Source organism: Bacillus sp. M5A3_1b, assembly GCF_053345335.1.
Genome location: NZ_JBKEZY010000003.1, coordinates 228,627 through 574,250, shown reverse-complemented (window position 1 = coordinate 574,250; position 345,624 = coordinate 228,627). Strand labels below are relative to the sequence as shown.

General features: G+C 36.5%; 319 protein-coding genes, 4 tRNA genes, 5 pseudogenes and 2 riboswitches (1 of these 330 cut by a window edge). Of the genes and pseudogenes, 240 read left to right on the top strand and 88 right to left on the bottom strand.

All coding sequences use genetic code 11. The features are described 5' to 3' along the window. Positions 1-235 precede the first annotated feature (235 nt). The 6 genes from gyrA to dnaA form a co-directional block, all read right to left on the bottom strand. Positions 236-2,707, bottom strand: coding sequence for a DNA gyrase subunit A (gene gyrA / locus ACLBWW_RS12535; protein WP_001282859.1), 2,472 nt, complete (start codon positions 2,705-2,707; stop codon positions 236-238). Between the two features lie 88 nt (positions 2,708-2,795). Next, positions 2,796-4,718 carry a DNA topoisomerase (ATP-hydrolyzing) subunit B gene (gene gyrB / locus ACLBWW_RS12530; protein ID WP_000435974.1) on the bottom strand — a complete coding sequence of 641 codons (1,923 nt, stop codon included), beginning with the start codon at positions 4,716-4,718 and terminating at the stop codon, positions 2,796-2,798. 38 nt (positions 4,719-4,756) lie between these two features. Continuing rightward, complete coding sequence (gene recF, locus ACLBWW_RS12525; protein ID WP_000470742.1) at positions 4,757-5,884, bottom strand: DNA replication/repair protein RecF; 1,128 nt, start codon at positions 5,882-5,884, stop codon at positions 4,757-4,759. A gap of 12 nt (positions 5,885-5,896) precedes the next feature. After that, positions 5,897-6,109 carry a S4 domain-containing protein YaaA gene (yaaA, locus tag ACLBWW_RS12520; protein ID WP_000821366.1) on the bottom strand — a complete coding sequence of 71 codons (213 nt, stop codon included), beginning with the start codon at positions 6,107-6,109 and terminating at the stop codon, positions 5,897-5,899. 127 nt (positions 6,110-6,236) lie between these two features. After that, a complete protein-coding gene (gene dnaN / locus ACLBWW_RS12515) occupies positions 6,237-7,376 on the bottom strand; it encodes a DNA polymerase III subunit beta (protein WP_001212890.1) in 1,140 nt (379 codons plus the stop codon). Positions 7,377-7,554: 178 nt separating this feature from the next. Continuing rightward, positions 7,555-8,895, bottom strand: a complete 1,341-nt coding sequence (gene dnaA / locus ACLBWW_RS12510) for a chromosomal replication initiator protein DnaA (protein WP_000428027.1) — start codon at positions 8,893-8,895, stop codon at positions 7,555-7,557. A gap of 565 nt (positions 8,896-9,460) precedes the next feature. Between dnaA and rpmH the strand changes: the two genes are divergently transcribed. From rpmH to spo0J, 10 genes are all read left to right on the top strand, one after another. Continuing rightward, positions 9,461-9,595 (top strand): 50S ribosomal protein L34, encoded by a 135-nt coding sequence (gene rpmH / locus ACLBWW_RS12505; RefSeq protein WP_000831901.1) that lies wholly within the window; start codon positions 9,461-9,463, stop codon positions 9,593-9,595. Between the two features lie 76 nt (positions 9,596-9,671). Next, complete coding sequence (gene rnpA / locus ACLBWW_RS12500; protein ID WP_000731505.1) at positions 9,672-10,019, top strand: ribonuclease P protein component; 348 nt, start codon at positions 9,672-9,674, stop codon at positions 10,017-10,019. 52 nt (positions 10,020-10,071) lie between these two features. Next, positions 10,072-10,839, top strand: coding sequence for a YidC family membrane integrase SpoIIIJ (spoIIIJ, locus tag ACLBWW_RS12495; protein ID WP_048542855.1), 768 nt, complete (start codon positions 10,072-10,074; stop codon positions 10,837-10,839). After that, positions 10,836-11,453, top strand: a complete 618-nt coding sequence (gene jag / locus ACLBWW_RS12490; protein WP_048542853.1) for an RNA-binding cell elongation regulator Jag/EloR — start codon at positions 10,836-10,838, stop codon at positions 11,451-11,453. The genes spoIIIJ and jag overlap by 4 nt, the downstream gene beginning before the upstream one ends. Before the next feature lie 227 nt (positions 11,454-11,680). Further along, entirely contained in the window at positions 11,681-13,057 is a 1,377-nt protein-coding gene (gene mnmE, locus ACLBWW_RS12485; protein ID WP_000393767.1) for a tRNA uridine-5-carboxymethylaminomethyl(34) synthesis GTPase MnmE, read from the top strand. 46 nt (positions 13,058-13,103) lie between these two features. Beyond that, positions 13,104-14,993: a tRNA uridine-5-carboxymethylaminomethyl(34) synthesis enzyme MnmG gene (gene mnmG / locus ACLBWW_RS12480; RefSeq protein ID WP_000541059.1), complete on the top strand. Its 1,890-nt coding sequence runs from the start codon at positions 13,104-13,106 to the stop codon at positions 14,991-14,993. 21 nt (positions 14,994-15,014) lie between these two features. Further along, a complete protein-coding gene (rsmG, locus tag ACLBWW_RS12475) occupies positions 15,015-15,734 on the top strand; it encodes a 16S rRNA (guanine(527)-N(7))-methyltransferase RsmG (RefSeq protein ID WP_001019619.1) in 720 nt (239 codons plus the stop codon). 105 nt (positions 15,735-15,839) lie between these two features. Next, the gene (gene noc, locus ACLBWW_RS12470) at positions 15,840-16,712 is read left to right on the top strand and encodes a nucleoid occlusion protein (RefSeq protein ID WP_000799025.1); all 873 of its coding nucleotides are present in this window, start codon (positions 15,840-15,842) and stop codon (positions 16,710-16,712) included. A gap of 189 nt (positions 16,713-16,901) precedes the next feature. After that, positions 16,902-17,663 (top strand): sporulation initiation inhibitor protein Soj, encoded by a 762-nt coding sequence (gene soj, locus ACLBWW_RS12465; RefSeq protein ID WP_000516117.1) that lies wholly within the window; start codon positions 16,902-16,904, stop codon positions 17,661-17,663. Next, positions 17,656-18,507, top strand: a complete 852-nt coding sequence (gene spo0J / locus ACLBWW_RS12460; protein WP_001051814.1) for a stage 0 sporulation protein Spo0J — start codon at positions 17,656-17,658, stop codon at positions 18,505-18,507. The genes soj and spo0J overlap by 8 nt, the downstream gene beginning before the upstream one ends. Positions 18,508-18,527: 20 nt before the next feature. On the opposite strand, the gene yyaC is transcribed toward spo0J, so the two are convergent. Beyond that, a complete protein-coding gene (gene yyaC / locus ACLBWW_RS12455) occupies positions 18,528-19,124 on the bottom strand; it encodes a spore protease YyaC (protein WP_048542850.1) in 597 nt (198 codons plus the stop codon). A gap of 260 nt (positions 19,125-19,384) precedes the next feature. Here yyaC and ACLBWW_RS12450 point away from each other — a divergent pair, with 260 nt between their 5' ends. From ACLBWW_RS12450 to ACLBWW_RS12335, 24 genes are all read left to right on the top strand, one after another. After that, positions 19,385-20,242 carry a mechanosensitive ion channel family protein gene (locus tag ACLBWW_RS12450; protein ID WP_000362298.1) on the top strand — a complete coding sequence of 286 codons (858 nt, stop codon included), beginning with the start codon at positions 19,385-19,387 and terminating at the stop codon, positions 20,240-20,242. A 20-nt stretch (positions 20,243-20,262) separates the two neighbouring features. Further along, complete coding sequence (locus tag ACLBWW_RS12445) at positions 20,263-20,460, top strand: DUF951 domain-containing protein (RefSeq protein WP_000436051.1); 198 nt, start codon at positions 20,263-20,265, stop codon at positions 20,458-20,460. Positions 20,461-20,575: 115 nt separating this feature from the next. Next, positions 20,576-21,676, top strand: coding sequence for a redox-regulated ATPase YchF (gene ychF, locus ACLBWW_RS12440; RefSeq protein WP_000524660.1), 1,101 nt, complete (start codon positions 20,576-20,578; stop codon positions 21,674-21,676). A 191-nt stretch (positions 21,677-21,867) separates the two neighbouring features. After that, complete coding sequence (gene rpsF, locus ACLBWW_RS12435) at positions 21,868-22,158, top strand: 30S ribosomal protein S6 (protein WP_001233781.1); 291 nt, start codon at positions 21,868-21,870, stop codon at positions 22,156-22,158. A 26-nt stretch (positions 22,159-22,184) separates the two neighbouring features. Continuing rightward, positions 22,185-22,706, top strand: a complete 522-nt coding sequence (gene ssb / locus ACLBWW_RS12430) for a single-stranded DNA-binding protein (protein WP_000981963.1) — start codon at positions 22,185-22,187, stop codon at positions 22,704-22,706. A 44-nt stretch (positions 22,707-22,750) separates the two neighbouring features. After that, a complete protein-coding gene (gene rpsR / locus ACLBWW_RS12425) occupies positions 22,751-22,984 on the top strand; it encodes a 30S ribosomal protein S18 (protein ID WP_000918874.1) in 234 nt (77 codons plus the stop codon). Positions 22,985-23,064: 80 nt separating this feature from the next. Further along, a complete protein-coding gene (locus ACLBWW_RS12420; protein WP_048542848.1) occupies positions 23,065-24,000 on the top strand; it encodes a YybS family protein in 936 nt (311 codons plus the stop codon). Positions 24,001-24,078: 78 nt separating this feature from the next. Continuing rightward, on the top strand, positions 24,079-26,052 hold the full coding sequence (locus ACLBWW_RS12415) for a DHH family phosphoesterase (RefSeq protein ID WP_001113891.1): 1,974 nt from the start codon (positions 24,079-24,081) through the stop codon (positions 26,050-26,052). Next, positions 26,049-26,495, top strand: a complete 447-nt coding sequence (rplI, locus tag ACLBWW_RS12410; RefSeq protein ID WP_000864225.1) for a 50S ribosomal protein L9 — start codon at positions 26,049-26,051, stop codon at positions 26,493-26,495. The genes ACLBWW_RS12415 and rplI overlap by 4 nt, the downstream gene beginning before the upstream one ends. Positions 26,496-26,522: 27 nt before the next feature. Further along, positions 26,523-27,884 (top strand): replicative DNA helicase, encoded by a 1,362-nt coding sequence (dnaB, locus tag ACLBWW_RS12405; protein ID WP_001286242.1) that lies wholly within the window; start codon positions 26,523-26,525, stop codon positions 27,882-27,884. A gap of 215 nt (positions 27,885-28,099) precedes the next feature. Beyond that, the gene (locus ACLBWW_RS12400) at positions 28,100-29,389 is read left to right on the top strand and encodes an adenylosuccinate synthase (RefSeq protein ID WP_000100228.1); all 1,290 of its coding nucleotides are present in this window, start codon (positions 28,100-28,102) and stop codon (positions 29,387-29,389) included. 141 nt (positions 29,390-29,530) lie between these two features. Beyond that, positions 29,531-29,606, top strand: a tRNA-Lys gene (locus ACLBWW_RS12395). Positions 29,607-29,619: 13 nt separating this feature from the next. Beyond that, a tRNA-Glu gene (locus ACLBWW_RS12390) sits at positions 29,620-29,691 on the top strand. Between the two features lie 22 nt (positions 29,692-29,713). After that, a tRNA-Asp gene (locus tag ACLBWW_RS12385) sits at positions 29,714-29,789 on the top strand. 41 nt (positions 29,790-29,830) lie between these two features. Continuing rightward, positions 29,831-29,903: transfer RNA gene (locus tag ACLBWW_RS12380), tRNA-Phe, on the top strand. A gap of 430 nt (positions 29,904-30,333) precedes the next feature. Further along, positions 30,334-31,041, top strand: a complete 708-nt coding sequence (gene walR, locus ACLBWW_RS12375) for a cell wall metabolism DNA-binding response regulator WalR (protein ID WP_000971866.1) — start codon at positions 30,334-30,336, stop codon at positions 31,039-31,041. 3 nt (positions 31,042-31,044) lie between these two features. Beyond that, positions 31,045-32,886 carry a cell wall metabolism sensor histidine kinase WalK gene (walK, locus tag ACLBWW_RS12370; RefSeq protein WP_048542845.1) on the top strand — a complete coding sequence of 614 codons (1,842 nt, stop codon included), beginning with the start codon at positions 31,045-31,047 and terminating at the stop codon, positions 32,884-32,886. Beyond that, a complete protein-coding gene (locus ACLBWW_RS12365; RefSeq protein ID WP_048542844.1) occupies positions 32,883-34,199 on the top strand; it encodes a YycH family regulatory protein in 1,317 nt (438 codons plus the stop codon). Before walK ends, ACLBWW_RS12365 begins: the two co-directional genes overlap by 4 nt. Continuing rightward, on the top strand, positions 34,180-35,022 hold the full coding sequence (locus tag ACLBWW_RS12360) for a two-component system regulatory protein YycI (protein ID WP_048542843.1): 843 nt from the start codon (positions 34,180-34,182) through the stop codon (positions 35,020-35,022). The genes ACLBWW_RS12365 and ACLBWW_RS12360 overlap by 20 nt, the downstream gene beginning before the upstream one ends. Next, on the top strand, positions 35,006-35,800 hold the full coding sequence (locus ACLBWW_RS12355) for an MBL fold metallo-hydrolase (protein ID WP_048542841.1): 795 nt from the start codon (positions 35,006-35,008) through the stop codon (positions 35,798-35,800). Before ACLBWW_RS12360 ends, ACLBWW_RS12355 begins: the two co-directional genes overlap by 17 nt. Before the next feature lie 63 nt (positions 35,801-35,863). Then, the gene (locus ACLBWW_RS12350) at positions 35,864-37,039 is read left to right on the top strand and encodes a S1C family serine protease (protein WP_048542840.1); all 1,176 of its coding nucleotides are present in this window, start codon (positions 35,864-35,866) and stop codon (positions 37,037-37,039) included. A 53-nt stretch (positions 37,040-37,092) separates the two neighbouring features. Beyond that, positions 37,093-37,278: a CxxH/CxxC protein gene (locus ACLBWW_RS12345; protein ID WP_001052831.1), complete on the top strand. Its 186-nt coding sequence runs from the start codon at positions 37,093-37,095 to the stop codon at positions 37,276-37,278. A gap of 59 nt (positions 37,279-37,337) precedes the next feature. Continuing rightward, on the top strand, positions 37,338-37,817 hold the full coding sequence (gene rlmH / locus ACLBWW_RS12340; protein ID WP_001027000.1) for a 23S rRNA (pseudouridine(1915)-N(3))-methyltransferase RlmH: 480 nt from the start codon (positions 37,338-37,340) through the stop codon (positions 37,815-37,817). Between the two features lie 170 nt (positions 37,818-37,987). Continuing rightward, complete coding sequence (locus ACLBWW_RS12335) at positions 37,988-38,866, top strand: radical SAM/SPASM domain-containing protein (protein WP_000713629.1); 879 nt, start codon at positions 37,988-37,990, stop codon at positions 38,864-38,866. A 37-nt stretch (positions 38,867-38,903) separates the two neighbouring features. On the opposite strand, the gene pepF is transcribed toward ACLBWW_RS12335, so the two are convergent. Together pepF and guaC are read right to left on the bottom strand one after the other, a co-directional pair. Beyond that, positions 38,904-40,721 carry an oligoendopeptidase F gene (gene pepF, locus ACLBWW_RS12330; protein ID WP_048542838.1) on the bottom strand — a complete coding sequence of 606 codons (1,818 nt, stop codon included), beginning with the start codon at positions 40,719-40,721 and terminating at the stop codon, positions 38,904-38,906. 137 nt (positions 40,722-40,858) lie between these two features. Beyond that, positions 40,859-41,842, bottom strand: a complete 984-nt coding sequence (gene guaC / locus ACLBWW_RS12325; RefSeq protein ID WP_000432444.1) for a GMP reductase — start codon at positions 41,840-41,842, stop codon at positions 40,859-40,861. A gap of 509 nt (positions 41,843-42,351) precedes the next feature. Here guaC and ACLBWW_RS12320 point away from each other — a divergent pair. Continuing rightward, positions 42,352-43,797, top strand: a complete 1,446-nt coding sequence (locus tag ACLBWW_RS12320) for a DEAD/DEAH box helicase (protein ID WP_046958612.1) — start codon at positions 42,352-42,354, stop codon at positions 43,795-43,797. A 43-nt stretch (positions 43,798-43,840) separates the two neighbouring features. Here the strand turns inward: ACLBWW_RS12320 and ACLBWW_RS12315 are convergent, their stop codons facing one another. After that, positions 43,841-44,401, bottom strand: coding sequence for a DUF1836 domain-containing protein (locus ACLBWW_RS12315; protein WP_048542834.1), 561 nt, complete (start codon positions 44,399-44,401; stop codon positions 43,841-43,843). A 164-nt stretch (positions 44,402-44,565) separates the two neighbouring features. Between ACLBWW_RS12315 and trhA the strand changes: the two genes are divergently transcribed. Next, entirely contained in the window at positions 44,566-45,213 is a 648-nt protein-coding gene (gene trhA, locus ACLBWW_RS12310) for a PAQR family membrane homeostasis protein TrhA (RefSeq protein WP_000995371.1), read from the top strand. 221 nt (positions 45,214-45,434) lie between these two features. After that, on the top strand, positions 45,435-46,451 hold the full coding sequence (gene galE, locus ACLBWW_RS12305; RefSeq protein WP_048542832.1) for a UDP-glucose 4-epimerase GalE: 1,017 nt from the start codon (positions 45,435-45,437) through the stop codon (positions 46,449-46,451). A gap of 158 nt (positions 46,452-46,609) precedes the next feature. Here galE (ACLBWW_RS12305) and ACLBWW_RS12300 read toward each other — a convergent pair whose 3' ends face one another. Then, positions 46,610-47,011, bottom strand: a complete 402-nt coding sequence (locus ACLBWW_RS12300) for a hypothetical protein (RefSeq protein WP_001128273.1) — start codon at positions 47,009-47,011, stop codon at positions 46,610-46,612. A gap of 372 nt (positions 47,012-47,383) precedes the next feature. Here ACLBWW_RS12300 and ACLBWW_RS12295 point away from each other — a divergent pair, with 372 nt between their 5' ends. Both ACLBWW_RS12295 and ACLBWW_RS12290 read left to right on the top strand, forming a co-directional pair. After that, positions 47,384-47,974 carry an AmiS/UreI family transporter gene (locus ACLBWW_RS12295; protein WP_000542569.1) on the top strand — a complete coding sequence of 197 codons (591 nt, stop codon included), beginning with the start codon at positions 47,384-47,386 and terminating at the stop codon, positions 47,972-47,974. Between the two features lie 105 nt (positions 47,975-48,079). Next, complete coding sequence (locus ACLBWW_RS12290; RefSeq protein WP_088110473.1) at positions 48,080-48,961, top strand: NAD-dependent epimerase/dehydratase family protein; 882 nt, start codon at positions 48,080-48,082, stop codon at positions 48,959-48,961. Positions 48,962-49,049: 88 nt separating this feature from the next. Here ACLBWW_RS12290 and sodA read toward each other — a convergent pair whose 3' ends face one another. Then, positions 49,050-49,676: a superoxide dismutase [Mn] gene (sodA, locus tag ACLBWW_RS12285; RefSeq protein WP_048542828.1), complete on the bottom strand. Its 627-nt coding sequence runs from the start codon at positions 49,674-49,676 to the stop codon at positions 49,050-49,052. 218 nt (positions 49,677-49,894) lie between these two features. Between sodA and ACLBWW_RS12280 the strand changes: the two genes are divergently transcribed. Both ACLBWW_RS12280 and ACLBWW_RS12275 read left to right on the top strand, forming a co-directional pair. After that, positions 49,895-50,965 (top strand): nitric oxide synthase oxygenase, encoded by a 1,071-nt coding sequence (locus ACLBWW_RS12280; RefSeq protein WP_097906578.1) that lies wholly within the window; start codon positions 49,895-49,897, stop codon positions 50,963-50,965. A 360-nt stretch (positions 50,966-51,325) separates the two neighbouring features. Further along, positions 51,326-52,894 carry a BCCT family transporter gene (locus ACLBWW_RS12275; RefSeq protein WP_048542824.1) on the top strand — a complete coding sequence of 523 codons (1,569 nt, stop codon included), beginning with the start codon at positions 51,326-51,328 and terminating at the stop codon, positions 52,892-52,894. A 108-nt stretch (positions 52,895-53,002) separates the two neighbouring features. Here the strand turns inward: ACLBWW_RS12275 and ACLBWW_RS12270 are convergent, their stop codons facing one another. Continuing rightward, positions 53,003-54,301, bottom strand: a complete 1,299-nt coding sequence (locus ACLBWW_RS12270; protein ID WP_048542823.1) for an MFS transporter — start codon at positions 54,299-54,301, stop codon at positions 53,003-53,005. Positions 54,302-54,629: 328 nt separating this feature from the next. Here ACLBWW_RS12270 and lytS point away from each other — a divergent pair, with 328 nt between their 5' ends. The 6 genes from lytS (at position 54,630) to msrB (ending at position 60,838) form a co-directional block, all read left to right on the top strand. Then, positions 54,630-56,399 carry a two-component system sensor histidine kinase LytS gene (gene lytS / locus ACLBWW_RS12265; RefSeq protein ID WP_048542822.1) on the top strand — a complete coding sequence of 590 codons (1,770 nt, stop codon included), beginning with the start codon at positions 54,630-54,632 and terminating at the stop codon, positions 56,397-56,399. Then, positions 56,377-57,117, top strand: coding sequence for a LytR/AlgR family response regulator transcription factor (locus ACLBWW_RS12260; RefSeq protein WP_048542820.1), 741 nt, complete (start codon positions 56,377-56,379; stop codon positions 57,115-57,117). Before lytS ends, ACLBWW_RS12260 begins: the two co-directional genes overlap by 23 nt. A 133-nt stretch (positions 57,118-57,250) precedes the next feature. Next, a complete protein-coding gene (lrgA, locus tag ACLBWW_RS12255) occupies positions 57,251-57,682 on the top strand; it encodes an antiholin-like murein hydrolase modulator LrgA (protein WP_000104908.1) in 432 nt (143 codons plus the stop codon). Positions 57,683-57,716: 34 nt separating this feature from the next. After that, entirely contained in the window at positions 57,717-58,409 is a 693-nt protein-coding gene (lrgB, locus tag ACLBWW_RS12250; RefSeq protein ID WP_048542818.1) for an antiholin-like protein LrgB, read from the top strand. A 328-nt stretch (positions 58,410-58,737) separates the two neighbouring features. Then, positions 58,738-59,781: an AI-2E family transporter gene (locus tag ACLBWW_RS12245; RefSeq protein ID WP_048542816.1), complete on the top strand. Its 1,044-nt coding sequence runs from the start codon at positions 58,738-58,740 to the stop codon at positions 59,779-59,781. Positions 59,782-59,872: 91 nt separating this feature from the next. After that, complete coding sequence (gene msrB / locus ACLBWW_RS12240; RefSeq protein ID WP_048542814.1) at positions 59,873-60,838, top strand: peptide-methionine (R)-S-oxide reductase MsrB; 966 nt, start codon at positions 59,873-59,875, stop codon at positions 60,836-60,838. Between the two features lie 27 nt (positions 60,839-60,865). Here msrB and ACLBWW_RS12235 read toward each other — a convergent pair whose 3' ends face one another. Then, complete coding sequence (locus ACLBWW_RS12235) at positions 60,866-63,982, bottom strand: efflux RND transporter permease subunit (RefSeq protein ID WP_048542812.1); 3,117 nt, start codon at positions 63,980-63,982, stop codon at positions 60,866-60,868. 142 nt (positions 63,983-64,124) lie between these two features. Between ACLBWW_RS12235 and ACLBWW_RS12230 the strand changes: the two genes are divergently transcribed. Continuing rightward, the gene (locus tag ACLBWW_RS12230) at positions 64,125-64,997 is read left to right on the top strand and encodes a TetR/AcrR family transcriptional regulator (protein ID WP_048542810.1); all 873 of its coding nucleotides are present in this window, start codon (positions 64,125-64,127) and stop codon (positions 64,995-64,997) included. Between the two features lie 190 nt (positions 64,998-65,187). Here ACLBWW_RS12230 and ACLBWW_RS12225 read toward each other — a convergent pair whose 3' ends face one another. From ACLBWW_RS12225 to ACLBWW_RS12205, 5 genes are all read right to left on the bottom strand, one after another. Next, positions 65,188-66,648: an ArnT family glycosyltransferase gene (locus tag ACLBWW_RS12225; RefSeq protein WP_447614052.1), complete on the bottom strand. Its 1,461-nt coding sequence runs from the start codon at positions 66,646-66,648 to the stop codon at positions 65,188-65,190. Positions 66,649-66,745: 97 nt separating this feature from the next. Continuing rightward, entirely contained in the window at positions 66,746-68,338 is a 1,593-nt protein-coding gene (locus ACLBWW_RS12220) for an ABC-F family ATP-binding cassette domain-containing protein (RefSeq protein WP_003295909.1), read from the bottom strand. A 247-nt stretch (positions 68,339-68,585) separates the two neighbouring features. Beyond that, a complete protein-coding gene (locus tag ACLBWW_RS12215; protein WP_048542805.1) occupies positions 68,586-69,407 on the bottom strand; it encodes a glycosyltransferase family 2 protein in 822 nt (273 codons plus the stop codon). 28 nt (positions 69,408-69,435) lie between these two features. Next, complete coding sequence (locus tag ACLBWW_RS12210) at positions 69,436-70,890, bottom strand: oligosaccharide flippase family protein (protein ID WP_048542803.1); 1,455 nt, start codon at positions 70,888-70,890, stop codon at positions 69,436-69,438. A gap of 435 nt (positions 70,891-71,325) precedes the next feature. Then, complete coding sequence (locus tag ACLBWW_RS12205) at positions 71,326-71,838, bottom strand: acyl-CoA thioesterase (RefSeq protein WP_000412137.1); 513 nt, start codon at positions 71,836-71,838, stop codon at positions 71,326-71,328. Between the two features lie 320 nt (positions 71,839-72,158). Between ACLBWW_RS12205 and ACLBWW_RS12200 the strand changes: the two genes are divergently transcribed. Next, complete coding sequence (locus ACLBWW_RS12200) at positions 72,159-73,472, top strand: ArnT family glycosyltransferase (protein ID WP_098151910.1); 1,314 nt, start codon at positions 72,159-72,161, stop codon at positions 73,470-73,472. 93 nt (positions 73,473-73,565) lie between these two features. On the opposite strand, the gene ACLBWW_RS12195 is transcribed toward ACLBWW_RS12200, so the two are convergent. The 3 genes and pseudogenes from ACLBWW_RS12195 to ACLBWW_RS12185 all read right to left on the bottom strand — a co-directional run bounded on the left by ACLBWW_RS12195 (position 73,566) and on the right by ACLBWW_RS12185 (position 75,621). Next, positions 73,566-74,372 (bottom strand): methyl-accepting chemotaxis protein, encoded by an 807-nt coding sequence (locus ACLBWW_RS12195; protein WP_370512820.1) that lies wholly within the window; start codon positions 74,370-74,372, stop codon positions 73,566-73,568. Further along, a pseudogene (locus ACLBWW_RS12190) lies at positions 74,370-74,747 on the bottom strand (protoglobin family protein); the annotation flags it as partial. The gene ACLBWW_RS12195 and the pseudogene ACLBWW_RS12190, both read right to left, overlap by 3 nt. A gap of 241 nt (positions 74,748-74,988) precedes the next feature. Further along, positions 74,989-75,621 carry a trimeric intracellular cation channel family protein gene (locus ACLBWW_RS12185; protein ID WP_000924371.1) on the bottom strand — a complete coding sequence of 211 codons (633 nt, stop codon included), beginning with the start codon at positions 75,619-75,621 and terminating at the stop codon, positions 74,989-74,991. Between the two features lie 271 nt (positions 75,622-75,892). Between ACLBWW_RS12185 and ACLBWW_RS12180 the strand changes: the two genes are divergently transcribed. The 8 genes from ACLBWW_RS12180 to ACLBWW_RS12145 all read left to right on the top strand — a co-directional run bounded on the left by ACLBWW_RS12180 (position 75,893) and on the right by ACLBWW_RS12145 (position 85,304). Continuing rightward, positions 75,893-77,293, top strand: coding sequence for an O-antigen ligase family protein (locus ACLBWW_RS12180; protein WP_048542799.1), 1,401 nt, complete (start codon positions 75,893-75,895; stop codon positions 77,291-77,293). Positions 77,294-77,373: 80 nt separating this feature from the next. After that, a complete protein-coding gene (locus tag ACLBWW_RS12175) occupies positions 77,374-78,474 on the top strand; it encodes a glycosyltransferase family 4 protein (protein WP_098067640.1) in 1,101 nt (366 codons plus the stop codon). A gap of 15 nt (positions 78,475-78,489) precedes the next feature. Next, positions 78,490-79,230: a WecB/TagA/CpsF family glycosyltransferase gene (locus tag ACLBWW_RS12170; protein WP_048542796.1), complete on the top strand. Its 741-nt coding sequence runs from the start codon at positions 78,490-78,492 to the stop codon at positions 79,228-79,230. A 291-nt stretch (positions 79,231-79,521) separates the two neighbouring features. Further along, positions 79,522-80,721, top strand: coding sequence for an MFS transporter (locus ACLBWW_RS12165; RefSeq protein WP_098067639.1), 1,200 nt, complete (start codon positions 79,522-79,524; stop codon positions 80,719-80,721). A 269-nt stretch (positions 80,722-80,990) separates the two neighbouring features. Then, entirely contained in the window at positions 80,991-81,707 is a 717-nt protein-coding gene (locus ACLBWW_RS12160) for a LytR/AlgR family response regulator transcription factor (RefSeq protein WP_048542790.1), read from the top strand. A 121-nt stretch (positions 81,708-81,828) separates the two neighbouring features. Continuing rightward, positions 81,829-83,907, top strand: coding sequence for a carbon starvation protein CstA (gene cstA / locus ACLBWW_RS12155; RefSeq protein WP_048542787.1), 2,079 nt, complete (start codon positions 81,829-81,831; stop codon positions 83,905-83,907). Then, on the top strand, positions 83,900-84,103 hold the full coding sequence (locus ACLBWW_RS12150) for a YbdD/YjiX family protein (RefSeq protein ID WP_048542785.1): 204 nt from the start codon (positions 83,900-83,902) through the stop codon (positions 84,101-84,103). The genes cstA and ACLBWW_RS12150 overlap by 8 nt, the downstream gene beginning before the upstream one ends. 145 nt (positions 84,104-84,248) lie before the next feature. After that, positions 84,249-85,304 (top strand): GGDEF domain-containing protein, encoded by a 1,056-nt coding sequence (locus ACLBWW_RS12145; protein WP_048542784.1) that lies wholly within the window; start codon positions 84,249-84,251, stop codon positions 85,302-85,304. 82 nt (positions 85,305-85,386) lie between these two features. Here the strand turns inward: ACLBWW_RS12145 and pdxK are convergent, their stop codons facing one another. After that, positions 85,387-86,211, bottom strand: a complete 825-nt coding sequence (pdxK, locus tag ACLBWW_RS12140) for a pyridoxine/pyridoxal/pyridoxamine kinase (RefSeq protein ID WP_048542783.1) — start codon at positions 86,209-86,211, stop codon at positions 85,387-85,389. Between the two features lie 134 nt (positions 86,212-86,345). On the opposite strand from pdxK, the gene ACLBWW_RS12135 reads away from it, so the two are divergent. The 3 genes from ACLBWW_RS12135 to ACLBWW_RS12125 all read left to right on the top strand — a co-directional run bounded on the left by ACLBWW_RS12135 (position 86,346) and on the right by ACLBWW_RS12125 (position 89,402). Beyond that, a complete protein-coding gene (locus ACLBWW_RS12135) occupies positions 86,346-87,917 on the top strand; it encodes a GAF domain-containing sensor histidine kinase (RefSeq protein WP_098721123.1) in 1,572 nt (523 codons plus the stop codon). Between the two features lie 20 nt (positions 87,918-87,937). Continuing rightward, the gene (locus ACLBWW_RS12130; protein ID WP_048542779.1) at positions 87,938-88,585 is read left to right on the top strand and encodes a response regulator; all 648 of its coding nucleotides are present in this window, start codon (positions 87,938-87,940) and stop codon (positions 88,583-88,585) included. Between the two features lie 190 nt (positions 88,586-88,775). After that, positions 88,776-89,402 carry an FMN-dependent NADH-azoreductase gene (locus ACLBWW_RS12125; RefSeq protein ID WP_000246726.1) on the top strand — a complete coding sequence of 209 codons (627 nt, stop codon included), beginning with the start codon at positions 88,776-88,778 and terminating at the stop codon, positions 89,400-89,402. 62 nt (positions 89,403-89,464) lie between these two features. On the opposite strand, the gene ACLBWW_RS12120 is transcribed toward ACLBWW_RS12125, so the two are convergent. Then, positions 89,465-90,136 (bottom strand): transcriptional regulator YeiL, encoded by a 672-nt coding sequence (locus ACLBWW_RS12120; RefSeq protein WP_447614051.1) that lies wholly within the window; start codon positions 90,134-90,136, stop codon positions 89,465-89,467. Between the two features lie 106 nt (positions 90,137-90,242). Between ACLBWW_RS12120 and ACLBWW_RS12115 the strand changes: the two genes are divergently transcribed. After that, positions 90,243-90,938, top strand: coding sequence for a YjjG family noncanonical pyrimidine nucleotidase (locus ACLBWW_RS12115; protein WP_048542774.1), 696 nt, complete (start codon positions 90,243-90,245; stop codon positions 90,936-90,938). Positions 90,939-90,978: 40 nt separating this feature from the next. Here the strand turns inward: ACLBWW_RS12115 and ACLBWW_RS12110 are convergent, their stop codons facing one another. Next, entirely contained in the window at positions 90,979-92,211 is a 1,233-nt protein-coding gene (locus ACLBWW_RS12110) for a chloride channel protein (protein ID WP_064469937.1), read from the bottom strand. A 315-nt stretch (positions 92,212-92,526) separates the two neighbouring features. Then, a riboswitch (SAM riboswitch) is annotated at positions 92,527-92,631 on the top strand. A gap of 93 nt (positions 92,632-92,724) precedes the next feature. Here ACLBWW_RS12110 and ACLBWW_RS12105 point away from each other — a divergent pair. The 3 genes from ACLBWW_RS12105 (at position 92,725) to ACLBWW_RS12095 (ending at position 96,350) form a co-directional block, all read left to right on the top strand. Beyond that, positions 92,725-94,023, top strand: a complete 1,299-nt coding sequence (locus ACLBWW_RS12105) for a bifunctional O-acetylhomoserine aminocarboxypropyltransferase/cysteine synthase (protein ID WP_000504750.1) — start codon at positions 92,725-92,727, stop codon at positions 94,021-94,023. Beyond that, a complete protein-coding gene (gene metA / locus ACLBWW_RS12100) occupies positions 94,007-94,912 on the top strand; it encodes a homoserine O-acetyltransferase MetA (protein WP_048542768.1) in 906 nt (301 codons plus the stop codon). The genes ACLBWW_RS12105 and metA overlap by 17 nt, the downstream gene beginning before the upstream one ends. Positions 94,913-95,054: 142 nt before the next feature. Next, positions 95,055-96,350: a homoserine dehydrogenase gene (locus ACLBWW_RS12095; RefSeq protein WP_048542766.1), complete on the top strand. Its 1,296-nt coding sequence runs from the start codon at positions 95,055-95,057 to the stop codon at positions 96,348-96,350. Between the two features lie 30 nt (positions 96,351-96,380). Here the strand turns inward: ACLBWW_RS12095 and ACLBWW_RS12090 are convergent, their stop codons facing one another. Beyond that, entirely contained in the window at positions 96,381-97,007 is a 627-nt protein-coding gene (locus ACLBWW_RS12090) for a YczE/YyaS/YitT family protein (RefSeq protein WP_048542764.1), read from the bottom strand. A gap of 98 nt (positions 97,008-97,105) precedes the next feature. Here ACLBWW_RS12090 and ACLBWW_RS12085 point away from each other — a divergent pair, with 98 nt between their 5' ends. The 5 genes from ACLBWW_RS12085 to ACLBWW_RS12065 are packed head-to-tail and all read left to right on the top strand — an operon-like array spanning position 97,106 to position 101,571. Then, a complete protein-coding gene (locus tag ACLBWW_RS12085; protein WP_048542763.1) occupies positions 97,106-98,083 on the top strand; it encodes a LacI family DNA-binding transcriptional regulator in 978 nt (325 codons plus the stop codon). Between the two features lie 10 nt (positions 98,084-98,093). After that, positions 98,094-98,975: an SGNH/GDSL hydrolase family protein gene (locus ACLBWW_RS12080; RefSeq protein ID WP_176518828.1), complete on the top strand. Its 882-nt coding sequence runs from the start codon at positions 98,094-98,096 to the stop codon at positions 98,973-98,975. Then, positions 98,972-99,889 carry an ABC transporter ATP-binding protein gene (locus ACLBWW_RS12075; RefSeq protein WP_098048856.1) on the top strand — a complete coding sequence of 306 codons (918 nt, stop codon included), beginning with the start codon at positions 98,972-98,974 and terminating at the stop codon, positions 99,887-99,889. Before ACLBWW_RS12080 ends, ACLBWW_RS12075 begins: the two co-directional genes overlap by 4 nt. Next, positions 99,882-100,874, top strand: a complete 993-nt coding sequence (locus tag ACLBWW_RS12070; RefSeq protein WP_048542758.1) for an ABC transporter permease subunit — start codon at positions 99,882-99,884, stop codon at positions 100,872-100,874. The genes ACLBWW_RS12075 and ACLBWW_RS12070 overlap by 8 nt, the downstream gene beginning before the upstream one ends. Positions 100,875-100,893: 19 nt before the next feature. Continuing rightward, complete coding sequence (locus ACLBWW_RS12065; RefSeq protein WP_098048858.1) at positions 100,894-101,571, top strand: uracil-DNA glycosylase; 678 nt, start codon at positions 100,894-100,896, stop codon at positions 101,569-101,571. Between the two features lie 41 nt (positions 101,572-101,612). On the opposite strand, the gene ACLBWW_RS12060 is transcribed toward ACLBWW_RS12065, so the two are convergent. From ACLBWW_RS12060 to ACLBWW_RS12050, 3 genes are all read right to left on the bottom strand, one after another. After that, positions 101,613-101,906: a DUF3817 domain-containing protein gene (locus tag ACLBWW_RS12060; RefSeq protein ID WP_048542756.1), complete on the bottom strand. Its 294-nt coding sequence runs from the start codon at positions 101,904-101,906 to the stop codon at positions 101,613-101,615. Between the two features lie 209 nt (positions 101,907-102,115). After that, positions 102,116-102,937: a Cof-type HAD-IIB family hydrolase gene (locus tag ACLBWW_RS12055; RefSeq protein WP_098048860.1), complete on the bottom strand. Its 822-nt coding sequence runs from the start codon at positions 102,935-102,937 to the stop codon at positions 102,116-102,118. A 433-nt stretch (positions 102,938-103,370) separates the two neighbouring features. Then, positions 103,371-104,654: a purine/pyrimidine permease gene (locus tag ACLBWW_RS12050; RefSeq protein ID WP_141497552.1), complete on the bottom strand. Its 1,284-nt coding sequence runs from the start codon at positions 104,652-104,654 to the stop codon at positions 103,371-103,373. A gap of 95 nt (positions 104,655-104,749) precedes the next feature. Here ACLBWW_RS12050 and ACLBWW_RS12045 point away from each other — a divergent pair, with 95 nt between their 5' ends. The 3 genes from ACLBWW_RS12045 (at position 104,750) to ACLBWW_RS12035 (ending at position 106,470) form a co-directional block, all read left to right on the top strand. Next, complete coding sequence (locus tag ACLBWW_RS12045; protein ID WP_048542753.1) at positions 104,750-105,742, top strand: potassium channel family protein; 993 nt, start codon at positions 104,750-104,752, stop codon at positions 105,740-105,742. A 6-nt stretch (positions 105,743-105,748) separates the two neighbouring features. After that, entirely contained in the window at positions 105,749-106,036 is a 288-nt protein-coding gene (locus ACLBWW_RS12040) for a YwdI family protein (protein WP_001167358.1), read from the top strand. Between the two features lie 65 nt (positions 106,037-106,101). Next, the gene (locus ACLBWW_RS12035; protein ID WP_000688322.1) at positions 106,102-106,470 is read left to right on the top strand and encodes a DUF423 domain-containing protein; all 369 of its coding nucleotides are present in this window, start codon (positions 106,102-106,104) and stop codon (positions 106,468-106,470) included. Between the two features lie 31 nt (positions 106,471-106,501). Here the strand turns inward: ACLBWW_RS12035 and gerQ are convergent, their stop codons facing one another. The 4 genes from gerQ to hemQ form a co-directional block, all read right to left on the bottom strand. Continuing rightward, complete coding sequence (gene gerQ / locus ACLBWW_RS12030; RefSeq protein ID WP_000068648.1) at positions 106,502-106,930, bottom strand: spore coat protein GerQ; 429 nt, start codon at positions 106,928-106,930, stop codon at positions 106,502-106,504. Positions 106,931-106,957: 27 nt separating this feature from the next. Continuing rightward, the gene (gene cwlJ / locus ACLBWW_RS12025) at positions 106,958-107,380 is read right to left on the bottom strand and encodes a cell wall hydrolase CwlJ (protein WP_000538163.1); all 423 of its coding nucleotides are present in this window, start codon (positions 107,378-107,380) and stop codon (positions 106,958-106,960) included. A 175-nt stretch (positions 107,381-107,555) separates the two neighbouring features. Further along, the gene (locus ACLBWW_RS12020) at positions 107,556-108,827 is read right to left on the bottom strand and encodes a serine hydrolase (RefSeq protein WP_048542747.1); all 1,272 of its coding nucleotides are present in this window, start codon (positions 108,825-108,827) and stop codon (positions 107,556-107,558) included. 323 nt (positions 108,828-109,150) lie between these two features. Next, positions 109,151-109,894: a hydrogen peroxide-dependent heme synthase gene (gene hemQ, locus ACLBWW_RS12015; RefSeq protein WP_048542744.1), complete on the bottom strand. Its 744-nt coding sequence runs from the start codon at positions 109,892-109,894 to the stop codon at positions 109,151-109,153. Positions 109,895-110,173: 279 nt separating this feature from the next. Between hemQ and pta the strand changes: the two genes are divergently transcribed. Then, positions 110,174-111,145 (top strand): phosphate acetyltransferase, encoded by a 972-nt coding sequence (pta, locus tag ACLBWW_RS12010; protein ID WP_000067226.1) that lies wholly within the window; start codon positions 110,174-110,176, stop codon positions 111,143-111,145. Positions 111,146-111,193: 48 nt separating this feature from the next. On the opposite strand, the gene ACLBWW_RS12005 is transcribed toward pta, so the two are convergent. Next, the gene (locus tag ACLBWW_RS12005; RefSeq protein WP_447614050.1) at positions 111,194-112,039 is read right to left on the bottom strand and encodes a lipoate--protein ligase family protein; all 846 of its coding nucleotides are present in this window, start codon (positions 112,037-112,039) and stop codon (positions 111,194-111,196) included. A gap of 128 nt (positions 112,040-112,167) precedes the next feature. Continuing rightward, positions 112,168-112,860: an RsfA family transcriptional regulator gene (locus tag ACLBWW_RS12000; RefSeq protein ID WP_000868353.1), complete on the bottom strand. Its 693-nt coding sequence runs from the start codon at positions 112,858-112,860 to the stop codon at positions 112,168-112,170. A 286-nt stretch (positions 112,861-113,146) separates the two neighbouring features. On the opposite strand from ACLBWW_RS12000, the gene ACLBWW_RS11995 reads away from it, so the two are divergent. The 6 genes from ACLBWW_RS11995 (at position 113,147) to ACLBWW_RS11970 (ending at position 119,157) form a co-directional block, all read left to right on the top strand. Then, positions 113,147-113,371, top strand: a complete 225-nt coding sequence (locus ACLBWW_RS11995; protein WP_000526075.1) for a DUF1450 domain-containing protein — start codon at positions 113,147-113,149, stop codon at positions 113,369-113,371. Between the two features lie 303 nt (positions 113,372-113,674). Continuing rightward, positions 113,675-114,730, top strand: coding sequence for a FecCD family ABC transporter permease (locus ACLBWW_RS11990; protein WP_000388283.1), 1,056 nt, complete (start codon positions 113,675-113,677; stop codon positions 114,728-114,730). Further along, on the top strand, positions 114,727-115,743 hold the full coding sequence (locus tag ACLBWW_RS11985) for a FecCD family ABC transporter permease (RefSeq protein WP_001260774.1): 1,017 nt from the start codon (positions 114,727-114,729) through the stop codon (positions 115,741-115,743). The genes ACLBWW_RS11990 and ACLBWW_RS11985 overlap by 4 nt, the downstream gene beginning before the upstream one ends. Before the next feature lie 15 nt (positions 115,744-115,758). Next, positions 115,759-116,571: an ABC transporter ATP-binding protein gene (locus tag ACLBWW_RS11980; protein WP_000212066.1), complete on the top strand. Its 813-nt coding sequence runs from the start codon at positions 115,759-115,761 to the stop codon at positions 116,569-116,571. Positions 116,572-116,761: 190 nt separating this feature from the next. After that, positions 116,762-117,706: an ABC transporter substrate-binding protein gene (locus ACLBWW_RS11975; RefSeq protein WP_000787744.1), complete on the top strand. Its 945-nt coding sequence runs from the start codon at positions 116,762-116,764 to the stop codon at positions 117,704-117,706. 146 nt (positions 117,707-117,852) lie between these two features. Beyond that, entirely contained in the window at positions 117,853-119,157 is a 1,305-nt protein-coding gene (locus ACLBWW_RS11970) for an HD domain-containing protein (protein WP_000262747.1), read from the top strand. Between the two features lie 39 nt (positions 119,158-119,196). Here the strand turns inward: ACLBWW_RS11970 and ACLBWW_RS11965 are convergent, their stop codons facing one another. Continuing rightward, positions 119,197-119,382, bottom strand: coding sequence for a 2-hydroxymuconate tautomerase (locus ACLBWW_RS11965; protein ID WP_001147171.1), 186 nt, complete (start codon positions 119,380-119,382; stop codon positions 119,197-119,199). A 112-nt stretch (positions 119,383-119,494) separates the two neighbouring features. Between ACLBWW_RS11965 and ACLBWW_RS11960 the strand changes: the two genes are divergently transcribed. Both ACLBWW_RS11960 and ACLBWW_RS11955 read left to right on the top strand, forming a co-directional pair. Then, complete coding sequence (locus ACLBWW_RS11960; RefSeq protein ID WP_000372449.1) at positions 119,495-120,169, top strand: site-2 protease family protein; 675 nt, start codon at positions 119,495-119,497, stop codon at positions 120,167-120,169. 25 nt (positions 120,170-120,194) lie between these two features. Beyond that, positions 120,195-120,704 (top strand): YwhD family protein, encoded by a 510-nt coding sequence (locus tag ACLBWW_RS11955; protein WP_000136683.1) that lies wholly within the window; start codon positions 120,195-120,197, stop codon positions 120,702-120,704. Positions 120,705-120,737: 33 nt separating this feature from the next. Here ACLBWW_RS11955 and ACLBWW_RS11950 read toward each other — a convergent pair whose 3' ends face one another. Together ACLBWW_RS11950 and ACLBWW_RS11945 are read right to left on the bottom strand one after the other, a co-directional pair. Then, positions 120,738-122,789 (bottom strand): transglycosylase domain-containing protein, encoded by a 2,052-nt coding sequence (locus ACLBWW_RS11950; RefSeq protein WP_447614049.1) that lies wholly within the window; start codon positions 122,787-122,789, stop codon positions 120,738-120,740. A gap of 102 nt (positions 122,790-122,891) precedes the next feature. Then, positions 122,892-123,617, bottom strand: a complete 726-nt coding sequence (locus ACLBWW_RS11945) for a glycerophosphodiester phosphodiesterase (protein ID WP_001039758.1) — start codon at positions 123,615-123,617, stop codon at positions 122,892-122,894. Between the two features lie 152 nt (positions 123,618-123,769). Here ACLBWW_RS11945 and ACLBWW_RS11940 point away from each other — a divergent pair, with 152 nt between their 5' ends. The 4 genes from ACLBWW_RS11940 (at position 123,770) to speB (ending at position 127,448) form a co-directional block, all read left to right on the top strand. Next, the gene (locus ACLBWW_RS11940) at positions 123,770-124,177 is read left to right on the top strand and encodes a MerR family transcriptional regulator (protein ID WP_000276564.1); all 408 of its coding nucleotides are present in this window, start codon (positions 123,770-123,772) and stop codon (positions 124,175-124,177) included. A gap of 5 nt (positions 124,178-124,182) precedes the next feature. Next, complete coding sequence (locus tag ACLBWW_RS11935) at positions 124,183-125,346, top strand: MFS transporter (protein ID WP_048542738.1); 1,164 nt, start codon at positions 124,183-124,185, stop codon at positions 125,344-125,346. A gap of 186 nt (positions 125,347-125,532) precedes the next feature. Beyond that, on the top strand, positions 125,533-126,360 hold the full coding sequence (gene speE / locus ACLBWW_RS11930) for a polyamine aminopropyltransferase (protein ID WP_000424696.1): 828 nt from the start codon (positions 125,533-125,535) through the stop codon (positions 126,358-126,360). A gap of 215 nt (positions 126,361-126,575) precedes the next feature. Then, entirely contained in the window at positions 126,576-127,448 is an 873-nt protein-coding gene (gene speB, locus ACLBWW_RS11925; protein ID WP_001209823.1) for an agmatinase, read from the top strand. A gap of 262 nt (positions 127,449-127,710) precedes the next feature. On the opposite strand, the gene ACLBWW_RS11920 is transcribed toward speB, so the two are convergent. Further along, on the bottom strand, positions 127,711-128,748 hold the full coding sequence (locus tag ACLBWW_RS11920; RefSeq protein ID WP_000996323.1) for a PTS sugar transporter subunit IIC: 1,038 nt from the start codon (positions 128,746-128,748) through the stop codon (positions 127,711-127,713). 234 nt (positions 128,749-128,982) lie between these two features. On the opposite strand from ACLBWW_RS11920, the gene ACLBWW_RS11915 reads away from it, so the two are divergent. Then, a complete protein-coding gene (locus ACLBWW_RS11915) occupies positions 128,983-129,345 on the top strand; it encodes a YxeA family protein (RefSeq protein ID WP_000779928.1) in 363 nt (120 codons plus the stop codon). 25 nt (positions 129,346-129,370) lie between these two features. Here ACLBWW_RS11915 and ACLBWW_RS11910 read toward each other — a convergent pair whose 3' ends face one another. Continuing rightward, the gene (locus ACLBWW_RS11910) at positions 129,371-130,357 is read right to left on the bottom strand and encodes a S66 family peptidase (RefSeq protein WP_048542737.1); all 987 of its coding nucleotides are present in this window, start codon (positions 130,355-130,357) and stop codon (positions 129,371-129,373) included. Positions 130,358-130,559: 202 nt separating this feature from the next. On the opposite strand from ACLBWW_RS11910, the gene ACLBWW_RS11905 reads away from it, so the two are divergent. The 5 genes from ACLBWW_RS11905 (at position 130,560) to ACLBWW_RS11885 (ending at position 134,348) form a co-directional block, all read left to right on the top strand. Continuing rightward, positions 130,560-130,997, top strand: coding sequence for a DUF1934 domain-containing protein (locus ACLBWW_RS11905; protein ID WP_000414868.1), 438 nt, complete (start codon positions 130,560-130,562; stop codon positions 130,995-130,997). Further along, the gene (gene argS, locus ACLBWW_RS11900) at positions 130,997-132,667 is read left to right on the top strand and encodes an arginine--tRNA ligase (RefSeq protein ID WP_001086443.1); all 1,671 of its coding nucleotides are present in this window, start codon (positions 130,997-130,999) and stop codon (positions 132,665-132,667) included. Before ACLBWW_RS11905 ends, argS begins: the two co-directional genes overlap by 1 nt. Positions 132,668-132,864: 197 nt before the next feature. Beyond that, positions 132,865-133,392 (top strand): RNA polymerase sigma factor, encoded by a 528-nt coding sequence (locus ACLBWW_RS11895; protein ID WP_048542736.1) that lies wholly within the window; start codon positions 132,865-132,867, stop codon positions 133,390-133,392. Next, positions 133,379-133,693 (top strand): hypothetical protein, encoded by a 315-nt coding sequence (locus tag ACLBWW_RS11890; protein WP_000133818.1) that lies wholly within the window; start codon positions 133,379-133,381, stop codon positions 133,691-133,693. The genes ACLBWW_RS11895 and ACLBWW_RS11890 overlap by 14 nt, the downstream gene beginning before the upstream one ends. Then, positions 133,677-134,348 carry an anti-sigma factor gene (locus tag ACLBWW_RS11885; protein ID WP_447614048.1) on the top strand — a complete coding sequence of 224 codons (672 nt, stop codon included), beginning with the start codon at positions 133,677-133,679 and terminating at the stop codon, positions 134,346-134,348. Before ACLBWW_RS11890 ends, ACLBWW_RS11885 begins: the two co-directional genes overlap by 17 nt. A 177-nt stretch (positions 134,349-134,525) precedes the next feature. On the opposite strand, the gene ACLBWW_RS11880 is transcribed toward ACLBWW_RS11885, so the two are convergent. The 4 genes from ACLBWW_RS11880 to map form a co-directional block, all read right to left on the bottom strand. After that, a complete protein-coding gene (locus tag ACLBWW_RS11880) occupies positions 134,526-134,900 on the bottom strand; it encodes a hypothetical protein (RefSeq protein WP_000738236.1) in 375 nt (124 codons plus the stop codon). Positions 134,901-135,047: 147 nt separating this feature from the next. Next, entirely contained in the window at positions 135,048-136,448 is a 1,401-nt protein-coding gene (locus ACLBWW_RS11875) for a M28 family metallopeptidase (RefSeq protein ID WP_061671868.1), read from the bottom strand. Between the two features lie 490 nt (positions 136,449-136,938). Beyond that, positions 136,939-147,120 carry a SpaA isopeptide-forming pilin-related protein gene (locus ACLBWW_RS11870; protein ID WP_447614047.1) on the bottom strand — a complete coding sequence of 3,394 codons (10,182 nt, stop codon included), beginning with the start codon at positions 147,118-147,120 and terminating at the stop codon, positions 136,939-136,941. A gap of 722 nt (positions 147,121-147,842) precedes the next feature. Beyond that, entirely contained in the window at positions 147,843-148,637 is a 795-nt protein-coding gene (gene map / locus ACLBWW_RS11865; protein ID WP_002096176.1) for a type I methionyl aminopeptidase, read from the bottom strand. 157 nt (positions 148,638-148,794) lie between these two features. On the opposite strand from map, the gene ACLBWW_RS11860 reads away from it, so the two are divergent. The 4 genes from ACLBWW_RS11860 to ACLBWW_RS11845 are packed head-to-tail and all read left to right on the top strand — an operon-like array spanning position 148,795 to position 152,158. Further along, a complete protein-coding gene (locus ACLBWW_RS11860) occupies positions 148,795-149,697 on the top strand; it encodes an ABC transporter ATP-binding protein (RefSeq protein WP_048542728.1) in 903 nt (300 codons plus the stop codon). Continuing rightward, complete coding sequence (locus ACLBWW_RS11855) at positions 149,694-150,428, top strand: ABC transporter permease (protein WP_048542727.1); 735 nt, start codon at positions 149,694-149,696, stop codon at positions 150,426-150,428. The genes ACLBWW_RS11860 and ACLBWW_RS11855 overlap by 4 nt, the downstream gene beginning before the upstream one ends. Then, positions 150,429-151,559 (top strand): sensor histidine kinase, encoded by a 1,131-nt coding sequence (locus ACLBWW_RS11850; protein ID WP_048542724.1) that lies wholly within the window; start codon positions 150,429-150,431, stop codon positions 151,557-151,559. Then, complete coding sequence (locus tag ACLBWW_RS11845) at positions 151,556-152,158, top strand: response regulator transcription factor (RefSeq protein WP_098633345.1); 603 nt, start codon at positions 151,556-151,558, stop codon at positions 152,156-152,158. The genes ACLBWW_RS11850 and ACLBWW_RS11845 overlap by 4 nt, the downstream gene beginning before the upstream one ends. 31 nt (positions 152,159-152,189) lie before the next feature. Here the strand turns inward: ACLBWW_RS11845 and ACLBWW_RS11840 are convergent. Next, positions 152,190-152,738, bottom strand: a pseudogene (locus tag ACLBWW_RS11840) (M4 family metallopeptidase); the annotation flags it as partial. 168 nt (positions 152,739-152,906) lie between these two features. On the opposite strand from ACLBWW_RS11840, the gene plcR reads away from it, so the two are divergent. Together plcR and ACLBWW_RS11830 are read left to right on the top strand one after the other, a co-directional pair. Beyond that, positions 152,907-153,764 (top strand): transcriptional regulator PlcR, encoded by an 858-nt coding sequence (gene plcR, locus ACLBWW_RS11835; RefSeq protein WP_000542917.1) that lies wholly within the window; start codon positions 152,907-152,909, stop codon positions 153,762-153,764. An 87-nt stretch (positions 153,765-153,851) separates the two neighbouring features. Next, positions 153,852-153,998, top strand: a complete 147-nt coding sequence (locus tag ACLBWW_RS11830) for a quorum-sensing peptide PapR (protein WP_000734732.1) — start codon at positions 153,852-153,854, stop codon at positions 153,996-153,998. A gap of 16 nt (positions 153,999-154,014) precedes the next feature. Here ACLBWW_RS11830 and ACLBWW_RS11825 read toward each other — a convergent pair whose 3' ends face one another. The 3 genes from ACLBWW_RS11825 to cls all read right to left on the bottom strand — a co-directional run bounded on the left by ACLBWW_RS11825 (position 154,015) and on the right by cls (position 159,001). Continuing rightward, positions 154,015-156,693, bottom strand: a complete 2,679-nt coding sequence (locus ACLBWW_RS11825; RefSeq protein WP_098633346.1) for a DUF4084 domain-containing protein — start codon at positions 156,691-156,693, stop codon at positions 154,015-154,017. A 128-nt stretch (positions 156,694-156,821) separates the two neighbouring features. Then, positions 156,822-157,775: a UV DNA damage repair endonuclease UvsE gene (gene uvsE, locus ACLBWW_RS11820; protein ID WP_048542874.1), complete on the bottom strand. Its 954-nt coding sequence runs from the start codon at positions 157,773-157,775 to the stop codon at positions 156,822-156,824. A 32-nt stretch (positions 157,776-157,807) separates the two neighbouring features. After that, positions 157,808-159,001 (bottom strand): cardiolipin synthase, encoded by a 1,194-nt coding sequence (gene cls, locus ACLBWW_RS11815; RefSeq protein ID WP_048542720.1) that lies wholly within the window; start codon positions 158,999-159,001, stop codon positions 157,808-157,810. A gap of 355 nt (positions 159,002-159,356) precedes the next feature. Between cls and ACLBWW_RS11810 the strand changes: the two genes are divergently transcribed. The 8 genes and pseudogenes from ACLBWW_RS11810 to pyrG all read left to right on the top strand — a co-directional run bounded on the left by ACLBWW_RS11810 (position 159,357) and on the right by pyrG (position 169,280). Then, complete coding sequence (locus ACLBWW_RS11810; RefSeq protein WP_048542718.1) at positions 159,357-161,468, top strand: heterodisulfide reductase-related iron-sulfur binding cluster; 2,112 nt, start codon at positions 159,357-159,359, stop codon at positions 161,466-161,468. A 9-nt stretch (positions 161,469-161,477) separates the two neighbouring features. Continuing rightward, a pseudogene (locus ACLBWW_RS11805) lies at positions 161,478-162,762 on the top strand (acetyl-CoA C-acetyltransferase). Between the two features lie 56 nt (positions 162,763-162,818). Then, entirely contained in the window at positions 162,819-163,670 is an 852-nt protein-coding gene (locus ACLBWW_RS11800; protein WP_048542712.1) for a 3-hydroxybutyryl-CoA dehydrogenase, read from the top strand. A 72-nt stretch (positions 163,671-163,742) separates the two neighbouring features. Next, the gene (locus ACLBWW_RS11795) at positions 163,743-164,873 is read left to right on the top strand and encodes an acyl-CoA dehydrogenase (RefSeq protein WP_447614046.1); all 1,131 of its coding nucleotides are present in this window, start codon (positions 163,743-163,745) and stop codon (positions 164,871-164,873) included. Positions 164,874-164,894: 21 nt separating this feature from the next. After that, complete coding sequence (gene acdA / locus ACLBWW_RS11790; protein WP_000545531.1) at positions 164,895-166,034, top strand: acyl-CoA dehydrogenase AcdA; 1,140 nt, start codon at positions 164,895-164,897, stop codon at positions 166,032-166,034. 66 nt (positions 166,035-166,100) lie between these two features. Further along, positions 166,101-166,730, top strand: coding sequence for a TetR/AcrR family transcriptional regulator (locus ACLBWW_RS11785; protein WP_048542708.1), 630 nt, complete (start codon positions 166,101-166,103; stop codon positions 166,728-166,730). A gap of 154 nt (positions 166,731-166,884) precedes the next feature. Further along, positions 166,885-167,415: a DNA-directed RNA polymerase subunit delta gene (gene rpoE / locus ACLBWW_RS11780; RefSeq protein WP_048542705.1), complete on the top strand. Its 531-nt coding sequence runs from the start codon at positions 166,885-166,887 to the stop codon at positions 167,413-167,415. A 257-nt stretch (positions 167,416-167,672) separates the two neighbouring features. Then, on the top strand, positions 167,673-169,280 hold the full coding sequence (gene pyrG / locus ACLBWW_RS11775; protein ID WP_000170450.1) for a CTP synthase: 1,608 nt from the start codon (positions 167,673-167,675) through the stop codon (positions 169,278-169,280). A gap of 32 nt (positions 169,281-169,312) precedes the next feature. Here pyrG and ACLBWW_RS11770 read toward each other — a convergent pair whose 3' ends face one another. Beyond that, on the bottom strand, positions 169,313-169,837 hold the full coding sequence (locus tag ACLBWW_RS11770) for a DUF2529 domain-containing protein (protein WP_000912405.1): 525 nt from the start codon (positions 169,835-169,837) through the stop codon (positions 169,313-169,315). A gap of 202 nt (positions 169,838-170,039) precedes the next feature. Between ACLBWW_RS11770 and spo0F the strand changes: the two genes are divergently transcribed. From spo0F to ACLBWW_RS11695, 15 genes are all read left to right on the top strand, one after another. Beyond that, positions 170,040-170,408: a sporulation initiation phosphotransferase Spo0F gene (gene spo0F, locus ACLBWW_RS11765; protein WP_000398593.1), complete on the top strand. Its 369-nt coding sequence runs from the start codon at positions 170,040-170,042 to the stop codon at positions 170,406-170,408. Between the two features lie 211 nt (positions 170,409-170,619). Continuing rightward, complete coding sequence (locus tag ACLBWW_RS11760; protein WP_048542703.1) at positions 170,620-171,477, top strand: class II fructose-bisphosphate aldolase; 858 nt, start codon at positions 170,620-170,622, stop codon at positions 171,475-171,477. 332 nt (positions 171,478-171,809) lie between these two features. After that, positions 171,810-173,099 carry a UDP-N-acetylglucosamine 1-carboxyvinyltransferase gene (gene murA / locus ACLBWW_RS11755; protein WP_000413258.1) on the top strand — a complete coding sequence of 430 codons (1,290 nt, stop codon included), beginning with the start codon at positions 171,810-171,812 and terminating at the stop codon, positions 173,097-173,099. Between the two features lie 116 nt (positions 173,100-173,215). Beyond that, entirely contained in the window at positions 173,216-174,181 is a 966-nt protein-coding gene (glpX, locus tag ACLBWW_RS11750) for a class II fructose-bisphosphatase (protein ID WP_000442336.1), read from the top strand. Positions 174,182-174,574: 393 nt separating this feature from the next. Next, on the top strand, positions 174,575-175,846 hold the full coding sequence (gene rho, locus ACLBWW_RS11745) for a transcription termination factor Rho (RefSeq protein ID WP_001053898.1): 1,272 nt from the start codon (positions 174,575-174,577) through the stop codon (positions 175,844-175,846). 444 nt (positions 175,847-176,290) lie between these two features. Then, on the top strand, positions 176,291-176,536 hold the full coding sequence (locus tag ACLBWW_RS11740; protein ID WP_000643447.1) for a type B 50S ribosomal protein L31: 246 nt from the start codon (positions 176,291-176,293) through the stop codon (positions 176,534-176,536). Positions 176,537-176,646: 110 nt separating this feature from the next. Next, positions 176,647-177,231 carry a thymidine kinase gene (locus tag ACLBWW_RS11735; protein ID WP_000281084.1) on the top strand — a complete coding sequence of 195 codons (585 nt, stop codon included), beginning with the start codon at positions 176,647-176,649 and terminating at the stop codon, positions 177,229-177,231. Between the two features lie 314 nt (positions 177,232-177,545). Then, positions 177,546-178,613 (top strand): peptide chain release factor 1, encoded by a 1,068-nt coding sequence (gene prfA / locus ACLBWW_RS11730; protein ID WP_002096180.1) that lies wholly within the window; start codon positions 177,546-177,548, stop codon positions 178,611-178,613. Next, positions 178,613-179,464 (top strand): peptide chain release factor N(5)-glutamine methyltransferase, encoded by an 852-nt coding sequence (gene prmC, locus ACLBWW_RS11725; RefSeq protein ID WP_048542701.1) that lies wholly within the window; start codon positions 178,613-178,615, stop codon positions 179,462-179,464. Before prfA ends, prmC begins: the two co-directional genes overlap by 1 nt. A 112-nt stretch (positions 179,465-179,576) precedes the next feature. After that, on the top strand, positions 179,577-180,437 hold the full coding sequence (gene spoIIR, locus ACLBWW_RS11720) for a stage II sporulation protein R (protein ID WP_098132305.1): 861 nt from the start codon (positions 179,577-179,579) through the stop codon (positions 180,435-180,437). 49 nt (positions 180,438-180,486) lie between these two features. Then, entirely contained in the window at positions 180,487-180,945 is a 459-nt protein-coding gene (locus tag ACLBWW_RS11715; protein WP_000758432.1) for a hypothetical protein, read from the top strand. Positions 180,946-181,053: 108 nt separating this feature from the next. Then, positions 181,054-182,097 carry an L-threonylcarbamoyladenylate synthase gene (locus ACLBWW_RS11710; RefSeq protein WP_048560279.1) on the top strand — a complete coding sequence of 348 codons (1,044 nt, stop codon included), beginning with the start codon at positions 181,054-181,056 and terminating at the stop codon, positions 182,095-182,097. Positions 182,098-182,171: 74 nt separating this feature from the next. Beyond that, positions 182,172-182,720 carry a manganese efflux pump MntP gene (locus tag ACLBWW_RS11705; RefSeq protein ID WP_048542694.1) on the top strand — a complete coding sequence of 183 codons (549 nt, stop codon included), beginning with the start codon at positions 182,172-182,174 and terminating at the stop codon, positions 182,718-182,720. A 19-nt stretch (positions 182,721-182,739) separates the two neighbouring features. Further along, positions 182,740-182,871: a hypothetical protein gene (locus tag ACLBWW_RS11700; RefSeq protein ID WP_001037624.1), complete on the top strand. Its 132-nt coding sequence runs from the start codon at positions 182,740-182,742 to the stop codon at positions 182,869-182,871. 81 nt (positions 182,872-182,952) lie between these two features. Next, positions 182,953-183,231 (top strand): DUF3935 domain-containing protein, encoded by a 279-nt coding sequence (locus ACLBWW_RS11695; RefSeq protein ID WP_048542692.1) that lies wholly within the window; start codon positions 182,953-182,955, stop codon positions 183,229-183,231. A gap of 267 nt (positions 183,232-183,498) precedes the next feature. Here the strand turns inward: ACLBWW_RS11695 and ACLBWW_RS11690 are convergent, their stop codons facing one another. Both ACLBWW_RS11690 and ACLBWW_RS11685 read right to left on the bottom strand, forming a co-directional pair. Beyond that, positions 183,499-184,110, bottom strand: coding sequence for a flavin reductase family protein (locus ACLBWW_RS11690; protein WP_048542688.1), 612 nt, complete (start codon positions 184,108-184,110; stop codon positions 183,499-183,501). A gap of 159 nt (positions 184,111-184,269) precedes the next feature. Beyond that, entirely contained in the window at positions 184,270-184,656 is a 387-nt protein-coding gene (locus tag ACLBWW_RS11685; RefSeq protein ID WP_087985979.1) for a DoxX family protein, read from the bottom strand. Between the two features lie 387 nt (positions 184,657-185,043). Between ACLBWW_RS11685 and ACLBWW_RS11680 the strand changes: the two genes are divergently transcribed. The 19 genes from ACLBWW_RS11680 to ACLBWW_RS11590 all read left to right on the top strand — a co-directional run bounded on the left by ACLBWW_RS11680 (position 185,044) and on the right by ACLBWW_RS11590 (position 199,468). Then, complete coding sequence (locus ACLBWW_RS11680) at positions 185,044-185,541, top strand: PTS sugar transporter subunit IIA (protein WP_000473649.1); 498 nt, start codon at positions 185,044-185,046, stop codon at positions 185,539-185,541. Positions 185,542-185,788: 247 nt separating this feature from the next. Continuing rightward, positions 185,789-186,229 carry a low molecular weight protein arginine phosphatase gene (locus ACLBWW_RS11675; RefSeq protein ID WP_048542685.1) on the top strand — a complete coding sequence of 147 codons (441 nt, stop codon included), beginning with the start codon at positions 185,789-185,791 and terminating at the stop codon, positions 186,227-186,229. Between the two features lie 96 nt (positions 186,230-186,325). Beyond that, a complete protein-coding gene (gene rpiB / locus ACLBWW_RS11670; RefSeq protein WP_000869917.1) occupies positions 186,326-186,769 on the top strand; it encodes a ribose 5-phosphate isomerase B in 444 nt (147 codons plus the stop codon). Positions 186,770-186,790: 21 nt separating this feature from the next. Then, positions 186,791-187,408 carry a TIGR01440 family protein gene (locus ACLBWW_RS11665; RefSeq protein ID WP_095205689.1) on the top strand — a complete coding sequence of 206 codons (618 nt, stop codon included), beginning with the start codon at positions 186,791-186,793 and terminating at the stop codon, positions 187,406-187,408. A gap of 253 nt (positions 187,409-187,661) precedes the next feature. Next, positions 187,662-188,903 (top strand): serine hydroxymethyltransferase, encoded by a 1,242-nt coding sequence (glyA, locus tag ACLBWW_RS11660; RefSeq protein ID WP_000349796.1) that lies wholly within the window; start codon positions 187,662-187,664, stop codon positions 188,901-188,903. A gap of 270 nt (positions 188,904-189,173) precedes the next feature. Beyond that, on the top strand, positions 189,174-189,803 hold the full coding sequence (upp, locus tag ACLBWW_RS11655; protein WP_000517539.1) for a uracil phosphoribosyltransferase: 630 nt from the start codon (positions 189,174-189,176) through the stop codon (positions 189,801-189,803). A 373-nt stretch (positions 189,804-190,176) separates the two neighbouring features. Beyond that, a complete protein-coding gene (locus tag ACLBWW_RS11650) occupies positions 190,177-190,290 on the top strand; it encodes a DUF4024 domain-containing protein (RefSeq protein WP_048542683.1) in 114 nt (37 codons plus the stop codon). Positions 190,291-190,316: 26 nt separating this feature from the next. Beyond that, entirely contained in the window at positions 190,317-190,541 is a 225-nt protein-coding gene (locus tag ACLBWW_RS11645) for an AtpZ/AtpI family protein (RefSeq protein WP_001171220.1), read from the top strand. After that, entirely contained in the window at positions 190,541-190,933 is a 393-nt protein-coding gene (locus ACLBWW_RS11640; RefSeq protein ID WP_000567600.1) for an ATP synthase subunit I, read from the top strand. Before ACLBWW_RS11645 ends, ACLBWW_RS11640 begins: the two co-directional genes overlap by 1 nt. 7 nt (positions 190,934-190,940) lie before the next feature. After that, positions 190,941-191,660 carry a F0F1 ATP synthase subunit A gene (gene atpB, locus ACLBWW_RS11635; protein WP_048542682.1) on the top strand — a complete coding sequence of 240 codons (720 nt, stop codon included), beginning with the start codon at positions 190,941-190,943 and terminating at the stop codon, positions 191,658-191,660. 56 nt (positions 191,661-191,716) lie between these two features. Beyond that, complete coding sequence (atpE, locus tag ACLBWW_RS11630; RefSeq protein ID WP_000052064.1) at positions 191,717-191,935, top strand: F0F1 ATP synthase subunit C; 219 nt, start codon at positions 191,717-191,719, stop codon at positions 191,933-191,935. 129 nt (positions 191,936-192,064) lie between these two features. Further along, positions 192,065-192,571 (top strand): F0F1 ATP synthase subunit B, encoded by a 507-nt coding sequence (atpF, locus tag ACLBWW_RS11625; RefSeq protein ID WP_001142625.1) that lies wholly within the window; start codon positions 192,065-192,067, stop codon positions 192,569-192,571. After that, entirely contained in the window at positions 192,568-193,110 is a 543-nt protein-coding gene (gene atpH, locus ACLBWW_RS11620; RefSeq protein WP_000064683.1) for a F0F1 ATP synthase subunit delta, read from the top strand. Before atpF ends, atpH begins: the two co-directional genes overlap by 4 nt. Before the next feature lie 11 nt (positions 193,111-193,121). Then, positions 193,122-194,630: a F0F1 ATP synthase subunit alpha gene (atpA, locus tag ACLBWW_RS11615; protein WP_000027511.1), complete on the top strand. Its 1,509-nt coding sequence runs from the start codon at positions 193,122-193,124 to the stop codon at positions 194,628-194,630. A 412-nt stretch (positions 194,631-195,042) separates the two neighbouring features. Further along, the gene (gene atpG, locus ACLBWW_RS11610; protein WP_000157696.1) at positions 195,043-195,903 is read left to right on the top strand and encodes a F0F1 ATP synthase subunit gamma; all 861 of its coding nucleotides are present in this window, start codon (positions 195,043-195,045) and stop codon (positions 195,901-195,903) included. Positions 195,904-196,022: 119 nt separating this feature from the next. Beyond that, positions 196,023-197,432 carry a F0F1 ATP synthase subunit beta gene (gene atpD, locus ACLBWW_RS11605; protein ID WP_048542681.1) on the top strand — a complete coding sequence of 470 codons (1,410 nt, stop codon included), beginning with the start codon at positions 196,023-196,025 and terminating at the stop codon, positions 197,430-197,432. Positions 197,433-197,452: 20 nt separating this feature from the next. After that, positions 197,453-197,854, top strand: coding sequence for a F0F1 ATP synthase subunit epsilon (atpC, locus tag ACLBWW_RS11600; RefSeq protein ID WP_000847206.1), 402 nt, complete (start codon positions 197,453-197,455; stop codon positions 197,852-197,854). A 130-nt stretch (positions 197,855-197,984) separates the two neighbouring features. Then, a complete protein-coding gene (locus tag ACLBWW_RS11595; RefSeq protein WP_000578786.1) occupies positions 197,985-198,767 on the top strand; it encodes a DUF975 family protein in 783 nt (260 codons plus the stop codon). A gap of 47 nt (positions 198,768-198,814) precedes the next feature. Further along, a complete protein-coding gene (locus ACLBWW_RS11590) occupies positions 198,815-199,468 on the top strand; it encodes a DUF975 family protein (RefSeq protein WP_048542679.1) in 654 nt (217 codons plus the stop codon). 16 nt (positions 199,469-199,484) lie between these two features. On the opposite strand, the gene ACLBWW_RS11585 is transcribed toward ACLBWW_RS11590, so the two are convergent. Further along, entirely contained in the window at positions 199,485-202,214 is a 2,730-nt protein-coding gene (locus tag ACLBWW_RS11585; protein ID WP_447614045.1) for a putative bifunctional diguanylate cyclase/phosphodiesterase, read from the bottom strand. A gap of 289 nt (positions 202,215-202,503) precedes the next feature. Between ACLBWW_RS11585 and nuoA the strand changes: the two genes are divergently transcribed. From nuoA to galU, 32 genes and pseudogenes are all read left to right on the top strand, one after another. Then, complete coding sequence (gene nuoA, locus ACLBWW_RS11580; protein WP_431123121.1) at positions 202,504-202,872, top strand: NADH-quinone oxidoreductase subunit NuoA; 369 nt, start codon at positions 202,504-202,506, stop codon at positions 202,870-202,872. Then, a complete protein-coding gene (gene nuoB / locus ACLBWW_RS11575; protein WP_000236331.1) occupies positions 202,863-203,381 on the top strand; it encodes an NADH-quinone oxidoreductase subunit NuoB in 519 nt (172 codons plus the stop codon). The genes nuoA and nuoB overlap by 10 nt, the downstream gene beginning before the upstream one ends. Then, on the top strand, positions 203,378-204,643 hold the full coding sequence (locus ACLBWW_RS11570) for an NADH-quinone oxidoreductase subunit C (RefSeq protein ID WP_447614044.1): 1,266 nt from the start codon (positions 203,378-203,380) through the stop codon (positions 204,641-204,643). The genes nuoB and ACLBWW_RS11570 overlap by 4 nt, the downstream gene beginning before the upstream one ends. A gap of 3 nt (positions 204,644-204,646) precedes the next feature. After that, entirely contained in the window at positions 204,647-205,747 is a 1,101-nt protein-coding gene (nuoD, locus tag ACLBWW_RS11565) for an NADH-quinone oxidoreductase subunit NuoD (protein WP_000621434.1), read from the top strand. Further along, the gene (gene nuoH / locus ACLBWW_RS11560; protein WP_000573437.1) at positions 205,747-206,748 is read left to right on the top strand and encodes an NADH-quinone oxidoreductase subunit NuoH; all 1,002 of its coding nucleotides are present in this window, start codon (positions 205,747-205,749) and stop codon (positions 206,746-206,748) included. Before nuoD ends, nuoH begins: the two co-directional genes overlap by 1 nt. 25 nt (positions 206,749-206,773) lie before the next feature. Further along, positions 206,774-207,193: an NADH-quinone oxidoreductase subunit NuoI gene (gene nuoI, locus ACLBWW_RS11555; RefSeq protein WP_000677191.1), complete on the top strand. Its 420-nt coding sequence runs from the start codon at positions 206,774-206,776 to the stop codon at positions 207,191-207,193. Then, positions 207,190-207,714, top strand: coding sequence for an NADH-quinone oxidoreductase subunit J (locus ACLBWW_RS11550; RefSeq protein WP_048542672.1), 525 nt, complete (start codon positions 207,190-207,192; stop codon positions 207,712-207,714). Before nuoI ends, ACLBWW_RS11550 begins: the two co-directional genes overlap by 4 nt. Continuing rightward, positions 207,707-208,021 carry an NADH-quinone oxidoreductase subunit NuoK gene (gene nuoK, locus ACLBWW_RS11545; RefSeq protein WP_000100078.1) on the top strand — a complete coding sequence of 105 codons (315 nt, stop codon included), beginning with the start codon at positions 207,707-207,709 and terminating at the stop codon, positions 208,019-208,021. The genes ACLBWW_RS11550 and nuoK overlap by 8 nt, the downstream gene beginning before the upstream one ends. 29 nt (positions 208,022-208,050) lie before the next feature. Then, positions 208,051-209,913 carry an NADH-quinone oxidoreductase subunit L gene (gene nuoL, locus ACLBWW_RS11540; RefSeq protein ID WP_048542670.1) on the top strand — a complete coding sequence of 621 codons (1,863 nt, stop codon included), beginning with the start codon at positions 208,051-208,053 and terminating at the stop codon, positions 209,911-209,913. Further along, the gene (locus ACLBWW_RS11535; RefSeq protein ID WP_447614043.1) at positions 209,910-211,412 is read left to right on the top strand and encodes an NADH-quinone oxidoreductase subunit M; all 1,503 of its coding nucleotides are present in this window, start codon (positions 209,910-209,912) and stop codon (positions 211,410-211,412) included. Before nuoL ends, ACLBWW_RS11535 begins: the two co-directional genes overlap by 4 nt. A gap of 7 nt (positions 211,413-211,419) precedes the next feature. Next, the gene (gene nuoN, locus ACLBWW_RS11530) at positions 211,420-212,934 is read left to right on the top strand and encodes an NADH-quinone oxidoreductase subunit NuoN (protein ID WP_327986646.1); all 1,515 of its coding nucleotides are present in this window, start codon (positions 211,420-211,422) and stop codon (positions 212,932-212,934) included. A gap of 216 nt (positions 212,935-213,150) precedes the next feature. Further along, positions 213,151-213,387, top strand: coding sequence for a DUF1146 family protein (locus ACLBWW_RS11525; RefSeq protein ID WP_000940744.1), 237 nt, complete (start codon positions 213,151-213,153; stop codon positions 213,385-213,387). Positions 213,388-213,438: 51 nt separating this feature from the next. Continuing rightward, the gene (locus ACLBWW_RS11520) at positions 213,439-214,143 is read left to right on the top strand and encodes a YwmB family TATA-box binding protein (protein WP_447614042.1); all 705 of its coding nucleotides are present in this window, start codon (positions 213,439-213,441) and stop codon (positions 214,141-214,143) included. 39 nt (positions 214,144-214,182) lie between these two features. After that, complete coding sequence (gene murA / locus ACLBWW_RS11515) at positions 214,183-215,487, top strand: UDP-N-acetylglucosamine 1-carboxyvinyltransferase (RefSeq protein WP_000411269.1); 1,305 nt, start codon at positions 214,183-214,185, stop codon at positions 215,485-215,487. Between the two features lie 208 nt (positions 215,488-215,695). Beyond that, entirely contained in the window at positions 215,696-216,715 is a 1,020-nt protein-coding gene (gene spoIID, locus ACLBWW_RS11510) for a stage II sporulation protein D (RefSeq protein WP_447614041.1), read from the top strand. 103 nt (positions 216,716-216,818) lie between these two features. After that, positions 216,819-217,241 (top strand): annotated as a pseudogene (locus tag ACLBWW_RS11505) (AMP-binding enzyme); the annotation flags it as partial. 116 nt (positions 217,242-217,357) lie between these two features. After that, positions 217,358-218,365, top strand: a complete 1,008-nt coding sequence (locus ACLBWW_RS11500; RefSeq protein ID WP_048542663.1) for a LytTR family transcriptional regulator DNA-binding domain-containing protein — start codon at positions 217,358-217,360, stop codon at positions 218,363-218,365. A gap of 180 nt (positions 218,366-218,545) precedes the next feature. Next, positions 218,546-219,388 (top strand): ABC transporter ATP-binding protein, encoded by an 843-nt coding sequence (locus ACLBWW_RS11495; RefSeq protein ID WP_098048748.1) that lies wholly within the window; start codon positions 218,546-218,548, stop codon positions 219,386-219,388. Next, on the top strand, positions 219,388-220,092 hold the full coding sequence (locus ACLBWW_RS11490; RefSeq protein WP_000144454.1) for an ABC transporter permease: 705 nt from the start codon (positions 219,388-219,390) through the stop codon (positions 220,090-220,092). The genes ACLBWW_RS11495 and ACLBWW_RS11490 overlap by 1 nt, the downstream gene beginning before the upstream one ends. A 162-nt stretch (positions 220,093-220,254) precedes the next feature. Beyond that, complete coding sequence (locus tag ACLBWW_RS11485) at positions 220,255-221,160, top strand: M23 family metallopeptidase (protein ID WP_048542662.1); 906 nt, start codon at positions 220,255-220,257, stop codon at positions 221,158-221,160. Positions 221,161-221,447: 287 nt separating this feature from the next. Next, positions 221,448-221,582, top strand: a complete 135-nt coding sequence (locus ACLBWW_RS11480) for a hypothetical protein (protein ID WP_000008903.1) — start codon at positions 221,448-221,450, stop codon at positions 221,580-221,582. A 308-nt stretch (positions 221,583-221,890) separates the two neighbouring features. Beyond that, the gene (spoIIID, locus tag ACLBWW_RS11475) at positions 221,891-222,163 is read left to right on the top strand and encodes a sporulation transcriptional regulator SpoIIID (RefSeq protein ID WP_000544012.1); all 273 of its coding nucleotides are present in this window, start codon (positions 221,891-221,893) and stop codon (positions 222,161-222,163) included. A gap of 161 nt (positions 222,164-222,324) precedes the next feature. Then, positions 222,325-223,326 carry a rod shape-determining protein gene (mreB, locus tag ACLBWW_RS11470; RefSeq protein ID WP_000457990.1) on the top strand — a complete coding sequence of 334 codons (1,002 nt, stop codon included), beginning with the start codon at positions 222,325-222,327 and terminating at the stop codon, positions 223,324-223,326. A 328-nt stretch (positions 223,327-223,654) separates the two neighbouring features. Continuing rightward, positions 223,655-224,050 carry a glycerol-3-phosphate cytidylyltransferase gene (gene tagD, locus ACLBWW_RS11465; RefSeq protein ID WP_098706703.1) on the top strand — a complete coding sequence of 132 codons (396 nt, stop codon included), beginning with the start codon at positions 223,655-223,657 and terminating at the stop codon, positions 224,048-224,050. 5 nt (positions 224,051-224,055) lie between these two features. Continuing rightward, positions 224,056-225,216: a CDP-glycerol glycerophosphotransferase family protein gene (locus ACLBWW_RS11460; RefSeq protein ID WP_098706702.1), complete on the top strand. Its 1,161-nt coding sequence runs from the start codon at positions 224,056-224,058 to the stop codon at positions 225,214-225,216. A gap of 35 nt (positions 225,217-225,251) precedes the next feature. Continuing rightward, positions 225,252-228,137, top strand: coding sequence for a CDP-glycerol glycerophosphotransferase family protein (locus ACLBWW_RS11455; RefSeq protein WP_098706701.1), 2,886 nt, complete (start codon positions 225,252-225,254; stop codon positions 228,135-228,137). A gap of 16 nt (positions 228,138-228,153) precedes the next feature. Further along, positions 228,154-229,323: a glycosyltransferase family 4 protein gene (locus ACLBWW_RS11450; RefSeq protein ID WP_098706700.1), complete on the top strand. Its 1,170-nt coding sequence runs from the start codon at positions 228,154-228,156 to the stop codon at positions 229,321-229,323. Between the two features lie 97 nt (positions 229,324-229,420). Continuing rightward, positions 229,421-230,428 (top strand): NAD(P)H-dependent glycerol-3-phosphate dehydrogenase, encoded by a 1,008-nt coding sequence (locus tag ACLBWW_RS11445; RefSeq protein WP_098706699.1) that lies wholly within the window; start codon positions 229,421-229,423, stop codon positions 230,426-230,428. 49 nt (positions 230,429-230,477) lie between these two features. Continuing rightward, the gene (locus ACLBWW_RS11440; protein ID WP_098706698.1) at positions 230,478-231,674 is read left to right on the top strand and encodes a CDP-glycerol glycerophosphotransferase family protein; all 1,197 of its coding nucleotides are present in this window, start codon (positions 230,478-230,480) and stop codon (positions 231,672-231,674) included. 5 nt (positions 231,675-231,679) lie between these two features. Further along, the gene (locus ACLBWW_RS11435) at positions 231,680-232,483 is read left to right on the top strand and encodes an ABC transporter permease (RefSeq protein WP_098706697.1); all 804 of its coding nucleotides are present in this window, start codon (positions 231,680-231,682) and stop codon (positions 232,481-232,483) included. A gap of 16 nt (positions 232,484-232,499) precedes the next feature. Continuing rightward, positions 232,500-234,167, top strand: a complete 1,668-nt coding sequence (gene tagH / locus ACLBWW_RS11430; protein WP_098222506.1) for a teichoic acids export ABC transporter ATP-binding subunit TagH — start codon at positions 232,500-232,502, stop codon at positions 234,165-234,167. Between the two features lie 58 nt (positions 234,168-234,225). Next, positions 234,226-235,107: a UTP--glucose-1-phosphate uridylyltransferase GalU gene (gene galU, locus ACLBWW_RS11425; RefSeq protein WP_098124106.1), complete on the top strand. Its 882-nt coding sequence runs from the start codon at positions 234,226-234,228 to the stop codon at positions 235,105-235,107. A 54-nt stretch (positions 235,108-235,161) separates the two neighbouring features. On the opposite strand, the gene ACLBWW_RS11420 is transcribed toward galU, so the two are convergent. Further along, complete coding sequence (locus tag ACLBWW_RS11420) at positions 235,162-235,605, bottom strand: CoxG family protein (RefSeq protein ID WP_098222503.1); 444 nt, start codon at positions 235,603-235,605, stop codon at positions 235,162-235,164. Positions 235,606-236,108: 503 nt separating this feature from the next. On the opposite strand from ACLBWW_RS11420, the gene fabZ reads away from it, so the two are divergent. The 8 genes from fabZ to pgtP all read left to right on the top strand — a co-directional run bounded on the left by fabZ (position 236,109) and on the right by pgtP (position 244,258). Then, complete coding sequence (fabZ, locus tag ACLBWW_RS11415; RefSeq protein ID WP_000884318.1) at positions 236,109-236,543, top strand: 3-hydroxyacyl-ACP dehydratase FabZ; 435 nt, start codon at positions 236,109-236,111, stop codon at positions 236,541-236,543. A 155-nt stretch (positions 236,544-236,698) separates the two neighbouring features. Beyond that, complete coding sequence (gene tagU / locus ACLBWW_RS11410; RefSeq protein WP_447614040.1) at positions 236,699-237,610, top strand: polyisoprenyl-teichoic acid--peptidoglycan teichoic acid transferase TagU; 912 nt, start codon at positions 236,699-236,701, stop codon at positions 237,608-237,610. Between the two features lie 185 nt (positions 237,611-237,795). Then, on the top strand, positions 237,796-238,788 hold the full coding sequence (gene galE / locus ACLBWW_RS11405) for a UDP-glucose 4-epimerase GalE (RefSeq protein ID WP_098706694.1): 993 nt from the start codon (positions 237,796-237,798) through the stop codon (positions 238,786-238,788). Between the two features lie 122 nt (positions 238,789-238,910). Next, positions 238,911-239,582: a response regulator transcription factor gene (locus ACLBWW_RS11400; RefSeq protein WP_048542614.1), complete on the top strand. Its 672-nt coding sequence runs from the start codon at positions 238,911-238,913 to the stop codon at positions 239,580-239,582. A gap of 11 nt (positions 239,583-239,593) precedes the next feature. Then, positions 239,594-241,024, top strand: coding sequence for a HAMP domain-containing sensor histidine kinase (locus tag ACLBWW_RS11395; protein WP_447614039.1), 1,431 nt, complete (start codon positions 239,594-239,596; stop codon positions 241,022-241,024). Positions 241,025-241,090: 66 nt separating this feature from the next. Continuing rightward, a complete protein-coding gene (locus ACLBWW_RS11390; RefSeq protein WP_098048766.1) occupies positions 241,091-241,873 on the top strand; it encodes a DUF3919 family protein in 783 nt (260 codons plus the stop codon). Beyond that, positions 241,870-242,904, top strand: a complete 1,035-nt coding sequence (locus ACLBWW_RS11385) for an ABC transporter substrate-binding protein (protein ID WP_098706693.1) — start codon at positions 241,870-241,872, stop codon at positions 242,902-242,904. The genes ACLBWW_RS11390 and ACLBWW_RS11385 overlap by 4 nt, the downstream gene beginning before the upstream one ends. Positions 242,905-242,923: 19 nt before the next feature. Further along, on the top strand, positions 242,924-244,258 hold the full coding sequence (gene pgtP / locus ACLBWW_RS11380) for an MFS transporter (RefSeq protein WP_098706692.1): 1,335 nt from the start codon (positions 242,924-242,926) through the stop codon (positions 244,256-244,258). Positions 244,259-244,364: 106 nt separating this feature from the next. On the opposite strand, the gene ACLBWW_RS11375 is transcribed toward pgtP, so the two are convergent. Together ACLBWW_RS11375 and ACLBWW_RS11370 are read right to left on the bottom strand one after the other, a co-directional pair. Continuing rightward, positions 244,365-244,877, bottom strand: a complete 513-nt coding sequence (locus ACLBWW_RS11375) for a DUF3278 domain-containing protein (RefSeq protein WP_098191654.1) — start codon at positions 244,875-244,877, stop codon at positions 244,365-244,367. Further along, positions 244,878-245,069 (bottom strand): helix-turn-helix transcriptional regulator, encoded by a 192-nt coding sequence (locus tag ACLBWW_RS11370; protein ID WP_001067016.1) that lies wholly within the window; start codon positions 245,067-245,069, stop codon positions 244,878-244,880. It abuts the gene before it with no gap. Between the two features lie 375 nt (positions 245,070-245,444). Between ACLBWW_RS11370 and ACLBWW_RS11365 the strand changes: the two genes are divergently transcribed. The 6 genes from ACLBWW_RS11365 to ACLBWW_RS11340 all read left to right on the top strand — a co-directional run bounded on the left by ACLBWW_RS11365 (position 245,445) and on the right by ACLBWW_RS11340 (position 250,266). Then, positions 245,445-246,635, top strand: a complete 1,191-nt coding sequence (locus tag ACLBWW_RS11365) for an efflux RND transporter periplasmic adaptor subunit (protein ID WP_447614038.1) — start codon at positions 245,445-245,447, stop codon at positions 246,633-246,635. Then, positions 246,632-247,312: an ABC transporter ATP-binding protein gene (locus ACLBWW_RS11360; protein WP_097889539.1), complete on the top strand. Its 681-nt coding sequence runs from the start codon at positions 246,632-246,634 to the stop codon at positions 247,310-247,312. The genes ACLBWW_RS11365 and ACLBWW_RS11360 overlap by 4 nt, the downstream gene beginning before the upstream one ends. Beyond that, the gene (locus ACLBWW_RS11355; RefSeq protein WP_098124099.1) at positions 247,309-248,511 is read left to right on the top strand and encodes an ABC transporter permease; all 1,203 of its coding nucleotides are present in this window, start codon (positions 247,309-247,311) and stop codon (positions 248,509-248,511) included. Before ACLBWW_RS11360 ends, ACLBWW_RS11355 begins: the two co-directional genes overlap by 4 nt. A gap of 129 nt (positions 248,512-248,640) precedes the next feature. Further along, complete coding sequence (locus ACLBWW_RS11350) at positions 248,641-249,309, top strand: Yip1 family protein (RefSeq protein WP_098067744.1); 669 nt, start codon at positions 248,641-248,643, stop codon at positions 249,307-249,309. 82 nt (positions 249,310-249,391) lie between these two features. After that, on the top strand, positions 249,392-249,562 hold the full coding sequence (locus ACLBWW_RS11345) for a hypothetical protein (protein WP_165775567.1): 171 nt from the start codon (positions 249,392-249,394) through the stop codon (positions 249,560-249,562). A gap of 233 nt (positions 249,563-249,795) precedes the next feature. Continuing rightward, on the top strand, positions 249,796-250,266 hold the full coding sequence (locus ACLBWW_RS11340) for a sigma-70 family RNA polymerase sigma factor (RefSeq protein WP_098067743.1): 471 nt from the start codon (positions 249,796-249,798) through the stop codon (positions 250,264-250,266). 55 nt (positions 250,267-250,321) lie between these two features. Here ACLBWW_RS11340 and ACLBWW_RS11335 read toward each other — a convergent pair whose 3' ends face one another. Beyond that, positions 250,322-250,828 carry a competence protein ComK gene (locus tag ACLBWW_RS11335; protein WP_107134722.1) on the bottom strand — a complete coding sequence of 169 codons (507 nt, stop codon included), beginning with the start codon at positions 250,826-250,828 and terminating at the stop codon, positions 250,322-250,324. 194 nt (positions 250,829-251,022) lie between these two features. Between ACLBWW_RS11335 and ACLBWW_RS11330 the strand changes: the two genes are divergently transcribed. Next, positions 251,023-251,421 carry a DUF4359 domain-containing protein gene (locus ACLBWW_RS11330; protein ID WP_000731403.1) on the top strand — a complete coding sequence of 133 codons (399 nt, stop codon included), beginning with the start codon at positions 251,023-251,025 and terminating at the stop codon, positions 251,419-251,421. A gap of 19 nt (positions 251,422-251,440) precedes the next feature. Here ACLBWW_RS11330 and ACLBWW_RS11325 read toward each other — a convergent pair whose 3' ends face one another. Then, positions 251,441-251,656 (bottom strand): DUF2922 domain-containing protein, encoded by a 216-nt coding sequence (locus ACLBWW_RS11325; RefSeq protein WP_048542594.1) that lies wholly within the window; start codon positions 251,654-251,656, stop codon positions 251,441-251,443. Positions 251,657-251,750: 94 nt separating this feature from the next. Next, positions 251,751-251,975 carry a DUF1659 domain-containing protein gene (locus tag ACLBWW_RS11320; protein ID WP_087985939.1) on the bottom strand — a complete coding sequence of 75 codons (225 nt, stop codon included), beginning with the start codon at positions 251,973-251,975 and terminating at the stop codon, positions 251,751-251,753. Positions 251,976-252,085: 110 nt separating this feature from the next. Between ACLBWW_RS11320 and ACLBWW_RS11315 the strand changes: the two genes are divergently transcribed. After that, a complete protein-coding gene (locus ACLBWW_RS11315; RefSeq protein WP_048542591.1) occupies positions 252,086-252,571 on the top strand; it encodes a VanZ family protein in 486 nt (161 codons plus the stop codon). A 176-nt stretch (positions 252,572-252,747) separates the two neighbouring features. Here ACLBWW_RS11315 and ACLBWW_RS11310 read toward each other — a convergent pair whose 3' ends face one another. The 4 genes from ACLBWW_RS11310 to ACLBWW_RS11295 all read right to left on the bottom strand — a co-directional run bounded on the left by ACLBWW_RS11310 (position 252,748) and on the right by ACLBWW_RS11295 (position 258,666). Then, entirely contained in the window at positions 252,748-255,504 is a 2,757-nt protein-coding gene (locus ACLBWW_RS11310; RefSeq protein ID WP_447614037.1) for a DEAD/DEAH box helicase, read from the bottom strand. Next, the gene (locus ACLBWW_RS11305) at positions 255,488-257,107 is read right to left on the bottom strand and encodes an SWIM zinc finger family protein (protein WP_048542588.1); all 1,620 of its coding nucleotides are present in this window, start codon (positions 257,105-257,107) and stop codon (positions 255,488-255,490) included. The genes ACLBWW_RS11310 and ACLBWW_RS11305 overlap by 17 nt, the downstream gene beginning before the upstream one ends. Positions 257,108-257,405: 298 nt before the next feature. Next, positions 257,406-257,708, bottom strand: coding sequence for a DUF3910 family protein (locus ACLBWW_RS11300; protein ID WP_098049190.1), 303 nt, complete (start codon positions 257,706-257,708; stop codon positions 257,406-257,408). A 79-nt stretch (positions 257,709-257,787) separates the two neighbouring features. Then, positions 257,788-258,666 carry a cell wall-binding protein EntA gene (locus ACLBWW_RS11295; RefSeq protein WP_046955549.1) on the bottom strand — a complete coding sequence of 293 codons (879 nt, stop codon included), beginning with the start codon at positions 258,664-258,666 and terminating at the stop codon, positions 257,788-257,790. A gap of 664 nt (positions 258,667-259,330) precedes the next feature. On the opposite strand from ACLBWW_RS11295, the gene opuD reads away from it, so the two are divergent. Further along, entirely contained in the window at positions 259,331-260,845 is a 1,515-nt protein-coding gene (gene opuD / locus ACLBWW_RS11290) for a glycine betaine transporter OpuD (protein ID WP_048542583.1), read from the top strand. Positions 260,846-261,458: 613 nt separating this feature from the next. Here opuD and ACLBWW_RS11285 read toward each other — a convergent pair. From ACLBWW_RS11285 to ACLBWW_RS11260, 6 genes are all read right to left on the bottom strand, one after another. Beyond that, the gene (locus ACLBWW_RS11285) at positions 261,459-262,760 is read right to left on the bottom strand and encodes a glycosyltransferase family 2 protein (protein ID WP_000988744.1); all 1,302 of its coding nucleotides are present in this window, start codon (positions 262,758-262,760) and stop codon (positions 261,459-261,461) included. Beyond that, positions 262,757-263,512 (bottom strand): GGDEF domain-containing protein, encoded by a 756-nt coding sequence (locus ACLBWW_RS11280; protein WP_048542582.1) that lies wholly within the window; start codon positions 263,510-263,512, stop codon positions 262,757-262,759. Before ACLBWW_RS11280 ends, ACLBWW_RS11285 begins: the two co-directional genes overlap by 4 nt. Positions 263,513-263,772: 260 nt before the next feature. After that, complete coding sequence (locus ACLBWW_RS11275; protein WP_048542579.1) at positions 263,773-264,984, bottom strand: NupC/NupG family nucleoside CNT transporter; 1,212 nt, start codon at positions 264,982-264,984, stop codon at positions 263,773-263,775. A gap of 346 nt (positions 264,985-265,330) precedes the next feature. Next, entirely contained in the window at positions 265,331-267,073 is a 1,743-nt protein-coding gene (locus ACLBWW_RS11270) for a C40 family peptidase (protein ID WP_048542576.1), read from the bottom strand. 209 nt (positions 267,074-267,282) lie between these two features. Continuing rightward, on the bottom strand, positions 267,283-268,167 hold the full coding sequence (locus tag ACLBWW_RS11265; protein WP_002008975.1) for a D-amino-acid transaminase: 885 nt from the start codon (positions 268,165-268,167) through the stop codon (positions 267,283-267,285). Positions 268,168-268,795: 628 nt separating this feature from the next. Continuing rightward, positions 268,796-270,724, bottom strand: a complete 1,929-nt coding sequence (locus ACLBWW_RS11260) for an LTA synthase family protein (protein WP_048542574.1) — start codon at positions 270,722-270,724, stop codon at positions 268,796-268,798. A gap of 545 nt (positions 270,725-271,269) precedes the next feature. Here ACLBWW_RS11260 and ACLBWW_RS11255 point away from each other — a divergent pair. Next, on the top strand, positions 271,270-271,635 hold the full coding sequence (locus tag ACLBWW_RS11255) for a YkvA family protein (RefSeq protein WP_000435500.1): 366 nt from the start codon (positions 271,270-271,272) through the stop codon (positions 271,633-271,635). A gap of 50 nt (positions 271,636-271,685) precedes the next feature. Further along, the gene (locus ACLBWW_RS11250; RefSeq protein WP_048542573.1) at positions 271,686-272,177 is read left to right on the top strand and encodes a metal-binding protein; all 492 of its coding nucleotides are present in this window, start codon (positions 271,686-271,688) and stop codon (positions 272,175-272,177) included. A gap of 117 nt (positions 272,178-272,294) precedes the next feature. On the opposite strand, the gene ACLBWW_RS11245 is transcribed toward ACLBWW_RS11250, so the two are convergent. Further along, entirely contained in the window at positions 272,295-272,612 is a 318-nt protein-coding gene (locus ACLBWW_RS11245) for a DUF4870 domain-containing protein (protein WP_001014097.1), read from the bottom strand. Between the two features lie 283 nt (positions 272,613-272,895). On the opposite strand from ACLBWW_RS11245, the gene lldP reads away from it, so the two are divergent. Beyond that, positions 272,896-274,557 (top strand): L-lactate permease, encoded by a 1,662-nt coding sequence (gene lldP, locus ACLBWW_RS11240; protein ID WP_048542571.1) that lies wholly within the window; start codon positions 272,896-272,898, stop codon positions 274,555-274,557. Between the two features lie 71 nt (positions 274,558-274,628). Then, a riboswitch (TPP riboswitch) is annotated at positions 274,629-274,744 on the top strand. Positions 274,745-274,856: 112 nt separating this feature from the next. Then, positions 274,857-276,617: a phosphomethylpyrimidine synthase ThiC gene (gene thiC / locus ACLBWW_RS11235; RefSeq protein ID WP_098124094.1), complete on the top strand. Its 1,761-nt coding sequence runs from the start codon at positions 274,857-274,859 to the stop codon at positions 276,615-276,617. 101 nt (positions 276,618-276,718) lie between these two features. On the opposite strand, the gene ACLBWW_RS11230 is transcribed toward thiC, so the two are convergent. The 3 genes from ACLBWW_RS11230 to cydA form a co-directional block, all read right to left on the bottom strand. After that, entirely contained in the window at positions 276,719-278,077 is a 1,359-nt protein-coding gene (locus ACLBWW_RS11230) for an arsenic transporter (protein ID WP_046960100.1), read from the bottom strand. Positions 278,078-278,429: 352 nt separating this feature from the next. Next, on the bottom strand, positions 278,430-279,455 hold the full coding sequence (locus tag ACLBWW_RS11225) for a cytochrome d ubiquinol oxidase subunit II (protein ID WP_000544164.1): 1,026 nt from the start codon (positions 279,453-279,455) through the stop codon (positions 278,430-278,432). Further along, a complete protein-coding gene (gene cydA, locus ACLBWW_RS11220; RefSeq protein WP_000381970.1) occupies positions 279,448-280,803 on the bottom strand; it encodes a cytochrome ubiquinol oxidase subunit I in 1,356 nt (451 codons plus the stop codon). The genes ACLBWW_RS11225 and cydA overlap by 8 nt, the downstream gene beginning before the upstream one ends. Positions 280,804-281,057: 254 nt before the next feature. Here cydA and ACLBWW_RS11215 point away from each other — a divergent pair, with 254 nt between their 5' ends. Together ACLBWW_RS11215 and ACLBWW_RS11210 are read left to right on the top strand one after the other, a co-directional pair. Next, positions 281,058-281,207, top strand: coding sequence for a hypothetical protein (locus ACLBWW_RS11215; RefSeq protein ID WP_000283173.1), 150 nt, complete (start codon positions 281,058-281,060; stop codon positions 281,205-281,207). Positions 281,208-281,298: 91 nt separating this feature from the next. Then, a complete protein-coding gene (locus ACLBWW_RS11210; protein ID WP_141545745.1) occupies positions 281,299-282,384 on the top strand; it encodes a transcriptional regulator in 1,086 nt (361 codons plus the stop codon). A 55-nt stretch (positions 282,385-282,439) separates the two neighbouring features. Here ACLBWW_RS11210 and ACLBWW_RS11205 read toward each other — a convergent pair whose 3' ends face one another. After that, complete coding sequence (locus tag ACLBWW_RS11205; protein WP_098122705.1) at positions 282,440-283,324, bottom strand: LysR family transcriptional regulator; 885 nt, start codon at positions 283,322-283,324, stop codon at positions 282,440-282,442. A gap of 746 nt (positions 283,325-284,070) precedes the next feature. Here ACLBWW_RS11205 and ACLBWW_RS11200 point away from each other — a divergent pair. Both ACLBWW_RS11200 and ACLBWW_RS11195 read left to right on the top strand, forming a co-directional pair. After that, a pseudogene (locus tag ACLBWW_RS11200) lies at positions 284,071-284,319 on the top strand (zinc ribbon domain-containing protein); the annotation flags it as partial. Between the two features lie 174 nt (positions 284,320-284,493). After that, positions 284,494-286,455 carry a YhgE/Pip family protein gene (locus ACLBWW_RS11195; RefSeq protein ID WP_447614036.1) on the top strand — a complete coding sequence of 654 codons (1,962 nt, stop codon included), beginning with the start codon at positions 284,494-284,496 and terminating at the stop codon, positions 286,453-286,455. A 39-nt stretch (positions 286,456-286,494) separates the two neighbouring features. Here ACLBWW_RS11195 and ACLBWW_RS11190 read toward each other — a convergent pair whose 3' ends face one another. From ACLBWW_RS11190 to ACLBWW_RS11180, 3 genes are all read right to left on the bottom strand, one after another. Further along, positions 286,495-286,875, bottom strand: coding sequence for a VOC family protein (locus ACLBWW_RS11190; RefSeq protein WP_046960095.1), 381 nt, complete (start codon positions 286,873-286,875; stop codon positions 286,495-286,497). 42 nt (positions 286,876-286,917) lie between these two features. Continuing rightward, entirely contained in the window at positions 286,918-288,075 is a 1,158-nt protein-coding gene (locus ACLBWW_RS11185) for an acyltransferase (RefSeq protein WP_098068570.1), read from the bottom strand. A 165-nt stretch (positions 288,076-288,240) separates the two neighbouring features. Beyond that, positions 288,241-289,458: a dicarboxylate/amino acid:cation symporter gene (locus ACLBWW_RS11180; RefSeq protein ID WP_048542556.1), complete on the bottom strand. Its 1,218-nt coding sequence runs from the start codon at positions 289,456-289,458 to the stop codon at positions 288,241-288,243. Between the two features lie 223 nt (positions 289,459-289,681). Here ACLBWW_RS11180 and ACLBWW_RS11175 point away from each other — a divergent pair, with 223 nt between their 5' ends. The 3 genes from ACLBWW_RS11175 to ACLBWW_RS11165 are packed head-to-tail and all read left to right on the top strand — an operon-like array spanning position 289,682 to position 291,627. Further along, positions 289,682-289,984, top strand: a complete 303-nt coding sequence (locus tag ACLBWW_RS11175; RefSeq protein WP_048542554.1) for a PTS sugar transporter subunit IIB — start codon at positions 289,682-289,684, stop codon at positions 289,982-289,984. Positions 289,985-289,998: 14 nt separating this feature from the next. Next, positions 289,999-291,300: a PTS cellobiose transporter subunit IIC gene (gene celB / locus ACLBWW_RS11170; protein ID WP_048542552.1), complete on the top strand. Its 1,302-nt coding sequence runs from the start codon at positions 289,999-290,001 to the stop codon at positions 291,298-291,300. A 9-nt stretch (positions 291,301-291,309) separates the two neighbouring features. Further along, entirely contained in the window at positions 291,310-291,627 is a 318-nt protein-coding gene (locus ACLBWW_RS11165) for a PTS lactose/cellobiose transporter subunit IIA (protein ID WP_048542550.1), read from the top strand. 110 nt (positions 291,628-291,737) lie between these two features. Here ACLBWW_RS11165 and speD read toward each other — a convergent pair whose 3' ends face one another. After that, positions 291,738-292,109 (bottom strand): adenosylmethionine decarboxylase, encoded by a 372-nt coding sequence (speD, locus tag ACLBWW_RS11160; RefSeq protein WP_088123753.1) that lies wholly within the window; start codon positions 292,107-292,109, stop codon positions 291,738-291,740. 27 nt (positions 292,110-292,136) lie between these two features. Further along, positions 292,137-293,228 carry a polyamine aminopropyltransferase gene (locus ACLBWW_RS11155; protein ID WP_048542546.1) on the bottom strand — a complete coding sequence of 364 codons (1,092 nt, stop codon included), beginning with the start codon at positions 293,226-293,228 and terminating at the stop codon, positions 292,137-292,139. Between the two features lie 397 nt (positions 293,229-293,625). Between ACLBWW_RS11155 and ACLBWW_RS11150 the strand changes: the two genes are divergently transcribed. The 5 genes from ACLBWW_RS11150 to chbG all read left to right on the top strand — a co-directional run bounded on the left by ACLBWW_RS11150 (position 293,626) and on the right by chbG (position 297,839). Continuing rightward, the gene (locus tag ACLBWW_RS11150) at positions 293,626-293,928 is read left to right on the top strand and encodes a PTS sugar transporter subunit IIB (RefSeq protein WP_262720625.1); all 303 of its coding nucleotides are present in this window, start codon (positions 293,626-293,628) and stop codon (positions 293,926-293,928) included. 16 nt (positions 293,929-293,944) lie between these two features. Then, positions 293,945-295,252, top strand: a complete 1,308-nt coding sequence (gene celB, locus ACLBWW_RS11145; protein ID WP_048542544.1) for a PTS cellobiose transporter subunit IIC — start codon at positions 293,945-293,947, stop codon at positions 295,250-295,252. Positions 295,253-295,434: 182 nt separating this feature from the next. Continuing rightward, the gene (locus ACLBWW_RS11140; RefSeq protein ID WP_000989050.1) at positions 295,435-295,758 is read left to right on the top strand and encodes a PTS lactose/cellobiose transporter subunit IIA; all 324 of its coding nucleotides are present in this window, start codon (positions 295,435-295,437) and stop codon (positions 295,756-295,758) included. A 3-nt stretch (positions 295,759-295,761) separates the two neighbouring features. Further along, entirely contained in the window at positions 295,762-297,087 is a 1,326-nt protein-coding gene (gene celF / locus ACLBWW_RS11135; RefSeq protein WP_048542541.1) for a 6-phospho-beta-glucosidase, read from the top strand. A 47-nt stretch (positions 297,088-297,134) separates the two neighbouring features. Next, positions 297,135-297,839, top strand: coding sequence for a chitin disaccharide deacetylase (gene chbG, locus ACLBWW_RS11130; protein ID WP_098123587.1), 705 nt, complete (start codon positions 297,135-297,137; stop codon positions 297,837-297,839). 40 nt (positions 297,840-297,879) lie between these two features. Here the strand turns inward: chbG and ACLBWW_RS11125 are convergent, their stop codons facing one another. Beyond that, on the bottom strand, positions 297,880-299,061 hold the full coding sequence (locus ACLBWW_RS11125; RefSeq protein WP_050000994.1) for a chromate transporter: 1,182 nt from the start codon (positions 299,059-299,061) through the stop codon (positions 297,880-297,882). A gap of 189 nt (positions 299,062-299,250) precedes the next feature. Between ACLBWW_RS11125 and exsM the strand changes: the two genes are divergently transcribed. Beyond that, the gene (gene exsM, locus ACLBWW_RS11120; RefSeq protein WP_098047291.1) at positions 299,251-299,664 is read left to right on the top strand and encodes an exosporium regulatory protein ExsM; all 414 of its coding nucleotides are present in this window, start codon (positions 299,251-299,253) and stop codon (positions 299,662-299,664) included. A 139-nt stretch (positions 299,665-299,803) separates the two neighbouring features. On the opposite strand, the gene ACLBWW_RS11115 is transcribed toward exsM, so the two are convergent. The 3 genes from ACLBWW_RS11115 to ACLBWW_RS11105 form a co-directional block, all read right to left on the bottom strand. Continuing rightward, positions 299,804-302,479, bottom strand: coding sequence for a PRD domain-containing protein (locus ACLBWW_RS11115; protein WP_098814349.1), 2,676 nt, complete (start codon positions 302,477-302,479; stop codon positions 299,804-299,806). A gap of 104 nt (positions 302,480-302,583) precedes the next feature. Further along, on the bottom strand, positions 302,584-303,321 hold the full coding sequence (locus tag ACLBWW_RS11110) for a polysaccharide deacetylase family protein (RefSeq protein ID WP_098721484.1): 738 nt from the start codon (positions 303,319-303,321) through the stop codon (positions 302,584-302,586). A gap of 200 nt (positions 303,322-303,521) precedes the next feature. Beyond that, complete coding sequence (locus tag ACLBWW_RS11105; protein ID WP_048542533.1) at positions 303,522-304,595, bottom strand: glycosyltransferase family 4 protein; 1,074 nt, start codon at positions 304,593-304,595, stop codon at positions 303,522-303,524. 585 nt (positions 304,596-305,180) lie between these two features. Here ACLBWW_RS11105 and ACLBWW_RS11100 point away from each other — a divergent pair. Then, positions 305,181-306,551, top strand: a complete 1,371-nt coding sequence (locus tag ACLBWW_RS11100; protein ID WP_447614034.1) for a UDP-glucose dehydrogenase family protein — start codon at positions 305,181-305,183, stop codon at positions 306,549-306,551. A 75-nt stretch (positions 306,552-306,626) separates the two neighbouring features. After that, positions 306,627-307,742: a non-hydrolyzing UDP-N-acetylglucosamine 2-epimerase gene (wecB, locus tag ACLBWW_RS11095; protein ID WP_000140139.1), complete on the top strand. Its 1,116-nt coding sequence runs from the start codon at positions 306,627-306,629 to the stop codon at positions 307,740-307,742. Between the two features lie 40 nt (positions 307,743-307,782). Here the strand turns inward: wecB and ACLBWW_RS11090 are convergent, their stop codons facing one another. Both ACLBWW_RS11090 and ACLBWW_RS11085 read right to left on the bottom strand, forming a co-directional pair. Then, on the bottom strand, positions 307,783-308,916 hold the full coding sequence (locus ACLBWW_RS11090) for an LCP family protein (protein WP_447614033.1): 1,134 nt from the start codon (positions 308,914-308,916) through the stop codon (positions 307,783-307,785). 74 nt (positions 308,917-308,990) lie between these two features. Further along, on the bottom strand, positions 308,991-309,626 hold the full coding sequence (locus ACLBWW_RS11085; RefSeq protein ID WP_447614032.1) for a YigZ family protein: 636 nt from the start codon (positions 309,624-309,626) through the stop codon (positions 308,991-308,993). A gap of 239 nt (positions 309,627-309,865) precedes the next feature. On the opposite strand from ACLBWW_RS11085, the gene ACLBWW_RS11080 reads away from it, so the two are divergent. The 16 genes from ACLBWW_RS11080 to ACLBWW_RS11005 all read left to right on the top strand — a co-directional run bounded on the left by ACLBWW_RS11080 (position 309,866) and on the right by ACLBWW_RS11005 (position 328,173). Next, positions 309,866-310,708: a DegV family protein gene (locus tag ACLBWW_RS11080; RefSeq protein ID WP_048542527.1), complete on the top strand. Its 843-nt coding sequence runs from the start codon at positions 309,866-309,868 to the stop codon at positions 310,706-310,708. 172 nt (positions 310,709-310,880) lie between these two features. After that, a complete protein-coding gene (locus tag ACLBWW_RS11075; protein ID WP_000400858.1) occupies positions 310,881-311,195 on the top strand; it encodes a winged helix-turn-helix transcriptional regulator in 315 nt (104 codons plus the stop codon). Positions 311,196-311,341: 146 nt separating this feature from the next. Beyond that, a complete protein-coding gene (locus ACLBWW_RS11070; RefSeq protein WP_098047356.1) occupies positions 311,342-312,751 on the top strand; it encodes a C40 family peptidase in 1,410 nt (469 codons plus the stop codon). A 127-nt stretch (positions 312,752-312,878) separates the two neighbouring features. Then, entirely contained in the window at positions 312,879-314,228 is a 1,350-nt protein-coding gene (gene comFA, locus ACLBWW_RS11065) for an ATP-dependent helicase ComFA (protein ID WP_098131607.1), read from the top strand. Next, complete coding sequence (locus tag ACLBWW_RS11060) at positions 314,228-314,932, top strand: ComF family protein (RefSeq protein WP_098068800.1); 705 nt, start codon at positions 314,228-314,230, stop codon at positions 314,930-314,932. The genes comFA and ACLBWW_RS11060 overlap by 1 nt, the downstream gene beginning before the upstream one ends. A 126-nt stretch (positions 314,933-315,058) precedes the next feature. Beyond that, positions 315,059-315,256, top strand: a complete 198-nt coding sequence (gene cspC, locus ACLBWW_RS11055; protein WP_001990088.1) for a cold shock protein CspC — start codon at positions 315,059-315,061, stop codon at positions 315,254-315,256. 320 nt (positions 315,257-315,576) lie between these two features. After that, entirely contained in the window at positions 315,577-316,119 is a 543-nt protein-coding gene (hpf, locus tag ACLBWW_RS11050) for a ribosome hibernation-promoting factor, HPF/YfiA family (RefSeq protein ID WP_000671189.1), read from the top strand. Between the two features lie 274 nt (positions 316,120-316,393). Beyond that, positions 316,394-318,901: a preprotein translocase subunit SecA gene (gene secA, locus ACLBWW_RS11045; protein ID WP_048542521.1), complete on the top strand. Its 2,508-nt coding sequence runs from the start codon at positions 316,394-316,396 to the stop codon at positions 318,899-318,901. Positions 318,902-319,045: 144 nt separating this feature from the next. Then, a protein-coding gene (gene prfB / locus ACLBWW_RS11040) for a peptide chain release factor 2 (RefSeq protein ID WP_097908205.1) occupies positions 319,046-320,144 on the top strand; the annotation gives its coding sequence in 2 pieces (ribosomal slippage) (positions 319,046-319,117 and positions 319,119-320,144; 1,098 coding nt in all). Between the two features lie 438 nt (positions 320,145-320,582). Further along, positions 320,583-320,906, top strand: a complete 324-nt coding sequence (cccB, locus tag ACLBWW_RS11035; RefSeq protein ID WP_000727965.1) for a cytochrome c551 — start codon at positions 320,583-320,585, stop codon at positions 320,904-320,906. A 314-nt stretch (positions 320,907-321,220) separates the two neighbouring features. Further along, a complete protein-coding gene (ftsE, locus tag ACLBWW_RS11030) occupies positions 321,221-321,907 on the top strand; it encodes a cell division ATP-binding protein FtsE (protein WP_000594325.1) in 687 nt (228 codons plus the stop codon). Next, positions 321,897-322,790: a permease-like cell division protein FtsX gene (ftsX, locus tag ACLBWW_RS11025; RefSeq protein WP_000645020.1), complete on the top strand. Its 894-nt coding sequence runs from the start codon at positions 321,897-321,899 to the stop codon at positions 322,788-322,790. The genes ftsE and ftsX overlap by 11 nt, the downstream gene beginning before the upstream one ends. Positions 322,791-322,908: 118 nt before the next feature. Continuing rightward, positions 322,909-324,345, top strand: coding sequence for a S41 family peptidase (locus ACLBWW_RS11020; protein WP_000830301.1), 1,437 nt, complete (start codon positions 322,909-322,911; stop codon positions 324,343-324,345). Between the two features lie 260 nt (positions 324,346-324,605). Further along, positions 324,606-325,790, top strand: a complete 1,185-nt coding sequence (locus tag ACLBWW_RS11015; RefSeq protein ID WP_116442948.1) for a PDZ domain-containing protein — start codon at positions 324,606-324,608, stop codon at positions 325,788-325,790. 290 nt (positions 325,791-326,080) lie between these two features. Continuing rightward, positions 326,081-327,796, top strand: a complete 1,716-nt coding sequence (locus ACLBWW_RS11010) for an ABC transporter ATP-binding protein (RefSeq protein WP_000944610.1) — start codon at positions 326,081-326,083, stop codon at positions 327,794-327,796. Positions 327,797-327,861: 65 nt separating this feature from the next. Beyond that, positions 327,862-328,173: a heavy metal-binding domain-containing protein gene (locus ACLBWW_RS11005; RefSeq protein WP_000637523.1), complete on the top strand. Its 312-nt coding sequence runs from the start codon at positions 327,862-327,864 to the stop codon at positions 328,171-328,173. Positions 328,174-328,286: 113 nt separating this feature from the next. On the opposite strand, the gene abc-f is transcribed toward ACLBWW_RS11005, so the two are convergent. The 4 genes from abc-f to ACLBWW_RS10985 all read right to left on the bottom strand — a co-directional run bounded on the left by abc-f (position 328,287) and on the right by ACLBWW_RS10985 (position 332,052). Next, positions 328,287-329,921, bottom strand: a complete 1,635-nt coding sequence (abc-f, locus tag ACLBWW_RS11000) for a ribosomal protection-like ABC-F family protein (RefSeq protein ID WP_447614031.1) — start codon at positions 329,919-329,921, stop codon at positions 328,287-328,289. Between the two features lie 273 nt (positions 329,922-330,194). Then, positions 330,195-330,734, bottom strand: coding sequence for a flavodoxin family protein (locus tag ACLBWW_RS10995; RefSeq protein ID WP_098068798.1), 540 nt, complete (start codon positions 330,732-330,734; stop codon positions 330,195-330,197). A gap of 4 nt (positions 330,735-330,738) precedes the next feature. Further along, a complete protein-coding gene (locus ACLBWW_RS10990; RefSeq protein WP_048542512.1) occupies positions 330,739-331,107 on the bottom strand; it encodes a MerR family transcriptional regulator in 369 nt (122 codons plus the stop codon). A gap of 51 nt (positions 331,108-331,158) precedes the next feature. Next, complete coding sequence (locus ACLBWW_RS10985) at positions 331,159-332,052, bottom strand: LysR family transcriptional regulator (protein WP_447614030.1); 894 nt, start codon at positions 332,050-332,052, stop codon at positions 331,159-331,161. 151 nt (positions 332,053-332,203) lie between these two features. Here ACLBWW_RS10985 and ACLBWW_RS10980 point away from each other — a divergent pair, with 151 nt between their 5' ends. The 17 genes from ACLBWW_RS10980 to ACLBWW_RS10900 form a co-directional block, all read left to right on the top strand. Then, complete coding sequence (locus ACLBWW_RS10980; protein ID WP_048542509.1) at positions 332,204-333,226, top strand: YeiH family protein; 1,023 nt, start codon at positions 332,204-332,206, stop codon at positions 333,224-333,226. A 233-nt stretch (positions 333,227-333,459) separates the two neighbouring features. Continuing rightward, a complete protein-coding gene (locus tag ACLBWW_RS10975) occupies positions 333,460-333,657 on the top strand; it encodes a helix-turn-helix transcriptional regulator (protein WP_000538359.1) in 198 nt (65 codons plus the stop codon). An 11-nt stretch (positions 333,658-333,668) separates the two neighbouring features. Next, positions 333,669-334,058: a hypothetical protein gene (locus ACLBWW_RS10970; RefSeq protein WP_048542507.1), complete on the top strand. Its 390-nt coding sequence runs from the start codon at positions 333,669-333,671 to the stop codon at positions 334,056-334,058. An 18-nt stretch (positions 334,059-334,076) separates the two neighbouring features. Beyond that, the gene (locus ACLBWW_RS10965) at positions 334,077-334,298 is read left to right on the top strand and encodes a hypothetical protein (RefSeq protein ID WP_048542505.1); all 222 of its coding nucleotides are present in this window, start codon (positions 334,077-334,079) and stop codon (positions 334,296-334,298) included. Then, the gene (locus tag ACLBWW_RS10960) at positions 334,295-334,687 is read left to right on the top strand and encodes a hypothetical protein (RefSeq protein ID WP_048542503.1); all 393 of its coding nucleotides are present in this window, start codon (positions 334,295-334,297) and stop codon (positions 334,685-334,687) included. Before ACLBWW_RS10965 ends, ACLBWW_RS10960 begins: the two co-directional genes overlap by 4 nt. Before the next feature lie 17 nt (positions 334,688-334,704). Further along, positions 334,705-334,932, top strand: coding sequence for a hypothetical protein (locus ACLBWW_RS10955; RefSeq protein ID WP_048542502.1), 228 nt, complete (start codon positions 334,705-334,707; stop codon positions 334,930-334,932). Between the two features lie 99 nt (positions 334,933-335,031). Continuing rightward, entirely contained in the window at positions 335,032-335,793 is a 762-nt protein-coding gene (locus ACLBWW_RS10950; RefSeq protein WP_098088767.1) for a MerR family transcriptional regulator, read from the top strand. Further along, positions 335,790-336,410: a hypothetical protein gene (locus ACLBWW_RS10945; protein ID WP_048542500.1), complete on the top strand. Its 621-nt coding sequence runs from the start codon at positions 335,790-335,792 to the stop codon at positions 336,408-336,410. Before ACLBWW_RS10950 ends, ACLBWW_RS10945 begins: the two co-directional genes overlap by 4 nt. Before the next feature lie 46 nt (positions 336,411-336,456). Continuing rightward, positions 336,457-336,885, top strand: coding sequence for a DUF4362 domain-containing protein (locus ACLBWW_RS10940; protein ID WP_048542499.1), 429 nt, complete (start codon positions 336,457-336,459; stop codon positions 336,883-336,885). Positions 336,886-337,036: 151 nt separating this feature from the next. Continuing rightward, positions 337,037-339,013, top strand: a complete 1,977-nt coding sequence (uvrB, locus tag ACLBWW_RS10935) for an excinuclease ABC subunit B (protein WP_046955584.1) — start codon at positions 337,037-337,039, stop codon at positions 339,011-339,013. A gap of 11 nt (positions 339,014-339,024) precedes the next feature. Next, entirely contained in the window at positions 339,025-341,895 is a 2,871-nt protein-coding gene (gene uvrA, locus ACLBWW_RS10930) for an excinuclease ABC subunit UvrA (RefSeq protein ID WP_141497529.1), read from the top strand. Positions 341,896-341,954: 59 nt separating this feature from the next. Then, on the top strand, positions 341,955-342,404 hold the full coding sequence (locus ACLBWW_RS10925) for a DUF4275 family protein (protein WP_447614029.1): 450 nt from the start codon (positions 341,955-341,957) through the stop codon (positions 342,402-342,404). A gap of 114 nt (positions 342,405-342,518) precedes the next feature. After that, positions 342,519-342,899: a phage holin family protein gene (locus ACLBWW_RS10920; protein ID WP_001267307.1), complete on the top strand. Its 381-nt coding sequence runs from the start codon at positions 342,519-342,521 to the stop codon at positions 342,897-342,899. A gap of 156 nt (positions 342,900-343,055) precedes the next feature. After that, positions 343,056-343,985, top strand: coding sequence for an HPr(Ser) kinase/phosphatase (hprK, locus tag ACLBWW_RS10915; protein ID WP_001127247.1), 930 nt, complete (start codon positions 343,056-343,058; stop codon positions 343,983-343,985). Positions 343,986-344,009: 24 nt separating this feature from the next. Then, positions 344,010-344,822 (top strand): prolipoprotein diacylglyceryl transferase, encoded by an 813-nt coding sequence (gene lgt, locus ACLBWW_RS10910; RefSeq protein WP_000924234.1) that lies wholly within the window; start codon positions 344,010-344,012, stop codon positions 344,820-344,822. A 67-nt stretch (positions 344,823-344,889) separates the two neighbouring features. Continuing rightward, positions 344,890-345,540, top strand: a complete 651-nt coding sequence (gene ppaX / locus ACLBWW_RS10905) for a pyrophosphatase PpaX (RefSeq protein WP_048542493.1) — start codon at positions 344,890-344,892, stop codon at positions 345,538-345,540. 75 nt (positions 345,541-345,615) lie between these two features. After that, positions 345,616-345,624, top strand: the start of a protein-coding gene (locus tag ACLBWW_RS10900) for an acyltransferase (RefSeq protein WP_048542491.1). Its footprint extends 498 nt past the window's final position; only the first 9 of its 507 coding nucleotides appear in the window; its start codon is at positions 345,616-345,618; its stop codon lies beyond the right edge, outside the window.

The following is a 345,624-nucleotide window of genomic DNA, read 5'->3' as shown; positions in this document are numbered from 1 at the left end:
TGTCTAGCATCTAAAAATAAAAATTGACGTTTCACGTTGTTTGTTTCGTTTAGTTTTCAAAGTTCAACATCGCGTTTCAGCGACTTTCATAATATATCATAGTATATTATTTTCGTCAACAAGTTTTTTAAGATAATTTGTATCTCTCATTTGCTGACTCTGCCTATTATATAGAGTTTTACATTGCTATGCAAGTATTATTATAAAAAAATAAGAGGAGGAAAAATCCCCCCTCTTATTCTTCAGAAGAAACCTCTTCATTAGATTCCTCTTCTTCATCTTTCTGTGCTTTTGCTACCGTCGCTACCTCTTGCTCATCCTCTAATCGAATTAGACGAACACCTTGTGTATTACGTCCCATTTGAGAGATTTGATCAACTGGCATACGAATAATAACACCTGCTGCCGTAATTAACATGATATCTTCTTCACCTGTTACAGATTTAACGGCTACTAATTTACCGTTTTTATCTGTAATATTACAAGTCTTCAGACCTTTACCACCACGGCTTTGTAGACGGTATTCATCAATAGGTGTACGTTTTCCATAACCATTTTTCGTTACGATTAGAACATTTACATCCTCTTCGACAATTTCCATGCCTACAACTTGATCTTCATCACCTAATGTAATTGCTTTTACACCAGCCGCATTACGTCCCATAGAACGCACATCTTGCTCGTTAAAGCGAATTAACATACCATTGCTTGTTCCTACAATAATATCCTTATCACCAGATGTTAAACGTACAGATATTACTTCATCCTCTTCACGAAGAGAGATGGCGATTAAACCATTCGTACGTATATTTGCAAATGATGAAAGTGGCGTTCTCTTAGAAATACCTTGTTTTGTTGTGAAGAATAAGAATTCATCATCACCAAATTCACGAATTGGAATAATGGCGTTAATCCATTCACCCTTATCTACACCTAATAAGTTAATAATAGGTATACCTTTTGCTGTACGACTATACTCTGGGATTTCATATCCTTTCGTACGGTATACTTTCCCTTTATTAGTAAAGAATAAAATGTGATCATGCGTAGAAGTAGTTAATAAATGCTCTACGAAATCATCATCATTTGTTCCCATTCCTTGCACACCACGTCCACCACGGTTCTGTGTTTTGTACGTAGAAGCCGGTAACCTCTTAATATAACCATTATGAGTTAACGTAATAGCGATGTTTTGCTCTGGAATCAAATCTTCATCTTCAATAAATTCCATGCCACCAATTGTAATTTCCGTTCGTCTCTTATCATTGAAGCGTTCTTTTACTTCCGTTAATTCTTCACGAATAATCTCAAGAACTTTCTCTTCATCTGCTAAGATTGCTTTTAATTCAGCGATTAATTTCATTAAGTCTTGATATTCTTGCTCAATTTTTTCACGTTCTAATCCTGTTAAACGTTGCAGACGCATATCTAAAATTGCTTGTGCTTGTTTCTCACTTAAACCGAAACGTTCCATTAAGCCTTGTTTTGCAATATCTGCTGTTTTCGAACTACGAATTAACGTAATAACTTCATCTAGATGATCTAGAGCAATTCGTAATCCTTCTAAAATATGAGCACGCGCCTCTGCTTTTTCTAATTCATAAGCAGTACGTCGACGAATTACTACCTTCTGATGCTCCAAGTAATGATATAAATTTTGTTTTAAATTTAGTACTTGTGGCTCTCCATTTACAAGAGACAACATATTAATACCGAAACTTGTTTGAAGTGCTGTATGTTTATATAGATTATTTAATAGTACATTGGCATTGGCATCACGGCGTACTTCCATAACAATACGCATACCGTTTCGATCTGACTCATCACGTAAATCCGTAATACCTTCAATTTTCTTATCACGAACTAATTCTGCAATTTTTTCAATTAATCGCGCCTTATTAACTTGATAAGGTAGTTCAGTTACGAGAATAGATTGTTTACCATTTGACTTCTCTTCAATTTCAACTTTAGCTCGAAGCATAATAGAGCCTCTACCTGTTTCATACGCTCTTCGAATCCCACTTCGTCCCAAAATTAAACCTGCTGTTGGAAAATCTGGTCCTGGAATAAACTCCATTAATTCCGCAATCGTAATGTCGGGATTATGGCTTAGTGCCAATACACCATCAATTACTTCACCGAGTTGATGCGGTGGAATATTCGTTGCCATACCTACCGCAATACCCGTCGTACCATTCACTAATAAATTAGGGAAACGCGCTGGCAATACAATTGGCTCTCTTTCAGAACCATCATAGTTATCTTGATAATCAATCGTATTTTTTGAAATATCACGTATTAATTCCATAGAAATCTTAGACATTCTTGCTTCTGTATAACGCATCGCTGCTGCTGAATCACCATCAACAGAACCAAAGTTACCATGCCCATCAACAAGCATATAACGTTGACTAAAATCTTGCGCCATACGTACCATCGTCTCGTAAACAGCCGAATCACCGTGAGGGTGATACTTACCGATTACTTCACCGACAATACGCGCTGATTTTTTATACGCTTTATCAGCTGTAATTCCTAAATCATTCATCGCATATAAAACCCTACGATGCACAGGTTTTAATCCATCACGAACATCTGGTAATGCACGAGATACGATAACACTCATTGCGTAATCTAAAAACGAGGTACGCATTTCATGACTAATATTAATTTCTCGAATTCGTGCTTGTTGTTGATTGTCTGACATCAACCAGCACCTCCTCTTACATTTCCGTTACACATACATTGATTTATATGTAGAAGACAGGAATACTTAGATTCCTGTCATTACCCATTTAAATATCAAGGTTTTTCACGTATTTTGCATTTTCTTGGATAAAGTTACGACGTGGCTCTACTTTATCTCCCATCAAAATTTCAAATGTTTCATCCGCTTCAATTGCATCTTGAAGTGAAACTTGAAGTAATGAACGTACTTCTGGGTCCATTGTCGTCTCCCATAACTGAGTTGGATTCATTTCCCCTAGACCTTTATAACGCTGAATCCCCGGCTTAGGTTGGGCTGGTAATTCAGCTAAGATTTTTTCAAGTTCCTTATCATTGTAAGCATATTGAATTTTCTTACCTTGTTGTACTTTAAACAAAGGTGGCTGTGCAATATATATATAACCGCACTCAATTATTTGACGCATATAGCGATAGAAGAACGTTAATAATAGGGTACGAATATGCGCACCATCAACATCGGCATCCGTCATAATAATAACTTTATGATAGCGTGCTTTTTCAATAGCGAAGTCTCCGCCGATATTTGTACCAATCGCCGTAATAATTGTACGAACTTCATCATTTGATAAAATCTTATCTAAGCGTGCCTTTTCAACATTAATAATTTTACCCTTCAGCGGTAAAATTGCTTGGAAATGACGATCACGCCCTTGTTTTGCAGACCCACCCGCAGAGTCACCCTCTACGATATAGATTTCACTAATTGCTGGATCTTTAGAAGAACAGTCTGCCAATTTCCCTGGTAAACTTGAAACTTCTAAAGCACTCTTTCGGCGAGTTAACTCACGAGCCTTTTTAGCTGCTACACGCGCACGCGCTGCCATCGTCCCTTTATCTATAATCTTACGTGCAACATTCGGATTTTCCAGTAAGAACTTTTCAAATGCCTCTGAGAATACTGACTCTGTAATTGTTCTTGCTTCACTATTTCCGAGTTTCGTCTTCGTTTGTCCTTCGAATTGTGGATTTGGATGTTTAATTGACACAATCGCTGTTAAACCTTCACGAACATCTTCACCAGTTAAATTACTATCCGCATCTTTTAAAATATTATTTTTACGACCATAATCGTTGATCACACGAGTTAAGGCTGTTTTAAATCCTACCTCATGTGTACCACCTTCATACGTATGAATATTATTTGTAAATGAGTAAATATGATTTGTGTATCCTTCGTTATATTGAAGTGCAACTTCAACCTGAATACCATCTTTTGAACCCTCTACATATACAGGTTCTTCATGAATTGGCTGTTTTGAACGATTTAAATGTTCAACATATGATTTAATTCCACCTTCATAATGGAATTCTTTCTTCTGTTTATGTTCACGTTTATCTTCAATTGTTAATTTAATATTACGATTTAAAAATGCTAATTCGCGCATACGAGTTGCTAACGTATCAAATTCGTATACTATTGTTTCCTGAAAAATTTCTGGATCTGGTTTAAATCGAGTTATCGTCCCTGTTTGATCTGTGTCACCAATGACTTTTAAATCCGCAACCGGGATACCTCTTTCGTATTTTTGATAATGGATTTTGCCTTCACGATGTACAAATACCTCTAGTTCTGTTGATAGAGCATTTACTACAGATGCCCCAACACCATGCAAACCACCGGAAACTTTATAACCGCCACCGCCAAACTTACCACCAGCATGAAGAACGGTCATTATAACTTCTACAGCAGGACGTCCCATTTTTTCTTGTATACCAACTGGAATACCACGTCCATTATCCGTTACAAGAATACTATTATCTTCTTCGATACTAACGTTAATTTCATCACAATACCCTGCAAGTGCTTCATCAATACTATTATCGACGATTTCCCACACAAGATGGTGAAGTCCTTTTCCACTTGTAGATCCAATATACATCCCAGGGCGTTTTCGAACCGCTTCTAATCCTTCAAGTACCTGTATCTGACTTTCATCATATGAGTTTTCTTCCATTTGCTTTTGTTCCATTGACACAAAGATCACCTACTTTTCCATTTAAATAGGGATTACGCCCTATCTATTTCACAATCTACCGTGCCGTTCGTTACATGAATTGTTTTCGCTTCTTTTAATGTTTCGTGTTCAATTCCGTCGACACTCGTCGTTGTCACAAATGTTTGCACTTTTCCTTGAATTGTATTTAACAGATGCGATTGACGATAATCATCTAATTCTGATAATACATCATCCAATAAAAGAATCGGATATTCCTTAACTTCTGAGTAAATCAATTCAATTTCAGCTAATTTTAGGGACAGTGCGGTCGTTCGTTGTTGTCCTTGCGAACCAAAGACTTGAACATTTTTACTATTAACGAAGAATTGTAAATCATCACGATGAGGACCAATTAAAGTCGTACCACGGAAAATCTCACGTTGTTTCACAGATTGAAAATTTTCATAGTATACTTCTTTTATTTTCGACAAATCCATTGATTCTGATACATCTACACTTGGTTTATAGACAATTTCTAACTCTTCTAATCCGCGGCTTATACCGCGATGAATTGGAGCTGCCCATTCTTGTAGTAAATGCAAAAACTCAAACCGTTTTTGCAATATTTTTGCACCATGCTCAATAAGTTGAAGTGTAAATACATCCAACATCGTTTCCTCATTCTTACTATTCCCTTGCATCTTTTTAAGCAAGTGATTTCGTTGCGTGAGCACCTTTTGATATTGACTCAATTCATACAAATAGATTGGAGCTATTTGGCCTAATTCCATATCTAAAAAGCGTCTTCTTACTTGAGGGCTTCCTTTTACAAGATTTAAATCTTCTGGGGCAAACATGACAACATTCATCATACCAATATATTGACTCAATTTTTGTTGTTCAAGTTGATTTAATTTTGCCTTTTTACCTTTTTTCGAAATATTTAATTCCAAAGACAAAGAACTATTTCTCTTTTGTAATTTTCCTTTAATTTGACCGAAGTCCTCATCCCAACGGATAAGCTCGCGATCATTAGAGGTTCTATGAGATTTCGCCATCGCTAAAACATAAATAGCTTCCATCAAATTCGTTTTCCCTTGTGCGTTTTCACCGATAATCACATTCACTTTATCTTCAAAGGAAAGCTCTAACTTTTCATAATTGCGATAGTTTTTTAATTGTATTTCTGAAATAAACAAAGGGCTCCCCCTTTATGCCTGAACTTGGAAACTTCCGCTTCCTGGAATTTCAATAATATCGTTCGCATATAATTTGCGACCTCTTCTATTTTCAAGTTCTTGATTCACGTACACTTCATATTCTTGTAAAAACCATTTTACAGCGCCACCTGTATCAATTACATCGGCTAACTTCAAAAATTGTCCTAGTGTAATATACTCTGTTGAAATTTTAATACGTTTCATAAAATCGCTCACTTTCTGAAAGTGTTCATTCTTTCATTGTACTAAATAAACTAACATTAGGAAAGTAATACCCAAAAATCAAATAAGGGCTACTAGTATCTGAAAACTAGCAACCCTTACTTCTTACTTAGTAAGTACGAACCGGTAAAATTAATTGAATAATGGACTCATCATTTACTGTACGAATTAAGAATGGTCTCATCGCACCAGTAAAGCTAATTTTAATTTCAGTACTATCTAAAGCTTTTAGTGCATCCATCATATATTTTGCACTAAAAGATATTTTTAACTCTTCCCCATCCACTTTTTCACATTGAACTTCCTCTACTACTTTCCCAATTTCTGGTGAATTCGAAGAAATTTCTAGCATTTCCTGTTCTAAAGTTGATAATTTTACAACATTATTACGACCATCCCTTGCTAATAAAGATGCACGATCAATTGCTTGTAAAAATTCTTTTGTATTTACAAAAATATCTGTTTTACTTTCGGCTGGAATTAAACGAGTTGTATCCGGATAATTACCTTCTAACAATCTTGAGAAGAATAATAAATGCTTTGTACGGAATAATACTTGATACTCCGTAATAACGATATCTACCATTTCTTCAGACTCATCTAGAATTTTGCTTAATTCATTTAAGCTTTTACCTGGAATAACAACACTCGCTTGAAATTCATCTGCGATTCCTTCGATTTTTGCTTTTCGAAGAGCTAACCTGTGACTATCTGTAGCAATACAAGTTAATTCGCTGTTATATACTTTCCAGTTTACACCTGTCAAGATCGGTCTTGTTTCAGAAGTGGAAACTGCGAATACAGTTTGTCTGATCATATGTTTCAGTAAATCTGTTGGAATCTTAAAAACATGGTGTTCTTCAATTTGTGGTAACAATGGATATTCAGCAGAATCTAAACCATTTAAATTAAACTCTGATTTTCCAGAAATTATTTTTGTCATAAAATGATTTTCCACAGAAATTTCGACAGTCTCTTTAGGTAATTTTTTTACAATCTCACTAAAATATTTTGCTTGTAAAATAATACTTCCTGATTGTGCTACTTCTACGATCTCTTTTCCATTGTCTTCAACTGGGATAAAAGATTCAATAGAAATATCAGCATCGCTTCCTGTTAACGTAACTCCTTCTTCCGTAGCGACAACTTTAATTCCTGTAAGGATCGGAATTGTTGTACGAGAAGAAACAGCCTTCATTACATCTTGTACACTTCTTACAAGATAGTCTTTTTGTATTGTAAAACGCATAAAGAAAAACCTCCGGTAAGTATAATATTTTATTTAATTAATAAAGATAAAATATAGTAGTAATAGTAATAGGACCTGTGGATATGTGGATAACCCCGTTAAATGATGTAAAAACAGTCTATCTACATGTGGATAGACTGTGCGTAAAACAAGGGAAGTTATTCACACTATTCAGCTACTACTTTAAAATATCGTTAATTTCTTCAACTTGTTTTTGTAATTGCGTATCCGTTTTAAGCAGCTTAGAAATTTTTTCATGAGCATGGATAACTGTTGTATGATCACGTCCACCAAATTCTTCACCGATTTTAGGTAAGGAGTAATCTGTAAGTTCGCGTGATAAATACATTGCAATTTGGCGAGGGAAGGCAACTGATTTTGTTCGCTTTTTCGCCTTGAAATCTTCCAGTTTTATTTGATAAACGTCCCCGACAGCCTTTTGAATATCATAAATGGAGATAATTTTTGGTTTAGAATTTGGAATAATATTTTTAAGTGCTTCAGCTGCTAAATCAGCATTAATATCTTTGTTAATTAAAGATGAATAAGCTACAACTCGGATAAGTGCACCTTCTAGTTCACGAATGTTTGAATCAATTTGATTTGCAATATAAAGCATAACCTCATTTGGTATATCGAGTCCTTCAGCCTTTGCTTTTTTACGTAAAATTGCAATTCGTGTTTCTAAATCTGGTGGCGTAATATCCGTAATGAGTCCCCATTCAAAGCGAGAACGAAGACGATCTTCTAAAGTTGGAATTTCTTTTGGTGGCCGATCACTTGAAATTACAATTTGTTTACTTTCTTCGTGTAATGCATTGAATGTATGGAAAAACTCTTCTTGAGTTTGTTCTTTTCCTGCTAGAAATTGAATATCATCTATCAATAAAACATCTACATTACGGTATTTATTACGAAAATCGACCGCTTTATTATCACGAATAGAATTAATGAATTCATTTGTAAATTTTTCTGATGATAAATATACAACCTTTGCGTTTGGGTTATGTTCAATTACATAATGACCAATTGCATGCATTAAATGGGTCTTTCCGAGTCCAACTCCCCCGTAAATAAAGAGTGGATTATATGCTTTAGCTGGCGCTTCGGCTACGGCCAATGAAGCAGCGTGAGCAAAACGGTTACCAGAGCCAATAACAAATGTATCAAACGTATATTTTGGATTTAGCATACTCTGTGGTAAATGATTAGAATCATCTTGTGCTGAATTTGGTTTAGAAGGAGGAAGATCAATCTCCTCTTCAGCTTGACTTTGGGGAATAATAAAGCGAATAGCTAATTTTGCCCCCGTTAAATCATAAAGTGTTTCCGAAATTAGCTCTGAATAATGAGATTCTAACCAATCACGAGCGAATTCATTTGGAGCTGTAATTGTTAACACGTCTTTCTTTAAATTATGTGCGGTTGTTGATTTTAACCATGTTTCATAACTTGGTTTACTGACCTTTTTTTCTAGTTCTTTTAAGGCGCTGTTCCATAAATCAGAGATGTTTTCCAAAGGTGTCCCTCCTTTACTAAGATGGTAAAAGAATAAGGTTGCGCAACAAATGTACAACCTAAATAAATATAAAATGTATATTTATACGAAACGTATTTTAAAACCTAAAAACGTCGTTTGTATATGAGATAGGGTTTTCGACAAAAAAAGCAAATGTGGATAAGCATTTACCCACATGTGATTAAAACTGTCCACATGTTATACACAAATTGTGGATAAGATAAAGGTGTGGAAAACTTATTCAAAGTGAAAACACAACTATAATATCAAAAAAAAGTAGCTATAGCAATGAATTTAAGAAAGTTATCCACAAAATCAATACCTTGTGGAATAAACTTGTCCACAACACGATATACTGTGTAAAAGTACGAAAAGGGTTTGTGGATATAAAAACCGAGAAAAAACATTTATCCACAAGGAAATATAGGGTCTGTGAAAAAGTATGTGAATAGGTTCAAAATGAATATTTGATGAAAATTTCGAGAACCATTGACATTTTCCTAGTTGATTAACTATAATTTATAGGACTGTCTTTAACAGATATTCCTCAGGGAGGTGTCATATAATGAAAAGAACTTACCAACCAAATAAACGTAAGCGCAGCAAAGTACATGGTTTCCGCAGCCGTATGAGCACAGCGAACGGACGTAAAGTGCTAGCAGCTCGTCGTCGTAAAGGAAGAAAAGTATTATCTGCGTAGACCACTGATCGTTCAGTGGTCTTTTTTTCTAATAATAGTGAATTTCCACTGATGAACTACAGGAGTGTCAATTGATATGAAGAAAAAATATCGTATAAAAAAGAATGATGAATTCCAGACGGTTTTTCAAAAAGGAAAATCGAATGCTAACCGTCAGCTTGTTGTCTATCAACTAGATAAGGGAGAGCAGCCAAACTTTCGTATTGGCCTTTCTGTCAGCAAGAAAATAGGAAATGCAGTAGTGCGTAACCGAATTAAACGTATGATCCGCCAGTCGATCACAGAATTAAAAGATGAGATAGATTCTGGAAAAGATTTTGTTATAATAGCAAGGAAGCCTTGTGCAGAGATGACATATGAAGAATTAAAGAAAAGCTTAATTCATGTCTTTAAACGCTCTGGTATGAAAAGAATAAAAAAGTAGCGTAAGGAAATGAATTACACTATATACATACCGAAACAAGGAGGAGCAGGCTTTGAAAAAGAAAATAGGTTTACTAGCCATGGTTATTGCATTAATGGCAATTGCTGCTGGCTGTAGTGAAGTGAAACAGCCGATTACACCGAAAAGTACTGGAATTTGGAATGAATATTTCGTATATCCGCTTTCTCAGTTAATTACGTATTTTGCCAACTTATTTGGTAGTAATTACGGTTTAGCAATCGTTGTTACAACTCTTATCATTCGTTTTGCATTATTACCATTAATGATTAAACAAACGAAGAGTACGAAAGCAATGCAAGCGTTACAACCAGAAATGGTGAAGTTAAAAGAGAAATATAGTTCTAAAGATCAAGCAACACAGCAAAAACTACAACAAGAAATGATGCAGTTATATCAAAAAAATGGTGTAAACCCATTAGCAGGGTGTTTACCGATATTTGTTCAGATGCCTATTTTATTTGCGTTTTACCATGCGATTATGAGAACGGCAGAAATTAGTAAGCATACATTTTTATGGTTCGACTTAGGGCAGGCAGATCCGTACTATATCTTACCGGTTGTCGCGGCAATTACGACATTTATTCAGCAAAAGCTTGCAATGGCAGGAACAGCTGGTCAAAATCCGCAAATGGCAATGATGATTTGGCTTATGCCAATTATGATTTTAGTCTTTGCAATTAACTTCCCAGCTGCATTATCACTTTACTGGGTTGTTGGTAATATCTTTGGTATCGCTCAAATGTACTTGATCAAGGGGCCAGAAATTAAGGCTAGTAAGGCAGAAGGATCAAGCAAGTGAGTGTAATTACTGCTAAAGGACAAACAGTCGAGCTGGCAGTACAAGATGCTTTAAGGCAACTAAATGTTCCAAAAGACCGAGTAGATATAAATATTATCGATGAGGGTAAAAGAGGGTTCCTAGGTTTATTTGGGAATCGACCTGCAGTAGTAGAAGTCGTATTGAAGAAAGATCCGATTCAAGAATGTGAAGAATATTTAAAAAATATTATTCATGATATGGGTGTGGAAGCTGAGATTAGTAAAATTGTAAAAGGACGCGAGGTTGAATTTACAATTTCTGGCGAAAACATAGGTGTTTTGATTGGGAAAAGAGGAAACACCTTGAATTCTTTGCAGTATTTAACAAAACTTGTGGCGAATCGTAGTACGAAGCAGTATATTGGCATCACACTAGATGCTGAAAATTATCGTAGTAAAAGAAAAGGTACATTAGAAGCACTTTCTTATCGATTAGCAAAACAAGTAGTAAGTACGAAAAAAAGAGTTGTGTTGGAGCCTATGCCATCTTTTGAACGAAAGATTATCCACCAAGCATTATCTAATCATCAAAATATCATTACAACTTCTGAAGGAAAAGAACCACATCGACATGTTGTAATATCTTCCAAGTGACCGGTTACTCAATTGAGTGCCGGTTTTTTTGAGGGGAAAATAGGTGTGGATAACTAAAAAAACACTAAACTTATCCACTGTGAATAAGTTTAGTGTTTTTCACATGAGGACATAATAAAATGAGTTATTATTCTTTTGTAGATAGGTTCGTTATGGTATTCTAATAATTTAGTGAAGAAAATAATCAAGTTGAAATAGAGATAAATAAGCAAGTGAGGTGAAAGGACATGGAATTTGATACAATTGCCGCGATTTCCACAGCGCTTGGAGAGGGTGCAATTGCCATTGTTCGAGTAAGTGGGGATGATGCGGTTGAAAAAGTTAATCGTATTTTTAAAGGGAAGGATTTAACAGAAGTTCCTTCTCACACAATTCATTATGGTCATATTGTCGATTTAGATACAAATCAGGTTATTGAAGAAGTGATGGTATCTATTCTGCGCGCACCAAGGACTTTTACACGTGAAAATATAGTGGAAATTAACTGTCACGGCGGACTTGTTTCGGTAAATAAAGTATTGCAGCTTATTTTAGCGCAAGGAGTAAGATTAGCAGAGCCTGGTGAATTTACAAAACGTGCTTTTTTAAATGGCCGTATTGATTTATCACAAGCAGAAGCTGTTATGGACTTAATCCGTGCAAAAACAGATCGTGCAATGAACGTAGCGATTAATCAAATGGAAGGACGATTATCTAAATTAATCGGCCGTCTGCGTCAGGACATATTAGAAACGTTGGCTCATGTTGAGGTAAACATAGATTACCCGGAATATGATGATGTGGAAGAAATGACACATAATATTTTAATTGAGAAAGCTACACATGTTCGTACGGAAATTGCAAAAATATTAGAAACATCGAAGCAAGGAAAGATTTTACGTGAAGGTATTGCTACTGCAATCATCGGTAGACCTAACGTTGGGAAGTCATCGCTATTAAATAGTCTTGTTCAGGAGAAAAAGGCAATTGTAACTGATATTGCAGGAACAACTCGTGATGTTATTGAAGAGTACGTTAATGTGCGTGGTGTACCACTTAAACTTATAGATACAGCCGGGATTCGTGAAACAGAAGATGTTGTTGAACGAATTGGTGTAGAGCGTTCAAAAGAAATGATGAGCCAAGCTGATTTAGTGTTAGTTGTCGTTAATTATAGCGAGGCTTTAACGCATGAGGATGAAGATCTATTCCGTGCCGTACAAGGAAAAGATTTCATTGTTATTGTAAATAAGACAGATTTATCGCAAGTAATCGATATGGAACGTGTTACAGAATTGGCAGCGGGAAATCGTATTATTACAACATCGTTAATTGAGGAACAAGGAATAGATGAGCTTGAAAAGGCAATAGCTGATTTATTCTTTGAAGGAACAATTGATTCTGCAGATGTGACATATGTTTCTAACGCGAGACATATTGGATTATTAACACAAGCAGGAAAAACAATTGGAGATGCAATTGAGGCAATAGAAAATGGTGTTCCAATTGATATGGTGCAAATTGATTTAACAAGAACGTGGGAAATACTTGGTGAAATTACTGGTGATACCGTCCATGAAAGCCTAATTGACCAGTTGTTCTCTCAATTTTGTTTAGGAAAATAATATAGCGATGTTTTAGAAAGATAGAGATTTTTAGGAGGAATAAACAATGGGATACAATGCCGGTTCATACGATGTCATAGTAATCGGTGCAGGTCATGCAGGATGTGAAGCTGGTCTTGCGGCAGCACGAATGGGCTCCAAAACATTAATGTTAACAATTAATTTAGATATGGTGGCGTTTATGCCATGTAACCCTTCTGTTGGTGGACCAGCAAAAGGGATTGTTGTTCGGGAAATTGATGCATTAGGCGGAGAAATGGGACGCAACATTGATAAAACATATATTCAAATGCGTATGTTAAATACAGGTAAAGGACCAGCTGTACGCGCGCTTCGCGCACAAGCAGATAAGTTCTCTTACCAGCATGAATTAAAGAAAACAATTGAAGAAACACCAAATTTAACGTTGTTCCAAGGAATGGTTGAGCGTTTAATCGTTGAAGATGGCGAATGTAAAGGCGTAGTTACGCAAGCTGGTGCTGAATATACAGCCAAAACAGTTGTAATTACGACTGGAACATTTTTACGCGGTGAGATTATTATGGGGGATTTAAAATATTCGAGCGGTCCGAATAATCAACAACCATCTATTACTTTATCCGAACATTTAGAGGAGCTTGGATTTGATCTTGTTAGATTTAAAACAGGTACACCTCCGCGTGTAAATAGTAATACGATTGATTACAGTAAAACAGAAATTCAGCCAGGTGATGATAAACCACGAGCTTTCTCTTTTGAAACGACAAAATTTATTATGGATCAAATTCCATGTTGGTTGACGTATACAAGTACGGAAACACATCGTTTAATAGATGAAAACCTACATCGCTCAGCTATGTATTCTGGTATGATTAAGGGAACAGGACCTAGATATTGTCCTTCAATTGAAGACAAAGTAGTAAGATTTAATGATAAACCACGTCATCAAATTTTCTTAGAGCCAGAAGGACGTAATACACAAGAAGTGTATGTACAAGGTTTATCCACAAGCTTACCAGAAGATGTACAACGTGATATGCTTAGAACAATACCTGGCCTAGAAAACGTTGAAATGATGCGTACAGGTTATGCAATTGAATATGATGCAATTGTGCCAACACAACTATGGCCAACACTTGAAACGAAAAAAATTAAGAATTTATATACAGCAGGACAAATTAACGGAACTTCTGGTTACGAAGAGGCGGCAGGACAAGGGCTTATGGCTGGGATTAATGCAGCATGTCGTTCTTTAGGTAAAAAAGAAGTTATTTTAGGTCGCGCGGATGCTTATATTGGTGTCTTAATTGATGACCTTGTAACGAAAGGTACAAATGAACCATATCGCTTATTAACATCTCGTGCAGAATATCGCCTATTATTACGCCACGATAATGCTGATCTTCGTTTAACTGAAGTTGGTCGTGAAATTGGATTAATTAAAGAAGAGCGCTATGAGCGATTTACAAATAAAAAATTAAAAATTGAACAGGAAAAGGAACGTTTAAGCAGCATTATTATTAAACCACGTCCTGAAGTTCAAGAATTAATTCGTAGTATTGGCGGAAGTGAATTGAAAGATGGAATACGTGCAAGTGACTTATTACGTCGTCCAGAGATGACATATGAGCATATTCATCTTTTAGTACCAAGTGAAGTAGAATTAAGTGATGAAATTACAGAACAAGTTGAAATTCAGATTAAGTACGAAGGATATATCGAAAAATCCTTACAGCAAGTAGAGCGTATGAAGAAAATGGAAAACAAAAAAATCCCTGTGGATATTGATTATGATGCGATTTCTAGCCTTGCCTCAGAAGCGAGACAGAAATTGAAAGATGTTCGTCCACTTTCAATGGGGCAGGCTTCACGTATTTCTGGCGTGAATCCAGCGGATGTTTCTATTTTACTTGTGTATATTGAACAAGGAAAAATTGCGCGAGTATCGAACCAATAAATAGTAAGGAGATATTGTTAGATGAACATAGAACAATTTCAATCTATGCTAGAAGAGAAGGGGATCACCCTCTCTTCTAGACAGTTAGAGCAGTTCGAAATCTACTTTGAAACATTAGTAGAGTGGAATGAAAAAATGAACTTAACGGCTATTACGGAGAAAGAGGAAGTATATTTAAAACACTTTTTTGATTCCATTACAGCTGCTTTTTATTATGATTTTTCAGAACCATTCTCAATTTGTGATGTTGGCGCAGGAGCTGGATTCCCAAGTATTCCTTTGAAAATCTGTTTCCCGCACTTAAAAGTAACAATTGTAGACTCATTGCAAAAACGTATTAACTTCTTAAATCATTTAGCACAAAAGTTGGAATTAGGTGACGTTGCGTTTTGTCACGATCGTGCGGAAACATTTGGGAAAAAAGAAGGTGTACGTGAATCGTACGATATTGTAATGGCACGTGCAGTCGCGCGTCTTTCGGTATTGAGTGAGCTATGTTTACCACTTGTAAAAGTTGGGGGAACATTCATTGCAATGAAAGGTGCCGCAGCAAACGAAGAAATTGAAAATGGCAAGTATGCTTTAGAGGTGCTAGGCGGGAATTTAAAAGAAATGTCTACGTTCCAATTACCGTTTGAAGAAAGTGAACGTAATATTTTATTAATCGAGAAAAAGCGCAAGACACCAAAGAAATATCCACGCAAACCGGGAACACCCAATAAATTACCTATTGAAAAATAAATCTTATTAGACGTAAGATTAAATTATATAAATGAAAACGTAAATGTTTCATAGGAAACATTTTATGGAGAATAGTCAATAGGCCTAAAAGGTGGTGGAATATGTATGAAAAATACGTTTTCTCGTTTATTTGGCTTTGGAGATAAAGAGAGCGAATTCGAATTACAAGACGAAAGCCATGAAGAAATAGATAAAAAGGTATATGAAGAAATACAAGAAATTCCGATAGTAAATATTACCCCTAACCGTTATCAACCACGAACAGTTTTTGATGATGCACGAATTGAAGAGCTAGCACTAACGATTCGTACACATGGGCTGATTCAGCCGATTGTTGTGAGGCAATATGAGGATGACAAGTACGAGATTATCGCTGGAGAAAGGCGTTTCCGTGCGGCAACAAAGTTAGGGTGGGAAAAGGTTCCTGCAATTATAAAGAACTTAAATGATACAGAGACAGCTTCTGTAGCTTTAATTGAAAACTTGCAACGAGAGGAACTAACAGCAATCGAGGAAGCTGTGGCATATCAAAAGCTAATTGAGTTACATAATTTAACACAAGAAGCATTGGCACAACGACTTGGAAAAGGACAATCCACAATCGCAAATAAGTTGCGATTGTTAAAGTTGCCTGAAGAAATAAAACGTGCGTTATTAGAAAAAAGTATTACAGAACGCCATGCCCGCGCTCTCATTCCTTTAAAGAATGAGGAATTACAACTGAAGGTTTTACAGGAAATTGTGGAGAAACAACTGAATGTAAAGCAAACAGAGGAACGAATTGCGAAATTACTAGAGGAAGCCAAACCGAAGCGTAAGGCAAAGCAAAAAGCAGTAAGTCGAGATACGAGAATTGCCATGAATACAATTAGGCAGTCATTACAAATGGTTGCTGACAGTGGTTTAAATGTTAATTCTGCGGAAGAAGAATTTGATGAGTACTATCAAATTACAATTAAAATTCCGAAGAAAAAATAATAATGGCGTGTTAGAGACCTTATCCTACTGGATAGGTCTCTTTTACTATATTTTCTTGTTAGATGAAGAAGGAGTTTAGAAATAAATTTTGAAGTTTAATAAGGACGTAAAAGAAAAACTTTTATTTCATGTTACAATAAACGTAATTGTTACTAGAATAAGATAGAAAGGTTGAAAGTAGGTGACATCATGGGAAAAATCATTGCTATTGCCAATCAAAAAGGTGGCGTTGGAAAAACAACAACATCTGTTAATTTAGGGGCTGGATTGGCACAAGTAGGTAAAAAAGTCCTTCTTGTAGATATTGACGCTCAAGGAAATGCAACGACTGGTGTGGGAATTGAAAAATCCGAATTAGATCAATGTATTTACAATGTTCTTGTGGAAGATGCAGATGTTCAAGGGGTTATACGTAAAACCGCAACTGAAAACTTAGATGTTCTACCCGCTACAATTCAATTGGCAGGTGCTGAAATTGAATTGGTACCGACTATTTCCCGGGAAGTACGTTTACAAAGGGCATTACAGCCAGTTCGTGATGAATATGACTATATTATTATCGACTGTCCCCCGTCCTTAGGGTTATTAACGATTAATGCATTAACCGCAGCAGATTCTGTTATTATTCCTGTTCAATGCGAATATTACGCACTAGAAGGATTAAGTCAGCTATTAAATACAGTTCGACTTGTGCAAAAGCACTTAAATAAAAATCTAGCAATTCAAGGTGTATTGTTAACGATGTTGGATGCCCGTACGAATTTAGGGATTCAGGTTATAGATGAAGTGAAAAAATACTTTAGGGATAAAGTATACCGTTCGATTATTCCTCGTAATGTTCGTTTAAGTGAAGCACCAAGTCATGGGAAACCAATTATGCAGTATGACGCTAAATCAAGAGGGGCAGAAGTATATATAGATTTAGCAGAGGAAGTGATTGCAGGTGGCTAAAGGATTAGGAAGAGGAATTAATGTGTTTTTTCCTGATTTAGATGTGAAAGAAGAAGAGGCAATTCAGGAGATTGTGATAACTGAATTAAGACCGAATCCATATCAACCACGTAAACACTTTAATAAAGAGGCAATTCAAGAATTATCGGCCTCTATTAAAGAGCATGGCATATTGCAACCGTTAATTGCTAGGAAGAGTATTAAAGGATATGAAATTGTTGCAGGTGAAAGAAGATATCGTGCTGCCAAAGAGGCAGGGCTCGAAAAGGTACCTGCTGTTGTAAGACAATTAAATGAGCAGCAAATGATGGAGTTTGCATTGCTTGAAAACTTACAACGAGAAGATTTAAACCCAATGGAAGAAGCAATGGCATATCAAATGTTAATGAATGAGCTAAATGTAACGCAAGAACAATTAGCAAAACGTCTTGGTAAGAGCAGACCTTACATTGCAAATTATACGCGGTTATTAAGCCTCCCTTCTTTTGTGCAAGATATGATTGCAAATGGTCAACTTTCAATGGCCCATGGGAGAACTTTGCTTACTATAAAAGATGAAGAACAATTGAAATCTTTATTAAAACGAATCGAAAAAGAAGGATTAAACGTTCGTCAATTAGAGAAAATTGTTCAGGAGATTAATCAACGCGTTTCACGTGAAACAAAACAAGTGAAAAAAGAGAGAAACATATTTTTCGTAGAACGCGAAACGTTCTTAAGAGAAAAGTTTGGCACAGATGTAAAAATTAAAGAAACGAAAAAAGAAAAAGGTAAAATCGAAATTGAATTTTTTAATAAAGAAGATTTAAATCGTATTTTAGAATTATTAGCGCAGAAAAACTAAAAAGCAAACCATCTTATTATTTATAGATGGTTTGCTTTTTTTAATACAGATAATTTTTGGTCTGTTTCTTTTATACTTTGTGCAATTACATCAGCCATTTTCATGACTAAACTTAATCTTGTATTTTGCAGGACGAAAAACTCCATAAAACCATTTAGATTTACGATGCCATGAATATGTAAATCACCAACTGCAGGTAATTTTTTGTTCATCGCAGCTCCAGGTTTACTAGGCCCCATTCCGGTAGTGATGGAACCGATGTTTTGAGACTTTCCTAAACAGGCATCAACCGCAATTATAAATGAAGTAGGATTATCTTTCTGTATATTCTGAATTTTTTCTTCTAAATTTAGCGCATGCACTGGCTCATCTAGTGTGCCGAACACTTGGAAGTTTTTAATTCCTGCTTGTTCTAGTTTCGTACCGACTAACGGACCGAGTGCATCGCCTGTAGAACGATCTGTTCCGATACAAACGAGAATAATCGGTATATTCGTTTTAATAGGGATATGGGAAAGTAAGAAGTTACTAATTATCTCGGAGGCTTCTACGTCTTGGTGCATAACATTTTGAGTTTCTTTTTCGAAAAAGGGTAAGCGAAAACTTCCAATATTCATGAAGCATCCATCCTTTTAATAAATTTTCAAAATATGTTATATGGTGAGTGAAATGGAAAACTATAAGTGCGTACTTCCTGTAAAACTTGAGTGAAAACGGAAATAATAGTACTAGTATATATATATTCGTTCCATTTTATACCTGCATAGAAGTTAACAAATGCAATTAAAGTCATAAAAATTTTTCAGAAATCAGGGTGACTTCTGATACAATAAGAAGGATGATTAAAAAGAAATTTTAGCTGGAGAGGTAGAGGTACATGGATTTAGCGTTGAAATGGTTTGAGTCCATTGATTGGACGAATATAGGTGTGAAATCACTAAAAATAGTCGTTATTTTAATACTTGGTGCAATTATTGTGCGAGTTGCGCGTGCAATTGTACGAAATGCGTTTCGTATGGGAAGCCGTTCGCCAATTCAAATTTCAGAACGTCGTACAGTTACAGTAGCGAAGTTACTTGAAAATATTGTGGCATACGTTGTTATGTTCATTATGTTAATTGCGATTTTGGGTGTGTTTAATATTAATGCATCTGGTTTATTAGCGGGTGCCGGGGTAATTGGTTTAGCAGTCGGATTTGGTGCTCAAAGTTTAGTAAAAGATGTTATTACGGGGTTATTTATTTTGCTAGAAGATCAATTTTCAGTAGGTGACTATGTAAAAATTGGTCAGTTTGAAGGTGTCGTTCTAGAAATTGGACTTCGTACAACAAAAGTAAAGAGTTGGACAGGCGAAATTCATACTTTACCAAATGGAAGTATTATTCAAGTTACGAACTATTCAGTTAGTAATAGTGTAGCATTTGTTGATGTATCCATTTCGTATGAGGCTGACATAGCGAAAGCGGAGCAAGTCATTGAAGAGTTATTGGAAGAATTACCTGCACAGTATACGCAAATGGTAGCAAAGCCTCAGTTATTAGGTGTGCAAACATTGGCTGCGTCAGAAGTTATATTACGTGTTATTGCGGAAGTAGAGCCGATGCAACATGCGGTTGTTGCGAGAGCACTTCGTAAAGAAATTAAAAATCGTCTAGATTTACATGGGATTGAAATTCCATATCCACGTATGGTTTTATATAATCGTGAAGAATTGGTGAGTGGAAAAGCAATTTAGTATGGAGAGGGGTTTGGAGAATGGAGCAAAAGCAGTATAACTTGTACGATGTTGTGGAAATGAAGAAAGCCCACCCATGTGGTGAGAATCGCTGGAAAATTATTCGTATGGGAATGGATATCCGCATTAAGTGCGAGGGATGTGACCATTCAGTAATGATTCCTCGAAGAGAATTTGATCGTAAGGTGAAAAAAATACTTGTGAAGCACGAAGAATAGAGAGAAAGTAACAGTTGCAATGGGTAGCTGTTACTTTTTTTCGTTTGGAGGAAACTTGTCATTTTTTTCGATACTATCTATAATGATGAAAGATTGAGACATAGGAGTGAAAAATATGGGATTAACGGCTGGGATTGTTGGATTACCTAACGTAGGGAAGTCAACTTTATTTAATGCAATTACACAAGCAGGAGCAGAATCTGCAAACTATCCATTCTGTACAATTGATCCAAACGTAGGGATTGTAGAAGTACCAGATGAGCGTTTAAATAAATTAACGGAATTAGTAGAACCGAAAAAAACTGTTCCGACTGTATTTGAGTTTACTGATATTGCAGGTATCGTAAAAGGTGCTAGTAAAGGTGAAGGTTTAGGAAATAAATTCTTATCTCACATTCGCCAAGTAGATGCAATTTGCCAAGTTGTTCGTTGTTTTGAAGACGAAAATATTACACACGTTTCAGGGAAAGTAGATCCAATCGATGATATTGAAACAATCAACTTAGAGCTAATCTTAGCGGATTTAGAATCTGTTGATAAACGTATCGAGCGTGTTGCGAAGTTAGCAAGACAAAAAGATAAAGAAGCAGTATATGAGCATGAAATTTTAGTTCGTTTAAAAGAAGCTTTTGAAGAGGGAAAACCAGCTCGTACTGTTGAATTTACAGAAGAACAAATGAAGATTGTTAAAGGCCTTCATTTACTTACAACGAAAGAAATGCTATACGTAGCAAACGTAAGTGAAGATGATATTATGGATCCTTCTGAAAATAAATATGTACAAATGGTAAAAGAATTTGCTGCAAATGAAAATGCTCAAGTAATCGTTGTATGTGCAAAAATCGAAGAAGAAATCGCTGAGCTAGACGAGGAAGAGAAAAAAGTATTCCTTGAAGAACTAGGCATTGAAGAATCTGGTTTAGATCAATTAATTCGTGCTGCATATGATTTATTAGGACTTGCTACTTACTTCACAGCTGGTGTGCAAGAAGTACGTGCATGGACGTTTAAACAAGGTATGAAAGCACCACAATGTGCTGGCGTAATTCATACAGACTTTGAGCGTGGATTTATTCGTGCGGAAACAGTTTCTTACGAAGACTTAATGACAAACGGTTCTATGACAGCTGCAAAAGAAGCTGGTAAAGTTCGTTTAGAAGGAAAAGAGTATATCGTAAAAGATGGAGACGTTATGCACTTCCGTTTCAACGTTTAATTTAATATTTCCTAGGAAAAATAAAGATATGAGCTTGGCAAATATATTATGTGTTTGCCAAGTTTTTTATGCATGGGTGAGTTGATTCATCTAACTTACTATGATATAATCTAAACTCGTGAGTAATTACTATAAATTAATTGCTCCTTGCCCATTATGGGCCGTTTAGACCAAAAGGAGGTGAAAGTGTAATGAGAAAGTACGAAATTATGTACATCATTCGTCCTGGCGTTGAAGAAGAAGCTCAAAAAGCTTTAGTTGAACGTTTCGCAGGTGTTTTAACAAACAATGGTGCAGAAATCATTAACACGAAAGAGTGGGGTAAGCGTCGTTTAGCTTACGAAATCAACGACTTACGTGAAGGTTTCTACATGATCTTAAACGTGAACTCTAACGCAGAAGCGATTAACGAATTCGACCGTTTAGCTAAGATCAACGAAGACATCCTTCGTCATATCGTTGTTAAAGAAGAAGAAAAATAATTGATATATAAGGGAGAGTGGTTCGATTGATGAATCGTGTTATCCTCGTTGGTCGTTTAACTAAGGACCCTGACTTACGTTACACGCCCAATGGTGTTGCGGTAGCTACTTTTACGTTAGCTGTGAATCGCGCATTTGCGAATCAACAAGGTGAGCGTGAAGCTGACTTTATTAATTGTGTAATATGGCGTAAACAAGCAGAAAACGTAGCAAATTATTTGAAAAAAGGTAGCTTAGCAGGCGTAGATGGACGTCTTCAAACTCGTAATTACGATGGACAAGATGGTAAACGTGTATATGTAACAGAAGTTCTTGCGGAAAGCGTACAATTTTTAGAGCCGCGTAATGGCGGTGGGGAGCAACGTGGTTCATTTAATCAGCAACCATCAGGAGCTGGTTTCGGTAACCAAAGCTCTAACCCATTTGGTCAATCTAGTAATTCAGGTAACCAAGGTAACCAAGGTAACTCTGGATTTACGAAGAATGACGATCCATTTTCAAATGTAGGTCAACCGATCGACATTTCCGACGACGATTTACCGTTCTAATACAGTAAATTAGTTAGTTTTAACAAAGAATGGAGGGAATAGACATGGCAGGACGCAAAGGTGGACGTGCGAAACGTCGTAAGGTGTGTTTCTTCACATCTAACGGCATCACTCGCATTGACTATAAAGATGTTGATTTATTAAAACGTTTCGTTTCTGAGCGTGGTAAAATTTTACCTCGTCGTGTAACAGGAACAAGCGCAAAATACCAACGCAAACTTACAGTTGCAATTAAACGTGCTCGTCAAATGGCACTTTTACCATATGTTGGTGAATAATAGCGTATGAAATGCACAGTAGAGTCGGACTCTACTGTGCATTTTGCTATGCTTTTCTTTTTTGAAAGAGAGGTTAGATGATGAAGAATACGAAATTTATTACTGAGGGTGCAGCGTTGCTGGCGATATATGCAATGTTATTGCTTATATCTATGTATGTTCCAATTTTAGGTACAGTTGTAACGTTTGCGTTGCCATTGCCGTTTATATTGCTAACGATAAGATATAAATTATCTAACACCTTTGTAATTTTTACGGCGGCACTTTTTATTACTGTTATTGTCAGTCAACCGATGAACCTAGTAAAGACAACTATGTTTGGATTGATAGGTATCGTTTTAGGATATATGTATAAAAAACAAAAAAAACCGGTAGAAATTTTGATGGCGGGGACGCTTGCGTACTTAATTGGTATTATGCTCATTTATGTTGCAAGTATAAAGTTTTTTAACATAGATTTAATGAAGCAAATGCAAAATATGCTTAATGAAAGTATGGCGCAAAGTGAAAAGATAGTCACTGCTGCTGGTATGCCTATTAGTAAGGAGCAAAAAGAATTATTTGCACAATTTAATGATGTGTTACAAACGTTATTCCCAAGTTTGCTTGTAATGGTCTCGGTATGTTTTTCTTGGATTACAATTATGATATCAGGTAGTGTTTTGAGAAAACTAAAGCATGACGTTATAACTTGGCCTAAATTTAAAGATATACAATTACCAAAGAGTATTGTTTGGTATTACGTTATATTTATTTTGCTATCAACTTTTATAAAGGTAGAACCGACATCATATTTACATATGGTATTTTCTAACCTATATGTCATATTTGCCTTACTACTAGTACTACAAGGTCTGACATTTATCGCTTTTCTAGCGCATAGCAAAGGTTTTACGAAAGGGGTTCCTATTATTAGTTTTATTGTCTGCATGTTTATACCGATGTTGTTTCCTCTTGTGACAATCTTAGGTATAATTGATTTAGGGATTTCATTGCGTTCTAAAATAGGAGGATAAAGTAATATTCCTTATACTATTTTAATCTGTGTAACTAACTGAAAGGTGAGTTAGTTTTACTTTATAGGAGTTGTATACATGCCTGAATTTTATAAGAAACAGTGGTTTTTATATCCTGTTTATGTATTGGCATTTTTCGTGTTTGTGCTCATTGCCATCCTCTGTTATTTTCATTTAATTATGGGGATATCCACCTTTTTTATTTTTTGCATTGTACTTTTTGTTGTTATACGCTTTGAACTGACCTTTCAAAGGAATTTCGAGAAGTATACGACAGATATGATTACAAGAGTAAAGAAAGTGAGTAATGAAGCATTTAACCAAATGCCGATTGGTATTTTGTTATACAATAAGGATTATGGGATTGATTGGGCGAATCCTTATTTATCTTCATGTCTAGGACAGCATGCGTTAGCTGGATGGCACCTTTATGATGTATCAGAAACGTTGCTTCTTTTTATTAAGGGAGAAACATCCGACGATATAGTCTCTTTAAATAACCGAAAGTTTCGCGTTTTTGTAAGGAAAGAAGAAAAGTTAATTTATTTCTTTGATGTAACGGAACAAACAGAGATTGAAAAGATGTACGAGGATCAACGCACTGTTTTGGCTGTCATTTATTTAGATAATTATGATGAAGTTACACAGGGGTTAGATGATCAATTACGTACGAATATCACAAGTCTTGTAACATCACGACTAAATGAATGGGCCGTTAAGTATGGGGCATATTTAAAACGTGCATCTTCAGAAAGATTCTTCGTTGTACTAAATGAGAGTATTTTAGCACAGATGGAGAAAGGGAAATTTAGCATTTTAGATCAGGTGCGTGAAGAAACATCCAAAAGGAATATACCACTCACCTTAAGTGTAGGTGTTGGATCAGGTGATTTACCTTTATCAGAGCTTGGGGCAATGGCTCAGTCCGGTTTAGACCTTGCGCTTGGCCGTGGTGGAGATCAAGTAGCTATTAAACAAGCGACAGGTAAAGTTAAGTTTTATGGTGGTAAGACGAATCCAGTTGAAAAACGTACTCGTGTACGTGCCAGAGTTATTTCGCATGCATTAAAGGATTTAGTATTAGAAAGTAGTAATGTCATTATAATGGGGCATAGGGCTCCTGATATGGACGCAATTGGTGCTGCGATTGGTATTTTAAAGGTAGCGCAATTAAATGAGCGCAAAGGATATATTGTGTTAGATGAAAATGATTCTGATAAGGGAATTAAGCGTTTAATGGATAAAGTGAAACAAAACGAAGAGTTATGGTCTCACTTTATTACCCCAGGACAAGCGATGGAATTTGCAAATGATGATTCATTACTTGTTGTTGTTGATACGCATAAACCTTCAATGGTGATGGAAGAAAAGCTGTTACATAAAATTGAAAATGTAGTTGTTATTGACCATCATCGCCGGGGAGAAGATTTTATTGAAGATCCATTGCTTGTTTACATGGAGCCATACGCTTCTTCCACGGCAGAACTTGTTACAGAATTACTTGAGTACCAACCGAAAAATTTAAAAATGACAATGTTAGAAGCAACGGCACTGTTAGCAGGTATTATTGTTGATACGAAAAGCTTTACATTCCGGACAGGTGCTCGTACGTTTGATGCCGCTTCTTATTTACGCTCACATGGTGCAGATACTGTACTTGTACAAGAGCTTTTAAAAGAAGATATGGATCAGTATTTACGGGTTGCAAAAGCTATTAAAAATGCGTACATTTATACAAATGGAATTGCGATTGCAAAAGTTGATAGTGATGATTACTACGATCAAGTGCTTATTGCGCAATCAGCCGACACATTATTAACAATGACAGGAATTATTGCGTCATTTGTTATTGCAAAACGTGGCGAGAATTTCATTGGAATTAGCGGCAGGTCTTTAGGTGAAGTGAACGTGCAGCTAATTATGGAAAATTTAGGCGGTGGTGGGCATTTAACGAATGCAGCCACACAAATGAAAAATGTTACAGTAGATGAAGCTGAGGAGAAGCTTCGATTTGTTATTGATGACTATTTACAGGGAGGCACACAATCATGAAAGTAATTTTTCTAAAAGACGTAAAAGGTAAAGGGAAAAAAGGAGAAATAAAAAACGTACCAGATGGCTATGCAAATAACTTCTTATTAAAACAAGGATTAGCTGCTGAAGCGACAAATAGCAGTATGAAAACTTTAGAAGCTCAAAAGCGAAAAGAAGAAAAAGATGCAGCAGCAGAGGTTGAAAATGCAAAAGAGTTGAAAGAAACGTTAGAGAAACTAACTGTAGAAGTAAAGGCGAAATCTGGAGAAGGTGGCCGTCTATTCGGTTCAATCACAAGTAAACAAATCGTAGATGCGATGCAAAAATCACATAAAATTAAACTTGATAAACGTAAATTTGAAATGGATGATGCAATTCGTGCATTAGGCTATACAAACGTTACTGTGAAGTTGCATCCGCAAGTAACAGCAACAGTAAAAGTTCATGTTAGTGAACAATAAAAATAAGTTAAGCAAGGAGGATTGCGTATGAGTGATGTAATGGCTGATCGTACCCCTCCGCATAATATAGAGGCTGAGCAGGCGGTTTTAGGGGCCATATTAATTGATCAAGATGCGTTAACGTCAGCATCGGAATTATTGGTACCTGACTCATTTTATCGAACGAAACATCAAAAGATTTTTGAAGTCATGCTTGGGTTATCTGATAAAGGAGAGCCGATTGACTTAGTAATAATGACGTCAGCAATGGCTGATCAAGGATTATTAGAAGAAGTTGGTGGGGTTTCTTACTTAGCAGAATTAGCAGAAGTTGTTCCAACCGCTGCTAACGTAGAATATTATGCACGAATCATCGCTGAAAAGGCGCTATTACGTCGTTTGATTCGAACAGCGACTCATATCGTGTCTGATGGGTATGAGAGAGAAGATGACGTGGATGGTCTTTTAAATGAGGCTGAGAAAAAAATATTAGAAGTATCTCACCAAACGAATGCAAAAGCATTCCAAAACATTAAAGATGTTCTTGTAGATGCTTACGATAAAATTGAACTTTTGCATAATCAAAAAGGTGAAGTTACTGGGATACCAACTGGATTTACAGAATTAGATAAGATGACCGCAGGTTTCCAGCGAAATGATTTAATCATAGTAGCGGCACGTCCATCAGTAGGGAAAACCGCATTTTCATTAAATATCGCACAAAACGTAGCGACGAAAACTGATGAAAATGTAGCGATTTTTAGTTTAGAGATGGGCTCTGATCAGCTTGTTATGCGTATGCTTTGTGCAGAAGGAAATATTGATGCGCAAAGACTGCGTACCGGTTCATTAACTTCTGATGATTGGGCAAAATTAACAATGGCGATGGGGAGTCTTTCTAATGCTGGTATCTATATTGATGATACACCAGGGATTAAAGTAAATGAGATTCGAGCGAAATGCCGTAGATTAAAGCAAGAACAAGGTCTAGGTATGGTTTTAATTGACTATTTACAGCTTATTCAAGGAAGCGGGAAATCAGGAGAAAACCGTCAGCAGGAAGTATCTGAGATTTCTCGTACATTAAAAGGGATTGCGCGTGAATTGCAAGTGCCTGTTATTGCCTTGTCGCAGTTATCTCGTGGTGTAGAATCTCGTCAAGATAAACGTCCGATGATGTCTGATATTCGTGAATCGGGAAGTATCGAGCAGGATGCTGATATAGTAGCCTTCTTATATCGTGAAGATTACTATGACCGAGAAACGGAAAATAAAAATACGATTGAAATTATTATTGCAAAGCAGCGTAACGGTCCCGTAGGCTCAGTAGAGCTCGCATTCGTTAAAGAGTTCAATAAGTTCGTTAACTTAGAACGTCGCTTTGAGGATGGACATGCGCCCCCTGCATAAAGATAGTATAAAAAAGAAATGCATTTCTTATAATAAGATGTGTTTCTTTTTTTTTATAGGAAAGATAAGGCTTTCATAGTGTGAAAATATAATTCTTACGAACGAAAATGTTTTTTAATAAAAAAATGTTCGCTTTTTGGTTGACTTCTTTTTCGGTTTTGGTACAATTATATTGTTTGAATAGATCGTTTGAAAATCGCGGAGGTGCTTTAATAATGTCTTCAGTAGTAGTTGTAGGAACACAATGGGGCGACGAAGGAAAAGGTAAAATCACTGATTTTCTTTCTGAGCATGCGGAAGTAGTTGCAAGATATCAAGGTGGAAATAACGCGGGACATACAATTGTTTTCGGCGGAGTTAAATATAAATTACACTTAATTCCATCTGGTATTTTCTATAAAGAGAAAATTTGTGTAATCGGAAATGGCTTAGTAGTAGATCCGAAAGCATTACTTGAAGAGTTAAAATACTTACACGATCGTGGTGTAAGTACTGATAATTTACGTGTAAGTAACCGTGCGCACGTTATTTTACCTTATCACTTAAAACAGGATGAATTAGAAGAAGCAAGTAAAGGTGATAACAAAATCGGTACAACGAAAAAAGGTATCGGTCCTGCATATATGGATAAAGCTGCTCGTATTGGTATTCGTATGGCTGATCTTTTAGACCGTGAAGCATTTAAAGAAAAGCTTGAGCGCAATTTAGTAGAAAAAAATCGTTTATTTGAAAAAATGTACGATACAGAAGGTTTCAGTGTAGAAGAAATCTTCGAAGAGTATTTCGAGTACGGACAACAAATCGCGCAATATGTATGTGATACGTCTGTTGTATTAAATGATGCACTAGATAACAATCACCGTGTATTATTTGAAGGTGCACAAGGTGTTATGCTTGATATCGACCACGGTACGTACCCGTTCGTTACATCTTCTAACCCGATTGCTGGTGGTGTAACAGTTGGAACTGGAGTTGGTCCTGCGAAAGTTACTCGCGTTGTAGGTGTGTGTAAAGCATATACAAGCCGCGTAGGTGATGGTCCTTTCCCTACTGAGCTTCATGATGAAATTGGTCATCAAATTCGTGAAGTTGGTCGTGAGTATGGAACGACAACTGGTCGTCCGCGCCGCGTAGGTTGGTTCGATAGCGTTGTTGTAAGACATGCACGTCGTGTTAGTGGTTTAACAGATTTATCATTAAATTCTATCGACGTTCTAACAGGTATTCCGACTCTTAAAATTTGCGTTGCTTACAAATACAATGGCGAAGTGATCGATGAAGTTCCAGCAAACTTAAACATTTTAGCGAAATGTGAGCCTGTATACGAAGAGCTTCCAGGTTGGACAGAAGATATTACTGGTGTAAAATCATTAGACGAGCTTCCTGAAAATGCACGAAAATACGTAGAACGTGTTTCTGAGTTAACAGGAATTCAATTATCTATGTTCTCAGTTGGACCAGATCGTAACCAAACAAATATTGTTCGTAACGTATACGAAGCTTAATTGATATTTTTGAGAAAAAACTCATGTCCGCATGAGTTTTTTCTTATCTTTTATAAAAAAATAAAAAAAGGTATTGCACAAAACAAAGAAAACATGTTATGATACATCTTGTCGTCACGAAAATATGACGTTGGTGAGTATGAGCCATTAGCTCAGTTGGTAGAGCATCTGACTTTTAATCAGAGGGTCGAAGGTTCGAATCCTTCATGGCTCACCATTTTATTTTTCGTGGCCCGTTGGTCAAGTGGTTAAGACACCGCCCTTTCACGGCGGTAACACGGGTTCGAATCCCGTACGGGTCATGTTTTTTTTATGTTCATTTTTGGTCCCGTGGTGTAGTGGTTAACATGCCTGCCTGTCACGCAGGAGATCGCCGGTTCGACCCCGGTCGGGACCGCCACTTTTGTTTATACCACCATTAGTGGTTTTATATATAGTTTTGGCTCGGTAGCTCAGTCGGTAGAGCAGAGGACTGAAAATCCTCGTGTCGGCGGTTCGATTCCGTCCCGAGCCACTCTCAGGATATTAAGTGGGCCCACTTAATATCCTTTTTATTTGTGTAATTTTACAAAAGTGAGTAGTTATTTTAAAATAGAATGAGAAGCCTCTAGCAGTTGAAGCTAGAGGTTTTTCTATAGATCGTATAGGATTCCGTGTAAAAGTGGATCATACATGAGTCTGTGAGAATAGAGGAGAAAGTACTTAAGCAAAAGATGCGGTCATATAGGGACATACTATGTAGACATCAATGTGTTTAGGGATATTGACCATATTTTTACCCGCTATTTGCCGGGCGGTAAGACCCCACCCAAAAATTCAGCGAAGGTAAAGAAGTTAAGTGTGGGATTAACGGCCCGTAAATGCCCGATTGGTTCAACTAATAGTCGGTATGGGATGAAGAACCCCAGCGATTAAAGTTTCACTTTATAAGGAGGAAATAGACGATGATGGGAAAGAAAATTTTAGTAGTTGATGATGAAAAGCCGATTGCGGATATTTTGAAGTTCAACCTAGAAAAAGAAGGTTTTGAAATTGTAATGGCGCATGATGGTGATGAAGCGATTGAAAAAGCGAATGAAGAGCAGCCAGATATGGTTTTATTAGATATTATGCTACCAGGTAAGGATGGCTTAGAGGTTTGCCGTGAAATACGTAAAAGCTCAGAAATGCCGATTATTATGCTTACAGCAAAGGACTCTGAAATTGATAAAGTATTAGGGCTTGAGCTTGGAGCAGATGATTATGTAACGAAGCCATTTAGTACGAGGGAATTACTTGCTCGTGTGAAGGCGAATTTACGTCGCCATCAACAAGGTGGTGCTGCAGAAAAAGAAGAAAATACGGAAATGGTTATTGGACCAATCGTTATCAATTCAAATGCGTATAGTGTAACGAAACGTGAGGAAAATATTGAACTTACACATCGTGAATTTGAGCTACTACATTATTTAGCCAAACATTTAGGACAAGTTATGACTCGTGAGCATTTATTGCAAACAGTTTGGGGTTATGACTATTTTGGAGATGTACGTACAGTGGATGTAACAGTGCGTCGTTTACGTGAAAAAATTGAAGATAATCCAAGTCATCCTACTTTAATTGTAACTAGACGTGGAGTAGGATATTACTTGCGTGACCCAGAGCAGGAATAGTATATGAAGAAAGTTGGTTTTTTTCAATCTATTCATTTAAAATTTGTACTCATATATATGCTATTAATATTAATAGCTATGCAAGTTATTGGGGTATATTTTGTAAGAGAGTTAGAAAAGAGTCTTGTACAAGGCTTTAGAGATTCTTTAACGCAGCAAACGAACTTATTATCATATAACTTGAAACAAGAGTTTAAAAAAAGTTATACAAAGGCAGAAACAGAATCAACAGATGAAACGATTAAAACTTCAATTCGAAAATTTGCCTCTGATCGAAAGAAAGATATCCAAGAGGTAAGTGTATTTGATTCGCATAGAAAGTTACTCGCTATTTCAGATGAGTCAAAGCAAAACAAGGTAAATAGAACATCAACTGATATAGCTGTTCAACGGGTATTGGTACAAAAAAAGCCAGAAGTGAAAATTGAGAAGGATGGTCGTACAGGCCATCGTGTACAAGTTATGCTTACTCCTATTCTAGATGATAACGGCAAGGATGCACTTGGTGTTATTTACATTGTTGCATCTATGGAAGATGTTTATAAACAGATGAAGGATATTAATCAAATTTTTGCGACTGGAACCGTTATTGCATTACTCGTAACAGCTGTACTTGGAATTTTGTTAGCTCAAACGATTACGAGACCAATCTCAGATATGCGAAGACAAGCGATTGAAATGGCAAAAGGAAACTATTCAAGAAAAGTAAAAGTGCATAGCCATGATGAAATAGGACAATTAGCATTATCTTTCAATAATTTATCAAAAAAATTACAACAAGCTCGTTCTTCAACGGAAAGTGAAAGACGTAAATTATCATCTGTTTTATCACATATGACAGATGGAGTAATTGCTACTGACCGAAAAGGAGACATTATTTTATTAAATGATCCTGCGGAAAAGATGCTAAATGTTTCGCGTGAAACGGCGCTCGATCAATCTGTTTTAGAAGTATTAGGGATACAAGAAGAATTTACGCTCGATCATTTATACGAAGAGCCTGATTCCGTTTTATTAGATTTTAGTACGAGAAATGAGCCATATATTTTACGTGCTAGTTTCTCTGTTATTCAAAAAGAGACAGGGAAAGCAAATGGTTTAATTGCCGTATTATATGATGTAACTGAGCAGGAGCGTATAGAAAGGGAACGCCGTGAGTTTGTGGCAAACGTTTCCCATGAATTAAGGACGCCATTAACAACGATGCGCAGTTACTTAGAGGCACTTACGGACGGCGCGTGGCAAGATCCGAATATTGCACCGCAATTTTTAACAGTTACACAAGAAGAAACAGAAAGAATGATTAGACTTGTAAATGCGTTATTGCAACTTTCTAAACTCGATAGTACAGAACATCGTTTAATGAAAGAATGGGTCGACTTTACTGACTTCTTTAATAACATTATTGATCGTTTTGAAATGTCTAAAGAGCAAAACGTAAGTTTCAAACGATCTTTTTCTAAGAAATCCCGATTTATTGATATGGATACGGATAAAATTACGCAAGTTTTGTATAACATTATTTCGAATGCATTAAAGTATTCACCAGAAGGTGGAACAGTAACATATCGCTTACGTGATCGTGGGGAATTATTAGAGGTTAGTGTAAGTGACCAAGGAATGGGTATTCCCAAAGAAAACGTCGATAAAATCTTTGAACGTTTTTACCGCGTAGATAAAGCACGTTCAAGACAAATGGGTGGTACAGGACTTGGATTAGCAATTGCAAAAGAAATGATTGAGGCACATGGTGGCTCGATTTGGGCGAAGAGTGAGGAAGGAAAAGGGACAACTATTTACTTCACATTGCCAATGGCAGCAGATGAAGAGGACGATTGGGAATGAGTATGGAAAATGTTAAAACGATAGTTTTAATTAATTTAGTTGTAATTAGCCTATTTCTTACTTTTAACTTATGGACGTATGTGCCAGATTCCACGTCTATGCAAAACGCAAAATTTGTGCAGGGGAATGAAGGAATTACTCAAACTAAAATCGCTGATGTTGTCCGCCCTACTTCTATCATCGTGCATAAAGATAAAAATCATTATGGGAGCAAAAGAGAGGTAGATATAGAATCAATCTATAAACCTTTGGAAGCAGGGGAATTACATGGTTTCAAAGAGATATCGATTGCTAAGGCTGATTTCCTTTCTTATGTGCATGGTGAAGGGAAAATGGAGCTTGTTTTTCCTACCAACATCCCATTTGATGCAGTTAAATCTATGTTTAATATGAAAGAAAAAAGTATAGATAAGCCTAAACATTTTAATCGAATTATTCTTGACCCTTCTAGAAGTAGGGATCAAGAAATTAAAATTAATTTTGTTTCTGATGGTGATAACTCTAGAATATATGAAGCAAAATTAAGTGGTGTGTATTTAAAAGATATTGTAAATGCACAAAATCAATTTATAGTATCAGCAAAACCTTATTTTGACTATCAAATTAATGATATGAAAAAGCTATTTTTACCAGATGGAACGACAGAATTAAGTAATATAACATATATTTCATCTAATTTAGCGGTTGATACATTTAAGAATGCTCTTTTTAGTGACCCACGTTATTTAAGCCCTATTACCGAGAAATCGAAAGAAACATTTACGGATGGTATTAGGTCCATGGAGATTGAAAACGATCATCATATGCTAAAGTATAAAAATTCTTCTGTTTCAAGTGAGAAAACGACCGATAATTTAATGCTTTTACAAAAAAGCTTTGATTTTGTAAATGGTCACAGTGGGAGTTTGGATTCATATCGTTTGGATTATATGAATAAAGGACAGACGGTATTCCGTTTACATGAAGATGGATATTCCGTATTCAATACAGATGGATTAGCTGAATTGAGACAAGTATGGGGATCAGAAGAAGTAATGGAATATGAAAGACCGTTGTTGTCTTTAAATACGAAAGGTATAGAACAGAAGGTTACTCTTCCATCAGGTCACGTTGTAATAGCATCTTTAGAAAATAATGCCGCGGTAGATAAAAGATTCATTAAAGACATTGGTATTGGATACAAATTATCACTAGATGGGCAAGTAGCTCGACTACAGCCAATTTGGTATGTAAAGTTTGTTGAAGATGAAGCGGGTAAACAAAAAATATATGAGTGGAGTGAGGGAGGACTAAATGGATTGGGATCGGATTAAAACCATATTTATTGTGACCTTTTTTGTTTTGGACCTCTTTCTCATTTTTCAATTCATTCAAAAGCAAGATAGTAATCAATTGGAGCTTATTGCAGAAACAAAGATAGATCAAGAATTAAAAGCAAACAAAATTACTATGGGTAATTTCCCTAAAGAACCGAAAAAAGAATCATTTATTAGGGCGGAAAACAAGGCGTTTAAAGAAGAAGATGTACAGTCTTTAAAGAATCAAATGGCGCATATACAAAATATGTACAGGATAGAAAGTAAGCTAAAAGAGCCCTTTTTAAATACAAAATCATTATCCAAAGATAAGTATAGTGATTTTTTGAAGAACTATGTATTGGATGGACAAAAGTATGAGTTTGGGGCGATGAAAGACTCTAAAATTTACTTCTTCCAAAAATATAAAGATAAGCCTATTTTCTATAACGATCAGGCAATGATTGTTGTGGAATTAAATGAAAAAAATGAACTCGTGTCGTACACGCAGACGATGCTAACTGATTTAAAAGAAATGGGCGAAAGTGAAAAAACGAAACAGCAAGAAATTATTACTGCTCAAACAGCTTTAGAAAATCTGTATTTAAAAAATAAAGTTCATGGGAATACACATGTAAAAGAAGCACAAATTGGTTATGCCACCCTTACCGCATCTACTTCTAATAACCAAGTACTCGCTCCAACATGGAATTTAAAAACGGAGCAGAAGCAGGACTTCTTTGTAAATGCAATCGAAGGACAAGTTATGGAATTAGGGGAAAGGGAAAATCAAGTGGTTGATGAACATACTGGAGTGAGAAAGAATGGGGTTGCATTTTAGCGTACTTGCAAGTGGAAGTACAGGGAATATGCTATATGTAGGAACAGATGAAAAAAAATTACTCGTCGATGCAGGTTTAAGTGGTAAAGCAACAGAGGCTTTATTTAAACAGGCAGAACTAAATATAAATGATATATCAGGTATTCTTGTAACACATGAACATAGTGACCATATTAAAGGATTAGGTGTATTGGCACGTAAATATGATTTACCTGTTTATGCAAATGAGAAAACATGGAATGCAATGGAACATTTAATAGGAAATATCCCAACTGAGCAAAAGTTTATTTTCTCAGTTGGGGATGTGAAAACATTCGGTAATATTGAGGTCGAGTCATTTGGGGTTTCTCATGATGCGGCAGAGCCGATGTTCTATGCTTTTCATAACAATAATAGAAAGTTAGCCCTTATTACAGATACGGGATACGTGAGTGATCGTATGAAAGGTGTTATTAAGGGTGCTAATGCTTTCGTGTTTGAAAGTAATCATGACGTGGAAATGCTTCGTATGGGACGTTATCCATGGAGTATTAAGCGACGTATTTTAAGTGATGTGGGTCACGTTTGTAATGAGGACGCTGCATTAGCGATGGCGGATGTAATTACAGATGAGACAAAACATATTTATTTAGCCCATTTAAGTTTAGATAATAACATGAAAGAACTAGCACGTATGTCAGTATCACAAGTATTAGAGGAAAAAGGATTTGGAGTGGGAGAAGCCTTCGAAATTCATGATACAGATCCGAAAATGCCTACAAAAATTCAATACGTATAATTCTGCATTTTAGTAAACAATAAAGGTGAATATAGTTGTTTTCAGGAAGATGGGTGAACAAATATGTCCTTTATTGATGAAGAAAATTATCGTATGAAACGTGCAAGAAAAAAGAAGCATAAAGGTATTGTTATTTCTAGCATAGCAGGAACAATTGTAGGAGCTTCGTTATTTGCATTTGGAGCTCCTTTATTTGCGAATGATGCGGGCGCGCTTCCGCAAGCTGAAGCAAGTGGAAGTAATATGGCCGAAGCTCAAGGAATTAAACAGATTAGCTTTGTTGATGCTGTTGATCGTGCGTCTGAAGCTGTTGTTGGCGTTATTAATATTCAACGAGATAATTTTTCAGAGGCAGATTCAGAAGCTGGTACAGGATCGGGTGTAATTTATAAAAAAGCAGATGGCCAAGCTTATATTGTAACGAATAATCATGTTGTTGCTGGAGCGAATCGTATTGAAGTAAGTTTAAGTGATGGTAAGAAGGTTCCTGGAAAAGTATTAGGAACGGATGTAGTCACAGATTTGGCTGTACTAGAAATAGATGCAAAGCATGTGAAAAAAATAATTGAGATTGGCGATTCTAATACTGTTCGTAGAGGAGAACCGGTCATTGCGATTGGAAACCCACTCGGGCTGCAATTTTCAGGAACCGTTACACAAGGCATTATTTCAGCTAAGGAACGTATTGTTCCTGTAGATTTGGATCAAGATGGACATTACGATTGGCAAGTAGAAGTATTGCAAACAGACGCAGCAATTAATCCAGGTAATAGTGGTGGTGCGCTTGTAAATGCGGCAGGTCAATTAATTGGCATTAACTCAATGAAAATTGCAGCAAAAGAAGTAGAAGGAATTGGACTAGCTATTCCAGTTACTAGAGCTGTTCCAATTATGAATGAATTAGAGAAGTACGGAAAAGTAAGGAGACCGTATGTTGGAATTGAACTTAGATCGTTAAATGAGATTCCAAATTACCATTGGTCAAAAACATTGCATTTACCAAGCAATGTAACAGAGGGAGTTTGCATTTTAGATGTGAAAAGTCCTTCGCCAGGTGTAGATGCTGGTTTACGAGAACACGATGTGATTGTAGCAGTAGATGGAAAACCGGTTCGCGATATTATTGGATTCCGTACGGCCTTATATGATAAAAAAATTAATGATAAAATGACTCTTACGTTTTATCGTGGTACAAAACGAGCAACAACAACGGTTAAACTAGGCATTCAAAAGTATTAAAAACAGGAGGGCCTACCTCCTGTTTTCTATTGTAGAAAAGTGAGGTGAAGAATATGAATTTACCTTGTTGTTTAGAACATGTTGAATTAGCTTTAGATATTATTGTGGATGAGTGTGAAGTTGCACCAGTTATCAACAATGTGGATAACTCAGGAAAAGAGAAAAAAACATGTGAATTTTGTCAAAATGAGGCGACATATGTTGTATCGAACACAGATTCTCACACAATATGTGGGTAATAATTGTGGATATGTGGATAAGTTATGTGGATAACATGTTTGTAAGGTGGGGAATGAGTGTGAATATCTCGATTATTTCAATTGGGAAATTAAAAGAAAAATATTTAAAACAAGGTATAGCAGAATACTTAAAACGATTATCTGCATACGCAAAAGTAGAAGTAATTGAATTGCCAGATGAAAAGGCGCCAGAAAATTTAAGTGAAGCAGAAATGTTAATTGTAAAAGAAAAAGAAGGTATACGTATACTGGATAAAATTTCTGACGATACGCATGTCATTGCGTTAGCGATAGAAGGAAAGCAAAAATCATCAGAAGAATTTGCAATAAGCTTAGATCGTCTTGCTACATATGGGAAGAGTAAAGTTGCCTTTGTAATTGGTGGATCACTTGGACTAAGTTCAGAAGTAATGAAGCGTTCAAACGAATCTCTTTCTTTTTCAAAGATGACATTACCACACCAATTAATGCGATTAGTATTGCTTGAGCAAGTGTATAGAGCGTTTCGTATTAATCGTGGAGAACCGTATCATAAATAAAATTCCTTTTTGTATAAAAAAAGACCATTGGAAAAAAACACCGATGGTCTTTTAAACATTAATAGGTAGTACGAAGGTTTCCTAAAATAAGTATGTTTCTATTTATAAAAAAGTGTGTTGTAATATGAAGAGGAAAAAGTATAAGTAGTCATAGAAGTGAGGAATTAAAGGTGAAGAAGTTTAAAAAGTTTTACTTGGAGATTACGAGTGTATGTAATCTTGCGTGCAGCTTTTGTCCGCCGACGGAAAGGCAGAAGCAATTCATTTCTGTGGAGGATTTTGCTAAAAGATTAGACCAAATTAAACCTCACACAGACTACATTTATTTGCACGTGAAGGGTGAGCCATTACTCCATCCAAAAATAGATCAACTGTTAGATTTGAGCCATGAAAAAGGGTTTAAAGTTAATATTACAACGAACGGAACGTTAATTAATAAGAGAAGGCATAGACTGTTAAATAAGCCTGCTTTAAGACAAATGAATTTTTCACTGCACAGTTTTGATGGGCATCCAGGTTCGCAAGATAAAGAAGGTTATGTAAGGAGTATACTTTCCTTCATTAGAGAGGCGACAAGTCAATCGGATTTAATTGTTTCACTACGTTTATGGAATTTAACTCAGGATAATAAAACAAATGCTGAAATCCAGAAAAATAGAGATTTATTATCCATCATTGAAAATGAGTTTGGCCTATCTTATCAAATCGAAGAGAAGCTTACACCAGGAAAAGGTATAAAAATTGCGGAACGTGTCTTTATTAATCAAGACTATGAATTTCAGTGGCCGGCATTACATGAAGAAGAGGATGACGGAAAAGGATTCTGTCATGGTCTTCGAAATCAAGCTGGTATTTTAGCGAACGGAACGGTTATTCCTTGTTGTTTAGATGGTGAAGGGATTATTAACCTTGGGAATATTAATAATGACTCATTTTCTAATATTATAGAAGGTGAAAGAGCAACAAATATTGTCGATGGATTTTCGAAAAGAGTTGCAGTAGAAGAGCTATGTAGGAAATGTGGATACCGTAAAAGATTTGGAAAATAAATATGAAACAAGCCCTCATAAAGCGAGGGCTTATTTTTTATTCTTGATAAGAGCGTTCCAATTCATCAATTAAGGAACCGACGTAAGAAACAGCCCTGCGGATTGCATCTGGTTTTGACATATCGACTCCGGCATGTTTCATTAATTCAAGTGGTTTCATCGTACCACCAGCGCGAAGGACATCTAACCAGCGATCAACGGCAGGTTGCCCTTCCACTTTAATCATTTGGGCTACCGCAGTAGATGCAGTGAGGCCTGCGGAATAGGTATAAGAATATAAGCCCATATAATAATGAGGTTGGCGCATCCAAGTTAAGCCAGCACCTTCGTCAATTTCTACAGAATCTCCCCAGAATGTCGAAAGTACATTTGTTTTTATTTCAGTTAAAGTTGTAGCTGTAAGTGCTTCTCCTTCTTCTGCTAGCGTATATACTCTTCTTTGATATTCTCCCTCAAGTAAGTGAGTAACAAAGTTATGATAATATGTGCCGAGGAGTTGCAGAATCACCCATCTGCGCATTCTCTTGTCGTCAGTAGTCGCTAATAAATGCTGGGCTAATAGTAATTCATTCATTGTAGATGGTGCTTCAACAAAGTACATAGATGGACGTACATTCATGATACGCTGGTTTTTATTTGCTAAATAAAAATGACCAGCATGGCCAAATTCATGTGCTAATGTGAAGCATCCACGCATCGTATTTTGCCATGTAATTAAAATATATGGATGAGAGCCATATGGGCTTGAACAAAATGCTCCGGTGGATTTGCCTACGTTATCTGCAAGATCAACCCATCTTTCTTTGAATCCTTTTTCGATAATGGAACTATATTCATCGCCTAATACCTTTAAAGAATCTTGAATTAATTTACCAGCCTCCTTGTATGTGATGGTTGGATTAAATTCGGGATCTAAAGGTGCATGTAAGTCGCAGAACAGCATTTGATCGAGTCCTAATACTTTCTTTTTTAAATCTGCAAAACGGCGCATATGAGGCGCTAATTCTTTATAAATAATATTAAGTTGATTGTTATACATTTCAAGTGGAACTTTTTGAGGTTCTAAAAGCATATGAGTAACAGATTCAAATTTGCGTAAACGAGAGAGTGTTACTTGTTTTTTTACTTCAGTAGCATATGTTGTTGCCACTGTATTCTTATATCGTTTCAAGGTGGAAACAAATGATGAGTATGCTTTTCTACGTATGTCTGCGCTTGGAGAGAACTCATATTTGCTTTCAAATAATGCAAATGATACAGGGAGTTCGTTTCCTTGTTCGTCTTGTATGGAGGTAAAATCCATATCGGCTAATTTAGTCATACCGTAAATTTTGTATGGAGAATTATGTACTTCGCCAAGTGCAGCAAGAGCTTCTTCTGTTTCAGGAGAGAGCGTGTGCTGCCTTTTTTGTAGGATGTCTAGTAATGATTTACGGAAAGGTTCGAGTTTTGTTTCTTCGTGTAAATACTTTTCAATTGTTCCTTCATCGAATGAGAGGATTTCATTATGGATAAAGGATAGTGCAGTATGTACTTTCGTCCATAAAGCAGAAATTTTGGAAGAGTTCGCTTGAATAACTGGATTTGTACGATCAGTTGATTCTTTTAAATTTGCATAGGAGTATAGTTTTGTTAACTTCATTAAAAGCTCTTCTTCTAAAAGTAGGCAATGTAATAAGGTAGTGGGGCTAGTGTGTAATTGTCCTTTAAACGCATCAAGTTTTTTTATATCGTCTGTTAATACACGTAATGTAGTTTCCCAATCTTTATCAGATTCGAATAAATCAGAGAGGTCCCATGTTAGTTCAGTAGGGACTTCTGCGCGAATATGGCGTTTCTCAATTACATTTTTCATTTGTTATATCCCCCTTATTATAAGTATCTAAAAACATGATACTAGAAAATTCAGTAAAATGAAAATATTTTATATTTCTATATATGAAAAAGAAGGACAAGCATAAAAATGCTTGTCCTTCGAGTTAAATTTAAAAATTAATATACTTTATCCCCGTTGAAAATAGAGTTTTTCACGACTACATAATCTACAGTACGAATTGAATCTAATTTTGTTCCACCAGCGTAAGAGATAGAAGATTGAAGATCTTGTTCCATTTCGATTAAAGTATCTTCTAAAGAACCTTTATGCTCAACGAACATTTTCTTACCTTCAACGTTTTTCTTCTCACCTTTTTGGAATTCAGAAGCTGAACCGAAGTACTCTTTATAAAGTTTGCCGTCTTTTTCGATTGTTTCCCCTGGAGACTCTTCATGACCAGCGAATAGAGAACCGATCATAACCATAGTCGCCCCAAATCGAATAGATTTAGCTACGTCGCCGTGTGTACGAATACCACCGTCAGCGATAATTGGCTTACTTGCAGCTTTTGCACACCAGCGAAGTGCAGCTAGTTGCCAACCGCCAGTTCCAAAGCCTGTTTTAATTTTAGTAATACAAACTTTACCAGGTCCAATACCGACTTTTGTTGCGTCAGCACCAGCGTTTTCTAATTCTCTTACCGCTTCTGGAGTTCCAACGTTTCCAGCGATAACGAAGCTTTCTGGTAAATGCTTTTTAATATGTTGAATCATGTTGATTACAGCATTAGAATGTCCGTGTGCAATATCAATCGTGATGTATTCAGGTGTAAGTTGCTCAGCAGCTAATTGTTGTACGAATTCATATTCGTCCTCTTTTACACCAACGCTAATAGAAGCGATTAATCCACGTGATTGCATATCTCTAATAAATGAGATACGTTTCTCTGGCTGGAAACGATGCATGATATAGAAGTAATTGTTTTCAGCTAAATAAGTTGCAATTCTTTCATCAATAATCGTTTGCATATTTGCAGGTACGACAGGTAATTTAAATTTATGTTTACCTAAAGTGACAGTTGTATCACATTCAGAGCGGCTGTTCACAATACATTTTGCAGGAATTAATTGAATATCTTCATAGTCAAATACGTTTTCCATCATTTACACCCCTAAAATACGAATATTTTATTTCTATTAATTAAAAACGTTCGTCCATAGGATAATTTACATCATTTTTATGAAGAAGTCAAAGTATTTCTTAACATTTTTTTTAAAAACAGAGTATATATATGATGGAATAGTGTTAAAAGCGAATTTAAAACATTTTTCTATCCTTATTGTTCGTTTATTAGAATCTAGATAGGAGTGTTGTCAGTGATAACAACTATTTTATTGAAGGCAAACATTAAAAAGAAAAGGCATTATCATTTAGTTGAACATTAGATGGAATGACGGAGGTTATTTTTATTCTGAAATAATATTTCTAAAATTTTTTTCGGAATAAAGAAACCTTTTGTTTATTCCTATATAAAAAGATGAATCTTGCACGATTTGCCTTTTTATGTGAGGTTTCAAGTATAATGAATAAGGTGATAGTATCTACATGATAATTCAGTGATAGGAAACGATAAAGAAGAAAATAATACAGAATAAAATGAGGTTAATATATGAATAAAAAAAGCTTTACTAATTATGCATTAAGTAAAGAAATTGTAAGAGCACTTACTGGTTTAGGCTACGAAAATCCAACAGAAGTGCAAGGAGAGGTTATTCCAGTTGCATTGAAAAAGAAGGATCTTGTTGTAAAATCGCAAACTGGAAGTGGAAAAACAGCTTCATTCGGTATTCCACTTTGTGAAATGGTGGAATGGGAAGAGAATAAGCCACAAGCATTAGTTTTGACGCCGACGAGAGAACTTGCTGTTCAAGTGAAAGAAGATATTACGAATATAGGCCGCTTCAAAAGAATTAAGGCTGCGGCCGTTTATGGTAAGTCTCCATTTGCACGTCAAAAATTAGAGTTAAAACAAAAGACACATATCGTAGTGGGGACTCCTGGCCGTGTGTTAGATCATATTGAAAAAGGTACCCTTTCTTTAGAATGTCTGAAGTATTTAGTCATTGATGAAGCAGATGAAATGCTAAATATGGGCTTTATTGATCAAGTAGAGGCAATTATTGATGAATTACCTACAAAGCGAATGACAATGCTATTTTCGGCAACACTTCCAGAAGATGTTGAAAAGTTATCCCGTACGTATATGGATTCGCCAACGCATATTGAAATTAAGGCTGCCGGGATTACCACAGACAAAATTGAACATACACTTTTTGAGACGAGAGAAGAGGAGAAGCTTTCACTTCTTAAAGATGTAACAACAATTGAGAATCCAGATAGTTGTATTATTTTTTGCCGTACACAAGAAAATGTAGATCACGTATTTAGACAGTTAAACCGTGTTAACTATCCTTGTGACAAAATACATGGTGGTATGGTGCAAGAAGATCGTTTTGAAGTTATGGACGATTTTAGAAAAGGAAAGTTCCGTTATTTAGTAGCGACAGACGTAGCTGCTAGAGGAATTGATATTGATAATATTACACATGTTATTAACTATGATATTCCGTTAGAAAAAGAAAGTTATGTACATCGTACGGGAAGAACGGGACGAGCTGGCAATAAAGGAAAAGCTATTACATTCATAACTCCGTATGAAGATAGATTTTTAGAAGAAATTGAGGCGTACATCGGCTTTGAAATTCCAAAGGCATATGCACCTTCAAAAGAAGAGGTTATGAAAGGGAAGGCAGTATTTGAGGAAAAAATACATGCTAAACCAATTATAAAGAAAGATAAAAGTGCAGACTTAAACAAAGGGATTATGAAGCTGTACTTTAATGGTGGGAAGAAAAAGAAAATTAGAGCGGTAGATTTTGTCGGCACAATTGCTAAAATTAAAGGTGTTACAGCAGAAGATATAGGAATTATTACGATACAGGACAATGTTTCTTACGTTGAAATATTAAATGGAAAAGGACCAATTGTTTTAAAGACCATGAAAACTACAACGATTAAAGGGAAACAATTAAAAGTCCATGAAGCAATTAAGTAAATAAAAAAACTATCCACCTGTAACAGGTGGATAGTTTTTTTATTTACGATTCTTTTAAATCGTCCACTAACTTCTCTGCCAATCGTCTGTACATATTACTCATCGTCACGAAGGATGTTAGTAATAAAAACTTTTCTAGCTTTTGATCTTCTAAGGAGGAAATCTCATTTACTTCCCTAATACGGTTATTTACGTCCTGTTTAAAGGTTTCCACATTGGTTTCAGTAAGAGCAAGATAATCTTTATAGAGAGTATTTAATTCGAATGTATCATCGTTTAGTAAAGGTACATTTATATTTTCTAAGGAACTTTTTATGTCATTAATGGAAAGGGCTCCTTTTAATTGGTAAATCAAGCCAATTAGAATCATATGCTCTTTTGAATACTTTTTATTTTTAATAGGGATGAATAGTTTCCCTTTTGCGTAATTGTTAATCATTGTTTTTGTTAATACTTTTTCATCATCAGTTCTTGTTGAATCCGCATAAGTATTCTCAAATAGTTGAACAACTTGGTCTACATATAAGTCGACATTTGGGATATCCTCAAGTTTAATATTTTTTTCTAAATGTAATGATTCAAGTAATTTATTTATATTTTCCACGTAAAACCCCTCACTTTTATAACTTAGTGGAACTGAATGTTTAGTATATCTTTAAATATGGTATTACGAAACAAGTGAATTGTAAATGTTGACTAGTATAAATAATGTGTATATAATTACATGTAGTTATGAAAACTACATGTAATTATATGAGGGGTGTTTATATGAATGCTTATGTAAGAGAACCGGTTAATGCATTTACTCACTTAGGAGGAGCTGTATTAGCATTTATTGCATTATTAGCTATGCTTGTGAAAGTTTCTGTTAAGATGCCATCTTTTGCTGCAATTACAGCTGTTATTTTATTCGGTATTGGGATGATGGTCCTTTATATGGCATCAGCTGTGTATCATAGTGTTGTAGCCAGTGAACGTGTTATTTATTTCTTTAGGAAGTTAGATCATTCTATGATTTTTATATTAATTGCAGGTACATATGCACCCTTTTGCTTAATTACATTAAGTTCGGCAAATGGTTTACTACTATTTTGTTTAGTTTATGCAACTGCGATTTGTGGTATTGTTTTTAAAATGTTTTGGTTTAATTGCCCAAGGTGGTTATCGACAGGAATTTATCTTCTGATGGGTTGGTTAATTGTTCTATTCTTTGCACCGCTAGCTGAGAATTTAAGTACAGGAGGTATCCTTTTCTTAGTACTTGGAGGTATTTTTTATACAATTGGTGGGTTTATTTACGGTGCTAAGCCAAAATGGTTGGAGTTTAAATATATGGGGCACCATGAAATTTTTCATGTTTTCGTATTATTAGGAAGCCTAGCACACTTTTTAAGTGTATATTGTTACGTAATTTAACAAATCAGAACGTTTGGATAGCTCTTACTAAAATTTTTGGGTAATAAAAAATGATATAGAAAAATATAGATGTTGAAGAGCTACATAACTTAAAGGTTATGTAGCTTTTTGTATAAAAGAAAATTTAAAATATTTAGAATTTATACCTTGGAATATGATAGGATAGATGTGTATTGAGATTATAAAATTTTATAATTGATGATAAGTGGGGGACTATATATATGGCGATACTTATAACGGGTGGAGCAGGATATATTGGTAGTCATACGTGTATAGAATTATTAAATAATAATTATAAAATTATAGTCGTAGATAATCTTTCAAATAGTTCAATAGAGTCTTTAAACCGAGTAAAAGAAATAACAGGGAAACAATTTAAATTTTATAATGAAAGTGTTTTAAATCGTGAAAAAATGAATGAGATTTTTTTGGAAAATAACATTGAAGCAGTTATTCATTTTGCTGGCTTCAAAGCAGTTGGGGAATCTACTACAATTCCGCTTACATATTATTATAATAATATTATAAGTACGATTATATTATGTGATGTAATGCAAAAACATAATGTGAAAAAATTTATTTTTAGTTCGTCCGCAACTGTATATGGAATTCCAAAAACATCACCAATTACGGAAGAATTTCCATTAAGCGTGACAAATCCATATGGGCAAACAAAGTTAATGATAGAGCAAATTATGCGTGATGTTGCAAAAGCTGATGGTGAATGGAGTATCGCGTTACTTCGTTATTTCAACCCATTTGGGGCGCATCAAAGTGGTCGTATTGGAGAAGATCCAAATGGGATTCCGAATAATTTAATGCCATATGTAACACAAGTAGCGGTAGGGAAGTTAAAGGAATTAAATATATTTGGAAATGACTATCCAACAAAAGACGGGACAGGTGTTCGTGATTATATTCACGTTGTTGACCTTGCAAAAGGACATGTAAAGGCACTTGAGAAAGTGCTTGAAACTACAGGAATAGATGCATATAACCTTGGTACAGGGAAAGGGTATAGTGTATTGGAGATGGTTAATGCTTTTGAGAAGGTTTCGGGCAAAAAAATACCTTATAAAATTATCGGGCGTCGTCCTGGGGACGTAGCGATATGTTTTGCTGATGTATCTAAAGCAAAGCGAGAATTAGGATGGGAAGCGGAATATGGAGTAGAAGAAATGTGTTTAGATTCTTGGAGATGGCAGGTAAATAATAAAAATGGCTATCAAATGATTTAAGGAGGATACTTTATTTTTATTGTATTTATGTATAATAAAGGAACCAAAGGTCAGTAATAGTTTTCGTTGAGGAAAAGAAAACTATTACTGACCATAGCACTTCAATAGGAATTTAATCTATTGAATGCTTTTATAAATTGGTGATTTGGAAAGAGAACTTAATGAATTCGAACGAGTTGTTTATGATATACGGTATTACCTTCTTGGCTTGCGTATGGCGGTATGCTTCGTCCAAAACAATTTGCGATAATATTGGAGTGGCTAGGATAAGAAATACGAATTTCATACAAGTCAACAGCGTCACCTAAATCAGCATAAAAAACTGCTAAGTTGTTCCCTTGTAAAATATATGGAAATACTACTTCCGCATTTTCACCAATTAGTACAGGTAATTTTACAGGATTAGAATAGTTAGACCAATCCCAAACCTCTATACTTACATAGTGTGCGTAAAATGCATCTAAATTTACAATGTTTACTACTGCTGAAACAGTTGCAGGCTCTCTTGTTAATACACCTGTGGAGTGAAAAACAGGTTGATTTGGATAATGAAGAGGCATAAATATCAAACCTTCCTTAAAATGATATGATTATACTATATTTTATGCTAGGCATTAGTAGAATGAGATAGGGAAAATGTATCATTCTATTCATTTTTTATAGAAATTAAAAACGTATGATTGAAAAGTATTCCAACACTTGTATCCTTGTTAGAGTCCGTTTATAATCAAGGAATCCTATTGCATATTTTGATAGGGTTATTTATTATTGAAAGCGTTTTAAGTTTGCTCTTTTTTAAGGTAGGAAGTCTGACTTATTTGGATGAAAAATTATGTATGTAGTTTTAAATGGGAAGAAAAATAATATAGGTATCACTTTAAAGTGTGGGGAGGTTAAAAGTGTGAAAAGATAAGATTTTCATACGAATATATATGGGTTATGTAGGATTATTACTTTCAGGTGCAGCTTTATTTTTAAATAGTCTTGTTATATTAGGAAAAGCAGAGATGAAAAGCGCAGGTGTTTTTAATTTATTTGTGGGGGCATTACAAATTATCATTCCGTTCTATTTGATTATGATTTCTGATCAAAGCAATTGGACGGTATATTCATATGCAGCTACTTTCTTATTTGGATTAACCTATTTATATGTAGGTGTTACTTTTATAAAGGGAATGGATAGTAGTGGTCTAGGATGGTTCTGTATTTGGGTAGCAATTATTGCTTTATTCTATATGGTCGTTTCATTTGTTCAATTTCACGATGTTGTTAATGCATTAACGTGGTTTATGTGGGCATTACTTTGGTATTTATTCTTTGTATTAAATACACAAAAGAAGAATATCAATCAATATCTTGGAAGAATTGCCTTCGTACAATCATGGGTAACATTGACGTTGCCTTCACTCTTTTATTTTATGGGAGTATGGGGAGAGGGATTCGTATATGAACTATGGGTTTATGTATCCGTAATTTCTATTTTATACTTCTGTTATTGTATTTATAAATATCGAGTACGTTAATATATTTTCTGCAGAAAAGCATGGAATCGTTAAACGAATTCCATGCTTTTTCTATATGAGTAGTTATAATAGAGAGGTATTATTTTACATTTTATCGAAATGGGGATGATGAAGTTGAAAAAAGTATTGGTGCTAGGGGGAACAAGATTTTTTGGTAAACATTTAGTAGAAGCACTTTTGCAAGATGGACACGATGTAACGATTGCGACGAGAGGCATTACTGAAGATTCTTTTGGAAGTGTAGTAAACAGATTGATTGTAGATAGAGAAGACGAAAAACAACTAGCTGAGCGTCTAGAAGATAAAAGTTATGATATCGTATACGATAATTTATGCTATAGCTCGAATGCGGCGAAGATAGTATGTGAAGTGTTACGAGGAAAAACGAAGAAATACATTATGACATCTTCAATGGCTGTTTACGAGCCAACACTAGGCTTGTTAGAAGAGAACTTTAATCCGTACGAGTATGCTATTACGTATGGGGATAGAAATGACTTCAATTATAGTGAAGGAAAGAGATTAGCCGAAGCGGTTTCATTTCAACAAGCAACATTCCCAGTTGTTGCAGTACGTTTTCCAGTTGTTATTGGAGAAAACGATTATACGAAAAGGTTACAATTTTACGTTGAACATATTGTGAGGCAAGAACCTGTCGCCGTGAATGATCTAGATGGAGAGTTGTCATTTATACATGAAAAAGAAGCAGGAGAATTTTTAGCTTGGTGCGGGATGAAGGACATAGAAGGGCCAATTAATGCTTGTAGCAACGGGGTAGTTTCTACTCGAGAAGTTATTCATTTCATAGAAGAAAATACGGGAATAAAAGCACGCGTTCAAGAAGTAGGAGATAATGTAGCGCCTTATAATGAAGTGATTAATTGTACATTACATAATGGAAAAGCTAGTAAATTAGGCTTCCCGTTCCGAGAATTGAAAATAAAAATAGAACAAGTATTACGTTATTACATACATGCAATGAAATAATCATAAATCCCCCGGTGGCAATCCAGGGGATTCTGGAGGATTTCGACAATACTAATTTTACATTACCAAATTTACCTTATACGCACGACTAATGTGTTTGTGATTGAATTGCTTGTAAATACTTTTCATTTACCCGGTCCCAGTTCACCGTATGCCACCAGTTGGTAACAAATTCTGGACGCCGATTTTGATACTTTAAATAATAGGCATGTTCCCATACATCGATGACGAGTAATGGAATTTTACCTTCTTGCAAAGGTGTATCTTGATTGGATGTACTCATAACGGAAAGTTCCTCACCGTCCAGAACAAGCCATCCATAGCCACTTCCAAAACGACTAATAGCTGCTTTGGAAAGTTGATCTTTTAAGTTGTCAAAGGTATTGAAATAATAATCAATTACTTTTGCAACGTCTCCATTAGGCTCACCGCCACCTCGCGGGCTCATTACTTCCCAAAACAGACTATGACAATAGTGACCACCACCGTTATTTCTGACAGCTGTAACAATTTCTTTTGGTAAAGTTGCTAAATTACATAGTAACTCTTCTAAAGATTTATTATGCAATTCCGTATAGTTTTCTAAAGCGGCATTCAAGTTATTTACGTATGTCGCATGGTGCTTTCCATGATGAATAGAAAGTGTGTTGCTATCGATATATGGCTCTAGTTCATCATAGTCATATGAAAGCTTTGGCAATTGAAATGAAGACATAACATTCCCTCCTTCCTTATTAAAAAAGTTGGTCTAGGTAAAAATAATTTACCTGAGTCAAAAATACACCTATTTTTTATACAAGTCAATAGTAATCTCTTTAATTTTCTGAAAAATATTACAATAAAAGTAACACTTCGACTTTCATTTGTGACTCTTATTCTTTTTGCTTATACTGTAAAGTAGTAACGTTTTGTTGAAATAGAAGGAGATCGTTTATGAGTAAAACGAAACAATTAATAGAGGAAGCGAGTCATTTTATTACGGTTTGCTATAAAGAGCTTAATAAAGAACAATTCATAGAAGAGAGAATAAAAGAAATTCAAGTTGAGATAGAGAAGACGGGGACGTATGAGCATACATTTGAAGAACTTGTTCATGGATCACGAATGGCATGGCGCAATAGTAATCGATGTATCGGAAGACTATTTTGGAGTAAGATGCACATATTAGATGCACGTGAAGTAAATGATGAGGAAGGTGTATACAACGCATTAATTCATCATATTAAATATGCAACGAACGATGGGAAAGTTAAACCGACAATTACAATTTTTAAGCAATATCAAGGTGAAGAAAATAATATACGAATTTATAATCACCAATTGATTCGGTATGCAGGGTATAAAACAGAAATGGGAGTGATTGGGGACTCTCATTCCACTGCGTTTACGGATTTTTGCCAGGAACTTGGCTGGCAAGGAGAAGGTACGAATTTCGATGTATTGCCACTTGTTTTTTCTGTCGATGGAAAAGAACCTGTATATAAAGAAATTCCAAAAAAAGAAGTGAAAGAGGTACCAATTGAACATCCAGAGTACCCAATCTCATCTTTAGGAGCAAAATGGTATGGGGTTCCAATGATTTCAGATATGCGCTTAGAAATTGGCGGTATTTCCTATACAGCTGCTCCGTTCAATGGATGGTATATGGGGACGGAGATTGGGGCTCGTAACTTAGCGGATCATGATCGTTATAATTTACTGCCGGCTGTTGCGGAGATGATGAAGCTTGATACATCGAGAAACGGTACGTTATGGAAAGACAAGGCGCTAATTGAATTAAACGTGGCTGTTTTACATTCTTTTAAAAAACAAGGAGTTAGTATTGTTGACCATCATACTGCTGCACAACAATTTCAACAATTTGAGAAGCAAGAAGTAGCTTGTGGTCGTGTTGTAACGGGCAATTGGGTGTGGCTCATTCCACCATTATCCCCAGCTACCACCCATATTTATCATAAACCGTATCCGAATGAAATTTTGAAGCCAAATTTCTTTCATAAATAATATTTAGTATAGTTTTTTATGCAAATTATAATTTTTTTTAATTACTGTTACGTAGCAAATGGAAGCCTTTACTCTCGGTTATTTTTGGAAGGAGCTTTTTGAACCAAGGAGTTCCTTATGTTATAATCAAATTTCTGTTTCGAAGACCTTATAGAAATATAAGGTCTTTTGTTTTGCTTTTTTATGTAATAGGAATAGAAATTTTCTTTTAAATAAGGGATTTAGCATATTTTTAGGGACAACATAAGTGTGTAGAAAATTGATGAATTATTATGCTTATATAATCATTGTGTTTTGGATGTAAACAATAAAACATAATAAAGTTGTTTTTTTAGATTGCTGAGGAAGGAGGAAGTGTAAATGAGAATGAAGAGTCGAAAAACGGATTGGCCTGTATTTCTTATTAGTGGTGGCTCACTTTTATTATTTGTAATTGCAGTTATTTTAAATAAAAGTTACGTAGAGGGAGTCATTAATAGCAGTTTTGCAGCTTCAATTAAATATTTTGGTGCCTTTTGGCAAGTTTTATTAATTGGTACATTTGTTGTTGCAATGTGTATGGCATTTTCGAAATATGGGAGAGTTAAACTTGGGGGGCTAGAAAAACCTGAGATTAGTACGACAAAATGGCTCGCTATTATTATGTCTACATTACTTGCTGGAGGTGGCGTTTTTTGGGCAGCCGCAGAGCCGATGTACCATTTGATGACGGTGCCACCAATACATGAAGGTATAACTGCTGGGACGAAAGAAGCGGTAATGCCTGCTTTGGCACAAAGTTATATGCACTGGGGTTTCCTGGCTTGGACGATTTTAGGTACAATTAGTGCAGTAGTTATGATGTACGGGCATTATCATAAAGATATGCCGTTAAAACCTCGAACGCTTTTATATCCTATCTTTGGGGAGAAATTGCGAAAGAGTTGGCTTGGAACAATGATCGATGTATTTGCTATTATTGCGGTAGCTGCAGGGACGATTGGTCCAATCGGATTTTTAGGACTACAAGCAAGTTATGGGTTACAAGCATTGTTTAACATTCCTGATGTGTTTACTACTCAATTAGCCATTATTGTTTGTGTAGTAGCTGTTTCTACTATATCTGCGGTAACGGGAATTGACAAAGGGATTCAAATTATAAGTAATTTAAATGTTAGGTTAGCAGTTTTATTAATGGTATTCGTATTACTGTTTGGACCTGGTGGATTTATTATCGATTCATTTGTGTCTTCGTTTGGATTTTATATAAATGAATTTATTCCAATGAGCACATATCGTGGTGATACAGCTTGGTTAGGATCGTGGACAATCTTTTTCTGGGGATGGTTTATTGGATATGGACCGATGATGGCAATTTTAGTGAGCCGAATTTCAAGAGGAAGAACAATCCGAGAAATCATCGTTGCAATAGGCATTATTGCGCCTATTATTACAACGTTTTGGTTTACTATACTAGGGGGATCAGGTGTGTTTTATGAGTTAATGAATCCTGGTTCTATCTCGGTGGCATTAAGTGAATCTGGTATGCCAGCGGCTATGATTGCAATTACAGAGCAACTGCCACTATCTAATATTATTGGACCTGCATTTCTTTTATTAACAATTTTATTTGTAGTGACAACAGGAGATTCAATGGCTTATTCAATTTCAATGGCAGTGACTGGAGATGGAGATCCTAGAATTAGTTTGCGAGTTTTTTGGTCGCTTATTATGGGCGCAGTTGCGGCGATTCTTTTATATATGGGTGAGGGAAGTATTAACGCCTTACAATCCTTCATTGTAGTGACGGCTGTTCCGGTATCTATTCTGTTATTCCCGATGCTATGGCTAGCGCCTAAAGTTGCAGGGGAATTAGCCTTAAAACAAGGTATTGTAAAAGAAGAAGAGAAAACTTCCTTCTTGTTCCAAAAAGCTAGTAAATCAAAATAAATAATTGTATTTATATAAGAAGAGGAAGCATTTCATTTGAGATGCTTCCTCTTTACTATTTATTTAACTACTTTTCTCGAAGGAGATAGTACCCTGTACAGTTTCAATCTATTCTAATACTTTATCTTTTGTCTCTGGGACACATAATAGCATTGTAACTAAACCGATTGGATAAATAATGAAGATGAGAGATAGTGCTCCCATTAAATTACCACCTGCAGCAAGTAAGCCGATAATAACAGGTCCAAATCCAGCTAACCCACGTCCTGTACCGAAAATAAAGTTTTCGGCTGTCGAGCGAGCTTCAGCAGGGTAGTTTTCAGCTAAAACAGCTCCGAATCCCCCCATCATGCCATTGGCAAAGAATCCAAGTAGTGCACTTCCCCATAACAATGATGTTGGGTCTGTGAATAAGAAGAAGTAAATGAGACAGTATATAGTACCACCGACATAATAGATTGTAAAAGTTTTACGGCGGCCAATTTTATCGGCTAGAATACCAAAAGTTGCAATTCCAATTAGCATGCCGATTGTAGAGATGAACATCCAACCGCTCGCTTTTGCTAATGTGTAGTTATATTTATTCGCTAAAATAGTTGGCATCCATGTGAAAATTCCATAATATCCGAAGTTCTGGATGAATGACATAATAATAAGACCGATTGTTGTTATCGTTACTTTTTTATTGGCAAATAACTTTCGAAGTGGGAACTTTTTCATTTGCTTTAGTTGTTCTGCCTCGGTAGTTGTTAAATTACCTTCAGCTTCTTTTTGTAACAATTCTTTTTTGTATCGTTGTTTTTGTTCCCATATTTTCGGTTCACTTAAACTTTTGCGGACGTAAACAGCTAATAAAGCGGGAATGAGTCCAAATAAGAAAACAGCTCTCCATCCAAAATGTGGGACGATAAATGCTGGAAGGAGTGAAGCGACTAGTACGCCAAATTGCCATCCAAGTGCAACAACGGATGTCGCCTTAGCGCGCATTTCTTTAGACCATGTTTCAGTTACGATGGCCATTCCAATACCGAATTCACCACCAACCCCCATTCCAACTAAAAAGCGAAGAATTAATAATTGCCAATAATCTGTTGCGAAATAAATAAGTGCTGTTGCGAGTGAGAATAGTAAGATTGTGAAGGCCATCGTACGGATACGCCCAAATAAATCAGCAATAAATCCGAATAAATAAGACCCGATTAGCATTCCTATTGTGGTAGCTAATGTTAAGTTTCCACCTTCAACAGGGCTTAAATGAAATTCTTTTAAAATGTAGACGAGTACGAAAGATAAGAGCAACATATCTAAACCTTCTGCTGCATATCCTAGCGCAGAACCAAACAATGTTTTATATCTTTTCTCCTTCGTTTCCTCTGTTGTTGATTGTACATCAGTAGTAACGTTCATCATTACTCCTCCTTATTTTCTTCTACAGTCGCTATGGAAGAATAACAAAAGGCCTTCTCACCTGATATGATGAGAAGGCCAAAAAAGCATACGTATCTCTAAAAAAGACCATACGTATAGTATATTCCGACTTCCTTCTCAACCTCACGGGGTTGGGTTAAAGGACTGTATTATATTACTTTATTTTTAGCACTCTTCTATTAGGTTGTCAAATAAAGAGGGGATAGTTATGTGTAAAATATTTCAAAAGATATTGCATTCTTCTTGACGCCCACTTCATTATTTTCCCATAATAAAACTAACTCATATAAAAAGGAATGAATCACAGATGCTAAATTTAGTACTTATGATGATTGAACGTGTCGGACTTATTGTTATTTTAGGATTTTTACTTTCTCATATTAGAACGTTCAGGCGCCTTCTTCATAGACAAGATGGATATGTAGATAAGCTTAAGCTTATTTGTATTTTTTCAGTGTTTACAATTGTCAGCAATTACACGGGAATTGAAATTGCGGGGAATACAATTATGAATGAAAATTGGCTACAAGGTGTTTCGTCATCTAGTACAATTGCGAATACACGTATTATGGGTGTTGGAATTAGTGGATTGCTTGGTGGTCCTATCGTCGGAATTGGAGTAGGATCGATTGCTGGTATTCACCGTTATATGCTTGGCGGGACGACAGCGCTAAGTTGTGCAATCTCTTCAATTTTAGCAGGTGTTATAACTGGGTATATTGGACACATTTTCAAAAAATATAATCGTGCAATTACGCCTAAATTTTCAGCGATTTTAAGCGTGTTTATCGTTTCTTTAGAAATGATTATGATCTTATTAATCGTAGAGGATGGAATTAGTATCGTGAAAACAATTGCGATACCAATGATCCTTGTAAATAGTTTCGGAAGTTTTATTTTACTTTCAATGATACAAGCTATTTTGCGTCAGGAAGAAAACGCGAAAGCTCTGCAAACGCATAAAGTATTACGAATTGCTGATAAGACATTACCGTATTTTCGCAGGGGGTTAACAGAAGAGTCTTGTAAACATGTGGCACAAATTATTCACCGCTTTACGGGAACAGATGCGGTATCCTTAACAGATACAGAGAAAATATTAGCTCACGTTGGATTGGCATCAGATCATCATATTCCTTCACACAGTTTAATAACAGGTTTATCGAAAGAGGTTTTACATACAGGGAAAATAATGAAAGCGAAATCACGTGAGGTTATTAATTGCCAACATGAAGGCTGTCCTTTGCAAGCAGCTATTGTTATTCCATTAACTTCACATGAAAATACGATAGGGACATTAAAACTGTATTTCAAGAACCCTAACCAGTTAAGTCGTGTTGAAGAGGAACTTGCAGAAGGATTAGCAAAAATATTTTCCACGCAGCTTGAGTTAGGTGAAGCAGAGTTACAAAGTAAGTTATTGCAAGATGCCGAAATAAAAGCGTTACAAGCACAAATCAATCCGCATTTTTTATTTAATGCAATTAATACCGTATCAGCTTTATGCCGAACAGATGTAGAAAAGGCAAGGAAGTTATTATTGCAGCTTAGCGTGTATTTCCGTTGTAATTTGCAAGGGGCACGTCAGTTGTTGATTCCACTAGAACAAGAATTAAACCATGTACAGGCATACCTATCACTAGAACAAGCAAGATTCCCAAATAAGTATGAGGTAAAGATGTATATTGAGGAAGAGTTAAAGACAACATTAGTACCACCATTTGTTCTTCAACTGTTGGTTGAAAATGCGTTGCGACATGCTTTTCCGAAGAAACAGCCAGTATGCGAAGTAGAAGTGCATGTTTTTGAAAAAGGGGGCATGGTTCACTTCGAAGTAAAAGATAATGGACAAGGAATTGAGGAAGAACGCTTAGAACAATTAGGAAAAATGGTAGTGTCGTCAAAGAAAGGGACTGGAACAGCTTTATATAATATTAATGAACGACTTATCGGGTTATTTGGGAAAGAGACAATGCTTCAAATTGAAAGTGAATTAAATGAGGGGACAGAGATTACTTTTGTTATTCCTAAAAAAATAGGGGAGGAAGAACGGAGTGTTAAAAGTATTAGTAGTTGACGATGAAATGTTAGCACGTGATGAATTGAAGTATTTATTAGAGCAAACGAAAGAAGTAGAGATAATTGGTGAGGCGGATTGTGTAGAGGATGCATTAGAGGAATTAATGAAAAACAAACCAGATATTGTTTTCCTAGACATTCAGCTATCTGATGATAACGGATTTGAAATCGCAAATATATTAAAGAAGATGAAAAATCCCCCTGCAATTGTGTTTGCTACTGCCTATGATCAATATGCATTGCAAGCATTTGAAGTAGACGCGTTAGACTACATTTTAAAACCATTTGATGAAGAACGTATCGTACAGACATTAAAGAAATATAAAAAGCAAAAACAAATAAAATTAGAAACAAATCAAGAGGTAAAGAGTGTAGACGTAACGACCGAGATGCATAAATTAGCATTACCAATTGAGGAATCGATTGTACTTGTGAATATTGAAGATATTATATATGTAGGCCTTGTGGATGGAAAAGTGACAGTAAAAACAATGAGAGAAACGTATGTAACACACGATACACTTGTAATTTTGGAAAAGAAGTTGCCACAAGCAAGTTTTATGCGTGTCCATCGCAGTTTTATTGCAAATATTAATCATATTACGGAAATACAACCATGGTTCAATTCTACATATAATTTAATTATGAAAGAAGGATCAAAAGTACCTGTTAGCCGTACATATGCAAAAGAACTCAAAAAGCTACTTCGTATTTAAGAAGTAGCTTTTTGCATTTCATCTGCCTATTTTTGTAACTAATTTTGTATATTTGACGTTCCGATATGCAAACGCTTACAGTTTTGTTTTTATCTTATACAATAAAGGTACCAAATCGAAAGAGGTGGCCAAAATGAGTACGAAAAAAGTATATAGTTTCTTATCACAAGCATTCATATTTTCAGCTATTATGTTAGTTTCTAATATTATTGCAACGCATTTACCAATTCCGATGCCTTCATCGGTGATCGGATTAGTTATTTTATTTAGCCTATTATGTTTAAAAGTTATTAAATTGGAACAAGTTGAATCACTCGGAACGGCTTTAACAGGTATTATCGGATTCCTTTTCGTTCCATCAGGTATTTCGGTTATTAATTCTCTCGGTGTAATGGGACAATATTTTGTACAAATTTTAACTGTAATCGTTGTCGCAACAATTATTTTACTCGCTGTAACAGGATTATTTGCACAATTTATTTTAGGAAAAGACGATAAAGAAATAGAAGATACGAAAGAATTGAAAGTAGTAAATAAAGGACGCAAGCACGGAAAAGTTGCGTAACCAATTTAGTATATATTGCTAGGAGGGAATGAACATGGCAAGCACAATGACTCCATATTTCGGAATCGTCGTTTCATTAATCGCATACGGAATCGGAACATTATTATTTAAGCATTCAAAAGGATTCTTCTTATTCACACCATTATTTGTAGCGATGGTATTAGGGATTGTCTTTCTAAAAGTAGGTAACGTTACTTTTGAAGAATATAATACTGGCGGAAAAATGATTAGCTTCTTCTTAGAACCAGCAACAATCGCGTTTGCAATTCCATTATATAAACAAGTGGATAAGTTAAAAAAATATTGGTGGCAAATTTTATCGGCTATCGTGGTTGGATCTATTTGCTCAGTAATTGTCGTGTTTATTGTTGCAAAAGCAATTGGTTTAGATACAGCAGTAATGAATTCAATGTTACCACAAGCAGCGACAACAGCAATTGCATTACCAATCTCTGAAAGTATTGGTGGTATACCAGCAATTACATCGTTTGCAGTTATTTTTAACGCAGTTATTGTATACGCATTAGGAGCATTATTCTTAAAAACATTTAGAGTAAAACATCCAATTGCAAAAGGTTTAGCACTTGGAACAGCAGGTCACGCATTAGGAGTGGCAGTAGGAATTGAAATGGGTGAAGTAGAGGCAGCTATGGCAAGTATTGCTGTAACAGTAGTTGGGGTTGTAACTGTAGTTGTCATACCGATGTTTATGCCATTCATTGGATAGTAAAACTTACTTAAAAAAACGAGAAAAGCAAGCTATTTGTAGGACAGATTTCTACTGATAGCTTGCTTTTTATGTTACAGTAGTGGTAAGACCTATGTTAATAAAATGTAAGTTTCCTTAAATCTTCATTAATACTGTGTAGAATACGTTTTGAATTAGGTCATTGTATTGTAAAATAAGAAGTAAGCTACTATAGGATCTGCTAAGAGAGATCTATAATAAGCTTATAAAAATCTTTATATGAATGAATAATTAAAGGTAGAGAAGAGAGAAAAAATCTACTTATTAACGTTTTACTTTATAGGACAGGAGAGAGTACTCGTCGATTATGCAAATAAAAAACCTGTTTCAAAGCAAAGGATTTCAGAGGTTTCTCGTATTAGTAATACTTGCTCTCGTGTTATACGGGCTGCAAAGTATGTTGAATTTAATTTTAATTACGTTTATTCTCACATATTTAATGGATCGATTCCAGAAGTTTATTTCTCGCAAATTAGATCATTTCATGCCCATTAACCGAAAAATTATTATAGCGTTTCTATATGTAATGTTAATTGGTGGAATTGCTATTACGCTATTTAAATATTTACCAGTATTAACGATACAAATTTCACAATTGATTTATCAATTTAACGTATTTTTAAGAAACCCACCGGATAGTGAATTAATTAAGTATGCAGTTAATGCTGTCAATCATATGGAACTTTCGAAATATGTAGGACAAGGCGTTGACATTTTGTATAAATCGATTACGAATGTTGGGAAATTTGGCCTTCAAGTGTTACTTTCTTTAATTTTAAGTTTATTTTTCTTATTGGAGAAAGCTCGGATCGTTGCTTTTACTGCAAAATTTAAAGAAAGCCGACTTGCAATTTTCTATACTGAAATTGAGTACTTCGGTAAGAAATTTGCACGTTCATTCGGAAAAGTAATCGAAGCACAATTTTTAATTGCAGTTGTTAACTGTGTTTTATCCGTTATTGCACTATGGATATTAGGATTCCCGCAATTATTAGGTTTAGCGTTAATGATCTTCTTACTCGGTTTAATTCCAGTAGCTGGGGTTATCATTTCGTTATTCCCGCTTTGTATGATTGCTTACAATATTGGCGGTATTATGTACGTTGTTTATATTTTAATTATTGTAACAGTAATTCATGCGCTTGAAAGTTACGTGTTAAATCCGAAGTTCATGTCGCAAAAAACAAACTTACCGATCTTCTATACATTTATGGTATTAATCTTCTCAGAACACTTCTTAGGTGTATGGGGATTAATTATCGGTATTCCAATCTTCATTTTCTTATTAGATGTCTTAGATGTGACAAGTGATGAAATAGAGAATGACGCCAGAAAAAATAAGGTGAAGTAAAGAAAAAGCATCGATGTTCGATGCTTTTTCTTTTATAACATGATGTTTTTTATGCCATACTGTAAGCAGAAGATAGAATAGGGGTGAAATAATGGCTGTAAATGAAAAGGTAGAGTTAGCTACATTTGCTGGAGGGTGCTTCTGGTGTATGGTTTCGCCATTTGAAGAGATGGAAGGAATTATAAAGGTTGTTTCTGGTTATACAGGTGGTCATAAAGAGAGTCCAACATATAAAGAAGTATGTTCAGAAACGACGGGACATTATGAGGCAGTACAAATTACATTTGATGCAAATAAAATGCCGTATGAGGAGTTATTAAATATATATTGGAGACAAATTGATCCGACTGATATAGGAGGACAATTTCACGATCGTGGACAGTCTTACGAAACAGTAATTTTTTATCACAATGAAGAACAACATAAAAAAGCAGAGGCTTCAAAAGAAGAGCTTGCAAAGAGTGGACGCTTTTCAAAACCAATTGCTACAAAAATATTACCAGCAACTACGTTTTATCCAGCTGAAGACTATCACCAAGGATATCATAAGAAAAATACATTCCGCTATGAGTTATACCGTAAAGGATCGGGACGAGATGCTTTTATTAAACAACATTGGCCAAAAGATAATACTCATTTAAAAGAAAAACTCAATGAGATGCAGTTTTATGTAACACAGGAAAATGGAACTGAGCCACCCTTTCAAAATGAATATTGGAATCATAAAGAAGAAGGACTTTATGTAGATATCGTCTCAGGTGAACCGCTATTTACTTCTTTAGATAAATTTGATAGCGGGTGTGGATGGCCTAGCTTTACGAAGCCAGTTATGTCAGCAAGTGTGAAAGAAAAAATGGATGTCAGTCATAATATGACGCGTACAGAAGTGAGAAGTAAGGAAGGAGATTCACATCTTGGGCATGTATTTCCAGATGGCCCAGGACCAGATGGCCTTCGTTACTGTATTAACTCCGCTGCTCTTCGATTTATTCCAAAAGAGGAATTAGAAAAAGAAGGATATGGTGATTTCCTAATCTTATTCGGAAATAAAAAATAACCTCGCTAACTGCGAGGTTATTTTTTGTTATTTTGCTTTTTTCTTTTTGAACTTGCTTAATACTTCATAAACGATTGGAACAATAAGAAGTGTTAATAACGTTGAACTTGTTAATCCACCAATTACTGTTACACCAAGTCCTTTAGAAATTAAGCCGCTACCTTCAAATCCTAATGCAAGCGGGATAAGAGCCCCAATCGTTGCAATTGCAGTCATTAAAATTGGACGAAGGCGTGTTGCACCAGCTTCTAATAAAGCTTCACGTGTTGATAGACCTTCATTTTCTTTATGAATAACTCGGTCGATAAGCACGATTGCGTTTGTTACAACGATACCGATTAACATAAGCGCACCAATCATTGCAGAGACACTTAACGTTTCACCAGAGATTAATAAGGCAACAAGAGCTCCGATAATTGTAAATGGTAGCGAGAATAAAATTGCGAATGGTGCAAGGGCACCGCCAAACGTAACGACAAGAACGAAGTATACAATGGCAATCGCAGCTAACATCGCTAAGCCAAGTTGCTTGAATGATTCTTCAATATCTTTTGTAACACCGCCCATAGAAACATCTACACCGGAAGGAAGATCCATTTTATCTACTTCCTTTTGAACAGCGGCAGATGCTTTTGAAACGTCATCAGATGTTAGTTTTGCACTTACTTCTGCATAAACACGGCCATCGCGGTGTTTCACTGTATTCGAAGTTTCCCCTTCTTTTACAGTCATAACATCTTTCACAGCCACTTCAGTACCAAGTGGCGTTGTAATTTTACGATTTGTTAAGTCATCGATTGTTGCATAATTTTGTTTTTCAGCTTCGACATATACGTTGACATCTTTACCGTCTTTTTTAATTGTTGTCAGAACAGGTCGATCATGTTGATTAGAAAGTCCCATTCCGATTTGTGCAGCTGTTAGACCCATTTTACTTAGTTTTTCCTGATCTGCGACTAAAGTGTACTCTGCATACGTTTTTGCAATACTAGAGTCAATATCCTTTAAGTCTTTATTTTTCTTCATGATATTTTGAATATCTTTGACGATAGGTTTAATGTCTTCCGAGCTATCTCCGTAAACGTATAGTTTAATTTCATTACTACCGCCACTCGCTCCGAAGTCTTGGTTTTTCCATTCGCCTTTTCGAGACATCTTCTGTAAATCTTTAACGACTTGCTCTTTTTCTTTTTCGAAGTTTTTCGTGTCGTTATCATATTGCACGAAGAACATTGCTTGATTTGATTGACCAGGACTCATTGGGTTTTCGCCACCTAATGAGAATTGAATTGTTTTGACGTCTTTATTATCTTGGAAGTGCTTCTCAGCTTTCGTTGCAATTTTTTCAACATCTTCTAACGTTTGACCTGGTTCAGGGTTGTACGTTGTAATGATCATTTTTTCTTCTTCAGATGGTAAGAAACTTACACCGATAATTGGCACAAGTGCAAGACTACCAACTAATAGAAGGACAGCAATGCTTGATGTGATGATTTTATGATTTAAAGCCCATGCAAGTATGCGTTTATACCCGTTTGCTAATTTACTTGGTTTTTCTTCATGATGTACTTCTTTTTCCCTCATGCTCTCTTTTTTAAATAAAGAGTGAGCTAACATCGGCACGATTGTAACTGCTACTAGTAACGATGCTAATAAAGCGAAGACGATAGTTAAGGCAAATGGTAAGAACATTTCACCAATCATACCTTTTACTAGTCCAAGCGGTAAGAATACAGCAATTGTTACAATGGTAGAAGACATAATTGGGATAAACATTTCCTTCGTAGCTTCACGAATTAAATCTTTTCCGCGCAGTTTCTCTTCTGATAACGACATTCGTCGGTAAATATTTTCAATAACAACAATGGAGTCATCGACGACGCGGCCAATAGCGACTGTCATTGCTCCAAGTGTCATAATATTAAGCGTAATATCCATTTGCTTTATGACTAATACAGCAATTAATAAAGAAAGTGGTATGGAAACGACAGAGATTAATGTTGTTCGGATATTTCGTAGGAACAGCATAATAATAACAATCGCAAATATAGCACCAAAAATAGCTTTGCTCAGCATTGTTTCTACTGATTTCTCAATCGGTGCACCTTGGTCGAATGTTGAAATAATCTCTAAGTCTTTATATTTTTTCTCAAGGTCTTTTACTTTATCTTTCACTGCATTTACAACATCAACAGTATTCGCGTCAGCAGCTTTCACAATTTGAATTCCAATTGCTTCTTTTCCATTTGTTCGAGAAATAGATTCTGCTTTTCCGACTTCTTTAATGTCAGCAATTTCATCTAATGTAACTGTCGGAATCCCGTTCATAGCCGCTGGATTCATTTGCGGTGTTTGTGTACCAGCTCCAGCGTTTTGACTACCTTGACCGCTCGGTGATGAAGGTATAGCTGGGATCTTTAATTCTTTTAATGCTTTCATTGTTGTAATATTTCCATCTACAACAACTGATTTTTCTGTGTCTTTAAATGTATATAAGCCAAGTGGTAAAGATACGTCCGATCCTTTAATTACATTTTTTACAGTATCTTCACTTAAACCTAATTCTTTCATCTTATCTTTCTTGAAGACAAGTTGTACTTCATCTACTTGTTGACCTGAAATTTGAACAGATGCGACCCCATCAAGTCCTTTTAATCCGGGAACAACATTTTTTTCTACATTTTCAGTTAAGGCAGCTAAAGATTCATTTTTACTTGCTACGCTTAACGAAATAACTGGAAAGGCATTGAAGTTTACACGTGAAACTTTCGGGTCTTTTACACCTTCTGGGAGTTTCACATTTGTGAGAGCTTCTTTAATTTCTGTTTCAGCCTTTTCCATATTTTTATCAAAATCATATTCTATCTGAATAGAAGATGCGTTTTGATAAGATGATGAACTAACAACGTTTACACCACTTAAATTTTGTAGTTGCTCTTCCATCGGTTTTGAAACTTTGTCAGCTACTTCTTCTGGTGTAGCACCAGGATAAACCGTAGTTACTGTTACAACAGGTGTTGTAATATCAGGAATTGTTTCCAGCTTCATATTCAGCCCAGAATAAATACCTGCAATGGTAACAATAATGGTTAGTAGCCAAACTGCGAACTTATTTTTTAACGAGAAATTAATAATTTTGTTCATGTTTGCGCTCCCTTTGTATTGTATTGACCAACTGGTCAGTCTAATACATAATATAACTGACTGATCGGTCAGACGTCAATGAAAAGGGATGGTATAATAAATTCATAATAAGATGCGAGATTAAATTTAGGAGAGACATGATATGAAAGAAAAAGAGCGCTTAATTATAGAGATGGCTATGAAGTTATTTGCGACTAAGGGTGTAAATGCGACATCAGTACAGGAAATTGTGACAGCTTGTGGCATATCTAAGGGAGCTTTCTATTTATACTTTAAATCGAAAGATGAGCTTTTATTAGCAACACTTCGATATTACTATGACAAGATTCAAAATAAAATGCTGGATATTGAAAATGAATCGTTATTGCCGCGTGAAAAATTTGCAAAGCAATTGCATTGTCAGTTTAACGATATACAAAAGCATAAAGAATTTATTATTATGCATGCGAGGGAAAATGCTATACCTTTTAATAAAGAAGTAGAAGAGTTTATGATGAGGATGAAGTTAGAGTCTCACGCATTTTATCGGAATAGTTTATTGTCTATTTATGGTGACAAGGTTATGCCTTATTTATTAGATTTAGTCATTATGGTAGAAGGTATATGCCGTGGATATTTAGAACTAATCATTTTACAAGCACCAGAAATTGACTTATCTTACGTTTCTGCATTTATTTTGAAAAGAGTAGATGATTTAGTAGATGGATTGGTAGAATCTTCGGAAGAACCTGTGTTACATGAAGAAAAGCTTGGGGAATTTCTTTGCAAATCAGAGCTTATTAAGGAGCAGGTTAAGGAACACTTTTTAAAAGAAATTATTGTTTTTAAACGCACATTAGCTGATCAACTAGAAGATGAGGAATTGCTTGTTACATTAGATGTTTTGGAGGCAGAAATGAGATTGCAAAATCCAAGGATCCCGGTCATTCAAGGGATGTTGTCTAATTTAGACGTATACCCAAATTTAAAAGAATTTCGCTTACGACTTATGGGGTATTACAATATAAAAAGGTAACAATGATAGTTTTCATTGTTACCTTTTTTATTAATGAACGAATACTGCTTCCTTATATTGTTGTAAATCGTGTAAGGGTGTTATTACGTGAATATTTCAAAGGGCTGATATGGCATTGTGCATGTTTGGTGTACTTTTATATTATTCGATAAGATAATCTGTATTGTGTATATAAAGTTCAATAATCTTTTTATTTTAAACCTTGTATTGAGTTTCTTTTTGTTATTAAGATATGACATATATACAATCCATAGCTTTGAATAATCGTAAAGCTAGGAACGATGAAATAACGATATCTTGTTTGATATTCGATTAAGAAATGAATAGCTACATAACCAATTATTAGTAGTAAAAATAATGTATAAGGAGTTTCATCTTGTTTAGTTATTATAAGATAAAGAAGTGACAATATACCAAATAGCAAGGTGGTAACATAAATATATCTTTCGTATTTTATAAGGTTGTCTTTTAATGTGATTATATCATTGTCTTTATTTTCTAATCCAAATAAACTCCACATCGGAGCTGAATCGTAATCGGCCCACATAAGTATGAACTTGTCTTTAAATAAAGATAAAACTTTTTTCGGATCAGCTATGCGTTCTTGAATAAGTTTTTTTTCAGCGACTGTCCGTTCCTCACCAATTTCAATGGATGTAATATATTCTGCATCTTCCTCAGAATAACCGCCTTTTGTGTCATGATTAAACCCTACTGTGAATTTCCAGAGCGGATCACGATTAGAGAGCGGATATTGTGTAACACCGGTGGATATAAGTATGTAGCTAATAATATAATGTACAAGGTAAAAAATGATGAAAATACCAACAAGTTTTTTTATAGAATGGAAAACACTCTGTTTTGATTTTCCTAATATTCCTTGTAAAAAGGTATAAATAGTTACGGCAATCAAAATTAAGGCACCGAGTGGACGGATGATATCTCCTAGAGATAGGAAGATTCCTATAAAAATCCACATATATTTATGGCTTAATCCCTTTGTAATTAATATATAAAAACCAAGGTAAAAGAAGAAGGTAGCAAGGTGTTGATTTGTTAATACAGAGCTCATTATAATGCTTGGGATATATAGCGAGTATATTACCCCTGCAATACGTCCAGACCATTCATTAAATACCTTTGAAGTAATCATGTAAACCAGTAATGTTGTTCCTGTAGAATATGCAACATTTAAAATCTTCAGCAGTGTAGGGGATTCTCCGAATAAATTTATAATAAAAGCTTGATACATTGTAAAACCAAGTTGATACACCCATGAAGTATAGTATGTATTTTGAGCAAAACTAAAGTCGCCTTTAGCGGCTTGGACTGCGCTATAGTACATCATTGCAAAGTCAGATTCGATAGGGGTTGGAATATTGAGAATCCAGATCAATCGAATCGAAAAAGCTAAAGTAATAAGTGAAATAGTAAATACTATTTTTGACATATATTTATTCGCAATGTAACCAATAAGTAAAAGGAGTAAACCTATAATAAGGGGCGGGACTATAACAAGGAAACGAGAACCGGAAGTACTTCCGATTATGGATATGGAATACCATGTTATGGCTGCATAAATAAATAGGCATAGTAGTAATAAACACTTTACAAAAAATGTATTGGCTTTTAGAGAAAATGTATTTTGCATTATATGTTTAAACTCCTTAATGAATTTTATAAGTTATTTCAATGAAAATGGCCCTATGCAAACTGAACTTGGTCTGCATAGGGCTTGTTTTAAGAAATTAAGAGTTTTGTTGAGACCATTCTTCTACGTCCCAAACTTTTGTTATCCAATCTTCATAAAAGTCTGGTTCGTGACATACAAGTAGAATCGTTCCTTTATATGCTTTCATAGCTTTCTTAAGCTCTTCTTTTGCTGTAACATCAAGGTGGTTTGTTGGCTCATCAAATAGTAGCCAGTTACTTTCTTCTCCCATTAGTTTACATAAACGAACTTTTGCCTGTTCACCACCACTTAATTGATTTAGAGGGCGAGAGATATGTTCATTTTTCAAACCACATTTTGCTAACATTGCACGGATTTGATGTTGGTCCATGCTAGGAAATGTATTCCACACGTCATCAATCGGTGTTATATTATCAGCTTTTACTTCTTGTTCGAAGTATGATGGCGTTAGGAAATCACCAAGGCTTGTTTTACCACTTAATGGTTTAATCTTGCCTAAAATTGTTTTTAGTAATGTTGATTTACCAACACCATTACATCCAACAATTGCAATTTTTTCACCGCGTTCAATTGTCATCGTTAATTTTGGTAATAATGGATGCGTATATCCGATTTCTACATCTTCACCTTCAAAGACGAAACGACTACTTGCGCGACACTCTTTGAAAGAGAATTCTGGCTTAATTGCTGTTTCAGGACGATCAATACGCTCCATGCGATCAAGTTGTTTTTGACGACTCTTTGCACGACCCGTCGTTGAATAACGAGCTTTGTTCTTCGCAATAAAGTCTTCTTGTTTTTTAATAAATTCGCGTTGTTTTTCATAAGCGTTTATATGCTGATTTTTATTGATTTCCGCTAGCTCTAGGAATTTTTCATATGTCGCTGTATAACGCGTCATTTTTGTGAATTCTAGATGGAAAATAACATCAACACATTTATTCATAAATTCCGTATCATGGGAAATTAATAGGAAGGCATGTGGATATTCTTTTAAATAACTTGTTAACCAATGAATATGTTCAACGTCTAGATAGTTGGTAGGTTCGTCTAATAGTAATACTTCGGGTTGTTCAAGTAGTAACTTTGCAAGTAATACTTTTGTACGTTGTCCACCACTTAATGCAGCAACATCACGATCTAAACCGATTGCATCAATTCCAAGACCACGAGCTGCTTCCTCAATTTTAATATCTAATAAATAGAAACCACCTGCTTCAAGAGCATCTTGTATTTCTGCCATTTGCTCAAGAAGTTCCTCTAATTCTTCTGGTGTAGCAGTGCCCATTTTTTCTGTAACTTCATTTAAAGCTTTTTCTTTTTGAAATAGAGGTAGAAATGCATCGGCTAATACATCACGAATTGTGCGACCGGGTGTTAAAATTGTATGTTGATCTAAGTAACCGTAATTTGTACCAGGTGTCCATTCTACACGGCCCTCATCATGGATAAGTTGGCCAGTAATAATATTCATAAATGTTGATTTACCAACACCATTTGCACCAACTAATCCAACGTGCTCACCCGCTAGTAATCGCATAGATACATCTTTAAATAATGTACGATCGCCAAATGTATGTCCTAGTTTTTCGACTGTTAATAAGCTCATAATATCCTCCGTCCAACTTGAAATAGTATCTTGAATCATGATACTAAATTCTTTCGTATAATGCTATCATTTCAAAATGTATATTTTTTCAAAAAAATATGTTTCATTATTTTGAAAAATATATATATGATGGTGATAAGTATGAGAGATTTATTGGAGAAGTACCAAAAACGTCGTAGCGTGAAGGGGTAGAAAAGACTATTTTGTCTATAATAGAAAGATAGATAAATAGAAGGTACAATCAGTTTATTAAAAATGATTGCACCTTTTTTAGGGTAAATAAAAATTATTTAAAGTATCCACGGATAATGCCTCTTACCCGATTTGCATGGAATTTACGTTTATTGTTCAATATATTTTGCATCATGCGGAATGTAGCGGCAACGACTGCACGTACAAGGTAAGGAAATCCATAATGTAAACGAATAACTTTACCAAAACCACCAGCGTAAGAAATAGCTCTGTTTAATGATTGTTCATCTATAGTATCCTCTTTTACAGGATGGTACACGAAAAGATTTTTTCTAAATAAACCTATATAATTTTTTTTCATACCTCGTAGTACGAAATCAGTCTCTTCACCGGCGCCATAAATTGTTCCAGATCCAACACCTAAATCTTCATTAAATGTGCCAACGTCTTGTACAAATTGTTTTGTAAAAAACAGAGCGAAAGAGGGGCCCATGAATCCATACTTATTATTTAGAATGATATCTTTATCAGGCGCATGTATTAAAGATCCTGTTTTTTCAACGTTTGTAGTGTTTGTCGATATAAATTGAATATGTGCATTTGAGTTAAACGTTGCTACTATGCTCTCTAAGACATTCGTTTCGTAAATACAATCATCATCTGGAAAAGCAATAACATCGCCATCAGCTACTTGTAAGCCGATATTTCTTGCGCGAGATAGGCCTTTAATAGGTGTATAAATATAGTTAATAGAAAAATTATTGGTATATTCCTCAAAGAGCTCAGAGATTGGAATGTCATTTTGATCTACTACAATAAGTTCGAAGTTTTTATAAGTTTGTTGTTTAAGTGACTTTAGTAGATCTAGAATATCATCACGTCTACCACAAGTGGCCATAATCAAAGAAAATTTCAATTTTAACAGCTCCTTTAAGAGGTTGCGTTTACACCTTTTTGAATCGTACTTGTAGCTTTCCTAGTAGAGCTAATAGAATCTCATCTTTTGTTACAAATAAGATAAGAATGTATGTTGATCCGCATATCAATATTACTAGGGCGAATTGTATGATTTGTCCAGAGACTAACTTTTTTATAATAAACGCTATTGGTAAAAATGTTAGAGAATAAAATAGGTATTTAAGTTTTTGAATATCAAACAATGTATAATTCACTTTTAATTTCTTTTTTATATATATATATTCGAGAGTAATTAATCCAATGTTTGCAATGGTTGTTGTGAAAATTGCTGTTGTGGGAGTGAGTATATCGAAAAATATTAATGCGATATTGGATGCTAAGTTGACGAATCCACAAATAAATAAAAAGCGCACCAAAATATTTTCTTTCTTTTTCACATAAATAATTTGATTCGATAAGATAGACTCAATACCTACTGTGATCATATAAAAAGCAAAAATAATTAAAGTATTACCAGCGGGAGCGAATTCCTTTCCACCATAAATAATGACGGCCTTATGGGCAATGAGCATTAGACCGATTGCCGCAGGAAATAAGGTAATGAAATATACCTTTGATATTCTATTTAATAAATATTCATATTCATTTTCAGTTGCGTTTCCAGATAAATACGAAAGCCTTGGAATCGTGACTTGTACAACACTTAACATAAGTGTATTGATGATAGTCATAATTTGGAAAGCCATAACATAGAAAGCGACTTCTATTTTTCCTGCGTATGCGCCTAAGACAAGTCGATCTAATTGTGTATATAAAATATTGGCATTTGAAAAAATAACGACTAATACTAAGGGTTTTAAATGTGGAATAATCGTTAAGTTAGAAAAATCAAATTTAACTTGGCGTTTCACATATATAAAACTAATAAAATGATTTAAGAATGTTGATATCACTAATAAGCAGGCAAATGTTTTATAATCATTCACTCCATGAACTAGAGAGAAAAGAAGTCCAACATAGATAAGTCGAACAACAATTGTTTTTTTAGTAATGAAATCATAATTTTCATATGCTTCATTGAACCACTCCACATAAAATATATTTGAAATGAAATTGAAGCCGAAGATTAGAAGGACAGGGAATAAGTTTTCGTTACCGTATCCAATGTAACTAAAGAGTAAAAAGGATAGTAAGGCCAAAATACTAGTCGTAAAGTTAATTACATAAAGACTTGTAAATAACTTAGAAACTTTACTTTTATCATTTTTTATTAAACTCATTTCACGTAGTCCGTATTGATATACACCAAATACTGCGAATATGAAAAAATAATTAAAAATAGTTTCAGCATAGTTAACAGTTCCTATTGAATTGGCTCCTAGCATTCGATACGCGTAAGGACCAACTAAGATTGGGAGTATAATATTAAATGTATTGAGCAGTATTTTATAAAAGATATTAGAAATAATTGATTTTTGCATGATTTCACCTTTTCATTAAAGTAATACGATTTAATCAAAATATCATTTATATCGTATTAAGAACCCTTATTAGAGATCATTATTTGGCTCCATATAAAAATACATTTGAAGTGTGAATAATTTTAGTATAATGAAATACATTTTATATACAGTTTTGAAGGTATAGTTTTTTATATGAGCAATAAATCATCACCTTCATTTGTTAATTACGAGTATAAGTGTACCTTACATAAACTTTGTAAATCAACTATTGCTTGTATAGAAATAAATATAAAATAAATTGTATAAAAAAGAAAATAAGAATGGATATGCGTAGTTAAGATAGATATATATATGTTAAGGGGTGACTATAAAAATCGTAGTGGATGTTTGAATTGTTTACAAAGCAATGAGCGAATATATATACTACATATTCGCTCAGAAGGAAATTGTTTTTTATACGCTCCAAGGTTTATTTAAAGTTAGTACTTCAGCCATTTCTTTACTTTTTAGACGTCCTTTTTTTCGGTCTTCTGCACGTTCTAGACCAGTTTTGTGCAACCAATGTTCTTCTTCAGTTTCTGGCAGTACTTGCGGAACCGAAGAAGGTTTCCCATCTTTTAGAGCTACGAATGTAATAAAGCAAGTAGCAGCGATGCGACGTTCTCCTAATAATAAGCTTTCTGCGATAACCTTCACAAATACTTCCATAGATGATTTACCAGTATAACAAACAAACGCTTCGTAACAAACAGAATCAGCTTGTTGAATTGGTGTTAAAAAATTAACAGAATCAATAGATGCTGTAACGCAATGCTTTCTGCTATGTCTGGCAGCTGCAATAGAAGCAATACTATCAATTTCCGCTAATAATTTTCCACCGAATAAAGTTTGATGATTGTTCAAATCGTTTGGGAAAACACGTGTTGTTTTAATTGCTTTTGATTCTCTCATAAATTTCTTTTCCATATAATCAGCCCCTAGGTTACGTTTTCAATCAGAGTGACATGTTCTTTATGACATAAAAGGAGTATTAGTTCCTATTGGATTTTACCAGATATTCAAATGAGTAAAAGGTATGGATAGAGGGGGAGGAATACTTCTGCAAGTATATTCATGCAACTGAAAGAAAATTTATTTTGTCTAAAATGTAGTGTAAAAGAGGATTCGCTTACATTGCAAGTGAAAAGTGAAGAATACATATTTGTTATATAAATTCCCTATCAGCTGTGTGCCCATTCATGATAGAATCGTTGTGTTATGAATGGAAATAGAGGTGCAATGGACATATGAATCATATACAAACAAATTTTTCATCTTTCTTCAGTAAAATAATGGTTGGTACGATGCTCGCATTTTTTATTTATAGTTGCTGGTCAGCATTTGAAACGAGTAAGCAATTTTTTGAAGGAAGTACAATGAGTTTAACAATTATATTAGTAATTTTTATTATCCTTATTTTGTTAGTAACATCGATTTTACAATATCGTTTTACAGATAAACAATTTCTTATTTTTCTTATAGGCACATCTATAGTTGTGAGACTTAGTATGGTTATATTTATAGATGTTCCAATGATTGGTGATATGAAAGCAATGTATGAATCTGCAAAGCAGGTTGCAATTGGTAATAACATAGGGAATGTAGCTCAGTTACCTTTTATCATTTATGAATCGATTATTATTCGTATATTTGGTGATACGGTATTTGCTTTACAGCTATTTAATGTTTTATTTTGTACAGGGACCGTATTCTTCATTTATCGCATTACGTCAATGATTTTTGGGGAAGAGTGTGGTCGTATTGCATCTGTATTTTATGCTTTATATATCCCAAATATATTTATGAGTTCCTTATTAACACAAGAATCGCTCGCAATATTTCTATTTTATTTTGCTTGTTACATACTTTTATATAAAGGATTAGATCATCCTTATATGTGGGTGTTTTCAGCAATCTTCTTTGCATTTAGCAATATGATGTTCCCAATGGGATTATTTCTTCCTATTTTTATCACTGTATATGTGTTGTTAATTGAATTTTTTCAATCAGCAACGAAACAAAAAGTGCTATTAAAGATGATAGGCATACTAATTCTATTTTATAGTGCTCATTTTTGTGTGAATTACGGAATTAAGGCAATGGGGATGTCCCAATACACGATTTCGAATGAGATGTATGTTCAATCTGTTTTAATTGGGAAAAATCAAAGTGAGGAAAAAATAACGAAAAATCAAAGTGTATCAGAGCACATTAATCAAAAGTTAAAAGAGATTGAAGATGAAAGATTTAATCTTTTAAAACCAGTAATTAATCAGTTTTCAGATGAGGGAGTAAATTCTATTCTATTTAAATGTGAAAAACTTATATATATAATGGTAACATTATTTATGGCTATAGCATTATTACATTTCCTTATTAAGACAAAACAAAATGAAGGATATATGTTGTTCTTATTGTTAATTAGTGGATATGTGTTGTTAAGACTTTTCCAAGTACATATGGCATATTACAATATGATTGTGCCAGCCTTGTTTATTTTACAAAGCTTTGGTATTTATATGAGTTATGTTTACTGTCAAAAAATATTTTTCAGAAAATAAAAAGAATCCATTTTGGATTCTTTTTTTGTAGATGGATGATTAGAGTTCATACAAAGGAGAGATGAAGAATCTCCACCCTTATATTTGTTTGCTTTATCGGTTTAGTTCTAGCTGCAAACTATCCGCTGTTAAGGCCATTTTTGAGGAGTCGTCTTGAATACTCTTCATTACCTGTGAAATAACTTCTAATTCATTTTCAATTTTTTTATTCTGGTCTTTAGAGTTAGACATATCTTTTACGATTTCTTGGAAATATTGATCTGTCGCATGCATACTATCTGTCCCTTCAGATACGAGAGAGCTAATTTGTTCTACGGAGGAAGAGACGTGGATAATTTGTTTATTAGTTTTTTCAACGAGCTTTGTAACGTTGTAGATAGATTCTTTCGTTTGCTCCGATAACTTTCGAATTTCTCCCGCTACGACTGAAAAACCTTTACCGAATTCACCAGCACGTGCAGATTCAATAGCAGCATTTAATGCTAGTAAATTTGTTTGCTCAGCGATTGATTTTACGATATCAATGATTTCGTTAATTTTATTAGAAATATCGAGAAGTTCACGAGTATCAGTAATGATAGTTTCCATATTTGTTTGAATGCTTTCCATACGTTTGTTTTGCAGATTTAATTGTTCTTTTCCTTTATTAGCCTTTTCTTCTGATGTTGTGGCTAATGATGTACCTGTTTTTGCAATTCCTACAATATTTTCTGATTTAGATGTTAACTGTTGAATAGAAGAACTTGTTTTTTCAGATACTGCTGCTAGTTCTGTTGCAATATGTGTAATCGTCATAGCTGTCAGTTCTTTTTCTTTTTCATGTTCTTTTTGAATTCTTTCATATTCGGATTCATAAGCCGCAATAACAAGTTCTTGTTCTAATGTAAATAATTTGTTTATTACATTTATAGAATAAGAAAAATCCTCTATTGTTGAAATTTTAGTTTGCAAAATCTTCATGACGGAACGGAATAATTCTTGATAGGCTGCAGTATACCATTTTCTATGTAAACCAATTTGTACATGTCTTCTTGCAATTTTAGCACGTTGTTCAATAAAATCTTCATACATATTACCGCTAAACAATTCTTTAATATGTGTCTTTAACGTTTGTTTTAATTTGGGAATAGAGCTGTAGCGTTCAATAACGGCAATTAAATTAGGTTGTTTTGTGATGTTGGTGTAGAATTTTTCAGTGATCCAATCTATTTCCTCATAAATAAACGGCTGTAATACTTTTACAATTTGTAAATCTTCCTTCGAAATATGTAGCATATCCATTTGAGTTTTTAGTTCAGAATTAGCAGGCACATTAAATATTATTTGTTGGCCTTTACTTAACTCAATTATACTGGTGTTTGTTTTATTTTTTTTAAAAACCCCAAGCATCATTCTTCCCCCTGTTTGTAAAGCGTTTTCAATTTTGTATTCTAACGTAATTATATATTGTTATATGAAATTACTCTACAGTATATGGAATTGTATATAAATTAAGAGAATTCTATGTAGAATCCTCTTAATGGCCTTTATTAATCTTAGCGTGTGTTTTAAAGAAAACTGGGAAATGTACATTATATATTACAGTCACGACACGAATAACGAATGTTACTAATAAACAAACATAGAAGGCTAATACGTGCGCGCCCATTGCATGTGTGATTAGGAAGCTAATTGCTCCTAAGATAGAAGCGATTGCGTAAATTTCTTTTCGGAATACGTAAGGGATATCTTGAGCGCAAATGTCACGCAAAATACCGCCTCCAATACCTGTAATGACGCCCATTGAAACTACTAAAAACGAGGCGTCAACGTGATGTGACATTGCTGCATTTGCACCAATAGCTGTGAATACACCTAAACCAACAGCATCAGAAAGCATAATAACGACTTGAAGTTTATTGATGCGCTCAAAAAACATACAAGTAAATAATGCTGATAATACGCTTACGAAAAAGTAAATGGGTTTTACAAATGCGACAGGAGGCAGGTTACCAATCATAATATCACGAATAATACCGCCGCCGAGCGCAGTAGCTACAGCTAAACAAAGGACACCGAATAAATCTAAATCTTTTTTCAAACCAACTAATGTACCAGAAATGGCAGCGGCGATAATGCCAAGAAACGTAAATATATCGATTAATAACATGGCTCTAATTCCTTCCTTATAAAGATGTTCCAGAGAAAAAATATACACTAAAGTTTTGGAAATAACAATGTATTTTCTTTACGTGTAAAAAAAAAGAATAAATTAGGAAAGAAAGCGTTTGAAAATACAAATTTATTACCTTTTCTATTATAAAAATTGGTATATAAATCGGATAGTTTAACAATAAGGTTATGTTATAATAAACATTTGAGATGAATAAAAAATGTTTATTTTATAGGTTGAAATTATGTAATAGTTATGGAGGCTTTAAATGTTAAAGGAAAACAGTATAAGTAGTAAATTTGAAAATTTCTTACTGATTTTTATAATGTTACAGCCAATTCTAGATTTACTCACGGCATTTTGTATAATGGTTTTAAAAATTGATACAACCATTGGAGTTCTTGCGCGTCTATTTGTCATGGGCCTAGGAGGAATATACATTGTATTCCAAGCTAGGAAAAGAGGGAATCTTAAGTACTTGCTGTATATAATTGGAATGGGTGCTTTTTTCACTATAGGACTAATTAATAATAAATTGGTTAAGGATCCTATCGTATTAGGGGAAGAGATTAAGTTTATAGCGAAATCTTTATATCCGTTTATCATGTTTACTTGCTATATTTTGGTCTTTAAATCACTTAAAGAAAATAGGCATTTTAAAATGCGAAACAATATTGCCTATGCAGCATTAATTATAAATATAGTAATGGTAGTTTCGGTTGTAACAGGAACAGATTATAACAGTTATGATTGGTTAAAGGTTGGTTCACGTGGATGGTTTTATGCAGGGAATGAATTAGGTTCAATTCTTGCGATTATTTGTCCAATAGTTGTTTTATATTCTATTGAAAAAACAACTAGTATGTCTAAAATATATTGCTGGATTCCTTCTATTTTGATTATTTTTTCATTGTTTGCCGTTGGTACAAAGGTTGGATTTGGAGCGATTTTTGCTACAATGATTATTGCGTTCATCATGTGTTTTATTCAGGCATTTATGCAACGTAAAGATGCAAAGAAAAATGCATATGTATTAAATGGTATGATTGCAATGACTGTTTTTCTAGGGGTAATGGCATACACTCCTTTCTCACCATTTATGAAAAATATGGGGCTACATTTTCAAGTAATTGAGAAGCTGCAAAATGAGAAGAAGGAAGAAAATGCGAAACAAGTAGAAGAATTGAAAGAACATAAACCTCACGTTATTGAGACGGAAAAAGAGAAAGAAATTGAAAAAGAAAAAGAACAGAAAGAGGAAACACAGGCTATTATTTTTAGTGGCAGGGAATTATTTGAACAGCAGTATAAAGAGTACTATGAAAAAGCTCCTCTTTCTCAAAAAGTATTAGGTATGGGTTATTCAGGTAATTATAAAGGTGAGCCGAAATTAATTGAACGAGATTTCCATGATTGGTTCTATTCATTTGGAATTGGTGGACTTGTGTTACTTTTACTACCTTTTGTATACTTTGGATTTAAAATTATTAGACTTGCATTGACTAAATTTAAACAATTATTCACTGTGAAATATGCATTAATAATGACCGGAATAGGTTTAGCCTTAGGTATTTCATTTATAGCTGGTCATGTTTTAATGGCACCGGGTGTAAGTTTTTATTTAGCCCTTATTAGCGCATACCTACTTGTTGATTTGGAAATTGAATGATTAAAAAATAAAAGCTAGCGCATGTTAGCTTTTATTTTTGTTATAGTAAGTAAAAATAAAAAGTGTGGAGGAAATAGGAAATGAAAGTGTTACATATAAATGCTGGTGCAGAAGAGGGCGGAGGAAAAACACATATTATTTCACTTTTATCTCAGTTTCCGAAGAAAGAAGTGGAATTAATGGTATTTGAAGAAGGTGCAATTGCTAGAGAAGCGAGAGACCTTGGTATTCAAGTGCATGTTTTTACTCAATCATCTCGGTACGACCTATCCATTCTTTCAAGAATAAAATCATTTATTAATGAAAATCAATTTGACATTGTGCATACACATGGCGCACGAGCGAATTTCTATCTCTCCCTCTTGAAAAAAGGTATAAAAGCAAAATGGATAATGACTGTCCATAGTGATCCAACGTTGGATTTTATGAAGAGAGGATTAAAAGGGTGGGTGTTTACGAAGTTAAATTTACGTTCTTTCAGGAAGGTAGATTTATTCTTTGCAATTACGGAAAACTTTAAGAGAAACATAATAAAACTAGGTGTACCAGAAGAGAAGATTTGTACGGTTTATAATGGAATCGAGTATGATAATACTCCAGCAAAACCTTATGATAAAAGTGAATTTGGCATCGATGAAGGAGTATTTACAGCTGTTCAAGTAGCGCGTCTTCATCCTGTTAAAGGTCATGATATTTTATTTGAAGCGTTACAAAAAATTAAAATTCCAAATATAAAGGTGCTCTTGCTTGGTGATGGACCTATAGAAGCAGAATTAAAAGAGATGGTGAAACAAAAGGGCTTAGAGGATAAGGTGATTTTTCTAGGTTTTCGTACAGATTCAAAAGAATTATATGCATCTGCACACATTAATTTGTTAACCTCTTATAGCGAAAGCTTCCCTCTTGTTTTATTAGAAGCGGCTAATCAACGCTTAACATCTATTGCAACAAATGTAGGTGATATGAAGAAGTTAATAGTTGATGATACGTATGGATGGATTGTACCGATTGGTGATGCGGCTTCGTTAGCAAACGCGTTAGAAAATGCTTATGAAAAATGGTTGAATGGTGAATTAGAAGCGATGGGAAATCTTTTATATACTCATGCATCTACTCATTTCTCGCTAAAGAATTTGTATGAAGATACTTATAATGCATATAAAAAACTTTTACTGAAATAGAGAGGATAGTTAATCATGGAAGTAAAAACGGTTGATATTCTAGGTGTTCCTTTTTCTACAATGACAATGGATGAAACGATCCAATATTTGAAGGGACAACTAGAATTGGAGCGAACTCATACTTTTCAGGTAGTAACAGCAAATCCTGAAATTGTTATGTGTGCAAAAAAGGATGAAACATTCCATAAAACATTATTAAATACAGATTTAATTACACCTGACGGTATTGGAGTTGTAAAAGCAAGTGGTATGTTAGGTACACCTGTAAAGGAACGTGTAGCAGGTTTTGATTTAATGTGTAATCTATTTGCAAAGTTATCAGAGGAGAATAAACCGGTATCTGTTTTCTTACTTGGTGCAAAATCGCATGTTGTACAAGCTGCAGCAGATCATTTAACGAAGACATATTCAGCTGTATCTATTGTGGGTACACAAGATGGGTACTTTAAACAAGAAGAAGAAGAGAGTATCGTTTCTCGTATTCAAGAAGCAAAACCAGATTTATTACTTGTCGCGCTTGGTTTCCCAAGACAAGAGAATTTTATCCAAACTAATAAGCATCGTTTAGAAACGAAGATGGCTGTTGGAGTGGGCGGAAGTTTAGATGTATGGGCTGGAGAGGTAAAACGTGCACCAAAATGGATTCAAGCGATTAACTTAGAGTGGTTTTATAGATTGTGTAGTAATCCAACGCGCTGGCGTCGTCAGTTAGTATTAGCGGAATTTTTAAAAGAAGTCATGCGTTCGAAAAAGTAGCGGAATATCGCTACTTTTTTATTTGGTCATTTTTAATAAAGTGAGGTTTTGCTCATCCACCACTGATGGTTAACCCTCACCAATTGGACGTTTAATGGCAGTTGGTCTTCAATTTAACCTTTTTGTTTCAGCTGAATTTTGAGGTGGGAGTCTTACTGCCCTCAAATAGTGTGATAAGTATTTTATTTTTTGGGAATGATGAAGGAGAATTTTTTGAACGAAAGTATTTTACTTATACAATTCACACATGTAAAATGATGTGTAAAGACAGCTGTGTAAGGAGGACTTCTTGTGGGCAAGGTGAAAGAAATTTCGAAGCGAAAGCTACTTGGTATAGCAGGGCTTGGATGGTTATTTGATGCAATGGATGTTGGAATGCTTTCATTTGTAATGGTAGCACTGCAAAAAGATTGGGGATTAAGTACGCAAGAAATGGGCTGGATAGGCAGCATTAATTCGATTGGTATGGCAGTCGGAGCACTCGTTTTTGGAATACTATCAGATAAAATAGGGCGGAAATCAGTCTTTATTATTACATTATTACTATTTTCTATCGGTAGTGGTTTAACTGCTTTAACGACGACACTAGCGATGTTCCTTTTTTTACGATTTTTAATTGGTATGGGGCTTGGCGGAGAGCTTCCAGTTGCGTCTACATTAGTATCAGAGAGCGTTGAAGCGCATGAACGTGGCAAAATAGTTGTGCTATTAGAAAGCTTTTGGGCAGGTGGATGGCTAATTGCAGCCCTTATCTCGTATTTTGTTATTCCGAAATATGGTTGGGAAGTTGCAATGGTATTGAGCGCGGTTCCGGCATTATATGCTTTATATTTAAGATGGAATTTACCGGATTCTCCGAGATTTCAAAAGGCTGAAAAAAGACCATCTGTTATCGAAAATGTAAAGTCAGTTTGGTCTGGGGAATATCGTAAGGCAACAATTATGTTATGGATTCTATGGTTTTCTGTTGTCTTTTCGTACTATGGGATGTTCCTTTGGCTACCTAGTGTGATGGTATTAAAAGGATTTAGTTTAATAAAAAGTTTCCAGTACGTACTTATTATGACGTTAGCTCAATTGCCAGGATATTTCACGGCTGCTTGGTTTATTGAACGACTTGGTCGTAAGTTCGTTTTAGTTACGTATTTAATCGGTACAGCATGTAGTGCTTATTTGTTTGGAGTGGCGGAGTCATTAACGGTATTAATCGTAGCAGGCATGTTACTATCCTTCTTTAATTTAGGTGCTTGGGGTGCATTATACGCTTATACACCGGAACAGTATCCAACGGTTATTCGTGGTACAGGTGCAGGGATGGCAGCAGCATTCGGTCGTATTGGTGGTATTCTTGGACCGCTATTAGTAGGATATTTAGTTGCTTCACAGGCTTCACTATCACTAATATTTACGATTTTCTGTGGATCAATTTTAATTGGCGTAGTTGCTGTAATTGTACTTGGGCAAGAAACGAAGCAACGAGAATTAGTATAAGGTGAAAGTTTAATCGGTGAGGGATTTATCCCTCGCTGATTATTAGCCAGCACCAATTGTGTTTTTGGGGAAGTAATACTCATTTCTTCGCATTCAGTGGGTGTTACTTCCTACAAATAATGTAATGAAAGGGTAGGGGGAACCGTTGTGGTTTCCTTTTTTCTGTTTTTTTAGATAAATAATGGTATAGTAAGAAAAAGGGAATGTTTCTTATAAAAGCGAATGTATACAACAAGACATATGGACAAAAGAATTAGGTGGTTGAAGAAATGAAAATTTTACTGATCATGGAAGAAGCAGAAGAGCGAAGAAGTTTAGCTGAAAAATTTACTGAAAATATAAGGAATGTAGAATGTTTTGAAGCGAATACGGGAACAGAATCATTATTGATCATGAAAAAGCATACACCAGATTTTGTTTTCTTGAATTCAAAATTACTAGATGGAACTGGTTTTGAATATGCGAGTTTATTACGGGAAGTAAATTGTTATACGAAATTGATTTTTATGGGTGAAGATATAGAAGAGTCGATTACGGCATTTCGGTTTCAAGCATTTTATTATTTACTACGCCCATTTCGTGAGGAAGATTTGCAATTCCTTTTATATAGAATGTGTAAAGAGCAAGGCGAAAAAGCAAAGAGTTATTTGCGAAAACTACCGATAGAAGGTCAAGAGGGAATTCGGTATATTTTCCCTGAAGATATTGTATATGTAAGCAAAAATAAGGAAAACAAAACGGTTTCAATTTATACAACAAATAATCAGTATATTTCAACATATACACTTCAGGAGCTGGAAAATAAGCTAAATGTATATGATTTTTTACGTGTGCATAAAAGTTATTTAATTAATATGTCATATGTACAAGAACTAAAACCTTATTATAATGGCACATATAATCTGTATTTAGATAAATATGATGAGCAACCGATTCCAGTTAGTCGTAATTATGTGAAACGACTTCGAAATAAGATTGAATTATAGTAGGTAATGCGAATTTTTTAACATGATAAACTAAAAATCCTTCATGATAAGGAGGATTCAAATTAAATATTCAGAAAATTTAGTACAATCCGACTAAGCGATAGTATTGGGGGGATTGTATGTGAAAACATTGAAGTCGATTTTACTATGGGGAGTTATTGCAGCAGTAGGCGCAGGTGCTTTTGGTGTAATAGCTTTATCACAAGGTGAAACTATTAATGCCGTGTGGCTCTTAGTAGCTGCGGTATGTGTGTATGCAGTTGCTTACCGCTTTTATAGTAGATTTATAGCGAGAAAGGTATTTGGTTTAGATAATAATCGGCAAACGCCAGCCCATACATTAAACGATGGAAAAGATTATGTTCCGACAAATAAGTGGGTATTATTTGGGCACCATTTTGCAGCAATTGCTGGGGCAGGCCCTTTAGTAGGACCGATTTTGGCAGCGCAAATGGGATATTTACCAGGGACAATATGGATTATTGTTGGGGTAGTTGTCGCTGGAGCTGTACAAGATTTTGTAATTTTATTTGCTTCGATGAGACGGAATGGTAAATCTTTAGGAGAAATGATTAAAGATGAGATCGGTCCTGTTACAGGGCTTATTGCAATGATAGGCATTTTAGGCATTATGATTATTTTATTAGCGGTATTAGCATTAGTGGTAGTAAAGGCGCTTGTCGGAAGTCCTTGGGGAATGTTTACAATAGCAGCAACGATTCCTATTGCTATTTTAATGGGAGTGTACATGCGCTACATTAGGCCTGGCCGGGTTGGAGAAGGGTCAGTAATCGGAATTATTCTACTTATACTGTCTCTTATTGGAGGACAGTATGTAGCAGAGCATCCAACGCTTGCAAGCATGTTCACGTTTAGCGGTGAAACGATTGCTATTATGCTTATTGTATATGGATTTATCGCATCGGCCTTACCAGTTTGGATGCTTTTAGCACCACGTGATTATTTAAGCACATTTTTAAAAGTCGGAACAATTGTTGGATTAGCAATTGGTATTTTAATTGTAGCACCAGATTTACAAATGCCAGCAGTTTCGAAATTTATCGATGGAACAGGTCCTGTTTTCTCTGGAAACTTATTCCCGTTCTTATTTATTACAATTGCTTGTGGTGCGGTGTCTGGATTCCATGCTCTCGTTTCATCAGGTACGACACCAAAGATGATTGAACAAGAGGGACACGCACAGCCAATCGGTTATGGGGCAATGTTAATGGAATCATTTGTAGCCGCGATGGCGATGATTGCAGCTTGTGTATTAACACCAGGAACTTATTTTGCGATTAATAGTCCCGCAGCACTTATCGGTACGGATGTCTCGCAGGCAGCTCAAGTTATTTCCTCATGGGGATTTGCCATTACACCAAATGAACTAAAAGATCTCGCTGTAAACGTTGGAGAGCAAACGATTTTATCACGCACAGGTGGTGCACCAACGTTAGCGATAGGTATGGCGTATATTTTCTCACAAGTAATAGGTGGAACAGCGATGATGGCATTTTGGTATCATTTTGCAATCCTCTTTGAAGCTCTATTCATTTTAACGACAATTGATGCTGGAACGCGTGTAGGCCGATTTATGATTCAAGATATTTTAGGACATGTATATAAGCCATTTGGGAAAACGGATTCTACATTAGCGAATGTGATAGCTACAACGTTATGCGTATTAGGATGGGGTTATTTCTTATACCAAGGGGTAGTTGATCCGCTTGGTGGAATTAATACATTATGGCCACTTTTCGGTATTGCAAACCAAATGTTAGCAGGTATTGCATTATTACTTGGAACGACAATTTTGTTCAAAATGGGGAAAAAGGCATATGTTTGGGTGACACTTATTCCAACTGTCGGATTGCTTATTGTAACGATGACGGCGGGTTATCAAAAGCTATTTCATGAAAATCCTAAAATAGGATTTCTATCTCATGCAAAGGTGTTTCAGGGAGCATTAGATGAGGGGAAAGTGTTAGCACCAGCTAAAAATGTCGCTCAAATGAAACAAATTATTTTCAATGATTATATTGATGCAGCGCTTTGCGGGATTTTTATGATAGTTGTAATCGCTGTATTAATTTCTGCAATTCGAATTTGGATTCAAGTATTAAGAAATAGGCCGATGCCGCTAAAAGAGGCGCCATATATTTCTAGAGATGAAAGTGAGTCGAGGAACTATTATGCTTAAACGACTACGGAAAGTATGGAGACAAAGAAAACACTTTATTAGTTTACTCGTTGGAGTACCAAGTTATGAAACATATGTAGAGCATATGAAAAAGCATCATCCAGAAGAAGAGGTTGTATGTCAAAAACAATTTTTTGCAGAAGTGCAAGAAGCTAGGTTTAATGCAAAGGGTGGAAAGATATCACGGTGTTGTTAATAAAAAGGGCGAATTTTCGTCCTTTTTTATTTTTTGTTGTTTCACGTGGAACAGCAAAAAATAAATAAAAGCTTTGGGAATTATAGGGATTTCGTATACAATAAAATAAGGAAAGTGATAGATAGAAAAGTAGGGAGATTATTTTATGTTAAGGGACTTATTTGTAAACACAACAATTATTCTTTCCTTTATTTTTGTTGGAGGTCAGCTTTTAAGAGATAAACCGTTAAAAGAAGGGTTCTCTTTTTTGCAGAAATGTGTAGTAGGTATTCTTACTGGAATATTAAGTGTACTGTTGATGCATTTTGGTGTACATATTGAAGATATTATGTTGGATCTACGTTATTTAGCTGTTATTTTGGCAATTATAATTGGAGGTCCGATAGCTAGCAGTATAACAGTTACTATTATATTAATTACCCGATTATTTTTTACTGAGTACTCTTTAGCCTCTGAATTGGCTTGTTATACAATTGTATTGATAGGTTTTGGAATTATTTTCATTTGGCGGATGAAAGCTTCTATATTTAAAAGATGGATCTGGTTTAATGTATATAGTTTATCTATTTTAACGGTTCCACTTTCTATTTTATTTAAGGATATGTCTATAGTAGCATTATATTTAGTTTGTAGTGGTGTTGCAGCATATATCACATTTATAAGCGCAAATTATGTATTGCAATCCAATGAGTTATTTCAAACGATGAAGCAATACGCAACGATAGATGCACTGACAGGTTTAGGAAACGTAAGACAGTTTGATTTAGAGATGAATCGTCATATTGGTAATAAGCGTATGAAAAATGATTCACTTTGTTTATTACTTATAGATATTGATCACTTTAAGTGTGTAAATGATACGTATGGGCATCCTGCGGGAGATGAAGTATTAAAACAAATGGGGCATATTTTACGAGAAGTTTCAATGTTTCCAGATTTGGCTTTTCGAAAGGGTGGGGAAGAGTTCGCGCTTTTGATACCGCAGAAAGGATTAGCTTATGGAATGCGTATGGGGGAAAAAGTTCGCACGGCTGTTGAAAACCATCCATTTCAATTGCTAAATGGAACAAAAATAAAAATTACAGTTTCAGTAGGAATTTCAGTGTATGAAGAATCACCAGAGCGATTTATTCAAGCTGCTGATGATGCATTATATTACTCCAAAAGAAATGGTAGAAATCAGGTTAGTTCTGCATCTTAAAGATAAGATGACCAGAAGAGCTTATAAAAAAACACCCACAGAGAGGAAATATATAAACTCTGTGGGTGTTTTCATTTATATGTTAGACAAGTTCTTTTGATGCAACGAATTTACGATATGCACCGTGATGTGTTGGGCCTACGTATTCGTTGATCTTGAATGAATAACGGATAGCAGCTGTGATAAATTCTTTAGCAGTTTTTACTGCTTCTTTCACAGTTTTTCCTTTTGCAAGTTCTGCTGTAATTGCAGCGGAATATGTGCAACCTGCGCCGTGTGTATTTGTCGTATCAATTTTTTCTGATTCTAGAAGATCGAATGTTTCTCCATCATATAGGACGTCGATTGCAGTTTCCGTACCAAGCTTGCTACCGCCTTTAATTAGGACGTATTTCGCACCTAAAGCGTGGATTTTTTTCGCAGCTTCTTTCATGTCTTCAAGAGAATTAATCTTTACGCCACTTAATTGGTAAGCTTCAAATAAGTTTGGTGTTACAACTAATGCCTTCGGAACAAGAACGTCACGTAAGCAATCGTTCGTTTCAGGATGTAATGCTTCATCAGCACCTTTACATACCATAACAGGGTCCACTACTACATTTTTGAAATTATGTTTCTCGATTGTTTCTGCAACCATTTCAATAATTTCTACTGATCCAAGCATACCTGTTTTTAAAGCATCTACGCCAACGCCTTCAATTGTCGTTTCTAATTGTGGTTTTAATGTAGAAGCCGGGATTGGGAATACGTTATGTGCCCAACCGTTATGTGGATCCATCGTTACGATTGTCGTAAGAGATGTCATTCCATATACACCAAGTTCTTGGAATGTTTTTAAATCTGCTTGTATACCAGCACCGCCACTTGTGTCAGAACCAGCGATAGTAAGTGCTTTATTTAATGTCATTATGAAATCCCCCTCAAGTGATATAATGAAAACTATGTTTTCACCATTATATCAATGTTACGAATAAGTACAAAGTGAAAAGTAGATGATTTACTTTAGGGGCGATTTAAAATCTTGTATGTAGGAGACGAATTATGTTTCAAGAGAATCGTACAAATGAATTAGTTATATTAAAAGAGATTGCAGAGACGTTGAACACCTCAAATGATACATATCATGTGCTGCAAGCTGTGTTGGAAAAACTGTTGAATGTAACAGGTTTAACGACAGGATGGATATTTCTTGCGGATGAAAATGGCAGATATACAAAATTAATTGATTATCAATTACCAGAGGGATTAAGATTTGAAAATAAACGACCGATGTGTGAGGGGAATTGTTGGTGTTTACACCGATTTGTGGAAGGGAAACTAGAGAAAGCCGTTAATATTATTGAATGTAAGAGAATTAATAATGCGATTGAATATAACTGGGGAGATACAGAAGGGATTGTGCATCATGCGACAGTGCCGCTAAAAGCGGGGGGAGATGAATTTGGCGTATTAAATGTGGCTAGTCCAGGTAAAACGCATTTTTCTGAAGAAGAGTTAGTGCTATTACAATCAGTTGCTTTCCAAATTGGAACAGCATTAAAACGTACAAAATTGTATGAAAATGAAAAGAGAAGGGCTCATTATTATGTAAAGTTAGACCGCTTTATTCAAGCTTTAAGGACGATTCATAAATTTAATGCATTGCCAGAGGAGATTGTAAAGCAAATAGGGAAGTTATTTTTATGGGAGCAAGTTGTATTCTTTATTAGAGAAGAAAATGAACTTGCTGTAAGAGCCTCATGTAAGATAGATGAGATACAAGAGGATTTGAAGTCGGCGGCACAGGAAGCTCTGAAAAAAGAAGAGCCTGTTTTGTTAAAGAGTCAGGTTGGGAATATCGTACATCCTAATCGTGCGGTTATTGCCATTCCCATACATATTCAAGATCATATATTTGGCGTACTAAGTGTAAGTTCGAATAATGGAGAATTTGATATAAATACGATAGATGTAGTACAGGCGTTAGCCAATCATATATCGTTAATGATAGAGAACTTAAGGTTAAATGAAAAGCGCCGAGAATTTGTACGACTGGAAGAACGTAATCGTTTAGCTAGAGATTTGCATGATTCTGTTTCACAAAAGTTGTTTTCATTAACTTTTATGACGAAAGGTGCCGAAGCCGTCTTAAAGGGGAAAAACGAAAAGGTAGATCAGTCTTTGCATGAGATACGTGAGTTATCGCAAGGTGCTTTAAAAGAAATGAGGACGTTAATTTGGCAACTACGTCCAGCGGGATTAGAGAAAGGACTATTACCAGCTTTAAAACAATATGGTGAAAGTTTGGGATTGAAAATTCGGGAACAAGTTACAGGTGTTCGTGATTTGCCACGTGTAGTAGAGGAAGCGCTATGGCGAATTGGACAAGAAGCTTTAAATAACGTAAGTAAACATGCGAATGTCAGAGAAGCGGCGATTTATTTCAAAGTGACGGAGAAGAATGTATCATTAGAAATAGTCGATCAAGGAAACGGCTTTGTAGAGAAGGATATAAAAGAGAAGAAATCACTCGGTATGACTACGATGCGCGAAAGAGTAGAATTAGTCGGTGGAACAATTAAAATTGTAAGTGATAAGAAAAGAACAAGTGTAAAAGTAAATGTACCATTATGATGTGAAAATGAGGGAAGTTTGTGAAAATAAAAGTATTGTTAGTTGATGATCATACAGTCGTTTTAAAAGGATTAGCATTTTTCTTAAGTACACAGGAAGACTTAGAGCTAGTTGGAGAAGCAAGTAATGGGAAAGAGGCATTAGTGAAAGTAGGGGAGACACATCCTGATGTTGTACTAATGGACTTATATATGCCCGAAATGGATGGTGTCGAGGCGACGGCGTGCATCAAAAAAGAATATCCAAATGTGAAAGTAATTGTATTAACCAGCTTTTCTGATCAGGCGCATGTTTTACCAGCGTTAAGGGCGGGGGCAAGTGGGTATATTTTAAAAGATGTAGAACCCGATCAGCTTGTTGAAGCTATTCGAAGCGCATATAAAGGTAATATTCAATTACATCCAGATATAGCAAATACTCTTCTCTCTCAAACATTACCTGTGGAAGAAAAGGAAGAAGAACCTTCTATTCAAGTGGATGTGCTAACGGCGAGAGAAAATGAAGTGTTGCAGCTATTAGCTAAAGGGATGAGTAATAAAGAGATTGCTTCTGTTTTAGTTATTACAGAAAAAACGGTAAAAGCGCATGTAAGTAGTATTTTGAGTAAGTTGAATTTATCTGATCGCACGCAAGCAGCATTATATGCAGTGAAAAATGGAATTGTATAAGACAAAAGTCGTAAGACCTAGTTCGCCTTTAGAAGGTGGACTTTTTTTATGGGAAAATACGTCTATGTGAGGACGAAATTGTCTTGATATAAAGATAAAATATGTTTGTAAGCAACAAAACAACAATTACAAGGGATACCTTTTTTGAAAGCATATAACAACAGAAGAGTGAGTACTAGGAGGAAAAACAATGGCAACAGTTTTATTTGTAAAAGCAAACAACCGCCCAGCGGAACAAGCAGTTAGTGTGAAATTATACGAGGCATTTTTAGCAAACTATAAAGAAGCACATCCGAATGATACAGTAGTAGAACTTGACTTATATAAAGAAGAATTACCATATGTAGGCGTAGATATGATTAATGGTACATTCAAAGCAGGTAAAGGATTTGATTTAACTGAAGAGGAAGCAAAAGCAGTAGCAGTTGCTGATAAGTATTTAAATCAATTTTTAGAAGCTGATAAAGTCGTTTTCGGTTTCCCATTATGGAACTTAACGATTCCAGCAGTGCTACACACATATATTGATTATTTAAACCGAGCTGGCAAAACGTTTAAATATACGCCAGAAGGTCCAGTTGGTCTAATTGGAGATAAGAAGATTGCATTATTAAACGCGCGCGGCGGCGTATATTCTGAAGGTCCAGCAGCTGAAGTAGAAATGGCTGTTAAATATGTAGCAAGCATGATGGGCTTCTTCGGTGCAACAAATATGGAAACAGTAGTTATTGAAGGACATAACCAATTCCCAGATAAAGCAGAAGAGATCATTACAGCTGGTCTTGAAGAAGCAGCTAAAGTAGCAAGCAAATTTTAATTGAAAATAGAATCGTCACTATAAAAAAGTAGCATTAACAGGTAAACGTTAATGCTACTTTTTTATATTTTAAGTTCATCAGCCAGTTTTTCTAATTGAATTCGATCTTGTATGTAATAGGTTCTTCCGTCTTTTTTTAAGTAATTTTGCTGGCAAAACTGGTTTAATACGTATAAAAGATGGCGGTAGCTGACATTTAAGTATTCCGAAGCCTCGGTATGTTTTTCTGTATAACTGTTATTTTGTTCTGTTAATAGAATAAACGCCGCTAATCGATTTTCGAACGGATAACTATTGTTTTTGGCGTAACTTTCTGTTCGGCTGATTGTTTTTTCACCGATAAATTTACATAGTTTCTGTAGAAATGTAGCATCTCGCAACAAAAGATGCTGACAATCTTTAAGAGGAAGCGCTAAGCACATACAATCTTCAATCACTTCCACCGTTTTCGTAACGGATTCTACGCCAATTAACCCTAATTCTCCAATGAACGAAGGTGCTTGAATAAAGTTAATTAAGGAGACCTTCCCGTTTTTGTGACTCATATATATTTTCGCTTTTCCGGAAATTAAGTAATAAAGATAAGGAACATCAACACCTTCATTACATATCCTTTCTCTCTTTTGAAAGGAATGTAGTTCAGCATACGGTAAGACATCAAAAGAAAAAAGAGTATGGAAGTTGTAAGTTTGCATGTAATGAGAGATTTCTTCGCTATTTTTGCTGACTTTCATATTTTCACCTCATGTTTAGTATGAGATATCTCCTATTATGTTTACAAGAAGGAATGATACGATTTACATAAATTTGTTTTTGTAGAAAAGAGAGTGTGAAGGGCTTATGAAAAAATATAAAACATTGCTATTTGATGTAGATGATACATTGTTAGATTTTCAGAAGGCGGAGAAAATGGCGTTACGTATGCTGTTTGAAGAGAAAGGGATTCCTCTAACTAGCGAGGTTGAAGGGCACTATAAAAAAATTAATAAAAGTCTTTGGGATGCTTTTGAGGAAGGTGAAATGAACCGTGATGAAGTTGTAAATACGCGGTTTTCAATTTTGTTTAAAGAGTACGGGGAAGAAGTAGATGGAGTATTATTCGAAAATAATTATCGTAGCTACTTAGAAGAAGGAGACCAACTTATGCAAGGTGCGTTTGAATTTATAAGTCAAATTCAAAGTGAGTACGATTTATATATAGTGACAAACGGTATTTCTAAGACGCAAGATAAACGTTTACGTAATGCAGGATTACATGCCTTGTTTAAAGATATTTTCGTTTCTGAAGATACGGGATTCCAAAAGCCGATGAAAGAGTATTTTGATTATGTTTTTGAACGAATTCCTAATTTTTCCCCTGAAGAAGGGCTCATTATTGGGGATTCGTTAAGTGCTGATATGAAAGGTGGATATGTAGCGGGAATTGATACTTGTTGGTTTAATCCAGAAAAGAAATCAAATAATAGCGAGATTGTGCCAACATATGAAGTACAAAATTTTGAAGAGTTATACGCGTTATTGAAGCAACGTGTGTAATAAAAATAGGCAGTGGAACTTTTGTCCCTACTGCCTATTTTTATTCGTTTGTAGCTTCGTTATTTTTAGGAAGTGGAAATGCATTACCAATCGCTGCCGCTCCAAGCATCGGTAATAGTAAATTGAGCGGGAAAAACATGAGTAATAGTAATGTTATAGCAATTGGTTTTCTTAATGCATAGCTTGAAATTGCTGTCGTGACGATGGCTACCGAAGCGATTGGATCTATCGGGATAATGGAAGCTATAGCATATCCGATACTAGATCCAGCAAATATAATTGGGAAAATATGTCCACCGCGCCAACCTGTATTTAAACAAACGGCAGTAATACATAATTTTAAAACACCTGAAAGAAGTAGTACCCAGAAGGATAAATGACTCCATTCAACGACTAAATCTTTTAATTGGTGTTCTCCTGAGAATAACGTGTACGGGAGAACAGTTCCTGTAATTCCTAATAAAATACCACCGATAATTCCAAGTGATAGTTTGTATTCCCTGAAGGGATGGATTAATTTCTCTAATGTGAATTCAAATTTGAAATAAAAGAAACCAACTATAGCACCAATACTAGCAAGTGGTAGAAAGGCGATCCATTCATTAAGAGAAAGGGAACCTTCCCCAAAATCAACGATAAAGGATCCGCGATTATCGAATTTACTAAGTAATAAATAAACGGAAAAACCAGCGAAAGTAGTAGCTAAATATACAATTGCTTTTTTTCCTTTAGAAAATTCGTTAATTTGCTCACCCTCATTTTCATTTGGAGCTAAATAACCGAATAGCGGCGCGTTAAAAATTACACTTAAAGTAGCGCCAATTCCAACCTCTGTTAGTTCATTCATTCCTTTTAAGGCAAATGTAAAGCGATCCCCTACCCATGTACAAAGTCCACCGATAATTCCAACAAGTGCTGCTTCGGGACCTAAGCTAGCTCCAAATATTAAAACGATAATCGCAGTTAAAGTAGCTTTATGTACAAAACGGTATTCAATTCTACCTGTTTTTTTATATTCACCCATCACTTCTGGCATAAGACGTGGATATGTACCGAAATACTTTTGAGTTAAACCAACGAGAATACCACCGATAGTTGTGACGCAAATAGTGTAATACGGGGGAGAAGCGAAAATAGTAGGTAAGTATCCCCAAATAAAGTGAATGCCGATATTTATTGTAACTAAAAATAGCCAGACTGTAGCTCCTACTATAGAGCCTAAAAGAATGCCGTATAGGACGAGTATATAGTGCATGTCCTTTGTATTTGTCATGTTATACCTCCGTTATGTAAGCTTTAATGTTGAAAGGATTCAATATGCTCCTGCGAAATGAATATGTATAGTATCTTTTTGAGAGGTTGGCTTATTCAATATATTGAGGTCTTGTGAGAATTTGAAATGTTATACAGTTAAACTACTTACTTAATTTTATATAGTAATCGAGGGTTTTAAAAGGTCTTTTTCAAATGAATATGGAATATATTTCTTTTGTTATGCATGTCAAATTCTTTGTATTTAATTTAGAACATTCAGAAAAACTGATTGACATTAGGAAATTATTGCTATAAAATCAACGGTAATTGCATAGTCTTATCAAGAAAAGGTGGAGGGACAGGCCCGATGAAACCTTGGCAACAGCCGTATAACGGAATTGTGCCAAATCCTGCAGGTAATAATCCTGAAAGATAAGAAAGAGCCTTTAGAGCGTGTTTTCAAACTGCTCCTTTCTTGTTTTCAGGAAAGGAGCAGTTTTTTTATTTTGTATAAAAGAAAGGAGAATGAGAGATGGGAGAATCATGGGGAAAAGGAACAATTTGTGTGCAAGGTGGCTATACACCAAAAAATGGTGAACCGCGTGTTTTGCCACTTTATCAAAGTACAACGTATAAATACGATACTTCAGATGATTTAGCAGCGCTATTTAATTTAGAGGCAGAAGGATATATATATACGCGTATTGGAAATCCTACTTTAGCTGCATTTGAGCAAAAGTTAGCGGATTTAGAGGGTGGTGTAGGAGCTGTTGCAACGGCTTCTGGGCAGGCTGCTATTATGCTTGCCGTTTTAAATATTTGTAGTAGCGGAGACCACTTGCTTTGTTCTTCCACAGTTTATGGCGGAACGTTTAATTTATTTGGAGTGAGTTTGCGTAAGCTTGGTATTGACGTTACGTTCTTTAATCCGAATTTAAGTGCTGATGAAATTGTGGCCCTTGCTAATGATAAGACGAAACTTGTTTATGCAGAGTCGTTAGGAAATCCAGCGATGAACGTTTTAAATTTCAAAGAATTTTCAGATGCAGCGAAAGAGTTAGAAGTACCTTTTATTGTGGATAATACATTAGCAACTCCTTATTTATGCCAAGCATTTGAGCACGGAGCAAATATTATCGTTCATTCTACGACGAAATATATTGATGGTCATGCAAGCTCTTTAGGCGGCATTGTTATTGACGGAGGGAACTTCGATTGGACAAATGGGAAATATCCTGAACTTGTTGAACCGGATCCAAGTTATCACGGCGTAAGTTACGTTCAAAATTTTGGTGCAGCAGCTTATATTGTGAAGGCGCGTGTTCAATTATTAAGAGACTACGGAAACTGTATGAGCCCATTTAATGCGTATATTAGCAATATCGGCTTAGAAACGTTGCATTTAAGAATGGAGCGTCATAGTGAAAATGCTCTCGCAGTTGCTAAGTGGCTTGCTAACCATGAACGTATTGAATGGGTGAATTATCCGGGATTAGATAGTAATGAAAATTACTCGTTAGCACAAACGTATTTGAAAAAAGGTGCTAGTGGTGTTTTAACATTCGGCATTAAGGGCGGATTAGAAGCAGCGAAAGAATTTATCGCAAATGTAAAACTAGCAACTCTCGTAACGCATGTAGCGGATGCACGAACTTGTGTTATACATCCTGCTAGCACAACGCATAGACAATTAAGTGCTGAAGATCAGCGTCTAGCTGGCGTTACATCAGATTTAATTCGTTTATCGGTTGGTATAGAAGATGTTTCTGATATTATTGCAGATTTAGAAGCAGCGCTAGTCGGAGGCAAAGAACATGCCGATCATAATTGATAGAGATTTACCAGCTCGCAAAGTGTTGCAGAAGGAAAATATTTTTGTAATGACGAAAGAGCGAGCAGAAACACAAGATATCCGGGCATTGAAAATTGCTATCTTAAATTTAATGCCTACAAAGCAAGAAACAGAAGCGCAATTACTTCGTTTAATTGGCAACACACCGTTGCAATTAGATGTTCACTTACTTCATATGGAATCACATTTGTCTCGCAATGTAGCGCAGGACCATTTAACGAGTTTCTATAAAACATTTCGTGATATTGAGAATGAGAAATTTGATGGACTTATTATTACAGGAGCACCAGTTGAAACTCTTTCTTTTGAAGAGGTAGATTATTGGGAAGAGCTTAAACGTATTATGGAGTATTCAAAAAAGAATGTAACATCTACGCTTCATATTTGTTGGGGGGCACAGGCTGGCTTGTATCATCATTATGGTGTTCCAAAGTATCCTCTTAAGGAAAAAATGTTCGGTGTATTTGAACATGAAGTTCGTGAGCAACATGTGAAATTGTTACAAGGGTTTGATGAATTGTTTTTTGCCCCGCATTCTCGTCATACAGAAGTACGAGAGAGTGATATTAGAGAGGTGACAGACTTAACATTATTAGCAAATTCTGAGGAAGCGGGAGTTCACCTTGTCATTGGGCAAGAAGGAAGGCAAGTATTTGCGCTCGGGCATAGTGAATATAGTTGTGATACGTTAAAGCAAGAATACGAACGGGATCGCCAAAAAGGGTTAAATATTGATGTGCCGAAAAATTATTTTAAGCATAATAATCCAAATGAGAAACCACTTGTAAGGTGGAGAAGCCATGGGAATCTATTATTCTCTAATTGGCTGAATTATTACGTGTATCAAGAAACCCCTTATGTATTATAAAAAAAAGATTGTGTAACACGTGGCAACGTTTTCTTTGTAAAGATTAACTTATATTTTTACGAATGTTCAAAAAACATTGTTTTTCAGATTTTTTACTCATATAATTTCATCTAAACACAATTTTTGAGGGGTGGACAGTATTATGAAAGAAATTCAAGTTGGTTTATTAGGTCTTGGGACAGTTGGGAGTGGTGTAGTTCGTATCATTACAGATCATCAAGAGCGACTTATCCACCAAGTAGGTTGTCCTGTAAAAGTAACGAAAGTACTAGTACAAAATATTGAAAAAGAGAGAGAGGTAGAGGTACCTTCTACTCTATTAACACAAGATGCAAATGAAATTTTAGATAATCCAAATATTGACGTTGTCATCGAAGTGATGGGTGGCATTGATGATGCAAAAGCATATATTTTGCAAGCCTTACAGAGCGGGAAGCATGTTGTGACTGCCAATAAAGATTTAATGGCGTTACATGGGGCGGAACTCTTAGCGGTAGCCAAAGATAATAAAGCAGATTTGTTTTATGAAGCAAGTGTAGCCGGAGGGATTCCGATTTTAAGAAGTATCGTAGAAGGACTTTCTTCAGATCTTATTACGAAAGTAATGGGAATTGTAAATGGAACGACAAATTTTATTTTGACGAAAATGTCAGATGAAGGGAGAGCATATAACGACGTGTTAAAAGAAGCCCAACAACTTGGATTTGCAGAAGCAGATCCAACATCAGATGTGGAAGGTTTAGATGCAGCGAGAAAAATGACGATTTTGGCTACCCTTGGTTTTTCTACAAATGTAGAGCTTGGAGATGTGAAGGTAAAAGGGATTACTTCTATTACAGAAGAAGATATTGAATACAGTAAGAGTTTAGGATACACGATTAAATTAATCGGTCTTGCGAAGCGGGATGGTGAAAAATTAGAGGTGACGGTTGAACCGACACTACTTCCAAATACACATCCTCTTGCGGCCGTACAAAACGAATATAACGCTGTATATGTGTATGGTGAAGCGGTCGGAGAAACGATGTTTTATGGACCAGGTGCAGGAAGTTTACCGACAGCAACAGCTGTTGTTTCAGATTTAGTAGCTGTAATGCAAAATATTCGATTAGGTGTAAACGGAAATAGTGCGGTATCCCCGCAGTATAAAAAGGTATTAAAAGAGCCAGACGAAATTGTTGTGAAGAAATTTTTAAGACTTCATGTAAAAGATGAAATTGGTGTATTTGCAAAAATTACTTCATTATTCTCTGAGCGTGGCGTTAGCTTTGAAAAGATTATTCAAATGCCGCTTGAAGAGAAAGGGAAGGCTGAAATTGTAATTGTGACGCATCGTGCGTCTCTTGCTGATTATGATTATATTCTACATACGTTGCAAGGGTATGAAGAAATAGATTGTTTGAAAGCAAACTATCGAATTGAAGGGGATTCTAAGTAGTATCTCTTCTCATAAAACAGAAAGAGCCTGTTAAGCAGCTTGCTTAATAGGCTCTTTTCTATTTAAAATCTTCGTACCAATTTGAATAAATGCTTGGATAATCCAGCCTGTTGTAAAGGATAAGATGATTGTTCCAAAATAGATAGGTCCATCTAATAGGAAGCTTAATGTTAAAAATAAAAACGCTAACGAAATTTCTGTTCTTCTAAATGTCCATTTCTTTTTCTCAGCAACCGTTAAAACGAAAGCTTCTTGAGGTGCTGCGCAAAGGTTTGTAGAGATGTAAAGACCAATCCCAGCTCCAACGAATAGATTTCCGCAAATAAGTGTTATATATTTTGGAAGAGAACGGATAGCGTCCATAATAGTTGGAATGGAACCAATCCAATCAACAAAAAGGGAAATAAGAACCATCGTTACAATTGTACCAATTGTTATTTGTTTTTTATTCCAAAAGAGTACGATAAGAGTAAATACAAAGTTAATCATGAAAATCCAAAAACCGATACTTATCCCGAAATTTTGATATAGTGCAATAAAGAAGGAATCATAAGGGCTAAGTCCAAAGGAAGTAATTGTCGTCATCATATTAATACCGATGGCGAGAGTGAGTAGACCGCCAATGAAAAATATATATTCTAATTTGAATCGAAGCATAGTTGTATATCCTTTCAAAATGTATTTGCTAGGAAAGGATATATTGTGGAAAGCTTACCAGGTCAAGGGAGAATTTTTGCAGAGAAGGGGAAAATGAGATGACGAATATAAGAAAGATTGCTGAACTTGCTGGAGTATCTGTTTCAACTGTTTCACGTGTACTGAATAATCATCCATATGTGAATGAACAGAAACGAAAAGAAATTTTAGCAATTATAGAAGAATTAAATTATACGCAAAATGTGAACGCAATTCATTTAGTGAAAGGAAAAACGAATGTCATTGGTGTTTTATTACCGCACGTAAATGATCAATATTATAGCGCTATTATCGAGGGAATATCAAAGGAAACAGCAAAGGATAACTATAATATGATGCTTTGTCAGACGAATTATAGTGAGGAAAGAGAATTAGAAATTTTGAATATGTTAAAAATGAAAAAGCTTGATGGGGTTATTATATGTTCCCGAGCAAATAGTAAGGGAAAGCTTGAAGAATATACGAAATTTGGTCCAATTGTTATGTGTGAAGAAATAGACTCGAATTTCATTTCGAGTGTGCATATTGATTACTATAAAGTCTTTTCGCGCGGGATGAAGAGCTTAATAGATGCCGGCCATACAAGTATTGGGTATTGCATTGGAAGGAGTAATAGCATTAATAGTCAGAGAAGAAAACAAGCATATGAAGATTCGCTTCAACAGATTGCTGTAGCACCGATAGAGGCTTGGAAGTTTAAAGGCTGTTTTACGGTGGAAGATGGGCGTAATGTGATTAGGGAATGGACACGTATGTCAGTGAAACCAACTGCGTTTCTTGTATCTTGCAACCATATTGCGGCGGGAATGGTAACGGAAGCAAGAAAACAAGGAATTTGTATTCCAGAAGATATTACGATTATCGGTTGTGATGATCAAGATGTCGCAGATATTTTAGGCATTACGACGATTTCGTATTGTAGTAAAAATGTCGGCGCAACGGCATTTGAATTATTATATGAAAAGATTAATGATGAGAAAATAGATGTAAAGCACGTAGAGTTATTGCCAGAACTAGTACATAGGGAAACAACATAATAGATAAGGTGTGAAAATCGCTTTTCAAAATTGCGTTTGGTATAATTATGGACAATCTATGAGGGCTAAAAGGGGTTTTGATATGAGATCAAAAGTAGTAAAAGTAATTCTACTCATTACAATTGCATCTTTCTGTTTATTTGCATATGGCTTTGTTTCAGGTGTAAATGATGTGTTAAATCCGAAAGCGTCAAATTTAATTAAAAAGACCGATGTAGTGGCAAAAGAGAAAAAGAAAACGGGAACGTTACAAATCGTTAGTTTAGGTGACTCATTAACACGTGGTGTTGGTGATAAAGAAGGAATTGGCTATATTGGGCGTATGAAAGAGGATTTACAAAAAGATTATAAGCAAAGGGTTGCGTTAACAAACTTAGCTGTTAGTGGTGCAAAAATGCCTGACCTATTAAAACAAATTGAGAGTAGTGGCGCTCAATATTCAATTAAGCAAGCAGATGTAATCGTTTTAACAATTGGAGGAAATGATTTATTTCCAGGTTGGGAATCGCTTGGAAAGATAGATTTAGAAACATACCGTCCTGATACAGCGACGTTCCAAAATGAAGCGAAGAAAATAATAGAAGAAATTCGTAAGTTAAATACAGATAGCCCTATTTTTTGGCTTGGTTTATACAATCCTTTTGAAGATGTAGAAGATTTAAAAGGTTCTTCAAACATCGTTGTAGACTGGAATGCATCTTTAGAAAAATTGGCGATAAATAATAAAAATGTGTATATTACACCGACATTTGATTTATTCCAAAACCGTGGGAAAGATTTATTATACTCCGATCATTTCCATCCGAATGAAATAGGATATACATATATGGCGGACCGATTAGTTCAAAATGTTGTGAGTAAATTAAAATTAGAACAAGGAGGGGTAAAATGACGACGATACTTTCTGTACGAGACGTGAAGAAGGTAATTGGAAAGAAGACTATTGTAGAGAATATTTCCTTCGATGTAAAACAAGGAGAAGTGTTTGGCTTCCTAGGACCAAATGGCGCCGGAAAAACAACTACCATTCGAATGTTAGTTGGATTGATTAAAGAAACAGAAGGTACGATTTCTATCGGTGGTTATTCGATTAAGGAAAATTTCAGAGAAGCGATGCGTCAAATTGGGAGTATTGTTGAAAACCCTGAACTGTATACATATTTAACGGGATGGGAGAATTTAAAACAATTTGCCCGTATGCTAGGTGATATATCAGATGAACGTATTATTGAAATTGCTCAAATGGTTCATTTAGATGAAAGAATTCACGATAAAGTAAAAACGTACTCACTCGGTATGAAACAGCGCCTTGGCATTGCGCAAGCGCTTCTTGGAAATCCAAAATTACTCATATTAGATGAGCCAACAAATGGCTTAGACCCGGCTGGAATTAGAGAACTTAGGGAATTTATACATAAGCTTGTGAAAGAAGAAAATATGAGTGTGTTTATTTCTAGTCATTTGCTAAGCGAAGTACAAATGATATGCGATCGTGTGGCGATTATTCATAAAGGAAAAATGATAACAGTTGCCAAGGTTGAAGAGTTAATTAAAACAGCAAGTGATCGTGTAGAATGGATTGTTACACCGATTTCTAAGGCGAAAAATATGCTAGAAGATGCTAAGGAAGTAAGAGAAGTGAGTATAGAAGATAATCGATTACTATGCCGCATGGATATCGCATGTATAAGTAGTTGGAATAAAAACTTTGTAGAAAATGGGATAGATGTGCATAGCGTTAAGGAGCTTGTATTTACGCTAGAAGATTTATTTATTGAACTCACAAGGGGTGAGCAGCATGCGTGAATTTGCGAATCTAGTCTTAAATGAATCGGAGAAAATTTATCGTAAGAAACGTATTTTTGTTGTCATGCTTATTTTAGCAATCTTGATCCCACTTTTCGTGTATGCGCAGTATCGTGAAGTAGAAACGACACAAAAAAGGCTCGGTACGACGGATTGGAAAGTTTCATTACAACAACAAATTGTTGATTCTCAAAATCGTTTGAACAATTCTAGACTACCAGAAGAATGGCGTGATTGGCTAAAGGTAAGAGTGGAGCAGCAACAATATTATTTAGATCATGATATTAACCCGATGGCACCGGGCGCACCCACTTTTGTAAGGGCGTTTATTGAGCAAGGAATTACATTGTTTATTCCGCTTCTCGTAATGATTGTTGCTATTGATATTGTTTCAGGAGAGCGAAGTGATGGAACGATGAAGATGCTACTTACACGGCCGATTCGGCGCTGGAAAATACTTCTTAGTAAGTACGTGACGATGTTATTTTTCATTTCACTCATACTGCTTCTTGTCGGTTTGTTTGCTTACATATTATCTGGGCTTGTATTTGGATACTCGGGATGGAATTTGCCTGTTTTAACTGGGTTTGTTATTGATAAGGAAACGTTAAATACGAATTTTGTACATCTTATTCCGCAGTGGCAATACGTCTTGATGGCGTATGGGCTAGCTTGGTTTGTTGCTATCGTTGTCGGAACTATATCATTTATGGTTTCTGTTTTAATTCGAAATACACCAGCCGGTATGGGCGTTATGTTAGCCGCATTAATCGCAGGTGGCATTTTAAGCTCGTTTGCAACATCTTGGGAAGGTGCGAAATATATTTTTAGTGTGAATTTATCATTAACAGATTATTTATCAGGAAAATTACCTGCATTACAAGGCTTATCGATGGGGTTCTCTTTAATGAATTTAACGGTTTGGGCAGTTGTATCTCTTATTATTTCATTTGTAGTATTTACAAAGCAGGATATGGTGAATTAATTGAACAGGAAGTGAAAGTATGGAAAATGTTTTAAAAAATGATTGGGGACCATTATTGGCACCAGAATTTGAGAAAGAATATTATCGCAAGTTGGCTAATTTTTTGAAAGAAGAGTATAGTACACATGTTGTTTATCCGAAGGTAGAAGATATTTTTAACGCTCTTCAGTATACAAGTTATGAAAATACAAAGGTCGTTATTTTAGGACAAGATCCATATCATGGACCGAATCAAGCGCATGGTTTAAGTTTTTCTGTACAACCTGGTGTTAAAACACCACCATCATTGTTAAATATGTATAAAGAACTTCGAGATGAATATGGTTATGAAATTCCGAATAACGGTTATTTAGTAAAGTGGGCAGAGCAAGGAGTATTACTACTAAATACAGTATTAACAGTTCGTCAAAGTGAAGCAAATTCTCATAAGGGAAAAGGATGGGAACACTTCACAGATCGTGTGATTGGACTGTTGAATGAACGTGAAAAGCCAGTTATTTTCATATTGTGGGGGCGCCATGCGCAGGCGAAGAAGAAGTTAATTACGAATACAAATCATCATATTATGGAATCTGTACACCCAAGCCCATTATCGGCAAGACGTGGTTTCTTTGGTAGTAAGCCATACTCTAAAGTAAATACGATTTTAGCTAATATGGGCGAAAGAGAAATTGATTGGGAAATTCCAAATTTGTAAATAAAAAAGGTAGTTAACAGTCGTTAACTACCTTTTTGTTATTATTGTTGCTCGTTCTTTAATTTTGCATCTAGTACAAACGTACCGAATGGGATAATTGATGAAACGAATGCTCCAAGTGCCCATAAAATTGATTTACGGTGTACGATTGTTACTTGAATTACCGCAAAGATGAATAGAATAAATAAAACACCATGAGCCATGCCTGTAATTTTAACGGCTGTAGCAAATCCTGCAAAATATTTTAATGGCATTGCTACAAATAATAGTAGTAGGAAAGAAATCCCCTCAACAAGTCCAATTGCTCTTAATCGTCCGATTGGTGTAGATAACATGAAGTAGCCTCCTTTAATGTATGCTTGTATATAGTAAATTTGTATTCTTTTTCAAAATAAAATAGTCTATTTTGTTCCATTATATACAAAAAGAAAGTTTACACTACGAGAATAGTGCAAAGTTCAAAATATAGTCACAAAAGCATGAGAATTTAAATAAAAACCTATTTGAAGTGTTTGACTTCAAATAGGTTTTATGAGTGAAAATATTAAACGAGTGCTTCTCTTTTTAGTACGAATTTCTCTACAACTTTTGCAACGCCATCGTTCATATTTGTATCTGTTACGTAGTTTGCAATTTCTTTAATATCATCTGGTGCATTGCCCATTGCAACACCAAGACCGGCGAATTCGATCATTGCCTGATCGTTATAGCTATCGCCCATTGCGATAACTTCTTCGCGCTTAATGCCAAGTTTTTGAATCAGTTGGTTTAAGCTTGTTCCTTTTGTAACACCAGCTTCAGTAAATTCTAAGAAGAATGGTTTAGAACGCATAACACTTAATTGGCCTTCTAGTTGTTTTTGTAGTTTCTTTTCTACAACAACAAGTCGTTCAGCTTCTTTATTCATTAATACTTTTACTACAGGCTCTTTAACAGCAGCTTTAAAGTTATCTACAACAACAATTGGCATACCAGTAATATCGCCCTCAATTTCAGTATAAGGATTATTTTCTTCCGTTACGATATCATCGCCCATATAAGTATGAATCCATACATCTTCAGTTTTACTAATTTCAAATAGATTGTGAACGATTTCAGGAGATAGTGTACTACTAAAAATTTCTTCGTTTGTTTTACAGTTAATAATTTTTGCACCATTAAAAGATAGAATGAAACTACCGTATTCTTCTAAACGAAGTTCTTTCGCTACATTGCGCATACCAAACGTTGGACGTCCAGAAGCAAGTACAACTTTTACACCTTGCTCTTGTGCAGTCATTAACGCTTCTTTCGTACGAGGTGAAATAGTATGGTCATCACGTAATAAAGTATCATCTAAATCTAAAACAATCATTTTATAAGTCATATTGAAAATTCCTCTCTTTGTTGAAATAGAAATAAAGTTTTATGAAGATATTGGGGAATATATAGTAAGACATCGAACTTCTTTATCCCACATTAACGGGCAGTAAGACCCCCAACTCAAAATTCAGCGAAAGCAAAGAAGTTAGGTGGGGGTCGGGCTGCCCGTAAAAGTCCGATTGGTTCAACTAATAATCAGTGGGGGATGAACAAAACCCCCACTGATTAAAGTTTCACTTTATGTGAAGCTAGGAGAAGTTCTGTATTTTTAGTATAAATTACCACGAGCATGTTGCCTATGATAATTTATACTGCTAATGCCCGATCGGTGAGAGCTAATCATTAGTAAAGATGAATGGCTCTCATTGATTAAAGTTTCACTTTATCATTATCGTAACAACTCTAAAGATAGAGTGCAATAATGGAAGTTTTCCAATTTACGATGGTTGTTTTTCTGTAGAACGAGAAAATAGTATTTCGAGCAAAATTGCCATTACAGATCCAAGAACGAGACCGTTACTTAAAAACGATGCTAGAAATGGTGGGAGTGTAGAAAATGCTCCTGCTGGAACAAACATAACTCCGACTCCTGTAAAGATTGAAAGACCTGCTACTTTAAATAACCTTTCTTTATCTTGTACTGTTTCGTATTCGCGAAAGGCAAGACCAATCATGCTTGCAAATACAGGGTAAATGGCAGCATATCCGACTGCGACAGGTATCGCCGCAAAGAATGAAGTAATCTTTGGGAATATACTAACGAAAATAATAAAGCTTGACCCTAACATAAAGGGGAGTCGTTTATAAATATTAGTCGTTGCAATAAATCCTGCTGATCCAGAAATCGCAACAGGTCCAATAGCTGAAAAAAGGCCTCCTAGCAATTGATTTATGCCTGTTATAATGCCGGCTTGTTTGAAACGATCTGGTGCTGCATTCTTTTCATACTTAGAGACAATCCTTTGCACAACGCGAATACTTGCTAACATATTTGTTAGAAGTAATAGTGTAACGAAAACGACTGTAATTGCCATATTCCATTCAACACGAGGCATTCCGAAAACAAATAGAGACGGAAAACGGATTATATCTGTCACAGGTGTTACTGGATTAGATAATCCGAAGCATGCGAATAATATCCAGCCGCAGACGATACTGAAAAGAACAGAATATTGTCCGATAATAGGTAGCTTCATGATGAAAAAGGATAGTAAAATAACAATGAGTGAAAGAATAAATACGTCAGCTTGTACTTCTGTATGTTTTCCATCAAGGCCAAACATTCCTTTTAAGAAGGACCCGCTAAGTTGCGCGACAAGAAGAAATAAATATGTTCCAATGACTGTCGGTGTAAAATAGCGAACTAGTTTATCGATGAGTCCAAAAATACTAAGAATAATACAAATGAAACCACTTAATAGGAATGCGTACTGAAGGACTTTAAGCGTTTCATTGCTGGATCCAAATAATACGACACCTAAACTTGCATAAAGGGAGAAAATGCCCCACCAAAGGCCTGCAGGACCTTCTTGAATAGGCAGTTTATGTCCAAATACAGCTTGCAGTAGGCCGGCAAAGCCAAGAACAAATAATGTTCTTTGTACGAATGCAATAGCTTCAGCGCCATCGAGACCATAATTAGTTGCGACGCTAATTGGTACAATAAGGCTTCCAGCTAAAATAAATAGTGCCCATTGTAAGGCGGAAAGAAATGTTTTCATTATATCAACCTCTTTCATAGATTCCGTATCTAGTATATATGTATTTCATTTCCACTGGCAAAGATTGTAGATAGAGAAAAGAGTTGAAGCGCAATATGAATGCACGGAAGCAATTATGGATAGCAGTTATATGTATGACTTTTGTTGTAATTCTAGGAACGCTAGGATTTATGATGATTGAAGAGATTAGTTTGTTTCAAGCATTTTGGATGACGATGATTACTGTATTAACTGTTGGGTACGGAGATGCCGTTCCTGTAACACAGGCAGGAAAAGTTTTTGCGCTTCTTATCATACCTGTTGGAGTCGGTATTGTTACGTATGCAATTGGTGTAGTGGCAGCTATGATTATTGAAGGGAATTTATTTCATGCAGTACGGAGGAAGAAGATGGATAAACAAATAGCGCAGTTACAAAATCATATTATCGTATGTGGTTGTGGTAGAGTGGGGCTTCAAGTTGTACATGAATTGCAAGAAAAGAAAATTCCATTTGTCGTCGTAGATAAAGATGAAAGTATATTAGAGAAGGAAAAACTTTTGTATGTACACGGAGATGCAACGGAAGATCAAGTGTTACATCATGCTGGAATTTCAAAGGCAGCTGGTTTAGTTGCTATCGTAGCAAATGATGCTGAAAATGTATTTATTACATTAACGGCAAGAGGGCTAAACGATGCAATTAAAATTGTGGCAAGGGCGGAAAAACCAGAAACCGAAGACAAATTAAAGCGTGCTGGGGCAAATAAGGTGATTAATCCATCTAGCATGGCAGGAATTCATATTGCAAAAGGTATTGCGAATCCGCTAACAGTTCATTATATTGATACAGTACTATATGGCGTGGAACAGTCATTTGTAATTGAAGAAATTGCAGTCGGCAAAGGTTCTATTTTAGCTAGTAAATCGTTACTAGAGAGTGATGTGAGAAATCAATTTGATGTAACAATTTTAGCGATTTTGAGAAATGGGAATGTTATACATAATCCAACGGGGCAGGAAAAACTACAAGAACATGATATGATAATAGTGTTTGGTTCAGTAGAGAAGCTAGGACAATTTGAGAAAGAACTACAAAGTAAGAGGTGACAAGGAATGCAAATATCGAGCGATAAGATTTTAAATAAAATGGCGAATGAAATTGCAAAGGCAAAAAGCAGTGAAGGGCAACAATCAAAAGCGCATTTATTAGTTGTGCGAGCGTTATGTGATTTATTATTAGATGAACAAGCTGAGCCTTCTATGTATAGAGAACCTGAGATTCCATCACAAGTAATTGGCTCTCAGCCTATGACGACAGTTCAACCAGTTATGCCGGTTTCTGGAGAACCTGTTTATATAAAAGAAGAAGGCGCAAACGGTAATTCTTTATTTGATTTCTAGAAGATAAATCGTTTGGCTTATATGAAAAAATTGCTTATGATAAAGGTAAAAAAAGGGGAATTAAGATGAAAATTTTCTTTTTACTAGGTTGTATTGCGGCAGGGCTATCTGTTGCGTTAGGGGCTTTTGGAGCACACGGTTTAGAAAATAAAGTTTCTGCAAAAATGTTAGAAGTTTGGAAAACAGGTGTTACATATCAAATGTTTCATGCCGGTGGACTATTCGTAGTTGCTTTATTAATGGATAAAATTCAATCATCACTTTTAACTACTGCTGGCTGGCTTATGGTAGCTGGGATTATTATGTTTTCAGGTAGTTTGTATGCATTAAGTACGACAGGTATTAAGTTCTTTGGCCCAATTACACCTCTTGGTGGTGTAGCGTTTATCGTGGCATGGATCTTAGTCGGAACTGCAGTTGTAAAAGGATTATAAAAAACAAAAGCTGGCATACGCCAGCTTTTTTTTATGGTCTTGGAGCATAAGTTGCTTGTTGACTAGGTAAATAAGTAATTTCTTCTGGGAATTCTACATAATCTAAATAAATCATTAATAGTAAATAACGTTTCCCTGATTGGGGCTCACTAATTACGATATGATCACGACCAGCTGCCTCAATAATACCTGTATAAGATTGTGTACCGAGCGAACTACCACGCTCATAAGTCATTACAACGGTGGCTTGCTTGCCTTTGTTCAAGCGAAGAATATTTTCAATGTACGACTGTTCTAATGGTAACATGCCTTGAGAAACGGCATATTGAGCTTGCGCAGCTTGTTGTTGCATTGCTTGCTGTTGTTGCTGTTGCTGTGGGGTCATTTGTTGCGGTTGTACATAAGTTCCAGATGGTTGATAGAAACCTGTTCCGTAATACGGGTTTTGTTGCTGTGCCATTCAAAAATCCCTCCTCATTATCAATCCTTAATATACGCCAGGACAATCCTCGCCAGATGGCTGGAAGAAGCAGTGCTTTTTGAAGCGACCAGAGTTTTGTTGATTATACCAAGTTGGCGGACAAGGGCCTTCCGGTCTAAAAAACCATAAGGAAAAGTTGGCGGGCCAAAAACGTTGTCCTTGAATCGTTCGCCTTGCTAATGCGATATCTTGTTCTCTTGCACGCTGATAAAAATACCCTTTTTGCGTTGCCTCAAAACCGCCAGGATTTTGATAAACCATTTGACGTAAATTACGTATTTTTTTAAAATCTAAACAATTTCCGCGGACACGATTTACTCCTACGTTTCCGACCATTAACATTCCTTGTTGTCCTTCTCCTTCGGCTTCAGCACGCATCAGTCTAGCTAATAACTTTACATCTTCTTCGTTATAAGCAATAACACCCATTATGTGTCACCTCTCTTTTTGGAATACCTTGTGGAAAGAGGTTTATTTCTAGATGAAGTGTGTAACGATTACTAGTTCATACGTATGAGAAAAAGGACTCAGATATGACAACCAAACGAAGTTTTACATGGAGAGAGGGAAATAAAAAAAGCTAGCGTGAGCTAGCTTTCCATCATTAAAATACTTTAGACCATAAGTTTGAGAAGAAATCTCCAATAGAGCGCATTGTTAATACGAACCAATTTGCCTTTTCAACTTCTTCTGTCGTTTTTGCAGTAACTTTCATGTTTTTATTTCCATCTAAAAATCCGTATTTATCAGTTGGTTCTAGAACGATGGAACCTACTTTTGCATCCTTTTTAACAGGAGCGACTAAATGTCCATCTTCAGCAAGGGATTTATCTGCTTCAGTCCCAATTTTATAAGGATCTTTGCTACCTTTTTTCGCAATTACTGTTATTTCTTTTTCCGGTGTAACAGTCACTTGATCTTCGTTACCTTTTACTACAGAGATTGTGTTGTGTTTATCAACTTTTAATTTTTGTTTTTCAAAGTTATTAAATCCATATTCAATTAATGCACGAGATTCAGTGAAACGCTCGTCCATTGATTTTGTTTTAATAATTACTGAAATAAGGCGTAAGTCACCACGTTTTGCTGTAATAGTGAATCCGTATCCAGCAGTATCAGAACTACCAGTTTTTAAACCATCTGTTCCTTCATAAGAAAAAGCAGCACCTGGTAACATCCAGTTCCAGTTTTCCATACGAATTGGTTTCGGATGATTATCTGGGAAGTTTCTAAATCTTTGTTTTGTATCCTCTAGCATTTCTGGATACTTTGTAATTATTGCTTTTGAAAGCATACCCATATCGCGAGCTGACATGGAATTTTCTCCATTCGGATCCGTTCCCTCAGGGTGTTTTCCCTTTAAGTCAGCGTTATTTAACCCAGTAGCGTTTACAAATTTATATTTCTTTAACCCTAGTTTTTTTGCATGTTCATTTGCAAGGTTTAAGAAGTTTTTCTCACTTCCTGCAAGAAGTTCTGCTAAGGCAATACTAGATCCGTTTGCAGAGAAGATAACGATAGAATGATATAATTCTCTTACAGTATATTGACGTCCCTTTTCAAACGGAACGTTAGAGAATTCATTATTACGTGAAACTTCATAAGCATAATCAGAAATGTTTACCTTTGTATCCCAAGTGATTTTTCCTTCTTTAATTGCTTCTAATACGGCATAAACAACAATTAGTTTTGACATACTAGCAATAGCTAGCAATTCATCTGGATTTTGTTCATGCAGTATTTTTCCTGTATCTGCATCAAATAGAAGTGCAGCAGCTGCCTCAATGTGTATTTTTTCTTCCGCATGGGATGTTGTTACTCCTAAGGAAGAAATTGACAATAAAAGCGCTAGTAAAATAGACAAGATTTCCTTCATATAGATTATCACCTTCGCATCGTTATTAGCGTGTAGCTCGTACCATTTTAGCATAAATTTGGATATAGAAAGGTTACAATTTTGTAAGGAAATCGAAAAGAATTGTCGATTTTTGTTCAAATTTGCAGAGAAAAGAAGTTTTTTGAGGAGAAATATAGAGGGTAATAAAAAAAGGAACGAATTTCGTTCCTTTTTCATGATTTGCCCCGCTATTTGCCGGGCAGTAAGATCCCCACCTCAAAATTAAGCGACAGCAAAGAAGTTAGGTGGGCGATGATAATGAGTGGGGGATGAACAAAACCCCCACTCATTAAAGTTTCACTTTATATGTGTAAAAATTTCTCTGCCTTTTCGTCTGGTAAAATGTTTCCAACGAAAAATGTTCCGAATTCACCATAACGAGCACTTACTTCATCGAAGCGCATTTCATATATAAGTTTTTTAAATTGAAGAACATCGTCAGCGAATAATGTTACGCCCCACTCAAAATCGTCGAATCCAACTGATCCTGAAATAACTTGGCGTACTTTACCTGCGTACTGGCGACCGATTTTACTATGACTGTACATCATTTTTTTACGTTCTTCCATAGGAAGCATGTACCAGTTGTCATCACCTTGGCGACGCTTATCCATTGGGTAGAAGCAAATGTGATTTGCTTTTGGTAGTTCTGGATATAAGCGAGCTAAGATTTGTGGGTTTTGATATGGATCTTCATCAGCTGGAAGGTAGTTGCTTAGTTCAACAACAGATACGTAAGAGTATGCAGGAACCATATATTCAGCTAATGTTGTTTTATTCAATTCTGTCTCAATTTCATTTAACTCTTCCATTGTTGGACGTAAAATCATAAGCATAATATCAGCTTTTTGGCCAACAACAGTATACATTGCATGACTACCTTTTTTCGCGGTAGATACTTCGTTCCATTTTTCAACGACATTTAAAAATTCAGACACAGCTTGTCCGCGTTCGTCGCTAGATAATGTTTTCCATGCAGCCCAATCAATAGAACGTAAATCATGTAAACAATACCAGCCATCTAACGTTGTTGTTGCTTCACTCATTCTATTCACCTCAGTTAATGATAGTTTTACACGTTAACTATAGCATATATAGTTTTAAAATCATCTATATAAAGCTTTAGCGCATAAAATTGTCACATTTAAATTTACTTGAAAATAGGAGAAGATAAGGCTTAAAGGGGATTTATTTCTAGGCTGAATTTTATGAAAATATAATCATTTTCATTTTATCTATTTTTTGGGAGCTATAAGTTTAAAATATAGAGGAAAAGCAGTATTCTTAAAGATAGAGTTTTTTAACATATGTAGGAGGGTTTATTCGTGAGCAACTTATTTACAACAGTAAAAGAAAAAGTTCAAGGAAAAGGCATTTCTATCGTACTTCCTGAAGGAACTGATGAAAGAATTTTAGGCGCTGCAGAGCGTTTAGCAAAAGAAGAGTTAGTACAACCAATTTTAGTTGGTAATAAAGAAGAAATTAGCGCAAAAGCTGCTAGCATGAATTTAACATTAGCAGGCGTTGATATTTATGACCCAGCTACATACGAAGAAATGGATGCAATGGTAGCATCTTTCGTTGAACGCCGTAAAGGTAAAGCAACTGAAGAAGACGCTCGCAAAATCCTTAAAGACGAAAACTACTTCGGTACAATGCTTGTATACATGGGTAAAGCACACGGTTTAGTAAGTGGTGCAGCTCACTCGACAGCTGATACAGTTCGTCCAGCACTTCAAATCATTAAAACAAAACCAGGCGTTACAAAAACTTCTGGCGTATTCATCATGGTACGTGAAGAAGAGAAATATGTATTCGCTGATTGTGCAATTAACATTGCACCAAACAGCCAAGATTTAGCTGAAATTGGTATCGAGAGTGCGAAAACTGCTGAACTATTCGGTATTGATCCACGCGTTGCTATGTTAAGCTTCTCTACAAAAGGTTCTGCGAAATCTCCAGAAACAGAAAAAGTTGTAGAAGCAACTCGTATTGCAAAAGAAATGGCTCCTGAATTAACTTTAGATGGAGAATTCCAATTCGATGCTGCATTCGTACCGTCTGTAGCTGAGAAAAAAGCTCCAGGTTCTACAATTAAAGGTGATGCTAACGTATTCGTATTCCCAAGCTTAGAAGCTGGTAATATTGGCTACAAAATCGCTCAACGTTTAGGTAACTTCGAAGCAGTAGGACCAATCTTACAAGGTTTAAATATGCCTGTAAATGATCTATCTCGCGGATGTAACGAAGAAGAAGTGTACAAGTTAGCTTTAATTACAGCAGCTCAAGCACTTTAATTCTATAATGAATCGAAATAAAGACCGTCGCTATTATAGCGACGGTCTTTATTTTTCTAAGCCAAGTGCTTTATTGTTACGATCAATAATGCGTTGTAAATTCGTCTCATATAAAGGTATTTCATCTATTGTTAATTGAGATGATGTTAACTTTGGAGCGAATTGCTGCAATGTTTTTAAAAGGCGCATCATTAAATCTTGTACTGTAATGGTTTCGCCAAGTAATTCTGAAAGTGAAGCCATCGTACTCGGTACAATTTCAGGATATGTAAAGCGTGTTTCTTCTCCTTGAATGGCTAGGTTGTAGAAATCACGAACGAGTGCGGCACGCTCAGAGCCACTTCCTGTAGCGCAGAGATAAATTTGGACAGCGACACCACCGCGAATACGGCGCTGTGAAATGCCAGCAAATTTTTGATTGCGAATACTTAAGTCATAGCTACCAGGACAGTAAGAGCCAACAATTTCTTTTGCCTCGATTGTAACATCGTAATCGTTTAACATTTCCTTAATTAAATGCCACATTGTATCGTATCCAAGATCAATATCGATACCTTTTTCTGTCTCTTGGAATAAAAGTGATATGTTTAAAACACCTTCATCAAGTACGACTGCAAGTCCACCGGAATTACGAACGATAACATTGAAGTTGTTTTCTTGTAAAAAGGAAATACCTTCTTCCAAGTGTGGTAGGCGTGAATCTTGAATGCCAAGAACAATTGTATTGTGATGAACCCAAGAACGCATTGTTGCAGCTGATTGACCATTTCCAATGCTTGTGCACAGTGTGTCATCCATTGCGAATGACTGCAATGCATGGAATGTTGGTCCCAAACTAGACTGATCTACAATACGCCACTCTGGCTGAGATAAAATGGAACGGGAATTGCTCATATAACTAACCCCTTATCTTTAAAATGACAATCTCTATTATAGCAAAAAATGTAGAAACGGGTTTTTTCATATATAAAGGGAAAGTTTAAAGGTGAAATGATAAAAAGGATGCATACAATGCATCCTTTTTATTCTGCAATTTTTTCTAAATTACCGTTTCGATCCATTCGGAAAGATGTTTGAGAACGTTCTTCGTCATCCATGACTGCCAGCTTACGAGCACGGTTCATAATATTCATAAGTGTTTCGTAATCTTCTTGTACAGTATGAGATTGTTTTTCTAATTTTTCTAGTTTCTTTTCTAGTTCTTCATTTCGAAGGATTTGTGATTTAATTTCTTGCTTCAATCTCGTATTCTCGTTTTCAAGAGCTGTCACTTTTATATTTGAAGATCCGACCGTTTGTAAAAAATAAATAACATCTTGCATTGTCATAGAGCCTTTTGCAGCAGGAACAGTAGGTTCTTGATATGGAATAGCTTCTTTATATTGCACAATTGATTCCTCTTGTACGAATTCTTCATAGTCAGTTATCGAATCTGAAGCTGGTGGTGTATAAAGTAAACGTTTTTTCGCTTGTTCACCGCTTGCAGCACGCATTTTATCTTTACGATGTTTTTTTGCTAGTTGAAGAGCTTGTTCATAGCTATAGCGAACAACAGCATTCCAACGGAAACCACAGGCAGCCGATGTACGATTTAATTGATCACCCACTTCTTCAAATGCATTTAATTGAGTACTTCCTTCTCGAACGTGACGAAGTACAGTTTCAGCAAGTAATAAATCATCCTCATCCGTCCAAGCATCTTGTCTTACTTTCATAGATTCAACTCCCTTTCTTTTTATGAACTTCCTATTTTTATAATGGGCAAAAAAATGAGCTTTTATACAAAGCTTTTAAAAATATGGTAGATTTCGATGAAAGGTATAAATTTTGCTATGAATGATGAGAGCTTATGAAGGAGAGCATATAAATATGTAACATTATATGAAGAAAGAGCGTTGTAAGGACACTTGCAACGAGCTTCAAAGAGCGGTAAAATACCATTTAGTGTTTATTTTTAAATGTACTTGTGAAAAGTTTAAAATAGAGGAAGTGTTATATATAATGGGAAACGAATTTCGTGTGTGCGATGATTGTCAGGCAACGAACGTTAAAACGTTGATTCCAAAGTTAAAAAAAGTAGATTCATGTGCAACGATTGAAGTTGCATGTCAGTCTTACTGTGGTCCTGGTCGTAAAAAATCATTCGCATTTGTAAATAATCGTCCAGTCGCGGCTCCAACAGAAGATGAATTAATTGTAAAAATTGAAGCAAAGTTAAATAAGTAAGAAAAAGAAGAGTGAACAGATTACTCTTCTTTTTTTATGCCCATACGAGGAATGAGTTATTCTACGAAAATACAATTGAGTAGATTAACATTCAATGAAGGAGGGGCATCATCTATCCATTCAAATATAAATTTATATTTCAAAATAATGGTTGACAGTCTTTTGAAGCGATAGGTAGAATAGAAAGTGTCTGATTCTGAGAATCATTATCAAGAAAAGGTCAATTAACCTAATTTTTTTATTACTATTTGAGAATAAATTTCATTTCATTAAATATATGTTGTTGGTTAGGATGGTTGAGGTATGGAAGCGAGCGCAAGGAGTATAGAACAGCAAGATGTGAATGTTAAAGAGATTAAGAGCAGACCGCTCGTTGCTTCTATTATTTTAGTAGCAGGTACAGTTTTGTTAGCTTTAAGCATGGCAGTTTCTATTTCGTTTGGTGCTGCAGATATTAGTTTAAAGACTGTATGGCAAGCTGTGTTTCAGTTTGACGGTTCTATTACGCATCATAACGTAATTCAAGAACTTCGCATGCCTAGAGCAATAGGGGGCGTAGTTGCAGGTGCCTTTTTAGCGGTATCAGGGGCAATTATGCAAGGTATGACGCGAAATCCACTTGCTTCACCATCGTTAATGGGAATTACAGATGGAGCTGTATTTGGAATTGCAATTATGTATGCATTCTTCCCTAATTCACCTTATTTAATGTTCGTTATCGCATCTTTTATTGGGGCTGCGTTTGGAGCGAGCATTGTATATGGAATTGGGTCTTCTTCACCAGGTGGATTAACACCTGTGAAGTTAGCTTTAGCGGGTGCAGCAATTAGTGCTTTATTAGGGGCCATTTCATCTGGAATTGCGCTATATTTCAACCTTGCCCAAGAGGTGAGTATGTGGAATGCAGGCGGAGTTGCGGGAGTGAAATGGGAAAGTATTAATATGTTAGTACCAATTGGCCTTGTTTGTCTCTTTATTGCAATTATGATGTCGAGGTATATTACAATTTTAAGCTTCGGTGAAGAAATTGCGATTGGACTTGGTCAAAATACGACATTAATTAAATTTATCGGAACAGTACTTGTTCTTGTGTTAACAGGTTCTGCGGTTTCTATGGCAGGATCGGTTGGATTTGTTGGTCTTGTAATCCCGCATATGACTCGTTTCCTTGTAGGCTCAGACTATAGATGGGTTATTCCATGTTCTGCGGTCTTAGGTGGGCTGTTAATTGAATGTGCAGATATGTTATCTCGCGTTATTAATCCGCCGTTTGAAACGCCAATTGGAGCAATTACAGCGCTAATTGGGGTTCCATTCTTCCTCTACTTAGCACGTAACGAAGGGAGAGGGAAAATGTGAGGACAAGTGTCTTAACAAAAAAGAACGTTTCTGTTTTAACAATCTTAGTAGGATTAATCGTTACTGTATTTTTAGTAAGTTTAAATACAGGGACATTTAAAATACCGCCAATGGACGTATTAAAGTCATTGGTTGGACTTGGGGCTGAAGATCAGTCTGTTATTTTATTTGAATTCCGTATGCCGCGTATGGTTATTGCTATATTAGTCGGATCCGCTTTAGCGATGTCAGGTGCGATTTTGCAAGGATTATCACGAAATCCACTTGCTGATCCAGGTATTATCGGTATTAACGCTGGAGCGGGATTAACAGTTGTTATATTCGTCTACTTTTTCTTCGGAAAAGTTGGGACTGGTACATTTTTATCTGTATTTATCCTTCCATTCTTCGCGTTAGTTGGTGCAATATTAGCGGCGGTTATTATTTATTTACTAGCATGGAAAGACGGCGTTTCATCAACGAGATTAATACTAGTTGGTATCGCTGTTGCAGCCGGGTTTGGTGCTGTTAGTTTAATTTTTTCTATGAAGATGACATCTAACGATTTCCGCTTTGCTACGATTTGGTTAGCAGGAAGTCTATGGGGCACAGATTGGAAGTTCGTGCTAAGTGTACTTCCATGGATGGTTATTTTCTTGCCACTTGCTATTAGTAAGGCACACATATTAAATGTAATGAATCTAGGTGACTCCACAGCTGTTGGCCTTGGTCTAAATGTAGAAAAAGAAAGACGTAAATTATTATTTATTGCAGTTTGCTTAGCTGGTGCATCTGTCGCTGTTGCTGGAGGAATTGGTTTTATCGGTTTAATGGCTCCGCATTTAGCGAGGCGCCTTGTTGGTGGTAAACATCAAATTATGCTGCCTACCGCTGCACTAATAGGGACGTTTTTACTCTTATTCGCAGACGTAATTTCAAGAAGTGTGTTAACAACTTCAGAAATACCGGTCGGTCTTGTTATTTCTGTAATTGGTGCACCATATTTCATATATTTACTTATGAGGACAAAATAAAGGGAGGCTTTTTGTATGGCAACTTTAGCAGTTGATGCGGTATCTGTTGGCTATAATGAAGGGTTAATTATTGATGGATTAACAGTTGAAATTCCGGAAGGGAAAATTACAACGATTATTGGACCAAATGGTTGTGGGAAGTCCACATTATTAAAAACGGCTTCTCGTATTTTGAAGGCGAAAAAAGGTACTGTTTATCTTGACGGAAAAGCAATCGAGAAACAACCAACGAAAGAAATCGCAAAGAAAATGGCGATTTTACCACAGACTGCAGAAGTGCCAACTGGCCTTACTGTGTTTGAACTTGTTTCATATGGACGTTTTCCTCATCAAAAAGGATTTGGAACGTTGAAAGAAGAGGATTATCGTTACATTCATTGGGCACTTGAAGTGACGGGAATGACAGAATTTGCAAATCGTTCAGCAGAGGCGTTATCAGGCGGGCAACGTCAACGTGTATGGATTGCGATGGCCCTTGCACAAGGAACAGAATTACTCGTATTAGATGAACCGACAACGTACTTAGATATGGCGCATCAATTAGAAGTATTAAATTTATTGAAAAAGTTAAATGAAGAAGAAGGTAGAACGATTGTTATGGTTATCCATGACTTAAACCATGCTTCTCGTTTCTCAGATCATATGATTGCATTAAAAGCAGGTAAGTTAATGAAACAAGGAACGCCAGATGAAGTGATGACAAGTGAAACACTTCGCAGTGTATTTGAGATTGAAGCTCAAATCGTTCCGTGTCCAGTAAACTGTAAACCAATTTGTTTAACATATGATTTAGCGATGATTAGTAATCAATTGCGTAAAAAAGCATAAGTAGAATCCCCCTCGTAAAGAGGGGGGCTTCTAATGGACGTTGAGCTTCTTATTAGTAAATAGGAAGTTGAACACCCGTTAGAACGGGGCATAAGTAACAATTAATCAATATATATTTATTAATTGTTAATCTTGTTTCTTATAGTTCATTGTAACTTATAAGAGAAATACAGCTAGAAGGAGTGGGAACATGAAGAATTTTAAAATGGCGTTATTAGCAATGGTACTAGTTGTTACTTCTGTACTATTTGCAGCTTGTTCTAACAAAGAAGAGAAGAAAGCAGATGCGAAGGATGCGAAGACTGAAGAGCGCACTGTACAACATGCAAAAGGGGAAATTAAAATCCCTGCAAATCCAAAGAAAATTGCTGACCTTAGTGGTTCAACAGAAGAATTATTAATTTTTGGTATGAAACCAATTATTACTGCTAATACATCGCAAGAAAAAATTGATACACATATTGAAAAGAAATTAAAAGACGTAAAACCAGTTGGTTCTGCTTGGGGCGATAAAATTAACATCGAAGCAGTAGCTGCTGCAAAACCAGACTTAATTCTTGTAAACAATCGTCAAGAAAAGATTTATGATCAATTATCTAAAATTGCACCAACAGTTATGTTAAAAACTCCATTAGATCAATGGCGTCCAAAATTCGAAGAAGTAGGTCAAATCTTCGGTAAAGAGAAAGAAACAAAAGAATGGTTCAAACAGTATGATGAAAAAGCAAGCAAATTACATGATAAAATCGTTGCGAAAACTGGCGATGCTAAATTTATGAAAATGGCTGCATATCCAAATGCTTTCCGCGTATACGGTGACTACGGTTACGGTAGCGTAATCTTTAATGATTTAAAATTACCAGCAGTTAAAGGTACACCAACGGATAAACCACTAGTACAAGTACAAAAAGAAGCTTTAATCGATTACAACCCGGATTACTTATTCGTATTTACAACTGGTGACGGTTCTCAACGTCTAAAAGAATTCCAAGAAGAATCAATTTGGAAAAACATGAACGCTGTTAAAAACAACCACGTATTTACAATTAAAAACGAAGACGTAAACAAAGGTTACTTCCCTCTAGGTAAAGAAATGATCTTAGATGAAGTTGCTGAATTCGTTTTAGGGAAATAATGTATAAACAGAAATCACTTTTACTTCGGTAAAAGTGATTTTTTCTTTATATAAGGGCAATTAATATAGTCTTTCATTTCTTTCTGTTTCCTATTTCGTTTATAATATATAGTAAGAATGCAGTAAAGAAAGGGGGATGTCGGAAGGTGGTATATTTAAACGACAAACTCAGCGAAACAAAAGTGTTTAAAGACCCGGTACATAAATATGTGCACGTACGCGATCGTGTTATTTGGGATTTAATCGGAACGAAAGAATTTCAACGCTTGCGCCGTATTAAGCAGCTTGGAACGACATTTTTTACATTTCACGGTGCAGAGCATAGTCGCTTTACTCATTCGTTAGGTGTATATGAAATTATTCGTCGTATGATTGATGATGTGTTTGATGGCAGACCGAACTGGAATGCTGAAGATAGATTGTTATGTTTATGTGCGTCATTACTTCATGATGTCGGTCACGGCCCATTTTCTCACTCGTTTGAAAAAGTATTTTCATTAGATCATGAGAAATTTACGCAAAAGATTATCGTTGGAGATACGGAAATTAATCGCATATTAAGTCGTGTGGATAAAGACTTTCCGCAAAAGGTAGCCGATGTAATCGCCAAAACATCTACGAATAAATTAGCGATTAGCATGATTTCCAGTCAAATTGATGCAGATCGTATGGACTATTTATTAAGAGATGCGTATTTCACTGGCGTAAAGTATGGAAACTTTGATATGGAACGTATACTACGTGTCATGCGTCCATATGGGAATCAAGTAGTCATTAAAAATAGTGGTATGCATGCTGTTGAGCATTATATTATGAGTCGTTATCAAATGTATTGGCAAGTATATTTCCATCCGGTAACGCGCAGTGCCGAAGTTATTTTAACGAAGATTTTACACCGTGCAAAATCATTGCACGAGAAGTATTATACATTTAAAAATCATCCGGTTCATTTCTATTCTTTATTTGAAGAAGAAGTAACAGTAGAGGATTATTTAAAGTTAGACGAGAACGTTATGTATTATTACTTCCAAGTATGGCAAGACGAAGAAGATCCAATTTTAAGTGACTTATGCCGCCGTTTTATGAATCGAAACCTATTTAAATACGTAGAGTTTACAGATAAGCACGGTTTAGATAATTGGATGGAATTAAGTAGCTTATTCAAAAAGATTGGACTGGATCCAGAATACTATTTAGTAGTTGATTCAACATCAGACTTACCGTATGACTTTTACCGTGCTGGTGAAGAAGAAGAGCGTCTGCCAATCTTACTTCTTATGCCAAATGGAGAGCTTAGAGAGCTTTCACGTGAATCGGATATCGTTGAGGCGATTACTGGTAAGAAGAGAAGGGATCAAAAATTATTCTATCCGCATGATTTAATCTATGAAGATGGAAGAAAAGGAAAATATAAAGAGAGAATCATCGAGTTACTAGAAGGAAAAAAATAAGAAGCAGCTAAGGGCTGCTTCTTATGAAAGAACTTGAAATTATTTGTCGCTTAAGCGTTTTCCGCCAACTGCATAATGGTTTTTAGACATTTCTTCGATGAAAACAACGATGTTTTCTTCAGGAGCACCAGTTGTTTCGCTTACTGCTGCTGTTACTTTCTCAGCAAGAGCTTTCTTTTGTTCCTCTGTGCGTCCTTCTAGCATTTTCACTGTTACGTATGGCATATATAATCGCTCCTTTTATGTAAGTTACACTCTTATTATAGCGGATTATGGGGAAGAACAATCGAAAAAACAAATAATTTCTTTTTTTGACAGATTGAAGAGGAGATGAATCATGGATCAGTTATTTAGATATCCGTTGCACCAAATTCCGTTGGTAGCAATGGCCATTATTATTGCGTTATCAGTGCATGAATTTGCGCATGCATATGTTGCATATAAATTTGGAGACGATACAGCAAAGAAGCAAGGCCGTTTAACATTATCACCGATGGCGCACTTAGATCCTATTGGGATGATCGCTGTATTAATTCTTGGTTTTGGTTGGGCAAGACCTGTTCCTGTTAACCCATATAACTTTAAAAGGCCGCGTCTTGCAGGTATATTAGTTTCAATTGCAGGCCCAATTAGTAACTTAATTTTAAGTGCAATTGGTTTAATCATTTGGTATAGCCTATTAACATTTGGCGTATTAGACTCAATTCCATTTGCAGTAGCGGATACATTGGCTCAATTCTTCCGAATTTTTATTATGCTTAATATCGTATTACTTGTATTTAACTTATTGCCAATTCCGCCACTTGATGGGTATCGAGTTGTGGAAGATCTAGCACCAACAAATATTCGTGCGAAAATGACACAGTATGAAAAGTATGGAGCAATAGCGTTATTAATTCTTGTTATTACACCGCTTAGCAATTATACAATTCAACCCATTTTTAATGTTGTCATTCCATATGTATTTGTATTTTTAGACAGTATCATTTCGCCTATTTTTGGCCTTTTATAATCATTAAGTGAGGAGGAATTTACATATGACAGAGAAAAAGAAAAAAATCGGTTTTAATATCGTGAAAAATGATTCAACAGATGGACATGGTGGTTTTGGTGTTGGAGCATTAAGTCTAGAAAACATTTCACCTGTATTTGTCGATGTACTAGAGAAAACAGCATTTGTTGATATCGGTGCAATGCATGCGCGTAGTACAGTCGAAAAAGGTATTAAGTTTTTAACAAATAAAGATGAAGTTCCAAACGGAAAACCATTTTGGCTTGTGTGGGTAACGATTGAAAGAACGGCGACAGGTGCTTATTATGCAGGTGTAACAGCTTGTGAAATGACAGTTGACCGTGAAATTCGCCGCGGATATAAATCACTTCCAGAGCATGTAAACAAAATGGATAAATCAATGAAGCGTCACATTATGGTTGACCATATGGATGAATCATCTAAAAAAGTACTTGGTACGTTCTTGAAAGAACATAATGAAGCGATTTGGAACGAATCTAGTGAAGAATTGCGCCGTGCATTATTAAGTGAATAAAAAATAGCTGACGGATACCCGTCAGCTATTTTTTTACCAAGGAAGATATTTTTTCCACCAACTTGTTTTCTTCTTTTCGTCAGTTGTCTTTTCAAATTCCTCTTTGTCATCGACATGATCCATACAATATTCAGTTGGTTCTGTACCTTTTGCGAAATACATTTTAACTGAAATGGGACAATTTTTTGTAGCGATTTTTCCGTTTTCAGGGTTAATATCGACTGCAACGACGTCATTTGGTTGTTTAAACTCTTTTTTAGGTTGTCCATCTAAGCCTTTTTCCATCGTATCGGTCCATATTTTTTTCGCATATCCCTGTTCGGCTACATTTGAAATTGATTTAGGTTGATCGTATCCAACCCATACACCAGTTACAATTTGCGGAGTAAATCCAATCATCCAACTATCCGTTTCAGTAGAACCAGACTTTCCAGCATATGTTCTTGATAGCTTTGATAACATCGATTGACCAGTTACAGCAGCATAACTGCTTAGTTTTTTATTAAACATACCCGTCATCATTTCTTCCATCACAAATGCTTTGCTTTTATCAAGAACTTGCTTACTCTCCAAATGAGCATCGTATAACATATTTCCTTCATGGTCCATAATGCGGCGAATAAACATTGGTTTTACTTCTTTTCCACCGTTTGCGAACATGCTATAAGCGTTAACCATTTCAATTGGTTTTACAGGAGATGTACCGAGAGCGAGAGACGGAACATCTTTTAATGCGGTAGTAATACCGAATTGCTTCGCTGTTTTTGTAAGAATGTCTTCGCCTAAAAATAAATTGGTCTTCACGGCATATACGTTATCAGAGACCGCAAGAGCTTGCGCCATTGTTACAAAATCGTCTGCATAATAGTCTTTATAGTTTTTCGGTTTATACTTTGAAACACCGTCACCTAAAGTGAACACAGTGTATTCGCTTTTTAAGCGCGTAGCAGGGGTGAATCCTCGTTCTAATGCCGCGTAATACAGGAATGGCTTAAACGTAGATCCAGGCTGTCGAGCGGCCTGTGTAGCCCTGTTAAATTGACTCGTATTATAATCAGTTCCACCAACAAGGGCAGCTACTTCACCTGTTTTTGGATTCATAGAGACGAGCGCAGTTTGTATGTTTGTTGTGTCAGGTATGTGATCTTTTACAGCTTGATCTGCAACAGATTGTAATTTAGGGTCTAGTGTTGTATAAATACGCAGGCCACCCTTTTGTAAGGCTTGTTCATCTAATCCGATATCACGAAGAAGAGAAGCTTGTACAGCATCTTGGAAATAAGGTGCAATCTCTGCCACTTTTTTTGTATCTAATGAGGCAAAAGTTAGTGGCTCTTTTTTTGCTGACGTTGCTTGTTTCTTCGTAATGTAACCTTGTTCTACCATTTCGTCTAATATGAGAGATTGTCGTCCTTTCGCACGATCCTCTTTTAAAAAGGGAGAGTAGACACTAGGTCCTTTCGGGATACCTGCGAGCATACTAGCTTCCGCTAATGTTAATTCTTTTGCTGTTTTATCGAAATATAGACGAGATGCAGCTTCGATTCCGTAAGCACCATGCCCGTAATAAATTGTATTTAAATATCCTTCTAAAATATGATTTTTATTATAGTTCACTTCAAGGCGGATTGTGTACATTGCTTCTAATAGTTTACGTTTCCACGTTTTATCATGATCTAAGTATAGGTTACGAGCATACTGTTGTGTAATCGTACTAGCACCTTGGACTTTTGCCATCGCTTTTAAATCGGCAACAATAGCACCAGCAATACGTTTCATATCAAAGCCATGATGCTTGTAGAATCGTTGATCTTCGATAGATAGTGTCGCCTCTTTTACATAAGGAGAGATTTCATTGAGAGATACATTGTAACGTTTTTGCATTTCATTACTTTGTCCGATAACAGTGTCATCATTAGCGTAAAAGACACTTGTTTGCGGGACAGCAACAGGGGGAGGTCCCATAATTTTTGCAACTATAATAATAACAAAAAAGGAAAAAACGAAAAAAAGAACAGAAGAAAACATTACGGTGAAGAAAAGACGTTTATATTTTTTAAGTTTCGGATTCATAGTTTGATCCATCTTTTTCAGCCCCTCAATACTAATACAAACATTATTGTATTAGTATTGAGGGTTTTCGGTTATTTTAAACAATGAAATTTCGAAAACAAAAAGCTCCTTTAATTAAGAAAGGAGCTCAAAGGCACGCGCTGGCCAATCGGTAATAATGACATCTACGCCGTAGTCAATCATAGTTTGTAAATCTTTGTATTCGTTAATTGTATAAGGGCGGAAAGCGTACCCTTGATTTTGTGCAAATTGGACAAATTCTTTTGTTAATAATTGAAAGTTTGGGTGTAAACCAGTTGCGTTTCTATTTTTTGCTTCAGCAATAGGATCAGCAAGTGGTGTGTCATATAAAATTGCTCTCGGGATTTCAGGAGCTATTTCTGCTAATAATGAAACAGAGTCGTGGTTAAATGACGAGAATACAATTTGATTAGATAGATGATATTCACGAACGAGAGCGATAGCTTTTTCTTCAATAGTTGGATAGTGGATAACATCTGTCTTCAACTCAATGTTGAGCTGTAAATTTGTCGTAGATAACCAAATGAATACTTCGCGTAACGTTGGAATTTTTGCTTCATGGAAAGAAGGGTCTTTATGGCTACCGGCATCTAAAGCTTGTAATTCCGCTACCGTTTTTTCAGAAACAAGACCTATGCCATTTGTTGTGCGATCTACTGTTTCATCGTGAATCACGACAAGTTCACCATCTTTTGATAGGTGGACATCAAGCTCAATTCCGTGGGCACCAATGCGTTCTGCTTCTTGGAAAGCAATCATCGTATTTTCTGGATGTGTTCCTTTTACCCCGCGGTGGGCGAAAATAAGAGGTTTATTCATACGGAAATCTCCTTATCGTTTCTTTTCTTTCATTATGAAACTGCTTTTGGAAAAATACAATTGAATGGGATAAACATTTACAAAAGTCTAACAGTTGCACAAAAGTTAACGTTAACGTAAAATGTAATAATCAAGTGAAGGGAGGAATAAACATGTATAAAATTGATGAAGTCACAAAGCAAGTTGGTTTAACAAAACGTACACTTCGTTATTATGAGGAAATTGGCTTAATTCATCCCCCTGAACGTAGTGAGGGGAACATTCGCCTGTATACAGACGAGGACATCGCCAGAATTAAAAGGATTGTAGAAGCGAAAGAAGTGTTAGGAATTACGCTTCAAGAAATGCAACATTTCTTATCGTTAAAAGAAAGAATGGAGCAAAGAAGAAATAGTGAGAATCCTCGTGACCGCGAAGTGATTCAAGAAATTAAAGAGATGCTTGAAAAACAAGTGCAAACGCTAGACGAGAAAATGGAGCAAATGCAGCGTGTAAAGGCGGAACTCGAAGATAGCCTACATCGTGCAGCGACATTTTTAGAGAGTACAAAAGGAGAATGATCAAAATGGAGAGCAAACAAAAATTAGGGAGATTGATTACAGTGGTGGCTACCTTCCTTGCCTTTTCGGGTATAGGGGTAGTCGACCCAATCTTACCAAGTATTGCTGAGCAAATTGGTGCATCGCATTGGCAAGTAGAGATGTTATTTACAGCATATATTTTAACGATGGCAATTATGATGTTACCAGCTGGAATATTCGCATCAAGATTTGGTGATAAACGAATGATGACGATCGGTCTTGCGATTGTAACTGTATTTGCGTTTATATGCGGTATATCGCAAACGATTGCCCAATTATCTATTTTCCGCGCGGGGTGGGGATTAGGAAATGCGATGTTCTTCGCAACGGCGATGACATTATTGATTGCATTAAGTAAAGAAGTTCATGAAGCAGTAGGACTATATGAAGCAGCTATCGGTTTAGGGATGGCAGGCGGACCGTTATTAGGCGGGATATTAGGTGGACATTCTTGGCGTTACCCATTTTTTGCGACGAGTATTTTAATTTTCTTAGCATTTATTTTAGTTTTCTTTTTTGTAAAAGAACCGGAGCGAAAAGTGAAACGTAAAGCGGCAGGCGTAGGGGAATTACTTAACCTGGTGAAATATAAACCGTTTATGCAAGGTGCGATTTCAGGAATGTTATACTACTACGGATTTTTCGTTGTGCTAGCATATTCACCACTTATTATGCATTTATCTGCTATTCAATTAGGGTTTGTATTTTGCGGATGGGGATTAGCGTTAGCTTACGGTTCTGCAATTTTGGCCCATAAGCTAGAAGGGAAATATGAACCGAAAGCATTGTTGAAAGGTAGTTTACTCGTATTTGCGCTTTTCTTAATCGCACTATTCTTCGTGAAAGTTATGTGGTTACAAATTGTATTAATTGTTCTATCGGGATTAGCATCTGGATTAAATAATGCATTATTTACAAGTTATGTAATGGATATTTCACCTTATGAAAGATCTGTTACATCAGGTGTTTATAACTTCGTTCGTTGGTTAGGTGGCGCAATTGCTCCAATCTTATCAGGAATCATTGGCCACACTGTTTCACCGCAAAGTCCGTTTTTAGTCGGTGGAATTGTTGTGTCAGTCGGTTGTGTAATGATTTTAATTCCGGTTCGAAAGCCGGTAGAAATAGAGACAAAAGCCCTTTCTTAAGAAAGGGTTTTCTTTCCTATTACAGAGCAATCCCTTTTCGTACATATGTTAGAACCCTCTGACTAAAATATATTTTCGGTATTTTTGTACTTTTAACTATACTTTTTGGATGTTTTGTTTTATTTTTGTTAGGGGACATTAATGATGTCCCTATTATAAATTTGCATTGAAAGGCGTGATTGTACGATGGAACTATGGTTCACTGAAAAACAAACAAAACATTTTGGGATTACGGCGCGTATTAACCGCACATTACATACGGAGCAAACAGAATTCCAAAAACTTGATATGGTTGAAACGGAAGAGTTCGGAAACATGCTTATTTTAGATGGCATGGTTATGACAACAGAAAAAGATGAGTTCGTTTATCATGAAATGGTAGCGCACGTACCTTTATTTACACATCCAAACCCTGAAAACGTATTAGTTGTAGGTGGTGGCGATGGCGGTGTTATTCGTGAAGTATTAAAACACCCAAGCGTAAAGAAAGCAACTCTTGTTGAAATCGATGGAAAAGTAATTGAGTACTCTAAACAATACTTACCATCAATTGCAGGCGCACTAGATAATGAGCGCGTAGAAGTAAAAGTAGGAGACGGTTTCCTACACATCGCAGAAAGCGAAAATGAATATGACGTAATTATGGTAGATTCTACTGAGCCAGTAGGACCAGCAGTAAACCTATTTACAAAAGGCTTCTACGCTGGAATCTCTAAAGCATTAAAAGAAGATGGTATTTTCGTTGCACAAACGGACAACCCTTGGTTCACACCAGAACTAATTACAACTGTGTTTAAAGACGTAAAGGAGATCTTCCCAATTACTCGTTTATACACAGCGAATATTCCAACTTACCCAAGTGGTCTTTGGACGTTCACAATTGGATCTAAAAAACATGATCCATTAGAAGTGAGTGAAGAGCGTTTCCACGAAATTGAAACGAAATACTACACAAAAGAATTACACAATGCAGCATTCGCATTACCGAAATTTGTTGGCGATTTAATTAAGTAAGAGCGTTAAATTGAAATAAATAAAGTGTAAGTGACTCATTTAAGGTGTTTGTCTAGAAGGCTTGAACATGCTAGTTACTTACACTGCTACAAATGAAGTAGTCTTCTTGTAAGAAGAAGGCACAGGTAAATCGAGAAAGAGGAGTTATAGGCTCCAAATTTGAGAAATAATGAAAGGTTGGGATACCTTAAGTTCCACACAAGGAGGAAAAGAGTATGCGTTTTGATGAAGCTTATTCAGGTAAAGTATTTATTAAAAGTCATCCAAGTTTTGAAGAGTCAGAGGCAGTTATTTACGGGATGCCAATGGATTGGACAGTAAGCTACCGTCCAGGTTCTCGTTTTGGCCCTGCACGTATTCGTGAAGTGTCAATCGGTCTTGAAGAATATAGCCCATATTTAGATCGTGAACTAGAAGAGGTAAAATATTTTGATGCGGGTGATATTCCATTACCATTTGGAAATCCACAGCGTAGCATAGACATGATTGAAGAGTATGTATCAAAACTTTTAGATGCCGATAAGTTTCCACTAGGTCTCGGCGGTGAGCACTTAGTGTCTTGGCCAATTTTTAAGGCAATGGCAAAAAAATATCCGGATTTAGCAATCATCCATATGGATGCCCATACTGATTTACGTGAATCGTATGAAGGGGAGCCTTTATCCCACTCTACACCTATTCGTAAAGTGTGCGATTTAATTGGTCCGGAAAACGTATATTCTTTCGGTATTCGTTCTGGAATGAAGGAAGAATTCGAATGGGCAAAAGAAGTAGGTATGAACTTATATAAATTTGACGTATTAGAACCGTTAAAAGAAGTATTACCGAAACTTGCAGGACGCCCAGTTTATGTCACAATCGACATTGACGTATTAGACCCAGCTCACGCTCCAGGAACAGGAACGTTAGAAGCTGGAGGTATCACATCTAAAGAATTATTAGATTCCATCGTGGCAATTGCAAATTCAAATATAAATGTAGTTGGAGCAGACTTAGTAGAAGTAGCTCCTGTCTACGACCATAGTGATCAAACACCAGTCGCAGCAAGCAAATTCGTGCGGGAAATGCTGCTCGGTTGGGTGAAGTAAAAGCGGAGATTCTAGCTGCTGTAGCTAGATAAAATAAAAGCCTCCTATATGAATAGGGGGCTCTTATTTTGTGTTATGTGTCGGTAAGTCGATATATTAAAAAAATCGCCGATATAATTCGAGTTACGGTCGATATATTAAAAAAATCGCTGATATAATTCGAGTTACGCCGATATATTTGAAAAATCGCTAATATAATTTCATTTACCGTCAGACGACAAGAAAAAGAGCTATTCTCAAACAATGAGAATAGCTCTTTTTCTTATGCAACTTTTTCTTCCGAAGTAATGCCGCGAATTTCATCAGCAGAACGAATTGGATATTTGCGGAATACGATTGATCCGATGTATCCAACAATAGTGGTAACGATTCCACATAATACAGCAGCAATTGTTACTTTTACAACGTCATTAAATCCGAATAAGACAAGAAGCCCTGGAATTGGTGATGCTGTTCCTGGCGCATTATTAACGAGCTGGAACAGAGATGTAATAATACCAGCAAGGGCACCGCCAACGAAGTTTGTCGCATAAATTGGAATTGGATTTGCTGAAACAACATCGGCTTGTGTTAAAGGCTCGATTGCTACAGCGATTGTGTCTTTCTTTGAACAAATTTTTAGTCGTTTAAAGAAAATAAAGTTCATTGGGGCTGAGGCTGCTACGGCAAGACTACCAATTGCCATTGGTAAACCTGTTAATCCTAGCATTGCAGTTAGTGCCATAGAACTTAATGGAGAGGTAGAAATAACTGTTATTAATCCACCAAGCATAATACCCATAATGATAGGACTTTCTGTAGTTGCAACTGAAATCATAGAACCGATTTTACCGAGCGTTGCGTTCACGAGCGGATCCATAAGCATGGCCATTCCGCGTGAGATTGGTGCGGCAATAAATAAAATTGCTAAAAACTCTACACCAGCCGGTAATTTCTTTTCGAGAAATTTCACGACGAAAGCGCAAACGTATCCAGCGAAAAATCCTGGTAAAATACCGAATCCGCTAGTAGCGATACCGATTAAAACAGCATATACGGGTGAAACACCGATTGCTAGTGCGACTAAAATTGCCGCTGCGACACCGCTCATACTACCAGAAGCTTCTCCTACTGATTGTAAAAAGTCATTATGAAACATCTCTCCACCGATATAACGGTGAAATGCTTCAATAAGAAAACTTGCGATTGCTGCATTAGCTAAAGCACCCATTGCTTTCATTCCGTAAGGAGCACGGTAACTAAAAAGTGTAAATAGACAAAGTACAACAAGTAATAGTGCTAAACCTTGCAAGATAGCCATTTGAAAACTGTCTCCTTTGATTTTTGTAATAAAAATTTGTATCATTCAATAATAATATAAAAGTTCATGAAACGGAAAAATTTTTTATTGGGAAATTGCTATAAGTTGAAAAACCCTTACAATAATGTAAGGAAAGTGTAAGACTTTTCAATAGAGTATAGTATGCCTTTTTCCGTATAATACAGGTATAGACATAAGATTAGTGAGAAAGAAGTGCAAACAGGAGGCGCATGTATGAAATTGGTAATTAAAGTTTTAGCTGTATTCGCCATTATTTTAGGTGGAACAGCGTACTATTTAAACACGAAAACAGAAGGTGTGCATGCTTTTGTAGACAACTTCTTTTCAAATAAAGAAATACAAGATTATTATGCGGTTATAAATAAAGGTGAGAAAAAAGACGGTGAATACTTGTATACATTTAAAGGGTATACAGAAGACGGAAAGTTACAAGTTGTGAAAAGAATGATGAACCGTGAATTGCATACGGGGGCGTTTATAAAAATTTATGCAAAAGGTATGCAAGGAAAAGGATGGGCTGAAATCCCAAAAGAATCAATTCCGCAAAAAGCGTTGGAAAAAATAGAAAAACCGTAAAAGGAGCGAATCGTTCGCTCCTTTTTTAGTGCGTTAAAATGGTGATAGCTGAATTCTCTTTATTAGAAAAGATTTTTGCACGTCCACCAATTGGGAAAGTGAAAATCGGGGTTGTATGCCCGAAACTTGCATTTGCAATGATAGGTATGTGTGTAAGTTCAGGCTTTGAAGCAATCATTTCTTGAATGTCTTCTATCGTACATTCTGCACCTTTTTGCATCTTTCCTATAACGATGCCTTTTACATGTTCAAAGTCAGGTTGCTGCATAAGAGAATGTAAATAACGATCAAAAGTGTTAAGGGTAGCTTTTCCAGTTAAACTATCCTCCTCAAGAAATAATATTTTCCCCTGTAAGTTTGGCATATATGGTGTACCTTGTAGTAAATTCAATGTGCTCATATTACCACCGATAATCTCTCCAGTTGCTTCGCCTTCATGAATCGAAATATAACCTTCATTTGTAATGAATTCTCGATTTTCCTGATCTATATACCAAGAATCATCGCTCCACGTTTCAGATGGCAGGACTTCAATGGGCTTATTAGAAGTTAAGCATTGTAAAAAGTAATCAGTCGTATATTCGAGACCTTTCTCCATTCCAAATGAAGAGAAATGGGGTCCTGAATATGTAATAAGTCCTGTTTTTGTGTAAATTGCATTATTTAAAGCGGTAATATCAGAATAGCCACAGAAAAATTTCGAGTTTTCTCGAATTAAATCATAATCGAGATGTTTCAATAAACCATTAGAGTTGTATCCGCCAAGTGTTGTCAAAATGGCTTTTACATTAGGGTCTCTAAATGCTTCATGAAGATCTTGAACACGTGAAGAAATAGAAGAGGAAGCAAAGCGATCTATCTCATCAGCATATGTTGAGAATGTAACTTGAAAGCCCATGTCAGTTAATCTTTTTACAGCAAGCTTTCTGTTTTCAGTTGAGACAATACTTAAGCTACAAGATGGTGAAATAACTCTAATTTCATCACCCTTTTTTAATTTTGTCGGTAGCATATAACTCACCTCTTCGAATGAAAGAATATTTAGATTTAAAAAATATTTTATCATATGAAATAAAGTGAAAGTGAATTATTTTTTGAAATGGAGTTTTCCTGATTTTTCAGCAGACAGACAGAGGTTTTTTTTGATATGATAGGAAAAGTGATTTATTATAAGTAGTATTTAATATCTATAACATTTGAAAGGTGTGCAAGACGTGGAGAAACAACTTGCAGGCTTGCCGGTACACGTTCATTTCGTAACAGAAATCCGTGAAGGGGCGAGGAAGGAAACCGTTGCTTTTGAAGCAAATGGTCAATACTATGTAAAAGGTCAAGGTACATATGTAACATTCCAAGAGCCGAACGAACAGGGCGAAGTGAAAACAATTATTAAAATTCAAGATGAACAAGTTCTCATTATGCGTTCAGGTGCTGTTTCAATGCGTCAAACGCATGTGAAAGGTGAATGGACAACTGGTACGTATACGAGTGAACTTGGTACGTTTGCATTGCAAACGAAAACTGATAACGTTCTTTTTAAATGGTCGGATGAAAAGAAAAAGGGACAACTCTTCTTAACGTACGCATTGCTTCTAAGTGAACAAGAAGCTGGCAGATATACAATTACACTTAATTTGAAGGAGGCAAAATAATGAATTCTTTAGAACAAGTAAAAGGATTGATTAAAGAAGAAATTCAAGCTGCTGTATTAAAGGCAGAATTAGCGACAGAAGAACAGATTCCAAACGTTGTATTAGAATCTCCAAAAGATAAAACAAATGGTGACTTCTCTACAAATATGGCAATGCAACTTGCACGCGTTGCGAAAAAAGCACCTCGTATGATTGCAGAAGAATTAGTTGCAAACTTCGATAAAGCAAAAGCTTCTATTGAAAAAATTGAAATCGCAGGACCTGGTTTCATTAACTTCTACATGGATAATAGCTACTTAACAGACTTAATCCCAACAATCGTTAACGCTGGCGAAGCTTACGGTGAAACGAATACTGGTAAAGGTGAAAAAGTACAAATTGAGTTCGTATCTGCGAACCCAACAGGTGACCTTCACTTAGGACATGCACGTGGTGCGGCAGTAGGTGACACTTTATGTAACGTATTAGCAAAAGCAGGATACGATGTATCTCGTGAGTACTACATTAATGACGCTGGTAACCAAATTCATAACTTAGCTCTTTCTGTTGAAGCTCGTTACATGCAAGCTTTAGGCCTAGAGAAAGAAATGCCAGAAGACGGATACCATGGTGCGGACATCATTGGAATCGGTAAGCGTTTAGCTGAAGAGTTTGGCGATCGTTATGCAAAAGCTGATGCTGAAGAAAGCTATGAGTTCTATCGTTCATACGGTTTAAAATATGAGTTAGCAAAACTTCAAAAAGACTTAGAAAGCTTCCGTGTTAAGTTTGATGTATGGTTCTCAGAAACATCATTATACAAAAACGGAAAAATCGATGCTGCACTTGCAGTATTAAAAGAGCGTGACGAGATCTTTGAAGAAGGCGGTGCAACTTGGTTCCGTTCTATGACTTACGGTGACGACAAAAACCGTGTATTAATTAAAAACGACGGTTCTTACACATACTTAACGCCAGATATCGCTTACCATCGTGATAAATTAGAGCGTGGTTTCGATAAGTTAATCAACATTTGGGGTGCTGACCACCACGGTTACATTCCTCGTATGAAAGCTGCTATTCAAGCGCTAGGTTACGATAAAGAAACACTTGAAGTAGAAATCATCCAAATGGTACAACTGTACCAAAATGGTGAAAAAATGAAGATGAGTAAGCGTACAGGTAAAGCAGTTACACTTCGTGAGCTTATGGAAGAAGTAGGCGTGGACGCAATGCGTTACTTCTTCGCAATGCGTAGCGGTGATTCTCATTTAGACTTTGATATGGACTTAGCTGTATCAAAATCTAATGAAAACCCAGTATACTATGCACAGTATGCTCATGCTCGCGTATGCAGTATCCTTCGTCAAGGTGAAGAGTTAGGACTAGCTGCAGGTGGAGATGTGAACTACAAACTTGTTACTTCTGAGAAAGAAGTAGAGTTACTGAAAAAACTTGGTGAATTCCCAGCTGTAGTTGCGGATGCAGCGCAAAAACGTTTGCCACACCGCATTACAAGCTACGCATTTGAATTAGCAGCAGCATTACACAGCTTCTACAATGCAGAAAAAGTATTAAACCAAGATAACTTAGAATTAAGTAAAGCTCGCTATGAGTTAATGAAAGCAGTACGCACTACACTTCAAAACTCATTAGCAATCGTAGGAGTATCTGCACCAGAAAAAATGTAATAAAAAAAAGCGGAAGCGGCTCGTTCAGAATAGGAAGGCGCGAAGCCACCGAGTATTCTAACCGATTTTTCGTTTTCAGTAAAAGGCAATCACACGATGTTGTGATTGCCTTTTTGTATGGAGATAATAAAAAAATAAAATTTTATCAAACAAAAGGAGAATTTGCGTCGTCTTATATAAATGACAGGAGGTTTCCGATGGAAGAAAAGGCAGAAGAATTAATTGATATATATAAGCAGCAAATATATTCCTTATGCTATAAATTAGCAAAAACGAAAGAAGATGCAGAAGATATTTTTCAAGAGACTTGGATAAAAGTTTTTTCCTCTCGGCACCAGCTTTCTTGCGTGGAAAATTATAAAAAATGGATTACTACAATTTGTGTTCGTGCGTTTTATGACTTTTATCGTAAGAAGAAAAGGTGGAAAGATCGCGTATTGGATTTGTTTCATAAAGATGATGGTGGAGAAATCGATTTCGCAGATGAAGTGAATATATCAGAAGAATTTATTCAAAAAGTGGAAGCGGAAATGATACGGGAAGTTATACAGCTATTGAATGAAAAATATAAAACCGTGCTCGTACTCTACTATTATGAACAATACTCTTATAAAGAAATGAGCGAAATATTAAATATACCGATTGGTACGGTGAAATACCGCCTTAATTATGCGAAGAAGCAAATGCGGGAACATTTGGAGGGGTTCGTTTATGACGGAAGATAAGTTTGATCAGAAGATAAGGAGCAGCTTAGCTGAAGACATGATTCCAAGCGAAGAGCTGATAAATAATACGAAACAGAGCGTACGAAATGCTCGAAAATTAGAGAAGAGATGGGTTATTTGTATTCATGCGATTTGGATTATTTTATTAACAATTGTTATGGAGCAGTTTGTCACTCATTTGAATCATAAAGTCCCTATGTTGATAGCAAGTGTGATTATGATGCATCTATACGTTCCTATATATGTTGTCATACAGTCATTTTTAAAGAAGGAGTATAAATTACATGATAGAGTTCGCTAATCCATTTGTAGTATTTGAGATAGCTGGGATTGCAATGCATTTAACTTTTATAGCACTTTTAGTATGTGTAGCATCATGGGTGTATACAGATGCGAAAACGAGTGGGATAAGTAAGTGGTGGAGTGTTATAGCGATTGTATTTCCATTTTTTATTGGAGTTTTGTTATATATGATACGAAGAAGTAACAAGAAAATAGAAGGAGAACATACGATGAGGGCTATGAAAAAACAAAAGATAACATTAGTTGTCATATTTGCAAGTGCGATGTTTGTATTACTGAGCGGCTTTGCTTTCGTCCAAACGTTAGATGATATGTGGAGAGCTGGTGATATATATTTAGAAAATGAGAAGCAAGGGGAGACCAGTTATGAGGCAAAATTCTCATCATGGGATATTGCTGGGAAAGATATTGAACTTGAGTATGAAAAAGATACAGAAGTAACATTTTTTTATGAGACAGATGCAAAACGTGGGAATTTATGCTTTAGCTTGTATGAAAGACAAGGAAAAGGTATAAGAGAGTTAAAAGAGATCTGTGAATCGAAAAAAGGTACTTTCAAAGCTACCTTAAAGGCAAATGAAAAGTATGTATTTAATATAAGTGGTGTATTGGTGAAAGATGGTTTTGTAAAAGTGAATTGGGAAATAAAATAAAGGGCCTTGAGAAAGGCCCTTTATTTTATCCCGCTTTAATGGGCAGTAAGACCCCCACCTCAAAATTCAGCGAAAGCAAAGAATTTAGGTGGGGGTCGGGCTGCTCATAAAAGTCCGATTGGTTCAACTAATAATCAGTGGTGGATGAAGAAAACCCCCACTGATTAAAGTTTCACTTTATTGGATTGTATACGTAACGGAAAAGCTAACAGGACTATAGTAAACGAAAGGTGCATGAAATTGAACATACATATTTCCATCTGTTTTTGCAGTGAAAATTCGGCCGTAACCATCAGAATAGCGCCCAATAAGGTTATGACTTGAGTCATAAACACTGTAACTAGGAGTTTTACTGTTAGGTTGAATTGTTAGTTCCTGTCCTTTTTGAAGGAAAATAGGTTCTTGTTCAGAACTACTTCCAGTTTGTAAAGAATAAAATTTTGTAAAACTTTGTTCTTGAGTGGCAGCAGCGACTTTTGTTTCAGGAATAAAAGCGGTAGCGCCAGTAATTCCTGCTAAAGTTAAAGCACTGGCTAAAATCATTTTTTTCATAGTAGAAAAAACCTCCTTATTAGTTGTAATCATTTTTGTTACACTTAATATTGTATAGGATAATGAGCAGGAGGAAATATGCTTTTATGCATATATATATTTTCTCAATAAAAGACCACCGATAAAAATCAGTGGTCTTTTAAATGATTAAGCAGCTTTCTGTTCAGTTTGAGCAACAGATTTTTGAAGTGTATTATAAACTCCTGTCCCGATAACTTCTAATGCCATTTTCATACGTTCAGGCGAAATGTTTTCTAACACATTATCTTGAGGCGTATGGTATACCTTCTCAATATGATAGATTAATGGATTCCAACTATCGACACCCATCCAAATAAATAGGGCGGCAGGAATACCAACTTCAGCAAATGGCACGTGATCACTAGAGCCGAATTTCCCTTGCAGTACGAGGTCATTATTTAATTGTTTACCTGCTTGTAAGGCTGCGTCTGTTACAAGGTTTGGAGAACCGTTAGGCGTCATAGCATATAAATTCTTTGCTTTATCGTAATTTGTTGCAACCATGTCTGCGTTAAAGACACCTAAAATTCGATCGCGTTCTTTTTGGGATAAACTATTAACGTAATAATCGGAGCCAAGTAAGCCAGTCTCTTCAGAACCAAAAGCAATAAAACGAATTTCTTTATCAGTTTCTACATTTTGAAAAGCACGAGCTAGTTCTAATACTAATCCTGTACCAGAAGCATTATCATTTGCTCCAGGTGCTCCAACGACACTATCATAGTGCGAACTTACAACGACAGCTTTTTCATTACCTGTGCTGTTTTTTGGTTTCTTTTTAGCGATGACATTAAGTGATGTTAAGTTAGATTCATGTCTCGCTTTTAGAGAAAGAAGAGTGGTCCCTTTTTTAGCGATTTCCTCTTTAAATGCATTTCCTTGTGCATAAGCAAGACCAAAGACAGGGATAGACTGCTTTTTCGTTAGGCGGGGATTGAAGGTTTGTCCATAATTTCCGCGTCCGCCAATTAAACTGTATAAAAGGACACCTTTTGCTCCTTTGCTAACAGCATTTTCAACTTGTTTATTATAGTCTGTAACTGTTGTTCCTCTTTCAAATAGAACAATTTTTCCGTTTACTTCATTTGGGATATCCTCTAATTTTGTTCCACCTTGAACAAAGATAAGAGGAGCTGTAACAGCTTCTGTAGAAATTAGTGCGTTAGCGGCAGCTCCGGCTTGCCAATTACGTTTTGTGGATAATGGTGATTCAATAAATCCAACGTATTGATCCGGCACTTGAAATGGTTGATATTCTACTTCATAGCCCATTGATTTAAGCTGCATACCAACGTAGCGAGAAGCCCATTCTTCTGATTTTGTCCCACCAGGGCGAGGACCAATTGTTTCGGATAAGAAACGGATGTGTTCGATGGCACGGCTTGCATCAACTTGTTTTGTGATAGGTGAAGTCTGTGTGATTTCTGACGTGGAATCAGCTTTGGCTTGTCCAATTGGAGCTAAGCTAACAGCGAGTGATACAGCAAGCAAAGAGCTTACTATTTTTTGTTTCAAAGATTTTTTCATTTTTTCCTCTCCTATTCTTCTATTCTCTCTGACTGACAAAAGAAGACGGATAACGACTTTATTTTACCGTTACCTTTATTATTTTTCAATATTCTGACATTGAGAAATAAAAAAACGCTATATGCATATTTACATATTTTTGATGAAGATATGTATGCTATCATTTTAAATGAAGGTTCGCTTTCTGCTTGGAAAGCTCCTACATTGCATGAATCTAGTGTACCCAAACTTTAGATTATGTAGAGAAAAGAATCCTATAGGGTTTCTTTTCTCATGTTTGAATCATGTGATGATAAATATGTTTCCGCATTTCATACTTATTATCAGTGATATATGTAAGGCATCCATATGAAAATACGAGGCTGTTCAAAGGTTTTCCGTACTTTTGGGCAGCCTCACCCCGTTAAAAGGACAATACTCTATGTATCGTCCTTTTTTGGTATAAAAAAACACCTAATCAAATGTTTACTTGATTAGGTGTGAAAAACTATTAATAATATTTTTTTCGTTTTGTAGCTAAAATACTTAACAAACCAGCTAGTAGAAGTACGATACCTACTGTTTGAGTAGGATCATTTTTGTGACCTGTATTTGGAAGTTCTTTACCCTTATTTCGGTCATCTTGCTGTTTGTTTATTTGTGTGTCAGGGTTTTCTTTTTCTAGTTCTTCAGAAGTTCCTTTACCATGTGTGTCAGGATTTCCTTTTTCTAGTTCTTCAGAAGTTTCTTTCCCTGTTTCCTCTTCTTTATTAGGAGGAGTAATTGGTTTATCATCTCCACCGGATGAAGAATCGATTTTTTTATTTGAAACTGTAATTTGTAGTGGTGCAGCTTGAGCTTTTTCAATTGTAAAATTTATTGGTGATGCATCTAATTGATAGCCTTTAGGAGCCTTTGTTTCCACTAATTGATAATTACCAGGTTTCAAATCATTTACGATTAATTTACCATGCCCGTCTGTTTGTAAACCTTCTCGTACTACTTTTCCGTCGTGATCTAAAATATTGAAAAGGGCACCTTCAAGTGTTCCATGGTGATCAATATCAATTTTAGTTAACTCCATTGAACCTGTTGTTAAACTATTTAAAGCTGTAACAGAAGTAACTTGAGATTGTCCTTTCGTAATTGTGAAAGGAATTGGCTTAGCACTTAAATCGTATCCAATAGGAGCCTTCGTTTCAATAAACTGATAGTCTCCCGGACGTAAATCAGAAACAGAAATTTTTCCATCTTTATTAGTAGTTAAATCAGAACGAACATCAAGGCCGTTATGATCAACGATTTTAAAGATAGCCCCTTCAAGAGTAGAGCCGTCGGTGTCGTCGACTTTAGTTAATTCAACAGCGCCCTTCGTTAAGCTATTCGTAGCGGTAACAGAAGCTTTAGTCGTTTGACTTTTTTCAACAGTAAACTTGATAGGGTTTTGATTTAAGTCGTAATGGTTAGGAGCCTTCGTTTCAACGAACTGATAGTCTCCCGGACGTAAATCAGAAACAGAAATTTTTCCATCTTTATCAGTAGTCAAATCAGAACGAACATCAAGGCCGTTATGATCAACAATTTTAAAGATAGCCCCTTCAAGAGTAGAGCCGTCGGTGTCGTCGACTTTAGTTAATTCAACAGCGCCCTTCGTTAAGCTATTCGTAGCGGTAACAGAAGCTTTAGTCGTTTGACTTTTTTCAACAGTAAACTTGATAGGGTTTTGATTTAAGTCGTAATGCTTAGGAGCCTTCGTTTCAATAAACTGATAGTCTCCTGGATGTAAATCAGAAACAGAAATTTTTCCATCTTTATCAGTAGTCAAATCAGAACGAACATCAAGGCCGTTATGATCAACGATTTTAAAGATAGCCCCTTCAAGAGTAGAGCCGTCGGTGTCATCGACTTTAGTTAATTCAACAGCGCCCTTCGTTAAGCTATTCGTAGCGGTAACAGAAGCTTTAGTCGTTTGACTCTTTTCAACAGTAAACTTGATAGGATTTTGATTTAAGTCGTAATGAGTAGGAGCCTTCGTTTCAATAAACTGATAGTCTCCCGGACGTAAATCAGAAACAGAAACTTTTCCATCTTTATCAGTAGTTAAATCAGAACGAACGTTGTGCCCGTTCATATCGACGATTTTAAATACTGCATCTTTAAGGACAGAACCGTCAACGTCATCCACTTTAGAAAGTTCAACAGCGCCTTTCGTTAAGCTATTCGTAGCAGTAACGGAAGCGATTTTTTCTTGTCCTTTTTTAACTGTGAACTTAATAGGTGTTTCGTTTAAGTCATAGTGATTAGGAGCTTTTGTTTCGATAAACTCATAGTCTCCTGGTGGTAATTCATCCACAACTAAACGGCCGTTTTTATCAGTAGTTAAATCAGTACGGACGTCGTGTCCATCCTTATTAACAATTTTAAATACCGCACCTTCAAGTGTTGTGTTTTCTTCAACATCGTCAACTTTAATTAACTCCACACTACCTTTCGTTAAGCTGTTCGTAGCTGTAACGAAGACATGTTTTGTTTGACTTCTTTCAATTGTGAACTTAATCGGCTCTTCATTTAAGTCATAATGTTTCGGAGCTTTCGTTTCAATAAACTGATAGTCTCCAGGTTGTAAGTCTTTAGCGATGATTTTTCCGTCTTTATTGGTAACTAAATTCGTACGAATGTCGTTACCGTTCATATCAGTAATTTTAAATACCGCACCTTCCAGCGTTTCTTTCGCATCTAGAGAGTCAACTTTCGTTAATTCCACGCCACCTTTAGTTAAGCCATTTTTAGCAGTAACGGAAACGTGAGCTGGTTGGCTTTTCTCAATAGTGAAAGAAATCGGTGTTTTATTTAAATCATAATCTTTAGGAGCTTTCGTTTCAACGAATTGATAATCTCCTGGTCGTAAATTAGAAGCAGAAACTTTCCCGTCTTTATCAGTAGTTAAATTCGTGCGAACAACTTTACCTTTCGCATCAATGATGTTAAATACTGCATCAGAAAGTTTTGTATCTGGATTTATATCATCCACTTTAATTAATTCAACAGCACCTTCAATTAAGCTGTTACTAGCGGTGACTTGTAGTTTCTCTGCTTGGCTTTTCTTAATTGTAAATTTAAGCGGTGTACTGTCTAATTTGTAGTGTTCAGGAGCTTTTATTTCAATGAACTGATAGTCCCCTGGACGTAAATCGGGAACAGAGATTTTTCCATCTTTAACAGTAGTTAAGTCAGTACGAACATCATTGTTTTTGTCATCAACAATTTTAAATACTGCACCTTCAAGAGCTGTACCGTCGATATCATCCACTTTAGAAAGCTCTACCGCACCTTTTGTTAAACTATTTTTAGCAGTAACAGAAATCGGTTCAGCTTGTCCTTTTTCAATAGTAAAAGGAATTGGTTCTTTATTTAAATCGTAGTGTTTCGGAGCTTTCGTCTCGATAAATTGATAATCACCCGGACGTAAGTCAGAAACGCTAATTTTACCTTGTGAATTTGTAGTAAGATTCTTGCGGATTACAGTCCCATTCATATCAACAATGTTGAATACTGCGCCTTCAAGAGCTGTACCGTCGATATCATCCACTTTAGTAAGTTCAACGCCGCCTTTTGTTAAACTATTTTTCATAGTAACAGTAGCAATATCTTTTTGGCTTTTTTCAACTGTAACTACAATTGGTTTTTTGTCTAAATCATAATGTTTCGGAGCCGTTGTTTCGATAAATTGATACGTACCAGGACGTAAATTTTCAACAACGATTTTTCCTTCACTGTTCGTTTTTAAATCTGTTTTAAGCACTTTCCCGTTTTGGTCTAGTAAATTAAATACCGCATCAGAAAGTTTCATTTGATCGTTTAGATCATCTACTTTAAGTAGTTCGATACTACCCGGTTGTAAGCTATTTTTAGCAGTTAAAGTAATAGCCTTCTTCTGTCCTTTTTCAATAGTGAAATGGATTGGTGTTTCATCTAAAACATAATGCTTAGGAGCTTTCGTTTCGATGAATTGGTAATCACCCGGACGTAGGTCGTCGATTTCGATTTTCCCTTTACTATTTGTAACAAGATCTTTATGAATTACAGTACCCTTCATATCAACAATGTTAAATACTGCGCCTTCAAGTTTAGTGCCATCGATGTCATCTACTTTAGAAAGTTCCACTGCACCTTTTGTTAGAGCGTTTTTAGCTGTAACATGAAGCGTTTCAGTTTGGCTTTTCTTAATTGTAAATTCGATCGGTTTTTTATTTAAATCGTAATGTTCAGGAGCAACTGTTTCAATAAACTTATACGTACCAGGACGTAGATTTTCAACAACAATTTTTCCTTCAGCATTTGTTTTTAAGCCTTCTTCAACTATCTCTCCATCTGCATCTAATAAATTAAATACAGCATTAGCGAGCTTCGTATCAGTATCAATATCGTCAATTTTTGTTAATTCCACGCTACCTTTTTTCAACATATTTTTACCTGTAACAGTAATTTTTTCCGTTTGACTTCTTTCAATTGTAAATGGAATCGCTGTTTCGTCTAACACATAATGTTCAGGAGCCTGAGTTTCAATAAATTGATAGTCTCCAGGGCGTAAGTCAGAAACCGAAATTTCGCCTTTGTCGTCTGTAACAAGGTTTGTGCGAACTTCGTTACCCTTCATATCAACAATTTTAAATACAGCACCTTTCAGCATTGTACGATCGATGTCATCAATTTTCGTTAATGTGACTGCACCTTTCTTTAAGCTGTTAGTAGCGGTAACGTTAATATTTTCTTTTTGACTTTTTCCGATGGTGAACGGAATAGGATCGTTGCTTAACGTATAGTCTTTAGGAGCTTTTACTTCAATAAATTGATAGTCACCTGGGCGTAAATCAGAAGCAGAAACTTTACCATGTTCATCAGTAGTTAATCCTTTACGAACCACCTTTGTCGTATCATGAGCATCAACAATGATAAATTCTGCACCTTCAAGAGTAACGCCATCAATGTCATCAACTTTTGTTAAAGTAACGCCACCTGTAAGTAAACTGTTTGTTACAGTGACAGGGAATGGAAGATCATCCTTGCTACCTTTTTTAATCGTGAACTTAATCGGTGTTTGATCTAATTTATAATGTTCAGGGGCTTCTGTTTCAATAAATTGATAATCCCCTGGTGCTAAATCAGGAATAACTAGTACTCCATAATCATCTGTTTTTAAATCTTTCATAATGTCAGTGCCAGTTGCGTCTTGTAATTTGAATACAGCGCCAGCAAGAGCTATTTTGCTATCCACATCATCTTCTTTAATAAGTTTAACTTTTCCTTTCGTTAAACTATTTTTAAATGTAAGTGGAAGAAGTTTTTGTTGTCCTTTTTGGATTGTAAATTCAATAGGTTCTACATTTACATCGTAATAAGTTGGAGCCTTTGTTTCGATAAGTTTATAGTTACCGGGACGTAAGTCATCTACGACTAGTATTCCTTTACTATTCGTAACAAGTTCCGTACGAACATCTTCATTCGTATCTCTATTAACGATTTTAAATACAGCACCTTCAAGTGTTTCTTTTTCATCTGCGGCATTTACTTTTGTTAATTCAATACCGCCTTTTGTTAAGCTGTTTTTAGCAGTAACAGTAGCCGACGTTGTTTGACTTTCTGTAATCGTGAACTTGATTGGCTTTGTATTTTTATCGTAATACTTCGGTGCTGTTACTTCGATAAATTTATAATCGCCAGGGCGTAAGCCAGTAGCGATAGCTTTACCATCCGCACCAGTTTTCACATTTTCGCGAATGACTTTCTTTTCATCGTTAGCATCAACAATTTTAAATACAGCACCTTCAAGAGCTGTACCATCGATATCATCAACTTTTGTTAATTCAACATCTCCTGGTTTTAAAGCATTTTCAGCTTTCACAAGTAGAGTTTCTTTTTGACTTCTATCGATTTTAAATGGAATCGGTGTCTCGTCTAGTACATAATGCTCAGGAGCCTTTGTTTCAATAAACTTATAGTTACCAGGGCGTAACTTATCAGCTTTTGTTTTTCCATCAGCATCTGTAGTTAAGTCAGTACGAACGTCATTATTATTTAAATCGACAATTTTAAATACGGCACCTTCTAGAGGTTTTTTATCACCAAATTCATCAACTTTTAATAATTCGACTTCGCCTGTTTTTAAACTGTTTGTTGCCGTAACAGTAGCAAAAGACTGTTGGCTTTTATCGATTGTAAACTCAATAGGGTTTGCATTTAACACATAATCCTTAGGAGCTTCCGTTTCAATAAATTTATACGTGCCAGGCTCTAAGTCTTTAACAGTTACTTTACCATCTGCACCAGTTTTTACATTTTCGCGAATGACTTTCTTTTCATCATTAGCATCAACAATTTTAAATACAGCACCTGCAAGAGTAGTTTTATCATCGATATCATCAGTTTTTGTTAAAATGACGCCACCTTTAATGAGGTGATTCGTTGCTGTAACAGTAACTGCTTTCTTTTGACTTTTGACAATTGTAAACTCAATTGGTTTTTTATCTATGTCATAGTGTTCAGGTGCTTTTTCTTCAACAAATTGATAGTCTCCAGGACGTAAATCTTTTGCTTCGATTTGTCCTTGATCATTTGTCGTTAATTTTCTATAGCCAGGGATTATTTTGTTATTTCGGTCTCTTACACTGAACTCCGCGCCTGCTAAAGTTTTTCCATCTTTATCGACTTTTGTTAAAATGGCCGATCCTGGAATCAAACTGTTTGTTGCAGTTCGGTTTATTACTGTTGTTTGATCTTCCTCGATTTTAACCTCAATCAGTCGATCATCTAATTTATAATGTTCAGGAGCCTTTGTTTCTTTTAAGTAGTACGTTCCTGGTTTTAAATTATCTACAGTAATTTGTCCTTTGTCATTTGTTGTTAATTCTTTATGTTCAGGAATGACTTGTTTGTTTTGATCTAGTAAAGAGAAAACAGCATGTTCAAGTTTTTCCCTACTCTTAGCATCAGTCTTTGTAAGTACTACTTTCCCGACAAACTTCTTATTTGTAAGGGTATATTTTGTAATTTCGTCAGAACCTAGCTCAACAAGTATACCTTCTCTTAATTCTTTACTAATTACATAACCTTTAGGAGCTTTCGTTTCTTTAATCATATATTTATCGCGTCGTAAGTTGTTAAACTTAGCGACACCGTCATCATCTGTTGTAATTGGTCGAATAGCGGTTGTACCTGTTTGATCATATAAAGTAAATTCTGCTCCGGCTAATGGCACTTTTTGATCTTTATCATCAACCTTTATAATTTGAAGGCTTCCGCGTCCTTTACTAGCAGAACCACCTCCAGATCCAGAAGATACTTTAACTTCAACGAACTTAACATCTTCCACTTTCGTTAATGTTAAACGATGACCAGTAATCGTCGCTTTATTACTTACCCTTTCATTATGGTCTGCATTAATGAGTGAGCGGTATTCTAAAATATAAGCTTGATCAATGGTATGAAGGAATTCAACTTTAAACTGTTGTTTCCCCGTATCGTTGTCTGTTATTACTTTGAGTTTATAGTCTGTTCCTTCTTTTAATTCATTTGCTGTATCTTTTGTTAAAGTTCCATCTACGGCTACCGTTGTCGGATATAGATGGAATGACTTTTCATCTAGCATTTGATTGTCTGTCGGCTCATCTGTTACGACAGCATTTTCAATAGTTGACTGACTGGCATTAATAGAAACACTCCAATCAATATACTTGTCATTTTGTTTCGCTGTTTTCGTAACACCGCTACCACCGTTTGTAATCTCAAATGCACCATGGATAGTAGTAACAGTTTTCGATCCATCTTTTAAATCGGCATAATTATCGTAGCGCTTATTAATTTGTTCACCTGCAAGTGAAGTTTTAAAGCTAATATGGTAAGCCGTTTTAATTTCATTTTTAAAATGAATCGTTAATGTATTGTTATTATCTTTTGTTGGAGTTTCTATCGTATATTCGCTAGATGGAACAGGATCACCTACTTCAAATCCATGTGCACCACCAGTTAATTTCATATGTCGAACTTCAATAGATTCCGGTATTAATTTTTGGTTATCTCTTAATACATCAACGATAGAAGGGTCCTTAATCGTCATATTATTATAGTTAAAACCTATGTCCCATTTAATTTCTTTCGTTTGGGCATTGTAAGAACCGTATTTAAAGCCGTTTCCTTTTGTATAACCGTCAGGATTGAATGTATCATCGGATGAACTCTTTTTATTGTCACCATTTACATCTTTCCATGATAAATTTGCTGTATTTTTGAACGATTTATTATCCTTCTCTTTGGATAGATTCTCGTAATTAAAGTCTGTTGTGTATGTGATAGTTAAAGTTTTATCCATATTAGACTTGTAAATACCAGCTAGTTTCACTTCGAATCCTTTATCGGTTACATGAAGTGTGTAGTCATGCCCTAATTTAAGTTCATTTGATCCGTCAGTAATCTTGAAACTATTTTCCTGTAACGTTAGACCACCAAAGTCAAACGTATCTTTGATAACAGCATCGTTTAACACGTAGTTGTTATCATTTACAATAATTGTCCATTTTGTTGTTTTCGCATTGTAATCTGTATCGCCTGCATTTTTATTATGTTTCTTTATGATGTTTTGTTGTTGTAATGTAACTTTGTTTGTTTTACTTGAACCACCATCTGCAATAATTTTATTTTCGATTTCGCCATCTGCGATGACATCACCCGCGGCCTTTGATGTGTAAGTAATTACGTAGGCACTATCAATATCAGTAGTAAACTGTAAATCAAATCCCTCAGTCGTTTCTTTTACTGTGAAGTTTGTAGCATCGTCACCAGTGACAATTTGTCCACTATCATTATAAGAAGCGTTTTTTACAACGATAGAACTTTGATCAATTTTATGATCCTTATCTAGAATATCTTTTAAAAGAGCAGCCTCTTTTTTGATTTTTCTTTGGTCACCGTTGTAAGTGATTGTCCATTCAATTGTTTGTGTTTTTGGGTTGTACTTACTAGTTTTCTCTAGATGTGTCCCACGTGAAACAGTTACAGTGGCATTTGCTGATACACTATTTTGATTATCACTAGTTACTTTTGCGTTGTTTTTGAAAGTTGTAACACTTTCATCTGTAATCTTTGTCGCATATTCAATTTCATATGCTTTATTCGTTTCTTTTTTAAAGGCGATATTTAATTTATCAGAGGATGAAGTAAGTTCATATTCTTCCTTAGGAACTTCTGCTCCCCGAGTTGTCTTCCCGTTAATATCTACCTCTAAATAATAAACCTTAATAGAATCTTCATTGAGACTCGCTCCATTTGGAATGTTATCTTGAAAGACTGCATTTGTAAGCTTATCTTTTGTCTTGTTCATTTCTACTTTCCAATTAATTTGATTCGTATTAATTGGTCTATCAGGTACACCTTTTTTATCTATAGATTGTGTTACTTTAGGTTTGAAATCAAGTTCGATAATAACGTCTTTTTCTTTAATAGGGAATGGGATTTGTTTTTCGGTAGTCCCTGTAATTTTTACTTCATTAAACTCCGTACGAATGTTTAAATGTCCAGCTATATCAGGATGATCTTCAACATATTCGTTAAAAGTCATCGTTACTTTGCCATCTGGCGTAACAACGAACGATCCAATCGTATGTCCTTTTCCATCTATTAAATCTTGTGTAATTGTATTGTGGACAATAAAGTATTCTGGGAGTTGGAAAGTAAAGTAATCACCTTCTTTGACGTTCAGTGATTTCAAGACTTCCCATGTAAAATCGATTTGGGTAATAGAATTTGGATCTGGACGATTATCCGTATCATTAAATGGCTTACCGTCTTTATCCGTTAATGTGACACCTGTTAAAATATTTTCTGTAATTTGCTTAGGTGATGGATCTGGATTCTCAACGGGCTGTTCTGTTGTTTTATCATCAGGATTCTCCGTAGGCTGCTCTGCATCACCGTTCTTTTGCTCTACCACAGGTTGTTGAGCATCACCGTTCTTTTGCTCTACCACAGGTTGTTGAGCATCGCCATTCTTTTGCTCTACCACAGGTTGTTGAGCATCGCCATTCTTTTGCTCTACCGCAGTTTGCTGAGCATCACTATTCTTTTGCTCTTCCATAGGTTGCTGGGCCGTATCCTTATTCGTAGTAGGGGAAGCTGGGTTATCTACTTGAACAGGGACTGAAATAGACTTAGCTGTTATACCTAGAGGGAATGAGAGTTGAACAGATTTTGCACCAGGTTTTAAATCAGGATTGAATACTGTATCAAAATTGATTTTTCCGTTAGCGCCTTTGGAATCTTTTACTTGATCGTTAAATACTAGTCTCATTTTGTTATCGTTTGCTGTAACAAAATATTGACCAATAATTTGCTGATCTGCCATCAGATTTCCTTGTTGATTATTTTTAACTTTTAATGCGTTAGGTATTTGGAACACTGCTGAGTCTGTTTGATGATCTTTTATTGACCAAGCATATTCTAGGTGAATGTTTGATCCTACGTGTATTAAGTTTTTAGGATTTGTTGCTTCGTCAATAATCTGATTCGTTGCATCTTTCATTTCAACAGTGTCAAATAATGAATTGCCTGTTAATGTTTCCGCTTTTACTTGATTGTATGGAAAACTAGCAAGCTGCGAAAATAGTACGAATACAATTAAACATATATTGAAAAGTTTTTTCATTGTGCCTCCTTTATGAATCCTTCTATTGTATAGAAATGCTTTGTGAAGGGATTATTTGTCATGGATCAATAGGACTTACGTTATGCCTCCTTTACTACGTATACTCTCTAGAGAAAATATTCATATTCAATGCTTTGTAACGTAAAACAAATGTATATTTTAATAATATAGGGAATGAATATACAAATTTCGACAAAAAATGTCGAATGAAATACTGATAAGGAATGATATCAGACCTTTATAGAGTGTGACTTGTTATGTGGTTCTTTGTAAAATAGGTTCATACAAAAAATATGCAGTGAAATCCTTAACCTACTTTATATTGATTTGTATTCTTGCAATGTAAAAAGAGTCTTTATAAAGGTGAGTTTTACGATACATGCTAACCAAAATAATGTATCCTATTGTAAAAAAATCTTATTGAGGTAGTAATAAAATGTAGCTTGGATTTGGTCAGGATGAAGAAAATATGTACTGTCTAAAAGAGTATACAATTTGTAGATTAAAGCGAAGATAGCGTTTTATAATAAATAGAACGCATTACTTTAATCGATGCTATTAAATAAAAAAGAAGGTACTCCCTTGATCATCTTTTATTAGAGATAATCATCAATCACCTTCGTTAAAAATTATATACGTAAATGAAAAAGAGTTCAACCGTATTGCCTCTTTTCAAAAAAGTATGTAAAAAGAACCGCTTCCTACTAAGAAGCGGTTCTTTTTTATATTTCTGTTAAGATTATCGGCTCGCCGCGTGTTACGACAACTGTATGTTCACATTGTGCAACAAGGCTTTTATCAGGTGTAACAAATGTCCAACCATCATCGCCACGTTCGATAATGTGATCAGCCTTCATAGAAATGAATGGTTCTACAGCGATAACAAGACCGTCTTTTAGAAGCGCATTATCCATTGGGTCAAAGTAGCTTAAAATGTGGTTTGGTGCTTCGTGTAAGCTAAGACCAATACCGTGACCAGTTAAGTTTTGAATTACATTATATCCATTTTTATGTGCAAAGTTTGAAACAGCACGACCAATTTGGTTTTGTTTGGAACCAGCTTTCACCTTTTTCATTGCTGCCCAAAATGCATCAACCGCTGCTTGGCAAAGCTTTTCTTTTGCTTCATCTTCTCCAAGTACAAATGAAATACCTGTATCTGCATAATAGCCATCAAGTGCAGCAGATACGTCGACATTTACTAAGTCGCCTTCTTTTAATACGCGATCTCCTGGAATACCGTGAGCAACTTCTTCGTTTACACTGATGCAAGTTACACCTGGGAAATCATATTCTTTTTCAGGTGCAGAAATAGCACCATGCTCATCTAATACTTTTTTACCGATCAAATCAAGCTCTTTCGTTGTCATACCTGGCTTCGCTTCTTTTTTCATTTCTTCACGTGCAAGTGCAACGATGCGGCCGATTTTTCGTAAGCCTTCTAAATCTTGTTCATTACGAATAATCATGAAAACCACTGTCCTTCCTCGAATGTATATCTTACCCGATTGTATCATGTTTATTTTTGTCCTGCTACTAGCTTGCGGTATGTAGGTTGATTCCTCTCATAAGGAATACATGACAATTGTCATATCGATGTCATGACGCATCATACTGTTTCCTAAGTTTTCCAACACGTACAATGTAAATATAAGAAACAGCGGGGGTGGAGAGATGGAAAAGATTATAGAAGTAAATAGTGTTTCTAAAACATTTAAATATAAAAAGGCAGTAAATAACGTTTCATTTCATGTGAATAAAGGAGAAATAGTAGCACTACTTGGACCGAATGGTGCAGGAAAAACAACGACGATGTCGATGATGCTTGGATTAAAGGATCCGACGGAAGGAACTGTTTCTATATTTGGAAAGAGTCCCAAACATAGAGATGTTCGTAATAGCCTCGGTGCGATGTTACAAGAAGTAAGTGTCATTGATAGCATTACGGTGGAAGAGGCAATTGAGTTATTTCGTAGTTATTATACGAATCCGGTAGCGAAAGAAACGTTACTACAGTTATCAAATTTAGAATCAGAGCGAAAGCAAAGATGTGAGAAATTATCAGGTGGTCAAAAGAGAAGGTTAAATTTTGCGCTCGCACTTGCAGGAAATCCTGATTTGTTATTTTTAGATGAGCCGACAGTTGGAATGGATATTACGTCTCGAAGAACGTTTTGGGAAACAATTCGAAAGTTAGCAAGTGAAGGAAAAACAATTATTTTAACGACGCACTATTTAGAAGAAGCGGATGCATTGGCGAATCGTATTTTATTGTTTGCGAATGGAAAGATTATCGCAGATGGTACACCAGATGAGATGAAAGCGACGATTTCACGAAAAACAATCAAGTTTTATTCGAAGGAAAGTATTCCTGCAAAATTACTAAAAGAATTACCAAACGTAACCGAAGTACAGTCAAACGAAGGGCACTTTACTTTAATAACTGAAGATACAGATGAAACTTTAAAAGCAATTTATCAAAAGAACTTACCTGTAACAGATGTTTCAGTTGAACGTGGAAGTCTTGATGAAGCATTTGAACAGTTTGTCGCAAATCAGAAGGAGGAAATCGCATGAGAGCTTTATGGATGCAATGCAAAATAGAAATTTTACGTACATTTCGTAATAAATTATTTATCTTTTTCTCATTATTAATGCCAGTTATGTTTTATTACATTTTTACCAATGTTGTTCAAGTTCCACAAAATGGAGATGCATGGAAAGCACATTATTTAATTTCAATGGCGACGTTCAGTATTGTAGGTACAGCACTTTTTAGTTTCGGTGTAAGAATCTCTCAGGAAAAGGGGCAAGGGTGGACGCATTTATTAAAAATTACGCCACTTCCAGAGGGGGCATATATAACAGCTAAGATTATCTCTCAAACAGTAGTAAATGCTTTTTCAATCTTAGTGATCTTTATCGCAGGAATATTAATTAATCATGTTGAGTTAACTGTAGGGCAATGGATTGGTGCTGGATTATGGTTATTGTTAGGTGTGACACCATTTTTAGCATTAGGGACAGTAATAGGTTCTATTAAGAAAGCGGATGCGGCAGCAGGATTAGCAAACATTTTAAATATGTGTTTAGCAATTCTTGGTGGTCTATGGATGCCCATCGAAGTATTCCCGAAGATATTAAGAACGATTGGTGAATGGACGCCAACATATCATTTCGGAAGCGGTGCATGGGATATTGTAGCTGGGAAATCAGTTGGTTGGGAAAATATCGCGGTATTAGGAGGTTATTTCCTTATATTTGTTGTAATATCAATATATATAAGAAAAAGACAGGAAGCGGTATAAATGATAGAAAAGAAGAGGATTGAGATTTTTCCGAAACAGATGGGTTTCTTCCCGTATATGTGGCTTGTGTATCTGTTATTTCCAATTTACCATCTAGCACAAGCATCGGGATGGAAGCTTGTAATGGGGAGCGGTATGTTGATACTTTTTGTTATCACATACCGTCAACTTTATTTTGTTAATAAGACTTTCGTTTTATGGGCATGTATGCAAATGATACTCACACTGTTATTTGCTTTTTATTATAATGCCTTCATGATATTCTTTGGTTTTTTCACAGCAAGTGCGATAGGGTTTGCGCCAAATAAGAAAGAGTTTCGAGTGTTGTTAAGTTTGTTAGCTGTAATGCTTGGAATTTTTATATTTGTAAATATGAATGAAATATCAACTACAAGTTTAGTGAATATCGTTCCGATGTTTATTTTAATGCTTATTACACCATTCGGGATGCGCAACTTTAATCAAAAAAAGATATTAAGAAATCAATTAAACGAAGCGAATGAGCAAATTAAAGACTTAGTAAAACGTGAAGAAAGGCAGCGAATTGCAAGAGATCTTCATGATACGTTAGGGCACACGTTATCACTCATTACTTTAAAAAGCCAGCTCGTGGAGAAGTTAATTGTTAAAAATCCGGAGCGTGCAAGTGCGGAAGCAAAGGAAATTACACAAACATCTCGTACCGCTTTAAAGCAGCTAAGGGAACTAATTTCTGATATGCGTATGATTACAGTAGAAGAAGAGCTTGAGCAAATAAAAGCGATCTTACAAGCGGCTACTATTGAATTAGAAATAAAACAAGAAACGAGTGCAAGTTCGTTATCACCCATTGAACAAAATATTTTAGGAATGTGTTTACGTGAGGCTGTGACGAATGTTGTAAAGCATAGTAAGGCGACGCGTTGCACAGTTTCTGTACTAGAATCACAAGGTGAATTAATTTTGACAGTAGAAGATAATGGAGTTGGTTTAGCAGATCAAAACCATGATGGAAATGGCATTCGTGGTATGAAGGAGCGCATCGCTCTTATTGATGGGTTTGTTGAACTGGGTACGATCAATCCAGGGACACTATTAACAGTAAAAGTTCCAGTTGTTATTAGAACAGGAAAAGATGAGGTGAGGGCATGATTCGAATTATTATTGCAGAAGATCAGCGGATGCTTCGTGGTGCATTAGGGGCCTTACTTGATCTAGAAGATGATATTGAAGTAATTGGGCAAGCTGCGAACGGGGAAGAAGCGCTAAAACTAATTGAATCGCTACAACCTGATGTAAGCATTATGGATATTGAAATGCCAATTCAAACCGGATTAGATGTTGCGGAAACGTTACAGAAAGAAAAATCAGAATGCAAAGTAATGATTTTAACAACATTTGCGCGCCCTGGATATTTTGAACGAGCAATGAAAGCTGGCGTGCACGGATACTTATTAAAAGATAGCCCAAGTGAAGATTTAGCTGCGTCGATTCGTAATGTAATGAAAGGCAAACGAGAGATTTCTCAAGATTTAATGTTCGGCTTATGGCAGGAGCAAAATCCGTTATCAGATCGTGAAAAAGAAGTATTGCTACTTGCGAAAGAAGGAAAGACGGCAAATGAAATTGCGAAGGCACTTTATCTTTCGCCTGGTACAGTACGTAATTATATTTCTGAAGTATTAACGAAGCTAGATGCGAAAAATAGAATTGAGGCAATTACAATTGCGGAAGAAAAGGGATGGATATGAAAAGAAGTTTACCTATGAGTGGTAAACTTCTTTTTTTCTTATAAACAAGTATTTCAATAGAGAGTTTCGTCGCAGTCGCATCGCTCAGAATTTGAAGTATATCGCGTAATTTAGATTTTACTTCATTTTTCGACAAAAAATTTGTTATAGTAAGATTAGGTTGTTGGTCTGAATTTTGGGCAATTTTACCACTAACAGTTGTAATTACTCCATTTTTATCTACTTTTACAATAAGATCTTGAGCATATACTTTATAATTTTTGTAAGTTTGTGCAAGGCGAACTTCGGTTTGATTTTCTTTTGTTTCTTTATCTGTAGGTTGGGAATCTACATTCATTTCAGTTGTCACTCACTCTTGTTGAGCTTTAGCCTCGTTTATCTCACCCTTTAAATACTTTTTCGCAATATTCTCTTTCGTATCATTTTGAGGTTTTGTTAATTTTTAAATCGTTAAACTAGGCTGAGCGATTTCAACTTTTACTTCATTTCTATCTAGTTCTTGGGTGTAAATAGCTTCTGCTGATAAAGGATAAAGAAGACCGAATGTAACGAAAGCACGGGCAAATTTTCTATAATTTATCTATAAAATTACTAGTCTATTATATTATGTGAGATGGATTGTATGAAAAATTTGCCGAATTTTATATATATTATGCATTATTTCATATCAAAAATTGTCGAATTCACATTATTGTAGTGGTATGACAACTCAAAAAATTAGATTGTTATAATGGGATGGTGAGTAAGTATGCACGCAGAAAAACTAGGAAGTGAAATTAAAAAAATTAGGGTAATGAGGGGATTAACACAAAAACAGTTATCCGATAACATATGTCATCAATCGGAAGTGAGCCGAATTGAATCGGGCGCAGTATACCCAAGTATGGATATATTGCAAGGTATTGCAGCAAAGTTACAAGTTCCCATTATTCATTTTTATGAGGTACTCATTTATTCGAATATTGAGAGAAAAAAACAGTTTAAAGATCAAGTCATTATGCTGTGTAAGCAAAAAAAATATAAAGAGATTTATAATAGAGTATGGAATGAGCTAAAAAAGGAAGAATATCATCCTGAATTCCAACAGTTTCTTCAATGGCAATATCATGTAGCAGCTTACATATTGAAGAAAATCGATTACGAATATTGTATTTTAGAATTAAAAAAACTGTTAAACCAACAATTAGCTGGAATAGATGTATACCAAAATCTCTATATAGAGAATGCAATTGCAAATATTTATGCTGAAAATAATTATTTTAAGAAAAGTATTGAGTTATTTGAAGATATATTAAAACAATTAGAGACATTGCATGATAATGAAGAATTCGACGTGAAGGTAAGATATAATCATGCAAAAGCATTATACTTAGACGAGCAATATGAAGGGTCACTTTATCAAGTAAATAAGGCAATTGAAATATCATGCCGAATTAATAGTATGGCATTAATTGGACAGTTATATTATCAAAGGGGCGAATGCCTAGGAAAATTGGGGTATGATGAGGCAGAGATTGAAGATGCATATAAAAAGGCAAGTTTCTTTTTTGATATATTAGAGATGCATGCATATAAAGAAGCGCTCGCAGATAAAATCAGCAGATAAATAACCCAAAAAATGGATATGCATAATTGCATAGGATATGGATAAAATTTCATGATATATTAAAATAAAAAATGTGGGTGATGGAATATGAAGAAACTACTTATTGGTAGCCTATTAACGTTAGCAATGGCATGGGGTATTTCATTAGGTGATACAGCATTAGAGAAAAGCCAAGTAATTTCTCATAATGATCAAGAGGTACAATTAGCAGGAGATCTACCTTTTGAATATTAAAAAACAACCGTCTTACTTAGACGGTTGTTTTTTTGTGGAGTAACCTCCAAACATCTTTACTAGAAACAGGCTTGCTAATAAGGAATCCTTGAATGTGGTCACAGTTTTGTTCATATAAAAACTTCCATTGTTCTTCCGTCTCTACACCTTCTGCAATAACTTCTAAATTTAGTTCTTTAGATAGTGTAATGATGGAGGAGATAATCGCTTCCTCTAAAGGGCTATTTGTAATTCCACAAATAAACTCTCGAGCAATTTTTAATGTATTGATTGGATATTTTGTTAAATAAGCTAAAGAGCTATAGCCAGTTCCAAAGTCATCAATTGAAATTTGAATACCGAGATTTTGAAGCTGTTCTAGTTTTGCAACTACAGATTGATTTTGATTAATGGCGATACTTTCTGTAATTTCGATATCTAGTGCTTCTGATTTTAGTTCGGTTTCTTCTAACACCTTTGAAATAGTAGGGATTAAATCTGTATGGTTAAATTGAACAACAGATAAATTTACACCAACTTTCAAGTGAGAAAAACCTTGATTATGCCATCTTTTTGCCTCTAAGCAAGCGGTACGTAAAATCCAATTTCCAAGTTCAATAATAAATCCTGTTTCCTCCGCTAGCGGAATGAATTGAGCAGGAGATACGATGCCGAGTTTTGGATGCTTCCAACGAATTAATGCTTCAAAACCGATAATTTGTTTTGTTACTGTGCTTACTTGTGGCTGGTATTCAAGGAAAAATTCATTTTGTTGTAATGCTTTTGAAAGTTCTCCTTCTAAGAAGTTACTCTCATTTTGGGCGATACTCATTTCTTTTGAGAAGAAAACAAATCTGTTTTTCCCATTTGCTTTCGCGCGATACATAGCCATATCGGCATTTTTCATTAATTCAGTAACATCGGTTCCGTAATCAGGATACATGGCAATACCGATACTCGGTGTAATAGATAGTTCTTCGTCTTTAATGAAGAATGGTTTGTTTAAAATGGTTAAAATTTGGTCAGCTATAAAAGCAGCACTTTTTTCTGAGTACATATCTGGTAATAGAATTGTAAACTCATCTCCGCCTTGGCGAGCAACGATATCCTTCGAACGCAAGCAACTGCGTAACCTTTTTGCTACTTCAATTAATAATAGATCTCCGACGTCGTGACCAAGTCTATCGTTAATTTTTTTGAATCGATCTAAATCAAGGAACATGACGGCAACATCATTTGCGCTAGTTTGAGCTATATTTAAAATGTCCTTTAAATCTTTTTCAAACTTTCGGCGATTTGGTAATCCAGTCAGTGCATCATGAAAGGCTAAATGTTCTACTTGTTTTTGTTTTTCATATAAAGTTGTAATATCACGTGCTATGCCGAACATCCCAACAACTTCTTTGTTTATGAAAGTAGGGATGAGTGTAACGTGAAGGTAATAGTAGTAGCCTTCTTTTTCTTTTGTGCGAACTTCTAAAGTTTGTGGTCTACCTTCTTTTGTTATTTGTAAAGCTTTCTTTAGTAGATCATGGTCTTTTGAGTCAATAAAGTGTAGAAGAGAATAGCTTTCTACTTCACAATAGTAGGCAGTAAATAAGCTTTCACAAGCTGTATTAGATTGTTGGAAAATACCATCCATATTTAAAGAGAAAACGGCATCAGGATGATCTTCGAATAATGATTTATAGCGTTGTTCACTCTTTGATAACGCAGATGCACCCTCTTCTACTTTGCCTTCTAGTTGTGTAGTCAACTGTTCATATGTATCGATTAGTGCTTGATTATCTTTCCACATGTAAAGTTGTCGTAGGAATAATAAGATGAGTGATAATACTAGACCGATTAGCATGAACTTATCATCCCAAGGTTGAATAAGAATAAAGGAAAAAGTAATGATTATACTGAAATAGGGTAATATAAAGCGCACATAATCAAATCGATAATACTTTGTTTTCGTTTCATGCTGCATTGGTTTGTCCAAAATGTATAGTATGGAAGATAAACCAATTAATAAAATTGAAGCAGTATGTACTAAATAAGAGACTTCAGAAGAAGTTTTCATCCCCATGTTTAGTTGGAACAGATGTATATATCCGTACACAAGTATGATAGTAAAACCGATAATTAATGAAATTCTGCTAGCAGAATATTGTTCTCGTCTATATAGGCTAATAACGGCGTAAATTACTAATGCTTGTGCAATAAAGTATCCAATTAAAACCCAGTGATCTATTGTTAACATACGAAAGCTTGAGAGGTCCAAAATAAAAGTTAAGGTAAAATAAATATTCATAATAACAATAAAGATGCTATCGAATGAAAATTGAGCAAGGCCTCTAATAGAGTAATGTTTTATGAATTTGATAGCAAACCCAGAAAAGAGCAAAATATATTGTATGATGAAAAAGGGCAATGCCTTATATGAGAATATGACTTGATCATATATAGAAAGTGAATGAAGGAATAAAGTTATTTCCATAGTTAGTCCGCATATGCAAGTGCAGAGTAATAAAACCCAAAATAATTTATCACTACGCTTCATTTTCTTAATAGCTTTATATAAGCAATAGCAAGAAAAGAGTGCAGCAAAACAAAATAAGAAGAGAATTCCAATTTCTTTTATATTCAAGTCCTTAGGGATAAGGAATATCCAAAGGGAAAATATAATTATATACATCGTGACAAAGTGTACATATTTTTTTTGATTAATCATATTATGGCTCCGTTTCAATAAAGTTGAATCGCAGGTGGAAAATGCTAATTCCAATCATAGCATATACAATAGGTTGTTTTTTACTATAAAAATTACTTTTTTTGAAAAAAATAGCTCAACATTACAATTTACCATTGTAATGTTGAGCTATTTACTCTTTTTATCCCTCTTATAGAGGATAATTCATGTATTAATTGCAGCATTGCTAAATCTTTCTGTTTACTTTCAATCATAATATCGAAATTATGGTTGATTTTTTTTGCAATGTGTAAGAAAGGCTTAATAAACTCTAAATCAATATATTCAGAGTGAGCCCTAAATTCTTTTTTTGATTTAGGGGAGGAAATGTGAACTTTAGGAGGGACATTTGTATGTGACCAAGTTTCAAAAATTGCAGGGAGTAATACTTCTAGCGGTTCTTCGCAAAGGTTTGCCATGTGATGATGATAATCAAATACGAATGGAATCTTTTCTTTTTGGCAAATCGATAAAGTTTCAGCAGTTGTATATGTTTTATCATCATTTTCAAGCGTCATTTGCTCTTTTATATGTGCAGGAAGTTTTTTTATGTTTTCATGGAAACGTCCAACCGCCTGTTCTTTATTTCCATAGGCACCACCTACATGGATGTTAATATAAGAAGAATCTGCAATTCCTATTGCATCTAATATTTTATAATGATAGGCCATATCTGTAATAGCGTTAGTTGTAATATGTGGCTTGTCGCTTGTAAATAGCGTAAATTGATTTGGATGAAAACTTACTCGTAAATTGTGTTCTTTAATTAATGCCCCAATTTTACGCCAAAGCGGTGTAAATGCCCCGATATAATCAAACTCGACTTCGGGATGCGTTGCAAGTGGGACGATGGAAGAAGATAAGCGATATAATGGAATTTCATGCGCTATATTGTAATGAAGAATACGTATTGTATGCTCGAGATTTTGCCGTGTAACATCGTATAATTTATCTTCTCGTTCTTGTTTATTAAGCTTTTGAAAGCTTGTAAATGTCATCGTTTTAGCCGGAGAACAGTCCCAGAGTGCCATTGCATGCGAGACATATCCGAAACGCATAATCATAATGAATACATCTCCTTTATCCATTATCTTTCCTATAGAAAGAAAGCAAGTATCGTTCCTACCCATTCTTTTCCCCTATCAATAAGAGAATGCGGGCTAACATCTTTAAAGGAAAGTAATGACGCATTTTCTAGATCTTCATGGAATTTGTTTTTTACTGTTTGTATAAAATGTTTATCATATAAAAGGCAGTTGATTTCATGGTTAATATATAAACTTCTCATATCAAAGTTTGCAGTTCCAATATCACAAATATAATCATCGACTATAATAACTTTAGCGTGAAAAAAACCTTGTTGAAATGCGTAAATATTACACCCAGCTTGTATTAACTTTCGGCAATATGGGAATTTTGCTTCGCGAACAAGGGCGTGATCCGCTTTTTCTGGAACGAGAACCGTGATTTGGACCCCACGTTTTCGCGCTTTTAATAATGCATTCATAATTTTCTTCCCAGGAATGAAATATGGTGTACCGATAAAGAGTTCTTTTTCCGCACTTTCGATTAAATGTAAAAATGTATTTTGCAAATAGGCACCATCAGTAGGGATAAAACGATGTAGAATGATTCCTGGTTGTTGCTTAGGAAAATAAAGAGGTGAATCTAATAAATTTTGGTTCGTATCGTCGAGCCAATCATGTAAAAATTGCTTTTGTAAATCTTGTATTCCTTCTCCTGTAAGGCGTAAATGATAATCGCGCCATAATCCTAATTTTTGATTATGCCCTAAATATTCTTCTCCAATATTAAACCCACCAATATAACCAATTTTCCCGTCAATAACTGTAATTTTTCTATGGTTTCTTTGATTTGCAGAAAAGAGCGGAAAAGGAAATTTCACTTTATGACAAAATGAAAAAGAGACGCCGTGTTTTTGTAGGGAACGAATTGCCTCGTTTGATAAATAATGGCTTCCCAATTGATCGAGTAAAAGTCTTACTTCAATTCCTTCCTGTGCCTTATCGATAAGTAACTTTAAAAATTCACGACTGATTTTATCGTTTTTTACAATGAAGAATAAAACGTGCACATGGTGCTTTGCTTGTTGTATATCAGTAAATAAAGCATCATATAAATCTTGCCCGTATGTATAAAGGTGAAAATTACTTTGACGTAAAGGGAAAGTACGAGAGCGCACACGCTTTAAATGAAGAATCCTCCCATATAAAAGGTCAATTGTGATCCAAAGAGTAACGCATATTAACAAGAGAGATAAGAAGAACATAAGTGAATTCCCTCCTTTGCATTCTTTTCGCCTTCATTTTACTGGCTGCCCGGAAAATCCCGATTGGCTTCACCTTATCCCATATTAAGGGGCGGTAAGCCTCCTACTTAAAAATTAGGCTTACTTAAAGGAATCAGGCGAGAGGAAACAACCCCCTACGGATTAAAGTTTCACTTTATAGTTTCACCGAAATAAACAGCTTTATTAAAAAATATGTTGTTGTATAACAAAAAAACTGTTGACTGAATGCTCACTCATTATATAATGAAGACAGGGGATAAAATTCAGAAAATTATATGTTTTCGAAGATTCTAAAAAAAGAAAGAGGGCTTACAAAGAGAGGGGTAGCATAAAAATGAATAGCTTACTGATCATTAATTGGCTGGCTGCCATTGCTGTTATTGCTTATGCGGGATATTTGTTTGTGTATCTTATACGGACGAGGATGGCCTACATACAGTTAGGAAAAAAGATTGAATTTGACCGTCGTTTTAAAGAGCGTTGGGATCTCCTTAAGGTCAATGTTTTCGGTCAGAAAAAGCTGCTGAAAGATAAGAAGAGCGGCATTATTCACGTTATGTTCTTTTACGGATTTATTCTTGTCCAATTTGGAGCAATTGACTTCGTTTGGAAAGGACTCGCACCAGGATCACATCTTCCACTTGGACCACTATACCCTGCATTTACATTCTTCCAGGAAATTGTCACACTTGTTATTTTAATTGCAGTCTTTTGGGCTTTTCATAGACGTTATGTTGAGAAGCTAGTTCGTTTAAAACGTAATTTCAAATCAGGCCTTGTTCTTATCTTTATTGGTGGCTTAATGATTTCTGTGCTACTTGGTAATGGGATGGGAATTATATGGCACGGCGAGGAGCTTTCATGGAGTGAACCAATCGCTTCTGCAATCGCTTACGTTTTCTCGGGAATAAATGAAACCGCAGCCATTTCTGTGTTCTATTTCTCTTGGTGGGTGCATCTACTAATTTTGTTAACGTTTTTAGTGTATGTTCCACAATCAAAACACGCGCATTTAATTGCGGGACCAGTTAACGTTTTCTTCGGACGTCTTTCAAATCCAGGGAAACTTGAAAAGATTGACTTTGAAGATGAAACGCAAGAAACATTTGGTGTTGGTAAAATCGAAGACTTTAGACAAAATCAGCTTATTGATTTATACGCTTGCGTAGAGTGTGGTCGCTGTACAAATATGTGCCCGGCAACAGGGACAGGGAAAATGTTATCGCCGATGGATTTAATTTTAAAACTTCGCGATCATTTAACTGATAAAGGAGCAGCAGTGACATCAAAAGCACCGTGGGTTCCAGTAGTTGCTTTTAATAATACACAAGGAAATCAGTTAGCGATGATGGCAGCTGGGAAAGGGCAACAAGAATCAGCAGCTACAACGCTTGCTTACGATCCGAGTTTAATCGGAGATGTTATTACAGAGGAAGAGATTTGGGCTTGTACAACGTGCCGTAACTGTGAAGATCAGTGTCCGGTTATGAATGAGCATGTTGACAAAATTATTGATTTACGCCGCTATCTCGTTCTAACAGAAGGAAAGATGGACGCGGAAGCGCAGCGTGCGATGACAAATATCGAGCGTCAAGGGAATCCGTGGGGACTGAACCGTAAAGAGCGTGAAACTTGGCGCCAAGGTGATGATGAAGTAACGGTTCCAACTGTAAAAGAAAAATCGAAAGCTGGCGAGGAGTTCGAATATTTATTCTGGGTTGGTTCAATGGGATCATATGATAATCGTAGTCAGAAGATTGCGATATCGTTTGCGAAGTTAATGAACGAAGCAGGCATTTCATTCGCGATACTTGGTAATAAAGAAAAGAATTCTGGAGATACACCGCGACGTCTTGGAAATGAATTTGTCTTCCAAGAAATGGCGACAAAGAATATCGAGGAATTTGAAAAAGCAGGGGTGAAGAAAATCGTTACGATTGATCCTCACGCTTATAACACATTTAAAAATGAGTATCCAGACTTTGGCTTGCAAGCAGAAGTCTATCATCATACAGAATTGTTAGCTCAGTGGGTGAAAGAAGGGCGCTTAAAACCTGTTCACGCTATTGAGGAAACAGTTACGTACCATGATTCCTGTTACTTAGGAAGATACAACGAAGTATACGAAGCGCCACGCGATATTTTGAAAGCAATTCCTGGTGTGAATCTTGTAGAAATGGCACGTAACCGTGAAACCGGAATGTGCTGTGGCGCAGGTGGTGGCTTAATGTGGATGGAAGAGACGGCAGGTTCACGTATTAACGTTGCTCGTACAGAACAAGCACTAGCTGTAGAGCCATCCATTATCGGTACAGGTTGTCCATATTGCTTAACGATGATTAGCGATGGGACGAAAGCGAAAGAAGTAGAAGAGAAGGTTCAAACTCTTGATGTAACAGAGATTTTAGAACGCTCTGTTATCGGACAGAAGAAAGAAGCGATGTAATCTGCAAGCATGAATACAACTTTAGAGAGAGGTGCAATCGTTGCACCTCTTCTCAACGTAAGAACACCGAGCGAGCGCTCGGTGCTAAAAAAAAGAGATGGGGGAAATTGATATGAGTAAAACAGTTATTTTAAGTGCTGCAAGAACACCGGTTGGGAAATTTGGAGGATCTTTAAAAGACGTGAAGGCGACAGAACTTGGGGGAATTGCAATTAAAGCAGCGCTTGAGAGAGCAAATGTTTCTGCTAGTGATGTTGAGGAAGTTATATTTGGAACGGTTATTCAAGGGGGGCAGGGGCAAATTCCATCGCGCCAAGCTGCGAGGGCTGCTGGAATCCCTTGGGAAGTACAGACGGAAACAGTGAATAAAGTTTGTGCATCAGGGCTTCGTGCGGTTACGTTAGCGGATCAAATTATTCGTACTGGCGATCAATCACTAATTGTAGCTGGCGGTATGGAGTCGATGAGTAACAGTCCTTACATTTTACGAGGTGCAAGATGGGGATACAGAATGGGGAACAACGAAATCATCGATTTAAACGTTGCTGACGGCTTGACATGCGCATTTTCAGGTACACACATGGGTGTTTATGGCGGAGAAGTTGCGAAGGAAGATGGAATCTCTCGCGAAGCGCAAGATGAATGGGCATATCGTAGCCATCAGCGTGCGGTTTCAGCGCATAAAGAAGGACGTTTTGAAGAGGAAATCGTGCCAGTAACGATTCCGCAAAGAAAAGGCGATCCTATTGTCGTTGCAAAAGATGAGGCGCCACGCGCGGATACAACGATTGAAAAATTAGCGAAATTAAAACCTGTATTTGATAAGACGTCGGCAGTGACAGCGGGTAATGCTCCTGGACTAAATGATGGCGGTGCTGCGCTCGTATTAATGAGCGAAGACAGAGCAAAGCAAGAAGGAAGAAAGCCATTAGCGACAATTTTGGCACATACAGCAATTGCAGTGGAGTCTAAAGATTTCCCAAGAACGCCAGGTTATGCAATTAACGAATTGTTGAAAAAAACAGGCAAGACAATTGAAGATATCGATTTATTCGAGATTAATGAAGCATTTGCAGCGGTAGCAATTGCAAGTACAGAGATTGCAGGAATTGACCCAGATAAATTGAATGTAAACGGCGGCGCAGTGGCAATGGGACATCCAATTGGAGCAAGTGGAGCGCGTATTATCGTTACACTTATCCACGCACTGAAGCAGCGCGGCGGTGGAATTGGAATTGCTTCTATTTGTAGCGGTGGCGGTCAAGGTGACGCAATTATGATTGAAGTTTGTTAATTTACGTGTAGGTGATTTTTGATTTATTAACATTTTATATTAAGGGGGAAGAAAGAATGGGTGTGCAAAAAATAGTTGTAATTGGTGCAGGACAAATGGGTTCGGGAATCGCACAAGTATGTGCAATGGCAGGATATGATGTGAAGGTACAAGATTTAAAACAAGAGCAATTAGACAGAGGATTGGCTATTATTACGAAAAACTTAGCGCGTCAAGTAGAAAAAGGGCGCATGAAGGAAGAAGAAAAGGAAGCGACGTTAAATCGCCTTACAGTAACGCTTGATTTAGATTGTGTGAAGGAAGCGGATCTTGTTATTGAAGCGGCTGTTGAGAAAATGGAAATTAAAAAGAAAATTTTCGCGAATCTAGATGAAATCGCTCCAGAACACGCAATTTTAGCGACGAATACGTCCTCTCTACCAATTACTGAAATTGCAGCAGTAACGAAACGCCCAGAAAAAGTAATTGGCATGCATTTTATGAATCCAGTTCCAGTTATGAAACTTGTTGAAATTATTCGTGGTTTAGCTACAGATGATGAGGTGTATGAAACAATTGAAGATATTACGAAAAAAATCGGGAAAGTGCCAGTTGAAGTAAATGATTTCCCAGGATTTGTATCGAACCGTATTTTATTACCGATGATTAACGAAGCGATCTATACGTTATATGAAGGTGTAGCGACGAAAGAAGCGATTGATGAAGTAATGAAACTAGGTATGAATCATCCGATGGGACCACTTACATTAGCTGATTTTATCGGTTTAGATACATGTTTATACATTATGGAAGTGTTGCATGAAGGATTAGGAGATAGTAAATATCGCCCATGTCCATTATTACGCAAGTATGTGAACGCAGGATGGTTAGGACGTAAAACAGGCCGTGGTTTCTACGTTTACGAATAAAGTCCTCCTTTTATTAAAATAGTGGTCTTACCAAATTATTAAAAAGATATATAGCAAACGGAGGCGGAGTACATGAACTTTCATTTTACTGAAGAGCAACAAATGATGAGGAAAATGGTTCGCGATTTTGCGCAGAAGGAAATAGCTCCCTTTGTTCCTAGTATGGAACAAGGGGTGTTCCCGAAAGAGATTTTGCAGAAGATGGGTGAGCTTGGACTAATGGGTATTCCAGCGCCTGCAAAATATGGTGGGGCAGAAATGGATTTTATTTCTTACATTTTAGCAATTGAGGAAATTTCAAAGGTAAGTGCAACGGTTGGTGTAATTTTAGCTGTACATACGTCAGTTGGAATGAACCCGATTTTATATTTTGGAACAGAAGAACAGAAGCAGAAATATGTTTCTAAACTTGCGACTGGTGAATATTTAGGTGCATTTGCATTAACAGAACCAAATGCAGGATCAGATGCAGGGAGTTTGAAATCAAGAGCTGTAAAGAAAGGCAATCACTACATTATTAATGGATCGAAAGTGTTTATTACAAATGGCGGTGAAGCAAGTACATACATTATATTCGCTTCTACAAATCCAGAGGCAGGAAAAAGTGGGATTTCTGCATTTATAGTAGAGAAAGATACACCAGGCTTAGTTATCGGCAAAGATGAGCATAAAATGGGACTTCTTGGTTCTCGCACGGTACAACTTACGTTTGAAGATATGAAAGTGCCGGCCGAGAATTTGCTTGGTGAAGAAGGACAAGGATTTAAGGTGGCAATGGCGAATTTAGATGTTGGACGAATTGGAATCGGAGCGCAGGCATTAGGAATCGCGGAAGCGGCGCTTGCATGTGCGATTGATTATGCGAAAGAGCGTGAGCAATTCGGCAAGCCAATTGCGGCGCAGCAAGGAATCGGATTCAAACTTGCAGATATGGCGACTAGTGTAGAAGCAGCGCGATTACTTGTATACAGAGCGGCATCGCTAAGAGCGCAAGGATTACCATGCGGTAAAGAAGCTTCTATTGCGAAATTATTCGCTTCTAAGACGGCTGTTGAAGTTGCGATTGAAGCGGTGCAAGTATTTGGTGGTTACGGTTATACGAAAGACTATCCGGTAGAACGATTTTTCCGTGATGCGAAAATCACGCAAATATATGAAGGAACGAGTGAGATACAGAAACTTGTTATTAGTCGAGCTTTATAAAAGGACAAGGGGGAGACGGAAATGCATTTTAAACTATCAGAAGAACATGAAATGATAAGAAAAATGGTTCGGGATTTTGCTAAGAACGAAGTAGCACCGACGGCAGCTGAGCGTGATGAAGAAGAGAGATTTGATCGTGCACTATTTGATCAAATGGCAGAGCTTGGTTTAACCGGCATTCCGTGGCCTGAAGAATACGGTGGAATTGGAAGCGATTACTTAGCGTATGTAATTGCTATCGAAGAATTATCTCGTGTTTGTGCTTCAACAGGTGTAACGCTGTCTGCACACACTTCACTTGCTGGTTGGCCAATTTTTAAATTTGGAACGGAAGAACAAAAGCAAAAGTTTTTACGACCGATGGCAGAAGGAACGAAAATTGGTGCATACGGTTTAACGGAACCAAGTTCTGGTTCAGATGCTGGCGGAATGAGGACAACTGCGAAACGAGATGGAGACCATTACATTCTAAATGGATCGAAAATCTTTATTACAAATGGCGGTATTGCTGATATTTATGTTGTTTTCGCGTTAACTGATCCCGAATCGAAGCAGCGTGGTACGAGCGCGTTTATTGTGGAAAGTGATACACCAGGATTTTCAGTTGGGAAGAAGGAAAGCAAGTTAGGGATTCGCTCTTCACCAACAACTGAAATTATGTTCGAAGATTGCCGTATTCCTGTAGAGAACCTACTAGGGGAAGAGGGGCAAGGATTTAAAGTTGCGATGCAAACATTAGATGGCGGCCGTAATGGTATTGCCGCGCAAGCAGTCGGTATTGCGCAAGGCGCTTTAGATGCGTCTGTAGAATATGCAAGAGAGCGTCATCAGTTTGGGAAACCTATTGCGGCGCAGCAAGGAATTGGCTTTAAACTTGCAGATATGGCAACGGATGTGGAGGCGGCGCGTCTTCTAACATACCAAGCGGCTTGGCTTGAATCGGAAGGGCTTCCGTATGGGAAAGAGTCAGCGATGTCAAAGGTATTTGCAGGCGATACAGCGATGAAGGTGACGACTGAAGCGGTACAAGTATTTGGTGGTTACGGTTATACGAAAGATTATCCAGTAGAGCGTTATATGCGCGATGCAAAGATTACACAAATATATGAGGGAACACAAGAGATTCAAAGGCTTGTAATTTCTCGTATGTTAACGAAGTAGGAGCAAAGGCGTAGGTATTTTCCTACGCTTTTTCCTTCCAAAAAATAATAGAGAGAGGTGAAGGGGATGGTTAAACATAATGTACATGCGTCCGTGAAAGATGAAAAATTAGTTGCGTTAAGACGTGAACAAATGATTAAAGGTGCGGTGCAATTGTTTAAGCAAAAAGGGTTCCCACGTACAACAACGAGAGAGATTGCGAAGGCGGCTGGGTTTAGTATTGGAACACTTTATGAGTACATTCGTACAAAAGATGATGTTTTATATTTAGTTTGTGATAGTATTTATGAACATGTAAAAGAAAGATTAGAGGAAGTAGTGTGTACAGAGAAGGGAAGTATAGAAAGCTTAAAGATAGCGATAAAGAATTATTTTAAAGTGATGGATGAATTGCAAGAAGAAGTATTAATTATGTATCAAGAGGTACGTTTTTTACCGAAAGAATCACTCCCATATGTATTAGAAAAAGAGTTTCAAATGGTCGGAATGTTTGAGAATATTTTAGAGCAGTGTACAGAAAATGGGACATTTACATTAAATAAAAAAGAGATACAGCTTCTTGCACATAACATTTTCATACAAGGACAAATGTGGGGATTTAGACGTTGGGCCCTGCAAAAACTGTATACGCTGGAAGAATATACAGAAATGCAAATTAGGTATGTACTGCAAGGAGCGCATATGTTTCCGAAATAAGGAATAGACAAATTATAATTTTATTATCATATTAAAGTTTCCCGTTTTTTTTGTAGCATATTTGTGCGACTTTTGTTTATAATGAATAGTATGGATTTTTTTAAGCAGACCGTTATATATAAGGTTATATTTGAAGAAAGGAAGTGCCGCATAAGTGAATTTTAAGCAATATTCACCAGAAGAGCTAAAAGAATGTTCAATGATTGAAGTTGTACATAGCGTTTTAGGGGATAAAAGACAAGCAACGACATTCAACGAGTTGGTTCGAGAAATCGCTCAAGTGCTGGGACTATCTCAAGAGCAAGTTAATGCGAAACTCGCACAATTTTATACAGATTTAAACATCGATGGACGTTTCATTAATTTAGGAGAAAATCGTTGGGGACTACGTAGCTGGTACCCATATGAGCAAATTGATGAAGAAATCTTACCTCAGCCAAAACCGAAGAAGAAACGTAAAGTTGAAGAGGACGGTTTTGACGACTACATCGAAGAAGATGAAGACTTCGACGATGCAGACGCAAATGAAGAAGAGGTAGAAGATTTGGACAAGGTTCTTGAAGAAGAAGACGGAGACGACGATGATCTTGATGATTTAGATGAAGATGATGACGATGACTTCGCCGAAGAAGAACTTGAGTACGATGAAGCTGAAGCTGAAGAAGAAGAAGAGGAAGAACTGTAGTTCTTGACTTTTCATTATCGTCCATGTAGAATCATTTTTGGGCTCTTTAAAAAAGGACGATAATACTTTTAAAGTGTAAATATAAAAGAAAATTGCTCCCTACTTATTACTTTATGTGATGAGGGGAGCAATTTTCTTTTTTGTTTTTTGTTTAGAAAATAAAAAGAGTCTAACAATAAGATGGATACAGTGTTATCTACATACGTTGCGCTTTGCAACGGTGATTATATAACAGCAAAATAGGAGGGAGCTTTTTCATGACTAAGTATATTTTTGTAACAGGCGGTGTAGTATCGTCTTTAGGAAAAGGTATTACAGCAGCATCTCTTGGAAGACTTTTAAAAAATCGTGGTTTAAACGTAACGATTCAAAAGTTTGATCCATACATTAACGTAGACCCAGGGACTATGAGCCCATACCAACACGGTGAGGTATTCGTAACAGATGATGGTGCAGAAACTGATTTAGACCTTGGTCACTATGAGCGTTTCATCGACATCAACTTAAACAAATACAGCAACGTAACAACAGGTAAAATTTACTCTTCAGTTCTTCAAAAAGAGCGTCGTGGTGAATACCTAGGAGGAACAGTTCAGGTTATTCCTCACATTACTAACGAAATTAAAGAGCGTGTATACCGTTCTGGTCGCGAAACAAACGCGGACGTTGTTATTACAGAAATTGGTGGAACTGTTGGTGACATCGAGTCTCTACCATTCTTAGAAGCAATCCGTCAAATTAAGAGCGACATCGGTCGTGACAATGTAATGTACATTCACTGTACGTTAATCCCGTACTTAAAAGCAGCGGGTGAAATGAAAACAAAACCAACGCAACATAGCGTTAAAGAGCTTCGCAGCTTAGGTATTCAACCAAATATTATCGTTGTTCGTACAGAATTGCCTGTTTCTCAAGATATGAAAGACAAGCTTGCATTATTCTGTGACATTGATACAAAAGCAGTTATCGAAGCACGCGATGCAGATACTTTATATGCGGTTCCATTATCTCTTCAAGAGCAAAATATGGACCAAATCGTTTGCGATCACTTAAAATTAGACAATCCAGCTGCAGATATGACAGAGTGGACTGCGCTAGTTAATAAAGTACGTAACCTTTCTAAGAAAACAAAAATTGCTCTTGTTGGTAAATACGTAGAACTTCAAGATGCATATATTTCTGTTGTAGAAGCACTTCGTCATGCGGGTTATTCATTCGACACAGATGTAGAAGTGAAATGGGTAAACGCTGAGCACGTAACACCAGAGAACGTACAAGAATTAGTTGGTGACACAGATGGTATCCTTGTACCTGGTGGATTCGGCGATCGTGGTGTAGAAGGTAAAATCGTTGCAATTCAATATGCTCGTGAAAACAAAGTTCCATTCTTAGGAATTTGCCTAGGTATGCAACTTGCATCAATCGAATTCGCACGTAACGTATTAGGATTAGAAGGAGCTAACTCTTCTGAAATTAATCCTGACACACCTTATGCAATCATTGACTTATTACCAGAACAAAAAGATGTAGAAGACTTAGGTGGCACACTTCGTCTTGGTCTATACCCATGTAAGCTTGCTGAAGAAACAAATGCTTACAATGCTTACAACGAGCCGGTTGTATATGAGCGTCATCGTCATCGTTATGAGTTCAACAATCAATTCCGTCCGGATATGGAAAAAGCAGGATTTGTATTCTCTGGTACAAGCCCAGACGGTCGTCTAGTTGAAATCATTGAATTAAAAGACCACCCTTGGTTCGTGGCGGCACAGTTCCATCCAGAACTTGTATCTCGTCCAAACCGTCCACAACCATTGTTCCATGACTTCGTAAGTGCTTCTATTACGAATAAAGAGAGCAAGTAATAAAAAAAAGCGCCTGAAATAGGGCGCTTTTTTTAATATTCATTTAACATTTCATCGATTGTAAATTTGATCCCATGATATGCAAATAAAGCTATCATTAAACTTGGGAATCCGTAGCGATTGCCTTCATCGTCTGGAATAAGGCCTTTTAACAGCTTAGTATCAATATGTACATCTGTATATTGTTCTAGTGATTCAGTACCTTCTTGAATAGCAGAGATGCCGACAATAGAGTGTCCATCAGCTTGAAGTTTTTTTGCCATTGCTACAACTTCTTCATCTGTTGAAAAACGGCTAATAAGAAGTACACGGTCTGCAGAAGTTACTTCTACTTCTTTACCATTTTCAAATAATCGTTTTGCTTGCTTCATTGGCTCAGCACCGAATAATGCTTCAGCGACAACGCCCTCCATTTCATTTGTACCATGTAAATAAATGAAACCGTCGCCAACTAATGCTTGAGCAAGTAGACGGGCGCTATCTTCTATATTCATTTCTTCTTTTTGAGAAACTCTGGAGAAATAACCACTTAATTGAGTTGAAAAAATTTTTAACATAATGTTACTCCCTTTCGTACGTGTTTACCGGCTTTCATTATAGTTTATTTTTTTAGAAAGGTGAAATCGAAGGGTAGCATAACAAAATAGGAAACGGTAAAATAAGAAAGAATAGGAAGGAATTTGCCAAAGAATAGCGAAAATTAATCGTTAAGATATAAGAAGCTTTAAATCTTGTATTTACACAGAAAGGTTGGGAGTTATGGAAGGTAAAATTTTAATCGTTGATGATCAATATGGCATTCGTGTGTTATTACATGAAGTGTTCCAAAAAGAAGGTTATCAGACATTCCAAGCAGCGAATGGATTTCAAGCTTTAGATATCGTGAAAAAAGATAATCCAGATTTAGTAGTGTTAGATATGAAAATTCCAGGTATGGATGGTATAGAGATTTTAAAACATGTAAAGGAAATTGATGAGAGTATTAAAGTAATTTTAATGACTGCTTATGGAGAGCTTGATATGATCCAAGAAGCGAAAGATTTAGGAGCTTTAATGCACTTTGCTAAACCGTTTGATATTGATGAGATTCGTCAAGCGGTGAGAGAACAGCTTGCTGTAGAGGCGTAAAAAATGAATTTTTTATAAAAAATATGGAAAAAAGCGTTTACATGGACTATTGAGCAGGTGAATACGGTTGAGTTTTTGAGTACAAGTTGTTATCCTATTGAGTGTAGAAAAAAGTCCGGTATGTAAATATACATATTTTACCTTATTCTGGTCATACTACCAGCGATAAGAACTTATCGGATACAAAAAACGTTTTTTAGGAGGATTCACCATGCCTTTAGTTTCTATGAAAGAAATGCTAAACACAGCACTAGAAGGAAAATACGCAGTTGGTCAATTCAACATGAACAACTTAGAGTGGACTCAAGCTATCTTAGCTGCTGCGGAAGAAGAAAAGTCTCCTGTAATCCTAGGTGTATCTGAGGGTGCAGCTCGTCATATGACTGGTTTCAAAACAGTTGTAGCTATGGTTAAAGCTTTAATCGAAGAAATGAACATCACTGTTCCTGTAGCGATTCACCTTGACCATGGTTCAAGCTTCGAAAAATGTAAAGAAGCAATCGATGCAGGTTTCACATCTGTAATGATCGACGCTTCTCACCACCCATTCGAAGAAAACGTTGAAACTACTAAAAAAGTAGTAGAATACGCACACGCTCGTAACGTATCTGTTGAAGCTGAGCTTGGAACAGTTGGCGGACAAGAAGACGACATCATCGCTGAAGGCGTAATTTACGCTGATCCAGCAGAGTGTAAGCACCTTGTTGAAGCAACAGGTATCGATTGCCTAGCTCCAGCTTTAGGTTCTGTACACGGTCCTTACAAAGGTGAGCCTAACTTAGGATTCGCTGAAATGGAACAAGTTCGTGACTTCACTGGCGTACCTTTAGTATTACACGGTGGTACTGGTATCCCAACTGCTGATATCGTAAAAGCTATTTCTTTAGGTACTTCAAAAATTAACGTAAACACTGAGAACCAAATTGAGTTTACAAAAGCTGTTCGTGAAGCATTAAGCAAAGACCAAGAAGTTTACGATCCTCGTAAATATATTGGACCTGGCCGCGAAGCTATTAAAGCAACTGTTGCTGGTAAAATGCGTGAATTCGGTTCTAACGGTAAAGCGTAAGAATAAAATTCCGTTTTGGAAACCGTCTAGTCTTTTAGACGGTTTCCTTTCGTTGTATAATGAAAGCGTGAACAAGTCTAAAGATTTTTATCATTTTGTTTTTGAAATAGAAAATAATGTGCATAGTCCTATTAATAAATGTGATAATGTATCTAAATTGATAATGTAAATTCGATGAATAGTTAATCTTTATCTATTCGTACTACGGGAGAAATGAAGATAATGGTTTCCTATTCATTGAGTGTTAGGGTGGAAAGAGTGATTGAGATTCTTAAGGGGAGCTTTCTATAAGGATATAGAAAGTAAATACATTCATAAGAAGGGAGCTCAATATGGAAAAATTGCTAATTGAAGGCGGAAGAGCTTTAAATGGAACAATTCGAGTGAGTGGTGCAAAGAACAGCGCCGTTGCACTAATTCCAGCGACAATTTTAGCAGATACTCCAGTAACTATTGGTGGTGTCCCTAATATTTCGGACGTGAAAATGTTAGGAGACTTGCTAGAGGAAATTGGAGGAAGAGTAGCTTATGGACAGGAGGAAGAGATGATAGTCGATCCTTCTAACATGGTTGCAATGCCTTTACCGAATGGAAAAGTGAAAAAATTGCGTGCTTCTTATTATTTAATGGGTGCGATGCTTGGCCGTTTTAAAAAAGCTGTTATTGGGCTTCCAGGTGGATGTCATTTAGGACCGAGGCCTATTGATCAGCATATTAAAGGATTTGAAGCGTTAGGTGCACATGTTACGAATGAACAGGGTGCGATTTATTTAAGAGCAGATGAATTGCGCGGGGCACGTATTTATTTAGATGTTGTTAGTGTAGGAGCTACAATTAATATTATGCTAGCAGCTGTGCGAGCGAAAGGTAGAACTGTTATTGAAAACGCAGCGAAAGAACCAGAGATTATTGATGTAGCTACATTGTTAACAAGCATGGGTGCACGCATTAAAGGTGCGGGCACAGATGTAATCCGAATTGATGGTGTGGATTCACTGCACGGTTGTCACCATACGATCATTCCGGATCGTATTGAAGCGGGTACGTATATGATTTTAGGAGCTGCATCAGGAGGAGAAATAACGGTTGATAATGTGATTCCTCAGCATTTAGAGTCAGTTACAGCGAAGTTAAGAGAAGCTGGTGTCCAAGTTGAAACGAACGATGACCAAATTACAGTGAACGGTAATAGAAGGTTAAAAGTAGTTGATATAAAAACGCTTGTATATCCAGGATTCCCAACAGATTTACAACAACCATTTACAACGCTTTTAACAAAGGCGCACGGAACGGGTGTTGTAACGGATACGATTTACGGCGCACGCTTTAAACACATTGATGAATTACGTCGTATGAATGCACAAATTAAAGTGGAAGGTCGTTCGGCAATTGTAACTGGTCCTGTTTTATTGCAAGGCGCAAAAGTGAAAGCAAGTGATTTGCGAGCTGGAGCGGCTCTTGTTATTGCAGGGTTAATGGCGGATGGAATTACGGAAGTAACCGGACTTGAGCATATTGATCGAGGTTATGAAAATATAGTAGACAAGCTTAAAGGTCTTGGCGCAAATATTTGGCGAGAACAAATGACAAGCCAAGAAATTGAAGAGATGAAGAACGCATAAGTGATACTTCCGCAAGGGGGAAGCGAAGCATCACTACTTGCGGAAGTATACTTTGTAGAGAAACACGGTTCACAAAATACGGCAGAAATATAAAGACTTAAAGGAGAGGGATTATCGTGGAAAGAAGTTTATCTATGGAGTTAGTACGTGTAACAGAGGCTGCAGCATTATCATCAGCGCGTTGGATGGGGCGCGGGAAAAAGGATGAGGCAGACGGTGCAGCAACATCAGCTATGCGTGATGTATTTGATACAATCCCGATGAAAGGTACAGTTGTAATTGGTGAAGGCGAGATGGACGAAGCACCAATGCTGTATATCGGAGAGAAATTAGGTACAGGATATGGACCACGTGTAGACGTTGCGGTTGATCCTTTAGAAGGGACAAACATCGTAGCAGCTGGTGGATGGAATGCTCTTGCTGTTATTGCAATTGCAGATCATGGTAATTTGTTACATGCTCCTGACATGTACATGGATAAAATCGCGGTTGGCCCAGAAGCGGTTGGGGCGGTCGATATTGATGCGCCTATTATCGATAACTTACGTGCGGTTGCGAAAGCGAAAAATAAAGATATTGAAGATGTTGTAGCGACAGTTTTAAACCGTCCACGTCATCAAGCGATTATCGAAGAAATTCGTAAAGCTGGTGCTCGTATTAAATTAATTAACGATGGCGATGTGGCTGGAGCAATTAACACTGCATTTGATCGCACAGGTGTAGATATTTTATTCGGCTCTGGTGGAGCACCTGAGGGTGTATTAGCAGCAGTTGCATTAAAATGTTTAGGTGGAGAAATCCACGGAAAGCTTCTGCCTCAAAATGAAGCTGAATTAGCTCGTTGTAAAAAAATGGGTATTGAAGACATAAATCGTATCCTTCGCATGGAAGACTTAGTAAAAGGTGACGATGCAATCTTTGCGGCAACAGGCGTAACAGACGGAGAACTATTACGCGGCGTTCAATTTAAAGGTAGCGTAGGAACAACACAATCCCTTGTTATGCGTGCAAAATCAGGCACAGTACGCTTCGTAGACGGACGTCATAGCTTGAATAAAAAACCAAACTTGGTTATTAAATAAAAAGTGGAAGCGGCTCGTTCAGAATCGCAGGGTATTGGAACTCTCGACCTTGAAGCGCTTTTTGCTTCGAGCGAGAGAGTGAAATGACCGGAGATTCTAGCCGCTGGAACTGGATTAAATAAAAGTGGAAGCGGCTCGTTCAGAATCGCAGGGCATTGTAGCTACTGACCATTCTAGTTACTGGAACTAGGTTAAATAAAAGCGAAGACAAATTTTCTTGTCTTCGCTTCTTGTATTTGTGTTTCAACGTATTGATTAAAACTAGATAAAAGGGTTACAATAGTGAATATTACCCTACTTGAACTTATTGCCTTTCATTATTAATTATTTGCCTTCCGTATTTTTTCCCTTTACCCATGTGAAAAGAGAATAACGTTAAAGTGTGGTGTCTGAATGAATTTGTCAATTGCAGCATTAGAAAACATGAAATTAAAAGAGTTATACGAGCTTGCGAAAGAATTTAAGATTTCGTATTATAGCAAATTAACGAAAAAAGAGTTAATCTTCGCTATCCTAAAAGCTCGAGCAGAAAAAGAAGGTTTCTTCTTCATGGAAGGCGTATTAGAAATTATTCAATCAGAAGGATTTGGATTCCTACGTCCTATCAACTATTCTCCAAGCTCAGAAGATATTTATATCTCAGCTTCGCAAATTCGTCGTTTCGATTTACGTAATGGAGACAAGGTTTCTGGTAAAGTACGACCTCCGAAAGAAAATGAACGCTATTTTGGATTATTACAAGTTGAAGCTGTAAACGGAGATGATCCAGAGTCAGCAAAAGAGCGTGTGCATTTCCCTGCATTAACACCATTATACCCAGATCGCCAAATGAAATTGGAAACGGAACCGAAAAAGTTACCGACACGCATCATGGATTTAATCGCACCAGTTGGATTTGGACAACGTGGTTTAATTGTCGCGCCTCCAAAGGCTGGTAAAACAAGTCTATTAAAAGAAATCGCACACAGTGTTACAACAAATCACCCGGAAGCTGAATTAATTGTACTTTTAATTGATGAGCGTCCAGAGGAAGTAACAGACATTGAACGTTCTGTTAAAGGAGATGTTGTAAGCTCTACTTTTGATGAAGTGCCAGAAAATCATATTAAAGTAGCGGAACTTGTGTTAGAACGTGCAATGCGTCTTGTAGAGCACAAAAAAGATGTTATCATTTTAATGGATAGTATTACCCGTTTAGCGCGAGCTTACAACCTTGTTATTCCGCCAAGTGGTAGAACATTATCGGGTGGTATCGACCCAGCTGCCTTCCATAGACCGAAGCGTTTCTTTGGAGCTGCACGTAATATTGAAGAAGGCGGTAGCTTAACGATTTTAGCAACAGCGCTTGTTGATACAGGATCTCGTATGGACGATGTAATTTACGAAGAATTTAAAGGAACTGGAAATATGGAACTTCACTTAGATCGTTCATTAGCTGAGCGTCGTATCTTCCCGGCAATTGATATTCGCCGTTCTGGTACACGTAAAGAAGATCTATTAATTCCGAAAGAACATTTAGACAAGCTATGGGGTATTCGTAAAACAATGCGTGATACACCAGACTTTGTCGAAGGTTTCTTACGTAAACTTCGTCAAACAAAGACAAATGAAGAATTTTTACAAAACATTGTTGCAGACTCAAAAAGATATGTAACAACTAAGTAAAGGGAAAAGATTGGGACTCGCTTATTTTGTGGTAAGCGAGTTTTTTATGTTTTTTTAAGGGAATATTAGAGAGAGTAATATATGGGAAAAATTTTATTTTTTGAGATGAAAATTATATTTGGGTCGAGAGTTTGAAGTGTCCCGGATTCTGAACGAGCTGCTTGCGCTTTTAATTATATCCAGCTCCAGCGGCTAGAATCTCTGGCCATTTCGCTCTCTCGGTCGAAGCAAAAAGCGCTTCTTGGTCGAGAGCTCCAATGTCCTGCGATTCTGAACGAGCCGCTTGCGCTTTTAAATTTTAAAAAGACAAAAACAGGTAGTTGCAAAATGGAGTTAGCCTTGTTATAATTTCATCATATGTGTTTCATCAATATAGTTGTGTAAGCAGCTGAAGATGAAAAACTCTGTTTCGAAAATGATTCAGGGCGGAAGGAGATGAAAAGAATGAAAGCAGGAATCCATCCAAATTACAATAAAGTTGTATTTATGGACACGAACACAGGCTTCAAATTCTTAAGCGGGTCTACTAAAGGCTCTAGCGAAACTGTTGAGTGGGAAGATGGTAACACTTATCCATTACTAAAAATTGAGATCAGTTCTGATTCTCACCCATTCTACACTGGACGTCAGAAGTTTGCTACTGCAGACGGACGTGTTGACCGCTTCAATAAGAAATACGGTATCAAGTAATAAAGAACATAAAACAGGCAAGTGTATGTATTCGCTTGTCTGTTTTTTTTGCAAAAATATTAAACCTTTACCCTACTTTGGATTAGGAAAGTAGATGAAAGGAGAGCTCAATGTACTTAATGAATCAAAATGGTTGGATTGAAGTGATTTGCGGGAGTATGTTTTCTGGAAAATCAGAAGAGCTCATCCGCCGTATACGCCGTACGCAATTTGCGAAACAACATGCGATTGTATTTAAACCATGTATTGATAATCGTTATAGTGAAGAAGATGTTGTATCACATAATGGATTAAAGGTTAAAGCAGTTCCTGTTTCAGCTTCAAAAGATATATTTAACCATGTAGCAGAAGAAATGGATGTTATTGCAATCGATGAGGTACAATTTTTTGATGGGGACATTGTGGAAGTGGTGCAAGTATTGGCAAATCGTGGCTATCGTGTCATTGTAGCTGGATTAGACCAAGATTTCCGTGGTCTACCATTTGGACAAGTTCCTCAGCTGATGGCGATTGCTGAACATGTAACTAAGTTGCAGGCAGTGTGTTCTGCATGCGGATCTCCTGCAAGTCGTACGCAACGTTTAATCGATGGAGAACCAGCGGCATTTGATGATCCAATTATTTTAGTTGGGGCTTCAGAATCGTATGAACCACGTTGTCGTCATTGTCATGCAGTACCTACAAAACAAAGATAAATGAAACTCGCTATGTAGAGCGGGTTTTTTTCGAAAATAGATGAAGATTGGTGGCCGGCTCTTCGTACAGCTAAGAACTTTAGCAGTCAGAGCTGAGCAAGCCGCTTACGCTTTTAAATATTATCTAGCTCCAGCGGCTAGAATCCCCAGCCATTTCACTCTCTCGCTCGAAGCAAAGAGCGCTTCAAGGTCGAGAGTTCCAAATAGCCTGCGATTCTGAGCGAGCCGCTTACGCTTTTAAATATAATTTGCGTTTTTTTGATTAAGTACCATATACTATTTGTATTAGATACTAGGATGTAGAGGTGAATGGTGTGTTAGATCGTTTGCAGGCTGTAGAAGATCGTTATGAGAAGTTAAATGAATTGTTAAGTGATCCAGAGGTTATTAGCGATACGAATAAGCTTCGTGAGTATTCAAAGGAACAATCTGATATGCAGGAAACGGTAGAGGTGTACCGTGAGTATAAAGATGTTCGTGAGCAATTAAGAGATGCAAAAGCAATGTTAGAAGATAAGTTAGACGCTGATATGCGTGACATGGTAAAAGAAGAGGTTTCTGAATTAGAAGGGCAAGATAAAGAATTGTCAGAGCGTCTGAAAATTTTACTTGTTCCAAAAGACCCTAATGATGATAAAAACGTTATCGTTGAGGTTCGTGGTGCTGCTGGTGGTGACGAGGCCGCTTTATTTGCTGGTGATTTATATCGTATGTATAGCCGTTATGCTGAGGTACAAGGTTGGAAAACTGAAATTATTGAAGCGAGCTATACAGAGTTAGGTGGATATAAAGAGATTATCTTTATGATTAACGGTAAAGGTGCGTTTGCGAAGCTGAAATTCGAGAATGGTGCTCACCGTGTACAACGTGTTCCTGAAACGGAATCTGGTGGACGTATTCATACATCTACAGCAACTGTAGCTGTATTACCAGAGGCAGAAGAAGTAGAAATTAGTATTCATGAAAAAGATGTTCGTGTTGATACGTTTGCTTCTAGTGGTCCTGGTGGACAAAGTGTTAATACAACGATGTCAGCGGTACGTTTAACGCATTTACCGACTGGTGTAGTTGTATCGTGTCAGGATGAGAAATCACAAATCAAGAATAAAGAAAAAGCGATGAAAGTATTACGCGCACGTGTTTATGATAAGTTTAGACAAGAAGCGCAAGCTGAGTATGATCAAAACCGTAAACAAGCTGTTGGTACGGGTGATCGTTCAGAGCGTATTCGTACGTATAATTTCCCGCAAAACCGCGTTACAGACCATCGAATCGGTTTAACGATTCAAAAGCTAGATCAAATCTTACAAGGTAAGTTAGATGATTTCATCAATGCCTTAGTGATGGAAGATCAGGCTCAAAAGATGGAGGCAGCTGAGTAATGCGTGTCTATGAAGCCCTGAAATGGGCTTCTTCTTTTTTACAGGAAAATGGACGAGATGAAAATGCGGGAGAACTTGTCCTTTGTCATGTATTAAAGACGAACAGAACCGGAATGCTCATGAATATGCGTGAAGAAATAACTGTGGAACAAGAAACAAGTTTTACGGAGTTTATTCACAAACATGTAGAAGGTATTCCTATTCAATATATGATTGGTTATGAAATGTTTTATGGACGGTCGTTCTTTGTGAATGAAGAAGTATTAATACCCAGACCGGAAACAGAAGAGCTTATAGTGGGAGTGTTAGAAAGAATCGAGCGTCATTTTGGCGATGAGAAACTACATGTGGCGGACATTGGTACAGGTAGTGGAGCGATTTCTATTACGCTTGCTTTAGAAAATAAAAATCTTCATGTGTATACGGTAGATATTGCACAAGAGTCGATTGAAGTTGCAAAAGAAAATGCAAAAACTTTAGGCGCAGAAGTAACGTTCTATCATGGTGATTTATTGTCACCATTTTATAAAACAGGTCAAAAGTTAGATGTTGTTGTTTCAAACCCTCCATATATACCGGAAGAGGATTGGCGTGGTCTTTCTCCTGTGGTGAAAGAGCATGAGCCAAAGAGAGCACTTGTTGGCGGTGAAGACGGATTAGATTTCTATCGCCGTTTTATGGAAGAGTTGCCGAATGTGTTGCAGAAGAAAGCAATTGTGGCATTTGAAATTGGAGTAGGGCAAGGCGAGGATGTAAAAGGGTTGTTACAACAAGCTTTTCCACATGCCCATGTTGAGGTTGTTTTTGATATTAATGGAAAAGATCGTATGGTATTTGCAGAGATGGAGTAAGGTTCACACCTTACTCTATTTTTTTGTGGAAAAATTTATATAGATTTTGAATTTAATAGTTTAGAAAGATGAAAGTCTGTCCACACTGTTTGTAGAAGGGACGGTGGAGGAAATGAAAAAACAAGTTATTGCTTATCTTCTTCTATTATTAATTGGTGCACAGTTGCTTGTGCAGTTTGGATATATGAAAGCTGATGCGAAAGGGCCTTCAGTTATTCCGAAAGAGGCCGTTCGATTACGGATTTTAGCAAATAGTGATTCAGATAAAGATCAGGCTTTAAAGCGCAAAGTGCGTGATGAAGTAAAAGCACAAATTGATGGATGGGTAGCAGATTTAACTTCATTTGAAGAGGCACGTAAAGTCATTCAAAGTCATATTCCAGAAATCGAAAAAACAGTGGCAAATACGTTGAAAAAAGAAGGAAGTAAAGATTCATTTCAAGTGAAATTTAGTAAGAATGTAAAGTTCCCTACAAAGGTATATGGTAATTTTATTTATCCAGCAGGGGAATATGAGGCGGTATTGATTACAATTGGGGAAGGGGAAGGGGCAAACTGGTGGTGTGTATTATTTCCACCGATGTGTTTCTTAGATTTTTCAAGTGGTACAGCTGTAAGGAAAGAAGAACATGTTGTGAAGGCTGAATCTCCTGAAGAGGGGGAAGTTAAGGAGCAAGATGAGGAAGTAGTGGATGTACCAGAGAAGAAAGAGGATAAGGTGAAAGAAAAGAAAGCTGTAAAGCAGGAAGTTGCAAAAAAAGTAACAGCTTCTGAAAAGAAAGTAGTAAAAAATGAAACGAAAGTAGAAGAACAACCTGTAAGTAAAGAAGAAACAAAAACTGTTGAAAAAGTGGAGAAACCTGTGGAACAAAAGCAAGAAAAACAAAATGAGTATGTAAAAGTAGAGGAGGAAGAAAAGCCAGAAGTTAAATTATTTATTGTAGAAGCTTTTACATCTTTATTCTCTAAATAGTACTATTAGTAGGTCCCTTCTCATATATAACAAAGAGGAGGGATTTACTATGAAGAAAGTATATTTTGCTACGAAAGCAGATGTGGAAAGATTGCATTCTTTTTTCGGACAAGCTAATAAAAAAGATGATAAAATAAATGAGTTGTACGCGCAATTTATGATTTTGGAAGAGGCGGAAGAAATACGGGCTGTCATCGGATATGAACAAAGTGAAGAACACGCACTGATTCGTTCTTGTTTATTCACACCTAATGTGGATAAACAGACTTTCTTATATTTTTTTGAAATGTTTTTGCAGTATATGAACGAAAAAAATATTCGACAATTGTACTTACTAACAAATCATCCACAATCTATAACAATCTTTCAGTTTTTTGACTTTGTTACTATAGAGAAAGAAAACGTACCAGAGGGAATTCGACAGTTAGAACACTTTTGTAAAAATATAAAAGAGCCAAATGCAATAATACTAAATTGTCAGCTATTCACAAAGTTATCCACGGATTAATTAGGTTTATCCACATTTTGTGGATAAACCTTGTTTGTCTTTTGGATAAATCTCATAGTAAACTAAAAATAGACAAGTATTTCAGGGTAGAAAAGGACGTGGGAAAAAATGCATACAAATATGTGGGTTGTGGATAATGTTGTGGAAAGAAAAAAATATTATCCACAGTTACAAGAAGCAGCAAAATTATTAAGGGAAAATGAGGCGATTGCCTTCCCTACAGAAACGGTATATGGACTAGGTGCAAACGCGATGAATGATGAAGCAATCGCGAAAATTTTTGAAGCGAAAGGAAGACCGAGTGATAATCCACTTATTGTCCACATCGGTACAAAATCACAGTTAGATGGGATTGTGAAAGAAATCCCGCCAGTTGCAGAGAAGTTAATGGAGCATTTTTGGCCAGGCCCGTTAACAATTATTTTACCTAGAAAAGAAGGGATTTCAGAGAAGGTGACGGCAGGACTTAATACGGTTGGAGTAAGAATGCCTGATCATCCAGTAGCGCTTGCTCTTATTGAAGAGGCAAATGTGCCTGTTGCAGCACCGAGTGCGAATCGCTCTGGGCGCCCAAGTCCGACACTAGCTTCTCACGTATATGAAGATTTAAATGAGAAAATTGCAGGTATTGTAGATGGTGGTGCGACGGGAGTAGGTGTTGAATCGACTGTAATTGATTGTACGAGCGAGGTTCCAACGATATTACGCCCAGGTGGGATTACGAAAGAACAATTAGAAGCGGTAATCGGTACTGTTTCTTTAGATCCGGCTTTAAAGGACGAGAAGGAAAAACCGAAATCACCTGGAATGAAATATACACATTATGCACCGAAAGCGCCGCTTAGTATTGTTGAGGGCTCACGTGAATTTATTCAGCTTATTGTGGATAAGAAAAAGGAAGAAGGATTTAAAGTAGGTGTATTAACGACGGAAGAATATCAGCATGTATATAGCGCGGATGTTGTATTATCTTGTGGTGTTCGAAGTGATTTAGCTAGCGTTGCGACTAAATTATATGATGTACTTAGAACGTTTGATGCAAGTGAAGTGGATGTTATTTTTAGTGAATCATTCCCGAATGAAGGAATAGGGAATGCCATTATGAATCGCTTAACGAAAGCGGCAGGCCATCAGGTTATTACTGAATCGTAAGGTACGATTAGCAAACCGAATATTTCTCCTCGGATAAGCATATTTTGAAGTAGCACGTCCGAGGAGGGACATGAATGACGTTTGAACAGCTAATACCTTTAATAATTATGGCATTCGCTTTAGGAATGGATGCGTTCTCGGTGAGTCTTGGTATGGGGATGATGACCTTAAAGTTAAGACAAATCCTGTATATCGGTATGACTATAGGGATATTTCATATTATCATGCCATTTATAGGGATGGTATTAGGTCGTTTTTTATCAGAACAGTATGGAGACATTGCACATTTTGCAGGTGCTATTTTATTAATTGGACTAGGATTCTATATTGTGTATTCATCTATTTTGGAGAATGAAGAGACTAGAACGGCCCCTATTGGAATTAGTTTATTCGTATTTGCATTTGGCGTTAGTATAGATAGTTTTTCAGTAGGCCTTAGTCTTGGTATTTACGGGGCGCAGACAATTATTACGATATTACTTTTTGGATTTGTTAGTATGTTATTAGCGTGGATTGGTTTATTAATTGGTAGACATGCAAAAGATATGCTCGGCACATATGGCGAGATAGTAGGTGGTATCATTCTCGTTGGATTTGGATTATATCTCCTTTTTCCTATATAATTTTAAATAGGAGGGAGTTATGAATAAATTATTGGAATGGTATATTCGATTTTTAACTTTTTTTCCTAGGTGGTTAAGACGGCTTGTTATTTGGGGTATTATTTTGCAAATTTCAATTTTAGGTTGGATGAAGTTAATTCGCGAATGGTAAGATAGCTCCTTTCTGTGCATAGTTTTATTTATACTATACTGATTGCGCTAAAAAATTATAGATATAGAAAGGATGAGATGAATGACGAGATTGAAGCAAGTTTTTGGTATTATTATTAGTTTTTTTGTTTTTTGGTTTAGTATGCTCGGTGTACAAATGTTTGCTGAGTTTTTAGATATTGAGTCATTGAAGTTTGTTGCGGGAAAAACGGAGGCAGCGCGTGCCTTTTATTCTCCGTATCCGTTTATAATTGTTTTTCTTATTACATTGCTTTCCCTATATTTCTTAGTAATTAAGCTTGGGAAACCGAAAAAAGAGAAAGTATCTACTTTAGAGGAAAAAAAGGAAGAATTACAATGATAAAATCCCTTGCTAAATAGCAGGGGATTTTATGTTTGAGTGATGGAAGTAATTGAGTTACATTCGCTCTCTCGCTCGAAGCAAAAAGCGCTTCAAGATCGAGAGCTCCAATGCCCTGCGATTCTGAACGAGCCGCCTCTGCCTTTAGATATATCCAGTTCCAGCGGCCAGCTCTTCGCATCTAAGAACCTCCCGCACGAAAGGTAAAAAGCACCTTTTGTGCGAGAGAACCTTAGCCGGTCAGAGCTAAGCGGGCCACTTCCACTTTTAGATAGGCCTTACCAATTCAAATTGTTCTCCTAGTTTTGCGTAGTTGTGTCCTGCTAGACGGCTTACTGGTTTTAGTACTTCTGCATGAATGCGGCCGTTTTCGTATAGGTGTTCTGCGACGTGGAAACGAACGACGCGTCCGATTAGTAGATCGCAAGCTGGTGAGTCTTCTGTTCCGCCAAGAGGGATAGCGCGTTCTAGTACGCACTCCATTCGAATATTTGCTTCTTTTACACCTGGAACGGAGATAACATCACTTTCAATTGGTGTTAGTTTTGCTAGTTCAATTTCGCTTTCATTTGGCGGGAGGTTAGCCGCTGTTTCGTTAATTGCTTTTACGTAAGATTCATCAGAAATATGTACGACAAACTCACCCTTTTCGATTGCGTTTCGAGAAGTATCTTTCGGTGTTCCTGCTTTTCGTTGTACAGAAACTGAGATAAGTGGTGGATTAGCAGCGACAATATTGAAATAGCTATACGGTGCTCCGTTTAATACGCCGTCTTTTGTTACAGAAGTAACGAATGCGACAGGGCGTGGAATGATACTTCCCGTTAATAATTTGTAATTCTCTTTTTCCGTTTGTTCATTTGGATTAATGGATAACATGCGTAAAATCCCCTTTCTAAATATGACGACTTATTGTTTGTTTACAAGATGTTAGTGGAAAACTCCTGCTGAAAATAATATTTTTATTACATAAAAAGAACTTACTTCATTGTGATTGAAGTAAGTTCCGTCTAAATAATCTCGAATTCAAGATAAAAATTATAATAAAACGTATGCCCCAGGTCCGATTAAAGCTACTCCGACAGCAACAGCGATTAACATTAAGTTGTATTCATATCCGTTTTGTGTTACCCAGTAACCATTTTTTCCGTGAACAGTGAAGATTGCCATTAACATTGTTCCAACGATAAATAATGAACCAATTGCAGTGAAAATACCTGATGCGAATAAGAAGCCACCTAATAATTCAGTTGCGCCAGCCATAAATGCCATGAATACACCAGGACGTAAACCGATTGACTCCATCCAGCCGCCTGTTCCTTTTAAACCGTAACCGCCGAACCAACCAAATAATTTTTGAGCACCATGACCCATGAATGTAATACCTATAATAAGACGAATAATAAGAAGACCGATATCCATCATTTCAAAAAACCTCCTAAAAGTTATTAACTTACCTTATGTAAGTAATAATAAAATAGTTACTTACTTTAGTCAAGTGGATTTTGAAAAAAGTTTGAAAAAAATTTTACAAATTAACAACAAAAAACAAAATGTAGTAAAGACCTCTAGACAAGTTGGGTAAAAAAAGAGAAAATATAAGTAGAAGTTAACTTCTTATTGTTATTCAGACAATCAGAATTGACTGGAATTTTGCAAAGAGCTACAATAAGAGTCTATTAGTAATGACGTAATTTATTTCGAAAGCGTTTTTACAGTATAATATTCGAAGTATGAAGTCTTACATGTATCCCGAGTTTTACTAGGGATTGCCCTATAAACTTTTAGGTAAATTATGAGGAGGACTATCCTATGTTTAAAAAATTATTCGGTTTTGGTTCAAAAACAAATGAAGAAACAATCGTAGCTCCATTAACTGGAGCAGTGAAAAATATTGAAGAAGTACCAGACCCAGTATTCGCTGGTCGTATGATGGGTGAAGGTGTTGCAATCGATCCTACTGAAGGTGTAGTTGTATCTCCAGTTGATGGTGAAATCGTACAATTATTCCACACAAAACATGCTGTAGGAATTAAAGCGAAAAACGGTACAGAAATTTTAATCCACGTTGGATTAGAAACTGTAAAAATGGAAGGCGAAGGTTTCGAAGCTCACGTTTCTGAAGGCCAAGCTGTAAAAGCTGGAGATAAATTAATCTCATTCGACTTAGAATTAATCCGTGAAAAAGCGAAAAGTACAATTACTCCAATCGTTATTACAAACACAGATGCAGCTGAGTCTATTAAAACAACTGTAGGGGTAACAGCTACAAAAGGTTCAACAGAAGTAATGAAAGTTACAATGAAATAATTATTGTATAAGAGGAATCCGTTTCATATGAAATGGATTCCTTCTTTTGTTTTGTAGTACGCTTGCTATGTATGTTAAAATACTCTAGGCACTTGGAAATAGGGTTTCACATATATGTGGATAAGGCGCATTTTTCTTAGAAAAAATATAAGAGAAATGCGCCTTTCGTATATTCACATTTCTTTTGTTCTATTCTTATGTACGTTATGATGAAAGATAGGAAAAAGAAGAAAAGGGGTGGGTTTGGATGGAACGAGTGTTATTTATTTGCACTGGAAATACATGCCGTAGCCCGATGGCTGAGGCGTTACTTCGTCATCATGGAGAAGGGAAGTTTGAAGTGCAATCTGCTGGTGTTTTCGCCTATCCTGGAAGTGATGCGTCGATATATGCAAAGGAAGCTTTAGCTGAAAAGGGAATTACAATCGATCATGCTTCGCAACAGATAAATGAAGCTTTGATTGATTGGGCAGATATTGTAGTAACAATGACGGAAAACCATAAGCAAATTGTACTTGGGCATTATCCGAGTGTTGAAAAGAAAGTGGATACATTATATGGAGTAACTGAGGGGATAAGTAAGGATATTTCAGATCCATTTGGCGGTTCGCTTTCTATTTATAAAGAAACGTTAGAAGAGATGGAAAAACTTGTACAAACTTTACTGAAAAAACATTCAGAAGGTTGATGTTTCGTGTATAATACGATATTGGAGATTACTTCGTTCCGTTAAGGTAACGAGTGAGAAATGAAGATAATTGATTAAAACTTTGGAGGGGTAAAAATGAAAGTAGTAGTAGCATCTGATCACGGCGGTATGAATATCCGTAAAGAACTTGTAAGTTTATTAGAAGAGTTAAATATTGAATATATTGATTTAGGTTGTGAATGTGAAGCTGGTTCTGTTGATTACCCTGATTTTGCGTTTCCAGCAGCGGAAATGGTAGCGAATGGCGAAGTAGATCGTGGTATTTTAGTTTGTGGGACAGGCATCGGTATGTCAATTGCAGCAAACAAAGTAAATGGTATTCGTTGTGCATTAGTTCATGATACTTTCAGTGCGAAAGCAACGAGAGAACATAATGATACGAACATGTTAGCAATGGGCGAGCGTGTAATTGGTGCAGGTCTAGCACGTGACATCGCAAAAATTTGGTTAACAACTGACTATGAAGGTGGTCGTCACGAAAACCGCGTAGGAAAAATTAAAACATACGAAACAAAGTAATAGATTCTAACTAGAAGTAGTATGAAATATAATTTGGTGAACCAACCTGTGAAAGGAAGAGGCGTAATGACAGAAATCGTAAAGGTAAGAGAACAGTTACAAATTTCGCTTGCTGATTTCCAAGAACAAGCTTCATTACAAAGTGGACAAATTTTTGTAGTGGGGTGTAGCACGAGCGAAGTGCTAGGAGAAAGAATTGGGACATCAGGAACGATGGAAGTAGCAGAGGCGATTTTTTCTGAGTTAAAACAATTTCAAGAACAAACAGGTATTGAGTTGGCGTTTCAATGTTGTGAGCATTTAAACCGTGCTTTAGTAGTTGAGAGAGAGTTGGCGATGAAATATCAATTTGAAATTGTAACAGTTACGCCTGTTAGATCAGCAGGTGGTGCATTAGCAACATATGCGTATCACAATTTGAAAGATCCGGTAGTAATTGAGTTTATTAAAGCAGATGCAGGAATGGATATTGGTGATACATTTATCGGTATGCATTTAAAGCATGTAGCTGTTCCGGTTCGTACAGGTGTGAAGGAAATTGGAAGTGCGCATGTAACGATGGCAACGACACGTGGAAAACTAATTGGTGGAGCACGTGCTGTTTATGCGGCGAAGGAAGAGACTATAACTTGCCGTTAGACATGAAAAATTATAAAGTCGCATAATAGCTTTATATCGAAAGATAAAAGGTATGTAGTCTGACTTTATAATAGAAGAAAGAAAAGACCGATTTTCGGTCTTTTTTTTCTTTTATGATATAGAAAGTCATGTTAGAATGTAGTTGAAAACATGAAGGTTCGAAAGAATTACAACCTGAATTTTCGTTTTTTCTGAATAAATGAGAAAAAACTATTGGGAATCGATGTAATTCGTTCAGAAAAGGGGGATTTTGGTGGATCATTTAAAACGTCAAGATGAAAAGGTATTTGCTGCAATTGAGGCAGAACTAGGAAGGCAGCGTTCAAAGATTGAGTTAATTGCTTCGGAAAACTTCGTAAGTGAAGCAGTAATGGAGGCGCAAGGTTCTGTTTTAACGAATAAGTATGCTGAGGGATATCCTGGAAAACGTTACTATGGTGGCTGTGAGCACGTAGACGTAGTGGAAGATATCGCACGTGATCGCGCGAAAGAAATTTTTGGCGCAGAGCATGTAAATGTTCAACCGCATTCTGGTGCACAAGCGAACATGGCAGTATACTTCACGATTTTAGAGCAAGGCGATACAGTACTTGGTATGAATTTATCTCATGGTGGTCACTTAACACACGGAAGCCCTGTTAACTTCAGTGGAGTACAATATAATTTCGTAGAATATGGCGTGGATGCTGAGTCTCACCGTATTAATTACGATGATGTATTAGCAAAAGCGAAAGAACATAAACCAAAATTAATCGTTGCAGGTGCAAGTGCATATCCTCGTGTTATCGATTTCAAACGATTCCGTGAGATTGCAGATGAAGTGGGTGCATACTTTATGGTTGATATGGCACATATCGCTGGTTTAGTAGCTGCTGGTTTACATCCAAACCCAGTACCACATGCACATTTCGTTACAACGACAACACATAAAACATTACGTGGTCCACGTGGTGGTATGATTTTATGTGAAGAGCAATTTGCAAAACAAATTGATAAATCAATCTTCCCTGGTATTCAAGGTGGTCCACTTATGCACGTAATCGCTGCAAAAGCTGTTGCATTTGGTGAGACACTACAAGATGATTTTAAAACATATGCACAAAATATCATTAATAATGCGAATCGCTTAGCTGAAGGTCTTCAAAAAGAAGGACTTACACTTGTATCTGGTGGAACAGACAATCATTTAATCCTGATTGATGTTCGTAACTTAGAAATCACAGGTAAAGTAGCAGAGCACGTGTTAGATGAAGTTGGTATTACAGTGAACAAAAATACAATTCCATTTGAAACAGCAAGCCCATTTGTAACAAGCGGTGTACGTATCGGTACGGCAGCTGTAACATCTCGTGGTTTCGGTTTAGAAGAAATGGATGAAATTGCGTCACTTATTGCTTACACATTAAAAAATCATGAAAATGAAGCTGCATTAGAAGAAGCAAGTAAGCGTGTAGAAGCGTTAACGAGCAAATTCCCAATGTACACAGACCTATAATAGATTAAAGAAGACTGCTGAGACGTAATTGTTTTGGCAGTTTTTTTTGGACATATATTGTTCTTTAAGTATGTATACAAATGATGAATAAATTTTGGCGATATAATGAAGGATACAGCTCCCATAATTGGTAAAGATACTAGATAGATTCATCGTAAAATCATGATTTTGCCAAATTTGCCCTTGAATATTAGTAGCGTTTTCTTTACAATCGTAAATAGTGTAAAAAAGCGTGCAAACGCATGAATATCATCTAAAGGAGAGATTCACATGGGAAAACTGTATGTATTTGATCACCCGTTAATTCAACATAAGATTACATATATTCGCGATAAGAATACAGGTACGAAAGATTTTCGTGAATTAGTGGACGAAGTAGCAAGTTTAATGGCTTTCGAAATTACTCGCGATCTTCCACTTAAAGACATTGAAATTGAAACACCTGTAAGCAAAGCGACAACAAAAGTGATCGCTGGTAAAAAGCTTGGTTTAATTCCGATTTTACGTGCAGGTTTAGGAATGGTTGATGGAATTCTGAAATTAATTCCAGCAGCAAAAGTAGGACACGTTGGTTTATACCGTGACCCTAAAACATTACAACCGGTAGAATACTATGTGAAACTTCCAACGGATGTAGAAGAACGTGACTTTATCGTACTAGATCCGATGCTAGCAACAGGTGGTTCTGCAGCTGAAGCAATTAACTCTCTGAAAAAGCGCGGTGCAAAACAAATTAAATTAATGTGTATCGTTGCAGCTCCAGAAGGAGTAAAAGTAGTACAAGAAGAACATCCTGATGTTGATATTTATGTAGCAGCATTAGATGAGAAATTAAATGATCACGGATATGTAGTACCAGGTCTTGGTGATGCTGGTGACCGTTTATTCGGAACGAAGTAAGACAACTGACGAGAGGGGATTCCCCTCTCGTTTTTTTGTACTCTGATGAGGTAGGGGAGGGGGGGATAAATATACATAGTATATACAACATAAGTTGAATACACACCACATATAATATAGAAGTCTTACGTCTAAAGAGCACTATATTATGGAAGGAAAGCGTTATATCGTAAAAATATAATAGTGACAAACTTGTGAACATTTCCTTCTATTATAATGAGAAAACTGCTAGAAATTGCATATCTCTAACCAGTATTTAGAAGGGGAACGTTTTCATTTTTGGGAGGAAATGACTAATACTCAAATTTTTTGATTTTTTACGATTTCTCGTTGACACTGTTAATACCCTATTGTATGCTAACAACGGGGATAGATGGTAGGGCTTTCAGTGACAAAAATACATCTATTCCGTGACGAAAATGTAAACTTTTTAATTTGTATAGGATTTATGCAAAAAAATGAGTTATTATTAACACATCGTGAATGAGGGTTACATATTGGAGGGATGAATCCTTGCAAAAAAACGATCGCAGCCATATAAAAGCTTATGCTTTAATGTCAGGTATTCTTGCTCAGTTAGTCGGTTCTATTCTTATTGGAATCTTTGGTGGGCAGTGGATTGATAGTAAGGTTGGAACGTTTCCATTGTTTCTTATTATAGGGTTATTACTCGGATTAGGAACAGGGATATACGCAATGATTCGACTCATTCGACATTACTATTCGGGAGAGCAATGATGATAGACGTACATGGACTTGTCCAAAGACAAAAGAAATATATGTACTACTTGCTTGCGCTTCTAGTGCTAGGATGGGGATTCACCTCTTACAAGGATGTATTTCTTGGGCTGATTATCGGAACGATTTTCAGTTTTCTTAGTTTGCGCATCATTGCACGTAGAACAGACAAGCTGTTGGATCGCGTAACAAATGGAGAAAACGTGAAGTTTAAGGCGACAGCGGTAAGTACATATTCGAGATTCGCCACGATTGGATTATTAATTTTATTTGCAGCCAAATATCAAGAGTTAATCGCGATGTGGGGCCTAGGTGTAGGATTGCTGACAGGATACCTTGTCATGATCATAGATTTTCTTTATTTAGAGTATAAGAGCAGGGAAGAGAGGTGAATTACTAGTGGAACACGGTAAATTAGTTAAATTTCTAGGTTTAACGTTCGATTTGTCATCAGTTATGATGGTTACTGTAGCAGCAGTTATAGTTTTCTTAATCGCTGTTATCGGAACTCGCAGTTTAGCCCTTCGCCCAACCGGGATGCAAAACTTCATGGAATGGGTGTTTGACTTCGTGAAAGGGATTATCAATAGTACGATGGACTGGAAAACAGGTGGGCGTTTCTTAACGCTTGGCGTTACGCTTATCATGTTTATCATCGTATCGAACTTCCTTGGTTTACCATTCATGTATTCAACAGTTGAGGCTGGCGAACATATTGCATGGTGGAGATCACCAACGTCTGATCCAGCAGTTACATTAACATTAGCCGTGATGGTAGTTACCCTCACCCATTATTATGGAATTAAGATGAAGGGTACGAAAGAATACGTAAAAGGTTATTTCCAACCTATGAAATTCTTATTCCCATTAAAGGTTATTGAGGAGTTTGCTAACACACTAACGTTAGGTCTTCGTTTATTCGGTAACATTTATGCAGGTGAGATCTTATTAGGATTACTTGCTAAGTTAGGTGGGGCATCATTCCTTGGAGCATTAGGTGCGCTTGTACCAATGTTAGCATGGATGGGATTCAGTGTATTCGTTGGATCAATCCAGTCATTTATTTTCGTTATGTTAACGATGGTTTATATGGCTCATAAAGTAAGCCATGACCATTAATATAATTTAAGTAAGAAAAAATTTATTTTTTTATAATACAAAGGAGGACAAATTAAATGAGTTTAGGTGTAATCGCAGCTGCAATTGCAATTGGTTTATCAGCATTAGGTGCAGGTATTGGTAACGGTCTTATCGTATCACGTACAATCGAAGGTGTTGCTCGTCAACCAGAATTAAAAGGCGCGCTTCAAACAATTATGTTCATCGGGGTTGCTTTAGTTGAGGCACTTCCAATCATCGGTGTAGTTATTGCATTCATCGTAATGAACAAATAAGGGAGACTCCCCTTACATAGATGGCGAAGAGTGTTTTTCCGAACTTTCTTCGCCATTGCTTTATGAACGAAACGTATGTCTTTTTTTTTCATATGATCAATTTAGATATTTTGAAGGGAGTGAATCCTTGTGCCAACTTTATTATTAGGGGCTTCCATTCCATTTGGAACGATTGCTTATACATTGTTCATTTTCTTACTTCTATTAGTAATGCTACGCAAATTCGCGTGGGGCCCTTTAATGGGAATTATGAAAGAACGTGAAGAGCATGTTACTAATGAAATCGACGCTGCAGAAAGAAGTAACGCTGAAGCGAAGAAATTAGTAGAAGAACAACGTGAAATGTTAAAACAATCGCGTGTTGAAGCACAAGAGTTAATCGAAAGAGCGAAAAAACAAGCTGTAGATCAAAAAGATGTTATTGTTGCTGCTGCGAAAGAAGAAGCAGAATCAATTAAAGCATCTGCTGTACAAGAAATTCAACGCGAAAAAGAGCAAGCGATTGCTGCTTTACAAGAACAAGTCGCTTCTTTATCTGTTCAAATTGCTTCTAAAGTAATTGAAAAAGAGTTAAAAGAAGAAGATCAAGTTAAGTTAATTCGCGATTATATTAAAGAAGTAGGAGAAGCGCGATGAGCAATGGGATTGTAGCAAAACGTTATGCTGTCGCTCTTTTTAAAATTGCAAAAGAAAAACACGTATTAGAAATGTTTGAAGAGGAATTACGCCTTGTACAAAACGTTTATGTAAAGAACGGAGAACTACATAGCTTTTTAACGCAACCGAACATTTCAAAAGAGCAGAAGAAAACGTTTCTTGCGAACGTATTCGGATCTGTTTCTGAATCTATTTTAAATACGTTATATATTTTAATTGATAACAAACGCATTGATATCTTACCTGAAATTGCAGATGAATATGTTGTTCTTGCTAATGAAGAACGTAACGTAGCCGACGCAACTGTATATTCTACTCGTCTTCTATCAGAAGAAGAGAAGCTTAACATTGCAGAAGCATTTGCAAAGAGAACGGGAAAAGACGCAATTCGCGTAAAAAATGTTGTAGATGAAGATTTACTAGGCGGCATTAAAGTACGTATTGGAAATCGCATTTACGACGGAAGCTTGCAAGGAAAATTAGCACGTATTCAGCGTGAATTAATGAAGAATAGATAGGGGTGAAGCACATGAGCATCAGAGCTGAAGAAATTAGCGCACTGATAAAGCAACAAATCGAGAACTATCAGTCTGAAATCGAAGTTAGTGATGTTGGTACAGTTATCCAAGTTGGTGACGGTATTGCGCGTGCTCATGGTCTTGATAACGTTATGGCTGGTGAACTTGTAGAGTTCTCTAACGGCGTTATGGGACTAGCACAAAACTTAGAGGAAAACAACGTAGGTATCATTATTTTAGGACCTTACACAGAAATTCGTGAAGGTGATGAAGTTCGTCGTACTGGTCGCATCATGCAAGTACCAGTAGGAAAAGAACTAATCGGTCGTGTTGTAAACCCATTAGGTCAACCAGTTGATGGTTTAGGCCCAATCAATACAACAAACACTCGTCCAATCGAAAGTCCAGCACCAGGTGTAATGGATCGTAAATCTGTTCATGAGCCACTTCAAACAGGTATTAAAGCGATCGATGCTCTTGTACCAATTGGCCGTGGTCAACGTGAGTTAATCATTGGTGACCGTCAAACAGGTAAAACAGCAGTTGCACTTGATACAATCATTAACCAAAAAGATGAAGATATGATTTGTATCTATGTAGCTATCGGACAAAAAGAATCAACTGTACGTAACGTAGTAGAAACACTACGTAAGCACGGTGCATTAGATTACACAATCGTTGTAACTGCATCAGCTTCTCAACCAGCTCCATTATTATACTTAGCTGCTTATGCTGGTGTAACAATGGGTGAAGAGTTCATGTACAATGGTAAACACGTATTAGTAGTATATGATGACTTATCAAAACAAGCAGCGGCTTACCGTGAGCTTTCATTACTATTACGTCGTCCTCCAGGTCGTGAAGCATATCCAGGGGATGTATTCTACTTACATTCTCGCTTATTAGAGCGTGCAGCAAAATTAAGTGATGCAAGAGGCGGCGGTTCTTTAACTGCACTACCTTTCATCGAAACACAAGCAGGGGACGTATCAGCTTACATCCCAACAAACGTAATTTCTATTACGGACGGACAAATCTTCTTACAATCTGACCTATTCTTCTCTGGCGTACGTCCAGCGATCGATGCGGGTACTTCTGTATCTCGTGTAGGTGGATCTGCTCAGATTAAAGCAATGAGTAAAGTATCAGGTACACTTCGTCTTGACCTTGCATCTTACCGTGAGTTAGAAGCGTTCGCTCAGTTCGGTTCTGATCTTGATAAAGCAACTCAAGCGAAACTAAACCGTGGTGCTCGTACTGTTGAGGTATTAAAACAAGGATTACACAAACCATTACGTGTAGAGAAACAAGTTATCATTCTTTACGCTTTAACACGTGGATTCCTAGATGATATCCCAGTAGTAGATATCACTCGTTTCGAAGAAGAATTCCATGCTTGGTTAGATTCTAATGCGACTGACTTATTAGAAGAAATCCGCACAACTAAGAAACTTGCGGATGACGACAAATTTGCAGCAGCTATTAATGGATTTAAAAAAGTATTCGTAGCTTCTGAATAATAATTGAAAGTGAAGTCGACTGTTCAGCCCCATCGGCTAAGGTTCTTTCCCACAAAAGGTGCTTTCTACCTTTTGGTGGGGAAGGTTCTTAGACGAAAGGGGCTAGGAGATGGAACTAGATAAATAAAAGCGGAAGCGGCTCGTCCTGAATGTGAGGGGGGGGGAGCTTCTGACGAAGAGGCGGTCTTTGCCTCGTAGGAAGAAGTGAAGCCACCGAACATTCAAGCCGCTGGAGCTAGATAATATATAAAAGGCATCTCAAGTTTTGAGATTGCTGACGGTTATGTAAAGGAAAAGAGTAGGTGCACCTATTCTTTTCCTTCAATCATGAGCAAGAATATCTTGCAACGTAGATTAGGAAGAGAATTCTTACTAATCGTGCCAACTTCCGGAAAAAAGGTGGTGAAAACCTGTGGCATCTTTACGCGATATAAAAGCGAAGATTAACTCGACAAAGAAAACGAGTCAAATTACGAAAGCGATGGAGATGGTATCTGCATCTAAGTTAAACCGTGCAGAGCAAAATGCTAAATCTTTCGTTCCGTATATGGAAAAGATTCAAGAAGTAGTAGCGAGCATTGCGCAAGGAAGTAAAGGAATTAATCATCCGATGCTAAATGCGCGTCCTGTAAAGCGTACAGGGTACATCGTTATTACATCTGATCGCGGACTAGCAGGTGGTTATAACAGTAACGTATTACGTACAGTAAGTAACGTAATTCGTGAACGTCATAATATGGATTCAAACCAATATTCAATTATTGTGCTTGGCCGACTAGGACGTGATTATTTAAAACGTCGCGGCTTTAATATCATTGATGAAGTAGTTGGACTATCTGACCACCCATCATTTACTGATATTAAAGATCTTGCTTCTCGAGCAATTGCGATGTTTGCAGATGGTGCTTATGATGAGCTGTATATTTACTACAACCATTACGTAAGTAAAATTTCACAAGAAGTAACGGAAAATAAAATTTTACCGCTTACTGATGTGGCGTCTGACAAACCGACGACAGCTTATGAATTCGAACCTTCTGAAGAAGAAATTTTAAAAGTACTATTGCCACAATACGCAGAAAGCTTAGTGTACGGTGCATTACTAGACGGTAAAGCAAGTGAACACGCAGCGCGTATGACAGCAATGAAGAGTGCTACAGACAACGCAATGGAAGTTATCGATTCACTTACACTTTCATTCAACCGTGCGCGTCAGGCAGCGATTACGCAAGAAATTACGGAAATCGTTGGTGGAGCAGCAGCGTTAGAGTAGTAATAAAAAGCGTAGGCGGCTCTTTCAAAAGAGTCGCGTAAGCTATAAACCAATAAAAAATTAAAAGCTAACTGCTCGTAGAAAGTTGGCTAATTAAAAGAAAGCTAGGAGGGAACCCGATGAATAAAGGGCGCGTTACGCAAATCATGGGTCCGGTTGTAGACGTTAAGTTTGATGGCGGAAAGCTACCAGAAATCTACAACGCCCTTACGGTAAAACAAAGCAACGAAAACGGAGCAAGCATTAACTTAACATTTGAAGTTGCACTTCATTTAGGTGATGATACAGTTCGTACAGTTGCAATGTCTTCCACAGACGGACTTGTTCGTGGCACAGAAGTAGAAGATACTGGTAAAGCAATCTCTGTACCAGTTGGTGATGTAACACTTGGTCGCGTATTTAACGTATTAGGTGATGCAATTGACTTAGATGGTGAAGTTCCTGCGGATGTACGTCGTGATCCAATTCACCGTCAAGCACCTGCATTCGAAGAATTATCTACTAAAGTAGAAATTCTTGAAACTGGTATTAAAGTAGTAGACTTACTTGCTCCTTACATTAAGGGTGGTAAGATCGGTCTATTCGGTGGTGCCGGTGTAGGTAAAACTGTATTAATTCAGGAATTAATTAACAACATCGCACAAGAACACGGTGGTATCTCTGTATTCGCTGGTGTAGGTGAGCGTACTCGTGAGGGTAACGATTTATACCACGAAATGAGCGATTCTGGCGTAATTAAGAAAACTGCGATGGTATTCGGACAAATGAATGAGCCACCTGGAGCACGTCAACGTGTTGCATTAACAGGTTTAACAATGGCTGAACATTTCCGTGATGAGCAAGGACAAGACGTACTATTGTTCATCGATAATATCTTCCGTTTCACGCAAGCAGGTTCTGAAGTATCTGCCCTTCTTGGTCGTATGCCATCTGCGGTAGGTTACCAACCGACACTTGCAACAGAAATGGGTCAATTACAAGAGCGTATTACATCTACAAATAAAGGGTCTATCACGTCTATCCAAGCGGTATATGTACCAGCCGATGACTATACGGATCCAGCACCAGCTACAACGTTCGCTCACTTAGATGCAACAACAAACTTAGAGCGTCGTTTAACACAAATGGGTATTTACCCAGCCGTAGATCCATTAGCATCTACATCTCGTGCACTTTCTCCAGAAATCGTAGGAGAAGAGCATTATGAAGTAGCTCGTCAAGTACAGCAAACTTTACAACGTTATAAAGAGCTTCAAGATATCATCGCTATCTTAGGTATGGATGAGTTATCTGAAGAAGATAAGTTAGTTGTACATCGTGCTCGTCGTATTCAATTCTTCTTATCTCAAAACTTCCACGTAGCTGAGCAGTTTACAGGTCAAAAAGGTTCTTACGTACCTGTAAAAAATACAGTTAGCGGATTTAAAGAAATTCTAGAAGGAAAATATGATGACCTTCCAGAAGATGCATTCCGTCTTGTAGGTGGTATTGAAGAAGTTATTGAAAACGCGAAGAAAATGATGGCGTAAGGCCTTAGGAGGGACGAATTATGAAGACATTTCCAGTCAGTATTGTAACTCCTGATGGACCGGTTTACGAAAAAGAAGTAGAAATGGTAAGCGTAAAAGCAGAGAGTGGGGAAATGGGGATCTTACCAGGTCACATTCCAACTGTTGCACCATTAAAAATTAGTGCAGTTCGTCTGAAACATGGTGGACACACTGATTATGTAGCAGTAAGCGGTGGCTTTATCGAAGTTCGTCCAGATAAAGTAACTGTATTATCATCATCTGCTGAAGAAGCAAACCATATCGATATCCATCGTGCAAATGAAGCGAAGCGTCGCGCTGAGCAACGTATGCAAGATAAACAAGCACATGTTGACTTTAGACGTGCAGAAATGGCATTACAACGTGCTGTGAACCGTTTAAACGTTTCCGACATGAAATAAAAAATCCGTAAAGGCTTTGCCTTTACGGATTTTTTTATGTAGTTCATGGATAATTTTACAAAAATGGTATAATTATATTGATGCTTGTATAAGTAGAGAATGTACAACAATTTATAAAGGGGATGAAGAAATGATCGGTGAAATGAAACGAGAAGCGTTGCACTCTTTAAAGGGAAAATGGGGGCTAGGTGTTGGATCAACGATTTTATATTTTATTTTAAGTTATGTTGTTTCAATGGCTGCAATGCTTATAATGTTAATTCCAGGAATTATTATATTTTTCTTAGTTGTTAGCTTAACTGGATCAGTTGAAGAGGAAACGATGTCAATCGGAGCAGGTATTACATTTGGTATTTTTTATTGCATCATAATAATTTTGAGTAACGCATCGTATGGAATTACATCATACGGTTATACAAATGTATTTTTACAGATTAGTAAACGGGAAGGTGCTAAAGTAGATCACTTATTCGAAGGATTTCGTGGCTTTAAAAGAATGATGAAAACGATGTGGGCAATGCTTGCGATTTTATTATATACAGGTACATGGATTCCAATGTTGCTAGTAGCCTTATTCGCATTTTTCGGTGAAGAAGGAAATACGTCGTTTACTATCGCTTTCTTTGTACTATTAGCTATTTCAATCGTTGTTATGATTGTGATGTATTTTTCTTATGCGATGACGTACTATGTAATGATTGAAAATCCAGAGTATAGTGTGTCACGAGCAATGAAAGAAAGTAAGCATCTTATGAAGGGACATAAGTTAGATTTGTTTCTTTTATGGCTTAGTTTTATAGGATGGGGTATTTTAGCGATTCTTACACTCGGAATAGGATTTCTTTGGCTTAGTCCGTATATGAGTACAACGACAGCGCATTTTTATCGCTATCTTTCAAAAGATGAATTGTAGTAGGAACATGCTATACTAATAGAGTTATTACGTATAGGAGGAACAATATGATTAGTGATTTAAAAGGAGAAGCGCTAGATTCATTAGAAGGGAAATGGGGATTAGCTGTCGGGGCAACATTACTGATTTCGATTCTTATTTCAGCTTTTAGTTTTAGTATTGATTTCATTTTCTTTCAATTTTGGGATTGGAAAGAAGTAAATAACTCACTTTCAGTAGACGTTATTACAATATTGATGGTAGGTCCATTAACGCTAGGTGGTTATCATTTAGCACTACATATCATTCGTGAAAAAGAAGCGAGTATTGGGCATATATTCAGATGGTTTACAGAAGGAAGTAAGTTTATAAAGTCATTTTTATTATATATAGTAGTGAACATTTATATTTTCTTATGGTTTTTATTATTTATTATTCCAGGCATTATTAAATCATTTTCTTATGCGATGACGTACTTTATAATAAATGATCATCCTGAGTATTCCATAAATCAAGCTATTACAGAAAGTCGTCGTATGATGAATGGACATAAGATGGAGTATTTCATTTTATGTTTAAGCTTTATTGGTTGGTTTATATTAAGTTGTATTACGTTAGGGATTGGATTCCTATGGCTAATTCCATATTTTTATACGACGTCAGCAGCTTTTTATGAAGAAATTGCAGAGGAGTATTACGAGAAAACAATTCCGACACTATAAAAACACCCAGTATGAGCTATTGGTTCATACTGGGTGTTTTTTGTAGAAATTTTATAAATTGATGACTAGTAAGTGGTTTACTGAAATAGTAACCTTGCATATATTTACAGTTGTTCTTTTGTAGAAACTTAAGTTGTTTTTCTGTTTCAATTCCTTCAGCAACGACAGAGAGGTTTAAAGTATTTGCAAGGGAAAGGATAGTGGAAACGATAGCTCGTTCCTCAGGCCGATGATCGGCTAGTTGTGTAAATTCTCTCGGTACTTTTAACGTATCGATAGGGAAAATTGATAAATAAGCGAGAGAGGAATAGCCGGTACCGAAGTCATCAATGGACGTTTGAATACCATATTCCTTTAATTGTTTTAGTCTTGATAATGTTTCTTTTTCGTTGATCATTGCAATTCGTTCTGTTAGCTCAAGTGTTACATGCTTTGGATCGACTTTAATGTCTGTTAGTATTTGTGAAATGTTCTCGATTAAATAATCTTGCTGGAACTCCTTTGCTGATAAGTTCACACTTATTTTTAAATCTGTGTAGCCGAAAGTATGCCATATTTTTAACTGGCGACAAGATTCTTTTAATACCCAATGACCGAGTGGAATAACCTGCGGAGTCTCCTCTACAATTGGAATGAACTCACATGGTGGAATGTCACCTAGGAGTGGATGTTTCCAGCGTATTAATGCTTCAGCACCAATAAATTTTTTCGTCGTAATATCAATTTGTGGTTGATAAACGAGATAAAATTCTTCATTTACTAAAGCGAGTGGTAAATCTTTTTCAATTCGAGCTTTTCGTTCCATTTTTTTATACAATTCTTTCGTGTACAGAGAGCTACCATTTTTTCCTTTGTTTTTTGCTTCGTACATGGCCATATCAGCATGCTGTAAAATGGACAATGGATCTTCACCTGCTTCAGGATATATTGCAATCCCGATGCTCGGTGAGATTTGTAAATGTTGACTTTCAATTTCGAATGGTTCGTTCATGGCTGCTACAATCGTATCAGCCATTTTTTTTACATCGGGTCTTTTTTTATAATTTTCGATAAGGATTGTGAACTCATCCCCAGCTAGCCGGGCGAGTTTCATATTTGGTGTCGATAGTCTTTCTAGTCTTTTTGCTACTGCAATTAATAGAAGGTCTCCTACCCTATGACCGAGGGTGTCGTTAATAACTTTAAAGCGGTCTAGGTCGAGAAACATAACAGCAAAAGGCCTTTTTGATATTTCGGATCGAGCAATTGCTTGTTCTACATATTGATGAAATGCACGGCGATTTGCAAGCTCTGTTAAAGTATCATGATATGCTAGAAAATTAATTTGTTCTTGTTGTTGTTTGCTTTCCGTAATATCTTTAATCATTAAATAAACACCAGAAATATGATCCTTTAAAAAGATAGGAACTGCTGTAACATGCAAGTAGTAAATATCCCTATTCTTATGATATGCCCGTACTTCTAAAGAAATAGATTTCCCCTTTTTTACCCGATGAAAGGCACTAATGATTTCTTCCAAATCTTCTTCATACATAAGTGAATAGTAAGGTTGATTTAATAATTCATTCGTTTGATAACCGAGCAAAGTAGTACCAGCGTTATTCACTTTGAGAAAATTACCGTACAAATCTAAGGTGAAGATTGGATCTGGATGATGCTCATATAAAGATTTAAACATCTGTTGGTTATGATATAGTTCATTTTTTTGTTCTACTAAATCTTCTGTACGTAGTTCAATTTGTTTTTCGAGTTCCGAGTTGAATTGCATTTGAGCTAGTAATAATATTTTATTTTGTTTTCGAACTAAACTATGGCGTATGAGAACGAAGGAGAAAGTTATGATCAGCCCGATTACTACAATAGGTGCAAAAACATATTCAACTAGTATAAAAACAATAAGCATTACTACAGAAATATAAGGTAATGACAATCTGATCGATTCCCCAAGTTTAGGTGTTAATAGTACTTGCTCTTGTCTTTCGGGTTCTTTTGTATGCAGAATACAGGCGATTGCTACTAGTACTAAAGTTACTTGATAGAGAGGAGTAACTGTAAACATAGAATACTCGGGTATAAAGTATTTAATATAAGCATAAATCGCATCTGTAGTAGCATATAAAATTAAAGCACTGCCAAGAAGCGCACCAACTTTTTTGGATAATAAGGATAATGGCTTGAATAACAGATTGATTCCTATGAGAAGAAAGAGCAAATCGGCCATTGGATAGGTAAGTTGAACAAATATGTCGATATAGGATGTTGAAGAAACGTGAATGGTGCGTTCAATAAGTAAGTAGTAACTTAAAGTGAATTGTGCTGTAACAATAATACAAATATCACATATCATAAAAAGCTTTTCTAATAAATCGCGGTTATAGATGATTTCATATAGAAACGCAAATGCAAAGCTAATTAAAAAAAGTAAGTAAAAAAAATCGGACGGATCAACGAATGTATAATAGTCCTTTAAAATTAAACGTTGATAGGCAACGACCATATCACCAATGAAATAAGAGAGGGTTCCAACAGATAAAATGGTCCAAAATAAACGAGGTAACCCTTCTTTCCTATTTGAAAAATAAAGTATATAACTACAAGCGATAATATCAATGAATAAGGTACTCATTCCAATTAATATTTGAAAAGGAAATGAGTATTCATATAGAAAAGGCATTGCCACGTAATGAATCGCTATAGATAACAATATAATGCTTATAAGAATACTTACATGTGTTTGTTTTTTCATTTATCTCACCCACGGTATATACATATAAATTCCTCTTTTTATTTTTTATTGTTTCTTGAAACATATATATAATTTCTATACTTATTTTACACAGGTATAGCGAGTTATAAAAATAGATTTTAATAATTCTCGTTTCGGTCCCCAATATATCGACATAGGAATTTGAAGTTTGCTATAATGATTAAAATAGTTGCATTATTTAGAAAAATTTAAAAATAATAATTACTGCAACTAGGACATATTGTTTACTAAGTGAACTTGTTCTTAATTCAGGGGGGAGGGTTTCACAATGGCAAGTGTATATGAAAATAGTTATATGATCGTTTTGATTTTCTTGCTATTAGGTATATTGCTGCCGGTAGTGGCTCTTACATTAGGAAAGATGCTGCGTCCAAACAAACCAAGTGCAGCGAAAGCGACGACGTATGAGAGTGGGATTGAGCCTTTTCATAATGCAAATATTCGGTTTCATGCTCGTTATTATATTTTTGCTTTATTGTTTGTCATCTTTGATGTAGAAACTTTATTTTTATATCCATGGGCTGTTGCATATGACAAGCTCGGTTTATTTGCACTGATTGAAATGCTCATCTTTGTTGTAATGTTGCTAGTTGGATTAGCGTATGCTTGGAAAAAGAAGGTGTTACAATGGTTATAAATTTTGAGGAATTACATCCAAATGAGCGGGCGGAATTAGAACGAAATATCTTTTTTTCTACATTGGAGCAGTTAAAAGGATGGGCACGAAGCAATTCTTTATGGCCGATGACATTCGGACTGGCATGCTGTGCAATTGAAATGATGGGAGTAGGTTCATCACATTACGATTTAGATCGATTTGGGTCATTTTTTCGGACATCGCCAAGGCAATCGGACGTTATGATTGTGTCGGGAACAGTAACGAAGAAGATGGCTCCTATTGTTCGGCGTTTATATGATCAAATGCCCGAACCAAAATGGGTTATTGCAATGGGATCTTGTGCGACAGCAGGTGGCCCATATGTAAATTCGTACGCTGTTGTGAAAGGTGTGGATCAAATTGTACCAGTTGATGTGTATATTCCTGGTTGCCCACCCAATCCTGCTGCTTTAATTTATGGAATTAATAAATTGAAAGAAAAAATTCGTTACGAGGCAAAGACGGGAAAGCAGGTGACGAATAAATGAGTGATCCAAATAAAAATCTAGAGGATTTGAAAAGAGAAGCGGCTAGGCATGCGAAAGAAGAGGCGAGAAAGCGTCTCGTTGCGAAACATGATGCGGAAATAAGTAAACTTGAGGAAGAAAATCGAGAAAAAGAGAAAGCGCTACCAAAAAATGATGATATAACTGTGGAAGAAACAAAACGACGTGCAGCCGCAGCCGCAAAAGCAAAAGCGGCAGCGTTAGCAAAGCAAAAAAAAGAAGGAACAGAAGAGGTAACGGAAGAAGAAAGGGCCAAAGTGAAAGCGAAGGCAGCCGCAGCCGCGAAAGCAAAAGCGGCAGCGTTAGCAAAGCAAAAAAAAGAAGGAACGGAAGAGGTAACGGAAGAAGAAAGGGCCAAAGCGAAGGCGAAGGCAGCCGCAGCCGCGAAAGCAAAAGCGGCAGCGTTAGCAAAGCAAAAAAGAGAAGGAACAGAAGAGGTAACGGAAGAAGAAAGGGCCAAAGCGAAGGCGAAGGCAGCCGCAGCCGCGAAAGCAAAAGCGGCAGCATTAGCGAAGCAAAAAAGAGAAGGAACCGAAGAGGTAACGGAAGAAGAAAAGGCAAAAGCAAAGGCGAAGGCCGTGGCGGTAGCAAAGGCAAAAGCGGCGGCTTTAGCGAAGCAGAAGGCCTCGCAAGGTAATGAGGATTCAGAAGATGAAAAGGCGAAGGCAATTGCAGCAGCGAAGGCAAAAGCGGCAGCGGCAGCAAGGGCGAAGACAAGGGGCGCTGAAGGTAAAGCGGAAGAGGAGCCGAAGCAGGAAGAGCCATCCGTGAATCAGCCGTATTTAAATCAGTATGTTGAATTTATTAAGGGGGAAAAAGGCGAAGGTGCATTAGTAGATTCCTACATTAATAAACTTTCAAAAGACGTGCCAACTCTTGTTGTGGATCCCGCAAAATATTATGAAGTAATGGAGTTACTGCGATTTCATGAGGGACTTGCTTTTGATTATATGTCAGAGCTACATGCGACGGATTTTGTGACACATATGGAAGTGTATGTTCATTTATTTTCATATGGAAAGAAACAGTCAGTAGCGGTGAAGGTGAAGTTGGATAGGGAAGCACCAGAAGTAGAGTCGGTTGCAGCGCTTTGGAAAGGAGCGGACTGGCCAGAGCGAGAAGCGTATGATTTGCTCGGCATTGTATTTAAGGGACATCCGAATTTATCACGTATTTTAATGCCTGATGATTGGATAGGGTATCCGCTTCGGAAAGATTATGAACCGTATGATGTGGAGGTGTAGCTTATGATCCGTACGGAAGAAATGCTTTTGAATGTAGGGCCTCAGCATCCGAGTACACATGGTGTGTTCAGGCTTGTTATTAAGATTGACGGGGAAATTATTAAAGAAGCTACACCAGTTATTGGATATTTGCATCGCGGGACCGAAAAGATTGCCGAGAGCTTACAGTATACGCAAATTATCCCTTATACAGATCGAATGGACTATTTATCGGCCATGACGAATAATTACGTCATTTGCCATGCTGTAGAGACGATGATGGGGCTTGAAATCCCGGAGCGGGCTGAATACTTACGAGTACTTGCAATGGAGCTTGGAAGGATTGCGAGCCACCTCGTTTGGTGGGGGACAAATCTTCTTGATATAGGAGCGGTCAGCCCGTTTTTATACGCGTTTCGTGAACGAGAGATGATTATAAATTTATTAAACGAATTATGCGGTGCCCGTCTTACTTTTAACTATATGAGAGTCGGGGGTGTAAAGTGGGATGCGCCGGACGGTTGGATTGAAAAAGTGGAAGAGTTTGTTCCGTATATGCGAGAGCAATTGGCAGGTTATCATGATCTCGTTAGCGGTAATGAGATTTTCTTAAATCGCGTAAAAGGCGTTGGTATATATAGCGCGGAAGAAGCGATTTCGTATTCTTTAAGCGGAGCGAATTTGCGGTGTACCGGAGTAAACTGGGATCTTCGCAAGGATGAACCGTACTCCATTTATGATCGTTTTGATTTCGATATTCCTGTTGGGAGTGTGGGAGATGCTTGGGATCGTTACGTTTGCCGCATGCAAGAGATTGAGGAGTCATTAAAAATTGTTGAGCAAGCTGTCCAGCAGTTCCCGAAAGACGGAGCTGTGCTAGCGAAAGTGCCGAAAATCATTAAGGCGCCTAAAGGGGAAGCGTTCGTCCGTATAGAATCGCCGCGAGGAGAGATTGGTTGCTATATTGCTAGTGATGGAAAGAAAGAGCCGTACCGCTTGAAGTTTCGTAGGCCGTCTTTTTACAATTTGCAAATTTTACCGAAGTTATTGAAAGGTGAAAACATCGCCAATTTAATTACGATTTTAGGTGGAGTTGATATTGTACTTGGGGAGGTTGATGGCTAATGATTGAAACGCTCTTACAATCACCTTCAAGCTGGACGAATTTCTTCATTTTTTTCGGATTAGCGGTGCTTTTATTATTTGCAGTCCTTGGCTTCGTTACATATGGTATTTTGGCAGAACGGAAAGTAATGGGTTTTATGCAAGGGCGGATTGGACCAAACCAAGTTGGGGGCCGGTTCGGTTTACTGCAAACGGTAGCTGATGTTTTAAAACTATTATTGAAAGAAGATAGTATTCCGAAAGCGGCAGATAAACCGTTGTTTATATTAGCGCCTGTCATTGCATTCGCACCGGCATTTATGGTGCTTGCAGTCATCCCGTTTACTGATAAATTTCAGTTCGCGGATATTGGCGTAGGCTTACTGTATTACATTGCTGTTTCTGGCATTACGACGATTGGTGTCGTAACCGGGGGGTGGGCATCAAATAACAAATATTCCCTTTTAGGAGGGATGCGTGCGGCGGCGCAAATGATTTCTTATGAAATTCCGCTCGTAATGAGTGTAATTGGCGTCGTTTTGTTAGCTGGTAGCCTGAATTTAAATGAAATTGTAGCAGCGCAGGAGAATGTTTGGTACATTTTCGTGCAGCCAATCGGTTTCGTCGTTTTCTTAATCGCGGCGGTAGCAGAGTTAAATAGGACGCCGTTTGATTTACCAGAAGCAGAGTCGGAACTTGTTTCTGGATATCATACGGAATACTCAGGGTTTCGATGGGCGTTTTTCATGCTTTCAGAGTACGTATATTTCTTCGGAATGGCATCTTTAATTACAGTGCTCTTTTTAGGCGGATGGAATCCAGTTATGTTCCTTGGATTTATCCCAGGAGCTGTATGGTTTGCTTTGAAATTTAGCAGTGTAGTCTTTCTATTAATTTGGTTCCGCGTTACGTTTCCGCGTATAAGAGGTGACCAGTTAATGGAGTTTGGCTGGAAAGTATTATTGCCAATTGCACTTGCGAATATTTTCTTAACGGCATTGATTAAGGAGTTATTCTTCTAATCTATGAGGGGGGTGCCAGTAAGAGATGAAAGGACTATTTAAAGGATTAAAATATACATTAAGCAATTTGAGTAAGAAGAAGGTGACTTACGATTATCCGAATCAACCGTTGCCGTTGCCAGACCGCTTTCGAGGCATTCAAAAGTTTTATCCAGAAAAGTGTATTGTTTGTAACCAATGCTCCAACATTTGTCCGACAGACTGTATTCAGTTAACAGGAAAAAAACATCCGGATCCTACGAAAAAAGGAAAAATTATCGACACGTATGATATTAATTTTGAAATTTGTATTCTGTGTGATTTATGTACAGAAGTTTGTCCGACAGAGGCGATTGTTATGACAAATAACTTTGAGCTCGCGGAATATTCACGTGATGATTTATTTAAAAATTTGCAGTGGCTTGACGAAAACGACGAAAACGTCAGGAAGGAGAATAAAGCATGAATGGCGAGTTTGTAGCATTCTTCATACTATCCTTGTCTGCAATTATCGGCGGTGTTCTTATGTTGAACTTAACGAAAGTCATGCATATGATGCTAGCTCTCGTTCTGACATTTCTTAGTATCGCAGGTTTGTACTTTCTTTTATCGGCCGAATTTATCGGAGTTGCACAAATTTTACTTTACTCCGGTGCGATTACAATTATTATGATTTTTGGCATTATGTTAACGCAACATAACGCAGAAAATGAATCGCGTCTTACTCTTCGAAAATGGATTATCTTCTTTGCGGTTGTAGCATTTGGGGCAGTTATGTATTTTGCTGTTAACAATATTGATTTTGCAAATGAAAGCACACAAGGAAGTTTACCTCTCCATGAAAAAAACACACTTCAAATCGGTACACTTCTCTATTCGAAATATATTATTCCATTTGAGTTAACCTCAGTCATTTTACTTGTAGCACTTGTTGGCGCGATTGTACTTGCGAAGAAGGATGAGAAAGAGGAGGATTCCAATGAGTAGCGTTCCAGCTTCTGCATATTTAACGCTTGCGATTATTTTGTTTTGCATCGGTTTGTTTGGAGCTTTAACGAAGCGAAATACAGTGATTGTATTAGTTTGTATTGAATTAATGCTTAACGCGGCCAATTTAAATTTAGTCGCGTTTAGTAAATTAGGTTTGTTCCCAAATTTAACAGGGCAAATTTTCTCTCTGTTTACGATGGCTGTAGCAGCAGCGGAGGCGGCGGTAGGACTCGCCATTTTAATTGCTTTGTATCGTAATCGTACGACGGTTCATGTAGATGAAATGGATACGCTCAAAGGATAACATTGTGACCGAAAAGGGGGAAGGAAACAATGATCGATTATGCATGGCTCATACCGCTTTTCCCGCTTGTTTCGTTTTTTTTATTACTTATATTCGGGAAGAAAATTAGAGAAGGAAGCAGTGTACTTAGTATTTTCCTCGTCTTTCTCTCCTTTATATTTGCGGTACTTGTATTAATAGAACGGTTTTCGAAAGTAGGATTGAAGCATAAGTGGGTATGGCTTAGAACGGGAGATATTGATATATCATTTGGCTTTGAAGTGACTGCATTAGGGGCTTTAATGCTGTTTATCGTTACACTTGTGAGTTTACTTGTACATGTGTATTCGAAAGGTTATATGAAAGGTGATGAAAGATTACCAACTTTCTATGCCTATTTAGGGCTCTTTACATTTGCAATGCTCGGGCTCGTTATATCACCGAATTTATTACAGCTTTATATATTTTGGGAGCTAGTCGGCCTTGGTTCATTTTTACTCATCGGTTTTTATTTCTTTAAAGAAGAAGCGAAGGCTGCTGCGAAAAAGGCTTTTATTATGACTCGTATTGGAGATGTCGGTTTATTTATTGGGATGATCTTAATTTTCTGGCATGCAGGTAGTTTTGAATATGACGCAATATTTAGGGCGATTCATACGGGGGATCTTACCCCTACGATGATTACAATAACAGCGATATTAATTTTTATCGGGGCGATGGGGAAGTCGGGTCAGTTCCCGCTTCATACGTGGTTACCAGATGCGATGGAAGGGCCGACTCCTGTTTCGGCACTTATTCATGCGGCGACGATGGTCGCAGCTGGCGTGTATTTAGTGGCGACGATGTTCCCACTATTTTCAGCAAGTACGGTGGCGATGCAGACGGTGGCAATCGTTGGAGCTTTCACCGCAATCTTTGCGGCTTCTATCGGTCTTGTTCAAACGGATATAAAGAGAGTGCTTGCTTATTCTACAGTTAGCCAGCTAGGTTATATGATGCTCGCATTAGGATCTGCTGGTTATGTAGCTGGTGTTTTCCATTTAACGACACACGCTTTTTTTAAAGCGCTACTATTTTTGGCGGCAGGAAGTGTCATTCATGCAGTGCATACGCAAGACATTAATAAAATGGGCGGTTTACAGAAGAAGATGAAAGTAACGGGTGCACTATTTTTAATCGGTACACTTGCAATTAGTGGGGTGCCACTCCTTTCTGGTTTCTTTAGTAAAGATGAAATTTTAGCGGTGACTTGGATGAATGGCAATTACGTTTTATTCATATTAGCAGTAATTGCAGCATTTTTAACAGCATTCTACATGTTCCGGCTCTACTTCCTTGTTTTTACTGGGGAAGCAAAGACAAAGGAAGATGTGCATGAATCGCCCCGCATTATGACGTATCCGATGATCGTTCTCGGGGTCCTTGCAGTAGTGGCAGGTTATATAAATACACCGTGGTTTGGGACGTTTCTCGGGGATTGGCTTACGAAAGATGTAGCATTTAAAGCGCGAGAGGCACATGGACCAGTTTGGATTATGATTGTTGCGACGCTCGTTTCCTTGGCTGGGATTGCTCTCGCATATTTCATATATGGTAAGAAATCTATTTCTAGAGATTGGGCAGGTGGCGATGGAACACCTCTTTATAACCTTTTGAAAGAAAAATATTATGTGGATGAACTATACAATATGACGGTGATCCCTATTACGAAGGGAATCGCCCATGTGCTTCGCTTATTTGAGGCGTATGTAGTCGAAGGAATTGCCGTTTTAATAGGGAGTCTAATTAAAGGGCTAAGCGGACTCGGTTCTAGACTCCAAAACGGAAATGTACAAGTGTACGGCACTGTAACAGCTGTTTCACTTGCATTACTCGTCATTATTTTGCTCTATACGGGAGGGGATTTACGATGAATGATTTGTTATTAACGTTCTTCATTTTTTCCCCGCTTTTAGGAATTCTCTTACTTGTATTAACGTCAAAAAAAGAATCGCGTACTGTGCGAGCGCTTGGTTTATTTGGGACGGCGCTTCCATTTGGAATCGCTATCGTCCTCGCTTGTACATATGCTTCTGGAAAGAGTTTGTCGCTATTCGATGAAAAAGTGAAATGGATTAAATTTGGGGATTTTGCAGCGGTGGATAAAAGATGGTTTTCCATTTATTACGAGCTCGGTATTGATGGTTTATCGCTCGTTATGATGGTGCTGACAGCTCTTCTAGCGATGCTTGCAGCAATTGCGGCATTTACTATTAAAAGAAACTTGAAAGCTTTTTATATGCTGCTACTCATGTTAGAAATAGGGATGCTCGGCGTCTTCGCTGCTCAAAATTTAATGTTGTTCTTTATCTTCTTTGAAATTACTTTGCCTCCAATGTTTTTATTAATTGGAAAGTGGGGGAAATTGTCGAGTGAAAAGGCTGCTTATAGTTATTTAATATATAACGGTATTGGCTCCGCTATTTTACTCATCGTTTTCTCAGTTTTATTTGCAAAAACAGGTACAACAAATATTACAGAGCTTAAAGAAATATTAACGAGTGTAGGTGCTGGGGGAGGAATGACTGTCTCAAGCAGCTTACAGTTCGGTTTGTTTCTTGCCATAATGATTGCCTTTGCGATTAAACTACCCGTTTTCCCGCTACATCGCTGGATGGTCAATGTGCATGTTGAAGCGCATCCAGCTGTAGTTATGCTTCACGCGGGCGTTTTACTGAAGATTGGGGCATACGGTATGATTCGTTTCGGAAAGGGGCTATTCCCGGAATACTTTCGCGAGTTTGCAACGCTTATTGCGATTTTAGGAGTCATCAATTTATTGTACGGAGCCTTCTTAGCGCTCATTCAAACGGACTTTCGGAAGGTGCTTGCTTACTCTAGTATTTCGCATATGGGCATCGTATTAATGGGCCTTGCGGTGTTAAATGCACCAGGTACACAAGGGGCACTATTCCAAGTTGTCTCTCACGGTTTAATTGCGGCCTTACTCTTCTTCTTACTTGGCGTTATAGAACAGCGCTTTGGAACGTCGGACATTACAGCGCTTGGCGGACTCGCAAAAAGTGTCCCGGTACTTAGCGGATTCTTCTTAGCAGGAGGAATGGCATCGCTTGGATTGCCAGGAATGTCTGGATTTGTTAGCGAGTTTCTTGCCTTTCTCGGTTTATTCCAAGGGGAGCCAGTCATTGCTGCAGTCGGTGTACTTGGCATCATTTTAACCGCTGTATACGTATTAAGAGCAACGCTTCAAGTAACATTTGGTAAGAAAGAGTGGGAGGCGAAAGCTGATATACACGGTTGGGAGTATGTGCCTATATTGCTACTTATCTTCTGCATTATTGCAATTGGAGTAATGCCAGAAATACTAGGGGATCCGCTTCAAAATACATTGAAAACATTGGGGGTGAAGTAGGATGGATATGAATACGTTACTTAGCTTATCATGGCATCTCATGGTGCCAGAATTCATTATTCTCGGAGCAGCCATCCTTCTTTCCATATGTGATTTATTTTTTAAGCTGAACCATAGATATGTAGCGCTTAGTGCAATCGCAGCCGTCATATTAGCAATCGTGTCGTTAATCACGCTATACGGTGAACCGACAGGAGATATTTTAAATGGATCGTTTGTGTTAGATGGGTTTTCAAAAGGGTTTAAAACGTTGTTATTAGGCGGAGCGGCCCTCATCTTATGCACCGCCATGAGCGATGATAAGAAGAATCCAATTGAAGATAAGGGAGAATATTATTACTTATTTTTAATGGCACTTCTTGGGGCTATGTTTATGGCCTCTAGTGTTGACTTCATTACACTTTTCGTCGGTTTAGAATTGCTTTCACTTTCTTCATATATTTTAGTAGGAATACGAAAAAGGAACCGTGCGTCAAACGAGGCGGCCATGAAATATGTCATTAATGGCGGTATTGGCACGGCAATTACGCTCTTTGGAATGAGTTATTTATACGGTATTACAGGATCAACTAATATCGTGGACATGCAAAAAGTATTCGCAGGGGAGCTTGCTGGTGGTATTCAGTTATTGTTAGCTCTCGCATTTCTACTATTGCTCGTTGGACTCTCGTTTAAAATTGCGACAGTGCCGTTTCATATGTGGGCACCAGATGTGTATGAGGGAGCGGCTACACCTGTTACTGCTTTTCTCGGGACGATTTCTAAAATTGCTGGATTCTTACTCATTATTCGTCTGTTTCTCATGGTTTTTGCAAGTGTATCGGTGCAAGGAGACGTGCAATCTTTATACGGACGTATGAGCATATACATTGCAGTACTAGCGAGTATTACGATGATTATTGGAAACGTAGTAGCGTTAAAGCAATATAACGTAAAACGCCTATTTGCCTATTCGGGAATCGCACATGCGGGGTATTTACTCGTTCCGCTTGTAGCATTATCACCATTTACGATGGATAGCATGTGGTTTTACATGCTTGCGTATATGCTTATGAATATAGGTGCATTTGCAATTATTCACGGCTTAATCTTACAAAGCGACAAAGAAAACATTACCATTTTCACCGGATTATATAAAAGGTCGCCATTTACAGCGATAGTGATGACGATTTTTATATTATCGTTGGCCGGAATACCAGGAACAGCTGGTTTCATCGGGAAAATTAACATCTTTTTAGGTGCACTGCATGTAGAGCCAGCTCATTACGTACTAGCTTCTATTATGATGGGGACGACAGTCATCTCATTTGTATATTATTTCCGTATTCTACAGCAAATGTTTTTCCGGACGGGAGAAGTGGAAGAGAAAATTCGTTTGCCATTGAATATAAAGGTTGTTATGAGCCTTTGTGCAATCTCGATTGTAATACTAGGGATTATGCCGATGATTGGATACAATTTCTTTTATGAATATTTTCCATTAATGAAGGATTTCTTCTTCTTAGGGAACGTGGTACAATAAGTGAAAATAAAAGGTGTGGAGTTGTTACTCTGCGCTTTTTATTTTGTGTGAATTACAATTGAAAATGCATGTAGGTATATGTTTTTTTTTGAGAGCAAATTACGATGTGAAATGTAAGATGCTTATTTGTATTTGAAAAAGTGTGGCTCCTACTTATCATGGTATCGTTTTTATAGTATTTCGTAAGTAGTAGCTGGGTAAAAAGGGGTCGATTTTTTGGCACATCTTTTAGGGCAACAAGCACTGATTGCCATTGTTTCGCATTTATTGTTTATTACCATTACGTGGTGGGCCTTACAAGGTGTTCACATTGAGCGTTTAATGAAGTCTGGAAAAGTGATGCAGACGCGAGTGTTACTCATCCTAATTACAATTGCAATTGGGACATCTGTAAGTAACTTTTTCCTTGATTATTTAGGCTATTCAAAGAGTTTAACGTATTTAGTAAAGTAAGTGTATAGAACCTCATATCTCCGTTAACAATGGGGATAGGAGGGGATGAAATTGAAGCTTAAAGCCATTCTTATTGTTGTGATAAGTGTTGTTTTATTTTTGGTTGGATATATAGAGATGAAACCGATCAGCGATGAACAGAAAATGGAGAGCATGATTGCAACTTTAGAGAAAAATGATGCTAAAGTAGAGAAGTGGTCATGGTTAGCGCGAGAAACAAAAACAATTTCTAATATACATACGTTTCAAAAGTTGTTAAACGATGTGAAGGACAAGGCGAATATTCAAAAGTGGGAATTAGAGCAATCTCCAGATGGATATAAAGCTACATCCTATAAAAAGTTTTCTTCTTATGAAGAACGAGTAGTAGTAACATGGAGTAAGGAAAATACTAAAGAAAACACTTTCATTATTTTTGAAGTAAGCGGGGCGAAATGGGACCCGAAGTACATTCAGAAAACAAATAAAATTTTTAGTGAAAAACCTATAATTTACACTTGTGTTCAAGGTGTACTGAATGATAAGATTGAAGGTGTTTTGCAAAATAAAACCAATCAGTTTTTGAAAGATCTTTCAGCAAGAGCGATCGAACAGATAGAAGAAAGAGCATTTGTGTCAGTCTCCGCATACAATAAAAAGTGGGATGACGCTCTTTCAACAAATAGAGAGAAAATAAATGTGCAAATAGCAATACGTTCTACAGACAACAAAGATACAATTGTGGTTGGCACACCGATCATAACTTCTGAGTATTGAGTGAATAGATACTGAAAAAAGGACACGGAGGGGAATAATTTGGAAAAGATCATCGTCCGTGGCGGAAAGCGGTTAAACGGCACAGTGCGTGTTGAGGGCGCAAAAAATGCTGTATTACCTATAATCGCTGCAGCCCTATTAGCGAGTGATGGAAAGAATGTACTATCTGAAGTACCAGTTTTGTCTGATGTATACACAATTAATGAGGTATTACGTCATTTAAATGCTGAAGTCGTATTTGAAAATAACCAAGTAACAATCGATGCTTCTAAAGAACTAAACATTGAAGCACCATTTGAATATGTACGTAAAATGCGTGCATCTGTTCAAGTAATGGGACCATTACTTGCACGTAACGGCCGTGCTCGTATTGCACTTCCTGGTGGATGTGCAATTGGTTCACGTCCAATTGACCAACATTTAAAAGGCTTCGAAGCAATGGGAGCAAAAGTACAGGTTGGTAATGGTTTTGTTGAGGCATACGTTGAGGGAGAACTAAAAGGAGCTAAAATTTATTTGGACTTCCCAAGCGTGGGCGCGACAGAAAACATTATGTCTGCAGCTACATTAGCAAAAGGGACAACAATCCTTGAAAACGCAGCGAAAGAACCAGAAATCGTTGACTTAGCTAACTTCTTAAATGCGATGGGAGCGAAAGTACGCGGAGCTGGAACTGGAACGATTCGTATCGAAGGCGTTGATAAATTATATGGTGGAAACCACTCTATTATTCCTGACCGTATTGAAGCGGGAACATTCATGGTTGCAGCGGCAATTACTGGTGGAGACATCTTAATTGAAAATGCTGTACCTGAACATTTACGCTCAATTACAGCGAAAATGGAAGAAATGGGTGTTAAAGTTATTGAGGAAAATGAAGGTGTACGTGTTATCGGCCCAGATAAGTTAAAAGCGGTTGATATTAAAACTATGCCTCACCCAGGTTTCCCAACAGACATGCAATCACAAATGATGGCATTATTACTACAAGCTGATGGAACAAGTATGATTACAGAAACGGTATTCGAAAACCGCTTTATGCACGTTGAAGAATTCCGTCGTATGAATGCTGATATTAAAATCGAAGGTCGTTCTGTTATTATGAACGGTCCAAACAGCTTACAAGGTGCTGAAGTAGGCGCAACTGACTTACGTGCTGCTGCTGCATTAATCTTAGCTGGTTTAGTATCTGAAGGTTACACTCGTGTAACTGAGTTAAAGCATCTTGACCGTGGTTATGTAGATTTCCATAAGAAATTAGCTGCATTAGGTGCAACTATTGAACGTGTAAACGAAAAAGTAGAAGAAGTGAAAGAACAAGAAGTTTCTGATCTTCACGCTTAATTGAAATAGTCTCTACGTCTTTTGACGTAGGGACTATTTTTTTGGGTTATTACTGTTATAGTCAATAAATTCTATACTTATGCACGTACCAGTAAAAATATTTAGAAAATTTTCGTTTTAGCTACTTCCCCCTTAAGTATGTTCTAAAAGGAAGAGTTGTTCCATAAGAATGAATGGAGTAAAGCTTTTGGATATTGGGGGAAATAAGATGAAATTTTCAAAGCCACTTTTTATCACAGTAGCGCTTCTCATAGCGCTCGTTATCATTGTACCTGCTGCTCTTGTTATTCCGTTTGCGAAAGCAAAAGTAGGGGAAGAAGCAGCTTCTAAAACTCCTCCAGCAATAGAAAGTATACCAGCTCCAGGGAAAGTGGATACAGCGGTTCAAGTTGCTGTATATCGTGATCGGCAAAAGAAGGTAGATACATTACCTATGGAGGAGTATGTGACCGGTGTAGTAGCTTCTGAGATGAATGCCAGTTTTGAAATAGAGGCGCTAAAGGCGCAGGCATTAGCAGCGAGAACATTTGTGGTACAGCGTATGCTAAGCGGAGGAAAGAAAAACAATGCGGACGTGACAGATACGGTGAAAGATCAAGTGTACAAAAGTAAAGAAGAATTGAAGAAACAATGGGGTAATAACTACGAAAATAACTTGAAAAAAATCGAAGAAGCCGTTTCGAAAACCGCAGGACAAGTTTTAACGTATGATGGAAAACCAATCTCAGCATCCTTCTTCTCAACGAGTAATGGCCGGACAGAAAATGCGGCTGATTATTGGGGAAATGATTATCCGTACTTAAAGAGCGTAGATAGTCCGTGGGATCAAGCCTCTCCAAAATTTACGAGCGAGCAAACCTTTACAGTAGCTGACTTTCAAAAGCGTCTCGGTGTGAAAGTACTAGCAGACGGAAAAGTTGGTGATATTAAAGGACGTACAGAAGGAAAACGTGTAAAAGACGTAGCGTTTCAAGGTAAAACATTAACCGGAAGAGATGTGCGTGACAAATTAGATTTACGCTCTTCTGACTTCACGTGGAAACAAGATGGAGATAAAATCGTTGTTACGACGAAAGGCTTCGGCCACGGCGTTGGTATGAGTCAATATGGAGCGAATGGCATGGCAGCGGAAGGTAAGAAATATACAGATATCGTTGCTCATTATTATAAGGGTGTCGAAATAAAGTCGATGAATGATTATGAAGGAAAGTTAATGGTGAAGAAGTAGAGGGAAAAGAGACCGTTCCAAGAGGTATGTTGGGACGGTTTTCTTTTGTTTGTGGATAGGTTAATAGATATATTAAAAAAATCGTCAATGTTCAGTGGTGACAGAACTCTGTTTAAAGGGCCCATGGATTGCTTGAAGCTATTATAAGGATGAACGTACAGAAGAATCAATGAAAGACGGTTGGCTCTATACAGGAGACATTGTCACGGTTGATTCGGAAGGATGTATTAAGATTGCTGATCGTACGAAAGATTTAATTAAAAGTGGAGGCGAATAGATTTCTTCCTTAGATTTAGAAAACGCTTTAATGTCACATGATAAAGTGTTAGAAGCATCTGTTGTGGCGGTGCCGCATGAAAAGTGGCAAGAACGTCCCGTTGCTTGCGTTGTACTAAAAGAGGGACAAGCAGTAGAAAGAGAAGATCTGTATGCTTTACTAAAAGCAGAATTTCCGAAAACATCTGTAGGGAAATTCTTAAAGAAAGCGCTGCGTGATCAGCTCAAGACGTATATAGAGCAAAACTAGAGAAGAAGGCTATCCTTTCATTTGGATAGCCTTCTTTTTATAGTACTTCATAAAATATCAAAAATTTCCATTAATTGTTTGGTATAATGTGATAAAAAGCATTCGGGGGAGACGAAATGGCACTACTGGAGTTAAAACAGTTAGGAAAGACGAATCAGTTACCGGCAGTTGAACTGAAGGTTGAGAAGGGACAATGCGTTGTTTTGCAATGTAATAACCATACAGCTAAAGTATTGCACCGCATCATTATTGGTGCGAAAGAAGCTTCAACTGGCAATGTACTATTTGAGGGCGAAGCAATTGGAAAGAAACATTATTCTCGCATCGGTTTTTGTTTTTTGAAAGATGAGGCATATGATCGTTTGAAGGTAAAGGAATACTTCAAGTTCTTAATAGGAATTTATGAGTCAAATATGAGTACGGAAGAAGTAGTACAATATGTCGGTCTCTTAGATAAGTTAAACGTTAAAATAGAAAAATTATCATTTTCAGAGAAACGTCGGCTGCATATTGGGCGAGTGATGATTCATAATCCAGATTTAGTTATTTTGGAAGAACCGGAGCAAAATGTAGATACAGAGAGTACGATTATTATTCGAAAAGCGATTATGGCAATGAAGGAGAAAGGAAAGGCGATTTTTATAACGTCATCCTTTCTATCGGACGCCCTTTCGTTAACAGAAGATGTATACATATTAAACAATGATGGTGTGAAGAAAATAGAAATCGAACAAGAAGAAATTGAAGAGGTGGATGAAGAAAAGGTTGTTCAAATGATTCCGCAAATGAAACTTGAAAGAATTCCAGCGAAAGTGAACGATAAAATCATTTTACTTGATCCGATGGAAATTCATTTTATTGAAACGCAAAACGGAGTGACACATATTCATGTGCGCGAAGGTGATTTCGTATGTGCATTAACATTAAGTGAATTAGAAACGAGATTAACAGGTTTTGGTTTCTTTAGATGTCATCGCTCGTACCTTGTGAATTTACAAAGAGTACGAGAAGTCATTACGTGGACTCGTAATAGCTTTAGTTTAATTTTGGATGATGAAAGAAAAAGTTCAATTCCGCTTTCAAAAGGACGAATGGATGAATTAAAAGGTGTGATTGGGCTATAAAAATTACTCCAATAAGCTCAAAATATGATTCATTCACCGGTAAAAATACTCCTTTTACCGGTATTTTACTGCGTAACCCTCTTGTTTTTCATATGATTGAGTCAAGAAAAGCAAAACAAGTAAACGAAAAGCGCTAAAGCGACTTTCATCTATAAAAGAAAAAACAAAGGGGATGACGAGATGACATTGGCAATTGAAATGAAAGATGTAATGAAAAGCTTCAATGAAAAAACAGCACTTCGAAATGTAAATATTGAGGTAAAGCAAGGAGAGATTTTCGGATTCCTCGGACCGAGTGGATCTGGAAAAACAACAACAGTAAAGATTTTAACTTCTCAATTACTTCATAGCGTTGGAACAGTGAGGGTACTAGGCAGAGATATTACAGGACCAAGCAGCATCGATTATAAACGAATTGGTATTTTAACAGACAACAGCGGTTTATATGAGAGACTTAGCATTTATGATAACTTACTATTATTTTGTGACTTATACGATTGTAAAAAAGAACGAATCGATGAAGTACTAGCGCAAGTGAATCTATTAGATGATAAAAAAACACCAGTAAAGAAACTATCAAAAGGAATGAAGCAGCGCGTTACATTAGCTAGAGCAATCCTTCATAAACCAGATATCCTCTTCTTAGATGAACCAACATCTGCACTCGATCCAGTAAACGTACAAAACATTCATAAAATCTTAAAAGACTTAAATAAAGAAGGAACGACGATTTTTTTAACGACGCACAACATGGACGAAGCAGAAACGCTTTGTAACCGCATTGCCTTTCTATGTAGCGGAGAAATTGTAGCGCTTGATACACCGGAGAACCTTCGCTTACAATACGCGAAAGATCAAATACAAGTCGTGTTAAAGGATAAGAAGAAAGAAACGGTACAAAAAGATGAATTAGGTGCAAAACGCATTTCAGAGTGGATGAAAAAAGGAGAACTATTATCCATTCATTCTTATGAGCCAACGTTAGGCGATATCTTTATTGAAGTTACTGGGAGGGGATTATAATGACATTTTCAATGAGACGTGTATCAGCTATTTTTAGAAAAGAAGTACAGGATTTTAAGACAAATTCACAAGTGTTGTTAATGGCATCTTTACCAATTATATTTGCATTTATATTTAGCCGATTTGGAGAAGGACAGGCAGGAGTTGGAATTATTACTTTAATGTCCTTTCTATTTGTAGCAGGGTTTGTTCAATCAATGGTAATTGCAGAAGAGAAAGAAAAACATACGTTACGTGTGTTAATGCTATCACCAGCTTCTTCTGTTGAAGTTCTTCTTGGGAAAAGTATATTAACAGCATGTTTAACGTTAGGTATTTCCATTGTAAACTTATTCATCTTAGATCAATTAAGTGGCAATCTCTTATTGCTAGCATTTATTTTCTTATGTGGAACAATTCTATTCATTTTAATTGGAACAGTGATTGGATTATTAGCTGAGTCTGTCCCGCAAACATCACTAATTGGAATGCCAATATTAATGACGATGTATTTAGCTGTACAATTTGAGCCAATGGTTGAAAATAAAGTAATTAAGACGATGATTAGTTATCTTCCAACATCTCATCTTGAAAAAGCGATTAAAATCTTAGTGGAGGGTGCTGGGTTTAGTAGTATTAGTGGGCATATGCTAAATGTTGGAGTGTGGCTCGTTATTTCACTTATTGCATGTTTAATCGTATATAAAAAGAAACAATTGGACTAAAAACTGAGCCGAAAGTACTCAGTTTTTTCTTTTTTCTATCATTTCCTCGGAAATTTTACAATTACTATACATATTTTTACAGATTTTGTCGAAAAGTAATTAGTTATACGTTGTATAGGATACGTGAATATTGTTCAAAATGATTGCTGAGGTGATGATGGAATGCGAGGAAGAAATAATAAAAAGTCGCAAAAGGTAGTACATTTATTTCAAAAAAGATGGGTGTTTCCGGCACTATACATTGCTTGTGCAGCGGTGATTTTAATGGTTGCGCTATGGTTCCAAGGAGCTAATCCGAAAAAGACTCCGAACCAAGATCAAGCAACACCGTATACACAATCGGAAGATCCAGCAGTACCAGTAACGAAATCTTCAGAAGTAGTGAAAATGCCAGCAGCCGCGAGTGCGGAGGTAGTCGTACAGAAGAAATTCTATGAAGATGCAGCAACTGAGGCGGAACAAGAAAAAGCACTTGTCTTTTATAACAACACATATTCCCCAAATAAAGGAATTGACATTGCTGCGAAGAATGGAAAAGAATTCGATGTAGCTGCTGCTTTAAGTGGTACAGTAACGAAAGCTGAAAAAGATTCACTTCTTGGTTATGTTGTAACAGTTGATAGTGGAAATGGTGTAGCAGTTTCTTATCAAAGCTTAGGCAGTGTGAAAGTAGAAAAAGGTGCACGAGTTGCACAAGGTGAAGTATTAGGAAAATCCGGTCTAAGTGCAATGAATAAAGAAGCAGGTTCTCACGTTCACTTTGAAGTACGTAAAGACAACGTGGCTGTGAACCCTGAGCGCTACTTAAATAAGTCAGTAGCAGAAATTAAAGCTGATGCAGGTGCTGCAAAGGCAACGAACGCTTCTGGTAAAAAAGCTGAAGACAAATCTCAAAAAGAAGAGAAGTCAACGAGCACGAAACCAGAAAATAAAACAGAAGACAAGTCTCAAAAAGAAGAGAAATCAACAAGCGGTTCGACTAGTGACAAAAAAGAAGAGCCGAAGAAAGAAGAAAAATCAACAAATGGTTCTACAGAATCATCTAACAGTTCTTCTTCACAAGAATAAGAAAGTGAAAAAATCAGTTCTCACTAGGAGAGCTGATTTTTTTACTTTTACCCCGCATTAACGGGCAGTAAGACCCCTACTTCCAAATTCAGTGAAAGCTAAGAAGTTAGGCCTGGGGTCAACTGCCCGTAAAAGCCCGATTGGTTCAACTAATAATCAGTGGGAAATGGCGCCCACTGATTAAAGTTTCACTTTATATAAAAATACTCAATTTCGAGAAAAAAGTTGCAATAACAAGGAAATATGACGAGATTCTCGAATATATATTACAAAAGGGAGGGGATACTGTGTCATTTTTGTTTGTTCTGTCGACTGCTATTATTTTATTGTTTGTTTTATTCACTTTATATTATTACATTGCTGGTAAGAAAGAGGTTCCCCACCATCAGTTATTAGAAGAAGAGTTGGAACGAGAAGAATGACGCCTTATATACAAGGTGTCATTTTTTTTCGTCAAAATAGTCAATGTTAACGTATTTCTCACAAAAAAACGTAATTTTTCTTAACTTAGTCCGCAAAAATAGTGAACATGTAGCATATATCAGTAGTGCGGGCAATACAATGGTATAAACCAAAGCAAAGAGAGTGTTTGAGGTGAGAAATCGTGAATCATTTCATTATAAATCCAAGAATGTTTAACGCTTACAAACAGCACTCACACTTACTTCTTAGTCGTATGCAGCGAGGCTCATTTCACACTTCTCACATCCAATTTAGGGAGGCGAGTGGTGTGCACGATTACATCAAAGAGAGAACTATCAAGATTGGTAAGTATATCGTGGAGACAAGAAAGACAGTGCGTGTCATTGCAAAGGAATTTGGGGTATCAAAAAGTACAGTCCATAAAGATTTAACGGAACGTCTACCAGAAATTAATCCAGAGCTCGCAAATGAAGTGAAAGAAATTCTTGATTATCATAAGTCTATTCGTCATTTAAGAGGCGGAGAAGCAACAAAGCAAAAGTATAGAAAAGAAGATGTAGAAAAGCCGGTCCGTCAATAAATATGCGATTGCAAACATTCCGTTTCAATTCGGTAATATTTTTCAGAAGAATTCTTTTTGCGAATATTACGTTTCTGTTAAATTTATGATAAAATCAGAAATTAGGTGTAAAAGAATTCGGGTGTAACCTGATTTTAAATATCGAGGAGGAAATGACGGGAATGTTTGCGCGAGATATCGGAATTGACCTAGGTACGGCTAATGTATTAATTCATGTTAAAGGCAAAGGTATTGTATTAAATGAGCCATCTGTTGTGGCAATTGATCGTAACACAGGTAAAGTATTAGCAGTAGGTGAAGAAGCAAGAAGTATGGTGGGACGTACACCTGGTAATATTGTAGCAATTCGTCCGCTTAAAGATGGTGTAATCGCAGATTTCGAAATTACAGAAGCAATGTTAAAGTATTTCATTAACAAATTGGACGTGAAGAGCTTCTTTTCAAAACCTCGCATTTTAATTTGTTGTCCAACAAATATCACATCAGTAGAACAAAAAGCAATTCGTGAGGCTGCTGAACGTTCAGGTGGTAAAACAGTATTTTTAGAAGAAGAACCAAAAGTAGCCGCAGTTGGTGCTGGTATGGAAATCTTCCAACCAAGCGGTAACATGGTTGTTGATATTGGTGGAGGTACAACGGATATCGCTGTACTATCTATGGGTGATATTGTTACCTCTTCCTCTATCAAAATGGCTGGCGATAAGTTTGATATGGAGATCTTAAACTACGTTAAACGTAAGTATAAGCTATTAATTGGAGAACGTACTTCAGAAAATATTAAAATTAAAGTTGGTACAGTATTCCCAGGTGCACGTAGCGAAGAGCTTGAAATTCGCGGACGTGACATGGTAACGGGCTTACCACGTACAATTACAGTATGCTCTGAAGAAATTACAGAAGCACTAAAAGAAGACGCGGCTATCATTGTACAAGCTGCAAAAGGCGTACTAGAGCGCACGCCACCAGAACTATCTGCGGACATTATCGACCGCGGTGTTATTCTAACAGGCGGTGGAGCTTTACTACACGGTATCGACATGCTTCTAGCAGAAGAACTAAAAGTACCAGTATTAATTGCTGAAAACCCAATGCAATGTGTTGCGGTTGGTACAGGTATTATGTTAGAGAATATCGATAAATTACCAAAGCGTGCTTTACGATAAAAAATAAATTCAATTGTAAATAAAAAACCAGAAAGAAGCAATTCTTTTCTGGTTTTTTTATATAATAAGATATACTGGAAAAACACTTACAAATAAGCATTGTTAGCGCTTTCTTTATGTATATATTACATAAAATGCATATTAATTGTAATAGTTGGTCAATAAAAAGTATGTTATAATCGCTAGTGTGAATTTCGTGTGAACTTAATGTAAATAATTTGTAAATCTTATTGGTTTACATAGGGCTTTTGTTATTTGAATAATGATGCGGGGAAGGTCCTATTGTTTTTTTTATTCTTAGAAAAATTCGCAGGAGGACAATTAAATTATGAAAAAAGTAATTACATATGGAACATTTGACTTATTACACTGGGGACATATCAATCTGCTAAAGAGAGCAAAAGACTTGGGAGATTACCTTATCGTGGCTATATCTTCAGATGAATTTAATAAATTAAAGGGAAAAAAAGCTTATCATAGTTATGAAAATCGCAAAATGATTTTAGAAGCGGTTCGTTACGTAGATGAAGTAATTCCTGAACATGAATGGGAACAAAAAGAAAAAGATGTTCAAGAGCATGACGTTGATTTATTTGTTATGGGTGATGATTGGAAAGGTGAATTTGATTTCCTACAGTCCCATTGCGAGGTTAAGTATTTACCACGTACAGCGGGAATTTCAACGACGAAGATTAAACAGGAATTATTATTGGTGGCTAGATAATTCTTATGATTAGAGAAATACAAATTGCTATATACCTTACAATATTTAGACTACTATTTAATCTTTTTAGAGTGTTTCCAATTCAAAAAAAAGCGACATTTATTATGTCATATGGGGAGAATGTACTCTCTATATACGAAGAAATGAGAGAGAAAGAAATTGATTTAGATGTCGTGTTCTTATATAAATCTACTTGTAAATATAAATTAAAAGATTATCCTGAAGTGAAGTCTTATCAATTTGAAACACTAAGTATAGTGAATATGATTGAAGCTGTTTATCATTTGACAACATCTAAACATGTTATTATTGACAATTACTTTGGCTTTTTGTCTACTATTAAATTTAGAAAAGGAACTGAGTGCATTCAACTTTGGCATGCGGCAGGAGCTATTAAAAAGTTTGGTTTATTAGCTACTATATTTAAAAAGAGAAATAAACGAGCCCAGAAACGTTTTGTTAAAGTCTACAATAACTTTCACAAAATTGTTGTGGGCTCAGATGCGTTAGCGACTGTTTATGCGGATGCATTTAATTTGAGTCAGGATCAAATGTTGAGTACAGGAATACCTCGTACAGATTTATTTTTCAATAAGATGAAGAAAAAACAAATTACAAATAATTTTTTGAATGAAAATCAATTTTTGAGAGACAAAAAAATAATATTATATGCTCCCACATTTAGAGATGGGGAGATCGAGCATTTTAATTTAAATCTAAATCTAGAGGAAATTTATAAAGAGTTGCATCAAGAATATATATTTCTTATTAAGTTGCATCCAGCAGTTAGAAATAAAATCAACTATCTAAAACAATATAGTGATTTTATATTTGATTATTCTCTTTATCCTAATGTTAATGAATTGCTTTTAATAACTGACATTTTAATAACCGATTATTCTTCAATTCCATTTGAATTTTGTTTATTAAATAAACCTATGATTTTTTACCCATATGATTTGGAACATTATAAAAAACAACGGGGGTTTATAGAGGATTATCATGCAACTGTTCCTGGGCCAGTTGTATATTCAACAAAAGAATTAATTGAGGTTATCAAAAAAAATAATTTCAACATGAACGATATAAAAAACTTTTCTCAGAAATGGAATCAGTATTCAAAAGGCAATTCAAGTGGAAATTTTGTAGAAAAAATTTTTAAGTAGAGATATAAATTTAATTTAGCTTTGAGAGGTGTAGGATGAATTTAGTTGGTTTTTTATGGAAGTATAAAGAAAAGGTAGTTTGCTCGTTAAATTCAATAATTTGTGATAATAAATTTAATATAAAATTGAGATTGGATTTTAATGATGAAACTGATCAAACTATGTACAATACTAATCTGGTATTAATAAATAGAAAAAATAAAGAAGAATTAATCTATCCATTAAAGCAGGAACATTCATTAGGTTATTGGGATTTAATGGGTGACATTAATCTTAAAAATTTATTTAAAGCTATTTCATATGGTACTTGGGATGCGTACTTATTGTTGGAGAGTGAAAAAGGGAGTGAAAAGTATAGAATAAAAAATTTGACAAGTGAATTTCCAGAAATAATTGGTTTGAATGAGTATGTTATTTATCCATACGCAACAGTAAAAGGAAATCTATCCTTTAAATGTGAAATGACTGATGGAATTTCTAAGTTAGAATCATGCTACTTGAATGAAGAGGGGCAACTATGTTTAGATGGTTATTCATTTATCCCAGGATTAGATATTAGTAGTAAAAATACAAAAAAACAGATAATAATACGGACGGAAGAGGATACTAAGGAGTATTACTTATCTTGTAAAAATGTAAAAAGAAAAGATATTACACAAAAATATAGTATATTAAAACAAAATTATGATGGATCAGGATTTTCGATTTCCATTGATCTCCATGGGGAATTAAAACAAATAGAAAATAAACCATTTAAAATTTTTATTGATTTAGAATTTAAGACAGATAAAAATGAGCTTGTGAAGAAACTTATTCCTTTTAAAGCTGAGGGTAAAATAATTGATCATTTGAAGGATGGTGAATTTTTCGAAACTAATAAAGGTGTAAGAAAAATTTCTTTAAATACTGAGCCCGATACTAGTGAGTTCATAGTCTATATTAATAATTTTGATTTACATGCAGAGGCAAAAGTAATATATGCAGAAAAAAACAGAATAGATATATATGGAGAATTAGTCTTAACTAAGAATACTATTGTGAATTTAGATGGTGAAAATTCTTTAATGATAAAAAAAAGGTTTGTTGATGTCTACTTACACTTACCAATAGAAATAGAAAATGAAAAATTTAGTTGTTCAATAGATATTGAAAAATTAACCCTAAAAGATGAATTAAGAGAGGGAATTTGGGATTTATATGTACGAATTAATGGGAAGAATTATCGCTTAGCAACTTGCTTAGATGAGATAAAGGATAAACAAAAGTGTATGGTGTTTCCTCAACAAATAGCACCAAATTCGATTAATAAAGCATTGGCGATTAAACCGTACTATACCTTGCATAATGAGGTATCTATTCTTATTAGGAATTACATTTTTCACAAAAATGTTCAAGGGATTTTTATTAGTCCTAAGGAAATGAAGTTAATTGGTAAAATAAATATCATGAAAACAACAGAAGAAAGAGTGCCTGAGTGTACAAAAGGTAGAGTATCTATAAAAGGTTCACATGGAATTTTATATGAGATACCTTTAGTATGGAATTTAAGACCAACAGGGAAGACACTTGTAGAATTTGAATTTGAAGCAAGTGCTAGTCCAAACTATGAAGATTTGCCTATAGTCTATAAAGAAATAGTTAAAAATATTCGTTTTGATTCTATTGAATGTGAAATAGAATTTGAAGATTATATTTCAAAGTTTGTTTTAAATGTAAATCCTGAAAGAGTTCATGTAAATAAAAAAGGTAGAGCGAGCCGAAAATCATTTGTGAAAAATATGGTTGAAAAAAATAAAGAAACTGTTTACCGTGTCATAAATAAAATTTTACCAATTAATAAAAAAATAGTAGTATTCCAAAGTTATTATGGCAATAGCTATGCATGTAATCCAAAAGCTATATATGAAGAGATGATAAATCAGAATAGAGATATAAAGGCAATTTGGATTGTTAAAAATTTAGAAACAGAAATTGTAGGAAATCCTATAAAGGTTCAACCACATTCCCTTAAATATTACTATTATATGGCGATTGCGAAGTTTTTTGTTAATAATGGTAATTTCCCGGATTTTTATGACAAGCGTAAGGGTACAGTTCATTTGCAAACTTGGCATGGTACACCTTTGAAGAAATTGGGGCTAGATATAGACCCTAGTTCACCTGCATATGTGGAAAACACTTCACCTGAATTAATAAGAAGAAATAAGAGATGGGACTATTTGATTGGTCCAAATGCCTATACATCTAAAATACTTCAAAGAGCCTATAATTTTAAGGGGAATACGTTAGAAGTGGGTTATCCTCGTAATGATATGTTTTATAGGGGAAATAACGATGAACGTGTTAGTCGTATTAAAAAATTATTAAACATTGATCCAAAGAAAAAGGTGATTTTATATGCACCAACTTGGAGAGATTATGAGAAAAGACACGAACCGTTTGCATTTAGATTTGATTTAGATAAGTTTCAAAAAGAATTTGGAGATGATTATGTTTTATTATTGAGACTTCATTATTTCGATGCAGCAAGAGTATCTATAACTGGATATGAAAAATTTGTATATAATGTAACTTATTACAACGATATTCAAGATTTGTATTTGATATCTGATATTTTAGTGACAGATTATTCTTCAGTGATGTTCGATTATGCTAATTTGAATAGGCCAATGATTTTCTTTACTTATGATTTATTAAGGTATGGATCCGAAATCAGGGGTTTTTATATGAATTTTAAAGATGAAGCCCCAGGGCCATTAGTTCAAAATGAAAGGGAATTATTTAAAGCACTTCGACAAATAGATACTGTACAAAAGAATTATGAATTAAAGTATAACAAATTTAGAGAGAAGTTTTGTCATTTAGAAGATGGCAAAGCATCGAAACGGACTATAGATGCTGTATTTGGAGTAGAAAAATAAGATAGGAGTCATTTTAATGAAGATTCACTTTTTAGTTTTTGATATATTTGGAATGGGTGGAACAGGCCGTACCGTACTTAATGTAGCTAATTATTTAGCTCAACAACAATATGATATTGAGATTATTAGTGTATTTAGACATCGTAATAAAGGTTTTTTTGAAATAGATCCAAGAATAAAGGTTACAGTTCTACATGATTTAGTCGAAAGAGATAAAAATCAATTAGGTTTAAAGACTAAAATTGCAAACAAATTATCAAAAATGAAAAGTCGTTTAATACATCCAGATGATGAAGCGCATCATTTCTTTTCTTTATTAACGGATATTAAGATGTATAGCTATATAAAAAGTATTAATTCGGGAATTCTGATTACAACCCGTCCTAGTTTTAATATTTTTGCCACAAAATATGCTAATAAAGGAATTCCAATAGTGGGACAGGAACATCTCAATTTTCAAATATATCCTGATAGATTAAAGGAATCTATAATGAAGAGTTATCCTAAATTAAATTATTTAATTACTCTAACTGATGATGATACAGACGATTATCAGAAATTATTTGAAGGTACACCATTAAAAATTAAAAAAATTACGAATTCGGTACCACCTTTAAATGGTAAAATTTCTAATCTAGAAGAAAAGGTAATTATGGCGGCGGGGAGATTGGCCCCCCAAAAGGGTTTTGATTTACTAATTGAATCATTTAGGCCTGTTGTTGCTAAGCATCCGGATTGGAAACTGAAGATATTTGGATTTGGTCGAGAAAAGAATAATTTACAAGATTTAATTCATCATTATGGGCTATACAATAATGTATTTTTAATGGGGCCCACTAAAAATATTGACGTTGAACTCTCAAATTCCTCTATTTATGCATTAAGCTCTCGTTTTGAAGGGTTTGGTATGGTTATAGTGGAAGCTATGCAATGTGGGGTACCAGTTATTAGTTTTGATTGCCCAAAGGGTCCAGCGGAAATTATTAAAAACAATCAAGACGGCTTATTAATCAAAGATGGAGATGTAGACGCTTTTACAGAGGGACTAATGACTTTAATTGAAGATAAAGAAAAACAGAAGAGATTTGCTAGATTAGGCCTAAAAAATGTTAAGAGATACGAAATTAAGAATATCGGTAGACTTTGGGAAGAATTAGTCAAAGAATTAGAGGGAAGTGTAAAGTAAATTAGTTATGAGAAGGAGTAATCAGATTTTATGATTACTCCTTCTCATATCAATCTTGCTTAAAATAAATATTTGAATTGATAGAGGAGAAATTATATTGAATAAAATAACAGTAATAGGAGCCGGAAGTTGGGGAACTGCTCTCTCTATGGTACTAACAGATAACGGACATGAAGTACGGATTTTTGGGAATAATAAGAAACAGATTCAAGAGATTAATGAGAAACATACAAATGAAACTTACTTACCAGGAATTCAATTATCCAAAGGAATAAAAGGATACGAATCTTTAGAAGAGGCGATGGATGGAGTCAATACAGTGCTACTAGTTGTACCAACCAAAGCAATTCGTGGTGTTATGAGAAACTTGAAATCTATTGTAAAACAGCCAATAACAGTTATCCATGCAAGTAAGGGGATTGAGCCGGGATCATTTAAGCGCATTTCAGAAATGATTGAAGAAGAGATGCCAAAAGGATTAGTTGAGAGCATTGTTGTTCTTTCAGGGCCAAGTCATGCAGAAGAAGTAAGTCTTCGTCACCCTACGACAGTAACTGCTGCTTCGTATCATTTACAAGCTGCTGAGGAAACACAACGATTATTTATGAATAATAATTTCCGAGTATATACAAATCGAGATGTAATTGGTGTTGAATTAGGTGGAGCATTGAAAAATATTATTGCTCTGGGAGCCGGCATTTCAGATGGACTTGATTACGGAGATAACGCAAAGGCAGCTTTGATTTCACGTGGTTTAACAGAGATTACACGTTTGGGATGTGAAATGGGAGCGAATCCGCTTACCTTTGCAGGTTTAACAGGTGTTGGTGATTTGATTGTGACCTGTACGAGTATTCATAGCCGAAATTGGAGAGCAGGAAATTTACTTGGAAAAGGTCATAATTTAGAAGAAGTATTAGAAAATATGGGTATGGTCGTTGAAGGGGTACGTACAGCGGAAGCAGCATACCATTTAGCTAAAAAAGTTAATGTTGACATGCCCATTACTAATGCTATATACAATGTTCTTTTTAATGGAAAGAGTGCAAAAGAAGAAGTAGATCTACTTATGGGAAGAAACGGAAAAGGTGAGATTTTACAATAATAGAATTATAGTTATATGAGATAAATGAATTAGAAGGTGTGCAAAAAAGATGGGTTTTATAAGAAAAATAAAAAATCATCGGATAGTTAAAAAGATATGTAAAGCAATCTTTTTATTTTGTAGTTATTTACCGCCAAGAAAAAAAACGATCTTGTTTGAAAGTTATTCTGGAAAACAATATAGTTGTAATCCAAGGGCTATATATGAATATATGTTAAAAAATAATATGGATTTTGAAATGGTATGGAGTGTGAATAAAACATATAAGGACAAATTTGAAAAAGATGGAATTCCATATGTAAAAAGGTTCTCGATTCGTTGGTTTATTTTGTTGGCACGTTCAAAGTATTGGGTTACAAATAGTAGAATGCCTTTATGGTTACCTAAACCAAAACATACGGTATATGTCCAAACTTGGCATGGTACGCCATTAAAGAAACTAGCTGGTGATATGAAAGAGGTACATATGCCAGGTACAACAACAGAAAAATATAAGCATAATTTTCATTTAGAAGCACAAAATTGGGATTACCTACTTTCGCCCAATAACTATTCTACGGACATCTTTAGAAGAGCATTCCAATTTGAAAAGGAAGTTGTAGAAGTTGGTTATCCACGTAACGATTTTTTATATCAGAGTAATAATTCTTCAGTAGTGGAGTCCTTAAAGAAAAAGAATAACTTACCGATAGATAAAAAAATTATTTTATATGCACCAACATGGAGAGATGATCAATTTTATAGTAAGGGCCAATATAAATTGGATTTGCAATTAGATTTGGATCTCTTACAAAGTAAATTAGGAACGGATTATATTATTTTATTACGTATGCATTATTTAATAGCTGAAAAATTTGATTTAGTTAAATATAAAGGATTTGTTTATGATTTTTCTAAGCATGTTGATATTAATGAACTATATGTAATATCTGATATGTTAATTACAGATTATTCTTCAGTCTTTTTTGATTATGCAAATTTAAAACGCCCAATTATTTTCTATACGTATGATATTGATTCTTATCGAGATAAATTAAGGGGATTTTACTTTAATTTGGAGGAAGAAGCACCTGGTCCAATTGTAAAGAATACAAGAGAAGTATTAAGAGAAATAGTAAAGTATGAATCGAATGGATTAGGAGAATTTGCAGCGAAATACGATAGTTTCTATAATAAGTATTGTTATTTAGAAGATGGTGGTGCTTCTAAACGAACTGTAAGGAAAATATTTTTCGGAGAGGCATAGTAAAGATGAAATCGATGGTCATGGTATGGAAAGAACAGATAAGTAGTTTATATTTAATTAAACGCTTATCTATTTATCAAGTGAAAAGTACAAATAATAATAATTATTTAGGGCTCTTTTGGGAATTTTTGAATCCAATAATACAGATGAGTATTTATTGGTTTGTTTTTGGCTTAGGTATTAGAGGGGGACAAGGTGTTAATGGAGTTCCTTTCGTTTATTGGTTATCTGCAGGATTAGTTGTATGGTTTTTTATAAACCCAGCAATGATGCAAGCTTCTAAATCGATTTATACAAGGCTAAACATGGTTTCAAAAATGAATTTCCCCATGAGTGTTATTCCAAGCTTTGTAATCATGTCTAATTTCTATTCACATGTAATCCTCGTAGGAGTTATAACAATTTTATTTTTAGTAACAGGACAAGGAATTTCTATTCACTATATTCAGCTCATTTATTATATGTTTGCGACGCTTATGCTAGTATTCTCATTGTCTTTAATCACATCCACTTTAGCGACAATAGTTAGGGATACTCAAATGATTGTGCAATCAATTATGAGAATGTTATTATACTTGACTCCTATATTATGGACTCCTGAGAGATTACCAACTATTTTCCAAAAAATTATGCAATTAAATCCATTCTGTTATATTGTTGATGGATACCGAGCATCTTTATTAGGGACAAATTGGTTCTTTCAAGATGTAAATTATACATTGTATTTTTGGGGATTTGTTTTTATTACTTTTTTAATTGGCTCAACATTACATGTGAAATTTAGAAAGCATTTTGCAGATTATCTATAATGAGGGTTGTAAAAAAATGAATGAATCAGTCAGGTTTCATAATGTAACAAAAAAATACAAAATGCACAGTAAAAATTCAGATAAACTTAAGGACATCATGTATCCTGGAGGGTTTGGTGAAGATTTCTATGCATTAAGAAATTTAGAGTTTGTAGCTCAAAAAGGTGATGTAATTGGTATTGTCGGGGTGAATGGTTCAGGAAAATCGACGATGTCAAATTTAATTGCTGGAATTACACCTCCTACAAAAGGGAAAATTGATATTAAAGGAAAAGTTGCACTTATTGCTATTGCAGCTGGGCTGAACAATCAACTTTCCGGTAGGGAGAATATTGAATTAAAATGCTTGATGATGGGATTAAGTAAAGAAAAAATTGAGAAGTTGACACCGGAAATCATTGAATTTGCTGATATTGGAAAATTTATTGATATGCCAGTCAAGAAGTATTCAAGTGGAATGAAATCTCGTTTAGGTTTTGCTATTTCAGTAAGTATTAATCCAGATGTTCTTGTAATTGATGAAGCACTTTCAGTAGGTGATCAAACATTTGCCGATAAATGTTTGACACGTATGAATGAGTTTAAAGAACAAGGGAAAACTATCTTCTTTGTAAGTCACTCTTCGGGACAAGTGAAAAAGTTCTGTACAAAGGCTTTATGGTTAGAATATGGAGAAATTAAAGATTATGGTCCAATTCAAGAAATTGTGCCGAAATATGAGAACTTCTTAAAAGAGTACAAGGCTATGAGTAAAGAAGAACAGCAGAAGTTTAAAAAGGAATCAATGGAGAAACAGGCAGGTAAAATTTTAATAAAAAATGAAGCTGCGAAAAGTGAGAATGAAGCTCAAGCTGTAGATTATGTATCATTATTAAGAAAACAAAGCTCACATCATATAAAAAAGAAAAAGGGTCGAAAGTTCTTAAGTGTTTTTATATTATTGATGATGCTTGGTGGGATAACTTACTGGCAAAAGGATAATATTTTACATTCTCTACAGGCGAAAGAACAGAAAAAAGAGTCAATAGATAAGGTGGAGGTTCCTAAAAAAGAGGAGAACCCGCTTGCAACTTTAGACGTCCGTTATGTAAATTCTGCAAAAGGTCGTGTTAGAAGTAAGCCGAATTTAGATGGACAGGTAGTAGGAACGATATTATTTGGAACGCCGTTTATTGTAAAAGAGCAACAAAAAGAGATAGAATCAGATATTAATTGGTTAAAACTCACATTAGAAAACGGGGAAGAGGGATGGATTAGTGAATCCATAGTTAAATCAATCCCATATAATCAAGCGATATCTTATAACAAGTTTTTAGGGGAATTAAAAGAAATAGAGGGAATCACTCCAAATTTAGAAGAGTACCTTGCTTTTTTAGGAAAGACTAAAGAAGAGATAATCAATACATTAGGTAATTCACAAAATGAGAAACAATTAGCAGCTGGAACATTAGTTCAATATAAAGATATTGATATAGTATATAACAATCAATCGATTGTTCAGAAAATAAATATTAAAAATATGAAAATACCAAAAGAAAGTTTATTTGAAAAATTAGGTGAAGCACAATTAAAAGCTGAGGATGATTCACTATTTATTTACCGATCAAATAAATTTGATTTTAATTTTTCATTAATAGGTTCTACAATTAATTCAATATCAATCTTTGATGTTTCAAAGTATTAAATTTTATTACTATAATTAAATGTGAAATATTTATTAGATATTATTAGGAGGATTATCATTGAAAACAGTAAAAAAAGCTATCATCCCAGCAGCTGGATTAGGAACTCGTTTCCTACCAGCAACTAAAGCAATGCCAAAGGAAATGTTACCAATTGTTGATAAACCAACAATTCAATACATTGTAGAAGAAGCGATTCAATCTGGAATTGAAGATATTATTATTGTAACTGGAAAAGGAAAGCGTGCTATCGAAGATCACTTTGATCATTCTTTTGAGTTGGAACAGAACTTGCTAGAAAAGGGTAAGCATGAAATCCTTAAGAAGGTGCAAGAGTCTTCTAAAATTAATATCCACTATATTCGTCAAAAAGAACCGAAAGGTTTAGGTCATGCTGTATGGTGTGCTCGTAAGTTTATTGGTAATGAGCCATTCGCTGTTTTACTTGGTGATGATATTGTACAAGCTGAAACACCATGCTTACGTCAATTAATGTATCAATATGAGGCAACACAATCATCGGTAATTGGTGTTCAAACTGTTCCAGAGACGGAAACACATCGCTATGGTATTATTGATCCACTAGCACAAAATGGTCGTAGTTATCAAGTTAGTCAGTTTGTAGAAAAACCAGATCAAGGAACAGCACCATCTAACTTAGCAATTATGGGGCGCTATGTATTAACACCTGAGATTTTCACGTTCTTAGAGAATCAACAAACAGGAGCAGGTGGGGAGATTCAGTTGACGGATGCTATTCAGCGTTTAAATGAGATACAAAGAGTATTTGCTTATGATTTCGAAGGAAAGCGATACGACGTTGGAGAGAAGCTTGGATTCATTCAAACAACAATTGAAATGGCATTACAACATGATGAGTTAAAACATGAATTATTAAGCTATATGGAGAAATTATCAAAAAAAGAAATGGTTAATAATTAACTTCCATAAAAACCATCTCAGAAATTTATTACAATAAATTTCTGAGATGGTTTTTTATAATTGCTTCATTAATTTATCTGCCACTTTTTTAGAAAGTTGCTTTGTCATTTTAGGTACAAATGGTATAATTGCGCCGTTAAAAACAAAAGCTCCTTTACCAGTCGTTCGCAATTCTAACTGACTTGTTACTTTTGTAGTAGAAGGAGAGGTTGATTCAGCAAGAAAAAATCCGCTACCAATTAACTTTTTAGTTGGAGAAGCCATCGTAAAGCTAATTTTATTAGGTATTTGCCATTCAATGATTTCAACATTTAGACTAACGTCTCGTTTAATAAATCCTAAATCACCGTGCAAACGCCAAGTTGAATGTTTGTCATCAATAATTTTATGTTTAACATAGCCAGTGACCAGTGGAGCCCAATTGTTTATATCACTAATAAATTTCCAAATTTGATCTGGTGAAGTAGTTAACTCTATAGTATGTATACCTTTTGCCATTTTTGGATTCCTTTCTAAAAATAGAGGTATCTGAATAATTAGGGTAAAACCCTTTATTCATTCTATTATAATATTGTTATGTAAATTCTATTACAAGCGTTTTATGCTTTTATTTTAATAATTTTTTATTAAAATTCATATTTCTAAATATCACATTTAAGAGAATGTAAGGAAAATAGAGAAATCCTGAGTAATATTGGGGAATTAATACGAAAAAGGTCGAAAATTAGGTTTTAATTTCTTATTTTTGTCATATATAATAAATCTTGAATACGACATTAAGGCTTAATATATTTGATATAATATGCCTTTCCCTAACTTGGGTATACACTCTTTTCAACCTCCGTGTCAGTAATAATACATATTGAAAAGAGTGTATACATTTTTTTATTTCGAAGAGAAATCTTGAAATCCTTTTTTATAATGACAAATAAGATTTAAAATGGGATAATGATAGTATAACTTCTGGTGGTATGACCAATCTTGTTTAAGGAGAGAAGTGTATGCTAGATATTCAACAAATTAAAGAAATAATTCCTCATCGCTATCCATTTCTACTAGTGGATAAAGTTTTAGAAGTAGAAGAAGGAAAGCGTGCTATTGGAATAAAGAATGTTACAGCTAATGAAGAATTTTTTAATGGACATTTTCCAGATTATCCTGTAATGCCAGGTGTTTTAATTGTAGAGGCTTTAGCACAAGTTGGTGCTGTTGCTATGTTGAAGAAAGAAGAGAATCGTGGTCGCTTAGCATTCTTCGCAGGCATTGATAATTGCCGCTTTAAACGACAAGTCCGTCCAGGTGATCAACTTCGTTTAGAAGTTGAAATGACGCGTGTACGTGGAGCAATTGGAAAAGGAAAAGCAATTGCTACTGTAGATGGTGAAATTGCTTGTGAGACAGAAATCACGTTTGCGCTTGGTGACAAGAAAGAATAAATATATTAAGATATGTGATAGACAAATAACAATATATAATTGTTGTTTGTCTATTTTTTGTGGATTGCTATATTATTTGGTTTTATTAAGTTTTTTTTTTGTATAATAGGATTTATATGTATTGTAAGTTAGGCTTAAGAAAGAAGGTTACAATAATGAAAAAGAAAATTTTATTTTGGGTACTTGGTATTCTTGGGGTACTAATCATAGGTGGAGGAATTTATGCCTATAATGTATATTCTTCTGTATCTAATACATTAAAGGAAGTTCATCAACCTTTAAAACGTGATCAAAACAACAATAAAGTTGGAGAAAAAGTTAGCAAGAGTGAACCAGTTTCAATTTTACTGCTAGGGGCAGACGAGCGCGGTAATGATAAAGGGCGTTCAGATTCTTTAATGGTGATTACATTAAATCCTAAAAATAACTCTATGAAAACAGTAAGTATTCCTCGTGATACTTATACAGAAATTGTTGGAAAAGGTAAAAGCGATAAAATCAATCATGCTTATGCATTCGGCGGAGTAGATATGTCTGTAGCGACTGTAGAAAACTTCTTGAATGTTCCTATTAATTATTATATTGAAGTGAACATGGAAGGATTTAAAGATATAGTTGATGTAGTCGGTGGGGTAGATGTAAATAACGACTTGGAGTTCTCTCTAGAAGGGAAGCACTTCCAAAAAGGGAATATTCATTTAACAGGTGACCAAGCTCTAGCATACACACGTATGCGTAAAGAAGACCCACGTGGTGACTTTGGACGTCAAATGCGTCAGCGTCAAGTAATGCAGGCTGTTATTAAGAAGGGCGCAAGCTTCTCTTCTTTAACAGGTTATGGAGATGTATTAGCAGCAATTCAAAAGAATGTGAAGACAAACTTAACGCAAGATCAAATGTTTGATATGCAAAAGAACTATAAAGATTGCTTAAAAAATAGTGAGGATATTCAAATCCCAGGTGACGGTCACAAGGCTGCTGATGGCATTTGGTACTACTATGTTCCAGATGCAGTAAAACAAGATTTAACGAATAAATTAAGAGGGCATCTTGAAGTAACGAAGTAATAACCAAACTTCTTTAGACAGAATTCGGTTTCCCAAGTGCTAAAGGGCATGAAGTTTGGGCACAATATGTAACGGATTATTTCGTTGCTAAGTAATAAAGGTACACAAAAGGTATACGAGCAATCGTATACCTTTTATAATTAAGAGAGTGAATAAGAAATCCTAATATATGTAGGAGGACGACAATGAACTCAATTCTAATCTGCGGCGGAGCTGGTTATATCGGTTCTCACGCTGTGAAAAAATTAGTAGACGAAGGTTTATCTGTAGTAGTAGTAGATAACTTACAAACTGGTCATGAGGATGCAATTACGGAAGGTGCGAAGTTTTATAATGGAGATCTTCGTGATAAAGCATTTTTAAGAGATGTTTTTAAACAAGAGAGTATTGAGGCGGTTATGCATTTCGCAGCGGATTCTTTAGTTGGAGTTAGTATGGAGAAGCCTCTTCAATATTACAATAACAATGTGTATGGTGCACTTTGCTTATTAGAGGTAATGGATGAGTTTAAGGTAGATAAGTTTATTTTCTCTTCTACTGCGGCAACGTATGGTGAGGTAGATGTAGACCTTATTACTGAGGAAACGATGACAAATCCAACGAATACGTATGGAGAGACGAAGTTAGCAATCGAGAAGATGCTTCATTGGTATAGCCAAGCTTCTAATTTACGTTATAAGATTTTCAGATACTTTAACGTGGCTGGTGCAACTCCAAATGGTATTATTGGGGAAGATCACCGTCCAGAGACGCATTTAATTCCTCTTGTACTGCAAGTGGCGTTAGGTCAACGTGAGAAGATTATGATGTTTGGTGATGATTATAATACACCAGACGGTACTTGTATCCGTGATTATATTCATGTTGAAGATTTAGTAGCGGCTCACTTCTTAGGTCTTAAGGACCTACAGAACGGCGGAGAGAGTGATTTCTATAATTTAGGAAATGGTAATGGTTTCAGCGTGAAAGAAATCGTTGATGCAGTTCGTGAAGTTACAAATCATGAAATTCCAGCTGAAGTAGCACCGCGCCGTGCGGGAGATCCAGCACGTTTAGTTGCTTCTTCTCAGAAAGCGAAAGAGAAGTTAGGATGGGATCCTAAGTATGTAAATGTGAAAACAATCATTGAGCATGCTTGGAATTGGCATCAGAAGCAACCTAACGGGTATGCTAAATAAAATATAATAAGTGAAAGAGAGGGGATTGTCGTTCAACATATGTTCGACAATACCCTCTCTTTTTTTGTATGATTTTTGCTATACTAAACTGTACTATAATACGAGATGGAAGGAGGAGAATAATGAAAATACTTGTAGTTGATGATGAATCGAGTATTCGTAATTTGATTCGGATGCAGTTGGAGATGGAAGGATATGAAGTGCTCACGGCGGCTGATGGAAGAGAAGCTTTAGAGAAATGGAATGAAGGACCGGATGTATTAATTTTGGATGTTATGCTTCCAGATACAGATGGGTACGAGTTGCTTCGTTTGTTCCGTGAGAAGAATAGGGATATTCCAGTACTCATGTTAACTGCAAAGAGTCAGATGAATGATAAATTGCTTGGTCTGCAGCTTGGTGCGGATGATTATGTGACGAAGCCATTTAATTATGCTGAGCTTATTCTTCGGATTAAGAATATGACGCGGCGTGTGATGAAGGCAGAGGTAACGGTAAGTCATGAAGTAATTGGGGCAGGAGAGATAACGATTTGTCCTAAGGAAAGAAAGGTACATGTTAGGGGACAAGAAATTCAGTTAACGTACAGAGAGTTTAATTTATGTCAGTTGTTTGTTTCCAATCCGCAGCGTGTATTTATGAGAGATGAGTTACTTGAGAAAGTATGGGGGTTTGAGTATATCGGAAATACGAGAGCGGTTGATATTATGGTGCAAAGACTGCGGAAGAAGCTAGGGAATAGCGGGGAATATATTAAGACAATTTATGGCGTTGGCTATAAACTAGATTGTTAAGTGGTGATGGTATGTCTTTAAAAAGGAATATGGTGTTTGGAATAGTGGGACTGTTAATCCCGATTTTTGTTCTTTTGTACGCAGTTGTTTATATTACGTTAGAAAAGAATATGTATCATAACGCGGCAAATTCTTTAGAGAAATTAAGTGTAGAAGCACAAATTTATACGATGAATTATTTAGAGAAGGAAGCAGAGGTAGAGACGCTCGGTCCGAATTCACTTTTAATTGCTTCGTATTTAGCGAAGCGCATGGATGTACGTGTACAGATGATTGGGAAGAATGGAGATGTTGTTGCGGATACGCAAAAAGGAGCACTCCTTCATCGGAACATTGATATTGAGAGCTCTTTGAAGGGGAAGAAGTCTTATGTTTTTGAAGAGGGAGATCCAGCTCCAATTCTTTTGTTTTCAAGCCCAGTTTATTATGGAAACGATGTCATCGGAAGTGTTCGTTTTATAAATGAGTTAAAGGGTGAGAAGGAAGTTTTAACAAATGTTGGTTGGACGTTCTTAATGACGTCTCTTTGTCTAGTAGCTGCGGGTATTTTCTTTGCAATTCGTTTGGCGAAGTCTCTTCATAAGCCAATCGATCAGTTAAGACAAATGGCAAAGCGGCTTGCGAATGGGGATTATAAAAGCAAGATTGAGCTAAATGAATATGTGGAAATTGCTCAGCTTTCAGCATCTTTTAATTCGATGGCTGATGGAATTGAACTGCATATTAAGCAATTGAAAGAGGAGAAAGAGAAGCAGAAAGATTTCTTAGACCGTATTACGCATGAGCTAAAAACACCGTTAACGGCGATTATTGGCTATGTGGATTTAATTCCGAAGTTAAAGGCGAAGGAAGATGTAAAAGAGAGCCTGCGATATGTGGCTGTAGAGAGTGAGCGTTTATTATCGCTTGTAGAGGAATTACTTAAGTCTTCAAAGTACGGGACGAGTACGTTTGAAGTATCACCTACAGTTGTGAACATAAAGGAATTAGCAGAAGAAGCAGTTTCAATTGTGAAACCTCGTCTGCAGAAATTTGAGATTGAAGTGATAAATGAGTTAACAGATGTACATGTTGTTGCCGATTTCGATAAGACGAAACAGATTTTCTTAAACGTGCTTGATAATGCGATAAAATATAGCGATGCTACACAAATTCGTATGAATGTAATTGTAAATGAATGCGAGGCAAAGGTTTTTGTTCATGATGATGGCATTGGTATAGATGAAGGTGTGCTTGCAGAGTGGAATGAAGTACCAGAAGGGAAGGTACTGCCTTCTAGTTACGGGAATGGTTACGGTTTGTATATTTGTCAGGAGATTATGAATAAGCAGGGCGGAAGTATGCGAATTGAGAGTAGTGAAGAGATTGGTACTACAATATTTATTACATTTTTGCTTCCGAGACGGATGGAAGACATAAAAAACTTGAAAGCGGTTAAATGATACATTTATGAAACAATTATGCGGTATTTTCGAAACAACGTTTTTTTATCTTGGAGGTAGGCAGAAATGAAAAGGCTATCATTTCAAATTCTTATGTTTGTTCTTTGTATAATTGTTTCTCTTATTTTGTTTTATGTGATGGAGAAGCAAATATATAATCGGATCACAATAGTGAATGATAAACAAACTGTTTTACAAAGAGTGAATGAATCCCTGCCTACTGAAATGAAGGTTAGGCATGAAAAGTGGGGAGAAATTGTTATAACGGATGAAGTTCGTTTGCATACGATTGTTTCATTCTTTGACCGAATTCAAATAGAACCGAGAGAAGCTAAGAATCAAGAACAAGTATTTACTGGAGAAGTAACGTACTTGAATGGAAATAAACGTACTTTTGCAGTAGGTGACTTGTTCCAGTACGGGGCTGATATGTACGGAAAGAATGGTACAGATCCAATGATTTCAGCATTTCAAACGTATTTGTTAAGCCTGTATTATACACCAGAACGTATTAGTGATTTTTTTGCGTCAGCGCAGGATGTCATAGTGCGCCAAGGTGATGTAGAACGTGCGATGAATCTTACGCACATACTTGATTCGATTCGGTACGCAAAGCAAATTACAGATTACGGAGAAATACAGAAATTATTACAATCACAGAATGAACCGATTGCTTATATTACCGCTTATAAAACAAGGAAGCGTATAAAGAATGAGCGGGAAGACATTCTTACTATTTCTGTATATCCATCGTACTTTGTTGTGCAATATCTCGGTGATAATAACGGGAATGTTATGTATATGAAAAGCTCCCTCGCAAATTTATTTGTAAAGGAGAATGTGTCATGAGAAAGATAGCCTTTTTCTTCTTTTTGCTAGTAATTGGAGGAGCGATGTCTAGTTGCTCTCGAGATACAACCTCTATTAAATATAATAAAAGTGGTCTCCCTGTTTTGGATGATCGTCATCTTGTTGCGTATGTAGCAGCTCGTGAGGAAGTTGGTGAAGCTTTGCTTTCATCATTTTGTAAACCACGCGGCTGTACGTATGAATTTATTCGTCTTTCGACAGAAGAGCTTCTTCGGAGGGTAGAAGAGGAAGCTGGAAATCCGAAAGCAGATATTATTATTGGCGGTACGGTAGACGCGCATCAAATGATGAAGCAAAAAAATCTATCTATTCCTGTTATGAGTCAGCATGCGAACCGTATTTCAAAAACTGTTAAAGATAAAGACGGTTATTGGTACGGTTATGAAGTGGAGAAGCTGGCAATGGCGATCAATAAAGAGCGGTGGAATGAAGAAATAGCGCCGCTCGGACTTCCTTATCCATCAAGGTGGCAAGATTTATTAAATCCAGTATATAAGGGAAAGATTGTAATGCCAGATCCAAATGTCTCAGGAACAGCATATACGTTTTTTCAATCACTTATTGATACTGTAGGTGAAGTAGAAGCGAAGGAATATGTGAGGAACCTTGCAGGGCAAGTTGGTGAAGTAACAGTGAATGGTTACATACCAGTGGAACTTGTTGCAAGCGGTGAGTATATGATAGGCATCAATTTCATGGGAGATCAGAGAATGCTTCAAAAACAAGGCTTTCCAATTGTAAGTATTGTACCTGAGCAAACAGGGTTATCTGTTAATGCGATTTCGAAACTAAAACGTGCACCGAATGGTATTATTGCGGATTTATTTATTGATTATTGTTTATCAGAAGAAGCGGGTCACATTTTAGAAAAGGTTTCGTTTGGCGTACCAACGATGTTTGCGAAGAATGAGAAAGAAATAGAAGGGCAGCCGGTTAGAAGAACAAACAAAAATATATCAAATAGCGGAATAATCGAGATATGGAATAGACAGCGTCTCTCTCAGAAGTGAGAAAAGGAGACGAAAGAATATGTTTAAATGGCTTAAGCCAGCACCTGCAATTGAGAGATTGCCAGCGGATATGATTGATCGAGTATATAAATTATTACGTATTCGTGTGTTAATCGGGATTTCAGTTGGGTACGCTGCTTATTATTTAGTTCGTAGTAACTTTAATTTATCTACTACATATTTAGTAGATGAGTTCGGATTTAGCACGACACAAATTGGATTATTAGGCGCAGTAATGGCTGTTGTTTACGGACTTAGTAAATTCTTTATGGGTAATTTATCGGATAAAGCATTTGCTCAACGATTTATTGCAGTAGGTTTATTTTTATCTGGGCTTGTTAATATTTGTTTCGGTTATGCATCTTCCTTTGGGATGATTTTAACATTACTTGTTCTAAACGGTATTGTACAAGGTATGGGAGCACCACCTTGTAGTATTGTTATGACGAAATGGTTTTCAAAGAAAGAACGTGGCACGAAAACAGGTCTTTGGAATATTTCACATAACGTTGGTGCACTACTTGTTCCACCATTCATTGGAATAGGTGTAGGTATTTTCGGTGAAAGCCATTGGCAAGGCGGCGTATTTATTTTCCCAGCGATAATCGCTATGGTAATTGCAGTTCTAGTATGGATTAATGCGAAGGATACGCCAGAATCTGAAGGTCTTCCGCCAATTGATGAATATCGTAATGACTATGAAGATCTTGAAAAAGCAGATAATGCTAATAAGATGTCACCAAAAGAAATTTTAATGAAATATGTAGTGAAAAATAAATTTGTTTGGTTTTTATGTATTGCGAATGCATTTGTTTACTTAATTCGTTTCGGTGTTATTAACTGGGTACCAATTTACTTAACAACAGTGAAAGGTTTTACAAAAACAGAAGCGCATTTTGCGTATTCAATATTTGAAACAGCAGCGATTCCAAGTTCTTTAATTGTCGGCCTCTTAAGCGATAAATTATTCAAAGGAAAACGTATGCCATTATGTGTTATGAGTATGGCTGGGGTTGTTGTTGGAACAATCGTCTATTGGCAGGCAACTAATATTATTGTTGTGAGTGTTGCAGTTTCTATTATCGGTTGTTTAATTTATGTACCACAGTTCTTAATTGGTTTAAGTGCGATGGAATTAGTACCGAAATTTGCAGTAGGTACGACAGTTGGTATGTGTGGTCTGTTCGGTTATGTTGGAGGAAGTTTCATAGCAAACGCAGCAATTGGTATCATTGTTGATCGTTCTGGCTGGGATGGTTGCTTCATGTTACTGTTGGCAGGTGGCGTATTAGCAACGATATTCTTACTGATTGTTCAAATGGGACATGAGAGAAAAGCTTCTAAAGTTGCGTAATATTTTGTCTGAAAAGCTATCCAATTGTTATATTGGATAGCTTTTATATTAGCAAAAATAAAAAGTATGTAAAATTGCAGTTTTATGTGTAAGTGATTTTTGTTAATTAGTATAATTTTTTTAGGTTTAATAAACCAATCATGTACATAGTTACACCGAAAAATATACCGCCGCAACTCCAAAGCCCAACATCAAATAAAGAAATAGAGATTTCTTCTGAACCTACATAGGGAAGGATATAATTCATAAAAACAAACATTTGAAAGCCCCAAAGTACACCTGCTTTTAAGCCCGCTTTTCTTAATTTTTTCTTATGTTGCAAATACTCTTCTTTTGTTGCACATTCAGTCTCATTTAAACCTTTTTTCTTAAGCTTAAATGTTAAATAATTAGCATAAATCATATTAGATAGAAAAACTAATATAGTTCCTATAGATATTGTGTGGTTCATAGTATCAACAAGTAACATAATAAGCATTACCAACATATTTAACCACCATAAACCAATTCCAGCTACAGATAATTCTTTATTGATTTCTTGTTTTTGATATTCATCTCTCTCACTCATTGTTCCAACAAAACTATTATAAACTCTTTCTTTCCATTCAATTTTCATCATTTAATCTCCCTCCCAAAATAGACTGTTTAAATCTGTTTTTAGTGCTTTTGCTAATTCGATACATAAGGCTAAAGAGGGGTTATATTTATTGTTTTCAATTAAGTTTATTGTCTGTCTCGCTACATTAACTTTTTTAGCTAATTCTAGCTGCGATAGACCTTCAGATTTTCGATATTGTTTAACGTTATTCAAATATAAACCTCCTATTAATAATTGTAGACCTCGTGCATTAGAAATGTCATTTATATATGACATTTTATAATTGAATAAATGAAATGTCAAATATATGTGACAAAAATGATAATGGTGCAATTAGGAAAATGATTTTAATAATTTATCTTGGTAAGGAGTTTATTAATAAGGAATGGCTTTTCTTATATTAATATAATCTTTCCTTAAATCTATCTTAAAAGACAATATGTCATATTTCTAATCATTGGAATTTTTGTTACAATATAAATGGATGTGTAAAACTTTGTAAAAAGAATGTAATAATATGTAATTTATTTTCAGAAAGTTTTATACAATTTTTATATTAAACTATTAAGTTATAAAGGGAGCGAGAAAATGATACCAAATACGGTTCGTACTCCAAGCAAGAAGAAATGGATTATTATCGGGGTTATTGCACTAATTGTTATTGTAGCGGCGGTTAATATTTTTATTATGCAAGGCAAGAAGAAGGGGGCATCAACATCTGCTGATGCTGTGAGCTTTGAGAAGGTAACGGAGCGAAAGCTTAATAATACGAAGTTAATTTCTGGTCAGGTGAAGCCTGGGAATATTGAAAGTTTTTATGCAGATCCAACTAAAGGAAAAGTGAAAGATATTGAGGTAAAAGAAGGACAAGAGGTTGAGAAAGGTGCGAAGTTATTCTCTTATGATAATGAAGAGATTAATTTGCAAATGAAGCAAGCTGAGCTTGATCAAAAGATGGCAGATATGCGTTATGATCAAGGAAAGAAGAAAATTGATTCGTTGAAGAAAGAAATTAAGAAGGCAAAGGATAGCGGAGCTGGGAAAGAAGTAACAGATCCGATGGACGAGCAAGTAAGTGAATTAGAGATGGCGCAAAAGACAACTGATCTTGAGAAGGAAAAAGGGAAGTTGCAAAAAGAAGAGTTAAGTAAAAAGCAGAAAGAGCTTACGATTTATAGTAATTTTACTGGTGTCGTTCAAAAGTTAGATAAAGATGCGGCGCAAAGTTCATCTCAAGCGTTAGGTGGTCAAGGGAAAGCATTTTTACAAGTGGCGTCTAAAGATCCATTCCAAGTTCAAGGGACGCTAACTGAGCTTCAGAAGTCACAAATTCAACCAGATCAAACATTTACTGTAACTGCGAAAGCGAATAATAAGAAGAAGTGGACAGGTAAAATTACAGAGGTAAGTGAATTCCCAACGAGTGCAGAGATGGCTCAAGCTGGTGGTATGGGTGAAGCGACTCAAAATATGTCCCAATATACATATAAAGCAAGTCTTGATAGTCAAGATGGTTTATCTCCGGGTTATCACGTTTCATTGCAAGTAAATTTAGAGAATAAGACGATGATTGCTGTTCCAACTAAGAGCATTGTAGAAAAGGGTGATGATGCATTTGTTTATATTGAAGAGAAAGGGAAGCTTCGTAAACAAAATGTGAAAAAAGGTTCTACTGATGGAGATTGGACAGAGATTGTTGAAGGCGCAAAAGTGGGGCAAAAGGTGGTTAAAAATCCTTCCGACGACGTGTATGACGGAATGGAAGTGAAAGAGAAATGATTACGTTAAATAATATTGCTAAAACGTATTATCAAGGAAAATTGGCAGTGCCGATCTTACATGATATTAGTTTAACAATTCAAAGCGGTGAGTTCGTTTCGATTATGGGACCGTCTGGTTCTGGTAAATCAACGCTTATGAATATTATCGGTTGTTTAGATCGTCCAACAGAAGGCGAATATATGCTGAATGATGTGAATATCTTAACAGCAGACGAGTCAAAGCTTGCTTTAATTCGTAATGAATATATTGGCTTTGTGTTTCAGCACTTTAATTTGCTTCCGCGTCTTTCGGCAGTAGAAAATGTTGAACTTCCGCTCGTATACGGTGGTGTGAAGAAAGCAGAGCGTCGTCAAAGGGCTCTGGACGCGCTTGGTAAAGTCGGTTTGTCAGATAGGGTTCACCATTTGCCGAATGAATTATCAGGTGGACAGAAGCAGCGTGTAGCGATTGCAAGGTCGATTGCGAATAATCCAACGTTCATTATGGCTGATGAGCCTACTGGCGCGCTTGATACGAAGTCTGGTGAACAAGTGATGAATATTTTCACGAAGCTTAATGCAGAAGGTACAACGATTGTTATGGTTACGCATGAAGAGGAAGTAGCAGCGTATTCTTCCCGCCGTATTGTACTGCGAGATGGGAAAATTACAGAAGATAGAAGGTGTGCGGTATGAGTTTACTAGATAGTATAAAAATTGCCCTATCTTCTATTTTAGCTCATAAACTACGTTCAGCTCTTACGATGCTCGGTATTATTATCGGCGTTGGTTCTATTATTACTGTCGTTGCGATTGGGCAAGGCGGGGAAGCAATGCTGAAGTCGAAATTCGCAGGTTCTGGTGGTAATAACCTTATGCCAATTCAATTTAAACCAGATATGAATGATGAGTTTGCTATAGGCGGATTTGAAATACCGAAGTTAACGGAAGAGGATATTTTAGAAGTAAAACAAGTGAAAGATGTTTCACATGTTATTACGACAAATTCGACGACAGAGATACTAGATGTAAATGATAAAAAAGCAAATCTGAATGTTATTGGTCTTGATAATGAATATTTTGCGGTTAATAAAGTAAAGGTCGTAAAGGGACGTACTTTAAATGAATCAGATATTTCTCATGCAAATAACGTTGTGATGATTAGTACAAAAACAGAAAAGACGTTATTTAAGGACGTAAACCCAGTTGGGCAAATTATTGAGATGAAAGGACAACCGATGCAGATTGTCGGTGTGTATACATCTGATAATGAGTTTATGGGATTTGAAATGGAAGAAGCGTTAATCCCCCTTACATTATGGCCTGTTTTATTCGGAACAGATGATATTCAAAATATCGCAATTCAAGCTAAAAATGTAGACGATTTAGAAGCAGCTGGGAAACAAGCTGTTGATGTATTAAATAATCGTAAGCCAAGTGAAATTCCAGGTAAATATGAACTAGTGAATTTAAAAGAATTCCAAGAAAATGTTTCTAAAGTAACTGGTATTATGACGATGATTATCGGTGGTATTGCGGGTATTTCATTAGTCGTTGGTGGTATTGGTGTTATGAACATTATGCTCGTATCTGTAACGGAGCGTACGCGTGAAATTGGGATACGTAAAGCGCTTGGGGCAACACGTAGTAAAATTTTATTACAGTTTTTAATTGAAGCAGTTATGTTAACGCTTCTAGGTGGTTTGATCGGAATTGGTCTTGGATATGGTGGGGCATATATCGTTTCCACATTTGCGAAATGGCCACCGCTCGTGTCATGGGAAGTTGTCGTTGGTGGCGTACTATTCTCTATGACACTCGGTATTATTTTCGGATTAATTCCAGCAAATAAAGCTGCGAAATTAGATCCAATTGAAGCATTACGTTATGAATAAGTTAGTAGTGTAGTAGAGAGGGGGGCTCTCTACTACACATTACCGTTCTAGTGGGCGGTTCGTAGCCTCTATGTTGAGGAAGTGAACCGCCCGTTAGAACGGGTTATATAAATAGAAGGAGGCGTTATAATGGAAGCAAATATTAATACGCAAGATGTAGGTTCGAAAAAGCCGTCATTATTAGGGATGATTACATCTCCTGGTGAACAGTTTGAGAGAATGAAGAACAGTAATGCGGTTTGGGGTGCGTTTTGGATACTTTCTTTATTATCAGGGATTACTGGAGGTATTGGTGCTTATGTATATTCTTTAACACCTGAATCAATTAAGCTCAATCAAGAATTAGGGGTCAATGTTACACCTGTGATGACTTTCGGTGCTGGTTTTGTATTTGGTATTCTCGGTATGATAATAGGTTTCTTCATTAGTGCTGCTGTATACAAAGTGTTAATGATGTTAATGAGTAATGATACTTCTTATAAGAAATTATTAACGATTACTGTATATTCAAGCATTATTTCATTACTTGGTTTATTAATAAATACAGTTTTAGCACTTATTCTAGGTGGTTCAGGGAAAGAATTTTACACTGGTTTAGGTCCGATTTTTAATTCAAGTGGAGGTACTGTAAAAGGTATTGCAAATAGTATTGAAGTATTTACAATTTGGGGATTTGTGATCACATGGTTAGGTCTTCAAATTACAGCTGGTTTAAGCAAAAAGAAAGCAACGATTCTTATGGTTATTTTCTTTATCTTAACAATTGGCTTTGGTGCGCTAAGAGGACTAGTGCAATAATTTTGATATTTCATGTCGCTAGAAAGAAATGCAGCAATTATAAAAGTAATTGCTGCATTTTTGTTATAAGGAGTAGATACATATGTTTAAGAAGCTATTAGCAAATTTTTTGTTCATGTTAGTTGTATTATTGTTAGCGGTAGAATATATGCCGAATAAGAATCCTTATATATTTGTTGGCGTTATAAGTTGTATTTTATCTACAGGTTTATATGCAATCGATAGATCTTTCAAACGTATAACTACAGAATAGTATAAATCGAAAATGTATAAAAAAAAGATTCCTTCTCACTTATAGAAGGAATCTTTTTTATTTTTACCCTTATTTCAAATACGACCAGCAGAATTTCAAATTCTACTTCGTGTAATTTCAAATTTCGGCGGTAGTATTTGAAATTACTCACAGTGAAGTCGCTTCTTTATTTTTATATTGTGGAGGTACCGGCGGAATAACAAAGAGGTATACCTTTTAGAAACAGGTACTGTGTGAAGCCAGAGACTTTTACAGAGACAGTTGTTTTGTATGAAGGAATGATTGTAAATCAAATAAAGAAGCTAGGTATTTATCAAGATCATGAAGAGTATTATCAATGTGGTTTAATTGGTCTTTGGCATGCTTATGAAAGATTTGATGCGGAGAAAGGAAGTTTTCCTGCATATGCAGTTATAACTGTGCGTGGTTATATATTGGAAAGGTTGAAGAAAGAGTCTGCCTTGCAAGAAAGGAATGTTTACGTAGGTGAGTATGAGGAGATTTTTACGTTTGAAGATGCTGAAATAAGAGCAAAGGATTTTATGAGTGTATTAGATGAGAAGGAGAAGTATATTATTTTCGAACGTTTTTTTGTAGGGAAGACGATGGGGGAAATCGCTAGCGAGATGGAAATGACTTATTATCAAGTGAGGTGGGTGTATCGGCAAGCACTTGAGAAAATGCGAAATAGCTTAAGAGGATAAATAGGATTATAAGAATGGAAGGCAAGGGATATTGCCTTCCATTCTACTTATTCTGTTAAGGTAGTAAATGTAATAAGAGGTTTTTAAATTGTAGTGAATCTTGCATGTTCATACGTGATAATACGTATCCAGCTTTTAATAATTGTTGTTTTAACTTATGGGGACTGATATGTATTGTTGTAGTAGTGCCATTTGAAAAATGAATGTTAGCTTTTTTGCTCTTTTTGAAAAATTCTATGTCATCTATATGGTTATAAAATAGCCATATACAGTTTGGAGAAGAAGGAGATTCTGTCGGGAAAGCACAAATATATTCTCGATGATTAATTGGAATTGGGACATTTTGTTTGAATTTAAAGTTTGTTTGGACTGCATTACGTCTACCTTGATAAGTAGAGTGAACATTGGTTAGACAAGATTGCTTGATGAGTTGGAGAGCAGTTTGACAGGAGTAAAGATGGTTCCTGCTACTGTCGATAATTTTGGTGCGATAATAAGGGTGCTTGTAAGGTTCCAGCATCATTGTAGAATTAGAAATAATAATATCATTTTCTTCATTCATAAATTTGATTCCTCCCTTATAAATGATAGTAATACCAAATATAATTATATACGAATTAAGTAAATTAATTATTAATATTCTGTTTCATATTGTAAATTTTGACTATTCGTTTACAATCAATAGATGTTAGTCTTTCTAATTTGCATCGCTTGTACATATATATGAAAATAGAAAAGAGTAGGCGGTGAGATAGTATGAAGAAAAAGTACATTATTATGGCTCTAGTTGTTGTTCTTCTAGTATATTTAGCAAATAGTAATCCGAGTAAAGGTGAATATACGGATTGGGCAGCGAAGCAGTTTATGAAACGTAATGATGTAAGTAAGAAGCTAGACGAAGTTCAAAAGGAAAATGAAGAAGGTCTCCTTGGCGATTTAGCATCGGCTGGTAAGAAGTTGGCGAAAAAATATGTTGAGCCACAAGTTGGATTATTAATCGAGAATTATACAAAGCGAAATGATTATATTTTCTTCTCAACATATACGACCGAGTTTGATATAGGCGGAGAACATTATAAATATGTATGCGTCGGTTTTTCAAAAATCTTTATTCCGATTGAAATGCCGAAGAAAAAAGACGAATCTGCAAAATGATGCAGATTCGTCTTTTTGTTTATAAGTTAATTGGAACTTCAGATACTTTCTTTTCTACGAGACGGGCTCCTTTTTTTCGGGTATTTTCATTAATTGATGAAAATACAGATGAGGCAAGGATGGTATCCATTACTTGATTTACGACTTGTGCATCGACGGGTGTGATAGGTTTCTCGATAGAAAAAACAACTGTTTTTCCATCTTCTTTCGCAAAAATTAATTCTAGTACTTGCATACTTTATTTCCTCCTTTTTATTTATCGTGTTATATGCGGGTAGGGCGATCGGTGTAATCAGCGGAGGATGCCCGACACTGATTAAAGTTCCACCTTATAGGGTAGAAAGATCTGATGTGCTAACAAGCTGTATAGCGTGAAGCGGTGATGCTTGTAAAGAAGCAAGAGCACGTGCTACGTTTTGTACTTGCTCTAAGTTTGCGTTTGTTTTAACACGCTTAAATTGTTTTTGCTTAAAAGCTGTTTTTCCGTTCTGATCTAATCCATTGTTTAAGACAAGACGTAAAGTTAAGTCCGTTACGATTGTTTCGACTGCCATGTTTATCACCCCCTTTCACTTTATAAATAGGGTGCAAATGTCATGTTTTGGCGTGAAATTTATTCTTTTTTTTGGTACGCTTAAAAGACTAAGAGAGGGGTTTCGGAAGAATGAATCGTAAATGGTTATTTTGGATTCCTGTTTTACTATGGATGGGGTTGATTTTCTATTCCTCGGCACAACCATATAAAAAGCAGGATATGCGTTCGGATATTGAACAATATGTAAATGTTGAGTTTGTGAAAGAGCATTTCTCGTGGGTATCTATCGATTATGGTGGTGGTACACCTGTTAGCATTGCAAATAAAGGTGTAGGCGGATTTATTGAGTTTTTCCTTCGTAAAGGTGCTCATTTTATGGTGTTCTTTATGCTCGGTTCATTGACGTATTATGCTTTTCATCGATCGGGTTATTCGAGAAAAAGGTGCTTCCTATACGCTCTTCTATTCGTTGCGGGATATGCAACATTTGATGAAATTCATCAATGGACTACGGGAGATCGTACACCGATGTGGCAAGATTCATTACTGGATACGTGCGGCGGATTAACAGGAATTATAATAAGCAATTGGTTTTGGAGTAGAAAAAGGAGCTAATCTTTTGAGATTAGCTCCTTTTGTTTATCCCGCTTTAATGGGCAGTAAGACCCCCACCTCAAAATGCAGCGAGAGCAAAGAAGTTAGGTGGGGGATCAACTGCTCATAAAAGTCCGATTGGTTCAACTAATAATCAGTGTGGGATGAAGAAAACCCCCACTGATTAAAGTTGCACTTTATACACCAAGCAATTCTTTTAGTTCATCTGTAGATAGTTCGGTCATCCAACTATCGGTTGTAATGACAGCGTTGTTTAATGATTGTTTTCTTTCTAACATTTCATCAATTTTCTCTTCGAGTGTCCCCGTTGTAATAAGTTTATGAACGTGAACGAAGCGTTTTTGACCAATACGATATGCGCGGTCTGTTGCTTGGTTTTCTACAGCTGGATTCCACCAACGGTCGTAGTGAATGACATGGTTGGCAGCGGTTAAGTTTAAGCCAGTTCCACCTGCTTTTAACGATAAGATGAAAATGTCATACGTTCCGTTTTGGAACTGCTCGATCATTTTGTCACGTTCCTTCTTCGGTACACTACCGTTTAAGAAGAGGACGCGCTGACCGAAATGTTCTTCTAACACATTTTTTAGCATGTTCCCCATACCGATGTATTGTGTGAAGATTAAACAACTTTCATTTTGATCTTTTATATTTTCAATTAGCTCCATTAGCGTGCTCGTTTTCATGGAACGTTCGATGATGTCTTTTGGTTCTGTTTCTTTTAAATAAAGAGCAGGATGGTTACAAATTTGTTTAAGTTTGTTCAGCATGAGTAATATAAATCCGCGTCTTTCAATCCCGCTTAATCCTTCTACATTTTGCAATGTATCTTGAACAAGTTGCTCATATAAGGAAGCTTGTTCACCAGTGAGTGGACAGTACGCTTTCTGTTCTTGTTTATCAGGCAAGTTTAATGCGACTGTTTGATCTTTCTTCGTACGACGCAGTAAAAACGGCGAGATAAAACGTTGAACTTGTTGGATTTTTCCTTCATCACGGTCCTTTTCAATTGGTGAGACGAAGCGGCGCTGGAATTGTCCTAAGCTGCCGAGATATCCGTGATTAATGAAGTCGAAAATAGACCAAAGCTCGGCAAGTCGGTTTTCCATCGGTGTACCGGTTAAAGCGATTTTGTGATTTGCTGGCAAGTTTCGTACTGCTTTCGACTGTTTCGTATGTGGGTTTTTAATATTTTGTGCTTCATCCAAAATAACAGCATCCCAGCATAACGTACTAAGTTCTTCTTCATCAAGCTGAGCTAATGCATAAGATGTTAATACAACATCTGCTGATTGAAGGAAGTCTTTAAATGATTCGCCTTTCGCTCGGTTACTTCCATAATGTAACTGAACACGTAAATTTGGTGCGAAACGCTCAAATTCTTTTTGCCAATTTCCAAGAACAGATGTCGGTGCCACGATTAAAGCAGGGCCTGTTTGGAGATTGTTCTCTTTTATATATAGTAAGTAAGTGATCGTTTGAATGCTTTTTCCAAGTCCCATGTCGTCAGCTAATAATGCTCCGAATCCAAGCGTTCTTAAATATAATAACCACTCAATGCCATGTTGTTGATACGGACGGAGTGTTGCGTTTAGTGCAGAAGGGACATCTACTTTTGGAATATCTCCAATGTGCAATAGTTTTTGGAATAGCTCTTCATAATATCCATCTAGCTCGATTTCAATATCGGTAAATGGATTATCTTCTTCTACAATTTCTGTTTCAGCAGTGTTTGATAAATGTTGCTGAAGGACATCTTTCATTTCGAGTCCATATTTATCGGCACGGTTCATAAGCTTTCGTACTTCTTCGATAAAGGCTGGGTCCAGTCTCATCCATTGACCATTTATATTGAATAATCGTTTGTTTTGTTCAACGAGTTCGAAAAATTCGTTTTCTGATAAATCAATGCCGTTCGTTGAAATTCGCCAGTCAAAATTAACGAGTGTATTCATGCCAAAGAAAGATTGCGTTTGCGTGGCATTTTGCTTCAGTTGCACACGTAATTTTGGTTTTGTCGCTTTTAAATTTTGCCACCAGGATGGCAGTAAAATCGTAATACCTGCAGCGAGTAATTCGTTACTTGCTTCTGTTAAGAAGTTCCACGCTTCTGTTTCAAAGAGCTCACTTCGGAATGCATCGCCTTCTTTTAACCACGGTACGAGCTTACTGAATCCTTCTTGTGTTTCAAGAATACGTTCTTCATAATCGTGCCATCGTTTTGGCAAAGAATCGATACTTTCATATACATATATGCGATGTGCCCCGCGCTTTGGTGTAACAATTGTCTCAAGCTTCCACATTTCAAATTCTTCTTGCGGCTCTTGTAGCCGTAGTCCAATTGTAAAGGGAAGGTCATCTTCAATGTAACCGATTTTTCGAAGCCAATCTTCTTCATGTAGTGCTGCATCCAATTGTCTTTTCGTAAAGTCGTAATGTTCATAAAGTCTCTTTGCATCTTCCCATCCATCGTTTGAACGGTTATCTTGTAATATGCTTTCATTTACCGCGGCCGAGAAAAGAGATGCCAATGTGTCATCTTCGATTGGGGTATTTTGCACTTTCCAAGATGGTTGTTTGGGCCAACGCTCCATATCAGGTACGAAGCTACCGCTTGTGAAGGCATCCCATAATTCGTTCGCATCTTTCGTAAGTGCTGTAATAGGGCCATTCATTTGAATATAGGCAAAGGAGTTCATCGGTTTATTAGCGATGTATTCAAATGCTTGTGCGTTTGTTAGCATAACACCTTGTTTTCCTTCAAAGGTTGCTTCCTTTAGAAACGTGCCGTAGAAGGAAGTGGAGTGCCACGTAAATGCATTTCGTTTCCAACTTGTTACGGATAATGGAGTACCGCTGTCATCTTCTCCCCAAAGGAACCAACCTTGACTAACGTGCTGGAGCCTAATTGTTACTTCAGTTTGATTGATCATCGATTAATTTTCCTTTCCGTAATTCCTCTTGTAGTGCACGCAGACGTGAATGTAAGTTTGCGATGTGAATAATGAAAGCATCCCATTCATCAGTGCGCTTTAATCGTTTATATAATGTACGTAATTTCTTTAAGTAACGAACTGCACGTCTATATGATTTGCGGTTTCGCTCTTCAATGGCCTCGGTAGCAGCAAGGTGATAAAGAGGAAGGGCTGCTTCTGGTGCTTCCTTTTCAATATCTTTCAGCGGCTCTTTCAAAAGTTCAATTGCTTCAAACCCATGTAAGAGCTGAAGTTCTGCCCATGTACGATATTGCTTTTTCGCGAGTACGTATTGCTCATAGTTTGCGAAACTATAGGGTAGTAGCTCTTGCAAAATCATTTCGAGTCCGGCTTGTTCATTTGTATGGGTTGCATACGTTTCATACATGATGACAAATAAGCGAACGATATCTTTTATGAAAATCGTATTTTCGTGCTCATGTATCGTTTTCTTCACTTGTTTATACGTAAAGGAAAGCCAGTTTTTCGCACGATCCCACTGCATTGTATTTAATAGCTCTTCTAACCAATAGAAGTACAGACTTACAACAGAAGCAGGCTGTTTTTTTAGTAAGTCCATCGCTAATAGGTCTTCGTCATTTAAAAAGAGTAGGTGAGAAGATGCTAATGCTTTGGAAAGTGGATTGATTTTCGTATCGATTCGCTTTTCTTCTTCTTGCAGTTTCTCTTTATTGTGTAAGAGTTCACTCCATATGTGACGATAAATAAAAAATCTTTCTTGCGTATAGGCGTCAGTGGAGAAGAATACTTCGTGAACGAGACGAGCTGTTTCTTGCAAAATTGCTTCAGACTCTGAAGGAATCGCTTCTGATTGTAAGTCCCGAACGATGGATTCCACTTTATCTACAAATAAGCGAACGACGTTAACAGGCTGGTGATAAGAATACGTTTTATTTGCTTCGAAGTCCTGAATTTCTTTTAATAATTTTTGAAAGCAATAAAGCGCTGCGTGTAGCCTGAACAACTCATGTATCGCAACGATACGCGGAGCTTTCCGCTCGAGTTTCGTATAGAAGTCTGTAAAAATACTCATAAGAAAATACATTTGTTTATAAGTAAGCCGAGCTTGTTCTTTTTTAAATGATTCATATTCGTTGTCAAAATACGATTGCCAACTTTTATAATCCGTTTCTTCAAACGCTGATGATTGCAATACTTGTCTTGCAGTTCGAATAGGAGGAAGGGAAGGTTTCGTATTATTTTTAAATAAAGTTAATACATCCCCTACTTGCCCGAAACTAGATGCTGCAGATAGTAAAACAGCGAGCATATGCTCACATTGCGTTGGTGCAAAGCAATCGCAATAGCTTTCAGCGACGTTACGAATCGGGATATGGACGCTATATACGCTGCCTGCAGCATCTACAGTTCCTGATAGCGTATAACCATCAAAGTCAACGTTGTAGACAACACCACTACGATATAGGTGCCGAGCTGTAGCGACATGTTCCTGATCAGCTGTTTGCTGTGGATCTAGTCCTTGAACGAACTCATTCGCAATCATCATAATTTCATCTTTCGTAATTGAGTGTTGCAGCATAATATTCCTCCGTACACATATTTCTTTCCTTTACCATTATAAACAAAAAATGCTCAAAACAGAAAAAATGAAATTTGGATTATTATATTGTAACTGTGAATGGAGATGGAAAGGTGTTTTTCAATATTTTTGAACGGCATCTTTTTTGTAGTTTACTTCTCTTGTCAATCTTTGTCGGTAAATCGATATTTCGTGTCGAACCGTTAATATATTTTTCTCTACTCTTGTTTACGAAGGGGAAATAAAAAGGATATCACTTAGCCGAAAAAATCCGGTGAGGTGATATCCTTTTTTACAATTATGAGCGCGTTTCCTTTAATATCGCTTGCACATATGGATCATGTAATATTTGTTCTATAATTGGTAACATGTTTTGTTCGAATGGAATATCGATAGGAAATGGCTTTTGTGAGCCGGGTTTGATTCCATATTGGACAATTTTGTAATGTGTATTTTCTTCAAAGCTGAGCACAATTAATTTATATCGATTGTCATCGCCAGCGAGTGAAAAGTCGATGGAAGTAGCGTCGTATGTTACTTCATCTTTATATATATACGGTTTTGGTGTACCGATCCAGTCTATTTTTGCTTGTACATTCATGAACATAACCTCCTTATAGTTATTATAAAAAAATAAAAGCCAGCTCTCAACAAAGAGAACCGGCTTTAGCAGTCATTGGTTATTTTAAAATTTTCACTTTAACAGTTTTGCGTCCCCATTTTTGAGCAGCGCTATCTGATCCAAGTAGGATGTCGATACGGTTACCTTTAATTGCACCGCCAGTATCTCCAGCGATAGCTTCTCCGTAACCTTCAACCCATACTTTAGATCCTAATGGGATTACTTTCGGGTCAACAGCGATCATTTTCATGTTTGGGTTCGCTGTTAAGTCATGACCCATTGCAGTTAATACACGGCCACCGTATGTGCCACCGTTTTCGCTTGGGTGAGCTGTATATGCTGTAGCTACAACTGTTAACTCACGACCACCAGAAGGTGTGCTAGTTTCAGCAGCTTTCACAGCAGGCTTAGCAGCTGGTTTTGCTTGTGCTGCAGGTGCTTGCGCTTTAGCTGGTGCTACAGTTTTAGCAGGAGCAGGTTGTTCTTGTTTCTCGATAACAGGTGCTGTACCTGTTAAGAAAGGAACGTGAACATAAGCTGTTTTCCCGTTATATTCAAATTGTAACCACTCATTTTGTACTTGGTTCGTTGTTTCGATCATATCGTCTTTCTTCAACGTTCCAAGAATTTCTGAGTTTGTGTTCGCTTCAGCACGTACGTTTAATACGTTAGCTGTTACGTAGTAGATGCTTTTTGTAAACTCTGTACTTACGAATGCGTCTTTACCATCTAAAGTGATTTTTGACCATCCGTTCTCTGTATTTTGAACATCTATTTTATTCCCGTTTAGTAATTTACCGACAACTTTTGATTCCGTAGTAGGGTTTTCGCGTACATTTAGTACGTCTGTTGTTACAACAGTTTCTGCATTAGCAGATGATGTGAAAATCCCAAGACCAAAAACTGCTGCTGTTGCTATTCCAATTAATTTTTTCATGATAGCCTCCATTGCGTTTGTTTTCGTGTCCTCATTATAGCAACAGATTTTTTCGGATTTCGGGAAAACACACAATTACAAACCATTCGTAATCAGTCGTTAACATCCTGTAATATAACAAAAAATATAGGAAAGCGTTTTTCATTCTATGTGATTAGTAGGTTTCTACTTATATTCAAAATATTTAATACAACATATATTTTTCGGCGTAAATAAAAATATTACAGGAGTGTTACATAATGTTTACTAAACAGTTACATTCCTTGAGTATTTTGCCGTTTTATGGGTAATATAGTTATATAAACATAAACATTTCGTTTGTGAAACTATAAACACGTGCTATATACTAGCAAAAAAACCGCATAATTGTTACAAAAAGAAAGGGTTGCAAGGAAGAAAAATGCCCTTTTTTACATCTGTAACACATCCTTTTTTGGGAAAACACATTCCCATCCACATTTTTCTCGCACAATTTGACAGCAGTATTTCGATCTTATAGCTCTTGCAGAGTAAAAAGATTATACGGAAGGTAAGGCTGTCCATAAGAATTCTAGTTGGTGAAGGTGAAAGTAAGAAAATCACCGTAAAATTATAGTTTTCTATCCGATTTTACATATCGGAATTTATGTTATTTACAAAAGTGAAACCTACGAAGGGGGATTTGATGAGGAAACTGACAAAAACATTCATCGTTTCATTAACATTATGTATTGCATTTACAATTTGGGGGATTATTCCCGAATCTATTATTGGAAAAGGTAGCCTAGGAAATGTGACGACTGCGATTCAAACGGTATTGGTTAGTAAGTTTGGATGGTTCTATATTATTTCTGTTTCTATTATTTTAGGTGTGTCTATCTTTTTAATTGTTTCGAAATACGGTTCTATTCGTTTAGGTAAAGATGATGATGAACCTGATTATAGTTATATGACATGGTTTGCTATGCTATTTAGCGCTGGTATGGGTATCGGTTTAGTTTTCTGGGGCGTTGCTGAACCATTAAACCATTTGTACGCACCTCCGTTTGGAGAAGGTGCAACTGAGGAAAGTGCGCGTCTTGCACTACGTTTTTCATTTTTCCATTGGGGATTACATCCGTGGGGACTATATGCATTTGTAGCGCTGTGTATTGCTTACTTTACTTTTAGAAAAGGAAAAGCAAGTACGATTAGTGCGACAGTAGGTCCGTTATTTAAAGGCGGGGAACATGGACGTATTGCTCATTCATTTGATGTGTTAGCTGTTTTCGCAACTGTGTTTGGTGTTGCAACATCATTAGGTCTTGGTGCGAAACAAATTGCTGGTGGTGTTAGTTATTTAACATCTATCCCGAATTCATTGCCGACACAGTTAGTTATTATTGCAATCGTAACCGTGTTATTTATGTTATCTGCGCAAACAGGTCTTGATAAAGGAATTAAATATTTAAGTAATGCGAATATTATTTTGGCGTTTGCACTTATGATTATTGTATTATTTGCAGGTCCAACAAACTTTATTATGAATTACTTCACTTCAACAATCGGTTCTTATATTCAGGAATTGCCAAGCATGAGCTTCCGTTTAAGTCCATTAGATGAAGGCGGAAATCAATGGGTTCAGTCATGGACAATTTTCTATTGGGCATGGTGGATTGCATGGTCACCATTTGTAGGTACGTTTATTGCCCGTGTTTCACGAGGACGTACGATTCGCGAGTTTGTTATCGGTGTGTTACTCGTACCGACTGTAATCGGTGCGCTTTGGTTCTCTGTTTTCGGCGGGACTGGTATTCATATGGAACTGTTTGGTGATGCACATATCTTTGAAAAAATTAAAGAGATGGGAACAGAAGTAGGGTTATTCGCTATGTTTGATCAGATGGGAAGCTTTGGATCGGCTTTATCTGTGCTAGCAATTCTTCTTATTTCTACATTCTTTATTACATCTGCAGATTCTGCGACATTCGTTTTAGGAATGTTAACGACACATGGTAGTTTAAATCCACCAAACCGCATTAAAATGATCTGGGGTATCGTTCTAGCAGCGTTAGCTTCTATCTTATTATATGTAGGGGGATTAGAAGCCTTACAAACGGCAGCTATCATTGCAGCATTCCCATTCGTCTTCGTTATTTTCTTCATGATGGCAGCATTGTTTAAAGAGTTACAAAAAGAAGGACGTATGAAGCGTCATTAATAATAGAAGGAAAAGGAGCTGATTATGTATCAGCTCTTTTTTATATAGAAGGAATTTGAACTCCACGTAAGGGAAATAAAATACTTTACTATATAAGTAGTATGCCTTTTATGCGAAGATAAATCGATGAATTTCGACAATGTTCGATATCTTACGGATTCTATTTGTATTTTTGACAAAAAATTGTCGGAAATGTGTTGTCACGTTTATGTATATGTGCTATATTATTTCCTGTAAGCGATTTCAAATAGTTTTAAAGCGCATTCAAGGGGGACATCTAGAATAATGAAACGTTACGAAAGAAAGTGGAAGCATATTTGTTTGAAACGTGTGGCACATCGTAGTGTCCAAGAAAGCACGGAACCTAAGACTGAAACGCGCAAAGAACAGCAAGAGAAGCAATTGGTTCTACAAAAATAGCAATCACTTTTTCGTATATAAATGAAGGTCAATCGTTCGTTGGGGGATGGACGTGAAATTACTTTCAGCTAAGGGGTATTGTCTGATATATATAATTTATACGGCAATAAATCAGCACAGAGCATACGGCGCTCTGTGCTGATTTTTATTTACAAAATAAAAATCAGTGGGAGTTCTCCCACTGATTAAAGTTTTACTTTTCTTTTTTGAATCGAACTGTTTTATCCCAGCCAATGACTTGTTTCTTGCTTTTTGCACGTAAGTATAAAATTAAGCTGCGAATGAATAAGTACGTAAAGAGCTGTGCGTACGTAAAGTACATGATAACACTAATAAAAATATTAGTTGGTGTAAAGGTTCGTTCCACACTCTGGGCACTAAATAATTGAGAAACATATGTAATATATGCGACATACCACATAAATAGTAGCGGAATGCTATATTGAATTTGGAATATCCCGAGTAACCCAATTACAAACCAAACGTTCGAAATGATTAAGAATAGCCAAAATACAACATACACTAAAACTTGTTGTAAGGAATGGACGAGAAGTTTTCCTTTAAAGAAACTTAAGGAAGAAAACATTTTTTCTAAAATGTACAAGTTCCCTTGGAGCCAACGTGTACGCTGCTTAATAAGGATTTTTAAATGCTCAGGTTCTTGTTCCCATGTAATTGATTCTGGAACGATCGGTAAGAGATAGCCTTTTTGTGTAATTCGTAATGTTAATTCAGCGTCTTCTGCAATTGCATACGGGTCATAGCCGCCAAGTTCTTCTAATGCAGAGCGACGAAGAAGCATATTTGTTCCTGTTAGTGAACCTGTTTGGAATAGTAACCAACGTCCTGATTGCATAAGGAGCTGGAAGATTTGAAATTCTAATGAAATCATTCGTGTTAGCCAGTTTCTGTTTTCATTTACAGTACGAACGTGACCAACAGCTCCAACAGCATCCTCGGTTGTTTCAGCGTGTTCTACAAGCATTCGCAGTGCATGTGGTTCAGGCTGGTTATCTGCATCATACACACAGAAGTATTCACCATCTGAAATACTAAGACCATAGTTTAATACACGCGATTTCCCTTTTGGTTCACCCGCCGGAACACGAATGTGACGAATATGAGCATAAGCTTTGTCAAAATCGTCACCAATTTCAGGTGTCTCATCTTGAGAGTTATCGTTTAATAAATAAACAGTTAGTTTACCTGGATATTCAATCTTTGCCATCGCCTCTAAAGTATCTTTAATAACGACCCCTTCATTGTGGGCTGGTATTAAAATGTCGACGCTTGGATAATGTTCTAGCGTACGATCCTTTCGTTTACTATTTCGGTGAACTAAACCTGCGAGTGTTAAGAAAGAATAGTAAACAAGTAAGGCAGAGAATAGAAAGGCTGTAAAGATAAGTATATACTTAATCGAAAATGTGATACTAATCCAAAAAACGAGTACGCAAAACAGAAGGAATAAAAGCAGTATAACGAGTGTCATCATAATAACGTCTTTCCTTTGTTCCCAATTTGCTCGCGTGAAATTTGTATATCTTGGATCGCTTCAGCAGCAAGCCATTGCTCCATTTTTGGCTTTAGACGGTTCATTACAATGTCAGCACCGGCTTCATTTGTGTTTTGTAATAAAATAACTAGCTTATTATTATCGTATTCAGCAGCAAGATCAAAGTCATCTCTTATCGTTTCAACTAATAATGAAGCTACACGGTTCATAACACTTTCCTTTGTATATTTACTAAAGGAATTGAAATCAAAGTAAATAATAACACCTGTTTCATTACGACGATTCATTGCAGTGATTAATAATGCTTGTCGTCTTTCGAATTCTTGTCTTGTTAATAATTTTGATTCTCCAATGTATTGTTCTAATATTCTCACACGTTCGGTTAATTCTTTATTTTCATGAATAACCTTCTTTAATAAATGAGTGGAGATATATACGATGAAGAAGTTTGCTGCCATTAGGAAGTGAGTAATAATGTATTCCCATTGTTCTGATGTACTCCATAAGTAAAGCCATGCTTGGTAGAACAGATAGAATACCGAAGTAATGGTTCCTAATATAAAAAAAACAAATGCGGTTTTATCAGTTAATAATAGAAATAGTACATTAACAATTACATATATAATTGTAAAAATGAGAGCATGCTCATATTGCGTTACATGTACAGTTGTAAAATAAAATAAAATTTGTAAAATCCACATAGAGAGGACTTTATAGAAATTATTTTTCACAAAATTTTCCTCCTTAAAGGTAATTCATGCAAGGATACTTGTAGTATGCGCAATTATTAAGAAATAGACCGGATGACTAGGTTATTTTGGAGAGCAACAACAAGTAGTATCTCTCTTTTGCAAGAAAAAATAAACAGACTTACTAATTATTGTATCATAATGTTCTTATATTTAAGCATAAAGTATTTAATATATAACAAAAAAATATAAAACATATAATAAAAAGCCCCCTCTTTAGAAAGAGGAGACTTTGCGTCATTTTATAGGAACATCATACCTGCAACTGCTGCATTTAAGAAGTTTGCTAATGTACCAGCGATAACTGCTTTAATCCCTAACTGTGCAATTTGTTTACGGCGAGTAGGAGCTAACGTTCCTGTTACACCTAATTGAATTGCGATAGAAGAGAAGTTTGCGAATCCACAGATTGCGAATGTTAAAATTAAGTTTGTTTTTGCAGAGAACTCTGCCATGTGTGGTCCTAAGTTTGCATATGCAACGAATTCGTTGATTGCAAGTTTTTGACCGATAAAGCTTGCTGCTTGTACAGCTTCACCAGGAGAAACCCCGATTAAGATTGCAAATGGTGATAATAAGTAACCGAAGATTAAATCTAGGCTAAGTTTAATATCGAACCAAGAACCAACCCATCCTAATAATCCATTTAATAAAGCGATTAATGCGATGAAAGCCATTAACATTGCTGCTACGTTAATAACAAGCTGCATACCTTCAGATGCACCACGTGCAGCTGCATCAATAACGTTTGCATCTTCACGTTCTGTAGAAAGCTCAACGTTATTATCTACTTCTTCTGTTTCTGGCATAATTAGTTTTGCAATTAATAAACTTGATGGAGCTGCCATAATTGCTGCTGCTAATAAGTGTTCTAACGGAATACCCATTGCTGCATAGCCGACAAGAACTGATCCGGCAACAGCTGTCATACCGCTTACCATAATAGTGAAGAATTCACTATTTGTTAAACGTGCTAAGTAAGGTTTAATTAAGATTGGAGCTTCAGTTTGTCCTAAAAATACAGTTGTTACTGAGTTTAAACTTTCTGCTTTAGAAGTTCCAAGAAGTTTACTTAATGCGCCACCAACGACACTAACAAATCTCTGCATAATACCGAAATGATATAAGATTGCAACTAATGAACTAATAAATACGATTGGAAGTAGTGCTTGAATGAAGAAAACAAATCCCCAAGGGCCTTTTGCGTTGACTAAATCCCCAGCAACGAACTTAATTCCCTCGTAAGAAAAATTAATTAATCCTTGAACGCCATCTGCAGCGTATTTTAAACCTGCTTTTCCGGCATCCCATCGTAATACGATAAATGAAAATGACATTTGTAATGCTAGCGCGATTAAAATTGTGCGCCAATTAATAGCTTTGCGGTTGGAAGATAGTAAGAAAGCAATTGCTAATACTCCAATCACGCCGCCAATTCCCCATAAAAGATTCATGCAGTGTATGCTCCTTCCTCATAGTAAAAAAAGTGTATAAACCAGTTGTCTATACGTTTACGAATATAACATCTTAAGTAACTTATCATAATGGACATCGGAGGTCAAACGTCTAACGAAAAGTTTAAATAAAAAGAAAATTCTTTAAAAAAACACATATAAAATGATTAAACATGAAATAGGTTATGTTTTTTATGTAAAAATATACATTATGATAACGTTATGGAGTGTTTTTGTAGAATATAGTGTATGAAATAGGGAAATAGATACATTATTTTTTTCGGGGATATAGGTGACATATATTAAAAAGAGCCTTCTAGTAATCTAGAAGGCTCTAAAATATAACTTAAGGTGCTTTCGTATAACCTAAGAAGTGCTTACTCCAATAAGAATTGCTTAATGAAGCGATTGCGACACCTTTATCTCCGGCTTGGATAAATGATCCGCCCCCAAGATAAATACCGATGTGAGAAGGTCCTGCTGTATAAGTATTTTGGAAATAAATTAAGTCACCTGGTTGTGGATTTGAAGTTTTCGGTAAGCTATTCCAATATCCTGCAACATTTGTACGGCTCATTTTATGACCAAATTTCTTATATACGTGGTAGATATAACCACTGCAGTCAACACCGTTAGCAGAACTACCGCCCCAAACGTATGGTACGCCTTGCATTGATTTTGCATATGCAAGAATGGCAGAAACATCACCGCTGTTATTACCTGTATTGTTGTTATTGCTTGTATTATTGTTATTTTGATTAGTATTGTTGTTAGGTTTATTATTTACAGCGCCGCCAACTGGTGTTTTTGATAGGAACTGTGTTCCGATGTAACCAGTTTTACCACTGTAGTTAATTTTACTCCATCCAGAGTTTTCAGAGATTACTTGCACCTTCTGTCCTTGTGAAAGTGCTCCTATGATTCTATAATTTGTACCTTCGCCACTACGTACATTTAGTGCAGAAGCATTAATGTAGTAGTCACCAATTGCGCCTTGGTTAGGCTTTTCAGGTTGTTTTGGTTGTTCAGGAGTAGCAGTGCCACCTTTAACGAATTTTACAAACTCGCTACTAACGAAACCTGTTTTTCCTTGATAGTTTACTTTAAACCAACCGTTTTCAGATCCAACTACGTTTAATGTAGTCCCATTTAACACGCCACCAATTACACTATGGTAAGCAGCAGGGCCTGTACGAACGCGTAGAGATGTTGCGTTAACAACATAAGTACCACCAGTTTGAACGGTTACATTATTATTTTGTTCTTGTTTGTTACCTTGTGTAACGTTGTCGCTAGAACCGCCTTTTGTTACGTAGTCTTTGCTTACGTAAGCAGCTTGTCCAGCGTAATTGATTTTGAACCAATCTTGAACTTCGCCAACAACTTGTACAACTTGTCCTTTTGTAACAGACCCTACAGTTGTGTGAGAAGTGCTAGGACCTGTACGAACACGAAGGGAAGATACATTTACTGTATAGTTTCCGCTTGCTGGTTTTACAGATTCTTGGTTGTTATTATTCGTATTGTTGTTTGAAGAACCTGCATTAGAAGAAACACCAGATACGAATTCGCCACTTACATAGCCAACTTGTCCATTATGGTTGATTTTCACCCAACCATTTTCTTGACCAATTACGTTTAATGCTTGTCCTTCATATACACGTCCTGAAACAGAACTAGAAGTGTTAGGAGCGGTACGTACACGTAATACATCAGCAGTAACTTTATTGTTTCCACCTGTTGTACTTACATTGGAATTGCTTGCACCATTTTTTGATACAAATTCACCGCTAACAAAGCCTGTTTTTCCATTAATGTTAATTTTGAACCAACCATTTTCTTCGCCAATCACGTTTAGTGATTGACCGTTATAAACGCGAGAGATGATGTCGTGAGAAGTACTTGATCCTGCACGAACATGTAATACGCTAGCGTTTACCGTATAAGATGAGCTGTTTGATGCAGAAGCTAGGACAGTTGTAGCAGCTTTTTGTGTATTTTGTTCAGGGGCAGCTTGAACACTATCAAGTGTAGGTGCTGCTCCTCCTGCTACAGACACTGCCGCAAGACCGGCAAGGTATTTTTTCATAATTTGTCGATTCCTTTCTGTCTGTAATGTAGTTAAGAAATATTTACCAACTGTTAAAAATTCTAAAGAGCATGTCGATTACTGTCAAGACTTATGCGGGAATCTGAATATGACAAAAAGATTACAAGAAAAAATCAAGGCATAAATTACACCTTGATTTCCATTTAAATACATATATTGAATGTAGAAAGGTTAGAAATTATTCGTATTTAAGAAGATGACATATTGGATTGTAACAAGCTTTGAGAAAATGACCTTTGTAGCATTTTTGTGATAGGGCCAACTTGACCATCTTGAATTGCAGTTCCATCAAGGTGAGTCATCGGCAAAATTTCAATCGTCGTTCCTGTAAAGAAACATTCATCCGCTTGATAAACATCGCGAATGCTAAACAGTTCTTCTTTTACCGGAATGCGAAGGGTTTTCGCTAAAGAAAGGACATACTGACGAATGATGCCATTTAAAATAAGGTGATTGGCTGGATGTGTGTAGAGAGTTCCGTTTTTTATGAGAAAGAAATTAGAACAGCTTCCCTCAGTTACAGTACCATTTCGTACGAAAAGAGCCTCTTTACAACCTTTACGTTCAGCTTTCGTAGCGGCTAATACATTAGGTAATAAATTTAATGATTTGATATCACAGCGTAGCCAGCGCGTATCTGGTTCTGATATAGCACGTACACCATATTCAATCCATAACGCTGGTCTTTCTTTCTTCGTAATATAGGCATAGATTGTCGGAGGGACGTCATATGAGAATGTGTGGGTACGAGCTTGTACACCGCGAGATACTTGCAAATAAATCGTTCCATCTTCGTAGAAATTATTATTTTCAATTAGTTTGTAAAGTAGGATAATAAGTTCTGCTTTTGAGAAAGGGAGTGATAATTCTATTTCTTCCATGGAGCGATATAGTCTTGTGATATGCGGATCTAATAAGTGAAAGTTTCCTTTATATAGGCGAATAACTTCGTAGACACCATCTCCAAACTGCAAGCCTCTTTCTTCAAGTTCTATGTACGTTTTTTGTTTCGTTGTATCAATAACTGCATCATTCCAAAGTACAAATCTTTCATATGCCAATTTCCGTCCCATCCTTTCGTAAGTGCATAAGTAAAGTGAAGCTTTCATTCGGAATAAAAATCACTATAGTAATTTCTATGTGAGTACTTCTTTACATATGACGTATATGTATTTGTAAATGGTAGAGAAGTAGTAATGATTTACCTCGCTATTTGTGGGCAGTAAAACTCCTGCTAAAAATTCGGCTGGAGCAAAGAAGTGAAGAGGGCGAATAACGGCCCGTAAATGCCCGATTGGTGAGGGCTGATTAAAGTTTCACTTTTACAGCATTTTGTATATACAAATTCGAAAATGAGAAATAAGAATCCTGCTTTTGAATAAAAAAAAGCAACATTCTGATGGAATGCTGCACAAGGAGGGTAGCTATCTTTCATAGGGACATCGTCTTATTGAATGTTTTGTGTATGGAAACAAAACATATTGAAAGACAATTATAAGAAAGTAGAAATAAACGATTCATATATTTCTTTAAGGGATCTTATTACAAATGAGAGATAAGAAATATATAGAACCTTGCTTACATATTTTATTATAGAGATGTTTCGTTAATCCTATGTGAATATTTGGTAAAGGTTATGTAATGTTAAAGTTAATGAATATAAGTGATTGTATGGAGAAATATAAAAAAAAGAGGCTGAGATTACTCAGCGCTCTTCTTTTCTTCTTTAATAGCCGTCTTTACTTCACCAGTTTTGGTCTTGTTACTTTCAGAGAAGCGAAGTAAGTCACCTTCAATGATTTTGTCAGACATGTTCAATTCATTTTGGGCACGATCAATGAGTGGTTGAGATTCTTCTTTTGGTAATTGTACAACTTCGCCAGTAGTACGGTCGTAGAATGTACTGTTCGTGTACATGTACTTATCTGTAACGAAGCTACCGTCACGAAGAACAACGAATCCTTTATTATCAGGTGAGAATACATCATGACCGAATTGAACTTGATTCGTAGAATCTACACCAAGTAAGTTTAGAATTGTTGGTTTAATGTCAATTTCACCAGTTGGTTTTGAAATTGTTTTACCTTCTTTTTGACCTGGAACGTGAATAAACATCGGTGTTTTTTGTAAGTTCATATGGTCAAATGCAGTGATTTCTTCTTTTCCTAAGAACTGTGCCATTGCACGGTTATGGTTTTCAGAAATACCGTAGTGATCACCGTAGAATACGATAACTGAGTTGTCGTAAATGCCTTCTGCTTTTAGACGCTCAATAAAGTGTTTCATTGCTTCGTCTAAATAGCGAGCAGTTACCATGTAACGGTCAAATACGCCATCACCAGAATTGTATTCATCGATTAATTTCGTGCTGTCATCATAAGTGAATGGGTAATGGTTTGTTAAAGTAAGGAAGCGAGTATAGAACGGTTGCTTCACTTCTTTTAACATATCGATAGATTGATCGAAGTATTCGATATCTTTTAATCCCCAATTTAATTTCGTTTCTGGCGTAATCTTGTAGTCAAGCTCGTTGTAGTAACGATCATAACCAAGTGCCGGATACATAATGTTACGGTTCCAGAATGTTGCGTTGTTCGCGTGGAATACCGATGTGTGATATCCTTGCTCACGTAAAATTTCTGGTGTTGCTGTATATTCGTTATTACCGTGTGTGAAGAATACAGCACCACGGTCTAGTGGATACATGGAAGTATCTACTAAGAATTCAGCATCAGATGTTTTTCCTTGCCCAGTTTGATGGAAGAAGTTATCAAAGTAATAACTTTCTTTCGTAAATTGGTTTAAGAATGGTGTAACTTCTTGTCCGTTAACTGTTGCACCAATTAAGAATGTTTGTAATGACTCAAGAGAGACAACAATTACGTTTTTCCCTTTTGCAGTACCAAACATATTTGGATCTGGTTTGCTTTGCGTTGTTTTTACGTAGTTCTCTGTTTCCTGTAATTTACTACCGTCAGCAAAAGCTTTTTGTGAACTTGATTTTGCTTGTAAGCCAAGATCATACACTTGGTGTACATATAAACCTAAGTTTTTAACAAGCATAACGCGGTCGAATGAACGTGTTAATAGTTCAGGACGCTCAGCTTCTGCAAGTCCTAAGTTTGCGAAGAAAATAGCAACTGTTGACACGAAGTATAGGGAACGCATTGGGCGTGCTACACGTTCTGTCGGTGCAAAATTCTTCATCTTCTTCAATAAAATGAAGAATACAATAATGTCAGCAAATGCAAGGATAATTTTGTAGTTAAACAATTCTTTCACACTAGAACCTAAACTTCCAAAGTTAGATGTTTGTCCTAGTACTGGTAAAGTAACGAAGTCATTGTAGAATCCGTAGAACATTACGTTACCAACAAGAACGATTGTTAAAACAAAATTAATTCCAAGTGCTATATAGTTACGTTTTTTCCCTTTTGCAAATAATGCAAGACCAACCAGCAGTAATGATGCTGCTAATGGGCTAAGGAATAAAATGAATTCTTGCATGAAAGATTCAAGTTTTAAATCAAAGCTTGTGCGTGTAATAAGATACGTCTTCAGCCATAAAGCTAAAGCTACGAATACAGTGAAACGCACATTTTGAAATTGTGATTTCAAGGTTTCTTTCATTCATTTCCACCCTTTCTCTATCAGGCTTGGTCGATTTTGGAGCGAAAAATGCTAAAATAAAAAATACATAGTTTTCTTGGCCATAATTAGAGGTTCTATATTCACCCATATACGACTATAACTATGCATACCCTTTTGGTTTCTTGTGCTGCTCATAAGCATAACGTCATTTCTGTATTATACAACAAAATTCATTTCTGAGAAACACTATAACATTTTACATTTTTTGTATGAGATTTGTCACTACCAGAGAAAACTTTAACATTCGTTTATATGTCCGTCAACTAGAAAATATAACAAAGGTAGAGCAGAATGTTCAGTGAAAGTGAAAATTTTCTTGTTGAGAAATAAGAAATGACAATGGGTGAGTGGTTATCTAGAAACCTATTATATGAAGGGAAGTATGTAAAAATTAACGAACACTTGTTCTTTTTTAGTTTGTTTGTTACAATGAAAGTTCATTGATAGATTATGTGTAATTTTGATGAACTTTTACTGATAACATATTGTAGCTTATTTCTTTAAAAAAATAGGGAGGCTTTTACATGGAACAAAAATTTTCAGTTGAAGCGTTTTGGAAGAAAGCAAAACATGTTGCAAAGCAAGCGGGACAGTCGGTCATTTATGCAAGTCTATTATTGTTTTATGTTTTGCAAAGACCTGATGTTCCAAAGCGAGTGAAAATTATTGTGATTGGAGCACTTGCTTATTTTATTGCACCAATTGATGCCATCCCAGATTTCATTGCTGGGGTTGGTTATACAGATGATTTAGGGGCGTTAATGGCTGCTCTATTACAAGCGTCGTTATACGTCAATGAAGAGGTGAAAGATAAGGCACGAGTGAAGTTGGCAGAATGGTTTGGTTCGGATATAGACACATCCTTTATCGATCAGAAATTAGATCAATAGGTGAGAACTGTCATATGGTGACAGGGCGAACGTAAGCGAGGAAGTGCATTATGCCATCAGGAAGAACGCATACGAAAATAAACTTAATATCCCTTCCGGTTGTTTTGTTTCTGCTCTTTTCGTATGGATTAACAAACTTGGATTTTTTATTAACTTTTGCAATTGGCTTTTTAGTAGGTACTTCATTTTTAACGCCGGATTTAGATACATATAGTAATGCGTATAATAAATGGGGGTTCCTACGTATATTTTGGTATCCGTATAAGAAGGTCATGCCGCATCGATCCTTCTTTACACATACAATTATACTTGGTGATGTGATTCGTATTGCATATATGTTAATTGTGTTTTCTCCGTTTTTATTCCTATTAAATGTAATCGCGCTTGATGGGAATTTAATAGAAATTGCGAAGGAACATGAAGTTGAAATTGTAACGTTCATAATGGGAATTGTTGTGGCAAGTACGCTTCACATTATAGCGGATAAAGTGAATACGCGCCGCAAGAAAATGATGAGAAAAAAGAAGAAACGCAGAAGATAAAAAAACCGTCCCAAAAGGTATTTTGGGACGGTTTTTTCTTATTAAAAGATTGTCGTATTGCCGATAAAATTTCATTTATTATGATGCGTGCTGTTTTAATCAAACGTTTGTTTAAACTTAAGCTTTCAGCACTTTAATACCTTTTACGATGTTCCAAATGAAGTAGTATAAGCTAATAATTCCGCAAATACATAAGACAATCATTGCTCCAATTCCAAGTGTTACATCTGGCTGGTCAGATCCGATACCCATAATTCCTAGAATAGTTACGCCGATGAATGTAGCGATACTTGGAATAATGTGTGTCCATAGAGCACGTTTTGCATGTGGTTTTGTTTCAGCATCGCCTACAATCCAAACGATAATAGGGAATAAGATAGGGGCAAATAGTACACTAAAGTATGATAAAGCAGCTAATATTTTGTTTCCATTCATATATATCACCTCATGAATAATGTCTGTTGTTATACTATTATTATGCAATAGTTTTGGCAAGCTTTCTATCGATGAACATTACAGGAACGTGACGATTTTGTAAGATTTCCTGTTAAATAATAAAATTTTCAAAAAAATCTTTTTAAATGAAAATTGTTATGGTAGAATTAATGAAAACGTTTTCTTGGGCGTTTTTTTATTTTAGACTTAAAGGTATGATGACCTGATAGTCTATTGATGAGGTTATTCTATTTAAAAGGGGATTCTTTAGGGGGAGAGAACAATGAACACATGGACACAAGTTTATGATCCGTTCGGAAACATTTGGATTTCGGCAGTGGTCGCACTTATTCCGATTATCTTTTTTTTCTTAGCGTTAGCAGTTTTCCGCATGAAGGGGTATGTGGCAGGATTTATTACAGTTGTACTTACAATTTTAGTTGCATTATTCGCTTATAAGATGCCGTTCACGATGGCGATGGCAGCGACGGGATATGGTTTCTTATACGGACTATGGCCAATTGCTTGGATTATCATTATGTCGGTATTTTTATATAAAATATCTGTGAAAACAGGTCAATTCGATGTGATTCGTGCATCTGTATTATCCATTACGAATGACCATCGTTTACTCGTTATTTTAATCGGTTTTTCATTTGGAGCATTTTTGGAAGGGGCAGCAGGATTTGGTGCACCAGTAGCGATTACCGCAGCGCTTCTTGCAGGTCTTGGGTTAAATCCTTTATATGCAGCGGGTCTTTGTTTAATCGCAAATACGGCACCCGTAGCGTTCGGAGCGATGGGAATTCCGATTACAGTTGCTGGACAAGTAACAGGTATTGATCCGCATAAAATTGGACAAATGGCTGGGCATCAATTACCGTTCTTATCATTATTTGTTCCGTTCTTTATCGTATTTTTAATGGATGGATTTAAAGGGGTAAGACAAACATGGCCTGCTCTATTTGTAGCAGGTAGCTCATTTGCAATTACGCAGTTCATTACAGCGACATTCTTAGGACCAGAACTTCCGGATATTACGTCAGCACTAGTAAGTTTAGTGAGTTTATCGCTATTCTTAAAAGTTTGGCAGCCGAAAGAAATTTATCAGTCTAAACAAGCAAATAGTGAAGTAGCTGCGACAACGACGGCAACATCTATGCCAAAACTAACGGTAGGAAAAGTAGTAAAAGCATGGTCTCCATTCATTATTTTAACTGTGATGGTAGTCATTTGGAGCCAAAGTTTCTTTAAAGCGTTATTTGCTCCAGGCGGTGCTTTGGAAAGCCTTGTGTTTAAGTTTGAAGTTCCAGGCTTACACAATTTAGTAATGAAAGCAGAGCCAATTGTAAATAAACCGACGCCTTATGAAGCAATCTTGAAATTAGATATTTTATCAGCGACGGGAACAGCAATTTTAATTGCTTGTATCATTTCTATCTTTATTTTGAAAATGAGTGCAAAAGATGCAGTAGTAACATTTAAAGAAACGTTAAATGAGCTTAAGATGCCAATTCTATCTATCGGATTCGTATTAGGATTTGCGTTTATCGCAAACTATTCTGGTCTATCTTCTACATTAGCATTAGCACTTGCAGGAACTGGCGGACTATTCCCGTTCTTCTCACCATTCCTAGGCTGGATCGGTGTATTTTTAACAGGATCCGATACGTCAGCGAATGCACTGTTCTCGAATTTACAAGCGATTACAGCGCAGCAAGTCGGTGTATCTGAAGTACTTCTCGTTGCAGCAAATACAACGGGCGGTGTAACAGGAAAAATGATTTCTCCGCAATCGATTGCAATTGCTTGTGCGGCAGTTGGACTTGCTGGAAAAGAATCAGATTTATTCCGCTTTACAGTGAAGCATAGTTTATTCTTCGTAATTATTGTTGGTATTATGACGTATGTACAGGCATATTATTTAACGTGGATGATTCCATAAACAACAAAAGAAATAAACTTTGCATTTTTCAGATTATCGTGTATGATGGGAAAGTATTGAAAATTAAATCAGTGATAAACTAGGGGTGCCTAACGTATGCGTAGGCTGAGAGAGAAGCGTGTGAACTTCTTAACCCTTTGGACCTGATCTGGCTCGTACCAGCGTAGGGAAGTTAACGGCTTTACATAATGATGTCTTTATGAGCCAGGTCCTTATTTTTTTATGGACCTGGCTCTTTTTATTTTGGCATACGCTGGCCATATCTCGTCCTTGTCACGTACAGGGGGGCAACAAAGGTTATGAAACAGTCTGTTTCAGCTGAGCAAATTGAATTGAAATCGAGTTTACCAGGAAGTAAGAAAGTGTATGTGGATGGACCACGTGCGGGTATGAAAGTGCCGATGCGCGAGATTGAACAAAGTGAAACGAATGGCATTCCGAATCCGCCAATTCGTGTATATGATACGAGCGGTCCTTATACAGATCCTGCGTATAAGGTGGAGCTGGAAAAGGGGATTCCAACGCCGCGCCACTCTTGGATTATAGAGCGCGGGGATGTAGAAGCATATGAAGGGCGCGAAGTGAAACCAGAGGATGACGGTGTGAAGGTTGCTTCAAAACATACACCTGTTTTTCCGCAAATGGATCGCCAGCCGCTTAGAGCAAAGCAAGGGGCAAACGTTACGCAAATGCATTATGCGCGTAATGGCATCATTACGTCTGAGATGGAATATGTTGCGATTCGTGAAGGAGTAGAGCCTGAGTTTGTTCGTAAGGAAATCGCGGAAGGTCGTGCCATTTTACCGGCGAATATTAACCATCCGGAAGCAGAACCGATGATTATCGGCCGTAACTTTCACGTGAAGGTCAATGCAAATATCGGAAACTCTGCTGTATCTTCTTCAATTGCAGAAGAAGTAGAGAAGATGACGTGGGCAACGCGCTGGGGTGCAGATACGATTATGGATTTATCTACAGGTAAAAATATTCATACGACGCGTGAGTGGATTATTCGTAACGCGCCTGTACCAGTTGGAACTGTACCGATCTATCAAGCGCTGGAGAAAGTAAATGGAATTGCAGAAGATTTAACGTGGGAAGTGTATCGTGATACGTTAATTGAGCAAGCTGAGCAAGGCGTTGATTACTTTACAATTCACGCGGGCGTATTACTTCGCTACATTCCGATTACTGCAAAGCGTACGACAGGTATCGTTTCACGTGGTGGTTCAATTATGGCACAGTGGTGTTTATTCCATCATAAAGAAAACTTCTTATACACTCATTTTGAAGAGATATGTGAAATTATGAAGCAGTACGACGTTTCGTTCTCTCTTGGAGATGGATTACGTCCAGGTTCGATTGCAGATGCAAATGACGAAGCACAGTTTTCTGAGCTTGAAACACTTGGTGAATTAACGAAGATTGCTTGGAAACATGATGTGCAAGTGATGATTGAAGGACCTGGGCATGTACCGATGCATTTAATTAAAGAGAATATGGAGAAAGAGCTTGATATTTGTCAGGGCGCGCCGTTCTATACACTTGGGCCGTTAACGACAGATATTGCACCAGGTTATGACCATATTACATCGGCAATTGGAGCGGCGATGATTGGCTGGTTCGGAACGGCGATGCTTTGTTATGTAACGCCGAAAGAACATTTAGGTTTGCCGAATAAAGATGATGTTCGCACGGGGGTTATTACGTACAAAATTGCTGCACATGCAGCTGATCTTGCGAAAGGGCACAAAACGGCTCATCAGCGTGATGATGCACTTTCAAAAGCTCGCTTTGAATTCCGTTGGCGCGATCAATTTAATTTATCTTTAGACCCTGAACGTGCGATGGAATATCACGATGAAACATTGCCAGCAGAAGGCGCGAAAACGGCTCATTTCTGTTCAATGTGTGGACCGAAGTTTTGTAGTATGAGAATTTCACATGATATTCGTGAATATGCGAAAGACAATGATTTAGAAACGACAGAAGCAATTGAAAAAGGGATGAAAGAGAAAGCGAAAGAATTTAAAGACACTGGTAGTCATTTATACCAATAACACGTTACACCTCTTTACTTGATTGATCACACTGTAGTACCTAACTTAAATATAGAAGAAGCCCCCTTTGCTAAGACGGTAGCAAAGGGGGCTTCTATTTTCTATAAGGCGAAGAATAATTGTACCCAGTAGTATAAGAGGAATAATGTGACGGCTGTTGTAAGTGGGATTACGATGAGAGATACGCTTAAATAATCTTTCCATTTCACTTTAATTTTGTTTTGTCTTAGGATATACATCCAAATGAGGGAAGCTAGCGTACCGATTGGTAATAATAGTGAACCGATGTCACTACCAATGATATTTGCGAGATAGATAGTTTTTAATGTGACTGGATCTAGGCCCATTTCTGTTAACGTAATGGTACCAATCATAAGTGCAGGGTGATTATTAAAGACGTTAGAGAGGATAGATACAAGTCCGCCCATTGCAAAGCTAGCATAGAGTAGATGCTGACTTACAACTGGTTCGAGCCAACTTACAAGCGCCGCTGTTAACCCTGCATTGTGAAGCCCGTAAATAATTACATACATAGAGAATGCGAAAATTAAAATGTGCCACGGTGTCTTTTTCAAAATATCGACTGGGTTTGTTCGTAAGTAGTACCATCTCCAGATGAGAAGAACGAGTGAACCGAGTACAGCAACAATTTCGATTGGAATCGATAAGAAGGATGCAACGAATAGAAGACAGCGCATAAGAAAGACGAAACCTAATACTTTTAACATGAATTTTGTACGTTTTTGTTTCGTATTAACAGATTTTGTTCCTTTAAGTGGATGGAAGTTTTTTGTGAAGAAAATCTCTTCAATGTCATAAGAAGAAACAGGTAGTTTTTTCGGAAGCTTTTTCTTTAACACTGTATACATGAGCCATGACATAAATAATAAACCTAGTGTTGCAGGTACAAACATCATAGCAGTATGCATGTAAAGAGTCATATTCACGATATTTAATGCGATTAAGTTTACGATATTACTTACACCAATTGGTGCACTAGATGCAGTAGCGATTAAAGCACCACTTAATAAATAAGGAATTTGTTGATGTGGTTTTAATTGAAGATTTTTTAGAAGAAGAATTAAAATTGGAGTTGTAATTAAAATACTACCGTCGTTATTAAATAAAAGAGTCATAAGAAAACATAATAATTGAATATACCAGTATAGACGGCGACCAGAGCCTTTTGCTAAATTTGCAAGTTTCGCTGCGGACCAGTGGAAGAAGCCGAAGCTTTCTAATATAACCGCCATAACGATGGTCGCTAATATTGTTATAGAGGCACCGCCAATTTTACTAATAATATCTATGACGTCTGGTCTTGATACAAGTCCAGTAATCAAGATAATGCCAGCGCCAATTGCTGCCGGCCAAGCCTCATTTAAGCCACGGGGTCGCCAAAAGATAACAATCATCGTTAAGAAGAATACAATAATAGTAATCCATATTTCAATGCTCATATTTTACCTACCTTTCTACTTTTCCTTAAACCAATGTAGCTTGTCTCAAGGTTTGTATTAGTAGTATATTCAGCGAAAAATAGGAAGAACTAGACATATAATGGAATAAAGTGAATATGTGTTTTTCAAGCGAAAGGACAAGTGTCACGAATAGTGAAATAACTATAATGAGAGGAGTCTATAAATTAGAGTGGCAGTAAGATAGTAAATGGAATTTATATGGGCGATTATGGAGATATATTGGCGCAACTCAAAATATATTAGCGATTTTTAAAATATATCGACTTATCGACAAAACATGACAAAAGGAGCCCATCCCAAATGCCTTTTGGAACAGACTCCCCCGAATATATTATTTTTCCTTCAAAAAAGTTCGATCCTTCAAGAATAAATTCCAGAAGAAAATAAATCCTGGTAGTAAAATTGCGATTCCAATTGCGTATAGGATAAGCAATGCATAGAATGTTTCTGTCGTTGTAAAACTTGTAAATACAGTTACATCAGGATAAATAATATAAGGTAAATGCGCGACACCGTAAGCGTAACTTGCAAATGCATATTGAGCGACAACCGCTAAAACGGCGATGCGAGGGTATCCTAGTGTGCCGTACTTCTTGTTTGTCCACCAAAGAGAAGAGTATCCGATAACGAATAAAACGATAGAAACTGTAAACCATGGGAATTGCTTTATTAGTCCTTGCATAAGCCAGTGTGTTTCCGGATCCATTACAACGAGGGCGATAATCGCCGTAACGAGTGTTGCAGGACCGAGGATGATGGCGTTTCTTCTATAAATTCTATACGAATCTTCTGAACCTTGCTCTCTCGCAAAATCAGCAAGAAAGAGAGAGGAGAGAAATAGTTCCGAAGTTAGCCCAAAGAGCATATAGCAGTAGATAACCGGGCTAGAAAGAAGTTTTCCATACAGGAGTACTTCTTTTCCTTCAGAGATTGTAATATAAGCCCCCTCTGTAACGGGTAAAACAGTAATTAATAAGGCTGGAATTAAGAGCCCAGTAATACCTGAAATCACCCGAAGGAGGAATTGATACTTTGGCAGAGAGTAAGCAAATACCATGAATGTACTGCGAATTGCAATGAGTATTAAAATTAACATAACTGGCACGAACATCACTGTCGCAAGGGTGAAAGCAGCTTTCGGAAAGAAACCGAGAAAAGCGACAACGACAAAAACGAGAAATGTATTTGTTACTTCCCAAGTTGGTGATAAGTATCGATTGGCAAGTTTGGCAGCGAGCGTTGGATGTTTTGCGTATACCATGCCCCAAAAACCTGCTCCAAAATCGATGGACCCTAATATACTGTATACGAAAATAAGAGCCCATAAGATGATGATTGCAATACTTTCCTCATGCACGAGAATCGCCTCCTTCGTGATGTAAATCATTTGTAAGCGGATGTTTCTTAAAGAATGTCCGTAGTACAAAAACTGTTAAAATGCCGAGTCCAATATATAAAATGATGAATAGAATAAATAAAGGACCGACAAAATCAGCGCGTGTAGAAGCGTCCACTGTCCGTTGCATACCATAAATGGTCCACGGTTGACGACCACTACAGCTGAAAATCCACCCAAATTCAATACCGAGCATCATAATCGGTCCACATGCTGCAGCTCCCCAAAGAAGCCACTTCGGTAATTCTGCACCTTTTTTTCGGTAAACAAAGTACCAATATAAGAGGGCGATTGCTGCAACTGCAAAAGTAAAGGCAGCGGTGCCGACCATTAAGTTGAATAGTGTATGTGTGTAAAATGGTGGCCATGTTTCTTGTGGAAATTCCTTTAGTCCTTTTACGACGGTGCTAGGGTCGAGTCCCACTAGTAGGCTAAGCATGTTCGGAATTTCTAGTGCATAGTTTAGTTCAAGTGTGTTAGGGTCTACAACTCCGCCAATTGATAACGGTGCATGTGATGTCGTTTCAAATAAAGCTTCAGCAGATGCAAGTTTTTCAGGAGAATGCTTATGTAAGGCAATCGCCGATTCGTGTCCTGAAAGCCACATCGTAGCACCTGTAATAAATGTCACGACGAGTCCTAGCAGTAGTCCCTTTTTATGATAAGCAATTTCACGTTTACTTAAGTTCTTCTTTAATAATTTAAATCCAGCGATAGAGGCAATGACGGCAGCTCCAGTTGTATAGGCTGTAATCACAACGTGGAATGCGCTTGTACCAAAACTCGGATTAAAGAAGGCTTTCCATGGATCAACGTTAAAAACTGATCCATCTGGCCCCATTGAAAAGCCTGCGGGTGTATTCATCCATGTATTTGCTGATGTAATAAGCACGGCAGATGCCGTGGCACCAATCATGACGAAGAATAGCGAGATTAATCTCATGAATGGAGGTAGTTTGTCAGCTGCATATACATAAATAGACATGAACAACGCCTCTAAAAAGAAGGCGAAAATCTCAATTTGAAAGGGAACAGAAATAACCTGCCCAACAATTTTGGCAAAACCAGGCCAAAGAAGTGAGATTTGCACACCAACAATTGTTCCAGTTGGAATTGCTACACCGAGAAGGATGGCAAAAGCCTTCGTCCATCTTTTCGCCATAATGGCGTAATCGGAATCTTTCTTCCAGTGATAGAGTATTTCACTTATAAAAATCATTAATGAAAGTCCGACACCAAGTGTTGCAAAGATAATGTGGAATGCTAATGAAGAACCAAAAAATGCTCTTGCTAATGTTACCGTATCCATATGTAAACTCCTCTTCTTTTTGCCATTATTTTCTGATTGAATTGGAAGATTTATTCAGAAAAACTACCAAAAATATATATGTATTTAAAAAGTGGATATGGTAATATAATGTTTGAATATTCTAAATAGAAAGAAGTTAATGTTTAATAATATTTTGTTTGTTTTTTAGTAAGGAATATTTTATAATCTTTTATGCGAACATAAGTTCTGTTTTTCGAGGTGAAGAAGTTTATGTGAAATGGAGAGGATGTTTTATGTATCCTGAAGTCATTAAAAAGATGGCATTTTCAAAAGAGCATAGAGATTTATTATTGAAGCTGTATAATAAAGAGATTACGCGTCGTGAATATGATCGACTTGTGGCATCGCTATATAGACCTTCTAAAGAGGCGTGTGAGGGATAGAGGCAAGGGAGACAATCTAATAGATTGTCTTTTTTAATTTTACGTATGTTCTGGTAAAATTAAGGCTAGCCTTATTAGGGAGGTGAAAAGATTGCGGAAACGTTTATATATAGGGATTGGAGTTATTCTCTTAATCGCTTTAGGTGGCATTGTATTTTGGTCAGCTATACAAGGAAACCGTACAGAACATTTTATTTTAAGACATATGGTGAATGAAAATGGGACGCTTGCCACATATCGTTTAGCGGATACAAAGGCAGGTACGGGTGAAGCGAAAGGCCGTGAAGCTTTATCGGAATCAGCAGGACTGTGGCTACAATATACATTGGATAAAGACGATCAAGCGTTATTCGATGAACAAGTTAAGGTTATTCAAAATAACTTTGTACATAAGGACCAAATTGTTTTATGGAAAATCTCTGAAAAGGGAGAAATGCAGTCAGCTACAAATGCACTTATAGATGATCTTCGTATTATAGAACAATTATATCGCGCTTATGAAATGTACAAGGAAGAGCGTTATAAAAACTTGGCAGATCAATTGAGTGACGCTGTAATTCGTTATAATAAGAAAGATAATTATTACGTTGATTATTATGATGCAGATGCAGGTAAACAAAATAATTTTGCAACAACATCATACTTAAATCCGCACGCATTCTCGTATATGAAAAAGTACGGGAAAGTTTCTGATCAGCAATATCAGGACGTGGTTCAATTTTTAGCGGATTACCCAAGGCATGGCTGGGCATTCCCGAAAGAGTATAAAGAAGATGGTACTTTTACGTACGATAAAGAAGTGAATCTTATTGACCAATCATACGTTGCATATCATCGTAGTTTAGGTGGCCTTTCATCAGATGCTTACATGGAATTTATAAAGAAAAAATTCCATGAGGATGGAAAGCTATACGGTCGTTACAATTTAGAAACGGGAAAACAAACTGTGAATTATGAATCGCCAGCTGCATACGGACTAACGATCTTGTACGTACTACAAACAGGTGATACAAAGTTTGCAAAGGAATTATATGATCATATGGCCACATTCCGAAATGACAACGTATTTAGTAGATATTACGGTGGATACGTAACAGGCGAAAATAATAATACACATATTTTCGATAACGTATTGCCACTTTTAGCGGAAATGGAATTGGAGAAGAGTAAGAAATAGAAGGTGCTATCCTCTGAAGGTGGCACCTTTTATTTTTTACTAAGTCGATATAATTTTACGTTCTAATATTGGAGAAGTAGTCAATTACGAATTTACGGAATTGCTGAGCGGTTTTTGATAAGTAGCGTTTCTTCGACCAACTTAATCCGATAGTTCGCTCGCAATTCGGTTCAATAATACGTAACTTATTTAATGCTAAAGTAGAGTTTTTTAATAAAGTTAAACTTGGGACGAAAGCGATGCCGAGACCTTGCTTAATAAGGTCGCTAATTACGGTTGGTTCATCTACTTCAAAAGCGATATGTGGAGTGAACCCAGCTTCCTTGCAAAATTCATCTGTTAAGTGCCGAAATCCGTAACCAGTGTTCATACTAATAAATGGTTCATCTTTTACTTCATGCAGGTGAATACTGTCGCGTTCTGATAAACGATGACCTGAAGGGACGACTAAGAAAATTTCTTCTGTAATAAGTGGTTCCCACATAATTTCCTCGCCTTCAATTGGCACAGAAGAAATGCAAAAGTCAATTTCTATATTATCTAGTTGTCGTTTCATAGAAGGAGTAGATGCGAGAAACTGTTGGAATCGAACGTTAGGATGTTCTAGTAAAAAAGAACCGAGTAGTTCTGGTAATATTCTCGGGATAGAAACTGCCAGTGTAATAGAGCGTTGTTGTAATTCAGCTAAGTCTTTAATTTCTCGTTCGCCTTCACTTAATTCATGAAAAATGCGCTCTACTCGTTTTAAAAATACTTTTCCAAAAGAGTTTAATGTAATGTGTCGACCTTGGCGATCAAATAGCGGGACGCCTAAGTCCTTTTCTAATCTAGCGATTGTTTTGCTGAGCGAAGGTTGTGCGATATGCAATTCTTCAGCCGCTTTTGTCATATGTTCTAATCGTGCGACTGTCTGAAAGTATTTTAGTTGCAGAAGTTCCATTTTGACTCTCCTTTCTATAGACCAAAAGGAATGAATTAATAATTAAAGATGTATTATACAGTATGGAAAGTGACGTGTATAGTAAATCTGTTAAACCATTGTAATGGTGTGAAATTAGGAGAAGGAGTATGTTTCATGAAGGGTAACTAACTGTTACGATTTATTTAACCAATTATAACGAAAGTTAATTAAATATATCAGTAAGCCCTGCTAGTCAAGTGATTGGCTAGTAGTGAGGGTTAACTGCGGGCAATCCCTAAAGCTGATTGAGCTACAACGTGGCTAGAAATGGCGAGCGTGAATGTCGCGAAAGCAGAAAAAATCAATCAGATGGTGCAAGGTTAAATCCTAAACACTAGAACAATGGGTCTTCCGCCTCGAATCATCTAAGTCAAAATGGATAAGATGAACGTTCAACGACTATCTCGTATAACTGACGAGAGTACACCACAAGCCTATGGTGGTGGAAAAATCCTCTATCTCTAAGTAGATAAACATATAGTCTGCGCTCATGTGAAAACATGAGAAGTTCATAAGAGAACTGGCTAAGGAATTGCGCCCTTAGTTGAACAAGATAAATTTTATTGAATCTATCAAACTTCATTGAAAATACCGAACGTACGTGCTATGTTAGGTTCAATGAGGTGAGAATAATAATGAAATTTTCACGAGTTAGTCAAGTATCAGAATTAACAGGTTTGCATCCGATTAGTCTAAGGAGAATGCTGGTGGAACACGCTACTATTCAGAAGAACAAATCTTTCATGCAATGTTTATCATACAAGTGCGAGAAGTATGGCATTGCGTATGTAAAAGCTGATAAATGGTTCGCCTCAAGCAAGATTTGCTCATGTTGTGGAGTAAAATACGACCATTCCGTTCAACCAGAAGGACAGTGGAGTTTAAAAATACGTGAGTGGCGTTGTGCTTCATGCAATAGCCATCATGATAGGGATGCAAATGCTTCGATAAATTTATCAAGATGGGTAAAATAAATGCTTGATAATAGGAGGTCACGATACTGCCTCGTGTGGAGTGTTATACCCCTCGTCCCTTCGGGGTTGCGAGAACACAATGAAGCACTAACTCGTGTAAATTTGATTGAATTGTATAGATTTAGTTAAGTTTATCGTATCGGAATTCAACTTATATTTAAAGATTGGAAAGCGATGTGGCACCATAAACATGGACGTATCGCTTTAATTTTTCTATTAATCGTTCCTTTAATTTATTCAGGATTCTTTTTAGCTGGATACTGGGATCCATATGGAAAATTAGATAAATTACCTGTTGCGATTGTAAATTTAGATAAGGGTGCTGCGATGGATGAAAAAACAATTCATGCAGGAGATGATTTTGTAAAAAATTTAAAAGAGAATAAGGAACTAGCTTTTCATTTCGTATCAGAAAAACATGCTGATGAAGGGTTAAAAGAAGATAAGTATTATATGGTTGTTACGATTCCAGAGGATTTCTCTCAAAAGGTAAGTACACTAATGGATGAGAAACCAGAGCCAGCACAGCTTCAGTACAAAGTAAATCCAGGTAAAAACTTTGTAGCAGCTCAAATTGGAACGACAGCTGTTGAAAATATGAAAACAAAAATTTCAAATAGTATTACGAAATCTTATACAGAAGGTGTCTTTTCAAAGTTTCAAGACTTAGCACAAGGATTGAGTGATGCAAGTAATGGGGCTGAGAAGTTACATGAAGGAACGACAGATGCAAGAAACGGAGCCAATCAGCTTGCAGATGGTATTCATCGTTTAAGTGACGGGACATCAAAAGTGAAGGAGGGAAGTGAAAAACTTGCTGCTAGCCAATCAGCCTTAACTGGCGGAGCAAACGAGCTAAGTCAAGGAGCAAACTCGCTTCATAGTGGGATGGAGTTATTGACGCAAGGTGAAAAAACTTTACAATCAGGAGTTAGTGAATTAAGTGCTGGTACAAATGAATGGGTGAACGGAAGTGAGAAACTTGCTGAAGGGCAAGTGAAAGCGGACAGTGCAGCAAATAGTGTAAAACAACAATTAGAAGAGTACGTGAAAAGTCATCCGGAAGTGCAGCAAGATCCTGCTTTTCAAAAGATCATTGCTACTTCTAACGGATTAGCTAAAGCAGCAAACACTTTACATAATAGCCAACAACAATTGACACAAGGTGCGAAGAAGCTTGCTGACGGTCAGAATAAGATTGAAGAAGGTATGAATACATTCGGAGTTAAGTTAAACGAAGCTACTGCTGGAACGAAAAAGATAGCAGATGGTGCTGCGAATGTAGCTGACGGATTTACGAAATGGGGAAATGGATTTACATCATTACAAGAAGGTGTAAATCACCTTGCGAGTGGCGGAACAGAGCTGAATCATGGTGCTGATAAATTAACGAACGGACTTGTTAAACTTGACGATGGTGCGAAAGAACTTTCTACGAAATTGGGAGAGGGCGCAGAGAAGATAGCGGATGTTCGCAATGATGATGCACGCAATACGATGTTCTCAGAGCCAGTTCAGTTAGTGAAGTCAACAGTTTCGGACGTACCTAACTACGGTTCAGGTATTGCGCCATATTTCTTATCCCTTGCATTTTATGTTGGCGGAATTATGGCATCGAATATTTTACCTCTTGGCCGTAGACAAAATATGAAGGTAAGCGGAACAGTACATTTTATTAATAAACTAGGATTGGTATATTTAATTGGACTTATTCAAGCATTACTTGTGGATGTGGCTGTGCTAGGAGTTATGAAATTAGAAGTTGCAAGTGTGCCACTCTTTGTTTTATCAAGTATTGTTATTTCCTTTACGTTCATGACATTTATTCTCATGTTAATAACGGTATTTGGTCTTGTTGGAAAATTTTTAGCGGTAACGCTTCTCGTCCTGCAATTAGCGACGAGCGGGGGTACTTTCCCAGGAGAATTAAATATAGCTGTTCTTAGCAAAATTGGACAGTTTCTTCCAATGTCCCATTCTCTTAGAGGGCTACAAGATGTGATTTCTTTAGGAGATTGGTCGCAATTACAAATGCAAATTTTAATATTGTTATGCTATCTCGTTGTTGCCGGCGGAATTTCTTGGATCACGAGTCATATACAACATAGGGAAACAAATGCAGAACAAGTTTCTTAAAATGAAAGAAGCTATCCGAAAAAACGGATAGCTTCTTTTTTATTTGCGTTCCATTACCGCAAAGTAATTGTTTTCATTATCAGCAAAGTTGAATGCTCTACCAGTAGGTAAATCTACAACTTGTCCAACTGTAACGTTTTTCTCAGAAAGATCTTTATACAGTTGATCTAAGTTATTAGAGAAGAACATAAGTGAAGGTGTATTTAAGTTTAATTCAGGTTGCATCTTCGCAATTAACGCTTTATCGTGAAGGACGATGCTTGTGCCTCCTTCTTTCGTTGGTGCAATTTCAATCCAGCGAAAGCCTTGTCCGTTATTTTCTTCCGCAATAATTTGGAATCCTACTGTCTCAGTCCAAAATTGTACTGCTTCATCTTGATTATTTACATATAACATAATTTGTCCAATTTGATTAATCATAGGTGTGTCCTACTTTCTTTTCTTGTATGGAATTCTATTATATCAAAGATATGGTTTGAATACCTTTTCGTGATTTTTCCGAAGTACAATCTTAGCCCATTTCACATTTTTCGTAGGAGAAGGTCCTGTAATCCATGTATGAAATGGTAGTGTACTACAAATGACCATTGCTGAAATTGAGATTGTGGCCGTTATTGTAAATAATAATAGGCTATATAATATTGTGTTTTCTTGCAGTGTGAACAAAGAAAGGAATTTTGTACATAGTTGCAAGAAGAAAAAATGAGCTAAATAAGCACCATACGTGTAACTCCCAATAAATCGTAAAGCTTTATATAAGAAACCTCGTCGTTGTACGATTGTAATAGACAGCACGTAAAGTATAATAATTTCGCATACGATATATATAAACATAGACGGTTTTAAATAAGTCGAAACGGTTAAATGAATAGAGTTTGCTCCGTAAAAACTAAATAACTCATAATTGATGAATAGAAATAAGACGAAAAATAACATTGTTATAAGCGGGATATGTTTCATGACAAATGTACGCCACGCTTTTAGTGCGACAGCAGCGATTCCTCCCATGACGAAATAGAACGAGTAGAAGAAGAAGGAACGATCTGTATAATGTAAAATGGTTGAGCTAGTCAATTTCTCTCCATTAAAAATGTAGTGGGAAGAATACCACATTAAGAGGAAATATAGACAAGCAAAGATGGTCATATATTTATATATGTCTTTTTTATTTTCTGTTCGTTTTTGAAACCAATAAAATAGTGTACATAGCAAAGGGAACAATAAGTGAATTTGGAACATCATAATAACGTACCAAAGATGGGGCGCGGCTGTTCCGAGTAATAAACTTTTGATTCCGCTTTGTAGTGTAATCATATCGTTTGTTGTTAATAAGTAAAGAATAGACCAGAAGAAATAAGGAATGAGTAAATGTGCGGCTTTTTCATAAATATATTCTGTGTAGACCAGTTGCTTCGTATATTGCCGAATTAAGTGAAAGCCAACGATAAATATGAATGCAGGTGCCGAAAATTTTGCAAGGTTGAATAGCATGCCCATAATGAGGGATTGCTCAAGTGAAACATTTCCTTGATTCATTGTATATAATAAGGAACTTTGCAAAACGACAGCGAGGAATGCAATGCTTTGCAAAACTTTAAATTCTGGTGCGCTTTGAGTCATAATGTCCATCTCCTTTTCCATACATGATTATAGTACGGAGAATGGATAATGAGTGTGGAATATTTGTGAAGGTTTTAACAAATTTGTGGCGGAATGGATTATATCGACTTATCAACAAATAACAACAAAAGAGGATGCTCAAAATGAGCATCCTCTTTCTATTTATTAAGCAAATTTATTTTTGATCCAGTTCTTACCTTCTACAAGGCGAGCTGTCATTACGGCACAAGCGTTATCTCCTGTTACGTTTAACACTGTTGCAGGAGGGTCAATGATTGTACTAATTGCTGCGATAATTGGCAATGCTTCTGGCGGGAAGCCGTATAGAGAAACGATTAACATTTCACCAATCATACCACCACCTGGGATAGCGCCCATTACTGTTCCTACTAATAGAGAAACAACAAGTGCAATTGCTAATGTTTTCGGTCCTTCGAATTCCATGTTGAAAATACCGAATAAGAAAGCAATTTTTAATACGCCACCTAAAACAGATCCATCTTTATGAAGTGTAGATCCAAGAAGGACAACTGTTTCACGAACGTCAGAAGAGATACCCATTTTCTTCGTTGCTTCCAAGTTCGCTGGAATACTAGCAGCACTACTACAAGTTGCTAGTGATGTAACTGTAGGAGAGACCATGTTCTTCCAAAAGATTTGTACACCTTGTTTGCGACCGGCAAGGTATGCATAAAACGTGAAGAATACAAAGAAGTAAATGAGAGACGCTGGATAGTATACCATTGCTGCTCGGAAGTAAGTTCCAAGAAGTTGTGGTCCAAATTCACCAACTAATGCTGCGAAGTAAGCAGCAAGTCCGATTGGAGCGTAGTACATAATGAAAGATACAACTTTCATTGAAATTTCTGCACCAGCTTGTAAGAATGTAGCGAATGGCTTTCCTTTTTCACCAACTGCTGAAGTTGCAACCCCCATTAAAATAGAGAAGAAAATAAGAGCTAACATATTTTCACGAGATAGTAACTTCGAGAAGTCAGATACTGTTATAATACCAACGATTTGATCCGCAACACTAACCGCTTTTTCAGCCTTGTCAGGTTGTGTTAGTTCTAATACAACACCTTGTGCTGGCGGGAATACTTTCACGACAATAATCATAAAAATAGCAGCTAAAATACTTGTAAATAAGAAAGTCCCAGCCATACTCGACATAATTTTACCGAAACGTTTTAATCCATCCATATTAGCAATAGATGACGCGATGCTAAAGAACACTAAAGGTACAACAATCGTAAACATTAAGTTTAAGAAAATGTCACCAAGCGGCTTTAAAGCAACTGCATCGGCACCCATGAAATAACCAATGAAACCACCAATTAGGATAGAAGATAATAAAATAAGTGGAAAGCGATATGCCTTCATAAATATATCCTCCTATCAATTAAAAAAATCATACTGAATTATTATAGCGAGTTAGAGTCCTCTTTACTAGGAGAATAATGATAGATGGAATAGCGTGAAAACCGAGAAATTTTTGTTTTTAAGCTCGGCATACAGCAGGAAATCTAGACATATATATTTGTAACCTAGTGGTGGTAAAGGATGCACCGTAACTTAGGTTTGGAAAAAGGGGGAGGGAAAAGGGATGAATATTTTACTTTGCTGTGCAGCGGGAATGTCTTCCAGTTTGATTGTTACAAAAATGGAGAAAGCAGCAGAGGCAAAAGGGATAGAGGTAAAGATTTGGGCTGTATCAGGTTCTGAAGTCAATAGTCACATAGATGAAGCTGATGTACTTTTACTAGGACCGCAAGTACGTTATTTATTACCGAAAATGAAAGAATTATGTAAGGAGAAGGGAATACCTGTTGATGTCATTCAATCCGTCCATTACGGGCTTTGTAATGGAGAAGCTATCTTGCAAGCAGCTTTGTTAATGAAACCATGAGGAGTGTGGGATAGATGATACGGTTTTTAGAGAAATATGTAATGCCAGTAGCGGGGAAGGTTGCAGAACAGAGGCATTTGCTAGCAATTCGTGATGGACTTGTTTTGACGATGCCGTTCTTAATTATAGGATCAATTTTTCTTATTATTAGTACATTACCGATCCCCGGGTATAATGAATTCATGGCGAGTTTGTTCGGGAAAAATTGGAACGTAGCATTAGGGTATCCAGTTAGTGCAACTTTTAATATAATGGCTTTAATAGCTGTTTTTGGAATCGCTTACAGACTTGGAGAGTATTATAAAGTGGATGCTTTAGCATCCGGGGCATTGTCACTTGTGACATTTTTACTTGCAACTCCATTTCAAGTTGCATATATCGTTCCAGGTACGAAAGAAAGTATACTGGTAGATGGCGTAATCCCAGCAGCATTAATGGGAAGCCAAGGTTTATTTGTAGCGATGATTATTGCAATTATATCTACTGAAATATACCGATTTCTTGTGCAAAAAAAGATGATTATAAAGATGCCTGAGACAGTTCCACCAGCAGTAACGCGTTCATTTGCAGCCCTTATTCCGGGATTTATTGTTGTGACAGTTGTTTGGATTATTAGGTTAATCTTTGAACACACGACTTTCGGTAGTATTCATAATGTTGTAGGGAAGCTTTTGCAAGAGCCGCTTAGTATACTGGGGGCTAGTCTTTGGGGCGCAGTAATTGCAGTTATTCTCGTTCATGTCCTTTGGGCATGCGGAATTCATGGGGCTACAATTGTAGGTGGTGTAATGAGTCCAATTTGGTTATCGTTAATGGATCAAAACCGAATTGCTTTTCAGGCTGGGCAAGACGTACCGAATACGATTACCGCACAGTTTTTTGACCTATGGATTTATATGGGGGGATCTGGTGCCACACTTGCTTTAGTTGTCGGAATGTTATTGTTTGCGCGAAGTCAGCAATTAAAAAGTTTAGGACGTTTGTCGATTGCACCTGGTATTTTTAATATTAACGAGATGGTGACCTTTGGTATGCCAATTGTTATGAACCCACTGTTACTAATTCCATTTATAGTAGTTCCAGTTGTATTAACGGTTGTTTCTTATTTTGCAATGGAATGGGGATGGGTAGCCCGCCCAAGTGGTGCTGCTGTAACATGGACTACACCTATTCTATTTAGCGGATATTTAGGGTCGGGCGGAAAAATTTCAGGTGTTATTTTGCAACTTGTGAATTTTGCACTGGCATTCTTTATTTATTTACCATTCTTAAAAATATGGGATAAACAAAAATTAGCGGAAGAAAAGGGGGCATAAAGAACTAAAATGGATACGATAGAAACGAAGGCCTTTCATTTAATTTTGCATGGGGGAAATGCGAGAAGTTGTTCAATGGAAGCAATTGATTGCGCAAAGCGTGGAGAATTTATAGAAGCAGAAGCTAAATTACAAGAAGCGTTAGAGGAATTAAAAGAGGCGCACCGTGTACAAACGGAGCTTATACAGAAAGAAGCTGGTGGTGAAAAGACTGAAGTTACCCTTCTGATGGTGCACGCGCAAGATCATTTAATGAATGCAATAACGGTGAAGGAATTAGCGAGTGAATTTGTAGAATTATATAGGAAGATGTCGATGTCTGAATGAACCTTGCGTATGCAAGGTTTTTTTATGTATGTGTCTGTACCATCAGTGGAGTGTTCGTTCCACTGATGGTATTTATAATCCTCCTTTTTACAAATGAGTAAGAGTGATATTTAATCGGTAGTAACAATCTCCCCTATACCACGGATTAGCTTTTTTATATGCATCTCATTTGGTTTTAATATACTTACGATATAATCAATCGCTATTTGCGGTTCAACGGTCGTACCACACGTATAACAGTCAATGGCTGCAAAGTTTTTTTCTGGATAAGTGTGAATAGAAAGGTGGCTTTCAGATAGTAAAACTAAAACAGTAACGCCATGCGGATCGAATTCTTTTGTACTTACGTTTAAAACATGGGCACCAGAGCGATCAGCAGCGGTAACTAAATGATATTCTAAAAAGTGAACATCATCTAATAAAGAAAAGTCCACTCCCCATAAATCTACTATTATATGCTTACCGAAAGTAGAGTATTCCATAAGGTAGCACTCCTCACTATAATATCGTCAAAACTCCATTTCTTTTTTGTAACATTGATGTAGGATAAGGTTTGATTCTGAGTTTAAAAGAGCGAGATTACGTTGTTCTAAATGTTCTTCTTGAAATTGAAACAAAGGAGCAAGAAGAGAAGGTAATGTTCGAGGAGTTGGCACAACATATAATTGTTCAATTTGATCGAGTACATAGGCAGAGTTAGCAGCAATATGAAATCCCCAGTCAGTTCCGAAAGAAGGGACTATCGTATGATAACTTTTCACAGTCAATCCAGCATGTTCGATTGTGTTACCGATGCTCCAATATACAAGAGGTGCATCAGCAGGTGAATTAGATTGGCAGACGAATGCTCCATCTTCTGTTAAAAATGTAGCTATCCGAGCAAAAAGTTCGCTTGTATATAAAGTACTTAAAACTTCTGTTGCTGGATCAGGAAAATCAATAATAATTACATCGTATAGAGGGGAAGAAGAATTTAGAAATTCTTTTGCATCGCATACGTGTACATTTACACGACTATCAAAAAATGCACTTTGATTTAAAGAAACTACTTCCGGAACATTACGTGCCATATTAATCATTGCCTCGTCTAAATCAACAAGATCTACATGTAGCAAAGTTTCATATTTTAAAACTTCTCGCAGGGCAAGACCATCGCCACCACCTAATATAAGAACACGTTTTGGATCAATTACCTTTGACATAATTGGATGAACAAGTGCTTCATGATAAATTTGCTCATCGACGGAACTAAATTGTAATTGCTTGTCCAAATATAAACGGACATCACTTACTTGTAATAAAGTAATATTTTGATAATTACTTTGTTCTGCAAATAAATTTGTATGCTCACCAGCTTGTATTTCTTTAAGAGAAATTTCATCCCATATATCTAAGCTGTGTGAATTTGTGGGTACTATGATTACATTTTCCGATTGTTCTTGTTTGTTCTGCTTATCCTGTTTATCTTGCTTGTCCTGTTTATTTTCCATTTCCTGTTGTTCTAGTTCAAATTTATCAGAGTCTAATTCAGAGCGCTTGTCTTTTTTATAGCTTGTTATTCTATAAATCTTTATTTTGTTCTTTTTTCTATGTTTTGGCATAGGAATCCCCTTTCGAATTGTGTTATTTTATTCTATGTAATTTAGTAGAGTCGGCTTGGACAATAATAGATAGAAGAGTGTGTTTAAGAGGGATTTATTTTTTACTAGATTTTCACGCTAAAAAAAATTTTTAGCGTTTTTTTGTTTTAAACACAACTAGACAACTAAACACTAATCTATTTTCATACAGTTATGTGTTAAAAGCGTGTTGTTTTATAACACACTGTGTGTTTTTTAGGTGACACACTAATTGAAAGCGTTAACACACAAAGAAAACAGTCGAAAAAGTGCTGATTTTAGTGGTTTTAAAAAGTTGGCACGCTAATTGCATTAATAAATAGCGTAAAGAAAAATAAATAAACATAAATTTTTTATACTACACAAGGGGGATTTTCAAATGAATATTTTATTATGTTGTTCAGCAGGGATGTCTACAAGTTTACTAGTTACAAAAATGGAAGCGGCTGCAAAAACTCGCGGTCTAGAAGGAAAGATTTGGGCTGTATCTGGGGATGCAGTAAAAACAAATATCGATCAAGCAGATGTATTATTACTAGGACCACAAGTTCGTTACATGCTTTCTTCAATGAAAACGCTTGCTGATGAGAGAAACGTTGGAATCGACGTTATCAATCCAATGCACTACGGCATGATGAATGGAGAAGCAGTTTTAGATCACGCGTTAACACTTAAAAAATAATTAGGGGGGAAGCGAAATGCAAAAGTTTATTGCATTCATGGAGAAATATATTGTTCCTGTCGCTGGTAAAATCGGATCGCAACGTCACTTAGCTGCGATCCGTGACGGATTTATTGCAGTTATGCCACTTATCTTAGTTGGTGCATTGGCATCACTAATTAATGGCTTTCCGTCTGAAGCTTTCCAAGAGTTCATGAAAGGTTTGTTTGGTGAAACGTGGAAACAAGTTGGCGGTGGAATGTGGACTGGTTCTTTCGCAATTCTAGCACTAATCATAGCATTTACAACAAGTTATAACTTAGCAAAATCTTACGGCGTTGATGGTTTGTCGGCAGGTATTATTTCATTTGGTGCGTTAATTATTCTTACGCCAACAACACCGAAAGAAGGCGGATTGAACTTAGCTTGGACTGGTGCACAAGGGTTATTCGTAGCAATTATCGTGGCACTCCTTGTTACTGAAGTATTCCGTTTCTTTGTACAAAGAAACATTACTTTAAAAATGCCTGATGGAGTACCACCAGCAGTTTTAAGATCTTTCGCAGCTATAGTTCCAGCATTTGTTATCTTAACAGTAGTTGCAGGTATTCAATTAGCGGTGAAATTAGCTGGTACAAGTGTTCATGAATTTATCTTTAATACGATTCAATCACCACTGCAAAGTTTAGCAGGGACATTACCAAGTGCAATTGTCATTGTACTCCTTGTTCACCTTCTTTGGTTCTTCGGTTTACATGGGCCAAATATCGTTGGTGGTATTATTGAGCCATTATACTTACCGGCATTAGAGAAAAATATGAAGTTATTCCAAGGTGGTACATCTGCATTTGATGTTCCAAACATTGTTACAAAACCATTCTTTGATACTTTTGTATATCTTGGTGGCTCTGGTGCAACATTAGCGTTCTTAGTGGTCGTATTACTTGTAGCAAAAAGTGCACAATTACGCGGTGTCTCTCGCTTATCAATTGGACCAGGTGCATTCAATATTAACGAACCAGTAATCTTTGGTACACCAATTATTTTAAATCCAATTTTATTCTTACCGTTTATCATAACACCAATTGTATTAGTAATTACTTCTTATACAGCTATATCTATTGGTTGGGTACCAAAAACAGTTGTGATGATTCCATGGGCAACACCACCAATTATTAGTGGTTATCTTGTAACAGGTGGACATCTTTCAGGTGCACTTCTACAGTTATTCAACTTTGTAATTGCGATGGCAATCTACTATCCATTCGTAGTATTATGCGACCGTTCTGTTGTTCGTACTGAAAAAGCAGCAGCACAAGGAAATAACAACTCTGTACCTATGTAACACAGTAATTGTTCTCACAGATAACATTATCTGTGAGAACAATTACCTTTATATCATGTTCAAAAAGATGAGACCCATCTAGAAGAACACTAAACTATCATTAATAAAATAATAATTTAATAGACATGTTCAAACTGAAGGGGTATTTAAATCGGTTGAACCTTATAGAGAGGGCGGTAATTATGATGACTACAGCAGAACAAATTCCATTCCAATTAATTTTAAATAGTGGTAATGCACGAAGCTTTGCAATGGAGGCACTTCAATTTGCCAAACAGGGGAAAATGGCAGAGGCTGATGAAGCGATGGTAAAGGCGAAAGAAGCGATCAATGAAGCGCATCATTTCCAAACAGAGCTCATACAATCAGAAGCAAGAGGAGAAAAAACAGAGATTAGCGTTCTTTTAATACACGCACAAGATCATTTAATGAATGCGATTACAGTAAAAGAATTAGCAGCAGAATTTATTGACCTTTATAAAAAATTAGAAGCGAAAGGGGAATAAAGCATGACTGGAATTAAAATTGCTACAATCGGCGGTGGATCTAGTTATACACCAGAGTTAATTGAAGGATTTATTAAGCGTTATGATGAGCTTCCTGTTCGTGAAATTTGGTTAGTAGATATTGAGGCAGGAAAAGAAAAGTTAGAAATCGTTGGTAACTTAGCGAAACGTATGGTGAAAAAATCTGGTTTACCAATCGAGGTACATTTAACACTGGATCGTCGTGAAGCATTAAAAGGTGCTGACTTTGTAACAACGCAGCTTCGCGTAGGTTTATTAGAAGCTCGTGCAAAAGATGAAGCAATCCCGTTAAAGTATGATGTAATCGGTCAGGAAACGAATGGTCCTGGTGGTTTATTCAAAGCGCTGAGAACGATTCCTGTTATTTTAGATATTTGTAAGGATATGGAGGAGCTTTGTCCAAATGCATGGTTAATTAACTTCGCGAACCCAGCTGGTATGGTAACAGAAGCTGTCCTTCGTTATACAAATATTCAAAGAGTAGTTGGTCTATGTAACGTTCCAATCGGAATCCGCATGGGTCTTGCAAGATTACTTGAAGTAGATGCAAGTCGTGTCCACGTTGATTTTGCAGGTTTAAATCATATGGTATACGGACTAGATGTATACTTGGATGGCGTAAGTGTAATGGATCGTGTGTTGGAGCTTGTAACAGATCCAGAAAAGCAAATTACGATGGAAAATATTGCAGCGCTTAACTGGGAGCCAGACTTTATTCGCGGCCTTCGTGCAATTCCATGTCCATACCATCGTTATTACTACAAAACACGTGAAATGTTAGAAGAAGAGAAAGAAGCTTCAGTTGAAAAAGGTACACGTGCAGAAGTAGTAAAACAATTAGAAGATGATTTATTCGAGTTGTATAAAGACCCGAACTTACATATTAAACCACCACAATTAGAAAAACGTGGCGGCGCTTATTATAGTGACGCAGCATGTAGCTTAATTACGTCTATTTACAATAATAAAGGTGATATCCAGCCTGTTAATACACGAAACAATGGAACAATTGCAAGCTTACCACATGATTCGGCTGTTGAAGTGAACTGTATTATTACGAAAGAAGGTCCAAAACCAATTGCAGTTGGAGACCTTCCCGTACCAGTTCGCGGTTTAGTACAGCAAATTAAATCATTTGAGCGCACAACAATTGAAGCTGCTGTTACAGGGGATTATCATAAAGCGCTGCTTGCTATGACAATTAATCCACTTGTACCATCAGATAAAGTTGCAAAACAAATTTTAGATGAAATGTTGGAAGCACATAAAGAGTATCTTCCACAGTTCTTTAAAAAGGTAGAGAAGTAAAAGCGGCGCTATTTAGCCCGCTTTTTATTTTATTAGGAGGTATTACGATGATTAAGTTAATTGTAAATGCAGATGATTTCGGTCTTACAGAAGGTACAAATTACGGCATTATTGATGGACATATAAATGGACTGGTAAATTCAACGACGATGATGATGAATATGCCAGGAACAGAGCATGCGGTGCGCTTAGCAAAAGAGTATAACCTACTCGGAGTAGGCGTACATCTCGTATTAACGGCAGGAGAACCACTTCTTGGAGACGTACCATCACTTGTAAGTAGCGATGGATTGTTTCATAAACAAAGCGTGGTATGGAAAGGGAATGTAAGTCCAGAAGAAGTTGAGAGAGAGTGGACTGCTCAAATTGAGAAATTTCTATCTTACGGATTGACACCAACTCATTTAGATAGTCATCATCACGTGCATGGATTACCGATCTTGCACGATGTTCTTGAGAGATTAGCGGCTACATATAATGTTCCAATTCGTCGTTGTGAGGAAGAGCGAGCAGTACGCCCGTTTTCTGACGTGTTTTACAGTGACTTTTACGCCGATGGTGTGACGGAAGATTACTTTTTGAAGTTAAAAGAAAGAGTACAAGATGAACAAACGGTAGAAATTATGGTTCATCCAGCTTATATTGATCCAGAGCTTGTGAAGCGTTCTTCTTACGTAATGGATCGTGTGAAAGAATTGCGTATTTTAACAGAGAGCGAGTTGCCTGAAGGAATAGAACTTGTGAAGTTTTAATAGGAAAACGACGGCTAAATGGGGCCGTCGTTTTTTGTGCTTACAAAATGGATAGAACATATCCACCGAAGGCCCCGATTATAACGATAATCCAAGGTGGTGTTTTCCAAAAAGCGAGTAAGCAAAATAGAAGAGAAGCAAAAACGAAATCTACAGAATTCATAATTGTACTCGTCCAAATTGGATCATAAAAAGCTGCAAGTAAAACGCCGACAACGGCTGCGTTTACTCCAAGTAGTGCACCTTGTATGTAAGATACTCTCCTTACACTGTCCCAAAATGGTAAAACGCCGACAACGAGCAGGAAGGCAGGAAGAAAGATAGCGATCGTTGCAACAACTGCTCCGGCGGTTCCATTTAGCGCTGCTCCTATATAAGAAGCAAATGTAAATAGTGGCCCTGGCACTGCTTGTGTTAATCCGTATCCAGCAAGAAATTGTTCTTTTGTCATCATCCCGTTTTGTACAAACTCACTTTCAAGAAGAGGAAGTACGACATGCCCTCCGCCAAATACAAGTGCACCAGAGCGATAGAAGCTGTCAAATAAAGAGATGAAATAAGAGTATGGTCGTAACATCGGTAACAGTATTAATAGTCCGAAGAATAAGACGAGACAAGATATGGCTACCATTTTTGAAATAGGTACGTTTATTTTATGAGCTTGGCTAACTGGCCGGTCACGATATAAAAACCAACCGATGAAACCAGATACTATAATGAGAATTACTTGTGTCCAGCTACTTGGCCATAATAGGGCGATTGCGGCAGTTGCAATTGCGATTGTTGCACGGTTTCGGTCTGGTGTTAACTTTTGAGCCATTCCCCATATTGCATGAGCGACAATTGCGACCGCTACAAGTTTCAGTCCGTGAATCCAGCCAGTACTTCCAAGCTCGAATTGGTTAAGAAATGAAGCGAAGAAAACTAAAACGAGCACAGATGGGAGAGTGAATCCGATCCATGAAATAATGGCTCCTAATAATCCGCCGCGTAATAAGCCAACTCCCATACCGACTTGGCTGCTAGCAGGGCCAGGAAGGAATTGACATAGCGCTACTAAGTCTCCGTAACTTCGTTCATCCATCCATTTTCTTTTTTGCACGTATTCATGATGAAAATAACCAAGATGGGCGACGGGACCACCAAATGAAGTAAGTCCTAATTTAAATGATACGAGAAAAATCTCTATTAATGATTGGAAAGAGTAGTTATTATTTTTCAAAATTTCCTCCTAGACTGTTTTTCTAAGTGCATTATACAAGAGGGAGTAAAGCAAAAGAAACGATTTTAATGTAAAGATTGTGTGAATCTTTTCTTCGTAATTAAAATTTGAAAAAGTCATAAATGATTATGTCTAAACCATAAAGTAGTAGAAGTAGTGCTGGGAAATTTATATGAGGAGAATGCCCGTATGACAACACATTTCTTTGCGAGGTTAACAGGGAAGAGGGAACTACCTCCTGTAAATACAGAAGCTTATGGTGTAACAGAGTTTATATTTAGTGATGATTTAAAGAAATTACAATATCGGATCATATTGAAAAACATCGAAAAAGTTACATCATGCCAAATTCATTTAGGGAAAGCGGATCAAATTGGTCCAGTGGTTTTAAATTTGTTTGGCCCAATAAAGCAAGGTATTAGTGTAAATGAAGGAGTCGTGACCGGTGTAGTCAATGTGGAGGATTTTGAAGGGCCTTTACAGGGGAGAGCGTTTGATAACCTACTTCAAGAAATCATTCAGGCAAATGTATATGTAAATGTTTATACGAAGTCGAATAAGAAGGGCGAAATCAGGGGGAGAATCAGAAAAGTAAAGAAGTAGAAAAAAGGCTGTCCATTTTGGAACAGCCTTTTTTTCTATAAGGTGCAAATTTTAGCGGTTATTGTCGGTAAATTGATATATTGTGAAAATCGCTAATATAATTCGCGTTACGGTCGATATATTTAAAACACTGCCGCAATTAATTTTTTACAGGCTGATTTTTAATGAAGAAGTCCATAACGTAAAATACTTCATCATCAGGGATTTGTATTTCAAATGTATTTTCAATTGGTTGTAATGCTTTTTTCACTTTCATATACATCCAGTACTCATCTTGTCTTCGTTTCTCTTTATCTGGATGAGGGAGGAGGCTTTCTCCTTTTTGAAGACGGTCAACCATACAGCTCATATGCAGAATCACACCCATTAAGCTGTCAGGAGTTAGCTGTAAGGAAATTAATTCTTGAATTGTATTTAATGCGTAACGAATTGTTTTAATAAGTAATGCTCCGTCGTTCCGCTGCATTTGTTGTTCCAGAATATCAGCCATTTTTGCATATGTTTCTTCATACGTAATTAATTCTTGAATCGGCTGAATCGCTGTGTAGTTTACAATGTCTTGGAAATGGTATGTTAAGCATGGCACCTGCACATCGAAATTTGTGACGATACAAATGATATTCCGCTCTTTTTTTATGTTCTCAATCATTTTCGTTAAATCTTTTTCATGGACGATACTAATCGGAATAATTTCAATTAAGTCTTTGTCAAATCGCAAATAGTTCTCTAACATTTTTTGAATAGCTAAAGCACTGCCTTCCCCAGTTAAACAAGCTGTTAAAATAACAGACTTCATTGGTGATAGTGGCTTTTTCTTTTCTTCTTGTACGTTTAAGTAAAACGGTGTTAAGTTCTTCACTGTCTCATACAATGCATCTAACGAGTAGCCAAGTTGAGCTTTTCGAGCTGCTTCTAGTGCATGTGGAGTGCTTGTCATGGAAAGAACACGTACCGGAATTTTGAACTCAGTTTCTAATATATCACCAATATAAGCGAGTGAGCCCATATCGACGAGTAAGAGAAGTCCATTTACATTTTGGAGTGTTTTCATATACACTTTCACACGCTCTAAGAAATCTTTCGGCGATTCATGTAACGGCATATCGATACCGGTTACTTCCTCAATGCCGAGCAGTTCGTTTGCGACGTTTGCCATTTCTGTTGCGATGCCGTTGCCGTGTGCTAATATTAATACTTTTACTTCTGTTTGTGAGGCAGGAATTGGATCAACAACGAAGAACATTGTTAAAAAGCCTGCTTCATCAATAGGCATTGTTATTTGTAATTCGTCCTCCAGTAGTTGAATGCATTGCATAGCTACGGAAAAAGCGTCTTTATATTTCGTACGAATTTGATTTAGTTGTGGGTGATGAATTTGTTTCCCAGCTTGCAAACGTTGTAGAGTTGTCTGTACATGTAAGCTTAAAGCGAGAAATACTTTTTCATCAAACGTCTTAGATAAATGCTTTTCAGCAAGTTCCGCAATTCTTTCACATACGGAAACGATATTACGATCCACAATTTTAAAAACATTTTCATGACTTGTTTTTTTAGAAATTTGGTTAAAATATTGTACGAAAAAGCTTTGAATATCATTTTCTATTAGTAATTCTAATTCGTCTTCTTCAATACCGCGAGCTTGAAGTTCTTCGTATTTATAATCAATATAATCGTAAATAGAAGACCGTTTTTCATTCTCAATTTTATGATTACTCCAACCTTCATCACCTGTAAATATAAATGTTTCATTTGGTATTTGGTATAGATGACGGCTCTTTCTTTCAATGAATAACCCTTCTTTCATATACCAAGGTAAATCTGTACTTGAAACATAGACAGAGTCACGTTTCTTTGTCACAAGGTCAGAATAGGCTTTCGCACAGGCAATTTGTACATCCGTTTTTAATTGCCCGATGTTATTGGGACAATTGTAAAAGACGAAAGCGCGCATTGTATTCGGACTAACGTGAATTTCTTTTCGCAGACGGATTGCTTCATTTGTGAAAAATAGTTGCAGTAAAGCAAATCGTTCTTTATGTGTACGCTCACGAAGTGGTGGCAGCGTAACAGTCATTGGTATACGTCTTGTAAATGTTTTTAATAAAAATGAATTTGGTTCTTCTGTTGTTGCAGTAATGATTAATACTTGTGCTTTACGCTCGTTTTCTGTTTCTCCAAGGCGGCGGTATACCCCGCGGTCAATAAAGGTGAAAAGCATTTCTTGTCCCTCTGGAGGAAGGCGATGTACTTCATCTAAGAAAAGGATCCCTTCATGTGCTTTTTCAATTAACCCTTTTTGATCACTTGCCCCTGTATAAGCTCCTTTTTTAATCCCAAATAACTGCCCCAGTAGTAGCTGTGGATTATTTGCGTAATCGGCACAGTTAAAGACGATAAATGGTGCATTTTTAGGAAGCTGTTCAACTTCAATTGCATATTCGTGCATTAAAGAAGCGAACATAGATTTTCCGACCCCTGTTTCTCCTAGCAGTAAAGTATGCATACCGTTTGGAGGATAGAGAATAGAAGCTTTCGCTTTTTCGATTGCGATTTTAAGGCTTGTATTTTCAATTGCAAATGTATCTAATGAAGTCATTTCCTTTGAATGCGTTTCCAACGAAGCGTTCGTTTCTATATAAAAACGAACAGGACGCGTATTTGTTTTTAATAAACGTTTATCTTTTACAAGTTTGTTTAAGTCGCTACTTACATTGGCACGATCTAGTTGCAACAGGGTAGCGAGTTCTGATGCGGTTACACCTTCTATATAATTGCCTTCTTGTATTGCGTTAAAAATGAGATCTATTCGTTTCATTTCTATTCACCTCGAAACTTCATCACTATTTAAAATTTTACACAAAAATGGGAAGGGTGGGAAGAGAAAAATAAAACAGCTTTAGCATATAGGCACTAAAGCTGTTACAATCTTGTGTCTTTCCAAAAGTTCACTTCGAGATGAGAAGATGGATTATAGGGAAGAAGTTTGTATCCTTGTGACTGTAAGTAATCAATTACTTTAGGCAGTATTTGTACGGTTACACTAGAATCATGCATTAAAATCACTTCGACTTGTTCATCACTCTGATTACGTACTCTTTCTAGTATGGCAGAAGGATTGTCATAGCTTTTCCAGTCATATGTATCGATTGTCCAATCCCACATTTTATACTGGGCGGATACAAGTGCATCACGGTAATTCTTTTTTAAGTAAGGCATGCTACCATACGGGACACGAACGAGATGTGTATTTAATTTTGTAACTTGCTGAACAATATTTTGTGTTTGTTCCATTTCTGTAATTAAAGCGGATGGATCACCAGTGTAAAGGCGTTTTACATCGTGTGACATACTGTGAAGTCCGATATAATGCCCCTCTTTAATTAATCGTTGCATTGTTTTTTTATAATGTGGTACTTTTCCGCCAATAACAAAGAAAGTTGCTTTTCCGTTCTTTTCCTTTAAGATGTTTAAAATTTGCGTAGTATATTTGTTTGGTCCGTCATCAAATGTTAAGTACGCGATTTTTTGGATAGGAGAGGTAGTTTCAGTATTTGGATGATGTTCAGCAGGGGGCATTGTAGTTGCTCCTGCATGAGATGACACGTACATAGTAATTGTTAAAAATAAAACAACGTATTGAAATACTCGCTTGATCATAACATTCACCCTCAGTTTGACAATCAAGATGTAAAAAAGAAAATATAATCCTTTTCTTATTATGTATATCTTTCTCCAATAGTGGAGCTCTCAAACAATCTATATTTTGGAAATATAAAATGATGAATAAAAAATAGCATCCTCTTATAAGAAAGAGGATGCTATTTGAATATTTCATAATTGTAAAGTCTATACTACAATTAGTCTTCTCTTTTTTTAACCTTTTTATAGAAGGAAATAATTGGTTTGTAACGGTCGTGTACAAGACCGATTACTTCAGCGACTATTTCAGTAATGAAAATTAAAGCAAACAGAAGAATCATTGATATCCATAGCGTCGCTTTAGTGAAAAAAATAGCATTTACACTAAAAAAAATACCAAATGCATAAATGATGAGCACCGTCGTACGATGAGAGAATCCCATTGCTAGGAGACGGTGATGTAAATGAGATTTATCTGGTGCTGAAATTGGTTTTTTATTTACAATACGACGAATAATCGCAAAAGTTGTATCAAATATAGGTACACCTAAAATGATAATTGGAACAAGGAAACTAAATAGCGTTACACTTTTGTATAATCCCAATAAAGATAGGATGGAAATACAATAACCTAAAAATAGGGCGCCGGTATCTCCCATGAAAATCTTTGCTGGATGGAAATTATAGAATAAAAATCCAAGCGTACTTGCAAGTGCGATAAGTGCTAATGGCAAGATAATAACTGCACCAGTACCCATAGGGCTGGTGAGGGCCATGTAAGCCAATGTTGCTAGAACGATTGATGAAATTCCAGCGGATAATCCATCTAAACCATCAATTAAGTTGATGGCATTTGTAATGCCTACAATCCAAAAAACTGTAATTGGATATGCGAGCCATCCAAGTTCAGTATCCCCGATAATTGGTATATATAGTACCTGTACTAATAATCCACTTTTTACAATTAATATAGCAACTAATAGCTGACCACCAAATTTTACTTTTGCTGATAATTCATACATATCATCTAAAATCCCAATGATAATGATGATGATAGCGCCTAAGCTTATTGATAACATTCTTTGTTCGTATAACCCACCAACAACAAAACCTACAGCTACACCGATAAAAATTGCTAATCCGCCAAGACGGGGCATGATTTTTTGGTGTACTTTACGCGCGTTTGGTTTATCTGTTGCTCCTATCTTAAATGCTAATTTAATAACGAAAGGAGTAACGCCGAGTACAGTGATAAAGGATGCCAAAATGGCATAAATCACTTGTGAGTCCATTAATACCCCACCTTTTATATTTAAACGTAATTTTTAGATGTTTTTTCTGAAAATTTCGATGATTATTTACAGGCTCATAACATATGGTATCACAAAAAGATTAGAATTCAATCTTTTTTTCTTTGTACGGCAAATGGAAGCAGATAGAATATATGACAATTGTATAAAGAATGTTGAATCGTTTGAGAAGGTTAATCGTATTGTACTTTAGAATATGACATTTTATCTGTTTCTTCGATAATGAATATGTTTATTTCAGTATTATAAGTGTTACACGTAGAAATGAGTAAATTCCATGTTAAAATGTGGGAATTCATTCACATGAACGGGCAGTAAGGCTTCCACCTCAAAATTTAGTTGAGGCAAAGAATTTAGGTGGGAACCTTAATTCCTGTAAAATCTCGATTGGTTTAACTAATAATTAGTAGAGGATGAATGCCCCGCACTGAATAAAGTTTTATTTTATATTCTTGCATGTAATTTTACAAAAACTTAAAAAAGAATGGAAAAAGTAATTCATATAATAAAGAAGTAAAAGAGTTTTCTCATTTTTAATGTGAGAGGGGGAAGCACAGGGAGAATTCTATGTATTCGTATATTTTCTATTGTATATTCCTGTGCGAAAAGGAAATGAAAATTACGATAATAGGTACCGGATACGTTGGATTAATTACAGGAGTAGGATTGGCAATGTTAGGCCATTCAGTCACATGTTTTGATATAAATGATGAGAAAATTGAACGGATAAAGCAAGGAGATCTGCCTATTTATGAAGCGGGTTTATATGAATTAATAAATGATGCATGTGAGAATGATTGTTTAACTTTTACAACAAGTAGAGTAAAAGCATTTTACGATGCAGAATTTATATTTATTGCAGTTGGAACGCCATCTTTATTAGATGGGACAGCGGATTTAACATATATTCGAAGTGCTTGTGACGATATTGGAACATATACGACGAATGACATTATTGTCGTTACGAAAAGTACGGTTCCTGTAGGTACAAATGATGTTATGAGGGGATGGATTGAGGAGAAATTACAAAAAAGATATGAATTACATATCGTATCGAATCCAGAATTTTTACGGGAAGGTTCAGGGATTTACGATTTTTTTCAGGGAGATCGTATTGTAATTGGAGCAGATAATGAGGAAGCGGCACGAAAAGTGGAGAATTTGTATAGTGAATTACGCTTAAAAACGTATGTTACAAATATAAAAAGTGCAGAGATGATTAAATATGCATCGAATGCTTTTTTAGCGACAAAAATTAGTTTTATCAATGAAATTTCAAATATATGTGAGAAGGTAGGAGCCAATGTATTAGACGTTGCAAAAGGGATGGGAATGGATAAGAGAATTGGAGCGTCTTTTTTAAATGCGGGCATTGGTTATGGGGGTTCGTGTTTTCCGAAAGATACGAAAGCCCTTGTGCAAATTGCAGGGAATGTGGCGCATGATTTTCGCTTGTTAAAAGCGGTTATTGAAGTGAATAATAAACAACAGTTGTTACTGGTTGAAAAAGCAAAGAAAATAATAGATATGAATAAAAAGCAGATTGCAGTTCTTGGCGCAGCGTTTAAACCGAATACTGACGATATAAGAGAAGCGCCGTCCCTTGTTATAATAGAAGAATTAATTAATATGGATGCAGATGTGATTCTATATGACCCGCAGGCTATTCAAAATGTAAAAGGTGTGTTTGGAGAGACTATACGCTACACCGGATGCATAGATGAAGCGATTAGAGAAGCTGATGCTGTTTTTATTTTAACAGAATGGGAATCAATACGAACTTATCCGTTAGAGAATTATGTAAAGCTTATGAAGGAGCCCATTCTATTTGATGGGAGAAATTGCTATACTAATGAGGATGCCAAGAAGCAGGGATTAGATTATTACTCGATCGGGCGAAAAAGCATCCGTAATAGTAATACTTTTTTTATTAGTTAAAAAATGCGTGTATCTAGGTATGGTGATATATGTAAGGTGGGAAATTGTAACTAGTGAAAGAAAAGAGGTAATAAAATGACTGAACGTTTAAAAGTAATGACAATTTTCGGGACACGTCCAGAAGCAATTAAAATGGCACCTCTTGTGTTAGAGTTGCAAAAACATCCAGAAAAAATTGAGTCGATTGTGACTGTAACAGCGCAACATCGTCAAATGTTAGACCAAGTATTAAGTATCTTTGGAATTACGCCAGATTTCGATTTGAATATTATGAAAGACCGCCAAACTTTAATTGATATTACAACGCGTGGTTTAGAAGGTTTGGATAAAGTAATGAAAGAAGCAAAGCCGGATATTGTACTTGTACATGGTGATACAACGACAACATTTATTGCAAGTTTAGCTGCTTTCTACAATCAAATTCCAGTAGGGCATGTTGAAGCAGGACTTCGTACATGGGATAAATATTCTCCGTACCCAGAAGAGATGAATCGCCAATTAACAGGCGTCATGGCAGATCTTCATTTCTCACCTACAACAAAATCAGCAACGAACTTACAGAAAGAAAATAAAGATGAGTCACGCATTTTCATAACAGGGAATACAGCGATTGACGCACTAAAAACGACTGTAAAAGAAACATATAGTCATCCTGTACTAGAGAAACTTGGAAACGATCGTCTTGTACTTATGACAGCTCACCGCCGTGAAAACTTAGGAGAGCCAATGCGTAATATGTTCCGTGCAATTAAACGTCTTGTTGATAAGCATGAAGACGTACAAGTTGTGTATCCGGTTCATATGAACCCAGTTGTTCGTGAGACAGCGAATGATATTTTAGGCGATCATAGCCGCATTCATTTAATTGAGCCGCTAGATGTAATTGATTTCCACAATGTTGCAGCTCGTTCATACTTAATGTTAACTGATTCTGGTGGTGTACAAGAGGAAGCGCCGTCACTTGGTGTACCGGTTCTTGTTCTTCGTGATACAACAGAGCGCCCAGAAGGTATTGAAGCAGGTACATTGAAATTAGCAGGAACAGACGAAGAGACAATCTTTGGTCTTGCTGATGAGTTATTATCAGATAAAGAAGCTCATGATAAGATGTCAAAAGCATCTAATCCTTACGGTGATGGCCGTGCATCAGAGCGCATTGTAGAAGCAATTTTACAACACTTTAATAAGTAAATAAAAAAGAGCCAGATCATATGTGATTTGGCTCTTTTTGTTATTGCTGATTTCTCATAATCCACTCTGCATGAGCATTCGTAGAAGGAGGTGGTTCAGTTGGTGTTTTTTTCTGATTCTGATTCGTTTCTTTCTTTGCCTTTTCGTCAGAGTTAGAATTTGAAGAATAGTTTGATTCGGTTTTTGTAGTTGGATTTTCTTGAGTGTTTGCTGTTTCTCCTAATTCTTTTTTAATTTCGTTACGTACTGTCTCTACACCGATTGGATCTGGAAGGAAGTAATAAATACCACCTATTTTTTTGTCTTCTCCTTCAAGTTTGAACGTTTGCATTGTAGAAGGATCAAATCCAGATAGTTTATTGTAAAGAGCCAGTCCGTCTGAAATAGGAATGTCAGTTTTTATATATTTTCCAACGACTGCTGTTAAATCTTTAATTTTAAATACGGTAGAGGCTGAATTTAGTTTTTGAGCAACAGCGGCTAGTAATTGTCTTTGTCTAGCGGCCCGACCATAATCGCCGTTTGGATCCTGCTTTCGCATACGTACGTATGCGAGTGCTTCTTCCCCATTTAAGTCTTGTTGTCCTTGCTTAAATTCGATTTTTTTGTAGTAATCCACGTCTGAACGCTCCCAAAAATCGAAGGGGACATCAACAGTAACACCGCCAACAGCATCAACAATTCCTTTAAAGCCTTGGAAATCAATTTTAATATAATGGTCTACAGGAACTTTTAGAAAACCTTCGATAGTTTTGATTGCCATTTCTTCTCCGCCGTAAGCGTGCGCAGCGTTAATTTTGTCTTCTTTGTTCTTACCAACAATTGGAACGCGACTATCACGAGGGATACTCATAAGCGAAATCTTTTTAGTTTTAGGATTGACGGTCGCAAACATTAATGAATCTGTACGACCGTTTTGACCGTCCGTTGCATAATCTTCTATACCCATAATGAGGAGTGTAAAAGGCTCCTTTGTAATTTCTACATCTTCGGTTCTCAAGTCCGATTTTTGACGAGTAAAACCACTATACATCCCCATGAGAGAAGAGTAGGAATTTAATATATAAAGTCCTACACCACCAAATAAAAATACGAAAATAAGGAAGTAGAAAAACTTTCTTCTTCGTTTCTTTTTTATTCTGCTATTTTGGAGATGATAATAACGTTCTTCCATATATAATCTCCTTAGTTCATTTGTAGGAAAGTAATTCACTACATTAATCTTTAAAGTTGAGGATGTAGTTATTCTTAGATAACATCTTGTTCTAAGTACAACATATCTCCTTCTGTAATTGTACATTTCCCATTTGTTAACTCAATCATCCAATCTGTGAATGCTTGTTTTCCGTCTTCTTCTACATACGTATCAAATGTGACATTTTCGAGATAATGTATATCTTTAATGGCATATTTCGAATTACGTAATTCATTTTCAATTTTGCCAAGTAATGTGTAATCAATTTCGGTCTGCATAACCCGAATTAGTTTTCGCTGAACAACACCGACATGATTAATGCCTCCGCTTGTACATTTTCCATATGCGCGAATTAATCCACCTGCGCCAAGTTTGATGCCACCAAAATAACGTGTAACGACAACGACGGTATCTTTTAAATCGCGTTTTTTTAGTACCTCTAACATAGGTACGCCAGCTGTACCGCTAGGTTCTCCATCATCATTTGCTTTTTGGATTTGATCTTGTTCGCCAATCAAATACGCAGAACAATTATGTGTGGCATTCCAATTTTGTTTTTTTATTTTTTGTATAAATTCTTGAGCTTCTGCTTCGGTTGTAGCTCTGCTAACATAACAAATAAATCTTGATTTTTGAATGACAATTTCGTGCTCACCGTAGTCTTTGATTGTTAAATATTGTAATAACACTCGTATACGCCCCTATCTACCAAAATGACTAGTACTTTACATTTTAAAAGCGAGCGTTTTTATATTCAAACATTTTTTATAAATAAGTTGAAATTTTTGGTGAGTATTTCAACTTTTTGTTGTAATTTGTCGAGATGGTAAGTATTATTTCAAATCGGCATTTTTATGTATGGATGCACCATTTTTAGTTTTCGTGTAAACTTAGGGAATAAAAACTTTTTTATAAGGCAGGTACGCAAATGAAAACAGCTATTGTTACTGATAGTACAGCATATATACCGAAGCATATTCGTGATGAACTCAATATATATATGATTCCATTAAACGTTGTGTTTGGAACGGAATCTTATCAAGAAGAAGCTGAAATTTCAGTAGATGATTTCTATGTAAAAGTACGTGAGCAAGAAGAACTTCCGAAAACTTCTCAGCCAGCAATCGGAAAGTTTGTTGAGTTATTTGAAGAACTATCTAAGGATTATGATGCGGTTATTAGCATTCATCTTTCAAGTGGGATTAGTGGTACATATCAAACGGCAACGACAGCCGGGCAAATGGTAGAGGGTATTGATGTATATACGTACGACTCTGAAATTAGTTGTGAAGTACAAGGATTCTATGTACGTGAAGGGGCAAAATTAGCAAGTGAAGGAAAAGATCCGAAAGAGATCGTTGCCCGTTTTGATGAAATGAAGGAAACGATGGACGCTTATTTTGTAGTGGATGATTTACATCATTTACAACGTGGAGGACGATTAAATAGTGCACAAGCTTTCATTGGTAGTTTGTTACAAGTGAAGCCAGTTTTATATTTTAGAGATAAAATCATTATTCCATTTGAAAAGATTCGTACACGTAAAAAAGCGTTAAAACGAATTGTTGAAATTTTTGATGAGCAAGCAAGTCAAGGTGTACCTATGGAAGCAGTTATCATTCATGCACAACGTGAAGAGGAAGCGAATGAATGGAAGGCAGAATTAGAAGCAAAATATCCCCATGTTACAATCCGCACAGGTTATTTCGGTGCTGTAATTGGTACGCATTTAGGCGAAGGTGCACTAGGACTTGGATGGTATACGAAGTAATAAGATATAAAAAGCTCTCTTTTTGAAGAGGGTTTTTTTACGGATATTTTACGTGTAGTTGACAAGTTAATATTTGGAAATGTTAAAATGTACGTAAAATAAAATAATGAGGAAAGTTTTATAACTTACTTTTTACAAGAAACTATATTATAATAGAAGAGAGGTGAAACATATGGAGCATAATTCTTGTTTATGTCCAAAGTTTGAGTCAGCTTTTACTTTGCTTAGTAAAAAATGGACTGGCTTAATTATTAAATCTTTGCTTGAAGAGTCAAAACGTTTTAGAGAAATCGCAGATATTATACCGAATATGAGCGATCGTATGTTATCAGAGCGTTTAAAGGAATTGGAAAGTGAAGGCATTGTAGTTCGTAATGTTTATCCAGAAGTACCAGTTCGAATCGAGTACGGCTTAACTGAAAAAGGGAAAGCATTAGAAAGTGTTATGGATGAAGTCCAAAATTGGGCTGAGAAATGGATGAAATAACGTTTTGATTTCATTCGTATTAGTGTATTTAACAAAACGTAAGGGAAACCTTGCGTTTTTTCTTTGCTTATAAAATGCTTTTAAAATTCTACACGTATATACAAAAATATGCATATTTTGCGATAGAGTTACATATAATATTACATTTGTTTTACAATAGCGTAACATTAGCAAAAAAAATCCCGAATTATGGTATAAATTTTATAGGTTATATACGGAAAAAGACAAAAGAAAGCGGTGTAAAAAATAAAATGAAAAAGCTAAAAATGGCATCTTGCGCATTAGTTGCAGGGTTAATGTTTTCAGGACTAACACCAAATGTATTTGCAGAAGATAAAATTTCTGACGTGAAATCACAAATTAATACACAAAATGACACTTTACATAAACAACAACAAGAACGTGATGTATTACAAAAGCAAATGAATGACTTAAACAAAACAATTCAAGGTTTGGATAAATCTGTTCAAGAGAATGCTTCAAAACTTGATGAAACAACGAAAAAAGTTGCGGATACTGAGCAATTAATCGAAAATAAAAATAAAGATATTGCAGAACTACAAACGAAAATTGCAAAACGTGAAGAGTTATTAAGAAAACGTTTAGTTGCACTTCAAGAGCAACCAAACACGAACGTTGTAACAGAAGTTCTTGTAAACTCTAAAAACGTTGCAGATTTAGTTGATCGTTTAACTTCTGTTTCTAAAATTCTTGAGTCTGACGAAGATATCATGAAAACACAACAAGAAGACCAAGCGAACGTGAAAAAAGATGTTGAAACGGTAAAAACAAAGCAAAAAGAATTAAAAGAAGCACAAGCTCAAATTGAAACTGCTAAGAAAGAACTTGACGCTGAAAAAGCGAAAAAAGCAACAGCAGTAAACGATTTAAGCGGTAAAATGGACACAGTTGTAACTTCAATGACAAGTACGGAAAGTCAATTGAAAGATCTTGAAAAACAAGCACTGCAATTACAACGTATTGCTGAACAAGAAGCACAAGAGAAAGCGGCACAAGAAGCTGCTGCTCAAAAACAAGCAGAACAAGCTGCTAAAGATGCGCAAGCGCCCACAGCACAAGCACCTGCAGCACAAACTACACCAGCAAACAATGGTGGACAAGCTCAAAAAGAAGAGTCTAAAAAGGAAGAACCTAAAAAAGAAGAGCCTAAGCCAGAAACGAAAAAACCAGAGCCAGCACCAACTCCAAATGCGGGTGGCGTAATTGGTAAAGCACAAGGTTACTTAGGCTTACCATATGTTTGGGGAAGTGCATCTCCATCAAACGGTGGTTTTGACTGTAGTGGATTTATTTCTTACATCTATGGTGTAGGACGTCAAGACGTTGCAGGTTACTGGAATTCAGTTTCTAAAGTAAGTAGCCCACAACCTGGAGATTTAGTATTCTTCCAAGGTACTTATAAACCAGGTCCATCTCACATCGGTATTTACGTTGGGAATGGCCAAATGATTCATGCTGGTGATAAAGGGATTGCTTACGCTAGCTTAAGCAGTAGTTATAACCAAAAACATTTCTTAGGTTACGGAAGATTATAGGATTACAATTCAATAAAAAAACGTGTATAAAGTCGATAGCTTACTATTTTATAAGTAGGTTATCGGCTTTTTTGAGTTTTTACGAGATTATGAGAAAGGTTTATAGTAGTGCTGGAGGTGGTTGCTGATGTTAGCAGGGAAACAGTTACTATTAGAGGAACTCTCTTCAGATTTACGGGATACATTACAAGATTTGAAAAAGAAGCGGAAGGTCGTATGTGTACAAGGTGTAAAAAAGAAAGCTTCTAAATATATGTGTCAGCGCTGCGGAAATATAGAGCAGCGACTATTTGCGTCATTTTTATGTAAAAGGTGCAGTAAAGTATGTACGTATTGCCGGAAGTGTATAACGATGGGGAGGGTAAGTGAATGTGCTGTACTCGTTCGTGGAATCGCTGAAAGAAAAGGAGAAAAAGGTTTAAATTCGTTACAGTGGAATGGGGCCTTGTCTACTGGTCAGGAGTTGGCTGCGCAAGGTGTTATAGAAGCTATTAAGCAGAAAGAATCTTTTTTTATTTGGGCTGTGTGCGGGGCTGGAAAAACTGAAATGCTATTTTACGGTATTGAAGAGGCACTTCAAAAAGGAGAAAGAGTTTGTATCGCAACACCAAGAACAGATGTTGTACTGGAATTAGCACCGAGATTACAAGAAGTGTTTCCACATATAAATGTAGCTGCTTTATACGGAGGGAGTGTAGACCGGGAAAAAGATGCAGCGTTAGTCGTTGCAACGACTCATCAACTGTTACGTTACTATAGAGCGTTTCATGTCATGGTTGTAGATGAGATCGATGCCTTCCCGTATTATGCAGATCAAATGTTACAGTATGCAGTGCAACAAGCGATGAAAGAGAAAGCGGCGCGTATTTATTTAACGGCAACTCCCGATGAAAAGTGGAAACATAATTTCAGAAGTGGTAAACAAAAAGGTATCATTGTCTCTGGACGATACCATCGTCATCCGTTACCAGTTCCTCTATTTTGCTGGTGCGGAAATTGGAAGAAAAGTCTCCACCATAAAAGAATTCCTCGAGTGTTACTACAATGGTTAAAAATGTACGTAAGCAAAAAGTATCCCATTTTTTTATTTGTTCCTCATGTGCGATATATAGAAGAATTGAGCCTGATATTGAAAACGTTGGATCCTAGAATCGATGGTGTACATGCAGAAGATCCGATGAGAAAAGAAAAAGTAGTAGCTTTCAGAAAGGGAGAAATTCCGTTATTAGTTACAACGACAATTTTAGAGAGAGGAGTAACTGTGAAGAATTTACAAGTTGCGGTGTTAGGGGCGGAAGAAGAAATCTTTTCAGAAAGTGCGCTCGTACAAATTGCCGGCCGAGCAGGTCGCAGTTTTGAAGAACCTTATGGCGAGGTCGTTTATTTTCATTGCGGTAAGACAGAGGCGATGGTACGCGCGAAAAGGCATATTCAAAGTATGAACAAAAAGGCGAAAGAACAAGGATTAATCGATTAATGCATTGTCTACTTTGCGATGAGTATATGTTGGAAACAGTTAGTTGGTACACCTTCTTTGTAAAGTCTCGCAAAAAATATATATGTGATGGGTGTGAGCGGAAACTTTCCTATATTATAGGAGAGATTTGCATGGAGTGTGGGCGACCTTTAGAGGACTTGCCTTCCGAATATAAAGAAAATGATATTTGTATGGATTGCGTAAGGTGGATAAATGAGGAGAATTATCGTCCTTTTAAAAATCGTTCTTTGCACGTGTACGATGATGAGATGAAAGAAATATTAACACAGTTTAAGTTTCGGGGGGATGCGGAGTTGGTTCATATTTTTCATCGATCGTTTCGAGAGCTATTTCAAAAGCATTTTACGAGCGTTTCAAGTGTTATTGCTGTTCCGCTTAGTAGGGAACGGGAATATGAACGTGGTTTTAATCAGGCAGAGTTATTAGCAGCATGTTTACCTGTCAAAATTTCTTATCCCTCATTAAGAAGAAGGGAAACAGAAAAGCAAAGTAAGAAGACACGTAAAGAAAGGCTTTCGGGAAGTAATCCTTTTTATTTTCAGGGAGAAGATATGTTTCATAATCAACATATCTTACTCGTTGATGATGTATATACGACAGGAATTACAGTTAGACAAATTGGAAGTCTTTTATACGATAGAGGAGCAAGGGAAGTTTCTAGTTTGACGCTTTGTAGAAGTTGATCTGTAACTGTCGAAAGGGATAATAAAAAGACGATAAGTCTTCTTTGACTTCGTAAGTTGTCATTCGTTATAGTCAAAGTATGGGGCGAATGCCCTGATTTTTAGAGTGAAGGGAATGGAATGAACATGCAAGGAAGAGTGAAATGGTTCAATGCAGAAAAGGGATTTGGGTTTATTGAGCGTGAAGATGGTGATGATGTATTTGTTCATTTTTCTGCTATTCAACAAGATGGATATAAGTCATTAGAAGAAGGGCAACAAGTTGAGTTTGACATTGTAGATGGAGCACGTGGACCACAAGCAGCTAATGTTGTAAAATTGTAGGAATATTGTTTTTGGGAAGAGAGAGCTGCGTTTGTGGCAACGTTATATATATGGTAGAACCTCTTGTTTTTTGCAAGGGGTTTTTGTTATGAATCAAGTTGTCAAAAAGTTGTTTCTTTTCTGTAACGAATTGTCCACAGTTATATTCGTTATTCACGATGTTAATAGGATAAAATAAAGATAGAAACGATGCATCTTTTCATTTCAACAAAAAACGATAAAAAAATCGCAATTCCACTAATTTTTTTAAAAAAGTTAGAAGGAGTTTTTAAGCCAATGTCGAAATTATAGTACATAGGCTTGAAAGGAGGAATTCATCTATGAAATTCAACATTCGTGGTGAAAATATTGAAGTAACTCCAGCATTAAAGGAATATGTAGAGAAAAAACTAAGTAAGTTAGAGCGTTATTTTGATACATTCCCAGAGATTAAAGTTAATTTAAAAGTATACTCTGACAAGCAACGTGTCGAGGTAACAATTCCATTTACTGATTTATTACTTCGTGCAGAAGAAACTAATAGCGATATGTACGCTGCTATCGATTTAGTAGTTGATAAACTTGAGCGACAAATTCGTAAACATAAAACAAAGGTAAATCGTAAGTTACGTGAGAAAGGTTCTATGAAAACGAACTTTATCCTTCCAGAAGCAGTAGCTGTTCTGGATGCGGTAGAAGAGGATGAATTAGAACTTGTACGTACAAAACGATTTGATTTAAAACCGATGGACGTTGAAGAAGCGATCCTACAAATGGATATGCTAGGACATAATTTCTTCGTCTTCACAAATGCTGATACAAATGAAACTAATGTTGTATACGGCCGTAAAGATGGGAAATATGGTTTAATCGAAACTAAATAATAATTCAAAAGCGCAGCCGAAATGGCTGCGCTTTTTTTGCTGAAAATAGATTTTTTTAAAAATTTTTCTTAATTTAGAACGAGACATTCGGCCGATTGTTGTCATAGTTATAAGACAAGTGTTACAATTATCATTAGGTATATACATTTTAGTTTTTTTAATTAGGAGAAAAATTGGCATAACATACATTTGATTTTTATAACGACTGATTGTAATAGAAAAAGAAAAAACAATCGGAAGTTTTATTTTAATAAAAAAGAGGAGCGTATTTCCTATGATCGGTATTTTAAAAAAGGTATTTGATGTAAATCAACGCCAAATTAAACGTATGCAGAAGACAGTTGAACAAATTGATGCATTAGAATCATCTATTAAGCCACTAACAGATGAGCAATTAAAAGGAAAGACGCTTGAATTTAAAGAACGTTTAACAAAAGGTGAGACAGTAGATGATCTACTTCCTGAAGCTTTTGCAGTTGTTCGCGAAGCTGCGACGCGTGTTCTTGGAATGCGTCCGTATGGCGTGCAGTTAATGGGTGGTATTGCCTTACATGAAGGGAATATCTCTGAGATGAAAACGGGTGAAGGTAAAACGTTAACATCTACATTACCTGTATATTTAAATGCTTTAACAGGAAAAGGTGTTCACGTTGTTACAGTCAATGAATACTTAGCACAACGTGATGCGAGCGAAATGGGACAACTTCATGAGTTCCTAGGCTTAACAGTAGGAATTAACTTAAACAGCATGTCACGCGAAGAGAAACAAGAGGCTTATGCTGCTGATATTACGTATAGCACAAATAATGAGCTTGGATTCGATTACTTACGTGACAACATGGTTTTATATAGAGAACAGTGCGTTCAGCGTCCACTTCATTTTGCTATTATCGATGAAGTCGATTCTATTTTAGTCGATGAAGCACGTACACCGCTTATTATTTCGGGACAAGCTCAAAAATCAACAGAGTTATACATGTTTGCAAATGCATTCGTTCGTACATTAGAAAATGAAAAAGAGTATTCATTTGATGTGAAAACGAAAAATGTAATGTTAACTGAAGATGGTATTACGAAAGCAGAGAAAGCTTTCCATATTGAAAACTTATTCGATTTAAAACATGTCGCACTTCTTCACCATATTAATCAGGCACTTCGTGCACACGTTGTCATGCACCTTGATACAGATTATGTTGTACAAGAAGGCGAAATCGTAATTGTAGACCAATTCACTGGTCGTCTTATGAAAGGTCGTCGTTATAGCGAAGGTTTGCACCAAGCTATTGAAGCAAAAGAAGGCGTAGAAATTCAAAATGAAAGTATGACACTCGCAACAATTACGTTCCAGAACTATTTCCGTATGTATGAAAAGTTATCTGGTATGACTGGTACAGCGAAAACGGAAGAAGAAGAATTCCGTAGTATTTACAATATGAATGTTATCGTAATTCCAACGAACAAAGATATTATTCGTGATGACCGTGCTGATTTAATCTTCAAATCAATGGAAGGCAAATTCAATGCAGTTGTTGAGGATATTGTAAATCGTCATAAACAAGGGCAACCTATTCTTGTTGGTACAGTTGCAATTGAAACGTCAGAGCTTATTTCAAAAATGTTAACACGTAAAGGTGTACGCCATAACATTTTAAACGCGAAAAACCATGCGCGTGAAGCAGATATCATTGCAGAAGCTGGTATGAAAGGTGCTGTAACGATTGCGACGAATATGGCTGGTCGTGGTACGGATATTAAGCTTGGAGACGATATTAAAAACGTTGGTCTAGCAGTTATCGGTACAGAGCGTCACGAAAGCCGTCGTATTGATAATCAGTTACGTGGTCGTGCTGGTCGTCAAGGGGACCCTGGTGTAACGCAGTTCTACTTGTCTATGGAAGATGAACTAATGCGCCGATTCGGTTCTGACAATATGAAAGCGATGATGGATCGTCTTGGTATGGATGATTCACAGCCGATTGAAAGTAAAATGGTTTCTCGTGCGGTAGAATCTGCACAAAAACGTGTAGAAGGAAATAACTATGATGCACGTAAGCAGTTACTGCAGTACGATGATGTACTTCGTCAGCAACGTGAAGTTATTTACAAACAGCGTCAAGAAGTAATGGATTCTGAGAACTTACGCAGTATTATTGAAGGTATGATGAAATCTACAGTAGAACGTGCTGTTGCGCTTCATACACAAGAGGAAATTGAAGAAGATTGGAACATTAAAGGTCTTGTTGACTACTTAAATGCCAACCTTCTGCAAGAAGGCGATATAAAAGAAGAAGAGTTACGTCGTCTTGCTCCAGAGGAAATGAGCGAGCCAATTATCGCGAAATTAATAGAGCGTTACAACGACAAAGAAAAGCTTCTGCCAGAAGAGCAAATGCGTGAGTTCGAAAAAGTTGTTGTATTCCGTGTAGTAGATACGAAATGGACAGAGCATATTGATGCGATGGATCATCTTCGTGAAGGTATTCATTTACGTGCTTACGGTCAAATTGATCCACTTCGTGAGTATCAAATGGAAGGATTCGCAATGTTCGAGTCAATGATTGCTTCTATTGAAGAGGAAATTTCTCGTTACATTATGAAAGCTGAAATTGAACAAAACTTAGAGCGTCAAGAAGTTGTTCAAGGTGAAGCTGTTCATCCATCTAGCGATGGCGAAGAAGCGAAGAAAAAACCAGTTGTAAAAGGTGACCAAGTAGGCCGCAACGATTTATGTAAATGTGGTAGCGGTAAAAAATATAAAAACTGCTGTGGTATCGGGAAGTAATACAGGGCGGTAGCCCAGATTACTTTGCAAAATTTTACATTAAAAATGTATAATTAAGAAAGATTAAACTCTCTCCGTCATAAGTGGAGAGAGTTTCCCTTGTTTTCATAAGAAAGTAACAGCAATTACATAGAGGTGAAGGAAATGGAATTAGTAGAAATTAGACAAGAATTAGAGAAAATGGCTAAGCGATTAGCGGCTTTTAGGGGGTCTCTTTGACCTTCCTACTAAGGAGAAACAAATTGCAGATTTAGAAGAGACAATGATGGGTGCAGGATTTTGGGATGACCAACAAGGCGCACAAGCTGTAATTAACGAAGCTAATGCACTGAAAGAGATGGTTGGAAAGTTCCGTCAGTTAGATGAGACGTTTGAAAATTTAGAAATCACGCATGAGCTTTTAAAAGAAGAGTATGATGAAGATTTACATGAGGAGCTTGAATCAGAAGTGAAGGGTTTAATTCAAGAAATGAATGAGTATGAGCTTCAGTTACTACTAAGCGATCCTTATGATAAAAATAACGCTATTTTAGAATTACACCCAGGTGCTGGTGGAACAGAGTCACAAGACTGGGGTTCTATGTTATTACGTATGTACACACGTTGGGCTGAAAAACGTGGGTTTAAAGTAGAAACGGTTGACTACTTACCAGGTGATGAAGCAGGTATTAAGAGTGTTACTTTATTAATTAAAGGTCATAACGCTTACGGTTATTTAAAGGCAGAGAAAGGTGTACACCGTCTTGTACGTATTTCGCCATTCGATTCTTCAGGCCGTCGTCATACATCGTTTGTATCTTGTGAAGTTGTACCTGAGTTCAATGATGAAGTTGAAATCGAAATACGTTCAGAAGACTTAAAAGTTGATACGTACCGTGCAAGTGGTGCAGGTGGACAGCATATTAATACGACAGACTCAGCAGTTCGTATTACACATACACCAACAAACACAGTTGTAACATGTCAGTCAGAGCGTTCACAAATTAAAAACCGTGAGCACGCGATGAAAATGTTAAAAGCGAAATTATACCAAAAGAAATTAGAAGAGCAACAAGCGGAGTTAGATGAAATTCGCGGTGAACAAAAAGAAATCGGATGGGGTAGCCAAATTCGTTCTTACGTATTCCACCCGTATTCTCTTGTGAAAGACCACCGTACAAATACAGAGGTTGGTAACGTACAAGCAGTTATGGATGGAGAAATTGATCCATTTATTGATGCTTACTTACGTTCTCGCATCTAATAAGCGAAAAAAAGCCAACAAAGTTGTCGGCGTATGCTGAGGATAATCGAGGATATAAAGAATTTGATTTTATTTCTATAGATGAAATAAAGAGGAAGAGAAGTTGGAAACGACAACTTCTCTTTTTGATGAGATTATATGTAGCATACAATGTTGTATATTGTATTGTAAAAAGTAGAGAATAGTAAAACAGAGCGGCAATAGAGTAAGACTTGAACAGAACTTTTCTGATTTTCTGTTCAACAAGAATTCTTTATAGAAGTTTTTACGTTGTTCACAGAATTGAAACAAATTATGAAAGCTTTATATTATCAGGGTTCTTACTGTATTTTTGAAAAATATGAAATATACCTTAGTTTTTCTATATAAAGATAATGCTTATAATGAAAATGAGTGTGTTAGGAATGAAAAGAATATCAACAATGGGGAGCGATAGAAGTGAAAAAGAAATTGTTGGCTATTGCGTTAGGAACATCAGTCGTTTTTGCTTTAGGAGCATGTGGAAATAAAGAAGAGAGTAAGCCTTCGAAACAATCTGCAAGCACAGATAGCGCAGAGCAAATTTACCAAAAAAGCTGTATAGGTTGTCATGCGAAAGATTTATCGGGAGCAACTGGACCGGATTTACGAAAAGTGGGACAGAAATATGATGCAGCAGAGATTGAAAAGATTATTGAAAAAGGTCGCGGTTCCATGTCACCAGGAATCATTCAAGGTGAGGATGCGAAAAAAGTAGCTGAGTGGTTAGCTGAACATAAATAAAAAAGGTAAAGTGGACGAGTTGGTTATATAATCTTATTCCAAAATGATTTTGGGTAAGAACTATGACGACTCGTTTCCTTTTTTTTTGAGTGTAACATAACTGTAACAAAAATGTATCCGAACTGGAAACCGTTTGATGTTACAATGGGGTTTGTAGAATTTTGCTGAAATATATTACATAGAGTAGCGCTGCTAATAAAAAGCATGAATAGAAGCTACCTTCAACAAGAATGGTTAAGTGAGAATAAAGTTTTTATTTTCAGATGTACAGAAAAGTATTTCGAAAAAAATCATTAAGTATTGGGTGATAAATAATGATAAAAATGACGAATGTTTATAAGGAGTACCCGAATGGTATGAAAGCCATTGCTGGTCTCACAGTTAACATTAAACAAGGTGAGTTTGTATACGTAGTTGGACCGAGTGGAGCCGGGAAATCTACATTTATTAAAATGATGTATCGTGAAGAGAAGCCATCTACAGGATCAATTAATGTAAATGGACTTGTTATTGAAACATTAGCAGAAAGAGATGTTCCATATTTCCGTCGTCAATTAGGCGTAATTTTCCAAGATTTTAAATTACTACCTAAGTTAACGGTATATGAGAATGTTGCGTTTGCCTTAGAAGTAATTGAAGAAGAAAAAGAAGCCATTCGTGAGCGTGTAACAGAAGTTTTAGGTCTTGTAGGTCTTGAGGATCGTGCAGACGCACTACCAAGTGAACTTTCGGGCGGAGAGCAGCAACGTGTTGCGATTGCGAGAGCAATTGTTAATAGACCAAAGGTTGTAATTGCCGATGAGCCAACAGGTAACTTAGATATTGAAACAGCTCTTGATATTATGAAGATTTTTACGCGTATTAACGAGCGTGGTACAACGATTGTTATGGCGACACATAACTCAGATATCGTAAATACAATTCGTCATCGTGTAATCGCGATTGAAGGCGGAAAAATTGTTCGAGATGAGATTGAGGGAGGATACGGATATGAAGGCTAAGACCCTTAGTCGACATTTGCGAGAAGGTGTAAAGAATCTATCACGTAACGGATGGATGACATTTGCTTCTGTTAGTGCAGTAACAGTTACATTATTACTTGTAGGTGTCTTTTTAACAGCGATTATGAATATGAACCATTTTGCGACGAAAGTAGAGCAAGATGTAGAAATTCGTGTACACATTGATCCAGCAGCAAAAGAAGCTGATCAAAAGAAATTAGAAGATGATATGAGTAAGATTGCCAAAGTAGAATCTATTAAATATTCTTCTAAAGAAGAAGAGTTAAAACGCTTAATTAAAAGCTTAGGTGATAGCGGAAAAACGTTTGAGTTATTTGAACAAGATAACCCACTTAAAAACGTATTCATTGTAAAAGCAAAAGAACCAACAGATACAGCGACAATCGCGAAAAAGATTGAGAAAATGCAGTTTGTAAGTAATGTTCAATACGGTAAAGGTCAAGTTGAAAAATTATTTGATACTGTAAAAACAGGACGTAATATCGGGATTGCGTTAATTGCAGGTCTTTTATTCACAGCGATGTTCTTAATCTCTAATACAATTAAAATTACAATTTATGCTCGTAGTACAGAAATCGAAATTATGAAACTGGTAGGTGCAACAAACTGGTTTATTCGTTGGCCGTTCTTATTAGAGGGATTATTCCTAGGAGTATTAGGGTCAATTATTCCAATAGGCTTAATTCTAGTTACGTATAATTCACTACAAAGTGTGTTTAACGAAAAACTTGGCGGAACAATTTTCGAACTTCTACCATACAGTCCTTTCGTATTCCAATTAGCTGGTTTACTAGTGTTAATCGGGGCTTTAATCGGTATGTGGGGAAGTGTAATGTCAATTCGTCGCTTCTTAAAAGTATAAAAAGTTGCAAACATAATTCGTACAAGCTTATCATATAGTAGAAATAGGTAAAGGCATCACACACTGTGTGATGCCTTTTGCTACACCACCTGTGTGTTTTGGAAAGGGGAATTCCGCATTGAAACGTAGAGTTGCAATTATTGGAATGGTTGTTGCATTTTTAATTGGTGCTGGCGGAATGTTTGCAGGTATGTCTTTATTTGGGGTTAACCCAGCAGAAGTAACGCAAACGATTTCGAGTGGAAACGCTAGCACCTCACAAGGGAATTTGGCAAAAATTAATGAGGCGTATGCACTAATTGATTCACGTTATGTGGAAGACGTGAAGGATGACAAGTTAGTCGAAGGTGCAATACAAGGCATGTTGTCTACGCTGAAGGACCCTTATTCCACGTATATGGATAAAGAAACGGCTAAACAGTTTAGTGAATCACTTGATCCTGAGCTAGAGGGGATCGGGGCTGAGGTGAACAAAACGGACGGTAAGCTTATTATCGTATCTCCAATTAAAGGCTCACCGGCAGAAAAGATTGGAATTAAACCGAATGACCAAATTTTATCTGTAGATGGAAATAGTGTGAAAGATTTATCACGTGAAGAAGCAGTATTAAAGATTCGTGGTAAAAAAGGAACGACTGTCGCGATTGAAATTAAGCGTGCAGGAGTAGCTGATCCGATTGTATTTAAAATTAAGCGTGAAAAAATTCCAATCTTCACAGTGTTTAGTTCTGTGAAACAAGAGAGCGGAAAAGATATCGGTTATATGCAAATCACTTCTTTTGCTGAAAATACAGCGAAAGAATTTAAGGATCAGTTAAAAGAGTTAGAGAAGAAAAACATAAAAGGCTTAGTTATTGACGTGCGTGGTAATCCTGGTGGCTACTTAAATAGTGTAGAAGAGATACTAGGGGAAATTATGACGGATAAAAAGCCGATGCTACAAGTAGAGCAACGAAATGGTGAGAAAAAGAAATTCTCTACGGAACTGAAAGAGAAAAAGCCATATCCAATTTCAGTATTAATTGATAACGGAAGTGCTTCTGCTTCAGAGATTTTAGCGGGTGCGCTAAAAGAGGGAGAAGGATACGATTTAATTGGTGAAAAAACGTTTGGTAAAGGTACTGTTCAGCAAGCCGTTCCATTTAAAGATGGCAGCAACATTAAATTAACGATGTTTAAATGGTTAACACCGGATGGAAACTGGATTCATAAAAAAGGAATCGCGCCAACAGTAGAAGTGAAGCAACCAGATTATTATCATGCGACACCAATTCAAATTGAAAAAACACTTTCATACAATTCAAATGATGTGCAAGTAAAACACGCGCAAGAAATGCTTAAGAGTTTAGGATATGTACCGGGGCGTGAAGATGGATACTTTAGTAAAGAGACAGAATCAGCGCTGAAAGCATTCCAAAATGCGAATGAGATGGAAGCGACAGGGCAGCTGGATAAAAAGACAGCTGAGGCGATTCAAACTAAAATTATTGAAAAAATCCGTTCTGGAGAAAATGATCTACAATTACAGTCCGCATTAAAATTAATAGTGAAATAAAGTGAAACTTTAATCAGTGGGGGTTTTCTTCATCCCCACTGATTATTAGTTGAACCAATCGGACTTTTATGGGCAGTGGATCCCCCACCTAAATTCTTTGCTTTCGCTAGATTTTGAGGTGGGGGTCTTACTGCCCATTAAAGCGGGATAAAAAGAAATACAGGCAGTTTGCTGCCTGTATTTTTTTGTGTTAAACAAACGTTTGTCCAGTTATGATAATATAAAAAGAAAGAATGATATAAATGGTGGTGAATGGATTCGTGGAGGCATGGATTTTTGAAATAATGCGGGCGGTTGGACGTTTTTTCTTACACCCTGCTGTCTATGTATTTTTAATAAGTAGTATCTTCGTTGGATACTTACGTATGTTACGAGAACGAAAGGATTTTTCCTTTAAAGTTTATGATATTTGGTTTGAACTGCGAACATCTCTATTTGCGGGAGTTGGATACGGATTAATCGTATCTATTATTACAATTGGACTTGGCCTTGTCATTTCCAAAGCGAGCTTATGGGTCATCTTACTTTGGACGTTATTATTTGGATTAACTGCTATGTATCGATATTTATCAGCAGCTTATACATTTAGTATCGCGATTGTATGTGTTCTATTATCTTCTAAGCTACCAGTTTCCTTCTTACAGCTTGGAGAAGGGGAAGAGAGTACGATTGTATCTCTTGCTATTTTACTAGGCGTCATGCTTGTTGTAGAGGGCTTGTTGATTTCTAAAAATGCAGTGGGATATTCTACGCCGAAGGTTAGGAAGGGTAAGCGTGGGCTAAAGATTGGTTTACACGAATCAAAGCGTTTATGGGTTGTGCCTATTTTTATTCTTGTACCAGGTGATGCAGTAACGCAGTTTATTTCATGGTGGCCTGTCGTTTCAATTGGTTCACATACATATTCTCTATTCCTCGTTCCATTTTTAATTGGATTTATGAGAAAGATTAGAAGCTATGAGCCAACGGAAGCTTTATTATTTACAGGAAGACGTGTCTACGGATTAGCAGGAATTGTACTTGTTTTAGGAATTGCAAGTTATTGGTGGCACGTACTTGCCATTATCGCAATGGGAGTCGCAATGCTTGGACGTTTCACAATTTCCATGCAAGAGAAAATTGCGGATGAAACAAGACCAGCGTACTTCGCTGCACGTAATGATGGACTCGTTGTATTAGATACAATCCCGAATACAATTGGGGCAGAGCTGAATTTACTACCTGGAGAAATGATTACGAAAGTAAATGGAGTCATTCCAAGAAGCACAGAAGAGTTTTATGATGCACTTCAAACGAAGACGACAGGAGCATTTTGTAAATTAGAAGTATTAGATACAAACGGAGAGCTTCGCCTTGCTCAAACGGCGTTATACGCCGGAGGACATCACGAATTAGGTATTGTGTTTGTTCAGCAGGAGCATGAGTGGGATTCGGAAGCTATGTAATAGAAGTGGGGTGTCACCAATAGGTGATACCCTTTTTGTATTGGATGGGGGCAGTAGAGTAGTAAACGAAATTTATATCGGCGATTATCGGGATATATCGGCGATTATCGGGATATATCAGCGCAACTCGAATTATATCAGCGATTATTCAAATATATCGACTTTCCGGCAAAAAACGACAACTATCGCAAACCTTCTTTTGAAGTTTCATAGACGGATAACTTGAATAATTATTTGATAATGGTTATCATTTAGGGAGTCTTTTTAATTTTGGAAAATGGAGGTAAGATATGCTACGTAAATTTTTTTCTTACTATAAACCGTATAAAGGTTTATTTATACTCGACTTTTCTTGCGCAGTTGTCGCAGGGTTACTAGAACTTGGCTTCCCGCTTATCGTAAATCAATTTATTGATAAGTTATTGCCAGGACAAAACTGGACGCTTATTTTATGGGCTTGTTTCGGTTTACTTGCAGTGTATATATTAAATGCAGGCTTACAATATGTCGTTACATATTGGGGACATATGCTTGGTGTTAACATTGAAACGGATATGAGACAGAAATTATTTGATCACATTCAAAAGCTATCATTCAGATTTTTTGACAATAATAAAACAGGTCATTTAATTTCACGTCTTACAAACGACTTAATGGAAATTGGGGAAATTGCTCACCATGGGCCAGAAGATTTATTTATCGCTGTTATGACTTTAGTTGGGGCATTCTCATTTATGATGATGATCAACTGGAAGTTAGCGTTATTAACGTTCTTCGTTATTCCATTCCTATTGTGGTTGGCACTTTACTTCAATAAAAAAATGACAGGTACGTTTAGACGTTTATTCTCAGACGTTGCTGATTTCAATGCATGTATTGAGAACAACGTTGGTGGTATCCGTGTTGTACAAGCATTCGGAAATGAAAAGTTTGAGAAAGAGCAATTTGCTGTAAACAATGCTCGTTTCCGTACAACGAAATTAATGGCGTATAAAATTATGGCGTTAAATTCATCGATTAGTTATATGCTCATGCGTCTCGTAACGCTCTTCGTCTTAATATGCGGTACATGGTTTGTTCTGCAAGGTGAATTAACGTACGGTGGATTTATCGGATTCGTTCTATTAACGAATATTTTCTTCCGTCCAATTGAAAAAATTAATGCGGTAATCGAAAGTTATCCGAAAGGGATCGCTGGTTTTAAGAGATATGTAGAGCTTCTTGAAACAGAGCCAGATATTGTAGACTCTAAAGATGCGATGGAAGTTAAACATGTACATGGTGATATTCAATATAGCAACATTACATTCGGATATGAAAATAAAGAACCGATTTTAAATGATATTAGTTTGAAAATACATGCAGGTGAAACAGTTGCTTTCGTAGGACCATCAGGAGCTGGAAAAACGACGTTATGTAGTCTATTACCACGTTTTTATGAACAATCGTCTGGATCGATTCAAATTGATGGTATTGATACGAAAGATATGACGTTATCTTCACTTCGTAAGCAAATTGGAATTGTGCAGCAAGATGTGTTCTTATTCTCAGGAACAATTCGTGAAAATATCGCTTACGGAAACTTAAAGGCGTCAGAAGCTGAAATTTGGCAGGCAGTAAAACGTGCGCAGTTAGAAGACTTAATTTACTCACAACCAGACGGTTTAGATACCGTTATCGGTGAGCGTGGGGTGAAACTTTCTGGTGGACAGAAGCAGCGTCTAGCGATTGCTCGTATGTTCTTGAAAAACCCGCCAATTTTAATATTAGATGAAGCGACTTCTGCATTAGATACAGAGACGGAACTGGCGATTCAAAAATCACTTGCTGAACTATCTGTCGGCCGTACAACATTAGTTATCGCTCACAGACTTGCAACGATTAAAAATGCAGATCGTATCGTCGTTGTAAATAAAGATGGTATCGCAGAACAAGGTTCACATGAGGAACTAATTGAACAAGGCGGAGGATACAGCAGGTTATACGAAGCACAGTTCAGTTCGTAAATATAATTTCTGCTGAATTAGTGCACCATAAGTAAGTGAAAATCTTATATGGGAGGCTATGAAGCATGATTGTAACAACAACGTCTACAATTCAAGGAAAAGAAATTATTGAGTATATCGATATCGTCAATGGAGAAGCGATTATGGGCGCGAATATCGTTCGTGACCTTTTCGCCTCTGTCCGTGACGTTGTCGGCGGTCGTGCGGGCGCTTATGAAAGTAAATTAAAAGAAGCGCGCGACATTGCAATGGAAGAGATGAAAACTTTCGCAAGACAAAAAAATGCGAATGCAATTGTTGGTATCGACGTGGATTACGAAGTAGTTCGTGAAGGAATGCTAATGGTTGCGGTGAGCGGGACTGCTGTCCGTATTTAAAGTAAAAAGCCGTGCATTAGCACGGCTTTTTACTGTTATTGATGCTATTCTATGTCGAAGTGTCAATATTTCTTGGGAAATGCGGAAGGCCTTGTCGATATATAGGGAAGACATTAGAGCGCTTCTTGGCATTTCCGGATTTGAACTAATAATGTTTCGTATTCTTGTTCGAGAGATGGGATATCATCGTGATGATTTGGCATGGAAATTCGGCCGATAATTTCTGTTAAATTTGTTTGTAATCGTAATAATTCTTGTTCAGTTACGTTTACAGAATCCCCGGTGGTTCTTTTTGTGTATTGCTCGTAATTACCGTGGAATATTCTTGGTTCACTCTCATCTACTTGTAGAATATGGTCTGCAACAGAGCGAATAAAGGCACGGTCATGGCTAATGAAAAGTATTGTGCCAGGATATTCTTGTAACATGATTTCTAATTCTTCTTGCGTCGCTAAGTCTAAATAGTTTGTCGGTTCATCGAGCAGAAGCATATTATAGTTTCCTAAAAATACTTTTGCGAGTGCGACCTTCATTCGTTCGCCGCCACTTAAGACATGTACAGGTTTATGAACATCTTCACGGCGGAATAAAAGCCGTGCAAGTATTGTTCGAACGAATGCTTCTGTATAGTTGGTTTCTTCTAGAACGTTCTCTAAAATGGTTTTATCTGTTTTTAAAATTGATAGTGTTTGTTCAAAGTATCCAATTTTACAACTTTTCGAAAGCTGAATGCCACGCTCGTTTGCGAGAAGCATGTTGAACAAAGTTGTTTTGCCGCTTCCGTTTGCACCTAAAATAGCAAGTTTTGCACCAGGGGCAATAGTTCCATTCATATTTTTAAATAGTGTGCGGTCGCCTATTTTCTTTGTTGCTTTATTGAACTGTACTGCCACTTTACTATGAATGGCTGTATGGTATTGCACGTCAAACTGAGTCTGAGAAAGATCCTTTGGCTTTTCTTTCTTTTCTAGTTTTTCGAGACGTGTTTCTAATGCTTTCGCTGCTTTGCTAACCTGTTCTTGGCCATGAGCCCCGCTTAACTTATAAAGTTTAGATTCAGATGAACTGAAGCGAGTTGGGATTTTTGTCATATTAGAAGCACGTTGCTTTTTTTGTGAAATTGATTGCTCTAAACGATTTTTTTCTTGTATATATTGATCATATTCTGCTTGTTTTTGTGTTCGTTCACGTTCTTTTTGCTTTCGATAGTTGGAATAGTTTCCTTTATACTCTTGAATCGTCCCGTCTTCAATTTCAATAATTTTTGTACATATATTATCTAGAAATTCACGATCATGTGATATTAAAACAAGTGACCCTTTATAAGATAAAAGTGCCTTTTCTAATTGCTCTGTACCAACCATATCTAAGTGGCTTGTTGGTTCATCAGCAAATAAAATTCCTGCATTTTGTTCGAGAGCATGAGCAATCTTTAGCCGCATTCGTTCACCACCGCTCATTGCATCTGTAACGTTTGAAATACTCCATTTTCCTTTTGCGAGAGCAGAAGTGGTTTCCGGTAGTTCCTCGCTAAGTTGAGGAATGATGCTGATAGAACTATGATGAGTTACTATGCCTTTGTCAGCTTCTATTTCTTTACTTAATATTTGTAATAACGTAGATTTACCAGCTCCGTTGACTCCGACAATCCCTATGCGATCCTGTGCTTGAATTTCCAGTGACGGTAACGTAAATAGTGTGCGATCACCAAAGCTCTTTTCAATATTGCGTGCGAATAAAATAGTCATAAAAAAACCTCCCTAGTTTCACTAGAGAGGATAAACGTCGCCCTTGCATGTAAAAAATCGTACATAAATAAACGATTTTTTTACATGATCGTTTCGAAAGAAAGTATCGACAAATGGACAGACTAATCCTCTGCTAGTTTTCATCATTTTTTGTTCACTATTTGTGATGGATGAAATAAATAAGAGAATTAGAACTTCATTGGTCAAAGTACCTTCCTTTCATAATGTTACTTTTATTGTATGCGCATACAAAATGATTTGTCAAACTTATTTCTATTTACTATTTTTGAACTTATTATTATACAATTGTACTTTCGCCAGCGCCTCAGCATCATTTTTGATTTCATCCAATCCATTCGCATCCCCAATAACATACCCTTCAAATGATGAACCAACAAAATCAAAGATATATTGGAACTGAGCAATAAGCGGTAATGCTTTCAGCTTTGGATCGTCTCCGCCAACGATGACAACGTACATTTTTTTACCTTTCATTTTTTCTTTGAAATGAAGAGATGTATCGCGCAAGCTTTGTGACCAGCGATCGACGAAGTTTTTCATATGACCGCTCATTCCATACCAGTATAGCGGTGTAGCAAAGATAATTGTGTCGTGCTCTAACATACGCTCGATTAACTGCTCGTAGTCATCATTTACAGGTTGGAATCCTTCTGCATCATGGCGCTGATCTATGATTGGGTGGACGATATGATCACGCAAGTAAATTTGTTCTGTTTCAATTCCATCAATCACCATATGTGTTAAAGCTTCTGTATTTCCGTTTTGTCTTGAACTGCCATGTATAACAAACATGTAATCATCCCTTTTCTTTTGTTTGCTTTAGGAGTGAAACGTGTTTTTGCAAATTCGTTTGAATGCTAGAAAGTAATGAGATTTGCTTCGTTACTTCATTAAGTTTATCTTCATAAAGCGTAAGGATACTGCTGCAAGGATTTTCGTACAGGTGCGGCTCTATTTCGAGGCAGCGCAGCATCCTTGCCGTCTCTTCTAAATTTAAGCCAATTTGTAAGTACATTTGAATAAGCTTCACTTTTTCAATGGCACTTTCATCAAAATCACGATAGCCATTTGCGAGGCGCTTCGAAGGGAGTAATCCCTTTTCTTCGTAATGTCTTAGTGATCTTTCGCTAACGCCAGTTTCTTTTGATAACTCCCCGATTCGCAATGCGTTTCACTCCTTCTACATGTATTGTAAACCTTCACACTAATGTGAGGGTCAACTCTGTTTTTTCGCAAAAGAATCTACATGATTTAAAAACACTTGAATAGCTTTAGACGGGATGAAGTATTTGCCGCGCACGATGGAGAATGGACGGATGAGTTGTTCATTTGGAACTTCGACGTGGAATAGCTCTTTTGCCAGTAACTCTTTCCGTACAGTCCAATCAGAAAGTATAGCGATGCCAAGCCCAGCACTAACTGCTTCTTTCACGCTTTGGATACTACTGAATGTAAAGAAGCGCTTCAATTTTAAATGGTGTTGATGAATAAAGCGGTCACTATAAGCGCGTGTTCCAGAACCACTTTCTCTTAATACCCATACTTGATCTTGGAGTGTGCTTTCATTTATTTCATTTGTGCGGAGCAGTGGATGATTTGGCGGGACGACGAGCTTCATTTCATCTTGCATAAACGTTTCAACGTCCACGTCGGCGTATACGACTTGCCCTTCGACTAAGCCGATATCGATTTGATTAGAGCGAAGGCTTTGCAAAACGTCTTCTGTATTTGAGATAAAGGTATGAATTTCAACGTGTGGATTTTCATTCGCATAGTTAGCCAGTATTTTTGGAAGTAAGTATTCGCCAATTGTGAAACTAGCACCGATGCGAAGAGTTCCTGTTACAACGTTATGTAGCTCGTTAATTTCTTGCTTAGCATCTTCATAAAGAGAGAGCATTTGTTTTGCGTGTATATATAATATGTTTCCAGCTTCCGTCACTTGAACGTGCTTCGGAGAGCGCTGAATAAGTGTAGTGCCAAATTCGTTTTCTAAGTTGCGTATATGCATACTTACGCCAGGCTGTGAAAGGTTTAATAATTCTGCTGCACGGGAGAAATGCTTCTGTTCAACGACAGTAACAAATATTTTTAAAATGTCTACGTTCATGTAATGGGCTCCTTTCTTTTTCTATCATCTTATCATAAGTATTTCTAATGATAGAGATTCAATATTGATATTAAACTTATTATAGAAACTCTCTTATAATATAAGTAGAAAGAACATGCATGTTCCAATACGATTATTGGGGTGGTACAAAGTGGAACAAACACTTGTTATACAAAAGAAGAAGGGCTTTGGATTTTCACAAGGAATTGGGATTACATTATTAATCGCAATTGCTGCGAAATATTTAGCAGAGCTTCCATTTTTAAATATTATGGGACAATTAGTGATTGCTATTCTAATTGGGATGGTTTGGCGTGCGGCAATTGGAGTTCCTCATGATGCGATTGCCGGGACGAACTTTGCGAGTAAGAAGTTGCTTCGCTTTGGGATTATCTTACTTGGAATGCGGTTAAATCTTGTTGATATTGCGAAGGCAGGGCCGAAAGTATTGGTCATCGCTGCCGCTGTTATTACATTTACGATTTTCGTTGTATATGGGCTAACGAAAGTATTTAAGGTAGAAAAGAAACTCGGAATTTTAACAGCTTGCGGAACAGCAATTTGCGGCGCGGCTGCGGTCGTGGCAATTGCACCGCAAGTGAAAGCGAAGGATGAAGAAACGGCAGTTGGGGCAGCGATTATTGCAATTTTAGGTACAATATTTACACTTATTTATACGCTATTATACCCAGTGCTTGGCTTCTCACCGTATGGATACGGTGTATTCTCAGGTGCGACGCTGCATGAAATCGCCCATGTCATCGCAGCTGCGGCACCAGGAGGAAGTACGGCTGTAGACATCGCAGTTATCGTGAAATTAACGCGCGTTGCAATGCTTGTGCCAGTAGCGATTTTAATTGGATTATGGTTTGGTAAGAGTGAAGGTAGCGAGGAAAAAAAATCGTGGCGCGACCTTCCAATTCCGTGGTTCATCTTCGGGTTTTTAGCAATGAGTGCAGTGCATTCGCTCGGGGTTATACCAGAAGTTGTTGCTGGATATATTGTTGTTCTTGCTTACATGCTTATTGCAATGGCGATGGCGGGGCTTGGTTTAAATGTAGAGTTTAAAACGTTCCGTAAGTTAGGAAGTAAGGCATTCGTGGCGGGGCTGATCGGCTCGGTTTTCCTTTCTATTCTTGGATACGTTCTTGTATATGCATTAGGATTTATGTAGTAGGACGAAGAAGCTGTTCCAAAAGATATTTTTGGACAGCTTTTTTATGTTTATAGTGCTACGGGTGTCGATATATTAAAAAAATAGCTGATATAAATTTAATTACGCTTGTACTTTGTTAGAGAAGGTGATCAGTGAAACGTTTTTCTAAAATTTGTAAAGATATCTTTACTTATAACTGGAAAATATTTATAATTAAAGTAAAGATATCTTTACTTTCGAAGGTGGAGCCTATGGGTGTGAAAAATAAAATAAAAGAGTTAAGAAAGCAACATCATATAACGCAAGTTGAAATGGCAAAGGCGATGCAGGTGACGCGGCAGACGATTGTGGCGATTGAAAACCATCATTATAACCCGAGTCTAGAGTTATCCCTAAAAATCGCCAAATATTTTGGGGTGAAGGTGGAGGAAATATTTACGCTAGAGTAAGGGGAGAAAAAATGAACGATACTAAAAAGTTATTTATCGGTGCGACTTTTGGATTGTTTTTGGGAGACATTGTAGTTCATAGTATGAATCCGGCTATACCAATTTTACCGCTCGTCGTGAGTAACGTTTTAGCAATTGTATTTTTAATGGTGTATTCGTATTACAAAAAGCGTAAGTACAAAAAAGAAGAACTTCCAGATATAGATGAGCGAGTAAATGAAAATATAAAAAAATATGTAAATGTCTCATTTATATTCGCGTTTCTATTGCTTATTGTTTATATTGTTGCGAGTAAAGCGATAGGCAGAGCTGTTATACCAGTGCAAGAAATATTTATGATATGTAGTTCCTTATTTGCGGGTAGTCTCATCATAGGAGTCATGATAGGGAAACGAGCATAGCGATAGGAGGAATGAAAAATGCAAGATGAGTTTGAGAGATTTCAGTCAGATAAAGCGTTTAAATATGTAGGGTTATTTTTTTCGATTAGTTTAGCGATATGGAGTTTATATAATTTAATTGTTGATGGAAATGCTGGTATGCCGTTTGTTTTATTTGTACTAGGGCAGTGGGTGTATTTCCTCGTAAACTATTGGCCGAAGTGGAAATATAGAAATCAAAAAGAGGCTGATCATGTATGAGTAAACAAGATATTATACGGTTCATAGGCAGTTTATTTTTAGCGGGTCTTATTTTAAATGTGAGTTTAATGATTTTAAGTATTTCGTGGGGAACAATCTTCATATCGAATGTAGCACTAGTCATTTTATATAGTATTGCGGAATATAGAGAACAGAAGCGTTTGAAAGAAGAGGGAGTACCGTCGATTGATGAGCGAGTTGTGAATAAGATGAAGTCATATTTTACGATTAGTATTACAAGCTTCGTGTTCTTGTTCATTATGTATCTTTGTGTAAATAAGTATTTAGATAGGCAAGCAGTACATGTAAATGAGTTATTATATATTGTCATTTTTGGTTTATTAATAAGTATGGCATCGACGAGTGTGTTAGCAACAAGGAATAGGTAGAAAAAAGGGGAACTGGGATGGGATTACCGGTATTATGTGTCGCTACGGCTATTTTTGCTTTGTTTTGGGGAATGCAGAATTTCTCTCGTAATCCAGTACCGAGTATTTTTATTATGCTTGGTACTGTAGGTTTATCATATTATTTATTAGTTTCAGCTCATTATCATAAAACAGCAACGAGTGTTGTTGTTGGCGCACTTATTTTATTTTGTGGGCTTGCTGTACAAAAAGGGTTATTTCCGTAAAAGCTGTTTATACAAAGAGTATAAACAGCTTTTTGTATTTTTTTACAAAAGGCTTGAAAGTGACGTTACGTCATCTTTTATAATGAAGAGGAAGAGGTGATGGTAGTGATTTCAATACAACAATTGACGAAAGAAACAGGGGTAACAGTACGTACATTACGTTATTATGATCAAATAGATTTATTAAAGCCGAGCGGGAAAACAGAAGGCGGGCATCGTTTATATAGTGAAGCTGACGTAATAAGGCTGCAACAAATTTTATTTTTAAAGGAAATGGGATTTTCATTAAAAGAGTCTGCGAATATGTTAGTAAAAGGTGAGCTTAACTTAAAGGATTCGCTTGAAAAACAACTTAGATTTGTAAAGGAAGAACAAAAGAAATTCAATCGAATGGAGCGCGTATTACAAGCTGTTGTTTATTCGGTAGATGTGGAAGGGGAACTTGATTGGAAAGTTATGTTTGAACTGATCCAGCTTTCGAAACAGTCGTCTCGTATACGTGAAATATTTCAAAATGAAGTATTTTCAAAGGAAGAACAAAAATTGCTTCATAACTTGCCAAATATGAGTGAAGAAGATCCGAATGTTTTAGAATGGGTAGATTTATTAAAGCAATTACGTACTTTTATGAAAGACGGCAAAGAAGCAGCGAGTGATGAGGTACAAGGGGCAACGAAGAGATTAATGCAGAAATGTTTAGAAATGGCCAATGGTGACGAAGCGTTTTTAGATAAGTTATGGGAAGTTAGAAAATCGAAGGAAGATTCACAGAAAATGAGCATGTATCCAATTGAAGAAGAACTTTTATTATATATGGAAGAAGCTTTTCGTATATATGATGAAAAGGAGATGGATAAATGAGTATACTTGCAGAATATCGTTGGTATTTTTTAATTGGGGCAGAGATTGTATTTTGGTTATCGGCTATCGGCTTCTTTTTACTTCGTTACGGATTCCGTTTGAAGAAGGCGAGCTTTATTATGGGGATTGTACTCCTCGTAAATGAAGTGTTTATTTTAACCTTAGGGGTAGTGGACTATTATCAAACAGGGAAGTTCTCTAACTTTCAAATCATTACGGTAATTATTTTATTGTATGCAGTTTTCTACGGGAAAAAGGATTTGAAGAAGCTTGATATGTTTGCGCAAAAGCTAGTTGCGAAATGGCGGAATGAACCAGCGCCAACTATGGAAGAGCACGTAGAATTAACAGGTATGGCCTATGCGAAACAGGAAATAAAAAATTGGTTATTACATCTTGTTTTATTCGTTGTTGCGCATATTTTCTTTTTCTTTCTGTACGGTTTTGTCCCGTTTGAACAATGGCATAATTGGTTAGAAACGGGGATTGTTTTAAATGAAAAAGCAAGTCGTGTTAGCCAAGTTTGGGCGATTATACTTTTAGTGGATACAGTTATTTCATTTTCATATGTTCTTTTCCCAAAGAAGGAAAAAGAAAAAGAGAAGCTACTTTCATAGAGGAAAGTAGCTTTTTCTAGTATACCAATAGTTTGTATAGGAGAGGATAACAATAGGAAAAACAGGTTTTATATGCTTATTTCTCTTTAGTTTAGTAGCATGCTCACAACCTAACATTGACATTGATAAGAAGAATGATGTCATTGTAAAGAGAGCAGTAATTTCCAATCTAGATAATTTTGAAAAGTTCGTTTTGAATGTTGACCAAGGGAAAGTTGATAAAATAAGAATTGTGCAGTATACCCATGAAGGTGATCCGATTTTTCAAACGGTAGAGCATAGTGAGAACGATATACTTTATGTGTTAGATAATAGAAAAGACCAATTTGCTGGTGAGCATAAAGGATTACATAAAGATAGTTGCAAAAGTATTGTTAAAGAGCAGGGAGAATTAGAAATCACTTATAGGTTAATAGATTGTACGAGTAAAAATGGGCGCAATGGATATGATTTATTATATGTACCTAAAAAATAGAGTTAGTAGAGGAAGGAAGTTTTTACTCCTTCCTTTTTCTATGTATATATTGTCGAAAATTTTACCGAATATCTGTTCGTTTTCTTGGTTTTTTTATGAGCATTCGTGGTAAAATGGGAATACAGATTTTTTACGAGGAGGTCGGTTTTGTTTGGAACATCAATTTGAAATTATCTCAGCTTATTCCCCGCAAGGTGATCAGCCGGTAGCTATAGAAAAGCTTGTAGAGGGAATTAATAGTGGGAAGAAAAAGCAAGTGTTGCTTGGAGCAACAGGAACGGGTAAGACATTTACGATTTCAAATGTCATTAAAGAAGTGCAGAAGCCAACACTTGTTATGGCTCATAATAAAACGTTAGCAGGACAGTTATATAGTGAGCTGAAAGATTTTTTTCCGAATAATGCAGTTGAATATTTTGTTAGTTATTACGATTATTATCAGCCAGAAGCGTATGTGCCTCAAACAGATACGTTTATTGAAAAAGATGCGCAGATTAATGATGAAATCGATAAATTGCGTCACTCAGCAACATCTGCACTATTTGAACGGGATGATGTGATTATTGTTGCGAGTGTTTCGTGTATATATGGTTTAGGTTCTCCAGAAGAATACCGCGAGTTAGTTGTTTCACTTAGAGTTGGTATGGAAAAGGACCGCAATCAATTGCTTCGTGAACTTGTTGATGTGCAGTATGGACGTAATGACATTGATTTCAAGCGTGGTACATTCCGTGTGCGCGGAGATGTAGTTGAAATCTTCCCAGCATCACTTGATGAGCATTGTATTCGAATTGAATTTTTTGGCGATGAAATCGATCGTATTCGCGAAGTAAATGCGTTAACAGGTGAAGTATTAGCAGAACGTGATCATGTAGCAATCTTCCCAGCATCTCACTTCGTTACACGTGAGGAAAAAATGAAGGTCGCTATTGAAAATATAGAAAAAGAATTAGAAGAACGTTTAAAGGAATTAAATGATAATGGCAAGTTGTTAGAAGCGCAGCGTATAGAACAGCGTACACGTTATGATTTAGAAATGATGCGTGAGATGGGCTTTTGTTCAGGGATTGAAAATTATTCCCGTCATTTAACACTTCGTCCGGCGGGTGCAACGCCATATACGTTAATAGACTATTTCCCGGAAGATTTCTTAATTGTTATGGATGAGTCACACGTATCAGTACCACAAGTAAGAGCGATGTATAACGGGGACCAAGCACGTAAGCAAGTACTTGTGGATCATGGGTTCCGTTTGCCATCAGCTTTAGATAATAGACCGCTTACGTTTGATGAGTTTGAAGGAAAAACGAATCAAGTTATTTACGTTTCGGCAACGCCAGGACCGTACGAGTTAGAGCAGGCACCGGAGGTAATAGAACAAATTATTCGTCCAACAGGGCTTTTAGATCCACCAATTGATATACGACCAATTGAAGGGCAAATTGATGATTTATTAGGAGAAATTCAAGATCGCATTGCCAAAAATGAACGTGTATTAATTACGACTTTAACGAAGAAAATGTCAGAGGATTTAACAGACTACTTAAAAGATGTAGGAATTAAAGTGAATTATCTCCACTCTGAAATTAAAACGTTAGAACGTATTGAAATTATCCGTGACCTTCGCCTTGGTAAGTTTGACGTACTTGTCGGTATTAACTTATTACGAGAAGGATTAGATATTCCAGAAGTATCACTTGTAGCTATTTTAGATGCTGATAAGGAAGGGTTCTTGCGTTCAGAGCGTTCATTAATTCAAACAATCGGTCGTGCAGCACGTAATGAAAACGGCCGCGTTATTATGTATGCAGATCGTATAACAAGATCAATGGGAATTGCAATTGAAGAAACGCAGCGCCGTCGTACTATACAAGAAGCTTACAATAAAGAGCATGGTATTACGCCGAAAACGATTCAAAAAGGCGTGCGTGATGTTATCCGTGCAACGACAGCTGCTGAAGAACCGGAAACATATGAAGCAGTACCAGCTAAGAAGATGACGAAAAAAGAGCGTGAAAAGACAATTGCGAAGATGGAAGCAGAGATGAAAGAAGCAGCAAAAGCGTTAGATTTCGAGCGTGCAGCTGAATTAAGAGATTTACTATTAGAATTAAAAGCGGAAGGGTGAACAGAGTGAGCATAAGCAAGGATTTTATTGTCGTAAAAGGTGCTAGAGCACATAACTTAAAAAATATTGATGTAACCATTCCGAGAAATCAGCTTGTTGTTGTGACGGGATTGTCTGGTTCAGGGAAATCATCATTAGCGTTTGATACGATTTATGCAGAAGGGCAACGCAGATACGTAGAATCGTTATCTGCGTATGCGCGCCAGTTTTTAGGACAAATGGATAAACCTGACGTGGATACGATTGAAGGTTTATCTCCAGCGATTTCAATCGATCAAAAAACGACAAGTCGTAATCCACGTTCAACAGTTGGAACGGTAACGGAGATTTATGATTATTTACGTTTATTATTTGCGCGAATTGGTACGCCAATTTGTCCGAATCATGGTATTGAAATTACATCACAAACAGTAGAGCAGATGGTAGACCGTGTACTTGAATATCCTGAACGTACGAAATTACAAGTGTTAGCTCCTATCGTTTCTGGGCGTAAAGGTGCACATGTGAAAGTGCTTGAAGATATTAAGAAGCAAGGGTATGTTCGTGTACGTGTTGATGGTGAAATGTTAGATGTATCTGAAGATATTGCGCTAGATAAAAATAAGAAGCATTCCATTGAAGTTGTAATTGACCGTATTGTTGTAAAAGAAGGGATTGCAAGCCGTCTTGCGGATTCTCTTGAAAGTGCATTAAAGCTTGGCGGGGGCCGAGTGTTAATTGATGTAATGGGAGAAGAGGAACTTCTATTTAGTGAACATCATGCTTGTCCGCATTGTGGTTTTTCAATCGGAGAATTAGAGCCGCGCATGTTCTCATTCAACAGTCCATTCGGGGCATGTCCTTCTTGTGATGGACTTGGTTCAAAGTTAGAGGTAGATTTAGAACTTGTCATTCCGAATTGGGATTTATCATTAAATGAACATGCGATTGCGCCTTGGGAGCCGACAAGCTCACAATATTACCCGCAGCTTTTACAATCTGTATGTAATCATTACGGTGTTGATATGGATATACCTGTGAAAGATATACCGAAAGATTTATTTGATAAAGTGTTGTACGGAAGCGGAGAAGAAAAAGTTTATTTCCGCTATGTAAATGAATTTGGTCAAGTAAAGGAAAATGAGATTTTATTTGAAGGTGTTATTCCAAATATCGAACGTCGTTATCGTGAAACGAGTTCTGATTATGTTCGTGAGCAAATGGAGAAATATATGGCAGAGCAAGCTTGTCCGAAGTGTAAAGGTGGACGCTTAAAGCCAGAGAGTTTAGCTGTTTTCGTTGGTGATAAAACGATTGCTGATGTAACGAAGTATTCTGTTCAAGAAGTACAGGAATTCTTCTCGAATGTGGAGCTAACGGAGAAACAACAAAAAATTGCTCATTTAATTTTAAGAGAAATCCAGGAGCGCGTTGGATTCTTAGTGAACGTCGGTTTAGATTATTTAACGTTAAGTCGTGCCGCAGGAACTTTATCAGGTGGTGAGGCGCAGCGTATTCGTTTAGCGACACAAATCGGTTCTCGTCTTACTGGCGTACTTTACATTCTTGATGAGCCTTCAATCGGCTTGCATCAGCGCGATAACGATCGTCTTATTCGTACGTTGCAAGAGATGCGTGATTTAGGGAATACGTTAATTGTCGTTGAACATGATGAAGATACGATGATGGCTGCTGATTATTTACTTGATATCGGACCTGGTGCAGGTATTCACGGTGGTCAAGTTGTATCAGCGGGTACGCCAGCTGAAGTGATGCAAGATGAGAATTCGCTAACAGGGAAGTATTTAAGCGGTAAAGAGTTTATTCCAGTTCCACTTGAAAGACGTAAAGGTGACGGACGTAAAGTGGAAATTGTCGGTGCAAAAGAGAATAACTTAAAGAATGCAAAGATGTCATTCCCGCTTGGTACGTTTGTAGCGATAACGGGTGTATCTGGTTCCGGTAAAAGTACGATGATTAATGAAGTACTATATAAATCATTAGCGCAAAAGTTATATAAAGCGAAAGCGAAGCCAGGTACTCATAAAGAAATTAAAGGTCTTGAACATTTAGATAAAGTAATTGATATTGATCAATCGCCAATCGGGCGTACACCACGTTCTAATCCAGCGACGTATACAGGTGTATTCGATGATATTCGTGATGTGTTTGCACAAACGAATGAAGCGAAAGTGCGTGGATATCAAAAAGGACGTTTCAGCTTTAATGTAAAAGGTGGACGTTGTGAAGCGTGCCGTGGTGATGGAATTATTAAAATCGAAATGCACTTCTTACCAGACGTATACGTTCCGTGTGAAGTTTGTCATGGTAAACGTTATAACCGCGAAACGTTAGAAGTGAAGTATAAAGATAAGAACATTTCTGAAGTGTTAGGGATGACAATTGAAGATGGAGTAGAGTTCTTCGCTAATATCCCAAAAATTAAGCGTAAACTTCAAACGCTTGTAGATGTAGGTCTTGGTTATATGAAATTAGGACAGCCAGCTACGACGTTATCTGGTGGTGAAGCGCAGCGCGTGAAGCTAGCTTCTGAATTACACCGTCGTTCTACTGGGCGTACGTTATATATTTTAGATGAGCCAACGACTGGTTTGCATGCACATGATATCGCGCGTCTTCTAGAAGTGCTGCAACGCCTTGTTGAAAGTGGCGAGACAGTTCTTGTTATTGAACATAATTTAGATGTAATTAAAACAGCTGATTATATCGTTGACCTTGGACCAGAGGGCGGAGATAAAGGTGGGCAAATCGTTGCTTCCGGAACGCCAGAGCAAGTAGTAAAAGAAGAACGCTCGTATACAGGTAAGTATTTAAAAGAGATTTTAAATCGCGATAAAGCAAGAATGAAAGAGAAAATAAAAGAAGTAGAGTTATCTCAATAAGTGTATTACGAAAAACCGAGTGGAAATGACACTCGGTTTTTCGTTCATAGGGGTAAAAGATGGAGTTTACAGATGTTTTAAGAAAGAAAAACATGAAGGTAAGAGAGTTTCAAAGTTGGGGTGTTTATTTTCGGAAGCGCTGGGAGGATAACTTTGCAAATCATGTAAGTGATGAGGAAAAGGAAGACATCTTTCTGTATGGTGATAAGTATGCATGTGGGTTTCTTTGGCACATATTTAGTTATGAGAAAAAGAAGTGTTTAGAGGGTGAAGAAGCGGAGAATGCGTTTCATAATGAAGCGAAAAAGGAGTGCCATATATTCTATCGACATTGTGATGACGTACTACTAATAAAAGATGCGAGTTTATTACATATCGAGGATATATTACGGGAGACGTATGATGCGTATAAAGGCGATATCTATATTGTAGACAAAGATTTTACTTGGACTTTTGTGAAAACTCATGAACATAGATGGTATGGCCTTTATTTTGCGAGGAAATGTTAGTAGGTATACAAGCAGGAAGAGTAGAATAAGTTGATATAAGTGTTTGCATGATACTTGCGTTTATAATCTATTAGCGTATGATGAAATATATATGTCAAAAGGATGTGTAAGAAAATGAGATGGATTGTATCACTTCTTGTAAATAGCGTTGTGTTAATCGCTGTATCGGGACTTTTAAAAGGGATTGCGCCAGACGCGTTTTACGTAGCAAATATACAGACTGCAATTATTGCGAGTATTATCTTAGCTGTTTTAAATGTGTTCGTAAAACCGTTTTTAATTTTAATTACGCTACCAATTACTCTTGTAACTTTCGGGTTCTTCTTAATTGTTATTAATGCGATTACGTTAAAAATAGCAGATTCATTATTAGGAGATGCGTTTAATATATCAGGGTTTGGTGTAGCAATCGTTGCGGCAATTTGTATTTCGATTTTTAATATGATTATTGAAAAGGCAATTGTGGAACCTTTATATGAAAAAAAGAGAAAATGACAAAAAGAAAAACATTTCATGATGTGTATGAAATGTTTTTTTCTATTTATTAGAAACCGTATTTCTTGTTTCCAGAAAAAAATGGTACAATATCCGGTAGAATGGAATTTTACATCAAATGAGACTGAACCCGCAGCGGAGTGGAGGTTTATACATATGCCGAAAGTAAGGACAAAAGATTTAATTGAACAATTTCAATTGGAGTTAATAAGTGGTGAAGAAGGAATTCATCGTCCGATTGATACAAGTGATTTATCACGACCTGGAATTGAAATGGCAGGATTTTTCACATATTATCCAGCTGATCGCGTGCAGCTTCTTGGAAAGACGGAGCTTACGTTCTTTGACACATTAACGTCAGAGCAAAAACAAGAGAGAATGAAAGCGCTTTGTACTGAGGAGACGCCATGTATTATTATAACTCGGAATCAAGATGTACCAGATGAGTTATTGCAAGCATCACGTGAATCAGGCATGCCTTTATTACGTTCTGCTCAAACGACAACAAGATTATCAAGTCGTTTAACAAATTATTTAGAAGGTAAGTTAGCACCAACAACAGCTGTACATGGTGTGTTAGTAGATATTTACGGTGTTGGTGTTTTAATTACAGGTCAAAGTGGTGTCGGTAAAAGTGAGACAGCTCTTGAGCTTGTAAAACGTGGTCACCGTCTTGTTGCGGATGATAGTGTAGAAATTCGCCAAGAAGATGAAGACACATTAGTAGGAAGCTCACCAGATTTAATTGAGCATTTATTAGAAATTCGTGGTCTAGGTATCATTAACGTTATGACGTTATTCGGTGCAGGGGCAGTGCGAAATTATAAGCGTATTACACTTGTTATTAATCTTGAAATTTGGGATCAAAAGAAAAATTACGATCGCTTAGGTCTTGATGAAGAGAAGATGAAGATTATTGATACAGAGCTTACGAAGATTACACTTCCAGTTCGTCCTGGTCGAAACTTGGCTGTTATTATTGAAGTAGCAGCGATGAACTTCCGTTTAAAACGTATGGGAGTCAATGCAGCACAACAGTTCTCTGAACGATTAATGAGTGCGATTGAGTTAGGAAATCAGGAGTAAACTTTGGAGAGGGAGGTCATACATATGCTGTTAGGTTCTGTACCACAGCTTGACCGTGTAGCGATCCAACTTGGGCCGTTTCCTGTATATTGGTACGGGATTATTATCGGTACAGGCGTGCTATTAGGTCTTTGGCTAGCAACTCGCGAGGGAGAAAGACTAGGTATTCCAAAAGATACATTTGTTGACCTTGTATTAATTGCAGTACCGATCGCTATTCTATTTGCGAGAATGTACTATGTTATTTTTGAATGGGAATATTACGCGCAAAACCCGAGTCAAATTATTAATATTCGTCAAGGTGGCTTGGCGATTCATGGTGGTTTAATCGGGGCTGTTATTACAGGGATTCTTTTTGCGAAACGACGCGGGGTTTCATTCTGGAAGTTGGCTGATATTGCTGCGCCAAGTATTTTACTAGGACAAGCAATTGGTCGATGGGGAAACTTTATGAACCAAGAGGCGCATGGTGATGAAGTAACGAGACAGTTTTTAGAAGGACTTCATTTACCGGATTTCATTATTAATCAAATGTATATTGAGGGTGTGTACTATCACCCAACGTTTTTATATGAGTCATTATGGAATTTTGCAGGTGTCATTTTATTACTTGCATTACGAAAAGTGAATTTACGACGCGGGGAATTATTCTTCACATATTTAATTTGGTATTCAATAGGGCGCTTCTTCGTAGAAGGCTTACGTACAGATAGTTTAATGTTAGGACCACTTCGTATCGCACAAGTAATGTCAATTGGACTTGTTGTTATTTCTATTATTTTCATTATCGTGAGACGAAAAATGGGGCAAGCTGATAAAAGATATTCGGAAAATTAGAGAAAAGTAGCATCTTATTATAAGATGCTGCTTCTTTCATATTCAGGAAAGAGAAGGGACTAAGGCAATGAGAATAAATACAGTGTTATTTGATTTAGATGGAACTTTAATTAATACAAACGAACTTATTATTTCTTCTTTTTTACATACGTTACATACATATTATCCAAGTCAATATAAGCGTGAAGATGTATTGTCATTTATTGGCCCTTCTTTACATGATACTTTCAGCAAGATTGATGAAAACAAGGTTGAAGAGATGATTACATGTTATCGTCAATTTAACCATGATCATCACGATGAATTAGTGGAAGAATATGAAACTGTATATGAAACAGTTCAAGAGTTGAAGAAGCAAGGCTATAAAGTTGGTATTGTTACAACGAAAGCGAGACAAACAGTTGAGATGGGATTAAAGTTGTCAAAGCTTGATGAATTTTTTGATGTGGTCGTGACGATTGATGATGTGGAGCATGTGAAACCACATCCAGAACCACTTCAAAAAGCGCTTGAGTTATTAGATGCGAAACCGGAAGAAGCATTGATGGTTGGGGATAATCACCATGATATTGTTGGGGGACAAAATGCGGGCACGAAAACAGCTGCTGTCTCATGGACGTTGAAAGGTAGAGCGTATTTAGAGGCTTACAAGCCGGACTTTATGTTAGATAAAATGAGTGATTTGCTACCGATTTTGTCTGATATGAACCGTTCATAAAGGTCCAAGTAAGTTAGTAGGGGTCTGTTTCCCTACTAACTTACAGTTTCACTTTTTAGTAGAGGAGCGAGTTAAGTGCGACGG

Coding starts and splice junctions, on each gene's coding strand:
- gyrA (WP_001282859.1), bottom strand. CDS start 2,707: ATGTCAGACAATCAACAACAAGCACGAATTCGAGAAATTAATATTAGT.
- gyrB (WP_000435974.1), bottom strand. CDS start 4,718: ATGGAACAAAAGCAAATGGAAGAAAACTCATATGATGAAAGTCAGATA.
- yaaA (WP_000821366.1), bottom strand. CDS start 6,109: ATGAAACGTATTAAAATTTCAACAGAGTATATTACACTAGGACAATTT.
- dnaN (WP_001212890.1), bottom strand. CDS start 7,376: ATGCGTTTTACAATACAAAAAGACTATCTTGTAAGAAGTGTACAAGAT.
- rpmH (WP_000831901.1), top strand. CDS start 9,461: ATGAAAAGAACTTACCAACCAAATAAACGTAAGCGCAGCAAAGTACAT.
- rnpA (WP_000731505.1), top strand. CDS start 9,672: ATGAAGAAAAAATATCGTATAAAAAAGAATGATGAATTCCAGACGGTT.
- mnmE (WP_000393767.1), top strand. CDS start 11,681: ATGGAATTTGATACAATTGCCGCGATTTCCACAGCGCTTGGAGAGGGT.
- mnmG (WP_000541059.1), top strand. CDS start 13,104: ATGGGATACAATGCCGGTTCATACGATGTCATAGTAATCGGTGCAGGT.
- rsmG (WP_001019619.1), top strand. CDS start 15,015: ATGAACATAGAACAATTTCAATCTATGCTAGAAGAGAAGGGGATCACC.
- noc (WP_000799025.1), top strand. CDS start 15,840: ATGAAAAATACGTTTTCTCGTTTATTTGGCTTTGGAGATAAAGAGAGC.
- soj (WP_000516117.1), top strand. CDS start 16,902: ATGGGAAAAATCATTGCTATTGCCAATCAAAAAGGTGGCGTTGGAAAA.
- yyaC (WP_048542850.1), bottom strand. CDS start 19,124: ATGAATATTGGAAGTTTTCGCTTACCCTTTTTCGAAAAAGAAACTCAA.
- ACLBWW_RS12450 (WP_000362298.1), top strand. CDS start 19,385: ATGGATTTAGCGTTGAAATGGTTTGAGTCCATTGATTGGACGAATATA.
- ACLBWW_RS12445 (WP_000436051.1), top strand. CDS start 20,263: ATGGAGCAAAAGCAGTATAACTTGTACGATGTTGTGGAAATGAAGAAA.
- ychF (WP_000524660.1), top strand. CDS start 20,576: ATGGGATTAACGGCTGGGATTGTTGGATTACCTAACGTAGGGAAGTCA.
- rpsF (WP_001233781.1), top strand. CDS start 21,868: ATGAGAAAGTACGAAATTATGTACATCATTCGTCCTGGCGTTGAAGAA.
- rpsR (WP_000918874.1), top strand. CDS start 22,751: ATGGCAGGACGCAAAGGTGGACGTGCGAAACGTCGTAAGGTGTGTTTC.
- ACLBWW_RS12420 (WP_048542848.1), top strand. CDS start 23,065: ATGAAGAATACGAAATTTATTACTGAGGGTGCAGCGTTGCTGGCGATA.
- ACLBWW_RS12415 (WP_001113891.1), top strand. CDS start 24,079: ATGCCTGAATTTTATAAGAAACAGTGGTTTTTATATCCTGTTTATGTA.
- rplI (WP_000864225.1), top strand. CDS start 26,049: ATGAAAGTAATTTTTCTAAAAGACGTAAAAGGTAAAGGGAAAAAAGGA.
- dnaB (WP_001286242.1), top strand. CDS start 26,523: ATGAGTGATGTAATGGCTGATCGTACCCCTCCGCATAATATAGAGGCT.
- ACLBWW_RS12400 (WP_000100228.1), top strand. CDS start 28,100: ATGTCTTCAGTAGTAGTTGTAGGAACACAATGGGGCGACGAAGGAAAA.
- walR (WP_000971866.1), top strand. CDS start 30,334: ATGATGGGAAAGAAAATTTTAGTAGTTGATGATGAAAAGCCGATTGCG.
- walK (WP_048542845.1), top strand. CDS start 31,045: ATGAAGAAAGTTGGTTTTTTTCAATCTATTCATTTAAAATTTGTACTC.
- ACLBWW_RS12365 (WP_048542844.1), top strand. CDS start 32,883: ATGAGTATGGAAAATGTTAAAACGATAGTTTTAATTAATTTAGTTGTA.
- ACLBWW_RS12360 (WP_048542843.1), top strand. CDS start 34,180: ATGGATTGGGATCGGATTAAAACCATATTTATTGTGACCTTTTTTGTT.
- ACLBWW_RS12355 (WP_048542841.1), top strand. CDS start 35,006: ATGGGGTTGCATTTTAGCGTACTTGCAAGTGGAAGTACAGGGAATATG.
- ACLBWW_RS12350 (WP_048542840.1), top strand. CDS start 35,864: ATGTCCTTTATTGATGAAGAAAATTATCGTATGAAACGTGCAAGAAAA.
- ACLBWW_RS12345 (WP_001052831.1), top strand. CDS start 37,093: ATGAATTTACCTTGTTGTTTAGAACATGTTGAATTAGCTTTAGATATT.
- pepF (WP_048542838.1), bottom strand. CDS start 40,721: ATGAAAAATGTAATTGAGAAACGCCATATTCGCGCAGAAGTCCCTACT.
- guaC (WP_000432444.1), bottom strand. CDS start 41,842: ATGGAAAACGTATTTGACTATGAAGATATTCAATTAATTCCTGCAAAA.
- ACLBWW_RS12320 (WP_046958612.1), top strand. CDS start 42,352: ATGAATAAAAAAAGCTTTACTAATTATGCATTAAGTAAAGAAATTGTA.
- trhA (WP_000995371.1), top strand. CDS start 44,566: ATGAATGCTTATGTAAGAGAACCGGTTAATGCATTTACTCACTTAGGA.
- galE (WP_048542832.1), top strand. CDS start 45,435: ATGGCGATACTTATAACGGGTGGAGCAGGATATATTGGTAGTCATACG.
- ACLBWW_RS12300 (WP_001128273.1), bottom strand. CDS start 47,011: ATGCCTCTTCATTATCCAAATCAACCTGTTTTTCACTCCACAGGTGTA.
- ACLBWW_RS12295 (WP_000542569.1), top strand. CDS start 47,384: ATGGGTTATGTAGGATTATTACTTTCAGGTGCAGCTTTATTTTTAAAT.
- ACLBWW_RS12290 (WP_088110473.1), top strand. CDS start 48,080: ATGATGAAGTTGAAAAAAGTATTGGTGCTAGGGGGAACAAGATTTTTT.
- sodA (WP_048542828.1), bottom strand. CDS start 49,676: ATGTCTTCATTTCAATTGCCAAAGCTTTCATATGACTATGATGAACTA.
- ACLBWW_RS12280 (WP_097906578.1), top strand. CDS start 49,895: ATGAGTAAAACGAAACAATTAATAGAGGAAGCGAGTCATTTTATTACG.
- ACLBWW_RS12275 (WP_048542824.1), top strand. CDS start 51,326: ATGAGAATGAAGAGTCGAAAAACGGATTGGCCTGTATTTCTTATTAGT.
- ACLBWW_RS12270 (WP_048542823.1), bottom strand. CDS start 54,301: ATGAACGTTACTACTGATGTACAATCAACAACAGAGGAAACGAAGGAG.
- lytS (WP_048542822.1), top strand. CDS start 54,630: ATGCTAAATTTAGTACTTATGATGATTGAACGTGTCGGACTTATTGTT.
- lrgA (WP_000104908.1), top strand. CDS start 57,251: ATGAGTACGAAAAAAGTATATAGTTTCTTATCACAAGCATTCATATTT.
- lrgB (WP_048542818.1), top strand. CDS start 57,717: ATGGCAAGCACAATGACTCCATATTTCGGAATCGTCGTTTCATTAATC.
- ACLBWW_RS12245 (WP_048542816.1), top strand. CDS start 58,738: ATGCAAATAAAAAACCTGTTTCAAAGCAAAGGATTTCAGAGGTTTCTC.
- msrB (WP_048542814.1), top strand. CDS start 59,873: ATGGCTGTAAATGAAAAGGTAGAGTTAGCTACATTTGCTGGAGGGTGC.
- ACLBWW_RS12235 (WP_048542812.1), bottom strand. CDS start 63,982: ATGAACAAAATTATTAATTTCTCGTTAAAAAATAAGTTCGCAGTTTGG.
- ACLBWW_RS12230 (WP_048542810.1), top strand. CDS start 64,125: ATGAAAGAAAAAGAGCGCTTAATTATAGAGATGGCTATGAAGTTATTT.
- ACLBWW_RS12225 (WP_447614052.1), bottom strand. CDS start 66,648: ATGCAAAATACATTTTCTCTAAAAGCCAATACATTTTTTGTAAAGTGT.
- ACLBWW_RS12220 (WP_003295909.1), bottom strand. CDS start 68,338: ATGATTCAAGATACTATTTCAAGTTGGACGGAGGATATTATGAGCTTA.
- ACLBWW_RS12210 (WP_048542803.1), bottom strand. CDS start 70,890: ATGCAAAAATCAATTATTTCTAATATCTTTTATAAAATACTGCTCAAT.
- ACLBWW_RS12205 (WP_000412137.1), bottom strand. CDS start 71,838: ATGGAAAAGAAATTTATGAGAGAATCAAAAGCAATTAAAACAACACGT.
- ACLBWW_RS12200 (WP_098151910.1), top strand. CDS start 72,159: ATGAATCATATACAAACAAATTTTTCATCTTTCTTCAGTAAAATAATG.
- ACLBWW_RS12185 (WP_000924371.1), bottom strand. CDS start 75,621: ATGTTATTAATCGATATATTTACGTTTCTTGGCATTATCGCCGCTGCC.
- ACLBWW_RS12180 (WP_048542799.1), top strand. CDS start 75,893: ATGTTAAAGGAAAACAGTATAAGTAGTAAATTTGAAAATTTCTTACTG.
- ACLBWW_RS12175 (WP_098067640.1), top strand. CDS start 77,374: ATGAAAGTGTTACATATAAATGCTGGTGCAGAAGAGGGCGGAGGAAAA.
- ACLBWW_RS12170 (WP_048542796.1), top strand. CDS start 78,490: ATGGAAGTAAAAACGGTTGATATTCTAGGTGTTCCTTTTTCTACAATG.
- ACLBWW_RS12160 (WP_048542790.1), top strand. CDS start 80,991: ATGAAAATTTTACTGATCATGGAAGAAGCAGAAGAGCGAAGAAGTTTA.
- ACLBWW_RS12150 (WP_048542785.1), top strand. CDS start 83,900: ATGCTTAAACGACTACGGAAAGTATGGAGACAAAGAAAACACTTTATT.
- ACLBWW_RS12145 (WP_048542784.1), top strand. CDS start 84,249: ATGTTAAGGGACTTATTTGTAAACACAACAATTATTCTTTCCTTTATT.
- pdxK (WP_048542783.1), bottom strand. CDS start 86,211: ATGACATTAAATAAAGCACTTACTATCGCTGGTTCTGACACAAGTGGC.
- ACLBWW_RS12135 (WP_098721123.1), top strand. CDS start 86,346: ATGTTTCAAGAGAATCGTACAAATGAATTAGTTATATTAAAAGAGATT.
- ACLBWW_RS12125 (WP_000246726.1), top strand. CDS start 88,776: ATGGCAACAGTTTTATTTGTAAAAGCAAACAACCGCCCAGCGGAACAA.
- ACLBWW_RS12120 (WP_447614051.1), bottom strand. CDS start 90,136: ATGAAAGTCAGCAAAAATAGCGAAGAAATCTCTCATTACATGCAAACT.
- ACLBWW_RS12115 (WP_048542774.1), top strand. CDS start 90,243: ATGAAAAAATATAAAACATTGCTATTTGATGTAGATGATACATTGTTA.
- ACLBWW_RS12110 (WP_064469937.1), bottom strand. CDS start 92,211: ATGACAAATACAAAGGACATGCACTATATACTCGTCCTATACGGCATT.
- ACLBWW_RS12105 (WP_000504750.1), top strand. CDS start 92,725: ATGGGAGAATCATGGGGAAAAGGAACAATTTGTGTGCAAGGTGGCTAT.
- metA (WP_048542768.1), top strand. CDS start 94,007: ATGCCGATCATAATTGATAGAGATTTACCAGCTCGCAAAGTGTTGCAG.
- ACLBWW_RS12095 (WP_048542766.1), top strand. CDS start 95,055: ATGAAAGAAATTCAAGTTGGTTTATTAGGTCTTGGGACAGTTGGGAGT.
- ACLBWW_RS12090 (WP_048542764.1), bottom strand. CDS start 97,007: ATGCTTCGATTCAAATTAGAATATATATTTTTCATTGGCGGTCTACTC.
- ACLBWW_RS12085 (WP_048542763.1), top strand. CDS start 97,106: ATGACGAATATAAGAAAGATTGCTGAACTTGCTGGAGTATCTGTTTCA.
- ACLBWW_RS12075 (WP_098048856.1), top strand. CDS start 98,972: ATGACGACGATACTTTCTGTACGAGACGTGAAGAAGGTAATTGGAAAG.
- ACLBWW_RS12070 (WP_048542758.1), top strand. CDS start 99,882: ATGCGTGAATTTGCGAATCTAGTCTTAAATGAATCGGAGAAAATTTAT.
- ACLBWW_RS12065 (WP_098048858.1), top strand. CDS start 100,894: ATGGAAAATGTTTTAAAAAATGATTGGGGACCATTATTGGCACCAGAA.
- ACLBWW_RS12060 (WP_048542756.1), bottom strand. CDS start 101,906: ATGTTATCTACACCAATCGGACGATTAAGAGCAATTGGACTTGTTGAG.
- ACLBWW_RS12055 (WP_098048860.1), bottom strand. CDS start 102,937: ATGACTTATAAAATGATTGTTTTAGATTTAGATGATACTTTATTACGT.
- ACLBWW_RS12050 (WP_141497552.1), bottom strand. CDS start 104,654: ATGAAAACATTTCTTTCCGCCTTACAATGGGCACTATTTATTTTAGCT.
- ACLBWW_RS12045 (WP_048542753.1), top strand. CDS start 104,750: ATGAATGCACGGAAGCAATTATGGATAGCAGTTATATGTATGACTTTT.
- ACLBWW_RS12040 (WP_001167358.1), top strand. CDS start 105,749: ATGCAAATATCGAGCGATAAGATTTTAAATAAAATGGCGAATGAAATT.
- ACLBWW_RS12035 (WP_000688322.1), top strand. CDS start 106,102: ATGAAAATTTTCTTTTTACTAGGTTGTATTGCGGCAGGGCTATCTGTT.
- gerQ (WP_000068648.1), bottom strand. CDS start 106,930: ATGGCACAGCAACAAAACCCGTATTACGGAACAGGTTTCTATCAACCA.
- cwlJ (WP_000538163.1), bottom strand. CDS start 107,380: ATGGGTGTTATTGCTTATAACGAAGAAGATGTAAAGTTATTAGCTAGA.
- ACLBWW_RS12020 (WP_048542747.1), bottom strand. CDS start 108,827: ATGAAGGAAATCTTGTCTATTTTACTAGCGCTTTTATTGTCAATTTCT.
- hemQ (WP_048542744.1), bottom strand. CDS start 109,894: ATGAGTGAAGCAACAACAACGTTAGATGGCTGGTATTGTTTACATGAT.
- ACLBWW_RS12005 (WP_447614050.1), bottom strand. CDS start 112,039: ATGAGCAATTCCCGTTCCATTTTATCTCAGCCAGAGTGGCGTATTGTA.
- ACLBWW_RS12000 (WP_000868353.1), bottom strand. CDS start 112,860: ATGAAAGTAAGACAAGATGCTTGGACGGATGAGGATGATTTATTACTT.
- ACLBWW_RS11995 (WP_000526075.1), top strand. CDS start 113,147: ATGGGAAACGAATTTCGTGTGTGCGATGATTGTCAGGCAACGAACGTT.
- ACLBWW_RS11990 (WP_000388283.1), top strand. CDS start 113,675: ATGGAAGCGAGCGCAAGGAGTATAGAACAGCAAGATGTGAATGTTAAA.
- ACLBWW_RS11980 (WP_000212066.1), top strand. CDS start 115,759: ATGGCAACTTTAGCAGTTGATGCGGTATCTGTTGGCTATAATGAAGGG.
- ACLBWW_RS11975 (WP_000787744.1), top strand. CDS start 116,762: ATGAAGAATTTTAAAATGGCGTTATTAGCAATGGTACTAGTTGTTACT.
- ACLBWW_RS11965 (WP_001147171.1), bottom strand. CDS start 119,382: ATGCCATACGTAACAGTGAAAATGCTAGAAGGACGCACAGAGGAACAA.
- ACLBWW_RS11960 (WP_000372449.1), top strand. CDS start 119,495: ATGGATCAGTTATTTAGATATCCGTTGCACCAAATTCCGTTGGTAGCA.
- ACLBWW_RS11955 (WP_000136683.1), top strand. CDS start 120,195: ATGACAGAGAAAAAGAAAAAAATCGGTTTTAATATCGTGAAAAATGAT.
- ACLBWW_RS11950 (WP_447614049.1), bottom strand. CDS start 122,789: ATGGATCAAACTATGAATCCGAAACTTAAAAAATATAAACGTCTTTTC.
- ACLBWW_RS11945 (WP_001039758.1), bottom strand. CDS start 123,617: ATGAATAAACCTCTTATTTTCGCCCACCGCGGGGTAAAAGGAACACAT.
- ACLBWW_RS11940 (WP_000276564.1), top strand. CDS start 123,770: ATGTATAAAATTGATGAAGTCACAAAGCAAGTTGGTTTAACAAAACGT.
- ACLBWW_RS11935 (WP_048542738.1), top strand. CDS start 124,183: ATGGAGAGCAAACAAAAATTAGGGAGATTGATTACAGTGGTGGCTACC.
- speE (WP_000424696.1), top strand. CDS start 125,533: ATGGAACTATGGTTCACTGAAAAACAAACAAAACATTTTGGGATTACG.
- speB (WP_001209823.1), top strand. CDS start 126,576: ATGCGTTTTGATGAAGCTTATTCAGGTAAAGTATTTATTAAAAGTCAT.
- ACLBWW_RS11920 (WP_000996323.1), bottom strand. CDS start 128,748: ATGGCTATCTTGCAAGGTTTAGCACTATTACTTGTTGTACTTTGTCTA.
- ACLBWW_RS11915 (WP_000779928.1), top strand. CDS start 128,983: ATGAAATTGGTAATTAAAGTTTTAGCTGTATTCGCCATTATTTTAGGT.
- ACLBWW_RS11910 (WP_048542737.1), bottom strand. CDS start 130,357: ATGCTACCGACAAAATTAAAAAAGGGTGATGAAATTAGAGTTATTTCA.
- argS (WP_001086443.1), top strand. CDS start 130,997: ATGAATTCTTTAGAACAAGTAAAAGGATTGATTAAAGAAGAAATTCAA.
- ACLBWW_RS11895 (WP_048542736.1), top strand. CDS start 132,865: ATGGAAGAAAAGGCAGAAGAATTAATTGATATATATAAGCAGCAAATA.
- ACLBWW_RS11890 (WP_000133818.1), top strand. CDS start 133,379: ATGACGGAAGATAAGTTTGATCAGAAGATAAGGAGCAGCTTAGCTGAA.
- ACLBWW_RS11885 (WP_447614048.1), top strand. CDS start 133,677: ATGATAGAGTTCGCTAATCCATTTGTAGTATTTGAGATAGCTGGGATT.
- ACLBWW_RS11880 (WP_000738236.1), bottom strand. CDS start 134,900: ATGAAAAAAATGATTTTAGCCAGTGCTTTAACTTTAGCAGGAATTACT.
- ACLBWW_RS11875 (WP_061671868.1), bottom strand. CDS start 136,448: ATGAAAAAATCTTTGAAACAAAAAATAGTAAGCTCTTTGCTTGCTGTA.
- ACLBWW_RS11870 (WP_447614047.1), bottom strand. CDS start 147,120: ATGAAAAAACTTTTCAATATATGTTTAATTGTATTCGTACTATTTTCG.
- map (WP_002096176.1), bottom strand. CDS start 148,637: ATGATACAATCGGGTAAGATATACATTCGAGGAAGGACAGTGGTTTTC.
- ACLBWW_RS11860 (WP_048542728.1), top strand. CDS start 148,795: ATGGAAAAGATTATAGAAGTAAATAGTGTTTCTAAAACATTTAAATAT.
- ACLBWW_RS11855 (WP_048542727.1), top strand. CDS start 149,694: ATGAGAGCTTTATGGATGCAATGCAAAATAGAAATTTTACGTACATTT.
- ACLBWW_RS11850 (WP_048542724.1), top strand. CDS start 150,429: ATGATAGAAAAGAAGAGGATTGAGATTTTTCCGAAACAGATGGGTTTC.
- ACLBWW_RS11845 (WP_098633345.1), top strand. CDS start 151,556: ATGATTCGAATTATTATTGCAGAAGATCAGCGGATGCTTCGTGGTGCA.
- plcR (WP_000542917.1), top strand. CDS start 152,907: ATGCACGCAGAAAAACTAGGAAGTGAAATTAAAAAAATTAGGGTAATG.
- ACLBWW_RS11830 (WP_000734732.1), top strand. CDS start 153,852: ATGAAGAAACTACTTATTGGTAGCCTATTAACGTTAGCAATGGCATGG.
- ACLBWW_RS11825 (WP_098633346.1), bottom strand. CDS start 156,693: ATGATTAATCAAAAAAAATATGTACACTTTGTCACGATGTATATAATT.
- uvsE (WP_048542874.1), bottom strand. CDS start 157,775: ATGATTATGCGTTTCGGATATGTCTCGCATGCAATGGCACTCTGGGAC.
- cls (WP_048542720.1), bottom strand. CDS start 159,001: ATGTTCTTCTTATCTCTCTTGTTAATATGCGTTACTCTTTGGATCACA.
- ACLBWW_RS11810 (WP_048542718.1), top strand. CDS start 159,357: ATGAATAGCTTACTGATCATTAATTGGCTGGCTGCCATTGCTGTTATT.
- ACLBWW_RS11800 (WP_048542712.1), top strand. CDS start 162,819: ATGGGTGTGCAAAAAATAGTTGTAATTGGTGCAGGACAAATGGGTTCG.
- ACLBWW_RS11795 (WP_447614046.1), top strand. CDS start 163,743: ATGAACTTTCATTTTACTGAAGAGCAACAAATGATGAGGAAAATGGTT.
- acdA (WP_000545531.1), top strand. CDS start 164,895: ATGCATTTTAAACTATCAGAAGAACATGAAATGATAAGAAAAATGGTT.
- ACLBWW_RS11785 (WP_048542708.1), top strand. CDS start 166,101: ATGGTTAAACATAATGTACATGCGTCCGTGAAAGATGAAAAATTAGTT.
- pyrG (WP_000170450.1), top strand. CDS start 167,673: ATGACTAAGTATATTTTTGTAACAGGCGGTGTAGTATCGTCTTTAGGA.
- ACLBWW_RS11770 (WP_000912405.1), bottom strand. CDS start 169,837: ATGTTAAAAATTTTTTCAACTCAATTAAGTGGTTATTTCTCCAGAGTT.
- spo0F (WP_000398593.1), top strand. CDS start 170,040: ATGGAAGGTAAAATTTTAATCGTTGATGATCAATATGGCATTCGTGTG.
- ACLBWW_RS11760 (WP_048542703.1), top strand. CDS start 170,620: ATGCCTTTAGTTTCTATGAAAGAAATGCTAAACACAGCACTAGAAGGA.
- murA (WP_000413258.1), top strand. CDS start 171,810: ATGGAAAAATTGCTAATTGAAGGCGGAAGAGCTTTAAATGGAACAATT.
- rho (WP_001053898.1), top strand. CDS start 174,575: ATGAATTTGTCAATTGCAGCATTAGAAAACATGAAATTAAAAGAGTTA.
- ACLBWW_RS11740 (WP_000643447.1), top strand. CDS start 176,291: ATGAAAGCAGGAATCCATCCAAATTACAATAAAGTTGTATTTATGGAC.
- ACLBWW_RS11735 (WP_000281084.1), top strand. CDS start 176,647: ATGTACTTAATGAATCAAAATGGTTGGATTGAAGTGATTTGCGGGAGT.
- prmC (WP_048542701.1), top strand. CDS start 178,613: ATGCGTGTCTATGAAGCCCTGAAATGGGCTTCTTCTTTTTTACAGGAA.
- spoIIR (WP_098132305.1), top strand. CDS start 179,577: ATGAAAAAACAAGTTATTGCTTATCTTCTTCTATTATTAATTGGTGCA.
- ACLBWW_RS11715 (WP_000758432.1), top strand. CDS start 180,487: ATGAAGAAAGTATATTTTGCTACGAAAGCAGATGTGGAAAGATTGCAT.
- ACLBWW_RS11710 (WP_048560279.1), top strand. CDS start 181,054: ATGCATACAAATATGTGGGTTGTGGATAATGTTGTGGAAAGAAAAAAA.
- ACLBWW_RS11705 (WP_048542694.1), top strand. CDS start 182,172: ATGACGTTTGAACAGCTAATACCTTTAATAATTATGGCATTCGCTTTA.
- ACLBWW_RS11700 (WP_001037624.1), top strand. CDS start 182,740: ATGAATAAATTATTGGAATGGTATATTCGATTTTTAACTTTTTTTCCT.
- ACLBWW_RS11695 (WP_048542692.1), top strand. CDS start 182,953: ATGACGAGATTGAAGCAAGTTTTTGGTATTATTATTAGTTTTTTTGTT.
- ACLBWW_RS11690 (WP_048542688.1), bottom strand. CDS start 184,110: ATGTTATCCATTAATCCAAATGAACAAACGGAAAAAGAGAATTACAAA.
- ACLBWW_RS11685 (WP_087985979.1), bottom strand. CDS start 184,656: ATGATGGATATCGGTCTTCTTATTATTCGTCTTATTATAGGTATTACA.
- ACLBWW_RS11680 (WP_000473649.1), top strand. CDS start 185,044: ATGTTTAAAAAATTATTCGGTTTTGGTTCAAAAACAAATGAAGAAACA.
- ACLBWW_RS11675 (WP_048542685.1), top strand. CDS start 185,789: ATGGAACGAGTGTTATTTATTTGCACTGGAAATACATGCCGTAGCCCG.
- rpiB (WP_000869917.1), top strand. CDS start 186,326: ATGAAAGTAGTAGTAGCATCTGATCACGGCGGTATGAATATCCGTAAA.
- ACLBWW_RS11665 (WP_095205689.1), top strand. CDS start 186,791: ATGAAATATAATTTGGTGAACCAACCTGTGAAAGGAAGAGGCGTAATG.
- upp (WP_000517539.1), top strand. CDS start 189,174: ATGGGAAAACTGTATGTATTTGATCACCCGTTAATTCAACATAAGATT.
- ACLBWW_RS11650 (WP_048542683.1), top strand. CDS start 190,177: ATGGTAGGGCTTTCAGTGACAAAAATACATCTATTCCGTGACGAAAAT.
- ACLBWW_RS11640 (WP_000567600.1), top strand. CDS start 190,541: ATGATAGACGTACATGGACTTGTCCAAAGACAAAAGAAATATATGTAC.
- atpE (WP_000052064.1), top strand. CDS start 191,717: ATGAGTTTAGGTGTAATCGCAGCTGCAATTGCAATTGGTTTATCAGCA.
- atpH (WP_000064683.1), top strand. CDS start 192,568: ATGAGCAATGGGATTGTAGCAAAACGTTATGCTGTCGCTCTTTTTAAA.
- atpA (WP_000027511.1), top strand. CDS start 193,122: ATGAGCATCAGAGCTGAAGAAATTAGCGCACTGATAAAGCAACAAATC.
- atpD (WP_048542681.1), top strand. CDS start 196,023: ATGAATAAAGGGCGCGTTACGCAAATCATGGGTCCGGTTGTAGACGTT.
- atpC (WP_000847206.1), top strand. CDS start 197,453: ATGAAGACATTTCCAGTCAGTATTGTAACTCCTGATGGACCGGTTTAC.
- ACLBWW_RS11595 (WP_000578786.1), top strand. CDS start 197,985: ATGATCGGTGAAATGAAACGAGAAGCGTTGCACTCTTTAAAGGGAAAA.
- ACLBWW_RS11590 (WP_048542679.1), top strand. CDS start 198,815: ATGATTAGTGATTTAAAAGGAGAAGCGCTAGATTCATTAGAAGGGAAA.
- ACLBWW_RS11585 (WP_447614045.1), bottom strand. CDS start 202,214: ATGAAAAAACAAACACATGTAAGTATTCTTATAAGCATTATATTGTTA.
- nuoA (WP_431123121.1), top strand. CDS start 202,504: ATGGCAAGTGTATATGAAAATAGTTATATGATCGTTTTGATTTTCTTG.
- nuoB (WP_000236331.1), top strand. CDS start 202,863: ATGGTTATAAATTTTGAGGAATTACATCCAAATGAGCGGGCGGAATTA.
- ACLBWW_RS11570 (WP_447614044.1), top strand. CDS start 203,378: ATGAGTGATCCAAATAAAAATCTAGAGGATTTGAAAAGAGAAGCGGCT.
- nuoD (WP_000621434.1), top strand. CDS start 204,647: ATGATCCGTACGGAAGAAATGCTTTTGAATGTAGGGCCTCAGCATCCG.
- nuoH (WP_000573437.1), top strand. CDS start 205,747: ATGATTGAAACGCTCTTACAATCACCTTCAAGCTGGACGAATTTCTTC.
- nuoI (WP_000677191.1), top strand. CDS start 206,774: ATGAAAGGACTATTTAAAGGATTAAAATATACATTAAGCAATTTGAGT.
- ACLBWW_RS11550 (WP_048542672.1), top strand. CDS start 207,190: ATGAATGGCGAGTTTGTAGCATTCTTCATACTATCCTTGTCTGCAATT.
- nuoK (WP_000100078.1), top strand. CDS start 207,707: ATGAGTAGCGTTCCAGCTTCTGCATATTTAACGCTTGCGATTATTTTG.
- nuoL (WP_048542670.1), top strand. CDS start 208,051: ATGATCGATTATGCATGGCTCATACCGCTTTTCCCGCTTGTTTCGTTT.
- ACLBWW_RS11535 (WP_447614043.1), top strand. CDS start 209,910: ATGAATGATTTGTTATTAACGTTCTTCATTTTTTCCCCGCTTTTAGGA.
- nuoN (WP_327986646.1), top strand. CDS start 211,420: ATGAATACGTTACTTAGCTTATCATGGCATCTCATGGTGCCAGAATTC.
- spoIID (WP_447614041.1), top strand. CDS start 215,696: ATGAAATTTTCAAAGCCACTTTTTATCACAGTAGCGCTTCTCATAGCG.
- ACLBWW_RS11500 (WP_048542663.1), top strand. CDS start 217,358: ATGGCACTACTGGAGTTAAAACAGTTAGGAAAGACGAATCAGTTACCG.
- ACLBWW_RS11495 (WP_098048748.1), top strand. CDS start 218,546: ATGACATTGGCAATTGAAATGAAAGATGTAATGAAAAGCTTCAATGAA.
- ACLBWW_RS11490 (WP_000144454.1), top strand. CDS start 219,388: ATGACATTTTCAATGAGACGTGTATCAGCTATTTTTAGAAAAGAAGTA.
- ACLBWW_RS11485 (WP_048542662.1), top strand. CDS start 220,255: ATGCGAGGAAGAAATAATAAAAAGTCGCAAAAGGTAGTACATTTATTT.
- mreB (WP_000457990.1), top strand. CDS start 222,325: ATGTTTGCGCGAGATATCGGAATTGACCTAGGTACGGCTAATGTATTA.
- tagD (WP_098706703.1), top strand. CDS start 223,655: ATGAAAAAAGTAATTACATATGGAACATTTGACTTATTACACTGGGGA.
- ACLBWW_RS11460 (WP_098706702.1), top strand. CDS start 224,056: ATGATTAGAGAAATACAAATTGCTATATACCTTACAATATTTAGACTA.
- ACLBWW_RS11455 (WP_098706701.1), top strand. CDS start 225,252: ATGAATTTAGTTGGTTTTTTATGGAAGTATAAAGAAAAGGTAGTTTGC.
- ACLBWW_RS11450 (WP_098706700.1), top strand. CDS start 228,154: ATGAAGATTCACTTTTTAGTTTTTGATATATTTGGAATGGGTGGAACA.
- ACLBWW_RS11440 (WP_098706698.1), top strand. CDS start 230,478: ATGGGTTTTATAAGAAAAATAAAAAATCATCGGATAGTTAAAAAGATA.
- ACLBWW_RS11435 (WP_098706697.1), top strand. CDS start 231,680: ATGAAATCGATGGTCATGGTATGGAAAGAACAGATAAGTAGTTTATAT.
- tagH (WP_098222506.1), top strand. CDS start 232,500: ATGAATGAATCAGTCAGGTTTCATAATGTAACAAAAAAATACAAAATG.
- ACLBWW_RS11420 (WP_098222503.1), bottom strand. CDS start 235,605: ATGGCAAAAGGTATACATACTATAGAGTTAACTACTTCACCAGATCAA.
- fabZ (WP_000884318.1), top strand. CDS start 236,109: ATGCTAGATATTCAACAAATTAAAGAAATAATTCCTCATCGCTATCCA.
- tagU (WP_447614040.1), top strand. CDS start 236,699: ATGAAAAAGAAAATTTTATTTTGGGTACTTGGTATTCTTGGGGTACTA.
- galE (WP_098706694.1), top strand. CDS start 237,796: ATGAACTCAATTCTAATCTGCGGCGGAGCTGGTTATATCGGTTCTCAC.
- ACLBWW_RS11400 (WP_048542614.1), top strand. CDS start 238,911: ATGAAAATACTTGTAGTTGATGATGAATCGAGTATTCGTAATTTGATT.
- ACLBWW_RS11395 (WP_447614039.1), top strand. CDS start 239,594: ATGTCTTTAAAAAGGAATATGGTGTTTGGAATAGTGGGACTGTTAATC.
- ACLBWW_RS11390 (WP_098048766.1), top strand. CDS start 241,091: ATGAAAAGGCTATCATTTCAAATTCTTATGTTTGTTCTTTGTATAATT.
- ACLBWW_RS11385 (WP_098706693.1), top strand. CDS start 241,870: ATGAGAAAGATAGCCTTTTTCTTCTTTTTGCTAGTAATTGGAGGAGCG.
- pgtP (WP_098706692.1), top strand. CDS start 242,924: ATGTTTAAATGGCTTAAGCCAGCACCTGCAATTGAGAGATTGCCAGCG.
- ACLBWW_RS11375 (WP_098191654.1), bottom strand. CDS start 244,877: ATGATGAAAATTGAATGGAAAGAAAGAGTTTATAATAGTTTTGTTGGA.
- ACLBWW_RS11365 (WP_447614038.1), top strand. CDS start 245,445: ATGATACCAAATACGGTTCGTACTCCAAGCAAGAAGAAATGGATTATT.
- ACLBWW_RS11360 (WP_097889539.1), top strand. CDS start 246,632: ATGATTACGTTAAATAATATTGCTAAAACGTATTATCAAGGAAAATTG.
- ACLBWW_RS11355 (WP_098124099.1), top strand. CDS start 247,309: ATGAGTTTACTAGATAGTATAAAAATTGCCCTATCTTCTATTTTAGCT.
- ACLBWW_RS11350 (WP_098067744.1), top strand. CDS start 248,641: ATGGAAGCAAATATTAATACGCAAGATGTAGGTTCGAAAAAGCCGTCA.
- ACLBWW_RS11345 (WP_165775567.1), top strand. CDS start 249,392: ATGTTTAAGAAGCTATTAGCAAATTTTTTGTTCATGTTAGTTGTATTA.
- ACLBWW_RS11335 (WP_107134722.1), bottom strand. CDS start 250,828: ATGAATGAAGAAAATGATATTATTATTTCTAATTCTACAATGATGCTG.
- ACLBWW_RS11330 (WP_000731403.1), top strand. CDS start 251,023: ATGAAGAAAAAGTACATTATTATGGCTCTAGTTGTTGTTCTTCTAGTA.
- ACLBWW_RS11325 (WP_048542594.1), bottom strand. CDS start 251,656: ATGCAAGTACTAGAATTAATTTTTGCGAAAGAAGATGGAAAAACAGTT.
- ACLBWW_RS11320 (WP_087985939.1), bottom strand. CDS start 251,975: ATGGCAGTCGAAACAATCGTAACGGACTTAACTTTACGTCTTGTCTTA.
- ACLBWW_RS11315 (WP_048542591.1), top strand. CDS start 252,086: ATGAATCGTAAATGGTTATTTTGGATTCCTGTTTTACTATGGATGGGG.
- ACLBWW_RS11310 (WP_447614037.1), bottom strand. CDS start 255,504: ATGATCAATCAAACTGAAGTAACAATTAGGCTCCAGCACGTTAGTCAA.
- ACLBWW_RS11305 (WP_048542588.1), bottom strand. CDS start 257,107: ATGCTGCAACACTCAATTACGAAAGATGAAATTATGATGATTGCGAAT.
- ACLBWW_RS11300 (WP_098049190.1), bottom strand. CDS start 257,708: ATGAATGTACAAGCAAAAATAGACTGGATCGGTACACCAAAACCGTAT.
- ACLBWW_RS11295 (WP_046955549.1), bottom strand. CDS start 258,666: ATGAAAAAATTAATTGGAATAGCAACAGCAGCAGTTTTTGGTCTTGGG.
- opuD (WP_048542583.1), top strand. CDS start 259,331: ATGAGGAAACTGACAAAAACATTCATCGTTTCATTAACATTATGTATT.
- ACLBWW_RS11285 (WP_000988744.1), bottom strand. CDS start 262,760: ATGATGACACTCGTTATACTGCTTTTATTCCTTCTGTTTTGCGTACTC.
- ACLBWW_RS11275 (WP_048542579.1), bottom strand. CDS start 264,984: ATGAATCTTTTATGGGGAATTGGCGGCGTGATTGGAGTATTAGCAATT.
- ACLBWW_RS11270 (WP_048542576.1), bottom strand. CDS start 267,073: ATGAAAAAATACCTTGCCGGTCTTGCGGCAGTGTCTGTAGCAGGAGGA.
- ACLBWW_RS11265 (WP_002008975.1), bottom strand. CDS start 268,167: ATGGGACGGAAATTGGCATATGAAAGATTTGTACTTTGGAATGATGCA.
- ACLBWW_RS11260 (WP_048542574.1), bottom strand. CDS start 270,724: ATGAAAGAAACCTTGAAATCACAATTTCAAAATGTGCGTTTCACTGTA.
- ACLBWW_RS11255 (WP_000435500.1), top strand. CDS start 271,270: ATGGAACAAAAATTTTCAGTTGAAGCGTTTTGGAAGAAAGCAAAACAT.
- ACLBWW_RS11250 (WP_048542573.1), top strand. CDS start 271,686: ATGCCATCAGGAAGAACGCATACGAAAATAAACTTAATATCCCTTCCG.
- ACLBWW_RS11245 (WP_001014097.1), bottom strand. CDS start 272,612: ATGAATGGAAACAAAATATTAGCTGCTTTATCATACTTTAGTGTACTA.
- lldP (WP_048542571.1), top strand. CDS start 272,896: ATGAACACATGGACACAAGTTTATGATCCGTTCGGAAACATTTGGATT.
- thiC (WP_098124094.1), top strand. CDS start 274,857: ATGAAACAGTCTGTTTCAGCTGAGCAAATTGAATTGAAATCGAGTTTA.
- ACLBWW_RS11230 (WP_046960100.1), bottom strand. CDS start 278,077: ATGAGCATTGAAATATGGATTACTATTATTGTATTCTTCTTAACGATG.
- cydA (WP_000381970.1), bottom strand. CDS start 280,803: ATGGATACGGTAACATTAGCAAGAGCATTTTTTGGTTCTTCATTAGCA.
- ACLBWW_RS11215 (WP_000283173.1), top strand. CDS start 281,058: ATGTATCCTGAAGTCATTAAAAAGATGGCATTTTCAAAAGAGCATAGA.
- ACLBWW_RS11205 (WP_098122705.1), bottom strand. CDS start 283,324: ATGGAACTTCTGCAACTAAAATACTTTCAGACAGTCGCACGATTAGAA.
- ACLBWW_RS11195 (WP_447614036.1), top strand. CDS start 284,494: ATGTGGCACCATAAACATGGACGTATCGCTTTAATTTTTCTATTAATC.
- ACLBWW_RS11190 (WP_046960095.1), bottom strand. CDS start 286,875: ATGATTAATCAAATTGGACAAATTATGTTATATGTAAATAATCAAGAT.
- ACLBWW_RS11185 (WP_098068570.1), bottom strand. CDS start 288,075: ATGACTCAAAGCGCACCAGAATTTAAAGTTTTGCAAAGCATTGCATTC.
- ACLBWW_RS11180 (WP_048542556.1), bottom strand. CDS start 289,458: ATGAAGGCATATCGCTTTCCACTTATTTTATTATCTTCTATCCTAATT.
- ACLBWW_RS11175 (WP_048542554.1), top strand. CDS start 289,682: ATGAATATTTTACTTTGCTGTGCAGCGGGAATGTCTTCCAGTTTGATT.
- celB (WP_048542552.1), top strand. CDS start 289,999: ATGATACGGTTTTTAGAGAAATATGTAATGCCAGTAGCGGGGAAGGTT.
- ACLBWW_RS11165 (WP_048542550.1), top strand. CDS start 291,310: ATGGATACGATAGAAACGAAGGCCTTTCATTTAATTTTGCATGGGGGA.
- speD (WP_088123753.1), bottom strand. CDS start 292,109: ATGGAATACTCTACTTTCGGTAAGCATATAATAGTAGATTTATGGGGA.
- ACLBWW_RS11155 (WP_048542546.1), bottom strand. CDS start 293,228: ATGCCAAAACATAGAAAAAAGAACAAAATAAAGATTTATAGAATAACA.
- ACLBWW_RS11150 (WP_262720625.1), top strand. CDS start 293,626: ATGAATATTTTATTATGTTGTTCAGCAGGGATGTCTACAAGTTTACTA.
- celB (WP_048542544.1), top strand. CDS start 293,945: ATGCAAAAGTTTATTGCATTCATGGAGAAATATATTGTTCCTGTCGCT.
- ACLBWW_RS11140 (WP_000989050.1), top strand. CDS start 295,435: ATGATGACTACAGCAGAACAAATTCCATTCCAATTAATTTTAAATAGT.
- celF (WP_048542541.1), top strand. CDS start 295,762: ATGACTGGAATTAAAATTGCTACAATCGGCGGTGGATCTAGTTATACA.
- chbG (WP_098123587.1), top strand. CDS start 297,135: ATGATTAAGTTAATTGTAAATGCAGATGATTTCGGTCTTACAGAAGGT.
- exsM (WP_098047291.1), top strand. CDS start 299,251: ATGACAACACATTTCTTTGCGAGGTTAACAGGGAAGAGGGAACTACCT.
- ACLBWW_RS11115 (WP_098814349.1), bottom strand. CDS start 302,479: ATGAAACGAATAGATCTCATTTTTAACGCAATACAAGAAGGCAATTAT.
- ACLBWW_RS11110 (WP_098721484.1), bottom strand. CDS start 303,321: ATGATCAAGCGAGTATTTCAATACGTTGTTTTATTTTTAACAATTACT.
- ACLBWW_RS11105 (WP_048542533.1), bottom strand. CDS start 304,595: ATGGACTCACAAGTGATTTATGCCATTTTGGCATCCTTTATCACTGTA.
- ACLBWW_RS11100 (WP_447614034.1), top strand. CDS start 305,181: ATGTATTCGTATATTTTCTATTGTATATTCCTGTGCGAAAAGGAAATG.
- wecB (WP_000140139.1), top strand. CDS start 306,627: ATGACTGAACGTTTAAAAGTAATGACAATTTTCGGGACACGTCCAGAA.
- ACLBWW_RS11090 (WP_447614033.1), bottom strand. CDS start 308,916: ATGGAAGAACGTTATTATCATCTCCAAAATAGCAGAATAAAAAAGAAA.
- ACLBWW_RS11080 (WP_048542527.1), top strand. CDS start 309,866: ATGAAAACAGCTATTGTTACTGATAGTACAGCATATATACCGAAGCAT.
- ACLBWW_RS11075 (WP_000400858.1), top strand. CDS start 310,881: ATGGAGCATAATTCTTGTTTATGTCCAAAGTTTGAGTCAGCTTTTACT.
- comFA (WP_098131607.1), top strand. CDS start 312,879: ATGTTAGCAGGGAAACAGTTACTATTAGAGGAACTCTCTTCAGATTTA.
- ACLBWW_RS11060 (WP_098068800.1), top strand. CDS start 314,228: ATGCATTGTCTACTTTGCGATGAGTATATGTTGGAAACAGTTAGTTGG.
- cspC (WP_001990088.1), top strand. CDS start 315,059: ATGCAAGGAAGAGTGAAATGGTTCAATGCAGAAAAGGGATTTGGGTTT.
- hpf (WP_000671189.1), top strand. CDS start 315,577: ATGAAATTCAACATTCGTGGTGAAAATATTGAAGTAACTCCAGCATTA.
- secA (WP_048542521.1), top strand. CDS start 316,394: ATGATCGGTATTTTAAAAAAGGTATTTGATGTAAATCAACGCCAAATT.
- ftsE (WP_000594325.1), top strand. CDS start 321,221: ATGATAAAAATGACGAATGTTTATAAGGAGTACCCGAATGGTATGAAA.
- ftsX (WP_000645020.1), top strand. CDS start 321,897: ATGAAGGCTAAGACCCTTAGTCGACATTTGCGAGAAGGTGTAAAGAAT.
- ACLBWW_RS11010 (WP_000944610.1), top strand. CDS start 326,081: ATGCTACGTAAATTTTTTTCTTACTATAAACCGTATAAAGGTTTATTT.
- ACLBWW_RS11005 (WP_000637523.1), top strand. CDS start 327,862: ATGATTGTAACAACAACGTCTACAATTCAAGGAAAAGAAATTATTGAG.
- abc-f (WP_447614031.1), bottom strand. CDS start 329,921: ATGACTATTTTATTCGCACGCAATATTGAAAAGAGCTTTGGTGATCGC.
- ACLBWW_RS10995 (WP_098068798.1), bottom strand. CDS start 330,734: ATGTTTGTTATACATGGCAGTTCAAGACAAAACGGAAATACAGAAGCT.
- ACLBWW_RS10985 (WP_447614030.1), bottom strand. CDS start 332,052: ATGAACGTAGACATTTTAAAAATATTTGTTACTGTCGTTGAACAGAAG.
- ACLBWW_RS10975 (WP_000538359.1), top strand. CDS start 333,460: ATGGGTGTGAAAAATAAAATAAAAGAGTTAAGAAAGCAACATCATATA.
- ACLBWW_RS10970 (WP_048542507.1), top strand. CDS start 333,669: ATGAACGATACTAAAAAGTTATTTATCGGTGCGACTTTTGGATTGTTT.
- ACLBWW_RS10965 (WP_048542505.1), top strand. CDS start 334,077: ATGCAAGATGAGTTTGAGAGATTTCAGTCAGATAAAGCGTTTAAATAT.
- ACLBWW_RS10960 (WP_048542503.1), top strand. CDS start 334,295: ATGAGTAAACAAGATATTATACGGTTCATAGGCAGTTTATTTTTAGCG.
- ACLBWW_RS10955 (WP_048542502.1), top strand. CDS start 334,705: ATGGGATTACCGGTATTATGTGTCGCTACGGCTATTTTTGCTTTGTTT.
- ACLBWW_RS10950 (WP_098088767.1), top strand. CDS start 335,032: ATGGTAGTGATTTCAATACAACAATTGACGAAAGAAACAGGGGTAACA.
- ACLBWW_RS10945 (WP_048542500.1), top strand. CDS start 335,790: ATGAGTATACTTGCAGAATATCGTTGGTATTTTTTAATTGGGGCAGAG.
- ACLBWW_RS10925 (WP_447614029.1), top strand. CDS start 341,955: ATGGAGTTTACAGATGTTTTAAGAAAGAAAAACATGAAGGTAAGAGAG.
- ACLBWW_RS10920 (WP_001267307.1), top strand. CDS start 342,519: ATGAGATGGATTGTATCACTTCTTGTAAATAGCGTTGTGTTAATCGCT.
- hprK (WP_001127247.1), top strand. CDS start 343,056: ATGCCGAAAGTAAGGACAAAAGATTTAATTGAACAATTTCAATTGGAG.
- lgt (WP_000924234.1), top strand. CDS start 344,010: ATGCTGTTAGGTTCTGTACCACAGCTTGACCGTGTAGCGATCCAACTT.
- ppaX (WP_048542493.1), top strand. CDS start 344,890: ATGAGAATAAATACAGTGTTATTTGATTTAGATGGAACTTTAATTAAT.